The organism is Paenibacillus sp. CH40 (assembly GCF_024213605.1).
GTDB classification, from domain to species: Bacteria; Bacillota; Bacilli; order Paenibacillales; family Paenibacillaceae; genus Paenibacillus; species Paenibacillus polymyxa_B.
This window is the reverse complement of the sequence record NZ_JANAVQ010000002.1, coordinates 115,343-576,715: the sequence shown is the minus strand read 5'-3', so window position 1 is coordinate 576,715 and position 461,373 is coordinate 115,343. Positions and strand designations below refer to the sequence as shown.

The window sequence follows — 461,373 nt, the reverse complement described above, 5'->3', positions numbered from 1 at the left end:
CTCTGCTTCATCATCCATGTTATCGTTTACTTACCCAAAAGGACGAACAAGGGCAAACAATTGCTTTTTTGGCGGGATGGGAGTTTACAGATTTTCGGTTTGTAGAGCATATTGCCGTAGATTCGGCTATACGAGGTGGCGGGTTAGGTAAAGAGCTTATGAGCAAGTTTATTTCACAGTCCGGTAAACCGGTAGTACTGGAGGTTGAGCCACCAGTGGATGAATGGACTCGGAGAAGAATTGGTTTTTATGAACGTTTGGGATTTCATCTGAACCATTTTGACTATGTACAGCCTCCTTTAAGAGAAGGACAGGCTGATCTGCGGCTTCAAATTATGAGCTATCCAGGTGCGCTGGCTGAACAAGACTTTGCTCCATTTAAAGAGATTTTATATACCGAGGTCTATGGGTTAAATAAGAAGATTGTATAGCTAATGGTGCTTCAATATCGTTCATTGTTTTGTCCATACCAGTATAAATTCTTTCTCGTCAGTTTCGGCATCAACAGATTCCGCTTGAATGGTAAATCCATTTTTAGTATAGAAGTTAAATGCTTTCGTGTTCGACTGGTATACCTTTAATTGAATCTCATTATGTTGCTTCTTCACCCAATCTAGTAGTAACTTGCCATAGCCTTTTCTTTGAGAATCAACACGTATAAACAGAGCCGCTAAGTATCCATCCAACATGGAAACGAAGCCGCCAATGCTATGATCATCTTGTATGATAACGTAGTTTTGAGCGAGAGGAAGGTACCTGTTTTCCATCTCGGTAACTTGTGATGCCCAATACTGCGGAGCAATAAAATGATGGGCTTCTATGGAAGCATCTAGCCAGATGGCTGCCAACTCGTTGAGCTCTTCCACATTTGCGGGTCTAATCGACATCGTATCTCCTCTTTCACAGTGCAGTATGTAATCTTTATAGATGATGCTGAAATAAAAAAGACCGTCCGAGGACGGTCTTTCTACCCGTGGCGCTTATTTAAAGCTTTGATCCGTATCCCGCGCCTCCGTCAACTCTGTAAATATTAGAGAATAACGGACTGGGTAAGGGATACGCTCAACATATGATTATTGATGTTGACGCACCTCCTTTCCTGATGGACCCATTTTACCATATCTGGTTTGTGATATCCAGTGATTTTCTTATATTTACGGAAATGATTCATAGAAAATATAATATAAAAATAGCTTGATTTTATGTTCTATGGAAGATATAATCTAGATTACCGTGATTGAAAAACATCGGTGTGAATACATAATATGCGGTCGTGGCGGAATTGGCAGACGCGCACGGTTCAGGTCCGTGTGGGCTAACCCCCCGTGGAGGTTCGAGTCCTCTCGACCGCATCATAGCCTAACATTTACAGGTTCTTGGATTGGCTGGATGCCACCAAGAGCCTGTTTTTATATGGTTAAGATGCGTGTACCATTATAACTATTTTATTTATACTGAAATATATATTTAATATAGTCCTTTGCACTCTGATCAATGTCTTCGTCACTTGCTTGAAACGAGGCTCCGAAGACAGCGAAATAGGGTAATGTTATGGCGCCAACATGCACTGCGCTTGCCTTAAAAGGTGCTATAACTTCATCTACAGTAAAAGAAACGGAACCAGTAGGTAAGTAATTTTCTTTTTTATCGCCAATGGACATGGCTATCCCTAGCTTCTTTCCTTTTAACTTATCACCCTTTGAACCATAAGCCCATCCATGGGTAAAAACATCATCGAACCACTTTTTTAATAAAGGAGGGTAACTATACCAATACAAAGGGAATTGAAATATGACATTATCGTATGCTTCAAGTAGCTGTTGTTCTTTCAAAACATCAATGCTCCAGTTTGGATACTCTTTATAGATCTCATGAATTGTAATTTCATTGGTATATTGAAGTAATTCTCGTTTCCATCTGTTATTTACTCTAGAATCTTCGATATTGGGATGAGCTAAAATCACAAGAGTTTTCATCATAAATCACCTTTCTTACGTAACATATTTGCCTTTGTAGATGCTCTATTATTATTCTGTATGCTTCAAAAAAAGTAAATACACACAATAAAGTAAGATAGTTACTTGAAAGTATGCATTGGACTTAAAGTGAAGATATGCGATTATAGAATTAATTAGATAAACTTTGTTATTTTTAGCGTTGAAGAGGTGGTACTATGAAACAATATAATTTAGGCATAGAAGCAACACTTGAGATCATCGGAGGTAAATGGAAATCATTAATCATATGTTTATTAATGTCTGGTAGAAAAAGGACAAGTGAATTACAGCGTAGTATTTCAGGCATTTCTCAAAAGGTTCTTATACAGCAACTTCGCGAACTTGAAAAGGATGGTATCATAGGTAGACATGTGTATAATCAAATGCCTCCAAAAGTGGAGTATTATATAACGGAATATGGAATTACAGCAAATGAAATTATTGACTTAATGTGTTCTTGGGGAAGGGCTAATATCCAAATAAGACAACAACAAGGAGAAGATGTAATGTTATTAGAAAATGATTCAAAATGAATAGTGGAGTAAAAAAGCGTTGCAGACTATGATGTTTACGGTAGTTTTCTTCGGCTGTCTTCAAGTGTTATGTTATGTGTTGAGCCGCAAGCTGATTTGCTATATAGTTATGACTGGACAACCATTCCATCCATATTAAATGAATGCCAAAGTAGGGGGACCCTTGCAATGATTATTAAACCGAAAATCCGTGGTTTCATATGTACGACTGCACATCCTGCAGGATGCGCGGCTCATGTTAACCGTCAGATCAACTACATCAAAGAAAGCACATCAATACAAGGAGCTAAAAAGGTACTTGTGATCGGAGCATCTACTGGATACGGGCTGGCTTCTCGTATTGCTGCGAGCTTCGGTCTGGGAGCGGACACCATAGGGGTATCCTATGAACGTCCCGCATCAGAGGGGCGCACGGCTTCAGCAGGCTGGTATAATACGGTAGCCTTTGAAAGAGCGGCCAGAGCAGCTGGCTACATAGCGGAAAGCATTAATGGAGATGCTTTTTCTCATGAAATTAAGCAGGAGACGTTGAAGTTGGTAAAGGAAAAGCTGGGCAAGGTAGACCTGATTGTATATAGTGTCGCTTCACCGCGACGGACACATCCCGAAACGGGTGAGACCTTTAATTCCGTTCTCAAGCCTATCGGACAGTCTTTTTCTAATAAAACAGTGAATACGAATACAGGTGTCGTATCAGAAATTACGCTAGAACCGGCTACGCAGGAGGAAATTGAGAACACCATTACGGTAATGGGTGGCGAAGATTGGTCCTTGTGGCTGAAAGCGTTGGAAGAAGCTGATCTGCTGGCTGAAGGGGTAACCACACTGGCTTACTCGTATATTGGTCCCGAAATTACGGAGGCTATCTATCGTAAAGGAACCATTGGCCAAGCTAAAAATGATTTGGAAGCTACAGCACATACTTTAACAAGGCAATTGGAGCGTTATCATGGAAAAGCTTACGTTTCTGTGAATAAAGCTTTGGTTACACAATCCAGTTCGGCTATTCCAGTCGTACCTTTGTATATTTCTTTGCTGTTTAAGGTCATGAAGGAAAAGGGACTGCACGAGGGATGTATTGAGCAGGCACAACGTCTGTTCGAGACGCTATACAGTGGGTCCACTGTGGAAACGGATGAAGAAGGACGCATTCGGCTGGATAACTGGGAAATGAGAGACGATGTGCAGCAGGCTGTCAAAGCGGCTTGGTCCGAAATCACTACAGAAAATGTATCTGAATTGGGTGATCTCGAACAATACCGTCTGGATTTCCTCCAATTATTTGGATTCGGGTTTGATGAAATTGATTATGAATTAGACGTTAATCCAGAGGTTGATACACTTTCATAAGTGATATTTGTAAAACAAAAACGGGTACTCTCAAGCGATGCAATTGCTTAAGAGTACCCGTTTTTTATGTATATTGGCAAAAAACAAGTTGCACTCGTTTCACTAACAGCATTTATCGAGAATTAGACGTGGGGAGCGATTTACGGTGCAGCAAGCGAAAAACGGCAATGGTAATGATAATCCCCACAACGCCAAAGACTGTAACAGAAGTCAGAGCTCGATAGGCTTGCCAGCCGAACAAAAATGCAATACCACTGCCAAACGTTGTACCTGCCAGTAACCCAAGTGCGCAGGCAATATCCGTTCCAAATTTCATAAACATGTTCCTTTCGAATGTATAAATTAAAAAGCAACTTGTACTTTTTCGCTGGACTTGGACATACACTTGTGCGTACAATTAAATAGTAATCGTTTTCAAACGGAATCTATTAATCATTATGGATCATTCTTGTGCAAATTATTCCTTTTTCAGGAGGCTGATGAAATGAATATGAATGAGCAGATCAAGCTGTGGAACGAAGAAGCGCAGGCTAGTAACGCTGATCATCCTCACCGAAAGGTTGAATTGTTTATTGAGGTACGGGATGGAGCACTGGAGTCTGTTGTTCCATATCTGAACCAACAGGATTATCGTCATGTAACTCTGGTAGAAGATGAGCATACTTCGGCGGCGGCTGGAACAAAAGTGGCTGAGCTGATTCGTGAGGCAGGTTTGACAGTTGATGTCGTCCGCTTACCTCCGAATGCTGTAGGGGATGTGATTGCTGATGAAACCTACATTATGAAAGTGCTGCTGGGTGTGGCGGATAAGAGTCAGGCTGTACTTGCTGTAGGCTCCGGCACGATTCATGATCTGGTTCGCTTCGTATGTTATAAAATGAATCGTCCGTTCTTGTCAGTACCGACGGCTGCTTCGGTGGATGGTTTTACCTCCGCAGGCGCACCACTAATTGTGGACGGCAGCAAGCAGACATTCCAAGCAGTTCCGCCAGAGGCGATCTTTGCTGATTTGTCTGTCCTGGCAAACGCGCCACAAACGATGACTGCGGCTGGTTTTGGCGATATGCTCGGTAAGTTCACCTCACTAGCGGACTGGCATGTATCCAGAGATTTGGGAAACGAGCCATATTCACCTGTGGCTAATCGCATTACCGAGGAGGCTTTGCGTGCCTGTGTAGAACATGTCGATGAGATTGCGGCAGGTAGCAAGGCTGGGGTCGAGGTATTGATGAATGCGCTGATTGCATCCGGTATTTCGATGCTGATGATAGATCATTCTCGTCCAGCGTCAGGGGGAGAGCACCATATTTCCCACCGAATTGAAATGGATTTTATCGCAGAGGGACGCAAGCAAGTTTTGCATGGTGCCAAAGTGGGCGTAGCATCCGCATTGCTGTCTGACCTGTACAGGGATTTAGCAGCCAGTCAGGATGTAGAGGCATTTAAGGTGTATCGGGAATTGCCTACGTCGGAGCAGATGCGTGCATGGCTGGCTCAAGTCGGAGGCCCATCTACCATTGCCGAGCTCGGGGTTACGGAGGAACAGCTCGCTCGTGCATTGCGCACGGCTCATACCTTGCGTGATCGCTATACAGGACTTAAGTATATGAATGAACATCAATTGCTTCGTTCGTAATGTGCAACCTCTACACAAATTGTCCTTAGATATTCGGCCAGTTATGTGTGGCAAGGAAGGGATAAGTGAATGGGTTTACACCTCCAGCAGCAATACGCCGATATCCTGTTCCTGTAACATTTGTATGTACAAATGAACGGTATGCTATAATCGTGGAATATGAACAGGTACACGATATTGCAAGTACGGAGGAAATTATGGCGCCCAAATATATACAAGTTAAACAGGAAATTTTGTCCTGGATTCATTCATCCAAACTGGAACCACAAAGCCAGCTTCCATCTGAGCATGAAATGTCTGAACAATTTGCCGTTAGTCGGCAAACGGTGCGTCAGGCGCTGGGTGAGCTGGTGCAGGAAGGCTGGCTGTTTCGGATGCAGGGCAAGGGAACTTTTGTCGCGACACGGGACAGCAAGCAGCCCGAAGATCCAAAGACGATTGGAGTCATTACAACCTATATATCGGATTATATTTTCCCATCCATTGTACAGGGAATTGAATCTAAATTGAGTCGTCAGGGCTATAAGATGCTGCTGTCAAGCACAGGTAATGACCCTGAGCAAGAAAGTCAGTGCCTGGAAATGCTGTTGAGTCAACCGCTGAGCGGAATTATTATCGAACCGACCAAAAGTGGAGAGCGTAATCCCAATCTGAACTATTATTTAACCGTGGAAAATCGCCAAATCCCTTATTTGATGATCAATGCGCGTTATGAGGAAATGGATGCGCCATGTCTGCGAGTAGATGATGAAAAGGGTGGTTTTTTGGCGGCAGAGCATCTGATTAAGCTGGGGCACCGACGTTTGGTCGGATTTTTCAAAACCGATGATATGCAGGGGATTCTTCGTATGAAGGGATTTGTGGCCGCTCACCGCAAATATGGAGTGACATTACACCCGAACGCAGTAACGACTTACCGGACTGAAGAAAAAAATGAGATTCCGCTACAACGTGCGTCGGAGCTATTGGCGATGGAGACGGGAGAGCGTCCTACTGGATGGGTGACCTACAATGATGAGCTGGCTGTTCGACTCCTGGATATTGTACGTTCGGTGGGCCTGAACATTCCCAATGATCTATCGTTGGTTGGGTTTGATGATTCATTTTTGGCGACAGCAACGGAAATCAAGCTAACGACAATTCGGCATCCAAAGGAAGAATTGGGGTTACGTGCTGCCGATACCATGCTGTCGATGATTGAAGAGAAGGGGTACCATGAAGAAGATCGTCAGTTAATTCTACCTCCTGAGCTCATCGTTCGTGAATCTACTGGGCCTGTCCAGGTCATGCCTGGAGAACACTAGGCTGGAAGATCGGTCGGTTTTATTTCTTAACATGTAAGGACAAGTTAGTAAGTATACAGCTTTAACGCTTAATATTTGTTGGCATGTTTCTCGTCATACCGAACAGTCTGTTTTCTGGATTGCAGAAATAGGCTGTTTTTGTTATATTTTTTCTGAAAATGAGTATATGAATCTATCGAAGAAACACATAAAAAGACTAGCTAAGTTGTACGTACAATAATATAATGAAAGCGTAACCATCAATAAAGGGCCGTTAAGACCTTCCTGCAATTTTCCATTTGAAGTTAGTTTCATTCACCTCCTCCATTGCAGATTTCAGAAATGATAGTAAAAGGTGTGTCTTATACATATTAGAACAATTGAAAAAGGAAGTATGGAAGGCCAATTTGGCTCTTCCAAGGCGTGGCCTATGAAGAACTGAAAGCGGAGCAACTGGTTGTACTGATTCTACAAGGCGATATTGTCGAGGTTGACCTTCGGCCTTCGTCAGATACGCCTACACATCATCTGGTCTTTCGTTCGGAATCTAGAATTCACCTTAGTGGATCTGACGCTGCTGGGTAAGCATTTTCTGCACAAGCATGGGCGAATGCTTATTATGGTCAAACGAAAAAGGAGGAGGCACACAAATGAGCAAGTATACAATTGGTGTCGATTATGGAACGGAGTCCGGCCGTGCGGTTATTGTTGACCTGTCTGACGGAGCTGAAATTGCTACACATGTAACACCTTACCGTCATGGAGTTATGGATGAAGTGCTGCCTGGTAGCGGACGCAAATTGGAAATGGATTGGGCGCTGGAACATCCGGCTGATTATATTGAAGTGCTGACTATTTCTATACCTGCCGTTATGAAGGAGACTGGCATTTCTCCAAACGATATCATCGGGATCGGAATTGATTTTACAGCATGCACGATGCTGCCGATCGACGCGCAAGGACAACCGTTGTGCTTTGACGAGAACCTAAAAGATAACCCGCATAGTTGGGTGAAACTGTGGAAGCATCATGCAGCACAGGATGAAGCCGACCGTTTAAATGCCATTGCCTCGCAGCGAGGAGAGGCCTTTCTGCCCTGCTATGGAGGGAAAATTTCTTCCGAATGGATGATCGCAAAAATTTGGCAAATTCTGAACGAGGCACCGGACATTTATAATCAAACAGACCTCTTTGTTGAAGCGACCGACTGGGTAATTTCCCAGCTCAGTGGGGAACTGAAACGGAATCAGTGTACAGCTGGCTACAAGTCTATTTACCATCATCGCGAGGGTTATCCGGATCGTGAATTTTTCAAAGCGCTCGATCCGCGTTTAGAAAATTTGACGGATACAAAGCTGCGCGGTGAGATTTATGATTTGGGTGCCCGTGCGGGTGGATTAACAGAGGATATGGCTGCAAAACTCGGACTGAATCCGGGAACGGCAGTAGCGGTAGGCAATGTGGATGCACATGCGGCTGTTCCGGCAGTAGGCGTCGTCACACCAGGCAAGCTGGTGATGGCGATGGGAACTTCCATTTGCCATATGCTCCTCGGTGAGGAAGAAAAAGAAGTAGAGGGGATGTGTGGCGTTGTAGAGAACGGAATTATTCCGGGCTATTACGGGTATGAGGCTGGACAATCGGCGGTAGGAGACATTTTCGCATGGTTTGTGGATCATGCTGTTCCTGGCGAAGTGAAGGAGCAGGCAGTTGCGGAAGGTGTGAACGTCCATGTATGGCTGGAGCGTAAAGCGGCTGAATATAAACCGGGTGAAACCGGGTTGCTGGCGCTGGACTGGTGGAACGGTAACCGTTCTGTGTTGGTTGACACCAACCTGACGGGGCTGATTGTCGGGTATACGTTGCTGACGAAGCCAGAGGAAGTGTATCGTACATTGCTGGAAGCAACTGCGTTCGGAACACGTAAAATTGTCGATGCGTTCCATCATAACGGCGTGCCAGTAGACGTATTGTATGCGTGCGGTGGATTGCCGCAGAAAAATCGTCTTTTAATGCAAATTTATGCAGATGTAACCGGACGTGAGATTAAGGTGGCAGCTTCCACCCAAACTCCTGCATTGGGTGCGGCCATGTTCGCAGCAGTGGCTGCGGGAGCTGAAGCTGGAGGGTACGACGATATCGTCGAAGCAGCGCTTCATATGGCTCGTGTACGGGACGAGAGCTTCAAGCCGATCCCTGAGAACGCGGCCGTGTATGATAAGCTGTACGAGGAATACAGCCGTCTTCACGACTACTTTGGACGTGGAGGCAACCCGGTGATGAAAAAGCTAAAGACCATCAAGGAAGAAGCCAGACGTTCAACTGAAACGGCAAGCATTCATTTTTAAGAAACTGACAAAATATAAGCAAGAAGTATTTAAAACTCTGTTATCTAAAAAGCACAGTACACCGAGGAATCGGCAGACTGTGCTTTTTTTTGCATTTTATATTCTGTGAATTACATGATGTGAAAGTCTCAGTGGATGAAAGATGGTAATGCGTTCCTTTCAAAGACTTTCATGAAAATTACAATCGTTTCGGTTTACGGACATTTTTACTTTTTCAGCATGGCATCAGCAAACAAAATGGATTTTGGAATACGGAAAAACTGTTCCGCCTGATCCTGGAAGGTTTGCGAAGGAACGGTACCCTGATGCAACCATTTCCGAAATGTACCGGGGTGAACGCCAATCCAATGACTCACATCGGTCACCGAAATATCATGTACCATGCACAGACCCGCCAAGATCCGATTTTTAACCGGAGAACGAGTCACAGTCCGTTTCATAAAACGGGACGGCGATGGTTGACAGATGAGTGGTGAACGCCGGACAACCTCTTCATTAAATAGAATATGGTGCGGATAACCAAGTGTATTACACGTCTTTTCCAGATTAGTGTTGCCGGGAATGCGACCTTCATATACCCACGCACTGACACTACGGGAGGAAATGGAAAGCTCCTCGGCAAGTTGGGACAGTTTAATGTCATTAGCCATCAAAACGGCAAGCAAAACGCGATTGCGCACTTGACAGCGTGTTGGTTTACGAAAACGTTTGACACGCACGCCTTTTCCCAAATATTTGCGATTGATCAGAGACCACGCCTGAATGGAATGTTTATCTTGTTGTTTAGGCATATATCCTCCGATTTTTTTTAACCACATACTACTATACCCGAAGGGGGCTTTGCAAGTGACTCCTCTCCTGATTTTCTTTTAATCCCATGGGCTTAACCGGTTTATGGAAAATAAGGTCCATTTGGCCTATGAAAATGGAAGTTTAAGGTGCCGATATATTAAATTGTGACATTTTTTATGGAAATGGAGATAATATGTTCTTCTCTTATAATTGTAAGGATGTACAGAGAGAAAAGTGGGTTGCAGCCCAACATGCAATTTTTTTGACGAGAGAAAGGGAGGTTATACAGTTAGATGATTTGTAAAAAGGTAATGGTATGGTTTCTGACGGCACTTTTGGCAACGAACACTTTGCTGTGCTTGCCTAGTGTGGCAGGAGCGGAAAAACAAGATTTAAAGGACGGAATGCAACTGGACCAAGCAGATTTGGTACAGAAGGAACAGGAGATCACTAATGAAACAGTTTCTTTTGATCCGCCAACTTCTGTAACAAACAGCGTTTATAATGCACTCATGATGAGCTTGGCGGCAACGGTGGAGTATACGTCAATCGTTATCGAACCTGGGGAAACCTATGAATTCGAGAATACAGATACGATCAGTAAGTCCATATATAGCAACGCTTCTCAATCAAAAGGCATTTTGTACGATAGTGTAAGTTACAAAGAGGACGGAGACATCAGCACTGTCCATATGGACTATGGCATTAGCCCCATTGGTGTTCCTGGGGGAGGCACAGCGTTTATTACGAATACAGGAACAGCAGCATTAACCGTAAAAGTAACGGACGTCTTCACCTACAGTACATCGGAGGACCCGGCACTAGAGCGAGTTACGGTCTCTAAAAATGAAAGCTATCGGATTGTGAATGAAGGATGGACTGCCCGTTCGATTCAGCATGATGGGTCAAATGCGGACAATCGCCGTTTTGATTACGCAAAATACAAGGCAGACGGAACTTTATCCGCATCTGATCTTAATAGCATTGCTCATCCCTCTTTGGGTGATGGTGAGGAACTGATTATTACAGGTTCCACTGCCAATGCGGTGACCTTCGGATTTCCATACGGCAAATATAGTATAGAAAGCACCGGCGAGCCGGCTTATGCGCGGGTTACCCTAAATCAGGGGGAAAGCTACCAATTTATCAATGTGGGAACCCGATTGGATACGGTGGAAAGTGACGGTACATCTAAAGATAAACTTGACTATGTTGTTTATCTGGCAAACGGAACAGAGGCTTCACGCGGCAGTGGCACTACGGCGAAGCCGCAGATTGCTGTGGACAGATACGCGGTAATTACCCAGGTCACTGCAAATCCGGTTACATATGGGGCTCCATATCGCAATTTTATTGCTCGTCCTGTGGGTGGTGATGCAATCAGCCGTGTGGAGCTTGAGGTGGGCAAGAGCTACATTTTCCACAATAATGGTACGCTAATGAATCCGATCTACAATAACTCCAAAAAGGTAGGAAGCTTGTTCGACTATGCTATTTACAAGCCGGATGGAACGGTAAATTCCTCTGGTTTTAACAGCCAGTCTGGTCCCATGATCCCGCCTTCGGGATATGCCATTGTGACTGTGATCGGTCCGAGTCCTATTATCTTTGATTATACAGATGATTTTTCCTGGGAAACTAGCAATGATCCTGCCTTTTTACGCGTAACACTGTCTAAAGGCGAAAGTTATGCTTTTACTAATATTAGTGATCATTTGAGGAATCTGCATAGCACAGCCAGTACCGTTAAAGGAAAATATGATGTGGTTCTGTACAAAGCAGATGGTACAGAGCAATCCAGGCGCAATACCGGGAACTTAACCTTTTTGGTTGGTGCAGGTAAAAAGGCCAGTGTGACGGTAACCAGTGACACGCCAATCACGTTTGGTGGTATCTATCGGAGCTTTAAGGCCAGCGAAGATGATAATGGTATCGGGCAAACGACGCTGGAGCCAGGGGATTCGTACATTTTCCGCAATCATGATAGCAAATCGAATTCATTGCGGCATGACAAAAGTAGTGGAAGTGCACGCTTTGATTCGGCAAGCTATCGAGGGCTTCGTTTACTGACATCAGATCATTTCAACAATACAGTGGACCCAGAGATTGTTGCAGGCGGTGAAGCCATTGTCACCAATGTATCCGATCGGCCAATCACCTTTAGTTACAGCAGTAAGGTAGAGGCTATGCTTAACGCACAGGCAGCCTTCCATCGAATTACATTGAAACGCGGTGAAAGCCGGAAATTTATCAATGTAAGCACTTTGGACAAGGCTCTGGATGTCATTTCAGTCAGCGGTATGAAGTGGAATTACATGAATTACAAGGCAGACGGTACGGTGTACAGTCAGGCCAGTGATACGACTCAATTGCCGTTGGTACAGGCTGGTGGATATGCCATTGTAACGACGGTTTCGGATGTGCCAGTGACTTATGGAGCTGTGTTAGGAATATTCGACGTTGAGGATGCTCAGGTGCCGACAGGCAATCAAGTCACTGTCAAGCAGGGAGAAAGCTATGTATTCCATAATACTGGTTCACAGGCTTCCTCATTAACGACAGATGCTTCAAACGAAAGCCGCCTCTACGACTATGCCATATATGAAGAAGGTAGCGGTGTAAATTCCAAGGTGGATAGAGCAGGTATGGATGCTTCTCTACCTGAAATCTCACTTGGAGCCGGAGATACGCTTGTTGTGACTGTCACTTCGCCGCAAGCCGTGACCTTTCATTTCAAGAATGAAATTAAAGCGGAGCCAAGCACAGAACCGGCGTTGTTAAAAACGTCTTTGTCTGGCGGCAAGCAGGAGATATGGATCAATCGCGGAAGTCAGGAGGCCCCTATCGTGACGAATGCGAAGGCGGCTGGTGGAACGTATCAATATACCGTTACGGATCAGGCTGGAAAAGTGATTCGTGAACATAAAGAGGCGACAGATAATCAACAGCAAGTGCCAGCTAATGCAAATATTCATCTTGCCGTAGCTGCAGCTGCTCCTGCTGTTAACTTTGGAGCGCCTTATCGTGTGTTTGCCGTAAAAAATAACGATGACAGCAAGCTGGACGAGCTAATTGAGCTCATAGATAAAGAAGCTGACTTTACGGCAGGCCAACAAGGGAAATATCGGTTTACACCCAAAGAAGACGGGATTTACCGTTTTGCTGTGAAGGAGAAATCCAACTTTGCTGCGCAGCAACCCATTGTAAGCTTGTTTACGGACCCTGATTTTAGTAACCAGCTTGTCTCTTCAACAGAGCAAGCACAAATATATGGTTGGGATTACACGGTCTTAGAGTATGAGATGAAGGCAGGCCAAACGATTTATGTGAAGTTGACAGAAACCAATAGCGGCGCATTACAAACCGTAATTAAGGCAGCACATATGGCGCTTGGTAAGGATACTTCATATGAATATGGAAAAGGGAACCGACTGAATAAAGTTATTTTGTTCACCGGTGATCAAATTCAACTGGATTATGACTTAAACGGAAACGTCATTAGACGGACGAAGAAGGTATTTCCTTTTACAGATTAAAAGGATGTCTTTGCTTCGAAAAAACATAACAGATAGTTGGATGTACAGGCATTATTAAATAGGGGTGAGCGAGTGTTTAAACGTTATATTTGTAGTCTACTATGTATGGCAATGTTGCTGGGTCCATGGAGCACATGGGCATATGGAGAAGAAGGGAACGGAGATGCAGTAGCTTCTCAGTCTTCTACTCCACAGATTATTACCAGAGCATGGCTTGCACAGCAAACAGGTAAGGATCAGGCTTGGGTCAATGCACAGTTATCCAAAGGCTATACTTTATATGATATTTATAAAGCTTGGCAAAAAGATGGTGGAGAAAATTCATTACCGGAACAAAGTCCAAGCTTGTGGGTACAGCAGAATGGGCTGACATTGAGCACAAATGCAAAGGCGGAACCGTCTGATGAGTTGGCTGAGCTGAAGGAAGGTGAAAAGCCCACTCAGGCCGCCCAGGATGAAGAAGTTACTCAACAACCGTTAGATAAGGAAGAGGGTAAAGCACCGGCTCCAGACACGACTGAGATGGATATACCATCCATCCCCCGTGTAATTGATTCCGTATATGCTCCGACTCCAGGAGAAAACGGACTGATCGGGAAGGATTTACTTAAACAAAGTTTGTTGCAGGTATCTGCTACAACAGATGTGTATGCTCCTTTTGATCAAGCGGCGCTTGCACAAAGCAGGCTAAGTGATGATACTTCGCGTTATGGGCTGGATTACGGTGACAACAGTGTGTCCACCGCTTCAGGACAGCTTGTCGTGCAAAATACGGACTTGGTGTTGCCGGGTTCATTACCCTTTGCACTGACTCGTGTGTATAACAGTTCATTGGCAAATAATCAGATTGGTGTGCAGCAAAATGGAGGGTTGTATACAAACGCCAGTGCCATCCGTGAGGAGGAAGCAGCTTCTGGTTTGGGAAGAGGCTGGAAGTGGGATCTTCCTCATATACAGAAACAGGATGGTAAGCGGTATTTGTATATGCCGGGAACAGGCTCATATGAGGTAAAAGATGATTTTCAGCTTGAAGGATATGCCTACAAAGATCTCAAGATCAGTACAGATCAAAGCGCAAGTGTGCAGGGAGTAAGCAGTGCATACAAAATAGCAGTGTTGAATGGAAATGACTATTATCTCGATCAGGACGGTTATTTGATTTTAATCCAGGATGCGTATAAGAATCGAGTGGAATTTGATTATACAAGTTCTGGCGGAGCAAAGCTTATTCGTTCGATTAGAAACAATGATGGCAAAGAACTTGATTTCACTTACAATGCTGGACAGCTTGTTGTTAAAGAGCAAGGCACGGACCATCAGTATACCTATCGTCAAAGTAGTGAGGGAAGCAGCAAGGTGCTGTCAGAAGTACTGGATTCTCTTTCCCGAAGCACAAGCTATACGTATACATTCATGGATGCTCCTTTTAATGTGGTCGTAGATGGTGAAAGAAAGACTGGAGCCCTGCAGCCCAATGAAACCGCGTTGCTTACACGAATTGTACGACCTACTTCATCGATCACAGACATTCGTTATGAAGCCTATAACAAGCAGATAGGCGTGTACGGTACACAAGGCGTGTTCAAGGTGGCTTCACGCGCTGATATGTACAGTACAACTGCCGGCGATCGTTTTTTAAATAAAATTGATTTCGCGTATTCCGGAGAAGATCTAGCCAGTTATGGCAAAAATGCTGAGTGGACGGTGGTTGCCAAAGGGACGCGTACAACAGAAACCTTCCATTTTGGTAAAGTCTTTAGAGGAGATAACACACCAGACAAGCTTGTTCTTAACCGCTATGATCAAGAGGGTGATTCTACCGGCTATCATATAAACTACACCTATAATGAGGCCATGGATTGGAATTTGCCTGTGCAAATGGAAGAGTCCTATACGGAAGGAGGTTCTTCGTCAGAACCTGTAACCACCTCCTATGACTACAATGAATATGGTCTTCCTTTGAAAATATCCCAGAGTACGGGATCGGAGACTGTTCATACGTATAGAACCTCTAATGAGCCTTTTTTCTGGGTTCAACCCGCTCAGACGGTCAACAAAATAAGTGAAGGAAAAATGTTGACGACGGTTCGCACCTACAAGTCAGAGGGCAATTTGTATGAGCTAAAAAACTATGAAGGCACAGAGCAAGGAAAGCTATTATCGCACAGCTCTACTTTTTACAATACAAAAGGGAATGTAAGCAGTCAGAAAATTCAAATTGATGACAGAAGCGATGCTAATGTGTCTATTGATTATGATTCTCCTTATGGTTCTTACCTCCCAACAAGGCAGCTTTTGCCTAAAGGTGTTGAGTATACGTATGATTACTATCCGACCGGAGAAATCAAGTCCCAAACAGATGCCAAGCGCAAAACGGAGTCTTATGTGTATGATGCAATGGGGCGTGTAACAAAGGTTACTTATCCGGACGGCACTCAAACTGTCGTGGTGTACAAGGATGATACGAATGATGTCACTGTTACCGGACCCGATGGCGTAAGCGTTGAAAGATTGTATAATCCGTTCGGGCAGATGCTCCAGCAGCAGGTGGATGATGCAATCTATGGTTATGGTTATGATGATAATGGAGATATGGTAGAAAGCACGGATGCTGAACAAGCAACCACTCGCTACGCCTACGATGCTTTTGGGCGACCTGTAAAGACGAACTATGCGGATGGAACAACAGATACCGTGGCGTATAATGCGGTGGATCGTACCGTTACTCAGACGGATGCCTCTGGCTACAGTATACGTGAAGTATCGGATGCTTTAGGTCGTGTGACCTCCACACAAGAGGCTAAAAATGGATCATTTCAGCCGCTGGAGTCGCTAGTTTACAATCATGCGGGTATGGTCACTAGCCGGACGGACGGTAACGGTCAACGTATGATCTATGATTACGATGCTCTGGGACAAATGACTTCGGTCACAGATCCATCCGGGCAGCAGGTTAGCTATATGTATGATCTGGCCGGAAATTTGAAGACCGTTCAGTATCCTGATGGGCAAAAGAATGTGTATTCGTATGATGAGCTGGGCAGACGTACGTTACTTGAGAAATCAAGCGGAGGAACCACGTTAAATATTTACGATACGGATGGAAACATCACCCGTATGCTGACGGGGAAATCGGACGCAATCACCTTTCAATATAACGCTGACGGATTGGTTACCGAAGCGGCGGGTCCCGATTTTAAAACCAATTATACTTACGATAACGCAGGACGAAGAAAAAGTATGACAGATGGGCAGGGAACGACCTCCTATGCCTATGATCCAGCAGATGGGTCGTTGACTGGACTGAAGTACCCGGATGGCACGCAAATCAGCTATGAGTATAACAAGCAGTCTCGTACAGGATATGTGCTGACAGATGCTTCCGGGACGTCTATGCATGTTCAATCCAAGCTGGACAGCTTGGGCCGAGTTACTCAAATGGACGTTAGCAGTGGAGCCGGTACAGCAAACATACAGAGCCTGGCAGGAGCAACGGCTGCTGCGGGTGGATCATTGGATAGCATGACGTTTGAGTATGCACCGAATGGTTTGCTGAAAAGTCAGGCTTCAAGCAGAGGGCTGAGTACACGATTCAGCTATAACGGACTGGATTTGTCCGGGGTTACGGTGGAGCAAGGTGGTACGGCATTACACCAATTTGGTTATGAACGAGATGGGAATAAAAACATCATCGGACGTACACAAAACGGAACAACAGACCAATTTGGATATGATCCGTCAAATCGAATTGCCAGCGAAGCCGCAGGTGAGAAGAATAAGACCTATGGCTACGATCCGGATGGAAACCGAAGCGCCGAAGGCAGTGGCAAAGTGTTCGGTATGAAGAACGCTGAATATACGTATGATTCTGTCAGCCGTCTGACAAAGGTGAGCGGTGAAGGCAAAGAAGTTGGGTACAGCTATAACGGAGACGGGCTACTGTACGAGCGTACAGAGGGCGACAAAACGACCCGGTATTACTATGACGAAGAAGCGAAGCTGATTGCAGAAGCCGAGGTCCAAGGTGGAACAGCGAAAATCACCTACGCTTATGTGTATGACTTGTCCGGTCAACTGTGGGCCAGACAAGACAAAGCAAGTGGACAACTGCAATACTATCAGTTGAATGGTCACGGTGATGTGGTAGGACTAAGTGATAGTTCGGGCAAGGAACTGAATAGCTACAGCTACGATATCTGGGGCGGCCCGGAGAAGGTCAAAGAGACCTTTCCGAACGTGCTGCGTTATGCTGGCGAGTATTGGGATGACACGACTGGGCTTCAGTACCTGCGGGCTCGCTGGTACGATCCGGGCACAGCCCGTTTTATGGGCGAGGATACGTATCAGGGCGAGATCAGCAATCCGCAAAGCTTGAACGGGTATGCGTATGCAGCCAATAATCCATTATTCTATGTGGATCCGAGTGGGCATCTGTATTCAGTACCGGACATAGAAAATTTGTTGGGATATTCTAAGCAGTTTACTCCAAATGATGCGGCCTATTGGTTAGCGCGTGAAAAATTGGGAACAATCTTTGGACCAATATATGGAGAAGTTAATAACAATCGCTATAAGTATCTATTTGGGATGATGACCCGGACTGGGTCATATGGGAATACATCAGGTAATGCAAGTTGGGCTCAAAGTCAGCTTCTTGCAGATTATACCAAATGGCGAAGGGACGTAGGAATATCCAATGGACTAGCCGCTCTGAGTCCGGGATCTAAAGGCGTGGCAGGGAAACTTAGCAAAACTATTGGGGCTGCTAAAGGTGCTAAAGGAAGTCTTGTCAAACCGGAAGCAGCCGTAAATGGGAGTAAAAAACACGGTGTGAATTGGAAAGAAGGTCCGGCCCGAGCCAAAAACGAAGGGAAACCTCAAGGTCAGTGGAATAAGGCTGATTTAGATTATGCTACAGAGAAGGCGAACACATTAAAACCTGGTGAAAATGGATATTTTGATTTGCCATCAGGTTCAAAATCCATTATACACTTGCCCGATGGAACAACAGTTCCAGCTACAAAAATGTGGGTTCGAAATAATGGCACGGGAACTTGGCATGGGTATCCTATGCCCTAAAAAATAAGAGGAGGTCAAGAATTGTGGATTTTTGGATTCAAGCAAGTTGTCCTAGATGTACAGGTTTCTTTGATGGAGAAGATCAAAATTTATCAAATGCAATTGAAACAATATTTCCAATGATGACTGAAAAGGCTGTCATGGTTTGGAAATCCATATATATACCGCTATGTTATAAATATGACATTAGTTATATGATAGATGATATTCTTTATATTCTTGAAAAATTAAGAAGTAATTCATCTGGTGAGATATCTTTGCATTGGGCATCTGATACATTTGCTAATGTATGGAATATAAGTTGGTCGGATGAGCAAATGGAAATAAACTCTCAATGGGGTTCTGTTTTGGGACATACTGAACAATTATTGACCACTAAAGGAGCTATTACTCTATCTAAAAAGTCTTTTAGATCAGAATGGAAAAGAGTTCTTTTCAATATTATATCGGGGCTAAGGGAATCAGGATATGAAGAGGGTAGCCTTTCGGGCATGTCGCGTTTAATTGCAGAGTATAACGCAATTGATGGTGAAGGAGTTCTCTACAATTGAAGAAGCGATGAGGAATGCATTTGATAACTATAGTAAAGATTATCCGAATGGGTTTAGAAGCTATTTTGGCGATTTCCAGAAACAAGATTAATTGTTGAATTGCAACGAGGTGCTTTGATGTTAGGGAACTTTTCGGAATGTAGTCAAAACCAAGTAATATCTTTTATTCCAATATTGTAAGACGTTAAGATTAAATGAGGTTGTTATTTGATTTTAAATGGAAAAATCGATGATGGTTATTTTACATTGGATTAATACTTCAGAAGATCTTGGAGAATTCTCTTCAAGGTCTTCTTTTGTGATCCACTTAAAGTACATAAATAATTTTTTCGAACATAGCTAGATTTATATAATTTAAATGTATTCCCAAAGATAAATAATGAAATTACAAAAAAATAATTTTAGGATGTACTTATTTAAAGAATGCACGAGCAGGTTCGAGAAATGAAGTATTTCTTATGAGCAGAAGAGTGTCTTGATGATAATTTTAAATAATTATGTATAACTATTGCTGAAACAATAAGTATATTATAAATGATAATCAGATAGTTTCCTAACGGGCAGAGGGGAATTTGTCGGTATAGCCACTTAATACTGAATATAAAATTCATAAAAGACTTGTTTTATGGGTTCTAGTCCACCAGAAGGATCTACTAATCGCTTGTACTCATCGTAACTCCGGCCAATTTATTCACAACTTTGTAACCTTCTCTGGCAGGGGGGTTGCGAGATTGTTTTCAAATTGTTTTACTATATTTACCTACTATAGTCTGGTAATCTATTAATATATATAGGGGGAACGAAAAGACGTCAGGTTCAGTCGGTTCATATGCGTTTATGTTCTATATGTTGAGTGAATGTCTATATTGCCATGTCTATATCGTCATGTCTGTATAACTTCATAGACAAGCTAGAGATAGCTCCCGCACATTATAAAATACAGCACAGGATGGTGTAATGAATGAAGCTTTTAAATGCAAAATGGATGGCTGTATGCTTGATGGCAATCTGTTGTTTGGGTTTGCTAGGTATACATACGAATACGGCGAGTGCACAAGCGAAGGCTCCTTTGTTGGGGGTCAATGATGTGTTGCTAGATTCGAATACCATTCAGCCCGTAATGAAAAATGATAAGTTGTATGTTCCTATCGTTACATTAGGTCAAAAGATGGGGATTTCTACTTCGGCCAACGGAAATACATTGGTACTGACTGGGCATAATCGCAGCTTTACGCTGGATTTGAACAAGGGGGATGTGTTCGAGCGTGGAGATCGTACAATGGTGCCCATTCGCACTTTGACCGATGCGTTTGGCTTCACTATTACGCTTCCAACAAGTAATCTGTATCGAATTCAGAACGCAAATGCTAGTTTGTCTGATGCTCAGTTTTTGAATACATTCGCGGCAGAAATTAAACAGTATGCAGCTGTCAAGCCAGGCAAAACTAGCAATACAGGCAGCACAGAAAATGCCAAGCCTTCCAGTCGTACAATTTATTTGAGCTTCGATGATGGTCCTACGGCGCATACGTCGCAGCTGCTAGATATTTTGGATAAATATAATGCGAAGGCTACTTTCTTCATGCTGGGACCTGAAATTCGTCAACATAGCGCAGTGATGAAAAGAATGGTAGAGGCGGGTCACGGTTTGGGCTTGCATGGGATGACGCATCAGGTGAAGAAGATCTATGCATCCCCTGCAGCAGCATTGGCAGAGATGAATCAGGATAACGAAATTTTATTTAAGGCTACAGGAAAACGCACTTCTTTGATTCGTACACCTTATGGCAGCAAACCATATTTGAAGAAAGCATACCGCGATCAACTGACGGGCGCAGGCTATCATATTTGGGACTGGAACATTGATTCCAATGATTGGCGTTATACTAAAAATCCAGAGCATTTTGTACAGACTGTCCTAAGTGATATTAAGAGATTGAAAAAGCAAGGCAGAACACCAGTCGTTCTTATGCATGATAAGCCATCTACGATCAAGGTGCTTCCACAAATCATGGCTGCTTTGCAGAAAGAAGGCTATTCGTTCGAGCCGTTGAATGATAACCTGACCCCGCTTAATTTTTGGAATGATCATCGTTAATTGAATAGCATGAAAGAAAAGACACCTTTTCAACCATTTATATAGTGGTTTTGAAGGTGTCTTTTTGTTGTATTTGCTCGGAGTTGTGAAGTTTGCAGCATGCTTTATATGAATCTATGAATTCATGTCTATGCACAGGTCATATGACTTTACGGGTTACCACGTCGCTGCATATATTACAGTAACCGCCCCGAGAGGAGGAGAGGTATGAATATTAATCCGAGTATGTTTAGTATGATTTGCGCTACCGCAGGAGCCTTTATTACATTTGCCTTTGGCGGCTGGAATCAGCTAATGGTGCTATTCACGGTTGCAATGGCTGTTGATTATGTGACTGGAGTCGCCGCAGCAATTAAGACTGGGCAAGGTTTGAGCAGTAAAGCCGGCTTTTGGGGGCTGGCGAGAAAGGCTTTAATGCTAATGGTGATTTCTTTGGCGCATCACGTGGATCTCCTGATGGGTACCGAAATCATGAAAGGGGCGGCGACGTATTTTTATTTATCCAATGAATTAATCTCTATTACGGAAAACTGTTCACGAATGGGTCTGCCGCTCCCACCGAAGCTCAAGAATTTTTTTGCCCTATTAAAGGACAAGGAGTCTGATGGTAAAAATGGCGGAAAAGATCGCTAGAATTACAAAGTTTCTTTCCGTATGTGGGGCGTTATGATAAAATTTTCAAGAGAACATTTTTAAGATAAGGAGCCTATACGCATGATTAAACATATTGTTTTGTTCAAATTGAAAGACCGCTCCCCTGAAAGCATTGAGCATACAGCATCCATTTTGCGCAGTATGAACGGCAAAATCAAAGAGCTGCTGTCACTCGAAGTAGGTACGGATGTGATTCGTTCGGAACGTTCTTATGATATTTCCCTTACCGCTGTTGTCGAAACACTGGAGGATTTGCAAACGTACCAGGTACACCCTGTGCACCAGGAAATTATTGTACACATGAATGAAGTGAAGGATGTATCTATCGCAGTTGATTATGAAATCTAAAGCGATTACTGGAGGTGCAGGACCTTGTATTATGTCAACCGGGAACAAATTGAGCTTCGACTAGGGGCTGTTCCCGACATTGTCGCCGGACTTCGCCAGACTTCTGCTGCCTGGAACGGCGATCTGTTGCAGGGACTAGTGCAGGAGCGCTGCCTTCATCTGGCGATTGAGACGGTAACGGACGTAGGAAGCTATATCATCGACGGATTTATTATGCGTGACGCCAGTAGCTATGAGGATATAATCGGTATTATTCATGAGGAAGGTGTACTGGATGATACCGTATTTCATTCGCTAGTAGAGCTGGTAGGCTTACGTAAACCCCTAGTACAGGAGTACTTTCATTGGGACCGGACAAGCCTTCACCCGCTTACACCAAAGCTGCCTGGGTTGCTGGAGCTTTTTGCATCTAACGTGCATGATTATTTAAATAAGGAATTGGGTCCCCAGCCCGAGGGAGTGTAAAGGCAAAAGTGACGGATAAGTATATCGTACCCGAAATGCCCACTAGGCGCATGATCATGACATTATTGAAAACCCAGGGACCTGTGGGCGTCGGAAGCTTGGCAGCTCAATTGGGCATTACCGAAATGGGAGTGCGCAGGCATCTCAAATTGATGGAGCAGGATGGTCTGATCGTGGCTACAATCGTGAGACAGGCGATGGGACGCCCGACGTTTTTATACAGTCTGAGCGAGCAGGGAAGCGAGCAGTTTCCTCGTAATTATGATCATCTGTTACTGGAACTGTTAGAGGAGCTGGATGAAGAACAGGGAATGGAAGCTGTTTACTCGCTGTTTGATGGTAGAAAACGTAAAATGATGAAGCGCTACGCCCCTCACATGGAGGGGGAGACTACACTGGCTTCACGTGTGGAAAAGCTTTCGGGCATCCAAAATGCTTCCGGATATATGGCAGAGTGGCGCGAGGAAGAGGATGGTAGCTACTCAATTGTGGAATACAATTGTCCTATCTCTCAAATTGCAGGCCGTTACCGCAAGGCTTGTGAATGCGAGCAGCAAATGTTTGAGGAGCTGCTTGATGCCGAGGTTGTTCGTGAGGATTGTTTAGCGGATGGGGGCCGCTGTTGCCTGTATCGTATCCGCTCTAAAAAAAAGTAAAACTTTTCAGGCTTGTTTTCTGTATCATGACAAGCTCTCCATGCTTATAATGCACTAACAGATGGGCATTCGCCCGGGCACAAGGGAGAGATGATGATGAAGGAGAACTGCAAAAGTTTTATCCGAGGCGCGTTGGCAGGCAGCATTGTTGGTTCGGTTGCTGCTTTGTTATTTGCCCCTAAGTCAGGTCGTGAGCTACGTCAGAATATTACAGATCAGGCACGCAACGTAAGTGATAAGGGACAGGAGCTAGCGGGGAAAATTTCAGACACCTCAATTGAGTATACTGACAAAATTAAGGAGACAGCCTCAGCCGTCATTCATGAAATCGGGCAATGGCGTAAAAAGGGTGAAATTATTCCTGAGGTTAGTATTTCATCAGCGACTGTTCAAGAAGATACGGAAAAAGATGCTCTGTAACGGTCTGTAAAACGTAGGTGAAACACAGAATACAGTTTGAATTCGTGGCTTCTCCCGTTGGGATGGAGCCTTTTTATTGATCACTTCCTCGTTTTAGGGTAATCTTTTGGGGTACCTTTTACACGAATACAACATAAGGTATGTAGCAACGGATAGCTTTCCGAGATGAAACAACTCATATTTGAACAAAAAAGGAAGCGGTGTGTACGTGCAGCAAGCAATTGCAATATTGGATTCCGGTGTAGGAGGTTTGACGGTTGTAAAAGAAGTCATGCGTCAGCTTCCGCGGGAAAAAATCATTTATTTTGGAGACACTGCGCGCACTCCGTATGGCCCCCGACCATCGGAAGAGGTTAAAAAATTTACAGAGCAAATGGTTGATTTTCTGATCCAATTTGATCCGAAAGTCATTATTATTGCTTGTAACACGGCTACTGCCGCGGCATTGGACTATATAAGCCAAAAGGTATCCATTCCGGTGATCGGAGTCATTCACCCTGGGGCTCGTGCTGCGATCAGCGCGACTGCTACCGGGCATGTCGGGGTGATTGGGACTGTCGGTACGATTCGAAGCGGAGCGTATACAGCTGCGCTCAAGCAATTGTCTCCTTATGTAGACGTGGTGAGCCATGCTTGTCCTGCGCTTGTTCCATTAGTGGAACAAGGGTTATTCCGCTCCAAGACGACATCGCAGGTTGTGGAGGAGACATTGAGACCTATTCAAACGTATCCGATTGATTGTCTGATTCTTGGTTGTACGCATTATCCTTTTTTGAAGGAAACGATTCAAGAAGTCATGGGACCTGCAGTAAAGCTCATTAGCTCGGCAGATGAAACGGCGCGTGAGACGAGCACCATTTTGTATAACAAAGGCAAGTTGGAAGCTGGGGACGAAACGCCGGTACATCAGCTTTTTTGTTCCGGCGATCCTGAATTGTTCCAGCGCATTGCCGCACAGTGGCTCGGGGAGCAAATTCGCCAAACGCCTGTCGTCTGGCAAGTCACCAATTTGGATTAACGAGACAACCGACTTTTTTTGTCATTGGACAAATGAAGTCGGTTGTTTTGCTTTTCGCTACATCAAGACACGCCGCGTCTGCATAACATGCAGTAAGGCAGATGGAAGGGGCGTAGTAAGATGAGGGAATATATCGTTCAAAAAGGAGATACATTGCACCGGGTCGCCTCGGCTTTTAAACTATCGGCGGATACTTTAATCGTAGATAATCCGTGGGCCGCCACGCAACCCTATCTGATTAGTGGTCAAGTGTTATATATTCGTCCGTCTACGGATCGCAAATACGTTATTCAGCCTGGTGAGTATGCAAGACAGATTGCCAAGCAGTTTGGTGTGAAGCTTGATGAGTTACGGCTAGCCAATCCAGGACTTGCGGAGCATGATTTTACGGAAGGAAAAACAATTGTTATTTCTGAAGACCATCAGGATCAGATTGTACGATTACGTGGAGAGTATGGATATGAAGATTTAAAGGAAGACCTAGCGGCCTTGGCCCACAGATATCCATTTATTGAAGTAGGCAGCATTGGCACCAGTGTCATGGGGAAAGATATTCCTTATGTACGTATTGGGCAGGGAACGCGTAAAATTCATGCGAATGCTTCTGTTCATGCTAATGAATGGCTGACGACGCCTTGTTTGCTGCGTTTTATAGAGCAATATGCACAAGGGATCGATGGGACTGAAGAACATCTAGGGACCTCTCAATGGGTGTATGGAGGTTCTCCGCGGGATTTGCTGGAGCATACATCCTTATGGGTGGTCCCGATGGTCAACCCGGATGGGGTAGAGCTGGTGCAACAAGGTGTACTCCCAACTCATCCGTTGTATCATGACCTCGAAAAGTGGAATGAAGGACGTGCTGATTATCGCGGTTGGAAGGCCAATATTCGTGGTGTTGACCTTAACGATCAATTTCCGGCATATTGGGAAGAAGAGGTACGCAGACGCGGTAAAACAGGTCCGTCTCGACGAGACTATGCAGGACCTGCACCTTTGTCTGAACCAGAGTCCAAGGCGCTTGCCGATCTGACGGAGCGCGAACAGTTTGACATGGTGTTATCCATACACAGTCAGGGACAGGAGATCTATTGGAATTACCGGGATCTAGAGCCTAAGGAGAGCCGAGATTGGGCCTTACGGCTAGCTGCCGCAACAGGGTATCGGGCGGTAAAGCTGGGTGGTAGCGATGCAGGGTACAAGGATTGGTTTATACAGCGATTTGGTAAACCAGGGTTTACCGTTGAAGTCGGTCTAGGTGTAAATCCGCTGCCCATGCGTGATTACGATGATATTGCAGCAGAAGTGGGCATGTTAATGGCAACAGTGCTGTCATGGTAAAAAATTCGGCCTACTGAAACGTATCGAATCATTTGCGCGTATTAGGAGGAACACGTTTTTTATAAGTGTTCCTCTTTACATGTCCCTTCAATGGGGTATATATACTTAGGAGCATTGGAAATGGAGTGAATAACCTATGAAGTGGAAAAGACTACTATCTCTCCGTCAATGGTCACATGTATTTCGTCGTATGCCCCGATTTATTACTTCATCAAGGATTCCGCTGGGAGAAAAATTACTCTTTGCGGTGCCTGTGTTGCTCTATTGGGTATTACCTGATGTCATGCCGTTTATGCCCATCGACGATATTGGTGTGACGCTATTGCTTATGAATTGGTTTGTCACCCGTGCCGAACGAAAATATCCAGATGTGCTTGAAAAACAGCATGTACGTGTTCGGTAGATAAGCTTATGAATTTCGTGATTGCGATTTTTCACGATTTTCTTTACAATAGGAATATTGCCTTTTGCTATGCTGAACATAATTGCGATCTATTGGCTCATGACGATGTTTCAGGCGCAGCTGTGCCGCCGTAGTACCTCTTTCCCTCTGGGATAGAGGCTAATTATTTGAGTTGTTGATTTTACCCGCTAGGTTGTGTGGTGTGGATATGTATCCAATGAACCACATTTCATTTAATGAATATGAAGGAGATGAAGTTTGATGAACTGCAAAATTACTCGTAACGCAGCTAAAGTATTGAAACTTGAACTGGATAAGGAAGAGAACCAAGGGAAGAGTCTGCGCGTTGTTATTACTCATGCTCATGGAGATCATGCTCATTACGGGCTGGATTTGGACACGCCTAAAGAAACAGATACTGTCGTATCTACAGATAAAGGCATTGACGTCATTTTGGAAAACGGCCAGCCGCTGCTGGATGGTGTAAAAATTGATTACTTGTACTTCCCCGAAGAAGGATTTGTCATTACTAACCCTTCCCAAGGTAATCACGGCGACCACTAAGCCGGAGCTCGGAGGGATGACAGATGGCCAATGATATTCGCGTATGTGATGAATGCAATCATATCCGCTTGAAAACGATCTTGCCCAAGTTGCAAAAGATGGCACCAGATGCCGAGATCAAAATCGGCTGCAAATCGTATTGCGGTCCTTGTGGGAAACGGGCGTTTGTGTATGTGAACGGACGTTATGTGAGTGCGGCCACAGAGGATGAAGTATTGGAGAAAGCTGCGCGCTTTATCAAATAGTTCCAGTACGCAGCATTTGCAATTTTTGAATAGTTCCCCTTCTTCTGATCCATGCTAATGGATGTAGAACACTGCCCAGAAGGAGGTGTGACTCATGGCCCAATATGATTCCAATCTCGACAATCACAGCGTTGAGGCTCAAACACAAAACTCGGTGGACAGGCTGCACAATGCCGTCTCTCAAGCATTGTCACATCCGGCTGAGCAACTGATTGAACAGGCGGAGCAATCTCGCACTCATGCTGAACATGCCATACAGCAGGCGAAGGATAGCCTTGGTGACGATGCAGTAGAAGTTGCGGAGGACATGCTTGGTGAAGAGGTACAACGGCTTGAACAGGCTAAAAAAACGTTGCGTTCCTAAGCATTTGTGAATGGTAACGAGCGCAGTCGAGTGACAATCCATATAAAAAAGCACGATCCACAGCACCTACAAGCTGATGGATCGTGCTTTTTTGTTATATGCAGGGCGGTTATGCGATCGGCATCCTTAAAAGAGTTCGGGGAGGATGCTATGTCAGCAACCTCCCACAGAAAGTCTATTAGATACAGAAGGAGTTACTTCTTTGTTTGTGGTTCCCATTCGCGAATAAGATCGTATGTGATAACCTGATCAGATATGTTCAACCGATTGAGAGCTTCGGTATATCCCGGTCCGCAGGCGTTGACATCTGTAGGCTGGCCTGTACTCAGGTTGTAACAGGTTCCTTTGGAGAATGTACCGTCCTCCGATGGAATGTAGTACACTCGTCCATCGGTGAAAGCACCAGTACGCAGTACAACCATACGAGGCTTCCCGCTAAACAGATCGTTTCCCATAAAATGATATGGTTTTGTAGAAATCCCAAGTAGGTGCATTACGGAAGGCGTCAGATCCAACTGACCTGCCGGTTCCGAATACGTGCCCGCCTGACTTCCATCAGGAAGATGCACAAGCAATGGTACCTGATTCATGATTTTCTGCATGTCGAGATCCGTAAGTGGCTTGTCTAAAAACTTCTCATACAGTGCTTTGTCTTTAATAGAATTGTCATGATCCCCATAAAACATCAGGATCGTATCATCCCACAATCCGTCTTTCTTCATCTGATCTACCAATTCACCCAGTGCTTCATCTACATAATGGACAGATTTCAGATAGTCTCCGAACATGGTACCTTCAAACTCGCCAACGTCTAAATCTACCGCGTCAGGTGACAGGTTGTACGGATGATGGCTCGAGATACCGACCATATAGGCGTAGAACGGCTGCTTAACTTCGGTGGTGAGATCATTGAGCGTTTGACGGAAAAAGGATTTATCTCCCAGGGACCAACCCAGTGGCTCATCTATTTTAAAATCTTTTTTACTGTAGAACTTGTCATAGTTCATTGCCTTATACATGGTGTAACGGTTCCAGAAGCTGCTGTCGTACACGTGAAACGCATTGGGACTATACCCAGTATCCTTCAAAATGGAAGGTAACGTATCGAATTTATGGTCCGCATAACGGATAAATACGGAGCCTGTAGGGAGCGGATGCAGCGAAGCATGTGTAGAGAAGTCCGCGTCCGAAGTACGGCCCTGCGCAGTCTGGTGAAAATAATTGTTGAAATACATGCTTTCCTTCGTCAGTTTGTCAAAATTAGGCGTAATCGCTTGACCGTTGATCTGTTTGCCGATAAAAAAGTTCATGAACGCTTCAGCTTGAATGACCATCACGTTTTTGCCCTTATACTTGCCAGATAGATCATTTTTAACCTGAAGCAACTTCTGGTGCTGATTAAACCATTCCTTATCCTTATCGGATTCTGCTTGAGCCAATGTAGGCTGGGGACCAAGGTGATCCTGACCATAGCGGTAGATGTCATATCCATGAAATCCGATCAATCCGGTTACGTTGTACAAGGCCATCGACCACCAGTTGCCGACAAATATGCCAGTTGCCCACGTGGAGGTATAATATTTGATCGGCCCAAATGTCAATACATAGCCAATCAGGAAGGCCAATGCTCCTTTGGAGAAGCGAAGCAGAAATCTCTTTGTGAACGAGCTTCGGGATGTTTCTAAATAAGTATCATTCGTTGTAAGTCGACGTCGTAAGGAAGCCACAAATATGACATACGGAATGAATAGAATCCAGTCTGCAAAAAAGAAAATGTCCCACCAGTACATAAGGGATGCGATACTTCCGCCCAGAGAATCAACTTGTCCGGCTTGAAGTAAGACGGGAATCGTAATGAAATCCTGGAAATAGCGATAGTAAACCATGTCGGAGTATATGAGCGCGGTGAGCAACATATCGAGCACCACAAGAGCAATCAAACGTCCGCGACGTGGCAGCCATAAGGTCCAGAAGCTCACAAGTAAAAGCGAACCCATAGCGATGACATAATCCAGCGGATTCATGTCAATATTTTGGGCATGCAAGTTATAGTGAATCAGTAAGAGCTTGCCGATCATAAGTACAAAAAACAGACATAATCCAAAATATCGAGACAGCAGCATTCTGCTGAACGTGTTACCAGTGCGACTTGCACTGGACGTGCGAATAACCAACACTTTACCCCCTCTGGCAGAAATGTTCGGCTAGTATAAACTACATATTAACGTAATGTTAAAACCGAAATGCCTTTAATTATTATAGCGCTCATCTCGCGCATTTCAATGATTAAGTAAAGAAAATACAGCACAAATCAGGCCAGAACAACGAACAGAGGGTTCGTTTCCTGGCCTAGGCTTCATCATATTTAAGGCTGCAACGGCGAAGTATCTTTGCGGCGCGGAGGCAGAGGGCCTAGATACTGATAGTATTGGCATTCGATCCGGCCGTTAAACAACTTCCGGCGTTTGTCTGCTTTTCGGCCCCAATAATGCTCAAATTGCTTGGTGGAACTGATGACAAAGAAGGACCAAGTCTTCATTTCGGCTGCCGTGCGTGCGAGTGAACGGATCAGCTTTTCCACCTCGGATTGCTCGCTCAGTCTCTCGCCATAAGGTGGGTTTGTAATCATCACACCATATTGTCCTTCAAGTCTGACTTTAGTAACAGGCATCACCTTAAGAGGGATGTCTTTAGCAAAGCCTGCTGCTTTTACAGCTGCCTCAGCAACTTGTATGGCATTTGGGTCGATATCGCTACCTGCAATTTCAAAAGGAATGTCATCGCGGGTCAAATCCATCGCCTCGTCGCGAGCCTGATCCCATAATTCTCTGCCAATGATAGGCCAGTCTTCCGAGTTAAAGGTGCGTCTCAGGCCTGGTGCAATGTTCCAGGCTTGCATGGCAGCTTCGACCAACAAAGTACCGGAACCGCAGCATGGGTCATAGAATGGTCGGTCAGGGCTCCAGCGACTAAGCTGAATAAGAGCAGAAGCCATCGTTTCTTTGAGAGGCGCCTCTGTAACGAGCTTACGGTAGCCGCGTTTGTGCAGTCCTGGACCGGTCGTATCAAGTGTCAGCAACGCACGATCATTCAATAGAATGACCTCAATGACGTAACGAGGGCCATCTTCAGCAAACCAATCTGTGTGGTAGGTTTCCTTGAGCTTCTCTACAATCGCTTTCTTGACGATTCCCTGACTGGCTGGTACGCTACTAAGCTGTGATTTGTGCGAACGTCCCTCTACGGGAAATTCACCATCTACAGGAATCCAATCCTGCCAAGGCAATGCTTTGGTACCCTCGAACAGCTCGTCGAAGGTAGTTGCAGCAAATTCACCCATTTTTATAAGCACGCGGTCTGATGTGCGAAGCCACAGGTTACACCGGCATATATCCATATAATCTCCGGTAAAAACGACGCGGCCATTTTCAACGGTCAGATCTTCGTACCCGAGTTCTCTGAGTTCCCGGGCCACGACGGCTTCAAGTCCCATTGGCGCAGTTGCAATTAGTTGCAGTTGAGTCATTAAACGTATTCACTCCGTCCCCATAATCATGTAAGCTTGGTTCAATCCCTATAGTATAGGTCATTGTACTCGAAGAGACAAATCATTAAGGTGAAAAATTTACGAAGGACACCACGTCCAACCTGCGTTATGATTAAGCAAGAAGGAGAGATGAACCGTGGAAATTACACCAAATATGACGCCTGAACAATATGTAGACCAGCTGGTACAAGAGGATGAAGCACTGCGCAGTATCAGGGAGGCTATCGTTAAAGAAGGTATGCCGGAAGTATCCGTTGCCCATCCTTACGGAAAACTGTTGACCTTTCTAATTGAAGTATCTGGCGCACAGCATGTACTGGAAATCGGCGCATTAGGCGGCTACAGCGGATTATGTCTGGCCCGTGGGCTGGGAGAAAAGGGTCGCATTGTGTCACTGGAGCTGAAAGAAGCGTACGCAGCGCTGGCACATCGACATATGGAAAACAACGGCTACGGTGATCGTGTCGAATACCGTATCGGACCCGCAGCGGACAGCTTGAAGGAACTTCAGGAAGAGGGAAGAACTTTCGATTTTTTCTTCATAGATGCAGATAAGGAAAATTACCCGGTGTATCTGGAATATGCGATTGCTCTGGCGAATCCGGGTGCCATTATTGCGGGAGACAACTGTTTCCTTCGCGGACGGACGCTGAATACGGATAAGAACGGCCCTGCCGTCCAAGCCGTGAGACGGTTTAACGAAACGATAGCAACAGATCCGCGGCTGGTCAGCACGCTTTTGCCAGCTTACGATGGATTGGCGCTAGCTCGAGTTAAATAGCATGCATTCCATATATATAGCTATGTAAAAAAGAACCTCCTTGTCCACAGCAGCGTGAATAAGGAGGTTCTTGTCTGTTAAAGGCAGGCTTGTCTTACCCTAAGATTATCTTACCTGAAATCAGGCGTAGCCTTACGATCAAAGAGCTTCATGCGTACCCAGAATATGTTGACGATTAACAGGACACCTGACATGATAAACAATCCTTCGATGCCGATAAACCCGGATAGTACCCCGCCAATGACAGCACCCAGCATATTGCCGAGCGCCAGCGAACTGGTATTGAAGCCGAAAGAACGGCTTTCCATTCCTTCCGGTGTATACGTGCGAATCAGCGCATTTACGCTTGGTAGCAGACCGCCCATAAATACACCCATGAAAAAACGGATAATGACAAGTTGCCATACTTCATTGACAAAAGCCTGCGGAATAAGCATAACCGCCGTTCCGAGCAGTGCAATGGTCAAGATCTTGTGTGCTCCTATCTTGTCACTCAGTCTTCCAAGGAGCGGTGCAGCAACCATATTGGATACACCTGTAATAGCCGTAACAAACCCGGCAATCAGCGCAATTCCTTCTGCCGATCCATACAGCTTTTGCACATACAACGGCAGCAGAGACACCGTACTGATCATGGCAAACTGGAGCAAAAACGTTACGGTGAACAAAGCCGGAAGCTGGGGCGTATGGCTTAACTCCTTTAATCCGGCAAGAACCGAAATTTGTGGTATGCGTGCAGCTTCCGTTTTGCTGAAATTTTCTTTAACCAGAAACATTGCGATAAGCGAGGCTATAAAAATTAGAGTGCCTGTAATATAAAAGATCGGTCTGAAACCGACCCAGTCAGCCAAAAATCCGCCTAGCAGAGGGCCGAGAATCGTGCCAGCCATCTGACCGGATTGCATAATTCCCATAGCGAATCCGGTTCGCTCTTTGGGAGTGGTACCCGACACTAAGGAAATCGATGCCGGATTGAAACCCGAAATCGTACCGTTCAGCAGGCGAAGCGCCAGCAGTTGCCACGGGTGGGTGACCAAACCCATACATCCGATGACCAAAGCCATACCGAAGCCCGAGCGAAGCAGCATGACTTTACGTCCATATCGGTCAGCCAGCTTGCCCCACAAAGGCTGGAACATAAATGAGGTCAAAAAGTTAGCGGCAAAAATAACTCCGGCCCATAAACCAATATCGTGCTCTCCCTTCACATGAAGGTCTTGAGCCAGATACAGGGCGAGGAACGGAGTAATCATTGTAATACCCGCATTGACCAGAAACTGACCGAACCAAAGCACAATGAGATTGATTTTCCACGTCTCCCACGTTTTCAATGTGCTTTCACTTCCTTTCTGCCATTCTCATCCTGTTGTAATCATACTTATCAATGTATAACTTCCCCGGAGCTTTAAAAAAGCCATTTCTCTAGTATAGCACACTTCATTGAAACTTTATCCAAATGTCATGGGTTTGTCATGGTTTGTTCGAGAGCGGCGGTTGTTACGACTCTTGAAAAAGGGCATAATTAAAATATAGTATTTATGATTCGAACTGGAGGCTGAAGTCATGACCTACAATGATACTTTTATCCGCGCTTGCCGCAAGCAAGCTGTGGATCATATTCCCGTATGGTACATGCGGCAGGCCGGAAGGTATGACCCTGAGTATCGCAAAATTAAAGAAAAATACACGTTGCTTGAAATATGCCGCCAGCCCGAGCTGGCCGCAGAAGTGACTTTAATGCCCGTGCGCAAGCTTGGGGTAGACGCTGCAATTTTATATTCTGATATTATGAATCCGGTAGCCTCGCTAGGGGTTGATTTTGATATTGTCAAAAATATTGGTCCAGTTATTGATAATCCGATCCGGTCAGCTGCAGACGTAGACAAGTTGCGTCCGATTGATGTGGAACGCGATTTGGGTCATATTTTGGAAACGATTCGTATTTTGGACCGTGAACTGAACGTGCCATTGATTACGTTCGCTGGAGCGCCTTTTACCATTGCAAGCTATTTAATAGAAGGAAGACCCTCCAAAGGATATATTCGCACCAAAGCGATGATGTATGGAGAGCCTGAGTTGTGGCATCGCCTGATGGATAAGCTAGGGGACATGGTTATTACATACGTGCGAGCTCATATCGCTAATGGCGGTAAGGCTTTTCAATTGTTTGATAGCTGGGTAGGTGCGCTCTCACCTTATGATTTTCAAACTTTTGTGCTGCCGACTATCACACGTATTTTCCATGAATTATCTGATCTGGATGTACCTAAAATTTATTTCCCGGGCGTAAGCTCTGGTGAATTGCTTCCACACTTGAATGGGTTAAAAGCCGATGTGATTGGACTGGACTGGCGGGTAAGTATACCTGAAGGACGTCGTCGCTTGGGTAACGGTTTTGGTGTACAGGGAAATCTGGATCCTTATGTGCTTACTGCGCCAATCGATGTTATCAAGCAGTATGCGAAAACCATTGTAGATGAAGGCATAATGGAGCCGGGTTACATTTTCAATCTCGGTCACGGTTTATTTCCTGAAGCCTCGCTAGATAAGCTAAGAGAGCTTACTAATTATGTGCATGAGTATTCCCGTTCGGTTTTGTCAAAAAATTAATACATTAGAAATGTTAAGAGGTGGTCTACTAATGAAAACCAAAGTGGGTGTACTGGTCATGTCCTACGGGACGCCGGAGAGTCTGGATCAGGTGGAAGCCTATTATACACATATTCGTCGCGGTAATGCTCCTTCGCCGGATCAATTAAAGGAATTAAAGGATCGTTATGAAGCTATTGTGGGCGGTGTGTTTCCGCTGCGTCAGAATACGGATCGGCAGGTTCAAAACCTGCAGGAAACCTTAAATCGGGAAAATCGCAACCCGGACATTGAATTTGTCTGTTATCAGGGACTCAAACATGCCAAACCGTTTATTGAGGACGGTGTGGAAGCCATGGTGCAAGATGGCATCCGTGCAGCGGTAGGTGTCGTGCTGGCTCCGCATTATTCCGTTATGAGTGTAGGCACTTATATTAAGCGCGCACAGGCTAAGGCACAGGAACTGGATCTGGCCATATCATTTGTGGAGAGCTATTATCTTCATCCTAAGCTGATTAAGACGCTGACTGAGCGTGTGAACGCCAAACTGGCGCTTTTTGAAGAAGCTGGAGCCAAGCGGGATGAGGTTCGTGTTCTGTTTAGTGCGCACAGCTTGCCCGAACGGATTTTGGCTATGGGTGATCCTTATGTGGAGCAATTAATGGCGACTTCGCAGGCTGTTGCGGACAAAGCGGGAATTACCAACTGGCAGTTTACGTGGCAAAGCGCTGGTCGTACAGCAGAGCCATGGTTGGGGCCAGACATTTTGGATACCATGCACAGCCTTAAAGAGGAGCAAGTGGAGTATGTGCTGGCTGCGCCAGTTGGCTTTGTTTCTGATCACTTAGAGGTGTTATACGATCTGGATATTGAAGCACAGGCGTTGGCGAAGGAATTGGATATGCGTTTTCAGCGTATTGATTCACTCAACAGTGATCCACTGTATATGGAGACGCTTAGTGATGTCATCATAGACCAATGGAAAAAGGGATGAGGACATAATGGAGCAAAAGTTACGTAATATTGTAATTGTAGGCGGAGGCTTGACCGGGCTTAGCACTGCTTTTTATACACGAAAAATGTACAAAGAAGCTGGCTACACACCTCGAATCACGCTGGTGGAGAAAGCTTCCGTGCTGGGCGGGAAAATTGAAACGCTGCATAAAGATGGTTTTGTAATTGAAAAGGGGCCAGATTCTTTTCTGGCCCGTAAAACGGCCATGATAGACCTAGCAAAAGAGCTGGAGCTGGATCATGAGCTAGTAAGCACAAATCCTGAGGCTAAAAAGACATACATTTTGCATGAAGGACAGCTTCATCCGATGCCTCCTGGCCTGGTGCTGGGGATTCCAACGGAGCTGAAACCCTTTTTGCGCAGTGGATTGATCTCTTTAGGCGGGAAAATGCGGGCTATGATGGATTTTGTCCTTCCGCCTCGCCGTGTACCGGGAGATGAGGCGTTGGGTGATTTTATTGAACGCCGACTGGGCAAAGAAGTGCTAGAGAATGTAACCGAGCCACTGTTGGCGGGGATTTATGCTGCCAACATGAAGACGCTAAGTTTGCAGGCGACCTTCCCACAATTTGCTGAGGTAGAGCAGCAATACGGAAGCCTCATTCACGGGATGATGACAGGTCGAAAACCAGCTGAAACACATACGGGGACGAAAAAAAGCGCCTTTTTGACCTTCCGTCAAGGCTTGCAAAGTTTGGTGCATGCGTTGCTGAATGATTTGTATGACTGTGATTTACGCACCGGAATTGCTGTTACTGAATTCACAAAGACAACGGAAAGTGAAGGCAGCCCATATCGCGTTATGCTGGACAATGGAGAGACGGTGGAGGCGGATGATATTTTTGTAACGACTCCCAACTTTGCTGCTGCGCCGCTATTGCGAGATCATGTCAATGTGGCTGCACTGGAAGCCGTTAATTACGTCTCCGTAGCAAACGTGGTCATGGCCTTTGATAAAACAGATATTGAGAACGTCTTTGACGGTTCTGGTTTTCTGGTTCCTCGCAAAGAAGGACGCAGCGTGACAGCTTGTACATGGACGTCTGCCAAGTGGCTACATACTAGTCCGGACGATAAGGTGCTGTTGCGCTGTTATGTAGGGCGAGCAGGAGCTGAAGACACTGTAGAGTTACCGGATGATGAGCTGACTGCACTGGTACGTAAGGATTTGAAAGAGATGATGGGAGTTACAGCAACTCCGCTGTTCACGGAAATTACACGTCTTCGCAATTCCATGCCGCAATATCCGATAGGGCACCCGCAGGCTATAGCTGATTTGCGGGAAGAGTTACGCACTGCCATACCGGGAGTATATGTTTTGGGCGCTGGCTATGATGCGATTGGTTTACCGGACTGCATCCGTCAGGCTAAGGAATGGGCCTCCCATGCCGTTCAAACGACACAGCAGGAAGCGGTTAAGGTACAGGTGTAAATGTTCGATGATGAACCCTTCGCGATCCAGGCGAGGGGTTCTATTTATATTGAAATTTGATATATAATGGAGAAGGTGTAAAGTTCGCCAGCTAATAAAGAAGTTATGCAAATGCAATAGCATAGAAGGAGTGAAGAATGTACCCTCCCAGATCACAGCGAAATGAAGGTCGCAAGAAAGCAAGAAAACCAAAAATAGGCAAGGCCTGGATCTTTACGAATCTGGTACTACTGCTTATGATCGTAGGTCTTTTCGGTTATTATTACATATTTGAACACGACAACAGTGGCTCTCTTGCGGAAAATGGCGGGTATTCGCAAACGGAGAAGAAAATCCAAACGGAATCTGCTAGTGAAGAGCCACCTACTCCCTCGGTCAGTGAAAATGTTACAGACTTGTCAAATAAACAGCTGGACGAAGGCCCCCATGCAGATAAGCAATTTGCTGACGATGAAACGAAGCAATCTGCTGCTTCAGACACAAGCCATCGTCCCGCGACAACGTCTGACACAAATGCTCCCGAAGGCAGCTCTTCAGGAGCAAAATTATCCTCAGGGAAACACGGGCAGGCAGGGAACGATATGTCCAAGGATGTATACGACGGTAATCCATCCGCCGATAAGGGAGGAACGGAGGATGTAAAAAAATCAAAAACAGACGACGCAGATTCTCCGACAGTCACGCTTCACTTTGTAGGGGATGTGCAATTTTCCGGTAAAGTTGAACAGCGATTGGAGCAGAATGGGTTTGATTTTCCATATCAATATCTCGGAAACTTGTTTCATAAAGACGATCTGACGATGGCCAATCTGGAAACGCCCGTGACAACGAAAGGTGTGGGTGCGTTAAATAAAACGTATGTGTATAAATCTTCGCCCAAGGCGTTAACTGCGTTGGCTGCGGCAGGGATAGACGCTGTCAATTTGGCCAACAATCACATTTTGGATCAGGGCACAGGCGGATTACTGGATACACTGAAATATCTGGATGAAAAAGGTATTGCCCATGCTGGAGCTGGACGTAATGCCAAAGAAGCGTATACGCCGCATTATTTTGAACGTAAAGGGATTAAAATTGCTTTGTTGGGGACTACACGTGTCATGCCTGAAGCCAACTGGAATGCGGGCGCCAAACTGCCCGGTGTAGCAGGAGCCTATGATTCGACCGCTATCGTAAAGTCCATCCGTGAGGCACGAATGCAGGCCGATCTGGTGATTGTCATTGCCCATTGGGGGAAGGAGCGCGCTACTGTACTTGAGCCCCATCAAACCGAGTTATCGCATGCTTTTATTGATGCTGGAGCTGATCTTGTCATTGGCGGTCATCCACATGTGCTTCAAGGGATGGAGCAATATAAAGGTAAATGGATCGCATACAGCACAGGCAATTTTATTTTTTCTAAATCAACGGTGCCAGCCACTTGGGATACAGCGATATTTCAGGCAACCTGTACCCGAAAAGGGGCTTGCGAAATGAAGCTGACCCCTTACCGGGCGGAGCTAGGTCAACCAATCCCATTGAAGGATACGGAGGCCAGCAAAATTTTGCAGAGAGTGGCGGCACTGTCACCGGGAAATGTCTCGATAGGGACGGATGGTACAGTAAGCGCTCAATAGAAGTTCGAAAAGAAATTTTTTATATGGGAATTGACGGAACGATCGTATGAGGGACTCCTTTGTGAATGGAGGTCATAACAAGATGAATCATTTGTGCGTGGCTCACCGCGGTTTTTCGGGGATTGCTCCCGAGAACACGATGGCAGCCTTTCGGCTTGCGTTGGAGCAACCATTTGTACACTGGATTGAGCTGGATGTACAGCTGTCAAAGGACGGTGTTCCGGTGGTAATTCATGATTTTACGCTGGAGCGAACGACAAATGGTACAGGGCGAGTAAAGGATTCGGACTGGAAAGCATTGCAACAACTTGATGCTGGTAGCTGGAAAAGTGCAGAATACCGTGGAGAAATAATCCCCTCCCTCGCACAGGTACTGGATTTATGTCGTGGCCGCGTATCACTCAATATTGAGCTTAAAACAGCGGGAGATATGTATCCAGGACTGGAGAAAGCCGTACTCCGTGAAATTGTGGTGAGAGGGATGCAGGGAGAGGTGGTATTAACTTCTTTTGAGCGTGCCGCATTACGCCGGGCTAAGGAGCTGTCTCCTGAGATCCGTACCGGATTGATTATCGATGCGCGTCCAGATGATTTGGCAATGCAACTGGAGCAGCTACAATGCACTTTTTTATCCATGGGCTATCCGCGTTTGGATCGAAACCTGATGAAAGATCTCACCGGACGCGGTATTACTGTCATGGCGTGGACGGTGGATGACCGCCGTATAATGCGAAGATTGTCCTCATTGCATCCTGAATTGATGATTTGCACTAATTGGCCGGATCGCTGGGAGCAGGTTTTTTTGCTTTCCAAGCACCGGATGTGGCACTATATACGTAAACTTATTCGTTAATCAATTGAACTACATACGCGGGAAGGGTGACGGATCGTGATGAACGTGGATATTCGTAATGTTTACTGTGTCGGACGCAATTATAAGCTGCATGCGGAGGAGCTGGGTAATGAGGTTCCCGCAGAACCGATGATTTTTTTGAAGCCGTCTCATGCAGTCGTGCCGCTGGATGGCGCCACGCTGGAGCTTCCTCAGGGGCAAGGAGATATTCATTTTGAGACTGAGCTGGTTGTGGCTGTAGGACGTAAATACGAACCAGGCATGTCCGCAGATACATGTCTGAACGCATTTGCATTCGGGATTGATTTTACCCTGCGTGATGTACAAAGTGTTCTAAAGAAAAAAGGCCACCCATGGACCGCCGCCAAAGGCTTTAAATCGTCTGCACCCGTGACACCATTCCTGCCTTTAGAAAAATTGGACATGCTGGAGCAGCAGGATTTTTCCTTGCTCAAAAATGGACAGGAAGTGCAGCGTGGACATGTTAAGGATATGATTTTTTCTATTCAGCATATCGTTGAATATATAGCGACTCATTATGGACTGGACGAGGGAGATATTATTTTCACAGGTACTCCAGCAGGAGTAGGGCCTACAGCAAGTGGGGATCGCTTTGAGCTTTTCTGGGGAAGTGATCGTCAGGGAAGCTTCACCATCGCATAAATTTGTGAATGTCATCCATGAAGAGGATTAAAAAAGGGAAGTTCTTGGTGGATGAGAGTAAAGAGAGATTCCCGTAGATAAGCATTGTGAAGGCCGTGTCCTGTGCCAAAGCATGGGACACGGCTTTTATATAAGCGTAGAGCGTTGTACAATAATATACAGAACGAAAAAAGAAAAATGGAGATTCATTTCAAAAGCGGGGGTATATCATGGACTGGATCATCGGATTGCTTTGTGCTGCTGTGGTGGCCGGAGCTGCATTTTATAAAAAATCCTTAACCTTATCTGGCTTTGCCGCGGCTGTACTGATGGGAACTGTATATTATGGGGCGGGTAACCTGTTCTGGTTCGGCACATTGCTCTTGTTCTTTATCACGTCGACCCTTCTGTCGAGGTTCAAAAAGGAGCGCAAGGCTGAACTGGAAAAATCGTATGCCAAAACCGGAAACCGGGATGCAGGCCAAGTATGGGCCAATGGGGGATTAGGTATGCTGCTATGCCTGGGCTATGCGATATGGCCCCATGTTACGTGGCAACTGGCTTTTGTCGGTGTCATGGCTACGGTAACATCCGATACGTGGGCAACGGAATTTGGCAGCCTGAGTCGTAGGCCACCTCGCTCGGTGCTTAACGGGAAGGTGCTGGCACCCGGAACCTCAGGTGGAGTCTCTGTATTAGGAACGGCTGCGGCCTTGGCTGGGGGTGTACTGATCGGCATAGGTGCATGGGGCTTTGGACACGCCATAGGAACGCCGAGCTTGCCGTTATGGCTGTGGGCACTGGTTGGAGGTATATCCGGTAGCGCGGGGGCCTTTGCTGATTCCTATCTAGGTGCTACAGTGCAAATGATGCGTTCCTGCACGGTTTGCGGACGAGAAGTAGAAGTAGACTCACATTGTGGACAAACGACGGTCTATGTACGAGGCTGGCGTTGGATGAGCAATGATCGGGTGAATAGCATTAGTTCTATTTTCGGAGGATTGGTCGCTCTTGCAGGTATTTTTTTTATACTCTGAACACAGGGCTGGAGATCGTTACAAGGAATTAACTGTTATAAGAATTGACCATGTTTCAATCCTTGTATAAGGAGGTGCTAAGATGGGCGATATCCACGGAGATAAATATGAAGCTATTTTGGACGCAGCTTACGCCGTCTTTGGCACCAAAGGCTTCTATGAAACCAAAATTTCCGAGATTGCAGAACAAGCGGGAGTTGCCAAAGGCACAGTATACTTGTACTTTAAAAGCAAAGAGCAGCTATTTACAGCAGTCACACGTAGAGATTGTGAGCAATACCTAGCCGAAATGCAAGGTGCATTAATTAATCGTACTTTGGGAGAAGGACTGCTGCGGATGGCGAATTTGCATCTGCACTACTATTTCAAGCGTAAGCAGCATACTAAATTATTTTTTATGACCCCCAACAGTGACCCCGATCTAATGGAGTTTATGCGGGGATTTATTCAGGACTATACTGATTTGGTCAACAATAAACTGGCGTCAGAGGGTGTACAGCAGTCCGAGTTTCATGCGAAGGCATTCATTGGTATGTTGGAACGCCTAAAAATGGATATTTTATTGAATCAAGATTTCCGCGAATGTGACGTGGATCAGACGGCTGAATTAGTGGCGAACTTATTTATGCATGGCTGTAAAGCCGGAATACAAAAATCCTGACACATCTTGTTGCTAAAAAACCGTACTGACTTCGTTCAGGTAACGGTTTTTTTAATCATTGGCTGTGTCTGTGTTAAAATAAACAGGATGCATCACAAAATTGGGGAAGAGTAGGGAATCCGTATGAATATTATGACCGTTGAACATATAACGAAAAGCTATGGTGAGAAAATGTTGTTTGAGGATGCTTCCTTTGGTATGGATGAACGTGACAAAATAGGAGTCGTCGGTGTAAATGGCACCGGTAAATCAACGTTTTTACGGGTAATTTCCGGATTAGAGCCGCCAGATGATGGCAATATTGCAGTGAACAACGATGTGCGAATTCAGTATCTAGCACAAAATCCGGAGTTTGATCCCGAAATGAAGGTACTCCAGCATATTTTTCATGGCAACCAGCCTGAGATGAAAGCGGTCCGAGAATATACGGAAACCATGGAGTTGTTGGAGTTAAATCCGGGTAGCGAGGAGCTTCAAAACCGTCTATTGCGAGCAAGTCAGCAAATGGATACGTTCCAGGCATGGCAGCTAGAGAGTGAGGCCAAAAATATACTTACTCGGCTGGGGATCACTCAGTTTGAGTCTCGTATGGGCGTTCTATCCGGCGGGCAGCGCAAGCGGGTGGCTTTGGCGGCGGCTTTGATCCAACCCTGCGAGCTGCTCATTCTGGACGAGCCTACAAACCATATTGATAATGAGTCCGTTGAATGGTTGGAGCAATATTTGCAAAAAAGACGTGGTGCGTTGTTAATGATCACGCATGATCGCTATTTTCTGGATAGAGTTGCAAATGTCATGTTGGAGCTGGATCATGGCCGCCTTTTCCGTTATGAGGCTAACTATACCCGTTTTCTGGAGTTGAAGGCAGAACGCGAGGTGCGGGAAGCGTCTACGGAACAAAAAAGGAAGAACTTGCTGCGTAATGAGCTGGCCTGGATTCGCCGTGGAGCAAAGGCTCGTTCCACCAAGCAGAAAGCGCGTATTGACCGATATGAGCAGCTTAGGGATCAGCAACCGGAAGCTCGTTCTGGATCTGTAGATATGTCCGTCGCCTCCACACGTCTGGGTAAAAAGATATTGGAGATCGAGCATCTGTCCAAATCGGTAGATTCTCGTAAGCTGATACAGGATTTGAGCTACATTGCGGTTCCTGGTGATCGTGTTGGTATCCTAGGTCCTAACGGTAGTGGGAAATCCACTCTGCTCCAAATGATTGCCCAGCATATAGAACCGGATTCCGGCAACGTTGTGCTGGGACCGACGGTGAAGCTTGGCTATTTTACTCAGGAACATCAGGAAATGAACGAATCATTACGTGTCATTGAATATATTAAGGAAGAAGCCGAAGTGATTCGTACAGCAGACGGTTCGACGATTACAGCTGCACAAATGCTGGAACGTTTCCTGTTCGCACCAAGCGCGCAATGGACGGTTATTTCCAGGCTGTCTGGAGGCGAAAAACGGCGCTTGTATCTGCTTCGTGTTCTGATGTCGGCACCGAATGTGCTATTACTGGATGAACCAACAAATGATCTGGATATTCAGACCCTTTCCGTTTTGGAAGATTATCTGGATGAATTCCCAGGCGTGGTTTTTATTGTTTCTCATGATCGCTATTTCCTGGATCGGACAGTCGACAAAATACTGGCGTTTGAAGGGGATGGACAGGTACGAGTACATGTAGGGGACTATAGCGAGTATGCAGAATGGATTAGTAAAAATGCTCAATCTTCTGTGAATACGTCTGTCTCGACGAGTACGGCTTCCTCGAATCGCTCTTCCGCGCCTAAGTCTGCGGGTCCTTCCGATTCAGTCAAGGAGACAAGTAAAACCAAGCTTAAATTCACCTTCAAGGAACAGCGGGAATATGAGCAAATTGATGAGCTGATTGAACAAGCCGAACAGAAGTTGGCCGACATTCAGCGACAGATGGAAGAGTCTTTCAGTGATTCAGCACGACTACAGGAGCTCATGGCTGAGCAAGTGAAGGCCGAACAGCATTTGGAGCATCAAATGGAACGCTGGACCTACCTGAATGAGCTGGCCGAGCAGATTGAACAAAGTAAATCTTAAAATACAGAAGCAAGTCACCATTCAGAGTGGAGGCTTGCTTTTTTTATCGAATTATTAATATGTTTTTCATATTAAAAGTGTGTGAATTATATATTTCTAATATTAAATTACGGTGGGTATAATGGATTGCATATGGGAGGGAGGAATTGAAAATGGAATATCGTAAACTTGGAAAAAGTGGATTAATGGTAAGTGAGATCGCATTGGGAAACTGGATCACCCACGGTGCTCAAGTGGATGATACTATAGCGCAAGCCTGTGTAAACGCTGCACTAGACTCAGGGATTACCACGTTTGATACTGCTGATGTGTATTCGGATACCATGGCGGAAACGGTTTTAGGTCATTCTTTAAAGGGAATACGCCGTGAAAGTATTGAATTATGTACTAAGGTTTTTCACCCCACAGGTACCGGACAGAATGATAAAGGGCTGTCTCGCAAACATATCATGGAGGCCTGCCATGCTTCTCTTCGACGCCTGCAAACGGATTATATTGATGTATATTATGCACACCGTTTTGATCCAACCGTATCGCTTGAAGAAACTTTTTTGGCCTTATCCGACTTGGTGCGGCAAGGGAAGGTTTTGTATGTAGGAGTAAGCGAGTGGACAGCAGAGCAGATAAAGCAAGGAGCCGCTCTGGCTAAGGAATTAAAGGTCCCTTTCGTGGCAAGTCAGCCCCAATATTCCATGCTGTGGCGTGTCATTGAAGCTGAAGTGACTCCCGCTTGTGAGCAGGAAGGGATTGGGCAGGTGGTTTGGTCACCTCTGGCACAAGGTATTCTTTCTGGTAAATATGCAGCAGACAAGCCGTTACCCGAGGGATCAAGAGCTTCTACGACAGCAGGGTCATCATTTTTCGAACGTTTGGCTGGACAATGGTTACGTAAAGAAGTCCTTTTGGCAGTAAACAAAATTCAGCCGATTGCAGAAGAATGCGGACTGACGCTACCCCAGCTTGCAGTCGCATGGGTTTTACAAAACCCGCAAGTGTCCTCAGCTATTATCGGTGCTTCCAAGCCCGAGCAGGTTAAAGAGAACGTAAAAGCGGCGGGTGTCCGTCTAGATGAGCAGGTCATGAGACAATTGGATAGCATTTTAAATGGTATTGTTGAACGTGATCCGAGAAAAACAGGTTAAGATATACGATCAAGGAGATTTACATGTCTAACTCTTCGTTACAAGCTGTTTCTTCAACCACTTCCAGAAAATGAGTCAGAACAGTTTCGTGTGTACCTGTTTTCCATGCAGCATAAAGTGGGATGGACGGAGACTCTTCTTGAAAGGAACGAAATACGACATCACTGCGTTGAAAGACAGAAACGGAAGAGGGGACAATGGAGATACCTATACCTGCCGCTACCAAGTTAACGATCGTATACATTTGAACGGCTTCCTGTACGATTTGAGGCTGAAATCCGTGTTGTCCGCAAAAGTCCAGTATGAGGTTATGAAAAGAAGCTCCCATATGAGGCGGAGACAGGATAAAATATTCGTCCGCTAATGAACGTAAAGACAAGGTTGAATGGTGGGCTAACGGATGTGTTTGAGGAAGAACGGCCATGAGTGATTCATTGGTGTAAAGACGAGAAGTGATTTGTATAGATGGATCTGCACAGCGCAGGAAGCCTACATGAACTTTGCCATCGTGTATAGCTTTCAGTTGTTGGACAGATGTCATTTCAAATAACGTAAGCTTCACATCTGGAAAACGCTCTCGGAATTTCTTCAACGCATTAATCATCAGACTACCAGAGGCTGAATCTACAAAAGCGATGGATAATTGTCCGAATTTCCCCTGACTTGCAAGCTGTGTGATCTTGATGGATCTTTCCAATTGTGCAACCACGTTTCTGGATTCTTCTAAAAATATCGCTCCTGCTGACGTAAGTCGAACTTGTCTCTTGGTTCGTTCTAAAAGCTTCACGCCAAGCTCTTCTTCAAGGCTTTGAATTTGTTGGCTCAAGGGAGGTTGGGTGATATTCAGTTTTTTCGCAGCACGGTTAAAATGCAGTTCTTCCGCTACTGCGATAAAGTAACGTAGTTTTTTTAGATCCATAGCTGTGATTTCCTTTCACTAAGCCTTCACCGACCTATTCTCCAGGGGAACAGGTCGGTTTTTATCGTTCGAATTAAACCATCACATAAGCTGCAAGCAGACGTGCAGTGTTCACCACGGCCTGCTTGTGCGTGCGCTCCATGGCATGGGAGGCGTGTACGCCAGGGCCGATCAACGCAGCACGGATGTTATTACCGGCTCTTAGTGCAGCCGAAGCGTCTGAACCGTAGTGCGGATAAATATCTACCGCATACGGAATATTCAGCTCTTTGGCAAGCTCAATCAGACGGGTCGTCATAGTATAGTCATAAGGTCCGGAGGAATCCTTGGCACAGATAGAAACATCCGTTTCCTTGCAGCTCAGATCTTCACCCATACAGCCCATGTCGACAGCTATAATCTCACTGATTCCTTCGGGTATGTATGCCGCTCCGTGCCCCACTTCCTCATAGTTAGAAATGAGCAATTTAACGGTATGTCGAGGCTTCCAGTTTCCATGTACAGCTGATTCCAGTAAACCAAACAGTGCAGCTACACTAGCTTTATCATCCAGATGGCGTGACTTGATAAATCCACTGGGTGTTACGACTGGACGCGCATCGAACGAAATAAAATCGCCCACCGCAATACCGAGCTGAAGCACGTCTTCTTTTGACCCGACAAGCTCGTCAATCCGTACCTCCATATGGCTCTCTTTGCGCTCAAAGCTCCGTGCATCATCATAGACGTGCACGGATGGATGGCTGGACAGAATAGTGCCTGTATACGTTTGTCCGCTTCGGGTATGAATAAGGCAGTATTCGTTCTCAATGCTGTTCATCATGAAGCCGCCGACGGATGTCAGACGTAGGGTGCCTTGTGCTGTAATGGAACGCACCATTGCGCCCAATGTATCCACATGTGCGCTCAGCGCCACCGTATGGTCCGTTTCCTGACCTTTCAGAGTCAAGATGGCACCGCCTTTTGCATTCCATTCGATTTGTACTCCGAGGTTTTCCGCTTCTTTACGAATCAGCTCCATCACATGGTGTGTATACCCACTGGGACTGGGTGTGTTCAGTAGCTGATTTAAAAAGTTCATCATATAATCTTCATTTAATTGAATCGTCATTTGTTGCTCCTCCTCATTTGGACAACCGATCAGGGTTAGAGGACGGTTGCTCTATATCTTGGTCGAATGTAGACCCTGTGCTGGAAGAACCCGTCGAGTTATAGGTCACATCCGCGTTTGCTTCCACCGTGGATGTGTGCTCTTCTTGTAGTGTATGAAGCTGAGTAGTCAGACGTTTAATCTCTCTCTGAAGCCTATATTGGCGGAAAATACCGAAAGAACCGACAATAAGTCCACCTAGAAGAGTGCAACCGAGAATAAGCAAAATCAAAGGAATGCTAACCCTACTGAATAGAAGGTTCACTTGAACCGAATTCACATTAATAACAGCAAATACAGCTGTTAACAAAGCAATAACAAGAGCTGCGATCAAAGACCATTGTGTTTTCAAAATGCCACCTCCTCCCGTTACATTATAAAATCCCTTGCCCGCCATGGACAAGGGATTTATCCGTGCATCATTTCAATGCTGGATTTTAAGTGCGCACGGTTTTACTTTCCTTCAGTTAGCTTTTCCATTTCTGTAATGACTTCTTCGAATACGCTCATCGCTTCGCGGATCGGCTGCGGAGAGGACATGTCAACGCCAGCTTTTTTCAAAATATTGATTGAATAATCGCTGCCACCGCTCTTCAAGAAGCCCAAGTAACGGTCAACGGCTGGCTGGCCTTCTTCCAGAATCTGTTTCGAGAAACTGGTTGCTGCCGAGAAGCCAGTAGCATACTTGTAGACGTAAAAACTGTTATAAAAATGAGGGATCCGTGCCCATTCCATTTCAATGTCTTTGTCTACCTTCATGCCAGGCCCGTGATATTTCACATTCAGATCATAGTAAATCTCTGATAAAAGCTGTGGTGTAAGGGATTCTCCCTGTTCAGCGCGTTCATGTACAATTTTCTCAAATTCCGCAAACATGGTTTGACGGAATACCGTTGTGCGGAATTGATCTGCATAGTAGGTGAGAAGGTACATTTTCTCTTTCGGATCGGTTGATTTGTTCAGCAGGTAGTCCATTAGCAACGCTTCATTGGTTGTGGATGCCACTTCAGCCAGGAAAATGGTGTACTGTGCATCTCTATACTTCAATGCGTTGTCTGAATAGTACGAATGCAACGCATGCCCCATTTCATGAGCAAGTGTGAACATGCTGTTCAGGTTATCTTTATGGTTCAGCAGCACATATGGGTGGGTACCATAAGCTCCCCAACTGTATGCACCAGTACGTTTGTTTTCGTTTTCGTATACATCAATCCAGCGCTCATCATAGCCTTTTTGCAACGAAGCCAGATAGTCCGCGCCCAGTGGCTTAAGGCCTTCCTTTGTTTGCTTTTTGGCGTCTTCATACGTAATGTCCATCTTGTATTCGTCCACAAGTGGAGCGAACAAATCATACATATGGAGCTCATCCACACCTAACAACTTTTTACGCAGCTTGATGTAGCGATGGAGCAGGGGCAAGCTTTCATGAATGGTATCAATGAGATTCGTATACACTTCCTTCGGAATATTGTCACCGTACAGTGACATTTCCAGTACAGAAGGGTATTTGCGAACACGAGAATAAAAAATATTTTTGTTTACATTGGCACTTAGTGTAGAAGCAATTGTATTTTTATTTTTGGCATATGTGTCATATACCGCTTTAAAAGCACGTTCGCGAACTTCGCGGTGCGGACTTTCGAGGAATTGAATGTAGCTGCCATGAGTCAGCTCAACCTCTTTGCCGTTTTCATCCTTAATTTTTGGAAACTTCAGATCGGCATTGTTGAGCATGCCAAAAATCGTTTGCGGGGCTTGAGCCAGATTGCCAACCTGAGCGAGCAACGCTTCTTCTGTCTTGCCCAGAATATGTGCTTTTTCCCGCTTCATTTCTTGAAGTGTAAACCGATAATCTGCAAGCTTCGGATCTTCAATGAAGGCATCGAGCTGATGATCCGGCAATGCCAAAATTTCAGGCGTCACGAAAGAAAGAGACTCGCTAACCTCAACGCCTAATTTTTTGGCTTTTTGCGAAAGACCCTGGTATGTAGGTTCAGCTGTATCCTCATCATGATGCAGATGTGCGTACACATATACACGCTCGGTTTTAAGCGACAATTCATCTTCCAATTTAAAGCAGCTGCCAATCGACTCTGCTGAATTGAGCTTGCCTTGGAATTGTTCAGCCTTTTTGGCTAGTTGTTTGACTTCTTCGTATTCTTGATCCCATGCTTTGCGGTTGGGAAACAAATCTTCCAGTTTCCATGTATTTTCCACTGGCGCATCAGCGCGTTTTACAATTTCACTCATGGAGAGCCTCCTCTGATCGAACGTAATGTGGGGTAGAGCTGCGGCAGTAAGGGACGGATGCCAAAACGAAGAAACCGCCACGCTTACCGTAAGCAGCAGGGCAAGAGGTTTTACAGGATGCATGTAACGGCAGATCCTCCTTATACCATGGCTTGTTTTGCCATAGTATGACCTCTTACGCCCGAAAGTATAATTTTCCTTACTGTGGGTTGGAACCTATATTTAATAAGCTGTATACAATGAGATAAAAGGCAAGGCAAACCATGATTACAGCAGTGAGGGCCATCCACTTTTTGAGAGGAGTCGGTATCGTATCACGCTTCATGATCAGCACTCCGCCCAGCGTGAAGGCCAGAATAATGAAGATGAGATAGCTGTTGGACACCATGAATAGGCTAGACCTGTTTGAAAGCGTTCATGATCCGCTGCCACTCTTCCTCATTATCTTGAAAGGACTGCTTGGGAAACCGATTTTGAGCCCAATGCATTAGCGCCGGACGGCTTAAAAACGTGTGGGCTTCCTCGCCCCAATCATCAGATATTTCCCGTAGAACGATGTAACGGCCCTGCACCTCGACAGTCATCATGTTCCAATTGTCTTTTTTGTATATTTCGTGTTTTTTCATCATATGCATGTCTCCGATTTTATAGATGTTTTGGTTCATGATACCGCAGTTTCCGCCGCAAAAGCAAATCATTCCAGCCCGAAAAACCCGGAAAAACATCAATTGCATTGTGAAAAAGCATGAAGTATAATATGGATATTCGCCATAGATGGCGGTATTTTTAGGAGGTTGTTCACTTGAAAGGTACAGTTAAATGGTTTAACGCAGAAAAAGGTTATGGCTTCATTCAAATGGATGGTGGCGAGGACGTATTCGTACATTTCTCCGCAATCCAAGGCGACGGCTTTAAAACTTTGGAAGAAGGTCAAGCGGTTGAATTCGAAATTACTGAAGGTAACCGTGGACCCCAAGCAGCTAACGTAATCAAACTGTAAGTGTAACTGAATTGTAAGAATGGTTCCGTTTCTACGGATGTCTTATATATTACGGTTAAACTATGAATTGAGAGCGCAGTTCCTTTAATTTAAGGGACTGCGCTTTTTTGCGTAAATACGTTTATGATATGAGAAGATTGAGCAGGAATAGGGTATTATACGTAATAAAACTAGGCAGAAGACATTTCAAATTGAAGGAGTTGAGAAAATGAGTGCAGCAGAGGCTAGTCGTAAGCCTTCCCTGATTGAAGGTCCTATTGCCAAAACGCTGTTTATGTTCTCTTTGCCGATGCTGTTCGGAAACATTCTGCAATCCCTGAATGGAACGATCAATTCCATCTGGGTGGGGAAGTTTCTGGGAGAAGCCGCATTGACTGCCGCTTCAACGGAAATATTATAAACGGCTACGGGACAGTGGCAGCAGCAGCTTATACAGCAGCCAATAATTTGTCGAGCTATGTGCAGATGCCAGCAATGGCGTTAGGTGCAGCTGTATCTTCCTTTGCCGCTCAAAATATCGGAGCCGGACGTTGGGATCGAGTGCGCATGACAACCTGGATTGGGATTGTGTATAATTTTGTGTTGACTGGTGGAGCTGTGGTATTAATTTACGTGTTTAATCGTCAGGCCTTGCTCATGTTCCTTCCTTCTACAGGGGGTGCATTGGAATTGGGTATGCGGATTAATCTGATCACCTTGTGGTCTTTTGTTATATTCGGTGTTACCAATGTCATTACAGGTGTTGTTCGATCGACGGGTTCCGTCATGATACCGCTTTTAATTACCATTATTTCATTATGGGGCATTCGTATACCTTTGGCCTATGTATTTGTCGATGAGTATGGTCTAGATGCTGTATGGTGGAGCTTTCCTGTTGGTTTTGCTATTTCTGCCGTAGCAGTCATTTACTATTATGCTTTCGGGAAATGGAAGCAGGCAAGCATGGGAGAGGGAATCCAAGCCATGAAGCCCGCAGAGGACAAGGGATAGGTAGGCCATTTATACTATTTGCGATTAAAGTCTTATAAGGATAGATTTTGTGTAACTCCTATTTTTGACTAATAAAACATTACAGGTATAAAATTCTTTTTGTAAGAATAGCTCATTTTCTTGAATTTTAAAGAAAAAAGTGAGGTTGTTCATTTGTGCTAAAAGGACGATCATATTATAATGGATATGGTTTGGATAGGTATAATTACGTAGACAACAATGTGGAGGCACCGTCATTTGAGTTATGTTGAGCAAGGACGTTATCAAGTACCGAGAGGCCCCATAGGTCTAATGAGCCGAATGTACAAGCACATTCTCCCTGAAACGAAACTAGAATTGAGTAACTGGAAGAGCAAGGCCGAACAAATTCCGGACCCTGAGCTGCGAAGCCAGGCGCTTGCGAGCATAGCGGATAAGACATTTCACTGCGTGGGTGGAGCGGTTTATGCCGCTGCCAATATGTCTGCCCGGCAGACGCTAATTCCGCTGATCGTAGCGTATCAGACCATTAGTGATTATCTGGACAACCTGTGTGATCGCAGTACGTCCATGGACCCGGATGATTTCAGGCTACTGCATCAGGCTATGCTGGATGCGGTTAATCCGACGGCTAGGCCAGTGAATTATTATGAGTTGCGTCGTGAGCAGGAGGATGGCGGTTATTTGACCAGGCTGGTGACAACCTGTCAGTCTTGTGTAAGCAGGCTTCCGGGCTATGAGGCGGCCATGCCTTACGTTCAGGATTTGGCGCGATTATACACGGATTTGCAAGTATACAAGCATATTAAACCCGAGCTGCGGGAACAAGCGCTTTTGGATTGGTGGTCGCTTCATAAAGACCGTACACCAGAGTTGCGCTGGAATGAGTTTGCTGCGGCTACCGGTTCAACTCTGGGGGTCTTTATGCTGTTTCTTGCTGCCAGCGACCAGCATCTGACAGATGCAGGGGCTGCCTCAATACATGCATCGTATTTTCCACATGTGTGCAGTCTTCATATTTTGCTGGATTATCTAATCGATCAAGACGAAGACCGGAAGGGCGGAGATCTTAACTTTTGCAATTATTATGAAGATACCGACATGGTGCTAGACCGGATCGCCTACGTTGTGAATCGGGCGCGGGCTGATATTGCAGATGTCCCTGCCAGCTCCTTTCACCGGATGATTATCGAGGGATTGCTGGCTTTATATTTATCCGACCCTAAAGTTAGCGAGCAGCAGGACGTTCGCGCTGTTTCGAGACGTTTAATGAAAAATAGTCCACTCATGCGTTTGTTTTTCTTATTAAACAGTCGATGGATAAGAAGGCTTATATGATTATTTTGAGGAGGTCATAAATCATGACAGCAGTTAAGAAAATTGCAGTATTAACAAGTGGTGGAGATTCACAAGGGATGAACGCGGCAGTTCGCGCCGTCGTACGTAGCGGATTGTATTTTGGACTGGAAGTATTCGGGATTCAACGTGGTTATCAAGGCCTTTTGAACGACGATATTTTTCCAATGGATCTGAGAAGCGTCGGAGATATCATCCAACGTGGGGGAACTGTACTTCAATCTGCAAGATGCCTGGAATTTACGACTGAAGAAGGGCAGAAAAAAGGCGCTCAAATTTTGCGTAACCGTGGAATTGACGGCGTAGTCGTGATTGGTGGCGACGGTTCCTACCAAGGAGCTAACAAACTGACCAAGCAAGGCATTAAAACGATGTGTCTTCCGGGTACGATTGACAACGACATTTCCTTCACGGACTACACTATTGGTTTTGATACGGCGGTTAGTATTGTAGTGGACGCAATCAACAAGCTGCGTGATACGATGTCATCCCATGAACGTTCTTCTATCGTGGAAGTTATGGGACGTCATTGTGGTGATATTGCTCTGCATGCGGGTCTGGCTTCTGGCGCAGAAACGATTTTGGTGCCTGAGGTAGAATTTGACCTGAACGAAGTATCCGACCGGATGAAACAAAACTTTAAGCATGGTAAACGCCACAGTATCATTATCGTTGCTGAGGGTGTAGGCAAAGGCGAAACAGTAGCACAAGTTATCCAAGAAAACTGTCCGGATTATGAGCCTCGTGTTACAGTGCTTGGACACATCCAACGTGGAGGCACACCAACAGCGTTTGACCGCAACCTGGCGAGCCGTTTGGGTGACTTTGCTGTTCGCCAATTGATCGAGGGCATATCTGACAAGGCTTGCGGAATGATCGACGGTAAGTTGGTAGCTACAGATATTGACAAGGTTGTAAATACCAAAAAAGATTTCAATATGGAGCTTTATGAGCTGGCCTTGCGTTTGTCCCAATAATAAGAGCCTTTATGTAAAATAGATCGGCTCTGATATTGGAAATGATCAAAATTATGCGGATGACCCGAGTCATCCGCTATTTTTTTAGCTTTGAGTCCTATCAGGAGGTAGTCATATATGTACCTATTCAAAATCGAAGTGGACAGTTCGGAAGGAGCGCTGACCGTCATTCTCGCTGCTGAAAATGAAGAACAGGCATTTGAAGAGATTGAACAACATGTGGAGAGACACTTTCTATATCCTCCCAAGCTGAATGAAGTGGCTATTGTGGAGAAAAAACGAATAACTTTAGGCGCAGCATATGTAATCGAGACACGCAAAGGCTAAATAGCCTCTGCGTGTTGTTTTTTTTCGGCGAAACGACGTTGTACTCTCACCAGACGCCAGAGAAGTAAAATAGCGCCTACTGCCAACCCTGTTATCAAACCGATCCAGTAGCCGTAGGGTCCCAATGAAGTCCAGCGTGCCAGTATATATCCTACAGGAAGCCCAACGACCCAATAGGAGAGGAATGTGAGCAAAAAGGCTGGATTGACGTCTTTATACCCGCGTAGCGCTCCTTGTGTAGGTGTAGCGACAGCATCAGATATCTGAAAGAAAATCGCATAGATTAGAAAATGCTGTGCCAATTGAATGACCTGCGGATCGGTGGAGTAAAGTCGAGCGACCTGTTCACCCCAGATAAGCAGTACAATAGCTGTAATCAATGATAGACCTACTGCGCTGCTAATCCCCATTACACTATAAGCTTTGGCATCCCGCGGACGAGTAGCCCCTGTTTCATAGCCAACTAGAATCGTAAGTGCCATGCAAATGCTGAGTGGAATCATATACAGCGTAGATGCAAAGTTCATGGCGGCCTGATGTGCAGCTATGGTAGCTGTATTATAGCTACTCATGAAGAGAGTGACGGCTGAAAAGACGGCAGTCTCAAAAAATATAGCAAATCCAATCGGTACGCCAATCTTGATGAGCTCTTTCAAAGCACCAGCGGCAATCCCGTATATTTTGCTGAAGATTCGGTATTCGGCAAATATTCTTCCACGATGCGCAGTGATACCGGCGACCAGCATGATGATCCAGTAGGTGGTTGCCGTTGCCACCCCGGAGCCTACACCCCCCAGACGCGGAAAACCCCAGTTTCCATAAATAAGGAGATAGTTCAACAATACATTAATGGGTAACGACATGAGCGTGATGAACATCGTAAAGCGGGTTTGTCCCAATGCATCCATAAAGCTTCGGAGTACAGTATAGGCAAATAGAGGAACAATCCCGAAAGCCATCGCACAAAGGTAGTATAGGGCCACATTATGAACTCTCAATTCCAAATTCATACCGTTCAAAATAGGCTTGACCAAAATGATGCCAGCAATCAAAACGACCATAGACAGGGCGAGAGAGAGCCAAAGTGCTTGAATGACATAGTAGGAGACTTTATCTTTGCGCTGTGCTCCTACCAATTGAGATACAATGGGCGTGATAGCCATAAGTATTCCGTTAAGGCCTGTTTGTACAGGAACCCATAGGCTTACTCCAATGGCTACTCCAGCCAGATCGGCAGGGGAAAAGTGTCCCGACATATTCGTATCAAAAAAAGTCATGGCAGATAGTGCAAGCTGGGTAATCAAGATAGGGAGCAAAATGTAGAAAAGTTGCTTCCATTTCTGTCCCGTTGTTAGAGTCAATTGCATTTTTGTTTTCCTCATTTACTAGGGATTGATTATTCGTATGTATCATAACATGTAAGTATTTATTGTAAGGGATACCGATACATTTGAACAGTAATAAAAAAGACTGCACCCGTTCGCCAAACAACGGGACAGCCTTCGAAATGATTATATAATTTCTAAATTTTATATAAAATAATAAAAAGTCCGGAGAGATAAATTATTTGTATGTTACTCCGCTAGTATAGCGGTTTGTGGCATTCCAAAGTAGATATTCATCCACTTTCATATCCTTAAGCGCTCGAATTTGGTCCTCTACTTGAGTTTTTCCATACTTAGCATAATGTCCGCTCCCCAACCAACTTGCGGTAAAATCCTGGATCCAAGGACGAATAATTGGCTTTAGCTTGCCCGTCGGATCGAGCTTTTTGTGTGTATCGGCCATGGAGCCTTTAATCGTCTGGTATGGATTCTTATCGGGGTCTTTTACACCGAACCAGCCTGTGGTGTAGTGACTTGGATAAACCATGGGCGAAATGACATCCACATTTTCGGAGATTTTAGTGAAATCCTGTCCGATCCCCTCCGCAGCAGGAACGGATGCGGCATATCCGAAAATATCTACCGATACTCGTACACCTAATGGAGCAAGCTCTTTACGGGCATATTGTACGAATTCAGCGACTGCATCCGAGCGAGATTGATCTGATTTGGTATATTTCAGCTTGTCTGCTCTTTTCTCAAAGCCTTCGGGGAAACGTACATAGTCAAATTGAATTTCCTTAAAACCAAGTTTGGCTGCTTCCTTAGCGATGGCGATATTATAATCCCATACTTCTTTATTATAGGGATTGACGAACCCGTCTCCTTTGCCGTTTTTCCAGACAGAGCCGTCAGGGTTACGGAAAGACATCTCGGGATTTTTGTTAGCTAGTACCGTATCTTTAAATACGACAATACGAGCAATCGGGTAAACATTATGCTTTTTCAATCGGTCCATCAAACCGGAAATATCCCGAATGAATTTTTGCGGCTTGCCCAATTTGAGCAGCTCGGGATTGGTCGTTGGATAAGTGATGTAACCTGCATCGTCTTTAATATCAATAACCATGGAATTGAGCTCTGTCTTGTCAAGCAGTTCAAGCAGCTGAGTCATACGCGAACCGCCTGCGCTATAAGCCGTGACGTAGATGCCCTTTATAGCAGGAGTCGTCGGTTGTGGGTCAATTTTAACTGGAGGATTGGAGGCATCCACCTTCATATTATTGTGCTGAGCCTGGATCATGGCGCTACTAATTGTTGTTGCCACCGTATCTTTTACATTTGGAACGTTGGCTGACTGATCGCCGTTTCCGCCTATCCCCATCGCCAATAGCATAATTGCCCAAATCATATTCATTTCCTAACTCTCTCCCTTATGTATGTCGCTTACCTGATTATACGTAAAGTTATGTATCGAAAAACAACATGCTTGTAACCAATACTGGAATCATCAGGCACAGTCTTACATGATTAACCCAACCTGTGTTCATTGAATCCATAAAAATGCATAAATAATGCCGCTCTCTTCGCGGTTGTAGATGTAACCGGAAGAAGCGGCACTTGGTAAAGAAATTTATTGAAGATAATTATTGTCTTGATGCTCGCAAATACTGTACTGAATAATTTCTAGCGCATCCGTTGGCTTGAGTATGGCCATCCCGTCCCGAAGCACAATCATCGAGTTCAGCTCATCCTTTTTGAGAGAAGGGAGCATTTCTGGGTACCATCTTAAGACAATGTCGGACAGTTTTACCGTTTCCATTTCCACAAAAATCACCCTTTCCTGCTCGGAATCATTCCAAAAGAATCATTCAATACGATTCGGAAAAGCAAAGTGCCTGTGAAATAGCAGGTAAAGCTGGTCTTTATATACTATGGGAACAGCGCACATATAGTGTACCACAGAAACTGTATTTTGACACTTGGGTTTGTGCTTATCTTCGGCGAAATGAACCCATCACCCCAACCGTTTCCACAATATTGACAAAAGCTGAAGGGTCCACTTCTTTAATGATCCGTTTTAATTCAACTAGCTCGTAGCGTGTCGTGACAGTCATCAGCATGTCCTTTTCGGTATGTGAAAATGCGCCTTCAATTTTTATTTTGCTAACACCGCGTGGTGTGGTTAACATCCGCTCCAGTAGCTTGTCGGTGTGTTCTGTAATAATGTAGACGGTAATCTTCGTGTGACTGACATAGATTTGATCCAATACCTTGCCAGTCACAAAAATAGATAGCATGGACGCAAGTGCAATATTCCAATCATCGTTCAAATATCCTGCTGCAAGAATGACCAGTCCATTCATGCCAACAAGTACAGTTCCTACGGGGAAGTCACGATAACGAGTGACGATGGAACCGATAATGTCAAAACCGCCCGTAGAACCCCCTACCCGAAAGGAAATTCCTGCTCCAACGCCGATCATCACCCCACCAAAAACGGAGGCTAGCAGGGGGTCCGACACGACAGATTGCACCGGCACCCAGGCCAAAATCCACGTTGTAACGACAACGGATAAAATGCTCAGGCTAATAAAACGCTTGCCTAAAATAAACCAGCCTGCAATAAGCATCGGAATATTGATAATAAAATACATCGCGCTGATATCAAATTTTGTGAAGTAGCCGATTAACATGGAAAGACCGGCTACTCCCCCGCTCAGCAAGTGGTGTGGCACGAGAAACAGATTAAAACCGCATGCAATGGCAGCGGCTCCAAGAATGACAATTAAGCAGTTTAACACTATTTTTAACAACTTATTTTCACCTCATTTAAATTATACGGGAAGCAACTTGCTGGTATTCATGAATTGTTCTGTGCTATAATGCGATGTGGATATTCTTGAGTAGGGACCTATGTCCAGAGAAACACTTAAAATTTAAACTGTTTTAAAAAGGATAAATTCGTTTAAGATGTATCGGATAGGTTCCCCAAATTCATTACAGAAAGATACAGTTATAGGTCTAAATAAACTGTCACTGTATTGGGGAAAACTTATACAATAATATCGCTACTTAAGAATACAGACAACATTGTGGATTGTCCACCACATCCACCATTATGAAGGAGTTTGAATAAATTTGACGACATTTGCAGAATTTGATCTTGAACCGAAAGTAATTCAGGCGATTACAGAACTGGGCTTTGAAGAAGCAACACCAATTCAATCCCAATCCATCCCGATTGCACTGCAAGGCAGAGACATGATTGGCCAAGCCCAAACAGGTACTGGTAAAACCGCTGCGTTTGGTATTCCGCTGATTAACAAAATTTCTAGAAGCGACGAAAAAATCAGAGCCCTGATCATGGCACCAACACGTGAGCTTGCTATTCAGGTAGCTGAAGAAATCGAAAAACTTTCCCGTTTCAAAGGTCTTCGTACTTTGCCAATCTATGGTGGACAAGATATCGTACGCCAGATTCGTGCTTTGAAAAAGAAACCTCAAATTATTATTGGTACGCCAGGACGCTTGCTTGACCATATTAATCGCAAAACCATCAAGCTGGAAGATGTAAACACAGTTGTTTTGGATGAAGCAGATGAAATGTTGGATATGGGCTTCATGGAAGATATTCAATCCATTCTGAAGCAAGTTCCAGACGAGCGTCAAACGATGCTTTTCTCGGCTACAATGCCTCCTAATATTAAAAGATTGGCTGAGCAATTCCTCAAAAATCCTGAGCATGTTTCAGTTATTCCTAAACAAGTTAGTGCTCCACTGATTGATCAGGCCTATATCGAAGTTCCTGAGCGTCAAAAATTCGAAGCATTGAGCCGTTTGATCGACATGGAATCCCCAGAACTTGCTATCGTATTTGGTCGTACCAAGCGTCGGGTAGACGAGCTGGCTGAAGCTCTGCAAAAACGCGGATATTCTGCAGACGGTTTACACGGTGACTTGTCTCAAAACCAACGTGATGCTGTAATGCGTAAATTCCGTGACGGAAGCATCGACGTGCTCGTAGCGACTGACGTAGCTGCCCGTGGTTTGGACGTTTCCGGCGTAACTCACGTTGTGAACTTTGACCTTCCGCAAGATCCAGAAAGCTATGTTCACCGTATTGGACGTACTGGACGTGCAGGTAAAGAAGGGGAAGCTTGGTCTTTCGTAACGCCTCGTGAAATTGACCATTTGCACTTTATCGAACGTGTAACTCGTCACCGCATTCCACGCAAGCCGCTTCCAACATTGGCTGAAGCTCTGGAAGGCAAACAACGTATCATTGCTGAACGTCTCCTAGAGGCTGTAGAAAGCGGTGAGCTGAACGAGTACAAAGGTTTGGCTATTCAAATGCTGGAGCAATATGATTCTGTACAACTTCTCTCCGCAGCTCTGAAACTGATGACTGGTGAGAAAAGAGAAGCATCGATTGAGTTGACTCCAGAAGATCCGATCCGTGCAAAACGTCGTAAACCAGACGTGCGTTCTGGCGGTCGCAAGCCTTCCAACTATAGCGGTCGCAGCAACGGTGGTTACAATTCCAACCGTTCTGGCGGTACCGGCGGTAGTGGAAGTAAAGGTGGATATGGCGGTTACAACCGTGGCAAAGAAGGCGGCGGTGGCTACAACCGTGATTCCGGAAGCCGCTACAGTGGAGATCGTAAACCACGCCCGAGCAGCAATGGAGAAACTCGTCGTCCTGCAAGACGTGAAGATTCCTCTTCCGAATAAGAAATGAAATAATGAAAAGTCGAAGCAGATGAAGCTTCGGCTTTTTTGTTATAATTGATCAGTATGAATGAACCTTTTAGCGATCTGCTTTAATAGGTCACGTATTGATTTCTCTGGCGTATTAGGGCTGAAATACGGTATGATATAGTCAAGAGCCGGAATTTATAGGCATAGCAACATGAGTCTTGGAACTGCCAAGGCTTGCGGAGGGAGAGACTGACATTGGAGTTTAAAGGAGCTATGGGTGGTATTTACCGCCTCACCGAGTGGATTACCCGACTGGCGGCTACAAATTTGTTATGGGTGTTATGTTCGTCGCCTTTTGTATTCTGCCTCATACTGAAACTACTTGTAATGAATCAGAATTTGGCTAATGAGTCTTTACAAATGAATTGGGCGATGGCTGTTTTGGCACCGCTTACTTTATTTCCAGCCACATCGGCTATGTTCACAGTGGTTCGCAAATGGGTAATGGGGGATACCGATACAGGCGTGTTTCGTACCTTTTTTAAAGGGTATAAGGAGAATTATAAGCAGAGTCTGATCGGGGGTATCTTTTACACATTGCTATTTGTCATCATGTATGTAGATTATACCGTATATATGACACAACTCAGCAACTTGCAAATCGTGGGCGTAATTATGCTTATTCTTATCATTATTTTGCTTGTGTCTATGTTTAACTTCTTTTCGATGGTGGCTCATTATCATATGTCTACCGGACAAATTATTAAAAATGCGGTTTTACTGACGCTGATTCGACCATTCCGTGTATTTTCCACTATGCTCGGCAGCGCCGTTGTTATATTTATTGGAGTCAAATATCCTGTGCTTTTCCTATTCTTCATCGGCAGCGTGGTTGCTTGGTTCGCTTTCTTTAATTTTTATGGAACATTTCTCAAAATGCAAGATCAAATGGAAAAGATGAAGCAGAAAGATGAAGATACGGCAACCATTGAAGACAAGAAAAGTGATAACCTCTAAAAATAAAACATATTTCTCCTAGCATTTACTTTCTGAGTGAGAAGCGCTATAATAAGGTCACATCCTGCGATGCACGTTACGGTCATTTGTTGTTTTGAACCAATGACAATGTCTAGGGAGATCTATACGGATGAACAGCTGAAAAGCCCTGTCAATTCCTGACAAGGGGACTTCAAAAGTTTATTCTGCGGTCACCCACCTGCTAAAGCAGGTTCAGAAGACGCTATGGTCGGACGGCATCGGCGGGTACTCCAAAGATAATGAATACACTCTGTTCATGCTTCGTGCAGAAACAGGGTGTTTTTTGTATGTAACAATGTTAAACTAAGACATGAGGTACTAAGGTCGCATACCACAGGTATGGTCGGTTAAATTTTTGTTGTTTAACGTTTTTATAAAGCGCTTGCAGCAAAAAAACCGATGTGCTGCATTATGGCAACGATTATCGTGAAGGAGGAAATGTCTTGTCGTTGAAGAGGACTCTGGTAGGGATTGTGCGCAGCCAAGAAGGTACAAGCGACCGGGTCAAGGACCCCCAAATGAAGACACGCTATTATAACTTATCGAGAGACAAGGCTTGGGAAGAAGTATCATCTATTTTGAAAAAAATTCCTGGCTACAAGGTACTCCATGAGGTAGCATCTGTAGGTGAGATTACGTTAGAGAAGCGAACGGCGTTCGGTAGAACCGTCGACATTACCGTTTCCATATTGTCCGTCTCGCCAGTTCGGAGTGCGGTGGATATTTATTCTGCTTCACGCGGATCGCTAGGGGACTTGGGCGCGAATTACCGCATCATTTTGCAACTGTTCGCTGTGATTGACAAGAAGCTGTCCGCTCATAAGGTCGTGCAGTAATTGTAGATGTGTGAGCAGTGATGTGGCAGATAAACGTCAAAAAAAGCGAGGAAGGCAACCCTTCACTCGCTTTTTTAATATTCAGTCTGATTTATACGAGTTTTTTCACTGCTGCAATCGCTTGGTCATAGTCAGGATGTTCGGACATTTCGCTCAAGTATTCTACGTAAGCGATTTTGTCATTTTGATCAATTACAAAAATAGCTCTATGATCCAAATGGAATTCCTTGATGAACACACCATAAGCTTCGCCGAAGGAATGATCCTTATAGTCGGACAGTGTCAATACGCGGTCGATACCGGCAGCACCGCACCAACGAGCTTGAGCGAAAGGCAGATCGACGCTGACAGTTAGCACCACGACTTGATCCCCAAGGGAATCAGCTTCTTGGTTAAAACGTCGAGTCTGTGCGTCACACACGCCTGTATCCAAAGAAGGAACAACACTGATCAATTTGACTTTGCCCGCAAAGTCTTGAAGCGTAGCTGCTTCTAGCAGGTTTTTCTGTAATTTGAAATCAGGTGCCTGGTCTCCAACCTTCAGTTCAGGACCTAAGAGTGTCAAAGGATTGCCTTTAAAAGTAGCAGCTCCTGTACGTTCTTGTGCCATATGTAATAGCCTCCTTGGTTTTTAGCATTGGTTATCGTTGCCGAAATCTATTATAATCTTTTATAAAAGACATTGTCCAATTTGAATAAGGTGGAGACACCCATGAAGGAAGGATTGCCTTGATTTTTTTACGTTATGAGAACTGGAAAAGTTATTTGCGGTTTTACCCAGTGACCTGTCTGATTTTGCTCATTAATATTGTGATGTTTATTGTACTCACCGTACAGGGTGGATCGGAAAATAGTTTGACGCTGATCCGATATGGAGCTTTGATTAATGAAGCGCCATTCACTGATCAGCTGTGGCGATATGTATCAGCCATGTTTTTACATGCAGGGTTTGATCATCTTCTGTTCAATTCCTTCGCCATACTCGTATTCGCTCCTCCGCTGGAGCGTTTGCTGGGGTCCTTCCGCTATGTGTTATTGTATCTGGTCACGGGCATTGTAGGGAACATACTGTCCATCGCACATTACAACATGATGGCGGAAACGACAGTCTCTGTAGGAGCCTCAGGAGCGATTTATGGCATCTATGGAGCATTCCTATACGTTGCCCTGTTCCAGCGGTCACTGATGGATGACGCCTCGCGCAAAACGTTGTACACGCTGCTTGGGTTTGGTATCCTGTTTTCTTTCGCTGTAGCGAACATTAACTGGACGGCTCACTTCGGGGGATTGCTCAGTGGGTTTTTCCTTTATGGATTAATGATCAGATTGACTGGCCAACGCAAACGTCACTAAAGATAGTTTTACCGTAAGTTAGCAGGGTAAGAAAGAGGATGATGTTCGATTGACGTCTTCTTCCGGATGTTGAAAAACAGATTGGAGCGAATATCGGAGTGGAATTACGACAGTTGCAATACTTCATGAAGGTAGCGCAAAAAGAACATGTCACTCAGGCAGCCGAGGAGCTACATGTGGCGCAATCTGCGGTAAGTCGGCAAATTCATCAGCTTGAAGAGGAGCTGGGAGTTAATCTTTTTATGCAAAAGGGTCGCAATTTGCAGCTAACGCCAGTGGGACAGCTATTTTGCAAACGGGTTGAGACGATTATAAAAGATCTAGAGCGAGCTGTTTTGGAGGTTCATGAGTTTTTGGACCCTGAAGGGGGCGAAATCCGCATCGGTTTTCCGCACAGTTTGGGGATTCATCTTATTCCTACGGTGGTGGCTGAATTCCGAAAGCGGTATCCCAATGTTAAATTCAGATTTAAACAGGGGATGTACCCGAGTTTAATTCGTGATGTGTTAGCGGGTGAGGTGGATTTGGCTTTTGTATCTCCTTTTCCGGATCGTCATGATCATGTAGAGGGGGATGTGGTGCTGACCGAGGAGTTGTTTGCTGTTCTCCCGCCCAATCATCCTTTAGCCACGGCCAAACACATCACGCTGAGTCAGCTTAAAGGAGAAAAATTCATCCTGTTCAGAGATGGATATTCGTTACGCCCGATTGTCTGGCAGGCTTGTCTGGAGGCAGGATTTACGCCAGATATTGCTTTTGAAGGTGAAGAGACAGATACGATTCGCGGATTAGTTGCGGCTGGTATGGGAGTCAGTCTTTTGCCTGAAATGGCGTTGTTTCAGACCAACCCGCTTCAACCTGCAAGAGTGTCAATTGTTGATCCAGAGGTCACGCGAACTATAGGCTTGATTCATCGCAAAGATGACAAGCTACCATTAGTTGCAAAGTCATTCCGGACTTTTTTGTTGCAATATTTTGGTCTTAAAGGTAGTGTTGCTACTCCGAATGGAAGTGCAAAAGCGGATTTAGGGCAGTGAGTATAGCTGGTTGGTTTTAGATAAAGAAAAAAAGGTTGTTCCTCTACCGTTAACTTGGTGGAGGAACAACCTTTTTTGCAACACAAGCAATTAATCCCGGCTGTTAAAGATACCGATTAAGCGAATTAGTTCCAGCAAGGAAACGAGAGCTGCAGCCACATAAGTTAATGCAGCAGCATTTAATACTTTGGCGATACCCCGTTCTTCATCACTACGGATAAACCCTTCGGAAACCATAATTTCCCGGGCGCGGTTGGAAGCATTAAATTCAACCGGTAATGTAATTAATTGAAAAGCAACAGTAGCCGAGAAAAAGATAATACCCAAGCCAATCAGGTTCGTGTAGCTGAATAAGAAACCGGCAATCAGCAGAAATGGTGCAATCCCGGAAGCGAAGTTTACGATCGGAAAGATCCGGTGACGGAGTGCGAGCATGGGATAATGCTCTTTATGCTGAATGGCATGACCGACCTCGTGACAAGCTACGGCAACTGCAGAAATCGATTTTTCATAATAAACGGGCTCGGATAGCCGCACGACTCTTTGCATTGGATCATAATGGTCAGATAACGCACCAGGTACTGGTTCAATAGGCACATCATGCAAACCATTGCGATCCAGCATATGCCGAGCTGCATCATAACCGGTTAACCCATTTTCATTTGGGACATCAGACCATTTATTAAAAGTACCTTTTACACGGAATTGCGCCCATAAGGATAATCCGAACGCAAGAATAATCAATATATACATACCCATCATAAAGCAACCCTCCATTATTGTTCATCATAGCCCGGGCATCTACATCATAGAACTATGCTCCAGCAGATACTTCAGAGCTTCGATACAAGCGGCGCTTTGTGGTAGTAGACCAGTAAGCAACTTACGCGCTTGAACGGGCTTGAGCTGCCCCAAAAGAGGCTGTAGTTCATTGACTTCACGTTCTAGACGCTGCATGTGCATCTCTAGACTCGTTAGTTTGTCAGTGACGTGCTCTTCCCCCGCGACCGAGTTCCATTTAATCAGTGTCTGTCTGATTTCCTCAAGGCTATACTTCTCTTGTTTCATTTGGTTAATACGTTCAAGCCTGTTTAAGGTTTCATCATTATAAAGACGATAATTTTTCAATGATCGTTCTTCAGGTGTGATCAAACCAAGCTTTGTGTAATAATCAATAGTTCGTTCGCTGACACCAGCCGCCTTGGCTAGCTCACCAATTCGATACAGCTTCATATCCCCATCTGTCTTCACCTCGCGCTCTTCGTTCAACCTTCAATATTAGCATTTGCAAACGGAGTGTATATAAAGAATATTTTACATGATTCCCAACCATACAGTCAAACGTCATGCTTTTTTTTGGACAGAAACAAGCTACTTTTATAGTTAGTAAATGTGACATGGAGTGTTTGGGACCATATTTTTTTAACATAATAAAAAAAATCTTGTCAACTTTCATGTATTCTGATTATAATGACAATAAGAATTTCACGAAATGTAAAGAAACTTAACATTCGAGGGAGTGGGCTTCATGAGAAAAAAGTGGTTAGTTGTATTATTGGCCATGCTGACAGTATTAGCTTTTCCGGTAGGTGCGTTTGCTGCTGACGGTCCGACAAATATTCAACTTCAAGCCGGGCTAAACACGGCCTTTACGTTCTTGGCATTTATACTTGTATTTTTTATGCAAGCGGGATTTGCATTGCTGGAGGCAGGATCGACACGAATGAAGAATGCGGGCCATGTCGCTGGTAAAACGATTCTTACCACAGGTGTTGCGGCTTTGTCCTTCTGGGCACTTGGATTTGGATTCGGCTTTGGTAATGATGGCGGAAACGGATTTATGGGACTGACGGGTTTTTTCATGAGTGGTACGAATGCTGCTGCATCGTTTGATGCTCTTTCAGGTCTGGATGTTCCGATTACAATTATGTTTTTGTTCCACTTTGCTTTCGCTGCGGTATCACTTTCTATCGCATGTGGGGGAATGGCAGAGCGTGCAAAATTAAGTGTATACATTATCTTCGGTATTTTGTTCTCTATCGTGATCTATCCGGTTGTAGCTCACTGGGTGTGGGGCGGCGGATGGCTTGGTAAGTTAGGCATGCAGGATTATGCCGGTTCGACGGTAGTCCATTTGACAGGCGCTACGGCGGCACTCGTCGCTACACTGCTGCTCAAACCGCGTCTAGGCAAGTTCAATAAAGATGGCAAGCCGAACATTATCCCTGGTCATAATCAGGTGTACTCTATCTTGGGTGTTATTATTCTCTGGTTTGGTTGGTTTGGGTTTAACCCAGGTAGTGCTGTATCGGCTATGAACGACGGATTCTTTGGATATGTGGCCTTGACTACCAATATTGCTGCTGCGGCAGGTGGGGTTTTCGCTTTGCTCGTATCCTGGATGGTATATGGAAAAGCAGATATTCCTGCTATGCTAAACGGTGTGCTGGCGGCTTTGGTTGCTATTACTGGTTCTTGTGCCTTTGTAGCCCCTTGGGCGGCACTGGTCATTGGTGCAGTTGCAGGGATCGTCACTTTCTTCACAGCGCAATGGTTCGAGCGTGCAAGAGTAGATGACCCGGTATATGCTTTCTCCGTGCATGGTGTTGCAGGGATGTGGGGCGCAGTGTCCACAGGGTTCTTCGCTACTCCTGAGCTTGTAAAAATAACAGGTGTAGGTCAAGCGGGTCTGTTCTATGGTGGTGGATTTACCCAATTAGGAGTACAGCTTCTTGGACTGATTGGCACCTTGGCTTTCGTGTTCGTCATTTCCTTCATTATTCTGGGTGCGATGAAAGCGATTATGGGTATCCGCGTTACGGAAGAGGAAGAAACGATGGGACTGGATATCAGTGAACACGGTACGTACGGCTATCCTGAGCAAATGAAGTTGGTTGCCGAGGCTGAAAAGCGTTCTGGAATTGTGAACTAATATGTAAAATATAAAGAACCAGTATGGATGAGCGGAGGAGATGGAAGTATGGAACTGCAAAATATGGCCTCTTGGGTGAGTTCCGCTGAAGCGATGGATCAAGCAGATACGCCTGAATCGCTAAGGCAGGCCAGGGTCGACTCTCAAAAATGGCTGCTGGCTTCCCAAGCCTCCGCTCCGTTATCAGACTGGTTACGAACGGCGAATGAAATGCATGACCGCATCGCGGCCAGAGCTGTACAAATGTGTGAAAAAGGGATGGTTAAGGATGGCTTCGGCCCTCCTCCCGTCCCTTATGCATTTATAGCCTTCGGAAGCATGGGGCGCTCAGAATCGACGCTGTGGAGTGACCAGGATAACGGTATGATTATCAGTGACACAATATCTGCTGATAAAGAATTGTATTTTAGAGAGTTTGGTCGCAGAGTGTCTGCGATGTTAGAGTATTTGGGATATCCCAAATGTGAGGGGAAAGTAATGTGCTCGGAGCCGTTGTGGCGCCAAACATTGTCTGGATGGCAAGAACAGCTAACGAAATGGTCGGACGATTTTGCTTGGGAGCCGATCCGTTATCTGATTATCTCGTCTGATATGAGGCATATCGCTGGAGATGAGCAATTATCTGCAAACTGGAAACGAAGTTTTTATGAGTTGTTCCGAAAACATTCTGATTTACCCTCGGCGGTACTTCGGAACACGGTGAGGCATAAAGCGACACTTAATATTTTAGGTCAGATTGTTACCGAGCGCTTCGGTGAGCATGCGGGCGATTTTGATGTGAAATACGGGTTGTACATTCCGCTGGTGAACGCAGTCCGTTTTTTGGCGTTGCAACATGGTGTAGAGGAAACCTCCACCCTCCAAAGGCTCAGTCGTCTTGCATCATTGGAAGCGGCGCCGTTGCCTTTACTCGATGCTTGCGAGCGAGCCTTTCGGATCGCGCTTCAGCTTCGAATGGCTACTCCGGTGAAGAAGAATGATGGATTGCTGGTCAGCAATGGCTACCTGGCTGTAAAGCCGCTCAAACAAAGTAAAGGCTGGCATGAGTTGCGCGAGGCGCTTTCGACAGTACGACGGCTGCATCGTGCGTTGCAAAGGCAGTTGCGATTTATGGAAGGGAGAAGGTCATGAAGGAACCAGCGCAGGGAAGTGGCTTCTGGAGCGCTCTCCGCAGAGGAGGAGTGCCGTCTGCGATTGCATCTGTAATGGGGGCTCCTACGGCTCAGCAGATGGCTTTTATTCGCTCCTTAACTCGGGAGCAACGGCGCTCTGAAGTATTGCGGACCCCGCTGGATCGTCTGGAGACGGTAGTTTTTGATCTGGAGACAACGGGATTTTCAGCACAGCATGGAGATGAGATTTTATCGTTCGGGGCGATTCGGGTTGTCGGGGACATGATTATGGAAAAAGAGCAGTTTTATACGCTTGTTAATCCACGGACTGTGATTCCTGAGCATATTACCGAGCTAACTGGGATTACCCGGGAAATGACGGATGAAGCTCCACCGCTTATGAACGGACTGCACGACTTTATGTCCTTTGTAGGTGGGCGAGTACTTGTGGCACATGCTAGCGCTCATGACAAGGCCTTTTTGAATGCTGCATTATGGAAAACATCTAAAGTTCAATTGACTCACCGTGTTCTGGATACGATGATGCTTGCCAAATGGCTTGAGCCACAGCAACATCAAACCTACAGTTTGGATGAATTGTTGACCTATCAATCCATTCCGATTGAAGGGCGGCACCATGCGTTAGAGGATGCGAAAATGACGGCTAAGCTGTGGGTTGCGTATGTTCAGGAAATGTTGAAGCGTAATGTGACCAATTTGGCAGATGTCTACGCGCATTTAAGTCATGCATGATTCAGTACAAGGCATAGCATTCATATACACATAAAACAGCAAGTTCGCGATTTCGTGGGTTTGCTGTTTTTTCTGCGTCCTGTTTAGATTTAGAAGGTTAGAGGTGGGAACAGTATGGGCATCCTATGGAGAAGGTAAGGGTCATTTAGACGAAAGACAGGTGATAAGACTGTGAATAGATTTCTTTTCATCAGAGCGATGGTTATGCTGGTTGTGGTTGGGGCTTCGTGGGGAGTTATTGAAAACACAACTTATGCAGCAAACCTGTCCATGGAAAATGCACCATTAAAAGAGGAATACGGTAGAGAAAGACTTAAAGCTGAGAAAGAGGTAGAGGATGAAACAGATGCGGTAGAGGTAATGAAAAAGATAAAGCCTGGTCAACGGCTTCCTTCTATGATTTTAAAGGGGTTAAACGGCAAGACTTACGATGTAGGGGCCACGCGCAATAAAGCTTTGGTTATTAGCTTTTGGGCTTCGTGGTGCGATCCGTGCCGATTAGAAGCGCCTATGCTGAATGAGTTGTATAGTAAGTACAAAGATGATGTGGATGTGTATGGTATCAATGTAACTCGCTATGATCGATTGGAGGATGTACAGAAGTTTTCCCGCTCTTTGGATCTCAAATTTCCCATTTTACTTGATGAGCAAGGAGCATTGTTTGAACGATTTGGAGGGGTGGCTTTTCCAACTCATGTAATGGTTGATCATCATGGACAGGTCCGCGAAATCATAATCGGCATGCTCAGTGAGCAGGAGTTGGAACGCAAAATAGAAACTCTTGAAAAAAAGAAGGTGTCTTTGGGAGCCGAGTAGACCCCAAAGACACCTTAAAAGCTCATGCGAACACCTGATTAGTGATTAACTAATCCATGATGAGTAAGCTCTGCCTGATCGTTTTTTGGAGTCGGTGCTTCCAATAATGCGTAACGGAAACTGTCCAAGAGAGCTTCCCAGCTGGCTTCAATTACATTTTCGGATACGCCTACGTTACTCCAGACGTCCTCATAATTTTTAGACTCAATGAGCACACGTACCTTGGCGGCGGTGGCATCCTTTTCGTCAAGCACACGTACCTTGTAGTCAGCCAAATGCATGTCCCGCAAGGCAGGGAAATATTGAGAAAGAGCCTTGCGGAGTGCGTTATCGAGCGCGTTGACAGGACCGTTGCCTTCAGCTGCGGTATAGACACTCGTCCCTGCGACATTTAGTTTCAAAAATGCCTCGGATACGACCGGGCGGCCGGCTGTTTTCTCTACCAGCACTTTGAAGGACTCAAAAGAGAACATTTCCTTCACTTCACCACCTGCTTCACGAATGAGCAGTTCCAACGAAGCATCCGCGCCTTCAAACTGGTATCCCTGATGCTCCAGTTCCTTGATGCGGCTAATTACGCCACGTGCCTCATCACTAGATGGGTCAAGGGTGATGCCCAGCTCTTGCGCTTTGGATACCACGTTGCTTTGCCCGGCCAGTTCGGAGACCAAGACCCGTTGCTTGTTCCCCACGAGTTCAGGAGCGATGTGCTCATAAGTTCGCGAGTCGCGCAGAATGGCTGACACGTGGATGCCCCCCTTATGGGCAAAAGCTGCATTGCCTACATAAGGCTGGTTCACAGGCATATTGACGTTGGCGACTTCGCTCACAAAGCGGGCTGTATTGTGGAGTTGATTTAACTTCTCAGTATCTAGACAGTCGTAGCCCAGCTTGAGCTGCAAATTAGGAATGACGGAGCACAGGTTAGCGTTACCACACCGTTCACCGTAGCCGTTGATGGTACCCTGAACCTGCCTTGCGCCTGCTTGTACAGCACTTAGAGAGTTCGCTACTGCCAATTCGCAGTCATTGTGTGTATGAATACCCAATTGCGACCTCGTTATTTGGCTTTGCAGCATAGTGACAATTTCCTGAATCTCATGCGGTAGGGTACCGCCGTTTGTATCGCACATCACGAGCCAATCCGCGCCTGCTTCTTCTGCTTTTTTCATAACGGCCATTGCATACTCGGGATTGTTTTTATATCCGTCAAAAAAATGTTCGGCATCAAAAATAACCTCCATGCCCCCTTGCTTTAAAAAGGTGATGGAGTCGTAAATCATAGACAGATTTTCCTCCAGTGTCGTCTGTAGGGCGGTGTGTACATGAAAATCCCATGATTTACCCACAAGTGTAGCAGCATGAGCGCCGGATTCCAGAATTCGTTGTAGATTGACATCCTGTGCTGCGATGCTATCTTTGCGGCGCGTGCTGCCGAAGGCGACAATCTTTGCCTGAAGGCCTAGCTCTTGTACCCGTTTGAAAAATTCGATATCCTTGCTGTTGCTTCCGGGAATCCCGCCTTCAATATAATGAACACCGAGATCATCGAGTTTTTTGGCGATTTTCAATTTGTCATCAGCAGACAAGCTAATTCCTTCTCCTTGAGTGCCGTCTCGCAGCGTTGTGTCAAAGATAGAAATAGCGGTGGACATGAGGGACTCCTCCTTTGCGGATTGCTCAGATTGATGATGCTCTGCTTTTTTAAGCAATTAATTTAGTTGTTTAACGCTTAAAAACAGGAAAGCGTTAGTTTGTCGTGTTCGTATGTTAGTCGATTATATCAACTTATGACTTCAATTGTAATATATAATTATCATTTTTAGCCGCAAAACCTTTATTTTTTATGTAAAATAGAAATAGCATTTAAGGGTATTTCAAGTATAAAATCAAAACACATATTCCCGCGATGACGGGTGAATTTACAGTTAAAAAGAAGGGTTGAGCATGAAAGATGTCAGTGCTTATTATCCGGCTGGTGGACGAGTTATTCTGCATGTGGATATGAATGCATTTTATTGTTCCGTTCATGCAGCGGAGGAGCCGGAGAAATATAAGGGACTGCCTACCGCGGTGGCAGGCAGTAGTGAGCTGCGCAAAGGTGTAATTGTAACCTGCTCTTATGAAGCTCGACGATTGGGCATTTCAACAGGGATGGTCGTTCAGCAGGCTCGTCGGATCTGTCCGCAGCTCATCGTAATACAGCCTGATTTTCACTTGTATCGTCGTTATTCCAAGGCATTTATGAGTATTGCCTATTCATATACGCCTATGCTGGAAGCAACTTCAATTGATGAGTGCTATCTGGATATTTCTGGCTCCAAACAGTTTGGAACACCTATGGAAATTGCTGAGGAAATCCAGCGCAGAGTAGAGGACGAACTGGGTCTGCCCTGTTCAATTGGAGTTGCTCCCAACAAGTTGCTGGCCAAAATGGCCTCTGATCTGAAAAAACCACGCGGGATATCTATTCTACGTTTGCGTGATGTACCCAACATTTTGTGGAACCTTCCTTGTGGTCAATTGTTTGGTGTAGGCCGCAAAACGGCAGATAAGCTTCTACAAATGAACATTCGCACCATTGGACAACTAGCTAAGGCTGATGAGCATATGCTGGTTGGCGTATTTGGTGTGACGGGTTCGTGGTTAAAATTGGCCGCTAATGGGATTAACCATTCTCCAGTCAGCACTGAACGGGAGCCAAACAAGTCCATTGGTCACACGACTACCCTGCCTATGGATGTGGTAAAGCTGGAAGAAGCCCAACGGGTACTTCTTAACATTAGTGATCAGGTAGCCCGGCGGCTTCGACGACACGGTATGCTGGCAGGTGGTATACAATTGACGATTCGGACGCCGGATATGAAGACCTTTACGCGTTCTCAAGTCAGGAGCACTCCTACGGAAAGTGCAGAGGACATATATAAGGAAGCTTGTGCGTTGTATCGTCGCCATTGGGGAGAAGATAAGCCTGTGCGCTTGCTGGGGATTACGCTACAGCAGCTCATTCCAAAGGAGGAAGCGGCCGTTCAAATGGATCTATTTGAATACCAGGATCAGCCTAAGAAGGAAAGCTTATTGAAGACGATGGATGCACTGCGCGATAAGTTTGGTGAAAATGCAATTTTGACCGCTGGGATGCTGGGAGATGATCCTTCGGTACTTCTTCGCAACTCCAAGTTGCGCGGAACTTCGCTGCAAAAAGACAATCTACCAACTCCGGAGTGAACTTCTGGGTGATTTATTGCAAACATCAGAAGCTTACGTTATAAGTGTTTTTTGCATGAAGGATAAAGGAAAATAATTTGTAATAATATTGGGTTTGTATTAATATGTGAATAGAATGCAAAAGCTGGTTTGTTTGACTGTATAGGAGGAAGAGAAAAGTTATGGCTAAATACACTTGGGTAGAAAAAGATACATGCATTGCTTGCGGAGCGTGTGGCGCTACAGCACCAGACATTTATGATTATGATGATGAAGGTTTGGCAGAAGTGATCTTTGAAGGGGATGCAAACCAAGGCATTAAGGCGATCTCAGAAGATTTGTTTGATGATATGCAGGATGCTTGTGACGGTTGCCCTACAGATTCCATCAAAGTAGCAGACGAGCCGTTCAATAAAGAAGGTTAAGCGTAGGCTTCTTCGATAGGCACAGCACTGACAGCTCCCTTCGCCGTATAACGGTGAAAGTAAGCTGTTGGTGCTGTTTTTTTTAGATTATAGAATGGTTCAGCGGAGCTGAACTATCCTATAATCGCAAGAAAAACTTCTGCCAAGCGCGGTCTGGCTTCCGTGAGAGTACGTCGATAGACGTTTTTTTATGTGCTGTCCATCGAGTCTATTTTTGCCGATATACATAATAGGAAGTATGCAAGATTACACGATCAGGAGGATCCGATGAACCATTCGCCTCATCTTAAATCGTATGTAAAAAAACACCCTGATAATAAAATGGCTTGGTATTTACTCGGCAAAGAGTATGAGAGCAGCGGTCAGGAGGGCAAAGCAAATTATTGCTTTAATCGCGCAGGAGAAGTGTTCGAAGCCTTCGAGCATAAACAGATTCCGGCAGACGTATGGATGGAATATCAGGATAAACTGGTTCAGATGTCCAAGGAGAAGGAGCGAAGGACGGCTCGAACACGCCACCTGTTAACTGCGTTAATGGTACTACTGCTCATATGGGTTCCTTCAGCCAATTCACCGAGACCTTCAAATGAAAATGCATCTGTTCCATCTGGAACTGAGCAGGCAGCAATTGATAATATTGAAGTTACGAAAGTGGCCACTGCTGATCCGAAGGAGATGGCCCAGATCGGTGTGGTTGGTGGTGTGTTTACGGCTCAAGCTCGAAAAGGGAGTGGAGCTGGAACGGGGCTTACTGATTTGTTGGCTAAGACTAGCCGACTGCCGTCCAAGACTACAGTGTTGGGTATGGAGCAAGGGGGCTCATGGCTGCTCTGGAGAGAGGGTATGAAGCCCTTACTTAGTGTACAGAACAAAGGAAACGGTGGATTAGCTGTTCAGTCTTACGACGCCGCTGCGTGTGCTTGCAAGCCGTCAGACAGTGAAAATCTTCGTAAAGCAGGTCTTAAATGGGCTGCTGGACAGGAGGAATTAGCTGTGTTGAATAGCTCCATGCGTGCTTTTCGCTCACAGCATCAACGTCTTCCCCAGAGTCTTGATGAACTGACTCGAGACTTTCCCGCTAACACGATGTACGGTACGACAGACGGGATGAAGAAGGCTTTTACACCTATGCGTAATTTACTTGTTTCACCAGGACAGGGAACAGGGAAGGCAGTAGATTTAGACGCTGACTCGTCGGCCGAAAGCAGTCCATTACTGGCATCGTCATTGCACGGACGACCTTTTCTGGGGCAACCGTTGCGAATTGTGGTGGACAAATCCAAGCACAGGCTCGCACTGGTGAGTGGGAATGTACTTATTCGAAATTATCCTATCGGTTTGGGCGGAGAGAGAACACCAGAAGGGAAGTTTGTGATTACCGATAAAGTAGTAAATCCGAACGGCAAATCCAACGGTGAGTTTGGCAGCCGTGGAATGCAACTGTCTACAACGAATTATGCCATTCATGGCACGAACGAGCCGGACAGCATTGGCAAAAATGAGTCGTTGGGTTGCGTCCGAATGGGTAAAGAGGATGTGGAGGAATTGTTTGCACTCGTACCTTCGGGTACGGAGGTAGTTATTGGTAACGGTGGATTGCCTGATCAAGTGCTTGTGCCTGGTTCTCGATTTACAAGTGAGCCGCAGCATGACCAGACGAATCCCCGCAAAACCTATCACTGGCTAAATTAACGTTTTGATGCTATTGCTACTTGGTGTTTAACGATTTCCTGCTTGTGCTAAAACAATGACCAGAATAATCACAATGATGAGGAGAACAAAGCTGACGGCGGTCCATACAATCGCTTTCTTGTTCACCTCATCTTTTTTCTTTTGCAGACTGGGCGGCTTGCGCTTGGTCTTCATATCAGCAATCCCTCTTTTCTAACGGGCTAAGGTCTTGTCTTACTATGTCCATTGTAAATGGTTTGATTATACATTTTCAATGACATCTCCATGACAACTGAATTGTTCTGGAGCTACACCTCGCAAATTACTTTCTTTTTGGTATGGAAAAAGCTAAACTATTTTGTAGAGATGTTTTTTAGGATTGTGCAAGGGCATAGAACGGAGTGGATGAATCGTGTTGTATCGAAGGATTGCGAAACCTGTTTTTTTTAAAATGAGTCCAGAGACGGCCCATCATGTAGTCATTGACGGCTTAAAACATGCGGGCTCATTCCCTGGTGGAGCAGCGACACTGCGAGGGATGTACGGAGTCAAGGAAACGGAGGATCTTGCTGTTGATCTGTTTGGCATTCATTTTCCCAACCCGATTGGACTGGCTGCAGGACTGGATAAAAATGCAGAAGCGGTTACTGGTTTTTCTTCCATCGGGTTTGGATTTATGGAAGTGGGGACGGTGACACCTGTGGGACAGCCCGGCAATGATCGGCCCCGGTTGTTCCGACTGCCTCCCGATGAGGCGTTAGTCAATCGGATGGGCTTTAACAATCTGGGTGCTGAGAGCATGGCCAAACGTCTGGCTGCACTCAAACATCGACCTGTTCCGGTCGCAGTTAATATCGGCAAAAATAAAATCACGCCCAATGAGGATGCTCATAAGGACTATGAAAAGTGTATTTCCGCACTGTATCCGTATGCGGACTTCTTTGTAGTGAATATTAGCTCGCCGAATACGCCGGATTTACGAAAGCTCCAGCATGGTAATGAACTGAAGTCGCTATTGGAAGCGGTTCGGGCAGAGATGGGAGTTCAGGCGAAAAAGTATGGCAATGCCAAGTCTGTACTGGTTAAAATTGCGCCAGATGTATCGGATGAGGAATTGGAATATATGACAGATGCGATTGCTGCCAGTGGAGTAGACGGCATTATTGCGACCAATACAACAATATCCAGAGCTGGTCTGACGCACCGAAATGCGAGTGAAACAGGAGGGCTGAGTGGTAAGCCGCTGCGTGACCGTTCCACAGAGGTCATCGGACGGGTGTACCGCCAGACGGAAGGTAAGCTGCCTATTATCGGATCAGGCGGCATCTTCACGAGTCGTGATGCTTATGACAAAATTAAAGCAGGCGCAAGCCTGATTGAAATTTATACAGCATTGATCTACGAAGGGCCGGAAGTAAATAGGGCTATACATGCTGGCCTGCGTGAGCTGCTTCGAAAGGACGGCTTTAGACACATTACCGAGGCTGTTGGTGCAGATCACAGATAAAAAAGTGTTGTCGGAAGAGACAGGAGGTACGGGGATGGACGGAAGAGACTGGGGAACATTTTTACTGCCATACGATCAGGCGGTGGAAGAGCTTAAGGTCAAGTTCAAAACAATGCGTGCGGAGCTGAAAAAGCGCGAGGAATACGCTCCTATCGAATTCGTAACCGGACGGGTTAAAAAAATATCAAGCATCCTCGATAAGGCAAAGAGATTACAGGTTCCTTCTGATCAGCTGGAGACGGGAATTGAGGATATTGCAGGCATTCGCATTATGTGTCAATTTGTAGAGGATATTCGGCGGGTGGCCGAATATATCAGAAGACGTAAGGATTTGACCGTACTGTATGAAAAGGACTATATCACCAATTATAAAGACAGCGGCTATCGCAGCTTTCATATGATTGTGGAGTATCCGGTTCAAACAGCAGTGGGGCTGAAAATTGTGCTGGCAGAAATTCAAATCCGTACTTTGGCTATGAATTTTTGGGCAACCATAGAGCATTCTCTTAGCTATAAGTATCGTGAAAGCTTGCCTGATAATATGCGCACACGATTGAAAAAGGCAGCTGAGGCAGCCTTTGTATTGGATAATGAGATGTCTTCTATGCGTCTTGAAATATTGGAAGCGCAGAAAAAGTTCGAGGATGAAGCCAATATCGTTTCTAAAGTGCTAACAGGTATGCACCGGCTGTATTTCTACCATAAGATCAGTGAAACGATTGATGCACAGCGCAGATTTAATGAACTGTGGGAACGGCACGACATGGAAGGAATCAAGCTGCTTCACGATGAGGTCAAAGAGATGCTAGAAGCCTCTACCAAGGAAGAAGACAGGGATGAGTATTAAATGGAAAATATTTCCTACGAACCGCTGTACGTGACTTATTTGGTATACTTCAATCGGGATCGGGATTACTTTGAATGTCATGAGGTACTGGAAGAGCTGTGGCTTAAGCTGGACCGTGACCCTGTATATAAAGGTTTGCTGCAAGTTGCTGTAGGACTGTATCATTTCCGGAATGGTAACTATCGTGGTGGACATATGATGCTGAATAGTGCGGTCCACAGGTTGGAGCATGCTCCTTCGCAGGCGCTGGGCATTAATATGGCGAAGCTGGTGGACGAGGCGCGCGTTTGCGCCCGTCAGCTTGCTGAAGCAGTTATGACCGGTACGGAAGAGCTTCAGCACCAACCGCCGGTTTATCGGGATTTGACGATAGAAATCGTCGAGCCCGGGCTGCGCCGGGCCGTGGAGAAGGCATCGTCGTCCATTCCAGTCAACATCCCGCAGCAGAGAGGTCCTCGGCGTGGGGAAAAGCATGAGCAGCGTCAGCAGGCGCTGGCAGCTTCAATTAGGCGAAGACAGGCAGCTGGCGGCTCAGGCTCTGTCTCGGCGGAAACGAAGGATGTGCCTTGAGTTTGAAGCGCATGATAAGCAAGCAGCCCGATCCGTTTCATGAGGATCGGGCTGCTTTATCGTTGCAGGTGTGTGAACGTTTGACTAGGAGGTTACGTTCTTTTTATATTTCTCAAAGAAGGCTTTGAAATCGTCGAGTGTGTACCCATTGTCCGAAGGACTTTCCTTCAACCCGCCTACCATACGTTCCTTTTCCACGCCTTTTTCGTAATAAATGAGCGTAGGGGTATACTCAATCTTGTACTTGTCCCAGCCATCCTCATACTCACGCAGGTTAAATTCGTGCATCGTAATGTTCTCCTGCTTGCTTAAAGGCAAGAGCTTAGGAGTAGTGGCGCGGCAATGCACACAGTCGGACGCGAAATGATAGACGAAGAAGTTTTCCTTTTTGTCAATTTTACTCTGTAGATCTTCCGGCTTAATAATTTGCTGATAGTTCGGGTCATTTAACAGCTCTTGAGTAGCAGGATTTAACGAGGCTGTGGAAACGCCATACAGCTTGTTTTTAGTGCCTGAATTTAAAGCGAGCAGCACTCCAAGCAAAATGACCAGCACAACAAAAAAGCCGATGACAGGTATAAGCTTTTTTTTGTTGGATTTTTGTGCGTTCAATGCAATCTCTCCTATCAAAATTCAAAATATGTAGCTATGAATCTCATTATTATACAACATTACAGATTGTAGTGAAAGTTCGTAAATCACACCGATATTGCAGGATAACAGGTTGAATATGGTACAATAAAATTTATTTTAAAAGGACAGGATGATTACGATTATGGGTGTACAGCTCCCCACAGCATTTGTAAAGCGCATGGAGCAACTGCTCGGCGACGAATTTGAAGCATTTATGACCGCCTATGACCACACGCCCCATGCCGGGATTCGCGTCAATACGTTAAAAATTCCGGTGGAGGACTTTAAGGAACGTTCTCCGTTCGAACTGCGGCCAATTCCATGGTGTGCCACGGGTTTTTACATTCCGCACGGTACGAAGCCGGGGTTACATCCTTACTACCATGCGGGACTGTACTATATACAGGAACCGAGTGCAATGTCACCGGTTGAACTGCTCAATGTAGCTCAAGATGAAGCTGTATTGGACTTGTGCGCCGCACCGGGCGGGAAATCGACTCAAATAGCTGCCAAACTACAAGGAAGCGGCGTATTGGTGACCAATGATATTAGCGCGGACCGAACCAAAGCGTTGGCTAAAAATGTGGAATTGTACGGTGTGCGTAATGCCGTGGTACTGAATGAAAGCCCGGATCGAATCGCCGATGCCTTTCCTCATTTTTTTGACAAGATACTAATTGACGCACCTTGCTCGGGAGAAGGTATGTTCCGCAAAGATGAGGATATGGCAAAACAATGGGAAACGCATTCGGTGGATAAATGTGTAGTCATGCAACGGGACATTTTGCGTGTAGCGGCCTCGATGCTGAGCACAGGAGGGAGAATTGTCTATTCGACCTGCACCTTTGCGCCAGAAGAAAATGAAGGAATGATCGCAGAATTTCTGGAGGCTCATCCCGATTTTGACGTAGTCTCTGTTCCATCGGAAGCAGGTTTTGCACCAGGCCACCCGGAATGGATGAGTGAAGAGGTCGCGGCATCACATCCCGAACTGCGGGGAACAGCACGCCTTTGGCCGCATCTCGTAGAGGGAGAAGGCCATTTTATCGCTGTGTTGCAACACCAAGGTGGTCGTGTCACTGGAACTGAAGATCACACTGAATCCGGGGATTTGACTCCATTTGAGGGCAAGAATGACAGGGCATTGAACATAGATGCAGCGTATCCACGGAAAAAGCAGTTTTTGTCCGTCAAGGAAGCACTGACGCCAAGCGGTCAAGGAAGACATGCGACTGGTGAGCCTAAACGAAGTGGAAAAGGAATGGGCGGGAAGTCCGGTAAAGGAAAGTCCGCGCGCGGCTTGGGTGGCAATAAGTCTCGTTCTGGCAAAGAGAATGTAAAATCCGCTGCACGCTCCCCACAAGATGTGCTGGAGTCCTATCACCGATTTGTGAAGGATCAGCTTGAGGTGTCCTTTACAGGCTATACGGTGGTCTATGGAGATCGTATTTATCAGTCGCCATTGGCATCCCATCGTTTGGACGGCCTCAAGGTGGTGCGACCAGGCTGGTTTATGGGTACCGACAAGAATGGTCGCTTTGTGCCTTCACACCCGCTGGCGGTGGCATTACGCCCTTCAGAGGCGGCTAGAAGCATCAATCTCTCCAGTTCAGATGCTGAGGCCATCCGGTATTTAAAAGGGGAGACCTTGTCCATCCCCGTTGAGAGAATGGCACTGCGGAACGAAGTCCAGCCCAAAGGCTATACTCTCGTGTGCATTGATGGTTATTCGGCTGGGTGGGGCAAATGGCAGGACGGCATGCTCAAAAATGAATACCCTACAGGTTGGAGGTGGACATCGGTATGAGTGGAAAAGGGAGACAAACGCAACGTTTGGATAAAGTTTTGAGCCATATGGGATATGGCTCCCGTAGTGATATCAAGCGACAGGTGAAGCAAGGGATGATCACGGTAAACGGGAGGATCACCAAGGATAGCGGCTTACAGGTTCATCCATACCAGGATCAGATTGAAGTGAACGGGGAACGTGTTGTTTTTCGGGAGTATATTTACATCATGCTGCACAAGCCACCGGGCGTTATATCTGCAACTGAAGATACGAGGGAGCGGACGGTACTGGATTTACTGAGCGCGGAGGAACGACACTTTGAGCCTTTTCCAGTAGGACGCTTAGACAAAGATACAGAAGGGCTATTGTTGTTGACCAACGATGGTAAGCTAGCGCACGAACTACTTTCTCCACGGCGGCATGTCCCTAAAACATATGAGGCTACCGTATCGGGTCATGTCACGGAGGAGGACATTCATCAATTTACAGCAGGAGTGGAACTGGATGATGGGTATGTTACCCTTCCTGCACAGTTGACCATTCTTCGCCATGAACATCCGCACCAGGCAGATGGGGAAGTCATTTCTTATATTTCACTTGTAATCCATGAGGGAAAATTTCATCAAGTGAAGCGTATGTTCGAAGCGGTTGGTAAAAAGGTGACCTATTTAAAAAGAATAGCTATGGGCCCATTGAAGCTGGATGAACAGCTTCCACTGGGCAGCTATCGAGAGCTGACTAGTGAAGAACTGGCATGGATCGGCCGGGATATAGCATCTGCAACGTCAGAAGTTTGATGAGCAGATTAAATATAAATGACGCACAGGCTCTTATGAGATTCCTGTGCGTCATTTTATGATATAGACAACCAGCAGAGAATTATTCAAACTCAACGTTAAACACTGAATCGCAGTTTACGAATTATTGTGCGCGTGCTGCCCGACTCTTTTTCACTTCGGCTGCTGTATAAGCTGTAACCTTGTTTTTACCTGTCGTTTTGGATATGTACATCGCTTGATCGGCCTGCTTGACCAGTTCATCCGGGTTCATTTCCTTCTTCACTGTACTGTGTCCGACACTGATGGTGACAATGCTTTCTTCCGCGACCCGCTCGCGGATACGTTCTGCGACATGTCCAACCTTGGCACGTCGATCCACAACCATTGCGACCAGTTCCTCGCCACCGTATCGTCCGGTCAGTCCGATTTCATCCAGTTCATCCTCCATAATCTGTGCCACCTGTTTAAGTACTTCATCCGCACGAGCATGGCCCTGCGTATCATTCAACTTTTTGAAATTGTCAATATCGCAAAAAATGACCGACACGCGGATTCCTTGATCCATATATCGCCGTAGTCTTCCCGAAAAATATTTACGGTTATATAGCCCTGTCAGGCCATCGGTGATGGAAGAACGGTAAATCCTTTGGAGCAGCTCCACAATCCGTTCAAACAGGATGAGGAATAACGTAGTGTAGTACAGCAATGGTAAAAATGACATATATAGGACTGTGTTTGATCTTCCAGCTTCTGCAGGGATGTCATTTCGCAGCCACAAATAGCCAAGCCAGAGCAAATACATGAATAAGCCCGCTACATACTTCTTTGGCTGTCCGATTCGTGGGGTGATGAACACAAGGCTCAGTATAAGTACCAGTACTCGATAAAACAGAGTGAACCCAACTAGTTTCGCTGCGCTGATCCAAGCGGGCAACAAACCTGCAGTCCAGGCAATAATCGGCAATATCAATAACGCACCCAGCAGCAGCAAGGTCCATGTCTGCGCACGTTTCAGCTTCCGGTAGAGTTGAAATACGGCGGCATTGATGAGCACGAAGGCAGACGCCTCCAGCACATTTTTCCACACGATTCCTTGGAGTTGCATCTTGCCTCCACCTGCTGAATAGAGATTCATGGCTTCATATGTCATAATAATAATAGCGGCAACCGAAAAAAGGATATAGGCTTTTTTTCGTTGTCTGCTATATATGATCACGCACATCAGTGCCATCATGAGTATAATATACAAACCGCAGGCTGCACTTACGGCCCCGGCCAGAGAGGGGAAACCCAAGGTTCCCGATAAGGACAACAACGTCAACATCACCGACTCCATTTGCAAAAATAGTCAATCTATTGAACGGTTGATATCGTTCCGATACAATAGACAGGATTTATCCTATTTAAAATGTTATAATTTTCTTTTGTGACTAACATTTATTCTCAATATATCATCTTTCAGAAAATCCGGAAACCTATACATACAATCTGTGATCCGGGCAGTTTAATGCTTGAAAGGGGAAGCACGTCATGAAATTGCTACAGGCTCTCTTTTTCCCACCCGAGCAACCGGGAGGCGTTTCATCCATGATTCCATATCTGCAAGAGCGATTTACATCCCCCCGTTGGGAAATGGAGCTATTTTCAATCCCTAAACGGATTCGTAACAAGGGTAGGGACGAAGTAACTTTTGATACCTTTGACTGGACGAGATATGAACAATATCCAATCGTTCAAAAATATATTCAGACGTACCGTGACTATTTGTGGTGGACCCGGCTTCGTATTCAGAAGCCCTATGACCTCATTCATGCCCATCATCCGATTGCCGGAATCGCTATGAAAACTGTTTTTCCTGACATTCCACTCGTACAGACGATTCACTCTTCCTATGAGAAGGAGTTAATTCTAAACGGGAAAATAGAGGAGAACGGGCCTGAACACCAATTCTTGGTGTCACTGTATGGGGAAATGGAGCAGAAGGCGGATCGCCTGATAGCGGTATCTCATTCTTTTCAGCATTACTTAACTCCTTACGTTCAGAATCCGCAAGACATTGCAGTCATTCCGAATGGATATGATGAGAAGCGCTTCAAACCCATTCCACACGAAAATGAAGTGACACAGCTCATAACCGTTTGTCGCCTTGTTCCGGCGAAAGGACTGGATATTTTATTGCGGGCCTGTGCTGAACTTAAAAAAAGAAATCTGGATTTTGTCCTTCATATTATTGGAGACGGCCCGGTTCGCCCTGAGCTGGAAGAGATGGCGCGACAGCTCGATATATACCATGAGACGATTTTTTATGGATATACCCTTCATCCAGAAGAGTTTATGCCTTTCTTTGATGTATTTGTCTTGCCTTCTCGGGCGGAGGCCTTTGGTTCGGTATTTGCGGAAGCAGCGTTAAGTTGTCTGGCATTGGTAGGTACAGAAGTGGGAGGAATACCGGAGCAGATTGAAGATGGGGTAAATGGTCTGCTCGTGCCACCCGACAATCCGAGGGCACTGGCAGACGCATTAGAAAAGGTCATTGCTGACCCTGCCTATCGTTATGAGCTGGCTAGATCTGCCTGCGATAAAGCTAAATCAAGCTATTCTTTAAGTCGGGCGGTTAACGAGTTGAAGAAAATGTATTTGAAATTTCCACATTAACCATGACGAGTACCACCTGGTTTGGAATCGGAATGCCGAAAGCTGGAGCGAGGACGTGAGGAACGGAAAGGTCTCCTGCGTCCTGCTAAGATCAGTTTACTAACCCACATCAGACTGAGCATTCCGAAAATAGGATAAAGGACAGATAACAGTGAACTGAAGCCGAACTGACTGATTAAAAAACAGGTGAGCATAATGAATAGTGTGATGAGCTTGGGCGAAATTTGGACATGCTGACGAATTTGCAGACTGACTCCATAAATGTCGGCTACAAAGGTACTGAAGATTTCCATGAAAATGAGTAGAATGTATATGATTTCGACAAAGGCACCCAGACGGTAAGCAATGCTTCCCATAGGGATTTCAAATTGCTGAATACCCGGCATATGTGCTGACATGGCAAAGTGTGCAGCCATTAGCATAAACCCGACACCAACTCCGCCCAAAACTCCGCCCCAGCGGATAGTTCTTCGGGAAAAGGTTTGGCTGCCAAGTGGTACAAGCACGGCTTGGGCCATAGTTAGGTTGAAGGACGTGTACAGCAGTGGAGAGAGCAAGGTTCGAAATGTACTGTGATCTGTCGTATTCGTAATAAAACTCTGAGGATTGGGCATGGAGAGCGTGCTGTGAACGAGCAGAAGAGACATGATGATCATCAGAGGGACAACCACGGTGTTCATGTGCAAGATGGCCTTAATGCCTTTACTTAGCAGCAAATAAGTACCAATCAGTGTAATAAGCAGTCCGGTTTGGTAATGCAGGTGAAGGTGCTCTACAAAAACAGAGCCGGCTCCTGCCAGCATGACGCTGTTTACGCCAATCAACACGATGAGTGTGAACCAGCTAATCCATTTCCCGGCATTGGCACCAAAAAGATGTTTGTTCAGGTCCTCGTAGGATTTGGCTGAAATATCATGAGCGATCAGCATCATTTTCGTACCCAACCATACAAATATGATTGTAGATAGCATAATAGTGAGTGTAGCCCAACGACCATACTGCGTAAAAAATTGCAGAATTTCTTGTCCGGTAGCAAATCCGGCACCGACGATTGTACCGATGTATGTAAAAGCAATTTGAAAAACATGAATATTACGTTTCATCCCCAGTCCCTCCTTGCCTGCTTGAATAACGCTGCAGCGAGCATATAATACAAACTATGTTCAACTGAAATAGGACATGACTGGATGAGACTGAAAATAATTAAAGTGAATTAATGAATAGCTTGACGGGAGCGTAATTTATGGGTCAAATCCTTGCATGGATACTGGAATACGGATATTTGGCAATGTTCGGCTTGCTTGCACTTGGAGTAGCGGGTATGCCGATACCCGACGAAGTGCTAATGATCGCCTTCGGCGGGCTCGTGTCTCAAGGGCACTACAACTTCATTGCTGCACTGGCAGTCACATTTTTCGGTAGTATGACGGGTATGATGCTTAGCTACACATTGGGGCGTCTGTTGGGCAAACCACTTTTGCATCGATACGGAAAATGGGTGAGGCTTACGCCTTCTAGGATTGCCTCTTCTGAAAATTGGTTTGGGCGCTATGGTACCTGGGGAATCCTGTTCGGATATTTTGTCCCCGGCTTGAGACATGTATCCTCATATCTGGCAGGTACAACCCGTTTAGGCGTTTTCCGCTATATCAGTTATGCATCAGCAGGAGCTTTGCTGTGGTGCGGTACATTTTTGGGGATTGGACATGCGGTGGGCATGCATTGGGAGCAGGTGGCGAAGCTAATGGAGAAGGTGACGCATCGGGTAGGGCTGATCGTTATTCTTTTAATCGTTGCGGGAGGAATCACCGCATGGTTCTGGAACAAGCGTAAAAAAAATGTCACATGACCGCATGGAAAGCAGCTATAGCTTGAAAGCGGCGGGTGAAGTATGGTACTTTTACCGCATAGGATTGCCGTGGGAGGTCATGTAATGGAAGTATTAAAGAAACGAATTTTAAATGAAGGCGTGATTGCATCAGATCAGGTGCTGAAGCTGGATGGTTTGCTTAATCACCAGGTTGATCCAGAACTGACAATGGCAATGGGACGAGAGTTCGCAGCACGTTTCCGAGAAGAGAAGATTACCAGAGTAGTGACCGTGGAGTCCTCAGGCATTGCCATCGGGTTTGCGACAGCATTGGAATTGGGTGTACCGTTGGTATTTGCTCGTCGTAAAAAGACCCTATTAGCTGATCCAGACGCACTGTGTGAACGCGTACCTTCGTTTACAAAAGGTATTGTTACGGATATTATGCTGTCTCGTCAATTTATTCACGAAGATGACCGTGTTCTGTTCATTGATGATATTATTGCTAATGGTGATGCGGCGCGAGGTATGGTTAAAATCATTCAACGCTCCGGAGCAGAGTTGGTTGGATTTGGTGTCGCGGTGGAAAAAAGCTTTCAGGCCGGAGCGAGAACCATCCGTGAGCAGGGTATTCGTGTAGAGTCATTGGTCAAAATTTCGTCGTTAGCTGACGGCAAGATTGAGTTTGCTGAATAGTAACAATTCAAAACTCCTGATCCTTATTTCTAATAATAACCTTTGCATGAGCTTCAATTTCGCTTATAATATAGATAAGGTTTTGGAGAGGAGGCAGCAACATGGGGAAAGAACAATTGACCGAACAGTTTTTTCTGGAAAAACTGGCAGCGGCTAAAGTACACTTTGAGCGTGCCTTGGATTGTAAGCATACGGAATTCGACGATTTGTATCCCTATATGATTGAACATCCTCAGTTTTTTTGGTATAAACGCTATGTGGCCTGGTCTGAGTTGTTGACGTTGGTTAACCTATGCGAAGAATTGTCCTTCTCTTGGAAAGAAGAATTTACTGCTCACCAAGTGGAGTATGTAGATCAGCGAGTGTTGTCTGCACAAGTGCTGGACTTCTGGTATGAGAAGAACGATACAAAAGAACATGATCACAGTGTGAATCAGTCGGGATAATTTGTCGCTCTGTTGGCAATCCATATAAGTAGTAAGAGAGAAGAGACCTAAATGATTCGTTTAGGTCTCTTTTTAAACTTTTTTCATGTTTATAGAACCATGATCGTTATGTTAAAAAAGTGAATAAGGAGGGGACAAGGATGATTATGGACGAAGAATTGGATGCTTATCGACTCTCCGGTGAAAAGGTGCGTGTCGTACGCGATGGATTGGAGTCCAACGATGTTGTGGGCATTGTACTGGCATGGGATGAGGAACAGGTGCTTATTCGTCGCCAGAATCGACGTGTGGTCAAATTGGATCGCAGCTATACATACCAGTCGTTCAGCGAGCCGCGTCACAATCCGATAGATCTGGATTAGGAATGGGTTTTCAAATGGGTGTTGGATAAAAATAACTGGGTGATTCATTAGGCATACAGAAACTCTAAATCGGACACAGTAATGAAGGAAAATCCAACAGAGAGGACGTGCTGTGTCAATGACGGTTATGGACGAAAAAGTACATGCATACAAGGATCAAATCAGCCATTTGGAAGATCAGTTGCCCGAGGTAGTTCATGCATATCATCGTTTTACCGGAGAGTGCTTTCAAGCCGGCAGCCTAGATGAGAAAACCAAGCAATTGATTGCGCTAGGCATTGGCTTATTTGCCAACAATGAAGTATGCACGTTTTATCACGTGGACGAGGCGCGGTCCAAAGGAGCCAGTGATCAGGAAATTATGGAGACCATTGCTGTAGCCTCAGCAGTAGGTGGAGGACATGCTCTAAGCCAAGGGGTAACGCGTGTACAGAAGGCGTTGCAATAAGGCGAATCATTAATTGATGAGCTTATACTTCGTCATAGCGGTTATAGATCGATTTGGATATATGATGAATATGGAAAGGAGCTTCCGCGCACAGTTGGTGTCTGCGGAAGCTTTTTTCTTTTGCGTGTTGGTTGTGCGGGGATTATGCTCTTCTGCTTGCGGCAAAAGCAGCAGGGCGAGACGTTTTACGCTTATAAGCCAAAGAGGATGTAACCAAACTTCGTTCAACGATGCGTAGAGGTTTGGATGTTGAATTGTTTGGTAATTCGGGGCGATGTTTCTTTAGTAAAGGAAGGGCAGCTGTATCGGGCATAGAGGTTGAGAGCCCGAGATATGCTCGCATCCGCTCATACATTTCTTTGCGGAATGCTGGCATTGCCATACTGAACTGCTCTTTATTGCCTTTACTTATATAGGTGGCGTGAACGCCGGAGTGGTTTTGTTGTATGTCCAGAACTTGAATGTGATATTTATTAAATTCATGTTTTATTTCAGACAGCAGGATCCCGGTACGATCTACACCTGCGTTAACCATTTCGACATAAAGATCAGGGGTTTTCAGCATACCGCTTTCTTCAAGAATTAGGCTGTCCCGCTCAAATACTTTTTGAATAAAGGTAAGGAGCAGATAACTTTTCACAAGAGACCATTCATGCTGAGTAGTATCTAAAGAGATCATTACCATTCACCGCCTTAGGAAAATGTGATGATAATTCATAACCGAATGAAGAAAAGGAACCTTCGTTCCCGAGAACTTATGTTCTTATTTTAGTTTATTATTCCTTTTTTATCAAGAGGAAATTAACAAATATAAAGGTTTGACATCTTGATATAAGCATGGTATGATCTATCTTGTCGCTAAGAAAGATTGATCTTTCGAGGATAAACGACAACTTATATGCGGTCGTGGCGGAATTGGCAGACGCGCACGGTTCAGGTCCGTGTGGGCTAACCCCCCGTGGAGGTTCGAGTCCTCTCGACCGCATCTATTAGAAAAGGTCTATAGAATTGCTCTCGTAGCAGTTTTAGAGACCTTTTTCTTATATTTCCGGGGATTTGCTCATAGTTTAAGCTGAACACGTTTCTTGTCTTCCAGCAAACTATGGATTTCCATAAAGGATTCTGACAACTTACTTGATTTCTTTTAGGTGGAATTTTTGCGAATTCCTTAAGTTCTTAAACAATTCTTTTATAAGGTTATCTTTTAAGATATGATAGAAAATAACGCACTTTATGATGAAGTTATTGAAAGGTTGGATGTAAGATGGAGAAAGCGACTTTTGCAGGTGGATGCTTCTGGTGTATGGTGACTCCGTTTGAAGAACAGCCGGGCATTCATGGCATTGTGTCAGGATACACTGGAGGAACGATTGCCGATCCGACCTACGAGCAGGTTAAAACAGGAACTACAGGTCACTACGAGGTGGTGCAGATTACTTTTGAACCTGAGCTGTTTCCTTATGAAAAGCTGCTCGAATTATATTGGCCGCAAACAGATCCTACCGACGGGGAAGGTCAATTTCAGGACCGGGGTACACAGTATAAACCCGCAATTTTTTATCATACAGAGCAGCAACGTGAGCTTGCACAACTGTCCAAGGAGCAGTTGGCACAAAGTGGACGCTTTGATAAGCCAATTGTAACGGAGATTCTTCCTGCTTCGATTTTTTATCCTGCAGAGGATTATCATCAGGATTACCACAAGAAAAACGTGAAGCACTATAAGGAAGATCGGGCCCAATCTGGTCGTGATGAATTTATTGATAAGAACTGGTAAGCGGCTTTAACATACGTTTCTACGCACGATAAGGCAGATCAGGATTATTCCATGGATCTGCCTTATACATATTTAGACGACGTTACTCACACAATGAAGGGACAGAGAAGGAGGCTGACCCGCAATGAGTACACGACGGAAGCTGCACATGAGAAATATAATAAAAAAGGCTTTAAAGGAATCTCGCGCTCGGAAAGAGCCAGCTTATGTACCTGTATTTCATTCAAGCTCCAAAATGCGAAGAAGCGTAGTACTCTGTATTTCGGTATGCATGTTATTCATGGTCTGTAGTACTGGTGTTGCAGAAGCAATAGACAAACAGGACGAGCCGCAAAAGATGGTTGCCGTCATTATTGACGATCTGGGAAACCATATGAAAGGAACTGAGCAAATTTTAAATTTACCGGTTAAGATTACCGTTGCTGTGATGCCCTTCCTGCCTACAACCAAGCAGGACGCTATGGAAGCGCATAAGCGCGGCCATGATGTCATCGTCCATCTTCCAATGGAGCCAAAGCAAGGGAAGCCCGAATGGCTTGGGCCTGGAGCAATTAAGGCTAATATGACGGATGAAGAAGTACGTGCGAAGGTGACAGCAGCCATTAAGGATGTTCCTTTTGCGATAGGGATGAACAACCACATGGGTTCCAAGGTCACTTCTAATAAGCGCATTATGTCCATTGTTCTTGATGTTTGTAAGGAGCATGGACTATTTTTTGTCGATAGCCGTACTAATTATCGGTCAGTGGTTCCTGAGCTTGCCGCTAAAAAGGGAATGCCACCAGTACGAAATGATGTTTTTCTGGATGATGTCCATAACCTCGCCCATGTGAATCGGCAACTTACAAAAGTAGTTGAATGGCTGGATAAGCACAACACCTGCGTAACGATTGGGCACGTCGGCGTGTCTGGTATGTACACATCCTCCGCTCTTCATTCGTCGGTTCCCAAACTAAAGGAGCACGCCAAATTTGTGGGTATTAGCGATTTGGTACGAGCTGTATGGGGATGGACGGGAGACCCAGCCACCAACACTACCATGCCGTCAGATGCGCAATAATGCCTGCGGCAATAGCTTCGGCAATGCTTTTTTGACCACGATCCTCGGAAAGCATAGCTCTGTCCTGTTCGTTACTGATAAACCCGGTTTCCACAATTACAGCGGGTTGCCGGATTTTATTCAAAAGATAAAAGGGTTTTCCGTACACTGTTTTTCTATTCATGCAAAATAAGCGGTTTAATGAATGCTGAATCCGTTCAGCTAACAGATAGCTGCTGCCTTCATCCTGATACAGTACAATGGGTCCCCGTTTTTCGGCACGTTTGCTCCAATTGACATGCAGGCTTACAACCAAAGCGGTGGGCAGTTGTTCTGTTAGGCTTTTCCGTTGGGCGAGGTCTTTAAGGTGCCGGGATTTGGACTGCAGCCAACGGTTGTCGTCACTCAGTGCGTAGTCCTTGTCCCGATTCAGGACAGCAGGATATCCCTGGGAGCGTAAAATCAAGTACAGCTTTTGAGCAATGGCAAGATTGATATCTTTTTCCAAAATTCCTTTGTGACTTGTTCCACCATCCACACCGCCATGGCCTACATCAATCAGGACAACGGGCTTGGCAAAAGCGTGATAGGACGAATGTACGTTGGATGGACTATCTATATACTTGTTCGGTTCGTTACTTTTCTCGTCGGGCTGAGCAACTATATAGGTAAATGGGGCGAATACAGCACTGCAAAGGATGCATAGACTGAACCCCAAGCATGTCAGCCATATTTTGTTTAACTTTTTTTTCCTCACATTCTATTCCTCCAGTGGACGAATTGATTATTTACTGAAAAACCATGCATAACAGGCATCAAACCTAAAGCAGGTAGCTGCCTTCAATATGACAATTAGCCTTGGGGTAACTGTTATGTTGAAGATAGTATGTTCCATTTAAGGGAAACCATGCATAGTTATTTCCACAGGGGTTAGACCTTTTGGAAAATGAGCAAGCTAGTTTTATCTGCACCTAACGTGTAAATCCGATATTTCCAAGCAACGTAAGTGGAAATAATAGGCGCAGATTGGAGGAGGTCATGGAGGATGGCGAAGAGTGACGAACTGGTGACGTATATTACGCAGCGGATTGTTCGCTATATGGAAACGCCGCGTGATGTTCGGCGCAGTCAAAAACAAGCCAGAGAGCCGTGGGGGAGCAAATGGTTTGGCATGTTGCCTCTCGCTCTGAAAATGTGGATGAAATCCACACGCAGAGGGCGAAGGGAGCGACATTAAACTCGCCAAAGAGACCACAAGAGGCATAGGTTATGCCATTTGAGGTCTCTTTTTATGTTGTAGGGATCATTCCGATCTTTTCGTGTTTCTTAATAACTAGGAGTCCATACGATAAAATTCGCCAGCTGACAATAACTGTTTTAGTGGTACAAATCGGGAAAGTCCATGATGGTAGGTTAACGCATATAAATTGGGTTGGGACGGATGATCTGGGGATATCCAGGACTGATACCCACTAATGGATAAGGGACCTCCAAAGGCAAAATTGATACCTGTGGCAGAAAATATAATACGCGGTGAAATACTCAGTGTATCCATAAATTGGGCTGTGTTACGGACAAAAAGTTTTTGCTTGGGTTGAAGCCAACCCAGATCGTCATAGGGATCGAAAGGAGCAGACGAGACCGTAACTGCTTGCGCCTGTGTTTTCAAAAAGGGTACAGATGAAGAGAACACGTTGTTTTGGAGCTTATGTTTCCAACTCCCATCTGCCACTTCTTCAGGTAACGGATCGCCAGTTACAGCATCAATACATATTTTGCTGCCTGTAGAGGAACCCACCAGCCAGTAGGCTAGTAGCGGTTCCTCATACATAGGTGTGATTTGCAGCTTGTCGATAGATGAAAGATCGGTTTCTGTGAGCGACACCAGAGATTGGCGAAGTATATCCATACTATAAGGTCCACCCGGACCATTCCCATATTCGTTGAGTTGATATGCGCCATTTGAGTCTGATCCGATAATCAGGTAGCCGATGTATTCTCCCGCACGGTTTACTTGAACAAGCCAACTCTGGGTTCCAGGTCCGAGCGGATGATAGCTAAGCTCAGCATCTTTCCACGAGGCAAAAGGGGGCTGCGACGATAGGGATTGTACCATGTTGTCTACAGTCTGTTTTACGTCTGCGGGCACGCCTTGCTCCTCAGTAGGAAAACTTGCTGAAACGTCACCCGGGGAAGGAGTAGCAGGACTCGTGGAGTTCAATGGAGGAACCCGGGAGCTTTCGTTGTAGAGAGACACCAAGTTTAAATTGTTGCCTTGAGCGATTGAGGGAGCCGCATGAATGGAAGCGAACGGACAGACTGCGGACAGGCCGATCAGAACAGCTGCGATCATACCTATGCTATAGTGCCCGGAATGATTCTTCTTCAATGAAATCCACCTTTCTGTCGGCTTGATTGCCCGACGGAGGCATTCTTTTTATACAGCATACAGCCTGTCCGATAAAAAGACTGCTGCACCTTGTCGGCGCAAATGTCGTATCCAGGTTCGCTTTTTGCTGTCGATACATAGGAGACATGTTTAACCAAACTTGTGGTTACAGCAGCGGAAACTGGTGTAGGCTGAAGCAAGATGTTACAAGCTGACGATACCTCTGCAACTCTCCTGCGAAGGAGCAAGAGATATCGGTTACCGCAGATGAAATATCCCGCAGTTAATGGCGGATACGAGTACCTTGGGCTCATATTGCCATACCATCTCTTTACGGCGGGCTTGATGCTGCTCTGATATGGCTTCTTTTTTATCCTCTTCCTCTTTCTGCTCCTTGATTAGATCATCGTAGTAGTGGTCAATAACCTCCAATTCCTCGCGCAATCGTTCCTTCGCCTGCTCAGCCCAATCATAATCTTGCTGACGGAGCTGTTCGGTGAGGTAGCTTTCAAGCGAGCTAGAAGCTTCAGGGACAGATAACTCGGCAGGCTGCACATGCATATTACCCGCCAGCAGCGGGCTGAGCTGTCGAGTTTCGAGCATGGCGCCAAAATCGGTTACAATGGTGCCGCTTTTAAGCGAAATACCTAGCCACTGAAGTTCCTCACGCTTCAAATCGCAGGCGAATTCAATCTTATAGCAGATGCTGAGCCAAGCTTCATAGACTACGGGAGAGCGGGCAGACAGCTGACGGGCATCAGGCTGTTCAAACAAATAAACATATTTCCCTCCATCTCGTGCGGCTTCAAAAATTTGATGCAGCCGACGGCTTCCATATCGAAGCTCCTCCTGCAAAATACGTCCAGGTCCCAATTGTGGTAATGTCGGTACATGACCGAAGTAACGCCCCATGACTTGATCTTGTGCTGCGTTGCCTGATGCTGGAGTTGGTGGCGTATGATCCGCTAAACGTTCCTGTTCTGTGCGATAGGCTTCCCCATCAAAGATGAAAGTGAAGGACATCGTCTGCGCTGGAACGCCAGTACGCTCTACGTATCCCCAATAGTAGGGGCGGTTTGTTAAGGCTTTATCCGCTTCTGGAGAAAGCTTGACGGTTACATGATGAGGCGACCTCTCAATGACACTGCATCCGGTAGCTTCCAGATAGGTGTGTACAAAACGCTGGACTTGCTGTGCATTCATGGTCAAACTAGCGACCTCCCTTCACACTGCGTCGAGCTTTGCCCGGAGGAACCGTATTGCCTGCTAGGCCTAATAAATCCTCGGTGTTTGGCTGGTCTGTGCGCAGTTGTTCCATTTCCTGCTTGATGGAATCCAGCGAGTGGCCCAGCTTTTGCATTTTTTTGCGAATTTCATCATCGCTACTGGATTCAAGCATGATCTTATACAGACTTTTTTCAATAGATTCTTTTTTCTCAAATTTCTCAAGAATAACGTCCAATCCGCCAATGACCATCTCAAACATATTTATCTTTTCATGCAGCAGATGCAGGATATGCTCCTCAATCGTTCCGGTTGTGGACAAGTTGAAAATATTAACATCATGCGTCTGTCCAAGCCGATGTACCCGTCCGATCCGCTGCTCCACACGCATGGGATTCCACGGTAAATCGAAGTTAATCATATGGTGACAAAATTGCAGGTTAATGCCTTCACCCCCCGCTTCGGTGGCAATCATGACCTGAATTCGCCCACGGAACAGATCCATCATCCAATCCTTGCGTCCACGGTTCATACCGCCTCGGTAAGGAACAGCAGATAGGCCACGGTCACGGAAATAGTTCAGCAAATACTCCTGTGTGGCTCGGTATTCTGTAAAAATGATCACTTTTTCGTTCATCTGACGGATAAGCTCGAGCGCTTTTTCTGCTTTGGAATTGGCCTTGATCGCTTTAATATGTGCAACCAAATCCCAGACACGATCGCGTAGGGGAGAGTCTGGGGCCATTTTTTTAGACAAATTGACCAGCGTTACGAACACAGCGTCCCGGCTGCTGCACACTTCCCGTTGAAGGGTGACGAGAGACAGCATGCTACTTAAATTTCCGCCATTCGCCTGGTATTGCTCTTTCACAAAAGAGGTCACCCCATCGTACAGCGCTTGCTCTTCCGGCGAAAGTTCCAAGTGAATGTTGGAAACATTTCGTTTGGTGAATTGAACCGGGCCTTCTCCGCGACGATTGCGGATCATGACTTTAGATAGCTCATCCTTGAGCTGATCTTCATTTTTGGGCAGACGTTTATCTACAACAAAGTTGGCTGAAAAATCGCCATGTCTTCCCAATTGACCAGGCTTGAGCAGTGTAATCAGATTGAACAGCTCAGACAGATCGTTTTGTACAGGTGTTGCTGTCAGGAGCAAACAATATTTTTTACGCAGCTTCATAATGAACTGGTAGTTGGATGTCTTTTTATTTTTCAGCTTATGAGCCTCGTCTATAATGAGTAGGTCATAATCGGTATCTAGTAGGATGTTACTATGGGGCTCCCGCTTGGCGGTATCCATAGAGGCCACGACGACCTCGGAAGACCAAGAATACGCTTTTTTCTGGGCGACAGCGGGAATACCGAATTTGCTGTTCAGCTCACGTACCCATTGTAGGACCAGAGATGCGGGTACAAGAATAAGCACTTTGGAAGCCAGCCCACGAACCAGATATTCCTTTAGGATCATTCCAGCTTCGATTGTTTTGCCTAGGCCGACTTCATCGGCAAGAATGGCACGTCCGGACATTTGAAATAGTACCTTTCGAGCGGTATCCAGCTGATGGGGTAGTGGAGTGAGGTCTTGCAAATGCTGTAGACATTGAAGCTCATCAAAGCTCGGCACCAGTTTGACTTTTTCAGCCTCAATGGCCAGCTGATACAGATTCCAATCTCCCCAAGGGCCACCTTTGCGCAGCCGCTGGTCCAGCTCATCCTGCCAGCTTCGATCAAATTGCACCGGAACAGGCAGTGGCGCTTGATTAGGTATGTGCGGGGAACTTGTCGATTTGGCTTTCATGATGATTCCCTCCCTCCTGGTAGTAGCACAGTTAAAGCTCTTGGTTCTGTCACATATGTGGCATCTATTTAGCACAGATCGTAGATGTAGTATGGACGGAAAAAGATATCTTCATAACAGGAGGGATGAAATCCTTTAGCTGCCTTCCATTAACTTTTGGAGTTTACTTTCCGTAGAGGTCTGCGCAATAGGCGTGTAGATGCTGCAACGGAGATCAACACTGCCCTGTACCTGAAGAGAAGTCAGGTCAAATAGCATTTTGCCAGCCTTGGCATGACGAAATTCAATGAGCACCTCCGGCGCGGAGCTTACTTCACTCTGATTCCAAAGCTCGTTAAACTCTGGGTAGGTCTGACTCATATTTTGTATAAATTGTGCATACCAGGGGTCTGTTACGTATTGTCCGTAATAAGCGCGGAAAATTGCAAGAAACCCCTTTACAAAGTGTTCCCAATTCACGGCTAGACTTTTAAACTCCTTTTTGGTGAATAGCAGTTCAATCATATTGCGTTGCCCATGTGGTAGCTCGGCAAAATCCATAAAAACATGAGCAGCAGCGGCGTTCCAGCCGACAATATGACAACGCCGATCTGAAATAATAGCTGGGCAGTAGTGTAGCTCTTGTACGATCTTTTGCAGAGAGGGGGAAATGACGGCCTGCTCTGCAGGAACAGGAAGGCTGTGAGACCCGGCCTCGATCGCCAAATCATACAAATATTTGCGCTCGTCTGTGTTCAACTGCAATGCGGCAGCAATAGCATCCAACACAGAGGCGGACACCTTAATATCTCGTCCTTGCTCCAGCCAGGTATACCAGGTCGTACTGACACCTGCCAGCTGAGCGACTTCTTCTCTGCGCAAGCCTGGTGTTCTGCGACGTGATCCTTGGGGGAGACCGACCATATGTGGGTGTAGGCGGGCCCTTTTTGTTTTTAGAAAAACAGATAGTGCTTCCAGACGTGCTTCCGTTTTCATAGGTATTTTCTCTCCATTCAATGGGTATATCCGAAGTGAGCAAATAAGGCGTTTACTATAGTAGTGTTCATTATACCAGGATAAACAAACACTTGTAATAGGATAAGACAAGGGTAAAATGAGGATTATAAGTAAGTCACCGAGCAGGAGGAATGAATAGCTTATGCAAAGAGTAGTGATAACAGGTATGGGTGTCGTTTCCCCACTAGGTAATGAAGTGGATACGTTGTGGAAGAATTTGCTGGAAGGCAATTCAGGTATACGTAAAATTGATACATTCGATGTGTCCGATTTGAAAGCACAAATTGCTGGACTGGTACAGGATTTTGATGCAGAAAAGCAATGGGGACGTAAAGATGCTAGACGAATGGATCGGTTTACTCAGTTTGCATTATATGCGGCAGAACAAGCGCTTAAGGATTCCGGTCTGGAACTCGATCACACCGATTTGGAGCGTGTAGGTGTCTATGTGGGATCGGGAGTCGGCGGTTTGGATACGTTGGTGGACAATGTAGATGTTCTGCTACAACGTGGACCGGGTAGAGTTAGCCCGACGCTGGTACCCATGATGATCTCGAATATGGCTGCTGCTCAAATTAGTATCGCGTTTGGAGCGATGGGACCTACGCTTTCACCCGTGACGGCTTGCTCTATTGGGAATACAGCAATTGGAGAGGCATTTCGGACGATTCGAACAGGAGATGCGGATGTCATTTTTGCTGGTGGAGCTGAAGCGGCGGTGACTAGATTGGCCTTGGCAAGCTTCGCTAATGCGACTGCCTTGTCCACACGTAACGAGGAGCCTTCTATAGCAAGTCGACCTTTTGATCAGGATCGAGACGGTTTTGTCATGAGCGAAGGTGCAGGTATTCTGGTACTGGAGTCACTGGAACACGCTATCCGCCGTGGTGCGGAAATCTATGGTGAGGTCATCGGTTATGGAGCCAGTTCGGATGCTTATCACATGGTTGCACCGCATCCCGAAGGAACCGGAGCTTACTTGGCGATGAAAGCAGCCCTTCATTCGGCCCGCATCTCCCCGGAAGAAGTGGACGTGATTAGCGCCCACGCAACGAGTACGTCTGTCGGGGATGCCGCTGAGACCCTTGCAATCCATAAGCTGTTTGGTGATTATGCCTATCAGATTCCGGTTACTGCGAATAAGTCCATGCTGGGTCATATGCTGGGAGCTGCGGGCGGGGTCGAAGCGATTGCGCTTGTGCAAAGCCTACGGGAAGGCATCATTCCACCAACGATGCATCTCGACAATCCGGACCCGGTTTGCGATCTGGATTATGTGCCTCACGAAGCGCGCAAGGCTCCACTAAATATTGGGCTATCTAATTCTTTCGGCTTTGGTGGTCATAATGCGGTCATTGTGCTGAAGCGCTACGAGTCATAATATGTAAGGAGTTATTGAAACCAAACCTCAGGCATTCTATCCGGCTGGATAGAGCACCTGAGGTTATTTTAATCGAAGAATAACAGATTCATTTTAGATAAGAGATAGAGTAAGATGAAGGAAAACATTTGGAGGGACGGGAAGCCATGGTTTTAATCAGGAACATACAACCAGCAGACGCTGAGGCTTATTGGAATTTGAGACTGGAAGCCCTACAAATGAACCCCGAAGCTTTTGGAACCTCCTATGAGGAAGCCGCACTAGTTCCGCTATCTGATGTGGTGAAGCAGATACAAAATAAACGAGATCATTACATACTTGGTGCATTTACAAAGGATCATCAGCTGGTTGGCATGACCGGGTTTAGAAGAGAGCAGAAAATAAAGACGCAGCATAAGGGAGCAATTTGGGGAGTTTATGTACCATCGACCTATCGAGGCCAGGGGATCGCAAAAAAACTTTTATTTGAAGTTATCAGCCAAGGTAGAAAAGTGGAAGGTTTGAAGCAAATCAACCTGAGTGTGGTGACTACCAATCAAGCTGCTGTTGAGCTGTATAGAAAATTGGGATTTGAAACCTATGGTATAGAAAAGAATGCTTTGGAATATCACGGTCAGGGATATGATGAGGAGTTCATGGCTTATTTTTATTAATGACGAAAGGTTTTGAAAAAATGAAAATTGACCGATTGCTTTCTATCGTCATTTTGCTGCTAAAGAAAAATAGAATACAAGCGAAGGAACTGGCTGATTTATATGAGGTTTCGATCCGGACGATCTATAGAGATATTGAAGCGATTAGTATGGCAGGTATTCCGGTGGTCACTTATCAGGGAGCCAACGGGGGAATCGGTCTTATGGAAGGATACCGCCTGGATCGCAGTATGCTGACGGATCATGATATAAAGGATATCGTGATGGGTTTGCAGAGTTTGTCCTCGTCGTTGGGCGGCCCGAATGTGTCGCGGTTACTTCATAAATTTGAAAGTATTATACCGGAATCTGGGAAAGAGCAATTTAGTGTCCATACCACACAGTTTATCGTCGATCATTCGGGATGGGGAAATCGGGCTGCGCAGGAAGGCAAATTGATAAAGGTAAAAGAAGCAATGAGCCAAGCGCGCACTGTCGCCTTTACCTATCGAAATGCGGGGGGAGCCATAACGGAACGGAATGTTGAACCGCATACGCTCGTTCTGAAAGGACAACAATGGTTTGTATATGCATATTGTCCCGATAGGGAGCAGTTTCGTCTATTCAAACTCTCGCGCATGAGTGACCCTGTGGTTACAGAGACAGTTTTTGCTCGCAGGGATCTTTCTTATGAAGTGTTGCCGTGGAATGAGGGGCGGATGGAGGTATCCAGAGCCGTACAACCATTTACGCTACAATTTAACCGTGACTCAAGGCATCTGGCGGAGGACTGGTTTGGCGTAGAAGCATTGACCGAGCAGGAGGAAGGGATCTATACGGTTTCGGTCCCGTTTCCTGAGGATGCATGGGCGTACGGATTTATTTTAAGCCTGGGACCGGATGTGGTTGTCAAAGAACCAGCCCATTTGCGTGACAAGATTCATAAGATGGCGCTGCGTATTGCGTCTAATTATGAGAAGTTCAGGAATCATAAAGGAAATCTTAGTTAAAGTAAAACAAACCTGACCCATAGTTGTCAGGTTTGTTTCGTTATACTTGTGGCATACCTGATATCAGTTAGCGAAAGGGGATTTACGAGGATGGATAAAGCTTGTCAAAGTTGCGGGATGCCGCTAGAGCATGAGGACCAATATGGAACGGATGCACAACATCATAAAACGGATGAGTATTGCAAGTATTGTTACAAGGAAGGCGAATTTGTACAGCCTGAATTGACGATGGAGGGAATGATTCAGCAGTCTGTGCCTTTCCTGGTAGAGGAGGGGATGCAGGAAGAAGAAGCGACTTCGATGCTGCGCAATTACCTGCCGTTTTTGAAACGATGGCGGTCCTCAGAGGATACGGGGCTTACACTGGATGGACCCATTCGGGAAGAATATCGAGGTGAGATCCGTTTGATTGGGTTGAAAGCACGTACAAGTAATCAGAATGAACAAACATCTCACGGGATCATTCCAAACATGTGGGAACGTTTTTGGAGTGAGGACGTGCCTGGTCGGATAAAGGAAAAAGCAGGACATGCTTCTGTCTATGGTTGCTATACTGACTATGAAAATGGAGCTTTGGGCGAGTATACGTTTTTTATCGGGAAGGAAGCGGCTGTAGATTTCCAAACTCCTGATGACCTTGAAGAACTTGTCATTCCGGCTGCACGCTACGCCATTTTTCAGGCAACTCAGGAACTCTCTTCTGTCTTCCGTGTATGGCAGACGATCTGGGAGTGGGCTGCCACGGGACAAGGGGAGCGGACATACACAGGTGATTTTGAAGTGTATGGCAGTCCTGATGAACCTGTTTTGATTTATATTGCAATCAAGTGATGATTTTGTTGTGACAGAAGAGAACCGCCGGTCATTGTCGTGAACCCGGCGGTTTTTCTGATTCAATCAATAGCAGTCTCCCCTTCAAGTTGAACGTCGAGTTAAAGCCCAAAAGATGAGAGCCAGAGCACTGACACCAGCTCCTAATAGACACACCCCGTTCCATCCGGCATAGATGTACATATGAGTGGAAGCGATGGCCCCGGTGGCGCTACCAATGGAATAAAATATCATGTAGCCTGCAGTAAGTCGGCTCCGTGCCTCAGGGCGCACATTGAAAATCAAGCTTTGGTTGGTGACATGTACAGCCTGTACCGCCAAGTCCAAAAGAATGACGCCAAGAACTAAAGCGAACAGAGAATGCTCGGTGTAGCGGATAGGTAACCAGGACAGCAGCAACACAACTAGTGCGATACCCGTCGTCCGTTGTCCCAAGCCCTGATCGGCAAGACGCCCTGCTCGTGCTGCTGCTAATGCCCCGGCGACTCCAGCCAGACCAAAGGCCCCGATAGCAGTATGTGAAAGAGACAATGGGGGTGCACTGAGAGGTAACACAAGCGAAGTCCACAATATGCTGAACGCCGTAAAAATAAGCAATGCAAGGACAGCACGAATGCGCAGAATTCGTTCTTGCAAAAATAGTACGATAACCGATCGGAGCAGCTGCGCATAGGAAAGTGTCGCACTTGTGGGTTCGTTCTTTGGCAACACCCGCAACAGAGCTCCAGCCATAAACAGCGTAAGTATGGCAGAAATAAGGTAAACTGAACGCCAGCCTGCCAGATCAGTTAATACACCGGCCACGGTTCGTGCCAGCAGAATGCCGATAACGACTCCACTGGTCACCAGACCTACGATACGCCCACGTTCAGTCGGATTAGCCAAGGTAGAGGCGAAAGCCACGAGTGTTTGAGTGACTACAGCCAGCAGACCAACCATTGCCATTCCCATAAGCAGTATTGTACGGGTAGGAGCAAAGCTAACCACGATTAGTGCCAGCACGGATAGCAGCATTTGCCCTGTAATCAGTCGCCGTCGATTCAAAAGATCGCCAAGCGGGACGAGCAGCAATAATCCCAACGCATAACAAATTTGCGTGATAGTAATGACCATGCCTACCGATGAGTGCGTAATGCCAAATTCGTTTGCCAGCGCATCCAGCAATGGCTGTGCATAGTAAATGTTAGCGACAGCCAGCCCGCAGGCTATGGCAAACAAGAGTGCCACAGATCGGGACAGGGAGGGAATGGGGGCTGTTTCGGCAGCATTTGCTACCGTTTGATGAGGGAGGAGTACCGCTTTTTCTTCTGACGTCTTCATTTTCACATACCACGTCGCTTTCTGTATTTACATACCGTTGAGTATAATATACTGATTGGTATGTAATGAATTTAGGTCAATATAACTTGTGTACATATGAAATGTCAAGAGTTCATCATGTACATATTTGACAGTTCCTTATCGTGATTATACAATCTTAATATACTGAACGATATGAAAAGAAGGAGCTGCTTATGGTTCGACCACGGGAATTTGATGAAGATCAAGCGTTGGATGCAGCGATGCGAATTTTTTGGGAAAAGGGATTCGAGGCTACATCTTTAAGTGATTTAACCTCCAAAATGGGAATTCAGCGCCCTAGCATTTACGCTGCCTTTGGAGACAAGAAGCAATTATTCGAAGCCGCGCTGCGCAAATATACGCAATCCCACGCTGCTTATGTACGCTCTAGACTACAAAGCAATTCTTCTGTAAAAGAAGCGTTTTACAATTTTTTTGGAGGAGTCGTGGCAGAAGAGTACGAGGATGGGCCTAATAGAGGATGCTTTTGTATTAATACGATGGTAGAATTAGCCCCTCATGATGAGAAATTTGAGATTTTAACCAGAGAACATCAGATGTATCTTTCTGCCGTCTTTCAGGAAACCCTCGAGCGTGGTATAAGATCAGGAGAGCTGGAGGCTAGCATGGACGCACGAGCTCTGGCCCATACGATGGTCTCTTTGTTAATTGGGATTACCGTGATGATGAAGTCGCGCCCAGAGCGTTCTTTTGTGGATCATTCGGTTGCGACTGCACTTATGTTACTGAAGTAAGTTTCTTTCATATAGCTGATAGTACTTGAGAGAGGTATTTTGAGTAAAACTATATACCGAACGAGAGAGGGGTTTCTTCATTGCTTAATAAAATGAAAGTTATTATAACAGGAGCTGCTTCCGGCATTGGAAAGGAAATTACTCAGCAATGTCTAAGGGAAGGCGCAAGTGTTATTGCGTGTGATATGAATAAACGTTCTTTAAACGAACTTGAGGCTGAACTGAATTCACCAAGTTTGTACACCTATCTGATAGATATAAGTAACTATACGGAAGTAACTGATTTTTTTACATACATTAAGGGAGAACACCCGGACATAACAGCTTTAGTCAATAATGCAGGTGTTTATAGAGGAAAGAATATACTCGACTATGGTATGGAAGAAATAGAGAAGGTGCTGGACATAAATATTAAGGGATGTGTATATTTCTCGCAATTTTTTGGAAAGTTCATGATTGAGAAGAAGCATCAGGGAATTATCGTAAATATGTCTTCTGTTTCTGGAATGGAAGGAAGCTCAGATGCGATCTATGGATTATCAAAAGCTGCAATATTGGGCTTTACTAAAAGCTGTGCCATGAATTTTTCACCTTATATAAGAGTTAATGCTGTGGCACCAACGATGGTAAGTACTCCAATGATGGATCATATTCCTGATTGGAGAAAGGAGGAATATACAAATCATCAGCTAATTCCTGAGCCTTTAAAAGCAGAAGATGTTGCTTATACTGTCCTGTTTCTGCTATCGAAAAGATCCAGGCATTATACGGGAGCGACCTTTGATATTAATAATGGGTGTTATCTAAGATGATTTTTTACGAGAGGAGGAGGATTAATGAATACCCAAATTGAACTTAGATAAACGTGCATGTTGTTCATACCGTTGGTCCTGTGTGGAATGGTGGCGACCATCAAGAAGAGGAGCTATTGGCGAAATACTACCAGAATACACTCCAATTGGCTTTGCAACTGAATGCACGAAGCATTGTCTTTCCGAATATCAGCACTGGTATCTACCGTTTCCCGAAAGAAAAGGCGGCGGATATTGCTATACAGGAAGTGACACGTTTTGTACAGGAACATGCCGGTTTGAATGAAATTATTTTTGTTTGTTTTGATGCGGAAAACGCTCAGTTATACAGTCGTAAGCTGCAATACATGAGTAGAAATTAGGGGGGATCATGAATGCATGAGGAGCAAAACCAGGAACATTGGCCGGTGTGGGCTACGGAGCCTGTAAAAATAGTGAATCCTGATCCTGCCTGGTCAGAACAGGGCTTAAAGATCATTTACCAGTTGCGGGAATTATTACTGCCGTTTAAGGTGACGGAAATCGAACATATAGGAAGCACGGCAATTCCCAATCTTTCTGCTAAGCCCATTATTGACATAATGGCAAAATTAGAATCTTGGGATCAACTGGAACAGATCGTGTCTGCTTTACAACCAGCAGGCTGGAACTATGTTCCGCCTGAATTGGACGGTCGGGAATGGAGAAGATTTTTGGTTAAAGTGGAACAGGATCAAAGAAAGGGACATCTGCATCTCATACTGAAATCTGATGAGCATTGGGATCGGCAGCTATTGTTTCGGAACCGACTTCGTGAACAGCCTGAGCTGATTCAGCAATATGATGTATTAAAAAGGCGGCTGGCGATGGAAAATCAGCATGATCGTGAAGCGTACACGGAGGCCAAGACTGATTTTGTGCAAAACGTTCTGAATACCGGACATCCTAAAGATTAGAATGTCCGGACTCCCGGGTGCTTTCCGACCAAGCGCCGAAATCTCCAACATTTGTTATTGCCGTGTAGGGGAATGGCCAGAAGGCTTGCCAGCACACCAGAAAAAGCTTATTCAGAAGCTACTACGGTAGTGTTCATCCAGTGTTCATATTCATTTCATGATAGGAAAAATCGCATTTATAGACGTTTCAAGAATGCGCTAATGCGTTCCAAAGCCATTTCCAACTGTTCTCGCGCTGACGCATATGAGCAGCGGATAAAGCCCTCGCCGCCTGGGCCAAATGCGGAACCGGGTACTGTAATGACTCCTTCTTCTTCCAGCAACCGCTTGGCAAACTGCTCTGAGCTTAACCCTGTGTGCATAATGGAGGGAAACGCATAGAAGGCACCGTTTGGTTCGTGACATGGCAGTCCTGTCTGACATAGGCCTTCAACGAACCATTTTCTACGCAGATTGTAGGATTCCATCATACGATCTTTTTCCACCAGCCCGTTACGCAGGGATTCAATAGCGGCAATTTGCCCGATAATAGGAGCGCACATGGCGGTATATTGATGAATCTTCAGCATAGCTGAAATCAACTCTCTTGGGCCACACACATAGCCGACCCTCCAGCCTGTCATCGCAAATGCTTTGGAAAAGCCGCTGATGAGCAGGGTACGCTCTTTCATTCCCGGCAGAGAAGCGAAGCTTACATGCTTCTGTCCATAGGTCAGTTCAGCATATATTTCGTCTGATATAACGACAAGATTATGCTCCTCAACCAGGCGGGCAATCGGCAACCAATCCTCATAGGTCATCACCCCACCCGTCGGATTATTCGGATAACAGAGAATAAGCACTTTGGATCGTGGAGTCAGCTTGGCTTGGAGTGCCTCAGCTGTTAGCTTGAACTGCTGATCCGCAGAGGTTTCAACGGTTACGGTATGTCCTCCGTTCAGAAACGTAATGGGCGAATACGAAATATAACATGGAGCCGGAATGAGTATTTCATCGTATGCGGTGATCAGAGCGCGTAGTGCCAAATCCAGTGCTTCACTGCTCCCAATGGTAACCATGATTTCATCTGTCGGGTTGTAGGATGTGCTAAAGCTGCTCTCCAGATACCCGGCAATCTCCTCACGAAGCTCAGGAAGTCCAGCATTCGGTGTGTATGATGTTTTACCATTTTCCAGTGCTGTGATACAGGCCTTTCTGACATGTTGAGGGGTTACAAAGTCAGGTTCACCGACACCAAGCGATACAATATCTTTTCTGCCTGTACTATATTCAAAAAACTTACGGATGCCTGAAGGTGGCATTTCCCGTACAGCTGGAGTCAAAAAATCGGTTATAGATACTGCTGTCGATACATTTGTCATGATGATCTCCTCCTTTTTGAAAAACAAAAAAACCCGCCCCTGTAAAGGGACGAGTTTATACCCGTGTTACCACCCTAGTTTCATTCCATACGAAATGACACTCTGTTCACGTATCCATCAATACGTGTTCCGGTTAACGCTGGAAAGGCGGCAGAGCTTACTTCAGGTTCAGCCCGCTTCTCAGAGATGGCGTTCGGCTACCCTCGGAATGTTGGCTTTCACCTGCCCCAACTCTCTGCAAATCCGCTGTATAGCTTACTCGTTCTCGTCATTGAAATTTGTTACCGTATCAAGTTAGGTGTAATTATAAGCACAACATTTCAGGATGGCAAGTCTTTTTTTAATAAACTTTAAAGACAGATCATCATTATTGACGACTGGAAAATAACGTATATAGTGGTATCAAGGGGATTGTGCCCCAGATTTCAATGTGTTATATGACTATATTGCCAGAGAGGAATGGTATCCGTATGAACGTATTTGAACGCTTTAGCGGTAAAGTATTGCCGGCGGATTGGAGTTGGCTCAATGAGCCGGTTGAATGGAGATTCGATGATTCCAAGTCTTTGCAAATTTCTGCACCTTCACAGGCAGATTTCTTTAGAGATCCGTCTGGCGCAGCGGTAAAATCGTCCGCACCCTTTTTGCATACAACGCTTCAAGGTGATTTTACAATATGGACGAGGGTTCGTGTTGATATGAAGCAGCCTTATGATTCAGGATGCTTGATGATGATGGCGGATGATACCCACTGGGCTAAGCTGTGTTTTGAATATTTTGAAAGCACTCCATCTATTCTTAGTGTGGTCACTCGGGATACATCCGATGATTGTGTCTCTGGGGCGATGGACGTGTCCAATCCGTATTTACGAGTGGCACGAGCTGGAAATTGCTTTGCATTTCATTATTCATCAGACGGTCAGCATTGGAAGTTGGCGAGATATTTTGGTATGAATGTTCCTAACCAGCTCAAAGTCGGAGTTGTTGCTCAATCTCCGGTGGGGGAGGGCTGTGCTGTTACCTTTGATGCCTTGACGATAACAACCCATGTATCCGAGGACATACGAAACGTGGAGTAAATAGACAAAGGCCCTCTCTAAATATGAAAGCGCTATGAAATAGGGTTTAAAAAGACGTATATACGCATGATCAGGCAGGAGGTAGATGGAAACTTGCTGTTAAGAAGGAAGGGTTACAAGCTGCCCAGTTTGTTGGGAGTGCTGCTTGTAGCTACGTTGGGCTGTTTCGGACTCATTATGTATTTACAGTCCACAAGTGGAACGAGGATGTATCAATTTCTGTATTGGGATATATTCCTGGCCTGGGTTCCGGTCTTTATCACTCTGGGAATGATGGCTTTATCCCGACTGCGAAGTACAAAAGTGAGAAGTATTCTTTTATTTTTCTCCTCAATTGTATGGTTGTTTTTTCTGCCGAATGCTCTTTATTTGGTGACTGAGTTACTTCATGCGTTTCGTTTTTACGATGTGAATCCTGATACACGTTTTTGGTTGAACACACAATTTTGGTTAATCTTATTTACGTCTTTTTCAGCAGCAGGGCTTGGCCTTTTTCTTACATCCCTTTGTGTATTGGTGATCCACCATATGCTGAGGAGGATTTGTTCAGGTGGGCTCGCATGGGCTGTAGTTTTTGTGTTGTTGTGGCTGGCCAGCATAGGGGTATATATTGGTAGATTTGCCCGCTGGAATAGCTGGGACATATTATTGCAGCCACTGGTGCTCCTTACGGATATTTGGAGATGGGGAGTACATGCAGTACCAAGGCTTCATTTACTGTCCTTTTGCTGGTTGGTGTTTGGGATAGCAGTCATTTTTTATTTATTGATCTATATCTCTTTAAGTGAGGATCAGGATATTTAGGCCGAGGACATGTATTCAATGAATACAGGCTTCGGCCTATTTTTACATGTGGCGTGTCAGGAGTTGGCGTTGTCCTCCCCGTGCACATCATAAAGCACCCGCACAAGTAGATCCTGACTGAAATTCCCAAATCTTTTGCCGAAAATAGTAAGCCCACCTTTGTTTTCCGATTGATCGGTTACGGATAAGCGGAGTGTAATGTCGCTTTTATAGTTAAGGTTAATATCGTCTATTGTGACCTCGGAAATGCGGCACCCGTCAATGAAGCTGCCTTGCTGATTGATGCGAATTAATTTGAGCATACCATATTGATTTAAATGCGGTGGCCACCAATCTGGATTGAGAACCCCCGGCACTTCTCCAAAATCTCCGGCGCTGGTCCAGTGCCCAATAGGGATACCGTTAATGTGAAAACAAATGTCGGAGGGATATTCCTCACAATAGCAGGGTGCTTCTGAGCCTAGTTCTGCGGAGAATTGAATTTCTTTAAAGGATTGATTCGCTTTCAGATAGTTGGGGATGCGGTATTCCAAAAAGCCTTCGGCCATCCAGATCATTTCCGACTCCAGCCGCCCGGGATCTGCAAAATAGCGTGGATCATCAAAATCGCCGATAATGCTGTCTCGGGTCACCAATCCACAAGTGGGGGACGCTTGATAGTTACTGTAATGACCTACGCGAATCTCAACCTCATACACATTTTTTTGTTCTCTGCTGCGCAAATCTACCATCAGCTTATCCTTGTTCAAATAACACATTTTTCGGGTACCGTGCTTGCCGCTCACGGTATTGATCTCCACAAGACCGCATTCTTCCAATTTTCGAATATGCATTGTAATTGTACCGTTACTCAAATTAAGTTTGTTGGCAATGTCATTCATACTTTGTCCCTGGTAAGCAAGTAACTCGAGAATTTGAATGCGGATTTCTGAACCCAGTGCTTTAAAAATATCTAACCCTGACATTAAGTCCTTAATATAAATCATAGCTATAGACCATCCTTATCTATAAAAATTGTAATGTAAGCGCTTATATATTTATTTTGATTTATGTTAAAATAAAATCAAAAAGAAGTAAACTGCTTTTTTGTAAATTTTCTTTACTAAACCAAGAGGGGAGCGAATTGAACTCCAAATTAGGGATTACTTCATAAATAAATCGTATTTAAGATTTATTTCTAGTTTTTTTGATGTAAATAAACTTAAATACGATTTAATTTTGCTTTCCATGTTACTCTAACCTATGTTTTATAACTATTTAAAAAGATTGAAAAATACATTGACGAACCGAGGAAAGGCATGCTATATTTTGTTTGTAAACGAATTCATTATTGATAAAGAAAAATGTTAATTATACGGTACATGAGAGGGATGATAATCACAGCGGCAATCAACAACGGGTTGTGTACCGCACAGTTAAAGATTAGGCCGAGTGGTATGAAATTATTTTAGCACCGATTGTATGCGGTTTCATTTAAATTTAGGAGGGGTCGCGTTGATAAAGAAAAAAGGTTTTGCAATAACAATGGTTGTTCTGTTGTTAATGGTGGCTGCACTGGCTGGTTGTAGTGGGGGAAGTTCCAGTAGTGATGGAAGTAAGGAACTGACATTCATGTTCCGTGGTGGAACAGATGAACAAAAGGCTTATAAGGAAGTAATCAAGAAATTTGAAGAGGAACATCCTGGCGTAAAGGTTAAAATGGTCGTGACGGCAGCAGATCAATATGCTACAAAACTTAGAGCTGCGATTACAGGAAACAACCTCCCAGATATCTTTTATTTTGCCCCTGGAGATGTGAAAGCTTATGTAAACAGTGGGGTGTTGAAGAATCTCACTCCTTACATTGAGAAGAACAAGGATATTAAACTGGATAACATCTGGAAATACGGTATAGATTTGTATCGCTATGACGGTAAAATGGCCGGTCAAGGAGATATTTACGGTATGCCGAAGGACTTAGGTCCATTCGCACTCGGCTACAACAAAACGATGTTCGAAAAAGCGGGCGTTCCATTGCCTGACAAAGACAAACCGTATACATGGGATGAATTTATCAAGGTTAGCCAAGAGTTGACCAAGGATACCAATGGTGACGGCAAGCCAGATCAATACGGTACAGGCTTTAACGTTCAGTGGGCATTGCAAGCCTTTGTATGGAGTAATGGGGCTGATTGGCTGGATGAGAGCAAAACTAAAGTAACGATTGATGATCCGAAATTTGCGGAAGCGCTTCAGTACTTTGCTGATATGCAAAACAAATATAAAATTACACCTGGTATTGAACAATCACAAACATTGGACACATACCAACGTTGGATGAAGGGCGAAATGGCATTCTTCCCGGTAGGTCCTTGGGATATGAGTACTTTTGAAAAACTGCCATTTGAATATGATTTGCTGCCGTTCCCAGCCGGATCGACTGGCAAATCGGCAACATGGATTGGTTCTCTGGGTATCGGCGTTTCCTCTAAAACAAAATACCCGGATGAAGCTGTTGAACTGGTTAACTATCTGACAACTTCTAAAGAAGGAATGAAGCAGCTCGTAGATGCCAAGGTACAAATTCCGAATCTGTTGGACATGGCTGATGAATGGTCCAAAGATACGAAAACCAAGCCTAACAATAAACAAGAGTTTATTGATATCGTGAATGACTATGGACGCTCATTACCAGGCAACTATACGTATAATGCAGAATGGTACGATATTTTCTTCACAGATATTCAACCTGTGTTGGATGGTAAAATTACGGCGGCAGATTATGTGAAACAAGAACAACCGAAGATGCAGAAACTGCTAGATAAAGCGGTGGAGCAAGAGAAAAAATCACAGAAATAATGCGTAAATAGAGGAAAAAGGGATGATGTTAGTGGCTAAATATCATGCTGCTAACATCATCTTCATTCCAAATTAGAAACAGAGGTGAGCCCTGTGATAACCAAATCTAATCTCTACCGCAAAGAGAAGGTATATGGATACTTATTTATTCTTCCACCTATTCTCGGTCTGCTAATCTTTACGTTATTCCCGTTTGTCTATTCGTTATACGGCTCTTTTACAGACTGGGACGGATTGGGACAAATGAACTTTATTGGCCTCGACAATTTTAAAGATTTATTTAGCGATGAGCTCTTTTATAAATCGATGTACAATACTCTTTTCTTAATGCTGGGTATTCCGATCGGTCTTGTACTAGCTTTACTGCTGGCACTAGGTTTGAATCGCAAGATTCCAGGTACGACAACATTTCGTGTGATTTACTATATCCCGGTTATTTCTTCGTTGGCTGCCGTTTCTATTATGTGGAACTGGGCATACAACGGAGACTATGGTTTGGTGAACCAATTCCTCGAAATATTCGGTATTAAGGGTCCTAACTGGCTGATGGATAAAGATACGGTCAAACCGGCCTTGATTCTCATGACCGTCTGGAAGGGTCTCGGATATACGATGCTGCTATATTTGGCAGCCCTGCAAAGCGTATCTCGCTCTTATTATGAAGCAGCAGAGCTAGATGGAGCTAGCGGATTCCAGATGTTCCGTAATATTACATGGCCAATGGTGAAACCAGTAACCTTCTTCCTGGTCGTAACTAATATCATTGGTGGTTCGCAAATCTTTACTGAAATGAACATTATGACACCTACAGGGGGTCCGGAATACTCATCCGCCTCAATCGTCTTTTATATTTGGGATAAGGCATTTAAAAACCTGCAAATGGGATATGCCTCCGCGATGGCTATGATTCTCGGCATCTTCATTTTTATCGTAACTTTGATTCAATTTAAAATGAATGAAAAATCGTCCTTTGATGGGGATTGATTTTCGCGGAAAGGAGTGAGTCTGATTATGTCCCATAGTCAAAAAACGAAAGTTACCAATATCATTATCTTTATTGTACTAGCGATTGGAGCGATTGTGATGATCGCGCCGCTGCTTTGGATGCTGTCCACTTCGGTGAAAGAAAAGCAGGATGTCTTTGCTCTTCCACCAGTATGGATACCAGAGGTGTTCCAGTTTGGCAAGTATAAGGAAATTTGGGAAGCAGGACCTTTGTTAAGCGGGATCAAGAACAGCGTGATTGTGGCTGTAAGTGTTACCGTTGTTGGTACCTTCACATCCAGTGTGGCCGCTTTTGCATTTGCAAAGCTGAGATTCCCTCATAAAAACAAACTGTTTTTGGCACTCATCGCATCTATGATGATTCCATACCCAACGGTTATGATTCCACAGTTTATGATGTTTTCCAAACTTGGCTGGGTCGATACACTTTTGCCTCTGATCGTTCCAGGTTTGTTCGGAAATGTAGTTATGATCTTTTTCCTACGGCAATACTTGCTTAGCGTACCGGATGCCATTATCGAAGCTGCGAAAATTGACGGAAGTTCTTATTTCCGACTCTATTCGTCGATTACGTTCCCGCTCATTAAGCCGGCAGTTGCGGCACAGCTTATTTTATGGTTCATGGGGATTTGGAACGATTATTTGGCACCGATTATTTACTTGAACTCACCAGAAACGCAGACATTGCAGCTGGTTATCGCGAATTTTAATGCGACTTACGCTATTCAGACGGACTATCCGCTTATTATGGCAGCATCGATTATAGCCTTGTTACCTGTACTGATTATATTCTTGATCTTCCAGAAACAAATTATTGAATCGGTTGCCATTTCGGGTGTCAAAGGTTAATTGACACTTGGAGGGGACGGATGAATGATGTAAGGCAGTCACAATATGTAATGGGTAAAGGAAGGAGGAGAATAACAGTTATGGTTATGCTGCTCATGCTGGGTCTATCCGGCTGTGGGGATAACACTCCGGACCCTGTGTATCCGCAGGCTCCGCCTCCCGATCACTTGTATGATCAGAGTACGATTAATGATGAACAGCGCTGGACCATTAACAATGCACATGACCCGGCGATTATCAAAACAGATCAAGGCTATTATGTCTACTCAACGGATGTAAAGACAGGTGGAGAATTGAGACCTGGTGTCATGGTACGCAAATCGACTGATCTGATTCACTGGAACTGGGTTCAGTATGCACTCCCCGGCATTCCAAAGGAAGCAGAGGCGTGGTCATCGGCAACCAATCTGTGGGCACCGGACATCATCAAGGTGGGTGATACCTATCGGATGTATTACTCCGCTTCTACCTTTGGCAGCACACGGTCTGCGATTGGATTGCAGACGTCCAGCTCCCCGGAAGGCCCTTGGAAGGATGAGGGGCTGGTCGTTAAAACAGGAGAGCATGACAAGCTGAATGCGATTGATGCCAATCCGGTGCTGGATGCAGAGGGAAATCCATGGATGGTATACGGCTCTTTTTTCGGCGGTATTTATATTACACCGCTTGATCCCCAGACTGGAAAGCTCAAAGAATCTGGCTATGGTAAAAATATCGCTGCCAGAGATCGGGCAACTGAGGACGGTGCTGTAGAAGGGCCTTACATTGTGTACAATCCAATGTTCCGTAAATACTACTTGTTCGTCTCGTATGATTCTTTGTTTGAGGACTACAATGTTCGTGTTGCCCGTTCAGATTCTATCACAGGCCCTTATGTGGACATGAATGGACATGATATGGCAGATACCAGCTATTTGCCTCAATACGAGATTGGAAACAAGGTATTGGGCGGTTATCGGTTCAGCGAAGGAGAAGGCTGGATTGCGCCGGGTCACAATTCTGTCCTGAAGGACGGTGCGGACTATTATATTGTACATCATGCGCGGGGAGAAACGGACAAGAGCTGGCCGTACCTGCATGTACGCAAAATATTGTGGACGGCAGAGGGCTGGCCGGTCGTCTCTCCGGAGCGCTATGCGGGCGAAAAGGAGCAGGATATACCCAAAAGGCTATTATCTGGCAACTGGGAGCGCATCGTGATCAGGCAGGAAGTAGACGGCCAGGTGGAAGCTGAACCGCTCCGTCTGGAAGATGGAGGGCGGGCAACCAGCGGTTCTCTTGAAGGTCACTGGAGTTTTGATGGCAAGCGTACTCTAACAATGGATTGGAGCAATACATCCGCAGGAACAAAGGAAGAATTGTTATTGCTTCCTTCATGGGACTGGGAGCTTGGTCGCCATACTTTAATTTTCACGGGTATGAATGAAAAAGGAATTTCCATTTGGGGAAAACGTATCAGCGATTAATTTGTTTGAACTACATACTACACATAGAGGAGAGAATAACCATGAATCAATCTGTACCCATTAATAATCCGGTCATTGAGCAACGGGCAGACCCTTGGATTTACAAGCATAGTGACGGATACTATTATTTCACCGGATCTGTGCCAGAGTATGACCGCATTGAGGTTCGACGAGCAAGTACTATTCAAGGCTTGAGTACAGCAGAGCCTGTCGCAGTGTGGCACAAATATGAAACGGGCCCGTTAAGTGCGAACATTTGGGCACCGGAAATTCATTATATTAACGACAAATGGTACATTTATTTTGCAGCAGCTCGTACCACAGAAACGAAGGAAGGCCTGTTCGACCACCGAATGTTCGTGCTGGAAAATGAATCAGCTAATCCTTTGGAAGGGAAATGGGTGGAAAAAGGACAGATCAAAACCCGTTGGGAGACGTTCGCTCTCGATGCGACAACCTTCCAGCATAATGGGGTTTTGTATTATGTGTGGGCTCAGAAGGACCCTGACATCGTCGGTAATTCCAATCTGTATATTTCTGAAATGAGCAATCCGTGGACGCTGCGCGGTGAGCAGGTTATGATCTCTACACCAGAATATGACTGGGAAGTCATCGGTTTTAAGGTGAATGAAGGAGCAGCGGTTCTGAAACGGAACGGGCGGATCTTTATCAGTTATTCAGCTAGCGCCACAGACCACAATTATTGCATGGGCCTGTTGACAGCAGATGAGAATGCGGATTTACTTGATCCGAAATCATGGACGAAATCACCTGAGCCGGTATTCTGCACCAATGAGGAAACAGGACAATTCGGGCCAGGTCATAACAGTTTTACGGTTGCTGCTGACGGTAGCGATGTAATCGTATATCACGCCCGGAATTACAAGGAAATTACAGGCGACCCGTTGTATGACCCGAATCGTCATACACGTGTTCAGCCGTTCAACTGGAAGGAAGATGGAACACCTGATTTTGGTATTCCAGTACCCGATGGCGTTCCTGTTGATAAATAAGCGAAATCTATTATAGATGGTTGACGTGTTGCACAGCGGCACTGTAACTTTCTAGAAATCATAGGTAATTATGATTCGGATGCGTATAACAAGAGTAATAAGATATCTTCTGAGCCTCTAGGCTGGAGGATATCTTTTTGCTTTTGCTACTGTAAGGGAAGACCATCACGGCAGGCTTGAGTTCCTGCAAATTCCCGGTACAAATATTTGCGTGGTAGCCATTCATGATTATGTGCCATCGCTGCCTTGGTTTATTTATAAATATACACAGGCCAAAGTGCATTTGGGGGTTATGTATGCGTTTGGAAAGTATGTCAAGCGGTTGATTAATACAAATGTTTAATATTTTCCACGAGATGGAAGCTACAAATGTATGGTAAAGTGTACTATATACAAGGTTTAATCCAAATGTCTTATCCAAAGTCTCCTGTGCATACCGAATCCGAATCACACGAGGTGAGAAAAATGCTGCAATCGTTAAAAGCCATTGCTAATTACAGGAAAGAAAATGATCTGGCCTGGGATACACCGACTTGGCTAAAGCTGCTTGTTTCGGCTGAGGAGCGTATTGTAAATTTGGAACGCATTCGATCCATAGGTGAGTTAAAGGATGCCAATCCTGTACTGGATTACGTGGAGCGTACGTTGCTTATTTTGGACGGACTTCCATTGTCATTCTGGGTTAAAGAGCTACTGGAGGATGTTTTGGTATGGTCTGAGACAGCCAAAGGAGGCACAGTCCGCGAACGGCTACGTTGGCAGCATGAGGGCATTAATTTATTTGTACATAATATCGGCTCCTCTCAACTGTATGTTAGACAGGCCCAAGCGGAGTCCCCTGCTTACCCGCGCAATAGCATGACCCGAATTCTGATTGAGACGCATGGATTGATTGGGCAATATATACGGGGAGAAATTCCTTTTGCGGAAAATCGACTGCTGCTTGAAATTACTCGTAAGGGCTGGCTGAGCCCTGAGGAACTGGAGCTTGTTTTACGGGCTCTGAACGAATGTATTATCGCCGGGGTAGAACCTGCATTATGGGACCAAGTACGCGGGGAAGTGGAGGAGCTAATCGGTTGGATTGCATGGGACAACGCACCTGTAGTCTGGAGTGTAAAGGAACGATTGAAGAGATTGCGGTCGGTTTCGATACATGCAGGGGAGCCGTTTGAGCAGGCTTACGCCGAGCTGGAGCGGGAGCTGAATGTAGAGAAGGCGCTGGCTCCGCTAGAGAATCGGACACTTTGGTATGTAGAATCCGCTTTGCAGGATTTTTCACTTCAAGAACTGGTCAAGGTATTCTTACTCACACTGAGGGATGGTACAGGACAGGAACAGCCGGCAACGGTACGGCATATCAGTTTTGAATCGCTTATGAATACGATGTATTATGACTATCGTGGTGTTAAGAAAATTAACGTATACAAAAAACGAATGATAGAAAAATACTTAAGCTCACTGTCCTGGCAGGACATTTCAAAGGGAAAACGGAAGCATAATCCTCATTTGAGTGTAACTGTAGAGCATAAAGAGGAGCTGCCAAGTACCGTATTTTTCAATTTTGTATTTTCATCAGCTGCTGAAAAACTGATCGACTTTTGTATTGAGGCAGAAAAGACGCCTCTGTATGACAAAGCAGTTTTGCTGCTGTTTGATCTGTTCGGCTTACGGCGCGATGCTTATGATCGCTTTCACAATGAGGAAACGTATCTTACAGATATGAACCAGACCGTAGATTACAAAAGGGTCATTTTGGATTATGTGACTGGAACCCGCATACTGGATATTGGACCCGGCGGGGGCGTGCTGCTGGATCTGATCGAACAGGAAAGACCAGATGCGAAGCCATTAGGTCTTGATATTTCTGTGAATGTCATTGAGGCACTTAAACGTAAAAAGCAATTGGAGCGCCATCGTTGGGATGTCATCAAAGGAGATGCGCTTCGGTTGGAGGAATATGTGGAAACGGGGAGTATGGACACGGTTATCTTCTCTTCGATTCTTCACGAGCTGTATTCCTACATCGAACGAGATGGAAAAAGGTTCAACTCACAAACAGTGGAAGCTGCTTTGCAAAGCGCTTATCGTGTACTTGCACCCGGCGGACGCATTATCATTCGAGACGGTATTATGACCGAACCAGTAGAACAGCGCAGACGAATTCGATTCTTGGAGCCGGACGGAATGGAATGGCTGATGCGGTATGCGCAGGATTTTGCGGGTCGTCCCATAGAAATAGAGCGTATAGGTGAGCATGAGGCTGTTTTGCCGGTAAATGATGCAATGGAGTTCCTATATACCTATACATGGGGAGCGGAAGCCTATGTGCATGAAGTGCAGGAGCAGTTTGGTTATTTTACTCCGTCACAGTATGAAGAATGTATTCGTAACACACTTGGTTCACAAGCGATTATCCGGGTGAGTCGCCACTATTTGCAGGAGGGCTATGCCGAAGCGCTGTCCAGTCGTGTTGAGTTCATGGATGAGCAGGGACAGCCGGTTCCTTTGCCAGACAGTACCTGTCTGATCGTGATTGAGAAGCCAAATCATAGGGATGAAGCAACTAAATGATTTTTAATTTGAACAAGAGAATGCCTTCTGAGGTGTGCCAAGCACGATTAGAAGGCATTTTTTAGAAAGCTAGTGGAGGTGTGTTCATGTATGTCCTCGCAGGTGGAAATATCCGGGTATGACCCGCAGTGGGCTGAAGAGTATATGCGAGAGAAAAGGAAAATTGTAGAGGCTCTCGGAGACGTATGTGTCGGCGTAGAGCATATTGGCAGTACATCCGTTCCTGGTCTGGGAGCCAAGGCTATTATCGACATTATGGTTGGAGTAGAAGATTTGGCTATTATTCAATCCGAACAGCGACAGCGTTTACTAGGTATTAAATATGAATATGTACATAAGCCTGATTTTTCAGAGCGAGCTTTCTTTCGCCGTGGAGAATGGGGAGCTGGGACCCATCATTTGCATATTTACAAGTATAAAGGAGAACATTGGGAAAACCATTTATTGTTCAGAGATTACTTGAAAGCGCATCCTGAGAGCCTGCGAGCGTATGAGACTTTAAAAAAAGATTTGGCGCATCAATTCAAACATGACCGTGCAGCGTATACCGAAGCCAAGGGACCTTTCATTCGGCAGATAGTTGAGCAAGCAAAGCTTGAAAGACAAAAGCAGAGACAAATGGAATTTTAGTACGCATGGACAAGGTGGAGGTATGATGAAGAATATGATGCTTGATGCACAGGTAACGCCGAATGGCTTAAAAGACAGAATGCTGCTGCTGTCAGCGCTGGACATTATATTGTCTCCTGAAGATTGGTTACGCACGTATCGTATGCAGTCTGAATGGTCTGGTGATGTGTGCCTAGGTGAGGTGAACAACGGCGCTGGAGATACGATTCATATGCTATGGACGCGTGGAGGTGTGCTATTGAAGGGTTTTGACCACGAATCCCCTGTAAGTCCTCATGCGAGAGACGAATATGAGGTCTGGCCGGGCATGTACGACGGTGTGCCTGATGATATGATGGAGCTTTTGGAAGATGAAGCACTGGAGAAGGAGGACGTTACCTTTTGTATGTGGAGGGAAGCGGGAGATAAGGAGTGGAGTATGGGCAACACGAACTTTCCTGAGGGATATGACGATGGCTCATCCTTTTTGCTGGGGAAAATTATAGTTACACCGGAGGAATATCAGGATTGGGCTGAAAGTTACTATGAGTTGCCGATTTCTCTAGGAGTGGTAAGCCAGATTTTCAACGGCGTTCCGATCACTGCACAGATGATCTCTGCGCTTCATCCACAGCGTAACGTTACGGAAGCGATAAAGGAGCTAAAGCAGCTTGGCGTTCAGGTGCATGAAAGCTAAGCATACAGATTTGTTTTTCTTGACAAGTTTTGTATATAATACAGGAGAAATGCTGGGTTAATCACCTCGAATTAAAGGAGCTGTGTTGAAGATGTCGAAACGTTTGATTCCTTACATCACGATGGATGGAAATGCAAAAGAAGCAATCGAATTTTATAAAGAGGCATTGGATGCTCAACTGCTTTTTATTCAAACCTTTGGGGAAATGCCGGAAAACCCCGATTTTCCCATTCCCGCAGAGGTCAAGGAACGTGTGGGACATGCTACCCTTAAAGTGGGTGAGACAGAGCTCATGTTTTCTGATACCTTTCCCGGATCACCGTTTAGCAGTGGGAATCAGGTGAGCATCTGTATTACAACCGATAGTGTGGAGCAAGCTCAAAAAATGTTTGATGCTCTACAGCAAGGAGGACAGGTGGGAATGCCTTTGCAGGAAACCCATTTTAGTCCAGCTTATGGGAATGTAACAGACAAGTTTGGTGTCACCTTTCAAATGTTCACAGAGGCTCGGTCTTAAGAAATGGAAAACGGCTCGATTCCGCTACTTTAGCGATCTGGCCGTTTTTTGCATGAATGCCCTCGTTCTAGAGGTTTGGCATAACGTTAGTATTATTCAAAGAATAGCTGCATCCCTGGTGCGTCAGCAGGTCTTTCTTGAAAACCAAATTTTTTATAGAAGCTCCGCTTATCTTTTGCACTCGATAACTGGACCCACCTGATTCCGCTTGATTTACACTTTTTGAGAAGCTGAGTTAAAATCACTCGTCCCATCCCCTTGTTTTGATAATCAGGATGAACAATTAAATCACAAATGAAAGTTTGGTAGACTCCATCTGAAAGAATACGACCAAACCCAACTAAATGATCGTTCTCATAGACAGTAATCACATACCAGCTATTACAAATCGCACGGTAGAGTATTTCCGGAGTATAGATTCCATTGCTGTTCCAACCTGTGGTTTCATAGAGTGAAAAGAAATCTTTTTTACGTGGAAGTGTGCTCGTATATTCAAATGGCTTCAATAGCTATCGCTCCTTTAAGCTGCCCTTTTTAAAATTAAATATGGGCATATAGTATTCTATATCTTGGCTGTTTTTCAAGCAAAGCTAGCTTTATAGAGCAACCATCTATCAGTGCAGGTTTACAATGAACGACAAAAAAGCCCTCCAACATGCGGAATGGGCTTTTGTATTCATTAAATAAAATAGGATAAAATACGGATATCTTATACGCCAAAATTAAAATCATCATCTGTCAGCGGCTCTACATTCATCGCCCGCACATAGCCGTTTCCTTTTTTAGAAAAGAAATCATGCTGCTTAGTGTGAGTGCTGATGCCGTTGAATACAATGGGATTAACTTCCTCTTCTTCAAACAGTGGATCAAAGCCCAAGTTCATCATGGCCTTGTTGGCGTTGTAGCGCAAAAAGACTTTGACATCGTCTACGAGTCCAATAGGAGTGTAAATTTGCTCGGTGTATTGTTCCTCGTTATTGTGCAAGTAGCGCAACAAGCCTACCAGCGTCTGGTAAAGATCACGTTGTTCTTCCTCATCCAATTCTGTATAAATCTCCTGTGCCAGTACACCTACGTACACACCGTGAATACTTTCGTCCCGTAGGATCAAATCGATAATTTCTCCACTGCATGTTAACTTGCCCTGGCCCGCCAGATAAAGAGGGTAGAAGAAGCCGCTATAAAATAAATAGCTTTCTAACAGCACCGACGCTGCCATCGCGAGATACAGGTCTTTCGGTGTGTGGATATTCATATAATACTGACGAATGGTTTCTGCCTTGGTTTGGAGATGTGGATTTTCTTCCACCCAGCGGAATACACCGTCAATCTCTTCCGTGGAAGCTAGCGTTGTAAAAATGCTACTGTACGACTTGGCATGAATTTGTTCCATCATCGCCATAAAGCTTAGTACGGCTTTGCGTTGCAGTCCGTCCACATGCTCCATAATTTGCGGCATACCCACGCCGCCTTGAATGGTATCCAGTAGCGTCAATCCGCCCAGCACCTTCATGTAGGCTTCTTTTTCGATATCACTGAGGGTTACCCAGGACATTTTATCGTCAGACAACGGGATTTCATCATCCGTCCAAAATTGCATAATGTTCTGGTTCCAGAACATCAGTGTGAAATCATCGTCCGAGCGATTCCAGTTTACAGCTTGTATACCTGTCATTGTTAGCATTCTCCCTTCAGCTTGCGAGATTCCCTGGAAACACACATTGAAATAGTGCAGGCGAATCATCGTATGCTTGACATACGGAAGCTGTATCCGCGAGGGTCTGTCCAGTCCCGTAAAGGTCTGAACCACACGCTGGATACAGCTTCTAATGCAAAGCATCTATATCTATTCAAAATCTAATTTTTATACTACAGCTTGTTATCTTATACTTTAGATGGAGCAGGTGAGGCACTCTTCCACAGACAGCTTTTTGGTGCGTGTGTAGTATAACGATTTAAGTCCTTTGTGTGCAGCGTACAGATAGCAACGTGCTAACTGACGCGTAGTCACGTCACTGTTCACATGAAGCACGGTCGAAATTCCTTGGTCCACGTGCGGCTGGATTTCTGCAATCAGATCAAGCACTTTGAACTGGTCCATTTGATAAGCAGATTTATAGAAGAACACGTTATCCTTTTGCAAATAAGGCATTGGATAGTAGGTCGTCGAATTGGCATAGGTACGGGTTTCAATCTGCTCAACAATCGGCATGACGCTGGATGTTGCATTTTGAATGTACGAAATGCTAGCAGTCGGCGCAATCGCCATACGATAGGCGTGGTACAGACCATTTTTCATCACATCTGCTTTTAATTTGTCCCAGTCCGCTGAAGTCGGAACATAAATGTCTTTGAACAACTCTTGTACACGTGCAGTTATTGGACGATAATCTGTGTTCAGGTATCGGTCAAAATATACGCCTGTCGCATAATCCGATTCCTCAAATCCATAAAAGCTTTGTCCAGCTGCTTTCGCGATTTCCATACTTTTTTCGATGGAATGATAGTTCATCGTCATGAAGAAGGTACGGACAAAGTCCTTCGCTTCATTGCTTTCATACGCAATTTTGTTCTTGGCAAGATAGCCGTGCAGATTCATAACACCCAGTCCGACGGAGTGCATTTCACGGTTTGCTTTCGCAACACCCGGTGCATTAGCTACTTGGGTCATATCGCTGACCGAGGTGAGAGCAATCATACCCTCGTGAACGGATTCGCGGATTTTGCCATGTTCCATCACATTTACAATGTTCAGAGAAGCTAGATTACAGCTCACGTCCCGGCGGATGGTATCCTGTTGGCCATAATCTGTAATTTCGGAAGTTTCCTGCAACTGGAAGATTTCCGTGCATAGGTTCGACATCTTGACTTGACCCACGTTTTTAAGAGCATGTGCCTGGTTCGCGTTACTTTTGTTCATGATATATGGATAACCAGACTCCAACTGAATCATGGCAATTTTCGTCAGCATGTCACGTGCGCTCATCGCTATTTTTTTCTTCACCCGATCGTCAGCGAGCAACGTATCGTACATTTCATCCAAATCCATGTCGTCCAGATGCGTTCCATAGGCTTTGAACACACTGTAAGGAGCAAATACATGCAGCGGTTCATTATCTTGAGCCAGCTTGTAAAAGCGGTTTGGCACCAGCAATCCAATAGAAAGTGTCTTGAGACGTACTCTTTCGTCAGCATTGATCTTTTTGCTATCCAGGAACTCAAGCACGTCCCATCCGAAAATGTTGTAATAGGCTGCCCCAGAGCCCTTACGTTGCCCCATTTGATCCGCATAGGAGAAACCGTCTTCCATCAGCTTCAGCACAGGCATAATGCCTTTTGCTGCGCCTTCTACGCCTTTAATCGCTTCGCCGCGTGCCCGCAGTTTCGACAGGTTGACCGCAACACCGCCCCCGATTTTGGACAACTGCATGCAGGTGTTCAGCACATAGTTGATTGAGTTCAGGGAGTCGTCCATTTCGAGCAGGAAGCAGGATACCAATTCCCCACGGCGGCTTTTGCCTGCATTCAGGAAGGTTGGTGTTGCTGGTTGGAGGCGTTGCTCCATCATCGAGCGGGACAACAGGCGTGCCGTATCAGCGTTACCGCGTCCTAAATGCAGCGCGACAGCAGCAACCCGGTCAGGGTAATGTTCCAGATAGACTTTCCGGTCGTTACTCTTCATTGCATAGTCGGTGTAAAACTTGGATGCTGCCATATAGGAAGGAAATTTAAAATTATAGCTATGAGTGATATGGAAAATATCATTAATTTCGTCAGCCGTGTAGCTGTTATAGAAATTTTCGTAATAATCATTCTCAATCATATACAGCACTTGAGCGGCTGTGTCAGCAAACTTCAAACTCCGTTCCTGAACTTCCTTCATAAACTCTGCTACAGCCTCTTGGTCTTTTTCCAATTGGAAAAAGCCGTCTGTATCGCGTTTCATCAACATGTTGTTCAATTCAATATGCCGCAACTCGGCTCACCTCCTGTTTAAAACGCTCTACATCTCCGAACGTTCCAGATAATTCAAATTTACTAATCACGGGGACATTATAATGATCGGCAATCAAATCCGCACTTTTGGCAAATTTCTCACCCCAGTTACGGTTGCCGCTTGCAGCTACACCAACAAGGTTTTGAGCATTCTTTTTTAAAAAGGAAGACACCCTCTCAGGTATCTGCCCAAACCCAGTTGTATATGTAATAAGTACGTAAGGTTCTTCTATAGTCATTTGCTCCTCGATCTGAACCGCTGGAAGCTTGAGCTTGTTTATAAATCTTTTTACATTGCCGGTCTTCGAATCATATGCAATCAGCATGGTATGCAACCTCCTTAAACAATTAACGAAAAAAGAAAACGCATTGCCTGGGATCTATTATAGATGGAATCCCTTGCTGGCTGCGCCATTTAAGATTTTGACTCTATATTTACATGTATTTTCATACCTGTATCTTCAAGATATCGGGCATAAATACGTTTTTTACACTATATTTAGAGTACATTCTCTATTTTATATCTATATATAGTTTTGTCAATCGGTCTAGAAGGGATCAGAGGACCCAGATCGGGTATAAGTCCAAGCGGGGTGCGGAAAAGAGCGAAAGAACTTTTTTTTCATAAGTATGTTAAAAAAGTATTGGAGTTTTTGAGGGTGAAGATGTACGATTTGTCAATGGGCAATAGAATGGAAAATTTACATTTTACTGTAGAAAGGATGAAGCGAATGGGAAGTGATTTTATGGAATTTCAATCGTTTAATATGATCTTTTTTATCGTATTTGGACTTATTGCTTTTGTAATCATTATGGGAATTGTCAAAACGATAGGAGCGGGCCTGTCCAATCAAGCAGCCGAACGGGTACAACGTTCATGTAAGGTTGTGGATAAACGGACGAGAGTGCGTGGGGGATCAGGCGATTTTTCAGCTTCGACATATTATTATATCACCTTTGAGTTTGATGGGGGTGAACGTGTGGAGCTGGAGGTGAAGGATACGGACTTTGGTATGATTGTGATCGGAGATCGTGGGGAGCTTCATTATAAAGGTACACGTTTTCTGGAGTTTGTAAGAGTAATGGAAGCATAAAGGTGTTGGCGGGGAGTTAGTATTGCCAAAACAAACACATAATTTGGAGGGAAGATTACGATGCCGCATATCATTGGAAAACGAATTGTATTGAGAGAATACCGTCAAGAAGATATACCAGATATCCGAAAATGGGTCAATGACCCGGAAATCACACGTGGTTTAAGCGACGTGTTTATCTACCCGCATTCACAGGTGAATAGCGAATCCTTTGTACAGATGATGATTGACGGCAACCCCGAGATCAAAGGTTTTGTCATTGCGCATAAAGACACACTGGACTATATCGGACAACTGGACTTATTCAAAATCAACTGGGTGAATCGGCACGCCACCCTTGGTGTTGTGATCGGGCGTGACGGTGATCTGGGCAAAGGTTACGGACGGGAAGCGATCCGACTATTACAAAAATTCGCATTTCATACACTGAACCTGCATCGGCTGGAGTTGGAGGTCTATGCGTTTAATGAACGTGCACACCGTTGCTATCTGGCCTGCGGCTTCAAGGAAGAAGGGCGGCTACGGGAAAAGCTATTCAGGGAAGGGCAATACTATGACATTATTCAGATGGGGATTTTGCGAAGTGAATATGAGGCTGCAGAGCAAGCGACGGAATCCTGAGAGTGCAACCTCATAAGCTATTTTACTCCGTCAGCTTCCTTCAATTTTTTATGAGTGAAATCACGGGGACTACGCTCATCCTATTTCTATTAGCTAAAGGACTTTCTTTGCAGAGTGCGAACTTCTTACTGGTTGTATTCTTTGTAAGTATTTTTTTGTTTGAGATACCCACAGGGGCTATTGCAGACAAGTATGGAAGAATAATTTCTGTTATTTTGGGACTTTGCTGTTTTTTAGTCTACAGTGTATTGTTCGTTTGGACAGATCATATCTGGGTACTTGTGTTTGCGCAAGTCTTTGGGGGGCTGGCTATATGTTTACAATCAGGTTCGTTAGAATCCTGGGTTGTGGAAAACAGTGATAAGCCCGTGGAAGTTCTTTTTACAACCTCTAACAGTATACAGTACATCTCGGGATTTATTTGTGGTCTGTTGGGGGCCTTCCTCGCAACTTTTAACTATTCACTTCCATGGGCGGCTAGCATTTTATCTATTATTGTATGCATTTTTCTATGCTCCTTTTATATGGATGAGGAGAATGTTGCTCATCGAAAGACGTCTACTACTCGCATTAAAACGATTATCGGAGAAAGTGTGCGTATTGGTTTTGAAAATAAGTCTATCTGGATTGTGTTTATGATTGGTTTATTTATCAGCTTTTCGAACTCAGCGGGGAATACATTTCAACAGCCACGTCTGGTTGGCCTTTCCGAACAAGGAATTTGGATTATGGGGTTTATCAAGGCAGGGTATTCACTATGTATGACTTTGGGAAGTTACCTGGTTCGAAAGCTAGGCGCACGATACAGTGATGTACATATACTCGTGTATGCTTGCGGCATGATAGGGGTCTGGCTCATTTTAGCTGGTGCGTTCAACACATTTTATCCTGTATTGCTTACCTTTTTGATCTATGAAATTGGACGCGGCATGTACCCGGTTGCCAAACAAATTTTTCTGAACAAAAGAATCTCTAATGAGTATCGTTCTACACTACTATCTCTGGATTCTGCGATTTCACAATTAGGCATGTGCGTAGGTTTAATCGTGACAGGGATCATCAGTCGTAATTTTACGGATTTGTCTTCCGATCAAACACCTATTCAAATATCTTGGGTGATGTGTGGCGGGATTGCGTTGATTCCAATCATTTTATTGTTTTACGTCTATCGTGTTTCAGGGAAAAGTAATTCTTGGAAAGAAAAAGAAACCAAACAGAATATTTAATGTAAAAGTTAATGTAGAAGGGCTGAACAGCATGGTCTGTCAGCCCTATAAATATTTCATTAAAAAGCAAGCAAACCTTATTTTTCACCGTACCACAGTTTCAGCCGATTTTGGATTAGGCCAGTATAGATTTCTTCAGCCTTTGGAACACCTGCCTGGTCCAGCTCTTGGAGCATGCGGTCATACACAGCGTCGAATTGATCTGGCTTGGCGAGTACAGCCTCAGGAATCCGTTTGCGTACAATGTCCTGCGACTTTTGATAAATAACATTGTAATTCGTATCGGTCGGAACAGGCATGTTGTAGGCAGCACCCCACTCTTTTACCGGAAAATCCTTTTCGTTCGGAAACAGGTCTTTCCACGTCTGGGCTTTGTATGCCTGAAGGGACTCTTTTTCGGCTTGACTATAATTTTCGGTAATCATCTCCGGATAATTGGTTGTGTAATAGTTGCCAGAAGGGTCCTTCACGCTATCGCCATAATGTGGCCCCCATATCCAGTACAAACCGATTCCTGACTCTCTGCTAAAAGAAGCGTTATCAGTGTTTTTACGTTGTTGCACATCCGCCGGAATGACTCGTTTGCCGTTCTCTACGTTGTAATGCTGGCCTTCAATTCCCCAATTACGTAAAATTTGTCCTTCGTCGGAGGCCAGAAAATCCAGAAACTTGATAGCCCGCACCGGATTTTCGCATGAGGTTGTAATTCCGATCCCGGATGCAGTATCGAAGCCAATGGGCTGGAGGGAATGGTCCTCGTATTTCTCATTTAAAGTGACAGGAAAATGGGCGTAAGTGAATTCATCCTTACCTGCTGCCTTGAGCGCATTTTCGGCATCTTGATAGTTCCATTCCTGATCAATGAGTCCGATGACACGGCCTGCGGCGATTTTGGACTTGTACTGATCACTTTTTTGCACAAATGTATCCTTATCCAACAGTCCTTCATTGTACATATGGTTCAACCAACGGAAATATTCACGTTCCTCTGGGCGCTTGTAGTGAAGAATGGCTTTGTGTGTTTTAGGATCAATATAATATTCGCCATCGTCGGGTCCACCTGTAGCAGTAACAGCCGGGTTTGTCACCGTAATTTGAATTTTCCAGTCTTCGGCATCGAGTGATAGGGGGATGGTAGGCTGGCCATTAGTGGTAGGATATTTGGCGACATAATCTTTAAGTGCTTTTTCAAAATCTTGAACGGTGCGGATTTTAGGGTATCCAAGCTTCTTAAGTGCCTGATGCTGGATTTCGAAGCCAGCTTGTGCATCAAACGCGATGTGATCCACACCCAAATTGGTCGGGATCGTGTAAATGGCTGGATCTTCACTACTATATTTAATACGATTAAAATAGTCTCCATACACTTTCTTAATGTTAGGGCCGTATTTATCAATGAGATCTGTTAAGTCAATGAGTGCTCCGGCATCGACCAACTTGCCAATGTCTGATTTGGGGTACACGAGATCTGGATACTCTCCGCTCGCTGCCATTAAAGCAAACTTTTCCTCGCCTCGGCCATTGACAGCATGTTCGGCATTTAGCGTAACACCCGTTTTCTTGATAATTTCCTGCCCGACAGCATCCTTCATGTTGTTCCAGTTAGAGCTGGAATCACCGCCAAAGAAAGTAAATGTAATGGGACTGGTGTCATTAGGATCTTCCTTTTCTGCCTTACCTCCTGTTCCATTCGCGCAGCCCGTTGTAACGAGCAGCAGCAAAGACAGGAGTAGAATGGAGCTCTGTCGTACCGACCTGTTCATGAACATTTGCAAATCCCCCTTAATAAGTATGATTCACACAATGTAAGTGCTTTCAATAGTAAATTGTAGGAAATAAAGAACCTCACGTCAAGTAATTTATAATTGCTTGTTATGCGGTTTGTTTTTTTATTAAGCAAACATATTTTGGTGCAGGGTGTGGATTTGTACAAATCAATCATTTGATGATCTAAAACAAAGTATGCTACGATGGTACCAGTTTATAGGTACACCCGTGTATTAGAAAGATTAAGGTAGAAAAAGATTCCGAATAGGGTTGGGTGAGAAGATGCGTGGAAAAGTAACGTTGCAAGAAATTGCGGATGCGGCGGGTGTTTCAAAGTTCGCTGTTTCGCGTGCACTGTCAGGCAAACCCGGTGTAAGTGAAGAGACAAGGGCGGTTCTGGTCAAGCTTGCCGCCCAGATGGGCTATTTTCGCAGTCATCCCAAAATCACAGGGGTAGAGCCTCGGGACACAGATACCAGAGAATGGTCGGGTACCGTGCTAGTGTTATTTCCGAATATTAGGTACCAGAACAGGGAATCCAGATACTGGGGGCCTGTATTTGAAGGGATTTCCGAGCGTCTGAACCGTAAGGGTATGGATATGATCACGTTAACGGAGCCCTCGACTGAAGACATGTTTTCTTTACTGAATCCAGAGTCGATTAAAGGAATTATCACGGTAGGGACGATTTCAACTTCATTGTTGCTGAACATTTATCGGATGGGTATTCCGGTCGTCATGGTAGATCATTGGGATTCTGCATTTTTAAGTGATACGGTGTTTACAGATAATCGCACATGCATGAGTGAATTAATGAAGGACTTGCTGTGTAGGGGCTATACCCGCTTTCAGTTTGTGGGTCATATTGATGACGCTCACAGTTTCTACGAACGCTGGGAAGCATGTCGTTCCACACTGGAAATGAGCGGAGTAGAATTGCGGCAGATTAAAGCTCTTCTTCACAGGGGAGCGCAAGCGCTTGCTGAGGAAATGGAAAAGTTGTCCGAGGACGAACTGCCTGAGGTTTTTGTATGTGCTAATGATGTGACTGCTGCGCAAGTCGTGGATGTGTTGAAAGAAAAGGGGATTGACGTTCCGAGGCGTTGCGGAGTGACCGGGTTTGACGATACGAATGAACAAATGCCGATTTATGCCACGGTGAGAGTGGATAAGGAATTGCTGGGAATGCGTGCAGTGGACCAGTTGTTATGGCGCATAACGAACCCGAACTCGCCTGTCGAGAAAAAGTTGCTACATGCTGAGCTATTCGTACGGGAAGTTCATGCACCCCGGATCCGTCGGGAAAATGATGACCGTGAGCGTCCCATCAGCACAATCACATATAGTTAATGTCCAGATACGTGTTATGACACCATACACCGTGAAGACGAAGGAGGTCGCTTTTAGCCTGTTTAGGGGCAGAGGGCGACTTTTATTTTGTATTTTGTCATTTGTTTTAAAAAACAATTGACTATTTTGTTAGCTTAATGTTATTTTTGTTATGTTACTAACGAATCCAGATGTTCCCAATCATGCTTATAGGAGGCTTGTGACGATGGTTAATGTGATAGGGTTGGATGGCTGGAGGTTTAGGGAAGCACAAAGTGATGAGTGGCTCAGCGCGAAAGTGCCGGGTTGTGTGCATACTGATCTTTTACGACATGGCAAAATTCCTGATCCGTTTATCGGTATGAACGAGGTGGAGGTACAGTGGATTGATAAGCAGGATTGGATATATGAAGCCCATTTTGAGATAAATGCAGATCAGCTTCAATGTCAATGTGTAGAGTTGGTGTTGGAAGGTCTGGACACATACGCGGATGTAAAAGTGAATGGCCAATATGTCTTGTCAGCCAATAATATGTTTCGGGTATGGAGACAGGATGTGAAGGCAATTGTTCAGCAAGGGGAAAATCGGCTGGAAATCAGTTTTCGTTCTCCGATTGCTGAAGATGTACCCAAGCTGGAAAGCTTAGGTTATGGACTCCCTGCACCCAATGATCAGTCCGAGATAGGTGGTTTGTCCGACAAAAAAGTAAGCGTTTTCGCACGTAAGGCTCCCTACCACTATGGTTGGGACTGGGGACCGAGGCTGGTGACGAGCGGTATCTGGAGAGAGGTCCGGATCGAGGCGTGGTCCGGTCTGATCGTGAGAGACTTGTTTATTCGACAGGACGAGGTGAATTCGGTAGGGGCTAAACTCATGGCAGTGGTAGAGATCGAAAATGCAGATGAGATTAGAAATGCCGAGTTGCGTATTTCCGCTGACGGGAAGGTGTGGTCCAAGCCGGTACGGCTGCTGAAGGGGAAGCAGACGGTCGAGCTGGAGCTGGAGATGAAGAAGCCGAAGCTGTGGTGGTGCCGTGGACTGGGGGAGCCGCATTTATATACGTTTGTGGCCGAATTGGTGGAGCAAGAACAAGGAGCTGTAATCGCGGAAAAATCAGTGAAAACGGGACTGCGTTCCATCCGTCTTGTACGTGAACGGGATGCAGCAGGAGAGAGCTTTTATTTTGAGCTGAACGGAATTCCTGTGTTTGCAAAAGGGGCTAACCATATTCCGAATGACAGCTTCATCACTGAAGTTACGATGGAACGATATCGGTATGAAATTGCCAGTGCAGCCGCCTCGAATATGAATATGCTGCGGGTGTGGGGTGGCGGTATTTATGAACAAGACATATTTTATGAGCTTTGTGATGAATACGGTTTGCTCGTGTGGCAAGATTTTATGTTCGCCTGCAGTATGTACCCGGGGGATGAGGATTTTATGGACAATGTGGCACAGGAAGCCGAGGACAATATTAAGCGGCTGCGTCATCATCCCTGTATTGCCTTATGGTGCGGCAACAATGAGATCGATTCTGCATGGGCGCATTATGAAGAGAATGGAGGCTGGGGCTGGAAAAAGGACTACACACCTGAGCAACGGGAACGCCTATGGAATGATTATGAAACACTCTTTCATCGGATTCTACCGGAGGCGGTACACACCTGGTCTGCGCAGACAGCCTATTGGCCCTCCTCCCCGCTGATTGACCTGACCAGAGATCGGAACCAGCATGCCCATCGGTCTTCAACTGCAGGTGATATTCACTATTGGGGTGTATGGCACGCGTCTGAGCCGTTTGAGAATTATTATGTACATGTGGGCCGTTTTATGAGTGAATATGGTTTTCAGTCCTTTCCTGAATACAAGTCTGTTCGTACTTATGCGGAAGAGAAGGATTTGGAGCTGGAATCTGAGGTGATGCTGGCACATCAGAAGAACGATGCGGGCAATCGTCTGATTAAAGAATATATGGAGCGGTACATGCGAGAGCCAAAGGATTTTACATGTTTTCTTCACATGAGCCAAATTTTACAGGCAGAAGCAATGAAAGCAGCTATAGAGGCGCATCGTCGTCACAAGCCCTATTGCATGGGAACATTATACTGGCAAATGAATGACTGCTGGCCCGTTGCCTCCTGGTCGAGTATGGACTATTTTGGTCGTTGGAAGGCGCTCCAATATACGGCTAAGCGCAGCTTTGCTGATGTGTTGTTGAGTGCAACCGATACAGAACAGGGGAATAAGGCCCTGCATCTAGTCAACGATACACTAGAGCCGATATCAGGTACGCTGCGGCTGACGCTTTTGCATATCCGTAGCAGCCAGGCAATTCATGAAGAGGACGTTAAGGTAAAGCAACCAGCAGGCGGTGCAGGAATTGTACATATACTGCCTATCGACAAATGGCTGAGTGGCCTGAACCGTGCGGAGCATATGCTGGTCGCGCGTCTAACGCAGAATGGTGAACAGGTGGCCTCTGGTGAAATTTATTTTGCAGACACGAAAGAGATGGATTTACCGCAGGCAAAAATTGAAGTGACAGAGATTCAGGGAAGCGGGGGCAGCAGATTCATGCTGTGTTCGGATGTACTTGCTAGGCACGTGTGGCTATCGGCAGAGCAGGAAGGTATTTTCAGCGACAACCATCTGGATCTAGCTCCTGGTATTCCGAAGACAGTGGAATTCTTGGTCATGCGCAACGGTTCATCAGCATTTGTGACAGCTGCGCCGGGTACATTGACAGTACATTCGTTGGTCAATTGGATACAAGGTTAGACAAACAGTAAAAGCTTATCCGTCTTTAAGTAGATGATGGATAAGCTTTTTTTTTTATAATATAAATTTATTTTATGATATGTAGAGCGTCTTCATAATGTTAATATACATAACAAAAGAGAACTTGGGAGTTAAGTGATAACAGATCATTTGTAAGAAATCTATTTATTTAGCCTCTAACTGTTGGAATATAAAAAAAGCATACGGTCGGCCGAGAACTTGTAGAGGAAATCCGTCAGTTGGGCTTTAGCAGGGTGGAGCTGAACTATAACATTACCCGGGAAATGCTAACGACGATTGAACCTATGATTGAGCGGGGAACAATGGCATATCGAGTGTGCACAATACATTTCCTCATACACCAGATCCGGATTACGGCACGAATTCCGTTCTGCTCGGGTTTGACGATGAAAGCAAGCGACAACGTGTAATAGAGCTACTGGTGCAATCTGTGGAATATGGCATCATTATGGGCAAAAGCGGTAATTGTGCATCCCGGACGCCGGATGGCGAATGGACGGGGTTAGTGACGAAATTTATAATGCCGTTAGCGATATTACGCTAATTCATACTGCCCGAATATTAAAACTACCGGAGCTACGCCTTTACCTGTGAGTGAAGTCTAAAACACAGTAAGCATCTATTTTTCGGGGATGAAGTCCATTCCCGGAGAACGGATGTTTTTTTGTGTTCATTGATGCAGAGGTAGAGCGCTTCCATTGAGCTTGAAGCCATTGTGGTGTACACTGTCCAGAACAGGTGTAAATTGGAACGTCAGGAAGGCAGGACGGTTACAAGGAGGGAAAGACACATATGTATGCCCGTTTAAGATCGTTAAATTATCCACTAAAACTCTATGTTTTTTTAGCACTGGCCTTATGCTCCGTAATCAGTACATTGTGGATCATTAACGTGCGACTGCCCTCAGGGGGCCGCCCTTATCTTTTTATTTGGTGGAATATGATGTTGGCCTGGATTCCTATGCTGTTGACGTTACTGCTTGATGTAATGTACGGCTCGTGGAGGCGGGGAACGAGGACATTTTTACTCTGGGTTACGGGGGCGGCATGGCTTTTCTTTTATCCCAATACACCCTATTTGATCACAGATTTGCTGCATGTATTCGCCAGATATCCATTTCTCGGGGAGCAACGTTTCTGGGGCAATCCGTACTTTTGGAATCATGTACTGGGAATGCTGCTGGTAGCCGTACTTGGCCTGGCAATGGGTTTTGTATCGCTCGAATCCGTACGACAGTTGGTACAACGTGCACGTGGTGGGCTTGTTAGTTGGCTGTTTATGCTGGCGGTACTCTTGTTGAGCAGCCTGGGTATTTACATTGGCCGTTTCTTTCGAGGGAACACATGGGATATTGTTTCTGCGCCCTCTCAACTGTATGCACAGGTATCTTCCATATGGGCAGACTCCTTGCAACGTACTCATTTTGTGGAGTTTAGTGGGATGCTATTCGTCATTTTGCTCGTCAGCTATGTATCCACGATGTGCGTAGTCTGGATGGGGAACAACCGCCAGGACGAATGGCGTCGCTGGTGATTTGATTGCAGCTGAGTGGCTGAATATCATCAAAAATGTAAATCAAAGGAGGAATAGCTACAATGAACGGACAGAATCGATCCGATATCCGCGCTGGTCTTCAGGTGGATATTGTGCTTAAAAAGGATCAGTCTACTGGTAAGTTGACGCGAGGAACGGTGAAAGATATTTTGACCAATTCCCCGCGTCATCCGCATGGAATCAAAGTGCGTTTGGCAGACGGACAGGTTGGGCGTGTCAAACATATCGTAACGAACGAAGGATAGAGCTTTGGGTGAGGAGGAATGAAGATGATTCAGGCAACGGCATGGTCTAAAAATGATCGCTACCCGCTTGTTTTACTTGTATTGCTGGCGCTTGCCCTCATTTGGTCTTTAATTCGCCCGGCGGATTACTTTACATGGGTACTGGAAGTTCTCCCGGCAGTTTTGGGAGCTGTGCTGCTGGCGGCTTTGTACCGTAGATTTCGGTTTACCAATCTGGTATACACCCTAATCTGGCTGCACGCATTGATCTTGATTGTCGGTGGACATTATACCTATGCCGAAATGCCACTGTTCAACTGGATTCGGGATACGTTCGGACTGGAGCGCAATTATTATGATCGACTTGGGCATTTTGTACAAGGTTTTGTACCTGCACTCATTGTCAGGGAAGTGCTGTTGCGTAAAACGGCCTTGGGAAGCGGGAGCTGGCTCACTTTCCTCACGGTTAGTGTGTGTCTTGCGATCAGCGCTGTGTACGAGCTGATTGAGTTTGCTGTAGCCAAGGCAACCGGAACGGCAGCAGAAGCCTTTTTGGGCACACAGGGAGATGTATGGGATACCCAATGGGATATGCTTCTTGCGTTCATCGGCGCCTTGACCGCAGTGATTTTGTTGAGTGGGGTACATAACAAGCGGCTGAAACAATTAAGGTATTAGCAGAATTTATTTAACCCGCCACTATCATGCTATCTGAAATCGCCTGTTTTTGAAGGCTACATTCGCGTCATGGGACGGCTGTCGAGGTGTAGGGTTGCTGCGTCCATGTAGCTGTCCAGTAGCCGTTCAAAAATACGGTCCCATGTCTGCTCCAGACTGTAGGCTCTGCCAGCTCTGGACATCGAATCGCGAAGGGAGGCATCCTCGTACAACAGGTGTACAGCTTTGGCAAAGGCAGCGGCGTCCCCGGCAGGACACAATAGCCCTGTATTTCCATGGATTACATTATCTTTTACCCCGCCTTCATTGGCACCGACCACAGGTGTACCGCTCGCCATAGCCTCCAGTACAACATTGCCGAATGTTTCCGTGGTGGAAGGGAAGAGAAATACGTCGGCTGCGGCGTAGAGTTCAGCTAATTCCGGCCCTTTCACAAAACCAAGCCAGTGGACTGCATGCTCCGGCACCCCTAGATCCGCTGCAGTTTTGACCTTATACAATGGACCATCTCCTGCAATGACCAGCACAGAGGCTGCGCGGACGTCGTCGGGTAACTGGAGATAGGAATCCAGTAACGTGTCTATCCCCTTTTCCGGTGCAAGCCTGCCTACATACAAAATAACAAATGCATCTGCATGAACGCCCCATTTCTTCCATACTGCATTCCGGTCCACCTTTGGTTGAAATCGGTCAGTATCAATGCCTCTACTCCAGATTTCGAGCTGCCCCATTCCTTTATTGCGCAACAATTCCATGGTTGATTGAGAAGGCACATACACCCTTTCGCAATGTCTGTGAAACCAGAGCATGTATTTCCATAACGCAGGTTCAAGCCAGCGAAGCTTGTAATATTCGAGGTATTTATCAAAGTGGGTGTGATATGAGGCGACGAGTGGAATATGGTGTTTGGCTGCGTAGCTTGTTCCATACAGGCCAAGGTTAAATGGAGTAGCGACATGAATCAGATGCGGGGAAAAGGCTGACAGACGCTCGTTGATCTGTTTGGCGTTGGGGATCGCAAGTCTGCATTCCCGGTACAATAAAAAGGGAATACTCCGAAATCGCTCTACACCCGGCCCAGAGGGCAGATGATGGTCTGCCTCCGGTGCGAAGACGAGCGTAGATATTCCATGTGTCTCCAGATAGCCAATCCATCGTTCCAGGGTCAGAGCAGCGCCATTCACGTCAGGCGTATACGTGTCCGTAAATAATGCAACTCGAAGCATGCCTTCATTCCTCCTCCGCCATTCTCATTTATCCTATGACGTTCCAGGGGAGTCCGCTTGGAGGCTCCGGCTTTTATTGTGTCATGATTTTGTTTACGGGCTTGCCGGGTTTTGTAAAAGCTGGCCCGCGGACGGGCGCTTTTCTCGGAACATTCTGTAATAGACGAGGGAGGACAAAATATAGAAAACACCTGTCATGCTAAATGTGATGGCATAGCCCCAGTAGTTGCCATATGTTGTAACCAAATAGGCTTGTACAGGTCCCATACCTGCGGTGCCTAGCATCCAGGTCGTCTGGAGAATGGAGTTGGCAATGCCGCGATTTTTATCTGACACACGTTCGACGAGAATGGCGGTTTGCAGCGGATTGGCTGCATTCATTAGCGCTTGCCTGAATAGAAAGCTGATGGAAGCGATCCATAGCACGTTCGTAAAGCCAGTAATGAGAAGGAAGGGTAGCGAAAGCAGTTGGAAGCCAACTACAGCTCTGACCAGTCCAATCCGGCTGCCGAGGGTAGGCCCGATCAACATGGAGAGGATGGTCATGAGCTGGCCGAGTGCAATCAGTAAACTCATTGCGCTGAGCGATACGGAGAAGCGGTTTGTAAAATACAAATTAAGATACGGGATGACCAAACCTGAACCTAACCCAAGAAAAAACTGGGCCAGAACAAATTGTCCAATAACCCGGCGATCAGAAGCAGCAGCAGGCGTCTCCAAGGCAGGGATATCGGATGTACTGTGCGGTGTATGTACTTGTTCTGTTTCTGTTTGAGGTGAAGATTCGGCAGGAGCTGGTGCTTCTAAGGTTGCCGTAGTTTTTGTGATGAACAATAGAGGAATAAAAGCAGTCAATGTTGCCATTCCTCCAAGGAACAGAGCAACCCGCAGACTGGATAGCGGTGTGATTCCCCACGTCTGCAGCCCATCTGCGAGTACGCCACCCCCGAAGCTACCCAGAACCTGGGCTGCCAGTACAAGAGCTGAGTAATAGCTGAATATTTTTAAGCGCTGGGATTTACTAATGCTTTCCGCTAAAAAAGGCACAGCCAGCACCTGAATAAAGGCGGCGAATACACCTGAGATTACGGCAAATACCAACATGCTTCCGCTGGTATCTGTAAAGGTACGGGCGAGAAAGGCCAGGCCGCTGAATAATGCGCCGATGACCAGCATATTTTTGCGGCTCGTCCGATCCCCCAAAAATCCGACCGGAATGAACAGCAACGCCGTCGCCAGCGCTTGCATGCTGACCACCCGGCCGTTCATATCATCATCAAAGCCAAGCCCTTGGATATACAGGTTATACAGTACAGAAAACATTCCCGTGCCCATCTGGTACAACAGATTGGCCATAAAAAACAATCGTATATTACGCGGCCACTTTCGGGGTTCTTCTAATATTTTGCTAATCCATGGCACGATGAGTTCCTCCTGTGACGTGTTGCAAATAAGTTAATACTGTTGATATGTATTCTAGCAGGAACTGTACATTTCATAAATATTCCTGATCTCCGATTGTTTTGGGTAATAATAAAGCATGGACTTTACATTGAATTTTCATTATAGTAATTCGGTATGAATAAATTTGAAAGGTAAGCAGGAGGGATGGCTTTGGCTTTTGGAGCACGGGTGTTAAAAACGGGAATCGCAGTGACGCTCGCCCTTTTTCTGAGCACGCTTTTGAACACCCATTCGCCTGTGGGGGCAGCGATAGCCGCTATTTTTGCCATGCAACCGTCGATATATAGGTCGTGGCGTTATTTTCTGGATCAACTCCAAACAAGCACACTCGGTGCAATCATGGCGTTGCTGGGCGGAATGGTATTTTCGAATGAGCCGATTGCAGTGGGATTGGTATGTGTATTGGTACTTATGATATGTCTGAAAATAAATATGGCTGATACGGTTGGATTGACACTCGTGACCGTTGTTTCTGTAATGGAAGCCTCAGGGGACTGGAAATTTGCGGTGACCCGCTTTGCGCTCACTTTGATTGGGATTGTGTCTGCTTTTGTCATCAATGTTAGTGTTTTTCCCCCGAAACCGAAAAGGCAGTTTATTAATCAGATTCAAAATGTATTTAACAGCATGTCCTTGCTGCTGCGTACTGCCATTTCCGATGAGATTAAGGAGTCTGTCTTCAAAGAGGAAAAAGGAAATCTGGAGGGAGCCATTAAATCGCTGTCGGACAAATATCATTTGTTCGAGGAAGAGCAGAAGAAGCTCAAGCGCTCCAAGTTTAGTCAAACGAGACAAATGGTAGTATACAAACAAATGCTCGGAAGTTTACACAAAGGATATGAGGTACTGGATGCAGTGGAAAGACACTACTTCCAGTCTTTACGGCCAAAAGGAACGGATGCTTTTTTTGACAGTCATCTGGAGCTGCTGATTCGTTTTCACGAGCATGCTCTACTGAAATTCGAAGATAAGCTAAAGCCGAATGAGGACGAAAGTGAATTGTTTCAGCAAGCCAACGGCGAATTTATGAAGCATGCGATTACACGTTTTGACCATTGTCAGGAAGGAATGCTGCGGCTGTCCATTGTGGCTGCGGCGATGTATGACTATGGTCATCAGCTGGAGAGGTTGAGCAGACTGGCCGATCATATTCATCCTGTAGAAGAGAGCAGATAGGCGAATTTCCTAAAAGAAAAGCGACCGCATTCATCAATCAGATGGACGGTCGCTTTTTTATGTAATGAATTCAAGTATGTAAGAACAGGTTAATAGATGGTTGCCAGAACGCACAAAAAAAGCCCGCTGGTTGCGAACAGGGACTGAACTTGCTACAATAGAGGATGCTCTGTTTTATGGTGAAACCATAAGCGTAAGTTGTGAACTACACTTCTTGTTACATTATAGCATGCTTCAAAGGATTAGTCAATTTTCCCGGATCAGGGGGATGCCGCGAGTATGCCCGGGTCCATAATAGAGCATAGTTTGTACGCAAGGGAGCCCTGCATGGAGCAGGAGGAAACGGAACAGGAGCGATGCCAGTGACTACTGAACAGCAATGGAATGAAGAACAACGAAGAGTAGAAGATGTGACCGCAGTGATTAGCGGGCGTATTCGGAAGCTAGAGACAGAGGTTGGTTCTGTGCGCGGAGATGTCGTCGATATGCGTAAAGACTTCTGGGATGAGGTAACGATCAATTTCAGTGAGGCGGATGATGTGGGCGAGACATCCACCAGTTTGCGTCAGCAGTCTGAGATTTTGTCTGAGCGGGAACGAAGACACAAGCATTCCACAGAGGCGTTAGGTCGTTTGAAAAAGTTGCTTGATTCACCGTATTTTGCACGAATTGATTTTGCTGAGGAAGGGCAGACTGCGGAACGTGTTTATCTGGGGATTGCCTCCCTGCTGGATAATCAAGATGAGGAATTTCTGATCTACGACTGGCGCGCGCCTATTTCCAATCTTTATTACGATAACATGCCGGGGCCCGCCTCATATAAGACCCCGGCCGGGGAGATGGAAGGGGAACTCACGCTTAAGCGCCAATTCTCGATCCGTGATGGACAGATCCGGTTTATGTTCGATACAGGAGTGACGATTGGAGACGAACTTCTTCAAGCAGTATTGAGCCGCAGCTCGGATGCTCAAATGAAAAGTATTGTCGCTACCATCCAAAGGGAGCAAAATCGCATCATCCGTGATGATCGAAGCCGGATGCTCATTGTTCAGGGGGCGGCAGGAAGTGGCAAAACCTCTGCTGCGCTTCAGAGAGTAGCGTATTTGCTGTATAAGTACCGGGATCGCTTACGAGCGGATCAGGTCGTGTTATTTTCGCCTAATCCGATGTTTAACAGTTATGTATCGACAGTATTGCCTGAATTAGGTGAGGAAAATATGCTTCAGGCCACGTTTCAGGAATATTTGGAGCGGCGTTTGGGCCGGGAGTTTCAGTTAGAAGATCCATTTGAACAGCTGGAATATGTGCTTTCAGCGTCGTTACAGCCTGGGTATGAAGCTAGGATGGAGGGTATCCGCTTTAAGTCGTCCAAGACGTTCTTACATGTGATTACAAGCTACAAAACGTATCTGGAACAGGAGGGAATGCGTTTTAAACCCATCCGCTTTCAGGGACGTGAGGTGGTTTCAGTAGAGCAAATGGCACGCAAGTTTTATGAATTCGACTCTACGGTGCGGCTGGCGAACCGATTGGAACTGCTGCGGGATTGGATGCTCAAAGAGCTGGCCCGCTTTGGTAAGGAAGAATGCTCCGCCCCATGGGTGGATCAACAGATGGATCTCATGGAGCCGGAGGATTATCAGCGTGCCTATAACCGTATGCGCCGTAAATCCAAGAATAAGGGCGATACCTTCGACGATTTTACGCGTGAAAGAGAAATATTGGCGCGTATGGTGGTCAGTGACCGCTTAAAGCCCCTGCGCAAATGGATTAAGGCGCTTCGCTACGTAGATACAACCCGGCTCTACAGCGAGCTGTTTATGAATGAGGCATTGTTGAGCCAACTGGCGAATCATGCAGAGCTGCCCGTCAGCTGGGGTGAAATTAGTCGACAAACCCTGGAACGAATTCAGTCTGGGGAGTTAGCGTATGAGGATGTGACACCCTTTTTATATTTGCGTGAGCTGATGCTGGGCTTTCGTTCCAATAGCAACATCCGTCACGTGTTTATCGATGAGGCACAGGACTATTCCCCTTTCCAGCTGGCGTTCTTCAAGCGTTTATTTCCACAGGCTAAAATGACGGCACTGGGTGATTTTAACCAGGCCATCTATGCGCATGCCTCGGTGCTTCAGGATGCAGAGCCATTGTATGACTTGTATGGTGCAGATCAGACCGAGATGATTTCCCTGACACGCAGCTATCGCTCAACACAGGAGATTGTGGAATTTACCCGGGGCATGGTCCCTGGGGGAGAGCACATTGTACCGTTTAACCGTAAGGGTGAGAAACCTCTTGTAACCGAGGTGCGTTCGCTTGAAAAGTTGCATCAATTGATAGTTGGGAATGTCACAGAATTGTTGGCAGAAGGCTATGAATCCATCGCGGTGATCTGTAAAAATGCTGACGAAAGCGCGGCAGCCTACGAAGCGCTGGAAGGACAGCTGTCAGTGAAGCCAAAACTAATTAAGAAAACAACTCCTGCTTTTGAAAAGGGGATTCATATCATTCCGGCCTACCTAGCAAAAGGCGTGGAATTCGATGCGGTTCTGATTTATGACGGATCAGCGAAACAATACCAGCGTGAGAGTGAGCGTAAGCTGTTCTACACCGCCTGTACGCGAGCGATGCATCTGCTGCATATTTATAGCATAGGGGAGATTACGCCATTCGTGAGTTTACAGAATTCGGATACGTATACTCTCAAAATGGAAGAGAGTGATCGTGTTCTATAGAGAGGACATTGGCAATCAGCCGGGGACAAATGCCTTAGAAACCCATGCGATGCCTGAATAGATGTAGAGCTGGCTGGCATTATGGAGCGTATTCCAGTAACATAAGCAAATAAGCAAAACAGGTAAGAAGCATAAACGGAGGTTACAAACGTAATGGACATGAAGAGTGTATTTCAACGCCCGCCGCTAGCGGACTGTGTACCCGAGTTGGTAGCTACAGCTAGAGGAGAGCGCAAGGCATCGCTGGTGATCCGCGGAGGAACACTGGTCAATGTGGTATCGGGCGAGTTGCTGCCGGGCATGTCTATTGCTGTGCAAGGTGCTCGTATCGCTTACGTCGGTAGGGACGTCAGTCATACGATTGGAGAGGACACCATAATCATTGAAGCGGAAGGCCGCTATATGGCACCGGGGTTACTGGACGGACATTGTCACATCGAAAGCACGCAGCTGACCGTAACGGAGTTCGCTAAGGCTGTACTGCCGCTGGGAGTGACGGGTGGTTTTTTTGACCCGCATGAAATTTCCAATGTACTGGGTCTAAAAGGGCTTCGTCTGATGCTGGACGAAGCACGTACGACACCGCTGGCTGCTTACATGCAGGTGGCTTCTTGCGTCCCGTCCACAGGTCCGGAGCTGGAAACGACGGGTGCCTCCTTCGGCCCGGCGGAAGTCGCAGAGGCGTTAAGCTGGGGCCCGGATATGATCGGGCTGGGCGAAGTCATGAATTTCCCTGGTGTCGTCTATGGAGACGATGTGATGATCGGTGAAATTCAGGCCACGCTGCGCGCGGGCAAGGTGGCGGATGGCCATTTTACATGGGCCTCCGATGATTGGCGGCTGCCGGTCTATGCAGCCGCGGGAATTACGGGCGACCACGAGTGTGTCACGCCCGAGGATGTAGCCGAGCGTATCCGGCTCGGCATGTATGCCAAGATGCGGCAAGGCTCCGCATGGCATGATGTGGCCGAGACGATCCGAGCCAGCACGGAAATGGGTCTCGACACGCGCCGCATGATGCTGGTAACGGATGACCGCAGCGCAGAATCCTTGCTCCATGAAGGGCAGATGGACTTCGTCGTGCGTCATGCGATTGCACAGGGCGTCAAGCCCGTAACCGCGTTTCAGATGGCCACGCTGAATACGGCAGAGCGCTTCGGCGTGGCACGGGACATCGGATCGATCATTCCGGGTGCGATTGCCGACATTATTTTGCTTGATGGCCGATTGGCCGAAGTGAATGTGACGGCTACCATCGCAGCGGGCCAGCTGGTGGCCGAGCACGGTCAAATGGTCGCCGATTGGGACGGCTTCGTTTATCCTGCGGAAGTGATGGACACGGTCCATCTGGGACGAGAGCTGAGTGCTGCAGATTTTCGCATTGCGGCTCCAGTACAGGAGGGGAATGTACCTGTACGGGTGATTCGTGTTACGGAAAACCACGTGGACACGAAGGAAGTGCGAATGACCGTTCCGGTCCGTAATGGAGAAGTCACGGCAGATCCTGCACAGGATTTGTGCAAAATAGCCGTTTTCGAACGCCATCATGCCAGTGGCAGTCACGCGGTGGCACTTGTGACAGGTGTCGGCTTCACCGAGCCGGCTGCGATTGCCATGACCGTCGCGCATGATAGCCACAACCTGCTCGTCATTGGTAATGATGACGAGCTCATGACCCAGGCGGCGAAGCAGGCTGTTGCCCTGCGTGGCGGCGTGGTGGTCGTATCCGCCTCGGGTGAGACGCGCTTCCCGCTGCCTATCGCCGGGCTGATGTCCCCAGCTCCGTTTGCAGAGGTAGCTGCGCAGTCCGAAAGTATCAGCCGGGCGCTTCAGCAGTCCGGCTGCATGCTGAACAACGCGCTGATGACACTGTCACTGCTCGCACTGGTCGTTATCCCTGAAATCCGTCTGTCGGATCAGGGGCTTGTCGTGATCGGAGCGGATGGCATTCGCAAGGTATCTCTTTTTGTGGAAGAGGATGCTGCGGAAGTCTGATAGAACACGTCGCTGGGGGTTGTCCTACAGGTCTGCCCAGACCTGAGGGATAACCCCTGTTTTTCATACACGAAGTCAAAAAAATATCTTCGATTCCTTTATAAAAATCAAGGAGCGGTGAGCAGATGCATCCCTATTATCGTTCATTAGAAAAAATGGCTCATCATGCCTCGATTATAGAGCAGGATTGGAACAGGTTTGTAGAGCAAACCTGTGTGAAGCATATTCAGCAGGGAACGGTTCTCATTGAAACGGGTGAGCCTGTGAAACATGCCTATTTTTGTTCAGAGGGATTATTCCGTTTATTTTATACATTAGCAGATGGCAGAGAATACAATGTTGGTTTTTCGCCAGAAGATGATTACGTAACCTCTTATGGGGCTATGATCCAAGGAGAACTATCCACTTTTTCGATTGAGGCCATGGAAGATTCGGTTGTCATTGAAATTCCATATCACGTATTGAAGGAGCTTATGGATACAAGCCATATGTGGGAAAGATTCGTCCGTAAAAGTGTAGAAAGACTTTATATTCGAAAAGAGGAACGGGAGCGCGAATTATTGTATCTTTCCGCTAAGGAACGTTATCATGCTTTTCTTCTCAAATACCCCGGATTGGACAAACGAGTTGCCCAATATCATATAGCTTCGTACATAGGCGTCTCCCCTGTATCACTTAGTCGTTTGCTGCGTAGTGATCCGCATTAACCTATGTTAATGCGACGTTGTAGACAAGCAGCGTACAATAACGATAAATCATTCAAGCTTCACCAAAAAAGGAGATAAGGCATATGCGTTATATGATGATTGTATTATTGGAGTTCCACCCTTCCTGGTTGGCTCTACCTCGGGAGGAACGTCGAAAACATGCGGGGGCCTTGCAGGCTACCATTCAAAAATATAGCGAACATGTTCAGGTTCGTTTTTTTGATGCAGAAGCACTGCCTGGAAAGGACTACACTGATTTCGTCGTATGCGAAACGGAGGACATGAAGCAATATCACTATATGTGGGAAGAAATTCGCGATTCGGAGCCGTATACCAAAGGATACATGAAGATTAAAGATGTAGTGATGGGTATGGAAAATGCTTTTCAGTCCTATGAGTCAGAAATGCTACAGATGGAAAAATAACCGTCATTCCGCTTTCTATGTAAAATGAAGAGTTCATCTATATACGATTAAAAAGGCGAATTCCTGTGCTGTTTATGTTCAGCTGGGAATTCGCCTTTTATCTTTTGGAGACGAAAAAGTGTAATAAGAGAAAATCACATTATACAACTGTGTTACTTATAATCTTCAGAAAACCGTTCTTCCCAGCGGTATCCATTAACTGATTAATGGATTTTCTTGCGGTATCGTTAAACAAATACCACTCATCTTTCGATACGTCATGAATCAAAATCTCTGGATATTCTGTTGAAAGTTCAGATGGAACAGGACTAATCAAAGAATAAATATCAAAACGAGCTAAGCTTTTCCCTTTTTGGCCTAAAAAATCATATTGTGCATTTTTATAATAAGATACAGGTGTGTCAATAGTGAAGCTCCAAGAGTAGTTTGCAGGTGCTTCGACCTTTTTACCTATGTTTTTTGCGAAAATATTATAAATGGTTTCATTATATGCATTGCCATGAACTTGCTGAACTACGCCACCCATAAACATATGGTATTCCTGTTGAAGTGCCTTTACTTGTACACCGTTTATGAACAATGGTTTAGTATCAACAGTCACTGCAAAGTTGCTGTAATTAACATTGCAGCCAAACGCCTCTGCAATAAAACGAAGTGGAACATATATGCGATTATTTTTCGTATATGGTTTTACATCAAGCAGCATCTTTTTACCATTTTTCTCCGCTATGCTTCTGTTTACTGCTAATTTTACTTTCATCTCGCTTTTAGCGAGAATAACCTCGGAATCGGACCATTCGACACTAGCCCCCAAACTTTCGCTCATAACACGTAGAGGTACCATGGCGCGTTTATTCTTCATTTCGGGATTCACATCGGATGTAATAGTCACACCGTCAACTTTGATCTGATTTTGTGCTGCATAAGTTGTGGACGATGAAATAAATAAAAAAATTGCAAGAAAAGCCGCAAAGAATGCTTTTTTCATAAATGATTGCTCCTTTTTTGGTTAAATTTGTTGCGCAGTAACTTTCCCCCATATGAAGACGCAACTGGATAAAAAAACGTTGCGCTGTCCTGTCCGTTAACTTAATGTAACAACCGGTTTGTACTATTTGATTACCTTCCGGTATTTACCAACTAAAAATTGCTAATCTTCCTGGAGAATTATGTCGATAACATTGAATATTATTCATAAAATTTATCAAAGTAAATCCTTAGGGGGAAAGTTAATGAGAAAACAGCTAAAAGTTGCGATTTCTCTAGTATGTTTAATGATGTTTATAGGTTGTTCAGCTTCACCAGTATCACAGCAGACTAAGATTACACTTTTGAATTCCAAATCTGAAATAAAAACCCAATTAGAAGAAGTAGCAAAACAATACAATCAAGAGCACCCTGAAGTATCTTTGGAGATTATAACCGCTCCTGAGGGGACGTCTGCATATCAAAAGCTGATGTCGATGTACGGCTCAGGAAGTCCAGCAACTATGTCGATGCTTGACCCGGGCGACACGCAGACATTCCTGGATAAAGCCGTTGATTTAAGTAAAGAGAAGTGGGTAGCTGATACGATAGAAAATGGACTTGACGCCGTTAAGAAAAGTGATGCTGTGCTGGGGTTTCCATTTGCAGTGGAAGGCTACGGATTAATTTACAATAAGAAAGTGCTGGACAAAGCAACAGGTGGGGCTTTTGATGCTTCCTCGGTAAAAAGTAGAAGCAACCTGAACTCATTAATGGCTAAGATTCAGAAGACGGGAGTAGCACCGGTCATGCTTTCACCAATGGACTGGTCTCTCGGCTCACATCTTTTAGCTCTGTCTTATTCTGTTCAGCCTGGGGGTTTTCCAGAGTTTGTTAAGGGTATGCAGGATAACTCCATAGACATGTCCCAGAATAATGTAATGTCTGGATGGGTACAAACTTTAGACTTGCTCAAGGATAACAGCATCAATAAGAATTCGCCTTTGGACAGCACGTATGACGATGGAGCCAAAGCATTAGGAGAGGGAAAAGTGGGGCTTTGGTTTATGGGCAACTGGGCTTGGGCTGGGATTAAGAGCAATGATACAGCAAATGAGGAATACGGTTTTTTGCCCCTTCCGTTAAGCGATAATACGGATGACCCTAACAATGCTAAGATTACAGTCGGTGTAACAAAGTATATTTTCATTGACTCCACAGCTACCACACCTCAGGAGCAAGAGGAAGCAAAGAAGTTTCTGAACTGGCTGGTATACGACAAGTCCGGACAAGATTTTCTGGTAAACAAGGCTAATACGGTACCTGCGTTCAAAAATATTGATTTAGAGCCTGCCGATCCTTTGGGACGATCAATCAAGTCGTATATCTCGACCGGAAAGACGCTGCCGTTTATGGCAACCCTTCCACCTGATCATGGGGGCATCACAGGAGCATCTATCCAAAGCTATATCAGTGGAAAGATAGATAAGGCTGAGCTGTTGCGCCAAATACGCATATACTGGAAAGCTCAGCAGTGATGATACGAGACCAGTTACGGGAGGAAGATAAAGATGTTTAAATTAACGTTAAAGAAAAAAATAATTAGTGCAGCGCTCATACTGGTTATCGTACTGTCCCTTTCAAGTGTTATAGGCGTCATTAAGATGTCGGAAATGGGTGAGGCTTCTGATAAGGTAAATAACAGGTCTTTACCCGCGGTTATTCTTCTTCAAGGTATGGATAAGCAGATTACAGAAATTGATAGACTTACCGTTCGATTGATACTTGAAGAGGATGCGGCTGTTCGCAGTACTTATCAAGAAGAACTAACCAAAGCTACAGCTTCAATGGATAAGAGTGTAAATGAATATCAAAGTTTAGCCTCTACGGCAGAGGAAAAAGAACTGTTCACCAATTTTTATGGTCAGTGGGCAATGTATCTTCGCCATCTAAAGGTGGTTTCCGCTGCCATGGAAGAAAACGACAAAGTGATGGCCTACATGATCATTCATGGAAATTCTTCTATTTATAAGGCAGCATTAGAAGATGTAAATAAACTGAAGCTACTTAATGAGCAATACGCAACGGATGCCGCTAATCAATCGAGTCAATCTTACCATTCAGGTAGAATTTTGATGATATCTCTGACTATCATATGTACGATCCTTGGAATCATCGGTTCTTTTTTACTGGCTCAATCGTTCACTAAGCCCATATTAAAGATAGCGGAACAGATAAAGCTGGTAACGAGGGGGGACCTGCAAGTGGAGCCCCTTAGAGTCCAGTCGAAAGATGAGGTCGGGGAACTGGCATCCGATTTTAATGAAATGTGCGATTCACTGCGCAACCTTTTAAAGGAAGTTGTGGATAATTCCTTACTGGTTGCCTCTACGGCTGAACAGTTAACGGCCAGTGCGGAACAGACAAGCATCGCTACCGAGCAGATAGCTATAAGTGCCACACAAGTCGCAGAGGGATCTCAGACACAGCTTGCAGATATAGCTGAAACGCTGAATTACACGGTAGACGTTTCTAAAAGTGTAGACAACATAACCAATCGCTTTGTTCATGTGGCTAATCTCACAACCCAAGCACAAGAAAAAGCAAACAAAGGGAAAACTCAAATGTCTTCGACTGTCTTCCAAATAAGAGATGTGCATACCAAGGTAACTCAATCCGCTGAAGTGGTAAATATTCTAGGCGAAAAGTCGGCGGAGATTAAACAGATCACAGCTATGATCAGTGATATAGCAGCCCGAACCAACTTGCTTTCACTAAATGCGAGTATAGAAGCTGCAAGAGCGGGAGAGCAGGGAAAAGGATTTGCGGTTGTCGCTTATGAAGTACGCAATTTATCGGCACAAGCAAGTGAAGCAACGGGCAAGATTTCTTCGCTGGTCAACGAAATCACATTAAGAACAGATGAAGTTGTGGTTTCAATGAATGAAGGTGTTCAATCTCTAAATGAAGGCATGATGCTTGTCGAAGGTGTAGGTAACGTTTTTTCTGAGATTGTGGGTGCCGTTGAAGAAGTGGGCAGTGAGGTGGACACGGCGGCTTTAGAAGCAAGATCCGTAAATGAAGGAACCGTTTCTATGGTGGAATCGATGAAGAAAATTGCTGAAATCTCCGAACGTGCTGCAGATTCTACTCAAACAGTCGCAAGCGTAGTCGAGGAAACTACCGCATCCATGCAGGAAGTGTCAGCAGGTGCTAACATGCTTGCCAAGAGAGCGGAAGAGATGAATCAAACGGTGTCGGTATTCAAGATTTAAAATAAGCTTCAAATCAAGTGAAGTTAAGAGCGGCAGCCTTGGACGAGAAAAAAAGTCCTAGACTGTCGCTGTTTTGTTAAGCTCAAACCATTAGATTACGAATGAACGGCTTCAGCTTTTTTGGCTGCTCTTTTCAGATCCTGTTTACGACGTTCCTCCAGATACCGCTTACCATTCTTCTTGTCTGCTGTCAGTGTAAAGCAGGATATGATGGTGAACAGGCCTGCAATGGAACCCAGAATTACATAAGTTATCGGGAAATTCAATACTTCATACATATGCCCCACAATGGGCGAGAAAATGGAAACCACCAGGGAGCCCATAAACAAATACAGCAGGTACATGGTGGAGGACAAGCGCTGGTCAAAGTTAACGGTAATGTATTTGAAGATGGCTACCAGAATAAGCGGTTTCTCCAGGGAGTGAATCATCTTCATTGCAGCTACCCATATGGAACCGAATGGCAATGAAGAGCCGATAATACGCAGAGACATAATCGACCCGGCAATAATTAATGCCCATTTGGCGGTCGTTTTGTTCACAAACCAAGGGGTAACGAAAAGGAACACAAATTCCAGGAAAACCTGCACAGCGCTCAAATCGCCGAGGAATTGATTTCCTTCCGCTTTGGAACTGAACTGCGATACGAAGTATGTGGCAAACTGCTGGTCATATACCTCATAGATTTGGGTTACGCCAACCATGAATAGCATAAGAAACCAGAACTTTTTGGTACGCACGAGATGCAGCACATCAATTAGCTTCAATGATTCTGTTTTCTGCTGCTCCTGTCCGGACATTTCGACTTTGGTCAGGAAGATGCAGACCATGGCAACAACGGCAGATACCGAGGCAATCCAGAAGGTCAGATTTACATTGATATTGATGACCCGTCCTGCAACAAAAGTAGCCGCCGCCCACCCAAGTGAACCCCACATGCGAACCCGTCCGTATTCAAAGCCGTATTTACGCGAAACTTTGTCCATATACGAATCGACGACACCGTTACCTGCATTAAATACCAGGCCGATAAATAGCGCACCAACAATGGCACCAATGACAAACTGCGTTTGTAGTAATGGACCGTACACATAAATAAAAAAGGGTCCGACGAGCAAAAGAATCGTAAAGAGTATGTACAGCAGATGTTTTCTCAGACCCAGCTTGTCGGATAAGTAACCGAACAGGGGTTGCATAATCAAGGCCACGATTGAGTTAGCCGCATATAGAAATCCCGTGTAGGTTTCTGAAATTCCCAGGCTTTGTCCCAGCCAAATGACAAAAAAAGACATGGCGGCAGACCATGTAAACAGATAAGCGAAGTTAAAAATACTCAGAGACCAATAGTTGCGTTTTGCCAAATTCATCATGTTTAAGCACCCCTTCAAATTGTAGCCGCTCAATGTGTTGTCAACGTCAATATGTATTGTCTGTACTATTAATTGTAAGGATTTTTCATTTGCTTCCATAGGGCATTTTCCCAAGATTTCCTGTGCTTATTTCAATCAGTTGAGAATTCGGATAAAACAGCAGATCCTGATATGGATTAAAATTGGGGCTCAAACTATTTTAAATATGTTGAAGAGGAATAGTACTATATCTACATCTTGTAAGAAATAAGTCCTAAGTGTAAAATTCTCTTATAGTTCATTAAGCTCACTAAGTTCATTCTGCAAGTACAAAGTTACTTGAAATACTGATCGTATATAGAGTATTGTGTAACGATGAGTTAAGACGAAACCCACTCATCCTAAAGGCACGGGTTATCACTAGGCTCTATTAACATATATTATACAAATTAAAAAGAAAACGAATAAAAACAAATTGTTGTGAGTTCGTAGTTGGAGGATTTATTATGTCGAAAAGTGTTTCTTCGTCCTTTATTATCATTATAGGCTCAATGCTATTTGCCTTATTTTTTGGTGCAGGGAATCTAATCTTTCCACCTATGCTTGGGCAAATGGCTGGAAAGAATGTATGGGTAGCCAATGCGGGTTTCTTGGTTACCGGAGTTGGCTTACCATTACTAGCCGTCACAGCCTTTGTTTTTTCGGGCAAAAGCAATTTGCAAACTTTAGCGAGTCGTGTACATCCTGTATTCGGCCTTGTCTTTACAACAATCCTTTATCTAGCCATCGGGCCTTTATATGCAATTCCTAGAACCGGTAGTGTGTCATTTGAAATTGGAGTAAAGCCTTTTTTTTCTAACAATGCAGATCATCCTGTCGCACTTGTTGTATTTACTATTCTTTTTTTTGGAGTTGCATGCTTGTTATCACTTAATCCTACAAAAATTATTGATGTTATAGGAAAGTTCTTAACACCCATTAAATTGACATTCATTGGATTACTTGTGATTGTAGCTATTATTCACCCAATAGGAAAATTCCAAGAACCTGCGGAAGGTTATACATCGAATGTCTTTTTCAAAGGCTTTCAAGAGGGTTATTTAACATTGGACGCTCTTGTAGCCTTTATTTTTGGAATTATCATTGTGAATGCAATTAAGGATAGAGGAGTCACTACAAAAAAAGAGTTGATGATCATTTGTGCCAAAGCGATAGCAATTGCGGTTATACTCTTAGCTTTTATCTATACGTCTCTTTCATACATGGGAGCTTCTAGCGTTGAAAAATTGGGTGTTTTGGGAAATGGCGCTGAGGTGCTAGCTAAGGTTTCCTCCTATTATTTTGGATCTTATGGTTCTATTCTATTAGGCTTAATGATTACAGTAGCGTGTTTAACGACAAGTGTGGGGCTTATTACTTCCTGCTCTTCTTTTTTTCATGGATTATTTCCGAAAGTCTCATACAAAAGAGTTGCTCTCATGTTATCTATATTTAGTGCTCTTGTAGCCAACATAGGTTTAACACAGCTTATTAAGGTTTCAACGCCAGTATTAATGGCAATATATCCTATTGCTATTTCTCTTATATTTTTAACTTTTTTACATCCCGTATTTAAAGGAAAGTCAGAAGTATATCAAGGCAGTTTGATATTAACCTTTATCGTTAGTTTATTTGATGGCTTGAATGCTGCTGGAATAAAAATTAATGTAATTAATGACTTTTTCAATCATCTTCTTCCATTATATAATGTAGGGTTAGGGTGGTTAATTCCCTCTGTTTTAGGAGGTGTAGCTGGATACATATTTACTAAGTTAAGAGGAAGAAAAATAATTTTAGTACTTATGAAGCCCAAAAAAAATAAATGATTTATCCTATGGCATATTAGTCTGTTATATAAGGGACAGCAAGCGCCTGATCTGCTTCGTGCTGCTTACGGTACTGCGAAGGGGTCAGGCTGTTCCATTTTTTAAAGGTCGCAATAAAATAGCTTAGATTGTCAAAACCAACATCCAGCGCAATATCAACCACTTTGCGATCACTTTGCTCCAGCAACCTGCAAGCCTTCTGAATCCGATGATAGTTGATATATTCTACCGGGCTTTTCTGAACCATCTGCTTAAAAAAACGGCAAAAATGTCCCTCACTCATTCCAATCTCATCTGCGATCTCCCGTAAACGTATAGGTTCATGAGCATGACTGTTGATATACGCCAGCGCTTTTTTGATCCGTTCAACTTTGTTGCGTTGACCCGCCATAATCACATCCTCTCCGTTAGCAGGGGTCATGTGTGGATACAGGCAGGCAATCATGCTATAGAGCTGCGCCTTGGTCGCCAATTCACGGGCAGGTGTATTCTGCTCATGGCTGGTGATAATGTGTCGCAATGCAGCCAGCACCTCTTGCTCCCAAGGCTGCACGCCTCGAATGTGAGGGGGAGGGACAAGCTTTTTACTGATAAATGGGTCAATAAACTGCGTCTGCACCGTATCCTGCGTGCGGCTGTACAGCATGTCTGGATGAAACACCACCGCAGAAAATATGCAGCGAGGGCTTTTTTGTAAATAACCGGCGTGAAGCTCGCCGCTGTTGACAAAAAGGGCTTCACCTTCGTTAACCTCCGTATAGACCATATCCGTCTGAAAAATGGCGCTTCCCTGCTCCACTACGATAAACTCCATCTCTTCATGCCAATGAGACTCCAGTATACTATTTCCGTTCAACTGCTCTACGCTCGGATATACGCTGACTGGGTACATGGGATTGCCGTGAATGCGGTTTTCCCGCAACATTTCCCTTTGCATTTCAACGACTCCTCTTCTGCAAACTGATTTATATAGAAAACATCAAAATATTGATACAATACGTCAAAATAACCGAAGTAAACCCTTACATAAATCAATATTATTATAGTAAGGATTTCGAAAAAATCCAACAAGCGATTTGGGATCAAGAAATAAAGATTGAAGCGGAGGAAGTAACAGATGAAATTTACTGATGGCTATTGGATGGTTCGCAAGGGCTATGAAATACAAAATCCTGCTGATATCCGTGATATTGTGACGGACGATGCTTCCATGACGGTATATGCAGCGACCCACCGGATCGAGCACAAAGGAGATACACTGAACGGAGCGTTGCTGAAAGCGACCTACAGCTCGCCTATGCCGAATGTCATTCAGGTGCGTCTGAACCACCATAAGGGACGGGTACATCAGGGGCCGAATTTTGAAATTCACACCTTGCCAACAGAGGTAGATATTACAGTGGATGAGGACGCAGCGGTACTGAAAAGCGGCGATCTGAGTGTGCGAGTCGGTCGTGGGAAGAGCTGGGATGTAGGCTTTTATGTCGAGGATCGTAAAGTCACAGGCAGCGGACATCGGGGACCAGGCTATATTACAGACCCGCAGGATCAGCCTTTTTTCCGAGAACAGCTGGAGCTGGGCATCGGTGAGTACGTATACGGACTCGGAGAGCGTTTCACCCCGTTCGTAAAAAATGGTCAAGTGGTCGATATCTGGAATGAAGATGGCGGGACTAGCAGTGAGCAGGCCTATAAAAACATTCCATTTTATCTATCGAATAAAGGGTATGGTGTGTTCGTCAACCATCCGGAAAAGGTATCCTATGAGATTGCATCGGAAAATGTATCAAAGGTTCAGTTTAGCGTCTCCGGCGAATCGTTAGAGTATTTTATTATTGGTGGAGCTAACCCTAAAGAGGTACTGGACAATTACACCAAGCTGACGGGTAAGCCTGCATTACCACCAGCCTGGACCTTTGGTTTGTGGCTGACCACTTCGTTCACAACAGATTATGATGAAGCGACCGTTAACCATTTTGTGGACGGGATGGCTGAGCGGGATCTACCACTCTCGGTATTCCATTTTGACTGCTTCTGGATGAAGGAATACCAATGGTGTGATTTCCAGTGGGATCAAGATATGTTCCCAGATCCAGAAGGCATGCTGCGGAGATTGAAGGCTAAGGGCCTCAAAATCTGCGCATGGATCAACCCGTATATTGCAGAAAAGTCCATTTTGTTCGATGAAGGCATGGAGAATGGTTATCTGGTCAAAACCGCCGATGGCGGCGTGTGGCAATGGGATATGTGGCAGGCGGGGATGGGGCTGGTTGACTTCACAAATCCGGCTGCAGTCGCCTGGTACCAGGATAAGCTGAAGGTGTTGGTAGATCAAGGGGTGGATTGCTTCAAAACTGATTTTGGCGAGCGCATCCCTACCCATGTGGTATATCATGACGGCTCTGATCCAATGAAGATGCATAACTATTATACGCATTTGTACAACAAGGCTGTATTTGATGTGCTGGAGGAAAAACTGGGTAAAAATGAAGCCGCGTTATTTGCACGTTCCGCTACAGCAGGGGGGCAACAGTTCCCGGTTCACTGGGGCGGAGACTGCTCGTCGACGTATGAGTCGATGGCTGAATCCTTACGAGGCGGTTTGTCGCTTGGTTTGAGCGGTTTCGGCTTCTGGAGCCATGATATTAGCGGCTTTGAGTTAACGGCTGCACCGGACGTGTATAAACGGTGGGTACAATTTGGACTTTTGTCCTCCCATAGCCGTCTGCACGGAAACGAATCCTATCGCGTGCCTTGGCTATTTGACGAAGAATCGGTGGACGTGGTGCGTAGCTTTACGAAACTCAAATGCTCGCTGATGCCATATCTGTATCCTTCTGCTGTGGAATCCTCAGTAAAGGGACTGCCGATGATGCGGGCTATGGTATTGGAATTCCCACAGGACCCAACCTGTGCAACGCTGGATCTGCAATACATGCTGGGGGATTCCATTTTGGTAGCCCCGATCTTTAATAAAGAAGGCAATGTGCAGTATTATGTACCAGAGGGTCAGTGGACAAATTTACTTACGAATGAGAGAGTGTCAGGTGGTCGTTGGGTTAACGAGTATCATGATTTTGCAACTTTGCCTGTGCTCGTGAAGCCGAACACACTGTTGGCAATTGGTCATGAGGACAGTCGTCCGGACTATGATTATGCAGATCAAGTGGCGCTTCATTTGTTTGAGCTTGGAGAGGGGCAACAAGCTCGAACGGTTATCGTGAATACGTCAGGTGAAGAAGAGCTAACGGTTACTGCCAGCCGCAAGGATTCTGTCATTACGGTGAAGGCTGAAGGTGCTGTTAAACCATGGTCGATAGTCCTGCGCGGTATCCACGAGGCTGTTCAAGTGGAGGAAGGCAGCAGCCAGTCGGGAGAACAGGGTGTAATCATTACACCAGCTTCCAGCGGACAGCAAGAGCTTACGATTCACTTGGACTAAGTAAGGCTCTAGATAGTGGATGAAGTATGTCATAATGTAGCGATTATATGCAAAAAAAGGGCTTGCCTGATCCAACAGGCAAGCCCTTTTTGATGCAGATTTTTGCTAGAGACCAGTTGCAACTTTTAGCTTCGGTATCTATTCCTATCCATTCTGCTGGAGTAGCAGTGGTACAATATACTGCCGGAAAATATCCACAGGAGCCCGTTTCTTTTTGAATTTATCAGCGGTAACGACAACAACCATGTCATATGACGGGACGACAACAATGTATTGCCCACCGAAGCCGAGAGCGTAAAAATATTCTCTTTCAGTTCCTGTCTCTGTTTCATCTGAAAAGGAAGAAGTCCACCAGTGCCAGCCGTAAAATGCTTTTTGTGGTTTGGCAGCAGGAAGAAACGGACGGGTTGAATATCGGACTGTCTCTGTTTGGATGATCTGCCGTCCTTCCCAGCCTCCTTCGTTCAGATAAAGCCGCCCGAATTTGAGCATGTCCATCGGTCTGAGATGCAGTCCGAATCCACCCGTATGCGTGCCCTGAGGATCGGTCTCCCAATGGTAGCTTTCGATACCGAGCGGTTGGAATAATTGCTGCTCGGCAAATTCAACAACTGTTTGTCCAGAAACATTACGTAATATGGTGGCCAAAAGTTGAGAACAGCCAGAACTGTATTCCATTCGCGTGCCTGGCACATCCGATAATGGCTGTGAAAGCACAAATTGCACCCAGTCTGACGTTTTGCTCATGGTAGGAAAAGAATTTTGCCCGCCAAATTCCGTCCAGTTAAAGCCTGCGGACATCGTCAGCAGATGTTCAATCGTAATATCACGCTTTTGAGAATCACTATCTGTGGCCAACTGGGGAAAGAATTCGAGGATTGGTGTCTCCGGTTTCGGTCCCCGTTGCTGGTCCATAGCGATACTAACTAATGCGGAAATCACGCTTTTGGTACAGGAATTTATTTTATAGAGTTCGTTAGCAATTTGAGGTTCACGATAATAATTCATGATCATGTTACCCTGCTGCTCAATAAGGCAGCTGCGGGTTTCCAACTCGTTAAGCACGTGAATAAGTGGCTTGAGTTCCAGGCTTTTCATGCAGATCCTCCTTGAGGCTTATGGCATACCAATACATAGTATATCACTTTTATAGTCTAGAATTCGAAGGTTACAAACTGAAAACAGTTCATTTACCTAATTTTGAATTTATTTGTTTTTTGATATTAAAAAAGATATATATGTTCACTGAATAGACACAAATATATTTAAAAATCTATACACTTTTTCTGTTTCATTCAAAAAAACAGTCGAATAAAACGATATATAGTAAGTTGGACATTTTATTCAGAAATAACTGGGGGACCGATTCATGAATTTAACCATTAAGGCCAAAATGATTCTTAGCGCGATACTGATCCCGAGTGTGATTGCAGCCATGCTGCTAACCAATTACATTTTAAGCGTACATAGTGAGAATGAGTACAAGGATATTATGAATCGTGAAGAGGCTATTGCGTATAACTCGAAGTCTCTTCAATTTTTGTTAAACGGCATATCTAATGATGAGCGGGCATATTTGCTAACTCGTGACGAACAGTACGGGCGAGAGATCGGAAACAAGCAGAGTGAAGTTGCAAAGTTGCTACAGGAGACAGAAGCTCTGCTTAGTGCAGGTAATGAGGATTCTAAGAAAAAGATGACTGATCTCAAGACGGGAATTAATACCTATATGAATCAAGTTCATCGTTTACTGACTACAGCGGGGTATCAGAGTACAAGAGATGATGCTTTCCCGCCATTTTCTGATTTGCTCGATGATTTTGAAAACGAACGGGTGTTGCGCAAGCAACTGGATACCAAGGTAGTAGCCTTTGTCAAAGCTCAAGAAGATATGGTGACGGTGAAAGTACAGCAAGCGCACCAAACGATGACGAATACATCCTTGATTACGAGTGTTGTAGGACTTCTAGTTATCATTTACAGTATTTTTCAATCCATCGTGCTGATTCGTTCCATTCGTCCATTACACCATATGAATGAGCAGCTGTTGGAAATGTCTGAAGGTGGGGGAGATTTGCGTAGCCGACTTGATATTACGTCCAAAGACGAAATCGGTATGATTGCAAGCTCCTACAACAAGCTTATTGAGGGATTCCGCAGTATTATAGTGGATGCGCAGGATACGGCGCGTACATTAACCGTAACCGCAGAGCGGGTTAGCGTAAGTACAGAGGAAATGAATCAGGCCAATCGTCATACTTCCGGTGTAATGGAAGAGCTAGCGGCTGGTATGGAGCATCAGGTCGATGATATTACACAAACTACAGATACCGTGAAAGAGCTAGCCCACGAACTGGAGCATATTGCAGCTACGAGCCAGCAGGTGTACGAGTTATCTGATACAGCCGCTAAAGATGCAGAAGCAGGAGAACAATCTATAGGTCAGGCTATGCGTCAGATGGAAAAGGTAAGCGAAAGTGTAGACAGCTCTGCACGTGCTGTGCGTTCACTTAGTGAACAGGCCGAACAGATTGGCATGATTGGAGCTGTCATTACCGGAATAGCCAAACAGACAGGAATGCTAGCGCTCAACGCGTCGATTGAAGCGGCAAGAGCCGGAGAGCAGGGGAAAGGATTTGCTGTTGTAGCCTCTGAGGTAAGAAGATTGGCCGAGCAGGTATCAGTTTCAGCAGCAGAAATTACACAATTTGTGCAAAATATTCAGGAGCATGTTGGAAATGTCGCTTCCAGTATGCAGACAGGTACGGTTGAAGTGCAGTCTGGCGTAAAGGTTATGCAATCCGCAGAAACCGCATTTCGTCAGATTGGGAGTTCCATTCAACAGGTCAGCGAACAGATTCACAGTGTAAATCGGTCCGTAGAACAAATGTCCGGCGGATCCGAGCGAATGGTGGAAGCAGTAGAACGTATTCGTGAAGTAGCAGAGCAGTCGGCAGGGGGAACCCAGAGTGTCAGTGCGGCGGCTGAAGAGCAACTGGCTTCCATGGAGGAAATTGCGTCTTCCATTCATACACTGGCGGATATGTCGCAACTTCTGAATGCAAGGGTCGGTGGATTTAAAGTGTAGCCGCATAAATTCCCACCAATGTAAACACAATAACATCTGTTGAACGAATCAGAACAGCTGTGTTATTACTTTTGCAAAGGTGGTAACGGGATGCAACAAAATAAAGGGAATCTGCTTGCGTTAGGTTCCATCCCGCTGATGATGACGCTGGGTAATTCCATGCTGATTCCAGTTTTACCGGAAATCGGACGTAAGCTACATGTAAGCTCTTTTCGGATTAGTATGTTGATTACAGTATATGCGGTGGTGGCCATTTTACTGATACCGATTGCGGGCTATCTTTCCGACCGATTTGGCCGTAAGGCGGTGATTGTTCCCTGTCTGATTCTGACTGTGATTGGAGGGGGGATTTCTGCGGTGGGAGCATGGCTGCTTCACGATTTGGCAGCTTACTGGACCATTATTGCAGGCCGTCTACTTCAGGGTGCGGGAGCGGCAGGGGCTTTTCCTATAGTCATTCCGCTTGTGGGCGATCTGTACGAAAATGAGGATGAGGCCAGCAAAAACCTAGGGGTAGTTGAGACCTACAACACATTTGGTAAAGTGCTAAGTCCGATACTCGGTGCTGCGTTGGGAGCTGTTCTATGGTTTTTGCCATTGGCGGTGATTCCGGGCCTCTGTCTGATTTCGCTCATTTTAGTGCTTTGGCTGATTCATGTGCCCAAGCGTAAGAACCAACCGATTATGTTTCGAGAATTTGTGGGAAATGTGAAGCAAGTGCTTGCCGAAAAAGGACGCTGGCTCTATGCTATTTTCGCCATGGGCGGTATTTGTATGTTTGTCATTTTTGGCGTCCTGTTTTACTTATCTGACATACTGGAAAGTCGTTACAACCTCCATGGAGTGTGGAAAGGTTTTGTGTTAGCCATTCCGCTGATTTCCCTCTGTCTGTGCTCTTATGTAGGAGGCAAGATCATCGGCAAGCACAAAAAGCGCATGAAGTGGATCGGTTTCAGTGGTTTGGCCGTATTGACGATCAGCTTTGCCATTCTCGGATTTTTCCAAAATATTTATGCGGTGATCGGATTGTTTACGTTAGGCGGCGGCGGGATTGGGCTCGCACTGCCTTGTTTGGATTCCCTCATTACGAAGGGAATTGAAAAAGAGGAGCGCGGAACCATTACTTCGTTGTATAGCAGCATGCGCTTTGTCGGGGTATCGTTAGGCCCTCCGGTTGTTTCATTGCTGCTGGGTCGCAGTGGACATGGTCTGCTTTTTGGCGTGATGGCCGCAGTGGGAGGCATTGCAGCTATGCTGATGCTGTTTGCGGTCAGACCCAAGCAGGATGAACCCACAGATGACAAATCCACTGACCCTATGAATGTGGATAAGGGGCTAACAGATGTGTCCCGAGAAAAGCCTCTTTCTCCCAAGCTAAGACGCAAAGCTCCTGTGAAATAAGAAAAAACACCCGTTGTCCCATGAAATCATGGCAACGGGTGTTTTTGAAAACTGAGCAAGTATAAACTAATATTCAATTGTAAATCATAGACTTACCCTTCTAGAGGGACATGTGTCTTAGGCTTACGGCTTGCGACGATTTGTATGACATAGATCAGTAAGAACAGTACAATAAACAGCGAGGAGAGACGGTACATCCACGCATAATCACTTGCTTTGGCGATAATGCCAAGTATAAGCGCTCCGGCTGCAACCCCAAAATCGAGGGAATTGAGAAACATTCCGTTTGCCATACCCCTCTGTTTAGGAGACACGACCTGAATCATCCAGGTTTGCAGGGTCGGCTGCATCACACCAAACCCGATACCGTAGCAAAGAGCAGACATATACATGAAGACATCACTGTGCGCATAGGAAAGCAGGATCAGACCGCCAATTAAAAACAGGGAGCCGGGGATGAGCAGTGCTTTTGCCCCCTTATTGTCATAAATACGGCCCGAGAAGGGACGCACGATCAGCACGGATACCGCATTAAACAGGAAAAAGTAGGCAGGATGCGCCAGATTTGCTTCATCCCCGTAAAGCGCCATAAAGCCGAGTAACCCACCATATGTGATAGACATTAGCATGTTCAACAAGGCGGGAATCCACAATTTACGGTTAAATGCCGGTTTTCGCCCTTCTTCCAAAGGAACCATAGGTGGTTCGATGTGCCCCTTAGGTAGTGTACGAATCAGCCAGTAAGCCAACGGGAATATCACAACAATTACAGCTGCTGTCGTATAGGCAAGCAGGTTGAAACTCCCGTATTGCAGCATCGAAATGCCGATGGTTGGCCCAATCGACATCGCTAGACTGGTGGACAGACTAAAGAAACCCATTCCTTCACCGAGACGTCTGGGCGGGATGACGTCAGAGGCCATCGTTGGAAAGGCCGTACTACTCATACCGAAGCCGATCCCAAATAACATCCGCATGAGTAGAAGCACTGTAATCGTCGGTGAAACACTGTACCCCAGCGTTCCTGCCAAAGCAAACAGTAGGCCCACGAAGATCAGGGTACTGCGGTGTCCTTTTTCCAGCATACGGGCTGAAAAGAGTCGTGCTGCAATCGCACTTAAAGCGAATAAGGTGGTAACGAGACTCACCTGAACGGAACTAGCGTGGAATGTATTTTTCACATAAGAAGGAATGGAAGATAGGATCATCTGTAATTCCAGAAACAAAAATAAATTGGAAACCGTAAGAACGATAAATTCTTTGGTCCAAAGAGGTTGCTTGCCTTGTTGCATATTAATCGTTCTCTCCTTGTTTTTCTGATTCAGTCATGTTGGCGTGAATTTGTAAAAGAGTCCGGCGGAATTGCTTCAGATCGGCCGAGGAAATTCCTTTTACAAAATCGTGATTGGCATCACGTTCGACAGGAAGAGTCTCCTCCACAAGCTGTCGGCCTGCTTCAGTCAAATGAAGCAAATAGGCCCGACGATCCTGTGGACTATTCACACGCCGTACCCAGCCCTTCTTGTCCAACAAATCAATAATTCGAGTCGTGGTAGGCTGGTCCTTCACGGCCTTAGCTGCAATTTCTTTCTGATTTAAACCCTCAGCCTGATAGATTTGGTACTGAACCGACCATTGCTCTGGGGAAATATCATAAGGTTTGAGGCGCTGCAAGAGCTGCTGACTCATTTTGCGGTGAGTAATCCCGAGCAACATCCCAATGGAACAATCGGGAGGCAAGTTATTCATAGGTACTCCTTTCCGTTTCCCGTACATAAATTACTTCGAAATTAATTAGTTGTTATAACAATTATATGAACAACAAGTTATTTTGTCAAAAAAAGTTGTTGAGCGTTTTGGGTTCTGCCATCACTAAAGCCAAAATAAAAAACAGCCCGTAAAATACGGGCTGTTTGGGTTGATATAGTATCGTTTGCCATGACTGGCGAATTAAGCTTTTGGTACAGTTTCCCAGTCCTTCAGGAAGCGTTCGATACCGCTGTCTGTCAGCGGGTGTTTCCACAGAGAAGGGAGCAAGGAACCTGGAATGGTGGCAATATGTGCACCAGACAGAGCAGCATCTTCTACATGCTTAATATTACGGATGGATGCGGCGATGATTTCGGATTTCAGACCATGAATGTCCAAAATTTGTCTCAGCTCACGAATCAGCTTCATACCATCAACAGCAATATCATCCAGACGTCCTACGAACGGGCTGATAAAAGTAGCGCCAGCTTTGGCTGCCATCAAACCTTGAGCCGCGGAGAAAATCAGTGTTACATTCGTTTTGATTCCGTTCTTGGTCAGCTCGTTACAAGCGTACAAGCCGTCTTCGGTCATAGGAAGCTTGATAACCACGTTCGGTGCCCACTTGGCGATATCATAAGCTTCTTTGAGCATATCTTCAGCCTTCAGACCAATAACCTCAGCACTTACGGGACCTTCAACGATACTGCAAATCTCCTGAATGACTTCCTTGAACACTCGACCTTCTTTAGCGATCAGTGAAGGGTTCGTTGTTACACCATCAACCAGACCCAAACGTTCAATACGTTTGATTTCTTCAATGTTACCAGTATCCAAGAAAAATTTCATTTGATTTCCTCCTCAGGTTTATATAATACATAATACATATCACATGCGATGTACAATAGTTCATTTAAATGTAGCATATTGCACACGTTAAACTTATAATTAGTATGTATTACATTCTTAATTGTGACACATTTTAAATTTGAAAACAAGCTGTGTATGATTAAAATTTGATGAATTGTCGGAAGAAGCTGAAATTTAACGATCTATGCTCGTCTATAATGTATACTACCCCACTCCATAAGGAGGTAATCATTATTCAACTGTCTGAAAGACAGCGGGAAATTGTTGATATTGTCCGGCGTCTGGCACCTGTTACGGGGGATAAAATTGCTGAAACACTGGGATTGACGCGTCCGACTCTCCGTTCTGACCTTGCTCTGCTCGTTATGCTCGGGCTGGTGGATGCTAAACCGAAGGTAGGCTACCTGCCAGGACGTTACCCCAAATATGACAGTCATATCGGCAACATGCTCAAAAAGCTGACTGTGGCAGATATACTTAGCGATCCGATTTTGATTTCCGGTGACGCTACCGCCTATGATGCGGTGCTGATGCTGTTTCAGCAAAATACAGGCACGCTGATGGTCACAGGGGAGGAGCAGGAGCTCATTGGAATTGTTACCCGCAAGGATTTGCTGAAGGTCATGCTGGGGCATACCGATCTTCACACCGTCCCGGTGACCATGGCCATGACGCGCCGGGCCCAAATGACGACGCTTGCTCCAGAAGACACTTTACTGGAAGCGATATCGAGACTGATTCGGCATCAGGTCAATTGTCTTCCAGTTTTGGACGAGCAATGTAGCTCCTCAACTCCAATTCAGGGGTTGGTAGGACGGGTTACGAAAACGGATATCATGAACGCCATTCTGAGCTTGACAGAAGAAAAAACGTAAAACATTGAATAAGGGGGCCTTGTATGTACTGGTTGGCCATGCTGACGATGCTGATTGACCATGTCGGACTTGTGTTTTTTCCGACGGATCCGGCTTGGAGAATTGCCGGCAGGCTTGCTTTTCCAATCTACGCCTACGCGCTGTATTTGGGATATACTCATACCCGAGACATTCGGAGCTATATGCTCCGTCTACTCGGACTGGCTATGATTTCTCAGGTGCCCTATATGCTGGCATTTGATGTGCTTAGACCGAACGTAATCTGGACGCTATTGGCCTCGTTGCTCGCGCTGGCTGCTGCATCCCGCTTGAAGCATTGGACAGCTGTAACGGTTCTGTACGTCCTTTCAGCTCTGGTTATGGAGCTCAGCCAGATGGATTACGGAGCCTATGGACTGCTGTTGGTTCTCATTTATCGATACACCCGTTCATATATGATGATTGCAGCCCATTTTATTTTGAACGTAGTGTATGATATGGTGCATCACGCGAATCTCCAACACTTTAGTCTGCTGTCCAGCATTCTGATCGCATGTTTTGCAACTGGAGAAAGCGGATTTTATAGTCGGGTACCGCGCTGGTTGTGGCGCAGCTTTTACCCGGTACATCTGGCTGTTATCGCGGCAATTCGCATCTGGCCCTAATCTACATCTCATACAACAAAAGAACCTTTAAAACCACGACATAAATGGTTTTAAAGGTTCTTTTTTATCCTTCAATAAGCTAGCCAACGTTTAGGATACCTTGTTGGGACCTTGGGCAAAAGGAAGTGGGCGAAGGGGAGCACCTTCCTTCATGTATTGCACCAATACTTCTGGAATATTGTGTATTCCACCTGCATTGACGCGATAGCCGTTCGTTTGCCCTGGCGAGTTAATCCCCCGTTTCACCGTGAACGTAACGTCAATTCCCAAGGAACGGCAAATTTCCAGCGTCTCCTTGGTATACCCACCATAAGGGAAGGCAAGTACATTCTGATCATTGTGTAGATGCTTGAACAGTTTCTTGTCAGCCATGCCCAAGTCGGTATAAACCCGCTGTTTGAACTCATTCTCGGTTTCCATTCGCCCCAGCTTTTTCGAATACACTGGGCCCATCAGAAGCGGCTTTTGTTGGGTGCGGGCTGTGTTGGAGTATCCGTAAGCATGCTGGTCATTGGTATGATTGTAGAAATCAATGCCTTCGGCATGCATCTGATGAATTTGATCCCATGTCAGCTTTGGAATACCAATATGTTTGGGATTGCTGATCGTGGACGTGATGAGAAAATTGGTTGCCGATACCTGGTACTTTTTCAACACAGGAAAAGTGTCCGTATAAAAGGACTCATAGCCGTCGTCGAATGTCATAAGTACTGCATTATCAGGAACCTTGGCTTTATGTAAAATAAAGTCCGTATACTCTTTCATCGTGATCCAGTGGAAGCCGTTAGCTTTCATTTCGTCCAACTGCCTCGTTAAATTACTAAGCCTGAGAGCGCCGGGATCAGGTGGAGTCTTGGTCACCTCATGATACATCAGGACAATTACTTTGTTTTGGTAATATACTTTATCTGGTGTAGGCGTCAGTGAGAATAAATGGCGTACCAGTCGATCTGCATGAGCTGTACGTGTACGATGAGTCCCTTTAACTGTGGGTGTGTGGTATATGCTACGTGCTTCATACACCAAAATCCCTAAAATAGCCAACAAACTTATGATTAGCAACGTTCTTTTAAAAAAAGTGTATTTCATTGAATGACATCCCCCGCATGCAAAAAAATTCTGAAAGTATAGAGGTTTATACTAAATATGAAACTAGCAAAATCTAGTCTATCATACCGAAAACATGCGGGGGAAATATCACAACTTTGTTACCTCTGTGTTGCTTTTACAGATACCGTTGAAGAGGTCGGGAAGTAACCGATCTCGACGGCATGCTGGATCATGTTCCGAATAAAGTTCAGGTCGGTTGCCGGGCATTGAACGCCAGCTTGTTCCAGCAGAGCTGCGGTTACAGAGCATCCGTAACGGTAAGCTGAATCCTTGGCTCCGTCACCTTCCAGTTGTCCCATAGCAAGGTGAAGGGCATCCTCCTGAATGCCGGAAGATGGATTCAGCAGCCAAGCGCTGTAATCGTCAAAAGGCAGGGTTTCTACTGCGTAACCAAGTTGGTTTACCATAGCGATCAGTTCATCATATGGCAGTGGGTTCGGATTGCAGATATGGAAAATGCGGTTTGCGCTTTTTTGATGAACGGACAGCTCTACGATAGCACGGCTGGCGTAATCAATCGGTGTGAAGTCCGTATGCCAATCGGCTTGTGGCGCTTTGCCCAGCAGCAGCATCGCCTTCATCATACGATAATAAGCATTGCTGTCGATATTTCGCTGGAAGCGTCCGTTGGCCGAATGGGCTGTCAAATTGCCTGCGCGATAGATCGAGACAGGCGTACCCGTTTGAGCTGCTTGGAACAACAGCTTCTCCGCCGCGAGTTTACTGTTCGTGTACAGGTTGTCCACGTTCAGTTCGTCTGGGAAGGCAGAAAGCTCCAATGCCGACTCCCATTTTCCTTCGTTAGCAAGATCCTCCGGTATTCCCATAGTAGAGACATGATGGAAGGATACTCCTGGCTTGGCTTGAGCGATTTTCAGCAGTTCCAGTGTTCCGGTCACATTCGTGCGATCGAAGGCTGCCGAATCACCAAAATGGCGAACGTCAGCGGCGCTGTGAATGATGCCGTCGATTTGGTGCTCCAGCATATGGCGGTCGACGGAAGAGAGACCAAGATCGGCTTGCTCCAGATCCCCATAGACAGCTTTTACCCGTCCTTCGATCAAGCTGGAGATATCTTGTCCAAAATATCCCGTCAATACGGACTGAATACGCTCGATACCAGATGGACCGTCCTGAGAAGGGCGTACCATCGCGTATACTTTGGCTTCTGTCCGTTGAAGTAGGTCATACAGAATGTGCGAGCCCAGATAGCCTGTAGCACCGGTTAACAAAATCACGCGCAAGTCGCGGACTTCAGCTAAGTCAGAAGCACCAGACAACTCAATAGGATGCTCATTCAAGTCCATTTTTTCTTGAGAAAGCGCGAGAGGCTTGCGTTGCGGCGTTTGTTCCGTACCTAATTGTTCCACGTATTCAGCAAGCTCGCGAACGGTTTTGTAGCGGAAAAAATCTCCGATGCGCAGCGCGCCATAACGCGGCTTTAGAATAGCCAACACATGAATGACACGAAGCGAATCGCCCCCGATTAGGAAGAAATCATCGGTAGCGCCAATGTTATTTTTACCAAGCACTTGAGTCCATGCTTCGGCAATGAGTGTTTCAGTTCCTTCTCGGAGAGGTTCCCCGCCAAATGAAAGACCAGACGCTTCCGGCAGTGGTCGCAGGGCCAGCTTTTTGCGATCGATCTTGCCAGTTGGTGAAATTGGCATGGCTTCCAGATGAACGACATGGCTTGGTACAAAATAAGAAGGCAGCTTGCCCCCAATATAAGACTGAATAACGTCTTGTGGAATGGATTGTCCATCCGAAGTGGTGAAATAGCCAACTAACATGTTCTGATCTGTGTGATCTTTGACGGCTACTACAGCGACGTCCTGAACACCTGGATGTTTGGAAAAATGGTCTTCAATTTCTCCAATTTCAATCCGATTCCCCCGAATTTTGAGCTGTGAATCCTTGCGGCTTACGTATTCAATCGTACCGTCTGGCAGCAGCTTGGCGATATCACCCGAGCGGTACATTTTTTCACCCGGAACAAAAGGATTGTCCACGAACGATTGGGCTGTACGTTCTGGCTGATGGAGATAGCCATGGGCCAACGCAGGCGTAGCAATACATACTTCGCCCGGAATATTGACAGGGCAAAGCTTGTTATCATCGTTAACGATATACACTTTGTAATTGTAAATCGGCTTGCCGATCGGAATATTGACGACATGTTCAGGCACGGCACCACGGACCCGATGGGTCGTTGTCGCTACGGTGCATTCGGTCGGTCCATATACGTTTACGATGTCGGTATCTGTACCGAATTTACTTTGGAACGCTCGAACTTGTGAGCCGTACAGCGCTTCGCCTGCCACGGTAACGATCCGTACCTTAGCAAGTTTGCGATAGCCTTCGTCTGACAAGTACGTAGATAGCTGATTAAAGAATACGGTCGGCAAAATGGTAATAATCGTCGTGCCTGTACGTGCAATGGCTTCAGCGAATTCTTCAACAGATACACGTTCCTCGGAAGACAGCAAGTACAATTTTGCACCGTAAAACAAGGCTCCAATTGTATCCCAAACGGATGCATCGAAGCTGTAGGTTGCAAATTGGGTCAATACATCCTGAGGTGTAATGTCACAATCGCGTTGCACGACAGCTCCTAGGTTAACGACACCGCGGTGAGCGATCAGGGCACCTTTCGGTTTGCCTGTAGAGCCGGATGTATAGATGACATAAGCTAGATCATCCGGACTTACATTAACGTTTGGATTGCTTGCAGCATAGCCTGCCAGTGGTCCGTTAATTGCTAAAATTTCTTTTACCGTCTCAATGGAACCGCACAGTTCAGTCGCTTGTTCCATGAGTGCGGAAGTTGTTAAGACAAAAGGAGAACGCGTGTCTTCGACAATGTAGCTGCTCCGGTCGGCGGGGTGGGCGGGATCAACAGGCACATACACGCCCCCGGCTTTTAGGATACCAAGCAATGAAATGACGGTCTCCAAGCTTCGTTCCATGAAGATAGTCACGAATTCACCTTTGGTAAGACCTTTAGATAACAAGACACGTGCGACTTGGTTAGCACGTTCGTTCAACTCACGGTACGTGTACTCTCCAGTGTGGGAAGCAATAGCCGGACGATCAGGGTATTGTGAAGCAGCCTCCTCAAACATTCCATGAATAGTTTGATGTTCAGGATATTTCACGACTGTATTATTTAAAGCTTCGTGAGCAGCTCGATCTGCATCTGATAATATATCAATGGAATTCACAAGTGCATGGCTGTTGGTTAGCGCGCCGCGCAAAAGAGTTTCAAAGTATTCTGCGTATCGGACAACCGTTGTTTCCAGCAAGAGTGATTGATCATATCGGATCTGTATTTGATAAGTGCCATTGTGTTCACTAACAGCCCAGTCCATAATACGGGATTCTACTCCGCTGTCCGTAGGCAGATTTGCCGAAAATGAAGTATCGGCTTGTGGTTCCGCTAGGTATGCATTAGGCTCACGGAGCATCTCCTGAAATAAGTCTGCTAGTTCATGAAAAGTCGTTTCCTTTTCGACTGTCAGCGAAGCTGTAAGCAGACCGGTTTGTGGCACAAATGTAGAAAAAGAAACTTCTTCTTCTGCGGATAGGCGATATACCCATGCAGTATATGCTGATAAAAGCAACGTTTGTTTGTCTTCCGCAGTTTTTTGCTGATTTAATTGTTCCGAGATGGACGCTTCTAACTCTACTTGATAAGTAGAGGATGTATGCTTGCGTTGTATACGTGCACAATCCAAGGGAACTAGGAATGGGGATGGGGTTGTCTGTGTGCTGTTTTGTAGTAATGAAGCCATTACGCTAACCTCCTGAATGTATGATGTCTTAATATAAATGGTAAACTCAGTAAATGCCTCCGATCCCTTCAAATGCATGAACAGGAGGGAGGCATTACCGAATGATTTACTTATAAATTTTGGATCTGATAAATGGTTATTATGATTTGGTACGGTTGGTGTCTGCAATTTTGAAATAAGATGTAATTTCTTGAAGCTCTTCAGACATGGACGTCAATTTGTGGGATGAATCAATGATCGAATCCAAAGAAGCTTTTTGCTCCTCCACCGTTTGCACAATGTGAACACTGTTATTGGCTGTTTTGGTTACAGTGGAAGAAAGATCGTCTGCTGTCGCGGTCATTTCCTGTGTACCCGCAGATATTTGCTCAGTAGCGCTGGAAACTTCTTGGATTTGCCATGCTACATTTTTAGTTGCTTGAAGAATATCATTGAACAGCACGCCTGCTTGTCCGGCAACGACGATTCCGTTTTGAACTTCAACGTTTCCTTGCTCCATCGACTTCACAGCTTGTCCGATTTCACTTTGAATTTCTTCAATCAGGGACGTGATTTGTTTGGTTGCATCCGCAGATTGTTCTGCCAGCTTACGTACTTCACTGGCAACAACGGCAAAGCCTTTACCTTCTTCACCAACGCGCGCAGCTTCAATAGAAGCGTTCAAAGCGAGCAGGTTGGTTTGACTGGAGATGCCTGAAATGGTACTGATGATATTGCCAATTTCCTGCGAACGACTGTCCAGCAACTTGATGATACGGGAAGTATTGGTGACTGTATCGGTAATCAAGTGCATTTGAGATGATACCTTGCTTACAATCTCATTGCCTTCGTTAGAACGTTTTTCTACCGAATTGGCTTCTTCCGCAACATTGGAAGAACTTGTGGCAATATTTTGAATTACCGAAGCCATTTCAGCCATGGCACGTGCACTATCGCCTGTTGCTTTTTCCTGCGAACGGATATTCTCCGTAATTTCACTGATGTTTTGATTGATGATGTTGGAGTTGATTCCGTTTTGTTCGCAGATTGCGAGTAGTTCCTTGGCAGATTCATTGACTTCATCAGTTGTCTGCTTCACTTTGGTCATAATGCTGTTAATATGACTTACCATATCGTTGAAGTTCTGATTTACGAGCCCCAAATCATCATGACCTGCATGAATTTGAACATCCAGATTTCCTCTGCTTACTTCACTGATACCGTACATCAGTTGCTTAATCGGGGACAGCGTGCGTTTCACAACCCAATATTGAAGCGCCAGGCAGATCAGTAGGAAAATCACTAAAATAGTAGCGCCGCTAATGAGCAGCTTGGTTAAGCCGGCAGGTACGGCGCCAGCATCTGCATCGACTGCAAAATATGCAAAGATTTTGCCGCTTGAATCTTTAATCGGAGTCATCAAAGTCGTCCATGTACCAAAAGAATCATCGTAGAAGCTAGTGAATGTTGGTTTGCCACTGTCCAACATACCGGTTACGCCGACTGCCACGACATTGGGTTGCTCGTACATAGAGCCAACGAGCAGCTTATCTTTTTCAAATGCTTCTCTGAGATCCGTTGGCATCGCCACAATAGATGTTAGATTGCCGTTTTCGAGCTCCGTCCCGAATATATAGGCATGAGAGATATTCGGATTGGTCGCCATGATGTTATCTAGGTACGTGCGGAGTTTGGTTTGAACGGGTCCATCATAGTTTTTCTCTTGAACCGCTTGGGTTACTTCATCGGAATTAATGCCCTGAGCCCACTTCAATGTGATTTTTTCCACTTGTCCATGCAATTGGTCTATCAAAATCGTACGTTGGATCAAATAACTGGACACAATAAGGACTAGTCCAATCAATACGATGTTGAAGAAGGATAATAATAAGTTTTTGGTGAAGAATGATAAGCTACTCCACTTTTTCAAAATGTTCCACTCCCTGGTTGTATTTTTGTATATGGTGTTGAACCGCTTATCGAATGAGATAATCAAGTCCCCCTTACAAACATAATAATAGAGATAATAGACCCTTGAATTTTATGTAATAGGTCTTAAGTCCTTTTATAGACAAGTATGATATCCCTATATATATGTCGTACGAAAAGCCCTTGAAATGAATACCTTACACAATAAAAAATTAATTTTTAATAGGTAAACGCTGTCTGTGTTTCAGTATATTCCAATTTATACTTCAACTTGAAATTCGAATTCATTACAGTCCATAAGCAACTATTCAACAGAAACCATCATACTTTATAATAGAGTCAAATGCACTTATCAATTTGGGACATTTTTCATATTTAACGTTGGAAATGCTTGATTTATCGCGGTTTTTGTGAATTGTTTGCGAAATGAGTCCTTATATCCATGCAAAGAGAAGAGGGATAAGAAGAATGTCCAAGCTTACGATTTTAAAGGTTGAGAGTCATCACGAGGATCTGCATGAGTTGATTCAAAGGCTGGATGAGGACTTGCTGGAAAGGTATCCTGCCGATGAAATTTACTTGGTTGATTTTTCCAATCCGAAAGTTAAAGAAATGGTTTTCGCTGTTGTGTATGTGGACGAAAAACCGGTGGCTTGTGGAGGGCTTAGGCCTATAGATGCGGAAGAAATGGAGCTCAAAAGATTTTATGTCGATTCCTCTTATCGCAGACAAGGAATTGCGGTGAGCCTATTATCTTTTTTGGAAGAGGAGGCCAGCAAACGGGGAGTTGTAAGGATTAAACTGGAGACCGGAGCGGCTCAACCTGAAGCGATTGCTCTCTATACCAAGCGGGGATATGAACCTATTGAACGGTTTGGGGAGTATGAACACGATGAAAACAGCCTTTGTTATGGTAAAAAGCTGTCTCTGTTATTATAAAGCGTTCTCTTATAAAATGGATGATGATCAATACTAGCCTATATAGCGGGAGAGATGATAATGAATTTGAAGCAAAAAGCGGCCGAAAAAGCAGTTGAGGCGATTCAGGACGGCATGAAAGTAGGACTTGGTACAGGCTCGACAGCCTTTTGGGCTATTCAAAAAATTGGTGAGCGTGTAGCGCAAGGATTACATATACAGGCTGTAGCTACATCCCAAGCTTCGGAGGATCAGGCCAGGGAGCTGGGAATTCCCATCATTCCGTTTGATCAGATTGGAAGGCTTGACGTTACCATCGACGGTGCAGACGAGGTGAACGAGCAGCTGGTGCTGGTAAAAGGTGGAGGCGGAGCCCTACTGAGAGAGAAAATTGTGGAAAGCAATAGCGACCGATTAATTATTATTGTCGATGAGTCCAAGGATGTGAAGGTACTGGGTGCATTTCCTTTACCCGTTGAGGTCGTACCCTTTGCCAGTGAATGGACGTTGGAGGCTTTGCGGCAGACAGGCTGTAAGGCGGAGTGGCGTATGAAAGACGGCGAGCGCTTCCTTACGGATAACGGTAATTATATTGCTGATTGTCGCTATGGTACGATTGAGAATCCGCAGGAGTTGGAAATCCGCTTGAATCAAATTCCGGGTGTAGTCGATAACGGACTGTTCATTAATATGGCGGACCAGGTTATTATCGCACGGGCCAATGGACAGATCGACGTCCGTAACAAGTAATGTTTAGGACCCGCCTGCTTCATCATGTGGCGTTGATGTTATTGATTTTATATACAGGACTTCTATTATATTGGATGTTTCTCGGTTTTGGTCGTACATTACGGCCAGGACCCCCGTATTCGTATAATATTGTTCCGTTTGATACGATCAGGCAATACTGGCGGGCAATGGAGTCGTTTCCTTTTCGGGTATGGGGTGTTAATTTGCTCGGCAATATTGGCGTATTCATTCCCTTCGGTATTCTTGTGCCTATCATTTGGGTGTCCATGCGAAGTATAGGCAGTCTGTTGTTAACGATAGTGATCGCACTGGTCATTCTTGAGGTGTCCCAAATGCTGCTGGGCGCAGGTACAATGGATGTAGATGACATCATATTGAACGTTCTGGGAGTATTATGCGGCCGTGTTGCCTACGTATTTTTACGTAAGAAGTTAGGGGTTACAACATAATCGTCCTGCTCTCTGGATCAGTGCATTAAGACTGACTGAGAGCGGGCTTTTTTTACATAATGAACTGTAACCTTCACATAATAGACGGTAATTCCTCCATTTATAGGCCGTAGGAGCAGGGGAAGGAACGCTTAAACTTGACAAAAGCGCACAATTAAGATATCTTGGAATAAAGATATGAGTAACGGAGGCTGTTAATATGTCTGTAAAACCAGATGATCAGGACTTAGCGCTTAATTTGTTCGTTGTTCTGGCTCGTGCTTATAATTCGGTCACGTCCCGTACGAATCGGGACATTCATAGTCATGGTTTAAATACAACAGAATTTGGTGTGCTTGATCTGCTGTATTATCGGGGACCACAGCCTTTGCAGAAGATTGGAGAAAAGGTACTAATCTCTAGTGGGAATATTACGTACGTGGTAGATAAACTTCAGAAAAAAAACTTGCTTACCCGTCGTGCATCACAAGATGATCGGCGTGTGATTTATGCAGAATTGACTGATGATGGACGCCATTTCTTTGAGCAAATATTCCCGCAGCATCATCGTGTCATTATGGAGACCGTGGATGGCTTATCCGTGGAAGAGAAGGAGCAGGCTATTCATCTGTTAAAAAAGCTTGGACTCACGGCTGAGGGGCAGAAGAGTAACGGATCATAAATTGTGCATGTGCAGGTTAAATTTGCTTTAGATAAAATACCGACTTCTCGGTATTTTATTTTTTTGTCGTATTTTGGGGAGTAGGGTTAATGTAGAGACGCAAATCAGGTATAATTGTCTAATAGTCACGTCTGGAACAAATCCCCAGTATCTGTTTCGAATACAATACCTTGTCGGGGAAGGAGCTGTACATGAGTATACAGCAATATACCGCAGGTGAATCGCTATTGATGCAAGCAGGAGCTTTGGCTGAATTAGTTACCCATAAGCAATACGAATTACAGCCCGATCTTTTGCAGCGTTTTGGGGATAACGGTAAAATAAAGACAAAACAGGATTCTATATATAGTTTGAACTATTTAGCTGAAAGTGTAATCATGAACAGCCCTATTTTATTTACACAGTATGTTTCTTGGTTAAAAAAGCTTCTGGAGGGTTTCGGCATAACCCAAGAAGATTTGAGCATCAATTTCAGATTAATCCAGGAGACGTTGGTAGAGCATTTCGATCATACAGATAAAGCTATGGTGCTGGAGCATCTGGATTTGGGGATACAGCAAATAGGGAAGAAAGAGGAGTATGCCTCTTTTATTATAGATGATAATCCCTATGCTGCTGACGTGGCTCAATATTTGGAATATTTACTCTCAGGTAATCGCAGACAGGCTTTGGATTGGATCGTCCGTTTGCTGGATGAGGGTATCTCTATTCAACATACGTATAAATATATTTTTCAAATTTCGCAATATGAAATAGGTCGTCTATGGCATGAAGGCAAAATCACCGTCGGTCAAGAGCATTTTTGCACTGCTGTGACTCAATTTATTATTTCCAGCCTGTACCCCCAATGGATGGGGAATGGAAATAAGGAACGCTGCCTCGTGGCGGCGTGTGTAGGCAGCGAGCAGCATGAAATTGGTCTGCGTATGCTGGCTGATATATTTGAAATGGATGGTTGGGATACGTATTATTTAGGCGCCAATGTACCTAACCGGAGTCTGCTTCAGGCCATTGTGAGTTACAAGGCGGATGTGGTGGCTATCTCAGCTACCATGGCTTACCATGTCCATCTAGTGAAAGAGTTGATTGCTCTCATTCAGCAAGACCCAACGACTAGCCATGTGAAAATTATGGTCGGAGGCTTGCCTTTTAATCTCGATTCCCACTTGTGGCAGGAAGTAGGGGCGGACGGATACGCACCAGGTGCGGAGGAAGCGCTGGAGGTTGCAGGGGACTTACTTTCGCTCAGGAAATAAGGTTAGTTATGTGAACCTGTAGTCATTTTGTAAAGGGGGCCTTTTAATATGAAGGAACCGACAGCAGAAATGGCTGTCCTGCGGAAAACGGTCGAACAATTAACGGATGAGATTGTGAAAAGCAAGGCTGAGGAAGAAAAGTTGCTGAATGAATTTTCATCAATGAACAACGAGCTGGTCAATCTGCAGCGTCAGCTTGCCAAAAGCAATGCGGAATTAACACGGACGAAGGAAGAAGCGGTACGGGCTAATGACCTAAAGAGCACTTTTCTGGCTGTGGTTAGTCATGAATTCAGAACGCCAATGAACGGAATACTTGGAATGATTGAAATGTTAGGTTCATCCAAACTTTCCCCAGATCAACGGCAGGCCATCGGTGTCATACGTGAGTCAGCCTCTCTGTTGTTGAACATGATTAATAATCTGCTCGATATATCTAAAGTGGAAGCAGGACAGATGGAACTGGAGATCGGAAACGTCAGAGTGCAGGCGATTATGAGCCACGTTGCTCAGTTGTTGGAGCCACAAATCTATCAGATGGGTAACCGTTTGAGTATAGAGACCGATTCCGGTGTGGCAGAGCATCTGGAAGGAGATTCGGCAAGGATCATGCAGATCTTGCTCAATCTGTTGAACAATGCGAATAAATTTACCAGTGAAGGATTGCTCATCATTCGAACAAAATTGGTGGAGGAAACAAAAGATTCCCAACGTGTTCGGTTTGAGGTGCAGGATTCGGGTATTGGTATTTCACCGGAGGATCAGAATAAGCTGTTTCAGCCTTATGTACAAGCCGGTGAAGGCAGCGCCTCCCAATATGGAGGAACGGGTCTAGGGCTATGGATATGCAGTTCATTTGTGGAACTCATGCAGGGAGAAATTGGGGTCGTCAGTAAAGAAGGCCAAGGCTCTACGTTCTGGTTTGAAATTCCCCTCATGAAAGGATCGGAGCAGGCAGACGAAATGGAGAAGTATGAAAATGGTGATTTGAAGGCATTTAGCGAGTTGCTGCGTGAGCATAGTCATTCTCAAACTATTTTGGTGGCTGAGGATAATCGGGTGAATCGGCAGGTGGTGCAATTACAGCTTAACCACTTGGGATTCCAGCATATTGATTTTGCTGAGGATGGACAAGCTGCTGTAAGAGCGGCCTCCGAACGATCCTACGCTTGTATTCTAATGGATCATCATATGCCTCTGCTGAATGGTCATGATGCGGCGAAAGCGATCCGACAGTGGGAAGCAGAAAACCAGCAACCACCTGTACCGATCATTTCTTTGACCGGAAATGTGTCCGAGGAGGATCAGGCACGGGGTCAGGAGGTTGGAGTGAACGATTACTTGATGAAGCCAGTAACGATTGAAAAGCTCTCTGAAAAGCTTGTAAAATGGCTTCCAAAGCCGGAAACCGAGCCGATTTTGGATGAGGAGGTTATACGTGAAATTATGCTGCTGGACGAGGATGGCAGCACGGGACTACTGGAGTCATTGGTCGAAATGTATACAAGTGATACACCTGCCAAAATCAATAAGTTAATTGAACTGGCTGCTGCGGGCGAAGCCACAAAAGTAGTAGAGGCTGCTCATGAGTTGAAATCAGGCAGCGTGAGTCTGGGTGTCGGACGTTTGTCCTCGTTGCTGTCCGATATTGAACAGCTTGCACGGGAGAACCGACTCGAGAATGCGAAAGCGAAGTTGTCTGCGCTCCAATCTGTCTATCAAGCAACGTGTTCAGAACTGGAACGCTATATTCACCAGTGCTAGACAGGTTTCCCCCTTGTTAGACTTGCATACGGAAGGAGGACGTAAGAGACATATATGAAAGAACAGTTGCGTTCTATTCACCCGTTGGCCTGGACGATTATTGTCGGTACTATTTTTGGGCGGATGGCGACATCCATGAGTATCCCGTTTTTGTCTATTTATCTTACCACCCGTTTAGGGGTGTCCCCCTTTCATACGGGGGTGATCGTATCGGTCAGCTCGTTGGTCGGCATTTTTGCCAGCTTTTACGGTGGATATATTTCAGATCGAATCGGACGGCGTAAGGTGATGCTGGTGTCCATTGCGAGCTGGGCGCTTGTATTCGTTGCTTTTGCGTTGGCGGAAGCGGCCTGGGCCTTTTTTGTCATTAATGCACTGAATGGACTGTGCAGATCCTTGTTCGAGCCAACCTCGCGGGCGCTGTTATCAGATGTAACCCCGAAGGAGAAAAGACTGCTTATCTACAATATGAGATATGCGGCCATTAATGTTGGGGTGGTGGCAGGACCGTTGCTTGGTTTAATGTTAGGATCTGCATCCACGGGTACGCCGTTTATGGTTGCTGCTGGTGTGTACGCATTGTACGGGGTACTGTTGTTGATCCAATTTGCCCGGTATGCATCGGATCTGCATATAGGTACAACAGCGGGAGAGGCTCCACTGCGAATGGGTGAGGCATTCCGTACAGCCAGCCGTGACCCGGTGTTTATGCCAATTTTGCTGGGAACGGTATTTTGTGTGATGGGCTATGCGCATTCCAATTCCACAATGCCTCAATTCTTGTCCTTATCCTTCGCAGAAGGAACCCGATGGTTTACATACATGCTGACGGTCAACGCGGTTTGTGTATTGGCATTTCAATATCCGCTGGTGCGACTGGCAAGCCGATTTTCCCCGGTAAATTCCTTGATTGCAGGGAATATATGTATTGCGGTCAGCCTGTTGCTGTGCGGTATGCTAAACTCAGGCTGGATGTTTATACTGGATATGGTGCTGTTTACGGTTGGTGAAGTGTTATTGTTCACGATGCTGGACGTATTGATTGACCAAATTGCAGATGCTCAATATAAAGGGACCTACTTCGGTACAATCGGCTTTAATAATTTGGGAAGCGTGCTGGCTCCTTTATTTGGTGGCTGGTTGCTGGATATCTATGGTCAAACGGCGCCGCTTGCCGTTTTTGTTCCGGTTGCCCTGTCGGTTGTGATTGGTATTCCATTCCTTCTGGTCGCACGCCGCCGTCTGGTACAGCGTACAGCACGGATCGCGGCTCAGGGAGGAGAATCGGTGCAGCAACTGTCATCATAAAAAGGGAGTTGAGTGCAGGATGAAGTCGGAAGAAAATGCGCTACGAATCATACAATATATGAATGATCCGCAGGTACTGCAAGACTTGCGCTATGTGCGAGAGCTGAAGTTGCCACAAGGATGTATTGCCGCAGGCTATGTACGTAACCGGGTTTGGGACAAGCTCCATGGCTATACAACTGCTACACCTTTAAACGATATTGATGTTATTTATTTTGACCCGAAAAATACGCTAGAGGAACGAGATGAGTATCTAGAATTGTCCTTGAACCGTAAGCAGGCCGGACGTAACTGGTCTGTCAAAAATCAAGCTCGGATGCATATTCGCAACGGTGAGGCTCCGTATTCCTCGGTAGAGGATGCGATGAGTCGCTGGCCAGAGACGGCAACGGCTGTGGCGGTTAGATTGAATGACAAGGATCAAATAGAGGTCATTTGTCCGCATGGATTGGAAGATTTACTGGATATGCGGGTACGGCAAAGCCCTTTGTTTCGTCACACAACGGCTTTTCGTCAGCGTGTATTTGAGAAGCAATGGCTTGATAACTGGCCGTTGCTTATTATGGAGAATTAGAGTGTAATCCTAATTTCAGGATATTAAGGAGAGACGACAAACAATGTTTAAAAATATAAAAACAGATTCAGATCGTGAGGAGGTTCTGGAGCTGTTAACCTACGCTGTGCTGGATCACCCTGAACGCGGAGAAGCAGCTTTACGTACCTATCAAGCCTCGAATGACTGGAAGCTGTTCGGTGTAGAAGATGAAGGACTTATTGTAGGTATTGTCGGCTTTGAGGAGCAGGAGGATGGGACAACCGTAATTCGTCATCTGGCCGTGTTGCCTGAAAACCGTCATAGAGGATATGCCAGAGGTATGCTGCTTACGCTCATTCAGGAGCGTAATCCGAAACGGCTTACTGTGGACACGGATGCGGAGGGGGCAGATTTCTTCCGCAACGTGGGCTTTGCCGTCTATGGATCAGAGGATTTGCCAGAGGGTGGGCAATTCCATTGTGTATATGAAATAGACGAAGAATAAGCGAATCTCCGGGTCCCGCGTCCCTCTTTCTACATAAGATATGTTATGTAGAAAGAGGGAGGTGAGTTTCATTGGCGTACCATTACACAGCGATTGGAGATTCTTTAACAACAGGTGCAGGGACGTTGCTGAGCGGCGGATTTGTACCTATCTATCGGCGAATGGCAGAAAGACATCTCCGTACGCCAGTCAGTTACGAGAATCTCGGAATCAATGGGCTGACATCGCAGGAGTTGCTGTCAATGGTCCGCAACAATCCGCTTTTTCGGTCGGCGCTCAGCCGGGCTGAACTTATAACCGTAACGATCGGCGGAAATGATCTGCGCCCATACATCAGCGCCCTTGCTGGAGGTTCCGGCTTGTCGGGTTCTTCCATTCCGCAAGCGTTGAATCACACAAAAGAACATGTGCGCCAAATTGTACATGCCCTGTATCAGATAAAGTTCGGTCAGCGTGAGCCATTTATCATCCGAATGGTGGGATTATATAATCCTTTTCCAGGGGTGAGGGAGGCGGGAGTATATGTGCGCCAGTATAACTCGTTTCTCTATACATTGGGCGGACCAAATTATCGGGTGGCGAACATTTATACCGCATTTGAGGGCTATGAACGGGCACTGCTTTCGTTAGATCGGGTGCATCCGAACAGTCGTGGTTATCGCGTGATTGCAGAAGAGCTGAATCGGCTTGGTTATGCGCCGTTACGGTGAGCGTGAGAGGATGCTTTGGATCGGACAAAGTATATTAAAGAAAGAGGTTCATGATGGCAGTAGCAACTGACCATCATGAACCTCTTTTTCTGCATTTCGGCGTGCTAAACTTCCAATATAGCCTTCAGCTTGGTGCAGTCTTCCAGTAACTCGGGCAGCTGACCCAAAAATAGAAGGAGGGCTTTCACGTGAGCTATTTCCACGTTTTCTTCCGAGAGTTCACCCTTTAATCTGCTTAGGATTTGCACATATTCATTCCGGGGAGCTTCATTTAATTTAGTTTGTTTCAGAACCGTATCCATACGTTGCAGTGCATAGGAGATTTGTTTTCCCTTGGTCCAGATTTGATCAGAATCTTCATGGAATACGGAATCGCGGCCCCACATGATTTGATGTTGAACATCAGGGCTCAGCATTCCTTGTGCCAGCATATCCGTAATGCTGAGCATAAATTCAGCCAGTGTTTGCTGCTCCGTCCAGGACAGCTCTGAATCGCTCAATCGGAGGGAATTGACAATCATGCTTTTGACGACAAACTCAATATCATACGCATAGTTTTTTATGGATTGTCCATAAGCATCAATTAAGAAATCAACCATCACGTTAGACAAATAAAGTTCAACACGATCAATGGCTTGTGCGATTTTTTCTTCCTTAGAACCGATTAAAGGGACGGAGTATACCAGCAAATGAACTTTATTCTTATAAATCCGGCCCAGCGCAATCAAATACAGTTGTCTCAACTTTTCAGGGGAAGGTAGCTGGTGCTTCAAATAAAGTTCTTTAATATCTGCATCAAGAAGCTTTTCAATCAGGACGATTGTCCCCAGCAGCAACTCTTCTTTACTTTGAAAGTATTTATAAAAGGAAGCCTTCACCATCCCGCTTTCGCGGGCAATTTCATCCACCGAGGTGGCATCGTACCCTTTTTCAGAAAACAGGGAAAGGGCGGCATAGATAATATCTTCACTCGTTATTTTTTTCATTGTACCCCCAATTTTTTGCTCTGTCTCTTTAATTTCCAGCGGGCAATAACCATATACAGGGACGGAACCACAAACATCGTAAGAATGGTCGAGTACATCAATCCAAACATAATGGTATACGCCAGAGGTCTAAACATAAGTTCCCCAATAAGAGCAATCGGAATCAGACCGACAATGGCTGTCAGTGAAGTAAGCAATATGGGGCGGAAACGCGCTTTGGTCGCTGCAACAACAGCCTCCTTCAGTTCGATCCCTTCACGTCTTGCATCCTCAATAAACTCAATCAGCACAATGCCGTTACGTACGACAATACCTGCCAAGGTCATTAAGCCCAACACGCCCATAAAACTAACCGGCGTATTTAGAATGAACAAGCCAAGAAATCCGCCTGCTGCTGCCATATACACGGTAGTCAATATGATGAGTGGAGTCGAGAAAGAATAAAATTGCAAAAAGATCAGCATGAAGATTAATAGTATGACGACAACATATAACCATCCTATTTCTGATAAAATGTCATCTTGTCCTGAAATCTCGCCCCCAATTTCCCAAGTGTAGCCTGGAGGAAATTTAATATCCTGCAATTTAAGCTTGACATCCTTCATGACTTCGGAAGCTGTACGCCCGTGAACTTCAGCTTCAACAGTAATCGAACGTTTTAAATTATAATGGTTAATTTTTTGTGTTGCAAAGGATGGTTTCAACTCAGCCAATTGAGATAAAGGGATTTGAATACCATTGGCATTGGTCACATTCAATTGCTGAAACAAAATTTCAGGATTTTGATCGGTTTGGCTTAGCTTCAGCTTAATATTGATCAAATCTTTCCCCGTATCAAATCGGCTAAAGCTCACGCCATTACCCATTAACAAGAGTGTACGTGTCAGATCATTATTGCTTACCTGATATTGATCCATCGCTTGTTTGTTGATTTGGAAATCTAACGTATATCCTTCATTTTCCATATTATCTTGTATGTCCTGTGTTCCTCTGGTAGCCATAATGCCTTCTTTTAACTGCTGTGACAACGAACGCAACTGATCTACATCATTGCCTAAAATCCGAATGGAGATCGGCTTACCGAGAGGCACCCCCACTTTGGCTATTTTCAAAGAAATGGATTGACCCGGATAACGATCCTTTAAGATGGAGGGCCATTTGTCTGCCATTTCATCGGGATCAAATGCACCTTCTTCCCCAATAATAGCAATTTGACCCACGGTTGTGCCTGTTTTGGCGTCAGCGGTCATATCTTGAAACAACCGGGGAGCGTCGCCGCCAGCCGCATAACTGATCGTCTCCACATGAGGTTGCTGCTTCACCCATTTGGCAATATCCTCGGTGACCCGCTTGGTTTCTTCTATAGAAGTACCTGTAGGCATACGCACATTAATGCTTAATTCCGGATCGTTGGTTCTGGGGAACAGGTCGATCGGAATCAGAGCAAGTATGCCGTACAGCGTGGTACTGATCAATAATCCTAATGCAGCATATAATCCAGGTTGCTTAATGACTCTCGGAATCAGCTTGCTGGTATATACGTTACGAAGAGCATCAATTTGTTTTCCCAGCAGTCCCGACGGCTTCATGGTGGAGTTGGGCGTTTTTTGATTTCGTTGTCCATACCATTCTCTAAAGATTGGGATGACGGTAAAGGACATAAGCATGGAAGCCAATAACGTAAAGATAACAGCAAACGGTAGTGGTTTGATAAGGGAGCCTGCATCGCCTGATAAAAAGAACAGCGGGGCAAAGGAGGCTACAGTTGCCAGGGTTGCGGTCAAAATGGAAATGGAAACTTCTTTCGTTCCATTTAATGCTGCTATCTTGGGACTCTCGCCCAAGGTCATCATTCTGCGTTCAATATTATCATTAACCACCACAGCATCATCGACTAGAATCCCCATTACAATAATTAAGCCAATGACCGTAACCTGATTCAATGTTATTCCGAGCATAGGGAGAATAATGAGACCTATGGCGATTGAAATAGGAATAGCCAGTGCCACAAAAGAGGATGTAATCAGATTCAAGCCCAATGTACATACGATCACAACCGCCGCAATGGCAAACAGCAATTCACGGGTCAAGCCATGAAAAATATGATCAATCCGCTCGGTCTGTGAAAATAACGTATTCAGTTGAAACGTATTAGGCAGGTCTGGTTTTAACAACTGCATTTCTTTATTTACTTTGCTATAAATCGTGTCTACGTCAGAGCCGGTATTACCGTTAATCGTCAGCGTAATAGCTGGTTTACCGTTAAAAAAGGCCATATAGCTGCTGGTGTTATGTGTAAGCAATACGGTGCCCACATCACTGAGATACACAGGAGCACCGCTGTCTGTTCTGGAAATAATGACTTTACTCAAATCCTGAGCATCCTTGGATTGCTTTACATTCAAGCGATAGGTACGTTCATTGTAATCCAGATTGCCTATCGGATATTGCTCATTTTCCTTCTGCACTGCACTCATGAGCTGTTCCCAACTGATATGGTACTGTTGGAGCTTTTGAGCATCAATCTGAATCTGAACCTCTTGATCCGGTAATCCCTTGATTGTTACTTCCGATACACCGGGAATGGTTTTTAATTGATCCTTCCATGATATCACCATATCATTTAGTTGATACAATTGCTCCACAGAGTCCCCCGTGATGGCGTAGGAATGGATAAATACTTTATTCAAATCATCGTTAACGACAGGCTTTTGAGCATCTGTGGGCAGAAAAGATTGGGCATCGTTCATTTTTTTGCGTAATGTATCCCAGACTTCTGCGGCATTGGCGTTGCCTTCTGTCTCAATGATAATCGTCGAAAGTCCATTTTCGGATGTAGAAGAAATCTTTTTAATATGATTGATTTCTTTCATTTTTTGTTCCAGAGGCTTCGTGACCGTTTGTTCTACCTTTTGGGGGGTAGCTCCAGGGTAGAGGGTCGTGACCACAGCGGTTTTCTTGATAATATCCGGCGTTTCCTGCCGGGGAAGTTGAGAGACACTATATAGCCCGGCAACAATCGCCATGATAAAAATAAAGAGGGTCAGTTTTTTCTTTTTGATAAAATATGCAATCATTTGCTCGTTCCCCCCATGATCTGAACGAGCAGCCCATCGTAGATCAGGTTTACTCCGGTGGTAACGATACGATCCCCGACATTCAGCCCCTTGGTAATTTCGAGCTTATTGTTGGACATCTGACCGACATTCACGACCGTCTTGACCGCTTTGTTGTTCACCACTTTATAGACAAAAGTATCTGTACCGTTATTAATGACAGCTTTGGCTGGGAGCAAAATTTGCTCACTCTGAGTCAGTTGGCGGCCTGCCTTTATGACTTGTCCCGGGGCCCAATCATGCTGGGGGTTAGGAACAATCACTTCTACGTTGATACTGCCCGTATTGGTGTTGGTGACCGGATAAATTTTGCTGACCGTTCCTTCTCTGTTCTCATCGTACAGTTGAAGTTGGACTGTCTGACCTTGCTTCCAGTTCGTGATTTCATGATCGGGAACAGGGAGCAGCACCTTGAGCTTGTCGATTTGTCCGATACGATATATCGGCTGTCCAGTGCTCGCCAATTGTCCCACCGTTGCCTTTTTCTCCAGAATAACGCCGGAAATGGGGGCTTTTAAAGCTGTCTTGGAGAGGGAAAGTTCGGCTTGCTTTTTGGCAATGACCGCCTGTTGATATGCCGCAGTTGAGTTATCTCGGGAGGCTTCTGCCTGTTCCTTCGCAGCGATAGCAGCTTCTTTCCCAGCTTGGGCTTGCTGTAGGCTGGATTCTGCCGATTGCCGATCTTCCAATGTTGCTCCCTCCTGGATTAAGGAGAGGGCTTCTTGTGTATCCTCCAGGTCCTTGGTGGCATTGGTCAAAGCGAGCTGCGCATTTTCATAATCGTTTTTGGTTGCAGCTCCCTGATCATATAAAAGCTTGGTGCGTTCAGCGGTAGCCTGTGCTTTAGTCAAAGCGGACTGTGCTCTTTGCACTTTGGTACGGACCTGTGCCCTTTCCTGCTCACGGGCACCCTTGTTCACTTTGTTAACTCCAGCTTGAGCTGCTGCCTTTTGCGCGTCGGCGGATTGAATGGAGGCATCTGCACTTGAAATGGCAGCTGTAGCATTTTTGATACCTGCCTGTGCTTCAAGGATAGCTGTACTAGCCTGCTCCAGTTGTAGCTGGTAGCTGGATGAATCAAGCATCGTCAAGATCTGCCCCTGGGATACGGAGTCTCCCACATTGACTACTGTGTCGCGAATCAGTCCAGATAACTCAAAAGATACGGAGGTATCCTCATAGGGCTGTAGTGTGCCTGAAAGGTCAAAAGAAGCAGACAGCGGTTCTTTTTTAACAACCATCACTTCCACCTTTTGCTTTTGTTGTTCTGCTGCTTCATTATTACTCGATCCTGTAGATGAGCAAGCTGAGGTGAACAGAAGAATGAATATAGCAGATATGTAGAGACTGGGTTTTAACAAGATGATCATCCTTTCTGTCTTTTTGTACTTTGAAGTTTATGTATAAACTCATCAGTACATAAGCGGATTATATGACCTGATTTGTGGCATGTCAACAACTGATTACAAAAAAATACCCCAAATTCAGGATGCGAAAGGGAGCCGATTCAGGTCCGTGGAAGTACATGGTAGACAAACGTAAAAACGACCTTTCTCAAAAGAAGAGAAAGGTCGTTAAGAAAATAAATATATCTGTTTAGCCGATTAATTTACGGAATAAGCTACGTACAGCCCACTTGCGCTCACTTCGTTTACGGTATTTGGGCAGAGAGCGATAGACGGCAATGGACTGGTTAAAGGCTACAGTGGCCTCATCCTTGCGTCCCAGCATACGGTACATCAAGCCTGTCAGATAATAGCCCTCACTGGAAGAAGACTGAATCTCCTGAAACTGCTGCAGATAATGAAGCGACTTATTGACGTCGCGTTCTTTGAAAGCAGCGGCTAAATGCAAATAAGGCTCACCGTATTGCACTCGTGGGTTAATGTCCAGTGCTTTCAGTAAATCCTGTTCTCCATCCTCCATATGGCCCGTATGTATTTCAGCCGTTCCCCGTGCGTTCCAATAGTCTGCTGATTCTTCATAACGGGATTGAATTTCCAATAACAGCTCCAAAGCCTGAGGATATTTCTTGCTTTCGATCCAGATACGAGCCAAATCGAACTTGGCAGCCACATCGTTGGCGTTTAGCGTAATCTGTTGGCGCAATCGAGCGGCATTGCGTCTTCTTTTCCATGGTTTGCTGATGCTGGGCAATACACCGACAAAGCTGCGATCCAATATGTAGATCACGATTAGGAGTACGAGCATTGCCAAAAACGGGTTGCCGAGCAAACTCCATAGTAGAGAGAAAATTAAAAATTTCCCAATCATTTTGCTCCAATCCTCCTGTGCATGTAACAATCCATACTTTCCACATTATAGCATAGTGTTACTTTAAGGGTCATTAGCATGATAGATTTGGAAGGATGGTAGAGGAGCGAGAAGAAACATACTTATTTGTGATGCTCGATGTATAGTTTTACGAGAAAAGGAACCTTTTTTATTCCCGCCAAAAGGTTGAACAGTCTGCCTTATCCAAAATATTAAACTCGATCATTTTCTCAAGTAATGAGAAATCAACTGGACTATCCCACTGGATACGTACCAACTGCTTGGTGTGATCATAGCCAGCCTGCACAATTAACTCAGAAAAATGATTAATCCCTGCCTTTTCAGGGGCAACGGCCAAATGATGTTTGGCTACGCTAAAGCCAATAATAAATGTGCCGTGATCCGTAAACATAGGCTGACTCCACGCAATTTTTGCCATTAAATTTGGAAACTTCTTGGTTACCCAAGCCAAAACTTCTTGCGTTCGAGCCCGATGTTGGGGGTTATCAATATGCGCTAAATATTCTGCAAAAGCTTCCATGTTGTTCCCTCCTTAATTAAAAATTATATCGTTCAGAAAAGTCCCTCAAACCTATTTGTCGTTAAAACTCCTCACAGAATGACTCAGACAGATTCTTAACAACACCTATTTCCAACTATATATATTTTCAAACTAGATAGTCAAAATGGTTTAACTATCATTTTATCGCAGCAACAAGTTTCTTAAGGAGTAATTGTCTGTTGAAAAATATAAAAATATATTTAGATATAAAAAAATACCTTCTATGTCCTGTTATATTCCTCAGCAAGAATAGAGTACAAATATGAATCATGAAACTCGCCTTTGTAGTACCAGTGTTCACGCATCAAACCTTCACGTTGCATTCCGATCTGTTACATAACCTTCTCAGAAGCCTTATTTTCTGGACGACATGTTGCATAAATACGGTGGACAGCAAGTGTGCTAAATCCAAACTCTAGTAATGCTCGTGCTGCCTCTGCTGTGAAGCTAGAACTTGTTCTATATATGCCTTTGTATCTTCTTCTGTATTCGGTCCCCAGGCCGTATATCTAGTAACTTCAGGCAATGACGTGTACGTATGTATACTTTCCCAATCGGATCTGCCAATATCACGAATGATGAGCCGGTTTGTCTCAAATTGCATAACGATTCCTCCTGTCTATAATCAACAGACTCTACTTAGTATTTTAAAACGATTAACATCTCAATCCAATCTTTTATGCGTTCGTAGCCTTTAAACGTTAGACCTCCATTTAACAATGAACCCAGACCTTTTGCCGCCTGAACGCAAACCGCAAGGGAGGCGTCCGGCAAAAGGCAATCAGAAGATAATGAATGTGGTACTGGAATCCTCCTGTTATTGGCTATCTGGTTCGTCCTAAAACAGCCTGCGCGCTGTGACGAAACGTTTCTGCCATTTATCATCAAACGTGTCAAAATGAACGCCGCGTTCTTTGGAGACGGTATGCAGCAATGTGTTGTTCCCTGCATAGATCGCCACATGGCCGATCTCCAGGCCGCGTGCGCTGAAGAACAGCAGATCGCCTTTGCGCAGCTCGTTCAGCCCGACTTTCCGGCCTTCTTTAGCCTGATCGTAAGAGACACGAGGGAGGTCGATAGAGAGCGTATGCCGGAACACTTCCTCCACAAAAGAAGAACAATCAAAGGTCGATGTCTGGCCGCTTGCTGCTCCGAATTCATAAGGAGTACCAAGGAATTTCTCTCCGTAGGCGATCAGTTCATCTCCTTGTCGTTCCACCAGGGATGGGCTGGTATAATCGCTGTATTTTGGTTTAGCCGATATGTATCCGGTCAGGTTGTCTTTAGTGCGCACTTCCAGCCAGAGAGCATTGACCTCGCGAATGACATGAACCTTTTCGTCGGCTGGAATAAGCCGTAGGGAAGAGGAAGCTATCGATGAATCCGGTTTGCTGCGCAGGTTGACCCCGAAAAGAACCGTTGTGAAAAAATCGTCCCTAGAGGCAATTCGGATGGTCCGGGTCAAGGCCTCCCACTTTACTGTGCTCCCAAGTGCTTCGCTTACAAAACGCAGTGGAATCATCGTGTTGCCCTCAACAATCTGTCCTGGAACATTCAGGGACAGCGTACCGCCGTTTAAGGTGGCAGCGAGTTCCCCGATGCGATAGGTCAGCACCGTGTCGTTTTTGGTTGCCGTTACGGTTTTGCCGGATCCATCCCAGGACAGCCTGGCTCCTTGCGCCTCAAACAACTGGCGCATGGGGATGAGCGTTGTCCCGTCTAGCAGCAGCGGCTGGACGGCAAGCTGAAGCGGGCGGTCATCTACATAAACGGTTGTCACCGGAGTCGTCCGTACCGACTTTGCATACGACGGGTTTGCCTGGAGCAGTGATACCGCTAGCAGAGCTAGCAATGCTTTCTTGTTGATTGTCATGCTGTTATCACCTCATTGTGAATATGTTCATCTAAGTTGTACGAGACTGCATCCGATTAGTTGTGTACTAAATATTGGGTTCATTTAATAAAACAAAACAAACAAACATAAAACAAAATAATATCTGTGTTTTATTATTGACATCAAAACAAAGTAAAGATAAAATTATATTTGTGAAATATTTCACTTTAGAGATTGATTCCGTATTTAGCGAGGCATTAAGAAGTGAATTCTTAGGAGGCCGATTTTTTATGAGTGCACATGTATTTTTTGTACCATCTATCAATCTTATGGGAACAGGATGTTTGCATGAAGTTGGGCCGTATATAAAAGAACTGAATTTAAACAAAGCTCTAGTCGTTACGGATAAATTTTTGATGAAGAGTGGCATTGCAGGCAAGGTTACATCTTTGCTGGATGATATTGGATTGAACTATGCGGTATACGATGAAGTAAAACCAAATCCGAGCTGTAAAAATGTACATGATGGTGTTCAGTTTCTGCAAGAAAACGGATGTGACTTTTTAATTTCGATTGGCGGAGGATCACCACAGGATACGGCTAAGGGAATCGGCATTATTGCTACCAATGGGGGACATATAACCGAGTATGAGGGCGTTCATAAATCCACGCATAAATCGCTTCCTATTGTGGCTATTAATACCACAGCAGGAACATCGGCTGAAATCACGATTAATTATGTCATTACGGACGAAGAGCGCAAGGTCAAGATGGTTATGGTTGATAAGAATAGTGTAGCTACGATTTCGGTCAACGACCCTGAACTGATGGTAGATAAACCCGCCGCGTTAACGGCAGCTACAGGGCTAGATGCTTTGACCCACGCTATTGAAGCTTTGGTTACGCCAGGTTCCTATCCTGTAACGGATGCGACTGCGTTGGCAGCAGTAGAGATTATTTTTAATTATTTGACCCGTACGGTGAGCAACGGTCATGATATAGAAGCACGTGAGCAAATGGTATACGCTATTTTCTTGGGAGGACTTGCATTTAATAATGCTGGATTGGGTTACGTACATGCGATGGCGCATCAGCTTGGCGGCGTATACGATTTGCCTCATGGTGTTTGCAATGCCATGCTGCTGCCGATTGTGGAGGAGGAGAACGCCAAGCATGTACCAGAGAAATTTCGTGCCATCGCTAAGGTCATCGGTTTTGAAGATAAGGGGAAAACGGATAAGGAATGCGCAGACTATGTAATCCAAAGAATCAAAGACATGTCGAAGGAAGTTGGGATTCCTTCCAAACTTTCTGAACTAGGTGTAAATGAAGTGGATTTGGATCTGCTTGCCGAGAACTCAATGAAGGATGCTTGCGCTCCGGGCAATCCGTTCATACCTAGCAAAGAACAAGTTATCGAGATGTTTAAGAAAATTCTTTAAATAAAAGATGCAATTATTTTACTAAATACTATAAGGGCTGTCCCAGGAAATGATCGAAGAATACTGGGAACGGCCCTTTTTATTTGCATTTTCTACTAAGAAATTTGTGAAACTAGAGATAAGACAACCCCATTGAATATTAATGGCACAGCTCTCTCGGCTAAATCTGTAGGGGACTCTTTTTTTCCTTCCACATTCCAGCGAAAGGTTACACCATAAATGGACCAGCTTAAAATAGTCGCGGCAAGTTCTAACGTTCTTGGGTCTGTATTACTGGTTCCTCTTGTTATGAGTTGAAGTATGAATTGCTCTAATTGATTCTTAATATGTTCTTCCAGGATGGGTGCGACTGAATTATATTTATGGACGCATTGGTTACTAGTGTCATGATAGTCGCATAACGAAAGAATAAGTTTCTGAATGGTCCCCTCCGACAAACGCGCCTCAGCATCAATCCTCTTAATAACATGCTCCAAAAATGCTTCTGACAAAAGGGTTTCAAGCAGTGCATATTTATCTTGAAAATGTGCATAGAACGTAGCACGGTTAACGGTGGCTTTTTGGGTAATGTCATTGATCGTAATCGTGTAGAAGTCTTTCTTATTTAATTGGTCAGTGAATGCGTCGAGAATTAATCTACGTGTTCGAATGACGCGCGGATCGTTTGGGTTGGGTGAAGTTACACCAGGCATCCTCAAGACACTCCTTTCAGGTAAATCAAATGATTCCCCCATTATAAACATGTGTTGTTTTGTCAACAAGTGAATTTGGATATACAACAATTTCTTAACCCTTTTGGTTAAGCAACAGAATGAACATTTTGTCGGTTGAATGATAAATTAAACATTGCTAACATTTTACTTGCACCCCGTTTGATGATGCACGAGCCTTATATATAATCCTTTAAAACGATAAAAGAAAATGAGGAGGTACAATCCTTGAGTAATCAACCGCAAAATGTCCATTCAACAGAATCTTTATTTCAACCTTATACCATTCATAATCTGACCTTACAGACTCGTATTGTAATGCCGGCAATGGGCCGCGCTTTTTCACCAAATGGTGTGCCAGGACCGGATGTAGCCGCTTATTATCGCCGTCGCGCAGAGAATGATGTAGGCCTTATTATTTCTGAAGGCGCAGTGATTGACCATCCGGCTGGAACAAGTGAGCCGAGGATACCTAATTTTTATGGGGAAGCGGCTTTAAACGGTTGGGCTGAAGTGGTCAGACAGGTTCATGAAGCTGGTAGTAAAATTTTCCCACAACTTTGGCATATGGGGATGGCTCGTCCTTTGGGATCTCAGCCGAATCCCGAAGCGCTATCGATTGGTCCATCGGGGCTGGATCTGGAAGGCAATAAAGTGACCGAGCCGATGACAGAAGAAGAAATCGCCAAGGTCATTGGCGCCTATGTCGATGCAGCGGCGAATGCAAAACGACTGGGCTTTGACGGCGTTGAAATTCACGGAGCACACGGCTATCTGGTTGATCAATTCTTTTGGGAGAGAACGAACCAACGTACGGATCGCTATGGTGGTGATATCATAAAACGTGCTCAATTCGCCATTGAGCTTGTGGAAGCTATTCGTGCTGAGGTTGGCCCTGACTACCCTATTGCCATGCGTCTATCCCAATGGAAAATGAATGATTACAACGCAAAGCCGTTCGATACACCGGATAAACTGGGGCAGCTCCTGAATGTGTTAGTACAAGCGGGCGTGGACATCTTCCATTGCTCGACACGTCGCTTTTGGGTACCTGAATTTGAAGGATCCGATTTGAGCTTTGCCGGATGGGTGAAGAAGCTGACTGGAAAAACTACGATTACGGTTGGCTCTGTAGGTCTGGATGAGGATTTTGTAAGTTATACGGAAGGGAAAGGGGCAGGACACCAAGATATTAATGAACTTCTGGAACGGCTGAACAACAATGAATTTGATCTGGTAGCTGTTGGGCGTGCGCTTCTGGGCGATCCTGCATGGGCTACGAAAATACGTGAAGGCCGAATTCATGATCTTCAAACCTTTACACCTGAGGTACTTCAAACGCTCAACTAAAACATATCATACTTTGAACACCTCTTCATTTCATAAATAAACACTGTAAGCCAAAATACTCAAAGTGAGGTAAGAAACTTTGGTATTTTGGTTTTTTTATGCGTCTGGATAGTAGTTCATCATGAACCATTTTAGATTAAGTCATATTTTCTTTAAAACTGCTCCATTTAACAAGCTCCTATCTAATTTAGATCTCATTATAACAGACTTAATCCTAGTTCTTTGAAATCATTCATATACTAAAACCAGATCAGACTGACATCAATACTTGATATATATAGATGTCTATGTAATAATAATTGTATGTTAAAAAATAATGCAGCTGCACTGATAGGAACCATTAGAGACTCGATTAATAAATTGATTGTGTCTGAGCTTGAAGCGAATGGAATTGAAGGGATTGTTCCTACTCATGGTGGAATTCTAATGTTCCTTTATCAAAAGGACGGGCTTTCCATTAAGGAATTGACGCAAAAAATTTCTCGTCAGCAACCCACTGTCACTGTTTTGATCGACAAGCTAGTGAAGTTGGGGTATGTCGAAAGAAAAAAAGAAAGGGAGGATAGTCGAGTTACCCTGATATTTCTGACCGATAAGGGAAGAGAGATAGAGCCTATATTTGAGATGATCTCCAACAGATTACAAGAAACCATCTATGGTGGTCTCAAAGATGAAGAAAAAGAACAGCTGGAATATCTGCTGGAGCATGTCAAAAACAGATTATAAATTTTTTTGAGTAAATGTATAGATATCTATATTAATATCAAAATAACAATAAAACATCGGGAGGTTATTAAAATGAAACATCTTATCATCTATGCTCACTCTAACGCAGAAAGCTTTAATCATGCGATACTCGAAACGGTTGTAAATACCTTGAAAGAAAAAGGTGACGAAGTCGTTGTACGCGATCTATATGCCCTTGATTTTCAACCTGTATTAAAACCTGAGGATACTGCCGCTATGAGAGCAGGGCAAACCCCGGCTGATATCAAAGTCGAGCAGGAATACATCTCACAATCGGATACGATTACTTTTATTTCTCCCATCTGGTGGACAGGTCTTCCGGCTATCCTGAAAGGTTACGTTGACCGTGTATTTGCATACGGCTTTGCATATACGGCTGGTGCAGAAGGGATTAATAAGCTGCTTAGAGGTAAAAAAGGTTTTATCGTAAATACACATGGTACTCCTAACGCGATCTACGATGAAATCGGTATGACCGCAGGATTGAAGATCACGTCAGATACGGGGATTTTTGATTTCGTTGGAATTGAATCCGTCGGTCACTTACTGCTTGGAAGTATTGGTTACCTTGATGAAGATGGCTATAAAGGACTGCTGAAGCAAGTCCAAGACACGGTTAAAACGGTGCTGTAAAGTCAGTTTATGTTCTCTTAGAAACGTAAGACATTCTTTTAAATGATGAGGTCAACCCGTATTTAGTGGTTGGCCTTTTCTTGTAAATGCTTATATTTCTCCAATATCCCGGTCCATAGATCTTTTGAATTTGTAATAGCATCTAAACCGTTTCATCTTATGTAACAACTCCTTTACTGTAAACTGGCAAGAGGTGATCAAGCGTATTTTTTCTTATTCGACGCTGAGCTCATTAACCCTTGTATTAAAATTCACAAATATTTCATTGTTATTATCGTGGGCAATTCATTATAGTACATAGTATTAATAGTTAACTGTATGTATTATGTGTGTTGCGGAGGTTCACTATGAAAGATTATGAACTAAGGGACGAATTGAGAGAATCCGTTAACCGGATTTATGGCATGGAATTATTCAGTAGCCTGACGGAGCTTGTTCAGGGGGAAAACCATGTGCTTCAATATTTAGTTCAGCATCGGGATGATGAAATTAATCCTTCCTTGCTCAGCGATCATCTGCATGTATCCAGATCAAGAATTACGGCAGCGCTTACGGGATTAAGGAAAAAAGGCTATGTGACTATGGAAATGTCTGAGCATGACAGACGACGAATGTGTGTAAGGCTCACAGTAGATGGTGAATCCTTGATCAAACAGAAGCAAGAGAGAATTGAAGGTTATTTTGAAGCGCTTGTAGTAGGTTTGGGTGAGAAGAATGTGAAGGAATTTATACGGTTAATTGAGCTTTCTTTGAGTATTATGAATGCGCGTTCTATTGAAAAATAACATAATGTGAGGGTGTACCGGGTGAGATATAAAATAATAGCGGATAGCTGCTGTGATTTAACGAGAGAGCTTAGAGAAGAGATGCAAGTTACTACGATTCCGTTGAATATGACGCTGGGAGATAAATGCTTCGTAGATGATGACACATTGGACTTGCCTCAGTTTATGGAAGAAATGAAAGCCTGTACAACCAAAATTGGATCCGCATCACCGTCACCTATGCTGTATAAGGAAGCCTTTCAAGGTGCGCATACTTCTTTTGCCATTACATTATCCAGCAACCTGTCCAGTTCGTACTCCAGTGCATTGGTAGGAAAAGATATGGCGGAAGAAGAAGGGGCGGATGTTCATGTATTTGATTCGAAAAGCGCTTCGGCTGGACAGCTCTTGTTAGCTCTAAAACTACGCAAGTTGATTGACGAGGGATACCATAAAAGCGAAATTATTTCTTCCTTGGAGAGCTTTATTAGCAAGATGAAAACCTACTTTGTTTTAGAAAATCTGGATAATTTGGTTAAGAACGGACGAATGAATAAAATCACTGGAAAGATACTTTCACTCTTGCATATCAGGCCTATTTTAGGCTCGGATGGTGACGGGAATATCGCATTTTTTACTCAAGCACGCGGTCAGAATCAAATTATCGAAAAGCTGGCAGATACTATTGAAAAAAGTGGCCGGGCTACCGAAGGAGAAAGCATCGTCATTACTCATTGCAATAATCCTGGGCTGGCGGAAAAATTAATGAATGCGCTGAAGAAACGCTATCAATTTAAAGATATTCATATTGTGTCCACCAGAGGGATTAGTTCAATGTACGCCAATGACAAAGGGATCATTATGGCCTTTTAAAAATATTCAGGGTTTATCCTCGCTGTATGGATAAACCCTTTTTAGTACACTGAGACTTTGCGGGAGTTCAAGCCTATCTCAATTTTCTAATGAGGACAGAAGCGTTTATGCTGGCTTGAGTTCCTCCGGCTTGTGTTTGCAGGGTAACAGCAGTAGTAGAGCTATGGTTTCGCAAAGTAAGGATGTCACCGCATGCCAGAGCGAGGATGGCTTGCCCTGTGTTCTGTTGTGTCCCGGCTCCTGAGCCGTATACAGTTCCCTCAGCCAGTGCGCCATTAATAAAGAGGGCAAATTGGTTAGGTTCCACACCGGACACCGAAAAGTGAACTTCATATTTTCCAGCATCGGATACAGCAATCTGTGTAGTTCCTGGAACATGAGCAATTCCAGGTGTAAGTATACCGTTTGTATCCAAAATGACATCCCCTTCAATCGGAACAACTTGGGGCTTCACATTATAAATATAACCGAACTGCGCTAAATCACCTATGGTTCCAGAATCCCCTTCAGGCCCTAAAGCGCCATGATTAATATTCACACTTACAAGTTGCTTTTTGACGATGATGTCTTTCCCGAATCCTTTCCGTTTCGAGCGGCCTTTTCTCTTTGGGGGCTTTTCCTCAAACTTTTTTTCTAACTTATCAAACCAGGCACGGACAAAAACATTTTTTTTACGGCCTTTTTTTCGTTTTAATTCAGGATGACCCAATACAAACACCTCCATATGGTTTGTTGTATACTACTCCATTCATCTAGAGGAGGCATGGATATCTGTCTTGTGATCCATAGGAAACGATCTATTTTGACTAAAAACAGGCTGCTGTACAAGGTGCATTCGTCTAGTATGTAAAAAAGCACCTTTGAATGTGCACTTGGATGATAACCAAGGAACAGACAAAGGTGCCAGTAGAGACGTGTATCATGATGAAGCGGTTTGAAGCCGCTTTTTGCGCACATATAGGGCGTACAAGATGCCCCCAAGCAGACACAGGATGCAGGCGAAGCCTGCCAGCAACCACGCCGATGAGACTGCTCCACCACGATCCATGCTATTTCCGAGCCATAAAGGCAGCAGAGCTCCTCCAACTCCACCTGCGCCTATAAGCAGGCTGGTGGTGGATTCTTCGGTGCCTGGCATCATTTTGCTGGCAAAAACAAGTGCGATGGAGAAGATCCCGGACATGCCCAGCCCCAGCAGTACAATAAGGATAAAGGCGCCGGCAGTGCCTTTGATCAGCGGGAACACGCACAGCAGCAAGGTCGCTGCCAGCGAGCTCAGGGCGACAAAGACACCGTAGCCGTATCGATCGGCAATGTAGCCTGTGAATAACCGGCCGGTAGCCATTGCTAACCAGAAGCAGGTGACACTAAGTGCTGCTTCGGCTTGTGTGAGACCCAAACGTTCGATGAACATGGAGGGCAGGAAATTAGCCAGGCTCATCTCTGTTCCTACATAGATAAAGAAAAAGACGATAAATAGTGCAAGTAGCTTCCAATTGCCTATAGGGCTACCTTTAGAAGCCTCCACCGTGGGGGATTTGGGTGAGTTGGTGGAACGCGCATCACCTCGGTGTTCCTGTTGGTCTAATACAGCGTCCAGCGTGCCGAAGGACCCACGCAGCCAAGCTATGACGGTCACGGCTGCAAACATGGAAATGATGGGAAAGGCCAATCGCCACCAACCGAGAGCAATGAGCTGACTGGCAATAGCGGGCATAGCCAACGCGCCGATCCCAAAAAAGACTTCCAGACGGCTCATCGCCGCGCCCGTTCCTTGAGTAATACCGCTGATAATAATAGTGCCAATGAGTGTTTCTACCATGCCGAAGCCAAACCCGGCTGCTGCCCCGACGGCATATAGCCAACCCCAAGGCAGCAGCAATGAGTACAGCACTTCAGCCGCGCACAGCAGGAGCAGGGCGAATACTAGACTTCGGCGTTTGCCGAAACGCCGGGCAAGCCACGGCGACAGCAGGACTCCACCCAGAAAACCGGAAAATTGAGCGAAGATTAGGCTTCCGCCGTCCGTATAGTTTCTACCGTAATGCTCTAACAACACAGGCAGTAGGGAGCCTACAGCCACGTGTGCCAGGCCGATTAAAAAATAAGACAAGCTGCCGATCCATAGCAGTCGTTTCATGATGAACTCCTTTGATACCTAGATTTGACTCATGCAGCAAGCTGACTGCATGAGTCAAATCTGAGTGATTATGATAGCTCCAATACTTGAAAGCCGTAGCCTTCAATAGAAATATCTCCTTCTAGGTATTTACCGCTGATCAGCGCATTCCCTTTCTGATCATCCAGATGATATTGCTGCGTCTGGGCGTTATGATTCAGAACGAATAGATACGATTTTCCATCTTTGGTCCGTACAGTGGCTTCTACACCCGCAGGAGCGCGCAGCAGGGATGGAATCCCTTTTTGCTCACAAATGTAGCCCAGCAGGCCATCAAGGAAAGTCTCTTCAGGATCTGAAGCAACGTACCATGCCTCACCTTGACCGAAACGATTACGTGTCAGCACTGGCATGCCCTGATAGAAATCATCGCCGTATTCGGCCAGCACCTCGGCGCCTTCGCTATGCAACAAGTCGCAGAGCAGACCGCATTTATATTCACCTTGTAATACGCCCACCTTTTCTTTCAATATAATGCGATTGTGTGATTCCGGCAGAAGCGCGTCTATTTCTTCCACCCAGATCCCAAGCAAGTTACGCAGTTTACCAGGATATCCTCCGGTTGTGACCAGATCATTTTCATTAACAATGCCACTGAAAAAGGTCGTTACGAAGGTGCCACCATGCTCTGTGAATTGTTCTAGCTTCTCGGCGGTACCCGGCTTGACCATGTAGAGTACAGGCGCGATAATGAGATCATATTTCTGGAAATCTGCATCAACAGAAACCAGATCTACCTGTACATTCCGCCGGAAGAGGGGAGCATAATACTTGTGCACCTGATCCACATATTTCAAGGCGACAGAAGGGCCGCTTGATTTTTCTAAAGCCCACCAATTGTCCCAATCGAATAAAATGGCTACTTTAGCATTAACGGTCGCGTCAAGTAGCGTGTTGCCTAATGCGCCAAGCTCACTGCCAAGCTGTGCCACCTCGCGAAATACACGTGTGTTCTCATGCCCGGCATGTTCAATGACGGCCCCGTGGAACTTCTCACAAGCGCCGATCGAGCGGCGAAGCTGGAAGAACATAACCGCGTCCGCGCCATGCGCGACTGCTTGATAGCTCCATAACCGCATAACGCCAGGCCGTTTAAGCGAATTATACGCCTGCCAGTTCTGCTGGCTCGGTGTTTGCTCCATCAGCATAAAGGGTTGCCCATCCTTCAAGCCGCGCATCAGATCGTGCGCCATCGCCGTATAGCTTATCGGAGTATTGGCCCCGGGATAGCTGTCCCAAGATACAATATCCATGTGCTTAGCCCATTTAAAATAGTCCAGTTGTTTAAAAAAGCCCATCAGATTGGTCGTTATCACGGCATCGGGAACTTGTTTTTTAATCGCGTTATACTCCAGCAGGTAACAATCAAGCATACTGTCTGAATTAAAGCGTGCATAATCGAGGGATATGCCCTGAAAGGTCGAGTGATTTTCTCCCCAATGCTCGCTCAGATTATTTGGCGGTACAATTTCATCCCAATCATAGAAGGTGTGACCCCAGAAGGAAGTATTCCACACCCGGTTTAGTTCTTCCAGTGATCCGTATTTTTGCTTGAGCCACACCCGAAATGCGGCTGCACAGTTATCACAATAGCAATCCCCGCCGTACTCATTGGACACGTGCCACACGAGGATCGCAGGATGGTTTTTGTATCGTTCTGCAAGTCGAGCAGCCATCTGCTCCGCATATTTTCGATACGTTGGACTGTTCGGACAGGAGTTGTGGCGTCCGCCGAATTTCCGCTTACGCCCGTCAGCATCGACTCGCAGAATGTTAGGATAACGCGTAGCCATCCAGGCTGGATGCGCTGCCGTGCTAGTAGCTAAACAAACGAAGATATCGCTTTCATAAAGACTGTCAATCAATTGATCCAGCCATTCAAAATGATATGTGATTTCGTCGGATTGAATTTTGGCCCATGAGAATACGTTGACCGTGGCGATATCAATCCCTGCCTGCCTGAACATCCGCAAATCTTCCTGATGCGTGGCCTCATCCCATTGCTCAGGATTATAATCTCCACCGTAAAATACTTTAGGAAGTTTACTGCTTATCATGCCAATCACCTCTGTATATAAGAATAATCCTATCTTATAATACAAATAACTGCTTTTAAATATAATAAAATGAACGTGTATATAACATATTGGATCTACATGTGAAATACATACCCGCATACGCCGGAGGTGCTTTTTATGATTTTAACTCCCCATCATTTAAGATTTTTCCTGACTACGCGTGAGCATTCTTTACCCCTTTTTATTGAAAGTATCGGATTTAACAGCAGGCAGGAAGATGTGTCCCGTCCAGAGGGTTATCCGTGCTTTCACTGGATTCAGACGGTGTCTGGTGAAGGGATATTTACATTTAAAGGGGGGAGCTTCCGTCTGGGAGAGCAGTCTGGGGTTCTGCTGCTGCCCGGGGAATCGCATGCATACAGACGGGCGACCAAGGTATGGCGAACGTTATACATTACATTTGACGGCCCCATCGCCGCTGCTGTATTGACTGCACTGGGATTGAAGCATACGCGTGGGTATCATTGGGACCCGGATAGCGAGCTACACAGCTTTGGGGAAACTATGCTCCATTCCATGGTTAGTGAACGTGATTTGTCTGGATTAGATGCTTCGGCCAATATGTATCGTTTTCTGACTTTACTGCGTAAACATGGACAACATAGCTCGATGCCTTCCCTATCCCATAATGTTGAACGTTTAACCCCTGTACTGGCCTTTATGGAGCAAAATTATGCCAGTCCAGATGTGGGCCTAGGTGATATGGCAGTTATGATGAATGTCAGCTCCCGTCATTTAAATACATTATTTAAGCAAGCGTTTGGTGTGACTTCTTATGCTTATCTGATTGTAATTCGGCTGCGGAAGGCCAAGGAAATGATGACGGAATATCCGCAATTAACAGTAAAGGAGATTTCGGAGCGAGTAGGATTCCGAGATGCCAGTCATTTTGTGGCAACTTTTCGCCGAGCTGAAGGAATTACGCCTGAAAGGTTCAAATTACTGTATACATAAGGGTATTTTATCGAAATACTCTTTTTTACTCGGGAATGCTCATTTTAGGGAGCATTCCTTATTGTTTTTTTCAGGATGAGGGAGTATAAAATAATAGTTCATTTGTTTCATCAATCTGATGTTCAGGTGACATAATAAACATAAGATCCATAGTTCTTTTGCAAAACCCTCATCCAAAGAAGGAGTCAACGAAATGCTGAGTAAAGTCAAAAGATTATTAATCGGTCGTCCGCGAAAGTCGACGGCCCTTGAAGATGAGAAACTGAATAAGCTCAAGGCACTGGCCATTCTGTCCTCAGATGCCTTGTCCTCTGTAGCTTACGGAACGGAGCAAATTCTGCTGGTTTTAATTACAGCCGGCTTCGCTGCTCTATGGTATTCCATTCCTATATCCATTGCGGTATTAGGATTGCTGATCATTCTGATCCTGTCCTATAGACAGACCATATTTTCCTATCCTGGTGGCGGAGGAGCGTACATTGTTGCACAGGACAATTTGGGAAAGAGTCCGAGTCTGATTGCAGGTGGTTCTTTGCTGGTCGATTATATTCTGACGGTAGCAGTTAGCTCATCAGCAGGTACAGATGCCATTACATCGGCTTTCCCGTCGTTACATGATCATCGGATCGCCATTGCTCTGATTATGATTATCTTTTTGACTATTATGAACTTGCGCGGGGTGACAGAATCTGCCTCGGTGCTGGCTGTACCGATTTACTTATTTGTTGTTGCGATTTTTGTTTTGATTATTAGCGGTATCATTCATTACGTGGCAGGGGGAGCTCATGCTGCAGCACCGCAATTTGGAGCTACGGTATCCAACGTCAGTCTGTTCCTATTACTGAAGGCGTTCAGCTCGGGTTGCTCGGCGTTAACTGGGGTAGAAGCTGTCTCGAATGCCATTCCGAACTTCCGCAAACCTGCTGCCAAAAATGCAGCAACTACACTAATGATGATGGGTTTGATTCTCGGGTGTATGTTTATCGGAATTAGTTTGCTGGCTTATTGGTACGGTGTTCGTCCTAATCCGCATGAAACGGTCATCTCGCAAATTGCGAACGCCACTTTCGGGCGCGGTGTGATGTATTACATCATTCAGGGCGTAACGGCGCTCATCTTGTTTTTGGCGGCAAATACAGCCTATTCGGCCTTTCCGTTGCTTGCTTTTATGCTGGCGAAGGACAAATACATGCCGCATATGTTCATGGTTCGTGGAGATCGGCTCGGATACTCTAATGGTATCCTGTTCCTAAGTATCTTCTCGGCATTGCTGGTCATCGTATTTGGCGGCAACACAGAAAATCTGATCCCGCTTTATGCGGTAGGGGTATTTATCCCGTTTACCCTTTCACAGCTCGGTATGATGATTCGCTGGATCAAGCTCAAACCGCCAGGCTGGATCGTCAAACTTGCTATTAATACGGTTGGGATGCTGACCACGCTGTCGATTACGCTTATCTTTATCTTCACCAAGTTTAGCCAGGTGTGGGTAGTCTTTATCTTCCTGCCTTTGGTTCTGTATTTCTTTATGAAGATCAATAGGCATTACAAAAATACGGCTGAACAACTGCGCATTGATATTACCAAGGATAAACCTATGGTGAAAGGCAATACGATTATTATTCCGGTGGCAGGTATTACGCGAGTCGTTATGAATACGATCAGCTATGCCAAAACCTTGTCGGACAATGTGGTTGCCGTATATGTGGGTGTGGATGATGAAGCGATTCGCAAAATGGAACAGAAATGGGAAGAGTGGGATGTCGGTATACGTTTGGTGGTACTGAAATCCCGTTATCGCAGCATTATTAATCCGCTTCGCAAGTTTATCGATACAGTAGAGTGGAAAAAAGCAGACGAGGACCATATCACTGTTCTCATTCCACAATTCATCACCAAGCACTGGTGGGAAAATATTCTACACAATCAGACCAGCTTACTGATGAGAGCTTATTTGATTAATTATAAAGACGTGATCGTAACGACCGTTCCTTTTCATTTAAACAAATAAAGTCACTGCCAATTGTAGGGTACAGCTGAATATAGCATGACCAAAATGAACATCTTTTGGCCGCATTTCTTGCGGTCGGAGGGTGTTTTTTTGTATAACGGAGATATTTACTTTGGTGATACATTTTGTGTATTATAGATACGAAATGTATCATTTAAGACTGTTATGGAGGGATACGATGCCCGAAGCCACGGGGAAAATGGAAGATGACAAGCTGCAATTTGTAGATACGCTGAGGGCGCTGGCTATTATTGGAGTTTTACTTGTGCATGTCAGCCAGCATGTAGACGGATTAAACGGATGGTTGCAAAAAGGCTTGAGTATAGGAGCTAAAGGAGTCGCTTTATTTTATATGGCCAGCGCTTTTACACTATTTCTGTCCTTGAGCAAACGTTCGGGTGACAAGAAGGAAAGAATTTCAGCTTACCTGTTGCGTCGTTTTTTTCGGATTGCTCCTTTGTATTACGTGATGTTAGGAATCTATTTGGTTGTGAACGGGACAGGTCCAAGATTTTGGCTTGGAGATCAGGAGGGAGTCACTGCCGCCAATATCACTGCTCATGTCCTGTTTTTGAATGGTCTGAATCCGTACTGGATCAACAGCATTATTGGTGTAGAATGGTCCATTGCGGTGGAATGTATGTTTTATCTGTTTATCCCCCTATTATTTAAGCTGATCCGATCAGTCCGCCATGCGGCCTGGTTTGTTGTGATGGTGCTTGTGGTAAGCTTCGGTCTAAATACGGTATTTGCTCAATATCCATGGATTAGTGATCACTCTTTATGGGGGCACTATCTGTATTTATGGTTTCCGAATCAATTGCCTGTCTTTGGGCTAGGTATATTGTTGTTTTTCATTTGGAAAGACGAGCGGGATTGGAAAAGTATAGACCGAGTCAGTGGAGGTTTGCTGCTTGTTTCTGTGCTATTTGCATTTTTTGGAGGCATGACCGATTATCTCATAGGTGTCGGGTTGCTACTGGGAGCGTATGCTTTGTATCACTGGCAGCCGATATGGCTGCTTAATCGGGTATGGTCATGGATCGGCCGCCTTAGCTACAGCATGTATTTGACGCATATGTTGGCTCTGGGACTAATCGTACAGGTTAAAATACCTTTTGCTCCCCTAGTCAGCCTCACACTTATGTTTATCATGACGTTGCTAGTCACCATCGGACTATCTTGGTTTACCTACTCGTGGATTGAACAGCCCGGCATCCGTTGGGGGAAAAAGCTTATATCACGTATGAAGCCTGTGCGCAAGCAGGGAGATTCGGTCAAAGAAAGTGTTGCCTAAGCTACAACTTGAAGCAGCATCCGATAACATTTGGTTGAAGTGCTTGAATAAATCTATGAAATAATTGAAAAGACCTCTTGAAAAGTAGCTCCCAGCCCTTTATATTCGATGTACATCCAAGTTTTTGAATACACCGATGAGGTTGGTTGGAATTGTAAAGGAGATGCACGCATGCTTTTGAAGCCAATCGGCTTTTTGCTTTTCTCCACCCTTGAGGGAGTAGCTGTTTTTGCGCTGATTTTGAGTATTTTTAAAGTTAAAATGACCCCTTATCTTTGGCAGGCCATTTTTGTTAACCTGATTATGAATATGCAAAGTTATATGCTCCGAGAGGAGTTTTCCCTTTCGTATTTGGTGCCTGTCGTAAATATGCTGCTTTTTATTTTTTTACTCGCTACGGTCGTGAAGATTCCGATTGTGTGGTCGGGTATTATGACGGTTACAGGTTATTTTGCATATGCCGTTGTTCAGTCGGTATTCTTAAAAGTCATGTTCGGCAATCTTCCGGTTTCTGAGCTGCAGGATGGGTCCTTGAAGGGCTATCTGCTACAAGTGGTAAGCGCGGCAGTAGGTCTGCTTATTTCATTGATGTTGTATCGAAAAGGGATCGGCTTTTCCCCTAATTTCAAGAAGCTTAAGTTCAAAGAGGAATATGGCATTGTCATCACGCTGATTATCCTGTCTCTCATTTCAACTTCTATTGTGCTCTACTATAACGAGGTATGGTTAAGTATGATATTTTTTGCACTGGTTTCGGGATTTTTCATCTATTATGCAATCGGAAAGGAATACCGGGATGATTGAAGCAATGGCTTTCAAACTTGCTAACCAGATCAAACGTACTGTGCCTGATCATCCAGCCTCTGTCGCGGTACTTAAATACGCACTTGCTCTCATTCTGAATGCGTCCATGATCATCGTGTTAACACTATTCGCTTCAATCTTCACGGGGCGGATGGTAGAAGCTGTTACGATTCTCGTCGCTTTCGCCCTACTGCGCCAAATATCAGGAGGCATTCATTTGAAAACGGGCATGGCATGTGTGTTGGTGACCTCAGCAGCTTTTACTTACATATCCTGCATTGCCTTAAATAGTTGGTGGACAAACCTGTTTACCGGAATAGCTCTCATTCTCGTTTTATGTTTTGCCCCGTCCAGAATTGAAAAGCAGTCGCGCATTCCAGTACGTTTTTATCCTCTCTTGCGACTGTTATCCTCCTTGCTTGTATGTACTAATTTTGTAATCGGTTCCTCTGTAGTGGCTGTTGCTTTTTTGGTCCAAAGTCTAACATTGATCCGGGGAAGGAGGTGAGTGGAATGATGAGGAAAATGGTATATGGATTAGCCACATCGTTGTCTATGTTTGCAACATTTGCTGTATCAGTGGCGAGTTATGTGTATGTTTATCAAGGGGATACACCCGAGGAACTGCTGAAATAAACAAAATGCCGAAATAGAAAAATGATACATAGAGCTGCTATTAAGCAGCTTCTTTTTATGTAAAAAAAATCAGGCGCTCCATTAAAGAGCGCCCGAATGGGAGAGGAGAAACCGGACGAAGAGCTTATGGGGAAACGTAAGTCTTCTCCGCGGTTGTCTACGACATTGGTTGAATGCCGATATCCTAAGGATGCCCAGGGAATGGTTTTTTATACCTGCCTCATCCTAAGTTTTTCAAACGGCGGTGCATGTGGTACGATAGCGTCATAATCTTATATGGTTATGAACACATATAGAAAATAGGTGAGTTTCAGCGTGAGAGTGGTATCGGGTAGTGCCAAAGGAAGGCCGTTAAAGGCAGTTCCCGGCACAGGGACGCGGCCGACCACGGATAAGGTCAAGGAAGCGCTATTTAGCATGATAGGTCCTTATTTTGATGGGGGAGTCGCACTTGATCTGTTTGCTGGTAGTGGTGGCCTGGGTATAGAGGCGCTTAGCCGGGGAATGGACAAGGCTGTTTTTATTGATATGGAATCCAAAAGCATTGATGTCATTAAAGAAAATTTACGAAAAACTGGACTGGAAGGACAGGCTGAAGTGTTCCGCAATGATGCCGGACGAGCGCTCAAGGTGCTGGCAAAACGTGGAGCTCTTTTTGATGCTGTTTTTCTCGATCCACCCTATCGTCTCAAACACGGAGATGAATTAATGAGCCGTATGGCTGAGTTGAACTTGCTTCGTTCAGATGCAATCATCGTGCTGGAGTATGAATCGGGACATAAATATCCGGAAAGCTTCGGACCGTTCGAACAGGTCAGAAAAGCAGTCTATGGTGAAACGGCGTTATCTATTTATCATTTTGCAGCCGATGCTTTGTCGGATGTCGTAGAACATACAGAAGCCGGAGTGGTCAAATTCGGCATCAGTGAATCAGACGGGGAGGATCATCATGATTGAGCACAAACCACGTATTGCCGTATATCCGGGGACCTTTGATCCCGTGACGATGGGGCACCAGGATATTATTCAAAGAGCAGCCAGACAGTTTGATCTATTGATTGTAGCGGTTCTTAACAATATTAGTAAAAATCCGCTGTTTTCACTTGAGGAACGAATGGAGCTGCTGCGAACGGTAACTCGCGATATCCCGAACGTTGAAGTGGACAGCTTCCGTGATCTGACAGCTAATTATGTACGTCAAAAAGGGGCCCAGGTTATTGTCAGAGGAATCCGGTCGGTGACTGATTTTGAATATGAGCTGCAATTAGCCTCTACAAATCATAAGCTGAACCCGGATGCGGAAACGATCTTTATGATGACCAATCCGACTTATTCATATCTGAGTTCCAGTATGGTGAAGGAAATTGCGCATTTTGATGGCAAGGTTGTAGATCTGGTGGCACCGGAGGTGGAAGACGCGCTGCGTGCGAAGGTCAACGCGAATCGCGGCGGCTCCACCATGAAGTCATAAAGGAAAAGGCCAGCAGGGTAACTATAATTGTACCCAGCAGCGCAATGGACAGTACGGTTAGTTGCCAGGGGTACATAGATGTTCCTTCTATTTGTGTTAGTAAGCCGCTGGCTCCGGTCATGACAGGATGCGTGGCGGATTCATTTACGCTTTCCACAAAAGAAGACACAGAACTGCGACTGACGTAAGCGGGAGTTGTATTGCTGACGATGCGGTTAAGCGGGACCCATGTCGCTAAGGTAAGTCCAAAAGCAATGATCCCATGGAGCACTCGTGACAAGGTGAAGGTGATGCCCTTGTCGGAAGGTCTGGTGACGGCGGTAATTTGAAGCCAGCCGCACAGGCCGCCCCAGCCCAACACAGCACTGATCAGGGCTGCTTGTGTACGGAGATCGTAGGGCAGACGGCTGATTTCATAGGAACCCAAATGGATTTCCATCCAGGCAGGCCATATGAAAGAAAGCGATCCTTGGCCTGTGTATATGGACAGCAGTCGAATCAGTACGGAAAAGAAAATAATGAATCCACCTGTCACCATCAGCGTCTGTACAGCATGGGATACGGTTTCGCCCAACAGTTTTCCGAAACTGCGGCCGTCCCGTTCTCTGGCAGAGCGGGTAGCTTCCCATGCGGATCGGATCAGGGAGGGAGAAGTACGGGAAACTGAGGTGCGCCGTAGGGCAGCTGGCGTTTCCCGTTTTTGCAATTCTTTGGACGATACAGGTAGTCTGGCGGTGATCCAGCCTGCCAGCAGCCCGGAAATCCAGTGAACTGCAAGTAACATCACGCCTGCGGTAGCATTGTGCAGTAGCCCTGTCCCGATGACGAGCAGGATGGTAATCGGATTGCAGAAATGAGCGATAGAGGTTAGACGTCGAAGCTGAAACGCAGTCATATCCTCCTGTTGTGCCCATTGGCGCACCGCTTCCGCTGCAGCGGGGAATCCCGCGGTCAGGCCGAGGGCCAACACCCAGCCGCTTCGCCCGGGTAGACGGAACCAGGATCGCATAAACGGCTCCAGCAGGATACCTAGTCCATGTACTAGACCAAAGGCGATGAGCATTTCGGACAGCATCAAAAAAGGCAGCATGGCTGGGAAAATAATACTCCACCATAGCTTAAGGCCTTGAGTAGAGGCTTGAAATACTTCTTCTGGTGAGGCGACAACAGCCAGTACAAGCAAAATGGCTCCGAGGCCAAGCAGTATGGTTGTCCAATAAGGAGCGGAATGGGCTTCCTTTTGCATCAAAGAATTCACCTCTCATAAATATACTAAGGAGAGTGGGATGCTGTCTCCAGTGTTTATTCACGTTCGTTGTCTTGGGATAGGTTGTTCGTATACGTTGTCGTAAACAATGTATGCTTTTTCGGAAGGCTTGAGAACAGGTGGCGCAGAGGCACTTGGATAAGATAGGAGAAGTTAGGCTGCAAGGGGGGGAGAAGCAATGAAACGAATAAACCGGAAAAGAGTTTTTTTTACAACCGGTTATGTCTTAATGCTGGCTGCAATGGTCTATGTGCTGGTCTATATGCCAACCCCTTATCTGATCTATGGACCAGGTGGGGCTAACGAGATCAAACCGATGGTTAAAGTCCGGGAGGGTGACAGCATCGAACGGGGGACCTTTATGATGACGACGGTATCGGCGCGTTATGCCAATGTTATTATGTTGGGCCTGTCCAAGCTGGACCGCAATTCGGAGATTCAGCGCAAAGAGGATCGTCTGCATGGAAGAAGTGAAGACGAATATGCGGCAGAGCAGGTATGGTATATGGGGGATTCCCAATCTTCCGCGATGGAGGCTGCCTACACCCGTGCCCATGTTCCCTATCGCATTGTGCCGGATTATGTGTATGTATTTAAGGTCCCGGGATCGAACAGCGTGTTTGAGCCTGGAGATGAAATATTGGAGCTGAACGGCGTGCGGGTGACCGATAATCGTTCCATTCGGAAGGCTTTAGAGGACGAAAAATCGGGAAAAATGGCTAAAGTGAAGCTAAAGCGCGATGGAAAGTTGCTGACCGTGCAAGCTCCCTTAACGACCATCACGGACAGTGAGACGGGTAAGCAACGTTCTGGATTTGGCGTCAGTATTGCCACGGTACAGAAGGTAGAGCCGAAGGACGAACGTAAAACGATTCATTTTACATCTACGGATGTTGGCGGTCCTTCGGCAGGTTTGATGTTTACCATGGAAATCTATAACCAACTGACACCAGGTGATCTGAGTAAGGGATATCGTGTAGCCGGTACGGGTACTATTGATAAGGACGGTCAGGTTGGAGCGATTGGTGGTGCAAAGTATAAAATAGTTGCTGCTGACCGTCAGGGTGCAGAATTGTTTTTCGTCCCTGCGGATAATTATAAAGAGGCCAAGGCCAAAGCTGAGCAAATGGGAAGCCGGATGAAGCTTGTTTCGGTTCGCAAGCTTGGCGATGCGCTGAATTATATGGAAAAGCTGCCCATCAAACCATAATGGGCGGTCGCAAGTAATCAGCATACATGCCGCGGATGACAGGACGTGGCATCCCGGCTGCGTGTATGGCGGCTGCGGCTGTATCCCAGTCCAGGTGGGGATGTGATCCGGCAGACAGCTTGACCCATACTGGAAGGGTGGCTGTTTGCTTCATACGTGCCAGCAGCTCGCGTCCAGCCCTGTTAAAGCCGAGCACGCGGATATAGCCCGGACCTTTCGCCAGCTTATCCGGAGTCATATCGGCTTTGGCATGATTCAGCAAAATATGTGCACACATCCGCTGAAGCTTCGTACGAGTATACCGCCTTGTCTTGATCGCGGTGAGCAGGGCCTCCACAGAAGGCTGGGGCAGCGTGTACAGCGATTGCCGCAGACGATGCTCCAGCCCTTCGGTGACCTCGTGCAGCTCCGCCAGCTGCTGTGGGCTACGTGTGATTAGGGCGTTCAGCAACGGCTGGCTGAACGCTTCCCAGTGCAGCGGCGCGCGTTTAGCTTGCCACTCGCGCCGCAAAATCTCCAGTGTCGCCGCAGGTATGTACGGCGACGCGGCTTCCGGCCCGCCGTCCAGCAGCAGACGGCGGATGGCCGTGGCGCTGGCGATGACTCCGTCCGCAGGGGCCACGGCTTCGTGGTAGCCCGATCCTGTGCGGGCTACCGTGAAGGGCTTGATTGTGCTGCCCAGCCGTTCCAGCGCAATCAAATAATGCAGCCCCAACGTATTGTTGGGCTGCTGCATGAGGGCGGCGAGCGCAGCGCCGTCCGCTCCTTCGGCCGCGAGCGCGGCTGCGGCTCCCGCGTAGGCAGCAGGATAGCTCGTGCCGCTGCTTAGGCGCTTCGCGATGCCAGCCTTGAGCTCGGCCGGCTCTGCCGCCAGCACGCGAGCCAGCGCGCGCAGCGGGGCGATGTCTCCGCTTTCGCTGCCGAAGCAGAGCGCGTCGACGATGCCCGTCGCATGGAGCAGGGCGACCGCCCCGCGGGCAAACCATTCTGCAGGCTGGACGGCATAGGCCACAGGCAGCTCCAGAACTAGGTCCACACCCATGGCGAGTGCCATTTCGGTGCGGGACCATTTGTCTGTAATCGCGGGTTCACCCCGCTGAAGGAAAGGACCACTCATCACAGCCACTGTGCGCTGTGCACCAGTGATGCGAAGAGATTCCCCCCAGTGATGGACATGTCCGTTATGCAGGGGATTGTACTCTACAATCATACCGAGTGTTTTCAAGACCGTAGTCGGCTCCTTTCTTAAAGTAGCTTATTGGGTAACCCTTTTGATAATAATGGTTAAGTACCCGTGAATGATTTGTTTTCAGGGCAGCTATACTGATTTTTCATCGTCGGCATGAACAAGACCATTGAGACCTGGACGAAAAAGCTTTATACTCGCATTATTGTACACGAAGAGTGGCGGGGGTACGAATACTCATCAGTACATGTTTAGCACAATGCATTTTTGCTTCTGCATAAAACTTGTCGAACCATTGGAAAACCGGTGGATTTGTGAGTGGTGTAAAGTGAAAGGTGTTGACAAACGACTCGATCAGTCGGTATAATAATTTTTGTTTGTTTGGAGTGATAGTGATGCAACTATTTTTTCGCAAAGTAGCAACAAGTGACGGTCCTTTTCCTATCCGTGAATCTCTTAATGTGAGTGAATTGGTGGATGATCGTGCTGATGTTACGGCCGTTTCCCCGCTGGAGACCGACTTGGTCGCCGTTAGTCTGGGTCAAGGCTTGATAAGCGTGGAAGGCACGTTGACCGCAGGTCTGGACATGCTGTGCTCACGCTGTTTAAGCCCGATGCACGAGGATTTAAAGATTGAATTCCGTGAACGGTTCAAGCAAACCTCTTCGAGTGTTGAAGAGGAGGATGAAGATGGCGATTTTATCGCAGTGACGGAGGACTCCTTCGACATTGCACCGTATTGTGAAGAACTGTTTGTACTGCATGTGCCGTTTGCGCCTTTGTGCAGTGAGGATTGTCAGGGAATCGCACCAAAGACCGGACAAAACTGGAGTATTGGCTCCGATGACAGTAGCGATGGCAATACGGAAAAGATTGATCCGCGTCTGGCAGGGCTTAAGGATTTTTTTAAATGAGAATTGAGTTCAATTCTGAAAAATCATCATCCGCTTGTGCCGGAGAGTTACTGAACCGATGCGTGGATGTTGCAGGCTTGATTCACCGGCTGTAAGATAATAGCTTCTAGCATTTTCTTTCAGTCTTGAATGAGATAAGAAGTCATACCCGTTATGCGGGGTTGATCTGGTTAAGGAGGTGGGAAGAATGGCAGTACCTCAACGGAGAACATCCAAAACTCGTCGCGACAAACGTCGTACTCACTTTAAACTGGCAGTACCAGGTATGGTGAAATGCTCCGAATGCGGCGAATTGAAACTTGCTCACCATGTGTGCAAAGTTTGCGGAACGTACAAAGCTAGAGAGATCATCTCTCAATAATGTCCGATAAGCGGATTCTTTGGAATCTTCGCAGAAAGAGTAGCGCTTCACTTCAGTGAGGCGCTACTTTTTTTGTCTGCATGCTTCCTTTTTACGTCAGCATGCTATATACTGTTTTAGTACCAGGTTCTAAGAAAGAAGGGCCGAAGGGGTTCCTTTATACATACAAGAAGACAAATCGGCTTGAAGTCTCGCCGTTAGAAAGTGAAGTAAAGTAACCCAAACTGTCGTCTGAACGACAGTTTATTGTAGGGAAAGGAGGCGTCACTGACATCGAACGTTTGCCGAAGAGACAGAGACAGCAGCGGCTGACTCAATTAATTGATGATAATCCGTTCGTAACGGATCAGGAATTGACAAGACAGCTGAAGGTAAGTATTCAGACTATTCGGCTGGACCGGATGGAGCTGGGAATCCCGGAATTGCGGGAACGGCTAAAGCTGATGGCTGAGCGCTCCTACGACCAGGTTCGTTCCTTGCCTTTGCATGAAGTGATCGGGGATATCGTTGATCTACAGTTGGATCGAAGCGGTATTTCGATTTTTGAGATTAAAGAGGAACATATTTTTTCGCGTACTGGCATTGCGCGGGGGCATTATGTATTTGCCCAGGCCAATTCATTGGCCGTTGCCGTGATTAATGATGAGATAGCATTGACCGCGTCAGCGGATATACGCTTTGTCCGCCCGGTTCATTTAGGTGAGAAGTGCATTGCCAAGGCATATGTACGCTCCAATCCAGAACAAAAAGGGAAGGCTAAAGTGGAAGTCTTTGCCTACGTAGGAGAAGAAATGGTGTTCCAAGGCAACTTTGTCATTTATCGCTCCACGGAGGAAGAGTATAGCGAAGGAGGAAGTCAGCATGCGGATCGCCATTGATGCCATGGGGGGAGATAATGCTCCTGAGGCGACAGTAGAGGGCGCGCTATCTGCGGCGGCGGAATGGAAGGATACGGACATTACGCTGGTTGGTGACCGGGAACGAATTGAATCGGTTCTGAACGGTAGGGCGTTGCCGACGAACCTCAGCATTCGCCATGCATCCGAAACGATAGATGCGCAGGACGAGCCTGTAAAGGCAGTGCGCCGTAAAAAGGATGCTTCGATGGTCGTGGCTGGTCGAATGGTCAGAGAAGGCGAAGCGGATGCCATGATATCCGCAGGTAATACAGGCGCGCTAATGACCACAGGGTTGCTGGTGGTTGGAAGAATGGAAGGCATTGAACGTCCGGCTCTTGCGCCGATGATACCAACGATTGATGATCAGGGTATTCTGGCGCTTGACTTGGGAGCCAATATGGATGCCAAGCCTGAGCATCTTGCCCAGTATGCACTGATGGGGAGTCTGTATCGTCAGAAAGTTCACGGTGTGACTTCTCCAAGGGTGGGTCTGCTGAATGTGGGGACTGAAGCTGGGAAGGGCAATGAACTGACGAAGTTGGCATTTCCACTTATTGAGCAATTACCTGTCAATTTTGTGGGTAATGTTGAATCGAGAGATGTGTTAACCGGGAATTGCGATGTACTGGTGTGTGATGGATTTGCTGGAAATATCATGCTAAAATCACTGGAGGGTACAGCAGGAGCCATATTTTCTCTCTTAAAAGAGCAATTCACCAAATCCTTGAAGACCAAGCTTGCGGCAGCCTTGATTATGCCTGAGCTTCGCAGTCTGAAAGGTAAATTGGATTATAAAGAGCATGGCGGGGCTCCTTTGCTGGGTTTGAGTGGACTCGTCCTGAAAAGTCACGGTTCGTCTGACGGCGTTGCCGTCAAAAATGCGGTAAGGCAGGCTCGTACGGCCTTGCAAAACCGGTTGGTGGAAAGTATATCCAAGGAAATCAGCAGGAAGTGAGTGACGATATGAATAAATTACGGCCGGTTGGTGTTATCGGAACAGGGAAATACGTACCTGAGAAAATTCTAACCAATAAAGATTTGGAAGCAATCGTAGAAACGAGTGATGAATGGATTGTCAGCCGTACAGGGATTCAGGAGCGCCATATTGCGGCTCCAGAACAGGCTACATCTGATTTAGCTTATGAAGCAGCAATTAAGGCGTTGGAGTCCGCGGGTATGACGGCACAGGATCTGGATTTAATTATTGTAGCTACGGTTACACCGGATATGGCATTTCCGTCAACTGCCTGCATTCTTCAGGACAAATTGGGAGCCAAAGGCGCAGCAGCTTTCGATTTGTCTGCGGCATGCTCGGGTTTTGTATACGGACTGGCTACGGCAACGAGCTTCATTAAGACAGGTATTTATAATAATGCATTAATCATTGGGGCAGACTGTCTTTCTCGGATTACAGATTATACCGACCGCAATACCTGTGTTCTATTCGGAGATGGTGCAGGAGCTGTAGTGATTGGCGAAGTGCCTGAAGGTAGAGGATTCCAATCCTTTGATCTCGGGGCTGAAGGTGCCGGAGGCAGCTTACTCAAGTTGGAAGCAGGAGGCTCGCGTTTGCCTGCGAGTGCAGACACACTGGAAAATAAACAGCACTACATATACATGAACGGACGCGAAGTGTTCAAGTTCGCGGTTCGTGTTATGGGAACGGCAACGGTTGATGTGTTGGAAAAAGCAGGGCTGTCCAAAGATGATATTGATCTGTTCGTTCCGCATCAAGCCAATATTCGCATCATCCAATCGGCGATGCAACGTCTGGATTTACCAGAGGAAAAGGTAGTTGTTAATGTTCATAAATATGCGAATACATCTGCAGCATCAATCCCTCTCGCTCTTGTGGAAGCAGCTGAGGAAGGCCGCATGAAGGAAGGCGACCGTGTATTAATGGTGGGCTTTGGCGGTGGCTTGACCTGGGGAGCGTCGGTTCTTGTCTGGTAATTAGTTGGAAGTTTTGATATAATATTGAATTTGTGTAGTGTTTTACAGGACAAGCATTGGATACAGAGAGGTGCATACACGATGGGCAAAACGGCATTTATATTTCCCGGTCAGGGTTCACAAGCTGTAGGTATGGCTAAAGATGCTTATGAAGCAGTTCCAGCTGCAACAGAAGTATTTCGCCAAGCGGACGAACGGTTAGGGTTCGCACTAAGCGCACTGATTTTTGAAGGGCCGGACACAGCTTTGAAGCAAACATCCAATACGCAGCCTGCACTGTTAACGGCGAGCATTGCGTTGTATGAAGCGTTCAAGGAAAAAATGGGCATTCATCCCGATTACGTGGCTGGACACAGTCTAGGAGAATACAGCGCGCTAGTCGCTTCCGGTGTCCTCGCATTTGAGGATGCGGTTGAGATCGTTCGTACACGTGGCGAGTTCATGGAGCAGGCCATTCCTGATGGGCAAGGCGGGATGGCTGCTGTGTTGGGAGCTGATCGTGAAGCATTGGCAGCATTGTGCCGTGATATTACGGAGTCTGGTCAACTGGTCGAACTAGCCAACATCAATTGTCCCGGACAAATTGTTGTATCTGGTACGAAGGAGGGCGTAGCTGCTGTCGCTGAACGTGTGAAGGAAGCAGGAGGCAAGCGCGCTATTACTCTGGAGGTTAGCGGTCCTTTCCACTCGTCATTGATGAAGGAAGCAGCGACCAAGCTCTCCGGCAAGTTGGGGGCTGTAAATTTCTCCAAAGCTCAGATTCCGGTTGTTGCCAATGTAACAGCTAAACCTGTACGTGAGGGGAGCGAAATCCGCCAACTGTTGGTGGATCAGGTCTATTCTCCGGTACTGTGGGAAGACAGTGTAACATGGCTACTAGAACAAGGTGTTGACACCTTTGTTGAGTTTGGACCGGGAAGTGTTTTGACTGGACTGGTTAAAAAAATCGACAAAACGGTTAAGCTGTATAATATAAGCAGCCTGGAGTCGTTTGCTTCTGTAACGGAAGCCTTGGAGGCCCGTTAAAAGTATAATCATTGCCTTAACGGGTTATATACTTGCAAGGGGGGACTATGATGTCTAAGCCATTGAGTGGAAAAACGGCGCTCGTTACGGGAGCGTCGCGCGGAATTGGCCGTAGTATCGCGCTGGCGCTGGCTGAAGCAGGCGCTAATGTGGCAGTAAACTATGCTGGTAGTGAAGCGGCTGCGACTGAGGTAGCAGAGCAGATTCGTGCCAAAGGTGTAGAGGCTATTACAGTTCAGGCTAATGTCGGTCGCGCTGACGAAGCAGATCAGTTGATCAAGGATGTGATTGGCGCTTGGGGCAAGATTGACGTCCTGGTGAATAATGCCGGCATAACAAGAGATAATTTAATCATGCGCATGAAGGAAGAGGAATTCGATCAGGTGATCGAAACGAATCTGAAGGGTGTGTTTAATTGTCTTAAGGCGGCAACACGTCCAATGATGAAGCAGCGTTCTGGCCGAATTATCAATATCTCCTCCGTGGTCGGTGTACTTGGCAACGCAGGACAAGCCAACTACGTTGCTGCTAAAGCAGGGGTAATTGGTCTTACCAAATCCTCTGCTCGAGAGCTTGCGTCGAGAGGTATTACAGTGAACTGTGTGGCTCCTGGATTCATCGATACTGAGATGACGCAGGTACTGGCTGATGATTTGCGTGACAATATGCTTAGCGGTATACCGCTGGCCCGTCTTGGACGGCCTGAGGAAATTGCTGACGTGGTGCTGTTCTTGGCCTCGGATGCTTCCTCATATATGACGGGCCAGACTTTGCATGTGGATGGCGGCATGTATATGTAGTAGCATGTTGCCAATCCGCATGCCCCGATGAAGAGTTGTCAATGAAAACTCTCTTCTATGGCATTTTAATTGTAATTTTCGTATAATACCTAAGAGGAGGTGAGCCGGATGTCCGATGTATTGGAGCGCGTAAAACGCATTGTCGTTGACCGTTTGGGAGCCGACGAAGCCGAAGTTACACTTGAAGCATCTTTTAAAGATGATTTAGGCGCTGATTCTCTCGATGTAGTTGAATTGGTAATGGAATTGGAAGATGAGTTTGATATGGAAATCTCTGATGAAGATGCAGAGAAAATTACAACTGTAGGTGAAGTTGTGAAGTACATACAATCTCATACCTAATTCATGTCATCAAAAGTCCCGTTCTGTTACAGGCGGGACTTTCTCCTAATTATACAGATTGAACTAAAGACGGAATTGCCGCGTGTTTTTGAGTTTGGCTCAGCTTCACTTAGTCAAAGGCTGAGAAGTATGCGGCATTACTAACTTTAGTTGATTCTATATTATTTTTACGCACAAGAGTGTGCGGTCTTAAAATACAATATGCAGTAGACATAGAGGTGATTATCTTTGAAACAACGTGTTGTCATAACAGGAATGGGTGTAATCACTTCGCTGGGACAGGATTTGAACACACTATGGGATAATCTGATGGCTGGGAAATCCGGCGTCAGTGAAATCGAAGCTTTCGATACAAGTGAGTACACTACGAAAATAGCCGCTTCCATTAAAGATTTTAATCCAGAGGATTATATTGAACGTAAGGATGCGCGTAAAATGGACCGCTTTGTGCAGTTTGCGGTTGCTGCTAGTAAGTTGGCGCTTGAGGACAGCGGACTTGTAATCGGAGAAAATGCGGACGCTGAGCGTGTTGGTGTATCTGTCGGTTCCGGTATTGGCGGATTGGGAACTTGGGAAGATCAGCACAACGCACTGATTGAAAAAGGACCTAAACGCGTAAGCCCTTTCTTCATCCCGATGATGATTGCTAATATGGGTTCCGGTCAAGTATCGATTTCACTCGGTGCTAAAGGCCCTAATACATCACCAGTTACGGCATGTGCCACAGGCAGTCATGCTATTGGCGATTCCTTCCGCATGATTCAGCGCGGTGACGCAGACGCCATGATTTGCGGAGGAGCTGAGGCCACTATTCGTCCGATTGGTATGGCTGGATTTTGTTCCATGCGAGCGATGTCCACGCGTAATGACGAGCCTCAAAAGGCAAGTCGTCCTTTTGATACCGAAAGAGACGGGTTTGTTATGGGCGAAGGCTCTGGTGTTCTTATTCTGGAATCGTTGGATCATGCTTTGAAGCGTGGTGCGCGTATTTACGGTGAAGTGATTGGCTACGGTCTTTCTGGCGATGCCCATCATATGACGGAGCCTGATCCAGAGGGAGCGGCACGCTGCATTAGAATGGCGATCCGTGATGCTGGATTGAATCCTGAAGAGATTGATTATATCAATGCACATGGTACATCTACACCAGTCGGTGATAAATCCGAAACGGAAGCAGTTAAGAAAACGCTTGGAGAGCATGCCTATAAGGTAGCGATCAGCTCAACCAAGTCGATGACAGGGCATTTATTGGGTGCAGCGGGCGGCGTTGAAGCCGTGATCTGTGGTCTCGCCCTTCAGCATCAGACGATTCCGCCAACGATTAATTTGGATAATCAAGACCCGGCATGCGATCTTGATTATGTACCTAATAAGCCGAGAAAAGCGGAACTGAATGTGGTTATGTCCAATTCCTTTGGTTTTGGCGGTCACAATGCTACGGTTATTCTAAAAAAATATGAAGCATAAGGGGTCAGTTCGTTGAGTGGAGACTTGAAGCAATTACAGCAGAAACTTCATATTCAATTCAACAATCGGCAGCTTCTGAAGCAGGCCTTTACGCACGCTTCCTACGTAAACGAACATCGGTTCAGTCAGCATGCAGACAATGAGCGTCTTGAATTTTTAGGTGACGCTGTTCTGGAACTGACGGTGTCCGAGCAATTGTACAATCAGTACCCTAACCGACCCGAAGGCGAACTCACCAAGTTGCGTGCAGCTATTGTCTGTGAGCCTTCTCTGGTGAAATTTGCTGTCGGGCTTGAGTTCGGGCAATATGTACTGCTTGGAAAAGGTGAAGAGTTGACAGGTGGACGTACTCGTCCGGCTCTGTTGGCTGATGTATTCGAAGCGTTCGTAGGTGCGCTTTATTTGGATCAGGGTCTGGAGGCCGTCCGTTCGTTTTTGGAACGTTATATTTTTCCTCAAATTGTATTAAACGGTAAGCTTCAGATGAGTGATTTCAAAACAGAGCTTCAGGAACTGACGCAGCATCATAACATGGGGATGCTTGAATACAAGATTGTAGAGGAGCGCGGACCAGCCCATGAGCGCGAGTTTGTAGCTGAGGTATATATGGACAGCGAACGGCTAGGGGCAGGTACGGGACGCTCCAAAAAAGAAGCTGAGCAGCAAGCGGCGGCAGTAGCTTTAAACCGTTTGAAGCTGGCAGAATCGTAATCGGTACCTGAGCAGCCCGGACGGGTTACGCAAGCAGGGGGCACAAAGTAAGAGCAAAGGGCAGTCCGCGGGGAGTCCCGGCCCGTAATGGCGAATGGACTGCGTTTTGCTCTTTTTTCGTGGCTTTGCTGGTGTAATGTGAGTGTCGGTACTGTGCTTTATACAAGCTAGTTTATGCTACAATAGGGATAATTCATATCAATCAGGTATACGGTGTTGTACAAGCATATTTGAAATGTTAGAGGTGAGATTGAGCATGTTTTTAAAGCGCATTGAGCTGGCGGGCTTCAAATCGTTTGCAGATAAAACGGAAATGGAATTTGTCCGCGGCATTACGGCAGTCGTCGGACCCAACGGAAGCGGAAAAAGTAATATTTCCGACGGAATTCGTTGGGTGCTGGGCGAACAGAGTGCCAAATCACTGCGTGGCGGCAAAATGGAGGACATTATTTTTGCGGGTAGTGATGCTCGTAAGGCTGTTAATTACGGTGAAGTATCGCTTACGTTGGATAATGAAGATCAGGCGTTGCCTCTGGATTTTGGTGAGGTCACGGTAACGCGACGTGTACATCGAAGTGGGGATAGTGAATATTTCATTAATCGGCAATCATGCAGACTCCGAGATATTACAGAGCTGTTTATGGATACAGGCATTGGTAAAGAAGCTTATTCAATTATTGGGCAGGGACGCATTGAAGAAATTCTGAGTACCCGATCTGAGGATCGTCGAGGTATTTTTGAGGAAGCTTCGGGTATCGTAAAATATAAATCGCGTAAAAAAGATGCGGTTCGCAAGCTGGATGAAACGGAGCAAAATTTGCTGCGTATTCACGATTTGGTTAGTGAACTGGAGGATCAGATTGGACCGCTTAAGGAGCAGTCTGAAAAGGCGATTCATTTTAAAGAGCTGCGCGGTGAATTGAAATCAAAAGAAATTTCAATGTACGTCCATCAAATTGAACAAATTCATACTTCGTGGAGCGATGCGACTTCCAAACTAGCTCTGTTGCAGCAGGAGCAGCTTCAGTTGTCTACGGTGGTGTCCCGACACGATGCGATGCTGGAAAGCGACCGCAACGAATTGCGCCAGCTGGAAGAGCAGGTAGAGCAGTTGCAAAGGGATCTGCTGCAATACAGTGAAGCGACGGAGAAAAGTGAAGGCTACGGCGAATTGCTCAAAGAGCGCACACGCAATCTGGAGGCTAATCGGGAACAATTGATCTTATCACTTAGCACAAGCGAATCACGGCATTCCGAGCGCAGGAGTGAACTGGATCAGCTGAACGAAAAACTGTCTGCACTGAATGTAGAGCTTGACGAGTTGCGTGCGCGGCTGTCTGACGAAGAGGCCAAACTGATTGGTGTTACAGGTGGAATCAGCCAGGAGCAGGAAGAAAGCCTAAAGGGTGGTCTGCTGGAGCTGATGAATCAGATGGCGCAGGCGCGTAACGAAATTCGTTATACAGACCAACAGAAGGAAGCATTGGAACGGCGTGTGACTCGCGTAAGTGACGAATCCGGCAAATGGGAAGCCCAGAAAGTACAACTTGAACAGCGCAAAAAGGGATTGGAAGCTGCGGTTCAGAAGCTGGGGCAGGAAATCAGTAGTTTGCGTAGTGGCTATATTCAGGGAAGTGAAAAGTACCAGGCCCTGCAAAAACTACTGGAAGAAAACCAGGGTACGGTTCGTAAATGGGAACAAAAACGTGAGGCTCAAATTTCACGGCGAGATACAATGAAGGAAATGCAGGATGACTTTGACGGCTTCATGCTTGGAGTTAAAGAGGTATTGAAGGCTGCACGAAAAGAAACCTTGCACGGCGTGCATGGAGCGGTAGCGGAACTGATTCGGGTGCCTGAGCATTTAGAGCAGGCGATGGAAACCGCTTTGGGTGCTTCAGTTCAGCATATCGTGATGGAAAATGAATCCGTATCCAGACAGGCGATCAGTTTTCTAAAGCAACGTCAACTGGGCAGAGCGACATTTTTGCCTATGGATGTTATTCGTCCGCGTCAAATCGGTGCAGGAGAACGCCAAATTGCAGAAGGAGCCGAAGGCTTTGTCGGAATCGGTGCAGATCTTGTTCAGTATGATGATCGATATGCCGGAATTGTAGGCAGTCTCTTGGGGAATGTGGTCATTGCCCGTACGTTGGAAGATGCAAACCATATTGCGGCCCGTTGCCAATATAGATACCGCGTTGTCACTTTGGAAGGCGATGTTGTCAATGCAGGGGGTTCCATGACTGGGGGAAGCCAGTTCAAGAAAAATGCTAATCTGCTTGGACGCAAACGTCAGCTGGATCAGTTGGATCAAGACATTGTAGATACGGAGCAGCAAATTGCAAGGTTGCGCCAGAGTGCAATAGATACCAAACGCCAGTTGGAGGAGACACAGACCCGTCTGGACGAGCTTCGTCACGGCGGCGATGTGAAGCGCGGCGAAGAGCAGCAGATGGCAATGGAGCTCAAGCAATTGGAGCATGAACTTCGTCATGTTCTAGAGCAGGTCGCTGCGTCTGGTCAGGAGAAAAAGGGCTTTGATCAGGAAATCAAGGAACTGGAAACTTCCCGTGAAGAAGCGTTGATAAAGTTGGCTGCGCTGGAGGAAGAAGAAAAGAAAACGCATCAGGCCATTCACGCTGCTGAATTTGCCCGTAAAGCCAACGAATCTGCCAAAGAGCAGCTGCAAGGAGAGCTCACGAATCTTAAGGTAAGAGAAGGAAAGCTGGACCAAGAGCGCTTTTCTTTGGAAGAGCAGCTGCGCAGATTGCGTGGGGATTATGATACTCTTGGTAAGGATTCGAGACAAAACAAAACCTTGCTTGCTTCCATCGAAGCAGATTTGCTGACCAATGAGCAGGAGACCGTGAAACAGATTGAAAGTCTAAATCAATACCGTTTGAAAAAGGAAGAAGCCGCACAGCAATTGGAATTCAAACGGGCTGCACGCAGCAGCTTGTCCAAAAAGCTTGAAGTGGCTGAGAACGATACGAAAGAACAGCGAATTCAGCTCAAGTCAGTGGAGGAGTTGCTTCGTCAAACGGAAATTGGAGTAAATCGGCTTGATGTGGAACTGGAAAACGTTCTGAAAAAATTAAGTGATGATTATGAACTCAGCTATGAGTTAGCCAAGCAGCGTTACCCTATACCGGAAGATATTGAAGGTACGCAGAGCGAGGTAGAGAGGCTCAAACGGGGTATTTCTGCGTTGGGTGAGGTGAATCTGGGCGCCATTGAAGAATACCAGCGTGTGCATGAGCGTTATACGTTTCTTGATGAGCAAAAGTCTGATTTGGTGGAGGCCAAGACAACACTTTATCAAGTTATTCGTGAAATGGATGAAGAAATGTCCAAGCGCTTTAAGACTACGTTCGATGCTATTCGGCGCGAATTTGGAACGGTATTCTCCAAGCTGTTCGGAGGCGGACGTGCTGATCTCGTGCTGCTTGACCCGGAACGCTTATTGGAGACGGGAATTGACATCGTAGCTCAGCCACCGGGCAAAAAACTGCAAAACTTGCAGCTGCTGTCGGGCGGTGAGCGCGCGTTAACAGCGATGGCGTTACTATTTGCCATTTTACACGTTAAACCTGTTCCATTCTGTGTACTCGATGAAGTAGAGGCTGCATTGGACGAAGCAAACGTGGTGCGTTTTGCCCAGTATTTACGGGAATTCTCGGAGCAGACACAGTTCATTGTAGTCACACACCGTAAGGGCACAATGGAAGAATCAGATGTGCTGTACGGGGTTACGATGGAGGAAGGCGGGGTTTCCAAACTCGTATCTGTCAAGCTAGACAACGATGAAGCTGAGATTGCCTGACATTAAATAACATACTTTCAGACCAACGGAGGGAATCCATGAGTTTCTTTAGGAAATTGAAGGAAAGCATTGCAAACAAAACTGAATCTGTCACAAAACAGTTCAAAGATGGTTTGGAAAAAACACGTAAAGGTTTTGTTGAAAAAGTAACGGACTTGATGATTCGCCGTAAAAAGATTGATGAGGAATTTTATGAGGAACTGGAAGAAATTCTGATCGGAGCGGACGTAGGCGTCAACACGGTTATGAACCTCATTGAAGACCTGCGAGAAGAAGTGAAAAAGCGCAAAATTGAGGACGCATCGGAATTACAGCCTGTATTGTCGGAAAAGCTGTCCGAGTTGCTGCGGGGGAATGACAATAGTCAGCTCAAAATGAGCGCTGACGGGATTACAGTCATTCTATTCGTGGGAGTCAATGGCGTCGGCAAAACGACAACCATTGGCAAGTTAGCTCACCGTTTTAAACAAGAGGGCAAAAAAGTATTATTGGCTGCTGGAGATACGTTCCGGGCGGGTGCGATTGAACAGTTGGAGGTCTGGGGCGAACGGGCAGGTGTAGAGGTTATTAAGCAGCAATCCGGTTCCGATCCGGCTGCGGTTATGTTTGATGCCGTACAGGCTGCCAAGCAGCGTCAAGTGGATGTTTTGTTGTGTGATACCGCTGGACGTCTTCAGAATAAAAGCAATCTGATGGAGGAACTGAACAAAATTTTCCGCGTGATCCAACGCGAAATTCCAGATGCTCCTCATGAAGTGTTGTTGGTACTTGATGCGACGACTGGACAAAATGCACTTAACCAAGCCAAGCTGTTTGGTGAGAAAAGCGGTGTAACCGGGCTGGTACTAACGAAGTTGGATGGTACAGCGAAGGGCGGGATTGTTGTGGCCATCCGTCAGGAGCTGAATTTGCCTGTTAAGCTGGTGGGCTTAGGTGAAAAAGTGAATGATCTTCAACCGTTTGATTCCGAGCAATTCGTTCATGCGTTGTTTGCGGGGTTGATTCAGGAAGAGACCGTCGAAGCAACTGCTGCAGACGAGGAAGAACAGAACTGATACGTTTAAAGTAGGCTTTTATGTTACGTTTGGGACTAAGTAGCCATCCTGTTGCTGTTCAAGTTCGCCCAGATGTATAATGAAAGCAAGAGGTCTGTCGATGCCGTATATGTAACGTATGTTGTATGTAAAATATAAATAAGGAAGCCGGGTGAAAAACCGATGGCAAACACCTATACTTACTCCCGACGGGAAGAAGTAGCCAACGCCATTACACATGGAATTGGAGCCGTTTTAAGCGTGGCAGCGCTTGTTTTACTCATTGTTTTTGCTAGCTTGAAAGGAACCACTTGGCATGTCGTCAGCTTTACGATTTACGGGATTACGATGTTGCTGTTGTACACCAATTCAACGTTGCTTCATAGCCTGCGTGAAGGGAAAATGAAGGATTTGTTCGAAATATTCGATCATTCTTGCATTTACCTGTTCATTGCAGGTAGCTACACCCCGTTTATGCTCGTTGCACTGCGAGGTACTCTGGGATGGACATTGTTTGGAGTGATTTGGGGGATTGCACTGTTTGGTGTGTTGTTCAAGGCGTTCTTCACCAAGCGCTTCCTGTTTATGTCTACCGTGTTTTACATTGTGATGGGCTGGCTCATCACCATTGCCTGGAATCCTCTGGTTGCGACTGTTCCCGCCGGAGGGATGACGTTATTGTTCGTAGGTGGTCTTATGTATACGTTGGGCACAATTTTCTATGTGTGGCGGGCATTTCCATATCACCATGCGATCTGGCATCTGTTTGTTTTGGCAGGCAGCATACTTCATTTTCTGGCTGTTCTGCTGTATCTTACTCCAGTAAGGGTTTAAGTAACAGTGGGCAAAAAGCCGATCCGTACTTCCGTTTGAGGGCAGTGGATCGGCTTTTTTTTGTATGACAAGGGATAACGCTTGACATCTTCTTTTCTTTTATGTATCATAAGGAACGTTGAAAAGAACTGTAAAGTGTTTTTCCTTGACGATGGAGGTATACAAGATGAGTCAGGAGAATCGGCTGGAAAAGACAAACCGGATTAACCGACTGTTTGACTTCTATGAACCTCTGCTTACAGAGAAGCAACAGATGTTTTTAAAATATTACTTCCATGATGATTTTTCTTTAGGGGAAATTGCATCGGAATTTCAAATTAGCCGTCAGGCAGTATATGAACATATTAAACGTGCTGAACAGGTATTGGAAATGTACGAGGAAAAGCTTGGTTTGCTAAGCAAGTATGAGCGTAGAATACAAGATCTCGAAGAATTAAATAAGACGTTGTATGAGGCATTCGGTAAAATCGGTGAGTCCGATGAAGGCATTCTGCAACATGTTCATCAAATTGTAAATCGCCTGCAGGAACTGTAGGACATATAGATTAAGAATAAACAACCCTGGTAGACAAGGAGGTGCGAAAGTATGGCATTTGAAGGATTATCGACTCGCTTGCAAAATGTATTCAGTAAACTGCGCGGTAAAGGAAAAGTGTCTGAGGATGATGTAGCTCAGGCGATGCGTGAAGTACGATTAGCTTTGCTTGAGGCGGACGTTAACTTCAAGGTTGTAAAGGACTTTATTGCCAAGGTAAAGGAGAAATCCGTTGGTAAGGAAGTGATGGACAGCTTTACGCCAGGCATGGTCATCATCGACATCGTGAACAAAGAACTGACCGAGTTGATGGGTGGCAGTCAGGCCAAGCTTGCCAAAGCAAACAAACCGCCTACGGTCATTATGATGGTGGGTCTCCAGGGCGCAGGTAAGACGACGACGTCTGGTAAACTGGCGAAATTGCTGCAAAAGCAAAATCATCGTCCATTGCTTGTAGCTGGTGATATTTATAGGCCAGCCGCGATCAAGCAACTTCAGGTTCTTGGGGAGCAGATTAATACTCCTGTATTTACACTGGGGGATCAGACAAGCCCGGTAGAAATTGCAAAACAGGGTTTGCAGCATGCTAAGGATAATGGTAATGACTACGTTATTATAGATACCGCTGGTCGTCTTCATGTTGATGAAGAGCTCATGGAAGAGTTGCGCCAGATTCATACCAACGTCAACCCGGATGAAGTTCTACTGGTTGTAGATAGCATGACGGGGCAGGACGCGGTTAACGTTGCGGAGCACTTTAATAATAGTTTGGAGTTAACGGGAGTTGTACTAACGAAGCTGGATGGTGACACTCGTGGTGGTGCAGCTTTATCAGTTAAGGCTGTGACGGGATGCCCAATCAAGTTTGCTACATTGGGTGAAAAGCTGGATGCGATGGAGCCGTTTCATCCTGAACGGATGGCTTCACGGATTTTAGGCATGGGTGATATGTTGTCCCTGATTGAAAAAGCGCAATCCAATATCGACGCCGATAAGGCGAAGGAAATGGAACGGAAAATGCGTAATGCCGAGTTTACTTTTGAAGATTTTCTGGAGCAAATGGATCAAGTTAAGAAGCTTGGCCCAATCGACCAGATTCTTGATATGATTCCCGGTATGGGCAACATGAAGCAAATGAAAGATATCAAAGTGGATGACAAACAGATGGGCCGGATTGAGGCTATCGTTCATTCTATGACCACACAGGAAAAGCAAAACCCAGACATGATTAATCATAGCCGACGCAAACGTATTTCTGTAGGCAGTGGAACATCACTGGCTGAGGTAAATCGTTTGATAAAGCAATTTGACGAAATGCGTCGTATGATGAAGCAGTTCTCAGATATGATGGGACCTAAGGGTGGAAAAAACAAGGCTATGAAGCAGTTGAAGAGTATGGGTAAAGGTATGAAGTTTCCTTTCCGCTAAGGCCAATAGGCCCTTGGAATTATGGGATAACAATATACAGTCTACTTTTTGAAGGAGGTGAATTTTCGTGGCAGTTCGTATTCGTCTGAAACGTATGGGTGCACATAAAGCTCCTTTCTATCGCGTCGTGGTATCTGATTCTCGTTCCCCGCGTGACGGTCGTTTTATCGAAGAAATCGGTTACTACAACCCAATCACAGTACCAGCGGTTGTAAAAATTGATGAAGATAAAGCGCTGAAATGGTTGCAAGATGGTGCACAAGCATCCGATACAGTCCGTAACTTGCTTAGCAAAGCGGGCGTAATGAAAAAGTTTCATGAGTCTAAACTACAGAAATAAGGTGCTGATACGGAGGGTCAACCATGGAAGAATTAGTGATAATCATTGCTAAGGCTTTAGTCGATCATCCGGAAGATGTAACCGTGAAGACCTTGGAGAAGGATCGGCTTGTTGTATATGAGCTTAGTGTGCATCTTGAGGATGTAGGCAAAATCATTGGTAAGCAGGGTCGTATCGCCAAGGCGCTTCGCACTGTGGTTGCATCAGCAGCCGTTAAGATGGATAAACGGGTTACCGTAGACATCATATCTTAAAGATATACGAAAGTGGGTTAGGATGTATGTCCTAACCCTTTTTCGTACATGATGAAGATGATATGGAGCGGGACCGATTACAAGCAGGAGGAACACGATGCAACAATTGTTTAATGTCGGAAAAATTGTGAACACCCATGGAATACGTGGGGAGCTTAAAATATTAACGACGACAGATTTCCCAGAGGATCGCTTTGCTAAAGGTAGTGAACTTTTGATTGTTCCGGCTGAAGGTAAAGCCCCGATTCCCGTAACTATTGAAACAGCGCGTTTTCAAAAAAATATGGTTGTCGCTAAATTTAAGGAATATCACAATATCAATGAAGTTGAAAAATATAAAGGTACTTTGTTGAAGGTATCTGCTGAGCGGTTAGGCGAATTGGAAGAAAATGAATTCTATTTTCATGAAGTAGTCGGCATGGAAGTGGTGACCGAAGACGGAAATGAGCTCGGCGTGGTCAAAGAAATTTTGACTCCGGGAGCCAATGATGTATGGGTAGTCAAAATGCCTAAAGGCAAGGAACTGCTATTGCCGTATATAGAGGATGTTATTTTGGATGTAAACGTGCGCGAAAAACGGGTTACGGTACGGTTGATGGAAGGTCTGCTGTAATGCGGGTAGATGTGCTGACCCTGTTTCCAGAGATGTTTGATGGAGTATTTAATGCAAGCATTCTGGGAAAAGCAAGGGATAAGGGAATTGTATCACTGCAAGCGGTTAATTTTCGTCAGTATGCCGGCAACAAGCATGGACAAGTGGATGATACGCCCTATGGCGGTGGGGGCGGCATGGTTTTGAAGCCTGACCCTATTTTTGCTGCCGTGGAAGCGCTGTTGGATAAATCTGAGGAATCAACATTAGAAACTGCCGATGAAGTTATTCAACATGAAGGGATAGAACGTAACACAGACATAAAATCTCCGCGTATCATTTTGATGTGTCCACAAGGCGAGACTTTTACGCAAAAGAAAGCGGAAGAGCTGGCCAAAGAGGACCATCTTATTTTTATATGTGGGCATTATGAGGGTTATGATGAGCGTATTCGAGAGCATTTGGTGACGGATGAGCTTTCTATCGGAGACTATGTGTTGACTGGTGGTGAGCTTCCAGCCATGGCCGTCATTGACAGTGTGACACGGTTGCTACCAGGAGTGCTGGGGAACGAAACGAGTGCGGTAACGGACTCGTTTAGTACCGGGCTGCTGGAGTACCCCCATTATACCCGGCCTGCGGAGTTTCGGGGCTGGAAAGTTCCTGATGTACTCCTGTCAGGGCATCACGTCAATATTGATTCTTGGAGACGCCAAGAGGCGTTACGTCGCACGATGGAACGCCGACCAGACCTGTTGGAACAGGTTGAACTGACAGGCAAGGAGCGCGTGTGGGTTGAGGAGCAGCGCAAATCTGACTGTTTGGGGGATAAGCAATAAAGCGTCTTAGGCATGAGTGGATTTGAAAGCAGGCAGTGACCTGTTTTATAATGGAGTCAATTAAATAATGTTTGGTCAAATCCCTTTTTGTTGTTGCAATGCGGTATCCTCCATGATACAATACATCTGTTGTGTGTAATACGGTGGTCCTCTGTGGATGATGAAGGAAACGGTTGTGTTTCCGGAAGAAGCATGAACACCTGTACGGAAGGAGGGAGTCATAGATGAATATCGTCCAAGCGATCACTGAAGAACAACTGCGTAAAGATTTGCCTAACTTTCGTCCTGGTGACACTTTGAAAGTGCACGTGAAAGTTATTGAGGGAACTCGTGAGCGTATCCAGTTGTTTGAAGGTGTTGTCATTAAACGCCGTGGTGGTGGAATCAGTGAGACTTTTACAGTTCGTAAAATTTCTTACGGTGTAGGTGTGGAAAGAACTTTCCCGCTTCATTCCCCAAAAATCGATAAAATCGACGTGGCTCGCCGTGGTAAAGTGCGTCGTGCGAAGCTTTATTATCTTCGTGAACTGCGCGGTAAAGCAGCGAGAATTAAAGAAATTCGTCGTTAATACAACGAATAACGAAAGGGGCTTGGTTACAAGCTCCTTTCGTTTTTTCTACGTACATAGGGAACTGTGGATTATTGACCGTAAAGAGAGGACAGTGAGCTATGGAGCAAGAAGTAGGACAAGGAGCTGTACAGCAGCCAACTGAACAGGATGGTACGCCCAAGCGTAAACCAAAAAATGAGATTTTTGAGTGGCTCAAGGCCATCATTATTGCGTTAGTGCTTGTCTTTTTAATCCGCTGGCTTCTCTTTAAGCCGTTTATTGTGGATGGCCCGTCGATGCAGCCTAACTTTCATACCGGAGAACGCGTCATTGTAAATGAGATTTTGTATGATTTCCGTGCCCCTAAACCAGGGGAAGTGATCGTGTTTCATGTGCCGGAGGAAGGAAGAGACTTTATCAAACGCGTCATTGCCGTTGAAGGAGATACGGTCAAGGTAGAAGGTGACACGATTACAGTAAATGGTAAGCCGATTCAGGAATCTTACTTGAAAGCTCCTTTAGAAGAAGCGCATCAAAATGGTGAGCTTTACAACAAGTTTACAAATTTTCCAAATGAGAAATTTAAGGATGGAAAAGTTCCGGCGGGGCATATTTTTGTAATGGGAGATAACCGTTCCAATAGTACAGACAGTCGGATGATTGGATATATTGATTTGAAGGAAGTTGTAGGTCGGGCTGACGTTATTTTCTGGCCGGCAAAAGATATGCAGTGGATTAACCACTAGAATAACTAATAAGCAGCATAGCTGCCGTAATCCTAACTAAGAGCCTAAGGGTAAAAGTAGGAGTTACGATCAATGGGGTGATGACGGTGACGATTCAATGGTTTCCTGGTCATATGACCAGAGCGCGCCGCCAAATTGAAGCAAAATTAAAGTTAATTGATTTGGTCATTGAGCTGATTGATGCTCGATTGCCGCTCTCTAGCCGAAATCCAATGATTGATGATATTTTGCAAGGCAAGCCGCGAATGATTATTTTGAATAAAGCAGATTTGGCGGACCCGGTAGTATCACAGCAATGGATTGCCTATTTTAAGGAGCAGGGGCATGTGGCCTTTCCGGTGGATGCCACAACTGGGACGGGACTAAAAGAAATTCCGATTCAGGCCAAGCTGCTGCTTAAGGAAAAGATAGATCGGCAGATTAGGAAGGGAATGAACCCGCGTCCTATGCGTGGGTTGATTGTTGGTATTCCGAATGTCGGCAAATCGACACTGATCAACCGAATGGCGGGACGTAATATTGCAGCTACGGGTGACCGTCCAGGGGTAACGAAGGCACAGCAGTGGATCAAGATTGGAGAAATTGAATTGCTGGATACACCAGGGATTCTATGGCCTAAATTTGAGGATCAGAATGTAGGCTATCGTCTGGCAGTTACAGGTGCGATCAAGGAAGAAATTCTGAATGTCGAGGATATTGCCTTTTTTGCGACTAAATATTTGGTTCAGTACTATTGGGACGCACTGGCAGAGCGCTTTGAGCTCACCGAACGTCCTGAAGATACAGAAAATCCTGATGAAATTGTCAACGTCATGGAAGCGATCGGACGTAAACGTGGCTGTATTGTTAGCGGCGGACGTGTGGATCTCGAAAAGGCGTCAAAAATCATTTTGCGTGAGTTGCGTGCAGGGAAGCTGGGACGGTTCAGTTTGGAAGCTCCTTACTGATTCTACTGGTACACCGATAGAGAACATAGCATTTTGTGGCAAGGAAGAACCTTCCCCATCTCTCCGGAGAGGAGGAAGGTTCTTTTGGTATTTGAAGGCAGTTAAAAAAGGTTTTGGACGATGAAGGTCTGTGGTAAGCTGAGTTCAATCGCTAGAGCTACGGCATGAATGACGCGTTAAACTACATATAGATGGGCAGGTATTGAATATGGAAGGTAAAGAGATTGTAGTGAAGGACATGCTACATTATGAAAAAAAATGCTGGGAGCAGTCTTGTGAGCGGATTGCAGGTATTGACGAGGTAGGTCGTGGATGCCTGTTTGGTGATGTTGTGGCCGCAGCAGTCATTTTACCAGTGGGTGAGTTACTGGAAGGTGTGGATGATTCCAAAAAATTGACGGACAAGAAGAGAGAAGCATACTACGAGCTAATTATGGAAAAGGCCATTGCAGTAGGAGTTGGCTATGTAGACGCGCAGACGATTGATGATATCAATATTAAGCAAGCAGCTCGTTTGGCTATGAAGCAGGCTATTGAGGCTTTACATGTGTCTCCTGATTATTTACTGGTGGATGCAGAAAAGGTAGATGTGCCTATTCCTCAACTCTCAATTATTAAAGGAGATGCCAACAGTCAGTCTATTGCAGCGGCCTCTATCATCGCCAAGGTAACCCGTGATCGGCTGTGCAAAGGTGAATGGGATGCGAAGTATCCGGAATATGGGATCGGTATACATAAAGGTTACGCTACCAAGTTACACAGGGAACAAATTTTGGCGCTAGGACCTACAAAGATGCATAGACGCAGCTTTCTGGGCAATTTGTTGACGGAGCAACCGACGCTGTTTGATCTGTAGTTACTTATTATGAATCGGGATAATGCCGATATAAAGCATAACTAATACCATAAGCCCCTTTGAATGGGGGAGAGTGAGAGGAGGGGCGATATGAACATCGGATCTGTATTTCGTGGATTACTTGGAGATGTGAAGGCTGGAGAGGCTAAAAAACTTGATATGCAGCCAGGTCAGGTTGTACGAGGAGTCGTGCTAAAGGTGTCTGAGGACGGCAGCGAGGCTGTGTTGCAAATACAAGGTTCTCAGGTCAGAGCAAAGCTGGAGACCCCTCTTCAACCTGGACAGACTACAACGTTTCAGGTTCAACCGGCTTCCCCCAGCGGAATGACGGTGCTTAAGCCTCTGAACGATGTGGCCAATACACCACAGCAAACCGTAGCGCTGACAGATGTATTGGAATCGGTGGGACTGCCGGATACAGCTCAGAACAGGGATCTTATACAGGCAATGCAAAAGAACGGTGTGCCGTTGACATCGGAAAATGCTGCGTCTTTGCGAGAAGCTATGGCGAAGCAAAGCGGCAATGTACAATTGGGAACGTTTGTACAGGCGGCGGCAGTTGCCTTTCAGCGGGGACTTCCATTGACGGCAGAAAGCATAAACGGATTGCGTCAAGCGATGTTTGGGCCTCCTTTAAATGATCTGTTGTCTTCGCTGGAGCAAGAGCTTGAAGCGGTATTAAAGCAGCAAGGACAGGGAATATCCACTGACCGTTCAGTGGGGGGATCAACAGCTATAAAGAGCGCTGATCGAATGCCTGCTAGTCCAACAGGTGCTTCTTCCGGGGTGGTTGTAGATGGACAGGAAGGCCAAGCTCCCATACTGTCCAAGGATGCTTCTACCGCTGCAAAGCAGGCAGAAGCTGGACAAACCACAGGCGGCAAGGAATTGTTAAAAGGGACTCAAGCAGCCAACCTTGCTGCTGCAGTGAGTGGAGCGAGTGCTTTGGCAACAGATTCAGATACTGCGACGGGGGCCACATCTGCAGCCAAAGGGACTGCTCCAGGAGAAGCGGGGACAGTCAATGGACGCGGAGCGACAGTGGCATCGGAAGCTAGCGTAAATGCTCCAGAATCGGGTGCTGATGCATTAAACGGTCCTCGCACCAGAGTGGAGCAGTCACAGTCACAGCAAGCTACTGCGGCAAGCACACAGCTTAAGGATGCGGATGGCGCTCCAGCGGCTGCCACGGCAGAATCTGCGGGGGCAAAGACAGCCTTAACCGCGGCCACGGCTGACCGTCCCACCGCACAGCAGGCTGGTAGCTCTATGCCGCAGCAATCCACGGCAGGCAACACTGCCGCGTCAGAGGTGCCGCTTCAGCGGCTACGTACGCTGCTGCAAGAGCTACGCGCGGCGGTGCCGCCCGTACTGAGCACGGCTACGCAAGAGCCGCCCGCAACGAAAGTGGCGCAGCCAATGGCTGGCGCCTCGCGGGCCGCAGACGCGGCTGCATCGCAGCCTGCGGCGTCCAGCCCGCAGCTCACCCCCACGGAGGACCCGTGGGTGGGCCGCGTACTGAAGCTGCTTGGTGCAGAGCACGAGCAGCAAGTACACCGCGCGACTACACAGGTCGCGCAAGGGGCGGCGGCACGTATGGAGCCGCCAGAGGGAATGCCCCAGACGCTGCCGGGATTAGCGGCTGCGTCTGGGGACACGGTGTCAGCAGACGCAGACACCGTAAAAGGGGCGCTACTCCAGCTGATGAGCAGTGACGATCTGCCGCCCGCTTTGAAAGAGGCGGCTCAGCAGGTTGTACAGCACCTGACAGGTCAGCAGTTGCTGCTCAACACAGACCGAACGGCGCCTTTTGCACAAGTACACATGTTTATACCGTTCGTTGGACCGGACGGTCGTGAAACAGCTACGATCCAGATTCAGTCCCGCCGCGGCAAACGAGGAGAGCTGGACGCCTCCAACTGTCGTCTATGGTTTGATTTGGACATGAAGGGGCTTGGACCGACCTTGGTAGATGTCCAGGTTGTAGATCGGATTGTAAGTGTCAAGCTCCATAATGATCATGAATGGGCTGCTTCGTTGTTAACCAGTGGGCGTGAGTCCATTCACACAGCGTTGGAGTCACTAGGATACCAACTTCTATCGCTTCGTGCCGAGCCCATGCCCATAAGAACTGAACAGAACAGTCTCGCCTCTTCTGAAGTACAAAGCTATGTGCCTCAGCCGTATAAAGGAGTCGATCTTAAAATATGAAAGAGCCGTTGGAACCTCCTTCTCCTTCCATAAAGAAGGCGGTCGCCCTTAAATATACGCCTGGTGAGAGCGAAGCACCGATTGTCGTTGCCAAAGGGAGCGGCCGTATTGCGGATAGCATTTTAGAAAAAGCTAAAGAACATGGTGTTCCAGTACAGGAGGACGCTGCGTTGGTTGAAGTACTATCCAAACTCGATTTGGACGAACAAATCCCTGCTGAGCTCTATCAGTTGGTGGCAGAGGTGCTTACCTATATATATCAAATGGATCGGCTTGCATCAAGGGATGACTGGTGATGTCGAATGAAATGAAGGCTGGAGGCAAGGATCAACGGAAAGCCAAAGGAGCGATGGGCGAAGAGGCAGCGGCTTTGTTTTTAGAAAACTTGAGTTACCGTATTATAGAGCGTAATTGGCGATGCCGCAGTGGTGAAATAGATTTGATTGCCAAGCAGGAGCATACACTCGTGTTTATTGAGGTACGTAGTCGAAGTAGCTCCAAATATGGAACGCCAGCAGAATCAGTTACTGCGCGTAAAATAGCCCAAGTTCGCCAAACAGCCGCTGTATATTTGCATATGAACGGGATTGGAGATGCTCCAATCCGCTTTGACATGATTTCTGTACAATTAATTGACGAAAAGGCAGTTGTTACGGACCATTTAATAGGCGCATTTTAAAAGAGTAAGAGCTTTTTCGAAGGTAAGAGTGCGGGACTGAATTCATATGTACAGGTTGACAGGAAGGAAAGCTACAGGTATATTTTATTGAGAATAGTTATCATTTTCATCTGAAAATGAATATCGAGAAGTTGTACCTGTGAAGGAGGATTTACGTGACAAAGCATACCTTTAGTGAACATGTCATAGATGTAATTCAGGAACGCCGGACGATTAAACGATTTAAATCCGACTCCATTCCGGTAGATACGATCAAAGAACTGCTCGACGTCGCTGTGTGGGCTCCTAATCATAAAATGCGTGAACCGTGGCGTTTTCTGTTGTTTGCTGGTGAAGGACGGAAAAAGCTTGCAAAAGCCATTGCAGCCGATATCGGTAAGGACAACAAGTTTGAGAGCGGCATTTTGCACAACCCGATCCAGCTTTTAGTAGTGATGGAAGAAGATCCGCGTCAAGCGGTTTGGGATGAGGATTTTGCAGCGGTCAGTGCGCTTGTACAAAACTTTATGCTTGCCGCATGGAGCAAAGGGATTGGAACGTTTTGGGTGACAAAGCCATTTTTGTATTCGCCTAAGTTCCGTGAGCACTTGGGAATTCAACCGGGTGAGAAGGTAATAGGAATGATATATGCAGGCTATCCTGACGTTATCCCAGAATCAAGACCACGTACTCCGGCAGCCGATAAGCTGACCTTGTTTGACAAATAATCTGTCGTCAGATAAACTTAGTCAAGAATTTTGAAAGGCATGGTTCGGAGTTAGAATTTCGAACATCACATTTGCAATAAATGAAAATTTGGAAGCACCTTTTTTCATATAGGCAATGATTCCCGAGAGGGACATTTCAATATGAGGAGAGGTGCTTTTTTGATATGTATGGAAAATTACATGGAGCTTGTCTATATGGGATAGATGGCGTTCTGATCGAAGTTGAGACTGATTTGTCCAATGGCTTGCCTCAGACAGCGATTATAGGATTACCGGATTCGGCGATTCGAGAGGCAGTGGAGCGTGTCAGAGCAGCAATTAAAAACTGTGGCTTTAAATATCCGTCCCAGCGTGTCACGATTAATTTAGCTCCTGCTGATTTGCGTAAGGAAGGTTCATCTTTTGACCTTGCTATCGCTTTAGGGTTGCTGACAACCAGTGAACAGGTCGTTTTACCCTTGGGAGAACGGACGCTGTTTATTGGCGAGCTGGCGCTGGATGGCAGTATTCGCCCTGTAAATGGGGTGCTGTCCATGGTTGACCTGGCCAAGCGAGAAGGATTCAACTCCGTGCTGCTTCCCCAGGAAAACGCAAGCGAGGCTCGTCTGATTACGGGTATACGTATTTACGCTATACGTCATCTAGCAGATCTTATTCCGATTGAAGATCGTGCACAAGGCACTGTTGATAGCCCAGCGACAAATCAGAGTTGTACTGCCAGTAAACAAGTCATGATCTGTTCCTATGACCATTTACCTCAAGCAGAGCATATACCGTTGTGTGAAAAAGAAGGGATAACTAGCAACATGGAGGATTACAGCGATGTGTTGGGTCAGTTGCACGCCAAGCGTGCGTTAGTCATCGCTGCAGCCGGAATGCATAATATCCTGCTTATGGGACCGCCGGGGGCTGGGAAAACAATGCTCATCCGCAGGTTGCCATCTATCCTTCCGCCTTTGACTGAAAAGGAGGCGCTTGAAGTCACCAAAGTATACAGCGCTGCCGGGAAGTGGAAGGAGTCATCGCCTCATCTGATGAATATTCGTCCCTTCCGTTCGCCTCATCATACGATCTCTGCTGCTGGTTTGGTGGGTGGGGGAGGTATACCCAAACCAGGAGAAATCAGTCTTGCACACCGGGGAATTTTATTTCTGGATGAGTTGCCTGAGTTTAGCCGTCATGTACTAGAAGTGCTGCGTCAACCTTTGGAAGACCACAATGTTACGATCAGTCGTTCACGTGCTGTTTTTAAGTATCCGGCGCATTTCTTACTTGCTGCCTCTTTAAATCCGTGTCATTGTGGCTTTTTCGGAAATGACACGGAACATCAGCGCTGTACCTGTTCACCTGCAGCAGTAGCCCGCTACCGTTCACGTATTTCTGGTCCACTGCTGGATCGGATTGATCTTCAGCTTGAAGTATCGCAACCGAAGGATTGGCGGGAGGAAAAAGAATCATTGTCGTCCGCTGAAATGCGAAGACAGGTGCTGGCTGCTCAAGCGATACAAATCCACAGATATAGCAAGCTTCCCTTTTCATGGAATAGTGAGCTGTCCGGTCAGATGCTTCGTAAATATGCTGTATTAGAAAAAAATGCAGCGGAGTTGCTTGATCAAACAATGGACGCACTCGGTTTAAGCATGCGTGCGTATGATCGAATTCTCAAGCTTTCGCGTACCATTGCAGACTTACATGACTCAGAGAAAATTTTGACTTCACATGTGGCTGAAGCTATTCAATACCGCCACATGGATAGAGCAAATGCCAGTTTTCCTGAAAGTTAAAAAGGCGATAAAACTTAGTAGTTATACACATTATCTTTATGAAAGAGTTTTTCCAAGGGGTATGTACAATAGAAAGTGGAAAAAAGAGCAAAAAAAAGCTCCAGGCAAAAAGACCTGGAGAAGAAAAATAAGATTATGACAATAGTGATTATACTATGAGTATATCATTTTCGTATATACGATTATGCATCATCTTCCATGTTACTTGATGGAAAAAAAACAAACAGTCTTTAAGGAATGGATAGCTCAAAGGATAATAAACCCCTCGACCAAAACGGTTGAGGGGCTTGTTGTGAACTTTATTCTAACGAAACGATTGAATCCATGAAGAGAGATGAGACGTCACCCTACATAAGCTTAAGGAAATCTAAGTTACAAAACGTTCAGTTTCACTTCAATATTACCGCGAGTAGCGCGGGAGTATGGACATTGTTCGTGCGCGCCTTCCACCAGTTTTACTGCGGTTTCATGATCGACGCCTTTTACCAGTACGTCGAGGTTTACTCCGATTCCGAAGCCACCGTCTTCCACTTTGCCGAAATGGACCGTAGCTGTTACTTCAGTACCTTCATGCTTAACACGTTGCATGCGAGCAACCATATTTAAGGCACTGTCAAAGCAAGCGGAATAGCCTGCTGCGAACAATTGCTCTGGATTCGTACCTGCACCGCCTGCGCCGCCCATTTCTTTTGGGGTATCAATATCTAAACGAAGTTCAGGGGAAGAAGACTCGATATAACCGTTACGTCCACCAACCGCTTTTACTGTTGTTTCATACATTTTTTGTTGAATGGTCATCATAATCCAATCACTGCCTCTCGCTCAATTTATATTTTACACAATTTAATTTATCAAAATAATTATTGTTTGTAAAGTATTTTGTGCAATTAGCATGTATTTTATTATATAATGTGCTAAAATAATGACGAAAGTAGGTGATCAGACAGCATGGAAAACAATCCTAATGAAGGTACAGCGTTGAAACTTGATAATCAGTTATGCTTTGCCATATATGCATGCTCCAGAGAGATTACGAAGCTATACCAGCCTTATCTGGAAAAGCTCGGTGTGACGTACTCGCAATATTTGGTACTTATCGTGCTCTGGGAGCGTGAAGAGTGTACAGTGAAGGAATTGGGGGAGGCACTATATTTGGACTCCGGCACACTAACTCCGCTATTGAAGAGATTGCAGAACGCCGGGCTTATCGATCGAAAGCGTTCCACTCAGGATGAGCGTAAGGTGCTGATTTCTTTGACGACAGAGGGAAGCGCATTACGGGAAAAAGCTCTGTCTGTACCAGGATGCATTCAGGAAAAAACAAGTATGGATCATGATCAATTTGGGTCGCTTCTGTTCCAGTTCAATGATCTGCTCGATCGTGTTCATCAAGCGAATGTACAAATTGAAAAATCATAAGGTATTTTCAGTTGCTCTTGCGAATCTTATGGCATGAGTTGTTCTCAGCTGAAAGAAAAAATACCTAATAATGCTTGAAGAATTAAAGTGCCTCTTAATGTGGATTAGGTAATCCCATATTGTAGAGGTGCTTTTTTTTATGTGAATTTGTATTAAAGGAATATCCAATAATATCCAAACATTCGATTTTGGGAATGATAATGATATCAAAATACTGTAATTCATGAGGTTGAATTATAAGGAAAGCGTTTTAAAAACATGTTACAATGATGTAGGTTTAGTATAGATTTCCTTGTGAACCGCCCTTGTTGCAGTCATGTTGATAGGAGGATTCCAGAATGAATATCCATGAATATCAGGGTAAAGAAGTATTGAAGCAGTACGGAGTGGCTGTACCGAACGGTAAGGTTGCCTATACGGTGGAGGAAGCCGTTGCTGCGGCAGAATCGCTTGGAAGCGCTGTTACGGTGGTAAAAGCACAAATTCATGCTGGTGGACGCGGTAAAGCGGGTGGCGTGAAAGTTGCCAAAGGTTTGGATGAGGTGCGGACTTTTGCTTCTGAAATTTTGGGTAAGGTGCTGGTGACGCATCAGACCGGACCTGAAGGTAAAGAGGTCAAACGCCTTTTGGTTGAGGAAGGCTGCGATATTCGTAAAGAATATTACGTCGGCGTTGTCGTAGATCGTGCGACTGGACGTATCGTAATGATGGCCTCAGAAGAAGGCGGTACGGAAATCGAAGAGGTGGCTGCAGCCACTCCGGAGAAGATTTTTAAAGCGGTTGTTGATCCAGCGATTGGGCTTCAGGTGTATCAGGCCCGTAAGTTGGCGTATGACATTAATATCCCAAATGAACTGGTAAACAAAGCGGTCAAGTTTATGCTGGCACTATACGAAGCTTTTGTGGACAAGGACTGTTCAATTGCAGAAATCAATCCCTTAGTCGTTACGGGTGATGGGAATGTACTGGCGTTGGATGCCAAACTGAATTTTGATTCTAATGCTTTGTTCCGTCACAAGGATATTTTGGAATTGCGTGATTTGGATGAAGAGGACGAGAAGGAAATTGAGGCATCTAAATACGATCTAAGCTATATCGCTCTGGACGGAAATATTGGCTGTATGGTCAATGGTGCGGGCTTGGCGATGGCAACCATGGATATTATCAAATATTACGGTGGCGATCCGGCCAACTTCCTGGACGTAGGGGGCGGTGCGACGACGGAAAAGGTAACCGAAGCGTTCAAAATCATTTTGTCCGATCCGAAGGTAGAAGGTATTTTCGTGAACATTTTCGGCGGAATTATGCAGTGTGACATCATTGCGAACGGCGTCGTGGAGGCTGCCAAACAGTTGGGGCTGACTCGTCCGCTTGTTGTCCGTCTTGAAGGGACAAATGTTGAGCTCGGCAAACAGATTTTAGCGGAATCCGGTTTGAATATCGTAGCAGCGGATTCCATGGCGGATGGCGCCCAAAAAATCGTCGAACTTGTTCAATAGCCTGTTTGCATTCCGATATGCCGAATAAACGATAGGGGATGTGAAGATCGTGAGTATTTTGGTCGATAAGCATACAAAGGTGATTACACAGGGGATTACGGGAAAAACGGCGTTGTTTCATGCCAAGGGTGCACTTGAATACGGTACACAAATGGTAGGTGGCACCTCTCCAGGTAAGGGGGGCACCGAGGTAGAAATTACACTGGAGAACGGACAACAGGTCAAATTGCCAGTGTTTAACACCGTAAGCGAAGCCAAGGAAGCTACTGGCGCAACAGCGAGCGTGATTTACGTGCCACCGGCTTTTGCAGCAGATTCCATTTTGGAGGCTGTAGATGCGGAACTAGATCTCGTGATTTGTATCACGGAGGGCATTCCGGTGCTTGATATGATCAGAGTCAAACGTTTTATGGAAGGTAAAAAGACCGTTCTGATTGGCCCTAACTGCCCAGGCGTTATTACGCCAGGAGAATGTAAAATCGGTATTATGCCAGGTTACATTCATCTACCAGGTCATGTAGGTGTTGTGTCACGTAGTGGTACTTTGACCTACGAAGCAGTGCATCAGTTAACGACCCGAGGAATAGGACAATCTTCCGCGGTTGGTATTGGCGGTGACCCCGTTAAAGGTTCAGAATTCATTGACATTTTGCAACGTTTCAATGAGGACCCCAACACTCACGCTGTCATTATGATCGGAGAAATTGGTGGTACAGCCGAGGAAGAGGCTGCCGAGTGGATCAGGGACAATATGACGAAGCCAGTGGTTGGTTTTATCGGCGGTGTGACTGCGCCTCCGGGCAAACGGATGGGGCATGCAGGCGCTATTATTTCTGGTGGAAAAGGAACGGCCAAAGAGAAAATTGCCACGCTTGAAGCCTGTGGGATCAAGGTGGCACCGACTCCTTCCGAAATGGGCTCGACACTGGTAAGTGTGCTGGAAGCACGTGGTATTTTGAATTTGTGTACGACACATTAAATCGTGTTTCTTCATTAAATATACAGGCCATAAAACTGCATCGAAATTTGCCGCAGGCTAGTGTATAATGAAAGAAAGGTAAGCAACCTTTTTATCTTCTGAAACAGGGGATGAAAAGGTTGCTTTTTTTTGCGTTAAGACAGGCTTGTCAGGGAAACGCTTGCAAAATGATTCATTGTGCCACAAAATAAGGGAGGGTTCACTCTTCCGTGAATGGGGGAACCATAGTTTGGAAGAAAGATGGCTTTTGTTAGGCTTGCATGAGTTAGAGGGAATCGGAAGAAAAACAATTCAGCGTATTTGGTCGAGTGACTATCGATTGCATGAGCTACTGTATTTTAGCGAACAAAAGTGGATTGAGATAGGATTAAGCCCTACTCAGGCACGAATTGCGGCTCAGTGTTACGATGAAGAATGGGTGCATGAACGATATCAGCGAGTTCAGTCCGGTGATATTGGAACGGTAACTTATGTGGATGAGGATTATCCCCTATTAATGAAGGAAACAGTTGACCCACCTTGGGTAATGTATACAAAAGGGGATAAATCACTTTTGCATACATGTTCTATAGCCATGGTAGGAACCCGCGTTCCCACCGCTTATGGACGTAGAGCAGCGGAGATACTAACAGAGGGATTATGTAATGCAGGGATTACAGTAGTTAGCGGATTGGCGAGAGGAATTGACAGTATTTGTCACGAAACAGCCCTGCGCCGGGGAGGAAACACGATTGGTGTACTGGGAACAGCGATTGATCAAATTTATCCTCCCCAAAATGCGTCTTTATTTGCAGAGATGGCTAGCAAAGGCTTGATCGTATCGGAATATCCTCCAGGCACGAGGTCACATCCGGGAATGTTTCCACAACGTAATCGGATTATAGCTGGCCTAACGAAGGGAACGCTCGTTGTCGAAGCAGATGCAAGAAGCGGCTCCTTGATTACAGCTGATGCTGCGCTAGAGGCAAATCGAGATGTGTTTGCTGTTCCCGGACCCATTACGTCACCGAAGAGTAGAGGCACGCTGAGCTTGATTAAGCAAGGAGCCAAAACAGTCACTGAAGCTTCGGATATTATTGAGGAGTATGAAGCAGATTTGCGTACAAGGGAGGTTTCTTCATACAATAGAGAGCAGAGTCTTAATCTGAAGGAGGCCTCCAAAGTGCCAGAAAGTGAGACTTCTGAGGAAAACCGTGTCATACTGTTGCTCGAACAGGGAACCATGACACTGGATGAACTGCTTGATGCTACGGCATGGGATTTTGGACTTTTACACGCAGTTCTGTTATCGTTAATCATAAAAAAAAGGATCGCCCAGCTAGCGGGCACAAAATACAAGCTTATTTAGTAGTTGTTTTTGCAAAATCCTTAGTTAGTAAATGCACAAATTCATTTTTAAACATCAGGTGGAGGGCAGTATGGCATTCATCCGCGCCGCGGATTCCTACTCCTTCCCCACTTCCTGAAATGTGTTGACATTATGACTCGCAGCAGCGGAGCAGATGGAATCTTTCTGAACAAGTACAGCGATCTGGAAAAATGACCAATCTGTGAAGCGCTCTCCGCGTCATAAATCACCACATTTCAGGAAGTCTATCATATTCATGTGTGTAATTGAGAGGAGGAAGAGCCTATGGCGGATTCACTCGTCATCGTGGAATCGCCTTCCAAGGCGAAGACGATCGGCAAATACTTAGGCAGCAAATATATCGTCAAGGCTTCCATGGGTCATATCAGGGATTTACCGAAGAGTCAGATCGGCGTAGAGGTCGAAAATGATTTTAATCCCAAATACATTACCATTCGAGGTAAAGGCTCAATTCTAAAAGAATTAAAGGATGCCCGAAAAAAAGTAAAAAAAGTATATCTGGCGGCTGACCCGGATCGCGAAGGTGAGGCTATTGCCTGGCATCTGGCGCATGCGCTGGAACTGGACGATACAGCAGATTGCCGTGTTGTATTTAATGAAATTACGAAGCAGGCTGTCAAAGATGCTTTTAAAACACCCCGTAAAATCAATATGGATTTGGTCAATGCTCAGCAGGCACGACGGATACTGGATCGACTTGTTGGCTACAAAATCAGCCCGTTGCTCTGGAAAAAGGTAAAAAAGGGCCTATCCGCTGGGCGTGTGCAGTCGGTTGCGGTGAAAATTATTTTGGACCGGGAAAACGAGATCAGTGAGTTTGTACCGGAAGAATACTGGACGATTACAGCTAAACTAGCTATTAAAGACAGCACCTTTGAAGCGAAATTTCATAAGCTACGCGGTGAAAAGAAAGAGCTCTCCAGCGAAGCGGATGTACAAGAAGTGTTGGAAGCTATCGGCAAATCGTCTTACAAGGTGCGCGATGTGAAAGAGAAAGAGCGTTTACGCAATCCTTCTCCTCCATTCACAACAAGTTCCTTGCAGCAGGAGGCGGCTCGGAAGCTCAACTTCCGTGCATCTAAAACGATGTCTGTAGCTCAGCAGCTATATGAGGGTGTGGATTTAGGTAAAGAAGGGACCGTGGGTCTGATTACGTATATGCGTACGGATTCCACACGGATCGCCGCTTCAGCTCAAGAGGAAGCGAAAGAATTAATTATTCAAAAATATGGCGAAGCTTTTGTACCTGAAACTCCTCGTCAATATTCAAAAAAAGCGGCCAACGCCCAGGATGCGCATGAAGCGATTCGCCCAACCTCTGCGTTACGCGATCCGGAAACAGTTAAGCCGTTTATGAGTCGGGATCAGTTCCGTTTGTACAAATTGGTATGGGAACGTTTCATGGCCAGCCAGATGGCTTCTGCTATTATGGATACTTTGTCCGTAGATATTGAAGCGGGTGAGACGATATTCCGGGCAGCAGGTTCTAAGGTTCGTTTTCCAGGGTTCATGAAAGTGTATGTAGAGGGAAATGACGACGGTAAAACCGAAGAAGATAAACTGCTGCCACCACTTCAACCAGGCGATAAATTAAAAAAAGAAGCGGTTGAACCGAAGCAGCATTTTACACAACCGCCTCCCCGTTATACGGAAGCGCGACTGGTGAAGACGCTGGAAGAACTGGGTATAGGACGTCCAAGTACGTATGCACCAACGCTGGAAACCATTCAGAAACGTGGGTACGTTGCTATTGAAGAAAAGAAATTTTTTCCTACAGAGCTGGGCGAATTGGTCATTGAACAGATGGAGGAGTTCTTTCCAGAGATTCTGAATGTGGAGTTTACAGCTAATATGGAAGGTGATCTTGACCACGTCGAAGAAGGCGAAGGTAATTGGGTCAAGGTGTTGAGTGACTTTTACGAGTCATTCGAGAAGCGACTTGAAGTGGCTGAAGAAGAAATGAAAGAAATTGAAATAAAAGATGAAGTATCCGATGTCATTTGTGATAAGTGTGGCAGCCAAATGGTGTATAAGCTTGGCCGATTTGGTAAATTTCTGGCCTGTTCTGCTTTTCCAGATTGCCGTAACACAAAGCCAATTGTTAAGGATATCGGGATTAATTGTCCTACATGCGGTGAGGGCCATGTCGTCGAACGACGGAGTAAAAAAGGACGTATCTTCTATGGATGTGACCGCTACCCGGAATGTGATTTTGTTTCCTGGGATAAACCGTCCATTAAGCCTTGCCCAAGTTGCAGTAGCCTAATGGTCGAAAAACGTACAAAACAAGGAACGAAGCTCAACTGTACTGTCTGCGATCACAGCGAAATGCTGGAAGAGAGCGATGAGAGCGTAGAGACTTCTTAAGAACAACAATAGCAGGGGGATTTAAACGTGAGTGAACTACAAAAGGTAACGGTCATCGGAGCAGGTTTGGCGGGCAGCGAAGCTGCCTGGCAAATTGCAAGCCGTGGAGTGCCAGTCAAGTTATATGAAATGCGGCCGGTTGTAAAAACACCAGCACATCATACAGATAAATTTGCCGAACTGGTATGCAGTAATTCCTTGCGGGCAAACGGCCTAACGAATGCAGTAGGCGTACTGAAGGAAGAGATGAGAATACTAAACTCCTTGATTCTGAGTGCAGCAGATCGTCATGCTGTTCCGGCTGGCGGTGCATTGGCAGTGGATCGTGACGGATTTTCCGGTCATATTACTGATACGCTTCATCAACATCCCTTGATCGAGGTTGTTAATGAAGAGCTTCAGGAAATCCCACAGGACGGTATTGTGGTCATTGCGACGGGGCCTTTAACTTCTCCGGCTTTGTCGGAACAAATTAAATCGCTGATGGGAGAAGAGTATTTTTATTTTTACGATGCGGCAGCCCCGATTGTAGAAAAGGACTCTATCGACATGAGCAAGGTTTATCTGGCTTCCCGTTATGATAAGGGAGAAGCAGCGTACTTGAATTGTCCGATGAACGAAGCGGAATTTGATGCTTTTTATGAGGCTCTGATTACGGCTGAGGTAGCGCAAGTCAAGGAATTCGAAAAAGAAATTTATTTCGAAGGCTGTATGCCCATCGAAGTGATGATGCAACGCGGGAAACAAACGGCATTGTTCGGACCGATGAAACCTGTGGGCCTCGTAAATCCACATACAGGTGAACTGCCCCACGCAGTTGTTCAGCTTCGGCAGGACAACGCCGCAGGAACGCTGTATAATCTGGTTGGTTTCCAGACTCATCTCAAATGGGGGGAGCAAAAGCGTGTATTTTCAATGATTCCGGGTCTTGAAGAGGCAGAGTTTGTACGTTACGGTGTGATGCATCGCAATACCTTTATTAATTCTCCGCAGCAACTTCATCCAACTTATCAGTTCAAAGGAAGAAGCAATCTGTTCTTCGCCGGACAAATGACCGGTGTAGAGGGATATGTGGAGTCAGCGGCTTCTGGTCTGCTGGCCGGGATGAATGCGGCACGAGCAGCGCGTGGACAGGAAATGTTTGTATTTCCTGCGGAAACGACATTAGGCAGCATGGCACGGTATATTACGACCGCTGATTTTAAGCATTTTCAACCGATGAATGCAAACTTTGGTTTGCTTCCAAAGTTGGAGAAACGGATTCGTAACAAAAAGGAAAAGAATGAAGCTCTCGCTAATCGCGCGCTGGAAAGTTTGCGCGGTTATATCAACGAAACGGGAGTTATGTCAGCTGAAGTACAGGCATAAGGATGAAGGAAAAGGAGGAGCGCGTTATGGATATGTCCTTTCATGCTACCACCATCTGCGCTGTACGCCACAATGGCAAAGGAGCTATTGCGGGTGATGGACAGGTAACGTTCGGCAACAGTGTTGTAATGAAGCAGACGGCTAAAAAAGTGCGCAGATTGTATCGTGGTCAGGTCGTTGCGGGATTTGCGGGTTCGGTGGCCGATGCTATCACGTTATTTGAAAAGTTTGAAAATAAGCTGGAGGAACACCACGGAAATCTTCAAAGAGCAGCCGTGGAACTGGCCAAGGACTGGCGTCAGGATCGTATCCTGCGCAAGCTGGAAGCGCTCATGATTGTGATGGACTCATCCGGAATGCTGCTCATTTCTGGAGGCGGCGAAATTATAGAGCCGGATGATGATGTGCTTGCGATTGGCTCAGGTGGTAATTTTGCATTGGCGGCTGCCCGTGCTTTCAAACGCCATGGCTCTGGCATGGAAGCAAAGGACATGGCACGGGAAGCGCTAGAGGTTGCTTCGGAAATATGTGTGTATACGAACAATCAGATTATCGTGGAAGAACTGTAAATCGGCTCTGAGTATTCAAGGGTGGAGGAGTGCAAAATGAATAATCAATCGTTGACGCCCAGACAAGTGGTATCCGAGCTGGATAAGTATATTGTCGGACAAAAGCAAGCTAAAAAATCTGTTGCTGTTGCCTTGCGCAACCGCTATCGGCGTAGTAAGCTGCCGGATGATATCCGGGATGAAATTGTGCCTAAAAATATTTTGATGATCGGACCGACAGGTGTGGGTAAAACTGAAATTGCACGTAGACTTGCACGGCTCGTGGGAGCTCCTTTTGTCAAGGTAGAGGCGACCAAATTTACAGAAGTGGGTTACGTCGGTCGTGATGTGGAATCCATGGTGCGTGATCTGATGGAAACCTCTATTCGCATCGTTAAGACGGAACGAACAGAGAATGTGAAGGACAAAGCGGAGGACATGGCAAATGAACGGATTGTCAGCATTCTTGTACCTGCAGAAAAGTCAAACAAATCGCAACGTAATCCCTTTGAAATGCTATTTGGCAATAACACGGGAACTTCGGTAGAAGAAGAACCACCACAACAGGATGGATCTTTGGCAGAAAAGCGCCGTAAGGTTAAATTCGATCTGTTATCCGGTAAGCTTGAGGATGATGTCATAGAGATTGATGTGGAGGATACTGCACCCAATATGCTCGATATGTTTGCTGGGCAAGGGAATGAACAAATGGGTATGAATATGCAGGAGATGTTCGGAAGTTTTCTGCCCAAGCGGACGAAGAAGCGCAAGCTACCAGTCAAGGAAGCTCGCAAGGTGTTGATTCAAGATGAGGCCGCCAAATTGATCGATATGGATGATGTGATTCAGGAGTCTGTGAAGCGTGCTGAGCAATCCGGTATTATTTTTATTGATGAAATAGATAAGATTGCCAGCCAGGGTAAGGGTAGCGGCCCCGATGTGTCGAGAGAAGGCGTCCAGCGCGATATTTTACCTATTGTCGAGGGATCTACCATCATGACCAAATACGGTCCGGTAAGAACAGATTACATTCTGTTTATTGCTGCAGGAGCTTTTCATGTTGCAAAACCATCTGACCTGATCCCTGAGCTTCAGGGTCGTTTTCCAATCCGTGTGGAATTAAGTAGCCTGACTTTGGATGAGTTTGTGTCGATACTGACGGAGCCTAAAAATGCGCTGACCAAGCAATACACTGATCTACTCCGTACTGAGGAAATTGAACTCGAATTTTCTGCGGAAGCGATCCGTGAGATTGCCAGCATTGCTGAGTCTGTAAATCGCAACACCGAAAATATTGGTGCACGTCGTTTGCATACCATTCTAGAAAAGCTGCTGGAGGATCTGTCGTTTGAAGCACCAGAGCTTACATTGGATCGTATGATCATTACCCCGGAATATGTACGTGAGAAGCTGGGAGATATTGCCCAAAACAGGGACCTTAGTCAGTATATTTTATGAATAAGGTTTCTAAAAATAGGGTGTGAGGTCCAGAATAACACTATCTTGCACCGTCGTTTAGACCTAGATAATGGTCAAGTTGATGATTTTTCTGTCTATTCCAAAAGTAGGACGTATAATCTTTTACAGGTGTAAAGTGCTAAGAAAACATTCATTTTCTTGAAATAAACCTGAAAAATTTAACATTTTATGCATCTAAAGCCCTCTTTTTTAAAAAAGATAGGGCTTTTTTCTTATTGTAATTAGGTCCCAACTCTACGAAACTTAGAATATATGACAGAAAGTTATTATTTTCTACTTAAGACCTAAAAGAAATGTATAATTATGAAATTTTATTGTCGAAAAAAAGTGAAAAATCTTGTTTTATTGAATCTTACTTTGGAGTAGACGCTGGGAGGGAGGAGCTAAATGAATCTGCTGGGTGATATGAGCTTTCAAAAGCTTCAGGCAGGTGTACAGGCGGCAAATACGAGACAACGTGTGATGGCCGACAATATATCCAATGCGGATACCCCGTATTTTAAGCGTTCGGAGGTTTCATTTGAAGAACTGCTTCAGCAGCAAATGGACGGTGATGTCACACCACTACGTGGAAAAGTAACCAATTCAAGACATTTTCAAATAGGACCTGTGAACTCCATTCCAGATGCCACGGTCACCAAAGATGGGTACTCAGTCATGAATAACAATATGAACAACGTAGATATCGACAGAGAAATGAGTCTTATGGCTGAAAATCAACTAAGATATAATACCTACATCCAAGAAATTAATGAGCGCATCAAGATGATGAGAACAGCGGTAGAAGGGAGATAGGACTAGGTGAAGATTAACAACGGCTTTGATATTAGTGCATCTGCTCTTACGGCCCAACGGTTGCGGATGGACGTTATATCTAGCAACATTGCCAACGCAGAGACAACTCGGGCGAAAGTAGAGAATGGACAAGCAGTTCCATATCGGAGAAAAACGGTTGTTTTGGAGCCGAACCAATCTGGCTTTGCCGATGTTTTGAAGGCTCAAATGGAAGGAAGTAGCACAAGCGCTGCTGGCGTTAAGGTTTCGCAAATTCAGGAAGATCAGTCACCTTTAAAGCCTGTGTACAATCCGGGTCACCCGGACGCTGATAAAGATGGCTATGTATATATGCCTAATGTAGACATTATGAAAGAAATGGTCGACATGATTTCCGCAACACGCTCATACGAAGCCAATGTAACAGCTCTGAATGCATCAAAAGCTATGGTTTCCAAAGCGCTTGAAATCGGTCGCTAAGTTCTAGGACTACTAACTACTTAATAGGGAGAGTAAAACATGATTCAGAACGCCATGTTTAATGTACAGACACCGGCAATACAGCAGATTCAATCGCCTAACAATGAGTTGACGAAAGCGACGCCTTCCGAATCCTTGAAGGATTTTGGTTCCTTCCTAAAGGATGCTCTCAATGAAGTAGGGCAGCAGGAAGTCGCTACGCACCAGATGTCCGACCAATTCATGGCAGGCAAAGTTGATGTAGATCAGGTCATGATCACTTCCCAACAAGCGCTGCTTTCCCTGCAGCTTACTACACAGGTCCGAAACAAAGCGATCGAAGCCTATCAGGAGATCATGCGTACACAGATGTAAAGAGGGTTTAGCAAAGTTTCGGATGGGGTGACGGAGTGAACGAGAGAATCGCCCAATATCGGGATAAGATTTCCGGGTATTGGAATAATTTCAGCAAAAAACAGAAAATATTACTTGTTTCGACATTAGCATTCATCATTATCGCCGTTGTAGTGCTAACGATGCAGTTTACCAAAACCGAGTATGAAGTGGCTTTCCGAGATTTAAATGCTAACGATGCTGCCGGAGTCATTAAATATCTCGATTCTGCGGGTATACCGTACCAACTTAATGCTGGTGGGACACAAATCTCAGTCCCAACTGCTAATGCGGATAAGGCGAAGGTAGATGTTGGGTCTCAAGGCCTGATTCAGAAGGGTTCAATCGGCATGAGCGCTTTTGACCAGTCCTCCTCTGCGATTGGTATGACGGAGAACGAGTTCAATGTGAAGTACAATAATGCATTGAACGGCGAAATACAGCAATTGTTGGAACGGATGGATGGTGTCCAAAGCTCCAAAGCTGTCATTAATATGCCAAAGGAAAACATTTTTGCCGGACTTGAAGAAAAGGACAAAGCCTCCGCTTCGATTCAAATGGAATTCGAGCCTGGCTTTACTCCAAATCAGCAAGCGATCGACGGATACTTTAATCTGGTAAAAACGGCCGTGCCGAATCTGCCAGTGGAAAACATTACGATCACCAATAAGGAATATGAGTTGATTCCAACGGCCAAGGGCGGCCAAGGTGGGCTCACTAGTGGTGTTCAGGAAAACATGGCTCTACAGAAGAAGTTTGAGAGCGATGTAAGGAATAATGTCCAACAATTTTTGTCGAAAATTGTTGGAGACGACAAGGTAAACGTGCTGGTTATGTCTCAGCTAAATTTCGACAAAGTCACATCAAAAGAACAAATGGTCACACCTGTTGATCAAACGAAAATGAAGGGTATTGAAATTAGCGCCCAACAGATTCAGGAAAGCTATACGGGCAGTAGTGGACAAACCGGAGGAGTTGCAGGAACAGGAACACAGGATGTTCCGGGCTACCCGGGAGGAGCTAATTCCGGCAATACCAGCTCAGATAAGAGCTCAAGTACGATTAACTACGAAGTTAACCGAATTGCAAGGGATATCATCCAAAGTCCGTACACTGTAAAAGATTTAACCATTAATGTTGCAGTTGAACCACCAACAGGTCAGCAAACGTTGGATACTGCAACTCAGACAGCAATTCAAAATATTTTGGTTAATATTGTAAGAGCATCTTTGGCGAATTCTGGTACTACTATTACAGACGCTGATTTGGCTAAGAAGGTTTCAGTGTTCTCACAAGCTGTTCCAGCGCCTGCGAGCACGAATACATTCTTCTCAGCTTCCAACCCTTGGCTATGGGGCATCGGAGCTGCTGTTCTGGCACTGCTGGCGGGGGTAATCTTCCTCATCGTACGCGGTCGTCGTAAGCAGGAAGAAGAGTTGGATGAAGAATTGCAACTCATGCCAACGCCGACGGAGTTCCCGTCTATTACCATGGAAAGTGTGACAAATGAAAGTCAAGTGCGTAAACAGCTTGAAAGTCTGGCGAAAAAGAAACCCGACGAATTCGTCAATCTGCTTCGTACATGGCTGGCTGACGAATAGAGGTGAGTTCATTGGCAAAGGCAAGCAGTCAAGGTTTAACGGGAAGACAGAAAGCAGCTATACTTCTGATCACAATGGGACCAGAGGTATCTGCTCAAATATTCAAGCATTTGCGTGATGAGGAGATCGAGCAACTTACATTGGAAATTGCCAATGTGCGGAAGGTCGATGCCATTGAGAAGGACTCCATCATGGCCGAGTTTCATCAAATTTGTCTGGCTCAGGAGTACATTTCCCAAGGCGGTATTAATTACGCTAAAGAAATATTGGAGAAAGCACTCGGATCGCAAAAAGCAGTTGAGGTCATTAACCGTCTAACAGCGACGTTACAGGTAAGACCCTTCGATTTTGCCCGCAAGGCTGATCCAAACCAGATATTGAATTTTATACAGAATGAGAATCCGCAAACGATTGCTCTCGTGCTTTCGTACTTGCAATTTGAGCAGGCGGCTGCAATTCTGTCGTCTCTGCCACAGGAAAAACAGGCAGATGTAGCCCGGCGTGTCGCTGTCATGGACAGTACATCTCCGGAAGTTATTTCTCAGGTGGAACGAGTGTTAGAGCAAAAGCTGTCTGCAACCGCGACGCAGGATTATACGAATGCGGGTGGTATCGAGTCCATTGTTCAGATTTTGAATGGCGTAGACCGCGGAACCGAACGTACGATTCTCGACTCGCTTGAAATTCAAGATCCAGAACTGGCTGAGGAAATCAAGAAAAGAATGTTCGTGTTCGAGGATATCGTCAATGTGGACAATCGTTCCATTCAGCGCATTATCCGCGATATCGACAATGCAGATTTGCAATTGGCGCTTAAAGTGTCCAGTGAAGAAGTACGCGATGTGATTTTCCGAAATATGTCGAAACGTATGGCAGAAACCTTCAAAGAGGAAATGGAGTACATGGGACCGGTGCGGTTGCGTGATGTGGAAGAAGCACAGACACGTATCGTATCGACGATCCGCAGATTGGAAGAGGCCGGTGAGATTATAATCGCACGCGGCGGAGGAGATGACATCATTGTCTAACTTGATTAAATCTTTCCAATATGTTCCTGTAGAGGCTTTGAAAACAATTGATGTGGCACATACGTATGCGCCAGAAACGACGGACGAAGAAATCACAACTGAATATACGGAGCCGGAGCCTCAGCGAGATCACGAGGCTGAACGGCTACGGGATGAAATGCTGAATGATGCTAAGGATTTTGCCGAACGTCAGGTTCGCGAGGCAGCTGAAGAAGCGGAACGGATGCTTCAGGAGGCACAGCAGCAGATTGAAGCCTGGTGGCAGGAACGACGCGAGCATGACGAGCAGTTAACCCAGTCGTTAAAAGCTGATGGGTTTCAGCAAGGATATGAAGAAGGTCAGAAGCTGGCTGAGGCCGAGCTCCAGACGAAATCAGAGCAGATGATGGAAGAAGCACAGGATATTCTGCGTCAGGCCTATGAGATCAAGGAACAACTGATTCAGGAAGCTGAGCCTTTCCTGGTTGAACTGAGTAGTGCTATTGCTGAGAAGGTCATTGAGAAACAGCTTAGCCTTGAGCCTGAATACACGATTGAATTAATTCGTAAAAACTTGGCTCGTAAGCGGGAAAAAGGAACCATTACATTGTGTGTGTCGCCTCAGCATTTCGCATTTGTGCAAGGTGCACGAGAAGAATTGTCATTAACTGTCGATTCGCAGGCAGAACTGCAAATTATACCTGATGGTACCGTTAAAGATCGCGGTTGTGTTATCCGTTCTTCCTTTGGAAGTGTGGATGCGCGGATTGATACGCAATTAGCTGAGATCAAAAAGGAATTACTGCGTCTGGCACATGAGAATGAGGAGCGAAGACATGAAGGGGCTTAATGCGCAGCGCTACATGGATCATTTGCGCCAGCTGGACCCGGTTCGGGTAAATGGCAAGGTTACGCAGGTTATCGGCCTGATGGTTGAATCGGAAGGTCCAGACGCCAGTATCGGGGATGTTTGTTACATTTATCCGGGTAAAACGGCCAAGCCGTTGCAAGCGGAGGTTGTAGGCTTCAGGGACAATAAGGTGCTTCTGATGCCACTTGGAGAACTGCAATCCATTGGTCCCGGTTGTGATGTTGTAGGAACAGGGAAACCGTTGAATGTGCAGGTCGGGTCGGAGCTGTTAGGTAAAGTGCTGGACGGCTTGGGTCAGCCTCTGGATGGCTCATTGATTCCCTCGCGAATGGCGAGATATTCAACCTTCAATATTCCGTCCAATCCGCTGAATCGTCCGCGTGTACAGGAACCAATCAGTATCGGGGTGCGCGCTATCGACGGGTTGCTTACTATCGGTAAAGGACAGCGGGTTGGTATTTTTGCAGGTTCGGGTGTAGGTAAAAGTACCTTGATGGGAATGATTGCTCGTAATACGGAAGCTGATGTGAATGTAATTGCCTTGATCGGGGAACGTGGACGCGAGGTGCTGGACTTTATTGAACGGGATTTAGGCCCGGAGGGACTAGAACGTTCCGTGGTCATTGTGGCAACTTCCGACCAGCCTGCGTTAATCCGTATTAAGGGTGCACTTATTGCAACAACGATCGCGGAATATTTTCGGGATCGCGGGTTGAATGTCATGCTGATGATGGATTCAGTTACCCGGTATGCGATGGCCCAACGTGAAGTGGGACTAGCCGTAGGGGAGCCACCAGCAATGAGAGGGTACACCCCTTCCGTGTTTGCTAGTCTACCTAAGCTTTTAGAACGTGCAGGGACAGGTCCTACTGGCTCCATAACCGCTTTTTATACGGTACTGGTCGATGGTGATGACATGAACGAGCCCATCGCGGATGCGGTGCGCGGGATTTTGGATGGACATATTGTCTTGAATCGTGGAATTGCGAACAAAGGACATTTTCCAGCAATTGATGTGTTAGCGAGTATTAGCCGGGTTATGAAGGATATCGCACCACGAGATCAGATAGATGCTGCCGAGAACATTAAGCGCTTGATGGCCATTTACAAAGATTCGGAGGACCTGATTAATATCGGGGCCTATCAGCAGGGTTCAAATGCAGAAATTGACGAATCCATGGAGCGCATACGGGATATATGGGATTTTACAAGACAAAGAACAGATGAAAAGGCTGAGCTGGATGAGGTAAGGGAGCGTTTGATTTCTGAATTTACGAGGAGATGAAGGTTGAACGATGAGATTTCAGTATTCCTTTCAGAAAGTTGTAGACTTGAAAACCAACGAAAAGTCACAGGCCGAATGGTTGCTTTCCAGTGCTGTCGGGCAATTGCAGGCTGAGGAGCAGACATTAACACAGCTTGTAGGCGAAAGGAATCGGGTCATATCAGCCATTCAAAAGGCTGCCGAGGATTGCGCGCCACTCTCTACCATTCAGGAATTACAGGCTTATGTTAATCATCTGGACCAATGTATTACACGCAAGCATAGGGATGTTCAATATGCGCAGCAAAATGTGCAAAGCAAACAAACCGTTTTGACCGATAAAATGCTGGATGAACAGGTTTGGCTGAAAGCGAGAGAGAAGGCCAACGTGAAATTCCAACAGGAAATGCTCCTGCGCGAGCAGAACGAGCTGGATGAAATGGCTTCCGTGCGATTTGCCATGAAAGCCCGGTAAGCGGAAAGTCATAGGATACGCATATCAGCTGCCTGAGGAGGAAGACGATGGCACAGAAGTTAGCAGAAAATGAACTGGATATGGATTTAGGAAAAGAATCAGGCGGGGGATTTGAACGGTTTATGTTTTTCCTGATTCCGATTGTGTTCACAATCGTTCTGGTCGGGGTCCTGCTTACATTGTTCAATATGGACTTCAGAAGCGAAATGATTTCGTTAGGGAACAAAATACCAGTTGTTAAAAATTGGATACCTGAACCGAAAGATAAGGCTACTCAGACGAAAGAGGCAGATCAGAAGGCTCAGTCTGAAAGTTCTGAAGCAACTATTGAGCAGTTAAAGGCAGATTTAGCCAAGCAGACGGAGGAGCTTAAAAAGGCTACCGCTGCTAAGACGACACAAGATAAAAAGGTTACTGAACTGCAGAATCAGGTCAATACGCTGCAAACGCAACAGGAGCAGCAGTCACAGGCTAGTCAGCAGGGACAGGCCGGTACGCAAACTACAGGTGGAACAACAAATGAAGATCCTTATGTAAAACAGGCCAGAGATCTTGCTAGCATGTATGAAGGGATGACAGCAAGTAAAGCGGCACCGATTATGGAGAATCTGACCACGGAAGAGACTGTGCAGCTGTTAAGCTACATGGACCCTGCCAACAGTGCAAAGATTTTGCAAAAGATGGACGCTAAAAAAGCAGCCGATATTACTATGGCTCTGAAAAACGTAACGCCATCTACGGATTTGTCAGTTGCTGCCTTGCAGTCTCGTCTGAAAAAGGATCAAGGTACCACAGCTGGAACAACGAGTAAGAGTTTGCAAAGCACTCAAATCAGTAGCACATTTGCTTCCATGGACAAGAAGAGCGGTGCCGAACTTATTTTACAAACTTACAAAATCAGTCCAGACAAGGCATTAAACATATTAAATACAGTAGATGATTCGACACGTGGTTCTTTACTTCAAAATATGTCTGCCAAGGATGCAGCTCAGACCGCAAAAATTTTGAACAAACTGATGGGCAGTAAGTAATTTAAATGAAGGGAGGTGAAAAATAAATGACCCTTATTTCTCAAAGTGTATCGCTCGGCTCCAGTCAGACAGCTAGCAGTACAACGGCCTCAACAACGACTACAGCGACAGCTGCTGGAGCAACCACGGGTGCTTTTAATCAAACACTTACGCAAATGATGACAGGCGGGCAAACGGGCTCAGCAGGCACAGATGCGAACGGTTCTCCATTAGTTATGGTACTTCCGCTTATTGCAACTGGAGAATCCACGGAAGCTCCAACCGAGCCGCTGGCCGAAACACTGGCTCCTTTGCTGCAAAATCTTGAAAAGCTGGATGATCAAGTAGCTGTTGATCCTGCTCTGCTTGCAACTCTGCAAGCGTGGATTCAGCAAGTACAACAGTTTTTACAAGGCGACGGAACAAATCAACAGTTAAACGGTGGAGAAACGACAGAGGCGACAGGCTTAACAGCTTTGGCAGCCAACCCGGCTACTCTTCGATTTGCATTACAGGACGCTTTGTCACAACTTGCCAATGTAGCAGAGCAGGCTTCTGGAGACCAAAAGTCCCAGGTGGCACAGTTACTACAATCGCTCCAAAGCGCAACGGCAGGTACGGGAGCTATTTCCGATGAGCAGTGGAATGGTCTAATGAAAGCTGTGGAACTTGCTGATGGTGGGGATTCACAAGCAGTTCAGCCTTATGCAAATCGAGCAAATGGTACTCAGCCCGTAGCTACAGCGACTACAGACAAACAGGTTGTTGCTTCTCAGCAGCAAGCAAGTCAGGGTGAAACTAATCAACAAGGTTCAGAAGGGCAACGTTCATCAACTAATATTCTCGTTCAGTCTGCAGTTAAGACGACTGTAACAGATGAAGCGAGTGCATTCGTAGATGCAACTGAGCAAGCGGATTCGACAGCAACTGACAATCAGACTCCAGTGATCACGACTGCGGGACAGCTTTCGGTACAAACACAAGGAACAACACCTTCGGCTCCGGCTCAACCAGTCGTACATGTACGGCAATTTGCCAAGGAGATGACCGAATTTGTAGTGCAGAAACTTGACATTGTAAAACACACTGGTTTGACGGAAGCGACTATCATGCTTCGTCCAGATCATCTGGGCCAGCTGGAAGTTAAGTTGACAATGCAAAATGGTCATCTGGTTGCCCAGTTCATGACTGAGCATAGCGGAGCGAAGGATTTGCTGGAACAGCAAATGTCGCAGCTGCGTTCGAGTCTCCAGAGCCAAGGTATCCAGGTGGATAAGGTAGAAGTAACGCACAATGAGTCGCTTTCCTCCCATATGTATCAGGATGGACGCGGATCTGGAGCTAATCAGCAGCAGCAGCAATCCAATCAACGTTCCAAAGCTCGTGGTAGAGAAGAGAGCGAAGATGCTATGAAGGTAGCTGAAATGGCAGAGGAACTCCGTAACTGGACAGCAGAACAACGTGCAGATGAAATAAATCGGACAGGCTCCTTTACAGCACAAGCGTAATGATGGAGGTGAGAACACAATGACGACGACAGACAACAATGTATCCACCAGTAACGTCTGGCCGAATTACAATGTGAACAATGTCAAAACGGCGAGTGCCAAGGATACTAAAACGATGGGTAAAGATCAGTTTTTGAAAATTTTGATCACCCAGCTACAAAATCAGGATCCGATGCAGCCTTTGGAGGATAAAGAATTTATCGCTCAAATGGCCCAGTTTTCCTCGGTGGAACAACTGATGAACATTTCTACGCAGTTGAATGCATTGGGACAGTCTTTAGGTACAGCCTCCGGTTTGATAGGAAAAGAAGTCAGCTGGATTGAGGCAGGTAAAAAAGACTCCATTACAGGTGAAACAGGTGCGGGTACAGTGAAAACTGGAATCGTGGATTCCATCGTTATTCGTGACGGTGTGCAGTATGCCAAAATGGGAGCGGCTGAGGTGGCATTAAAAGATGTAACATCAGTGAGCCAGGCTAACACAACGACTCCCGCTACAGATACATCGGATACTTCATCTTCTTCCTCTACTGGAAGCGGTGAGAATTCATGAATGACAGAATAACGGTCGGACGCCTTTTTCCCGCCAACGTGCCCCCGGCAGCAATCTCAAAAAACCGAGTAAATTCGGTATCGAAGGATGCCAGACCGTTCGGTCAGGTGTTACAGGATCAGGTGCTCAAGCTGAGCAACCATGCAGCCAAGCGTCTGGAGCAGCGGGGAATAGAGTTGAGAAGTGACCAAATGGCGAAAATTAACTCTGCTGTGGATAAAGCAGCTGCCAAAGGCGCCAAAGAATCACTGATTTTAATGCAGGATATGGCTTTGATTGTAAGTGTACCTAATCGAACAGTTGTTACCGCGATGGATAAGAAATCCATGGAGGATAACGTATTTACGCAGATAGATAGTGCTGTAATTATTTCATAAAAATGTATACGAAGTGGCTGGCCCGAATAGGAAAGCCATGAAAAAGCCGCGGATCGACTGATGCGGTCAACTAAGCAACCAATCAGAGGAGGATTTATACTCAATGTTGAGATCAATGTATTCAGGTGTATCGGGCATGAAGGGCTTTCAAACGAAGCTGGACGTTATCGGTAACAACATTGCAAACGTAAATACAACAGGCTTCAAGTCCAGCCGAGTGATGTTCAAGGATATCTTGAGCCAAACGAGTTCAGGCGCAAGTGCACCAGACGGAACAACAACCGCCGGGCAAAATGCCAAGCAGGTAGGTTTGGGAGTGTCGGTCAGCTCAATTGATACACTGCACCTTCCAGGTAGTGCAATGACTACGAACAACCCAACGGATTTACGTATTAACGGTGACGGATTTTTCCTGGTCAAAATGAATGATGCACAGGAAGTTCCTTATCTAACTCGTGCGGGTGATTTTCACGTAGATGCGAACCGAAACCTGGTTACTTCTGATGGATTTTTCGTAGGAGATGCGGGTGGAGATCCCATCACACTTGCTGACAATGTTACAGCGTTCTCCATCTCGCAGGACGGTACAATTGTACAACAATTGGATGACGGAACAGTTGATAATGGCACGCAAATCGGATTAGCCAGAGTCACGAATCCAGAAGGTCTGGAAAAAATCGGAGGGAGCTTGTACCGTACTACGGTCAACTCCAACATTGATGCACTTGAGCCTGGAGCAGCCAACTCAGAGGGGCGTGGAGCTATCATCTCAGGTCAGCTGGAAATGTCCAACGTTGATCTGACAGGCGAATTTACCGAAATGATCGTAGCTCAGCGCGGATTCCAAGCGAACTCGCGTATCATTACGACCTCGGATGAAGTGCTTCAGGAAGTTGTAAACTTGAAACGATAATCTCATTTAAACGCGGAGGAGTAGAGGCTCCTCCGCACCTATCAGGAGGTTGGTGTTACGATGATCCCGTTAACGCGGCTGAACGGCTCGCCTATGTGGCTTAATGCGCTGCTCATTGAGACTGTGGAGGAAACACCGGATACATACGTCACTTTGGTGACGGGGAAACGGTTGATTGTATTGGAAAAAGCGGCAGATGTCGTCTCCTTGATCAAGGGTTACAGCCGTGAAATCGGCATACATGCCGCCACGATAAAAGTGCAACAAATGGAGGAAGACGAATGAAGAAGATGCTGCCATGGCTCATTACAATTTTACTCGCGATTACTTTGATTGCAGGCGCGGCCTTTGTACTTATACCAGCGCTTAGCGGGAAGAAGTCGGAAGTCATACCGAATGCGCAAGCTGCTCAAGCAGAACAACTTCCAAGATTGTCAGCAGATGAATTGGTGGAAGTGAGCTCTGAAATTACCGGTATCAAAACGAATTTGGCAGACGCAGATTACATTGTCCAGATGAACCTATCTTTTCAATTGAACGATGCCAAAGCAAAAGAATCTTTTGAAAAAATTAAAGACATCAGTATTAAGCCCATCGTTATTCAATTGCTTGCAGACACCAAACCTGATGAGCTCAGAACGGCTAAAGGCCGGGACCAGTTCAGTGACAAGCTGACGGATCTCATCAACAAGTCGCTCCCTGAAGGTCACCTGGGGAACGCCAAAATTACAGACTTTTTGCTGGCAGCCATTTGATTCCAGGTGAACTTGTCAGGAACACGTAAGGGGGTGAATAACATTGGTGGATGTACTGTCACAAGGGGAAATTGATGCCCTTTTAGCAGCTCTTTCGTCCGGTGAAATGGATGCGGAAGAACTTAAAAAGGAAGATACCCAAAAGAAAGTTCGCGCTTATGATTTTAAAAGAGCGCTTAGGTTTTCCAAGGATCATATACGGAGTCTGACGCGGATACACGAGAACTTTGCGCGGTATCTGACCACATATTTTTCAGCGCAGCTTCGTACTTTTGTCCAAATTAATGTCGTTCAGGTGGAGCAGCTTCCTTATGATGAATTCATTCGCTCCATTCCGAAAATGACCATTTTAAACATTTTTGAAGCTGAACCGCTGGAAGGCCGTATGGTGCTTGAGGTTCACCCGAACGTTGCTTATGCCATGTTGGACAGGCTTCTCGGAGGAACAGGTTCGGCACCGTCAAAGGTTACTGCGTTGACCGAAATCGAGACGACGATCATGGAGCGAATTTTCAGCCGTACCTTTGATAGCCTGCAAGAGGCTTGGAAAACGGTACTGGACATTGAACCGCGCCTAGAGGCGATGGAAACGAATCCGCAGTTTATGCAGATTGTTTCGCCCAATGAAACGATTGCTCTGATTTCGCTTAGCACCAAAATTGGTGATACCACAGGGATGATTAACCTCTGTATCCCGCACGTGGTATTGGAACCCATTATGGCCAGACTGTCCACGCACCAGTGGTTTACATCCGAAAAGAAATCAAGGGCGCCCGAAGAGATCGACGCCTTGAGATTACGGGTCACCAAAGCAGAGCTCCCTATTATTGCGGAGTTGGGTGAATCCCGGATAAATGTAGCCGAGTTTCTGGGTCTTTCGGTAGGGGATGTCATTTCATTGAACAAGCCTGTCAAAGAAGGACTATCCATCCGGGTGGGCGAGAAATTGAAGTTTATGGGAAGTCCCGGGATGGTAAGAGATCGTGTTGCCGTACAAATTGATGAAATTGTCAACGAAGGAGTTGAAGAAATTGACGAGTAAAGACTATTTGTCCCAGGAGGAAATCGATGCCTTGCTGAAACAGTCTGAAGCGGGGACGGATTCTACTCCCGCCAACAAGACCGTTGACGATTTTCTGACTCCTCTGGAGCAGGATGCTCTCGGGGAAATCGGTAATATAACGTTCGGCAGCGCAGCTACGGCTCTTTCCACACTGCTCGGTCAAAAGGTGGATATTACGACACCTAAAGTTTCAATTATTACCCGTTCTGAATTTGAAACTGCATTTCCAAAGCCACACGTAGCTGTACATGTAAATTATGTAGATGGATTCGAGGGTATTAACTCACTCGTAATCAAAAAGCGTGATGCACAAGTGATAGCGGACTTAATGCTTGGTGGTGAAGGTAACCCAGCGGATGAAGAATTGAATGAAATTCACATCAGTGCCGTGCAGGAAGCGATGAACCAGATGATGGGATCATCGGCGACCTCTATGTCTACCATGTTTAATCGTTTTGTTAATATCTCTCCACCGGGGATTGATATTTTGGATCCTATGCACGGTGATGGAGTATCTAGTCTGCCGGATGAAGAAACGCTCATTACAGTATCCTTCCGGTTATTGATCGGGGATCTTATTGACTCTACGCTGATGCAACTGTTGCCTGTTAATTTCGCCAAAAAAATGGTGAGCATCCTAATGAATGGCGGAGAGGATGAAGAACAACCGCAAGCGTCCGCACAACAGGTAGCTGCAACAGCTGCTCCCGAAGCGCCGCAACAAGCTAGCGTTCCGCAGCAACCGCCTGCACCAGCCTATCAACAGCCACCTGCAGCCGCGCAGGCGCCGCAAGACGCAGGCTATGGGCAACAACCGCCAATGTATCCTCAAGACCCGGGATATGGGCAGCAGGGCGCTCCAGGCTATGGAATACCAGCTGGTGTACCGCCGCAAGCTCCTTACGGAACGCCTCATCACTACGGCGCAGTACCGGGACGTAATGTAAATGTACAACCTGTACAATTTTCTAACTTGCAGTCCGGTGCATTTGCGCAAGTGGATGAAAACAATTTAAATTTATTGATGGACATTCCCCTTAGAGTCACCGTAGAATTAGGAAGGACCCAAAAGCAAATTAAAGATATTCTGGAGCTCTCACAAGGTTCAATTATTGAACTGGACAAGCTTGCCGGGGAGCCGGTGGACATTTTGGTTAACAACAAACTGATTGCCAAGGGCGAGGTTGTCGTAATCGACGAGAACTTTGGCGTGCGTGTAACAGATATTGTAAGCCAATGGGACCGTATTCAAAAATTACAATAAAAGCATAATTTAGGGAGGATTTATTTCAGATGGCAAACCGTATTTTGATCGTGGACGATGCTGCATTTATGAGAATGATGATTCGGGACATCCTGTCCAAAAATGGATTTGAAGTAGTAGGAGAGGCCCAGGACGGATCACAGGCCATTGAAAAATTCAAGGAGCTTCGTCCGGACCTGATTACGATGGATATCACGATGCCTGAAATGGACGGCATTGCCGCTCTGAAGGAAATCAAACAAATTGACGCGAACGCAAAGGTTATCATGTGTTCCGCGATGGGTCAGCAAGCAATGGTTATTGATGCCATTCAAGCTGGCGCAAAAGATTTTATCGTTAAGCCTTTCCAATCGGATCGGGTTATCGAAGCCATCAACAAAACACTGGGTGTGTAAGGCGCACCCAGTATGGATACACAACAGGGTGCCTCTGACGCATTGAGTACATCCAGCAATATAGGCAACATTGCCTGGGTCCTTTTCGTGCTAATCTTTATCATCGTACTGATCGTGTACTTGATACGGTTTTTGAGTAAAAGAAATCAGAGCTGGTTCAGCAACCGCTCCGTTCGCATACTGGGAGGCGTGGGACTTGGTCCCAATAAATCCCTTCAGCTTGTTGAAGTTGGTAGCAGTGTGTACCTCATTGGTGTGGGAGAAGATATCCGGCTTGTTGACAAAGTATCCGATCCTGAAGAAGTGGAGCAAATTTTGGCCGCACTGGAGCAGGAAGCTTCTCTGCAGCGCGGCCCGATTGCCCCGCTATTCGCTAAAATTGCGGATAAGCTTCGCCGGAACAACGCGGCACAGCAGCAGCCTGAAGAGGAGACATCTTTTCACGAGATGTTTGAATCCAAGCTTCGGCAAATGCCGAATCGCAAGGATAAACTTGAAAAGCTGCGCAATGAGGAGAATACTACAGATCGGTCGGGAGATTCATGAGAAAAAAGATTATACTTGCATGTTTGCTGCTTGTCTTGTTCAGCTTCATTTCGGTGACGGCGGCCTCTGCGGAACCGATTCCGAACATTGATATTCAAGTCGGCAATTCGGACAAAGGACAGCCCGGTGCCACCTCGCTGTCTATTATTTTACTTATTACTGTCATTAGTGTAGCGCCCGCGTTGCTTGTACTTATGACAAGTTTTACGCGAATTGTGATTGTGCTTGGCTTTGTGCGAACTTCGCTGGGAACCCAGCAGATGCCGCCTAATCAGGTGCTTGTCGGACTGGCTTTGTTTCTCACTTTATTCATTATGGCACCGACGTTCTCAGCTATGAATGAAACTGCACTTCAGCCGTATCTCAAGGGGGATATAACACAGTCTCAGGCGCTGGATAAGGCATCGGTACCGATCAAGACTTTTATGTTCTCTCATACACGTGAGAAGGATCTACTACTATTTATGAAATACACCAAGATGGAAAAACCAAAGAACTATCAGGATATTCCACTAACGGTGATGGTTCCGGCTTATGCAATCAGTGAGTTGAAAACGGCATTTCAGATGGGCTTTATGATTTTTATACCATTTTTAGTTATAGACATTGTAGTGTCGAGTACACTCATGGCTATGGGGATGATGATGCTACCACCGGTAATGATTTCACTTCCTTTTAAAATACTGCTCTTCGTACTTGTAGATGGTTGGTATTTGGTAGTCAAATCATTGCTTCTGAGTTTTAACACATGAATACTTCATGCAAGGACAGCAATCAAGGAGGACGGCAATGACTTCGGAGTTTATTATTTCCCTGGCTGGGCAAGCGGTGTACATTGTACTCAAGGTGAGCGCTCCGATGCTGATTTTGGGGCTAGTCGTGGGTTTGATTATCAGTATTTTTCAGGCGACAACCCAAATTCAGGAGCAAACACTGGCCTTTGTTCCGAAGATTGTCGCCGTATTGCTGGCATTGCTTTTGTTCGGGCCCTGGATATTGACCACATTAGTGGACTTTACGTATAACATTCTAGACAATTTGTACAAATATATAGGTTAGGCTGAATGTTATGAACATATTGTTACAGAGTTTTCCTGTTTTTTTGCTGATTTTTTGTCGGATTACCTCATTTTTTGTAGTAGCGCCTATTTTTTCAACCCGAGGGGTACCTAATATCTTTAAGGTTGGAATTTCAGGATTTCTAGCTTTGGTCGTGTATCTTACATATGGTACGCATCAACAGGTACCGACCGATGTATCGTACGTGCTGTTAGTGGGTCGTGAAGTGCTGATTGGGTTGTTATTGGGGTTTACTGCATATCTGTTCATGACAGCGATCCAAACTGCAGGTTCATTTATAGATCTACAGGTGGGCTTCGGAATGGCGAGTGTGTTTGATCCCATGACAGGGGCTTCAACGCCTTTAACGGGGAATTTTAAGTTTGCCATTGCAGTATTGTTCTTTTTAAGTATAAATGGGCACCATCATCTGCTAAATGCTATCTTATACAGCTATGATTGGGTACCGTTGACAAATGATTTTTTTGTAAAGCTGTATGGTGGCAGTGTAACTGAATTCCTGGTACGTTCTTTTGCGGAATCATTTATGCTTGCTTTTCAAATTGCTGCTCCTATTGTAGTGGCTACCTTTTTAACAGATGTGGGACTTGGTTTTTTAGCTAAAACAGCGCCACAATTCAACATTTTTGTTATTGGTGTACCTCTTAAAATTATTGTGGGACTGTTCATGTTACTGCTTCTCATGCCAAGTTTTGCTTTTATATTCGAAAGATTGTTTTCGGTGATGTTCGAATCCATGCGCAACTTGTTGGATATTATGGGTAATCGTCCTTAATGTCTGGTCTGGAGGAACGTAGTTTGTCATTTAAATATGCTATGAACCTGCAGTTGTTCTCAGGGGAAAAAACGGAAAAAGCTACACCCAAAAAGAAACAGGATGCAAGACAAAAAGGGCAGGTTGCCAAAAGCATGGAGTTGCCCGCCGCTGGTGTCTTGCTGGTTACGTTTTTTTGCCTCATGATTTTCGGCGGGTATTTTAAGGACCATGCAGTTCGACTATTTCGAGATATTTTTGTGAATCGGCTCTCTATGGAGGTAACGCCGAACACAACTCTGTTGATGATGGGCGAGTATGGCGTGCAAATCTTGATTATGCTGGCACCTATTTTTATTGGGGCTATTGTCATCGGGATAGCAGCCAATTACATGCAGATCGGTTTTTTATTAACCGGAGAGGGCATTACGCCCAAGTTTAGCAAGATTGATCCGATTAAAGGATTCAAAAATATTTTTTCCATGAGGTCATTGGTTGAATTCCTAAAATCTGTTTTAAAGATGACCATAATTGGTTATCTGGTGTACAGCGTACTCTGGAAAACAAAGGCTGACCTACCCAAACTGGCTGAAATGTCCGGCGATCAGATGTTGAGCTTTACAGCTTCATTGACGATGGAACTGGGGCTCAAAATTGGTGTGGTGCTGTTCGTTTTAGCGGTATTGGATTATATGTATCAACGTTATGAGCATGAGAAAAACCTGAAAATGTCCAAACAAGACATCAAGGATGAATACAAGAAAATGGAGGGTGACCCGCTGATTAAAGGGAAAATTCGCGAGCGTCAACGCCGTATGGCTATGCAGCGTATGATGCAGGAGGTTCCTAATGCAGATGTCATCATCACCAACCCTACGCACTTTGCTGTGGCTTTGAAATATGACGGTTCGGAGATGGAAGCGCCGCAGATTATTGCGAAAGGGCAAGATTACGTTGCGCTCCGAATTAAAGAAATTGCCAAGCAAAACGGCGTAATAACGATGGAAAACAAGCCGCTGGCGCGGGCGCTGTTTCAAAGAGCCGAAATCGGGGATGCGATACCAGCTGATCTGTTCCAGGCCGTTGCCGAAGTGCTGGCGTATGTATATAAATTAAAAGGTAAAGTGAAATAAAGGGATCGGAGGGCTAGAGACCCGTGAAAATAAAAGAAATAACTGTCCTTGCAGGCGTCATCGGTATCGTTCTTATGATGATTCTCCCGATCCCATCATGGCTGCTGGATATCCTACTCGTCATTAATATTTCTATTGCTTTGATGATTCTACTCGTTTCTATGAATACGAAGGAAGCTTTACAGTTTTCTATTTTCCCTTCATTGCTGCTCATTACAACGTTGTTTCGTTTGGCACTTAATATCTCTACAACCAAACTTATTTTAGGTGAGGGACATGCAGGGGAAGTAGTTGCTACGTTTGGTAGTTGGATTGCAGGAGGGCAAATTGCCGTCGGTTTTGTTGTCTTTCTCATTCTCGTGGTCGTACAGTTCATTGTTATCACCAAGGGATCTGAGCGGGTTGCTGAGGTAGGCGCACGGTTTACATTGGATGCGATGCCGGGTAAACAAATGAGTATTGATGCTGATCTGAATGCAGGTTTGATCAATGAGCAGCAAGCCCGTGAACGACGCAGTAAAATCGAACGGGAAGCTGATTTTTACGGAGCGATGGATGGTGCGAGTAAATTCGTTAAAGGTGATGCCATTGCTAGTATTATCATTTTGATCATTAACTTGGTCGGCGGCTTTATTATCGGTATGGCCGTTCAGGGAAAAGGATTTCAAGAGGCGCTGTCGACTTATTCTGTACTCACCATCGGTGACGGACTGGTCAGCCAGATTCCCGCACTGCTCATATCCACGGCGTCAGGCTTGATTGTTACACGAGCTACGTCGGATGGCAACTTGGCAGAGGATTTAACTGGACAGCTCTTTTCTTATCCAAAATTGATCTATATTGTGGCTGCCACAATTGCATTATTGGGTCTCTTCACGCCTATTCATATCATTACAACTCTTCCACTGGCGATTCTGCTGTTTTTCGCGGCTCGAAGAATGCAGGGCAATATGGAACGCAAGCAGATAGCCGATGAACAGCTGGAAGAGGAGCAACAAATTGAAGAAGTCCGTAGTCCAGAAAGTGTCATTAATCTGCTTCAGGTAGATCCAATTGAATTTGAATTTGGATACGGGTTAATTCCGCTGGCGGATACACAGCAGGGCGGGGATTTATTGGATCGGATTATTATGATCCGTCGTCAATGTGCTTTGGAGCTGGGTTTGGTTGTGCCGGTCATTCGTATTCGGGATAACATTCAGCTCAAGCCTAACGAATATGTCATTAAAATTAAAGGTAATACCGTGGGCGGCGGGGAGCTTCTGTTAAATCATTACCTGGCTATGAGTCCGGGATACGACGACGATTCTATTACAGGGATTGAAACGACAGAACCGGCCTTCGGATTACCCGCGCTCTGGATTGATGAAAACACTAAGGATGTTGCGGAACTATCGGGTTATACCGTAGTTGATCCACCTTCAGTTGTAGCTACTCATCTTACGGAGACGATCAAGAAACATGCTCATGAGTTGCTTGGCAGACAGGAAACACGGTCGCTGGTCGACAATCTCAAAGAGAATTATCCAGTGCTGGTGGACGACCTTATTCCTTCTGTGCTTGCGATTGGGGATGTACAAAAAGTGTTAGCCAAGCTGTTGAAAGAAAAAATCTCCATTCGCGATATGGTGACTATTTTCGAAACGCTAGCTGACTACGGTACTTATACAAAAGATCCCGACGTGCTGACTGAATATGTCCGTCAGGCGTTGTCCCGACAGATTACGCAGCAATTTGCCCAACAAGGGGAGACGTTACGCGTTATTACAGTGGGGCCAGGATTGGAGAAGAAAATTGCTGAAAGCGTGCAACAGTCGGAGCAAGGTAGCTATTTGGCTCTTGATCCGGTGTCTACGCAAACGGTGTATCAAAGGATGATGGAGCAAATCAACCGTCTCATTCAATCTGGACAGCAGCCTATTGTGTTAACGTCACCGACAATTCGTATGTATTTGCGGCAAGTGATGGAGCGGACTATGCAGGATGTCCCGGTGCTGTCGTACAGTGAGCTGGAGCCGAACGTTGAAATTCAAAGTGTCGGGGTGGTGAACTTATGAGAGTGAAACGATATGTAGTGGATACCATGCCAGAAGCTATGCTGCAAATCAGGGGTGACTTAGGAACTGACGCCGTCATTTTAAGTACAAAGGAAATGAAGGTCGGCGGTTTCATGGGAATGTTCAGTAAAAAGAAAATCGAAGTGGTAGCTGCGGTAGAGGAAAAGCAACCTCAAAAGCCACGACGGTTTGGACCATCTTCACAAGAGCCTACCCAGGCGGCTTCATCTTCAATGAATGCTCCTGAACAGCCAGAAAAATCATTTATGCCTGTGGTTCCCAGACAAGCTGCTCCAGAAGCTTATCGGCGGGTAACGCAGATGACGGGTGGTTCCAAAGAAGAACAAGCTGAATTAACGAATGATGCAGAACAGGCAGCTTCAGCAACTGAGCATTTGTTATCTAGGCCTGCTAATAATCTGGAGACTATGTCTCAAGTACTTGATCATGAACCATTGCTTTCGAACATGAAATCATCCAGTGAACTGTTTAAACAGCCCATTGAAGTAAGTGTTCCAGAGAAGAGCGGAGCAGAGGAAAATCAGGCTCTGCTTAATGAATTGCGGGAAATGAAGGCTATGATGACTCGGTTTTCCCGAAATTCTTCATTGGAAAGTACTTGGCCGGAGCCGCTGCAAGAGATTTGTGAGCGTGTGCTGGAGCAGGAAGTGGAACGCGATTTACTGGAGTATTGGCTCGAACAGGTATATGTGCGCCGGAGTGAGCATCCTTTTGGGCCTGAAACTTTTGATTGGGAACAAGCCTTTCGTGAGGAAGTGGCCAGTTTTATTCAGACAAGACTGGACAAAGGGATCTCCAAAGATACCAAAATTGTGTATGTGGCAGGTCCTACCGGAGTAGGGAAAACGACAACCATTGCCAAGTTAGCAGCAGAGCAGTTGTTTAAGCATCATCGCAAAGTTGGATTTATTACTTCTGACACGTACCGGATTTCAGCGGTCGAGCAACTGCGTACATATGCTACTATTTTGAATGTACCGCTTGAAGTTGTGCAATCTCCCGGTGACGTCCACAGAGCCATTCAACGGCTGGAACATTGTGACCTGATCCTCATGGATACCGCAGGACGAAATTATCGTAATGAATTACTTGTTTCGGAACTGCAAAGTCTGCTTTCGCCTATTAATGAAAGTGAGACGTATCTGGTACTCAGCCTGACATCCAAAAGCAAAGATATGCTCAATATAACTGGACATTTCAGTAAGTTTGGTCTTGGTAAGGTTGTATTTACTAAGATGGACGAGACAGGTAGCTGCGGTGGAATGTTTAATCTTTTGCATCAATTTCCGATGCAACTGGCTTATATTACCAATGGACAAAATGTTCCTGACGACCTGCTTCATCCCGATACAGAAATGGTGACAAGCATGCTGCTTGGACCCAAAGCATCATCAGGAGCTAACGGAGATTCCATATGAGTGACCAAGCCCAATCACTTAGACAAATGGCTTCTTCCTTGGATAAATATCGATTGCCCCCACGTAATCGTCAAGCCAAAATTATAACGATCACCAGTGGTAAAGGCGGGGTGGGCAAATCCAATTTTACGCTGAATTTTGCTCTGGCTCTGCAATCCCTTGGTCGAAAGGTACTTGTGTTTGATGCTGATATCGGTATGGCCAATATTGATGTATTAATGGGGGCCAATTCACAATACAATCTTCTTCACCTGTTGAAACGTGAGAAATCAATTGATGAAATTATTCAAACGGGTATAGGTGGTTTGCCTTATATTGCTGGAGGATCGGGCTTGAGCGAATTGTTTACGTTATCGGATGACGATCTGAATTATTTTGCCGAAGAAGTAGAAAAAATGGCGGCAGATATGGATTACATTCTATTTGATACAGGTGCAGGTTTATCTAAAGAAAACCTTAAATTCATCACTTCAGCTGACGAATGCCTGGTCGTAACCACACCGGAACCGACGTCCTTAACAGATGCGTATGCGCTAATTAAAGTCGTCAGCGGGTTGCAAAAGAATACGGTATTCAAAATTATAGTCAATCGTGCCGATAACGATAATGAGGCCCGTCAAGTTGCCGATAAGATCGCACTGGTTGCGAAACGCTTTTTGGAGATCGAAATCCCGTTGCTTGGGCATATCAGTGATGATACTCATGTCATGCAAGCAGTCAAAAGGCAAGTACCTTTTATGGTTGCTTTTCCGGGATGTGCGGCTTCAAGAGATGTATTGAATCTGGCACACCGTTTTGCAGCAATGCCACAGATTCCGCAATCAGGTGCATTGAGTGGAATTAAAGGGTTTATGCAAAAATGGTTGCGACGTTCTGTACATTGATTTTGATGAGAGGAAACAGAGGTGTTTAACATGTGTGCTTACCGGGTGCTGGTTGTAGATGATTCGGCCTTTATGCGCAAAATTATTACAGATTTAATTGTAAGGGATGAGTCGTTCAACATCGTAGGTACAGCCGCCAATGGCAAAGAGGCTGTAGAGAAAGTGAAGGAATTGCAGCCCGATTTGGTCACCATGGATGTCGAGATGCCTGAAATGAATGGTCTTGAAGCATTGCCATTGATTATGGCAGCCCATCCGCTACCTGTTATTATGCTGTCAGGCATTAATGAACAAGGCATGAAGGAGACCATCATGGCTCTGGAGGCAGGAGCTTTCGATTTTATAAGAAAGCCTTCCATTGCTCATGCGCAAGATATCGAGCAAGTGAGCAAGGCGCTGCTGGAACAGATGCACACTGCTATGCAAGCAGTGCGGAGCCGCCTGGAGCGCAAGGAAGCTAATGAGCGCAAAGCTGCATTGGAACAAACGAAAAAAACGCCACAGGAAAAGCCTACAGGACAGGCGGTGACTGAGAAACGAGCAGGCAGTCAAGCTTCGACAGACAAGCCTGCTGTTGTTCCGCTTGCTCCTTCACCTGCTGTATCAACTCAGCCGAAGCGTGATGCTGGCAAGTCCGTCCCGGCAGCAGCCAAGCAGGAAACGAAACGACAACAGTCTGGAACATCTGTTACGGCGGGGCGCATAGAACAGCCAGCTGCTCAGCCAAGCAAGTCAGTCCAAGCATCTACTGTTCAGAAGAAGGAAGACTTGTCCAAGGGGATGGGACGAACACCAGGGAAACTAAACAGTTCTAATACGGCCGCTGACAAATCGCTGCATGGTAAGGATAAAGCAGGGCTGGTTAAGCCGGAGCCCCGTAAGACGGTGAGTTCATCAGCTACTCCTATTCCAGCGGCTGCTACGCCTCCAGTAACGGCACCTACAGTTCCTGCCGCACCTAAAGGATTTTCTCTTAAAAAAGGTGTGCATACGTCCAGCTTTCGCAAACTGGTGGCGGTGGGATGTTCTACGGGCGGTCCGCGGGCGCTTAAGACGCTGTTGGAACGCATTCCTGGTGATTTTCCTGCTCCAATCGTTATCGTTCAGCATATGCCGCCAAACTTCACTCGTTCGCTGGCACAACGCTTGAACACGTTAAGTCCACTCCGAGTTGTGGAGGCTGAGCAGGGAATGACGCTGGAGACTGGAACGGCCTACATTGCCCCAGGGGGATATCAACTAAGAATTGTGCCAGGAGCCGGTGGTAAATACACTGTGTCACTGAAGATGGAGGAAGCTCGCAATGGTCACCGTCCTTCCGTAGATACGATGTTTGAATCGTTGCTCTCGTTAACTTCGTTGGAGCGGCATCTAGTATTGCTCACTGGAATGGGGAGCGATGGGGCCAAAATGATGAAAAAGCTTTATGATGCTGGGGTACAATCCACATTTGCTGAAAATGAGGAAACTTGTGTAGTGTACGGAATGCCCCGCTCAGCAGTAGAGTTAAAATGTGTGCGTCACCTTCTGCCAATGCAGGAGATCGCCCCCAAGCTTGTACAAGTTGTGAAATAATCGGAGTGTAACTCATGGAGGAGGTGTCTCACAATGGACATGAACCAATATTTAAACATGTTTATTGATGAGTCGAATGATCATCTGCAATCTCTTAACGAAAAAATGCTTCAACTGGAAAGCAATCCAACCGATCTAGGCATCGTTCAGGTGATTTTCCGTTCTGCCCATACCCTCAAAGGAATGGCTGCTACGATGGGATTTGAAGACCTAGCATCGCTAACTCACCAAATGGAAAACGTTCTTGATCTGGTACGTAACAACAAGCTGGCGATGCATGAATTTATATTCGATACCTTATTTAAAGGATTGGATGCTTTGGAGTCCATGGTGCAGCACATTACAGAGGGAGGCGACGGAAAAGCGGATGTCTCCTCTATTGTATCTTCACTACAATCCATCGTGAGTGGGGATTTCCAAAAGTCCGGCACAAATGCTGCCACTGAGGAGTCTCCATCTAAAAAAGTGGACAAAAACGATAGTGCTGGGCTTGTCTTGGATCAGTTCCAGTATTCTGTACTGGAGCAATCTATTTCTGAAGGACATCGTGTTCACTATATACAGGTAACAATCAGCTCAGAGAGCCAGTTGAAAGCGGCACGTGCCTTTATGGTGTTCAATACGCTGGAAAACTCTGGTGAAATCGTCAAGGCCTATCCGTCGGTACAGGATATTGAGCAGGAGAAATTCGAGCAAAGCTTCTCGTTATATTACATAACGCAGAAAGAAGTTGGGGAGCTGGAAAAGGAAATCGCGGGTATCTCTGAAATTGACACTGTCTCAGTGGTACAACTAGATCAGGAATCGCTTAAACAAATGAGCGAAGTTACTGCTGGACTGGCTGAGGCTGCTGCGGTGCAGGAAGCACCTGTTGCCGTGCAACCACCTGCTCCATCCCAGCCGCAGTCTCCAGCTGCGGCCTCTGTGGCTAAGCCATCAGCAGGTAAAGCGCCAGCAGCTAAGGCAGCTGCGCCTACGCATAACCGTACGATTCGCGTAGATATTGAACGCCTGGATGTACTTATGAACTTATTTAGCGAGTTGCTCATTGACCGTGTGCGGTTAGAGCAGTTGGCAAGTGAAGCTTCCAATCCAGCACTGACAGAAACAGTAGAGCACATGAGTCGTGTGAGCAGCGATTTGCAAAACGTCGTTCTTAAATTGCGGATGGTACCAGTAGATACTGTTTTCAATCGTTTCCCGCGTATGGTGCGCGATCTGGCCAAATCGCTGGATAAAAAACTTGATTTGGTTATTACTGGAGCAGAGACTGAAATGGACCGCACTGTTATCGACGAAATTGGCGATCCTCTGGTGCATTTGCTTCGGAACTCCGTGGATCATGGCATTGAGTCGGTAGCCGACCGGATTGCAGCTGGTAAACCTGAGACAGGAACGGTTCACTTGCGTGCTTTCCATAGCGGAAATAACGTATTCATCGAGATTGAAGATGACGGAAATGGTATTAATCGCGATAAGGTACTAAACAGTGCTATTTCTAAAGGGATTTTGACGGCAGAGCAAGCAGCGGTCATGACCGACGAAGAAGCCTATCAGGTATTGTTTGCTCCGGGCTTCAGTACAGCTGCAGTCATTTCAGACGTATCAGGACGTGGTGTCGGTTTGGACGTTGTTAAATCCAAAATCACCGCTTTGGGTGGTAATGTTACGGTTCACTCTACACTGGGCCAAGGCACTAATTTCTCTGTGCAATTGCCGCTGACCCTATCCATTATTGCAGCCATGATGATACAGATCGGTTCTGAAAAATATGCGATTCCATTGTCCTCCATTGTGGAGACTGCGATCGTCAAGCGAACACAAATTCGTTCAGTACATGGCAATAAAATGATTGCTTTCCGCGATTCTCATATCCCGCTCATCTCCTTGAGTCAGCTGTTCGAGGTACCGGACTTCAATGAAGATGAAGAAGAAGAGACAGAGGTCGTGGTCATCCGCAAGGGAGACCGTCTGGCAGCTCTTTCCGTACAGGACTTTTTGGGACAAAGTGAAATTGTCCTTAAAAATCTGGGCAAATACCTTCCAAACATCCAAGGAATTTCAGGCGCCACGATTCTGGGTGACGGTCAGGTTGCTTTGATCATCGACCCGAATGTTTTCATTAAATAATGTCTTCATCAAAAATGAAAGAAATGTGAAGTTGCTGACATCAATAAGGAGGGTTTTTAGACATGGGAGAAGAAATTAAAGTTATCGTATTTAAGCTTGGTGAAGAGGAATACGGTGTTGAAGTAGAAAAAGTCCAATCTATTGAACGCATGGTGCCGATTACACGGGTTCCAAGAACCTACGATTTTGTTAAAGGAGTATTCAACATGAGAGGCGTAGTCATTCCGGTTATTGATCTTCGTGGCCGGTTTGGATTACCTGAAGCTGAATATACCGATCAAACTCGCATCATTATCGTTGCAGTGGGTGAAATGCAAGTCGGCTTTATTGTTGACTCAGCGAATGATGTTATTGACCTGAATTCTGACAATATCGAGACACCACCGGAAGTGATTGGTGGAGTTAAGGCTAAATACCTTCGCGGAGTTGCTAAGATTGGTGAAGAGCGCTTGTTGATTATGCTGAACTTGTCCGAAGTCCTGAATCGTAGCGAGATGAACCAACTGGAAGGCTTAGAGGATTAACATATGGAAAATCTTGGAAATCTTGAAGACTTCAAGTTGGATGTGTTGAAAGAAGTCGGCAACATTGGCTCGGGGAACGCTGCTACAGCGCTCTCCCGGCTTCTCAATAAGCCGGTCGATATGGGTGTGCCCAAAGTACAAATGCTGCCCTTTGAGGAAATTGCCGAGAAAGTCGGCGGCTATGAGCAACTTGTTGTTGCCATATTTTTTAGGGTAGAAGGGGAAGCCCCCGGGAATCTATTCTTCATATTGCAGCCTCAGGCGGCAAAAAGCTTACTTTCCCGTTTGGCGAATATTCCTTCAGATGATGAGGACAGTTTTAACGAAATGGAGCACTCAGCCCTGTCGGAGATCGGAAACATTTTAGCAGGCTCATATTTGTCTTCGCTGGCAGACTTTACGCGTTTATCTATGTATCCAACAGTCCCTGCGCTGGCGTTGGACATGGCAGGAGCAATTCTCAGCTATGGACTGCTGCAGTTTGGGCAGATGGGGGATGCTGCATTATTGATTGACACATCGTTTCTGGAAGGGCAGAATCAGATAGAGGGTCAATTTTTCCTGATTCCTGATCCAGAATCGTTCGGGAAAATCTTTAGGTCGTTAGGAGTCCCGATGAACGATGATTGAGGATAAAAGCATCATTAAAGTCGGTATGGCTGACTTAAATGTTACCAGTAACCCGAACTCGATTCGCACGACAGGACTCGGTTCTTGCGTCGGATTGACTCTCTACGATCCTCACTTGAAACTGGCAGGTATGGCACATGTGATGCTACCATCCTCGGATATTGCACGTGAAGGGCAACTGAATATTGCTAAATACGCCGATACGGCGCTGCCCGAGTTATTTGAGCGGATGCTGAAATTGGGTGCTGAACGACGCAGGCTGATTGCCAAAATGGCAGGGGGAGCGCAGATGTTCGCCTTTGCCGGTAGTGGAGATACCATGCGCATTGGTCCACGCAATGTAGAATCATGCAAAGAGATGCTCGTAGATCTCGGTATTCCCTTGATTGCGGAGGACACAGGCGGCAATTATGGACGAACGATTGAGTTGGACTCTGAAACTGGCGTTTTGAATATTCGAAGCGTACAAAAAGGTGTAAAGGAATTATAAACATGTTATTTGGCAGCTTACGCATTAATCTTTGGTCTGGAGTAGTCGGATTTATTCTGACTTTTGTGTTGTCCGTTGGCAGCAATCTGCTGACCACGAGCTTAATTCGTGGCTTGATCGCCTTCGTTTTTTGGTTCCTACTTGCATTTGTGCTGCGCTGGACACTAGGTGTTGTAGCGCGGCCAGATCTGGGGAATGCCCAAAGCCGGGCAAGCTCTCAGGTAGATGGCGTAGGGGGGAATCTGGACCTGACGACACCAGACGAGAATGAAAACCTGAATGAATTGCTGAAACCGAAACCAGAGCAGACGGACGAAGGGAACAATGGTTTCGCGCCTTTAAACCCACCTAAGCTGGTTTCCAACAAGGACCCTGAAGAATTGGCCAAGGCCGTTCGTCACCTGACAGACAAATAAGGAGGGTGAAGCCGATGAACGAGCGTAAAGCCGCTCATTTAAACCATTCCGAACTATGGGAGCAATGGAAAGAACACGGTGACAAGGAAGCAAAAAAACAGTTGATTGAAAAGTATCTCCATATTGTGGAATATGTTTCGGGCCGCCTTGCAGTAGGCTTGCCCAAAAATGTATCCAAGGATGATCTGGCGAGTAACGGCGTTATGGGTTTGATTGACGCTTTAGAGAAATTTGACTATGAGCGTGGTTTGCAGTTTGAGACTTATGCTTCTTGGCGTGTTCGCGGAGCGATTTTGGATGGTCTTCGTCAAGGGGATTGGGTTCCTCGTTCAGTTAGGGAAAAAGCAAAAAAAATCGAGGATGCCTACCAGCATTTGGAACAAAGATATTTACGTACGGTAAGCGACGAAGAGATGAGCCATTATTTGGACGTTTCTGAAAAAGAGTTTCAAAGTATGATCCAGGAAGTCGCTGTTATGTCGATTGTCTCACTGGAGGACCCGATCCGTGAAGAGGAATCGGAAACACGGCTTTCCCTTTTGGTGGACGAGAAGGCGAAAAATCCGGATCATAAGGTCAATGAATTTACACTTCGTGATGCCCTTGCACAAGGCATTGATAAATTGACTGAAAAAGAACGTATCGTTGTTTCTTTATTGTATTACGAGGATTTGTCACTCAGCGAAATCGCTGAGGTCATGTCGCTATCTCCATCACGAATTTCACAGTTGCATTCCAAAGCAATACTACGTCTAAGAGCGACATTGGACAAACAACGGGATTTGCTAATGCGTAAAGATTAACGTACGGGAGGTTACAGTAACAGTTAGACGGAAGGAGCACCCTTGTGGAGAAGCAATATGCTTTGGACCAGTATTTAAAAGTGGTTGTCTCACCTGACAAACAAACAGCCTACTTGGAGTTTGCCAAACGTGAAGAAGGTTTTGCCTGTTCTGTGGAAGAATTAGAGCGTTTTCTAAGCAACCAAAAAATATCCTACGGTTTAATGACCGATGCGATTCGTGTATTTGCGGCAAATCCGGAAGATCATTTCTTCGGAAAATTACTGATTGCTCAGGGAAAGCAGCCGGTCCATGGCAAAGATGGAAAAATTAATCTGGCTGATATTGTGACTGGCGAAGATGCACATAAGCCACTTGAAACCGTAGATGGACGGGTGGATTATAAAGAACTAACTCGTTTAAGAAATGTAAAACGTGGACAATTGATTGCCGAACGAGTTGATCCTCTGCCGGGTGTACCGGGGATTGCTGTAACCGGAGAGGAAATTCCTTTTCTTCCAGGTAGAGAGGCGCGTTTTAAAGTTGGAAAAAATGTAGTGATCCATCCGGAAGGTGTTGCCATGTATGCGGCTATTGACGGACTGGTGACTACGACTGAAAAGGGCAAGCTTAATGTGTTCCCCGTATATGAAGTGAACGGGGACGTCGATTATAGTGTCGGTAATATTGATTTTGTTGGAACCGTCGTCATTCGTGGGAATGTCTTGACAGGGTTTCGCGTTCGGGCGGCTGGCGACATTCGTGTCATCGGTGGTGTGGAAGGCGCTGAAATTGAGGCGGAAGGTTCAGTGGAAATCAGTGGCGGCATTATCGGATACCATAAGGGGTTCGTGAAAGCTGCACAAAATGTCAAATGCTCATTCATACAAGATGGTAACGTGATTGCGGGAGGCGATATACTTGTATCCCAGAGCATCATGCATTCCCAGATTAAAGCGAGTGTAAATGTACTCTGCGAGGGGACCAAAGGGCTTATCGTAGGTGGCAGTGTACAAGCTGGTAAAAAGGTAGTAGCTCGTACCATCGGTAATACAATGTCCACAGCTACTGTTATCGAAGTGGGTGTGCTTCCTGAACTGCGCGATGAACTGACAGAACTCCGCGCACGTTTGAAGCAGCAGACAGACAGCCAGGATAAAACGAATAAGGCCCTTACCATATTGGATCAACTTGCTGCCGCCGGACAGCTTGCACCTGAAAGAATGGCTATGCGAATCAAGCTGACATCTACTAAAAAATCTAATGAACAGGAGCTTTTGGAAACCAAGTCCAGAATGCTTGAAATTGAACGAACATTAGAGGATACGAGCCGGGCACGGGTAGAAGTGAAAAATGTGATTTACGGTGGCTCTAAAATAGTTATCGGCAGATATACAAAATTTATTAAAGATTCAGTGGAAAGAATGGCGTTTTATTATCATGAGGGAGACATCAGCATGTCCTCCTACGTGTAATTCGGCACACTGTTAATCATTCAACATTGTATTCCTTGAAAGACAGATACGGATGCTCAATCGGAAAGGGTGTGGTCCAATGAGCTTGAAGGCTGTTGAATTGCAAATTGCCGTACCTCGCACCAGTGAAGCAGGAAAATACCAAAGTGAGTCCCAGCAGCGGCCGATGAATGATCAAGCATTGCTTGGACAAAAGGCCGCGCTGGAGACAGAGAACATGCGTCAACGAAGCGGCGCCATAGATCAGTCTGCGGAAACATTCGTCGGTGAGCGGCAAACGGGAGGGCAGAGCAGAGATTCTTCCCAGCACAGCCGCTCCCAATCAGGTGAGACTGAGGTGCCTAAGGAGCATCCGGCAGAGCATCCGTACAAGGGACACCATATTGATTTTTCGCTCTGATCCGACAGGTGGAGAAGCGTTATTAAAGGAGACGATGGGCAGTGGATCAACCATGGATTTATATTGTTCTGCTGGGCGCTGCAGCTGTTGTCTACGCCTGGCTTCTGCCTAAGAGTCAGCCAGGCCGGGGAACAGAAGAGGCCGTCGTTCAAAAGGTCGAGGCCACATTGGAGCAGTATATGGCCGATATTGAAAACGACAATGACGAGCTGATTGAGCTCGTATCTGGTATGAAGCAGGAGCATACAGTTAAACAGGCGGCATTACAGGAACAAGTAGCTGAGCTTCGGAGCCGTATCGTGGAGCTTGAGCGCCAGGCTATATTTCCTACTGCCTCTATGCAAACCGAGCCTGTATCTAAGGAAATGCAATATACAGTAACTTCTCATCAGGCAGCGGTTGCTTACGGTCAATTTCAAAGTCCGCAACCTGGAGTGTCTGTACAGGAAGGCTATTCTGATTCAGAAGCTCCTCTCGTAACTATGGAGGAGCAGACAGTATTGCAAGACGCTGAAACTGAGCAGGAAGTAGAGTCCATCCGTGATCGTTATCAAGAGTTGTTTGCGCTGCATGAGCAAGGCAAGTCGTTGGATTATATAGCCAAGCAATCAGGCATCCAGCGGGGGGAAGTACAGCTTATATTGCAACTCGCGGAGCGGGAGGATGTAACGTGATCAAAAACCGTTCATTTATGCTAGGCATGGGTACGGGCCTTATAACGGGGGCATTGCTGTTGCAACTGGCAATAATCGGTCAGGGACAATCGCAGCAATCTTCAACAGACCCAAAAAACATGACGCGAGAGCAATTAGAAAAGGCAGCTGCCGAATTAAATCTTCAGATCAGTGACAGTTCTGATCCGAAAATGACAGAAGAGGAATGGCGTAATAAGGTGATCAAGGAAGGCAACAAAACTCCGGTTGCACCCCAAAAGGCTAAACCAGCTCAAACGCCGTCAACACCAAAGGTACCTGTAAATAGCACATCCTCGGCGGCTTCTAAACCTTCGACCAGCGCATCGGTTCCACAAAGTCCGAATAAGCCGCAAACTCAAAGGTCTGGCACTACAACGACTCCCAACATCCCCAAGCAGCCTGCCACCCCACAAGTGCAGTATAGCATTGCATCGGGAAGCAATTTGAGAAGTGTGGCATCAGGATTGCAACGGGCAGGGGTTGTGTCGGATGCTAGTGCATTTGAGGCAGCAGCTAAGGCCCAAAAAATCAATACCAAAATTCGTACGGGTACCTATCAGTTTGCTAAAGGTGAGGATTTCAGTTCTATTATTACTAAAATTACGAAAAAGCCGTCCAACTGACCAGACCGGGAAGTGGACGGCTTTTATTCATGCTGACAAGTTCGATAAGAGGCGTAAAACATCACATTTTGCGTTGTTCCAACTATTGTCGAAAAGTTGGTTGCAACGATGCAAGTGTTATGGTATATTAATTGACGGTGTTAAAAACGCACGTCGGTTAATTTTGTAGAGGGTGCTTTCCAATGGAAAGTCTTTATGAAAAATGATGTCGGCGGAGGACACACAAAAAACCAAACTTAGGAGGTGCGTGAAGATGGCAGTAATCTCCATGAAACAGCTTTTGGAAGCTGGGGTTCACTTTGGTCACCAAACACGTCGCTGGAACCCGAAAATGGATCGTTATATCTTCACTGAAAGAAACGGTATTTACATCATTGACTTGCAAAAGACAGTGAAAAAGGTTGAGGAAGCTTACAACTTCGTAAAAAGCATTGCAGCTGAGAATGGTACAATTCTGTTCGTAGGCACGAAGAAACAAGCACAAGATTCCGTTAAAGAAGAAGCAGCACGCGCTGGTCAATTCTACATTAACCAACGTTGGTTGGGTGGTACGCTGACTAACTTCCAAACGATTCAAAAACGTATTGACCGTTTGAAACAACTGGAAGCTTGGGAAGAAGACGGTACATTCGCAGTTCTTCCTAAAAAAGAAGTTATCATTCTTCGCAAAGAAAAAGATCGTCTTGAAAAATTCTTGGGCGGTATCAAAAACATGAAGGGCCTTCCAAGTGCTCTGTTCATCATTGATCCACGCAAAGAACGTATCGCGGTTGCTGAAGCTCGCAAATTGGGTATCCCAATCGTAGGTATCGTTGATACAAACTGCGATCCAGACGAAATCGACTATGTTATCCCAGGTAATGACGACGCAATCCGCGCTGTTAAATTGCTGACAGGTAAAATGGCTGATGCAGTTATGGAAGCAAACCAAGGCGAAGAAACTACAGCATAATATTTCCATTAGGAAATACCTATATGAATTAAATGAAAAGGGTGGTTGGCAGGTGTATAACCTCTCACTACCCTTTTTTTAAGGAATAAAGCACGGTATACCACTGAAAATCAAATTTGGAGGGAAATAATATGGCAGTTAATGCTAGCGCAGTAAAAGAGCTTCGTGAAAAAACAGGCGCAGGAATGCTGGATTGTAAAAAAGCGCTTGAAGAAGCAAACGGTGATTTGACAAAAGCGGTTGAAGTTCTGCGCGAAAAAGGACTTGCAGCTGCAGCCAACAAAGCAGGTCGTATTGCTACTGAAGGTGTTGTTGAATCCTACATTCATGCTGGCGGCCGTATCGGCGTACTGGTAGAAGTAAACTGCGAAACAGACTTCGTAGCTAAAACAGACCAGTTCAGAGATTTTGTACGCGACATTGCAATGCATATCGCTGCATCGAACCCTCGTTATGTTCGTCGTGAAGAAGTGCCACAGGAAGAAATCGAAAAAGAAAAAGAAATCCTGAAAGCACAAGCTCTGAACGAAGGTAAACCAGAGAAAATCGTTGAAAAAATGGTTGAAGGCCGCATTGGTAAGTTCTATGAGGAGTTCTGCTTGTTGGAGCAATCTTTCATCAAAGATCCAGACAAAACAATCTCCACGCTTATCAACGAAAAAATCAGTACAATTGGCGAAAACATCTCTCTGCGTCGCTTTGTTCGTTTTGAACTGGGTGAAGGTCTGGAGAAAAAAGAAGATAACTTCTACGAAGAAGTTATGTCTCAAGTGAAACAATAATTACCAACGAACGGTAATTGCATATGGAAAAAACGGAAATGGAACACATCAGTGTTCCTTTTCTTGCAACAGGACACCTATCCTGTTACATAAAGTATAAATGATATTGGAGGGTGATCATTTGGAAAAACCTGTGTTTAAGCGTGTTGTCCTGAAAGTTAGTGGTGAATCGCTGTCAGGTCCTAACGGTTACGGTATTGATGCGGATACAATTGCGTCCATTGCCGAACAAGTCAAAGACGTGGTGGAACTGGGAGTAGAAGTTGCTATCGTGTGTGGTGGCGGTAACATCTGGCGTGGTATTGCTGGAAGTGCCAACGGAATTGACCGGGCCACGGCAGATTACATGGGTATGCTGGCAACAGTGATGAACTCACTGGCCTTACAGGATGCTTTGGAACAGATTGAAGTACCTACTCGTGTACAAACATCCATTGCGATGCAACAGATTGCTGAACCTTATATCCGCCGTAGAGCTATCCGTCATTTGGAAAAAGGTCGGGTTGTTATTTTTGCAGCAGGTACAGGTAATCCGTTCTTCTCGACTGATACTACTGCTGCACTACGTGCTGCTGAAATTGAAGCGGAAGTAATTCTGATGGCTAAAAATAAAGTGGATGGCGTATATTCTGCTGATCCGTTTAAAGATAGCACAGCCGAGAAATATGAGCAGCTTACGTATTTGGATGTGCTCAACAAAAATCTCGGTGTCATGGATTCTACCGCTTCCTCGTTGTGCATGGATAACAATATTCCGTTGATTGTCTTTGCTATTACAGAGCAAGGTAACATTAAACGTGTCGTGCTGGGTGAGAAAATTGGTACGATCGTCAAAGGGAGTGTAAATTAATGCCACAATCTGTGAAAAAGAGTGCTGAGGAACGCATGCAAAAAGCAATCCAAGCATTGCAACGTGATCTTGCATCTTTGCGTGCAGGACGGGCGACACCAGCTTTACTGGACCGTGTACAGGTAGAGTATTATGGTGCAATGACTCCAGTCAACCAGCTGGCGAATATCAATACACCTGACAGCCGGACCTTGATGATTCAGCCTTGGGACAAATCTTCCTTGGCCGATATCGAGCGCGCTATACAAAAATCCGATTTAGGTTTGACACCTTCGAATGATGGTAACACCATTCGTCTGAGCATTCCTGCTTTGACGGAGGAACGCAGAACTGACTTGGTGAAGTTGACGAAGAAGAACGGTGAAGAAGCGAAGATCGCTATTCGTAACATTCGTCGTGATGCCAATGATGACATCAAAAAATTGGAGAAAAGTGATATTTCCGAGGACGAATCTCGTAAACATCAAGAAGATATCCAGAAAACAACTGATAAGTTTATCGCTGAAGTGGATAAAGTTTTAGCTGCAAAAGAAAAAGAAATTATGGAAGTTTAAAAGATTGGCAGCCCCTCCCTTACGGTGGGGTTTGTCTCTTTTCAAGCCTGAGGCACATTTTCAGAGAATGCTGGAGGAACTGGAATGATCAAACGGGTTCGGTCTTGGTGGAACGGGGAACAAAAACAGCAAACACCGGCCATTTCAAAAGACAATATTCCGCAGCATGTTGCTGTCATCATGGATGGGAACGGCAGATGGGCCAAACGGATTGGAATGCCGCGGATTGTAGGGCACCAAAATGGAATGAAGGCAGTGAAACGCACAGCAATTGCAGCGGATGAACTGGGTATTAAGTATTTGACTTTGTTTGCATTTTCAACCGAAAATTGGACGCGTCCAAAGGACGAAGTTGATTTTCTAATGCGCTTACCGCAGGAATTTCTGGCTATTGAGCTAGATGAGTTGATTGAAAAAAATGTGCAAGTGCGTATGATGGGCAATAAGGAACATTTACCTTCCCATACCATTGAGGCGCTGACTGAAGCGACTCGACGAACTGAAAATAATACCGGACTTGTTCTTAATTTTGCATTAAATTATGGAAGTCGATTGGAAATCACAGAATGCATGCAAACATTGGGCCGTCAAATTGCGGATGGGAAGCTTAAAACTGAAGATATAACATCTGAGCTGATCGGTAATACGTTGCTTTCTAGTGGTATGCCAGACCCTGATTTACTGATTCGAACAAGCGGTGAGCTTAGACTTAGTAATTTTATGCTCTGGCAGCTTGCCTACAGTGAGTTGTGGTTTACTGATATTTATTGGCCTGAGTTTAAGAAAGAACACTTATACGAAGCAGTGATCGAATATCAGCAAAGAACACGGCGGTATGGCGGACTGAAGTAAATGGAGGATGAAAGCCGTTGAGACAGAGATTAATTACCGGTATTCTGGCAGGCATATTCTTTTTGGCGATGGTCCTGTGGGGCGGCTTGGCCTACCATTTGCTTATATTGGCGATGGCCCTAATCGGATTTTATGAGTTCGCACGAATGACGCAGGTATCTCCTTTTGGAGGTACAGCAATACTTGGATACGTAAGCATATTAGCTTTTGTATTCCCGTATGAACCTTTTGGTTTGCACTCACCCTTACCCTTTGCCAGTATGCTTTGGCTGGTAATGATAGCTTTTATGATCATCACGGTAGGAACAAAAAATAAAATCCCGATTCAAACGGTAGCTATATTATTTCTTGGTACCGTTTATATAGGGTTTGGATTTTCGTATATTGCGGAATCACGTCATATGGAACATGGGCTGTTATGGACATTTTTATTATTGGCTTGTATTTGGGCAAGTGATGCAGGGGCATATTTTGTAGGCAAAATGGCAGGAAAGACGAAATTATGGCCTGCGATCAGTCCGAACAAAACGGTTGAAGGATCCATTGGCGGCATCGTTTTAGCGTTGGTTATAGCTCTTGTATTCGCTGGATTATCGGGTGGACTGCTGCCATGGGGCAAAGCCATCGGCATCGGTTTGTCTTGTGCAGTTGTGGGACAACTGGGCGATTTGGTACAATCTGCATACAAACGAGTGTACGGCATTAAAGATTCCGGTAATCTGCTGCCAGGGCACGGTGGTATACTAGACCGCTGCGACAGCTGGATTGTCGTTTTTCCATTTGTACATATGCTGATGCTGCTTCCATGAGTCTATTGATTACAGTTTATGCCCAGGCTAATCTCTATGCTGCTCACTCTGCGCTACTAGAAGGTTGGAACCAGTAGCATAGCTGCCTGAATAACAATCAATGAGCTCCTGGATAAAAGTGATTTTCAGGATAGGAAGGTGCATCATGAAAAGAATTACGGTACTTGGTTCAACCGGATCTATTGGAACTCAAACGCTGGATGTAGTGTCCATGCACCCGGATCAGTTTACTGTTGAGGCTTTAGCAGGTGGTTCTAATATAAAGTTACTTGCTGAGCAGGCTCATCTTTATAAACCCAAAAAAGTGTCTGTGGGTACTCGGCAGTTGGCGGATGAAATTCGTCCTTTACTGCCTTCTGGAACGGAACTGTATTGGGGAAATGAAGGACTCGTTGAGCTTGCTGCGAACACAGAGGCGGATATGGTTGTGACGGCTGTAATGGGCAGTGTCGGATTGCACTCCACGCTGGCCGCGATTGAGGCTGGAAAACAGATCGGTTTGGCCAATAAGGAAACACTGGTTACTGCTGGTCATCTGGTCACAGCGCGGGCTCGGGCGAAAGGAGTGCCGTTGCTGCCGATTGACAGTGAGCATTCAGCTATTTTCCAATGCTTGAATGGTGAGCGTATGAAAGATGTGGCACATATTACTCTCACAGCATCAGGGGGTTCTTTTCGAGATTTGACAAGAGAACAGTTGCGTGAAGTTACAGTGGAAGATGCACTCAAGCATCCCAATTGGTCAATGGGGGCCAAAATTACAATTGATTCAGCAACGATGGTAAACAAGGGGCTGGAAGTCATTGAGGCGCATTGGCTATTCGGACTTGATTATGAGCAGATTCATGTGTTGCTTCATCCGGAAAGCATTATTCATTCCTATGTTGAGTTTCAGGATACAAGCATTGTTGCTCAACTTGGGAATCCGGACATGAGAGTACCCATTCAATATGCATTGACTTATCCTGAGCGTATGAAGTCCCCGGCGAAGCCGTTGTCACTGGCTGAAGTGGGCAGACTCCATTTTAAGGAAATGGATTATAATCGTTTTCCTTGTTTAAGGCTTGCCTTCGAATGTGGTAAAATGGGTGGTACAGCACCGACCGCATTTAATGCAGCTAATGAGATTGCTGTTGCCCGTTTCCTGCGTGGAGAAATTTCTTTTCTGCATATTGAAGCTATTATTGAACGTGTGCTGGAGCGGCATGTCAATGTGGCTAATCCTGATCTGTCTGCGATTGAAGCATGTGACGGAGAGACTCGTAGCATAGCTGCGGAATTGTAGGCTAATGTTGGGTTAGAAACGAAATGTGATTCTCTTGTGCGGGATCGGAGAATAATGATAATCTAGGAAGACAAACTCGATCTCATTGAAAGGGGAACGAAAACGATTGGAAACGATTCAAATAGTGTTGATGACGGTGCTCATGTTTTTCGTCATAGTGACAGTGCATGAATGGGGGCATTATTATTTTGCCAAGCGCGCCGGGATTCTGGTACGGGAGTTTGCGATCGGTTTCGGTCCGAAACTGTTTTCTTATAAAAGAAACGAGACGCGATTTACGTTGCGTTTGTTGCCGTTCGGTGGCTTTGCCCGCATGGCGGGAGAGGATCCGGAGGTCAATGAAATTGAGACCGGACAAACGATTGCTGTACGCCTAACGGATGACGTCGTGAAAACCATCTATCTGGATCAACTGGATAATCGCAAGAATGTGGTGCGTGGCGAAGTGTTGGATATTGATCTGGAACAGTCGTTAACTTTAAAATTGGATGTAGATGGCGAAGATCAGCAATACACTGTACACCCGCAAGCGATGATGGTAACCAAAGGTCAATCCATTCAGATTGCACCCAAGGATCGGCAGTATGGGAGTAAAACAGTAGGACAGCGTGCGATGGCTATTTTTGCTGGACCACTGATGAATTTTATTCTTGCCTTTATTTTGTTTGGTCTGCATATTCAGATGGTCGGCATACAAGTGGACAACCCGACGTATGTCCAAATTAGTGAAATTACAGCAGGTATGCCTGCTGCTGAAGCTGATTTGCATAAGGGAGATATCATCGAATCGGTGAATGGAATAGCCATTGGTGCGAATGTTGAAAACATGATCAAACTGATTGCGGATTCTCAAGACAAGCCGATGAAGTGGACGGTTCGCCGTGATAATAAGACCTTTGATCTTACTATTACACCTCGTGCAATGGAAGGACAAAAGGGTGGCAAGGTGGGCATTGTGCCTGAACTTCCAAAACGCCAAGCAGGTGTGGGTGAAACGTTCAAATTTGCCGGGCAATCCATGGTCAGAACGACCGATATTATTTTTCAAGGATTTAGCCAGCTTATTCAACGTTTTTCTATCAATGACCTGGGAGGACCGGTACGTACTTTTGAAGTGACGGGGCAAATTGCCAAGCAGGGGATTGAGCAGTTGACGTATTGGACTGCTATAATGAGTCTTTATCTGGGGATATTTAATTTATTGCCTATTCCGGCGCTGGATGGAAGCAGACTTGTTTTCCTCGGTGTAGAGGCGGTAAGAGGACGTCCTGTTGATCCGAGCAGGGAAGGAATGGTCCATTTCGTTGGTTTTGCTATGCTATTCCTGCTTATGATTGCGGTCACGTATAACGATATTTTACGCTTAATTAATGGTTAATTAGAGACGGGCTTATACAAAAACGGTCTGTATGGGAGGACATGCATTTCTATGTCGAACGATAAACAATTTGTCGAGGAAATTACGCCGCAGAGCGAAGATTTTTCCCGATGGTATATTGATGTTATTAAAAAAGCAGAACTGATGGATTATTCCCCTGTTCGCGGATGTATTGTATTCCGCCCCGATGGTTTTGAAATCTGGGAGCATATCAAGGAAGCCATGGACGTGCGCTTCAGAGAAACAGGCCACCGTAATGCCTATTTTCCAATGTTCATTCCAGAAAGCTTTTTTCAAAAGGAAAAAGAGCATGTCGAAGGGTTTAATCCTGAACTGCCTTGGGTAACCGAGGCTGGTGGGGAAAAGCTGGAAGAGCGTCTTGCAATTCGTCCGACTTCGGAAACCATGATTGGTCATATGTACTCCAAATGGATTCAATCCTATCGTGATCTGCCTGTGCTTATTAACCAATGGGCTAACGTAGTGCGTTGGGAAAAACGCACGCTGCCTTTCTTGCGCACAAGTGAATTTTTGTGGCAAGAAGGTCACACGGCCCATGAAACAGAAGAAGAAGCACGCGAAGAAACGATGAAAATGCTGGAAGTATACCGTGAGGTTATTGAGGAAGTTCTGGCTATTCCGGTTATTACTGGACAGAAAACGCCTTCTGAAAAGTTTGCAGGTGCGAAGGATACATTTTCACTGGAAGCGATGATGAAGGATGGACGGGCGGTACAAGCTGGGACCTCCCACTATATGGGAACTAATTTTGCCGTTGCATTTGACATTAAATATTTGAGTCGTGAAAACAACTTGGAATTCGCGCATACGACTTCATGGGGAACAAGTACACGTTTGATCGGTGCACTGATTATGGTACATGGAGATGACCGTGGTCTGGCATTGCCTCCTAAAGTTGCGCCTACGCAGGTTATTATGGTTCCAATTGGACCACCTAAGAAGCGTGATGCCGTTATCGCTCGTGCAGATGAACTATTTGCTGAGTTGAAACAAGCGGGAGTGCGTGTTAAAATGGACGACCGCAGCGATGTAAGTCCAGGCTGGAAATTTAATGAATATGAAATGCGCGGTGTGCCGGTTCGTCTGGAAATCGGACCTCGTGATATGGAAAACGGTGTCTGTGTGCTCGTGTCCCGCATCAGCGGTGAGAAAAAAATCGTGCAGCAGGATAATCTGGTTGAGGAAGTACACGCGATGCTCGCACAGGTGCAGCAAGAGATGTTTGATCGTGCGAAAAATTTCATGGAAGAAAACTTCTATTCCGTCGATACGCTGGATGAAATGAAGACTCTCATGGAAGAAAAACGCGGCTTTACTTTGGCAGGCTGGTGCGGAGCTGAAGAATGTGAAGACAAAGTTAAAGAAGTAACAGGTGCTACAAGCCGTAACATACCGTTTAAAACAACCGAGCAAAAGTCCACATGTTTGTGTTGTGGCAAACCTGCCAAGCATACAGTAGTGTTTGCACGGGCGTACTAATATAGATGTAGGGCAATATCACTATACTCACTTCATTCTTTTTGCTGACATGGTAGCTATTACGGGACAATGTTCCGAAGGATCTATGTCGTTGTGAGAAGGATTGAAGAGGGCTACGAAAAGCTTTTGCGGTCGGAGATGTTTTTGACGCAGAAGCTTTTCATGTTTTCAGAATGGTAGATTTAAAATTGGGGGGAGAGCCATGGGCGGAGCTGAAGAAAAGAGAAAGCGGCTGGAACTGCTGATGAAGCAAGTTGGGATGCCAGCTGGAGTGGTTGAACCTTATTTTTTGGACGGTTGGATTGATCAAGTGGAGATTAGCCGTACCAATAAGGATTGGAATATCACCATTGCCAAGGAGACACTGGTCCCCGCTCAGGTGTATCGTACGTTCTGTATTCAAGTACAGGAAAAAATGAGTCATATCGCAAAAATTACGTTCCGTTTTCAGTATAGTGAGCAGATTCAGCCTGGTGATATCATCGGTGAATACTGGAAACTTTTTCTAGAATGGGTGCATCGTGAGATCCCATCTGTTAACGGTTGGATGAATCGGGCTGTGCATGAGTGGGAAGACGGTCTATTATTGCTGACGATGAGCGATAGTATGTCATTGGAACTGGCGCGTAAAAAACAGATAGATCAAGCTATCATCAAATTTTACGATAAATATTTCGGCCTCTCTATGCGCATTAAAGTCCAGGTGGGTGAAAGTAACCAGGAGGCATTACAGCAATTCCAAGAAAAGAAGATGCAGGAAGAACGCGAAGTTATTCAGCAGATGATGGAAAGTATGGAATCCGAAATGCCGCCTTTGGATGAAGAAGAAGGAGACGTACGGCTTCAATTTGGTTATGACATCAAAGAACCGGCTGTTCCGATGCAAGATATTCAGGACGAAGAGAAAAAAGTCACCTTACAAGGAACAATCTTCGGTTTGGATAGTAAAGAATTGCGCAATGGCAGTACGTTGTTTACGTATTATTTGACCGACTTTAGTGATTCCCTGCAAATGAAAATGTTTGCTAAAACTAAAGAAGATCTAAAGATCCTCAGTTTGTTGGCTAACGGGAAATGGGTCAAAGTGCGGGGGCGAGTTGAATATGATCGTTTTATGCAAATTCCCGAGCTGGTTATGATTCCTTCCGATCTAGTTGAAGTACAGGCTCCACCCACACGTAAGGATAATGCAGAGGAAAAACGGGTTGAGTTCCATCTCCACACAAAGATGAGCGCAATGGATGCTGTCGCCTCTATTGACCAATACGTCAAAACAGCCGCCAAATGGGGGCACAAGGCGATTGCGGTCACCGATCACGGTGGTGTGCAATGCTATCCCGATGCAGCAAAAGCAGCAAAGAAAAACGGAATTAAAATGATCTATGGTATTGAGGCCAACGTGGTTAATGATGCCGTTGAGGTTGTAATGCAGGCACAACCATTAAATTTGAAAACAGCGACTTATGTCGTTTTTGATATTGAAACCACCGGTTTATCGGTTACACAGAATAAAATCATTGAGATTGCGGCTGTAAAAATGCATGATGGCAAAGAAGTTGATCGTTATGCTACCTTTGTTAATCCGCATGAGCGCATACCATACAATATCCAGCAACTGACCAACATTAACGATGAAATGGTCAAGGACGCGCCGGATGTAGAACCTGTTATGAAGGAGTTTGTAGCTTTTGCTGGCGATGCTGTATTGGTTGCCCATAATGCGCGATTTGATGTCGGCTTTATCCAGGCGACCCTTCGAAATATGGGTTTGCCTGAAATGACCAATCCGGTACTGGATACGCTAGAACTGGCTCGTTTACTGTTTCCAACAATGAAAAACCACCGTCTGAATACGCTGACGACCAAATATAAAGTGGCGCTAGAAAGTCATCACCGAGCCATTGACGATACAGTCGCACTGACGGAAGTGCTGAATGGCTTGCTGAATGATGCGGAACAAATTAAGGGTTTAAAAATGCTCGATCGTCTGAATGATTATGTGGGTAAGGATTTATCGACCGTTCGTCCTTTTCACTGCTGTATTTATGCCCTCAATCCGATTGGTAAAAAAAATCTGTACAAGCTGGTTTCGATGTCTCATACCGAATATTTCAAGCGTGTACCCTGTATTCCTAAATCCAAATTGTCAGAAATGAGAGACGGATTGCTTATTATTTCTGGTTGCGAAAAAGGAGAGTTCTTTGAGGCTGTGTTAAACAAGTCCGAGGAAGAGGCCGAGGAAATTGCACAGTTTTATGATGTGTTGGAGATTCAACCTTTGACGATGTATATGCATTTAGTAGAAAAACAACTGGTAAGCGGGCCTGATGCTCTGAAAACGGCAATACGCAAAGTATGCGAAATTGGACGGCGACTTGATAAGCCCGTAATTGCCACAGGCAATGTTCACTATTTGGAAACTCGCGATAAGTTGTACCGTGATATTACGATACACGGCATTACGGGATTTAGCCCGCTAAAAGATATTCGTAAGCCAGATGCGCATTTACGCACCACAGACGAAATGTTGGCAGAATTCGAGTTTTTGGGCGAGGAGAAAGCCTATGAAGTCGTTGTGAAGAATACTAGTGAGTTGGCGGATCGATTTGAGGAGCTGGAGCTGTTCCCTGACAAGCTGTTCACACCTTTGCTGGATGGGGCGGACGAGGAAATCCGCAACACTTGCTACGAGACAGCTAAATCCATCTATGGTGAGGAATTGCCCGAAGTGGTTGTAGCCCGTCTTGAAAAAGAACTAGAGCCGATTATTAAATACGGTTTCTCTGCCAACTATCTCATTTCCGAGCGTTTGGTTAAAAAGTCTAATAAGGATGGATATCTGGTAGGTTCACGGGGTTCTGTTGGATCTTCTGTGGTCGCTACCTTTCTCGGTATTTCCGAGGTTAATCCACTGCCTGCACATTATATTTGCGGTAATCCTGAATGCAGACATAGCGAATGGATTTTGGACGGTAGTGTGCCGAGCGGATTTGACTTGCCGGACAAAAACTGTCCCAAATGCGGTGGCAAACTGAAGGGTGAGGGACAGGATATTCCGTTTGAAACGTTTCTTGGGTTTAAGGGAGATAAAGTTCCCGATATTGACTTGAACTTCTCTGGCGAATATCAGCCTGTCGCACATAACTATACGAAAGTACTGTTTGGTGAGAAAAGTGTATTCCGTGCTGGAACCATCGGTACAGTTGCCGAGAAAACAGCCTTTGGCTTTGCAAAGAAATATGAAGAGGCGCATCATAAAAAATGGCGTGGGGCTGAGCTGAACAGGCTGGCTTCGGGCTGCACAGGGGTCAAACGCAGTACCGGGCAACATCCAGGCGGAATTGTCGTTGTTCCCGATTATATTGAGGTCGAGGATATTACGCCGGTACAGTACCCCGCCGATGATACAAGCTCGGAATGGAAAACAACGCATTTTGATTATCACGCTTTTGATGCGAATCTACTCAAACTCGATATTCTGGGTCATGATGATCCGACCATGATGAGGATGCTTCAGGATTTGACTGGTGTCGATCCTACGACCATTCCAATGAATGATCCAAAGGTGATGAGCATGTTCAACTCTACGGAGGCGCTCGGTGTAACACCCCAGCAAATCCGCACACCTGTAGCTACCTATGGTGTACCAGAAATGGGGACAAAGTTTGTACGCCAAATGCTAGTAGAGTCGCAGCCCAGTTCTTTTGCTGACTTACTGCAAATATCCGGACTGTCTCACGGCACGGGCGTATGGTTGGGGAACGCACAGGAACTGATTAAGAATAATACCTGTAACATCAAGACTGTAATTGGTTGCCGTGATGACATCATGCTATTTTTGATTTACAAGGCAGGGATGGACGCAGGTCTGGCCTTTAAAATTACGGAGAGCGTACGTAAAGGTAAGGGGCTTAGTGCTGAATGGATTGAGGAAATGAAAAAATGCAAGGTGCCACAGTGGTATATTGATTCCTGTCTGAAAATCCAGTACATGTTTCCGAAGGCGCATGCTGCGGCCTACGTTATTTCAGCAGTGCGCACAGCGTACTTTAAGCTGTATCATCCGATTGAGTATTATGCGACTTACTTTTCAGTACGTGCAGCCGATTTTGATATTGAGCTGTGCTGTCAGGGATATGATGCAATCGCACGGAAGATTGTCGAAATCGAGCAACTCGGCTTTCAGGCACCGCCCAAAGAAAAAGGGATGCTTCCGATCCTGGAAATGGCTCTGGAAATGACGGCTCGCGGGTTTAGTTTTAAATCCATTGATTTGTACCGTTCTGAAGCTACACGCTTCAAGGTGGATGGAGATTCACTCATTCCGCCATTCGGAGCTCTTCAGGGAATTGGAGACAATGCAGCACGTAACATCGCAGCCTCCCGTGAACATGGTGAATTTTTGTCTGTCGAGGATTTTCAACAAAAATCGAAAGCTAGTAAAACCATTGTCGAAATGCTGTCCCAGATGGGTTGCTTTCGAGGTCTGCCAGAGAGTAATCAGCTGTCTCTGTTTTAATCCGAACCACAGTAGTCAAGCTCTGGCACTTGTCACATAACTATGGTTATGTTATAATTTTTTTGGTAATCATGGAGATAAAACCGTTGCTAAAAGAGTGGGGAAACCCACTCTTTACTGTTTGATATACAGTTACAACGTGAAAAGGTTATTTTTGGGCACGAAACCGGTACGCCGGTTTATTTGCAGTGAGCCCGAAATGAACATTACATCAAATGAAAATGAAAAAGCCGGTGATGGAGAAGCATTGTCCATGGTAATAGGGCGTCTTTTTTTCACCACAGGAAAGTTCACTTTTGGAGGTTATAATCTTTGAGCACACCAAAGATCAAATCAGTAGTAGAAGAAATGGCCCAACCTTTCCTCGATGAGCATGGTTTTGAACTGGTCGATGTCGAGTATGTCAAAGAGGGCAGCAATTGGTTTCTTCGCGTTTTTGTGGACAAAGACGGAGGAATTGATCTGGACGACTGCAGTATGATCAGTGAATATCTGGGTCAAAAGTTGGATGAAAATGACCCTGTTTCTACAGCATATTTTCTGGAAGTGTCTTCACCAGGCGCCGAAAGACCGCTGAAAAAAGCGGAGGACGTTACTAAAGCGGTAGGCAAAAACGTATTCGTTACTACATACGAGCCGATCAACGGCCTGAAGGAATTCGAAGGTCGTTTGCTTTCTTTTGAAGACGGGGAACTTACCGTTCAAAGCGGACAAAAGAAGCATGCCATACCTTATGACAAGGTAGCTGGTGCAAGGCTCGCGATCATATTTTAATTCAGATTTGACTGTTGCTGTTTGACATGTACTACATGTTTTTTGCCTCGTGTGCCGACCAGTACGCAGGTGCATCATTTGAAAGGGGGAGCAGTAATCCATGAGTATGGATTTTATTGAAGCAATGAACGAGTTGGAAAGAGAAAAGGGGATCAGCAAGGATGTGCTGTTTGAGGCCATTGAAGCAGCCTTGATTTCCAGTTACAAACGGAATTTCAATACCGCACAAAACGTGCGTGTTGATATGAACCGCAACTCGGGAGTCATTAAGGTATATGCCCGCAAGTTGATCGTTGAGGAGGTATTGGATCCTCGCACCGAGATTTCGTTGCCTGCGGCCCGTGAGATTAACCCGCATTTTCAGTTGGAAGATATCGCTGAAATCGAAGTCACACCACGTGATTTTGGACGGATTGCTGCACAAACTGCGAAGCAAGTCGTGACCCAGCGTATCCGCGAAGCGGAACGGGGACTGATCTACAACAAGTTTGTGGACAAGGAAGAAGATATTGTAACAGGAACTGTACAGCGCCAAGACCCGCGTAACATTTATATTGATCTTGGTAAGGTGGAAGCGGTTCTCCCGTTAGGTGAATTGATGCCTAATGAGAAATTTAGCCATCTGGATCGAATCAAGGCTTATATTACCAAAGTAGAAAACACAACCAAAGGACCGCAAATTATGCTGTCCCGATCACATCCGGGTCTGCTTAAGCGTTTGTTCGAACTCGAAGTGCCTGAAATTTTTGATGGTGTTGTAGAGATTCGTTCCGTAGCGCGTGAAGCAGGCTTCCGTTCTAAAATCGCGGTTCATTCCCGTAACGCCGAGGTTGACCCGGTTGGCTCTTGTGTGGGTCCTAGAGGAACACGTGTACAGACTATTGTAAATGAGCTGCGTGGCGAAAAAATCGACATTGTACGTTATTCCGATAATGTTGATGAATACGTGGCTAATGCGCTGAGCCCATCCAAGGTGCTCGAAGTGCAAGTATTTGAAGAAGAGAAAATGGCGCGTGTTATTGTGCCTGATTATCAGCTTTCTCTTGCTATTGGTATCAAAGGGCAAAATGCTCGTCTTGCTGCTAAGCTTACGGGCTGGAAAATTGATATTAAGAGTGAAACACAGGCGGAGGAAGAACTCGGCAGACCGAGAACATCCACCGATGAAATGCATCAGGATTCCGTTTCTGTAGATTAAGCGGAGTGTAGGGGGGTTAATGCATGAAACAGAGAAAGATACCTTTGCGCAAATGTGTGGCCTGTCATGAAATGATGCCAAAAAAGCAGTTGATCCGTGTCGTCAAAACCCCTGAAGACGAAGTGTTGATTGACTTGACTGGCAAAAAGTCGGGACGCGGCGCTTACTTGTGCGGCAAAGCCGCCTGCTTCAAGCTGGCTCAAAAGAGCAAGGCACTGGATCGAGCATTGAAGCACTCGGTTCATCCTGATATTTATGAGCAGCTAAGTCGTGATTTTGCTGCCGTCGAGGAAGAATTCCTGGCGGCACAAGGCAGCGTGCAGGATGAATAAGGCGCTGTCTGGATTGGGTCTTGCCATGAGAGCTGGCAAGCTGCTAACAGGTGATGAGATCGTTTTTAAAGCGATCAGGTCTTCAGAAGCCAAGCTGGTCATTCTTGCGAAAGATGCTTCAATGAATACTCAAAAGAAATTCCGCGACAAATGCGGGACGTACAAAATCCCCTTATTGATAGGATTTGACCGGGAAAGCTTGGGAAGCAGTATCGGCAAACCTGAACGGGTTGTGCTGGCTGTGACGGATCAAGGATTCGCGAAATTGATCAAGAAACATGCGGGGATAATGTCGGAGGTGGAGTATATTGAGTAAACAAGAAAGCAAAGACAAAGTGCGGGTATACGAATACGCCAAATCGTTGAACATGAGCAGCAAAGAAATTATCACCATTCTTAAACGGCTGGATATTCCCGTGAACAACCATATGAGCGTCATGGAACATGATGCCGTAGGTAAAGTGGAAAGTTTTTTTAAGAATATTAAATCCAATGCTGCGGCCAAGCAAGGCGGAGCAGGTACGGCGCAAGTAAGCTCGAATCAGGCCGGTTCAAGCCAGAATAGTAATCATTCAACTGAGCAAACCAAAAATCAACAGGAAAAGCAGGTAAGTATGAATAGGACAAACAACAACCAAAACAGTAACCGAAGCAGCGCTCCTAAAGCGCAAAGCAGTCAGCAGGGCGGTCAAAACCGCAGTCAACAAAGTACTAGCAGACCCACTGGTCAGCAAAGTACACAAAACCGCAGTAATGGTCAACAACAGGGAGGACAACAGCGTCCTAGTGGCAACACAGGTTCACGTCCTCAAGGTAACCAAAGCACTAACTCACGCCCTCAGGGAAGTAGTCAGGGTGGTACGGCTGTAAGAACATCATCCTCCACAGGTAGCAACAATGCGAACCGTAGTGGTGGCAACCGTACAGGCAGTAACTCCAACAACGGTGGTAACCGTTCCGGTCAAGGACGTTTTGACGATAACCGTCAAGGCGGCGGACGCGGTGGTAACGGTGGTCGTGGAGGCAATAATCGCGGTGGCAGTAATCGTGGCGGGAAATTTAACAATCGTGGTAAAGGTCAACAACAGGAACGTCGCGAGAAAATCGACAACACGCCTAAGAAAATTATTGTGCGTGGTGAGATGACCGTAGGCGAAACAGCCAAGCTTCTTCATAAGGATGCATCAGAAGTCATCAAAAAGCTGATTATGCTCGGAACGATGGCGACCATTAACCAGGAACTGGATATGGATACCATCCTCTTGCTTGCCGGAGACTTTGGCGTCGAGGTAGAAGTGAAAATTCCGGTCGAAGAAGATCGTTTTGAAACCGTGGAAGAAAATGATGATCCTGCAGATCTGAGAACACGTCCACCAGTTGTAACGATTATGGGTCACGTCGATCATGGTAAAACAACTTTGCTGGATGCCATTCGCTCGACTAATGTAACCGGTGGCGAAGCTGGCGGTATTACACAGCATATTGGTGCATACCAAGTTGAAATTAATAGCAAAAAAATCACTTTCCTGGATACACCGGGTCACGAAGCCTTTACCGCTATGCGTGCACGTGGTGCTCAAGTGACAGATATGACGATTATCGTGGTTGCAGCTGACGACGGTGTTATGCCACAGACGGTCGAAGCTATTAACCATGCGAAGGCAGCAGGTCTGCCAATTATCGTAGCTGTGAACAAGATCGACAAACCGGATGCCAACCCGGATAAAGTGAAGCAAGAACTCACTGAATATGAATTGGTACCTGAAGAGTGGGGCGGCGATACGATTTTCGTCAACGTTTCCGCGAAACAAAGAATGGGTCTGGAAGACCTGCTCGAAATGATTCTGCTCGTAGCTGAAGTGAACGAGTACAAAGCGAACCCGAACAAACGGGCACGTGGTACCATCATCGAGGCAGAACTGGATAAAGGCCGCGGTTCTGTAGCCCGTATCCTCGTTCAGAACGGTACACTGAAAGTCGGCGATGCTTTCGTAGCGGGTAACTGCTTCGGACGTGTGCGTGCCATGGTCAACGATAAAGGTCGTCGTCTTAAGGAAGCGGGTCCTTCCACTCCAGTTGAAATTACTGGTTTGACAGAAGTTCCACTTGCTGGCGATCCATTCATGGTGTTTGAGGATGAGCGCAAAGCTCGTGCTATTGCTGACAGACGTGCGATCACGCAACGCCAATCTGATCTGGGCAGTAATACCCGCGTAACACTGGATGACCTGTTCCAACACATCAAGGATGGCGAAATGAAGGATCTGAACGTCATTATTAAAGGTGACGTACAAGGTTCCGTCGAGGCGTTGAAAGGTTCCTTGAACAAGATTGAAGTCGAAGGTGTGCGCGTTAAAATTCTTCACAGTGGTGCAGGAGCAATCACCGAATCCGATATTATTTTGGCCGCAGCTTCCAATGCTATTGTCATTGGTTTTAATGTTCGTCCGGATAACCAGGCGAAATCTACAGCGGAAGCTGAAAAAGTGGACATTCGTCTACACCGTGTCATTTACAATGTCATTGAAGAAATAGAGCAAGCCATGAAGGGCATGCTGGATCCTGAATATAAAGAAAATGTGATTGGGCATGCTGAAGTACGTAACGTATTCAAAGTTACTAAAGTCGGTACGATCGCTGGTTGTATGGTGACATCCGGTAAAATTACCCGTTCAGCAGAAGCACGTCTGATTCGTGACGGCATCGTCATTTTTGAAGGTAAAATCGACTCACTGAAACGCTTTAAGGACGACGCAAAAGAAGTTGCCCAAGGTTACGAATGCGGTATTACCCTTGATGGCTATAATGATGTTAAGGAACTCGACATTATTGAAGCGTTCGTCATGGAAACAGTGGAGCGCTAACGGCAGAGAGGTGAGCATCCATGGCTAAAATACGTACAGGTCGGGTTGGCGAGCAGATCAAGAAGGAGCTCAGCCAACTCATACAAACTGAATTAAAAGACCCCCGCATCGGTTTTATCACCGTAACGGGTGTCGATCTTACAAATGATTTGTCCCAAGCGAAAATATACTTGAGCGTGCTCGGGGATGAAGAACAGAAAAATTCTTCCCTGAAGGCATTGGACAAAGCGAACGGTTATCTTCGTTCTGAACTCGGCAAACGGATACGGCTGCGCCATATCCCTGAGTTGATTTTCAAAATTGACGAATCTATTGCTTACGGCAGTCGAATTGAAAAACTGCTGAGTGATATCGACAAGGATGAAAAATAAAACTTTTAGTTTGTCTGAAGGAACCATGAACTGAATGTAAAGGAGAAGGCAATGCATACCTATGAACAGGCGCTTCAACAAGCGAAGGAATTTATTCTGGAGCATGATGATTACCTGATCGTATCGCATGTACAGCCGGACGGAGACGCAGTCAGCTCCACCGTAACGGTGGGCTGGCTTCTCTCATGTCTGGGGAAGAAATTTACCATGCTGAATGAGGGGCCTATTCCCAAACGTATGGATTTTTTATGGCATGCCGATGAGATTATGGATATGAGCCAGCAACCGCCAGAACGGAAATACAACCGGATCATTTGTGTAGATTGTGCGGATTACCGTCGTGTTGGTTTGACAGAGCAATTTTTTTCGGAAGATGCCATTATCCTGAATATTGATCATCATCCAACCAATGATGCTTACGGTACAGTTAATGTGATTAAGCCGGATGCTGCGGCAACAGCAGAAATTCTTTTTGACCTACTGAAAGAGTTTGCAGTAACCTGGGATGTCGAAATAGCTACGGCTTTATATACAGGGTTGCTAACGGATACAGGAGGTTTCCGTTACTCGAACACTTCACCGAAAGTGATGTCTACTGTGTCACAGCTACTTGCTTACGGTGTAGATGGTCCATCTTTATCCGAGAAATTGCTCGAGGAAATGACCTTTCCACAAATGAAGGTGTTAACAAAAGCATTGCAAACGCTCACGATGTCGGAGGATGGAAAAGTTGCTTGGGTCGTAGTAACCCCTGACGACATGACGGATTGTGGTGCTGTAAATGAGGACTTGGAAGGCATCGTGAATTATCCAAGAAATATTCGTGGAGTTGAAGTAGGCATTTTCTTTAAGGTTATTAATGATCAAGCGGTCAAGGCCAGCTTGAGATCGGCAGGGAATGTTGATGTAGCTGCGCTGGCTCAATCATTTGGGGGCGGTGGACATGTACGTGCAGCTGGCTGCCGGCTAGAGGGTAAGCTGGGAGATATCATTGAGACAGTTGTAGGGCGGGTGAAATCTGAGCTATGAACACAATAAAAAAGGAACAGGCAACTTGGGAAGGCATTCTACCTGTCTATAAACCTGCTGGATTTACCTCTCATGATGTGGTGGCCAAGGCTCGCCGTTTATTAGGTATGAAGAGAATCGGACACACTGGAACGCTTGATCCGCAGGTAACCGGTGTTTTGCCCTTGTGTCTGGGACGTGCTACCCGTGTGGTGGAATACATGCAGGAGCGGCCCAAGGAATATCGGGCTACACTGCGATTAGGAATTGCCACGGATACCGAAGACCTGACTGGGAAAATCACGGAAGAGAGTGAACGTCCCGTAGAGGTGACGGAAGTGGAAGTCAAAGCGGTCCTGAAGCATTTTGTTGGTATGATTTCCCAAGTACCTCCAATGTACTCCGCGCTAAAAGTGGACGGCAAACGTCTATATGAACTGGCTCGAGAAGGCAAAACCGTGGAGCGCAAAAGTCGTGAAGTGAGCATTTACGAGTTGGAAATGACGGGATTCGCGGAGACGGGGGTGTATGTGGATATTTCTTTTCGTGCCTTATGCTCCAAAGGTACTTATATCCGTACACTATGTGTTGATATTGGTCGTGAATTAGGATATCCTTCCACGATGGTCAAGCTGGAGCGAACCATGTCTGCGGGAATTCCTGCGGAACGTTGTCTGACTTTCGAAGAAATAGAGCGTTTCGTTGCGGATGGCAGTCTTGGAGAGCGACTTATTACAACGGATCAGGCGATTGACTATATGCCTGAGCATATAGTGGCTGAAGCCAAGGTAACTGCGGCTCTGCAAGGCCAACGCCTGTCGTTGAATATGATTTCACCACCTGTGACGGACAACCAGCCCTTCCGTTTGTATAAAGAGGATAAAACGTTTTTAGGCATATATGGTCGGGATGAATCAGACGCGATCGCTCCCATTAAAGTTTTTTTACCTTGAATTGTGCTATAATTTTGACGAAGTTAGTCAAATGATGTGAAATGCAGGTGAATTAATAATGATTACCGTATCGTTATCTTATCCATTGAGTGATGAGCTTTTGCAGCAATGGGGACGTCCACAGGTCACGGCGATCGGTCAGTTTGATGGTCTTCATCTGGGACACGCAAGCGTGATACGTAAGGCCGTTGCGCTGGCTCGTGAACAGCAGGTGCCGGTATCTGTCATGACATTTCATCCTCACCCGAAGGAAGTCATGAAAAAAGGCGATTATGAAGGTTATTTAACACCGCTTGCGGACAAGCAGACTATTCTGGCTGATATGGGTGTGGACGTACTTTATATTTTGAGTTTTAACGAAGAATTTTCCAAGGTCAGCCCTGAGGCGTTTATGAGCGACGTGCTGCTTCCATTGCACATTCGAACAGCGGTAGTAGGCTTTGATTTTCGGTTTGGCCACCGGGGAGCCGGGCATGAGGATACACTTCGGAAGCTGGGAGGAGAGCTGATGTCGGTGCACACCGTACCACCGTTCGAACTGGATGGGGACAAGGTGAGCAGCTCTGGCATTCGCCGTGCTTTACAGACCGGAGATCTAGCACATGCCTCTCGCTGGTTGGGACGTCCTTATCGTATCCAGGGTACTGTAATGGATGGAGAGAAGCGCGGACGTACGATCGGTTTTCCGACCGCTAATCTCAAACTGGATGACACTTACGTGATTCCGATTAAGGGTGTGTACGCTGTACGGGCGCTTGTAGGGGATCGTTGGATAAACGGTGTAATGAATGTAGGGGTTAAGCCTACTTTTCATGAAGGTGTGCTGAATCCGTCGTTTGAGGTACATTTATTTGATTTTAATCAGCAAATTTATGGAGAGTCTGTTCTTGTGGAGCTTCACCACTATATCCGCCCTGAACGCAAATTCTCTTCGGTGGATGAGCTGATCAACCAAATTGGCAATGATGCACAAACGGCTAAAAAGCTGTTAGGCTAATTTATTTACATAAGACAGGCGCTGTGTTATACTGACTTATGTTGTGTAAACAACGATGAACCTTAGCTTGGTTGTCCGCTTTCACCGGCGGCTACGAGGCTAATGGCGATTATAATGAAGGAGGTGAACAGGATGGCATTGACTCAAGAGCGTAAACAGCAATTGATCGAGGAGTACAAAACTCATGAATCCGATACAGGATCACCAGAGGTACAAATCGCTATCCTTACTGAAAACATCGTCAACTTGCAAAGTCACTTTCGTTCGCACAAGAAAGACCATCACTCCCGCCGCGGGTTGTTGAAAATGGTCGGTCAGCGTCGTAAACTTTTGGCTTACCTGAAGAAGACTGATGTTAAACGTTACAGTGCGTTGATCGAGCGTCTCGGACTGCGTCGTTAATTTTCAGACATGTAATGAGAAAAGAAGCCTGGTTGTTCACCGCTTGTCCCTGCTAAGGCGACGGCGGACAGCAGCCGGGTTCTTTTTTGAAATGAGGAATCTTTTTTTGAATTACATATCCTGATTTGTCTGCTAGCTTCTTATGAATAAGACCTGCGCAGGAAATACTGGATATGTATAGAACTTTTACAATGAAATGAAATGGAGGGATACCATGGAGCAACGCGTAGAAATGCAGCTCGGCGGAAGAAAGCTGGTGTTGGAAACAGGACGTCTTGCGAAACAAGCCAATGCGGCAGTTAAAGTGAGCTACGGAGAAACAGTTGTGCTTTGTACCGTGACCGCTTCCCGTGAACCGAAAGATTTGGACTTTTTTCCACTGACCGTAAACTATGAGGAAAGATTGTATGCTGTGGGGAAAATTCCTGGCGGATTTATTAAACGTGAAGGACGTCCGAGTCAAAAAGCGATTTTGTCCAGCCGTTTGACAGACCGTCCAATTCGCCCATTGTTCCCGGAAGGTTTCCGGAATGATGTACAGGTGTTGAATCTGGTTATGAGTGTCGATCAGGATTGCGAACCTGAAATTGCAGCAATGATCGGAACCTCGGCAGCACTTAGCATTTCGGATGTGCCTTTTAATGGGCCAATCGGTGGAGTCGCTGTAGGACGTATAGACGGGCAATTTGTGATTAACCCGGATATTGCACAGCAGAATGCAAGCGATCTGTACCTGGTTGTAGCCGGAACGAAAGATGCCATCATGATGGTAGAAGCCGAAGGCAATGAGATTCCAGAGGAAGTTATGCTGGAAGCTATTATGTTCGGTCATGATGAGATTAAGAACATTGTGGCAGTTATTGAACAATTGGTGCAAGTAGCAGGTAAAGAGAAAATGCAGGTTAAACTGCATGCTGTTGATGAAAAAGTGAACAGTGAAGTACGTGCTTATGCAGCTGAACGTTTAATGCAAGCTGTTAAAATTGCAGAAAAACATGCTCGTCAAGAGGCAATTGATGCAGTCAACGAAGAGACAGTTGCCCATTTTGAAGCACAATACATAGAGACACCTGAGCTTTTGAGCGACGTGAGCGAAGTTCTCTATGATATCGTTAAGGAAGAAGTACGTCGTCTGATCACGCATGATAAAGTGCGTCCTGATGGTCGTAAGCTTGACGAAATTCGTCCGATTGAAAGCGACACTAGCATTTTGCCGCGTACTCATGGTTCGGGCTTATTTACACGCGGTCAAACGCAAGCACTTAGCATTTGTACACTTGGTGCATTGGGTGATGTACAAATTTTGGACGGTATTGATCTGGAAGAAACAAAACGCTTCATGCATCATTACAATTTCCCGCCATTCAGCGTAGGTGAGGCTCGTCCTTTGCGTGCGCCAGGTCGTCGTGAAATCGGACATGGTGCTCTTGGTGAACGTGCGCTTTCCAAAGTAATTCCTTCCGAAACTGAATTTCCATACACCATCCGTCTGGTTTCCGAGGTACTGGAATCGAATGGTTCGACTTCACAAGCTAGTATTTGTGCAAGTACACTGGCTATGATGGATGCAGGTGTACCGATTAAAGCTCCGGTTGCAGGTGTAGCCATGGGATTGATTAAGGATGGAGACCATGTTTCCGTATTGACTGATATCCAAGGTATGGAAGACCACCTGGGCGATATGGACTTTAAAGTTGCTGGTACCGCGGAAGGCGTAACTGCCATTCAAATGGATATTAAAATTAACGGTATTGACCGCCAGATTTTACAGGATGCGCTCAAGCAAGCTAAAGAAGGACGTTTGTTCATTCTTAGCAAAATGATGGAAGCGATCCAGAAGCCGCGTGAGCAGTTGTCTCCGTATGCTCCAAAAATTATGACGATGCACATTAACCCGGACAAAATCCGTGATGTTATTGGGGCTGGTGGTAAAATCATCAACAAAATCATCGAAGAAACCGGCGTGAAAATCGATATTGAACAAGATGGTCGTGTGTTCATCGCTTCCACAAATCAAGAGATGAATGAAAAAGCACGTTCCATTATTGAGGGTATCGTAAAGGAAGTCGTGATCGGTGAGATTTACATCGGTACAGTAAAACGGATTGAGAAATTCGGTGCATTTGTTGAAATTTTACCGGGCAAAGATGGTCTGGTTCATATTTCTCAACTGTCTACTGAGCGTGTAGCCAAAGTTGAAGATGTAATTGCTATTGGGGATACAATTACGGTGAAAGTAACCGAAATTGATCAACAAGGTCGTGTCAATCTGTCCCGTAAGGCTGTTCTGACTGCAGAAGCACCTGCAAAATCCTAGGTATCTGCATGTTGCAGACTAGAAAGGCAGGAGTAGCTTTTCGTATTAACAGTACAAGGGATTTGAATAGCATTGTTTAAGCTTTAGGAAAGAGGCAGAGCTACGTTTCTGGCTCTTTTTTCATACATATGCACAAGCTGCACCCAAGTGAGCTTCTAGAGCTTGCTACGTCATAGTTCTTGTCCTCGCCGCATACAATGTGGACAAACGGGCGGGGGGATGAAGGAATTATGAGTAGGGCAAAACGAGCAGTGTGGGTGGTAGCCAGTTTAGCCATCACACTCGTAATCGGGCAGTTTAGTGGGGTTCGTGACTATGCTAGTCAATTACGCAATGGAGACGTTACAGGGGTTAAAGAGCCAGAGGCTGTAACCACGATGGCGATAGCAGCTTTGCCCGACAATGCGCTTATGCAGCGACTAAGAACAGAAGCAGCACGTCAGCGGCGGGAACCAGTTGATGCCAAGATCGACAGGGTATGGAAGGCTATTCCAGGCTATAACGGACTGGAGGTGGATTTGGATGCTACCTATCGCAAAGCGATTGCATCTCCGGATCGACCCATTCAATATGTATATCGGCAATTGGCACCTAAAATACATTTAAATCAGCTTGGTAATGTTCCAATTTACAGGGGGAATCCCGAAAAGCCGATGGTATCTTTCATGATCAATGTAGCATGGGGGAATGAATTTATCCTGCCGATACTGAACACGTTGGATCAGGAAAAGGTCAAGGCTACATTTTTTCTTGATGGAAGTTGGTTGAAAAAAAATCCTGTTCTCGCCAAGGAGATTCAAAAAAGAGGGCATGAGCTTTCGAACCATGCATACTCTCATCCAAATATGAGTCGTCTGAGTCGGGCCAGAGCCACACAAGAAATTGAAAAGACTCAAGTGCTTCTTCAAGAAACTTTGGGTATCAAAAATAACTGGTTTGCCCCTCCATCGGGTGATTTTAATCAGCAAACGGTGGATATAGCAGCAGAACGTGGGCTCAAAACAGTGTTGTGGACATTGGACACTGTAGATTGGAGACATCCGTCACCGGAATCGGTGATTAACAAAATCAGCAGTAAGGTTGAATCAGGCTCCCTGATATTGATGCACCCAACAGATTCCTCATCGGCTGCTCTCAAAGGCATGATTCATGCTATTCGTAGTAAGGGACTTGTGCTCGGAACTGTCAGTCAGACACTTTCCCCTGATCGGCAACTACCTGCTCCGGTTGAGTGAACGTCTTTTTTCTGTTAGGATTGAACATTATGGCTAAGTATGCAATTCAGTTTAGGAGGGCCAATCGTGGAAAGAATTCAACTTAAAAACGGCCTAAGAGTGGTCATTGAAAAAATTCCAACCGTACGTTCAGTTTCTTTCGGTATCTGGGTTAAAACTGGCTCCCGGAATGAAACGCCGGACAATAGCGGTATTTCTCATTTTATCGAACACATGCTTTTCAAAGGAACAGAGCGTTTTAACGCTAAGGAAATCGCTGAGCAATTCGATGCCATCGGAGGAAATGTTAATGCTTTCACTTCGAAGGAATATACATGCTATTATGCCAAAGTATTGGATGAGCATCTACCGATCGCAGTTGATGTGCTGTCTGATATGTTTTTTAATTCCAAACTAGATCAGGAAGAATTGGCAAAAGAGAAGAATGTGATTTTGGAGGAAATCTCCATGTACGAGGATACACCGGATGATATGGTGCACGATCTTGTATCTCGCGCGGCCTATGGTGAACATCCACTGGCTTATCCGATTCTCGGAACCGAAGATCACCTGCTTGCTATGGATAGCTCACACCTCAGTCATTATATGAAGGAGCATTATACAATCGACAATACAGTTATCAGTGTGGCTGGTAATGTTGACGATCGCTTGGTAGAATTGTTGGAGCGACATTTTGGACATTTTGATAATCATGGAACCGTTTCGCCGCTGACAGTACCTGTGTTTAACGGTGAGCTGTTGTATCATGAGAAAGCAACGGAGCAAAATCATATTTGTTTATCCCTGCCTGGATTTGCAGCGGGTGACGAGCTCCAGTATGCTATGGTTTTGCTGAATAACGCGATCGGCGGCGGCATGAGTTCACGTTTGTTTCAAGAAATTCGGGAAAAGCGTGGACTGGCTTATTCGGTCTATTCCTATCATAGCTCTCATGCGGACAGTGGGTTGTTCACGATCTATGCAGGTACGGCTCCTAAGCAAACAAAGGACGTGCTGGATTTGGCGCTGGAGCTTTTACGAGATGTGGCTGTCAACGGTTTGGACGCTAATGAGCTTCGTAAAGGTAAGGAACAATTAAAAGGAAGTTTGATTTTAAGCCTTGAAAGTACAGGTAGCCGGATGAATCGGCTTGGAAAAAATGAATTAATGCTCGGTCAGCATTATACGCTGGATCAAATGATCGAACATATCGAGCATGTGACGGCAAATGATGTGAACAAAGTGCTGGATCGGATGTTCTCGGAGCCGTTTGCCCTGTCGATGGTGGGAGCGAGTGATTCAGCGGTAAAGGATATGAGGAGGGACTATTTTGTTAACTTACGTGGAAATTAACAGACTTGCGGGCAATGAAGATATTGAGCTGCCCCGCAAAATGTCAGAGCTTGCATCAGGGTTTGACTTGTATGCAGCAGTACAGGAAAATCTGGTACTGGAACCCGGCAAACGTTGCCTCGTTCCAACTGGATTTGCAATAGCTATGCCAGCGGGATTGGAGGCACAAATCCGTCCGCGAAGTGGACTGGCTCTTAAGCATGGTATTACCTGTCTCAATACACCGGGAACGATTGATGCGGATTATCGTGGGGAGATCAAGGTACTTCTTATTAATTTGGGCGAAGAATCGTTCACGATTACGCGCAATGAGCGAATTGCACAAATGGTATTTCAGGTTGTACCTGAGGTAGAGCTGAAACAAGTAGACCAATTATCTGAAACAGTGCGTGGTGCTGGAGGCTTTGGCCATACAGGACGCTGAGCTATGGTTGGTTTGCAATGTAAGAATGTCTATTTTGTAAAAGCTTCAAATTTACTTGCTTAAGAGTAAGTATGCATATAAAGGTCGCCTCATCAAGGGGCGGCTTTTTTTTGTGTTTTTTCACCCCTCTCCGGGCACTCGCATAGACTAAAAGCATATCGTGTCTCGGAAAGGAGTGATCCGGATGCTAACAGGAATACGCGTCGTTGTTTTGGGTGGCGATGCGAGGCAGCTTGAGGTAATCCGCAAATGTGTGGACATGGATGCTACCGTCAGTGTGGTCGGTTTTGACAAGCTTGAAGTACCACTCAAAGGAGTGACACTAGAACCAATGTCTGTCAAGCTGCTGGAATCGTCAGACGCACTGATTTTGCCGGTGGTGGGATGCGATGAGGAAGGCAACGTAAATGCACTTTTCGGAGCACAGAAGCTCCAGTTTCTGAATGAACATGCTGCTGCTCTTCCACCGCATTGCGTTGTATATACAGGGATGGCGCGGACGTACTTAAAAGAAATTTGTACCAGACATGAGTTAAAGCTGGTAGAGCTGCTGGAGAGAGATGATGTGGCCATATACAACTCTATACCTACGGCCGAAGGCGCACTGATGATGGCCATTCAGCATACTGATTTTACGATTCACGGTGCAGATTGTATGGTTCTAGGCATGGGACGGACTGGATTTACCATGGCAAGAGCACTACAGGGGTTGGGAGCCAGAGTGAAGGTTGGAGTACGGCGGGCAGAGGATGCAGCAAGAGCCGTGGAAATGGGTTGGGAGCCTTTTATGACAAGGGATTTGGCGCATGAGACAAAGGGAGTTGACTTGATTTTTAATACGATACCCTCTATGATTATCACAGCGCAAATCCTGTCTAAATTGCCATTGAGCACCGTGATTATAGATCTTGCTTCCGCCCCGGGCGGATGTGATTTCCGTTATGCGGAAAAGCGTGGAATCAAGGCTATGCTTGCCCCTGGTCTTCCCGGTATAGTTGCTCCCAAAACTGCTGGTGCCATTATAGCGAATACGCTGGTGCAGTTGTTAATGGAAGATAATCCTGATCGGGGGAATGCACAATGAGTTGGCAAGGGAAAACAGTAGGTTATGCAATTACAGGCTCACATTGCACATTTGAAGAGGTAATGCCTGTTATACAGCGCTTTGTTGATGAGGGTGCGAAGGTCGTTCCTATTATATCCAATACAGTACTAACAACGGATACGCGCTTTGGTACTTCGCAAAGTTGGCAAAAACAGTTGAAAGATATAACAGGGAATGATATCATTTCTACAATTGTGGAGGCTGAGCCACTGGGTCCCTCCCAAATACTCGATGTGTTGGTGATTGCACCTTTGACGGGGAATTCGATGAGTAAGTTAGCGAATGCAATGACAGACAGTCCAGTTTTGATGGCTGCCAAGGCGCAATTGCGCAACGGTCGTCCACTTCTTTTAGCTATATCTACTAATGATGGACTGGGTCTAAATGCTGCCAATATCGCCAAATTACTCGTAGCCAAAAATATCTTTTTTGTGCCGTTCGGACAGGACAATCCAGTTAAAAAGCCGAACTCGCTTGTAGCTAACATGGAGTTGATTCCGGAGGCTGCTTATGAAGCATTGCAGGGCAAACAGCTTCAGCCGATGATTGTGGAACGCAAGACCCCATGAAGTATTATAGTTAACTGCTGAGCATCCCTCGCCTAGAAGATGATTCGATATTGTATCGGGTCTAATTTCTTGTTGGCGGTGGATGCTTTCAGAATAAAAAATGGTTTTTTAGTCGAGAAGGGGAGATACACCAGATGAGCAATAGAAAGTTTAATGTAGCTGTCGTTGGAGCGACAGGCGCTGTAGGAGAACAGATCGTAAATCTGCTGGAAAAACGGGATTTTCCTGTGGACAAAATCAAATTTCTTTCTTCGCCTCGTTCTGCCGGCACGTTAATTAGCTTTAAAGGTCAGCAAATTCCAGTAGAGATTGCTACCCCCGACAGCTTTGAAGGAATCGACATTGCTTTGTTTAGTGCAGGTGGAGACGTAAGTAAGGAATTGGCGCCGCATGCTGTTCGTCATGGGGCAGTTTGCATTGACAACACCAACGCATTCCGAATGGATCCGACAGCTCCTCTTGTAGTGCCTGAGGTGAACAGCGACAAAATTGCCGAGCATCAAGGAATTATTGCGAACCCGAACTGCTCCACCATTCAGATGGTAGCTGCTTTGAAACCATTATATGATCAGTATGGCATTTCTCGTATCATTGTATCCACATACCAGGCCGTTTCCGGCGCTGGAAGCCGAGCTATTGATGAATTGAATCGTCAAAGCGCAGCGATTCTGAACGGAGATGAAGTTCAGCCTGATCTGTTGCCAGTAGGCTCGTTGCCAGTAAAGCATCAGATTGCTTTCAATGCTATCCCGCAAATCGATAAATTCCAGGACAATGGTTATACACTGGAAGAAATGAAAATGGTACGTGAAACGAAAAAAATACTGGGTGACGAATCTGTGGACGTAACAGCAACGTGTGTGCGTATTCCTGTTGTATACGGTCACTCGGAATCTGTATATGTAGAACTTAAAAAAGATTATGATTTAGAAGAAATCCGCAATCTGCTGGCTTCGGCACCAGGAGTAACGCTGGTGGACGATCCTGCTGCTCAGCTTTATCCACTGGCATCTGATGCTGCAGGAAAACCTGACGTATTTGTGGGGCGTGTACGCCGTGATTTGGGCAATAGCCGTGGATTGAATTTGTGGGTCGTATCCGACAACCTGCTCAAAGGAGCAGCATGGAACGCGGTGCAAATCGCGGAAATTATTGCTGCAAACGCGGAGTAACGTTCCGATATGGGGGAAGAATAATGGGTATTTTGGTGCAGAAATTTGGGGGAACCTCGCTGTCCACACCTGAAGCACGTCAACTTGTGCTGGCACATGTGAAGCGGGAGCTGGAACAAAATCTTCAATTGGTTGTTGTTGTGTCGGCCATGGGGAGAAAAGGAGAGCCTTATGCCACCGACACGCTACTGGATTGGGCGGCGTCTAACGGCGACAGTCTTCCGAAGCGCGAACGGGATTTACTGCTGTGCTGTGGTGAAATCATTTCTGCTGCTACATTATGCAGCCTGATGGAGAAGGAAGGTATTCCTGCTACGGTGCTAACTGGGGCACAGGCGGGCTTTATTACGGATGATCAATACGGCAATGCTCGTATTTTGGATATAAAGCCAGACCGTGTTGTTGAAGAGTTGAACCAAGGCAGAGTTGTCATTGTGACAGGTTTTCAGGGACAAACAGCAGACGGTGATATGACTACCTTGGGTCGGGGAGGCAGCGATACGTCAGCTACTGCTCTGGGTGCTGCTCTACATGCGGATATGGTTGATATTTATACGGATGTAAATGGTATATTGACTGCCGATCCGCGCATTGTGGAAAACGCAAAGCCACTTACACATGTTAGCTATACGGAGATTTGTAATATGGCTCATCAGGGAGCAAAGGTTATCCATCCTCGTGCTGTTGAAATCGCCATGCAGGCTAATATCCCGGTCCGTGTTCGCTCTACCTTCTCCGAAGGAGAAGGTACGTTAGTTACCCACCCGGAAGGCTTTAAAGACGTGCAGGCAGACATCGTAGACCGTTTCGTGACCGGTATTGCGTATGTCGGCAATGTCACTCAGATTAATGTTGAATTAAAGCCGGGTTTGGAGCACTTGCAATTACAAGTATTCAAATCTATGGCTGAACATGGAATTAGCGTTGACTTTATTAACGTAACGCCATCGGGGGCAGTTTATACTGTGTTCGATCATGATGGAAGCAAAGCGGTTGAAGTATTGAACGGTTTGGGTCTAGAACCTAAGATACTGGCCGGGTGTGCTAAAGTTTCTGTCATAGGCGGTGGTATCAACGGGGTACCAGGCATTATGGCGACAATTGTGGAGGCATTGGCAGAATCAGACGTACAGATCCTTCAATCCGCAGATTCCAACACGACGATCTGGGTACTTGTTAAAAAAGAAGATATGGTGCAGGCTGTACGCGCATTGCATAATAAATTTGAACTCCATCAATAGGCGCATTGTCCGTGCTCGGACTTGCAAAAAGGAGGCAGCATGGTGAACTTCGGCAGATTGATTACCGCAATGGTGACACCTTTTGATAAGCAAGGAGAGATTGACTGGACTGCATTGTCCTCGTTGATTGATTACTTAATAGAAGAACAGCACTCAGAGTCGCTTGTTGTATCTGGAACAACAGGGGAGTCTCCTACCCTGAGCGATGATGAAAAAATCAAGTTGTTTGCATTTGTTGTAGAAAAAGCAGCTGGACGATGTAAAATTATTGCCGGGACTGGAAGCAACAATACACGTCACTCCATTCATCTAACCCGTGCCGCGGAGCAGGCAGGAGCAGATGGTGTTCTACTGGTAGTGCCATATTATAATAAACCGAATCAGGAAGGGATGTATCAGCATTTCGAAAGTATTGCGAACTCCACATCCCTCCCAGCTATACTGTATAATGTTCCAAGTCGTACTGGAGCGAGTCTAACAGCTGAAACAACACTGCGCCTTGCACAAATTCCGAATATTGTGGGAACTAAAGAATGTGCATCACTTGCGCAGGTCACACAGATTGCAGCGGCAGCGCCAGAAGGTTTTCTGGTTTATTCCGGGGATGATGCTTCTGGGTTGCCTGCTATGGCTGTAGGTGCTTATGGTATTATCAGCGTAGCGAGTCATGTGGTAGGTGCTGAAATGAAACAGATGATCGATTCACTTGTAGGAGGACACTCGCAGGAGGCAGCAAAGTTGCATCAGCAGTTGTTCCCTATTTTCAAGGGCTTGTTTGGCTGTCCTCATCCTCTGCCTAATCCGGTGGCAGTAAAATATGCATTGGAATTACGGGGGGTTAAGGTAGGTTCGGTTCGGTTGCCGCTCATTCCTCCAACTGAGGATGAAGCGGAATTTATTAAGAAATTATTTACCCGCTAAAGAGAAATAGGAATGTAAGATGTTAATTAATACTAAGGAGTATCCTTGTTAAGGGCAGTCGGTAGGTACAAAACCGATAGGGTTTATTGTCTGACAAGGTTCCCAGCGTGAAGGGCGTTCTTATAGGACGCCCTTTTTGCTGTGCTTTTAACCATGTATGTAGACAAAATGACAGATACTAATGGTTTCAGACGGCAATGGGAAACCTAGCGTAACGAACAGGATGACTTGTTTTTTCGTATTTTAATCATGTATAATGGGGTCAAGTGACTGGGTGCGGTATTTTTTTGAAAATTAAATAAACAAATCAAGGTACGACGTCCAACTACCATAGGAGGTTTAGATTCATTTGTCTAAAAAAACAAACAACGATAAATTGATGATTTTCGCTTTGGGCGGCGTCGGTGAAATCGGGAAAAATATGTATGTCGTTCAATACGGCAATGACATTGTCGTGGTGGATTCCGGTTTGAAATTCCCGGAAGAGGACATGCTGGGCATTGATATCGTTATTCCTGATATTTCCTACCTTACAGAGAACCGCGACAAAGTAAGAGGCATTGTGCTGACTCATGGTCACGAGGACCATATCGGCGGTTTGCCTTACGTGTTGAAACATTTGAATGTACCAGTATATGGTACCAAATTGACGCTGGGATTGGTGGAAAACAAGCTGAAGGAAGCGAATCTGCTTGGTGAAACCAAACGTATTTTGATCAATGCTGATTCTGAAATCAAGCTGGGTTCCACACTGAAAGCAACATTCTTCAGAACCAACCATAGTATTCCAGATTCTGTAGGTGTATGTATTGATACTCCTGAAGGCGCTGTTGTTCATACAGGTGACTTCAAATTTGACCATACTCCGGTCAACGGACAATATGCAGATTTGCAGCGTATGGCTGAAATTGGAACACGTGGCGTACTGGCTCTTTTGTCAGACAGTACGAATGCCGAAAAACCGGGCTTTACACCTTCGGAAAAGAGCGTTGGTATTGTCCTGGAAGACATTTTCCGCAAGTCGAGACAGCGTGTGGTCGTAGCTACTTTTGCTTCTAACGTACATCGTATTCAACAGGTAATTAATGCTGCTGAAGCAACGGGACGTAAAGTAACAGTTATTGGTCGAAGCATGGTTAATGTCGTAGGTATTGCTTCGGACTTGGGCTATTTGGAAATTCCAGATGGAATGCTGATTGAGCCTGAAGAAGTTGGCAAAATGTCAGCGGATCGTGTAGTTATTCTCTGCACAGGTAGTCAGGGTGAACCGATGTCAGCTTTGACAAGAATGGCTCGTTCCACACATCGAAAGGTTGACATTCTTCCAGGGGATTCAGTCATCATCGCAGCTACTCCAGTACCAGGTAATGAAAAATACGTTGGACGCACAATTGATGAGCTGTTCCGTCTGGGTGCCAATGTATATTACAGCGCAGCTAATCCAGGTATCCACGTTTCTGGACACGGAAGCCAGGAAGAACTCAAGCTGATGCTAAATCTGATGAAACCAAAGTTCTTCTTGCCAATTCATGGTGAGTTTAGAATGCAACGTCGTCACGCTCTTCTTGCTGAAGGCGTAGGTATTGAGCCTGAAAATATCTTTATCACGGATATCGGTGAGGTCATTGAAATTCAGAATGGTGGAGCACGCAGAGCTGGGAAAGTTACAGCAGGTAACGTACTGATCGATGGACTAGGCGTAGGGGATGTAGGAAATATCGTATTGCGCGACCGAAAATTGCTGTCACAGGATGGTATTTTGGTAGTTGTTGTTACGCTGAGCAAGCAAGACGGAACGATTAAATCGGGACCAGATATCATTTCCCGAGGTTTCGTATATGTCCGTGAATCGGAAGGTTTGCTGGATGAAGCGAATCGTATTGTCTCAAGTACACTGCATAAGCTCATGAGTGAAAATGTAAATGAATGGGCTTCCCTCAAGACAAATGTCAAGGATGCACTAGGTCGCTTCTTGTATGAGCAAACTCGTCGGAGACCGATGATCCTGCCAATTATAATGGAAGTGTGATTCAATTGAAATTTGTTCAAAAACCTGAATTAAAAACTTAAGTCACAGGCACACAGTCGCCTCTCTTCCCGCAGGAAATATTGGACGGTTTCCGCGGGAGGAGAGGCTTTTTTGATTTTCCGGGATAAGGAAAATCATGGAGTCGGGTATAAGATATTCCATTTCCATCCCATACTATAGGGTGAATACGGGTCATATAGATGCGTAAAGCGAAAGGAAGATCACCCATATGGAACAATACAGCAATCTAACATCTGGCAACGAGGAAACGGAAGTACCAGATCAACCAGAAATTGGGCAAAGACCCGCTTTGCCTGCTATGGAGGCTTTACAGCAGCTGGGTCAAACCTCTATGCCTGGAAGCGAGTCTAATATTTTTTGCATGACGATTATCGGTCAGATTGAAGGGCATCTCATTTTACCGCCTCAAAACAAAACGACAAAATATGAGCACATTATTCCCCAGTTGGTAGCGGCAGAACAAAATCCTCGTATCGAAGGATTAATGATTTTGCTGAATACAGTTGGTGGTGATGTAGAGGCTGGACTGGCTATTGCTGAAATGATCGCATCGATGAGTAAACCAACGGTGACCATTGTCATAGGTGGGGGGCATAGCATCGGTGTGCCTATTGCTGTGTCTTCCACTTATTCCTACATTGCGGAGAGTGCGACGATGACCATTCATCCCATTCGTATGAACGGTCTAGTCATTGGAGTACCACAAACTTTTGAATACATGGAAAAAATGCAGGAACGTGTTGTACGCTTCGTCGTTTCTCATTCTCGTATTACAGAAGAGCAGTTTAAGGAATTAATGTTTAAAACCGGTGAGTTAAACCGCGATATTGGTACAGCGGTTGGGGGAGCCGATGCAGTGAAGTATGGATTGATGGACGCGGTTGGAGGCATCGGAGAGGCTTTAAAACAGCTGAACACCATTATTGAAACTCGGCGTCAGCAAAACGGGATCGCTGGGATTCAACAGCAGGCTCCGTATGCTTCTTTTTCTCCTAGTGCCACAGGAACTCCTACAGAGACACTCTCAGGGGAGCCTAGCGGGGAGCTACCACAATGACACTATATACTGTAATGCCAATGGAAATGGTATGGCAAGGGATGTGGAAAGAGGCTGAGGAGTTTGCAGAGGTTCGGGTAGACGGTCTACTTATGCAAGTACAGCCGCTCGAAAGTCGTCGGGGGATCATTGTACGGTTGTTGGACTGTCCGCTGGAAGCCTATCTGAATCCGCGTTATGGACCAGGTCAAGTCATCGAGTGGTCGTAGAAGGTGTCGAATAGTATAGAAATAGGTCGTTTACTGTTGAAAAAGAACATATGTGCGGATACCGGGTGACGTGGTATAATATTCTTCTGGGGGGTGACCTTGTATGTCCAGAAGAAGAAAAAGAAAAAAGAAAGCCGCATTTGGCGGAGTTCTAAAATTTGAAATTTACGGCATTGTGCTGATTACATTAGCGGTCATTGCGTTGTCGGGTGAAGCGGCGGTTGGTCGGTCGTTATCCAAGATGTTTGGGCTCGTACTGGGGAAATTCTATTTTGTTATCCCTCTCATTGGCATTTATTATGGTCTGATGGTGATGATTCACCGCAAGTGGCCGAACCAGTGGAACTCCCGTAAAACGGGTTTGCTCCTGTTAGTATTTGCCTTTACACTTATGAGTTCTATTTCATCTATGGAGCAGCGTTTGGGGCCGATCAACGCGCTTCAGCCGGGCGGAGTGATGACCCAGATACATATAGATATGCGTGAGCAGTTGCTGTCGCCTGACCAGCAGGGTCATACCTCAATGCTGAACAAGGATATCAGCGGGGGTTACGTAGGCGCATTGCAGCTTACTGTTCTGTTATGGCTGTTTGGTCTCACGGGAGCTAAACTGATCATGATTGTTATGTTCGTCATTTGTTTCATGCTGATGACCCAACTGTCCTATGTGGATTTGGTACGGATTGTAAAGACCAAGCTGCTGACAGCCGGGGGAAGCGTGCGCAAAAAATGGACTGGTAAAGCTACTCCGCTTTCAGCATCAAGCAAAGGCAGTGGAAATAGAAAAATCAAGTCTGAGTCCATTCCTGCCTATGAGGAAGACATGGATGATGACTTTGACGAAATGCAGCCTCCTGCACGCAAACAGCCGATTTTCTTTCAGTTGTTTGGTCTCAAAAATTCAGATAAAGCGGACAAGGATGAGCATTCCGTCGATACGGATGAGGATGATCATGATCTTCCATATGAAGCTGAGGACGCGCAGGCCCAGTGGAGAAACGGCAACCAGAGTGAAGAGATGTCTGACGTAGTAGAACACGCTGAGCAGGAAGCTGCAACTCCGGTAAAAAGGTCGCCGATTATTAGGGATTTCTTCGAACAAGTAAAGCATGAGGAAAGAAGACCGGAAACTGAATTTGGAGAGTCCCTGACAGGGGCAGAGCAGACAACTTCCGTTATTGACGAATCCCTGGATGATGACTTTGTGGATGCCAGTGCAAATACGGATATGGATGATTCGACAGCGATCCAGGGGACATTAAAAGGTGCTCAGGGACAAGCTCAGACGATTGCAACTGGGGTAGCAGGCGAAGAGGCTGAAGGTAACCATACAGCTATTCCGGCTCCGCCGCCTAAACCGTACAAGCTCCCATCATTTCGTTTACTTGCTAAACCACAAAACGCAGGCAAAGGTATGGGACAAAAGGATTACATGCAAACGGCACGCAAGCTGGAGGCAACGCTGGAAAGCTTCGGTGTGCGGGCGAAGGTGCTGGAGGTTGTCCGTGGCCCTGCCGTAACGCGTTATGAAATTCAGCCGGACATTGGAGTAAAGGTCAGCCGCATTGTGAGTCTGACGGATGACATTGCGCTTGCGCTTGCTGCCAAAGATATCCGTATGGAGGCTCCGATTCCTGGGAAATCTGCTATCGGAATTGAGGTTCCGAATAATGAAGTTTCCATTGTAACGATGCGTGAGGTAATGGAGACAACCGTTTTCCAGGAGTCAGCTTCCAATTTATCTATTGCATTCGGACGTGATATCGCAGGACAGACGATTGTCGGTAATTTGGCCAAGATGCCCCATCTGCTTGTAGCTGGGGCAACAGGTTCGGGTAAATCAGTGTGTATCAATGGGATCATTACGAGTATTTTATACAAAGCAAAGCCGGATGAGGTCAAATTTTTGATGGTCGATCCTAAAATGGTGGAGTTGAACGTGTACAATGGAATCCCGCATTTGTTGGCTCCGGTCGTGACTGATCCAAAGCGAGCCTCACTTGCATTGAAGAAAATTGTAGTTGAAATGGAAAAAAGATATGAGTTATTTTCCAAATCAGGAACCCGTAATATTGAGGGCTATAATAATCTGATGAAAGATAACCCGGATGCATTTCTGCCTTACATCGTCGTTATTGTGGACGAGTTGGCAGATTTAATGATGGTAGCTGCGGGAGATGTGGAGGATGCGATTGCACGACTTGCCCAAATGGCGCGTGCAGCAGGCATCCACCTTATTATTGCAACGCAAAGACCTTCGGTTGACGTAATTACCGGGGTGATTAAAGCCAATATTCCTTCACGTATTGCCTTCGGCGTTTCCTCGCAGGTAGACTCCCGTACCATATTGGACATGGGTGGAGCCGAGAAGCTACTCGGACGTGGTGATATGCTGTTCATGCCAATGGGTGCTTCCAAACCAGTCCGCGTTCAGGGAGCATTCATGAGCGATCAAGAAGTCGAAAATATTGTTAGCTACGTACGTGAACAGGGTGAAGCTCAGTATGATGAAACGCTAGTGCCGGAGGTGGAAGAGGTATCGGCTGATGCAGATGAAATGCTGGATGAGCTGTACGATCAGGCGGTCAACATCATTTTAGAGGCTAAACAAGCTTCCGTTTCGCTCCTTCAGCGCCGTATGCGGATCGGTTATACACGTGCTGCTCGACTGATTGACTCCATGGAAGCTCGCGGAGTCATCGGCCCTTACGAGGGCAGCAAGCCCCGTGAGGTCCTTATCTCAATGGAGCAATATCAGCAAAATAAAGTAAGTTCCTAAGCATGATCTCTATCCAGTACTACATTAAAACGCTGTTTGTTCGCATGGTGGTTGTTCTAATATGACAACTCCAAGTGCACAAACAGCGTTTTTTTGTGATGTTTTTTGAGGTGTGGCGACTACCTGCTGAAAGAAGATTAAAAGGGTGAATAGCTTTAAGCGGAGCTTGTCATAATAAACGTAGCCATCCTGTTAATCCCACAAAAGAAAGGTAGAGCGCAGCATATGAAAAAGACAATGGTCTGGATTTGCACGGGTATCCTCGCAGCCTCGGCTATTACGTACACAGGACTTTTTAAAAGTGACTCTGCACAGCAGCAAGCAGAGCCGCTGAGCACACAGCAGAAAGTACAAGCGGTGCAACCTTCCCAGCCGACATTCAGCTCGGGAGCGGTTGATTTTGGATCTTACGGTCAGGATGTATATGAGTTGCAATCACGTTTGAAGTTGCTGGGCTTTTTTGGCGGGAAAGTGGACAGTCATTTTGGCAGCAGTACACTAAAAGCTGTCAAGGGTTTTCAAAAGGAATTTGGCATCCGTCCCGATGGAGTGGTCGGAGCAAAGACGAAATTAAAGCTGGTGAATGCTACTCCTAACTGGAAGCCAACGGAAACTCCTATGCATCGTAACAATCAAGGTTCCGCTCAGGGACAGACAGCGGACAATAACGATAAATCAGATCAAAATGATGAAACGATGGGATCGGCCAACACCATGGGACTTTCTGAAAACGATCTTAAAATTATGGCCAACGCGGTCTACGGTGAATCCCGCGGCGAGCCGTTTGAAGGCCAAGTTGCCGTCGCGGCTGTTATTTTGAACAGGGTCAAGTCACCTAGCTTTCCCAACTCACCATCTGGAGTGATCTTTCAACCAGGAGCTTTCACAGCTGTAGCAGACGGTCAAATCTGGCTCACACCGAATGAGACTGCACAAAAGGCGGTACGCCAAGCCCTGAACGGCTGGGACCCAAGCGGAGGATGTCTTTATTATTTTAACCCAAAAACAGCCACCTCCAAATGGATTTGGTCCCGTCCGCAGGTGAAAACCATCGGGGAGCATATTTTCTGCATGTAAAACGCCGAAGCAGCCGGGAGCTTGTCTCCGGTTGCTTCTTGGCTTTTGCATGGTTAGAATAAAGATTGGTACACTTTACCTCTTTACAGGAGGATAATTTACAGCAGCTAATGCTAATCAAAGGCTAGACGCAAATTGACGTCACAAAGGAGTTTTGGACTTGAACAAAACAGGTTTCGAGCGTGGCACACGCAGACAACTGAGGATTCATGTACTGCCGACCAAGCGCTTTAAGACGTTTGCTATATCATTGTATGTAGGCACTCCGCTACGGGAGGACACCGTAACTCGAGTGGGGCTGGTACCTTTCGTTCTGCGACGGGGTACAGAATCGTATCCGCAGACTACACAATTCAGAGAACAGTTAGAGCAATTGTATGGCGCGGGTTTCGGTTTCGATGTGTATAAACGTGGAGATTATCAGATCGTGCAATTTCGCATGGATACGATTAATGACAGCTTTGTAAATAGTCCAGATAGTTTACTGGATCGTTCGTTTTCTTTTCTCGGAGAAGTGCTAACGAAGCCTGCATTGGAAAATGGTGCATTTCAAACGGGATACGTCCAGCAGGAACGAGAAAATGTGCGTAAGAAGCTGGAATCTATAGTTAACGATAAAATACGTTATGCTGGTGAGCGTTGTATGGAGGAAATGTGCAAGGATGAGCCTTATCGTCTGCACCCTCTTGGTCAACGATCTGATCTGGACAGTATAGATGCACAGAGCTTGTATAAGGCTTATGGAGAATGGCTGAATCATGCCAGCATGGATTTATACGTTGTGGGAGATACGACGCTAGAAGAAGTTGAGAAGTTTGTTGATCGCTATTTTCAATTGAACCGTTCAGCGGAAACAGGGTATGTTCCTGAACAGCCCAAGTCGGTAGAGCGTGATGTTCAAACCGTTGTAGAGCGTCTTGATGTGAACCAGGGCAAGCTCAACATGGGGTTGCGCACCCCTATTACGTATGGAGACGATCGCTATGCTTCCGCTCTGATGTACAATGGCATTCTGGGCGGGTATCCGCATTCAAAGCTGTTCGTTAATGTGAGGGAGAAGGAAAGTTTGGCATATTACGCTTCATCACGGTATGACGGGCATAAAGGTATTGGTACGATTCAATCTGGTATTGAAATTCCTAATTATGAAAAAGCGGTTACTATTATCCGCAAGCAACTGGAAGATACGCAAAACGGAGCGATTACTGAGCTGGAAATTACCCAAACGCAGGCGATGATTCGCAACTTGCTAAAGGAGATGCAGGATTCCGCTTTTGAAATGATCGCCTATGATTTTAACAGACAGCTTTCCGGTAAAGAACGGACAGTAGATGAGCTGCTGAGTCAGGTGGAGGCAGTCAAGGTGCAGGATGTTCAGGATGCCGCCCGGACGTTCCGACTGGACACTATTTATTTCTTGAGAGACCAGAAGGGGGAATAGCGGTGGAGCATATACCTTATGAGCATTTGCAGGAAACGCTGTACTATGAAGTAATGGATAACGGTTTACACGTTTATGTGTTGCCCAAACCGGGTTTTCAGAAGACATACGCCACATTTGCAACTAAATACGGCTCAGTTGATAATCATTTCCGCGTCGAAGGTCAACAGCCCGTAAAGGTGCCGGATGGCATAGCCCATTTTTTGGAGCATAAAATGTTTGAAGAGCCTGAAGGCGATATTTTTGCTACCTTTTCCTCTAATGGGGCATCGGCGAACGCATTTACGAGCTTTGATCAAACAGTATATCTGTTTTCGGCAACCGAGCGTATTCAAGAAAATTTGACCACGCTGGTCAATTTTGTGCAGCATCCTTACTTTACAGATGAAAATGTAGAGAAGGAAAAAGGCATTATCGGCCAGGAAATCAATATGTATGAAGATAACCCCGATTGGCGGAGTTACTTTGGTCTGATCGAGGCGTTGTACAAGGTCCATCCGGTGCATATTGATATCGCAGGTACTATTCAATCCATCAGTACGATTACAAAAGAAACGCTGTACAGTTGCTATGAAGCTTTCTACCACCCAAGCAATATGATTCTTTTTGTAGTGGGCGGAGTGGATCCAGCTGAAGTAATAGAGCTGGTACGTAACAATCAGGCCAAAAAGGACTATAAGCCGCAGGGAGAGATTGAGCGGATTTTCGACGATGAACCCACTACAGTTGCAGAACCACGTCGTGAGGTGAAGCTGGCCGTTTCTCTGCCAAAGCTACTGTTTGGATTCAAGGAGGCTGAAGTAGGCCTAACGGGTGTAGAATTACTTCGTCATGATCTGGAAACCAAGCTGATGCTTGATCTCCTGTTTGGTTCCAGTACACAACTATATCAAAAGCTCTACGATGAGGATCTGATTTCGGACAGTTTTGGTCATGAGTACAATAGTACGCAGCAATATGCATTCTCTGCAATCGGCGGGGATACCAAAGACCCCGATCGGCTGTTGGCGAGAATACGTGAAGAGGTGGAGTCCATACAGAAGCAGGGCTTTGCAGCAGAACATTTTGAGCGGGCACGCAAAAAGAAAATCGGTGGTTATCTGCGTACACTCAATTCACCAGAAAATATTGCACATGAATTTACAAGACATCGCTTCCGGGGCAGCGATTTTTTCCAACTGCTTCCGATTTATGAAAGTATCACGCTTGAGGATGTAAATCGCCGTCTAAAAGACCATATCCAGTGGGATCAACTCGCAATATCACTAGTGGTGAGTCCGTAATGTCCAGGGAGAGGGAAACGATGACCACCGAGGGCGGAGAATTAAAAGCGATTGGCGATACAACCGTGCTGATTACAGGAGCGAGTGGCGGAATTGGTGCGGCTATTGCTGAGCGTTTTGCAGCTGTAGGGATGAATGTTGTAATTCACTACATGAAGTCCCATGAAAAAGCAAATGAAGTTGCCCGTCGTTGCATGGCTTATTCAGGCAAGGTAATGACCGTGTCAGCGGATCTGCGGAGCAAGGAGCAGATCGAACGCATGCGGGAAAAGCTGGATAATCACGGGATGAAGCCGGACATTCTTGTGAACAACGCCGGATTATCTCATTATGGGCTGTTGACAGATGTTTCGGAAGAGGAATGGGACGAAGTGATGGCCGTCAATGTTAAGGGAACCTTTCTGTGCACGCAGGTTTTTATGCCACATATGATTTCCCAACGCTATGGCCGCATTGTGAATGTTTCCTCCGTGTGGGGGATATGTGGTGCATCGTGCGAGGTGTTGTATTCCACTACCAAGGGAGGCATTAACGCTTTCACTAAAGCGCTGGCTCAAGAGGTAGCACCTTCCGGGGTGACAGTGAATGCTGTAGCTCCAGGTGCAGTGGATACGTCGATGCTGGATCATTTGGATGAAGGAGAAATTACCAGTTTGGAAGAAGAAATTCCTGCCGGACGATTGGCTCGACCTGATGAAATATCGTCCCTGGTTTATTTTCTTGCGCTTCCTGAGTCAGGTTATATTAATGGCCAGATCATAAGTCCTAACGGAGGATGGGTGACTTAAGGGAAATAGCGTTTGGAGGAATCCACCAGTATAGTAAGCGTCTGAGAAGAGCATATTACAACTGTTGATTTTAAATCTGAATCATCTAAGGAGGATTTAAGTATGTCAACAGTTGTTCAGAATTTTGATGTTTGGAAAAAGTTCCTTGGTCAGCGTGTAGAGCAAGCGGAGAAGTTGGGAATCAGCCAAGATACCATTTCAGAGCTTGCTTATGAAATCGGTGATTTTCTGGATGAGAAGGTCGATCCAGCCAACCACTCCAACCGCGCACTGAAAGAACTGTGGGGAGTTGCCGATGAGGACGAGCGTCACACCATCGCCCGGCTAATGGTTAAATTGGCCAAGAGCAACGCATAAGTAGGAACCAACATGAAAAGCTCCCTTTTGGGGGCTTTTCTGTAATGGTTACAGAGCTGTTCTTGTAATTCCATTGTAATTTATATATCATAAACGTGATTGAGGCTTACAACACAATGCAGCCTATCGAATTTCAATAATTGGTTTTGTCGAAAGATCTTATTTTATGATACAATAATGCTTTGATTTGGAGTTGTTGACGGTTTGAATGTGAATGAGGTGCTAACGTGACGGAAGAAACGAAACAGTGGTACATGGAGTACAAGATACATAAAAATCGACCCGGACTGCTGGGAGACATTGCTTCCATGCTTGGTATTCTGGGGGTTAATATACTGACGATCAACGGTGTTGAAGGTGAAAGACGGGGGATGTTGCTTGAAACGGACGATGACGAGAAGATACGCATTCTCGGAGACACGTTAAAAAAAGCAAGCAACATTACAGTCACGGCCTTACGTGCTCCGAGACTGGTTGATATATTGGCAGTAAGACACGGCCGTTACATCGATCGGGATTCGGATGATCGTAAAACATTTCGCTTTACACGCGATGAGCTTGGGTTGCTGGTCGATTTTTTGGGTGAAGTATTAAAGAGGGACGGCAATCAGGTGATCGGTCTTCGCGGGATGCCGCGTGTGGGCAAAACGGAATCCATTATTGCCAGTAGTGTGTGCGCAATGAAGCGTTGGACTTTTGTGTCTTCAACGTTACTACGACAGACGGTGCGCAGTCAGCTCTCTGAAGAAGAAATGAACCCAAACAATGTGTTTATTATTGATGGTATTGTGAGTACAATTCGGTCAAATGAAAGACATTATCACCTGCTTCAGGAAATCATGAGCATGCCAAGTACTAAAGTGATTGAGCATCCTGATGTATTTGTACGTGAATCAGGATACAGCTTTGACGATTTCAATATCATTATTGAACTTCGCAATAATCCGGCTGAGGAAATTATTTATGATACCTTTACAGCCAGTTATACAGAAGATCTTTAAATAAGCGTAATTACACAAGGAGATGATGACATGTCAGAACTGGGTCAGCAATTAAAGGAGGCCCGGCTGCAAAAAGGATTGAGCCTTGACGATGTTCAGGAAATGACGAAGATACGCAAACGTTATCTGGAAGCCATTGAGACGGGCGATTACAAAGTGCTGCCGGGAAGCTTTTATGTCAGAGCTTTTATTAAAACATACGCTGAAACGGTCGGGTTGAACCCCGATGAGATTCTGGAAGGGCATCAAAGTAATGTGCCTGAACCTGAGCCGGAAGCAGTCATGGAGCCTGTTACACAGAAACGCTCCAGCCGTCCCGCCACAATTGGTAATCTTAAATGGTTGCCTACAGCGTTAATGTGGCTTTTTCTAGTTCTCATTGTTGGGGTTATTTATGCTTATTGGGTGAGCAACAACCATTCAACTCCAAAAACAGCAGAAAACACAACGCCGATTACAACACCAAGTACAACACCAAGTACAACACCAAGTACAACGCCAAGCACGTCTACTCCTGATACCACTACGACACAGCCGAACAATGGTCAAGCGACGGCTCCAAATGGTGCTGGTGGGCAGACTCCTGATGCGGGGCAAACCGGACAAACTCAGCCAGATGGTACGGGGAATACGGATGCTACTACTCCAGATACTGGACAGCAGCCGGATACGACTACACCACAACAAGGTGTAACTGTGGCACAGGACGGCAAGCAAGGCAAGACGACGATTTTCAAAGTTTCCAGTGCAACGGGAGCCACACCCAAGGTTGATATTAAAGCTACGGGTGAAAGCTGGCTTGAAGTGTACAAGGGACAAAATTCCCGTGGAGAAAAGCTGAGCTACGGTATGACTAAAAGTGGAGATGCCATGTCTTTCGATATTGGTCCGGAAGGTTTATATATTAAATCAGGACGGTCTTCTGCCACAGATATTTCCGTAGCAGGTCAACCGATAACAGATAATAAATCGACTACACGTGTACTGATCCAGCAAGGAGAAGCTTCTTCGACCGGAACGAGTGCAGGAGTGACGGGTTCACCTGCAGATTCTACGACAGGTAGCAGTACGGATTCAGCACAAAGTGGTACAGATTCTACAACTACTGATGGTGAATAAACGCCTTGGTGCGAGGAAATACTAATGACTGTAATTCCTGGAAAGGCAGTCATTTCATTTTCCGCAAAGTGAGGTGTATACGTTATGACCGTCAGCTGGATTGTGACTGGGCTCGGTATCATTGTCAGTTTACTGGGCTATTATCTGACACCGAATGCATGGGGCTATGGCATACTGGGCTTTGGTCTTGCTCACATTGTGCTTGGACTCTTGGATATGTTCCGAACTCCAACACGAAGCCATAATTAGATATTTTGACCGTAATTGAAATAAAGGCGTTTTTGTCAGGAAAACTGGCAAGAACGCCTTTTTAGTCAACGGATTATTGGATTTTTGTAAATGACTAGCCTATAATTAGATATTGAACTTTGTTGTGGAAAGGAAAGTGAAACGATGGCTTCAGAAAATTCATTTGATATCGTCTCCAAAATGGATATGCAGGAGTTAACAAATGCGGTTCATCAGACGGAGCGTGAAATTGAAACTCGATTTGATTTCAAGGATAGCAAAAGTAGCCTCAAGCTTGAGAAAGAAGCTCTTACGATTGCATCGGAAGACGAGTACAAGCTGAATGCGGTGATTGATATTTTGCAATCTAAAATGGCCAAACGAGGTCTGTCCCTTAAAAATGTGGAGTATGGCAAATTGGAACCCGCTTCTCTAGGTTCAGTGCGTCAGCGTCTTTCGCTTAAGCAGGGAATTGATCAGGATAATGCCAAGAAAATTAATATTCTTATTCGGGACTCCAAGCTAAAAGTCAAAAGTCAGATTCAAGGTGATCAAATCCGAGTGACCGGAAAAAACAGGGATGATTTACAGGCGATCATTCAATTGCTACGTAAAGCTGATTTGCCATTGGAGCTTCAATTTACAAACATGAAATAAAGCCGTTTTCCCTCAAATATTTTGTAGGAAAAAACGTTGCTTGATGTGCGGCAGGTTATTTTGACATGCGTTTTGCGCCATATTATACTTGTAACGAAAATGCAGACAATTCAGGTGTATAGCGCTCGTCGAAAGCGATTTACATAGGATTGAATTTAATCCGAAAACTGCCATTTGTAATCAAGTACGATAATCAGGGGAGAGTGTGTTGTGAATTTACCCAACAGAATTACAATAACGCGGATTTGCCTTATCCCGGTGATGATGCTGGCTTTGCTGGTGGACTTTGATTTTTATCCGCCGCCGATTGAGATCGGAGCTTTCAAGCTGCCGTATAATCAGCTGATTGCGGCTATCATTTTCCTTGTAGCAGCCAGCACGGATGGTCTTGACGGATATTTGGCACGTAAAAATAATATGGTCACCAATTTGGGCAAGCTGTTGGACCCCCTTGCTGATAAGCTTTTGGTAACCGCTATTTTGGTTTCCTTGGTAGAAATGGGGAAAATTGATTCATGGATTGTCGTTGTGATTGTTAGCCGTGAGTTTGCGGTTACGGGGCTGCGTCAGATTGCCTTACTGGATGGGTCTGTGGTTGCTGCAAGCAATTGGGGCAAATTAAAGACGATCATCCAGATCGTTGCTATTGTAGCGCTGCTCATTAATAATTTCCCGTTTGTTTTTCTTGGTATACCGTTTGATTTAATAGCGATATGGGCAGCAGTGTTGATCACCATTTATTCGGGTATTGATTATTTCGTGAAAAATATCCATTTGCTGAGCTCCTCCAAAGTTTAACAGGATAAATTTTATGGAAACAGCAATAGGGACTAAACTTATTGCTGTTTCTTTATATAATTCCCATAATATTCGCAGTACAGGAGGAAGAATTGATGAAAGCTGAAATAATTGCAGTAGGAACAGAGTTATTACTCGGACAAATAGTGAATACAAATGCTCAATATTTGTCACAAGAGCTGGCTACAATTGGAATCGATGTATATTTTCAGACTGTGGTTGGCGATAACATAGATCGGCTTCAGGAAGCGATAAGAATTGCTCAGAAGCGTGCGGATATTATTTTGTTTTCCGGCGGTCTGGGGCCGACTCAGGATGATTTGACGAAAGAGGCGATAGCGGCTGTATTGGGGCGGAAATTGCACATAGATCGTCTTGCAATGGACAAGCTAGATCAATTTTTCCGTAACCGTGGGGTAGAAATGACCGAGAATAACCGCCGTCAGGCGCTTTCTATTGAAGGTGCTACTCCGCTTGAAAATGAGACAGGGCTAGCTGTGGGCGACGCGATTGCACAGGACGGTAAATTTTATGTAGTTTTGCCTGGACCGCCTAAGGAACTCAAACCTATGTTTGCAAACCAGGCAAAGCCTTGGTTGCTTCAGCAGGCATTGAGCGGTGAGGAAATGCCAATTTATTCGAAAATGCTAAAATTTGCAGGGATCGGTGAGTCAGCTCTTGAAACCCATTTGTTAGATCTAATCCAATCCCAGACAGATCCCACGATTGCCCCTTATGCCAAGGAAGGGGAAGTCACGATCCGTATATCCACCAAGGCGGCCAGCGAAAGTGAAGCATTAATTAAGCTGACAGCTACGGAAGTAGAAATTCAGCAGCGTCTTTCGGAGTATATGTATGCAAGCGAGGATGTTGCGCTGGAGAAGGTTATCGTAGATCTAATGGCCAAACGCGAACTCACTGTGAGTGCGGCAGAAAGCTGTACAGGTGGAATGCTGATGGAACACATCACTTCTATACCTGGCAGTGCTGTTATGTTTCAAGGTGGCATCGTGTGCTATTCCAATGAAATGAAGATGAAATTACTCAACGTGCCTTATGATTATTTGGAAGGGGATCATGCGCCGGGTGCAGTGAGTAAGGAAGTAGCCCTTGTGCTTGCGGAGCAGGCGAGAATGATCATGGACAGCGATTTTGGACTTTCAGTTACTGGTGTAGCTGGGCCTGGGTATTCCGAACGGAAGCCAGTCGGTCTGGTGTATATTGGCATTGCTGAACGCGACAAGGAAACGGAAGTACATGAGCTGAGACTGAGTGGCAACCGCGAAACAATCCGACTGCGATCAGTCAAAGCAATCCTGTACAGATTGTGGCGCAGGCTGGTAGAGAACGAGAAGCTCTCTTAAACATCTATGTACAGTGTGGGTCGTAGAGTTGTTTTAGATAGATATTCATGATATAATCATCTTATCGGAAGAACCGTTGCAAAGCCTTTTGCCAGCGGTTCTTTTTTTGTTTTAAGAGACAGGTGTAATTATAGAAGAGAGTTGTGCGAATAAAAAAAACGAATGTATGTTCGAAAAAATGCTTGGCAAGCGTGTCAAAACAAGGTATTATTAAAGTACAAACAATGAAGGATGTGAGTTTATTGTCAGATCGTCGTGCTGCGCTGGATATGGCGCTCCGTCAAATAGAAAAGCAATTTGGTAAAGGTTCCATTATGAAGTTGGGTGAGTCTACCCACATGCAAGTGGAAACGATCCCCAGTGGTTCGATTGCTTTGGATATTGCGTTAGGAACGGGCGGCTTTCCAAGAGGCCGGGTTATTGAAATATACGGACCGGAATCATCCGGTAAAACGACAGTAGCTCTTCACGCTATCGCAGAGGTGCAAAAAACAGGCGGACAAGCCGCCTTTATCGACGCCGAGCATGCGCTTGATCCGTCGTATGCAAGCAAGCTGGGTGTCAATATTGATGAGTTGTTACTATCGCAACCAGATACAGGAGAGCAGGCGCTTGAGATTGCCGAAGCCCTTGTACGTAGTGGAGCAGTAGACATTGTAGTTGTTGACTCCGTAGCGGCACTTGTGCCCAAGGCAGAGATTGAAGGCGAAATGGGAGATTCCCACGTTGGTCTTCAAGCACGTTTGATGTCTCAGGCATTGCGTAAGCTTTCTGGAGCCATTAATAAGTCGAAAACCATTGCTATTTTTATTAACCAGCTACGTGAAAAAGTAGGTGTTATGTTCGGTAACCCTGAAACAACACCAGGTGGACGTGCCTTGAAGTTTTACTCTACGGTACGTTTGGATGTTCGTCGTATTGAAAGTTTGAAAATGGGTAACGACATTGTGGGTAACCGCACACGTATTAAAGTCGTGAAGAACAAAGTTGCCCCTCCTTTCCGTCAGGCTGAGGTGGATATTATGTACGGTGAGGGTATTTCCAAAGAAGGTAGCTTGATCGATATCGGTACGGAGCATGACATTGTCGACAAGAGCGGAGCCTGGTATTCCTACGAAGGTGAGCGCCTTGGTCAGGGACGTGAGAATGCTAAACAATTTTTGAAGGAAAATCCGAATATTGCTAGTACGATCGAACAAAAAATTCGGGTGGCCAGCAATTTGATTACGACAGTTGCTCCGCCTACAGAAGAAGAGTTGGCACAGCAAGCGAAGGAAGAACAGGAATTGTTGGAGCTTGAATAAAGCTTGGTGAATCCTGGTTTGTGAACTGGGGCCAGGGTTATGGCACCGTCCGTTTGAATAGCATGATTCTGATGCCCTGCACAGTTGTGCAGGGCATTTTTGCATCAACTAAAGTCTGCTTTGTCAGCGGAATCTAACTTTGCGTAGCAGGTGTTCCAAGGCTGCTTTCGTGAATTTCAAAGTGAGGGAAATATATTGCAGTTGGACGATGAAGATGAATACACTTCGGAAGCAAATAAGCAACAAGGGATTGCTCTTTTTCCGGATCGTGAGGAATTGATGATTACTAGGGTAGAGCAGGGACAGGGACGCAAACGTGGAAGGTATATCATTCATTTTGGTCCGTATTCGCTGTCTGTATTAGAAGATGTAATGATCAAGTACAATATGTTCAAAGGAACGTCATTTGATAAAAAAGAACTGGAAGATATCGTTCTGGCAGATGAAAAACAACAGGCTTATGTACTTGCGCTTCGCTATTTGGGGCGAAAGCCTCGCACACGTCAGGAAATTGCCCAACGTTTGTTACAAAAAGAACTGGATCAGTCTGTAATTGACGAAGTAATGGATCGACTGCAAAGAGAACAACTCGTAGATGATGATTTATACGCCCGCCAATGGGCAAGGCAGCGCATAACTAGCCAACGTAAGGGGAAGATGTGGGTTAGGCAAGAACTTCGTCAGAAGGGCATCTCTAAAGCCTCTATTGGCGAAGCGTTAGGTGAGATCACCGATAATGAGGAGTGGGAGAGCGCTTTGACGGTCGGACGTAAGAAATGGAATCAGGTACGTGGTGATATAATGGAGAAAAAAAGGAAAACCTACCCTTTTCTCATGAGACGTGGATATTCGGGGGATATGACACGCCGAGTGGTCAATCATCTCACTGCGGCCGAGCATGACGTTGCTTCAGATGACGAGGAATTGTTGCAGTGGGAGGAATAGTTGCCAAACGGCTGCTGAACCTTTGGCTAGTATGAACGGATAGGATGAGCTAGTTATTACAGGGAAAGCTGCATGGTAGTCTACTAATGTTTGCATTCCCTTGACAATGCCATTTGTCAAATAATAAAATATATATGAAACGATACTTGTGGAACGCCCTTTTTCCTTCCAAAAAAGCGGAATCCACGGGTGAGTTCTCATCGCCAAATAACAAGTGATGCCGCTATGCCAGGCGGAATTGTACATGTGAAAGCATGTGCATATGAAATGAAACGACCTTGTGTCGTTGTCTTAGTTTGACGATCAAAGTAAATGTGACAATTGCAAAAAGTCCCAAGGAATGCCTTGGAGGAACCAACGGGGAGGTGAACAGTATGATGACTGCGATCTGGTTCGTTCTCGTTGCTGTAGCCGCGTTATTCTTTGGGTTCGGGATTGGTTATTTTATTCGCAAATCTATTGCAGAAGCTAAGATCTCCAGTGCGGAAGAAGCTGCCGCGCAAATCGTGGAGAACGCGAAAAAAGAGGCAGAAGCGCTGAAGAAGGAAACGGTATTGGAAGCGAAAGATGAAATCCACCGCATTCGTGCCGAAGCTGAAAAAGAAACTCGTGAACGTCGCAATGAAATTCAACGACAGGAACGAAGATTGCTGCAAAAAGAAGAATCGCTGGATAAAAAATTGGAATCGCTGGAACGCAAAGAAGAACAAGTGGCCAACAAAGAGAAACGAATCGATGAAACCCAGCAGCAAATTGATTTGATTTACAAGAGTCAAGTAACTGAGTTGGAACGTATTTCCAATCTGACGATGGAGGATGCAAGAAGTATTATTCTGACCAACGTAGAGCAGGAAGTTCGTCATGAAACAGCTCAGATGATTAAAGAAATTGAACAGCAGGCCAAAGAAGAAGCGGACAAAAAGTCTCGTGAAATCATCACACTGGCCATCCAACGCTGTGCGGCAGATCATGTAGCAGAAACGACGGTTTCTGTTGTCACATTGCCGAACGAAGAAATGAAAGGCCGGATTATCGGGCGCGAAGGCCGTAATATCCGTGCACTTGAAACCCTTACAGGAATCGACCTCATTATTGATGATACGCCGGAAGCTGTTATTTTGTCCGGATTTGATCCGATTCGTAGAGAGATTGCGCGTACTGCGCTTGAAAAGCTCGTAGCGGACGGACGGATACATCCGGCTCGTATTGAAGAGATGGTGGAAAAATCCCGTAAAGAGGTGGACGAACGAATCCGTGAGTATGGTGAGCAGGCCACCTTTGAGGTGGGCGTGCATAGCTTGCATCCGGATTTGATCAAGATCTTGGGACGTCTCAAGTTCCGTACGAGTTACGGACAGAACGTATTGAAGCACTCGATGGAAGTTGCATACTTGACAGGTCTGATGGCCGGGGAACTGGGCGAAGACGTTGTACTGGCAAGACGGGCAGGATTGTTGCATGACATCGGGAAGGCGCTGGATCACGAAGTGGAAGGATCGCACGTTGAAATTGGCGTGGAACTGGCGAAGAAGTACAAGGAACACCCGGTCGTCATCAACAGCATTGCTTCACATCACGGCGACTGCGAAGCGACTTCTGTGATCGCCATGCTGGTTGGGGCGGCAGATGCCCTGTCAGCAGCAAGACCGGGAGCGCGGCGTGAAACGCTAGAGACGTACATCCGTCGTCTTGAGAAGCTGGAACGCATCTCCGAATCTTTTGAAGGCGTTGAAAAATCATACGCGATTCAAGCCGGACGCGAAGTTCGTGTCATGGTACAGCCAGAGAAAATTGATGATGCGGAAGCATTCCGACTGGCCCGCGATATTACGAAAACGATTGAGAATGAACTGGACTATCCGGGACATATCAAGGTTACCGTCATACGCGAGACTCGTGCGGTAGAATACGCAAAATAAAAGCATTTCAATGAAAAGTGGCCGCTGCTTGTAGGGCCACTTTTCATTATGTAAGGCAGATTAGGGAGGGCTTTCTATCAACGTATTATTTATTGGAGACATCGTCGGCAGTGTAGGCAGAAAGGCATTGAGGGAGAATCTCCCTTCGCTAAAATCAAAATACAACCCGCATGTTATTATCGTGAACGGAGAAAATGCGGCTTCGGGAAGAGGAATTACCCCAGCCATCGCCAGAGAATTTTTTGATTGGGGCGTTCACGGGATTACGATGGGAAATCATACTTGGGACAATAAGGAAATATTTGATTTTATAGATGATGAGCCACGGATCATCCGCCCGGCTAACTTTCCACCAGGAACACCAGGCCGGGGGTATACCGTTGTAAAAGGTGGAGGTAAAGAGCTGGCTATTGTTAATCTGCAAGGTAGAACCTTTTTGCCAGCTATTGACTGTCCATTCCGTGCAGCAGATGAAATTGTCGATGAACTACGGAAAAAACATAAGCATATCCTAGTTGATTTTCACGCCGAAGCAACCTCGGAAAAAATCGCTATGGGTTGGCATTTGGATGGACGTGCTTCAATCGTGGTAGGTACGCACACACATGTACAGAGTAATGACGATACGATTTTGCCACAAGGAACTGCGTATCAGACAGATGCGGGAATGGTAGGTCCTTATGAGGGAGTACTTGGGATGCAGAAAGAGGCTGTGTTACAGAAATTCCAGACCCAGCTTCCGGTACGTTTTCAAGTGGACATGGGCAAATGGCACTTTCATGCCATCAGCGTAGAACTGAATGATAATGATGGAAAAGCCCGCAAAATTCAGAAAATCAGACTTAAAGAAGATGAATGGCGGATGGATTAACTTTTTTGTGAGCTACTTAAGGAAAGAATAAGGAAAACTGTCACCAAAAAGCAGGAATTATTTGCTGACCCTCGAATAACATCTAATAGTGGAATCAAACCATCATCATTCCCAGGGGAGGTACTTACTATGGATGTATTAAAAGTATCAGCAAAATCCAATCCCAATTCAGTTGCAGGCGCACTCGCTGGAGTACTGCGTGAACGCGGAAATGCAGAATTACAGGCGATTGGAGCGGGTGCACTAAACCAAGCCATTAAAGCGGTAGCCATTGCCCGGGGATTTGTCGCACCAAGCGGAGTGGATTTGATTTGTATTCCTGCTTTTACAGACATTGTTATTGATGGAGAAGATCGGACTGCGATCAAATTGATTGTAGAACCAAGATAATAAATGTAAGTTGCCTGAGCCTGTTTACGATTTGTAAACGGGCTTTTTTGCATTGTGAGTCTGTTACTATGATTTTTTAAAATAAATTTGTAGTGCTTCAATCTATAAATGGAGGTAAGATGCATGAATGATAAGCTAAAAGTGAATTGGCCTGTTGTTGACTTTCATTGTGATGTGTTATGTAAAATGCAGCTCGATGCGCAGATCGATTTCAGTCATCCATCGCTTGATGTCACAAAAGAACGTTTGCTAGAAGGTAACGTGCGGTTGCAAACGTTTGCTATATATATTTCACAGGTATTGGGCATGCCAAGATTTGAGCATGTGGTTCGTCAAATTGAGCTGTTCAGGCAGCATGTTACCTCTATCTCAGGTGGGTTGAGACCATTGCTGTGGAAGGAAGACTTGGCAATGTGTAAAAATACGTCCGCATTGCATCAGATGGAGCAAGTAAAACAGGTAGGAGAAGAGAAGCGCACGGAAAAGTTAACGTATGTGGCTGGTAAGGGGACGGATCATACATGGGCACCTTGGGCTTTGCTCTCACTGGAGGGGGTAGATGCGCTGGAAGGGAACCCGTTTTATGCAGAATTGTGCTATGCCATGGGAATACGATTGATTGGGCTGACATGGAATTATGCGAACTGGGCGGCTGACGGCATTATGGAACATAGAGGAGGCGGGCTGACTAGCAAGGGGCGTGATTTGGTCAATCGCTGTAATGACCTGGGACTGCTGCTAGATGTGTCGCATTTGTCCGTACAGGGCTTCTGGGAGGTGTTGGAGGAGGCTGCTCTACCACCCATCGCCTCGCATTCGAATGCCTTTGCGAGATGTGCTCATCCTCGTAATCTACGGGATGAACAGATTCGTGCACTGATCGCTCGTAACGGACGGATTGGTTTGACCTTCGTCACGATGTTTCTCAAAGAGCAGGGTACGGTAACCGCTGACGATCTGCTACCGCACATTGAGCATATTTGTTCATTAGGCGGGGAAAGGCATTTGATGTTTGGCTCTGATTTTGACGGTATCGAGCACCATGTGCAAGGGCTGGAGCACTCGGGTAAGTATCCGGTTTTTGCAGAACTGCTGCTGAAGCATTACCCTGAGGAGCTAGTCAAGGGATGGCTGGGAGGACATGCGCTGGAATACCTGCAAACGAATTTGCCTTCCAAAATGTCTTCTTAAATAGCTATTTACTAGGAGTTATTATTGGCTGCGAATACCTTGACAAAGTGAGAACGATTACGAAATAATTGGAGCATCTTAGAATTTCATGGTGCTAAAATAAGCATAAATACGGCAGACGTTGGAGCAAGACTGACGGGACACCATGCTACACCGCCATATCAGAGGGGGCTCCATCACACAATGTTAATAAAGAAGGTTACTTGGCTTGAGCTCTTTTATGACTTATTGTTCGTAGCTGCTGTCTCTAAGGCCACTCATGTTTTACTACATGTTGAGCATGGTAGTATTTCGTGGGAACATATGGAAAAGTTTATTATGATTTTTATCCCAATATGGTGGGCTTGGGTGGGGCAAACGGTCTACAACAATCGTTTTGGGCAAGACAGTATAACGCATCGAATCTTTATGATCCTGCAATTGTTTTTCGTGTTAATCATGACCGCCAGCCTTAATATAGATTTTGATGCGTATTATGTATCTTTTTTTGTTGGCTATATTGGGTTAAGAGGTTTGACTGTCGTTCAATATTTACTTTCGGCACCCAAAGAAACGGCTCATAAACAGGAAACAGCTCGTTTTTTTGGTACCTATTTTTGGATTGGAATAGTCATCTCTAGTTTCTCCCTCTTCTTTGATTCTTGGGTTCGATATATGATTTTATATACCGGTATAGCTATTGATATCCTCGTTCCTTTGATTGGCCGTAAAAAGTTGGTGATCACACCAATCCATACGGAGCATCTTTTAGAACGCTTTGCACAGTTCACCTTAATTCTGCTTGGCGAATCTGTGATAAGTATGCTTTCTGTTTTACAATCCGATCATTTTACGGTTTCTTCTGTTGTATTTGCTGCTTTGGCTTTTGTATTAGTCATCGCAATCTGGTGGCAATATTTTGAGAATATGGAGAAGCGCGTAGATAAATCAAAACAATCAGCAGGCCAGACTATTATTTATGGTCATTTGTTTATTTATCTTTCCCTTAGCATGCTAGCTGCTTCGATTCAGCTCTTGTTTTTGGGACAAGTAGACTATATCTTTGTGCTTTGCTTTACCTTTGCTTCTGTTTTTATTTACTTTTTGTCGGCTTTGCTGGTATTTCATCAGTACAGATTAAGTCATCTTAAACCTCGTCTTACAGTCATTTTTTTCTTGACTGGAATACTCTGTGTCCTGTTTATCCTTAATATATTTATTGTCGTTCCCCCTCATCTCATCGTAGCTGAAATCATGCTTTTCTTTCTCCTGTTCGCTAAAACGACGGTTTGATCCGACTTTATAGGGAGGATATTTAACGCTGATTGGGGCGAAAAAGGGAACTTTATGCGCTCTCCTTTTCTTTCTTGGCAAAATAGGAGTATAATAGCATGGATGTGTAAAGTATTGTATAGAGAAAAAGGAGTGACCACACGATGAGTAAAATCGTACCTGTCGGCGTTTCCGCCCGTCATATTCACCTGACTCAAGAGCATATTGAAATTTTGTTCGGAGCAGGCTATCAATTAACTGAATTTAAACCTTTGTCCCAACCAGGACAATTTGCCGCAAATGAAACGGTAGCTGTAATTGGTTCTAAGGGCCAATTTGATAAGGTTCGCATTTTGGGACCTGCTCGTCCCGCTTCCCAATTGGAAATCTCTCGCACTGATTCCTTTGCTATTGGTGTAAAAGCACCTGTACGCGAATCTGGTAGCATTGATGGTACACCAGGAATCACGGTAAAAGGACCAGCTGGTGAAGTGGAACTGCAAGAAGGCGTGATTGTAGCAGCCCGCCATATTCATTTCCATACATCTGATGCAGCTAAATGGGACATTAAGGACAAGCAGTTGCTGAAAGTACGTGTCGGCGGCGAACGTGGCCTTGTATTTGAAAATGTTCTTGCACGTGTGTCCGATTCTTTTGCTTTGGATATGCACATTGATACAGATGAAGCAAACGGAGCCGGTGTGAAAAACGGTGACAACGCTGAAATCGTAGACTAATATACACGTATTTAAATGCCGGAAGGCTTAAAGAGTCCGATTCTTGCAAAAGAATCGGGCTTTTTACATACTATATAATTCATAAATACTTCACTTATGTAAAAAAAGAACATGAGTTCACATTGACTTCATGGTATCTGCGGCTGATCTATGGCGATGGCCTATAAATCATGCTATAATTTAGTGTAATGCCTTTTTTAAAGGTTTTTTAGAACTTAAAATAAATTTACCCATGCCTAAAGATACAGTAAATCACAAATTAGCTCGTGAAATAGATGGTGTTAGGAGTGACTAAGGAATGGAAAAGAAAACAAAAGATTACTCCAAATATTTTGATTTCTCGGATGCGAAGATTATTTCTGAAGATGAGCATAGCAAAAAGATCCGCATTCGCGGACGTGAAATCAACATTATGGCGGAGCCGAACCATAGAAAAGAAAAGCAACGCGGTAAAGAGGACGTACAAGTATTGTATGATAACGCAGTCCCTGATGAGCTCAAGCATATCGGTGAGGGAAAGCATTATATCGTATACACATTTGGTTGCCAAATGAACGAGCATGATTCCGAAACCATAAAGGGCTTGCTAGAGCAAATGGGCTACCAGGCAACCGAGGATCGGAAGGAAGCAGACATCATTTTACTGAACACTTGTGCTATCCGTGAAAATGCGGAGGATAAAGTGTTTGGCGAGCTGGGTCACCTCAAGCATCTCAAAACAGAAAAGCCAGGACTGCTGCTTGGCGTGTGTGGCTGCATGTCACAAGAAGAGAATGTCGTTAACCGGATTATGCAAAAACACGGTTTTGTCGATATGATTTTTGGTACCCATAATATTCATCGTCTGCCTCAGCTCGTCAAGGGAGCACTCTTTAGCAAAGAAATGGTGGTCGAAGTGTGGTCTAAGGAAGGCGACATTATCGAAAACTTGCCGAAGAAGCGTGAGGGTATGCGGGCCTGGGTGAACATTATGTACGGTTGTGATAAATTTTGCACCTATTGCATAGTTCCCTTTACACGTGGTAAGGAAAGAAGCCGTCGCCCAGAGGATGTTATCGCTGAGGTACGGGATTTGGCACGTCAAGGCTTTAAAGAAATTACCTTACTGGGGCAGAATGTTAACGCTTATGGCAAGGATTTGAAAGATTTGAATTATAGATTCGGGGATCTGATGGATGATATGCGCAAAATCAATATCCCGCGTGTACGTTTTACGACATCACATCCACGTGATTTTGATGACCATTTGGTTGAAGTGCTTGGTAAGGGTGGCAATTTGGTAGAGCATATCCATCTGCCTGTTCAATCCGGTAATACGGATATATTGAAGAAAATGAACCGAAAATATACCCGTGAGCGTGTTCTGGAACTGGCCGCGAAGATTAAAGCAGCTGTTCCGCATGTTTCTCTGACAACAGATATCATTGTAGGTTTCCCTGGTGAAACAGACGAGCAGTTTGAAGATACTCTATCTCTGGTACGCGAGGTCGGCTATGACTTTGCCTACACATTTATTTATTCACCACGTGAAGGTACGCCAGCTGCTTCGATGGAAGATAATGTGCCTATGTCGGTCAAAAAAGAGCGTCTCCGGCGTCTGAACATTGCTGTGAACCAAAACAGCCTTCGCTTTAATAGTCGATTGCGTGGCGAAGTGGTTGAAGTGCTGGTGGAAGGCGAGAGCAAAAATGACAGCAAAGTGCTTGCCGGTCGGACCCGTTCCAATAAGCTTGTACATTTTGAGGGTTCTAAGGACCTGATTGGTTCCTTTGTTCAAGTGAAAATTACGGAACCTATGACCTTTTACATCAAAGGTGATCTGGTTGAAACGGCCGTAGCAGTTAACGGATAAAAGAATTTCTAACGGGTTGCATGCGGTCTGAGTAAAGGGCTGTGTGCAAGGCCGTCTAAGTGAGAAAAGGAGCGATGGGCAATGACAGAGGAGCGGTTGCAACAAACAGAACTTCAATCGGCGGCGCGCCAGCATGATCATTTGGTCAATCGCGAAATGATATTGGCAAAAGCCAAAGAATTGGCAGGTATTTTGGGTAGCAGTGAGGAAGTGCAGGTATTCCGGAAAGCAGAAGAAAAGATTCAGGATCATGGGCGCATCCAGCAACTGATTGCAACGATGAAAAAGAAGCAAAAGGAAATTGTAGCATTTGAATCCTTGAAGAATCAAAAAATGATTGCCAAAATAGAGGCCGAGCTACAGGAGCTACAGGAAGAGCTTGACGGTATTCCAATTGTCACGGAGTTTCAGCAGAGTCAGGTGGAAATTAATGAGCTACTGCAAATGGTGATCATGGCGATCCGTGATACCGTTGCTGAGAAGGTGAACGTAGAAGAGGGGAAAAGCACTTCTTCGTCGAATTGCAGTGATTAGAATGAAATCTATGGTGTGGAGGCGTAGCTTCCACGCCTTTTTTTCGAAAGCAATTTACTATCGCATGTGTCTATAAGACATCAAGAGAAATGGGACAACATCGAAGGGATGGAAGCAAGGGAATGGATAAGTTGGGTAAGATGCTAGAGGGAGAAAATAATACTTTTTGGGAGTATTTAGGGTGTGAGCTGATTGCAGCTGATGCAAACGAGGTACAGATCGCTTTGGAGGCCAAACAAGAGCATACCAATGTGATGGGTATTGTCCATGGGGGTGTACTTACTTCATTAATGGATCAGGCGATGGGGATGGTCAGTATGGCTTCACGAAATATGGATCCATGTGTAACGACGAACCTGAATGTTCATTTCTTGTCACCCATGAGGCAAGGACGACTGGAGGTTAGGGCGCGAATTCTTCATCAAGGAGGTCGCACTATAACCACTGAGGCGGAAGTAAGAGATAGTGAAGGCACACTCGGTTCTACATCTACAGCAACCTTCCGAGTATTACGTACACAAGCAAGTGATTCAGGCAAGGCCTGACACTTGACAAAAATTTTTATTATGTCATAATGAATTTATCAAAACGATATAATATGGTGATGCCAATGGATAGCAATCGTATAAACGAAGAGGCGCAAAAGGCGTCGTACAACATTAAGAAATACCGTACCCCGGATGGAGCTCCAGCGGATATCGTTATGTTTACCTTAACGAAGCGGGAGCGCAAGACGGTAACAAAGACATTGCCTATTCGAGAGCTGAAAGTGATGCTCATCAAGCGCCGCAGTTGGCCGTTTGCAGGACGCTGGGCTTTGCCTGGAGGGTTTTGTCAGGAAGATGAATCTATGTATGGAGCTGCCAAGCGGGAGCTGTTAGAGGAAACGGGTGTGGACGGCGGGCACCTGGAGTATTTGGGTGTATATAGTGGACCGGGACGTGATCCGCGTGGGTGGATCATATCACATGCATTTTTTGCGCTGGTAGAAGAATGGATGTTGGAACAGCGTCAGGCGGCCGATGATGCTTCCGAGGTCGGGTTATTCACGATCCGCGAAGCGTTGGAGGAATTGGAGTTGGCATTCGATCACCGGGATATCATAGTAGATGCTTATCGCAAAATTCAGTTGCAGATGCTTCAGACGACGATCGCCAAGCAGTTTTTACCGCTACATTTTACACTGGGTGAATTATATCAGGTGATTCAGAGTGTCGTACCGGATTTCGAAGAGCCAAACTTTATTCGCAAAATAACATCGACTCGTAGCAGGCAGGGAATACTGGAAGAGGTGCGTGATGAGAACGGCAAACCGCTCAGTTCCAACCAGTATTCACAAAGACCGGCACAGTTGTACCGTTTTAGTGACAGAGTACCGCGTTTATCTATCTACACGTAACATCTAATGTAATAGGTTACGCATAGAATGTACAATTTCACTTTGAGGATAAGGAGCTGACCGTACGATGCAGGCATTAATTGTTATTGATTACACGAAAGATTTTGTGGACGGTAGTTTGCCTGTAGGACAACCTGCGATTGAGTTGGATGAACGGATCGCAGCAATTACGCAGGCATACGTGGATCAAGGGGACTTTGTTGTCATGGCTGTGGATTTGCATGAGGAGAACGACCTTTATCACCCGGAGAGCAAGCTGTTTCCTCCACATAATATACGTGGAACCAACGGACGACATTTGTATGGCAAGCTTCGTAGCCTCTATGAGCAACAAAGTGATCTTATCTACTGGTTGGATAAAACACGGTACAGTGCTTTTGCGGGCACAGATCTGGAGCTCAGGCTGCGTGAACGTGGCATTCTGGAAGTTCATCTGATTGGTGTGTGTACAGATATATGTGTGCTGCATACGGCTGTAGATGCTTATAACAAAGGTTTTGCTATTACTGTATACAAGGACGCTGTGGCGAGCTTTAATCAAGCTGGACATGATTGGGCTTTGGGTCATTTTGAAGGAAGTCTTGGAGCCGCGGTACGGTGGGCTGAGGATACGGTTTTACGCCAGAAGAAGTAAAATAACTTAACGATTGTGCACCAATGTCCGATAACAAAATGGAGCCGGATATTGCTGAATCTGGGCAGATGAGGCGGTACGCTGCCACCACAAACCTGGGCCAGTCAGAGAGGATGATTACGATGCAGTCAACGAGCCTCGCATTACATACAGATAAATATCAGATTAATATGATGTACGCCCATTGGGTGAACGGAAGTCATCAGCGTAAAGCTGTGTTCGAGGCGTATTTCCGTAAACTCCCTTTTGGTAATGGATACGCCGTGTTCGCTGGTCTGGAACGCATTGTGAATTATATTGCAAATTTGCGGTTTACAGAAGAGGACATTCGCTACCTGTCTGAACAGGAGGAGAAATACGATCCCATGTTCATGGAGGCGCTTCGCCAGTTTAAGTTTGGTGGAACGGTCCATTCGATGAAAGAAGGGGCACTTGTTTTCCCAAACGAGCCTCTGGTACGTGTTGAAGGAACGATTATGGAAACGCAGCTTGTCGAGACGGCATTGTTGAATTTTATGAACTATCAGACACTCATTGCGACAAAGGCATCACGCATCAAGCAGGTGGCAAGTGACGATACACTGCTTGAATTTGGAACACGGCGTGCGCAGGAAGCTGACGCAGCGATTTGGGGAGCACGGGCAGCTTATGTGGCAGGTTTTGACGCGACTTCTAATATGCTGGCAGGCGAGCACTTTGGAATCCCGACGAAGGGGACACATGCCCATTCATGGGTGCAGACCTTTATGACAGAGCAGGAGGCGTTTGACGTGTATGCGAAGGTTTTACCAGACCAGGTTACACTGTTGGTAGACACCTTTGACACGCTGGAAAGCGGTGTTCCTCATGCAATTCGGACAGCAAAAATGCTGGAGAGTCAGGGCAAGCGTATGAATGCAATCCGTCTGGATAGCGGTGACTTGGCTTATCTATCCATTCAGGCGCGTGAAATGCTCGATGCTGAAGGCTTAGATTACGTACAAATTGTAGCTTCCAATGATTTGGACGAAAATACGATTTTTAACCTGAAAGCCCAAGGGGCACGTATTGATGTATGGGGTGTAGGAACACAGCTTATTACGGCTTCAGATCAACCATCGCTCGGCGGGGTGTACAAGCTAGTTGAACGAGAAGTGGATGGCGAAATGTTGCCGACGATTAAGATCTCGGGTAACCCAGAAAAAGTATCCACACCAGGCAAGAAGGATGTATATCGCATTGTGGATAAGAAGAAAGGGAGAGCTGTAGCCGATTATATTTCTTTCCCGGATGAAGAGCGTCCGCGTAATGGTAAGCGCCTGAAGCTGTTTAACCCTTTGCATCCGTATATGAAGAAGTATGTAGAAAATTATGAAGCCGTGCCAATGCTTGAGCCTATTTTTATAAATGGACAGAAGGTATATGAGCTTCCTGAGCTGGATGAAATTCGTGCCTACCATACTTCACAGTTGAAATTGTTTTGGCCAGAATATTTGCGGAAGCTGAACCCTGAAATTTATCGTGTAAATCTGAGCGAGAAGGTATGGGAGCTGAAGCAAAAGCTGATCGACAGCTATATGCAGCCCGAAGTTGAAGAAAAAGAATAGTTGGAAGAGGCACCTCATGAATGTATGGGGTGCCTTTTTGTGTCGCGGCATGTAGGAAATAGGAGCTTATTTATAAATTTCTCTCATCACATGTCGTAGCTCAGGGACAATAATGCGTTCCATTGCCAAACGAACGGCTCCGCGTGAGCCAGGCATAGAAAATACAGCTGTCCGACCCACAGTACCAGCTACAGCCCGGCTTAATATAGCTGCTGAACCAATGTCCTCAGCAAAGCTTAAATAACGGAAGATTTCCCCAAAGCCAGGTAGTTCCTTATCCAGTAGAGAGGAGACGGCTTCATATGTAGTATCACGTGGAGAAATACCGGTACCGCCTGTCAAAAGTACAGCCTCGATGTCATTCTGTGCCGCTGCTTCGGATACTAACTGCTGAATACCTTCGTAGTCATCCTTGACGATGACATATCGAACAACCTTATATCCATTGGTTTCTAGTAGATCCATGAGCAGTTGTCCCCCGGTATCTGTTTCCACGGTACGTGTGTCCGAGACAGTCACGACCATGCAATTAACCTGTTGCGGGGATTCCTGTCGATGCTCCTCTACGGAAGACATATTCATTAAAATGTTCACTCCTTGATCGATGGTTAGACATACACTTTTTACAATAGAGCAATGACTGAGTGTATGCAAGTCAGAAACAGGGGCTAAAAATCCATGTGATTAATATCCTTGCACTTACATACTGGAATATAGTACACTTCCTTACATAAGTCGGGATTGTTTTGTTTTTATTTTATTGTAAGCGCGCACATCAAATGATTAAACTCAAGGATCAGCGGGTAATAGTACAGCAGGGTCAACAACTGGGAGGTAATGTAATATGAATCATTCATACCAACAATGCGTGGATGCTTGCCTGGAATGTATGAACGCTTGCAATGTATGTTACGTAGCGAGTTTGAAGGAATATGATTTAGCTATGCTGCGTGAATGTATTCGAGTGAGTAGGGAATGTGCAGAAATATGCGGATTTGCTGCTCAAATGCTGCAGCGCGGAACGGATTTTGCCGAGCAAATCTGTGAGCTGTGCGCCAAGGCCTGTGAGGTATGTGCTGCTGAATGCAGCAAGCATTCCCATGATCATTGCAAACATTGTGCAGAAGCCTGCCGTCGTTGCGTTCAGGCATGCCGCCAATTGGTGGCAGTGTAATTACATATATGGAACTAGTGCCTGAAGAGGAAATAAAAGGTTGCTTTCTACTGAATAGGTTTGTATAATAATTGGAATTAACGTCATGGAACGGGAGAGTAGCAGCGGAGCCGTATCATTACAGCGAGCCGGAAGAGGTGGAAGCCGGTATGAGGTCCGATGTGAAGCGCACCCGGGAGACGGTTGATCCAACGAGCAGAAATTCTAGTAGATCAGCCCGGCAGACACCGTTATTAGTCATTGGAGTGAAATCGCGATTTGTGTAAGTTAGCTTTAGCTGCACAACCGATTTACGAAGAGTGGTACCGCGGGGATATTGAAGTTCTCGTCTCTTGAATTATTTCAAGAGGCGGGGGCTTTTTTTGTTAGATTCTATAAAAAGAAGGAGAGAGATCATGTTAGTGAGGATTGCTGCTCAAGCGATATTGGCCCATACGGGCTTGGAGGAAAAAGAAATTTTATCTTTATTCGAGGTGCCTCCGCAGCCTGAATGGGGAGATGTAGCGTTTCCCTGTTTTGTGCTGGCTAAGAAGTTTCGAAAGTCTCCGCAGCACATTGCAATGGAATTAGCGGAGCTAGTGAGCCATGAAGAAGGTTTAACTGCTTCAGCATCGGGTGCCTACGTAAATATAACATTGGATCGATCGGTTCATATTCCGCTTATGCTTGCTGAATTGAGCAAAGCTGATTTCCTCAGGCCCAATATCGGACACGGACAGCGGGTGGTCATTGATATGTCTTCGCCCAATATTGCCAAACCGTTTGGTATTGGTCATCTTCGCTCTACTGTTATTGGTGCTGCCTTGTATCGTATTCTTGGTGAAACCGGATATGTCCCAATTAGTGTGAATCATCTTGGAGATTGGGGAACACAGTTTGGCAAGCAAATTGCGGCCTATAAAAGATGGGGAAATGAGGAGCAGCTACAACATGATCCGATTGGTGAATCGCTGAAACTGTATGTGCGTTTTCATCAGGAGGCCGAGCATGATCCGTCTTTAGAGGATGAAGGCCGCGAGTGGTTCCGACGTTTGGAACATGGGGATGCTGAGGCTCAACAACTATGGGAGTTTTTTGTTGAAGTCAGTCTGGGTGAATTTGATCGTATGTACCAGCGTCTAAACATTACATTTGACCATGTGCTGGGAGAAAGTTTTTACAATGATAAGATGCAGGCAGTTGTTGCTCAATTAAGAGCAAAAGGATTGCTGGAGGAAAGTGATGGCGCGCTCGTGGTTCGTCTGGAAGACGAGGAACTGCCGCCATGTCTTATTCTAAAAAAGGATGGGACTACCATTTATCCGACACGTGATCTGGCAACAGCGATTTATCGTCATGAAGTGATGAAGGCTGATCGGCTTCTGTACGTCGTTGGTGGGGAACAGAAGCTGCATTTCCAGCAGGTGTTTGCGGTGCTGAAACATGCAGGAGAGGCATGGGCGGAGCAGTGTGAGCATGTGCCGTTTGGATTAATGCGGTTTGCGGGTAAGAAAATGTCTACAAGACGTGGAAAAGTTGTCAAACTGGAAGAGGTGCTGGATGAAGCTATAGCCCGTGCTCAAGCCATCATTACTCAGAAGAATCCCGATTTGCAGGAACAACAGGCAGTAGCAGAGGACGTTGGTATTGGGGCGATTATTTTTGGTGACTTAAAAAACAACCGGCTGAATGAAGTGGATTTTTCGTTGGAGGAGGCGCTGACCTTTGAAGGTGAGACCGGGCCTTATGTGCAGTATACTCATGCGCGCATACGCAGCCTTCTGGAGAAAGCTCATGCTCGCGCCGATGTTGATGTTACTACTAATTCTAGCGACAACGCCCTTGTCCAAGATAGCCATTCTCGTGATTTGAATGACATATCGGATGAAATGTTTGGTGACGCAGGTTGGGCGCTGCTTAAGCAGTTGGATCGTTATCATGGACAACTGATACGTGCGGCTCGCCAACTGGAGCCTTCGGTTATTGCGAGATTTGCACTGGATACGGCCCAGGCGTTCAATCGTTTTTACGCCAAGGAAAGGATTGTCAATGGTGGACGCTGGCGTATTCAATTGGCGGAACAAACTGCGGATATTCTGGCATGCGCGCTGCAACTTCTTGGTCTGAAAGCACCGAATCGGATGTAAGCAAAGAGAACAAAGGGGAGCGAGGTTTGCCGGCGGGATACTGCTACCCAGATCCGGTTCTTCCAAGGGGATACTGTAAAAGGTAATCTGTTACAGGCACTTTTGGGTATGTATAAAGATTGTGAGCAGAAAAGAGTTAGACGGGTTACACTAATCGCAGGTATTCCACTGTTTTGCAACCAATTTGTGCATATTTGAAACATTTGATGCTTTTATTGCGTCGGTAAGTATAGAAGCAAAGTAAACATGGAGGTGTATCTCATGAAAAAAAATAAAAGCGTGGCAGTTGCCCTGCTTGTCGTCTGCTCATTGGCTGTGGCTACGTCGGCTTCTGCTTTTCGTGATATAAAGGGAGCTGAACAGGAGAAGATCGTAAACTCACTTCAGGATAAAGGAATTATCCAAGGAATAACCAAGGATAAATTTGCACCGGATCAAACGCTCACCTATGCACAAGGAGTACATTTGGTTGTTCGTGCGATGGATCTTCAGGTAATGCCTGATTTCACAACGGGTTCCTTTGCAAACATTCCGGCTTCCGCATGGTATGCCCAGTCCTATCGGATTGCGGCCCAACACCAAATTCCTTTGTCACCAGATATTGATCCAAGCACCCGTATGACAAGAGAACAATTTGCGAATATTCTGTATAAAGCAGTGAGTGCAACGGGTGAATATCCAACTGTCCGTATGTTAATTAATGTAGCGGATGGCAAAAAATTAGATCAGGAATCAAACGCAGCAGTTCAATTCCTGCTGTTGACCAAAATTGCAAAATTGGACGAACAGAGCAACTTTAACCCGGATCGTAAAGTAACGCGGATGGAGGCAGCAGAAATGGTCTATAACGCATCCGAATTTGTACAAAGTCATAAAACGGTTGAAGCTACTCCTGAAAATCCGGCTGAGCCTGTAGATCCGGTTCAACAAAATAATATTAGTATGAGCATAGAGAAGACAAATGACCAGCAGAACAAAGTGACAATCACCCGTCTGCAGGCACCTAATCCAGGTTACGGCATTGAAGTGGATCACATCGACTACGTAGATGATACGAATGCAGTAATTTACTACAAGCTGACTAGTCCAAAGCCAGGGGAAATGAATATTCAGGTCATTACGGATACCCACACAAGTACGTTGGTAGACAGCAAGTATAAGGTTACGCTCAAAGCAGTAGATGGAACAGTGTTTCCACCCACAGGAACAGGCACGTCTGTAGCTAAATAAAATTACAAGCCATATGTCCTATATAAAAATAAACCAGCGAGCCTCCAATGTGTAGGAGAGGCTCGCTGGTTTTTTCATGCCAAATGTTCATCGTTAGCCCTAAGCAATTGGGCTATTCAAGCTTTAAATGCTGACTTTGCCAGTAAGCAAGTCATCTTGCGCAGGAGGCGTAGCAGAGATTGGATCTGATTCTGTTGCAACTGTTCCCGACTGGAGCTGATACATTTGGAAGTAACGCCCGCCTTGGGCCATAAGTTCATCATGGCTACCCCGTTCAACAATTTCACCCCGATGCAGCACCAAAATTTGGTCCGCACTGCGAATGGTGGACAAACGGTGAGCAATGATAAAGGTCGTACGTCCCTTCTTGAGCACCTCAAGAGCGGATTGGATGAGCGCTTCCGTTTCGGTGTCAATATTGGCAGTAGCTTCATCCAGAATTAAAATTGCGGGATCAAAGGCTAGTGCACGAGCGAAGGAAATAAGCTGGCGTTGCCCGGCTGATAAGGTGCTGCCTTTTTCAATAACAGGCTCATCGAATCCTTGCGGCAAATGGGCCAGCAATTTGTCGGCTCCAACATCATGCAGCGCTTTATTCACCTGTTCTCTCGTGATTCGGCTGTCTCCGAGACTGACATTGGAGGCTACCGTACCTGTGAATAAATATGGATCTTGAAGAACAATACCCATATGATGGCGAAGCCATTGCTTAGGGATGTCTTTGACGGACGTTCCGTCAATGGTGATCGTTCCTTTTTGCGGATCATAGAACCGGAATAGCAGGTTGATAATCGAACTTTTGCCTGATCCGGTATGTCCGACAAGGGCAACTGTTTGCCCGGGTTGTGCTGTAAAAGAAATATGTTTAAGTACATCATCCTTTTTGTAGGCAAAGGAAACGTCGTTAAACTCTACCTGGCCTTTGTAGCGCGGCATCGTGCCGTCCGTCACCGGCTCTCCAGTTTCGTCCATCAACTCAAATACGCGTCCTGAGGATACGATGGAAGTATCCAGTACAGCGAGTTGGTTGACCATACCCGTCATAGGTTGGAATAGTCGTCCCAATACATCGACGAAGGCATACAATACGCCTAGTGAAACAGCACTACCTGTAGTTCCGAGCGCCTCAGATCCAAAATACCACAGCACGACGGCAAAGGCGAGATTTCTCAACACGTTGACTAAATTGTGCGAAGTGAAAGCGTTCAAATTCAGCATTTTATTCTGATGCTTCATATAGTCATCATTCAGTTCCTCAAACTCTTGCTGCGTTTGTTTCTGGTGGCGGAACACGCGAATAATGGACATCCCTTGAATCGATTCATTGATAATCGCATTAATTTCACTGAGTCTGGACCGAATGATCGTATTATAGCGGGTGGCGACCTTGCGATACAATACAATCCACAAGATCAGTAACGGTACAATAAACAGAGAGATAAGACCCAGTCTGAAGTCCAGCAAAAAGAGTGCAACATATACTCCTGCCATTGTCACAATCCCTGAAGTGAAATTGGAGAGCACAGCCACAAACAAATCTTTGACTGCCTCAGTGTCATTCGTAACACGGGATACGACTTTGCCTGCAGGCAAGTTATCAAAAAAGTAAACTGGCAGCCGCTGGATGTGAGCGTAGAGATCAAGCCGAAGCTTTTGTATGACCTTGTTCGCCGAGGATTGCAGCCAGTATGTTTTGCCGAATTCAGCAAAAATGGAAATAACCAGGAAGAAGCAATACCAGCCAATCAGCTGAAAGATACCGGGCATTTCCGGTTTGTAAAAGCTATACAGTTCATCAGCTGTCAGAGCCTTAGCTTCATAGCGAAAGGTGTCGGAGCCGCGTGTCACAGTCAGCGTTCCGTTCGTAAAGGAGCGGTTACCGTCAGCCACTTGAACCGAGCCATCGACAAATACGAAAGATTTCCCAACTTGTAAAATCCTCGCTTCGCGACCTTTAGTCTCCCCGGACTCAAAGCGATCTTCACGCTTAAAGTGGGTTCCAGCATAGCTTACAGTTCCGTCCACACTAGTTGTTTCATAAAATGGTTTTTCAATAGCGAGCATATGGTCGTCAATCATCGTTTTGGCGATGAAGGGACCAGCCAGCTCGGCGGCTACTCCGATAGCCAAAGCGATGAGAGCGGCGATAAAACCTGCTTTGCTCGTTAGCGCGTACTGGAATAGCCTTTTGCCGATATTGGGTTTCATTAGGATACCTCCCCTGAGGTCAGATCAGATTCCACTTGTTGCCGTACATACTGTTGTCGGTACCATCCGTCAGCCTGAAGTAGCTCGCTGTGGGTCCCTTCCTCAATAATGCGTCCTTGCTCCAGCACGACGATCCGGTCTGCATGTTCTACAGCGGAAAGGCGGTGGGTGGAGATCAAGGTTGTTTTACCCGAGCGCTTACGTCGGATATTGTCAATAATCCTTGCTTCCGTCCGGGCATCTACTGCAGATAGTGCATCGTCGAGCAATAGAATATCCGGATCACCGATAAAGGCGCGCGCCAGCGAAACACGCTGCTTCTGCCCGCCGGACAGGGCGATACCTTTTTCTCCGACCAGTGTATCCAGCCCATCAGACAGGGTACCTAAATCCTGATCGAAGGCAGCAGTACGGATAGCTTCCATAATGTCGTCATCATCTGCATGAGGTTTTCCGAATTGAATGTTCTCGCGCACCGATTTGGAAAACAAAATTTGCTCTTGCGGCACGTAGCCGATCCAGCTGTGTAGTTGTTCTACTGCAATGTCCTCTAGACGTATGCCGGAGATTAAAATATCACCACTACCCGTCGGATATTCATGCAGTAGCTGTTTGAGCAGCGTGGATTTCCCACTGCCTGTTCTACCGACGACGCCCAGCGTTTCTCCGCGTTTGAGTTCCAGACTCACATGTGACAGATTGTCAATAGTAGAGGTAGGGTAACGGAAGGTAACGTCTTTCATCCTGATGGATTCGAGACGATCCACTGGAACAGGTTGAGCTGCATCTTGAACATCTGGCTGGACATCGAGAGTTTCATTAACCCGGTCCAAGGAAGCGCTACCGCGCTGCATAATGTTAATCAGCTCTCCAATGGCAAACATCGGCCAAATCATCATTCCTAGATACATATTAAAGGAGACCAGTTCGCCTAGCGTGATATCGTTATGAAATACCAGATAAATACCATACCCGAGTCCAATGACGTAGCTAAGTCCTACACATAAACGAATTGTTGGTTCAAAGAGGGCATCCATCCGAGCGACAGCCAGATTTTTACGAAATACATCGTCGGTAATATCAGCGAAACGCTTTTCGTCCATTCGTTCTTGCACATAGGCGCGAATGACTCGGATACCTGCCACGGATTCCAACACCTGATCGTTCATATCACCAAATGCATCTTGTGCCAGTGTATAACGCTCGTGAACGGCTTTACCGTAAATGCTCATAGCCAGTGCGATAAAAGGTAGGGGCAGGATAGCTGCCAGTGTCAACTTCCAACTGATTAGAGTGCCCATGGCAACTAATACCACGCTCAGATAGACTGTAGAGTCTGTCAGTGTCAGCATGCCGAAGCCCGCTGTACTTGCTACGGAGCGAAGGTCGTTCGTGGCACGAGCCATCAGATCCCCAGTGCGATTGCGTTCAAAAAATGGAGGGGTCATTCGCAGCAGATGATTCATAAAACGTGTGCGCAGTAAGCGTTCCACCAGATTGGCACCACCAAACAGCTTGTGCATCCATATGTACGTAATGTAGTAGATGACGGCTAGAATGCCTATGATGTACAAAATATAACGCCAAAGTGAGGACCAGGAAATTGAACCGCGCACAATTTCATCAATGGCACTACCAAGCAGCCGAGGTGGAGCAAGCTCCAGCACACCAACGGCTATCAGCAAAAACAATCCAATGGAGTATCGGCTTCGTTCTCTTTTAAAAAACCAGCTTAAATTTTTAAGTACCGAAAACAAGAGGAATCCCATCCTTTCATGACAAGTTCATTCGAGAGTTGTGTACCATTTTGAAGAAACAACAGCGGCTTGCTACCACAAATATGATCCGGCAACAGGCGCAAAAAAGGCATACCGTCCGCAGACGATATGCCTTAAATCTCAATATCATATGGCGCGCAGGTATTTTCAGCACACTCACCACTGAAAAACTGCTCAAACGCAGGCAGCCACTCGTATTAAACCATACAACGCGAATGGCCCAATTTTGAAGGATGCGACAGGGGAGATGCTCCGGTATGAAGTTGTTGTGTTTGTAGATGTGGGTAAAATGCAATAGGAAATTTTAGCACCGGTAACACTCCTTTCTTCCTCAAAATGGGTTCATTCTAACATGAGTAATCATTCAAATTGGTAATAAATTTCAAAATGGATCTCGTATGGTTGAATCTTAACACCCTTATTTGCGAATTGTCAAACCTTTTTCAAAAAAATGTATATGACTTGTCCAAGAAGCTCGCTGGGTTGGGACGGTTGGTGGCCATTCTAAAAGATGCTATGATATAGTTGGCAGACGTCATTGTACAAGGAGATGAGCATAACGTATGAGCATACAGGTAACTGAACCTGCGGCACAGTGGTACATTAAGGAGCTTAGTTTGAATCGTGGAGATTCGATCCGTTTTTTTGTTCGCTATAGCTCTGGCGGTGGGTTGCATCCAGGCTTTTCTCTGGGAATTGCCGTAGAGCCGCCGCAGCACCCCGTATTACAGCATGAAGCGGCTGGCATTACGTTTTATATGGAGGACCAGGATTACTGGTATCTGAAGGGCCATCATCTGGAAGTTAAGTATTTGGAGGAACATGATGACATTATTTACACCTATGTTGAGGATGAACAAGCTTAGTGTTCCACTGTCAATCATAGCGTGCAAATAGTTGTTCTTGGACATGAAAAGCGGCGGAGTATCGTGTTACAGGAGATAAGTCTGTACATGATGCTCCGCCGCTTTTTTGTGGTCAAGGCGGGTATGTCGTATGTCAAGGGTTGTTAAGTATCGGGCCATCGAGTGCAAAATCAAAATCATCAATGTCGTACACATGTACAGGTACGGAAGCTTCGATAATGCGGTGGATCCAGTCCAATTGATCCGTCAGAATGGGTAAAGATTCACGCTGAGCTGTCAACACCAGTTCAGTCTCAATTGGATCAAAATATTCTCCGTAATGCGCTGTATCAACAGCATTAATGATGATGAGTGATGTATTGGCATCGAATAGAATAGGCAAGCTCTTGGCCCAAGGCATCTGAAGGGCACGCCGAATTTTTTTCTGATTCAACGGTTCCTCAAAATAACTGATCAGCTCGCTTACCTTCCGCTTCACATGTTGATCGTCCATAGGATTATCCATGAGCGGCTCTGTGCTATCCTGGAATTCGTATAGCTCTAGCAGTGATGTGTAAGGCACTATATATTCCACAGGGGCGGGAGATGTAAGTAGTTGGCCGTATATAGCCACCATTACAGCTTCCGTTACAAATTGTCGAGACATCGGTCAAGCCTCCTGCATTTACCAAATTATGCGATATGAGTATACCACAAAGCGGGACTGAATTCAGCCCGACATGCAGATTGCTATCATGTATTCCTATATTTGTTGTACGAATTTAGCTGCGGCCAATTAACAAGGAAAGCAATCCGGCAGCAATTAGAGGTCCAACAGGAACTCCTTTAAAGAAGGCAACGCCAATGACGGTCCCGATCAGTAGACCTGTCACAATAATGGGCTGTCCAGACATTAAAGTTACTCCGCGGCCGCCAAGATAGGCTACCAGAATTCCGATACCAATCGCGAGCAGTGATTTCCAGTGCAGGAAAGACTCCATCACCTGATTGATACTGATTTTACCGCTGGCTAGCGGGGTCATGACCCCGATCGTCAAAATAATAATTCCGATCGTCAGGCCATACTTTTCAAGCCAGGGGAAAGCAGTGTGAAAGCTGGTTACCCGCAGTAGCAGTAATACAACCATGGCAATAGTCACGGTAGAGTTGCCACTAACAATCCCTAGACCAGCCAATACCAGTAAGATAAGTGAGCTGTAATCCATACAGATGTTCTCCTTCGTTTATTTAGCTTTGGATATGTTCGGCGATTTGTCGCCCGTGCCAGCGGCCTGTTTCAATAAACACTTCATTGGCATTGCTGCCTGAAGCGATGACCCCGGCGACATATACACCTGGGATGTTCGTTTCCATCGTGGCAGGATTAAATTCTGGTTTGTCCAGATCCTCAGCCATGTGAACGCCGACAGACTCCAGCAGTTTTCGTTCCGGGTGAAATCCGGTCAGTGCCAGTACAAAATCATTCTCGAGTCGGAATGCTTCAGTGTCCAGCGGATTGACTATGACATGGTCTGGATGGATTTCGGTAATGCGTGCGCCTAAGTGCAGCGTGATTTTCCCTTTTTGTACCATACTGTCAAACAGTGGACGAACCCACGGCTTGATGTATTGGGACAACTCGCTTCGACGATATACCATATCAATCGTAGCTCCGACCCGCACCAATTCCATCGCAGCATCTACCGCAGAGTTACTCCCACCGATAACTGCGACCCGGGTTCCTGTATAGGGATGGGCTTCGCTGAAATAGTGCGTGACTTTATCCAATTGTTCTCCGGGAATGCCCAAATAGTTCGGATGATCAAAATATCCTGTAGCCACTACGACATAGCGGGACGAATACGTTTTGGTTATTTCTCCTTTGCTCAGGGTATGTACGGTAAATGTACCGTCATCCTGGCGATGAATGGACTGGGCTTCCTCATAATGCTGAATGTTCAAGTTATAATGAGTGGCTACCTTACGATAGTACGCCAGTGCTTCATGACGATAAGGTTTGTCATTAGGGGTGCTGAATGGAACATCACCGATTTCCAGTAGTTCGGCGGTGCTAAAAAACTGCATGTTCGTCGGATACAAAAAAATGGAGTGAACGATGTTGCTTTTTTCAATAATGACAGTTTGCAAACCTCTGCGGCTGCATTCGATTGCAGCGGATAGTCCGCAGGGTCCGCCACCGATAATGATTACGTCGTGCATTTGGATGAACCTCCAGTTGTATTGGTTTATTACGCCAGTTTTGTAGGGTTAACATTATTTTGACGATTAAAAACGGATCTCAGGATTGAAGCAAATAGCTCAGTATGTGAGAAGTTTTCAAATAATAATCCTACCGCAATGCGAACACAATATCCAGCCGTTTTCAGAAAGAGATAACGGACAGTGAAGATTGACAGCCACTTTTAGCAAACATATAATTAGATATATATCTATTTTGTATGATTGAATTCGCTTGCATAGCAAGTATGTACTAGTGAAAAGAGGTGCAATAACGATGCAACTGGATAAAATGGTCAATTATCATAAAGCACTGGCTGATCCAATGCGAATGCGGATATTACTTCTTTTGTCTCGTGGGGAGATGCATGGCCAAGCTTTGGCGAAAAAGCTGAATTTATCCCAGCCGACTGTTACACATCATGCTTCCAAACTCCGTGAGGCTGGGTTGATTAAGGAACGACGTGATAAAAACACGGTGTATTTTACACTGAATCCAGAGCTGATCCGGCAGCATGCCGAGGCGACGGTGCAATTTATTTTCGAAAAAGGAGAGGGGGAGGAAGAGATGTCAGAGTTGAATGAAACGCTGGAGGCGTCGGTCTTACGCAATTTTTTTTCCAAGGACGGCAAGTTGCGCCAAATCCCTGCACAGTATAAGAAAAAATTGATTGTACTTCAGATGCTGGCAGAAAAGCTGGAGCCAGGCCGTATGTATCCTGAACGTGAATTAAACGAGTGGATCAAGCAATACCATGAGGATTTTGCAACGATTCGGCGTGAGCTGATTATGCATCAGTTTATGTACAGGGAACGGGAAATGTACGAATTGAACCCGCGTGAGATGTGGACACGCTGGGATCAGGTACGCTAAACGAAACTTGACAAAGATTTCAAAAAAGTTTCGTAGCAGCCTTGACAGACAATTGATGGACTTGTATGATAAAGGAAATTTTAGGAGGAGGCGATGTTATATGCGTACGAACATGAATGGATGGGTTCAGCAGCAGAATGACTTGTCTCCCGCACGGACGATGCACGGTTAAAGACTGTATAGATATATAGTCTTGGCTTAGCAGTTGGTTGGACAGTAGAACCAACGAAATCCGCAGGGAGTGATTCCCTGCGGATTTTTTATGGTTAGGCGTCTTGTTATCCAGTTGTTGATTCTGGGGAGTGGTCCGTGAGAGACCGCTTGCTTAAGTGAACGAACGGATCACATCGGCCTGAATCGTATACCCTCCGCAGGGAAACCCCTGCGGATTTTTTGCGTTGTTTGCATGCGGGGAGAAAAAATGTATACCTATCGAATAACACTACGATCAAAAATAAACGATGATTTCAGGAGGAAAAAAATGAGTATACATGAATACGGTTGGTCTGATTACTGGAACGGTTTTTGGGACCAATGGAAGCAAAACTATGAGGAAAGAGCAGGAAATACACAGGTACGTCCTGCCCGCTTGATTGCCGATTATGGACAAAAGGTGAAGCTTATCACAATGGATGGAGAACGCTGGGGAGCGGCTTCAGGTAAGCTACGACATGCTATGGTAGATCCGGCGGAAATGCCGGCTGTAGGGGACTGGCTGGCAATCACCACGTCGGATGAAGTATCGGATGCAGTAATTCATGCCGTCTTGCCACGTAAAAGTCGAATATCTAGGCAGGCCGCGGGCTTTGAGACGAAGGAGCAACTGATCGCGACAAATGTGGATACGCTGTTCCTTGTTAATGCGCTGAATCATGATTTTAATATGCGCAGACTGGAACGGTATTTAATTATGGCTTGGAACAGCGGGGTAAACCCGGTTGTCGTTTTGAGTAAGAGTGATCTTTGTGAAGATGTCGAACAGCGGGTTGCTGAAGCGGAGGGAGTTGCTCCTGGTGTACCTGTTATCGTTATCTCTGCTTTGCAGAACGAAGGCAGAGAGCAACTGGAGGCGTTTCTTCAACCTGGCTGTACAGTTGCTTTGACAGGCTCTTCCGGTAGTGGCAAATCCACGATAGTAAACTGGCTCTCCGGGTCTGAAGTTCAACTGACACAGGATGTGAGGGAGGAAGACAGCCGGGGCAGGCACACAACCACTCACCGACAGCTTTTTCCCATCGCAAAGCAAGCTGTTCTGCTGGATACACCCGGCATGCGTGAGCTTAATCTGTGGGATGATTCCATGGGTGTCGCTCATACCTTTACGGATATTATGGAAACGGCGCAGCAATGCCGTTTTGCAGATTGCAAGCATAAGGGCGAAGCTGGATGTGCAGTGGAGGAAGCTATAGAGAGAGGGGAATTGTCGGAATCCAGAGTGAACAATTATCGCAAAATGCAGCGTGAACTGGAATATCAGGCGCGTAAGGAAGCAGATCGACGCAGGAAAGATAGCCGTTCAAGCACAGCCCCGGGTCGTAGGGATCAGCGAAGCGGCTGGCGACGTGATGTGGAGTGGTAAGCCGAGCTGCAGTGAAGCATCAAATGTAAAAATATAAGAAAATCTAAGTTGTAGTCGGCATATGGTATAAAGGGGTGAATATATGTCGAACTACAGCATTGTGGTGGATTTATCGGATCGTCGTTTATATTTGAAAGATGGAGATCAGATTGTTCTTAGTTATCCAGTCGGTATTGGCAAGCTGGCTACACAGACACCGCATGGGCAATTTACGATTATTAACAAACAGCCCAATCCCGGCGGCCCTTTCGGAGCGTTCTGGATGGGGCTGTCCAAGCCGCATTATGGCATTCATGGCACCAATGAGCCATGGTCCATTGGCAAGATGGTGTCACATGGCTGCATTCGAATGCAGAATAAGGATGTGCTTGAGCTTCAGGAAAAGGTAAGTATAGGCACGCCAGTCACGATACAGCCGTAGCGGCTAGAAGACACTAGATTCTGTATCTACTCAGACGTGGAAACCGCGTCCTAGGCTGTATCTGTGAAGCGTATTTCATGGCGATCGGCCGTAACTTTAAGTTAGATGCTGCGTTTAGTTACGATTTGGGTTGGATAGGGATACGGGCTTCAATCTGTTTGGAGCCCTCTTTGTCGTCTGCGGACTTGACTAATGGTCCCGAAAGGCGTTCCCCTTGTGTACCGTACGCCTGTTTGGCGTTGGTCCACATATCTTCGTTTGGTTCGAAACTTATGACTATGGTGTAGCGGTTGGCAAGGCTCGGCTTTTTGACCCTCATGCTGAAGGAGCCGTCAGGCATAACTTTGGTTTGATCATCGTAGCCAAACTGCCATCGTCCCGGAAAATCAATCGTGAGTTTGACGTCCGACCCTTCCAGCAAATTGCTGCGCGCATATACATGATAATAGTTACCTTCTTGCTTCACATCAGGCTTAATCCACACTTGAGGGCTACCGTAGTCCTTAGGTTTGTTCCAGACGGGCTTAACTAAAGGGGTATTGCGTTCTTGTTCAGGATCAAATTCAGCCCCAATCCGAACTTCATGTAGAAGCTGTTTGTTTTCTTCGTATTGATATACATAAGGACCTTCTAATTTGTTGCCACCGCTGCCATACAGATTTCGTATTTCATTGTCTTGGTCATCTGGACGGAACAGAACAGTCAGATCCATACTGCCCTGTATTCCGGGGCGTTGTACCTGGAGTACAAAACTTCCGTCCTTTTGAACGGTTGTCTCATCCGTGTACCCAGTTAACAGGGAGTTTTTGACCGCAAGATTCCCTTTGATCCATGCTCCGGCCGGGAGGTTGGAATGTCCTGTAACCTTCACGGTATTTTTATCAATGCTGACGCCACCTGATATTTCGACATAGCTGCTGCCTTGCTGATGGACAGGTGTATGATTGGCAGCTCGTTCGTCAAGGGATGATGCGCCTTGGTTCGGATTACCCGTTACGGTGTAGGCACGTGCTTCAGCTTCATGTTGGGCCATACTCCGGGTTGAAGCTTTTTCTCTGCTGCATGCAGCCAGCATCGTTAGGATTAAGAATGCACATAAAAGGTTCCAGCCTATTTTGGTAATCATGTGTTTACTCATGGTTTTTGCTCGCTCCTTGTCATAGCTTCCAGGCTTAACGTGATAAAATTTTCGAAACTTTATGTATTTACCCTAATTAAAGGGTATGTAATCCCGTCTGCTTTATCCTATAAGTAACGTACCTGTTTAAACAACAGACAGAATGGTTAAAAATGGATAGCCTGATCATCCCCTTGAAAGCAGGGGCAGCTTGCTGTAAAGGAGCCTGAGTCATATGTCCATTGACCGTTTTATCTTAAAAAAGCTGGACAACTGCCGGGAAGAGCATACACGCGCTAATTTACTAGAACTGTTTAGAATACGGATAGAGAAGGCGCAGAATAAGGAACGAGGGGTAAAAAAGGTTATCGCAAAATACTTTAAATAGAGCCTGATCAAATGCATAAGCTGCGGTAAGTCACATGTATCATGTTTCAAAGCTGCTGATATGGAGAGGGTGCTGAAATGCCCCTCTCTTTTTTGTGTCTAATATGGACAAAAAAAGTCCCTCTTAATAGAGGGACAATGCCAATGAATCATTTTCACTAACGCTATGCAGGATGGCTTCACAACCGACAATCTCTATACTGATCAAAGAGTTAAGACATTTTTGAAGGGCACGCTTGCCGCTGGAGATTTTATTCTCCAAAGTGTTACTTAGAAGTTTTAAAGTTTTTTGTACCGGTTGCTTATTTTCTTGATTGAAGTATACGGGAATACGTTTGTTTTGAAATGTAATTAATGTTCTCACAAAAATCACCTCGCCTGAGTTATTTCATGGCTTTATTGTAGTGCCCGTTTCTTAAAATTACCTTAAAAACACCTTATAAAAACATAAAGGTCTGAAAAATTTACAAAGTGTTCACAACAATCTAGGGAACAATCGAATTTACTTCTAACTAATCGACAAAATGACGTATATAGCCGTATTAGAAACGATTAAATACATATTATTGATACCAATGACTCTACTAATGTGAGAAAATATGACTAAAGTCGCTGTTTTATTTTTAGAGTGGGTATTTTGTAACAAATTGACAGTCTAATAGTCGGATGCTACAGTTACGATAGCCATATTTCCGTAGAAATAGGCTTTTTGCGTGAACTTTGCTATATATTAAGGATCGGGAGGGATGACAGATGATCCTGACCGTGCTTTCAGGACGACAGGAAACAGAGTGGTTTGACATCGAGGTAGCTGATGAATACTCGGTGGAACATTTAAAGTTGATGCTGGGTGTGCGCATTTTCGGCGAGCCTCCAGCGGAAGGCATGCAATATATTATGGAAGCAAAGTTCCCGGAAGGGCTTTGGTTCAGGGTGGGGGATAACCAGCTACTCACAGGATCAGGCTTGCGGGAAGGCTGTACTGTGCGTATTCAGCGCGCTTTTTCGACAACTCAGGACGAAGCGCCTGTGTATGGAAGGCGTTCTCTGTTTCAAAGTGAAAAAAATGGGTAAATACACACATGAAATTATATGAAACCTTGGTAAAATGAAATAGTAAGCGAAAAGGGGGACTTTTGTCTTGAATGCATTATACCAGCGATCCCCGAGATTAAGGCCGGCGCTCCGAGAGGAGAAGCTGGAGATTTTACGGCCTCCGGCTGAGCCGAGCAAGCCGTCTTTTTCTATTATATCTATACTTATTCCGTTAATGATGACGTTGGTGACTATAGGCTTTTACGTATATATGAGCAAAACAGGTAAGATGGGCAACAGTAACTATTTGATGTTCCAGATGGTCACTGTGGTCATGATGCTTACATCTTATACGATTCCTTTTTTCGTCTATCTAAATAATAAGAAGGAATACAAGCGCAAGCTGGAGGAACGGGACCGCATGTACCGGGAACAGCTCCAAAAGCATCGTGAAGAACTTGAAATGAAACGCGAGGAGCAAATTCGCACACTATATGAAATTCACGGTGACCCGCAAATATGCACTCAAATTGTCAAAAACCGCAACAGTTCACTCTGGGAACGATCACCTGAGGATGAGGACTTTTTGCAGGTGCGTATTGGGACTGGACAAGTTCCCTTTCATATTAAATTGCAAATTCCACGCCCAGACGGTTATGATCGAGATCCTTTGTTGGGAGCTGCGGATGAACTGGAAGAAGAATTTCGTCTGGTAGACGCCGCTTCCATTGCATTACCGCTATTTCAATCCAAAGTGGTTGGATTGGTCGGCGAACGGGAGCATACCCTTGCTGCGTTAAGAGTCATCTTGGCACAAGTGGCGGTTCGTCACTCGCCAGATGAAGTGAAAATTGCTTCCTTCTATGACGAGCGAGAGGAAAGTGAATGGACTTGGATGCGTTGGCTCCCACATGTGTGGGATGATGACCGAATCCAGAGAATGATGTCAGACCGCAGTAGCAGTGCACATCAACTAGCTGATTTTCTGTTTGCCAGACTGAACCGCCGTAAAAATAATCGCAATGATCGTCAGGGCAGAGGGATGGAAGTCCCGTGTTATGTCGTTGTTTTATCTGACACCCAACTGATTGAGGAAGAACCGTTGCTGCCATTGTTACTGGAGGACGGCCGAGCCATTGATGCGTGCACGATTGTGCTGGCTTCTCGTAAAGAGGCTTTGCCGATGCAGTGTCAGCTGATTGTGGAGGCTTCCAAAGAGCAGGGCGTATATGCCCGCAAATCAGAATCGGCGGAGGTTGAACAGCAAAGTTTTAAACCGGATCGTTTATCAAAAGAGGAAGCCGATGCATTGGCGCGGTACATGGCTCCTATTCGCTTGAAGCGTTCCTCTGCTTCTGATATTCCCGCTGTGCTGCCTCTGTTTGATATGATGAGCGTAGCGAGTGTAGAAGAACTGGACGTGGCAGATCGGTGGCGACGTAACCGCCATCCTGATACCTTACCCGTACCGATGGGCGTGCGAGCAGGCGGCAAGAAGATTATGATAAACCTGCATGATAAGATAGAGCGTCAAGGACATGGTCCCCATGGCTTGATCGCCGGTACAACGGGTTCAGGGAAGAGTGAGGTTATCCAATCCATCGTAGCCTCGCTTGCTGCCGAGTTTCATCCGCATGATCTGGCTTTTATGCTGATCGATTACAAGGGTGGAGGCATGTCCAACACGTTCGTTAACTTGCCGCATGTGGTGGGTACGATTACGAACTTGGACAATAATTTGATTGAACGTGCCAAAATATCTCTTAAAGCAGAACTGGTTCGTCGACAGAAGATATTGAACGATGCAGGCAATTTACAGCATATTGATGAATATTACAGACTACTCCGGCAGCGGCAGGAACAACCGCTGCCTCATCTGGTTATTATTATTGATGAATTTGCACAATTAAAGCGGGATCAGCCAGAGTTCATGGACGAGCTAATCAGTATTGCCGCGATTGGGCGGACATTAGGTGTCCATCTGATTTTGGCGACGCAAAAGCCCGCAGGTGTCGTGGATGATAAGATCTGGAGTAACTCCAGGTTCCGCATCTGCTTACGGGTGCAAAGCGAAGGTGATAGCCGTGACATGTTGAAAATACCGAATGCTGCGTGGATTACGAAGCCGGGACGAGGATATTTTCAAGTGGGTAGCGACGAGGTGTTTGAAGAGATGCAGTTTGCTTGGAGCGGTGCGCCGTATATAGGCAACAGCGATATTTCTTCTGCACTACCTGTCCATGAAGTGAGACTGAACGGGAAACGTGAAGCGCTACTGACGGGTGGAGAACGGGCAAGCTCAGGCTTAAAAGGTGAAGAAGCTCCTAAACAGCTTCAAGTATTTATTGATTATATTGCGAATGAGGCTGCTAAAGCAGGGATCGAACGACTTCAGGGACCGTGGCTTCCACCGCTGCCTGAATTGCTGGATTTAACAAATCTGCCTGCATGCACCGAAATAGATAGTACATCATCATCTTTGGAGCTGAAGGCTCTTATGGGTCTGGTCGATGATTTGCCGAATCAGCGGCAGGAGCCGATTTATGCATCGCTGGATCATGGTCATTGGGCTGTGTATGGCATGCCGGGCATGGGGAAAACGACCTTTTTGCATACGTTGCTGATGTCCACGGCTCAGCGTTTTACTGCGAATCATTGGAATGGTTATATCATTGACATGGGTCGAACGATGCGCGACTTTGGGGAACTTCCCCAAATCGGGGCTGTTATGATGGCTGAGGAGGATGACCGGATCAAGCGATTGTTCCGTTATCTGTTCAAGATGGTGGCCGTACGCAAGGAAATGCTTTCCGAGGCTGGTGTCAAAACAATAAGTTCTTATCGACGTTCTGCTGTCGAGGATATTCCGCAAATTGTCGTAGTCATTGATGGATATCTTAATTTCCGTAATGCTTATCCAGATGAAAATGAACTGTTGGAATCTCTTTTGCGAGAAGGAGGTAGTCTAGGTATCACGTTTATCATTACGGCGAACCGGATTACCGATGTGTTTGAGAAATTCCGCAGTAACATACCGAATGCTGTTTCTTTTGAAATGTCCGACCCGAGTGACTATTATTATGCGGTAGGACGACCAGCCAAAACGCCAGGACCGTTAATTCCAGGCCGCGCCCTGGTTAAAGGACATGTTCCTCCGCTGGAGTTCCAAACGGCTTTGCCTTCACCAGGTGAAGATGAGGCGGAACGATCAGCACGGTTACGTCGCAATATCGCTGGCATTGCGCAGGAATGGAAAGGCAAGCACGCACCAGCCATTCTTCCATTACCTGAGCGGATTCCACTGTCGGAACTGCTTCAGCAGTGGGATCGGACAAGTGGACCCTCGGGCGCACTTCCTTATGAGGTACCTGTAGGTCTACAGAGTGACGATCTTGAGCCTTTTCTCCTGAATCTAAAAGAAGGGCCCAATTTTATCGTGGGTAGTCCAATGGAGGGTGGAAAAACCTCTTTTCTAATGAGTTGGATTATATCGCTCGCTTATTACACATCACCTAATCAATTGGAAGTCTATACGATTGATACACGCTATGGAGGCGGAGGACTATCTAGATTACGGCATCTTCCTCATGTTAAGGCTGCTGCCGAAAGCGAAGAAGAAATGGGGCCTCTGGTACAGAAAGTGTATGATATCGTTCAACAGCGGAACAAGGAAGGGAATGATCCCGAATTGCTCCTGGTCATTGATGATGCGGATATGTTAAGTAAGCAACTGAACGATTTTATGATAAAGGATCAGCTCTCCGCCATTGTACGGTTGGGACGTGATCGCAATGTGCATGTCGTGCTATCGGGTGTGCCATCTGATTTTCCTACCTTTGGTGTGGACTGGTTTAATGATGTCAAGGCAAGCCAAAGTGGTATGCTATTTGGAACACTAGATTCGAATGATCTATCGTTCTTTCGTATCCCTTATTCGGAGGCGAACGCCGCTGCTGGTGGCCTAAAAGTCCTGCCACCTGGGCAGGGATACTACGTACGGCGCAAATTTACCAGGATAAAAGCGGCAATTCCCTTCTCAGAGCAAGTGAGCTGTGAGGATTGGATAACGAAAATTCGTGACCGATGGCATGTTGTAGTTTGAAGGGAGGTGGCTCATAATGTTAACGTTTCAAGCTTCCAAGCAGAAGTTAATAACCCTCAAGGCGAAGGAACTGTTTTTTCTAGCAGGCGTATTGGGTTCTGACAGACTGCTTGGGGTGGAAGATCCGTTTAAGGGCTATCTAGCAGAGGAGTTGGCGGAAGAGTGGGAGCAGGTAAAAGCTACTCTTTTGGAAAAGGGTTATCTAAAGCGGGCAGATAAGGGCAAAGAGCTAGCAATGCCTCCTACCGTTTTTTCAAGAGTCGCTATCGCGGGATTATCCAACAGGGCTTGCCGTATACGCTATGTGCGGGGAGGCAAGCAGTTTGAAGGCTATCTCCATTGCACAAACGAACGTGTAGTGGAACTCGTGAAATCCGCTGATGAACCCGATGAGTATCGACTGTACGATCTGGGTAATGTGGAAAAGGCTTGCGAAACATTGATTGATAAAATGGGTTGGGTAGATCGACTTGTGCCTGAATCCCCCGCACTTATGTTCTCCAAGCAGGCATTTAATAAAATTTACGAGCAGTCGGCAGGAGAAAGTGTATCTCTGATCAGCAGTAAACTGACCGAGGCTAGCGGAGATGCAGAGGGGTCTGCAAGCCTGGCTCAGTCTTTGAGTTCCCGTGTAGCCGAGGGAGAATTGCAATTGCTGGTCTGGAACGGTAGGGAGTGGGAGTCACAACGGGCAGCCTTTGTCCTGTGTCCCGCAATGAACTGGATATTTCGGATGAGCTCCAGTGGTAACGGAGACTGGCTGATTGCAGCTATGGCTTCAAGAGATCAGTTTGTGGATTTATTATTAAATTGGTTGAAACAGTCGGCAGTGAATGAAGAAGTGACAGAAGAAGGGTGATGGATATGCGCATTCGAGTTGAACCGGATGTGCTTCGGGGGCTTAGCGGGCAGCTACAGCATGCGGCGGAGCAAATTCAACAGTTAACAGCAGGTTTGGAGCAGGCATTACAATCGCTGGATTGGGATGTATCTGCACGCGAGGCGATCTTGAATCATTGGATGCAGGCCAAGCGGATGTCAGAACAGATCCATGCTTACCTCCATACATCAGGTACACAACTGAACCGAAAGGCAGAGCAGTTTCAGTCTGTTGACCACAACTATCAAACGATTCTGTCATTTGCCAGCCAACCATTGGGACGACCCGTCACGATGCTCGATTGGTCGAATCAGCAATCACCGTCTATTCTGCCTGGGCAAGCTTCGGAAGGAGGCAGTCTGATTTCAAACCCGCAGTCTGTCGTACATGCCATTGCTGGTGTACAGTCTTCGGATATAGAAACGTTGCATCAGGATATTCTGATGCAGGCGTCTTCTAGCAGTCCGCAGGATTGGTATTTTACTGATCCGTCTACAGCAAGAGATCAGCCTGTCGCTTAGTTGGGAACGCGTTCCGGGACAATCTGGATCGACTGCAAAATTTACTTGAATTCGTTTCGCAATTCCCGGCTTTATGGGACTTATTAGGTGGTTATTTTGTTAATATTATACTGTTAGGTGCTGTTTTATAGTTAAAAAGTGGGATTATAACAATTAGGTCCTTTGCCTTTTGTAGGGAATTAAATAGCCATAGTACAATTTGAACCAGATAAACAAAAACATTATTTATCATCAAGGAGGACGCAAAAAATGGCAGGACGCATTTTAATTACCCCAGAACAGGTTGATCAGGTGGCTAACCAATTTAAACAAAGTGGTGAGCAAAGCCAGCAAATCGTTTCCAGTTTGACACAGTCCATCTCAGGTATGGAAGGTCAATGGGAAGGTATGACTAAGCAACGCTTCTTCCAAGAGTTTCAGGAAGCTAGCAAACAAATGCAAGCTTTCGTAACGACTTTGAATAGCATCAGCCAAGAATTGACAGCAATCGCTAACAAATTCCGTACGGTTGACCAAACGAAATAAGTTGCCTTGCCTGATAGGGATCAACTTATCATACACCACTCTATAAAGAAGCAATATGTGAGCCATTCCTCATGGTTTGGCACAGGATGTTCAGGAAAAACCGGGCGATCTTCGGATACCCGGTTTTCTTGCCATCCATAGATGTATATAATAAGGTGAGGAATACTAGCATACTGAATGATGTAAGGAGAGGGATGTTTCATGTCTTTTCAACCGAATCCGGGAGACGAATTGATCATAAACGGCACAGCTTATGTGGTTGGGCGACATCCCGCTGCACCCGGTTTAGCCTATGCTCAAGCAGGGCGACAGGGAATTGTATACCAGCTAAATGCCAAAAACGGAGCGCCGCATGAGGCCAAAGCCCTTAAGGTGTTTTTTCCGAAGTTCCGCATCCCGGCTATGGTTTATCAATCGGAGCATATGGAAGCATACGGGGATATTCCCGGTTTGCAGGTATGCAAGCGTGATGTGCTCACTCCAGAAAGAAACGGAAGTCTGATCGCCGAGCAGCCTGATTTGCTGTATGCGGTGCTGATGCCATGGGTTCACGGTATGACATGGTTCGATTGTCTCACAGATCAGCGTCAGCTTGAGGCTTCCGATAGTCTGGCTTTGGCCAGAGCATTGGCAGGGATCGGTTCAGCTATGGAGCAAAAAGGATTGGCGCATTGTGATTTATCGGCGCCGAATGTAATGCTTCCGTTTTTTTCTGAAGTGGAACTGCCTCAAGGCACGTCAGCTGTGGAATTGGTGGACGTGGAACAAATGTATAGTACTAAAATGGATCGTCCAGATGCTCTATTGGCAGGTTCGCCAGGGTATGCCGCCCATCGTACCGTCCACAGCGGGTTATGGAGTGCGTATGCAGACCGTTTTGCAGGGGCAATTATTATAGGAGAAATGCTAGGCTGGTCTGACCGTGTAGTAGTGGACAAAGCGTGGGGCGAAAGTTATTTTGATCAGCATGAAATGCAGACGCCTTGTGAACGTTATTTTATTTTACGAAAATCACTTGAATCCCGGTGGGGCAGCAAGGTGGTAGAATTGTTCAGCCGTGCCTGGGATAGTCAGGATTTAAGCAGTTGCCCTACTTTTGGCGAATGGCTGGTTGTACTTAATGCGGTTACTGAGCAGGAAATTCCAGTTGAGGCTATAGAACCGGAGCCTACTGCGACAGAAACAATAGAATCGGCAGCGGTGGGCGGCCTTGCCAGTGAAGCTGCACCCTCTTTGTCAGCGCCTGCACCGCTCAAAGCTGAACAGGCTGCATTGCTAAATCAGGCTGCTCTGGAGCAGGGAGAGCGTGGGGTAACGGACAAGCTGTTCCGACAGGCACGTGATTTGGAGCAGCAAAACAAACCTGCTGCAGCGCTAGAAGTATACCGGTCGTTGTATCATTTTGTAGAAGACGGTAGTCCTCTGCATGTGGAGGTGTCGGCTGCGATCACAGGGCTAGAGGAGCAGTTGAATCCCGAGACGCCAGAGCAACCTGAAAAATCAAAAGCCTGGTATCGCTCCAAAGCATTTATCGTGACAACTGCGGCCGCAGTCGTTCTATTGGCAGCTGGAATCCCAGCCGTGAATATTCTTGCAGATCAGTCCAATCAGCGGCAAATCGAGGCAGCCAAGCAGGAAGAGGCAGCGAAGGCTGCAAAGGCGGCCGAGGAAAAGCTGGCAGCCGAGCAGGAAGCGGCTCAAAAATTGCTGACGGAGAAACAACGACAGGAAGCGGAACAGCAGACCAAACAACAGGCACTTGCTGCTCAAAAGCAACAGGAGGAGCAGAAGAAACAGCAAGCCCTTATCGCTCAACAGGTTAAATATGAAGCTTATCTCGCCCAAAAGGAACAAAACAAGCAGGCGGCTGCCAAGTTGGCGAAGCAAAAAGCGTATGATCAACAGGCAAAGTATGAAAAATACTTGGCTTTGAAAAAAGAGCAGGAAGCTCGTGCCGCCCAGGAAGAGGCAGCTCGTAAGGCAGCAGCCGAGGCGGAACAAAAGCAAAAAGAGTCCATCCATGCACGAAACAAGGAGAACGTTCTTCAGCTTATTTCCCTGTACAACAAGGCGTATGCCTCTCAGGAAGGTGGAAGCGCTGCGAAGGCTAAGAGCTTTGCCAAGCGTTTTAGAACACTATATGATAGTAATCCTTCTTATTATCGTTCGGTAGGTGAAGTGGGATATCGGGCTTCCTCGATTTATAACTTTTTAGGAGATACGAATTTTAGACTGCCTAAAATTTAATATTTCATATGTTTATATATGGGTGGAATGATAGATACAAAACAGATGGAGATAGAAGGTAACTGAGGGGAGCATGTACAAACTATGAATTATACAATACAGGCTTCACAACGTACTCCCGCCCTAATCATTTACCTGATTGACATCAGCGCGTCGATGAACATGCTGATGGAGGGGCGGCGGCGTATTGACGTTGTATATGAAGCTATATCGTTGGCGATCCGGCAGATGGTTTTTCGGTCAACCAAAGGAAATCGGCTGACAGCGCGTTATCGGATTGCGATTTTGGCTTATAGTGACGACGTGTATGACCTGCTGAATGGTGTCAAGGGAATTGATGAAATCGCAGCTATTGGTTCGTTGCCCGATTTGACACCCAAACGATTCTCGGATTCAGCAAAAGCCTTCTTGCAAGCTGAACGTATTTTGCAGGCAGAATTACCAGGGATGCAGGACTGTCCTGCACCTTTGGTCTGTCATATGACAGATGGGGTTTCAACAGGCGATGATCCAGAACCGATTGCGAAGCGTATTATGAGCATGAGTGTACCGGACGGTAATGTACTGGTGGAAAATATATTTTTATCCGACAGGTTGCTGGAAACGCCTATTCAGGACCCCCGTCGCTGGAAAGGTCTGACGCATAATACGCCGTTGCAGGATGAACATGCTGTGAAATTGCGTGATATGTCTTCTGTACTGCCTGAAAGCTATCGAGAAATGCTGTTTGAGGCAGATTATCAGTTAGGTGAAGGAGCCATTATGATGCTGCCCGGAACCTGTGCGGAACTGGTGTCCATTGGGTTCCAAATGTCGGCCGCAACGCCTGTACGGTAAGGAGGTAAAAGCATGAATCCACTGCTGTCCCTGCTCCCGGCGAGCAAAAAAAAGGGAATGAATGCAAGGCTGACTCAGCAATTTGCTTACATAAGCTCTCAGACAGGCGATCAGCCTTTATCATCTCATCACAGTCGTTTTATGTGTCGTTATGGCTATGGAAGGTCTGCCGAATCTGCCAGTATGGGGGAAAGCGGACAGGATTTCGCCGCAGTACGTATTCATAAATCCGTCTGTTGTTTTGTCTTGTGTGATGGTGTCGGGCTCAGTTACCGAGGAGATTTTGCAGCCCGCTATCTGGGTTCTTCTTTACTGGATTGGATGGAACGGGGACAAGATCTGTCTGCTGATCAATTGAGAGTGTACCTTGAACGTTTGGCAGGTACAGCGGCAGAGGAACTGGATCGGCAGCCTTTGGATCACGAATCAGGCTTAATGCGTTCGGTATTGGAAGATAAACGTCGTCAGGGAAGCCAGTCCATGTATATTTGCGGTAAAATCGAACTGCCGAAGCGTGGTGGCCGTGGCCGTCTCCGACTTGCCTGGCAAGGGGATTCACGTTTGCGACTATGGAACGGTGCCGAGGAAATCAGCGAGCTGTTCGATCATACTTTCTCTACAGCGGAGCGCTGGTCTACAAGTCGTGGGCCGATTGGAGGGAAGCCTCATTGGTATGAAAGAAGCATACCCGTTGATATGCCGATGAGATTACAGGTATATACGGATGGTTTATCCGATTTAGACCCCATTCGCGAGCCTGTCCCTGATGAGCAGATACAGGTATTGCTGGATGCATCCCATACCGGGGGACTTGATGATGATGCTGCATTTATTGAGTTGCAGTGGTAAATAAATAAGAAAGGACGTTATACAACCATGGATATGGATGTATACGTCCTTTTTTTGATGAATACTTAGAACATAACGATTCTTTAAGATATTTGTAGAATGTAACGATGAAGATAAGGAAAGAGGCGCTAATACGCGTAATATTCGCTCTTTTCTTAAATATCGCAAAGGAATAGCAAAAAATGCGCAAAAATAGTGATTATAAAGTATATCCTTTTGGGTAATCTTGTGATTATACAGATTACAGAAAGGGAGCGATACATATGAGCTACACATATGCAGGAGGCGCGCGCTTTGAAGGCAAAACTGCTCTAATCACGGGAGCTGGTTCTGGGATTGGCAAGGCAACGGCCATTCAGATGGCTAGAGAAGGAGCGAATGTCGCTCTTTTTGACGTAAGTAATGAGCGCATTTCGGAGACAGAAAGAGAAATTAATGCTATACGTGAAGGATCAGCGCGGGCTTTTGACGTGGACATTGCCGATCCGGTGCGTGTGGAAAAAGCAGTTCTGGAAGCGGTTGAATTATTTGGCGGGCTGCATATCATTTTTGCCAATGCTGGGATTAACGGGGTCGTCGGACCGATTGAGGATCTGAGCATTGAGGATTGGCGGCAAACATTGTCCACGAATCTGGATGGTACCTTCCTGACGGTGAAGTATACAATACCACATTTGAAAAAGAACGGTGGCGGCAGCATTATTATTACCAGCTCCATTAATGGAAATCAGCGCTTTACCAGCTTTGGGATGTCAGCCTATAGCACATCGAAGGCGGGTCAAACCGGTTTTGCTAAAATGGCTGCGCTGGAGCTGGCTAAGTTCCGTATTCGTGTGAATGTCATCTATCCGGGTGCCATCTCGACGAATATTGATGAAACCACGGAGAAATCGGAAGGGTTAAAGCAAATTACCATCCCCGTCAAGTTTCCCGAAGGAGGACAACCGTTGGCTGATGGGCCGGGTCAACCCGAGCAGGTAGCTGATTTGGTGACATTTTTGGCCTCTGATCATTCGCGACACATTACTGGCGCACAAATTGTCATTGATGGGGCAGAGTCGTTATTGTTTTAGAAATAGAGCATTCTCTGGGACAGAGAAATGTTTTGTGGTATCCTGAGTGTATTATCTTGGTTACGGTGCGAATGTGAAGCTCACATAAAAAACCTGGATCCTTCGCACCTCGAAATTTGTCGAAATGGTTTTGAATTAGCTTTCTTCGTTAGAAGTCAATAATCGATTCAAGCTTTTTTGGCATCGTTTTTTTCGAAAATGCATGGAATTAATATCATTAGGGTATTAATTCCTTCATTTTCGCGGTCGCACTCTATGTGAGTGCGTGGATTGAAATTGTCCGCACACGCACCCGTGCGCATACCAGGTAAGTCGCACTCTATGTGAGTGCGTGGATTGAAATTCCCAGGTATGGGACACCGTACAAGGAACCAAAGAGTCGCACTCTATGTGAGTGCGTGGATTGAAATGTATTTCGGAACGGATACTACGTTTTGATCCAGAGTCGCACTCTATGTGAGTGCGTGGATTGAAATCACTCACCAAAACGACATATTAAACTATGATCCACGTCGCACTCTATGTGAGTGCGTGGATTGAAATTACGTGACTTTTATAGAACCCAGACAACGCATTGTCGCACTCTATGTGAGTGCGTGGATTGAAATTTTCTAGTCTTATGCCTATGACTTATCTATATATGGTCGCACTCTATGTGAGTGCGTGGATTGAAATCATCCAGTAAGCTGTTGCCTTACCGTCCTTTTTACAGGTCGCACTCTATGTGAGTGCGTGGATTGAAATCATTGTAGCGTGACCGAGAGCCCGCTGCGTAGCGGTCGCACTCTATGTGAGTGCGTGGATTGAAATCTAATCGACAAACCATCTTAGGCATTGGTGCTGGAGGTCGCACTCTATGTGAGTGCGTGGATTGAAATTGTTACGCGGCTCCGTTCTGCCGCTGCCGCTGCGTCGCACTCTATGTGAGTGCGTGGATTGAAATCTCTGTCAATTCTGCAGTTTTTACTGCAGCTTCGTCGCACTCTATGTGAGTGCGTGGATTGAAATGCAATCCCCGTACTGGACTATCCGGTTCATGGGTACCGTCGCACTCTATATGAGTGCGTGAATTGAAATACATAGGGAGTAGGGGGAAGAGGATGTTAAGCCTCTCGTCGCACTCTATATAAGCGTAGGATTGAGGGGTGAGCGAGGGACAGGAATGTAGGGTCATATTCTGCTTAGAATCAGTAAATGAAATTAGGCCGAATATATTTCAGTTTTACATCAGATCATATATCCTACATATATCGAGAATCTTCAGAGATAAACTTCTGGGGATTTTTTTGTTTCTGTGTAATTTAGTTCATATAATAAAAATTTATGATATTTTATTTATTTGAAATTAATTTGTTAATAAATACAAAATAAACATGATATAAATGGGTCTTAGCTAAGAAAGCGCATTTATAGTATTCATCGACAGAGAGGTAGAGATATTCGGTTGGTGAAGGGAAGTTGCGCGTATTATGGTGGTGAGAATGGCACCCAGCATTTTATTGGATTATTTACTTAAGAAGTTCAAGGTATAATTCTAAAAAGCGGTAACTGACTTGTATGTGTCTTCTATACAGCAGTATAGCAATATCTTAGGTAAACAGGAGGAAGAGAGTAGGACGAAGAAACGGAAGTTATATTTTTTGAAAAATGAAAAAACCCGCTAAGGGCGGGCTTCTCTAATACAATTATATAATTTTCAATCCACGCTATACAGCGACAAGCCGAGTGTATCATAAATTGTTATTTTAAAGCAATTTTTTATTAAAGAGATAACCTATGCAAAATGTGATTATTGTTATTTTTTAGGGATATATGTTATTGTGTGATTTATGTCGTTCTTATAGAATTTAATTAGAATTATCATTGGACTTGGGATGATATTTTATTGATAAACATTAATCAAGTATAACTATAAAGGAGTGACCAAAAATTGTGAGAAAAAGCAGTTCAAAAAAAGTGGATTGTCGGAACGAAATTACTATAGTGTTACCAGTAGATTTATTAGATCGAGATGAGCTATTGGATTATTTTCGTGCCAAAGGGATACTTGCCGACGAAATTGGAATTTGGAATAATATATGTGAACCAGATGCTAAAGAGAAATTTAAACGGATGGAAGAAGAACTTAGAGATACGAAGCGAAAATTAAGGGCGCTTGCTAATGAAGTCAAACGAAAGAATTGTGCAATAGCAGACATTATTACTCCGATAATACTTGGAGAAAAGATCAAATTTTAAAGATAAAACAAACTTAAAGTGGACTTCATTTGCGGTATTTAATTCAACAATGCTCATACCCCAATTGGACAAGGAGATTAAAAAATGCAATATATCGCCCACATACGGGAAAGCGACCAAGAGATTCAAACGGTTGCCGAACATCTATTGGAAACCCGACAATTAGCAGAAACCTATGGAGAAAAAATAGGTATTCGACATATCACCGGACTCGCTGGCATGCTGCATGACTTGGGGAAGTACACGGAAAAGTTTCAAAATTACATACGTTTGGCGGTACAAAATCCTGACAATCCACCGAAACGAGGAAGTGTAGATCATTCTAGTGCGGGTGGAAAGTTATTATTTAATCTTTTTCACATTCAACCTCAAGGCACATTCGATAAGCAGGGTTTATTTATCAAATATATATTGACCGAAGTTGTAGCAAATGCTATTATTTCACACCATTCTTATTTGCAGGATTTTTTAAACCCACAGCTGGAATCAAGATTTTTGTATCGGGTGCGTGACCTAGAGATAGAGGGGTTTAAAGATGCAGTAGCGCTTTTCTACAAGCAGGTAATGGAGAAATCTACATTTTTTAATTATGTGAATCAAGCAAAGGCTGAGTTGGATCAATATATGAACCGAGATGATGAGGCAGATTTTGAACTCAAATTGATGTATTTATCCAAGTTTGTGTTTAGCGCTTTGATCGATGCAGATCGAACCAATACTCGCTGCTTTGAAGAAAATAAGAACACAGGCGATAAGATCGCAGTTGAAGCAATGAATCACCAAAAGTTATTTCATGAGTATTACGAAAAATTAATGATGCACATCAAATCCCTACTAGCAGCCAAGGATGCCAATACACCTATTAATCTATTAAGGAAAGAAATGTCCGAACAATGCGAACAGTTTGCAGAAAGGCCCTCTGGAATACATACGCTCTCGATCCCCACAGGCGGTGGAAAGACGCTCGCCAGCTTTCGTTATGCCTTAAAACACGCTGTAACATTTAAGAAGAAACATATTATTTATGTCGTTCCATTTACGACCATTATTGAACAAAATGCCCGAGAAGTTCGCGAAATAATAGTGGACGATGCGAATATTCTGGAACATCACTCTAATGTGGTCATAGACGAGGTAGAAGAGGGAGAGAGTAATGAGCTTGAAGATGTAGTTGTGAGTACGCGTCAAAAATTAAAGCTGGCTAAGGACAATTGGGATTCGCCGATCATTTTCACCACAATGGTGCAATTTTTAAATGTTTTTTATGCTGGTGGCAGTAGAAATATTCGAAGACTTCACAATTTAAGCGAGTCTGTCATTATTTTTGATGAAGTACAAAAAGTCCCTACTCACTGTATTTCATTATTTAATCAAGCAGTGAATTTTTTGAAAACATATGCTCATTCAGGTATTGTTCTCTGCACGGCTACACAACCCGAATTGGATTTTGTACATAACAAGCTAGAAATCGAGTCAGATACAGAAATGGTGCATGACCTGAACCATGTTGTAGAAGCATTTAAGCGGGTTGAAATTGTGGATAAAGCAACGGATATGAAATTTAATACGGAGAAACTTGCCGACTTTGTTGAGGAAAGAATTGCTGATGAACAAAGCGTGCTCGTTATTTTAAATACAAAAACGGTGGTGAAAAACCTATATCACAGATTAAAAGAAGGAAGCGGTACAGTCCCGATCTACCATTTAAGCACATCCATGTGTCCAGCCCATCGCAATTCCATATTGGAGAAAGTTAAAAATCACCTGCAACATAACGAGCCTGTCGTTTGCATCAGTACACAATTAATTGAAGCGGGAGTGGATATCAGTTTTAAGTGTGTCATTCGGTCCTTGGCTGGTTTGGATTCCATTGCTCAGGCGGCGGGCAGATGTAATCGCCACGGAGAAGATAGAATGAAGCAAGTATATGTCATTGATCATGAAGAAGAAGATCTCAAGCGATTAAAAGAAATCAGAATAGGTAAAGAGATTTCCAGAAAAATGTTCATTGACTTAAAACGCAACAAAACTTGCTTAGGCGGAAACGTATTATCAGCTCAGTCCATGGAAATATATTTTCAAAAATATTATTCCGAGTTAAAGACCGACTTAAATTATTTTATTCCTAAATTGAGAAAAAACATGACTGAACTATTATATGCCAATCGTATAGAAAATACTTATTTTCAATCTTATTGCAAAGAAAATGAGACGATTCTTCCTTTATTCTTAGCGAATAGCTATAGGACGGCAGCGGACCATTTTCAAGTCATTGAGGATCATACTACCGCGGTAATTGTTCCTTATGGGGATGGAGAAAAAGAAGGAAAGGAGATCATCGCGGACCTAAATGGACAGCAAAGCATAGCAGACCTTACCGATTTGTTACGCAGGGCACAACAATTCACTATTAATATATTTAACTATGAGAAAGACCGATTAGATCAAAATAAGGGGTTAGTTTCTTTTTTGGATGGAAAAATATATGCACTAACCGATGGAGCTTACGATGACTGTTATGGCCTTAACCTTGAAAATGACAGTCTGCTTAGTGGATTTATCCTTTAAAAACTCTTTGATTGGGACTAGGGACTTATATTCTACATTGACTGACCCTGCCAAAAGTAATATTCTGGTACTGTGTTTAGAAAAAATAGTCATAGAAAGGAGGTAAATGCTAGTTGAGAAATGCGATCGAATTTAAAGTTTATGGAGATTATGCACTGTTCACAGATCCACTAACCAAACTTGGTGGTGAGAAATTAACTTATAGTGTTCCAACATATCAGGCGTTAAAAGGTATTGTCGAAAGTATTTATTGGAAGCCTACGATCATGATGGTAGTAGACAAAGTTCGTGTTCTTCATGCTATTCGGATGGAATCCAAAGGCGTTCGCCCCATCGAATATGGCGGTGGTAATACCCTTGCTAATTATACTTACTTGAAAGATCCCTGTTATGAGGTTCAGGCTCATTTTGAATTTAATCCGCATCGCCCCGAGATGGAATATGACCGTAATGAGAATAAGCATCATAACATTCTCAAGCGATCATTACTTGCTGGTGGGCGTAGAGATATTTTCCTAGGTACACGAGAATGCCAAGCTTATGTAGAGCCTTGTGAATTTGGTATAGAAGCAGGTTTTTACGATAACTATGGTGACATTCATTTAGGCAATATGGTACATGGAATTAACTATCCAGATGAGACAGGCAGGGATCAAATGGAAGTCCGTTTGTGGAATCCAGTAATGAAGGACGGAGTCATTGATTTTATTCGACCGGAGGAATGCACACAAGTTCGCACAATAGCGAATATGCAACCTAAACGGTTTGATGAAAATAATGTTCAATCCGCTGATGAGTTGCTTGCGCAATGGGAAGGGTGGGGGAATTAAATGAGCTGGTTGCTAAATTTATATGAAACGTATGAATCTAATCTTGACCGTGTTGGTGTGATTGAGAAGAAACATAATGATCGTGAATATACATTGTTGCCTATTTCCCACACGACCCAAAATGCGCAGATCGAAGTCGAAGTTACAGAACAAGGTGATTTTCATTCAGCCAGGATATTGGATAAAAATGAGTTTAGTACATTGATTCCTTCTACTGAAAAATCCGCCAGTAGAGCCGGCTCTGTCATATCACCTTATCCGCTGCATGATAAATTAAGCTATGTTGCCGGAGATTTTGTAGCATATGGTGGAAAAATAAAAAAAGAAGAACCATTTTCTGCTTATATTCAGCAGTTAGAAGGCTGGGCTACTTCAGATTATGCCACTTCAAAGGTGAAAAGCATATATCGTTACTTAAGCAAGCGCCGCCTGATTAAAGACTTAGTAGACGAGTCAATTTTATATCTTGATGCGGATCAGAAATTAATAAGTACATGGGACAAGAAGTACGAACCTATACATGGGGAAAAACCACCTATATTTACAGCGGTTCCTGGTGAACAAGAGAGCGTATTCATTCGTTTTAATGTGTACTCTCCAGATAAAGTTTTAGCTAAAGTTTGGGAAGATAAAGAAATGTATGATTCATTTGTTAGTTACTATAGCCAGTTGCTGGGAGAAGAAGACATTTGCTATGTTACTGGAAAGCAGCTCCCTAGCACAGACAAGCATGCCAATAAAATCAGAAATTCCGGGGATAAGGCGAAGTTGATTTCCGCCAATGATACGAGTGGATTCACGTTCAGAGGACGATTTGCCCACAGTCATGAAGCTGCAAGTATCAGTTATGAAGTATCTCAAAAGGCTCATAATGCCTTAAAATGGCTCATTAACCGTCAAGGTAAAGTCATGGAGCAACGTGTTTTTCTAGTGTGGGGAAATGATGAACCGAGTATTCTGAATTTTACCGAAAATGATAATATCTTTGCAATGGGCTTGCCATCCAAGGCTAAAGAAATAAAAAGTCATACAAACGAAGAGTTTGCTTTTGAATTAGCCAAAGCGTTAACGGGTTATGCCAATACACTAGCTGTCAAATCTAATTCCAAAGCAAAAGTCAATATTCTTGTACTTGACTCAGCAACAACAGGGCGGATGGCTGTGATCTATTATCGTAATTTGGATAAAAAATTGTATTTTGAAAAGCTTATTCACTGGCATTCCACCTGTGTATGGCTTCATCACTATCAGAAGGATGAGCAGGGTGAATATTTACAATTTTGGGGTGCTCCAGCAACGAAAGATATTGCTTTTGCAGCATACGGTTCAAAGGCTAATGATAAACTCGTTAAGGGTTTGATTGAACGAATGCTCCCCTGTATAGTAGATGGTCAAAACATTCCTCAGGATATTGTGAGGAGTGCTATTAACCGCGCCTCTAACCCAGTATCCATGGACAAGTGGGAATGGGAGAAAACACTGAGCGTGACATGTGCTTTGGTTAACCAACGGGAGGGATACAATGTGGTATTAGATAAAGAAAATATGGATCGCAGTTATTTATTTGGCAGATTGTTGGCGATAGCAGATGTAATGGAACGAAGCGCATTAGACAAGGATGAGAAGCGATCTACGAATGCAATCCGATATATGAATGCATTCTCACAACATCCGGAAAGAACCTGGAGAACCATTCAGAATGCCTTGCAGCCACATCAGGCCAGACTTGGTAAACGCTTAAGCTATTATTCCAATATGATTGATGAAGTGCTTCACAAAATCCCCTTCAACGAATTCAACAATAAACCATTGACCGGGAAATACTTGTTAGGACTCAGTAGCCAACGCTATGAAATCTACCATAATAATCATAAAAAAGATCTTGAGGGTAATAACGACAACAAAGAGAACAACACCTTAGACATGAATGAACAGCAGGAATCCTAAGTAACTTTAAAAATATGTAGGTACATTAAAGGAGAGTAATCATATGTCCGTGTTGGATCACAAAATTGATTTCGCAGTTGTATTGTCGGTTACTAGAGCAAATCCCAATGGCGATCCCCTGAATGGTAATCGTCCGCGGCAAAATTACGATGGTTATGGTGAGATTTCAGATGTGTCTCTGAAACGGAAATTGAGAAATCGTCTGCAAGACATGGGAGAGTCTATTTTTGTTCAATCGAATGATCGTAAATCGGATGCTTTTAATAGTTTAAGAGAACGTGCAGATGCCAATCCTGAATTGGAAAAATTCTTCAAGGGCAAGGAAGGCTCAAGTGATGAATTTGCTAAAATTGCCTGTCAGGAATGGATAGATGTTCGTAGCTTCGGTCAAGTATTTGCGTTCAAGGCGGCGAGTAAGGGAGCAGGAGTGTCCGTTGGGGTAAGAGGGCCTGTATCTATACATACGGCAACCAGTATAGATCCTATTGATATTACAAGTATGCAAATTACAAAAAGTGTAAACTCCGAACCAGGGAAAGAAAGAGGTTCCGATACGATGGGGATGAAGCATCGGGTGGATTTCGGCGTGTACCTTTTCAAAGGAAGTATTAATACGCAGTTAGCTGAAAAAACAGGGTTTACCAACGAAGATGCTGGAAAGATCAAGGATGCGCTGATTTCGTTATTTGAAAATGATGTCTCATCCGCTCGTCCTGACGGTAGTATGGAGGTTCATAAAGTCTATTGGTGGGAGCACAATTCCAAACTCGGAAAATACTCATCTGCTAAAGTACACCGATCTTTGGAAGTGAAACCGAAAGAAAATGTAAGTGCAATCGACAAATCTTTTGATACACATTATGAATGTATTTTAACACCGCTCGAAGGATTAGAGGTCCAAGAGTATGCAGGTCTATAACGAAGAAGATTATTTGCTGCTATCCGGTTTACAGCATTTTAATTTTTGTAGAAGACAGTGGGCGCTTATTCACATTGAGCAGCAATGGGAAGAAAACGTGCGGACGATTGAGGGCAATCATTTGCACAGGAAAGCCGATCAGCCCATGATTCGTGAAAAAAGAGGGGACAAGCTCATCGTACGCGCGTTACCTGTACATTCCAGAGAGCTTGGAATTACAGGAATCTGTGACGTGGTAGAGTTCATATGTGATCCCCTTGGTGTTCCGCTTGCAGGGGAGGAAGGTACCTACCTTCCTTTTCCTGTTGAATACAAGCGTGGCAAACCAAAACGAAATGACTCGGATCATGCACAATTGGTCGCACAAGTGATGTGTCTTGAAGAAATGCTCGTGTGCGAGATTTCAAAAGGCTACTTTTATTACGATGAGATCAAACACCGTGTAGAGGTCATCATCACGGCGGCTGACCGAGAGCGTGTGCGTACAAGCTTGCAGGAAATGCGGCATTATTTTGAGCGAAATCATACACCTAAAGCCAAAGCGGGACCACACTGTCTGAGCTGCTCACTACATAACATATGTGTTCCCGAAATACTGAATAAAAAATCAGTTTCAAGCTTTATTGAAAGCAGGATAGCTGAATGAAAAAATTACTAAACACATTATTTGTGACCATGCCAGATACGTACTTGTCACTAGATGGGGAAAATATGGTGATCAAACAAGAAGAGTCCATTCTTGCACGGTATCCTTTGCACAATTTGGAGGCGGTTTGCACTTTTGGCTATTCAGGGGTCAGTCCAGGCCTCATGGGAGCTTGTGCAACACGCAATATAGACCTAACCTTTATGACACGAAGCGGACGCTTCTTGGCGAGAGTTACCGGGGAAAGCCGGGGAAATGTGGTGCTGAGAAAAGAACAGTACCGGATTTCCGATGATGATAGAAGAAGTGCTCTTGTAGCCAGAAATATGATTATAGGCAAAATATATAACCATAAATGGATTTTGGAACGGGCAACAAGGGATTACCCACTTCGTATTGATACGGAACGCATGAAGAAGGTGACCGCTTCTTTGACAAAGATCATGAAGCAAGTCCGAGAAGTGGAGGAACTGGACATATTACGCGGTTTGGAGGGGACGGCGGCAGTTCAGTACAATTCCGTGTGGGATGAGCTGATCTTGCAGCAAAAAGATGATTTTTACTTCCATGGGCGCCATAAGCGCCCGCCGCTAGATAATGTGAATGCCCTATTATCTTTTGCCTATACACTGCTGTCCAACGATATGAAATCTGCACTGGAAGCTGTCGGTCTGGATGCTTATGTAGGTTTTCTGCATCGAGATCGTCCAGGGCGAGCCTCCTTGGCACTGGATGTGATGGAAGAGCTTCGAGGAGTATATGCCGACCGTTTTGTCCTTACATTGATTAACAAAAAATTGATTCATGGGAAAGGATTTTACAAAAAAGAAAACGGGGCTGTGATGATGGACGATGATACGAGGAAAATCGTATTGAAGGCATGGCAAGAACGAAAACAGGAAAAAATGATTCATCCTTATTTGAATGAGAAAATGTCTTGGGGACTGGTGCCCTATTCACAGGCTTTGCTCTTGGCTAGATATATTCGGGGAGATTTGGACGAGTATCCTCCATTTTTGTGGAAGTAGGTGTGAACACTTGCTCATTTTGATCACGTATGATGTAAGCACAGTAGACAGAGAAGGTAGAAAAAGACTGGCAAAGGTTGCGAAAAAGTGCGTAGATCACGGACAAAGGGTGCAAAATTCTGTGTTTGAATGTATTTTGGACTCGACCCAGTTCCGGCGCTTAAAGTATGAACTCGAAGAATTAATAGACCCAAAAGAAGACAGCTTGCGCTTCTACAACTTAGGAGATAACTACAAAAAGAAAGTAGAGCATATAGGGGCAAAGGAAGCTTATGATATGGAAAGCCCACTGATTTTGTAAGGTGCGAATGTGAAGCTCACATAAAAACCCCGGATCCTTCGCACCTCGAAATTTGTCGAAAATCAATTAAATCAGTTACCATCAGTAAAAGTCAATGGTTGATTAAAGCCTTTTTGGCATCGTTTTTTGCGACAATGTGTGGAATTGATATCATTAGGGTATGAATTACTGCATTTTCGCTGTCGCACTCTGTATGGAGTGCGTGGATTGAAATAATTTCCCTGTATGGCATCGCGTGATACTCGACAGTCGCACTCTGTATGGAGTGCGTGGATTGAAATTCCGCTTTCCCATTCCCGGTCACTAACCGTTTAACCGTCGCACTCTGTATGGAGTGCGTGGATTGAAATATCCATGTTAGCAACTCCTTTGTGTCTATTTCAGTCGCACTCTGTATGGAGTGCGTGGATTGAAATTCATTCATCCTCCCTTAGTGGGTGTAGGTCCTACGTCGCACTCTGTATGGAGTGCGTGGATTGAAATGATAATTGTTTGCATGATTATTTATCCCCTTTCGGTCGCACTCTGTATGGAGTGCGTGGATTGAAATACCCCAGTCTTTATAAGGAGCTGTGAACAGATCATCTAGTCGCACTCTGTATGGAGTGCGTGGATTTAAATCAGTACACAAAAAAATAAACCTCAGATTAATCCGAGTCGCACTCTGTATGGAGTGCGTGGATTGAAATTCAGTTAGAAACTGGTCAATATTTTTAGGATTCATGTCGCACTCTGTATGGAGTGCGTGGATTGAAATATAATGTCCTGGATATGGTCCAGAGAATATACGGCGTCGCACTCTGTATGGAGTGCGTGGATTGAAATCTTCTGGTGGTCTTTGTCCAACATGCGGAAGATTTGTCGCACTCTGTATGGAGTGCGTGGATTGAAATTGTAATGGCAACCTTGAGCGCACCGGCCTGGGTGAGCGGTCGCACTCTGTATGGAGTGCGTGGATTGAAATGTCCATAGACCTAGCACCTACAGCAAAAATTCCTGTCGTCGCACTCTATATGAGTGCGTGGATTGAAATGATCTGGTTGTCCTCGACATCCGCGGTGGATATAGAGTCGCACTCTATATGAGTGCGTGGATTGAAATCATTCTTAATTGTGTTAACTCTAAAAACGTCTCCGTCGCACTCTATATGAGTGCGTGGATTGAAATTAAGTATGGATGGCGAAATCTAAACGGGACGAGTAGGGGTCGCACTCTGTATGGAGTGCGTGGATTGAAATAGACGTAAGCCACCAAGCAAAGAAACAATTCTCCCAGGGTCGCACTCTGTATGGAGTGTGTGGATTGAAATTATTACGTTCGTGAGTTTGGTGATTCTGTCGCTCTGGTCGCACTCTGTATGGGGTGCGTGGATTGAAATGACACAAGAATTCGACAGACAGGAAGGAATTTCCGTCGCACTCTGTATGGAGTGCGTGGATTGAAATGAGGTACGTACGTGCTCCCGCAGTAACCAACCCCTGTCGCACTCTGTATGGAGTGCGTGGATTGAAATTCGAACATGAACACGCGTGGTATCTCCCCGTCGACGTCGCACTCTGTATAGAGTGAGTGGATTGAAATATGATGAATGGAGGACGTCCTCAAGAAAGAAATAGGCGCACTCCATGTGACAATTGACGATGCGGCAGGATTCACGGTCAGTCGTTACGGCATATGGTTTTGTTTGACTGGTATGCTTTGCATAGTTCTCAGGGCTTCAGCCGCAGAAGGAAGAAAATAAAATCGAAGTGAAACGATCTTTGTGATATGTACAATGCTCGCAATGGGCGCGATGAGAAGCAATGATGCGGGGGAATGAGGCAAGAATATGAGGACGTACAGGGGATAAAATGCGGAAGAACCACCGAAGGATGAAAAATCCAGTGCGGTGGTTCTTTTTTTTCACTCGTCTTGTATGCCATCATTATAGGGGGAGGGGATGAAGGATGTTCCAGGATTTCAAGCTCGTAAGTGACCGGCCGGTCTCGATACAAGTAAAAGAATACGTCAATCGTTTAATTATAAAAGGGGCGCTTCAGGCGGATCAGAAGCTACCTTCCACACGAGAAATGAGCGTTCTGCTTAAGGTGAGCCGCAATACAGTCATTGCAGCCTATGAAGGCTTGGAGGATGACGGGTTTACGTATGCGATTCCCGGAAAGGGTAGTTATGTGGCCGCCATGGTGGGCCAGTCGGCCGTAGATAACGGAGGATCTGACGGCTCTGCCACTTGGGAGATCGACTGGAAGGCAAGAATGAACGAGTATGCTGTATTGGCTGTTGATCTGGATATGATGAAGCAGGGCATTCGTGCCCAAAAGGGAACTATCTCGTTCACAAGCATCGCTCCGGATGAGCAGCTGTTTGATCTGGGGGATGTAAGGCGAGCTTTTATGGATCGGATGGCAATCGAAGGGCAGGTGCTGCTCAACTACGGCTATGCCAAGGGCTACAAGCCGCTGATTGATTACCTGATGCATTATATGGAGAACAAGGGCGTCGATATAATTGGCAAGGATATGCTGATTACAGGCGGGTTTACAGAAGGCTTTGACATTGTGCTGTCGGCTTTACGCCCTTCTGCACGCCGCGGAGCGGCAATTTGTGAAAATCCGACCCATCACACAGCGATCAAAAATTTGAAGTTGCAAGGATTTGAGATTACCGGCATTCCGATGGAGTGTGACGGTATTGATGTAGAGCGGCTAGAGGAGGTATTGCAGACCAATAGCTTCGATTTGGCTTATTTGACTCCTTCCTATCACAATCCGACAGGCATCGTCATGTCGCCAGCAAAGCGCAGCGCTGTTATGAAATTAATGATGAGCTATCAGATTCCGGTGATCGAGGATGGATTCAATGAGGAGCTGCGTTACTCGGGAGCGCATATTGCGCCCTTAATAGCGACAGCAGGCCAAGGGAACGGAGTAATCTATATTGGCAGCTTCTCCAAGGTGCTGTTCCCTGGCTTGCGTGTAGGCTGGGTGCTTGGAGACCGAGCACTGATTGACACTCTGGAAAGCATTAAGCGTGCGCGCACCATTCATACCTCAACAATCGATCAATCGATTTTATACCAATATATGCTTAACGGAAATTTCGATAAACATGTAAAAAAAGCACGTACAGAGTATAAGCGCAAATATGAGCTGACAAAGACATGCTGTGAAGCACATCTTCCTGAGGCGCAGGTGTCTGGTGACGGGGGCTTGCATTTGTTCCTTACCTTCCCGACAGGCGTAAATACACGCCAGCTGCTAGAAGCTTGCACAGAACAGGGTGTCATTTTTACACCGGGAGACAAGTTTTTTATTCAAGAAGGCGAAGGGACGAATACATTGCGGCTTGGGTTTTCACGAGTAACAGATGAAAATATCGAACGGGGTATTCAAATAATCGGTAAACAGACGCGTAAATTTCTTAAGGCATAAGGATTAAGAAAAGAGCTATAGAGAAGGAATATTGTTTCGAAGAAGCAATAGCGATCGGATGAACATCCGTAGCCACATAAAGATTTTGAAGAAAAATGAGGTGTCATGATGAAAATTGGCGTTATTATGGGCGGTATTTCCTCTGAGCGTGAGATTTCTCTGCAGACAGGTCAAGAGATGATCAATCATTTGGATCGCAGCCGTTATGAAGTGGTTCCAATGGTGATCGAGCAGCGAGCGGATTTAATCGCGCAGGTCCAGCAGGCAGGCATTGATATCGCGCTGTTGGCACTGCATGGTCAGTATGGCGAGGACGGCACGGTGCAGGGAGCGCTGGAGACACTGGGCATTCCCTACACAGGCAGCGGTGTCCTGGCAAGCAGCTTATGCATGAATAAGCAGTTGTCCAAGATGCTGTTGAAGGCAGCGGGTGTGCATACGCCTTCAGGCCTTTACTGGCAGGGGATGGACGATTATGATCCGCAGGTGGTGGAGCATTTGGGCTACCCGGTTATTGTGAAGCCGAATATGGGGGGATCCAGCATCGGCATCCAGCTTGTACAAAATGAGAAGGAACTGCTGCCGGCTGTTCAGGAGGCTTGCAGCTTGGATCAAGCGATCTTGATTGAGCCCTATTATGAAGGGACGGAGATTACCTGCTCCATCGTAGATGGCGAGGTATTACCGATTATTGGTATTAGCTCCGCTCGTTCGAAGTGGTTCGACTACAAAGCAAAATACGAGGTCGGCGGCGCTGAGGAGAAGGTGGTCGAGCTTCCAACCGTTATTGAGCAGCGTGTGCGCGAGGCGGCACTGGCCAGCTACCGGCTGCTGCAATGCAAGGTCTATGCAAGGATCGATATGATTTTGTGTCAGGATAGACCTTACGTGCTGGAAGTGAACACATTACCGGGAATGACCGCCAACAGCCTGCTTCCGAAGAGTGCGGCAGCTGCGGGTATAACCTTTACACAGCTTCTGGACCATATTATTTCCAGCTCGCTCCATGAGCGGAAACAGGAATGGGGGATGGCGTAATATGTTTAGTGAAAAGGGGACAGGGCGGTTTGTATCCTCGCGCGTACGGGATATTCGCCCATCGGGAATTCGCGCTTTTTTTGATCTGAATGCAGCAGGCGGAGGTACAATCGCCCTTGGGGTCGGAGAGCCTGATTTCGTTACACCGGAAAAGGTACGTGAAGCTTGCATTCAGGCATTGCGTGAAGGACAGACGAAATATACTTCGAATGCCGGCTTGATGGAGCTGCGGGAGGAGATCTCTGCTTATTTTTCCGGCAGTTTCGCGCTTTCCTATGACCCTGAGCAGGAAATGATTGTGACGGTGGGGAGCAGTGAAGCCGTCGACCTGGCGCTGCGAACAGTGATCGATCCGGGTGACGAGGTGCTGATTCCAGCACCAAGCTATATTGCCTATGAACCCATTACCCATCTGCATGGCGGTAAAATTGTAGAGGTGGCGGCTACGGCAGAGGAGCAATTCAAGCTGACCCCGCAAGCGCTGCAAGCGGCAATTACACCTCATTCAAAGGTTTTAATGATCAATTATCCCTGTAATCCGACTGGAACAGTTATGACGGAGCAGGATTGGCTGCCGATTACAGAGCTCATTATCAAACATAATCTGGTCGTCATTTCGGATGAAGTGTATGCCGAACTGACTTACGGGAGAAAGCATGTCAGTATCGCCTCTTTGCCGGGCATGAAGGAGCGTACGATTGTCATCAGTGGTTTTTCCAAAGCATTTGCGATGACAGGCTGGCGGGTAGGCTATGCGTGTGGTCCGCATGAGCTGATTGCCGGCATGCTGAAAATCCACCAGTACACAGCCATGTGTGCGCCCACCATTGCACAGATTGCCGCGCTGGAATCATTGCGCCATGGCTTGGCTGCCAAGGATGAGATGATAGCGAGCTACAATGAACGTCGCAAGCTGTTTGTGGCCGGTTTGAATGCAATCGGGCTTGCTTGTCATGAGCCTGAGGGGGCTTTCTATGCCTTCCCTTCAATTACTTCTACTGGCATGTCATCTGAGCAGTTTGCACTTCGTATGCTGAAGGAAGCGAAGGTGGCGGTCGTACCGGGACATGTATTCGGATCAGGCGGAGAGGGCTTTATTCGCTGCTCATATGCAGCCTCGCTCGTCGATTTGGAGAAGGCGCTGGAACGGATGGGAAGGTTTATGCAGGTAATGCAGCCGGTATGATGAACAGGGTTAATAACTCAACTTTTGCCGAATGTTTTCATAAAATATTTTACAAATACCTTTATGATTTTCGAAGACATAAAGGTATTTTTCTGATCAATATAGTGGATATTTCCGGATGTATTTACCCAAAGCCAGAACGTTCAGCTTTGGAGTTAACTGGTGGAACCTTGCTTTTAAATGCGCTATCGATGAATTAAATATATTCGATTGTGCGCTTCCTCCTTCACAGGTGGCAGAACTGGCAGAGGTGAAATAAGTCCAGGCAGGAATTTGTTGCTAAGCCAAAAAGCGAGTCTGTCCAGGTGCGAATGTGAAGCTCACATGAATTCTCCGAGAGTTTCGCACCTCAGATTTTGTCGAATTATATCGAATGTGAACAAATTTTAAACGATCGCAAGAGGATGAGGTAATATTAGATGCGTTTTTGCCAAAATAACGCTAGAATGTTACTTAAATAGGGGGCATTTGACCCATTTTCGCTGTCGCACTCTATATGAGTGCGTGGATTGAAATTCTCCCTCCAGGTTCGTAACTCGATGTCCGTACTGTCGCACTCTATATGAGTGCGTGGATTGAAATCCTCCTGAGTTGATAGAATAATGGTAAAATATACCCAGTCGCACTCTATATGAGTGCGTGGATTGAAATATCCAACATCAAGGGGTGACATCATGATGAAATTAAGTCGCACTCTATATGAGTGCGTGGATTGAAATATCAAATGACACGCCAGCACTGGCAGGGCATCCCGCAGTCGCACTCTATATGAGTGCGTGGATCATGACGGAGCAGCCGCCACTTGGTCGTACGAGTGGAGAGCGCCTCTTTATCCGAAATCATGAAGAGGTCCGTGAAGTGAGGAGCTGGAGATTTTACGCGGTTTGGAGGGGACGGCGGCAGTTCAGTACAATTCCGTGTGGGATGATCTGATCTTGCAGCAAAAAGATGATTTTTATTTCCATGGACGCCATAAGCGCCCGCCGTTAGATAACGTGAATGCCCTATTATCTTTTGCCTATACACTGTTGTCCAACGATATGAAATCCGCACTAGAAGCTGTCGGTCTATGCTTATGTAGGTTTTCTGCATAGAAGATCGTCCAGGGCGAGCCTCCTTGGCACTGGATGTGATGGAAGAGCTTAGAGGAGTATATCCCGACCGTTTTGTTCTTACATTATTAACAAAAAATGATTCATGGCAAAGGATTTTACAAAAAAGAAAACGAGGCTGCTATGATGGACGATGATACGAGGAAAATCGTATTGAAGGCATGGCAAGAACGGAAACAGGAAAAAATGATTCATCCTTATTTGAATGAGAAAATGTCTTGGGGGCTTGTGTCCTATTGACAGGCTTTGCTCTTAGCTAGATATATTCGTGGAGATCTGGACGAGTACCCTCCATTTTTGTGGAAGTAGGTTGATCTTGTTAATACTAATTACGTATGATGTAAGTACATTAGATAGAGAAGGCAGAAAAAGACTGGAAAAGGTTGTGAAAAGGTGCGTAGACCACGGACAAAGGGTGTAAAATTCCGTGTTTGAGTGCATTTTGGATTCGACCCAGTTCCGCCGTTTAAAATATGAATTAGAAGAATTGATAGACAAAAAAGAAGACAGCCTGCGTTTCTACAACTTTGGAGATAGCTATAAAAAGAAAGTAGAGCAATAGGGGCTAAGGAAGCTTACGATATGGAAAGCCCACTGATTTTATAAGGTGCGAATGTGAAGCTCACATAAAAACCCCGGGTCCTTCGCACCTCGAAATTTGTCGAAAAGTATTAAAATTGCTATTTAACCGTAAAAGTCAATAGTTGATCCAAGCTTATTTGACATCAGTTTTTGCGACAATGTGTAGAATTGATATCATAAGGGTATCAATTACTGCATTTTCGCTGTCGCACTCCATGTGAGTGCGTGGATTGAAATGGTAAGGACTTCCGATGGATCGCCTCCGAATTCCGTCGCACTCCATGTGAGTGCGTGGATTGAAATTTTTTCTCAGTATCTCGGTTGTAATAGTCGTCCCGGTAGTCGCACTCCATGTGAGTGCGTGGATTGAAATTTTTAGAACCCAGTTCGTCACGCACCCATCGTCAAGTCGCACTCCATGTGAGTGCGTGGATTGAAATAAAATAAGTTGAATATTCTAATGTCTGAAAAGAAAATGTCGCACTCCATGTGAGTGCGTGGATTGAAATTTTGACGCTATCGCCATCAGCATTTGTTCCGTATAGTCGCACTCCATGTGAGTGCGTGGATTGAAATTTTAATTCACCATGGGTAGAATTACCTTTCATTCCGCGTCGCACTCCATGTGAGTGCGTGGATTGAAATTTGCGTACGACTCGTATCAATCGGAAAAAAGTGATGGTCGCACTCCATGTGAGTGCGTGGATTGAAATCTCACCAAAAACATCAGAAGGCACAATTTTAAAAGTCGCACTCCATGTGAGTGCGTGGATTGAAATGTAGATACCTCCGTTGTCGTATCCGTTTAGCGGATACGTCGCACTCCATGTGAGTGCGTGGATTGAAATTGAAGGACAACCAGCACGTCCTGAGGTAAATATTCGTCGCACTCCATGTGAGTGCGTGGATTGAAATAACACGGGTCCTTTTGCACCTTTGATTACATATTTACGTCGCACTCCATGTGAGTGCGTGGATTGAAATTTGCGCCAAATGACTGAGGGGTACACCTCAAAATTGGTCGCACTCCATATGAGTGCGTGGAATTGAAATCCTATTGCGATCTGTCCTTTAGTGGTGTTTGCACAAAGTCGCACTCCATGTGAGTGCGTGGATGGTATGAAAAAGAAGGCTTGTTTCGTGGCCTGCCCAGCAGTGAATAGGTGCAAATTTCTTCTTAACGGATTTCTCATTCGACAAATTTCCCCTTACTTTTATGCAACAATTACTTAACATTTACAATGGTTGAAGTATAAATTAAGGTGGGAGTTGCTAATGAGAATTTCCATGAGTAAGTTTCTAAAAGCTATGCAGTGATTTTGTTGGGCTACGCAATAGGTATAGGGTTATTTTACGCTTTGGGATATCAGATGAGCGCTATGGGAATCTATGCAATTTTGACAGGAATTGTGATTGGAGAAATAATCAACTTCGCATTATCAAAGCGAGAGAAATGACCTATGTATCCCTTGATTGCATCAACATCAGGGGATTTTTCATGTAATTAAAAGGTCCAACAGAGTTTTTGCATGGGACCTCTATATCATTTACTGGTGAGAATGCACATTAGGGAAATGAATCCGTCATGTCAACATTGTGAAACCTTTTATTTGGAACCATCCAATGATTTCAGGATGTCGCTTGTCCAATATGTCTCAATATGTGTAAGTTATGCTGAATTTTCGTTATAAACATTAGTTGCATAATATATTGACAGATGGTTAATTATGGAGAAGAATAGAGGGTGATTTTTAAAATAATGGAATTTTTATGTGAAGGGTGGTTATGACTTGAAGCATACACCTACGATTTCAGCGGAGTTTGAAAATTATCTAAAACAAAATGATATGACATTGAGTCAATTTGCCGAATATTCAGGGGTTCATCAAAGAACGCTTAGTAATTGGATTACTCAGCATCGTCCTGTTTCCGTACAGCAGCTAGACCGAATCACTGTGGCTATGGATTTGCCAGAAGGCTATTTTTACGATCTATACATAGAAAATTACATCATTGACCTTTCCCCGAATTTTAGGCGAATCGAGCCATTATTGTATCGTTGTGCGGAGCTGGACAAGCTGGATGCAATCCGTCGAATGGTTGGACATATCATGGATAATCCGCTGTATGCGACTAGGCTATTTGATGTTGCAGAAGCATTATTTGAACAGGGACGACATGCTGCTGCGCTGCCTCTCTATGAGAATGTCGCAGAAGTGGAGAAATATCAGCATTCTGAACGTTTGGCCACCTGCCAATATCGTATATTCACGATTCAAGTTGGAGATGATCAAAGCCGAAATCTCAAGGCAGCAACGCTATTTGAACCCTTCATGGAACGACTGGATGAAATAGATCAACTTGATGCCCTAAAAGATTTAGCGAATGTGTATCGTTCTTTACGCTTATGGGATCGGCTTGATGCGACAGCTCGAAAAATGAGAGATAAAGCGGAAATCCAATATTCGTTGAAGCATCAGCAGAAGAAGCGAGAGGGTTCTGGCAAGAAAACAAAGTGTCCGTTATTCGCATACATTACTTATGCTGATTTACTGTGCGCCAGTGTCTGTGAAGCTCAAGGTGATTATCAACAAGCCCTACAATATACATACGCCTACGCAAACTTGGATTGGGTCATAGAGACGGATGAGAACACTCAACACTGGGTCAACTTGTACAAACATTGGTCAGAAGGTAATACGTATGTAAATAAACTATTGTCCGGAGATATAAGTGTGCTTCCTGATTATGTTGAGTATATTAGTGTATCATCAATTACCACTAAAGAAATGGTTACTCAATTATTGAATATTATGATGGCGGCTAACCGATTTCAAGTTGATGTGGATGAAATACTTAAGCAGTTCGAAACGGAGATAGATTCGATCACCCAACAGCAACCATCTGCTGATATGTACACTCATCAAGTGGTTCCAGAACAATCAACGCGTTTTAAATATGAACTGGCTAAATACTACTTAAATAAAGGTAATTACTCATATGGATTTAAATACTTACTAGACGTTTTATCTAAATCATTAGTCATTAACAAAGAAGCCTTTTTCATTAGCTGTATAAGATTATTTGAGCAGTTCAAACAATTTGCAGACTTTAGGATGTGTACGAAGTATGAAAGTTTAGTTAGAGAAGGGCGAAAAGAAAGATTATTTTATTATTAATAGTTATTAATCATTTCTCAGTGTTGATTCCAAGTTGAATAAAATAAAATATATATGGAAAACGAAGAAGGTAGAATGTTGCTGTGCAAGTAAAGCGGTCGCTTTTGCCACGAATTTTGACCCTCCTCTGACTTTTTTTAGGAAATACGGGGGCGGTGATGATGGGAAGCAACATCCGACTGCGTAGTGAAACAATAGTTGAATTTTAAGTTCAGCTTGTAGGAGTCTGTTGCATTTTTTTAAATAAACATAAAACTCCAAAAAGTGCCTCTGGAATGCTGCAGAAGCACTTTTTTTGTCGAGCAAATTTTCAAAAAATCCAAAAGTTTACGTTTTGTATTAGGATACGACACAGAAGGGGGAATCATGCTGATGAATCCAGGTGTGACTTTACTTCGTGTCGAACGGGCCAGAAAAAGACTGTACCAAGTCCAGAAGAAATATGGATTTTTAACGCATCCCAAAGTGATTGAACAATCCATGAAACTGGATGAACTATTGAATCAATACCAAATATACAAAATGAAATCTTAACAAATGAGTTCATGACATGTTGCTAAAGGAAGAGCGTGAAATCCAATCTCCAAACCCCAATCATAATCCTAAATCCTAAATCCTAAATTATACTATGAAGAGGTGGTAACGTTGTTGAACAAACGAAATCCTGTAACCCCTTTTGGTTGGAAAATCAAAGAAAAGCTAGTCGAGAGGCAAATGGATCAGAGAACATTTTGTGATACCTATCATATTCCTGCTAGCCGCTTGTCTAATCTCATTCATGGAACACGTAAGGCCAAAAAATATCGAGTACAAGTATCTCAATTGCTTGGGATCGAAGAATAACCCTCTTTCTCCTTTATGGATACAGGACATCCTAATGATATGTAAGCTACAGTGGCAAAGGACTCCAGGGTTCTTTAATATAGATTGTACATAGGATGTTTAATACAAGGAGTGGAAAGGGGCGATGGGGATGTTCTCCAGAATGGCAGAGCAGAAGATTGCCGAGGCGATGGCCAAAGGTGAATTTGATCATTTGCCGGGAGAGGGCAAGCCACTGGTCATCGAGGATTTGTCACATGTTCCAGAGGAGCTGCGGATGTCGTACAAGCTGTTGAAGAATGCAGGCATTTTACCGGAAGAGCTTCAATTACAAAAGGAATGTGTCCAGCTACGTGATTTGCTTCACGCTTGTCATGAGGCAGGAGAGCGAGAGCGGATCAGTCGCAGGCTGACTGAAAAATCACTACGTCTCCGTATGCTGCTGGAGGAAAGAGGGCTGAATACGTCGTCTGTATTTTATGAATATGAGTCCGCTATGCGTAAGCGACTGGAGGAATAGAAGCGAGAGGAGCAAAGGGCGGAATGCCCTTGCCCGTACACTTTGATTTCTGTGCTTTACCTCATTACCGTTGCAGTGCAGATAATCTCGTGAGGCATTGTTTCGTCAGGATGACAGGTTCTTTGGGCAGTTTGTCCAAATGAAAGTCATCGATTAAATCCTCAGCCTTCACAGGCTCAGGTGAATCCAGTAGCCCGGAAAAATAGGCGAGCCAGCCAATGACTGCTTCCGGTGTAACCCCTTGTCGGCGCATAGCTCGGAGTGCTACGCCACCATGTCGTTTGGCCAGCCTTCGCCCATCAGGGCCTAGGACAAGGGGAACGTGTGCAAAACGTGGCGGCTGCAACCCCAAAGCTTGGTACAGCAATAGCTGACGGGGAGTCGAATCGAGAAGATCATACCCGCGTAGTACGTCGGTCATATGCATATCCGCATCATCGATAACGACAGCCAGCTGATAGGAAAACATGCCGTCGGCTCGTTTGACGATAAAATCGCCCCCCTCAGCCGCACCAAAGGCCACATGACCTGCTACCTGATCATGAAACGAAATAACGGCATCTGGATATTGCGGTACTTTAAAGCGAAGTGAAGGGAGTTTATATTGTGCTTTGGCTACGACATCTTGAAAGCTAAGGTTACGACATGCCCCCGAATACGCAGGCCCTTCACCAGACAGTCCATGTGGAGCATGGGCGGCGGCCAGAATGTCGGCCCGACTGCAAAAACAAGGATACAGTAAATCTTGCCTCTGTAGTTTCTCCAATGCAGACTGGTAGCGTTCCAGCCGTTGGCTTTGAGTGTAGGAACCGTAGGGACCGCCTACGTCGGGTCCTTCGTCCCAATTCAGCCCGATCCAGCGCAAGTCTTCCATAATCCCTTGCGCCAACTGGCTGCGAGCTCGCGTCATATCAATATCTTCCATGCGCAAAATATAGGTTCCGCCCAGGGAACGAACGTGCAGCCAGGATAATAAGGCAGTACGAGCGTTTCCTAAGTGTATCCATCCCGATGGTGTTGGAGCAAATCGCCCTCTGATGGGTTGGGCCTGTAATTCCATACGAAAGTGACCTCGATTCTATGTTCCGTCCTTCAGCAATCCATATCAACTATATTATAAAACGATCTTGCCGCGAGTGCATCCCGACAGGTATAGGAGCTAACACCGAAAACTTACATAGCTGCGATGGCCAGACGGGAAATTTAAATATCTGTATAATAGATTTAGAAGAATTATGCACGACAGACCGAAGAGAAGTACCAGAGGGGTAGCTTAATCTTTTCTATTTAGTGATCGATAATTACAGGTAATGAAAAATTCACAATAATAAAGGAATTAAAACTTAGATTCTACGCATCAAGCGTATCATTGGAGAGATTTCATTGACAGATAAACAACTGCCTATTATGCAAGTGATCCCCGAGCTTAAACATACACTGCAATCCCATTCGGCGGCGGTACTGATTGCACAGCCGGGAGCGGGGAAAACGACGGTAACACCTCTGGAGCTACTGCATGAGCCGTGGCTGGCAGGGCAAAAGATGATTATGCTGGAGCCGAGGCGTTTGGCAGCGCGTGCAGCAGCAGCGCAAATGGCAAAAGCGCTCGGAGAGCCCACCGGGAAGACCGTGGGTTACCGGGTTCGTATGGATACAAAAGTAGGGCCAAACACACGGATTGAAGTGGTTACGGAGGGCGTACTGACCCGGATGCTACAACATGATCAGGCGTTGGAGGGAGTAGGCCTGATTATTTTTGATGAGTTTCATGAACGCAGCCTGCATGCAGATTTGGGATTGGCACTTGCCCTGCAAAGTCAGGCACTGTTGCGACCGGATTTGAAGATATTGATCATGTCTGCCACCCTGGAGGCAGAGCCTGTATGTAGATTATTAGGGGATGCGCCATTGCTGGAATGTCCAGGCACTGTATTTCCGGTAGAAACCTTTCATATGTCCAAACCTTCGTCAACTTCATTAGAGTCCTTTACGGCTGAGACGGTAGAAAAGGTACTCCATGCTCATGAAGGTGATCTGCTGGTGTTTTTACCAGGGGCTAGAGAAATTCACAGAACGGAACGAGAATTGGCTTCAAAGCATTTACCAGCACATGTCAAGGTCATTCCGCTGTATGGGAGCATGAAGCTGGAGCAGCAGGATGAAGCAATACGCCCGTCGGCTTCGGGCAGTCGAAAAGTGGTATTGGCCACCTCAATTGCCGAGTCTAGCTTGACCATCGCCGGAATCACGGTGGTGATCGACAGCGGACTATCGCGGGAGTCTGTATTTTCCGCGCGAACCGGCATGAGCCGTTTGACCACGGTCAAGGTGTCCAAGGCCTCCGCCGATCAGCGGCGCGGACGGGCGGGCCGCCTCCAGCCGGGCGTATGCTACCGGCTGTGGAGCGCGCAGGAGCAAGCCGCGCTCCCCGATGCCAGCCGGCCGGAAATCGCCGCGGCGGATCTGGCCCCGCTCGCGCTGGAGTTGGCGGTCTGGGGCGTGCGCGAGCCCGCCGAGCTGGCCTGGCTGGATGCCCCGCCTGAGGCGGCGTACCGCCAGGCCACAGGTCTGCTGCACCAGCTCGGCTGCCTGGGTGAAGCAGCCGATGGCACTACAGGCGGCATTACCGCGCATGGGCGCGAGGTGTCCGCCCTGGGCACGCACCCGCGCCTTGGGCACATGCTGTTGCGTGCTGCGGCCCTCGGCCTGGCACCAACTGCCAGCCGTCTGGCTGCGCTGCTGCAAGAGCGTGACCCGTTCCGCGCTCATGGCGGAACGGATTTACGCCCGCGACTGGATGCCCTGCGCGAGGCGGCCCATGCCCGCAGTACGCACAGCCTGCTGCGGGCAGCAGACGATACGGTGATTCGCCGTATCGTGCAGGAGAGCCGGCAGCTGCTAGCCAAGCTGCCGACAGCAGCCGCAGCGCAGGACGAGCCTGACGGCTCCGCGGCTTGCGGGTTGCTGTTGGCCTTTGCGTATCCGGATCGGATCGCGCAGGGCCGGGGGGATGGTCGCTTTTTGCTTAGCGGCGGTCGGGGGGCGCGACTCCGACAAGTGGAGTGGATGTCGCGTTCGTCCTATCTCGTCGCCGCTGAAGTGGACGACGAGGGAGCAGACGGTGCTATTCAGTTGGCGGCACCAATTGAACTGCAAGAGCTGGTCGAACATTGCAGTGAAATGCTGTTGGAACAAGCTAACGTATACTGGGATAGCTACGCCTCAGCAGTGAGAGCCCGCAAAGTACTGCGGCTGGGCTCACTTGTCTTAAAGGAAACGTCCTATGAGCGACCTCCGGCAGAGGAAGTAGCTGCTGCCTTGATGCAGGGTGTCCGTGAACGAGGTCTAAAGCTGCTGTCATGGAATCGGCAAACCCTCCAGTTGCAGGCGCGTTTGATTTTTATGCACTTCTCGGCCCCTGAGGACTGGCCGGATTGCACGGAATCGGCATTGTTGGATTCTCTGGAAGCGTGGCTGCTACCTTTTGCTATAGGAGCCAAAAATGTATCCGATCTGCAACGGCTTGACAGTGCTGCATTGCTGCTTGGCAGGCTGGATTGGGAACAGCGGCAGCAGCTTGATCAGGAAGCGCCGACGCATATCCGCGTACCCAGCGGTTCCCGCATTCCTGTCGATTATTCAAATCCTGAGGCACCAGCGCTGGCCGTACGACTACAAGAGTTGTTCGGTATGGGGGATACGCCTCGTATTGGACGCGGACGTGTGCCAATTGTATTGCATTTACTGTCACCTGCCCAGCGACCTGTCCAAGTGACTTCCGACTTGTCCAGCTTCTGGAGCGAGGCTTATTTTGAGGTCAAAAAGGATCTAAAGGGCAGATATCCCAAGCATTATTGGCCGGATGATCCACTGGAAGCTATGGCGACCAACAGAGCAAAGCCAAAGCGTTAAATAGAAGCTATTTTATGCTAATCGACTTTTTGAATTTTTGTAAAACGTTTAAACGTCATTATAGTGGGGTAATGAAAAACGAACCACTCAACACTAAAATATTTGGGAGGTAACTATCATGGCTAATAACTTAAACGATTATAACGAAAAGAAAATTGTCGGTGTTTTTGATACAGAACAGGAAGCGTCTCGTGCGATTGGACAATTGCAGAGCAAAGGAATTCCAAGCAGTGAGATTTCTGTGATCACACGTGACCGTGACGATCTAAGGGCGATTAGCGAAGAGACAGGCACGAAGGCACCGGAGGGTGTAGCGACAGGTGCGGCTACAGGTGGAGTTGTAGGCGGTGTCGCTGGCTTGCTGGCAGGCATCGGGGCCTTGGCTATTCCGGGTATCGGACCTATCCTTGCCGCTGGACCTATCGCGGCTACTCTTACCGGAGCAGCTGTCGGAGCGGGAGCAGGTGGCTTGGTCGGTGGACTGGTCGGGCTGGGCATTCCAGAGGATGATGCACGTCAATACGAGACATACGTCGATCAGGGCAAGATTTTAGTGCTGGTGGATTCCGCTGACCATCACAGGGATGTTTATGATATTTTCCGCACCAACCGTTCGCTGAATGCGGATCGTTACAGAACGTATGATGATACGGTGGCGGACACGCCGCGTACAGATGTGTACACAGATACTAGAAGGAACCTGTAAACACTTTACGGCTAGTTAAGAAAGTGATGTACAGTAGGCTTTCCTATTTCCTTTGCATATAGGTTGTTTTTACAGCAGCAGTCTCCCTGAGAGGGAGGACTGCTGCTTTTACATATTTTTACTCATTGATAAACCTGAGATAAATGATGCTTTGCATGCCGTTGGCACGTTTAACCTTCTATATATTTTTACAGAATTGTCGTTATAATAGATTGAGGATTTTGCAAAAATCCTGGATTTATAAATTGCTAGATGTAACAGGAGAGTGACATGAGTCAAAAAGAGAGAATTTCCGAAGTCGCTTTGCTGAGAGGGCTGGCTTTTGCGGCCGTTGTTCTTCAGCATTCCGTCGCACACTATGCGGTTGCGCAGGGGGCGCGCATCCAGGACGGGGTATTGATGACACTTTTACTGCTGTGTTCCAAATTTGCAGTTCCTGTGTTTGTATTTATCACTGGAATGGTGCTATTTTACAATTATGATGGAGCCTTAAAGTACGGAACGTTTTTACGTAAAAGATTCATGGACATCATCGTTCCTTATATCATATGGTCTCTTTTATACGAATTGGGAAATCAGCTTGCCCAAAGTGGTGGATATATTCACCCGCTGGATTTTTTCCAGAAGTTGTTGAACGGGAAAAGCAGCTATCATCTATGGTACATCGTTATGATTATTCAATGTTATGTGTTATTTCCGGTGTTTCGTTATGCCGTTCGCCGTTTGTCTGCGCTACTGCCGTCAAAATGGCGACCCGCTGCATTGGCTGGATTCGGCGTGCTATATATTTTGCTCATGTTCGCCGTTGGACCCGTATACCAAGTGATGGATAAGCTCCAGCTTCCGCTCATTACCTCTTGGTTTACCCAGTACGCTGACCGGAATGTGATCTACTTTTTCTTTTATTTTGTGCTAGGAGCGGCAGCCGGGATGAACGTCAAGCGTTGGAATGCTTGGGTAACCAAAGCACAGATGATATACTGGCCGTTGTTTATCGTGATTACAGGCTACTTACTGTATGAGATGATCGGTCAGTTCCAGACGCCGCGAGGTACAGTTCTTTCCTTTAACTATTTGTCTCTGCTGCGTCCAGTCATGGCTGTATATTGCGTTGCGTCTATTTTTGTAGCTTATCGGGTAGCCACGTGGATTGCTCATAAGGGGGGACGTGTGGCGAGTATGCTGACGGCCATCGGAACGTTGTCCTATGGAGCGTATCTCATGCATGCCTTTATGCTACGTATGACCTATTATTTTGACGAGACGTTGTTTGCAGACTGGAGTCACGTTCTTCGTACGCTGGCTTCATTCGTTCTCTGTATGATCTTTTCCGTTGTCGGAACATGGCTGCTGGCACGTTTGCCTCTGGGCAAATGGATCGTGGGGCTTCGGGTTCGTCCTCGCCCGACTGGAGGTCCGCCAGCCTTACAAAAGCAAGCCTGATTTGATAACCCAATCACATATGTTCACAAGAGTATCCCAAAGCCAAGAAATAGGGCCAAGGGATACTTTTCTATCTACATTTGTTTAATAGTATACATACTGATAGACTGGATGTTCACATCCATATGGGGAGGGTCGCTAAATGAGTGGTCCAGATATAAGAAGCGTTTTTCCGATGAAAAATATTAGAAGTCTGTGTTTTTTGAACAATGTAGTGGTTAATCCATATATCGAAATCGGGGATTATACCTATTATGACGATGATGATAACCCTTTGGATTTTGAGAAAAATGTCCTTTATCATTTTGATTTTATAGGGGACAAATTAAAGATTGGTAAGTTTTGCGCGATTGCAGCCAAAGCCAAATTTATTATGAATGGCGCTAATCATAATACAAATGCGTTTACCACTTTTCCTTTTGGAGCGTTTGGTGGAGATTGGGAAGTTGGTGTACCCAATTTAAGTGGGGGCTACAAAGGGGACACTGTGGTTGGAAATGATGTTTGGATTGGCTACAATGCTAGCATTATGCCCGGAGTTCAAATTGGTGATGGCGCGATCATTGCGTCAAATGCCGTGGTGACTAAAGATGTTCTGCCATATTCCATTGTAGGAGGAAATCCCGCGAAGTTAATTCGTTATCGGTTTGATGAGGAAACTATAGCTATGCTCCAAACACTGAAATGGTGGGACTGGGACATCCAAAAAATAACAGAATATATTCCTGTTTTGACAAGTAACGATACGGAGGCCTTAAAACAATTAATCCAGTCTTCGCAATCGTAACTCTATTTTTTTAGCTTTAGTTACATTATTTCAACATATGAAAAATTCATAATAGAAAGAACAATAAAATCATTTCTCAGCGCTTCGCACACTACTCTATATCGCCTCATTCTATATCTCTCACCATCTTAAAACAGGTCACAAGGGATGGAGAGTTCTCATAAACTCTTATCTCATCAGAGGAAATAGTGTATGGACGCAGAGTGGTTTATAATGGAAGATAAGGTGCACGAATAAGGTGTGGAGGAGGCTGTGAAATGGCGTTTATGATATCCCAGCGGGCTTTTATCAAAATTTATCTGATCACAATGGTGGAGAGGCATCGCGGTTATGGATATCAGATGCTCGAATCGATGAAGGATGAGTTTAGTGGCTTTGGATATGTTCCGCCTCAGAGCGAGGTTTACCGGGCGCTGCATGAGCTGGTACAGGAAGGCGTTTTTTACCGTACCAAGCGATTGAAAGGAACAGACCCGCGCGTGGATTTTCAGGAGATTGTACTCTATCACTTTACAGATGATGGGGAGGAGAAAGCACGATTGTACAAGAAGCAGGTCAAAGCTGATTTGGACCGTTGCTTAGGTATGCTGCATAAAGCGGAACAAGACAACTATTCCTAACCACGAAAGGATGAGAATGATGGGTAGAAAGCTGAAATGGGGAATTTTAGGCACTGCGGAGATCGCCCAAATCGCTGTAATTCCTGCGATTCAGCAATCTGAACGCGGAGAAGTGCTTGGGATTGCTAGTCGTAATGCAGATAAAGCCGCTGAGGCCGCCCGGGAGTTCGATATTCCAAAAAGTTATGGAAGCTATGATGAACTGTTGGCTGATCCCGAAATCGGAGCGGTGTACATTCCGTTGCCAAACCATCTGCATGAAGAGTGGACCATTCGGGCAGCGGAGGCTGGGAAGCACGTTTTGTGTGAAAAACCATCTTCTCTTAGCTCGGCTGGGACAAGCCGCATGATTGAAGCATGTCAACGTGCAGGAGTGATCTTTGCAGAGGCTTTTATGTATCGCTATCATCCCAAACATCGAAGAATTAAGGAAATTATCAATAGTGGGGAAATTGGTGACATTCGCGGCATCCATTGTACGTTTACGTTTAACAATACCGATCAGGCAGATAATGTGCGCTTTAATAAAAACATGGGCGGCGGCTCGCTATATGATGTGGGCGTCTATCCGATATCAGCCGCTCGTATGTATTTGGACCGGGAGCCGGAGGCAGTGACGGTACATGCCTTATTTTCCCCGGAGCATGACAACGTCGATATGATGGCTTCCGGCTTGCTGGAATTTCCGGGTGGAGTCAACCTTACTTTCGATTGTGGCATGTGGGCAGCCAACCGTTCCAACATGGAAATTCTCGGTAGCAAGGGTACGATTGCGATGCCCAAAATGTTCGGTTGGGAAAGAACGTCTGTGGTACCGCAAATTTTCGTCCACGTCGGTTCGGTTACGCGTGAGGAACGTCTGAAAGGTTTTAATTCCTTTGAACTGCAAGCGGATGCTTTTGCTAAAGCGGTGCTTGACGGTGTCCCGTTGCCGTATGAGCCAGAAGATGCGGTGAGCAATATGAAGGTGATCGACGCTTGTATTGAGTCAGCTCGCAGTCGGAAACGGATAGAAATTGGATAAACGGGATCACCGTATTCCCGTAAGGCATAAAAAAGCAGCCTGTCCAAAGGACAAGCTGCTTTTTTAGATGAACGAATACATAAGCGTATAGCATTACATATTTTCATCATAGTCGGTGACATCACGCTTGGCGGCAGTTGCAGGCGAGTTCGATGTACCGTATTTTTCTACGGCATCCCATGCGCCCGCATCGTCAAATCGTCCTGCATTTCGTTGGCGAACCTCACCTGCACCCTTGGGTGGCGGAGTCATGACCTGTTCCTCTACCGGGCGGTCATTCGATAATTCTCGAGTTGGCGTGTGCTCGACGGTATAGGCTGTATATGGAATGGCTTGCAACCGTTCAAAAGGAATTTCTTCCCCGCTCTCCACACATATCCCGTACGTTCCATCCTTCATCCGTTGAAGGGCTGCATTGACCTGCTCCAGCTCGTCTTGCAGCGAATCATTAATCGCCAGATCACGGGACCGTTCAAAGGTTTCTGTCCCTATATCAGCGGGGTGGTTGTCATAGGACGAGAGCTCACCTGTAGAATCTGTCAGTGTTTCTCCCAATGGAGCGTTTTCCTGACCGTTTTGTTCAAAATGCTTTTCTAAATCCTTTTTCTGCTCCAACAACATATGTTTCAGCTCTGCAAGCTGCGAATCGTTCAAGTGGTTCATGATCATCTCCCCTTCGTGGTCTGGATAAGTGACACGTATGCTCTTTTATACCCGTTCATAGGGCTGGGCAATCAGCAGAGACTTTTATTCCCAGCCTAGAATGTGATATAAAAAGAATAGTGTGTTAAGGAGGGAATAACCGATGGATGAACATATGAAGCGTCGTCTGGATAAGCAAAAGCAGTTGTTTAAGCAACTGGGCATTCAGCTGGACGCGCTCTCCATTCATGAGAAACAGTTTAAGAATAAAATGCGCGGCTATGATCCGGACGAGGTGGATGCCTTTCTGGATGAAGTGATCAAGGATTACGAACGCTTTTATGCGAATATAGCCGACCTGATGGACAAGTGGCAGGAGCAGCAGGCAACCATACGTGATTTGAAAAATGCACCTAAGCCTGCCGCCGACCTTAATGGACTTGACCGTCGTCAACTGGAGGATATCGTTAAGCAGTTGGAATATAGTGTACGCCAATTAAAAGTGCGAGTACGTCCTGAAAATGACTATTTTCCGGAGTAAGGTGCAGTAAGCACTGTGTTAGTGCCTCTATTGTGGTATGATGGAAACATGCATTTTACCAAACATTTAATGAGGCACACACATAAAGGTGGTTAACATGAGTACCCATTTTTCCGTTAGTATCCATTGTCTGCTTCTTCTGGCTGAAGGGGCACCGGAGCGAATGACATCGTCACTTATTGCTTCCAGCATCAATACAAACCCGGTAGTTGTGAGAAGGATTATGAGCCGACTCAAGCAAGCGGGTTTGGTGGATTCGTCGCCTGGAGCACGCGGCTTTCGTCTAAGCATGTCCAGTTCAAACATCAATCTGAAAATGATCTATGAGGCGACCAAGGATGAAGGTCCGTTGTTCGCCATCCATACCGATAGCAATCATAATTGTGAGGTAGGCAGGAACATAGACGCATTGTTGGATGGTTTATATACCGTGGCAGAGCAGAAAATACAGGCGTTTTTCGAGACCGTTACGCTGCGAGATCTGGAGCAGGCACTTCAGCAGCGCGTGGGGCAACAAAGTTCATCTGTGTAAAGACGCTGGTAAGGAGAAATTGATATGAAAATCATCGTACTTTCAGACACTCATATGCCGCATAGAAGCAAAACGTTACCTAGTCGGCTTGTACAGGAGTTAAAAGGCAGTGACCTCATTCTCCATGCCGGAGATTGGACAGATTGGTTCGTATATGAACGTCTAGCTGAATTTGCGCCTGTGCAAGGCATTGCCGGAAACAATGATGGAATGGACATTGTGGAGCGTTTAGGCTATCAACGAATCGTTGAAGTTGAAGGCAAGCGGATCGGTATGGTACACGGTCACGGCTGGCGAGGCTCGACAGAAAATATCGCATTGAATACGTTTAAGGGAGAAACGCTGGATTGCCTGATTTATGGACATTCGCATATTCCGGTGGTCAAAACGATTGACGGTCAGCTTGTCCTTAATCCGGGGTCTCCGACGGACAAACGCGGCGAAGACGAATATTCATTTATCGTGCTGACGATTGAAGCTGATCAGATGGAAGCACAGCTTGTTCTTTATCCAGATAAACATTGATTTAAAACCAACAACTGTTGATAAAAGGGGAAGCTATGGCTATTTTTGAATTAGAACCAATGAAGCATCATGTGTTGATCTGCAATGGAGGCACATGTATGCGAAATGAGGGTGAAGAAGTTACACAGGCAATTCGGGATGAAATTCGTAAACAAAATGCAGAAGCATATATTCACACGACCAGAACTCGCTGTAATGGGCGTTGTCATGATGCTGCGGTTGTGATCGTATATCCTCAAGGGGACTGGTATGGTCAAATGACCCCCGACTCGGGGACTCAACTGGTGCAGAAGCTCGTAACGGGAGAGAAGCTGGAACCTCATCTTTTTCATGAGTGTACAGGTCAATCCAGCTCGGAATAATCCATTCAACCATCTATAAGTACATGAGTAGAGAAAATCTTTGCAGAGATTTTCTCTTTTTTGCGTTTAATCCCCGATGTGAAAGGTAAAAGTATACTGTGGACACCAATCCGATAGGGAGGGAAGTAAAATGGCCCCATTTGAAGATAACCTGCACGATCAGAATCAGCAGAAAGGACAGACGGGGAAAGGAACAACGGAGTCTAAACATCAGAAACAGTCGATCAATCGAGATCATGCAGAGCAGTATCCGACAGAGCAGGAAAGCTTGTTCGACCGTTTTGAGATCGAGCAGACGGTAGACGCCATTCCTGTAGAGGATTTGAAGATGGAAAGACAGGAGGAGAGAGACAAGGATGCAACCAAGCACACCTCTTCCAGTGAGAAAAAATACAATGGTGGCGTATAATCATCAACTAACTGGTAATATTTAAAAAGAAATCTCTTGACTTTAAGATATATGTAATGTATATTAAGTTACGAAAAGTAATTAATTTTTCTCAGGAGGTAACAAAAAAATGGCTAAAGACTTCTTCACAGCTCTGAAAGACAGACGCTCCTATTATGGTATTAGCAAAGAACAGGTTATTTCTGACCAACGGATTCAAGAGATTGTAGAGGAAGCTGTTAAGTACACACCTACCTCTTTCAACTCCCAAACTTCACGTGCTGTAGTGTTGCTCGGAGAGCATCATGATAAACTGTGGAATATTACAGAAGATATTTTGCGTGAGGTTGTAGGCAATGAGGAGCAATTCAAGTCTACTGCCGAGAAAATGAACGGTTTCCGCAGCGGATACGGAACAGTCTTGTTCTTTGAAGACAATAACGTGGTAGCTGGTCTGCAACAACAATTTGAAGCCTACGCGGACAATTTCCCAATCTGGTCCAACCAATCTAATGGTATGCTGCAATTGGTGGTATGGACGGCTCTGGAGCAAGAAGGACTGGGGGCATCCCTTCAGCATTACAACCCATTGATTGATGAAAAAGTGAAAAACGAATGGAACATTCCTGAGCATTGGAAACTGATTGCTGAAATGCCATTTGGTAAACCGACATTCCAACCAGGTGAAAAAGAATTCCAGCCTGTTGAAGAACGCGTAAAAACATTTAAATAATTATAATTTTCACGATAAAATGACGATTCAGGCTCGACCTGGTAAAGCACTGTGGGTATCCACAGTGCTTTTTGTCATTCCATCTTTAAGGCATATAAGCTTTGATATGTACGGACACAGGGGTTAATTCATCCGTTAGTGGGTGATATTATGTTTAAAATTGGATGAGAAGTTTACATTGGTGTTATTGCGGTTTTATGCAGATGTCTAGGATAACGCGCATTCAAAGGAGGAAAAATGATGAACTATGATTGCATTATTGTTGGTGGGGGAATTGCTGGATTGCAAGCAGCGATTCAATTGGGGAGATACAGCAGTCATCGGGTGCTGGTCATAGATTCGGGCTATGGCCGATCTACGCTGTGCCATCAGTATCATAATATTTTGGGCTTTCCTGACGGAATTTCTGGTGAAGAGCTGCGACGGCTTGGACGTAGTGAAGCCACAAAACTAGGTACTGAGTTTATTGAAGGGAAGGCGGTAAAAGCCGCCCAAAGAGGAGAGCTTTTTGACATTCAAGTGGAGGCAGGAACCGTGTATTCATCTAAGACGCTGTTGTTAGCTACAGGGCTAACGGACCGTTTTCCAAAGCTGGAAGGGTTACAAGCCTGCTTGGGCAACAGTGTATATGTGTGCCCGGACTGTGACGGTTACGAGGTTCAGGATCGCAGCACGGTCGTCATGGGGGCCGGTAAAGCAGGAGCTTCCATGGCTCTGATCTTGTCAGCGCGTACCGATCAACTTGTTTATGTCAATCATGAGCGTTCAGAGGTGCCGGACGAGCTGATTGTGAAGCTGCGGGAAAAAGGGATTGGCTATAAGGAAGCAGCCATTTCTGAGATTATAACCGGAGAACCGGGCTGTTTTGAAGGAGTGCGGCTGGCTGATGGACAAGTGGTTCGAGCAGAGCGGGGCTTTTTAGCTTTTGGCAGCAATCATGTTCATTCAGAGCTGGCAGAGCAACTGGGTGTACATCTGCTGCACAATAAGCATATTGAAACTCATCCTCGCAGCAAAATGACAAATGTGGAAAATGTATGGGTAGCCGGGGACTTAGGAGCTCATGCCGAGCAAGCGACTGTGGCAATGGGAGAAGGAGCTATGTCAGCGATTTGGATACACAAGGTATTAACTGGTATGAAAACAAAAGTACCGCAGCTCTGAGAGCTGCGGTTTAGAACGATGGGCGAGTACTCGTTGGGAGTTGAAGTTCAAAGCGTTTAAATTGATCGCTAATGCCATACTTACGTAAAATTTCCGCTTGTTTGTTACCGATGAGATCAAAATGCGGATAGGGCTGACGCTGATGAATATATTGGGGGTCTAATCCGTTTTGGTTGCACCATAAGCGCAGCTTGTCCAAATCAGAACATCCTACCTTGGTGACAGTTGTAATGCCTGGAAAGCGATCATCCAGCCAGTAATGGGTCAGAAAAGCAATTTCACCACGACTGACCTCTCTTTTCCAGGCCATAAGTTCCTGGCGGGTAATGCCAAATGCCATCGTTCTCATCCTTCCTTGGCCCATTCTGAAATTATGAGCTGCTGAGCGGTTGTCCCATTATTTTCGTACTATAGTTTGTATTATGATCCACATGGGGTAACACAATAACAGGAGACCATGTGTGGCGACCTCCTGTTAGCAGTTAAAGCCATCTCTCGGCCCAGCTCTCCACACCATTCAATGCATCACCTAGCTCTTTACCCTTGCGTGTCAGCGAATACTCAGTACGCACAGGCCGCTCTGTGATGACATTGCGAAGGATCAGGCCGGAAAGCTCTAGTTCCTTGATGCGTTCGTTCAGCATGCGTTTGCTAAGATCAGGTATAGAGACGTGAATTTCACTAAATCGTTTGGGATGTTCCATCAAAGTATGAATGATGAGAGCGGTCCATTTTTTGCTGATGATCTGAAAGGACTGTTCCACCTTACCGCACAAAAGCTTAGGCTGCCTGTCGTCGCTCATCTGAATCCCCTCAATTTCATTGTTGTTTTAAACAGTATACTAAAAGTAACTCTGTATACCAATAGTAACTATAACGCTTTGTATCAACTGTGACATATTTAACAGTTTTTTCTCTTTCCTTTCGTCAATCATACCACAGAAAACGTTATCATTACAGGATATATCGAATGTTCACGATTTCGCTAAAATTTGATTGACTTGCCCCTTATTTTGGGTGTATTATGGGTTACGTTAATTCCTCAGGTAACTTTTAATAACCTCATCTTTATAATGGGAAGAAGGAATAATTCATGGATTCAATGACATTTGTCTTATTTGGAGCGACAGGGGATTTGGCAAAACGCAAAATTTACCCTGCCTTGTATAATTTGTTTGTAGAAGGTAAAATTCCGGCTTCCTTTTCTGTAATTGGGATGGGGCGTCGTGAAGTGGCGGACGAGCAATTTCAAAGTAATGTAGAGCAATCCATTAAGGACTTTTCCAGACACGTGAATGAAGACCGTGCACAGATGGATCAGTTCTTAAGTGCTTTCCGTTACAGCGCATTGAACGTCAACCACCCGGAAGATTATAAAAAGCTGCTGCAGCTTGCTGAGCAACGTGAAAATGACTTGGGAATTCCGGGGAACCGCATGTTTTACTTATCGGTGGCACCGGAATTTTTTGATGTGATTGCCCTCAATATTCGAGAAAGTGGTTTAGCTGAAACAAAGGGTTGGAAACGGCTCATTATCGAAAAACCATTTGGACATGATTTGGAATCCGCACGTGAGCTGAATGATCGCCTAAGCAGAACCTTTGCTGAGGATGAGATTTATCGTATTGACCATTACTTAGGTAAGCCCATGGTGCAAAACCTGGAAGCCTTAAAATTTGCTAATCCATTGCTCCAAGGAATATGGAACAATCAATACATCGCCAATGTGCAAATTACCGCTTCCGAGACTGTAGGGGTGGAGGAGCGAGCAGGATACTATGATCATTCCGGCGCTATTCGTGATATGGTACAAAATCACATGCTGCAGGTGTTGATGATGACGGCGATGAACAAGCCGGGACATGTCACGGCTGACCAGGTGCGTGACGAAAAAAGCAAGGTCATGGACGCGCTTCGCGCGCTTGATCCTTCCGACATTGCTTCCAACGTGGTTAGAGGCCAATATACCAACGGTGAGATCAACGGAAAAGCAGTTCCTTCCTATAAAGAAGAGCCGGATATCGGACCTGATTCGCAAAATGATACTTTCATTTCAGCTCGCCTATGGATTGACAACGAACAATGGTCGGGTGTGCCGTTCTATATTCGTACCGGCAAACGTATGAAAGAAAAATCTACTCGTATCGTCGTGGAATTCAAAAAGGACAGCACAGATCCTTATGCCGCTCAAGGGCAACCGACTGACCCGAACTTGCTGATCATCCATGTTAACCCGGATGAAAAGGTAACGCTGCGTCTGAATAGCAGAGACCCGCTAAACGCTGGTCAACTGGAAACGGTTCTGATGAATTATCATTCCGAGGCCAAGGATGTACCAGAAGCCTATGAGCGCCTCATCTTTGATGCGCTGCGCGGCGATTCCACCTTTTTTGCTCATTGGAACGAAGTTGAGCTTTCATGGGTGTGGGTTCAACCTGTACTGGAAGCTTTTGCTCGTGGTGAGGTTCCACTTCACACGTATGCAGCAGGCTCTTACGGTCCAGAAGCTTCAGATCAATTGTTAGAGGAGCAAGGCTTTACATGGTGGTTGGACGAAAAGTCCGAAAGCTCTGAGAAAGCAGTCGTTCGTTCTTAACACTTATAAGAAAGTATATACAAAATATGTTTGCTACGGCAGGAGGCCTTTACTATGCAAGTAGGATTAATTGGTTTGGGAAAAATGGGCTTGAATCTCGGAAAAAATTTGATCGATCATAAGCATGAACTTGTCGCTTACGACGTCAATGCAGCCGCAATCCAAGAAATGAAGGATTATGGAGCTACAGGTGCTTCTACATTGGAAGAGCTTGTACAGGCAACTCAATCCCCTAGAGTATTATGGATTATGGTTCCTCACCAAATTGTTGATTCTGTGCTGGATCAGCTTCAACCGATGTTGTCCAAAGGGGACATCATTATTGAAGGTGGTAATTCTCATTACAAAGAGTCTATTGCTCGTCATGCCCGTCTTCAAGAATATGGTATCAGCTTCATGGATGCTGGAACTTCAGGCGGGATGGAAGGCGCACGTAATGGCGCTTGTTACATGATCGGTGGCGATCCGGAAGCTTGGGCGGTTGTTGAGCCTATTTTCCGTGACACAGCAGTGGAAAATGGATATCTGTATGCAGGTAAATCAGGAAGCGGACATTTTCTGAAAATGGTTCATAACGGTGTGGAATACGGCATGATGGCTTCCATCGGTGAAGGATTTGAAGTGCTAGAAAAAAGCAGCTTTGACTTTGATTATGAACAAGTAGCGCGCGTGTGGAACAACGGTTCTGTTATTCGCTCTTGGTTGATGGGTTTGACTGAACGTGCATTTTCCAAAGATGCAAACCTGGACGAAATTCGTGGGGTTATGCACTCTTCTGGTGAAGGAAAATGGACGGTTGAAGAAGCATTGGACATTCAGGCTGCAACTCCAGTCATTGCTTTGTCCCTGCTGATGCGCTATCGTTCTCTTGATGCGGACACGTTCAACGGAAAAGTGGTTGCTGCGTTGCGCAATGAATTTGGCGGTCACGCGGTAGAAAAGAAGTAATAACAATATAAGTTAGTATCTATCCCCGTAGCTTCACAACTGCGGGGATATTGCTATATGTTTTGTCGTTTATTGGATTCTTACAAAACCTGCATATGCATATTTTTCCTTGTATATCCGCACAATAGGTGAAAAAGGCGGAAGGATGAATAGCAAATGTGCAAAAGGTTTTCGTTATCGGCTGATTTGGATGAGGTAAGGGATCACTTTGGTATACAACGGGTGATGTATTATTACAAAACACGCTATAACATGAGTCCCACTCAGCATGTTCCAATTGTGCTGTATCAGGATGGAGAACGGGTACTTGATGAATTTCGCTGGGGATTTATTCCCTACTGGGGCAAGGATTGTGTCAACGCAGACTTGAATACGGTTCGGGTAAATCCGAGTTATCGCAAGATGGCGGAAACCCGGCGCTGTATCATTCCATGCAATGGATTTTATTATTGGCGAAAATTGGGTAAACGCATGTGTGCTGTACGGGTGGTGCTGCCGGAACAGAAGATGTTTGCGGTCGCGGGGCTATATGAAGTATGGCAGGATAGTCGTAAGGAGCCTTTACGCACCTGTACGATGATGACAGTTCATGCCAATACGGATATACGTGAATTCGATACCCGTATGCCGGCTATTTTGGAAGCTGATCATATAGATTCATGGCTAGATCCGTCTGTCCAGAACATAGATGAGCTGTTGCCTCTACTGCGCACATATGAGAAAGGGGACATGAGTATCTATCCAGTGACCCCGCTGGTGGCCAATGATGAACATGATAACCGTGAATGTATTCAGGAAATGGATTTGCAGTGGTCCTGGATTAAACCTTAAACGTATGGAGATTTTCATCCATTATTGATCATAAGCTTCCCGCCGCCTGCATAGGTATGTATTGGGGAACAAGCGTCATGATCCGGGGAGAGGGGAAACGGCCGAAGGAGTATCTCATATGGGATGGAGGCGATTGGAATGAGTAACGATACACTCATCCAGCTGCTGGTGCTCATGGTGACGATCATCGGTCTGGTCCAAAACCGGTAAGTGGCAGGTTCCAGAAGGCGGGAGAATTGCCGTAGGCAATCTTCCGTTTTTTTGTGTTAAAAAGCTCGCAGATTAAGGAAGCTTACGGTACAATAGATGCTAGGCTACAGGTGACAAGACACCTGAATATACGTCTACATACGATATATTTTTAAGGGAGAGCAAATCATGAGTGAATTAACTTCATTACCACCAGCCAAAAAAAGAAAATTGCTGTTTAGCGCAGGGCTCAGCTGGTTGTTTGATGCTATGGATGTGGGGCTGCTTTCATTTATAGTCGCAGCGTTGGCAAAGGAGTGGCATCTGGGATCTGAGCAAATTGGACTGCTAACTGCAATGAATTCGATAGGAATGGTGTTCGGGGCCGCTTTGGCGGGGATTTTGGCTGATCGTTACGGCAGACGTGCCATATTAGTGTGGACATTGTTGATCTTTTCTATTGCCAGTGGCTTATCCGCTTTGGCGACAGGTCTCGGAATGCTGCTGGTGCTGCGTTTTATTGCTGGTGCAGGCTTGGGGGGGGAATTGCCTGTTGCTTCGACGCTGGTGTCAGAATCAGTGCCTGTGAAAGAACGAGGGAGAGCAGTTGTGCTGCTGGAAAGCTTCTGGGCGGCAGGTTGGATCCTTTCGGCTCTTATTGCTTATTTTGTTATTCCAAAGTATGGTTGGCAAATGGCATTTATTCTCGGCGCAGTACCTGCGCTGTACGCTCTTTATCTGCGCAGAGCTATTGATGATTCACCGCGTTATAAGCAGCAAAGCGTCAAACTTCCGCTGCGTGCACGATTGGCTTCGATTTGGTCGGGACCCCATCGCAAGTCTACGCTGATGCTGTGGATTTTATGGTTCACAGTTGTATTTTCATACTACGGCATGTTCTTGTGGCTACCGAGCATGATGTTTATGAAAGGTTTCGAACTGGTTAAAAGCTTTGAGTATGTGCTGATCATGACGCTTGCGCAACTACCAGGTTACTTTACCGCCGCCTATCTGATTGAAAAGCTGGGGCGCAAATTCGTACTGATCATCTACTTGCTGCTCACAGCAGTGTCCGCCATTTGGTTTGGCACCTCGGAAACGGCGGGAATGCTGCTAGCTGCTGGTATCTGCTTGTCCTTTTTTAATCTTGGTGCATGGGGAGCCATGTACGCCTATACTCCGGAATTGTACCCGACAGCTGTACGTTCAACTGGTGTGGGTATGGCGGCTGCGTTTGGCCGTATTGGAGGCGTTATCGGGCCTTTTACGGTCGGTATACTCGTAGGACAGGACGTAGCGCTACCATCTATCTTTGTGATTTTCTTCGTAGCTATCTTGATCGGAGCTGCGGCTGTATGGTTGCTGGGTACGGAAACCAAAAATCAGGAGATTGACTAACCTTTACATTCACCTGTGTAAAGATTCATAATATAAGAGAGAGGAGTGACCTGAAATGGAGCATACCTTTCTGCTCAAGGCAGACTGGAACGGGGGGCGCAACAGCGACGGCCGTATTGAGGCTGGACAGTTGCGGACTGCAATTTCGATCCCGGCTGAGATGGGAGGCCCTGGTGTGGGCACCAATCCAGATGAAATGCTGCTCGGTGCCGCCGCTACCTGCTATTTGATTACGTTGGCGGCGATGATGGAGCGCGCGAGTCTCCCGGTGGCATCACTGGCGCTGGAATCCGAAGGGATTGTCGATGTAACGAACAATATTTTTACATATCGCCGAATTGTGCATCGTCCGCAGGTTCAATTGGCCGCCGATGCGACAGAATCGCAGATCGAACAAGCATTGCGACTGGCAGAGCAGGCAGAAACCTCATGCATGATCTCGCGTGCCGTAGCGGGAAATGTGGCGTTGTCCACAGAGCCCGTGGTGGAGCGCGCCTCTTAAAGCGATATTTGTAACAGGAGCAATCATTCCAATTGCCCATCATTTTTTTAATCCAAGGAGGACACAACCATGACAGCACAACAAAAATTGCTCGTATTTGCAGGCTCTTACGCCGAATTGGAAGGTAACGGAGTTTATTCGTACACTTTTAATGAACAGACAGGAGCACTTACACTACAGGATGAGTTCTCCGGCTTGAAAAATCCTACATTCCTGAATGTGGACGTCAAAAATCGGAAGCTGTATTCCATTGGAGAGACGACTTCTGCTGCAGGAGCGAAAGTAGGCGAAGCCTCTGCTTTCGAAATTGACCCAGTTAAAGGAACATTTACATTGCTGAATCGTGCGGAAAACGTGGGTGCAACAACTTGCCACATTCAGCGTGATCCATCTGATCGTTACCTTATTGTAGTCAGCTACCACGGTGGTATGGTGGGACTGGTGTCTCTAACTGAGGACGGACGTATCGGTGAGTTGCTGGATGTTAAACAGCATGAGGGCAAAGGAACGCATCCTGAACGTCAGGATCGTCCACATCCACATTCCAGTTTCTTTAGTCCGGATGGTCGCTTCCTGTTCGTACAAGATCTCGGTCTGGATCTGATCCGCGTTTACACCATTGATGACAGCAAAGGACAACTGGTGTTTCATGGTGAAACGAAAACCCATGCAGGTGCAGGTCCACGTCATTTGACGTTCCACCCGAATGGTAAATTTGCTTTTGTCATTAACGAAGTGGATTCTTCCATTACTTCTTTTGCATATGATACAGAGGCTGGCAAGCTCACTGAGCTTGAGAGCGTACCGACATTGCCGTCTGACTTTACAGGTGAAAACACAACTGCTGAAATTGCGATTTCGGGGGATGGAGCTTATCTGTACGGTTCCAACCGTGGGCATGACAGCATTGTCGTATACGCTGTAGACGGAGCAACTGGCAAGCTGAGCCTAGTCGAGCATGTATCTGCTGAAGGAGAGCATCCACGCCATTTTGCTCTGACTCCAAATGGTGACCATATGCTTGTGGCGAACCGCGACACCAACAACATCGTTACGTTCAAAGTGGACAAGGCAAGTGGACGCTTGACCTACACCGGGCAACAAGTAACCGTATCCAAGCCAGTATGCGTACAGCCTTTTTACTTTTCTGTGTAAAAGGAGCGTTACATTTATATCATGCAGAGTGACAAAGTAACGGTATGCGGCTTGTGACCGCTACGAGGACGGATCATTCTTCCGATCGCTGTTGCCCCCAGATTTCTTGTTTGTATGTTCAAGGGTAGAAATCCGGGGGCAAAGGCGAACGCTCCGCTTCTTCAGAACAATTCCGTCCTCTCCGCTGCTTTAGTATTTTTGGCAACCATACTCTTATACAAAAATAAAAGAATCAGTATATGTTGATGGTTTCGATAGAATTAACCAAGCATAGAAAATGCTTAAAGAAAACGGCTGTAGGCTAACCTACAGCCGTCAGGCTGTCGAGAAACCCCCTGTTTTTTTGCAGGGGGTTTAAAACTGTCTTAGTGGTCTAAAAACTAGGGTCCTCAGATCGTTTTAAATCGATTTTTGTTTTAAAAGATGCGTCTCCCCATATAAAAATAGAAGTGTCGAAAAGTCCTCTGGACTTTCTCGACACTCTGACGGCTGTAGGCTAACCTACAGCCGTTTTACTTTTACACTTAACTATTTCTAAAGAAGTCATTACCTACGAAAATAAACTAAAATTTTAAGGTTACAAAGAAGATACGAATAATATCGGTAGAATAAGGGTACATATGTTATAAGCGGGACAAGAACCTCTTAAGCATCTCCAATGCGTAATGCAAATTCAATATAAGTGTTAGAGGTTTTAAATGAAAGGATGCATTTTATTCTAAGTATCAATTTAGCCCGTTATTTTTATAGTGACGATATCATGGAAAATGAGAATGGTAGATATAAACTGAGTAACGAAGCGGGCAGATGGATTTCGGAGAAGCGATAGCATTCGCCTTTGGAACCTGATTTTAACCATTGAAATATATTCAAAAAATCAGGTTCCAACAGCGATCGGAGAAACCATCTGTTGCGTAGTGGGCCTCACAGACCGATAAGAGTATATAAAGGAGAGATTCACATGAAAATTATCATTACACAACAGGAAGCCGTCGACAAAGGAATATGGACAGAGATCATGGGGATGTTTGCTGTAACCAAAGAGGACGAAGTATGGCAAAATGAAGAGTTTATTCTCACCGAAGAACAGGCACGTCAGGTCGGGTTATTAAGATAGCAAAGATAAATAGGACTTATTATCAAGTTTTAAGACCAAGTCTTAAAAAATCGTAACTTCTTTTTTATGTATCTGATACACTTTTTAACCGTGCAACGTTTATGATAAGTACACAAGGGTAATGAAGCTTACAGACACCGTGTACATACCCAAACGGCAAGGAGAGATCAGACATGATGAAACTAGCTTCGAAATGGACCGTATTGGCTTTAATGATGATGCTGATTACGACGGCAGGGGCAACAGCGCAAGGCTACACGCCTGTAGCAGCTGCTGAAAATCAGGAGACCGTATATATAAACCAAATGGAGATTCGTGACGGACAGATTTATTTGTCGGCAGACCCGATTGAATGGTATGAAGGCGCGGCAGCTGACAAAGCATTATTGGAGCATGAAGGAAATACAGGATTGGATGGAGCTCCAGATGGCTACTACATCGTAAACAATTCCGTGCAAAATGACGTGTATCAGGTTGCACCAGATGCTTCGGTAGAGGTGCAGATTTATGATCACACGGGTAACATAGAAGATACAGACGTGCAATGGAACGAATCGATTCCTCTGGCACAGTTTGAGAAAGATTTTGCTAAAAAGGACGTTATGGACCTCAGTCAATTTCCATACCATGTTACGCTTCGTGACGGTAAAGTTGTAAAAATCGTGCAGCAATTCATTCCTTAAAATAGAAGTAATCTCATTTCACAAACACGTGCTTTCACTTGATTATAGATCAGGGGAGCACGTGTTTTTTATACTTTATAACAAAAAAGAGGATATCCAGCCCATATAGGGCGCGGATATCCTCTTCTCTTCATAATATATGATTAGAACGATTTTGCTGTGTCCACTGCACGTTGTACGGCAGAAGCAACGATTTCTTGTGCTTGATCTGGAGCTTGGTTATGTCCTTCCAGAACAACTTTCACGATGTCTTTCACTCCGAAGAAGGATAAGATGTTGTTCATGTAGTTCAAAGACATTTCAGCTGCAGCAGCTGGTCCTTCGGAATAAACGCCGCCTCTTGCATTCAACAGGGCTACTTTAGTTTCAGTTACGAGACCAACTGGACCTTCAGCAGTGTATTTGAATGTTTTACCAGCTTGGTTCAGGTAATCAATGTACGTATGCAGTACAGCTGGAATCGTCATGTTCCAGAGCGGGAAAGCAAATACGACTTTGTCTGCTGCCAGGAATTGATCCAGGTAGCCATTAGCGATGTTTGCCAGGCGAGCTTCTTCTGCGTTCAGCTCCATGCCTCTAGCGGATTTGAACGTGCCGTTGATCATGTTAGCGTTCAAATAAGGAAGCTCAACGGAGAACAGGTCCAGCTCAGTGATTTCATCAGTTGGGTGGGAAGACTTGTAGCTTTCTACGAAGGCGTTATACAATTTAACTGTTGCAGATTCTTCAGCTGTACGATCATTAGCTTTGACAAATAATACTTTAGACATGATTTATTTCCCCCTAAGTAAGTTGAATAAGTAAGTTAAGTTAGTAAGTTACCACGTAATATTACAATATAAAGATAATATCTGTCAACACTTTTATATTAAATTTACTTTGAAAAGCTACTTTATTTTTTACACTGTAAATTTTACGTGTTTCTTTTGCAAAATATCAGTTTTGCGGTAAAATTTAAATGTAAAGTCTAATGAAGAGAATGGTTTGAGTAGGCGAAGAAGAAAATGAACATGGTGCCTGTAAGATATGGCACAATAGTTGAACGAAAAAAGGTGAGTAGCTTGAAGATAGGTTTTTTTGATTCAGGATTGGGTGGAATTACAGTATTGTCCGAGGCACTAAGACGTTTGCCAAACGAAAATTTTGTATACATGGCGGATACGCTTCATGTGCCTTACGGGACGAAAACTCCTCAAGAGGTGCTTGGTTATGTCAAGGCTTCAGTAGAAACGATCCTTAAAGAAGATGTTAAGGCATTGGTCATTGCCTGCAATACGGCTACAAGTATCGCAGTTGCGGAGCTAAGAAAGGAATATCCTATTCCGATTATTGGTATGGAGCCAGCTGTGAAGCCAGCGGTCGAGATGAACCGAGCCAATGGTAAAAGAGTTCTGGTGTTAGCCACACCATTGACGTTGAAACAATCCTGTTATGCAGCGCTGGTATCCAGGGTTGACGATCATGGGAGCGTGGACTCACTACCTCTGCCGGAGCTAGTACATTATTGCGAACAGTTGAATTTTGACCGGGCAGAAATGTTCGAATATTTTAACCGTGAGCTGTCTTCGTTCAATCTCGACATATATGGTACGGTGGTATTGGGATGTACTCATTATCCTTTTTATAAGGAAATTCTAAGGGAACTACTACCTTCTCATATTCAGTTAATTGACGGGAGCCAGGGAACAGTTAGGCGGTTGAAACAGGTGTTGTCTGAGCGTAATTTGCTGGAACCTTCGCCAAAATCCGGTCCATCGCAGGAGGGACACATTACATTTCTATGTTCTAGTCAGGATGAGGCCTATGTGCATAAGATGGAGCGGGCGCTTGAAATCTATGCGGAGCATGAAAAGATTTATTTTTAAAAGAAGAGTGGCTGGCGAACGTATGGGAGCTAAATGAAATATCCAAATCGCCAGCCGCATTGTGGATCAGACGCATGGAGGGAGGCGTGAGATGGATGTTCAACTGATCCTGAATGAGCTTCACGAAACGGGCGTGCTTGAAAGCCATATGCGAAATCTCAAACCGCTGACTGGCGGAACTTCGAGCAAAGTGGTAGTTGTCATGGACGGAACTAAGCCACGATACGTGATTAAGCAAAATGATCCCGCTGTCGTAGAAGCCGAGGCAGAATTCTTACATACCTATGTACAGATTGAGAAACTATCGCGTTTGGTTTATGTAGATCCGTTGCACCGTTATTTGGTATACACGTTCAGGTCAGGGTTCACACAGTATCATGGAAGAAACAAAAGCGATTTGTTGCTTCGTCTGGCAACGGAGGTGATCTCGCACTACAAGCCTTGTGGTGAGGAACGTCATTATGGTTATCCGGATCACCCGTTTGTGGAATGGAGAGATTTTCTGCTGCACAGAACGAAGGAATCTGGAAAGATCATACAAGGCGTTTTACCCCGAGAGAATCATTGGTTCGTTCATACCCTTGTGGCTGGATTGCCGCAACGTAATATTAAATATTTGCTTCATGGTGACTGTGGGGTACATAATTTTGTGTTTACCGAAAACGGCACATTGACGGGTATTATTGACCCTGATCCAGTGGTAGGAGAACCTCTGTATGATCTGATATACGCCTTTTGTTCTTCACCGGATAGGTTGACCGTCGATACTATTTTGCCTGCCTTAGAGAAGCTTGAGCCGGAGATGACAGGGGAATACGAGCTGAACAGGGAAGTGTTACTGGGGTTATACTTTCGTATAGCTACCTGCATTCGCCATCATCCTAAAGACCTCGATAAATATACAGAAGCGTGGACCTACTGGCTAGACAGGGTACGCTGAAAGGAATAGGGAACATGAGCATACAAGGGTGGAATCATATTTGCTTTTCCGTGTCTGATTTGGAGAAGTCTATACATTTCTATCAGAATGTACTAGATGGAAAACTGCTCGTTAAAGGACGTAAGCTGGCTTATCTGGACTGTCTGGGAATGTGGTTGGCTCTCAATGTGGAAGAGGATATCCCGAGAAATGAAATTCATCATTCTTATACGCATATTGCATTTTCGATAGCGGAAGCTGATTTTGAGAGTATGCTCAACAAGCTGAGAACTTTTAATGTTACCATTTTGCCTGGACGAGAGCGGAATGAACAGGATAAAAGATCGGTCTATTTTACAGATCCAGACGGACATAAGTTTGAATTCCACACAGGACAATTGCAGGACCGCTTGGAATATTATAAAAAAGATAAAAAGCATATGACTTTTTATGATTGATTAATTGACGTGTAGGTATTAAGTAATAATTGGGGCGCATTTAGGAGGAATACGGAAGGATGTCACTTTCTCAGGAAAACGGTTCCAAGCAAGCGCAAGTCGTTAAAACGATGACGGTTTTTGCAATCACTTGGCCGATTTTTATAGAGATGTTGTTTCACATTTTGATGGGTAGCGTGGATACGTTCATGCTAAGCCATGTTTCTGATGAGGTTGTATCGGCTGTGGGTGTGTCAAGACAGTTGATTGAATTTACGATTATACTTTTCAATCTGCTTGGTCTTGGTGTAGGTGTGATCATTGCTCAGCTATTGGGGGCGCAAAAGCATGTGGATGCAAGCCGTGTTACGGCTTCGGCACTAACCTTTAATCTGGTGTTTGGTCTGGCGCTGAGCTTGATGTTTATTGTGAGCCGGGATTTTTTGCTATCCTTTTACCATATTACCCCGACGATCAAGGAAAATGCAGAGATTTATATGATGCTAGCAGGGGGTTCGCTGTTTCTGGAAGCGCTTATGCTAACCGCAGGTCCGGTTATTCGATCGCATGGTTTTACTAAAGATACGATGATCGTGGGCATTGGTATGAATATATTGCATATTGTGGGGAATGCGCTGCTCATTTATGGCTGGTTTGGTCTGCCGCAGATGGGAGTGGCGGGTGCAGCGATTTCAACGGTTATTAGCCGTGCTGTAGCATGTGTCTGGATTTTTCTACTGCTGTACAAGCGTGTGAGTGCGCCGATTCGCATCCGGTATTATGTACAGCTTCAATGGAGTAAGCTGGTAGCAATCCTGAAGATTGGTATTCCTGCCGGGCTGGAATGGTTGTCTTATCAACTTAGCCAAATGATGGTGACCCGGTTTGTCAGCTTTATGGGTACAACAGCGATCGCAACCCATTTTTATACGAATACAATTGTGTACTTTTTTATGGTATTTGGAATGGCTGTAGGTGAGGGGACGGAAATTATTGTTGCCCGTCTGATTGGAGCAGGAGACAAGGAAAAAGCCTATCATCAACTTTTACGGAGCCTAAAATGGTCTTTGGTCATTACGATTGCTGTGATCGTGGTAGTATCCTTTTTCCGATATGAAGTGATGGCGATCTTTACAGATGAGCCGGCGATCATTCAATTAGGGGCAGCGATTTTGCTGTTCTGTATACTGCTGGAGCAGGGCCGTGTGTTTAATCATGTTGTCATTAACTCCTTGCGAGCAGCGGGAGATGTTCAGTTCCCGTTAATGATGGCCATTATTTCAATGTGGGGGATTAAAATCCCGCTAGCATATGTGCTGGGTATTCATATGGGATATGGTGTGCTGGGTGTGTGGATTGCACATGCCTGCGATGAGTGGGTACGAGGCATTTTCCACTATTTACGCTGGAAGGGTCGGAAATGGAAGCACAAATCGCTGTTATCTAAGGCTGAACTTCAGGCGGAATCAGTCTAAGGCTGAAAAAGATTCTACAACAGACATTCTCCAAGCAAATTGGGGGATGTCTGTTTTTTTACAAAAATAAGCAAAATGGGGATGTTCAAACTTTTCAAAAATTGCTAGAATATAGTAACCTCGAACGTAGTAGAGGTTTTCAAATTTTTCAAAGTTTCAAAGTTTCAAAGACGGATGGTTTCCGATTGAATCCATGAAGGAGGGAATAGGATGGAACGTAAAGTGCATATCATTCCTTACCAAGTGATCAAGCAGGAGCAACAAGTGAATGAAATACCGCGAGGGGTAGAGCTGATTCAGGCTCCTGCGGTATGGAACCAGACTCGAGGCCGAGGCGTGAAGGTGGCGGTGCTGGACACGGGCTGTGATTCGGACCATCCTGATTTGAAGGCGCGCATTATTGGCGGCCGGAATTTCACGGATGATGATCAAGGTAATCCGGAAATTTTCAAGGATTACAACGGTCATGGTACGCATGTGGCGGGAACTATTGCGGCAGCAGAAAATGCGGATGGTGTCGTGGGTGTTGCTCCAGAGGCAGACCTGCTCATCATCAAAGTGCTAAACAAGCAGGGCTCCGGTCAATATGACTGGATTATTCAAGGCATCTATTATGCGATTGAGCAAAAGGCAGATATCATATCGATGTCACTTGGCGGTCCTGAGGATGTGCCAGAGCTTCATGAAGCAGTAAAAAAGGCTGTAGCTAGCCAAATCTTAGTCATCTGTGCAGCTGGAAATGAGGGAGACGGTGACGACAGAACGGACGAGCTCGGCTACCCCGGCTGCTATAATGAAGTGATTAGCGTAGGTGCTATCAACTTTGATAGGCACGCCTCAGAATTCAGTAATTCAAATAATGAGGTGGATTTGGTTGCACCGGGAGAAGATATTTTGTCCACCGTTCCGGGCGGCAAATATGCGACCTTTAGCGGAACTTCGATGGCTACTCCGCACGTAGCAGGTGCATTGGCGTTGATTAAGCAGCTGGCGAATGCGAGCTTTGAGCGTGATCTTACCGAACCGGAATTATACGCACAACTCATCAAACGCACGATTCCACTCGGTAATTCTCCTAAGCTGGAGGGCAACGGTCTACTGTACTTGACGGCAGTGGAGGAGCTCTCCCGTATTTTCGACGCACAACGTGTAGCTGGAATACTCACTACAGGATCATTGAAGGTTAAATAAACCGTAACTTCAGCTTCGGATATATAGCGGCTCTCCTAAAGGGAGGGTCGTTTTTTTGGATTTCAAATCTTAGGAAAAACTCCATTTACATTGCATTCAAATGTCGGGTAACATATACCTCAAAGATAGGCATGAGTCAGAAGTGGAGGATGAATATGAACGATATCATGGCGCAAGCTGACGAGCTTAGACGAACAGGGCAAGCAGAGAAAGCACGTAAGCTTCTTTTAAAGGCATTAGAACAGCAGCAAAATGATGCAGAATTGTGGTATCAGACAGCTTGGACACATGATTCATTGGGCTTAGAGAGGGAAGCGGTTGCCTATTATGAAAAAAGCCTAGGTATGGCGTTATCCGCAGAATCAAGGAAAGGAGCCATCCTGGGATTAAGCAGTACATATCGTGTATTGGGAGATTACGCCAAGGCGAAAGCGTGGTTGGACACAGGAATGAACGAATTTCCGGATTACAGACCGTTTCGGGTATTTTACGCGATGGTGTTATACAATCTGGGGGAATACGGGAAAGCCATGCAGGAGCTGCTAATGGAGGTGGCTGAGACGACCTCGGATTTATCTACACAGGAGTACTCACGTGCTATTCAATATTATGCAGATAAACTGGATCAGATCGAGGCATAGGTGAACCGGAGTGAGAGCATAAGCAGTAACGTATATATATGCTCGTACATAAAAAGATCACAGTCAGAGAGCAGTAATTCTCTTCCCTGACTGTGATCTTTTGCTGTTTATTGTTTAGCTATAGGGTCCGTAACTTGATGAGTTATATAACTGTGATTATTGCGCACCTTCAGTAACGGCAATTTCTTTCTCCAGGTTTTCTCTGGACAGGTTGGCCTTCAAGTAATCCGGCGTATCGGGCAGGACCAGGTGCAGATTGGATTTTTGACAAATGCGGATGGTACACTTTTCGACGATAAAATCAAAGACATGCCCGCCACCAGTGCGTTCATCGTTAATAAAATGCAGATGAAATCCGGCTACCCCAATACCTTGAGCATAGGCAGGTGTCCAAAAACCTGTAATCACGCCGGAAGCCTCATTAAAAGTGAAGGTAGGCTGTGACTTGGTCGCTTCGATAAAAGGTTTGTATGGTTTAACTTGGTGAGGCACGGTCCGTGTCTTTACTTCATGAAAAGTGCCATCCATACGGAAGGCATAGAACAGATTACGGCTTGGAAACAACGTTAACAGCAGAGCTTCCAGCTCTTCACGATGCATAGGGCGGTCAATAGTATATGTGAAATCTTCCTGGAAAAAGGTGACGGTGGAAAAAGGTGTAGTTTCTTCCGGTTTTACGCGATGGGCCGTACCGTCTGGAAGCAAGTGATAAAATTCACCATCGAACGCGATCATCTCGCCATTCAGTTGATCAAAGGTACCAATTCCGAAATCCCCGTGCTTTTGCAACTCCTCAAAGGCAACAACTCCGTCATAAAGACCATCTAATAGAGCAAGCATAGTGGAGGTTTGGTAAATATCATGATCAGCTTCTTGCTTGGTTTCCAATTGCGCAACGGTCATGGCAATACACTTCCTTTTATAATTGTATGCATTTATTTTCTTTCTTTTTCAATAATAAACGTAAAATTTCAGTAAATAACATGAATAACTCAAAAAAATCATAAAAAAAACGTTATACTCCATAATTGTCATAAAGCCGTCACGAGTGAGGCATGGTTAAGGTTAGTTTAATTGGTTAGGCAGCAGTTTACGTCCCAACTGGATGTTATCCTGATAATCAATCGGAATATCGACGACCACAGGACCATCGGTATGAAGTGCCTGCTGCAATACACTTTCTAGTTCTTCAGGAGAGTGCACGCGTAATCCAGTGGCGCCGAAGCTTTCAGCATATTTGACTACATCAACATCTCCAAATTTTACACCAGACGTTCTTCCGTATTTAATCTGTTGTTGAAAAGCGACCATGTCATAGGAACCATCTCTCCATACGATATGCACCAACGGTGAGTTAAGACGTACGGCGGTTTCGAGCTCCATGGATGAAAAAAGAAATCCTCCGTCTCCAGAAATAGAAACGACTTTGTGACCGGGATTGACGAGTGTGGCAGCAATCCCCCAAGGCAGCGCTACGCCTAGCGTCTGCATTCCGTTGCTGAATAGAAGGCGCCGCGGTTCATACGAACGGAAATATCGTGCCATCCAAATATAGTGTGAACCGACATCACAGGTGACTGTGACGTTATCATCAATTAGGCTGCGCAGTGTACGAATAAATTGCAATGGATGAATCAGAAAATCATGCTTGTGTGCGGGAACAGCCGCTTGCTCGTTTAGATCATGGCGCAGACGATTCAATTGGTCGCAGGAGGATTTAGGTAGCTTTAAGGTAGGTAATTCTTCTGCAAGGCTACCCACAATCAGGGCTATATTTCCGATTAGCTCGTAATCAGGTTGATAATCATGATCAATATCGGCTTGATGGTCATCCAGATGAATGAGTGTTCGGTTTGCCGGAATGTTCCAGTTTTTTGGATCGTATTCGATAGGATCATAGCCAATCGTCAGTACCAAATCTGCGGCTCCAAGAAGCATATCACCCGGTTGATTGTGGAACAGACCCACTCTTCCAAAATAGTGGTCTTCTAGTTCACGGGAGATGGCTCCAGCGGCCTGGAAGGTTTCGACAACAGGCAGATCTGTATCTCGGATGAGAGCACGGATAGCTGCGGTGGCTTCAGGCGTGCTGGCTTTCATGCCGAGAAGAAGTACGGGCAGCTTGGCTTTTTTGATTTGCTCTGCGACTTGTTTGATGAGTCCCGCGGGTGCGGTTCCGAGTTGGGGAAGAGAAACCTTCTCAATGACTGTTACTTCAGATGACGAAGTCAACACGTCCTGCGGCAGGCTGACGAATGTGGCTCCAGGCTGGGCTGAGGTCGCAATTCGAAATGCATTAGCAATTGCTTCCGGTACATTATCAGGATGTTCTACTTCTACACTGTATTTGGTGATGGGTTCGAATAGTCCGGCGTTATCCATGGATTGATGCGTGCGTTTCAAGCGTTCGGATCTTGGGACTGCACCCGCAATGGCGACGACAGGATCACTTTCTGCATTAGCGGTGACAAGTCCTGTCGCCAAGTTAGATGCGCCTGGACCTGAGGTAACAATGCATACGCCCGGTTTACCGGTTAATCGACCGACTGCCGCTGCCATAAAGGCGGCATTTTGTTCATGACGACATACGATCAATTCGGGCCCCCGATCTTGAAGAACATCAAAAACAGAATCGATCTTGGCACCAGGAATGCCAAAAATATGGGTAACCCCTTGCTTGATCAAGCAATCGACAACAAGGTCGGCTCCTTTTGTATCGGATATAGTTTTAGTTTGAACAGCTTGCACTTTTGTACTCAATGCTACCACCTCTTCTTCTTCTCTGTGAAATAACTAATGAAATACTTTTAATGTAAATCAATGGATGTATATTGCAATTATAATACAATAACTGGTATTTTCAAGAAAGAAATTTTCAGAAAAAAAGAGAAAAATATATAAAACGTTTTCAAAGTTTGATCTATCAAGGAAAATTAAAATTGTGGAATTTTCTTGTGGTGTCGGTCTCGAGAAGGTATAGAACAGATCTATCCCAAATGGAGGCAGATCATTTTTATCCGCTCACATGATAAAAATCACTTTCCTCTACAAAGGATAGCGGTTACAATGTAATTGTTGTTAACGTAAACATTAAATTTAAGGTGAAGCAAACCAGTATGACATGATGTACAGGTATCATATTATAGTTGTATTGTCCTGTACAAATCATATGGATTTCCTACTGCTATGGGGAATGAAATTGTTAAAAGGCAAGTAGTGTCTCGGACATTTTTGTTAACGTTAACAAATTGCTAGGAAACACGATTATAGAAGGGATGAGAAAGTAATGACCAAAACGTTTTTAGACGAAAACTTTTTGTTGAGCAATCCAACGGCTGAAACCTTATATCATCAGTATGCCAAGGATATGCCGATTATTGACTATCATTGCCATTTAAGTCCACAAGAAATTTATGAAAATAAAAAGTTCAAGAATATTACGGAAGCCTGGTTGTACGGAGATCATTACAAGTGGAGACTTATGCGGGCCAATGGGGTCGAGGAGCGTTTGATCACGGGTGATGGTGAAGATTATGACAAGTTTTTGGCTTGGGCCAAAACCGTACCTACACTAATCGGCAATCCGCTGTACCATTGGACGCATTTGGAGCTTCAACGCTTTTTTGGTGTCTATGAGCTGCTGAATGAACAGAGCGCACCTGTAATCTGGGAAAAGGTAAACCAAAAGCTGCAAGGAAAGGGCTTTGGCGCACGAGATCTGATTGTGAACTCGAAGGTAACTGTGGTGTGCACCACGGATGATCCGACGGACCATCTCGAATACCACAAACAAATCAGCAAGCTGAACGATTTCCCAGTGGCAGTGCTGCCAAGCTTCCGCCCCGACAAAGCTTTGGAAATTAATCGCGAAACTTTCCAGCCTTGGGTGGCTCGGTTGGGTGAAGTCAGTGGACTGGATGTTTCTGGTCTGGAAGGATTTTTGAATGCGCTGGCGAGCCGGGTGCGCCATTTCCATGCTGCTGGAGGTCGGGTATCTGATCATGCGCTCGATACTGTTGTCTATGAAGAAACGACACTGGAGGAAGCAGCAGCCATATTCAGCAAGGGGCTGGAGGAAGGCCATGTGACTCCTTTAGAGGAGGCGAAATATAAATCGTACGTTTTGGTTTTTCTTGGCAAACAGTATGCAGAACATGGCTGGGCTATGCAATACCACATTCACGCGCTGCGTAACAATAACACGGCAATGTTCCGTCATTTGGGACCGGATACAGGCTACGATGCCGTAAATGATGGCTCGATCGCTCGTCCATTGGCGGCATTGCTGGACGCACAGGAGCTGGCAGGAGGATTACCGAGAACGATTTTGTATTCGCTTAATTCGGTTGATTATCCAGTACTGGCAAGTCTCGCGGGCTGCTTCCAATCCGGTGGAACTGTAGGGAAAATCCAGTTTGGCACGGCATGGTGGTATAACGACCACATCGAAGGTATGCAGGAGCAGATGAAGTTGCTGGCTAACTACGGGGTGCTGTCCCGCTTTATTGGTATGCTGACGGATTCCCGCAGCTTCCTATCCTACACACGGCATGAATATTTCCGCCGTATACTGTGTGACTTAATTGGAACGTGGGTTCAGGAGGGTAAGGTGCCTGCGGATCTGGAACTGCTCGGAGCAATGGTACAAAATATTTGCTACAATAACGCCGAGCAATATTTTAATTTCCCAACGGTTGTTCATAGTAAGTGAAGTTATTGCCTAGGTGAGAACTCACTAACTTCATAGAAAAAGCTCTTGCCAGGAGCTTGTTTCAAAACTCCGGTAAGAGCAATGGAAAACAAAATAGTTATCAACTGAGGATTTTGCAAAAATCCCATAAGCGACTTCCAATGAACAAGATATAGATCGAAATGGTTTAGTTCGTCTGTATCTTGCACTTCGGAGCGACTGGAATCGAATTTTGCAAAATCCTGAACTAATTATGTGAAAATAATTACAAACATAGAGGAGTGTGTAGGTATGGGAGTGCCTATCGTGCAGGAGAGCGTCCAAACTGACAACAAGACAGGCGAGCATATTAGCCTGAAAGAAAAGATTTCGTATGGTATGGGTGACTTTGGAAACGGATTCATGTTTGATTTGGGGCAGTTGTATTTGCTGAAATTTTTTACAGATGTAGCTGGGGTTTCTGCAGGAGCCGCCGCAGGCATTTTCCTGGTCAGCAAGCTATTTGCCGCCGTCTGTGATCCCATTGTCGGGTCCTTTGTTGATTATCGCAAACATATCGGTACACGTGGAAAATTTAGACCTTTTCTTATCGTTGGAAGCGTTATCCTTGCAATTCTTACGATTCTTACCTTTATTTCGCCGAATATTTCGCCCACTGGAAAACTCATTTACGCTTACGCGTCCTATATGATCTGGGGAATTGGCTACTCTATTGTAAACATTCCATACGGCTCGTTGGGTGCCGCTATTACGCAGGATACTCATCAGCGTGCCTCATTGTCATCTTTCCGTCAGGCGGGCTCGCTGGGCGCATTATTCGTCACCAGTGTCGTTGTCATGCCGCTAATTTTACTGTTTCCTAACCACCATGTTGGCTATCCGGTTGTGATGGGAATTATGTCACTCATTGGTGTGATCGCTTTCATCATATGTTACCGAGGAACGAAAGAACGTATTATTAGCCAGTCCGGGCCAAAAGAGAAGCTATCTATAGGCGTTATCGTGCATACCTTTACGAATAACAAGCCTTTGCTGGTACTCGTTTTGATGACGATTTTCACCATATCCGCGTACAATATCAAGTCCGCACTGCTGATCTATTTTGCCGAATATAACTTGGGGCATGTAGAATTAATGGCTTATATGAATTTTATTATTATCGGTTCGTCGCTACTGGGTGTGTTGTTCCTGCCCAAGCTGGTACGGCGCTTCGGTAAACGAAAAACAGCCATACTGGGGATGCTGGTTAGTGTCATTGCCGACTCCATTAACTTTTTTATGCCTTCCAATGTATACATTTTCACAATCCTGGCCAGTATTTCGTTCATTGGTATTAGTATTCCTAACGGGGTTACCTGGGCATTCGTGTCCGATATCATTGATTATGGCGAATGGTCATCCGGAGAGCGTAAAGAAGGGATTACTTACTCGTTATTTAACTTTTCACGTAAGTTGGCTCAATCCTTGTCTGGCTTTCTATCGGGTATTGGACTAGCGCTCATCGGGTATGTTCCGAATGTGGTTCAGTCCTCTGGAACGCTGCTTGGGATCAAGGCATTGCTTTGTCTCTATCCGGCTGTTGCCCTGGCTTTGGCCATGCTGGTCATCGGTAAAATGTACAAGCTGACTGACAGCAGACATGCAGAAATGGTTCAAGAGTTACAACGTCGACATGCGGATAACCGCGTATAATTTGTGAAAGTCTTCTTTTCCGGGCGGCTCCTGTGGTATGGTGGGTATATAATTTTTTTAGAGCCTCACTAAGGAAAGGATACGTATATGGCAGCTACCATTAAAGACATTGCCAAGTTGGCTAATGTTTCCCATACAACCGTCTCCCGGGCGCTCAATAACAGCCCGCTGATTAAAGAAGATACGAAACGCAAAATTATGGAGTTGGCAGAGCAACTCAATTACATTCCAAATTTTAATGCCAAAAGCCTGGTTCTCCAGCGCTCGCATACGATTGGCCTGTTTTTCACCAGTATTTCAGAAGGCACCAGCTCCAGTTTTTTTGCGGATACCATCCGTGGAGTTAATCATGTCATCGGGGTGGATTACAATCTGTTTGTGCGAGGGATTGACGATTACGCCGATTTTTCGGCCATTCACCGCAAGCGTTTTGATGGAATCATTCTGATGAGCCAGAGCGAGGCGGACAACCCTTTTATTTATCATGTGCTCGGTCAAGGCATTCCGCTTGTTGTACTGAATCGGCAGGTATCCGGGGCGGGGATTGTAAATGTGATTTCAAATGATAAGGAAGGGTCCTATGAAGCGGTTTCCTTTCTCGTTGAGAGTGGGCATGAACGCATTGCGATCATTGAAGGGGTAGAAGGCTTCAAGTCTACCCAGCAACGCCGCGAGGGTTTTATGAATGCGTTGATTGATAGTGGTAAGCCGATTCGACATGAATATATCGTGCAAGGCCATTATGATACTGAAAGCGGAAGCCAGGCAATGAAGCAACTGCTTTCCTTGCAGGAGCCGCCGACAGCGGTATTTTGCTCTAACGATGATATGGCTATTGGGGCAATGAATGCGGTATTCGAAAATGGCTTGAAGGTACCAGAGGATATCTCTGTCATTGGTTTTGACGATATCGGGTTCTCAATGTATACGACTCCACCGTTAACAACGGTCAAAAGACCGATTGAGCAGATAAGTGAGCGCGGAGCCGCCTGCATTCTGGAACGAATTCAGTCACCGTCCAATGAGGGTGAGCTTATATTTATGGAGACCGCGCTCATGAAGCGGAAATCAACGGCAGGCAGACCACGCTGAGTCTCGTTTAATTAACAGGCAGGCCAAAGGGGCAGAAACCATGCTAGATGTATGGTTTCTGCCTCTTTTAGGTTAAAATGTGCTCCGCTTCGTCTGTATTTAACGAAAGAGATTGGTTTTAGCTAGTTCTACAATCTCGTCACCGCGTCCGTTCAGCATCGCTTTCATCATCCACAGTGTAAATCCTTCTGCTTGTTTAAGATTAATTTTGGGTGGCATGGATAGCTCTTGACGGTTCACCACCACGTCTACCACAACAGGGCCATCATGAGCCAATGCTTGCTGAATGGCATCCTCCAGCATTGTCGGATCTTCAACCCGGATGCCCTTGAGTCCCATGGCTTGCGCTACAGCACCAAAATCAGGATTCACCAGTTCCGTGCCGTTTTCCAGGAATCCGGCCGCTTTCATTTCCAACTCGACAAAACCGAGAGCGCCATTATTGAAAACAATGACTTTGATAGGCAGCTGATGCTGCTTCAGGGTGAGCAGGTCGCCCATCAGCATCGTGAGTCCGCCATCGCCTGAGAGGGCAATCACTTGTCGGTCAGGCTCAGTGGCCTGCGCTCCGATCGCCTGCGGCAGGGCATTTGCCATCGTGCCATGGTTGAACGAGCCGAGAAGCCGACGCTGACCGTTCATCTGCAAATAACGCGCCGCCCATACAGTGGGAGTACCGACATCACAAGTGAAAATAGCATTTTCCTGCGCGGCGTCACTGATGACCTTGGCGAGATATTGCGGATGGATCGGCGTATGACCTGGTTTACCGACGGCAAGGTCATCCAACTCCTGGCGTACCTTGGTATAGTGGGAGACGGTTTTCTCTAGATGCTTGGAATCATGCTCTGATGTTAAATGCGGTAGCAGCATTTCCAATGTGGCTTTTACATCCCCGCATAAACCGTACGTCAACGGAGTACGTCTGCCGAGATGGGCTGGCTCTATATCTACCTGTAGGACAATCGCATCTTCAGGGTAAAATTGTCTGTAAGGGAAGTCTGTTCCGAGCATAAGCAGGACGTCACAATCCATCATCGCATGGTACCCGGAAGAATACCCGATCAGTCCAGTCAATCCAGCATAATAAGGGTTGTCATACTCTAGATATTCCTTGCCTCGCAGAGCGGATACCATGGGGGACTTTAGCTTGTCACATAACTGCATGAGCAAGTCGTGAGATTGTGCACAGCCAGCGCCGCATAGTAACGTAATTCGTTTGCCTTTATTCAAATATTCGGCCAGTCGGGAAATTTCGGAAGCTGACGGATGCACTACAGGTGCAGTGGGATGGTAGACATGTTCAGGGACGGGTACCTTTTCCGCCTCCAAAGCTGCTACATCACCGGGAAGAACAATGACGGAAACACCTGAACGTGAAATTGCCTGTTGAATGGCCATGGTCACCGTTCTGGGAATTTGACGCGGTGTCGTAATCACCTCACAGAAGTGACTGCATTCTCCGAAAAGATGCTCAGGATGCGTAGCTTGAAAATATTCACTTCCAATTTCGTCGCTTGGAATATGAGCGGCAATAGCCAGTACAGGCACCCGATTGCGGTGGCAATCATATAAACCATTAATCAGATGCAAATTTCCGGGACCACTGCTTCCAGCACATACAGCAATGCTGCCACTAAGGTCAGCATCTGCTCCAGCTGCAAAGGCAGCCACTTCTTCATGCCTTACATGAATCCATTCGATTTGACCGTTGCTGCGAATGGAATCAACCATATTATTTAGAGAATCTCCAACAATGCCATAAATCCGCTTGACCCCTGCATTGACCAAAACTTGTACAATAGTATCTGCGATTGTCTTCATAGATGTTCCTCCTGCCTAGTAAGTAGTGTTATCCTGCCCGTGCTTTCTTGCGTCTATTCTTCTGAAATGTATATAAGAACAAGGTCTCGGGATAGGGTGATAGTTAGCCTTAACCGTCTTAGATCAGGTGCGAAACAACAGAAAAAGGACGATATACTTGCAGATTTTTATATAAACGTATATGTTAACGTGTTCATATTATTGTCATTATTATTTTTTTAAACTAAAAATGTTGATAAAACTATTTTGTTAACGTGTGCATTGTGATAAAATAACGATGAAATCATTATGGTAATTGTGGGAGGTTACTCCGGATGAAACAAGTAGATGAATTAGACCAATTAAACAGAAAAAGCTTTATCGTTACTGAACCACATCCCGAGAGGGTGCTGCAATTCGGGGAAGGGAACTTCCTGCGTGCTTTTGTAGACTGGCAATTTGACAAAATGAATAAGCTGGCAGAATGGAATACGGGAGTTGTGATTGTACAACCGCAGCCAGGAGGCCTCGTGGAGAAGCTTAACGAGCAGGATGGCCTGTATACGGTTATTCTTGAAGGGATTAAGGATGGAAAAGCCATGAAGGAGCATACCGTTGTGGAGTGCGTCACTCGTGGGATTAATCCGTACGGTTCGGACTTTTTGGAGTATGAAGCATTATCCCAAAAGCCGGAACTGCGTTTTGTCGTGTCAAACACGACGGAAGCGGGGATCGCTTATGCACCAGAGGATCAGCTAGAAGATCGTCCGCAAAAGAGCTTTCCAGGCAAGCTAGCTGCCTTTCTGTACAAGCGCTTTCAATTCTTCGGGGGCGATCAGAGCAAGGGATTGGTGATCATTCCGTGCGAGCTCATCGACCGTAATGGAGACGCTCTCAAGGAAATCGTACTGAAATATGCAGACCAATGGAAGCTTGGGGCCGAGTTTATTGCATGGTTGGAGGAATCGAATACGTTCTGCAACAGTTTGGTCGATCGGATTGTACCTGGCTATCCCAAAGACCGAATCCATGAAATTCAAGCAGAATTGGGTTACAAGGACGATTTGGTTGTTGTGGGCGAACAGTATCATTTATGGGTTATTGAAGGTCCACAATGGCTTAAAGAAGAATTACCTGCTCATTTGGCCGGATTGAATGTACTGATTGTTGACGATATGGCACCCTACCGTACACGGAAAGTACGCATTTTGAATGGAGCACATACGGCGCTTACACCTGTAGCTTATTTATATGGCCTGGACACGGTGGGGCAGGCGGTCGAGCATGATATCATGGGAAACTTTATCCAGTCGCTGATCCGAGAAGAAATTATTCCGACGCTGGACTCGTCAGAAGCGGAATTGAATGTATATGCCGACGATGTTATTGAACGATTCCGTAATCCATATGTAAGTCATTATGTTATGAGTATCGCACTAAATTCGGTGTCCAAGTTCAAGACACGGAACTTGCCATCCTTGCTCCAGTATGTGACACAGCGTAAGGCGTTGCCTGCCAAAATTGTATTTTCGCTGGCGTCCCTGATCGTATTTTATCGGGGAGACAGAAATGGTGAGTCGATTGCGTTGGCAGATGAAGCGGAAGTGTTGAGCACGTTTGGTGAACTGTGGAGTCAATATGACGGTACTCTCGCCGGGGCGAAGCAATTGACTGCGCTCGTACTCGGCCAGCAGACATGGTGGGGTCAAGACCTGAACCAGATCGAAGGGCTGGCTGAACAAACGGCACAGCACGTGTATGAAATTACAAGCAGAGGAATGAAGGAGACGCTCGATTCTCTAACCGGGAACAGCGTGCCCAGAGCATAAGCAAGGAGGAGACCGGAATGCTGGAATTCATTCAAATTCATGATCAAGATAACGTGGCTGTCGCCTTGCGTGATTACAAGCAGGGAGAGACACTGGCGTGGGGAGCACAAGAAGAACAACGAGTGGAGCTAGCCGAGGATGTAGCACGTGGGCATAAAATCGCCTTGCAGGATATAGCTGAAGGTGGGCATGTTCTGAAATACGGATATCCCATCGGTCATGCCATTCAGCCCATTCAGGCAGGACAGCATGTGCATACGCATAATACGAAGACGAACCTGACAGGCGTGGAGGAGTACACTTATAAGCCTAAGCCAGCTCCTCATTTATATGAACAGGAAAGTCGTACGTTTCAAGGTTTTCGGCGAAAGGACGGTCGTGTGGGGATTCGCAATGAGTTGTGGATTGTGCCGACGGTCGGCTGTGTGAACGGGATCGCTGAACTTATTTTAAACCGTTTCAAGCAGGAAGCGGGAGATATTTCACCTTTTGAAAATGCACTTGTGCTTAAGCATAACTATGGTTGTTCTCAGTTGGGTGACGATCACGCACATACGCGCACGATTTTGATCGATGCTGTGAAACATGCGAACGCAGGTGGCGTACTTGTACTGGGTTTGGGCTGTGAGAACAATGAAATGAAAGAATTTAAGGGAGCCATCGGGGAATATGATTCGGAGCGGGTAAAGTTTTTGCTTTCCCAGGATGTGTCGGATGAAGTAGAGGAAGGGGTAAGGTTGCTTCATGAAATTTTTGCGGCCGTGCAAGAAGATCGACGGGAACCTGTACCTTTGTCTGAGCTGAACATCGGCTTGAAATGCGGTGGATCTGATGGCTTATCGGGTATTACTGCCAACCCATTACTCGGACGATTGTCGGATTATATGGCCGCGCAAGGTGGAACAACGGTATTGACAGAAGTACCTGAAATGTTTGGGGCGGAGACGATTTTAATGGAGCGCGCTGCCGATGAGCAAGTATTTAATAAGATCGTACATCTGATTAACGATTTCAAACAATATTTTCTGGATTACAAGCAGCCAGTATACGAAAATCCGTCACCGGGCAATAAAGCAGGGGGCATCACGACACTGGAGGATAAATCACTGGGCTGTACGCAAAAATCCGGGTCTTCCACGGTCACTGATGTCATTCAGTACGGGGAACGTCTCAAAACCAAGGGACTCAACCTACTCAGCGCACCGGGCAACGATCTAGTGGCATCTTCAGCTCTCGCCGCAGCGGGCTGCCAGCTCGTCATTTTCACAACCGGACGCGGTACGCCGTTTGGCTCCTTTGTTCCGACGATGAAGGTCTCAACCAACTCGCCGTTGTATAAAGCTAAACCTCATTGGATCGACTATAACGCCGGTTCACTGGTGGAGGATGTCAGTATGGAAGAAGCGCTCCGCAACTTTGTTGATTACATTGTCGATGTAGCCAGCGGAACCTGGGTGAACAATGAGAAAAACAATTTCAGAGAGCTCGCTATTTTTAAAAACGGTGTTACGTTGTAAAAGGCTGTAGTGTAAGGGAGGCGGAATTATTCCGCTTCCTTTTTTGTGTTTGTATGCTTCAAAATAGGCATGTTAGACTTACTGCAAAACATGCAATATCGATTTTTAAATGAGGGGGGAAGTACAAGTGCAAAATGAAATTGTTGCTTATCGTGAAGAAAATCATGATCAACTCGTTGATATTTGGCAGCGGGCTGTACGCCGGACGCACACATTTTTGTCGGAAGAGGACATTCAAGTTTATCATCATATCGTACGCAATGGTGTTTTAAGAGAACTTGAAGTTTGGATGGAATGGAATACAAGTCAAGAACCAACAGGTTTTATCGGGCTGGACGGATTGAAAATAGAGATGCTGTTTGTGGACCCTGAACGGCATGGGCAGGGCATAGGTAGCCGACTCATCCAGTATGCTGAAAAGATAAAAGGGAAGCATCTCAAAGTGGACGTGAATGAGCAGAACGAGAAAGCGTATGCTTTCTACAGACATTACGGCTTTGTACAAACGGGGCGATCTGCACTGGATGGATCAGGTAGGGCATTTCCTTTGCTTCACATGGAAATGAACAAGTGAACGATCCACTTACATCGGTATTTTAAAAACTGGAATATATTATCATAATGCACTTGTCATATGCTTGAATTTATGATATAACTTAATTACGTAATTAATACGTAATTAAGTTATTTTCAGTTAGGATTTAGATCTTACTTTTGTTTGGTGAATATAAAAGTCGGATAAGGAGGCGGGAACGGTGGATGATCTTGTTCACTCCGACATCACAGATCTAGACACACTTGTTAACATGATTAAGCTGTCTTTTTCATTTGCGGATGGTGCCAATATGATTGCTTTATGCGACCGGTTGTATAGCCATGTCAACCAAAAGTATCAGGAATTACAGCTCTACAAAGCGCGCAAGAAACCTATACAACCCATACATACCAAACGGCCGCTAGTCTACTACTACGGCTACAGTCATCTCATGAAAGGCATGGCCTTCCAAAAACAGGGCAAGTATGAGGCCGCTCGCGATTGCATCGAAAAATATGCAGAATTGGGCTGGTTTAATGGTCTCGATCAATATGGGGAAGCAGAGGTCGAATATTACCGCTATGCTGCCAGAGCTAATTTGTATGCCCTTGATATTTTGTCAGGCCATGCCGAAGTGTTGCAGGAATACATGCAATTTCTTCGTAATAATCCGGAAGAGCTGTTACCGGGGCTTCTTTCCATCGTTGAGGGAGCGTCGAGATATGACTATCCTTTAGAGGCTGTGCTTGAATCATTTGCCGAACAAATTGAAGGTTTTAAATATTTTGAAGAGCCCGTGAATGTATCTTATTATTTTCGCTTCTGCTATCAGTTGGCTCTTTATTATATCAAGCAACAACAGTTTACGGTTGCGTTGGGCTATATCCTGCAATCTCTCATGCTGTCCGATACCCTGGGTATGGAACATGAGCATGAGTTTAGGAAATGTACCGCTATATTTGAAATTTTCAGATCCCAAGCTACAGCAACACAGCAAGACCAATATATAACTATTTTAAAAGGAGTGTTAAAGGATGAAAAAATTGATTTCACGCCCTCTGTCGCTCAGTCTGTTTAGCTTGCTAGTGTTTGTTACAAGTCATGACCTTGTCACGGTGTTTTATCATGGAGCCAATCATTAAGAGGGCAGAAGTAAAGTAGAAAATTAGTTGTTTTAGCAGGTAGGCAGTTCATTTGAAAATATGATGTGGAAGTACACCCAATAGCAAGTAAGCTCATTATGATCAGGGCTTACTTGCTATTTGGCGTATTATGAAGATCGATCATAACGCATATATATAACGTGGTACATGTCCCAAAATTATTTAAGCTGTCGTAGGTTTATGCAGCAAACCTTGTTCTGATGGATGCAATGAAATTCTTGTCTGTTGGTAGCACGGGAATGGTTCTTCCGTGCTGTATGATCTGCTTTTTAACGCTGCATCTAGTGCCCGTAGCAAGGAGCCTATGAATTGCTCTGGAGAAAAGAAAATGCTTTTCCCGACCATATGAATGTGAAGCTCGTTATGGTCACGGTTACTTACAGACAGCAATATACCTTGACCCTGAAAACCCGTACCGATTGCGCGTATTTTGTTTATACCCGAGAGCAGCATTTCCGTTTTCACCGCACGCCCCTGTTCCTCCACAAATACAGAAATCAGGCGTTTGTCTGTAACGATAACAATTTGGTTACCCCGAAACGTATGGCTCAGGTGTAGAAAATCTTTATATACCCCAATAGTCTGCTCATGCGGAGAAACAATCCCCATTCGTACAAACTCATTCAGCTCAGTGATATCGGGCTCCTGGTGATTTTTAATTCGTTTTTTGATACTGAACTGAATGGTTAGGATACCCAGAATAGCTATGAGAAAAGCGCTAAGTCGGACGTTAAATATAAAGAACATCAGGACAATAAGGCCGCCTACTAACCACTGTCCCCAAGTTAGATAGCGCAGCTTTTGTTGTACCGTACGACGATAATAACTGTAGCCCTTTCCCGGTTGATACTCTTTAGTAAACTTTGTCATACCACGCATCATCGTTAATCCATAGACGGATAAAATTGTCATCGCGAGCGCCAAGAGCGTCATAAGCCATTCCTGAGCTGCAACGCCAACTAAAGTACACAGGCCAAACATGATGAGCCCCGCCCAGCAGGCAACCTTTTTAATTCGAACCTGTTTCTGAATCGAACGAACTAATTCTTCCATTCTTAATCCTCCTGATCTAGGTATATAGGTAATGATTGGAATCACATATAGTCTTATCGTACCATCTGATAGTCTTCTTCGTAAATTAATAGATGTAAATATCCAAAGTCTGGAAGAAAACTTGTGCGTATAGTAGATCCCCACCTGAAATTTAGATACCAAAATCAAAAAATCCAGTACTACTCATTCGAAGCAGAAGCCTCTAAAATAATAAATGTAAGTGCTTACATCACAAAGAAGGGAGGTCTTCTGTATGAGTACAGGATGGAAAAATCCGCAGCCACAGCCACAGCCGCCGGTTCGATCGGGTAGAGGGGCATCATCACTAGCGCGCAAATGGGTTCAACAAAGACATTTGCAGACCATGGCGCTGCTTGGGGTGGTTTGGATGATTATTTTTCATTACATTCCGATGTACGGTATTTTAATTGCGTTCAAACATTTTGACATCATTGGAACCCTATCAAGCGCGCCTTGGGCGGGATTAGAGCATTTTCAGGCCTTTTTGGAGGATGATAACTTTTGGTACATTGTCAAAAACACACTGGGCATTAGCCTGCTCAAGCTGGCGATCGGATTCCCGTTGCCCATTGTATTTGCTCTCTTCCTGAATGAAATACGATCTATTCGGTTCAAAAAATCTATTCAGACCATTTCGTACCTTCCTCACTTTTTATCTTGGGTCATTCTTGGTGGGATCTTAACGACGTGGCTGGCAGATACCGGGATGATTAATCAACTGTTGCTAGCCTGGGGGTGGATTGACCAGCCGATCAGTTATTTGGCAGAGCCGAGCTATTTTTGGGCTATCGTCGTTAGCTCGGATATCTGGAAGGAGCTTGGATGGTCAGCTATTATCTATTTGGCAGCAATAGCGGGAGTATCTACGGACATGTACGAAGCGGCCACCATTGACGGAGCCGGACGCTTTCAGAAAATGTGGTATGTCACACTTCCCGCTATCAAGGGGACCATATCCATTTTGTTTATTTTGGCGGTTAGCGGCATATTGAACTCCAACTTCGATCAAATTCTCGTCCTGCGTAACTCGCTGAATGAAAGTGCAAGTAATGTAGTTGATATTTATGTATATCAGGTGGGCATTCAGCAGGGCCGTTTCTCGTATTCTACCGCAGTGGGTTTGCTAAAATCGGTTCTTGCTCTCATTTTGCTGCTAATTGCCAATTCGGTGACCAAGCGGGTGAATAATACATCCCTATTTTGAAGGAGGACGGCTGCATGCAGCTATTGCAACGCAGAACAGCAGGCGAAGCGATATTCGATTTCGTGAACAACGTCTTCATGCTGATCATTTGTTTTGTGACGTTGTATCCCGTGTGGTATGTGCTGGTGAACTCCTTTAACGAAGGAGCAGACGCGATGAGGGGCGGCATTTACTGGTGGCCGAGGGTCTTCAGTCTGGGCAGCTATCAGGCTGTGTTTGCCAACAACGGTATTATGACTGCGATGGGAGTGACTATTGCCAAGACGTTAATCGGCACGATTGTTCATGTGTTTTTTACCGCTATGATTGCATATGCATATTCCCGTAAGGAGCTGATCGGGCGCAAGCTGTATATGCTGATTGGCACCATTACCCTGTTTTTTGGTGGAGGATTGATTCCAACGTATTTGCTGATTCGTGATCTCGGACTGCTGGACAGCTTTTGGGTGTACATCATTCCTGCGATGTTCAGCTTTTTTGACCTTATTATTTTTATGGCTTTTTTCCGAGAACTGCCGGATGCATTGGAAGAGGCGGCGAAAATAGACGGTGCGAACGATTTCGGTATCTTTTGCCGGATCGTGCTTCCTGTATCTATGCCGGTAGTAGCGACGATTGCGTTGTTTCATGGGGTATACCAGTGGAACGATTATTTTACTGGAATGATCTATATTAATAATACGGATCTTCAGCCGATTCAAACGTATTTGTACCGGGTTGTTGCCCAATCCAGCTCTAATCAGATGATGGCTGCTGCGCCGGGGGTCGTTGCCCAGTCCGTCACTTCGCAATCGATCAAGCTGGCGACGATGGTTGTGACGACACTGCCCATTGTACTGGTATATCCTTTTCTGCAAAAATATTTCGTCAAGGGTCTGATGATCGGCTCGATTAAGGGATAGCACATCATCCAAGGGGGAGATTTATGATGAACATTCGCAAATGGCAGAAGGGGCTGTTGGCTTCTGTTCTGCTGGTGGGTTTGCTCGCGGCATGTACGTCCGGTGGAGGCGGTACTGTCACGGAATTACAGGACGAGAAGACCAAGGCTACGGCAGATGTACCAGGATGGAAGGCGGATAAGGAGCCGATTACGTTTGACTGGTATTTGAACTTTTCCTGGTTCCCGAACAAGTGGGGGACGGATATGACCTCAAAGTATGTTACGCAAAAGACGGGGGTCAGCGTCAATTTTATCATACCGGCAGGAAATGAAAATGAAAAGCTCAACACCATGCTGGCCTCCGGCAAGCTGCCTGATTTTGTCACGCTGGGTTGGGGAGAGGACGCGGTCAAAAAAATGATTGAGGGCAAGATGGTGCTTCCGCTCAACAAGCTGGCCGAGAAATACGATCCGTATCTGATTAAAATAGCTGATCCGGCGAAAATGTCCTGGTATCGCCAAACGGACGGGAATGTATACGGGTATCCTAACGCTTCTTCTTCGCCACAGGATTATCAAAAATACGGCCAAAATTTTGTGTCCAACCAGACGTTTATGGTTCGGAAGGATATGTACGAGGCGATCGGCAAACCAGATATGAGGACACCAGAAGGATTTTTGAAAGCGCTTCAAAAAGTGAAAGAGAAATTTCCGGAGGTGAACGGTCAGCCTCTTATCCCGATAGGATTTCACGAATTTACAGATAACGGAAATTATTCTTTTGAAGACTATTTACTCAATTTCCTAGCCATTCCTCATGAAAAGGACGGCAAGCTATACGATCGTCGTTCGGACGAAGAGTATATTCGCTGGCTCAAAACATTCCGTCAAGCAAATGAGCAGGGCCTGATCGCCAAGGACGTATTTATCGACAAACGTCCGCAAATGGAGGAAAAGGTGGCACAGGGCCGATATTTTGCCATGCTATATCAGCGTTCTGACTTTGCCACTCAACAGGTACTGTTATATGCGAAGGACCCGAACTCCGTCTATATCGCGGTGGATGGACCTTCGAACAGTAAGCTGGACCCGCCGACGCTCGCCGGGCCTGGTATTTCCGGCTGGACGGTAACGCTTATTTCGAAGGATGTCAAAGACAAGGAGCGAGCTATTGAATTTCTGACTTATCTGATTAGCGAGGAAGGAAATCGTGACCTGTATCTGGGGGAGCAGGGCAAGCTATGGGACATGGTTAACGGTAAGCCAGCCTTCAAGCCGGAGGTACAGGAGCTGCTGAACAAGGATCGTTCTGCTTTTGATAAAAAATATGGCGCCTCCTTCACCTTCTGGATGCTGATGGATACGAATATGAATTTGCAGTGGGCGCCGCCCAGCGTCGAGCCGTATAAGCAGCCAGAGGATTGGACGAAAGGCAAGACGAAAGGATTCTCCCAATATGACAATATTAAACCGACCGGAACTTCGGCAGAGGGCATTGCGTCAGGCCAGATAGATAAAATTTGGGGCAAGACATTGCCGAAGCTGCTGCTGGCTTCCTCAGATGAGGAATTCGACCAGCTGTTTGCTCGCTTTTTGGAAGACCGCAGAAAAGCAGGATATGACAAAGTTATGGTCTATCAGCAAAAAGCCTATGAGGAAAACCTTAAGAAAATTGAACAGTTCACCAAATGATTTAATTCAATGCTTTAATCTATTGAACCCCTAAGGATGTGATTTCATGCCAGGCCGTGCACGTTCACAGATGAAGAGCCTGCTGCGCCGTACTATATGGCAGTGGATGAAGGGTACGGCCGATCGGCTTGGCGGTTGCTCCCTTCAAGTTAAGCTTATTGTTGCGTATATCGGAGTCATTTTAATTCCGGTGGTATTATTCTCGCTATATACCTTTCACCAACTGTACGAGAATACCATGCACGACATCACCGTACAAAATCAGTATGTGTTGGATACAGAGCTGGCCCATATTCATAGCAATATGGAAATTATGGAGCGGACCGCACAGCTTGCGATCTCAGATCGCAACGTACTTCGTTATCTGACCGAGGAACGTGAAATAAGCAGCGATGAGCTAGTCCAATTCAACTTGAATGTGTTTCCAAATTTACAGCACTTGCTGTACAGTAATCCCAATGTAGAGAACATTCGACTGTATACCAATAATCCCCAGACGCATGAAATATGGCCGATGATTTTCAAAGAATCACGATTGCCTAAGGCTTCCTGGCTGAAAACGGCCCAACTCCGACAAGGGAAAATATGGTGGGAAATGTACAAGGGGCCGAAAAGCTTACTTCTGGGGCAATCCCGGCAGGAAAGTGAGACAGTGCAGTATATGGCACTGCTGCGTGAAATTCAGTCTACCGGAGGAAGACACGCAGGGTTGGTAGAAACAAACATGAGGCTGGAGCTATTTTCACCTAGAGTATTTGGAATCCCACAACGTGATCGTGCATGGCAAATGTTCATTCTGGACGGCGATTCCAGCGCAAGGAACGCTGACAAACCAATGTCTTCTAGCGATATAGCTACAGCTTCCTCTCTATCAGATTCAATTTCCATCCCTCTGTCCCATGTGCACCATCTGTTTCAGTCCCAGGTTCAGGGACCGGGTGGTGCTTTTGATTTTTCCTATGAGAATAAGCCTTATCTCGGTATGTATCGTTATATAGAAGGGTTGGACGCCTATTTGCTAAATGTGGTGGCGCTGGACGGTCCGCTGGGTGATCTCCGTCAGAAACGCAATGCCATGCTGCTCATTATTAGTATGCTGATTGTGTTTATGTCCGTCATTTCTTATACCCTGCATGCCTTCATTCTCAAGCAGCTACATACACTGCGTGAATCCATGAAAAAAGTAGAGCAGGAGGGTGACTTTCAGCTTAGAATTCCAGTATATGGGCGGGGAGAAGTGGCTGAGCTGGCTCTATATTTTCGCAGTCTGCTAAGTCGGATTAACGGACTCATTGCCGAGGCAGTACACAAGCAGGCCGCTGCTCAGGAGGCTGAACTGCTAGCGCTCAAGCATCAGATTGATTCCCATTTTCTCTATAATACATTGGAAAATTTAAAAATGATGGCGGAGATAGAACGACAGTATCCGCTGTCGGATGCCCTTACCTCCCTTGGCTCGATGATGCGTTATAATCTCCAATGGTCCGGGTCATGTGTTGCGTTGCGAGATGAAATCCGCCATATTCAGCATTATGTGGCCATCATGAATATTCGCCACGATAACCAAATTGGATTGGAAATTCATCTATCGTCGGCGTTTATGGAACTGGAGATGCTGAAAATGTCGCTGCAGCCTGTAGTCGAAAATGCTATCAAGCACGGTTGGAGTACATTGCAAAGCCCATTCAGCATCACGATTGAAGCCTGCTCTAAGCAGGATATCATAGAATTGCGTATACAGGATAACGGAGTGGGGATATCTGAAGAAAGAAGAAACGCCATCATGGCTGGTCTAGCGCGAACGGATATGGATTCCCACGAGCCCGGGATGAATGGGGGAATCGGTTTGTATAATGTGCATCGCCGTTTAAGTATGCAGTATGGCGAAGAGTATGGCATAAGACTGGACAGCATCCACGGACAATCGACGACAGTGACCCTAATTTTGCCTAGACGTTACATGATGAGGGGGGGCGGACCATGACGACCAAGCTGTTGATTGCGGATGACGAGAAAAATATTCGAATGGGACTTCAAGCTATGATCGAACGGGAATTTTCCGGTCTCTATGAATGTGTACTGGTCAAGGACGGAAGGGAAGCCTGGCAGCATGTGAAGCAGTTTTTGCCCGAGTTGGTGATAGCGGATATCCGTATGCCTGTTATGGATGGCATTATGCTGATGCAGCATATTCGCGAGCTGGAGCCGGAACGCAGACCTTTGGTGATCATTCTCAGTGGATATGACGAGTTCCAGTATGCGCGCGAAGCGATTCGCTGCGGGGCACGGGAGTATTTGCTCAAGCCGATTGTAAGGGAGGAACTGTTTGGTGCACTGGCAGTTTTGAATGAGGAATTGAAGGAGAGGAACCACCTCATAGACGATAGTGTTGTCAGCGTAGAGAAAGATAGACTGGCTGGCGCGAGTGTGATCCCCGATAGAAACGGTAGCATGACACGTGCTATCCAATACATCCATGCTCATTACAGCGAGGATTTAAATATGGCAGTAGTATCCAATTCAGTATCCTTGAATTATACGTATTTTAGTCAGGCTTTCAAAGCCTATACAGGCCTTAGCTTTGTTCAATATGTAAAAAGGCTACGCATTGCAGAAGCCAAAAAGCTGCTGGAGTGTCAAGGGGGCAAGATTTATGAAATTGCGGCTAATGTGGGTTTTGACAATGCAAAGCATTTTAACAAAGTGTTTCGTGAGCTGGAGGGGATGACCCCACAGCAGTTTCGAGTGCAGAATCAAAAGGGTAATTAGATATAAAGAGGCGGAAAAGTTGCCTGCCTTTTTACCCTTATCCTGATATAATAAACGTAAGCATAACCATGGCCTTCGATCAGAGAGTTTGTACACAATCACACGAATCGCCGAACGGAAGGGGAGAGCATATGGTTATTTATGAAACGGACCAAGCTTATATCATGACGACGCAGCATGACCATGCCCATATTTCGGGTGAGTTGGCTTCGCAATGGGAGGAGAGTGCTTTCAAGAATAGACGTCATAAGCAGGATTTTGTATATGCAGCAAGGGAGCATGATCGGGGTTGGATACAGTTAGACGCTGCTCCTTTCTGGAATGATCATGTGTCTGCACCTTATACATTTATTGATTTTCCGCTCAGTCCACGTTTTGTTTTCTATCGTCTTGGGATTGATGAAGTCGAACAAGGAAGTATGTATGCGGCGTTACTGTGTAGCTTGATGTACAAGGAGCTAGTCGGACGGACCGAGCATCAAAACGCTCAGGACAAGCAGATTACGCATGCTTATCAGGAGGCGGAGGAACAGCGTCGGCAGAGACTCAAACAGGAGCTGGCATGTGGCGTAACCTTCGACTATCAAGTGCGGACCGATGTACGGAGAATGTTGTTTTGCGACGAATTGAGTCTGTTTTTATGCAGCCGAGAGCCGGGTACGCCTACAGCAGATTATGAATGGTTTGCTGAAGGTTTAAGCTTCCCGGCTGTTCGACATGAAAGCGGGCGAGTTTGGGCCGAGTGGCTATCGGATCAGACTGTAGGTCTTTCCTTTTTTCCTTTCAGGGGAAAGGTAGGGATTACTCATACCTTTAAGCAGGTGGACAAGGAGAAAATTCGTACCTTTGGTCTCCTAGAGGCTTACCGTTCTTCCGAATGGACGCATCGAACCTTTACCGTTGAACATATCATGGAAGTAGAAGAACATAAGGAGAATGCCTGACCGTTTACGGATACAGCCTCGAACCATATTTTGTTCGTAGACGCAGAAAAAAGTCAGAGCAAAGCCTCCCTGAACCATGATTCAGAGAGGCTCGCTTTTTCTACCTTTAACATTCTACGATTTTGCAGATGTTTTCGCACGATTGACAACGGTCTGTACCTTATTCAATACCTTATCGCGTGCCCCTTTATTTTTCATCAGATACGTAACACCCATTCCCAATGCTGCTACCACCCATTTTTTATTCTTCATGAATAACGCCTCCTTATGATCATGTTGTCATACACGAATACTTTAAAAGTATCCAAAATGTGAAAAGATGAACGGGATTTTACGATTTAGTGATTCCTTGCACTCGTTCCGCATAACTATGATTTTACCCTTCTCCAACACATCTTACCCGTTCCTTCGCCAATGAAACGATTACGACTGTCTTTTCATGTTTAATGGATATTATCAAATATCCCGCCACAATTGCTTCAGACGCACATGACAGGGAGGTCTTTGTTATGAGAAAGAAGGAAGTTGTTGCCATGCTGCTCGCCGGCGGACAAGGCAAAAGACTCAAAGGACTTACCCGTACACTAGCCAAACCGGCAGTGTTTTTTGGAGGAACTTACCGCATTATTGATTTCCCTCTCAGCAACTGCACTCATTCTGGTATAGACACCGTAGGCGTGTTGACCCAATACGAGCCGTTGGTGCTTCATTCCTATATCGGCGTAGGCAGCGACTGGGATTTGGATCGCCTGGATGGAGGAGTGTTCGTTTTACCTCCGCACGAGAAAGAAAATGGAAACAACTGGTACAGGGGCACGGCGGATGCAATTTATCGAAACCTGCATTTCTTGGATCAGTATGACCCGGAGCATGTACTCATTCTGTCAGGGGATCACATTTATAAAATGGACTACAGTCGAATGCTCCACTATCACAAGGAGAAGGAAGCAGACTGCACCATTTCTGTCATCAATGTCACGATTCAGGAAGCCCAACGATTTGGGATACTGAACGCCGATGATGATCTGAAAATATACGACTTTGAGGAGAAGCCTGAACAGCCGAAAAGTACATTGGCCTCCATGGGCATTTATTTGTTCAAATGGGAGGTGTTACGTCGCTATTTACTGGAAAGCGCAAGCGATTCTGAATCCTCACATGATTTTGGCAAGGATATCATTCCATTACTGCTTCAGCATGGCCGGTCGCTGTATGCGTACCCGTTTGCCGGGTACTGGAAGGATGTAGGTACCATTCAGAGCTTGTGGGAGTCCAACATGGATCTTCTGGTTCAGGATCCGCCTTTGGATCTGAACGATCCTTTCTGGCGCATCTATACCCGCAGTCCCAATCAACCGGCCCAGTATATAACCCAACGGGCGATTCTCAAAAACAGTATTGTAAATGAAGGCTGCATGGTGGATGGAGAAGTAAGGCATTCTGTACTATTTTATGGGGTCGAAGTAGGTGAAGGGAGCGTTATTACCGATTCTGTCATCATGCCGAACGTAAAAATTGGGCGCAATGTACGTATCCACCGGGCTATCGTGAATGAGAACATCGTTATTGAAGACAACGCGTTTATCGGACCTGAAGATAGTTCTGATGAGATTATTTTGTTCGATCAGGAAAGCCAGCTTCATGCACGAATTTAACCCGGATAAGGACGGTGTCTGCTATGAGCCGACTCATTGGAGTTATCAACCTAGATCACGAACTGGATCAGTTGAAGGAGTTGACCTATTTCCGGTGCGGGGCCGCAGTTCCCTTTGCCAGTCGATATCGGCTCATTGATTTTACCTTATCCAACATGATGCATGCAGGGGTGCATGATATTGCACTGTTTATCCGCCGCAAATACCGTTCGCTGCTGGATCATCTGGGTGAAGGTCGGCCTTGGGATTTAGACCGCAGACGGGGCGGGTTGTTTATTTTGCCACCGGACTGGAATGATCCGACGGATGCATCACGTGGAGATTTGCAGCATGTGCACAACAATCTGGATTTTTTTCATCGCTCATCGGGGCAAACCCTTGTTCACGCAGGAACTCAGCATGTCAATAAGGTTGATATCGAGGATGTATACCGTTATCATCGGGAGAAAAATGCAGATGTTACCCTCGTATATAAACCCATAGACCAGCTCCAATCTGAGCATGCTCCTTGTGCACGACTGGAGATTGATGAGAACGGACGGGTGACTGGTATTCATCAGGAGCAGGATCATCATAATATTTATCTGGAAATGTTCGTGATGGACAAAGGCTTGTATCTGGATCAGGTGAAGCATTGCATTGCCCATCAGGATAATCATTTCTTTCGCGATGCCATCCAGAAAAACCCAAGTGGGCTGCGCATTTATGCGTATCGTTATGAAGGTTATCATGCAGTCATTAATTCTATCGAGAGCTACTATAAAAATAGCATGAAGCTGCTGGATCAGCAGCAGTATCAAGCACTGTTCCAGAATCAGCCGGTGCACACCAAAATCAAGTATGAAGCCCCGACTCGTTATACGCACAGCGCCGAGGTGGATCATTCGCTTGTTGCTAATGGCTGCACCATTGGGGGCAAGGTCGAGAACAGTATTCTTTTCCGTGGAGTGCAGGTGGAGGAGGGCGCGCGGGTAAGCAACTCGATTATTATGCAAAAATGTGTCATCCGTAAAGGGGCAGTTGTGGAGAATGTGGTTTTAGATAAAGATGTACAGCTTTCACCAGATCGAACTCTGATTGGAGACATTAGAGTTCCCTATGTCATTGCCAAGAATAGCGTAATTTAAAGGATATACTTAGCCATTAAAACGGAAATAACAGGAGGTACAACTTTGTTCAGCAATAAAGAAGCTTTTAAGCAGGCTTTTCGAGAGCAACTGGTCGGAAGGCTGGGCAAACCGATGCAGGAGGCTCAGTCGGAAGACGTATATAAGGTTTTGGGTGGCATGATTCGTGAACAAGTCGGCAAGAATTGGGCAGAAACGAACCAAGCCTACAAAGAAGGACAAGAGAAGCAGATTTATTATTTTTCACTGGAATTTTTGATAGGTCGTCTACTGGGCAGTAATCTGCTGAATTTGGGCGTACTGGATATGGTTCGGCAGGCATTGGGTGAACTGGGCTGGGATCTGGAGGAAATTGAAGAACAGGAGGCGGACGCGGGGCTAGGCAATGGTGGTCTCGGCCGTCTGGCGGCTTGCTTCATGGACTCGCTGGCATCCCTTGGCTATGCAGGACATGGCTGCGGCATCCGATATAAATATGGTCTGTTTGAACAGCGTATTGTGGATGGTAATCAGGTTGAACTGCCGGATTACTGGCTACAGAAAGGGAATGTCTGGGAGGAACGCCGTCCTGACAAAAAGGTCGAGGTTCATTTTTGGGGAAGAGTGGAAACCCGTGAACAGGAGGGACGTCTTGTATTCGAGACACAGGATGCCGAAACAGTCTGGGCTGTCCCTTACGATATTCCGCTGGTGGGCTATGGTCATGCGCAGGTGAATACGTTGCGGATTTGGAGTGCGGAATCAGCGCTTGATCCCGTTCGAGGACCGATTCGAGGCGAGGGCGGTTATTACCGCTTTCTCGACTACAATCGATCGGTGGAATCCATCTCGGCATTTCTATATCCGGATGACTCCAATTATGAGGGAAAGCTGCTTCGCTTGAAGCAGCAGTATTTCCTGTGCTCGGCCGGATTGCAAAGTATTTTGCGTACGTTCGAGAAGCTTCGTTTACCTTATAGCCAGTTGCCCGATAAAATAGCACTGCACATTAACGATACACATCCGACGCTGGTTATACCGGAACTGATGCGTATTCTGATAGATGTGAAGGGCTTGGGCTGGGATGATGCATGGGATATTACGACGAGAACCGTTTCTTATACGAATCATACGATATTAAGTGAGGCGCTGGAACAATGGCCTGTCAATATGGTACGGGAGCTACTTCCTCGTATTTCCTTGATCATTGAAGAAATTAACAAACGTTATTGCGCTATGCTACTGGAGCGTTACCCGGGTCAGGACATCAAAATTGGTGAAATGGCGATTATTCACGGTGAACAAATCCGTATGGCTCACTTGGCAATCGTCGGCAGCTACAGCGTTAATGGGGTAGCTGCGCTGCATACGCAAATATTGAAGGAACGAGAGATGAAGTCGTTTCACGAGCTGTACCCTGACCGTTTTAATAATAAAACAAACGGGATTGCCCATCGCCGCTGGCTAATACATGCCAACCCGGAGCTGGCAAGCTTGTACGATGAGACCATCGGCACACGTTGGAGAACCCGTCCAAGGGAGCTCATCGACCTGCTTCGTTACAGTGGGGACGAGTCGTTCAAAGAACGGATACAGGCGATTAAGCGAAATAATAAAGTCAGGCTCGCTGAGCATGTTTTTGCAAAACAGGGCGTGCGGCTGGATACGTCCTCCATTTTTGATGTACAGGTCAAACGGTTGCATGGTTATAAGCGACAGCTGCTCAACATTTTGCATGTGATGCATTTATACAGTCAGCTTAAAAGTAATCCTGGCCTGGATGTGACGCCACGCACGTTTGTTTTTGGAGCCAAAGCCGCCCCCGGTTATTTTCTCGCCAAACAGACGATCAAGCTCATTAACAACGTGGCGGACACGATCAATCGGGATGTAGATGTCAAGGACAAGCTGAAAGTCGTTTTCCTTGAAAATTATTCGGTCTCGCTAGCGGAGCTGATTATTCCTGCGGCGGATGTCAGTGAGCAGATTTCCACGGCAGGCAAGGAAGCCTCAGGCACAGGGAACATGAAATTTATGATGAACGGTGCGCTCACAATAGGTACATTGGACGGAGCCAATGTTGAAATGCATGAAATGGTAGGCGATGCCAACATGTTCATTTTTGGATTGAAGGTGGATCAGATCGAGGCATATTACCGAGACGGCCAGTATTCGGCGCGCAAAACAGCCAACAGTGACGAAAGACTGCGTGAAGTGTTGGATCAACTCGTGAACGATGCTCCTTTTACGCGGCATGAACGGGAATTTGAGGCCATTTATCAATCCCTGATTGATCATAATGATGAATACTTTGTGCTCAAGGACTTCGCATCCTATGTGGATACACAGGTTCACATTGAACAAGTGTATCGGAATCCCTCGGAGTGGACTCGGCGTGTTATTGTGAACATGGCCCATTCCGGGAAATTTTCTAGTGATTGTACGATTCAGCAGTATGCGGCTGAGATTTGGGACATTGTACCTCTCCAAAACGATGTCAACAAGCGAATTCTGTCCTAAAACGGCGAAACAGGCGGAATAACATTGCTTTTCGAACGCTGAGGGTTATAATGACAGTATAGACATAAGTAAGGATGGGGGCTGTATTGACTCATTCCTGAACTTGAATAGTACTGTTGAAGGAGTCCTCCTATTGATAAAGCTCAATCCGAAAAGGCTCAAACCTCATAAATCGAAGAAGAAATATAATATGTTTCAAAATATATGGCGTGCGATTCGGCTGAATTTCATCAAGCTGTTGCGCGCCCCTGGTGGAGTTAAAAAGATTTCTTTGGGCTTTGCCATTGGCTTTGCGTTGGAGATGATCGTGATTTCCACGGCTTCTCTGGTATACCTTGTTTTTTATCCGATTGTTCGTCTCTCTGGCGGCTCGCTGCCTGCTGCCATTGTGGGTAACGTTGTAGGTAAGCTGACCTTTTTGCCAATTGTACTGATGCCATTCGCCAAGCAAGTGGGAGCTTGGATTTATCCATCTCATTATCCGGTACATGTCAGGGGCGGACGACTTCACGAGCATTCTTTTATGGAGCTGTTTCACGGCAACTGGTCTGTATTCAGAGACTTGCTGCACGGAGGCTTGCACATCCTGATCGGCATGTCGATTTTCGGTGTGGTGCTGGGCATTATCTCGTATTTTGTCATTCAGGTTCTGTATAATCGTTCACTGCACAAACGGTTGGAAAAGCGGAAGTTGCGTCATGGTGCAGCATTTTCGGCGGCCAGACTGCTGAAGAATGGATAACGATGCATAAGAAAGAAGCTCTTCGAGCCTATTTATTAGGTCCGAAGGGCTTCTTTGAGTTGCGGCAATATCCATGCTTTTGGGAACGGCTCCAGTTCCAGTTGCAAGGGCACAGCAGCCCGCCGCTGCCATAGCTCAAAACGCACAAACTTCTGTTAACTTGGACCCAACCGCCACTAAGCATTTAACATATGTGCTGAACACATTAGCGGGGAAACAAACGATAGAGTTTACAAGTGCAGACACCTCTTTTGACGCTTAGACGGTAAACGGAACTTTGGCTATGCCCGCGAATGGAGTTCGAAATTAAGCAGATTGATTTTATTGAAAAGCGTATGATCTCTATAAGTGTCATACGCTTTTTACATATTTTGTAACAGGATTGGCTTCATTCGCTCGAATCGTTTACAATACGTGTGCATACAACAATGGACGACAGGTTAATGTACATACGAGGAGTGATGAAGTTGCGGAAGATATGGCAAATCTACTTAACAGACTGGAGAAATGTATTCAAAGTATCGACCGGGACTTTATTAGTCATTGGCATCATTCTTTTGCCTTCCGTCTATGCATGGGTGAATTTGAAAGCGATGTGGGATCCGTATGCGAATACATCTGGGATTAAAATTGCAGTAACCAGCCAAGATCAGGGTGCAGAAGTGAATGGTAAAAAGATTAATATCGGCGATGAGGTTTTGCATAACCTTCAAAATAACAAGAAGCTGGGTTGGACTTTTGTCAATGAAGAGGAAGCACGAAAAGGTGTGTTGAATGGTGATTATTATGCCAGCCTGCTGATCCCGAAAGATTTTTCAGAGAAAATTACGAGTGTGCTGACGGAAAATCCGCAAAAGCCGGAAATTGATTACGCCGTAAATGAAAAAATTAATGCAGTAGCTCCGAAAATTACATCTTCGGGGGCAACTTCTCTGACGAACCAGATTAGCCAAAACTTTATTGAAACTGCCAGCCAGGCCGTATTGACAAAGTTGAAGGAAGCCGGAGTCAAGTTGGAGGAGGAGCTCCCGACGATTCGTAACATTGAGAACCGGGTGTTGGAGCTGAATAATCGATTGCCGGATATCGAAAGGTTGGGCAAACAGGCATTGGAACTGGAGCAAAATTTGCCGAAAATAAAGGCACAGGGACAAAAGATCATTGCATTGAAGGAGAAAATTCCTGAAATTAACCGTGCCGGTGACCTGGTACTCAAAATTGACAAAAACATGCCTGAGCTGGACAAGGTAGCCACTGTTATTTTGGATATCCAAAAAAGACTACCTGATATTCAAAAGGCCGGTGATCGAATTGTTGAACTGGATCAAAATTTCAGCAAGGTAGAAAGCGCACTGGCCACCGCCCTAGAGGACACGCAAACGGCTCTTAAAGTTATTAATGCTGCCCAGAAGGCACTGCCAGAAGTACAGAAAATAGCGGACACAGGCAAAGACTTTACAACCGGTTTACTTGAATTTCTGGACAAAAACGAAGGTGCGCTTGATTCGATTGGTACAGTAGTTAAAGAAGACTTACAGCTGGTACAACAAATCGCGAATGAAGTTTCTCAGATTACAGACATCATTCGTGGTGTGGATTTTGATCCTAAAGCAGCACAAGCTGCGGTGAATCGTGTCAGCGGTAGGCTGACAACTGCCGTGGGGGTGCTGGATCATATTTCTCAATTGCTGAACCGTGTGAACGGATACTTGCCAAGTCAACCTCTGGATTCACTTATTTCCCGTGTGAGCGGGGTGGAGGATCGTTTCCGTCGTCTGAATAGCACAGTAACTAGTATCGGGGATGCCATCCAGCGCGATGAAAAGCCTGCGCAAAATCTGCTGGATGACACTGATCGCCTTGCAGGAGAAATCAGTAGCGGAATTGACAGCATTTTGGGCAATTATGATACGGAGTATGCACCCGCCATTCAAAAGGCGCTGGATCAGATCAAATCCGTTGCCCGCAATTCTGCCAATGTGCTGACTACAGCTCAAGAGCAGCTACCGAATATTGAAAAGCTATTAAATGACGCACAGGCTGCAGCTGAATTCGGTCAGCAAGAGCTAACACGTCTCCAACAGGATCTGCCACAATACCGTCAAAAACTGCATGAAGCGGCGACGACGATTCAGGGACGTATGGGCGAGTTTACGAATGCTGTGAACAAAGCGGCAGACTTCGTAAATAACGATTTGCCGGCGGTTAAAAATAAAATTCATCAGGCAGCAGATTTTGTGCGTAATGATTTGCCCAAAGCGGAACAACAGTTTGTCAAAATGGCTGATTTAATTGAAAATAAATTTCCTGAAGCTGAAAAAGCAGTACACCAAGTAGCCAATTTTGTAAGGACCGATCTCCCAGCTGCCGAGGATTCCATACGTCAGGCTGCAGACACAATTCGCAAGCTTAAGGGCGAAAATGCACTCGGACGCGCTATTGCATTGCTCAAGGGGGATGTGAAAAAGGAAAGTGATTTTCTGGGCAGTCCGGTATCGTTGAAGCAGGAGCGGATATACCCAATCCCCAACTATGGTTCTGCGATGTCACCTTTTTACACTACATTGTCGATTTGGGTGGGTGCGATGCTACTGGTCTCGATGTTCAGGGTAGATGTGGATGACCCGGAAGGACAATTTAAAAGCTACCAAGTGTATTTCGGACGGCTTATGACATTCTCCACGATTGGTATTTTTCAGGCGCTGAGCGTATCTCTCGGTGACTTGTTCCTGCTCGGGGCGTATGTGGATGCCAAAGTAGCTTTTGTACTGTCCTCTATGCTGATCAGTCTGGTGTTTACGGCGATGACCTATACACTAGTTTCTGTGTTCGGCAATATCGGCAAGGGACTGGCAGTCATCCTACTGGTGCTTCAATTCTCCAGTTCAGGAGGGACATTCCCGATTGCGACGAGTACACCGTTCTTTCAGGCGCTGAATCCGTTTGTACCATTCACCTATGCGGTTAGTCTGTTACGAGAGACAGTAGGAGGGATGTTGCCTTCAACGGTGACACGGGATGTGGTGATGCTGTTTGTATTTATCGGTGTTTGCTTCCTATTTGGATTGGTGTTTAAGAAGCCGCTCAGCAAGCATACGAAAAAAATGGCCGAGCGAGCAAAAGAAACGAAATTGATTCCTTGATTGTAAAAAAAGTGAGTTACGGTGGTTGAAGTGAGCCGCTCCGCGAAGGATTTGATCTTACGATCGCTGTTGTCACGAGATTCTTGGGATTAGATAGACATGAAAAGGTAAGAATCCCGTGGCAAAGGCGAACGCTTCGCTTCTCCAGATTCAAATTCTCCGCTCCGCTGGTAACCACCGTAAAGTCACTTCTTTTAATATTTGGGGGTAGTATAAGGGGAGATGGCCTCGCGCTTGCTGCTTTTGCGGTGCGTGGGGCTTTTTTGCATGCGTTATCCAACCTTTAAATTGCATTCGGGGTTGTTTCAATGTGGTTTGTTCTGGTGAATAAACTGAGTATGGTCTTTTTTGGCATGTCATTTTGCGGAATTTTAAAATCCTTAGGCAAAGGCGGGAGATAGTATGGAGTATTCATACTTAGGAAAGTCAGGCTTGAAGGTTAGTCGGTTATGTCTGGGCACGATGAATTTCGGACCGGAAACCGAAGAAAAGGATGCGTTTAAAATTATGGATGCCGCACTGGATGCAGGCATTAACTTTTTTGATACAGCTAATGTATATGGCCATGATCGTAAAGGTTGGACAGAGGAAATTATCGGACGTTGGTTCCAGCAGGGCGGCGGAAGACGCGAGAAAGTCGTGTTGGCAACGAAGGTATACGGAGATATGAAAAATGAACATGACGGACCCAATGCAGGATCAGGCTTGTCTGCTTATAAAATTCGCCGTCATTTGGACGCGTCGCTGAAACGTCTTCAAACCGACCATGTAGAGCTATATCAAATGCATCACATTGACCGTAATGTGTCATGGGATGAACTATGGGGCGTATTCGAGTCCGTGGTGGATCGCGGACAGGTTGATTATATCGGTTCTAGTAATTTTGCAGGCTGGCATATTGCGGTGGCGCAAGCCGAAGCGAAGGCACGACGTTTTCTGGGGCTTGTATCCGAGCAGCATTTGTACAATCTGAACGAACGTTCCGCTGAGCTTGAAGTATTACCGGCAGCTCAGGAGCTGGGTCTGGGTGTGATTCCATGGAGCCCGCTGGCGGGCGGACTGCTGGGACGGAATGCGTTAGCAGGTACTGGTTCTCGCAGCGCACGCGCCAAAGAAAAGGTGGAGCAGAATCGTGCGAAGCTGGAGCAATTTGCAGCATTGTCCCGCGATCTGGGTGAAAAGGAAGACGTGATTGCACTGGCTTGGGTACTGTCCCATCCGGCCGTAACGGCTCCAATTATCGGACCACGGACCTTAGAACAGTTAGAGGATGCTCTACGGGTACCTGAGGTCAAATTGAGCGAAGATGTGCTTGCCAAGCTGAATGAGATTTTCCCCGGTCCGGGAAAACCTGCCCCAGAAGCCTACGCTTGGTAATCATACTTCGTACTCGTCATAAAGCATCATTCTTTGTGAGAAATAATCGGCAAAAAGCAGCAGATCAGGAGCTTCCTCTTTGATCTGCTGCTTTTTTTCTGGTGCCTGATCCACACTTGAACGACCATGGCAAGAATAAATATACGCTAAACGGGATCTATTTTTTTAGATATTATTTGCTGAGTGGATCACCCCTGAAAACACAGCCACCAAGGCGGACTGTACCGTCTGTTCCTTATTTGGCATTCCCACGCTGAAAACTCCATATACAGAAAACAATAACCAGAAGGGGAAGCTGGCTAATGTCATCCCGAGCACACGTTGATAGGCATCCAATCGTCCCGCACAGGCTTCCATCATTTTACGATTATTTAATGGATAGATTATTCATTTCAAGAGTTTCTTCACAGTTGACAAGGCAAAAGGGATGCTGTATATTACTGAAAGTTGATGTTAATAGTAATTATTACGATTTAAAAGAATGAAAAGCTAATATTCAAGGGAGCGTACCAGCGATGAATAAGAAACCAATACCGGTAACCGTGTTGAGCGGATACTTGGGTGCAGGAAAAACAACGATTTTGAATCATGTATTAAACAATCGGGACGGAATGAAAGTGGCAGTCATCGTCAACGACATGAGTGAAGTGAATATAGATGCTGAGCTGGTTAAAAAAGAGGGCGGCTTGTCCAGAACAGAAGAAAAACTGGTCGAGTTGTCTAATGGTTGTATTTGCTGCACATTGCGTGAAGATTTATTACTGGAGGTTAAGAAGCTGACGGAACAAGGCGATTTTGATTATATTTTAATCGAATCTACAGGCATCAGTGAACCCGTGCCAATCGCTCAAACTTTTACATACGTTGATGAAGGAACTGGCATTGATTTGGCTTCGCTGGCAAAACTGGATTGCATGGTGACCGTAGTTGATGCGAACCGTTTCTGGCATGATTTTGAATCAGGAGAAACGCTATTGGATCGCAGGCAGGCTACTGGTGAAGACGACACGCGTGATATCTCGGACTTGCTGATTGACCAGATTGAAACCTGTGATGTATTGATTCTGAATAAGTGCGATCTGGTTCAGCCTGAGGAGCTGGACAAGCTGGAGGGTGTGCTACGGAGATTACAGCCTGAAGCCCGAATCATTCGTACTTCCAAGGGAAAGGTCGCTCCTTCGGACATTTTGAATACAGGGCTGTTCAATTTTGACAAGGCTAGTCAATCCGCTGGATGGATTCGGGAGCTGGAGCTTGAAAGCCATACACCAGAAACGGACGAATATGGGATCAATTCCTTTGTATATCGCCGTCGAAGACCATTTCATCCTGCGAGATTGGCTGAATTTATGAACTACTGGCCGGAGGAGGTCGTTCGCGCCAAAGGTTTGGCCTGGATTGCAACCCCGCAGGATTGGGCAGCGAGTATTAGCCAGGCAGGACCATCTATTCAATTTGGCCCTGCGGGAAGCTGGCTTGCTGCGTTATCTGAAGAAGAACGGCAGGAGATCGTTGCAGCTGACCCAGAGGCTCTGGACCATTGGGATGAACAATGGGGCGACCGCATGAACGAAATCGTCATGATAGGTATCGGAATGAATCGACCGGACTTGGAAGAAGAGCTAGATGAATGTCTGCTGAACGATAACGAAATGGATATGGACTGGTCCAGTTTTGAGAATCCGCTTCCTTGGCCGACATGATGAAGCTAGTTGATCCATTCAGTAATAAAGTCCATACATTTTTTAGCGGCTGGAGAAACATTTTTTAAGGAAGCGGTAGCGATACCGATAGTACGGGAATGCCTTTCGTCCAAAGGTCGAATAGAGATGTCGTAAGGAATGTGAGACAGGATCATTTCAGGAAGAATACTCACGCCTAGGCCATTCTGCACCATAGCCATAATCGCATGGTCATCTTCTAATTCATATTTGATTTTAGGTGACATATTATGCTGTGAAAAAATATTTCTTACATCCGTATCACAGCCTGCAACAGGCATAATGAAAGGCTCATCTCTGAGCTGTTCTATTCGAATTGAGGCTTGCTTTCCAAGAATATGATCGGAAGGAAGTAGACAAAGCATGCTTTCTTCTTTTAATGGCAACGCCTCTAATGCGTCTAACGTGGGTAGGTTCACAAAGCCGAAATCAGCTTCCCCACTGACTATCCAGCTCTCAATTTCATGGTAGTTCCCATCGAGCAGTTTTATTTCAATAAGAGGAAACTGCTCATTGAATTTTTTTAGAATACGGGGCAGCCAATGAATAGAGACGCTTGAAAATGTGCCGATCTTTACGGTTCCGATTTCTAATCCTTTAATTAAAGCTACCTCTTGGTAGAGCTTTTCGTCCATTTGTACAATCTCTCTAAATCGCTTCATTAATCTTTCCCCGTTATTGGTCAATCTGATGCCTGAACGACCTCGGATCAGAAGAGTCAACCCTAATTCATGTTCCAGTCCAGAGATCGCATGGCTGATTGCTGATTGTGTAAGATTTAAAACTTCCCCGGCCTTTGTGAAACTTCCCATTTCAACTACGCAAAGAAAAATCTTATATTTAAACAAATTCGTGTTCACTCCTATTTTTTATGAAATATATTCATGTATCATATCAGATATATTCATTTTTTTTATTTAATATTTATGATTATAATCAAATTAAAGAAAGGTTATTTAATTTTGTTTTAGGAGGGGCATATGAACTCAATTGCTAAAACTCCTCGTCCGCCCTATTATGCGGCTATCTTTACTTCTGAACGTACGGAAGGAGATGGCGGGTATGGAGTGATGGGAGACAAAATGGTGGAACTGGCTGCCCAACAGCCAGGTTTTCTAGGTGTGGAAAGTGTTCGTGACCACAATGGAGTAGGCATTACAGTTTCCTATTGGGAGTCTCTGGACGCTATAAAAAATTGGAAACATAACGAGCTGCACAAGGTAGCGCAGGAAAAAGGGAAATCCGAATGGTATAAAACATTTGGTTTAAGAGTGAGCAAGGTAGAACGAGATTATTTTTTTACAGTGTAAATAGGTTCAATATCCAAGTTAGTGCTTAGCATGAAGCCGAATCTGGAAATAAAGGTTTTCCATTATTCATTAAAAGGACAAGCCAAAGAAGTCCCATATAGGGACTTCTTTGGCTTCTCTGTCAGAAAGAAATTATCATCAATTTTGGAAAACGTAAACGGTTCTATTCATATTCAGTTCATAAACGTGGGTTATCCTCTCTATAGAAACCGTATAGGGAGGATATGAATGTGGATTATACAGACAGAAAAGAGACCTTGGCCATTGAAGCAAGGGGACTCGTTAAAGCTTTTGGTGATAAGCATGCAGTTGACGGTGTCGATTTGAATGTACGTGCTGGCACGATCTACGGGGTGCTCGGTCCTAATGGAGCAGGTAAGACGACTACCATCCGAATGCTGTCAACATTATTACGGCCTGATAGGGGATCGGCCCGTATCTTCGGGCACGATGCAGTAAAGGAACCGCAGGTTGTGCGTCAATTGATCGGGGTGACAGGCCAGTACGCATCGGTCGATGAGTCGCTTAGCGCTACCGAGAACCTGATCATCTTCTCCAGGCTACTTGGACTGGGACGTGCCGAGGCGCGTCATAAGGCAGCGGAGCTGCTGGAGGAATTTGGCTTGGCCGAAGCGGCCAAAAGACCGCTAAAGCATTTCTCCGGAGGTATGCGCCGCCGGCTGGATTTGGCCGCAAGTCTCATTGCCAAGCCGCCGCTGATTTTCCTGGATGAGCCGACCACCGGATTAGACCCGCGCACGCGTGTCCAGATGTGGGACACGATCCGGCGTCTGGTCAAGACCGGTTCCACCGTACTGCTCACAACCCAGTACCTCGACGAGGCGGATCAACTTGCTGACCGAATCGCGGTGATCGATCATGGTCGGGTAGTCGCTGAGGGTACGGTGGATGAACTGAAAGCGGCAGTAGGAGCGTCGACTCTGCAACTCAAAGTGCAAAATCAACAGGACATTGAGAGAGCTGTTCAGATCGTTGAACAGGTGCTTTCAGTCAAGTCCAGCGTGTCAGTGGAAGCTGGAAAGATTATTTCTCCGATGGCCAATGCAGATCGGGTAACGGACCTGCTGATTGCCCTCCGTACTGGAGAGATTCACCTAGCAGAGATGAGTGTGCAGAAGCCGACGCTCGACGAGGTGTTTTTGTCCATCACTGGTCATGGAGCACAAGTAAACAAGCAGCAGACGTCCCAAGGAGCGTATGCTGTGGAGGGGGTGAGAGCATGAAGAGTACTACTGTTATAACAGGTTCTGATCGCACATTGAAGAAGTCTGTGAGTTTCAGGCAGGCGTTCTCCAATTCCATGACGATGGCCTACCGAGGCATTCTAAAGATCCGGCATACTCCCGAACAATTGTTTGATGTCACGCTCCAGCCGATCATTTTTACCCTTATGTTTACCTATATCTTTGGCGGCGCCATCTCAGGAGACGTGCAGCATTATTTGCCGGTTATTATTCCAGGCATCCTCGTGCAGACTGTGATCTCGACCTCCGTCGTTACCGGCGTCCAACTACGTGAGGATATGGACAAAGGAGTGTTCGACAGGTTCAAGTCACTCCCAATCGCACGGATTGCGCCTTTGG

429 protein-coding genes, 2 tRNA genes, 1 other RNA gene, 6 pseudogenes, 4 CRISPR repeat arrays and 2 other annotated features (2 of these 444 only partly in view) are annotated in these 461,373 nt (G+C 45.6%); of the genes and pseudogenes, 353 read left to right on the top strand and 85 right to left on the bottom strand.

What is annotated here, in order from left to right:
• A protein-coding gene (locus NLX73_RS09125) for a GNAT family N-acetyltransferase (protein WP_254325943.1) crosses the window boundary here: on the top strand, positions 1-431 show its 3' portion. It extends 88 nt beyond the left edge of the window; 431 of the gene's 519 nt are visible here — the last part of the coding sequence; its start codon lies off the left edge, out of view; it ends in the stop codon at positions 429-431.
• A 21-nt stretch (positions 432-452) separates the two neighbouring features.
• Here the strand turns inward: NLX73_RS09125 and NLX73_RS09120 are convergent, their stop codons facing one another.
• Entirely contained in the window at positions 453-887 is a 435-nt protein-coding gene (locus NLX73_RS09120; RefSeq protein WP_254325942.1) for an N-acetyltransferase, read from the bottom strand.
• A 380-nt stretch (positions 888-1,267) separates the two neighbouring features.
• Between NLX73_RS09120 and NLX73_RS09115 the strand changes: the two genes are divergently transcribed.
• A tRNA-Leu gene (locus NLX73_RS09115) sits at positions 1,268-1,352 on the top strand.
• A 93-nt stretch (positions 1,353-1,445) separates the two neighbouring features.
• Here NLX73_RS09115 and NLX73_RS09110 read toward each other — a convergent pair.
• Positions 1,446-1,976 (bottom strand): NAD(P)H-dependent oxidoreductase, encoded by a 531-nt coding sequence (locus NLX73_RS09110; protein ID WP_165176719.1) that lies wholly within the window; start codon positions 1,974-1,976, stop codon positions 1,446-1,448.
• A gap of 197 nt (positions 1,977-2,173) precedes the next feature.
• Between NLX73_RS09110 and NLX73_RS09105 the strand changes: the two genes are divergently transcribed.
• Positions 2,174-2,530: a winged helix-turn-helix transcriptional regulator gene (locus tag NLX73_RS09105; protein ID WP_069079881.1), complete on the top strand. Its 357-nt coding sequence runs from the start codon at positions 2,174-2,176 to the stop codon at positions 2,528-2,530.
• A 168-nt stretch (positions 2,531-2,698) separates the two neighbouring features.
• The gene (gene fabV, locus NLX73_RS09100) at positions 2,699-3,880 is read left to right on the top strand and encodes an enoyl-ACP reductase FabV (RefSeq protein WP_254325941.1); all 1,182 of its coding nucleotides are present in this window, start codon (positions 2,699-2,701) and stop codon (positions 3,878-3,880) included.
• A gap of 112 nt (positions 3,881-3,992) precedes the next feature.
• Here fabV and NLX73_RS09095 read toward each other — a convergent pair whose 3' ends face one another.
• On the bottom strand, positions 3,993-4,196 hold the full coding sequence (locus tag NLX73_RS09095; protein ID WP_254325940.1) for a hypothetical protein: 204 nt from the start codon (positions 4,194-4,196) through the stop codon (positions 3,993-3,995).
• 168 nt (positions 4,197-4,364) lie between these two features.
• Between NLX73_RS09095 and NLX73_RS09090 the strand changes: the two genes are divergently transcribed.
• The 4 genes and pseudogenes from NLX73_RS09090 to NLX73_RS09075 all read left to right on the top strand — a co-directional run bounded on the left by NLX73_RS09090 (position 4,365) and on the right by NLX73_RS09075 (position 9,147).
• Complete coding sequence (locus tag NLX73_RS09090) at positions 4,365-5,516, top strand: sn-glycerol-1-phosphate dehydrogenase (RefSeq protein WP_254325939.1); 1,152 nt, start codon at positions 4,365-4,367, stop codon at positions 5,514-5,516.
• A 197-nt stretch (positions 5,517-5,713) separates the two neighbouring features.
• Complete coding sequence (locus tag NLX73_RS09085) at positions 5,714-6,820, top strand: GntR family transcriptional regulator (RefSeq protein ID WP_254326052.1); 1,107 nt, start codon at positions 5,714-5,716, stop codon at positions 6,818-6,820.
• A 347-nt stretch (positions 6,821-7,167) separates the two neighbouring features.
• Positions 7,168-7,339, top strand: a pseudogene (locus NLX73_RS09080) (class II aldolase/adducin family protein); the annotation flags it as partial.
• A 110-nt stretch (positions 7,340-7,449) separates the two neighbouring features.
• Positions 7,450-9,147: a ribulokinase gene (locus tag NLX73_RS09075; protein WP_254325937.1), complete on the top strand. Its 1,698-nt coding sequence runs from the start codon at positions 7,450-7,452 to the stop codon at positions 9,145-9,147.
• A 206-nt stretch (positions 9,148-9,353) separates the two neighbouring features.
• Here the strand turns inward: NLX73_RS09075 and NLX73_RS09070 are convergent, their stop codons facing one another.
• Positions 9,354-9,938: a helix-turn-helix domain-containing protein gene (locus NLX73_RS09070; protein WP_013370447.1), complete on the bottom strand. Its 585-nt coding sequence runs from the start codon at positions 9,936-9,938 to the stop codon at positions 9,354-9,356.
• 294 nt (positions 9,939-10,232) lie between these two features.
• Between NLX73_RS09070 and NLX73_RS09065 the strand changes: the two genes are divergently transcribed.
• The 15 genes from NLX73_RS09065 (at position 10,233) to NLX73_RS08995 (ending at position 27,681) form a co-directional block, all read left to right on the top strand.
• Positions 10,233-13,475, top strand: coding sequence for a hypothetical protein (locus tag NLX73_RS09065; protein WP_254325936.1), 3,243 nt, complete (start codon positions 10,233-10,235; stop codon positions 13,473-13,475).
• A 72-nt stretch (positions 13,476-13,547) separates the two neighbouring features.
• On the top strand, positions 13,548-18,554 hold the full coding sequence (locus tag NLX73_RS09060) for an RHS repeat-associated core domain-containing protein (protein ID WP_254325935.1): 5,007 nt from the start codon (positions 13,548-13,550) through the stop codon (positions 18,552-18,554).
• Positions 18,555-18,577: 23 nt separating this feature from the next.
• A complete protein-coding gene (locus NLX73_RS09055; protein ID WP_254325934.1) occupies positions 18,578-19,105 on the top strand; it encodes a hypothetical protein in 528 nt (175 codons plus the stop codon).
• A 961-nt stretch (positions 19,106-20,066) separates the two neighbouring features.
• Positions 20,067-21,203 carry a polysaccharide deacetylase family protein gene (locus tag NLX73_RS09050; protein WP_254325933.1) on the top strand — a complete coding sequence of 379 codons (1,137 nt, stop codon included), beginning with the start codon at positions 20,067-20,069 and terminating at the stop codon, positions 21,201-21,203.
• 207 nt (positions 21,204-21,410) lie between these two features.
• Complete coding sequence (locus NLX73_RS09045; RefSeq protein ID WP_029516680.1) at positions 21,411-21,836, top strand: phage holin family protein; 426 nt, start codon at positions 21,411-21,413, stop codon at positions 21,834-21,836.
• An 81-nt stretch (positions 21,837-21,917) separates the two neighbouring features.
• Entirely contained in the window at positions 21,918-22,205 is a 288-nt protein-coding gene (locus NLX73_RS09040) for a Dabb family protein (RefSeq protein ID WP_013309679.1), read from the top strand.
• Positions 22,206-22,229: 24 nt separating this feature from the next.
• The gene (locus NLX73_RS09035; protein ID WP_023987986.1) at positions 22,230-22,670 is read left to right on the top strand and encodes a DUF86 domain-containing protein; all 441 of its coding nucleotides are present in this window, start codon (positions 22,230-22,232) and stop codon (positions 22,668-22,670) included.
• An 8-nt stretch (positions 22,671-22,678) separates the two neighbouring features.
• The gene (locus NLX73_RS09030) at positions 22,679-23,326 is read left to right on the top strand and encodes a helix-turn-helix transcriptional regulator (protein WP_023987987.1); all 648 of its coding nucleotides are present in this window, start codon (positions 22,679-22,681) and stop codon (positions 23,324-23,326) included.
• 96 nt (positions 23,327-23,422) lie between these two features.
• On the top strand, positions 23,423-23,746 hold the full coding sequence (locus tag NLX73_RS09025) for a YtxH domain-containing protein (RefSeq protein WP_023987988.1): 324 nt from the start codon (positions 23,423-23,425) through the stop codon (positions 23,744-23,746).
• A 208-nt stretch (positions 23,747-23,954) separates the two neighbouring features.
• Positions 23,955-24,764, top strand: coding sequence for a glutamate racemase (gene racE / locus NLX73_RS09020; RefSeq protein WP_023987989.1), 810 nt, complete (start codon positions 23,955-23,957; stop codon positions 24,762-24,764).
• Between the two features lie 120 nt (positions 24,765-24,884).
• Entirely contained in the window at positions 24,885-26,105 is a 1,221-nt protein-coding gene (locus tag NLX73_RS09015) for a M14 family metallopeptidase (RefSeq protein WP_254325932.1), read from the top strand.
• Between the two features lie 136 nt (positions 26,106-26,241).
• Positions 26,242-26,508 carry a hypothetical protein gene (locus tag NLX73_RS09010; protein WP_023987991.1) on the top strand — a complete coding sequence of 89 codons (267 nt, stop codon included), beginning with the start codon at positions 26,242-26,244 and terminating at the stop codon, positions 26,506-26,508.
• Between the two features lie 261 nt (positions 26,509-26,769).
• Positions 26,770-27,072, top strand: a complete 303-nt coding sequence (locus NLX73_RS09005; protein WP_013309686.1) for an iron-sulfur cluster assembly accessory protein — start codon at positions 26,770-26,772, stop codon at positions 27,070-27,072.
• A gap of 23 nt (positions 27,073-27,095) precedes the next feature.
• Positions 27,096-27,317, top strand: a complete 222-nt coding sequence (locus NLX73_RS09000) for a YuzB family protein (protein ID WP_007429791.1) — start codon at positions 27,096-27,098, stop codon at positions 27,315-27,317.
• A gap of 94 nt (positions 27,318-27,411) precedes the next feature.
• Complete coding sequence (locus tag NLX73_RS08995) at positions 27,412-27,681, top strand: hypothetical protein (RefSeq protein WP_061828621.1); 270 nt, start codon at positions 27,412-27,414, stop codon at positions 27,679-27,681.
• Between the two features lie 194 nt (positions 27,682-27,875).
• Here the strand turns inward: NLX73_RS08995 and NLX73_RS08990 are convergent, their stop codons facing one another.
• Both NLX73_RS08990 and NLX73_RS08985 read right to left on the bottom strand, forming a co-directional pair.
• Positions 27,876-29,858 (bottom strand): LTA synthase family protein, encoded by a 1,983-nt coding sequence (locus NLX73_RS08990; protein ID WP_254325931.1) that lies wholly within the window; start codon positions 29,856-29,858, stop codon positions 27,876-27,878.
• 188 nt (positions 29,859-30,046) lie between these two features.
• Positions 30,047-31,207, bottom strand: a complete 1,161-nt coding sequence (locus tag NLX73_RS08985; protein ID WP_254325930.1) for a THUMP domain-containing class I SAM-dependent RNA methyltransferase — start codon at positions 31,205-31,207, stop codon at positions 30,047-30,049.
• A 157-nt stretch (positions 31,208-31,364) separates the two neighbouring features.
• On the opposite strand from NLX73_RS08985, the gene NLX73_RS08980 reads away from it, so the two are divergent.
• Positions 31,365-32,009 carry an O-methyltransferase gene (locus tag NLX73_RS08980; RefSeq protein ID WP_023987995.1) on the top strand — a complete coding sequence of 215 codons (645 nt, stop codon included), beginning with the start codon at positions 31,365-31,367 and terminating at the stop codon, positions 32,007-32,009.
• A 110-nt stretch (positions 32,010-32,119) separates the two neighbouring features.
• Here the strand turns inward: NLX73_RS08980 and NLX73_RS08975 are convergent, their stop codons facing one another.
• Positions 32,120-33,340 (bottom strand): MFS transporter, encoded by a 1,221-nt coding sequence (locus tag NLX73_RS08975; RefSeq protein ID WP_025722314.1) that lies wholly within the window; start codon positions 33,338-33,340, stop codon positions 32,120-32,122.
• Between the two features lie 232 nt (positions 33,341-33,572).
• Here NLX73_RS08975 and hemE point away from each other — a divergent pair, with 232 nt between their 5' ends.
• The 10 genes from hemE to NLX73_RS08925 all read left to right on the top strand — a co-directional run bounded on the left by hemE (position 33,573) and on the right by NLX73_RS08925 (position 45,069).
• The gene (gene hemE / locus NLX73_RS08970; protein ID WP_254325929.1) at positions 33,573-34,619 is read left to right on the top strand and encodes a uroporphyrinogen decarboxylase; all 1,047 of its coding nucleotides are present in this window, start codon (positions 33,573-33,575) and stop codon (positions 34,617-34,619) included.
• 31 nt (positions 34,620-34,650) lie between these two features.
• Positions 34,651-35,592, top strand: coding sequence for a ferrochelatase (gene hemH / locus NLX73_RS08965; RefSeq protein WP_254325928.1), 942 nt, complete (start codon positions 34,651-34,653; stop codon positions 35,590-35,592).
• Between the two features lie 7 nt (positions 35,593-35,599).
• Positions 35,600-37,045 carry a protoporphyrinogen oxidase gene (hemG, locus tag NLX73_RS08960; RefSeq protein ID WP_254325927.1) on the top strand — a complete coding sequence of 482 codons (1,446 nt, stop codon included), beginning with the start codon at positions 35,600-35,602 and terminating at the stop codon, positions 37,043-37,045.
• Positions 37,046-37,182: 137 nt separating this feature from the next.
• Positions 37,183-38,661 carry a CapA family protein gene (locus NLX73_RS08955; protein WP_254325926.1) on the top strand — a complete coding sequence of 493 codons (1,479 nt, stop codon included), beginning with the start codon at positions 37,183-37,185 and terminating at the stop codon, positions 38,659-38,661.
• A gap of 82 nt (positions 38,662-38,743) precedes the next feature.
• Positions 38,744-39,514 (top strand): glycerophosphodiester phosphodiesterase, encoded by a 771-nt coding sequence (locus NLX73_RS08950; protein ID WP_254325925.1) that lies wholly within the window; start codon positions 38,744-38,746, stop codon positions 39,512-39,514.
• Between the two features lie 39 nt (positions 39,515-39,553).
• A complete protein-coding gene (locus NLX73_RS08945) occupies positions 39,554-40,177 on the top strand; it encodes a fumarylacetoacetate hydrolase family protein (RefSeq protein WP_254326051.1) in 624 nt (207 codons plus the stop codon).
• Positions 40,178-40,386: 209 nt separating this feature from the next.
• A complete protein-coding gene (locus tag NLX73_RS08940) occupies positions 40,387-41,193 on the top strand; it encodes a DUF92 domain-containing protein (protein WP_023988003.1) in 807 nt (268 codons plus the stop codon).
• Between the two features lie 82 nt (positions 41,194-41,275).
• Positions 41,276-41,854, top strand: a complete 579-nt coding sequence (locus NLX73_RS08935; RefSeq protein WP_254325924.1) for a TetR/AcrR family transcriptional regulator — start codon at positions 41,276-41,278, stop codon at positions 41,852-41,854.
• Positions 41,855-41,977: 123 nt separating this feature from the next.
• On the top strand, positions 41,978-43,927 hold the full coding sequence (locus NLX73_RS08930; RefSeq protein ID WP_254325923.1) for an ABC-F family ATP-binding cassette domain-containing protein: 1,950 nt from the start codon (positions 41,978-41,980) through the stop codon (positions 43,925-43,927).
• Positions 43,928-44,079: 152 nt separating this feature from the next.
• Complete coding sequence (locus NLX73_RS08925; RefSeq protein WP_254325922.1) at positions 44,080-45,069, top strand: aldo/keto reductase family protein; 990 nt, start codon at positions 44,080-44,082, stop codon at positions 45,067-45,069.
• 19 nt (positions 45,070-45,088) lie between these two features.
• Here NLX73_RS08925 and NLX73_RS08920 read toward each other — a convergent pair whose 3' ends face one another.
• The 6 genes from NLX73_RS08920 to NLX73_RS08895 form a co-directional block, all read right to left on the bottom strand.
• Positions 45,089-45,988, bottom strand: coding sequence for a LysR substrate-binding domain-containing protein (locus NLX73_RS08920; protein ID WP_254325921.1), 900 nt, complete (start codon positions 45,986-45,988; stop codon positions 45,089-45,091).
• A 73-nt stretch (positions 45,989-46,061) separates the two neighbouring features.
• Positions 46,062-47,099, bottom strand: a complete 1,038-nt coding sequence (locus NLX73_RS08915; RefSeq protein ID WP_254325920.1) for a M42 family metallopeptidase — start codon at positions 47,097-47,099, stop codon at positions 46,062-46,064.
• Positions 47,100-47,112: 13 nt separating this feature from the next.
• Positions 47,113-47,535, bottom strand: a complete 423-nt coding sequence (locus tag NLX73_RS08910) for a LapA family protein (RefSeq protein WP_254325919.1) — start codon at positions 47,533-47,535, stop codon at positions 47,113-47,115.
• Positions 47,536-47,591: 56 nt separating this feature from the next.
• On the bottom strand, positions 47,592-49,388 hold the full coding sequence (gene pepF / locus NLX73_RS08905) for an oligoendopeptidase F (RefSeq protein WP_068940260.1): 1,797 nt from the start codon (positions 49,386-49,388) through the stop codon (positions 47,592-47,594).
• A 199-nt stretch (positions 49,389-49,587) separates the two neighbouring features.
• Positions 49,588-49,776, bottom strand: coding sequence for a hypothetical protein (locus NLX73_RS08900; protein ID WP_025715827.1), 189 nt, complete (start codon positions 49,774-49,776; stop codon positions 49,588-49,590).
• Positions 49,777-49,783: 7 nt separating this feature from the next.
• On the bottom strand, positions 49,784-50,017 hold the full coding sequence (locus tag NLX73_RS08895) for a hypothetical protein (RefSeq protein WP_013309704.1): 234 nt from the start codon (positions 50,015-50,017) through the stop codon (positions 49,784-49,786).
• Between the two features lie 173 nt (positions 50,018-50,190).
• Here NLX73_RS08895 and NLX73_RS08890 point away from each other — a divergent pair, with 173 nt between their 5' ends.
• From NLX73_RS08890 to NLX73_RS08865, 6 genes are all read left to right on the top strand, one after another.
• Positions 50,191-50,388 (top strand): cold shock domain-containing protein, encoded by a 198-nt coding sequence (locus NLX73_RS08890; protein ID WP_013309706.1) that lies wholly within the window; start codon positions 50,191-50,193, stop codon positions 50,386-50,388.
• 208 nt (positions 50,389-50,596) lie between these two features.
• Positions 50,597-50,788 carry an oligosaccharide flippase family protein gene (locus NLX73_RS25215; RefSeq protein ID WP_231109379.1) on the top strand — a complete coding sequence of 64 codons (192 nt, stop codon included), beginning with the start codon at positions 50,597-50,599 and terminating at the stop codon, positions 50,786-50,788.
• Between the two features lie 14 nt (positions 50,789-50,802).
• Complete coding sequence (locus NLX73_RS08880; RefSeq protein WP_254325918.1) at positions 50,803-51,378, top strand: MATE family efflux transporter; 576 nt, start codon at positions 50,803-50,805, stop codon at positions 51,376-51,378.
• A gap of 237 nt (positions 51,379-51,615) precedes the next feature.
• A complete protein-coding gene (locus tag NLX73_RS08875) occupies positions 51,616-52,695 on the top strand; it encodes a tetraprenyl-beta-curcumene synthase family protein (protein WP_061828604.1) in 1,080 nt (359 codons plus the stop codon).
• 23 nt (positions 52,696-52,718) lie between these two features.
• Positions 52,719-53,690: a 6-phosphofructokinase gene (gene pfkA, locus NLX73_RS08870; RefSeq protein ID WP_061828603.1), complete on the top strand. Its 972-nt coding sequence runs from the start codon at positions 52,719-52,721 to the stop codon at positions 53,688-53,690.
• A gap of 117 nt (positions 53,691-53,807) precedes the next feature.
• Positions 53,808-54,017: a DUF3906 family protein gene (locus tag NLX73_RS08865; protein WP_013309710.1), complete on the top strand. Its 210-nt coding sequence runs from the start codon at positions 53,808-53,810 to the stop codon at positions 54,015-54,017.
• Here the strand turns inward: NLX73_RS08865 and NLX73_RS08860 are convergent.
• The 4 genes from NLX73_RS08860 to NLX73_RS08845 form a co-directional block, all read right to left on the bottom strand.
• Complete coding sequence (locus NLX73_RS08860) at positions 54,014-55,384, bottom strand: MATE family efflux transporter (RefSeq protein ID WP_254325917.1); 1,371 nt, start codon at positions 55,382-55,384, stop codon at positions 54,014-54,016. The genes NLX73_RS08865 and NLX73_RS08860 overlap by 4 nt on opposite strands.
• Positions 55,385-55,580: 196 nt before the next feature.
• Positions 55,581-56,759, bottom strand: a complete 1,179-nt coding sequence (locus NLX73_RS08855) for a putative glycoside hydrolase (RefSeq protein WP_254325916.1) — start codon at positions 56,757-56,759, stop codon at positions 55,581-55,583.
• A gap of 216 nt (positions 56,760-56,975) precedes the next feature.
• Positions 56,976-57,164, bottom strand: coding sequence for a hypothetical protein (locus tag NLX73_RS08850; protein ID WP_080683009.1), 189 nt, complete (start codon positions 57,162-57,164; stop codon positions 56,976-56,978).
• Between the two features lie 172 nt (positions 57,165-57,336).
• Positions 57,337-58,158, bottom strand: coding sequence for a YitT family protein (locus NLX73_RS08845; protein WP_165175841.1), 822 nt, complete (start codon positions 58,156-58,158; stop codon positions 57,337-57,339).
• 325 nt (positions 58,159-58,483) lie between these two features.
• On the opposite strand from NLX73_RS08845, the gene cshA reads away from it, so the two are divergent.
• The 4 genes from cshA to NLX73_RS08825 all read left to right on the top strand — a co-directional run bounded on the left by cshA (position 58,484) and on the right by NLX73_RS08825 (position 61,917).
• On the top strand, positions 58,484-60,076 hold the full coding sequence (cshA, locus tag NLX73_RS08840) for a degradosome RNA helicase CshA (protein WP_254325915.1): 1,593 nt from the start codon (positions 58,484-58,486) through the stop codon (positions 60,074-60,076).
• Between the two features lie 222 nt (positions 60,077-60,298).
• Positions 60,299-61,060 carry a YesL family protein gene (locus NLX73_RS08835; protein WP_025720102.1) on the top strand — a complete coding sequence of 254 codons (762 nt, stop codon included), beginning with the start codon at positions 60,299-60,301 and terminating at the stop codon, positions 61,058-61,060.
• A gap of 58 nt (positions 61,061-61,118) precedes the next feature.
• A non-coding RNA gene (gene ssrS / locus NLX73_RS08830) (6S RNA) lies at positions 61,119-61,313 on the top strand.
• A gap of 211 nt (positions 61,314-61,524) precedes the next feature.
• Positions 61,525-61,917, top strand: coding sequence for a DUF1499 domain-containing protein (locus NLX73_RS08825; RefSeq protein WP_013309718.1), 393 nt, complete (start codon positions 61,525-61,527; stop codon positions 61,915-61,917).
• A gap of 91 nt (positions 61,918-62,008) precedes the next feature.
• Here the strand turns inward: NLX73_RS08825 and tpx are convergent, their stop codons facing one another.
• Positions 62,009-62,527: a thiol peroxidase gene (tpx, locus tag NLX73_RS08820; protein ID WP_023988020.1), complete on the bottom strand. Its 519-nt coding sequence runs from the start codon at positions 62,525-62,527 to the stop codon at positions 62,009-62,011.
• A gap of 119 nt (positions 62,528-62,646) precedes the next feature.
• On the opposite strand from tpx, the gene NLX73_RS08815 reads away from it, so the two are divergent.
• Positions 62,647-63,270 (top strand): rhomboid family intramembrane serine protease, encoded by a 624-nt coding sequence (locus tag NLX73_RS08815; RefSeq protein ID WP_061828599.1) that lies wholly within the window; start codon positions 62,647-62,649, stop codon positions 63,268-63,270.
• Positions 63,271-63,368: 98 nt separating this feature from the next.
• Positions 63,369-64,307: a glutamate biosynthesis transcriptional regulator GltC gene (gltC, locus tag NLX73_RS08810; RefSeq protein ID WP_039270004.1), complete on the top strand. Its 939-nt coding sequence runs from the start codon at positions 63,369-63,371 to the stop codon at positions 64,305-64,307.
• Between the two features lie 90 nt (positions 64,308-64,397).
• On the opposite strand, the gene NLX73_RS08805 is transcribed toward gltC, so the two are convergent.
• A complete protein-coding gene (locus tag NLX73_RS08805) occupies positions 64,398-65,069 on the bottom strand; it encodes a zinc metallopeptidase (protein WP_023988023.1) in 672 nt (223 codons plus the stop codon).
• Positions 65,070-65,108: 39 nt separating this feature from the next.
• Positions 65,109-65,540, bottom strand: a complete 432-nt coding sequence (locus NLX73_RS08800; RefSeq protein ID WP_023988024.1) for a MerR family transcriptional regulator — start codon at positions 65,538-65,540, stop codon at positions 65,109-65,111.
• Positions 65,541-65,835: 295 nt separating this feature from the next.
• Between NLX73_RS08800 and NLX73_RS08795 the strand changes: the two genes are divergently transcribed.
• From NLX73_RS08795 to NLX73_RS08780, 4 genes are all read left to right on the top strand, one after another.
• The gene (locus tag NLX73_RS08795; RefSeq protein ID WP_039270006.1) at positions 65,836-67,239 is read left to right on the top strand and encodes an ammonium transporter; all 1,404 of its coding nucleotides are present in this window, start codon (positions 65,836-65,838) and stop codon (positions 67,237-67,239) included.
• Between the two features lie 48 nt (positions 67,240-67,287).
• A complete protein-coding gene (locus NLX73_RS08790; protein ID WP_254325914.1) occupies positions 67,288-68,370 on the top strand; it encodes a DUF294 nucleotidyltransferase-like domain-containing protein in 1,083 nt (360 codons plus the stop codon).
• Positions 68,367-69,104, top strand: a complete 738-nt coding sequence (locus NLX73_RS08785; RefSeq protein ID WP_061828597.1) for an exonuclease domain-containing protein — start codon at positions 68,367-68,369, stop codon at positions 69,102-69,104. Before NLX73_RS08790 ends, NLX73_RS08785 begins: the two co-directional genes overlap by 4 nt.
• Positions 69,105-69,275: 171 nt before the next feature.
• The gene (locus tag NLX73_RS08780; protein WP_254325913.1) at positions 69,276-69,920 is read left to right on the top strand and encodes a TlpA family protein disulfide reductase; all 645 of its coding nucleotides are present in this window, start codon (positions 69,276-69,278) and stop codon (positions 69,918-69,920) included.
• A gap of 38 nt (positions 69,921-69,958) precedes the next feature.
• Here the strand turns inward: NLX73_RS08780 and cimA are convergent, their stop codons facing one another.
• Positions 69,959-71,575 carry a citramalate synthase gene (gene cimA / locus NLX73_RS08775; RefSeq protein ID WP_254325912.1) on the bottom strand — a complete coding sequence of 539 codons (1,617 nt, stop codon included), beginning with the start codon at positions 71,573-71,575 and terminating at the stop codon, positions 69,959-69,961.
• A gap of 292 nt (positions 71,576-71,867) precedes the next feature.
• Between cimA and NLX73_RS08770 the strand changes: the two genes are divergently transcribed.
• The 3 genes from NLX73_RS08770 (at position 71,868) to NLX73_RS08760 (ending at position 75,244) form a co-directional block, all read left to right on the top strand.
• Positions 71,868-73,148 (top strand): DNA polymerase IV, encoded by a 1,281-nt coding sequence (locus NLX73_RS08770; protein WP_023988030.1) that lies wholly within the window; start codon positions 71,868-71,870, stop codon positions 73,146-73,148.
• 161 nt (positions 73,149-73,309) lie between these two features.
• Entirely contained in the window at positions 73,310-73,552 is a 243-nt protein-coding gene (locus NLX73_RS08765) for a ferredoxin (RefSeq protein WP_013309730.1), read from the top strand.
• A 267-nt stretch (positions 73,553-73,819) separates the two neighbouring features.
• On the top strand, positions 73,820-75,244 hold the full coding sequence (locus NLX73_RS08760) for a L,D-transpeptidase (protein WP_254325911.1): 1,425 nt from the start codon (positions 73,820-73,822) through the stop codon (positions 75,242-75,244).
• 27 nt (positions 75,245-75,271) lie between these two features.
• Here NLX73_RS08760 and NLX73_RS08755 read toward each other — a convergent pair whose 3' ends face one another.
• A complete protein-coding gene (locus NLX73_RS08755; RefSeq protein ID WP_023988033.1) occupies positions 75,272-75,418 on the bottom strand; it encodes a hypothetical protein in 147 nt (48 codons plus the stop codon).
• A gap of 217 nt (positions 75,419-75,635) precedes the next feature.
• Between NLX73_RS08755 and NLX73_RS08750 the strand changes: the two genes are divergently transcribed.
• From NLX73_RS08750 to NLX73_RS08740, 3 genes are read left to right on the top strand one after another with little or no spacing between them, the layout of a single operon-like run.
• Positions 75,636-76,730: a quinone-dependent dihydroorotate dehydrogenase gene (locus NLX73_RS08750; RefSeq protein ID WP_061828594.1), complete on the top strand. Its 1,095-nt coding sequence runs from the start codon at positions 75,636-75,638 to the stop codon at positions 76,728-76,730.
• A gap of 34 nt (positions 76,731-76,764) precedes the next feature.
• Positions 76,765-77,577, top strand: coding sequence for a GTP diphosphokinase (gene yjbM, locus NLX73_RS08745; RefSeq protein WP_023988035.1), 813 nt, complete (start codon positions 76,765-76,767; stop codon positions 77,575-77,577).
• Positions 77,578-78,147, top strand: a complete 570-nt coding sequence (locus NLX73_RS08740; RefSeq protein WP_254325910.1) for a DUF309 domain-containing protein — start codon at positions 77,578-77,580, stop codon at positions 78,145-78,147.
• Positions 78,148-78,231: 84 nt separating this feature from the next.
• On the opposite strand, the gene NLX73_RS08735 is transcribed toward NLX73_RS08740, so the two are convergent.
• On the bottom strand, positions 78,232-78,759 hold the full coding sequence (locus NLX73_RS08735) for a thioredoxin family protein (RefSeq protein WP_013309735.1): 528 nt from the start codon (positions 78,757-78,759) through the stop codon (positions 78,232-78,234).
• A 163-nt stretch (positions 78,760-78,922) separates the two neighbouring features.
• On the opposite strand from NLX73_RS08735, the gene NLX73_RS08730 reads away from it, so the two are divergent.
• Together NLX73_RS08730 and NLX73_RS08725 are read left to right on the top strand one after the other, a co-directional pair.
• On the top strand, positions 78,923-80,587 hold the full coding sequence (locus NLX73_RS08730; RefSeq protein ID WP_254325909.1) for an RsmB/NOP family class I SAM-dependent RNA methyltransferase: 1,665 nt from the start codon (positions 78,923-78,925) through the stop codon (positions 80,585-80,587).
• Positions 80,584-81,366, top strand: coding sequence for a pseudouridine synthase (locus NLX73_RS08725; protein ID WP_250261790.1), 783 nt, complete (start codon positions 80,584-80,586; stop codon positions 81,364-81,366). Before NLX73_RS08730 ends, NLX73_RS08725 begins: the two co-directional genes overlap by 4 nt.
• A 124-nt stretch (positions 81,367-81,490) precedes the next feature.
• Here NLX73_RS08725 and NLX73_RS08720 read toward each other — a convergent pair whose 3' ends face one another.
• Positions 81,491-82,672, bottom strand: coding sequence for a GGDEF domain-containing protein (locus NLX73_RS08720; protein WP_254325908.1), 1,182 nt, complete (start codon positions 82,670-82,672; stop codon positions 81,491-81,493).
• 206 nt (positions 82,673-82,878) lie between these two features.
• Here NLX73_RS08720 and NLX73_RS08715 point away from each other — a divergent pair, with 206 nt between their 5' ends.
• The gene (locus NLX73_RS08715; protein WP_235308040.1) at positions 82,879-84,003 is read left to right on the top strand and encodes a glycosyltransferase family 4 protein; all 1,125 of its coding nucleotides are present in this window, start codon (positions 82,879-82,881) and stop codon (positions 84,001-84,003) included.
• On the opposite strand, the gene NLX73_RS08710 is transcribed toward NLX73_RS08715, so the two are convergent.
• Complete coding sequence (locus NLX73_RS08710) at positions 84,000-85,106, bottom strand: YkvI family membrane protein (protein WP_254325907.1); 1,107 nt, start codon at positions 85,104-85,106, stop codon at positions 84,000-84,002. The two genes, NLX73_RS08715 and NLX73_RS08710, sit on opposite strands and share 4 nt — an antisense overlap.
• A 140-nt stretch (positions 85,107-85,246) precedes the next feature.
• Between NLX73_RS08710 and NLX73_RS08705 the strand changes: the two genes are divergently transcribed.
• The 5 genes from NLX73_RS08705 (at position 85,247) to NLX73_RS08685 (ending at position 87,765) form a co-directional block, all read left to right on the top strand.
• On the top strand, positions 85,247-85,852 hold the full coding sequence (locus NLX73_RS08705; RefSeq protein WP_254325906.1) for a DedA family protein: 606 nt from the start codon (positions 85,247-85,249) through the stop codon (positions 85,850-85,852).
• An 84-nt stretch (positions 85,853-85,936) separates the two neighbouring features.
• Positions 85,937-86,509, top strand: a complete 573-nt coding sequence (locus NLX73_RS08700; RefSeq protein WP_013309742.1) for a xanthine phosphoribosyltransferase — start codon at positions 85,937-85,939, stop codon at positions 86,507-86,509.
• A gap of 101 nt (positions 86,510-86,610) precedes the next feature.
• Entirely contained in the window at positions 86,611-86,955 is a 345-nt protein-coding gene (locus NLX73_RS08695; RefSeq protein ID WP_007429850.1) for a hypothetical protein, read from the top strand.
• 140 nt (positions 86,956-87,095) lie between these two features.
• On the top strand, positions 87,096-87,317 hold the full coding sequence (locus NLX73_RS08690; protein WP_061828588.1) for a hypothetical protein: 222 nt from the start codon (positions 87,096-87,098) through the stop codon (positions 87,315-87,317).
• A gap of 118 nt (positions 87,318-87,435) precedes the next feature.
• Positions 87,436-87,765 carry a carboxymuconolactone decarboxylase family protein gene (locus tag NLX73_RS08685; protein WP_254326050.1) on the top strand — a complete coding sequence of 110 codons (330 nt, stop codon included), beginning with the start codon at positions 87,436-87,438 and terminating at the stop codon, positions 87,763-87,765.
• A 142-nt stretch (positions 87,766-87,907) separates the two neighbouring features.
• Here NLX73_RS08685 and NLX73_RS08680 read toward each other — a convergent pair whose 3' ends face one another.
• Entirely contained in the window at positions 87,908-88,444 is a 537-nt protein-coding gene (locus tag NLX73_RS08680; protein WP_254325905.1) for a YhjD family protein, read from the bottom strand.
• A gap of 221 nt (positions 88,445-88,665) precedes the next feature.
• Here NLX73_RS08680 and NLX73_RS08675 point away from each other — a divergent pair.
• From NLX73_RS08675 to NLX73_RS08665, 3 genes are all read left to right on the top strand, one after another.
• Positions 88,666-88,750, top strand: a tRNA-Leu gene (locus NLX73_RS08675).
• Positions 88,751-89,029: 279 nt separating this feature from the next.
• Complete coding sequence (gene msrA, locus NLX73_RS08670) at positions 89,030-89,542, top strand: peptide-methionine (S)-S-oxide reductase MsrA (RefSeq protein ID WP_254325904.1); 513 nt, start codon at positions 89,030-89,032, stop codon at positions 89,540-89,542.
• 124 nt (positions 89,543-89,666) lie between these two features.
• A complete protein-coding gene (locus NLX73_RS08665; RefSeq protein WP_254325903.1) occupies positions 89,667-90,602 on the top strand; it encodes a divergent polysaccharide deacetylase family protein in 936 nt (311 codons plus the stop codon).
• Here NLX73_RS08665 and NLX73_RS08660 read toward each other — a convergent pair.
• Positions 90,577-91,338 carry an N-acetylmuramoyl-L-alanine amidase gene (locus tag NLX73_RS08660; protein ID WP_254325902.1) on the bottom strand — a complete coding sequence of 254 codons (762 nt, stop codon included), beginning with the start codon at positions 91,336-91,338 and terminating at the stop codon, positions 90,577-90,579. The two genes, NLX73_RS08665 and NLX73_RS08660, sit on opposite strands and share 26 nt — an antisense overlap.
• 288 nt (positions 91,339-91,626) lie before the next feature.
• Here NLX73_RS08660 and NLX73_RS08655 point away from each other — a divergent pair, with 288 nt between their 5' ends.
• Positions 91,627-91,818, top strand: coding sequence for a YqzE family protein (locus NLX73_RS08655; RefSeq protein ID WP_029516735.1), 192 nt, complete (start codon positions 91,627-91,629; stop codon positions 91,816-91,818).
• A 96-nt stretch (positions 91,819-91,914) separates the two neighbouring features.
• Here the strand turns inward: NLX73_RS08655 and NLX73_RS08650 are convergent, their stop codons facing one another.
• The 4 genes from NLX73_RS08650 to NLX73_RS08635 all read right to left on the bottom strand — a co-directional run bounded on the left by NLX73_RS08650 (position 91,915) and on the right by NLX73_RS08635 (position 96,970).
• Positions 91,915-92,970, bottom strand: a complete 1,056-nt coding sequence (locus NLX73_RS08650) for a hypothetical protein (protein WP_254325901.1) — start codon at positions 92,968-92,970, stop codon at positions 91,915-91,917.
• A 258-nt stretch (positions 92,971-93,228) separates the two neighbouring features.
• Entirely contained in the window at positions 93,229-94,179 is a 951-nt protein-coding gene (locus NLX73_RS08645; RefSeq protein ID WP_061828581.1) for a YqhG family protein, read from the bottom strand.
• Between the two features lies 1 nt (position 94,180).
• Positions 94,181-95,995, bottom strand: coding sequence for a DEAD/DEAH box helicase (locus tag NLX73_RS08640; RefSeq protein WP_069291644.1), 1,815 nt, complete (start codon positions 95,993-95,995; stop codon positions 94,181-94,183).
• 135 nt (positions 95,996-96,130) lie between these two features.
• Complete coding sequence (locus NLX73_RS08635) at positions 96,131-96,970, bottom strand: helix-turn-helix transcriptional regulator (protein ID WP_254325900.1); 840 nt, start codon at positions 96,968-96,970, stop codon at positions 96,131-96,133.
• Between the two features lie 163 nt (positions 96,971-97,133).
• On the opposite strand from NLX73_RS08635, the gene fabF (NLX73_RS08630) reads away from it, so the two are divergent.
• The 4 genes from fabF (NLX73_RS08630) (at position 97,134) to NLX73_RS08615 (ending at position 100,845) form a co-directional block, all read left to right on the top strand.
• Complete coding sequence (gene fabF, locus NLX73_RS08630; protein WP_254325899.1) at positions 97,134-98,372, top strand: beta-ketoacyl-ACP synthase II; 1,239 nt, start codon at positions 97,134-97,136, stop codon at positions 98,370-98,372.
• 128 nt (positions 98,373-98,500) lie between these two features.
• Entirely contained in the window at positions 98,501-99,025 is a 525-nt protein-coding gene (locus tag NLX73_RS08625) for a GNAT family N-acetyltransferase (RefSeq protein WP_254325898.1), read from the top strand.
• Between the two features lie 20 nt (positions 99,026-99,045).
• A complete protein-coding gene (locus tag NLX73_RS08620; protein WP_254325897.1) occupies positions 99,046-100,014 on the top strand; it encodes a helix-turn-helix transcriptional regulator in 969 nt (322 codons plus the stop codon).
• A gap of 90 nt (positions 100,015-100,104) precedes the next feature.
• Positions 100,105-100,845 carry a zinc ribbon domain-containing protein gene (locus tag NLX73_RS08615; RefSeq protein ID WP_254325896.1) on the top strand — a complete coding sequence of 247 codons (741 nt, stop codon included), beginning with the start codon at positions 100,105-100,107 and terminating at the stop codon, positions 100,843-100,845.
• 84 nt (positions 100,846-100,929) lie between these two features.
• On the opposite strand, the gene NLX73_RS08610 is transcribed toward NLX73_RS08615, so the two are convergent.
• Positions 100,930-102,165, bottom strand: a complete 1,236-nt coding sequence (locus NLX73_RS08610) for an MFS transporter (protein WP_254325895.1) — start codon at positions 102,163-102,165, stop codon at positions 100,930-100,932.
• Positions 102,166-102,359: 194 nt separating this feature from the next.
• On the opposite strand from NLX73_RS08610, the gene NLX73_RS08605 reads away from it, so the two are divergent.
• The 4 genes from NLX73_RS08605 to NLX73_RS08590 all read left to right on the top strand — a co-directional run bounded on the left by NLX73_RS08605 (position 102,360) and on the right by NLX73_RS08590 (position 104,688).
• On the top strand, positions 102,360-102,941 hold the full coding sequence (locus NLX73_RS08605) for a TetR/AcrR family transcriptional regulator (protein WP_069291646.1): 582 nt from the start codon (positions 102,360-102,362) through the stop codon (positions 102,939-102,941).
• An 80-nt stretch (positions 102,942-103,021) separates the two neighbouring features.
• On the top strand, positions 103,022-103,753 hold the full coding sequence (locus NLX73_RS08600; RefSeq protein WP_069291647.1) for an SDR family NAD(P)-dependent oxidoreductase: 732 nt from the start codon (positions 103,022-103,024) through the stop codon (positions 103,751-103,753).
• A gap of 53 nt (positions 103,754-103,806) precedes the next feature.
• Positions 103,807-104,115, top strand: coding sequence for a macro domain-containing protein (locus NLX73_RS08595; protein WP_367997095.1), 309 nt, complete (start codon positions 103,807-103,809; stop codon positions 104,113-104,115).
• Between the two features lie 12 nt (positions 104,116-104,127).
• Positions 104,128-104,688 (top strand): GrpB family protein, encoded by a 561-nt coding sequence (locus tag NLX73_RS08590; RefSeq protein WP_254325893.1) that lies wholly within the window; start codon positions 104,128-104,130, stop codon positions 104,686-104,688.
• Positions 104,689-104,864: 176 nt separating this feature from the next.
• Here NLX73_RS08590 and NLX73_RS08585 read toward each other — a convergent pair whose 3' ends face one another.
• Entirely contained in the window at positions 104,865-106,049 is a 1,185-nt protein-coding gene (locus NLX73_RS08585; protein ID WP_254325892.1) for an aminotransferase class I/II-fold pyridoxal phosphate-dependent enzyme, read from the bottom strand.
• Between the two features lie 42 nt (positions 106,050-106,091).
• Positions 106,092-106,330: a binding site (T-box leader), on the bottom strand.
• Positions 106,331-106,519: 189 nt separating this feature from the next.
• Here NLX73_RS08585 and NLX73_RS08580 point away from each other — a divergent pair.
• Both NLX73_RS08580 and NLX73_RS08575 read left to right on the top strand, forming a co-directional pair.
• The gene (locus NLX73_RS08580; protein WP_061828571.1) at positions 106,520-107,128 is read left to right on the top strand and encodes a DUF1349 domain-containing protein; all 609 of its coding nucleotides are present in this window, start codon (positions 106,520-106,522) and stop codon (positions 107,126-107,128) included.
• Between the two features lie 93 nt (positions 107,129-107,221).
• Complete coding sequence (locus NLX73_RS08575) at positions 107,222-107,932, top strand: DUF1361 domain-containing protein (protein WP_069291650.1); 711 nt, start codon at positions 107,222-107,224, stop codon at positions 107,930-107,932.
• A gap of 56 nt (positions 107,933-107,988) precedes the next feature.
• On the opposite strand, the gene NLX73_RS08570 is transcribed toward NLX73_RS08575, so the two are convergent.
• Complete coding sequence (locus NLX73_RS08570; protein ID WP_061828569.1) at positions 107,989-108,918, bottom strand: ArsR/SmtB family transcription factor; 930 nt, start codon at positions 108,916-108,918, stop codon at positions 107,989-107,991.
• Positions 108,919-109,426: 508 nt separating this feature from the next.
• On the opposite strand from NLX73_RS08570, the gene NLX73_RS08565 reads away from it, so the two are divergent.
• The 9 genes from NLX73_RS08565 (at position 109,427) to NLX73_RS08525 (ending at position 119,500) form a co-directional block, all read left to right on the top strand.
• Positions 109,427-110,770 carry an ABC transporter substrate-binding protein gene (locus NLX73_RS08565; protein WP_029516750.1) on the top strand — a complete coding sequence of 448 codons (1,344 nt, stop codon included), beginning with the start codon at positions 109,427-109,429 and terminating at the stop codon, positions 110,768-110,770.
• Positions 110,771-110,863: 93 nt separating this feature from the next.
• Entirely contained in the window at positions 110,864-111,754 is an 891-nt protein-coding gene (locus NLX73_RS08560) for a carbohydrate ABC transporter permease (RefSeq protein WP_013309768.1), read from the top strand.
• Positions 111,755-111,781: 27 nt separating this feature from the next.
• Positions 111,782-112,624 carry a carbohydrate ABC transporter permease gene (locus tag NLX73_RS08555; protein WP_025723511.1) on the top strand — a complete coding sequence of 281 codons (843 nt, stop codon included), beginning with the start codon at positions 111,782-111,784 and terminating at the stop codon, positions 112,622-112,624.
• A gap of 80 nt (positions 112,625-112,704) precedes the next feature.
• A complete protein-coding gene (locus NLX73_RS08550; RefSeq protein ID WP_254326049.1) occupies positions 112,705-114,090 on the top strand; it encodes an arabinan endo-1,5-alpha-L-arabinosidase in 1,386 nt (461 codons plus the stop codon).
• 41 nt (positions 114,091-114,131) lie between these two features.
• Positions 114,132-115,103 (top strand): glycoside hydrolase family 43 protein, encoded by a 972-nt coding sequence (locus tag NLX73_RS08545; protein WP_254325891.1) that lies wholly within the window; start codon positions 114,132-114,134, stop codon positions 115,101-115,103.
• Between the two features lie 465 nt (positions 115,104-115,568).
• Positions 115,569-117,677, top strand: coding sequence for a class I SAM-dependent methyltransferase (locus tag NLX73_RS08540; protein WP_254325890.1), 2,109 nt, complete (start codon positions 115,569-115,571; stop codon positions 117,675-117,677).
• Between the two features lie 90 nt (positions 117,678-117,767).
• Positions 117,768-118,307 carry a GrpB family protein gene (locus tag NLX73_RS08535; protein WP_254325889.1) on the top strand — a complete coding sequence of 180 codons (540 nt, stop codon included), beginning with the start codon at positions 117,768-117,770 and terminating at the stop codon, positions 118,305-118,307.
• Between the two features lie 22 nt (positions 118,308-118,329).
• Entirely contained in the window at positions 118,330-118,983 is a 654-nt protein-coding gene (locus tag NLX73_RS08530; protein ID WP_254325888.1) for a hypothetical protein, read from the top strand.
• Between the two features lie 91 nt (positions 118,984-119,074).
• Complete coding sequence (locus tag NLX73_RS08525) at positions 119,075-119,500, top strand: VOC family protein (RefSeq protein ID WP_235308060.1); 426 nt, start codon at positions 119,075-119,077, stop codon at positions 119,498-119,500.
• Between the two features lie 92 nt (positions 119,501-119,592).
• On the opposite strand, the gene NLX73_RS08520 is transcribed toward NLX73_RS08525, so the two are convergent.
• From NLX73_RS08520 to nrdI, 4 genes are all read right to left on the bottom strand, one after another.
• Complete coding sequence (locus tag NLX73_RS08520) at positions 119,593-120,006, bottom strand: GNAT family N-acetyltransferase (protein WP_254325887.1); 414 nt, start codon at positions 120,004-120,006, stop codon at positions 119,593-119,595.
• A gap of 203 nt (positions 120,007-120,209) precedes the next feature.
• Complete coding sequence (gene nrdF / locus NLX73_RS08515) at positions 120,210-121,175, bottom strand: class 1b ribonucleoside-diphosphate reductase subunit beta (protein WP_254325886.1); 966 nt, start codon at positions 121,173-121,175, stop codon at positions 120,210-120,212.
• A gap of 216 nt (positions 121,176-121,391) precedes the next feature.
• Positions 121,392-123,476, bottom strand: a complete 2,085-nt coding sequence (gene nrdE / locus NLX73_RS08510; protein WP_254325885.1) for a class 1b ribonucleoside-diphosphate reductase subunit alpha — start codon at positions 123,474-123,476, stop codon at positions 121,392-121,394.
• Positions 123,463-123,822 (bottom strand): class Ib ribonucleoside-diphosphate reductase assembly flavoprotein NrdI, encoded by a 360-nt coding sequence (gene nrdI, locus NLX73_RS08505; protein ID WP_016819181.1) that lies wholly within the window; start codon positions 123,820-123,822, stop codon positions 123,463-123,465. The genes nrdE and nrdI overlap by 14 nt, the downstream gene beginning before the upstream one ends.
• 405 nt (positions 123,823-124,227) lie before the next feature.
• Between nrdI and NLX73_RS08500 the strand changes: the two genes are divergently transcribed.
• Genes NLX73_RS08500 through NLX73_RS08490 form a run of 3 tightly spaced genes read left to right on the top strand, consistent with a single transcriptional unit; the run spans position 124,228 to position 126,437 of the window.
• A complete protein-coding gene (locus NLX73_RS08500; protein WP_254325884.1) occupies positions 124,228-124,590 on the top strand; it encodes a DUF2500 domain-containing protein in 363 nt (120 codons plus the stop codon).
• A 60-nt stretch (positions 124,591-124,650) separates the two neighbouring features.
• The gene (locus NLX73_RS08495; RefSeq protein ID WP_254325883.1) at positions 124,651-125,211 is read left to right on the top strand and encodes a GNAT family N-acetyltransferase; all 561 of its coding nucleotides are present in this window, start codon (positions 124,651-124,653) and stop codon (positions 125,209-125,211) included.
• Positions 125,212-125,213: 2 nt separating this feature from the next.
• The gene (locus NLX73_RS08490; RefSeq protein WP_367997094.1) at positions 125,214-126,437 is read left to right on the top strand and encodes an MFS transporter; all 1,224 of its coding nucleotides are present in this window, start codon (positions 125,214-125,216) and stop codon (positions 126,435-126,437) included.
• Positions 126,438-126,514: 77 nt separating this feature from the next.
• Here NLX73_RS08490 and NLX73_RS08485 read toward each other — a convergent pair whose 3' ends face one another.
• The gene (locus tag NLX73_RS08485; protein ID WP_254325882.1) at positions 126,515-128,206 is read right to left on the bottom strand and encodes an ABC transporter substrate-binding protein; all 1,692 of its coding nucleotides are present in this window, start codon (positions 128,204-128,206) and stop codon (positions 126,515-126,517) included.
• Between the two features lie 280 nt (positions 128,207-128,486).
• On the opposite strand from NLX73_RS08485, the gene NLX73_RS08480 reads away from it, so the two are divergent.
• The 6 genes and pseudogenes from NLX73_RS08480 to NLX73_RS08455 all read left to right on the top strand — a co-directional run bounded on the left by NLX73_RS08480 (position 128,487) and on the right by NLX73_RS08455 (position 134,789).
• Positions 128,487-129,554, top strand: a complete 1,068-nt coding sequence (locus tag NLX73_RS08480; protein WP_254325881.1) for a LacI family DNA-binding transcriptional regulator — start codon at positions 128,487-128,489, stop codon at positions 129,552-129,554.
• A 205-nt stretch (positions 129,555-129,759) separates the two neighbouring features.
• Positions 129,760-132,312 (top strand): beta-mannosidase, encoded by a 2,553-nt coding sequence (locus tag NLX73_RS08475; RefSeq protein ID WP_254325880.1) that lies wholly within the window; start codon positions 129,760-129,762, stop codon positions 132,310-132,312.
• 145 nt (positions 132,313-132,457) lie between these two features.
• Positions 132,458-132,812, top strand: a pseudogene (locus NLX73_RS25210) (sugar phosphate isomerase/epimerase); the annotation flags it as partial.
• A gap of 313 nt (positions 132,813-133,125) precedes the next feature.
• Positions 133,126-133,866 carry a DUF1361 domain-containing protein gene (locus NLX73_RS08465; protein ID WP_254325879.1) on the top strand — a complete coding sequence of 247 codons (741 nt, stop codon included), beginning with the start codon at positions 133,126-133,128 and terminating at the stop codon, positions 133,864-133,866.
• Between the two features lie 62 nt (positions 133,867-133,928).
• Positions 133,929-134,132: a YwbE family protein gene (locus NLX73_RS08460; protein ID WP_039270088.1), complete on the top strand. Its 204-nt coding sequence runs from the start codon at positions 133,929-133,931 to the stop codon at positions 134,130-134,132.
• Positions 134,133-134,156: 24 nt separating this feature from the next.
• Positions 134,157-134,789: a DUF2238 domain-containing protein gene (locus NLX73_RS08455; protein ID WP_250261765.1), complete on the top strand. Its 633-nt coding sequence runs from the start codon at positions 134,157-134,159 to the stop codon at positions 134,787-134,789.
• A 56-nt stretch (positions 134,790-134,845) separates the two neighbouring features.
• Here NLX73_RS08455 and NLX73_RS08450 read toward each other — a convergent pair whose 3' ends face one another.
• Positions 134,846-136,015 carry a glycosyltransferase family 4 protein gene (locus NLX73_RS08450; RefSeq protein ID WP_250261764.1) on the bottom strand — a complete coding sequence of 390 codons (1,170 nt, stop codon included), beginning with the start codon at positions 136,013-136,015 and terminating at the stop codon, positions 134,846-134,848.
• A 93-nt stretch (positions 136,016-136,108) separates the two neighbouring features.
• Complete coding sequence (locus NLX73_RS08445) at positions 136,109-137,437, bottom strand: MFS transporter (protein WP_254325878.1); 1,329 nt, start codon at positions 137,435-137,437, stop codon at positions 136,109-136,111.
• 186 nt (positions 137,438-137,623) lie between these two features.
• On the opposite strand from NLX73_RS08445, the gene NLX73_RS08440 reads away from it, so the two are divergent.
• The 5 genes from NLX73_RS08440 (at position 137,624) to NLX73_RS08420 (ending at position 144,517) form a co-directional block, all read left to right on the top strand.
• Complete coding sequence (locus NLX73_RS08440; protein ID WP_172828310.1) at positions 137,624-138,655, top strand: FUSC family protein; 1,032 nt, start codon at positions 137,624-137,626, stop codon at positions 138,653-138,655.
• Between the two features lie 356 nt (positions 138,656-139,011).
• Positions 139,012-141,390, top strand: a complete 2,379-nt coding sequence (gene helD, locus NLX73_RS08435; RefSeq protein ID WP_254325877.1) for an RNA polymerase recycling motor HelD — start codon at positions 139,012-139,014, stop codon at positions 141,388-141,390.
• A 153-nt stretch (positions 141,391-141,543) separates the two neighbouring features.
• The gene (locus NLX73_RS08430; protein WP_254325876.1) at positions 141,544-143,385 is read left to right on the top strand and encodes an adenine deaminase; all 1,842 of its coding nucleotides are present in this window, start codon (positions 141,544-141,546) and stop codon (positions 143,383-143,385) included.
• A 125-nt stretch (positions 143,386-143,510) separates the two neighbouring features.
• The gene (locus tag NLX73_RS08425) at positions 143,511-144,092 is read left to right on the top strand and encodes a Crp/Fnr family transcriptional regulator (protein ID WP_254325875.1); all 582 of its coding nucleotides are present in this window, start codon (positions 143,511-143,513) and stop codon (positions 144,090-144,092) included.
• An 83-nt stretch (positions 144,093-144,175) separates the two neighbouring features.
• Positions 144,176-144,517, top strand: coding sequence for a darcynin family protein (locus NLX73_RS08420; protein ID WP_254325874.1), 342 nt, complete (start codon positions 144,176-144,178; stop codon positions 144,515-144,517).
• Between the two features lie 139 nt (positions 144,518-144,656).
• Here NLX73_RS08420 and NLX73_RS08415 read toward each other — a convergent pair whose 3' ends face one another.
• Positions 144,657-145,505: a copper amine oxidase N-terminal domain-containing protein gene (locus NLX73_RS08415; protein ID WP_254325873.1), complete on the bottom strand. Its 849-nt coding sequence runs from the start codon at positions 145,503-145,505 to the stop codon at positions 144,657-144,659.
• 244 nt (positions 145,506-145,749) lie between these two features.
• Here NLX73_RS08415 and NLX73_RS08410 point away from each other — a divergent pair, with 244 nt between their 5' ends.
• Together NLX73_RS08410 and NLX73_RS08405 are read left to right on the top strand one after the other, a co-directional pair.
• The gene (locus tag NLX73_RS08410; RefSeq protein ID WP_254325872.1) at positions 145,750-147,021 is read left to right on the top strand and encodes an ABC transporter substrate-binding protein; all 1,272 of its coding nucleotides are present in this window, start codon (positions 145,750-145,752) and stop codon (positions 147,019-147,021) included.
• Positions 147,022-147,054: 33 nt separating this feature from the next.
• Positions 147,055-148,758, top strand: a complete 1,704-nt coding sequence (locus NLX73_RS08405) for a methyl-accepting chemotaxis protein (protein ID WP_254325871.1) — start codon at positions 147,055-147,057, stop codon at positions 148,756-148,758.
• A gap of 95 nt (positions 148,759-148,853) precedes the next feature.
• Here the strand turns inward: NLX73_RS08405 and NLX73_RS08400 are convergent, their stop codons facing one another.
• Positions 148,854-150,128 (bottom strand): oligosaccharide MFS transporter, encoded by a 1,275-nt coding sequence (locus tag NLX73_RS08400; RefSeq protein ID WP_254325870.1) that lies wholly within the window; start codon positions 150,126-150,128, stop codon positions 148,854-148,856.
• A 485-nt stretch (positions 150,129-150,613) separates the two neighbouring features.
• Between NLX73_RS08400 and brnQ the strand changes: the two genes are divergently transcribed.
• Positions 150,614-151,972, top strand: a complete 1,359-nt coding sequence (gene brnQ, locus NLX73_RS08395; protein ID WP_061831307.1) for a branched-chain amino acid transport system II carrier protein — start codon at positions 150,614-150,616, stop codon at positions 151,970-151,972.
• Positions 151,973-151,988: 16 nt separating this feature from the next.
• On the opposite strand, the gene NLX73_RS08390 is transcribed toward brnQ, so the two are convergent.
• On the bottom strand, positions 151,989-152,909 hold the full coding sequence (locus NLX73_RS08390) for an AraC family transcriptional regulator (protein WP_254325869.1): 921 nt from the start codon (positions 152,907-152,909) through the stop codon (positions 151,989-151,991).
• Between the two features lie 180 nt (positions 152,910-153,089).
• On the opposite strand from NLX73_RS08390, the gene yicI reads away from it, so the two are divergent.
• Complete coding sequence (gene yicI, locus NLX73_RS08385; protein ID WP_254325868.1) at positions 153,090-155,414, top strand: alpha-xylosidase; 2,325 nt, start codon at positions 153,090-153,092, stop codon at positions 155,412-155,414.
• Between the two features lie 144 nt (positions 155,415-155,558).
• Here the strand turns inward: yicI and NLX73_RS08380 are convergent, their stop codons facing one another.
• Positions 155,559-156,512 carry a serine hydrolase domain-containing protein gene (locus tag NLX73_RS08380; RefSeq protein ID WP_254325867.1) on the bottom strand — a complete coding sequence of 318 codons (954 nt, stop codon included), beginning with the start codon at positions 156,510-156,512 and terminating at the stop codon, positions 155,559-155,561.
• Positions 156,513-156,783: 271 nt separating this feature from the next.
• On the opposite strand from NLX73_RS08380, the gene NLX73_RS08375 reads away from it, so the two are divergent.
• Positions 156,784-158,502: a methyl-accepting chemotaxis protein gene (locus NLX73_RS08375; RefSeq protein WP_069291672.1), complete on the top strand. Its 1,719-nt coding sequence runs from the start codon at positions 156,784-156,786 to the stop codon at positions 158,500-158,502.
• 90 nt (positions 158,503-158,592) lie between these two features.
• Positions 158,593-159,903, top strand: coding sequence for an MFS transporter (locus tag NLX73_RS08370; RefSeq protein WP_165175743.1), 1,311 nt, complete (start codon positions 158,593-158,595; stop codon positions 159,901-159,903).
• Between the two features lie 92 nt (positions 159,904-159,995).
• Here NLX73_RS08370 and NLX73_RS08365 read toward each other — a convergent pair whose 3' ends face one another.
• From NLX73_RS08365 to fsa, 3 genes are all read right to left on the bottom strand, one after another.
• Positions 159,996-161,195: an MFS transporter gene (locus NLX73_RS08365; RefSeq protein WP_254325866.1), complete on the bottom strand. Its 1,200-nt coding sequence runs from the start codon at positions 161,193-161,195 to the stop codon at positions 159,996-159,998.
• Position 161,196: 1 nt separating this feature from the next.
• Positions 161,197-161,652 (bottom strand): MarR family winged helix-turn-helix transcriptional regulator, encoded by a 456-nt coding sequence (locus tag NLX73_RS08360; RefSeq protein WP_254325865.1) that lies wholly within the window; start codon positions 161,650-161,652, stop codon positions 161,197-161,199.
• A 201-nt stretch (positions 161,653-161,853) separates the two neighbouring features.
• Positions 161,854-162,501, bottom strand: a complete 648-nt coding sequence (fsa, locus tag NLX73_RS08355) for a fructose-6-phosphate aldolase (protein WP_013309811.1) — start codon at positions 162,499-162,501, stop codon at positions 161,854-161,856.
• A 218-nt stretch (positions 162,502-162,719) separates the two neighbouring features.
• Between fsa and NLX73_RS08350 the strand changes: the two genes are divergently transcribed.
• Both NLX73_RS08350 and NLX73_RS08345 read left to right on the top strand, forming a co-directional pair.
• Positions 162,720-163,397, top strand: a complete 678-nt coding sequence (locus NLX73_RS08350; RefSeq protein ID WP_254326047.1) for a CBS domain-containing protein — start codon at positions 162,720-162,722, stop codon at positions 163,395-163,397.
• 23 nt (positions 163,398-163,420) lie between these two features.
• Positions 163,421-164,041, top strand: coding sequence for a TraX family protein (locus NLX73_RS08345; RefSeq protein WP_254325864.1), 621 nt, complete (start codon positions 163,421-163,423; stop codon positions 164,039-164,041).
• A 90-nt stretch (positions 164,042-164,131) separates the two neighbouring features.
• Here the strand turns inward: NLX73_RS08345 and NLX73_RS08340 are convergent, their stop codons facing one another.
• The 3 genes from NLX73_RS08340 to NLX73_RS08330 form a co-directional block, all read right to left on the bottom strand.
• Positions 164,132-165,130, bottom strand: coding sequence for a polysaccharide deacetylase family protein (locus NLX73_RS08340; protein WP_254325863.1), 999 nt, complete (start codon positions 165,128-165,130; stop codon positions 164,132-164,134).
• A 119-nt stretch (positions 165,131-165,249) separates the two neighbouring features.
• Positions 165,250-168,945: a non-ribosomal peptide synthetase family protein gene (locus NLX73_RS08335; RefSeq protein ID WP_254325862.1), complete on the bottom strand. Its 3,696-nt coding sequence runs from the start codon at positions 168,943-168,945 to the stop codon at positions 165,250-165,252.
• A gap of 139 nt (positions 168,946-169,084) precedes the next feature.
• A complete protein-coding gene (locus NLX73_RS08330; protein ID WP_061831317.1) occupies positions 169,085-170,854 on the bottom strand; it encodes a methyl-accepting chemotaxis protein in 1,770 nt (589 codons plus the stop codon).
• A 467-nt stretch (positions 170,855-171,321) separates the two neighbouring features.
• Between NLX73_RS08330 and NLX73_RS08325 the strand changes: the two genes are divergently transcribed.
• The 10 genes from NLX73_RS08325 to NLX73_RS08280 all read left to right on the top strand — a co-directional run bounded on the left by NLX73_RS08325 (position 171,322) and on the right by NLX73_RS08280 (position 179,709).
• Positions 171,322-171,792, top strand: a complete 471-nt coding sequence (locus NLX73_RS08325; RefSeq protein ID WP_061831318.1) for a GNAT family N-acetyltransferase — start codon at positions 171,322-171,324, stop codon at positions 171,790-171,792.
• 60 nt (positions 171,793-171,852) lie between these two features.
• Complete coding sequence (gene rpiA, locus NLX73_RS08320; RefSeq protein ID WP_068940619.1) at positions 171,853-172,521, top strand: ribose-5-phosphate isomerase RpiA; 669 nt, start codon at positions 171,853-171,855, stop codon at positions 172,519-172,521.
• A complete protein-coding gene (locus NLX73_RS08315) occupies positions 172,521-172,970 on the top strand; it encodes a VanZ family protein (RefSeq protein ID WP_254325861.1) in 450 nt (149 codons plus the stop codon). Before rpiA ends, NLX73_RS08315 begins: the two co-directional genes overlap by 1 nt.
• 199 nt (positions 172,971-173,169) lie before the next feature.
• The gene (locus NLX73_RS08310; protein ID WP_013309820.1) at positions 173,170-173,631 is read left to right on the top strand and encodes a MarR family winged helix-turn-helix transcriptional regulator; all 462 of its coding nucleotides are present in this window, start codon (positions 173,170-173,172) and stop codon (positions 173,629-173,631) included.
• Positions 173,632-173,822: 191 nt separating this feature from the next.
• Positions 173,823-174,887: a cobalamin B12-binding domain-containing protein gene (locus NLX73_RS08305; RefSeq protein WP_254325860.1), complete on the top strand. Its 1,065-nt coding sequence runs from the start codon at positions 173,823-173,825 to the stop codon at positions 174,885-174,887.
• Between the two features lie 48 nt (positions 174,888-174,935).
• Positions 174,936-176,651: an ATP-binding protein gene (locus NLX73_RS08300; protein ID WP_254325859.1), complete on the top strand. Its 1,716-nt coding sequence runs from the start codon at positions 174,936-174,938 to the stop codon at positions 176,649-176,651.
• A gap of 54 nt (positions 176,652-176,705) precedes the next feature.
• Positions 176,706-177,959, top strand: a complete 1,254-nt coding sequence (locus NLX73_RS08295; protein ID WP_013309823.1) for an MDR family MFS transporter — start codon at positions 176,706-176,708, stop codon at positions 177,957-177,959.
• Positions 177,960-177,978: 19 nt separating this feature from the next.
• On the top strand, positions 177,979-178,533 hold the full coding sequence (locus tag NLX73_RS08290) for a nucleotidyltransferase family protein (protein ID WP_165175713.1): 555 nt from the start codon (positions 177,979-177,981) through the stop codon (positions 178,531-178,533).
• 43 nt (positions 178,534-178,576) lie between these two features.
• A complete protein-coding gene (locus NLX73_RS08285; protein WP_254325858.1) occupies positions 178,577-178,999 on the top strand; it encodes a GNAT family N-acetyltransferase in 423 nt (140 codons plus the stop codon).
• A gap of 71 nt (positions 179,000-179,070) precedes the next feature.
• Positions 179,071-179,709 (top strand): GDSL-type esterase/lipase family protein, encoded by a 639-nt coding sequence (locus tag NLX73_RS08280; RefSeq protein ID WP_254325857.1) that lies wholly within the window; start codon positions 179,071-179,073, stop codon positions 179,707-179,709.
• A gap of 104 nt (positions 179,710-179,813) precedes the next feature.
• Here the strand turns inward: NLX73_RS08280 and NLX73_RS08275 are convergent, their stop codons facing one another.
• The 7 genes and pseudogenes from NLX73_RS08275 to NLX73_RS08245 form a co-directional block, all read right to left on the bottom strand.
• Positions 179,814-180,695: a TetR/AcrR family transcriptional regulator gene (locus tag NLX73_RS08275; protein ID WP_254325856.1), complete on the bottom strand. Its 882-nt coding sequence runs from the start codon at positions 180,693-180,695 to the stop codon at positions 179,814-179,816.
• Positions 180,692-183,772: an efflux RND transporter permease subunit gene (locus NLX73_RS08270; RefSeq protein ID WP_254325855.1), complete on the bottom strand. Its 3,081-nt coding sequence runs from the start codon at positions 183,770-183,772 to the stop codon at positions 180,692-180,694. Before NLX73_RS08270 ends, NLX73_RS08275 begins: the two co-directional genes overlap by 4 nt.
• The gene (locus NLX73_RS08265) at positions 183,769-185,181 is read right to left on the bottom strand and encodes an efflux RND transporter periplasmic adaptor subunit (protein WP_483311700.1); all 1,413 of its coding nucleotides are present in this window, start codon (positions 185,179-185,181) and stop codon (positions 183,769-183,771) included. The genes NLX73_RS08270 and NLX73_RS08265 overlap by 4 nt, the downstream gene beginning before the upstream one ends.
• A 226-nt stretch (positions 185,182-185,407) precedes the next feature.
• Positions 185,408-186,085: a tetratricopeptide repeat protein gene (locus tag NLX73_RS08260; protein ID WP_254325853.1), complete on the bottom strand. Its 678-nt coding sequence runs from the start codon at positions 186,083-186,085 to the stop codon at positions 185,408-185,410.
• A 169-nt stretch (positions 186,086-186,254) separates the two neighbouring features.
• Complete coding sequence (locus NLX73_RS08255; RefSeq protein ID WP_025718556.1) at positions 186,255-186,626, bottom strand: iron chaperone; 372 nt, start codon at positions 186,624-186,626, stop codon at positions 186,255-186,257.
• A gap of 242 nt (positions 186,627-186,868) precedes the next feature.
• A pseudogene (locus NLX73_RS08250) lies at positions 186,869-187,251 on the bottom strand (GNAT family N-acetyltransferase).
• 234 nt (positions 187,252-187,485) lie between these two features.
• Entirely contained in the window at positions 187,486-188,520 is a 1,035-nt protein-coding gene (locus NLX73_RS08245) for a C40 family peptidase (RefSeq protein ID WP_254325852.1), read from the bottom strand.
• A gap of 251 nt (positions 188,521-188,771) precedes the next feature.
• Between NLX73_RS08245 and NLX73_RS08240 the strand changes: the two genes are divergently transcribed.
• Positions 188,772-189,923, top strand: coding sequence for an iron-containing alcohol dehydrogenase (locus NLX73_RS08240; protein WP_254325851.1), 1,152 nt, complete (start codon positions 188,772-188,774; stop codon positions 189,921-189,923).
• A 95-nt stretch (positions 189,924-190,018) separates the two neighbouring features.
• Here NLX73_RS08240 and NLX73_RS08235 read toward each other — a convergent pair whose 3' ends face one another.
• Positions 190,019-190,615, bottom strand: coding sequence for a TetR family transcriptional regulator (locus NLX73_RS08235; RefSeq protein WP_250268070.1), 597 nt, complete (start codon positions 190,613-190,615; stop codon positions 190,019-190,021).
• Between the two features lie 246 nt (positions 190,616-190,861).
• On the opposite strand from NLX73_RS08235, the gene NLX73_RS08230 reads away from it, so the two are divergent.
• The 5 genes from NLX73_RS08230 to NLX73_RS08210 all read left to right on the top strand — a co-directional run bounded on the left by NLX73_RS08230 (position 190,862) and on the right by NLX73_RS08210 (position 195,000).
• A complete protein-coding gene (locus NLX73_RS08230) occupies positions 190,862-191,983 on the top strand; it encodes an NADH:flavin oxidoreductase (RefSeq protein WP_254325850.1) in 1,122 nt (373 codons plus the stop codon).
• A gap of 303 nt (positions 191,984-192,286) precedes the next feature.
• Complete coding sequence (locus NLX73_RS08225; RefSeq protein WP_061831337.1) at positions 192,287-192,709, top strand: MarR family winged helix-turn-helix transcriptional regulator; 423 nt, start codon at positions 192,287-192,289, stop codon at positions 192,707-192,709.
• Positions 192,710-192,781: 72 nt separating this feature from the next.
• On the top strand, positions 192,782-193,363 hold the full coding sequence (locus NLX73_RS08220; protein WP_235308102.1) for an NAD(P)H-dependent oxidoreductase: 582 nt from the start codon (positions 192,782-192,784) through the stop codon (positions 193,361-193,363).
• A gap of 347 nt (positions 193,364-193,710) precedes the next feature.
• Complete coding sequence (locus NLX73_RS08215; RefSeq protein WP_235308103.1) at positions 193,711-194,148, top strand: MarR family winged helix-turn-helix transcriptional regulator; 438 nt, start codon at positions 193,711-193,713, stop codon at positions 194,146-194,148.
• 21 nt (positions 194,149-194,169) lie between these two features.
• Positions 194,170-195,000 (top strand): DegV family protein, encoded by an 831-nt coding sequence (locus tag NLX73_RS08210; protein ID WP_025718529.1) that lies wholly within the window; start codon positions 194,170-194,172, stop codon positions 194,998-195,000.
• Between the two features lie 73 nt (positions 195,001-195,073).
• Here the strand turns inward: NLX73_RS08210 and NLX73_RS08205 are convergent, their stop codons facing one another.
• The 3 genes from NLX73_RS08205 to NLX73_RS08195 all read right to left on the bottom strand — a co-directional run bounded on the left by NLX73_RS08205 (position 195,074) and on the right by NLX73_RS08195 (position 199,236).
• The gene (locus NLX73_RS08205; RefSeq protein ID WP_254325849.1) at positions 195,074-195,709 is read right to left on the bottom strand and encodes a hypothetical protein; all 636 of its coding nucleotides are present in this window, start codon (positions 195,707-195,709) and stop codon (positions 195,074-195,076) included.
• Between the two features lie 210 nt (positions 195,710-195,919).
• Positions 195,920-197,140, bottom strand: coding sequence for an MFS transporter (locus NLX73_RS08200; protein ID WP_254325848.1), 1,221 nt, complete (start codon positions 197,138-197,140; stop codon positions 195,920-195,922).
• 68 nt (positions 197,141-197,208) lie between these two features.
• Positions 197,209-199,236: a beta-galactosidase gene (locus tag NLX73_RS08195; RefSeq protein ID WP_254325847.1), complete on the bottom strand. Its 2,028-nt coding sequence runs from the start codon at positions 199,234-199,236 to the stop codon at positions 197,209-197,211.
• 138 nt (positions 199,237-199,374) lie between these two features.
• Between NLX73_RS08195 and NLX73_RS08190 the strand changes: the two genes are divergently transcribed.
• The 9 genes from NLX73_RS08190 to coaD all read left to right on the top strand — a co-directional run bounded on the left by NLX73_RS08190 (position 199,375) and on the right by coaD (position 206,430).
• Positions 199,375-200,211, top strand: a complete 837-nt coding sequence (locus NLX73_RS08190; protein WP_061831343.1) for an AraC family transcriptional regulator — start codon at positions 199,375-199,377, stop codon at positions 200,209-200,211.
• A gap of 193 nt (positions 200,212-200,404) precedes the next feature.
• Entirely contained in the window at positions 200,405-202,222 is a 1,818-nt protein-coding gene (locus NLX73_RS08185) for an APC family permease (RefSeq protein WP_039274782.1), read from the top strand.
• A gap of 138 nt (positions 202,223-202,360) precedes the next feature.
• On the top strand, positions 202,361-202,432 hold the full coding sequence (locus tag NLX73_RS25095; protein WP_367987578.1) for a hypothetical protein: 72 nt from the start codon (positions 202,361-202,363) through the stop codon (positions 202,430-202,432).
• The gene (locus tag NLX73_RS08180; RefSeq protein ID WP_254325846.1) at positions 202,401-203,519 is read left to right on the top strand and encodes an acyltransferase family protein; all 1,119 of its coding nucleotides are present in this window, start codon (positions 202,401-202,403) and stop codon (positions 203,517-203,519) included. Before NLX73_RS25095 ends, NLX73_RS08180 begins: the two co-directional genes overlap by 32 nt.
• A gap of 171 nt (positions 203,520-203,690) precedes the next feature.
• Complete coding sequence (locus NLX73_RS08175) at positions 203,691-204,323, top strand: hypothetical protein (RefSeq protein WP_061831346.1); 633 nt, start codon at positions 203,691-203,693, stop codon at positions 204,321-204,323.
• Positions 204,316-204,831 (top strand): accessory gene regulator ArgB-like protein, encoded by a 516-nt coding sequence (locus NLX73_RS08170; RefSeq protein WP_071640443.1) that lies wholly within the window; start codon positions 204,316-204,318, stop codon positions 204,829-204,831. The genes NLX73_RS08175 and NLX73_RS08170 overlap by 8 nt, the downstream gene beginning before the upstream one ends.
• A 5-nt stretch (positions 204,832-204,836) precedes the next feature.
• A complete protein-coding gene (locus NLX73_RS08165; protein WP_023988155.1) occupies positions 204,837-204,959 on the top strand; it encodes a cyclic lactone autoinducer peptide in 123 nt (40 codons plus the stop codon).
• Positions 204,960-205,274: 315 nt separating this feature from the next.
• Complete coding sequence (rsmD, locus tag NLX73_RS08160) at positions 205,275-205,916, top strand: 16S rRNA (guanine(966)-N(2))-methyltransferase RsmD (protein ID WP_250261728.1); 642 nt, start codon at positions 205,275-205,277, stop codon at positions 205,914-205,916.
• On the top strand, positions 205,909-206,430 hold the full coding sequence (gene coaD / locus NLX73_RS08155; protein ID WP_250261723.1) for a pantetheine-phosphate adenylyltransferase: 522 nt from the start codon (positions 205,909-205,911) through the stop codon (positions 206,428-206,430). Before rsmD ends, coaD begins: the two co-directional genes overlap by 8 nt.
• On the opposite strand, the gene NLX73_RS08150 is transcribed toward coaD, so the two are convergent.
• Entirely contained in the window at positions 206,393-207,676 is a 1,284-nt protein-coding gene (locus tag NLX73_RS08150) for a nucleoside recognition protein (RefSeq protein ID WP_209941723.1), read from the bottom strand. The genes coaD and NLX73_RS08150 overlap by 38 nt on opposite strands.
• Before the next feature lie 199 nt (positions 207,677-207,875).
• On the opposite strand from NLX73_RS08150, the gene NLX73_RS08145 reads away from it, so the two are divergent.
• The gene (locus tag NLX73_RS08145; protein ID WP_061832137.1) at positions 207,876-208,907 is read left to right on the top strand and encodes a YlbL family protein; all 1,032 of its coding nucleotides are present in this window, start codon (positions 207,876-207,878) and stop codon (positions 208,905-208,907) included.
• Here NLX73_RS08145 and NLX73_RS08140 read toward each other — a convergent pair.
• Entirely contained in the window at positions 208,897-210,132 is a 1,236-nt protein-coding gene (locus tag NLX73_RS08140) for a nucleotidyltransferase (protein ID WP_254325844.1), read from the bottom strand. The genes NLX73_RS08145 and NLX73_RS08140 overlap by 11 nt on opposite strands.
• Before the next feature lie 356 nt (positions 210,133-210,488).
• On the opposite strand from NLX73_RS08140, the gene NLX73_RS08135 reads away from it, so the two are divergent.
• The 28 genes from NLX73_RS08135 to NLX73_RS08000 all read left to right on the top strand — a co-directional run bounded on the left by NLX73_RS08135 (position 210,489) and on the right by NLX73_RS08000 (position 236,729).
• On the top strand, positions 210,489-211,007 hold the full coding sequence (locus NLX73_RS08135; RefSeq protein ID WP_254325843.1) for a YceD family protein: 519 nt from the start codon (positions 210,489-210,491) through the stop codon (positions 211,005-211,007).
• A gap of 187 nt (positions 211,008-211,194) precedes the next feature.
• Entirely contained in the window at positions 211,195-211,368 is a 174-nt protein-coding gene (rpmF, locus tag NLX73_RS08130) for a 50S ribosomal protein L32 (RefSeq protein ID WP_007429979.1), read from the top strand.
• A 281-nt stretch (positions 211,369-211,649) separates the two neighbouring features.
• On the top strand, positions 211,650-212,246 hold the full coding sequence (fapR, locus tag NLX73_RS08125; RefSeq protein ID WP_007429980.1) for a transcription factor FapR: 597 nt from the start codon (positions 211,650-211,652) through the stop codon (positions 212,244-212,246).
• Positions 212,230-213,222, top strand: coding sequence for a phosphate acyltransferase PlsX (plsX, locus tag NLX73_RS08120; protein ID WP_061832012.1), 993 nt, complete (start codon positions 212,230-212,232; stop codon positions 213,220-213,222). Before fapR ends, plsX begins: the two co-directional genes overlap by 17 nt.
• An 8-nt stretch (positions 213,223-213,230) precedes the next feature.
• Positions 213,231-214,220 (top strand): beta-ketoacyl-ACP synthase III, encoded by a 990-nt coding sequence (locus NLX73_RS08115; RefSeq protein ID WP_069291709.1) that lies wholly within the window; start codon positions 213,231-213,233, stop codon positions 214,218-214,220.
• 81 nt (positions 214,221-214,301) lie between these two features.
• Positions 214,302-215,246 carry an ACP S-malonyltransferase gene (fabD, locus tag NLX73_RS08110; RefSeq protein WP_254325842.1) on the top strand — a complete coding sequence of 315 codons (945 nt, stop codon included), beginning with the start codon at positions 214,302-214,304 and terminating at the stop codon, positions 215,244-215,246.
• A 50-nt stretch (positions 215,247-215,296) separates the two neighbouring features.
• On the top strand, positions 215,297-216,046 hold the full coding sequence (gene fabG / locus NLX73_RS08105) for a 3-oxoacyl-[acyl-carrier-protein] reductase (RefSeq protein ID WP_254325841.1): 750 nt from the start codon (positions 215,297-215,299) through the stop codon (positions 216,044-216,046).
• 108 nt (positions 216,047-216,154) lie between these two features.
• The gene (locus NLX73_RS08100; RefSeq protein WP_007429985.1) at positions 216,155-216,388 is read left to right on the top strand and encodes an acyl carrier protein; all 234 of its coding nucleotides are present in this window, start codon (positions 216,155-216,157) and stop codon (positions 216,386-216,388) included.
• Positions 216,389-216,616: 228 nt separating this feature from the next.
• Positions 216,617-217,855: a beta-ketoacyl-ACP synthase II gene (gene fabF, locus NLX73_RS08095; RefSeq protein ID WP_061832008.1), complete on the top strand. Its 1,239-nt coding sequence runs from the start codon at positions 216,617-216,619 to the stop codon at positions 217,853-217,855.
• A gap of 12 nt (positions 217,856-217,867) precedes the next feature.
• On the top strand, positions 217,868-218,566 hold the full coding sequence (rnc, locus tag NLX73_RS08090; protein ID WP_013309856.1) for a ribonuclease III: 699 nt from the start codon (positions 217,868-217,870) through the stop codon (positions 218,564-218,566).
• Positions 218,567-218,822: 256 nt separating this feature from the next.
• Positions 218,823-222,392 carry a chromosome segregation protein SMC gene (smc, locus tag NLX73_RS08085; protein WP_254325840.1) on the top strand — a complete coding sequence of 1,190 codons (3,570 nt, stop codon included), beginning with the start codon at positions 218,823-218,825 and terminating at the stop codon, positions 222,390-222,392.
• A gap of 38 nt (positions 222,393-222,430) precedes the next feature.
• Positions 222,431-223,447, top strand: a complete 1,017-nt coding sequence (ftsY, locus tag NLX73_RS08080; RefSeq protein WP_061832006.1) for a signal recognition particle-docking protein FtsY — start codon at positions 222,431-222,433, stop codon at positions 223,445-223,447.
• Positions 223,448-223,609: 162 nt separating this feature from the next.
• The gene (gene trhA / locus NLX73_RS08075; RefSeq protein WP_013309859.1) at positions 223,610-224,260 is read left to right on the top strand and encodes a PAQR family membrane homeostasis protein TrhA; all 651 of its coding nucleotides are present in this window, start codon (positions 223,610-223,612) and stop codon (positions 224,258-224,260) included.
• 166 nt (positions 224,261-224,426) lie between these two features.
• Positions 224,427-224,795 carry a putative DNA-binding protein gene (locus NLX73_RS08070; RefSeq protein WP_069291713.1) on the top strand — a complete coding sequence of 123 codons (369 nt, stop codon included), beginning with the start codon at positions 224,427-224,429 and terminating at the stop codon, positions 224,793-224,795.
• Between the two features lie 51 nt (positions 224,796-224,846).
• Positions 224,847-226,223, top strand: a complete 1,377-nt coding sequence (gene ffh, locus NLX73_RS08065) for a signal recognition particle protein (RefSeq protein ID WP_061832003.1) — start codon at positions 224,847-224,849, stop codon at positions 226,221-226,223.
• Positions 226,224-226,290: 67 nt separating this feature from the next.
• Complete coding sequence (rpsP, locus tag NLX73_RS08060; RefSeq protein WP_013309862.1) at positions 226,291-226,563, top strand: 30S ribosomal protein S16; 273 nt, start codon at positions 226,291-226,293, stop codon at positions 226,561-226,563.
• A 23-nt stretch (positions 226,564-226,586) separates the two neighbouring features.
• Positions 226,587-226,817, top strand: coding sequence for a KH domain-containing protein (locus tag NLX73_RS08055; protein WP_254325839.1), 231 nt, complete (start codon positions 226,587-226,589; stop codon positions 226,815-226,817).
• A gap of 97 nt (positions 226,818-226,914) precedes the next feature.
• The gene (gene rimM / locus NLX73_RS08050) at positions 226,915-227,430 is read left to right on the top strand and encodes a ribosome maturation factor RimM (RefSeq protein WP_069291714.1); all 516 of its coding nucleotides are present in this window, start codon (positions 226,915-226,917) and stop codon (positions 227,428-227,430) included.
• Positions 227,430-228,248, top strand: coding sequence for a tRNA (guanosine(37)-N1)-methyltransferase TrmD (trmD, locus tag NLX73_RS08045; protein ID WP_061832001.1), 819 nt, complete (start codon positions 227,430-227,432; stop codon positions 228,246-228,248). The genes rimM and trmD overlap by 1 nt, the downstream gene beginning before the upstream one ends.
• Positions 228,249-228,472: 224 nt before the next feature.
• Positions 228,473-228,817, top strand: coding sequence for a 50S ribosomal protein L19 (gene rplS / locus NLX73_RS08040; protein WP_010346403.1), 345 nt, complete (start codon positions 228,473-228,475; stop codon positions 228,815-228,817).
• Between the two features lie 101 nt (positions 228,818-228,918).
• Positions 228,919-229,545 (top strand): signal peptidase I, encoded by a 627-nt coding sequence (gene lepB, locus NLX73_RS08035; RefSeq protein WP_061832000.1) that lies wholly within the window; start codon positions 228,919-228,921, stop codon positions 229,543-229,545.
• An 86-nt stretch (positions 229,546-229,631) separates the two neighbouring features.
• Entirely contained in the window at positions 229,632-230,492 is an 861-nt protein-coding gene (gene ylqF / locus NLX73_RS08030) for a ribosome biogenesis GTPase YlqF (protein ID WP_069292106.1), read from the top strand.
• Positions 230,493-230,700: 208 nt separating this feature from the next.
• Entirely contained in the window at positions 230,701-231,348 is a 648-nt protein-coding gene (locus tag NLX73_RS08025; RefSeq protein WP_254325838.1) for a ribonuclease HII, read from the top strand.
• 90 nt (positions 231,349-231,438) lie between these two features.
• Positions 231,439-233,559: a DNA ligase gene (locus NLX73_RS08020; protein ID WP_254325837.1), complete on the top strand. Its 2,121-nt coding sequence runs from the start codon at positions 231,439-231,441 to the stop codon at positions 233,557-233,559.
• Entirely contained in the window at positions 233,556-233,855 is a 300-nt protein-coding gene (locus tag NLX73_RS08015) for an EscU/YscU/HrcU family type III secretion system export apparatus switch protein (protein ID WP_023988176.1), read from the top strand. The genes NLX73_RS08020 and NLX73_RS08015 overlap by 4 nt, the downstream gene beginning before the upstream one ends.
• Complete coding sequence (locus tag NLX73_RS08010; RefSeq protein ID WP_254325836.1) at positions 233,855-234,238, top strand: YraN family protein; 384 nt, start codon at positions 233,855-233,857, stop codon at positions 234,236-234,238. The genes NLX73_RS08015 and NLX73_RS08010 overlap by 1 nt, the downstream gene beginning before the upstream one ends.
• A gap of 155 nt (positions 234,239-234,393) precedes the next feature.
• Positions 234,394-234,945 (top strand): nitroreductase family protein, encoded by a 552-nt coding sequence (locus NLX73_RS08005; RefSeq protein WP_134904001.1) that lies wholly within the window; start codon positions 234,394-234,396, stop codon positions 234,943-234,945.
• A 164-nt stretch (positions 234,946-235,109) separates the two neighbouring features.
• Positions 235,110-236,729, top strand: coding sequence for a YifB family Mg chelatase-like AAA ATPase (locus NLX73_RS08000; protein WP_254325835.1), 1,620 nt, complete (start codon positions 235,110-235,112; stop codon positions 236,727-236,729).
• A gap of 372 nt (positions 236,730-237,101) precedes the next feature.
• Here the strand turns inward: NLX73_RS08000 and NLX73_RS07995 are convergent, their stop codons facing one another.
• Entirely contained in the window at positions 237,102-237,530 is a 429-nt protein-coding gene (locus NLX73_RS07995; protein ID WP_013309874.1) for an organic hydroperoxide resistance protein, read from the bottom strand.
• A 147-nt stretch (positions 237,531-237,677) separates the two neighbouring features.
• Here NLX73_RS07995 and NLX73_RS07990 point away from each other — a divergent pair, with 147 nt between their 5' ends.
• From NLX73_RS07990 to NLX73_RS07480, 103 genes are all read left to right on the top strand, one after another.
• The gene (locus tag NLX73_RS07990) at positions 237,678-238,148 is read left to right on the top strand and encodes a MarR family winged helix-turn-helix transcriptional regulator (protein ID WP_254325834.1); all 471 of its coding nucleotides are present in this window, start codon (positions 237,678-237,680) and stop codon (positions 238,146-238,148) included.
• 338 nt (positions 238,149-238,486) lie between these two features.
• A complete protein-coding gene (sucC, locus tag NLX73_RS07985; protein WP_053325253.1) occupies positions 238,487-239,647 on the top strand; it encodes an ADP-forming succinate--CoA ligase subunit beta in 1,161 nt (386 codons plus the stop codon).
• A 49-nt stretch (positions 239,648-239,696) separates the two neighbouring features.
• A complete protein-coding gene (sucD, locus tag NLX73_RS07980; RefSeq protein WP_254325833.1) occupies positions 239,697-240,626 on the top strand; it encodes a succinate--CoA ligase subunit alpha in 930 nt (309 codons plus the stop codon).
• A gap of 229 nt (positions 240,627-240,855) precedes the next feature.
• On the top strand, positions 240,856-241,974 hold the full coding sequence (gene dprA / locus NLX73_RS07975) for a DNA-processing protein DprA (protein ID WP_254325832.1): 1,119 nt from the start codon (positions 240,856-240,858) through the stop codon (positions 241,972-241,974).
• 285 nt (positions 241,975-242,259) lie between these two features.
• Positions 242,260-244,362, top strand: coding sequence for a type I DNA topoisomerase (gene topA / locus NLX73_RS07970; protein WP_061831859.1), 2,103 nt, complete (start codon positions 242,260-242,262; stop codon positions 244,360-244,362).
• A gap of 27 nt (positions 244,363-244,389) precedes the next feature.
• Positions 244,390-245,730: an FADH(2)-oxidizing methylenetetrahydrofolate--tRNA-(uracil(54)-C(5))-methyltransferase TrmFO gene (trmFO, locus tag NLX73_RS07965; RefSeq protein WP_250272116.1), complete on the top strand. Its 1,341-nt coding sequence runs from the start codon at positions 244,390-244,392 to the stop codon at positions 245,728-245,730.
• Positions 245,731-245,756: 26 nt separating this feature from the next.
• Positions 245,757-246,299, top strand: coding sequence for an ATP-dependent protease subunit HslV (gene hslV, locus NLX73_RS07960; protein ID WP_013309881.1), 543 nt, complete (start codon positions 245,757-245,759; stop codon positions 246,297-246,299).
• A gap of 36 nt (positions 246,300-246,335) precedes the next feature.
• Positions 246,336-247,736: an ATP-dependent protease ATPase subunit HslU gene (gene hslU, locus NLX73_RS07955; protein WP_254325831.1), complete on the top strand. Its 1,401-nt coding sequence runs from the start codon at positions 246,336-246,338 to the stop codon at positions 247,734-247,736.
• A 408-nt stretch (positions 247,737-248,144) separates the two neighbouring features.
• Positions 248,145-248,552, top strand: coding sequence for a flagellar basal body rod protein FlgB (gene flgB / locus NLX73_RS07950; protein WP_013309883.1), 408 nt, complete (start codon positions 248,145-248,147; stop codon positions 248,550-248,552).
• 6 nt (positions 248,553-248,558) lie between these two features.
• The gene (gene flgC / locus NLX73_RS07945; RefSeq protein WP_013309884.1) at positions 248,559-249,011 is read left to right on the top strand and encodes a flagellar basal body rod protein FlgC; all 453 of its coding nucleotides are present in this window, start codon (positions 248,559-248,561) and stop codon (positions 249,009-249,011) included.
• Positions 249,012-249,050: 39 nt separating this feature from the next.
• A complete protein-coding gene (gene fliE, locus NLX73_RS07940; protein ID WP_254325830.1) occupies positions 249,051-249,365 on the top strand; it encodes a flagellar hook-basal body complex protein FliE in 315 nt (104 codons plus the stop codon).
• A gap of 35 nt (positions 249,366-249,400) precedes the next feature.
• Complete coding sequence (gene fliF / locus NLX73_RS07935) at positions 249,401-250,984, top strand: flagellar basal-body MS-ring/collar protein FliF (RefSeq protein WP_013309886.1); 1,584 nt, start codon at positions 249,401-249,403, stop codon at positions 250,982-250,984.
• 11 nt (positions 250,985-250,995) lie between these two features.
• Positions 250,996-252,012 carry a flagellar motor switch protein FliG gene (fliG, locus tag NLX73_RS07930; RefSeq protein ID WP_013370674.1) on the top strand — a complete coding sequence of 339 codons (1,017 nt, stop codon included), beginning with the start codon at positions 250,996-250,998 and terminating at the stop codon, positions 252,010-252,012.
• Entirely contained in the window at positions 252,005-252,841 is an 837-nt protein-coding gene (locus tag NLX73_RS07925) for a FliH/SctL family protein (protein WP_025723732.1), read from the top strand. Before fliG ends, NLX73_RS07925 begins: the two co-directional genes overlap by 8 nt.
• Positions 252,828-254,147 (top strand): flagellar protein export ATPase FliI, encoded by a 1,320-nt coding sequence (fliI, locus tag NLX73_RS07920; RefSeq protein ID WP_069291725.1) that lies wholly within the window; start codon positions 252,828-252,830, stop codon positions 254,145-254,147. The genes NLX73_RS07925 and fliI overlap by 14 nt, the downstream gene beginning before the upstream one ends.
• A gap of 10 nt (positions 254,148-254,157) precedes the next feature.
• The gene (gene fliJ, locus NLX73_RS07915) at positions 254,158-254,601 is read left to right on the top strand and encodes a flagellar export protein FliJ (protein WP_013309890.1); all 444 of its coding nucleotides are present in this window, start codon (positions 254,158-254,160) and stop codon (positions 254,599-254,601) included.
• A 47-nt stretch (positions 254,602-254,648) separates the two neighbouring features.
• Positions 254,649-255,632, top strand: a complete 984-nt coding sequence (locus NLX73_RS07910) for a magnesium transporter MgtE N-terminal domain-containing protein (RefSeq protein ID WP_250261659.1) — start codon at positions 254,649-254,651, stop codon at positions 255,630-255,632.
• A 26-nt stretch (positions 255,633-255,658) separates the two neighbouring features.
• Positions 255,659-257,119, top strand: a complete 1,461-nt coding sequence (locus tag NLX73_RS07905; RefSeq protein ID WP_254325829.1) for a flagellar hook-length control protein FliK — start codon at positions 255,659-255,661, stop codon at positions 257,117-257,119.
• A gap of 19 nt (positions 257,120-257,138) precedes the next feature.
• A complete protein-coding gene (locus NLX73_RS07900; protein WP_254325828.1) occupies positions 257,139-257,672 on the top strand; it encodes a flagellar hook capping FlgD N-terminal domain-containing protein in 534 nt (177 codons plus the stop codon).
• Complete coding sequence (locus NLX73_RS07895) at positions 257,669-258,049, top strand: TIGR02530 family flagellar biosynthesis protein (RefSeq protein ID WP_061831868.1); 381 nt, start codon at positions 257,669-257,671, stop codon at positions 258,047-258,049. The genes NLX73_RS07900 and NLX73_RS07895 overlap by 4 nt, the downstream gene beginning before the upstream one ends.
• 103 nt (positions 258,050-258,152) lie before the next feature.
• Positions 258,153-258,962 carry a flagellar basal-body rod protein FlgF gene (flgF, locus tag NLX73_RS07890; protein ID WP_250268101.1) on the top strand — a complete coding sequence of 270 codons (810 nt, stop codon included), beginning with the start codon at positions 258,153-258,155 and terminating at the stop codon, positions 258,960-258,962.
• A gap of 60 nt (positions 258,963-259,022) precedes the next feature.
• A complete protein-coding gene (locus NLX73_RS07885) occupies positions 259,023-259,247 on the top strand; it encodes a flagellar FlbD family protein (protein WP_014281086.1) in 225 nt (74 codons plus the stop codon).
• Positions 259,244-259,717, top strand: coding sequence for a flagellar basal body-associated FliL family protein (locus tag NLX73_RS07880; protein WP_023988194.1), 474 nt, complete (start codon positions 259,244-259,246; stop codon positions 259,715-259,717). Before NLX73_RS07885 ends, NLX73_RS07880 begins: the two co-directional genes overlap by 4 nt.
• Before the next feature lie 43 nt (positions 259,718-259,760).
• Positions 259,761-260,759, top strand: coding sequence for a flagellar motor switch protein FliM (fliM, locus tag NLX73_RS07875; protein WP_029516998.1), 999 nt, complete (start codon positions 259,761-259,763; stop codon positions 260,757-260,759).
• Positions 260,749-262,044, top strand: coding sequence for a flagellar motor switch phosphatase FliY (gene fliY, locus NLX73_RS07870; protein WP_254325827.1), 1,296 nt, complete (start codon positions 260,749-260,751; stop codon positions 262,042-262,044). Before fliM ends, fliY begins: the two co-directional genes overlap by 11 nt.
• Positions 262,045-262,073: 29 nt before the next feature.
• Positions 262,074-262,439: a response regulator gene (locus NLX73_RS07865; RefSeq protein ID WP_010346372.1), complete on the top strand. Its 366-nt coding sequence runs from the start codon at positions 262,074-262,076 to the stop codon at positions 262,437-262,439.
• A 12-nt stretch (positions 262,440-262,451) separates the two neighbouring features.
• A complete protein-coding gene (locus NLX73_RS07860; RefSeq protein WP_023988197.1) occupies positions 262,452-262,985 on the top strand; it encodes a flagellar biosynthetic protein FliO in 534 nt (177 codons plus the stop codon).
• Positions 262,982-263,737 (top strand): flagellar type III secretion system pore protein FliP, encoded by a 756-nt coding sequence (fliP, locus tag NLX73_RS07855; RefSeq protein WP_013309901.1) that lies wholly within the window; start codon positions 262,982-262,984, stop codon positions 263,735-263,737. Before NLX73_RS07860 ends, fliP begins: the two co-directional genes overlap by 4 nt.
• Positions 263,738-263,774: 37 nt before the next feature.
• Positions 263,775-264,044 (top strand): flagellar biosynthesis protein FliQ, encoded by a 270-nt coding sequence (fliQ, locus tag NLX73_RS07850; RefSeq protein ID WP_007430038.1) that lies wholly within the window; start codon positions 263,775-263,777, stop codon positions 264,042-264,044.
• A gap of 10 nt (positions 264,045-264,054) precedes the next feature.
• Positions 264,055-264,840 carry a flagellar biosynthetic protein FliR gene (gene fliR / locus NLX73_RS07845; protein WP_254325826.1) on the top strand — a complete coding sequence of 262 codons (786 nt, stop codon included), beginning with the start codon at positions 264,055-264,057 and terminating at the stop codon, positions 264,838-264,840.
• Positions 264,840-265,952 (top strand): flagellar biosynthesis protein FlhB, encoded by a 1,113-nt coding sequence (gene flhB, locus NLX73_RS07840; protein ID WP_254325825.1) that lies wholly within the window; start codon positions 264,840-264,842, stop codon positions 265,950-265,952. The genes fliR and flhB overlap by 1 nt, the downstream gene beginning before the upstream one ends.
• A 23-nt stretch (positions 265,953-265,975) precedes the next feature.
• Entirely contained in the window at positions 265,976-268,009 is a 2,034-nt protein-coding gene (flhA, locus tag NLX73_RS07835) for a flagellar biosynthesis protein FlhA (RefSeq protein WP_016820963.1), read from the top strand.
• Positions 268,006-269,448 carry a flagellar biosynthesis GTPase FlhF gene (gene flhF, locus NLX73_RS07830; protein ID WP_254325824.1) on the top strand — a complete coding sequence of 481 codons (1,443 nt, stop codon included), beginning with the start codon at positions 268,006-268,008 and terminating at the stop codon, positions 269,446-269,448. Before flhA ends, flhF begins: the two co-directional genes overlap by 4 nt.
• A complete protein-coding gene (locus NLX73_RS07825; RefSeq protein WP_250261647.1) occupies positions 269,445-270,332 on the top strand; it encodes a MinD/ParA family protein in 888 nt (295 codons plus the stop codon). The genes flhF and NLX73_RS07825 overlap by 4 nt, the downstream gene beginning before the upstream one ends.
• Positions 270,333-270,362: 30 nt before the next feature.
• Positions 270,363-271,907 carry a chemotaxis protein CheB gene (locus tag NLX73_RS07820; RefSeq protein ID WP_254326046.1) on the top strand — a complete coding sequence of 515 codons (1,545 nt, stop codon included), beginning with the start codon at positions 270,363-270,365 and terminating at the stop codon, positions 271,905-271,907.
• A 33-nt stretch (positions 271,908-271,940) separates the two neighbouring features.
• On the top strand, positions 271,941-274,037 hold the full coding sequence (locus NLX73_RS07815) for a chemotaxis protein CheA (protein WP_254325823.1): 2,097 nt from the start codon (positions 271,941-271,943) through the stop codon (positions 274,035-274,037).
• Positions 274,038-274,099: 62 nt separating this feature from the next.
• Positions 274,100-274,561: a chemotaxis protein CheW gene (locus NLX73_RS07810; protein ID WP_235308130.1), complete on the top strand. Its 462-nt coding sequence runs from the start codon at positions 274,100-274,102 to the stop codon at positions 274,559-274,561.
• 3 nt (positions 274,562-274,564) lie between these two features.
• Complete coding sequence (locus NLX73_RS07805; RefSeq protein ID WP_023988204.1) at positions 274,565-275,191, top strand: chemotaxis protein CheC; 627 nt, start codon at positions 274,565-274,567, stop codon at positions 275,189-275,191.
• Positions 275,184-275,681 carry a chemotaxis protein CheD gene (locus NLX73_RS07800; RefSeq protein ID WP_010346358.1) on the top strand — a complete coding sequence of 166 codons (498 nt, stop codon included), beginning with the start codon at positions 275,184-275,186 and terminating at the stop codon, positions 275,679-275,681. Before NLX73_RS07805 ends, NLX73_RS07800 begins: the two co-directional genes overlap by 8 nt.
• Positions 275,682-275,683: 2 nt before the next feature.
• Positions 275,684-276,097, top strand: coding sequence for a hypothetical protein (locus NLX73_RS07795; RefSeq protein ID WP_025722357.1), 414 nt, complete (start codon positions 275,684-275,686; stop codon positions 276,095-276,097).
• Between the two features lie 14 nt (positions 276,098-276,111).
• Positions 276,112-276,900, top strand: coding sequence for a FliA/WhiG family RNA polymerase sigma factor (locus NLX73_RS07790; RefSeq protein WP_016820968.1), 789 nt, complete (start codon positions 276,112-276,114; stop codon positions 276,898-276,900).
• A 44-nt stretch (positions 276,901-276,944) separates the two neighbouring features.
• The gene (locus NLX73_RS07785) at positions 276,945-278,354 is read left to right on the top strand and encodes a flagellar assembly protein A (protein WP_254325822.1); all 1,410 of its coding nucleotides are present in this window, start codon (positions 276,945-276,947) and stop codon (positions 278,352-278,354) included.
• Positions 278,355-278,433: 79 nt separating this feature from the next.
• Positions 278,434-278,754, top strand: coding sequence for a hypothetical protein (locus NLX73_RS07780; RefSeq protein WP_254325821.1), 321 nt, complete (start codon positions 278,434-278,436; stop codon positions 278,752-278,754).
• A gap of 41 nt (positions 278,755-278,795) precedes the next feature.
• On the top strand, positions 278,796-279,428 hold the full coding sequence (locus tag NLX73_RS07775) for a hypothetical protein (protein ID WP_254325820.1): 633 nt from the start codon (positions 278,796-278,798) through the stop codon (positions 279,426-279,428).
• Positions 279,425-280,072: an endolytic transglycosylase MltG gene (locus tag NLX73_RS07770; RefSeq protein ID WP_254325819.1), complete on the top strand. Its 648-nt coding sequence runs from the start codon at positions 279,425-279,427 to the stop codon at positions 280,070-280,072. The genes NLX73_RS07775 and NLX73_RS07770 overlap by 4 nt, the downstream gene beginning before the upstream one ends.
• A 253-nt stretch (positions 280,073-280,325) precedes the next feature.
• A complete protein-coding gene (rpsB, locus tag NLX73_RS07765) occupies positions 280,326-281,024 on the top strand; it encodes a 30S ribosomal protein S2 (protein WP_013309916.1) in 699 nt (232 codons plus the stop codon).
• A 131-nt stretch (positions 281,025-281,155) separates the two neighbouring features.
• Complete coding sequence (gene tsf / locus NLX73_RS07760) at positions 281,156-281,806, top strand: translation elongation factor Ts (RefSeq protein WP_013309917.1); 651 nt, start codon at positions 281,156-281,158, stop codon at positions 281,804-281,806.
• Positions 281,807-281,927: 121 nt separating this feature from the next.
• Positions 281,928-282,656: a UMP kinase gene (pyrH, locus tag NLX73_RS07755; RefSeq protein ID WP_013309918.1), complete on the top strand. Its 729-nt coding sequence runs from the start codon at positions 281,928-281,930 to the stop codon at positions 282,654-282,656.
• Positions 282,656-283,210: a ribosome recycling factor gene (gene frr, locus NLX73_RS07750; protein WP_029517013.1), complete on the top strand. Its 555-nt coding sequence runs from the start codon at positions 282,656-282,658 to the stop codon at positions 283,208-283,210. Before pyrH ends, frr begins: the two co-directional genes overlap by 1 nt.
• 84 nt (positions 283,211-283,294) lie before the next feature.
• Entirely contained in the window at positions 283,295-284,062 is a 768-nt protein-coding gene (locus NLX73_RS07745) for an undecaprenyl pyrophosphate synthase (RefSeq protein ID WP_254325818.1), read from the top strand.
• A 17-nt stretch (positions 284,063-284,079) separates the two neighbouring features.
• On the top strand, positions 284,080-284,871 hold the full coding sequence (locus NLX73_RS07740; RefSeq protein ID WP_029517015.1) for a phosphatidate cytidylyltransferase: 792 nt from the start codon (positions 284,080-284,082) through the stop codon (positions 284,869-284,871).
• Positions 284,872-285,016: 145 nt separating this feature from the next.
• Positions 285,017-286,156: a 1-deoxy-D-xylulose-5-phosphate reductoisomerase gene (locus tag NLX73_RS07735; RefSeq protein WP_250261622.1), complete on the top strand. Its 1,140-nt coding sequence runs from the start codon at positions 285,017-285,019 to the stop codon at positions 286,154-286,156.
• A gap of 106 nt (positions 286,157-286,262) precedes the next feature.
• Positions 286,263-287,534 carry an RIP metalloprotease RseP gene (gene rseP, locus NLX73_RS07730; RefSeq protein WP_254325817.1) on the top strand — a complete coding sequence of 424 codons (1,272 nt, stop codon included), beginning with the start codon at positions 286,263-286,265 and terminating at the stop codon, positions 287,532-287,534.
• A 51-nt stretch (positions 287,535-287,585) separates the two neighbouring features.
• Positions 287,586-289,034, top strand: coding sequence for a proline--tRNA ligase (gene proS / locus NLX73_RS07725; RefSeq protein ID WP_069291738.1), 1,449 nt, complete (start codon positions 287,586-287,588; stop codon positions 289,032-289,034).
• Positions 289,035-289,236: 202 nt separating this feature from the next.
• Positions 289,237-293,553, top strand: a complete 4,317-nt coding sequence (locus tag NLX73_RS07720) for a PolC-type DNA polymerase III (RefSeq protein ID WP_254325816.1) — start codon at positions 289,237-289,239, stop codon at positions 293,551-293,553.
• 312 nt (positions 293,554-293,865) lie between these two features.
• A complete protein-coding gene (rimP, locus tag NLX73_RS07715) occupies positions 293,866-294,327 on the top strand; it encodes a ribosome maturation factor RimP (RefSeq protein WP_061829440.1) in 462 nt (153 codons plus the stop codon).
• A 100-nt stretch (positions 294,328-294,427) separates the two neighbouring features.
• Positions 294,428-295,525, top strand: a complete 1,098-nt coding sequence (gene nusA, locus NLX73_RS07710) for a transcription termination factor NusA (protein ID WP_013309927.1) — start codon at positions 294,428-294,430, stop codon at positions 295,523-295,525.
• A gap of 23 nt (positions 295,526-295,548) precedes the next feature.
• On the top strand, positions 295,549-295,857 hold the full coding sequence (gene rnpM, locus NLX73_RS07705) for an RNase P modulator RnpM (protein ID WP_007430067.1): 309 nt from the start codon (positions 295,549-295,551) through the stop codon (positions 295,855-295,857).
• Complete coding sequence (locus tag NLX73_RS07700; RefSeq protein ID WP_025720915.1) at positions 295,850-296,173, top strand: L7Ae/L30e/S12e/Gadd45 family ribosomal protein; 324 nt, start codon at positions 295,850-295,852, stop codon at positions 296,171-296,173. The genes rnpM and NLX73_RS07700 overlap by 8 nt, the downstream gene beginning before the upstream one ends.
• Positions 296,166-298,721, top strand: a complete 2,556-nt coding sequence (gene infB, locus NLX73_RS07695) for a translation initiation factor IF-2 (RefSeq protein WP_061829439.1) — start codon at positions 296,166-296,168, stop codon at positions 298,719-298,721. The genes NLX73_RS07700 and infB overlap by 8 nt, the downstream gene beginning before the upstream one ends.
• A 20-nt stretch (positions 298,722-298,741) precedes the next feature.
• Positions 298,742-299,092, top strand: coding sequence for a 30S ribosome-binding factor RbfA (rbfA, locus tag NLX73_RS07690; protein WP_010346342.1), 351 nt, complete (start codon positions 298,742-298,744; stop codon positions 299,090-299,092).
• A 51-nt stretch (positions 299,093-299,143) separates the two neighbouring features.
• Positions 299,144-300,121 carry a DHH family phosphoesterase gene (locus NLX73_RS07685; RefSeq protein WP_061829438.1) on the top strand — a complete coding sequence of 326 codons (978 nt, stop codon included), beginning with the start codon at positions 299,144-299,146 and terminating at the stop codon, positions 300,119-300,121.
• On the top strand, positions 300,118-301,053 hold the full coding sequence (gene truB / locus NLX73_RS07680; RefSeq protein ID WP_254325815.1) for a tRNA pseudouridine(55) synthase TruB: 936 nt from the start codon (positions 300,118-300,120) through the stop codon (positions 301,051-301,053). The genes NLX73_RS07685 and truB overlap by 4 nt, the downstream gene beginning before the upstream one ends.
• A 58-nt stretch (positions 301,054-301,111) precedes the next feature.
• Positions 301,112-302,050, top strand: coding sequence for a bifunctional riboflavin kinase/FAD synthetase (locus NLX73_RS07675; RefSeq protein ID WP_250261598.1), 939 nt, complete (start codon positions 301,112-301,114; stop codon positions 302,048-302,050).
• A 132-nt stretch (positions 302,051-302,182) separates the two neighbouring features.
• The gene (gene rpsO / locus NLX73_RS07670) at positions 302,183-302,452 is read left to right on the top strand and encodes a 30S ribosomal protein S15 (protein WP_007430074.1); all 270 of its coding nucleotides are present in this window, start codon (positions 302,183-302,185) and stop codon (positions 302,450-302,452) included.
• A gap of 214 nt (positions 302,453-302,666) precedes the next feature.
• Positions 302,667-304,769 (top strand): polyribonucleotide nucleotidyltransferase, encoded by a 2,103-nt coding sequence (pnp, locus tag NLX73_RS07665; RefSeq protein WP_250268111.1) that lies wholly within the window; start codon positions 302,667-302,669, stop codon positions 304,767-304,769.
• A 230-nt stretch (positions 304,770-304,999) separates the two neighbouring features.
• Positions 305,000-306,004 carry a polysaccharide deacetylase family protein gene (locus NLX73_RS07660; protein WP_250268112.1) on the top strand — a complete coding sequence of 335 codons (1,005 nt, stop codon included), beginning with the start codon at positions 305,000-305,002 and terminating at the stop codon, positions 306,002-306,004.
• 66 nt (positions 306,005-306,070) lie between these two features.
• On the top strand, positions 306,071-307,336 hold the full coding sequence (locus tag NLX73_RS07655; RefSeq protein ID WP_254325814.1) for a M16 family metallopeptidase: 1,266 nt from the start codon (positions 306,071-306,073) through the stop codon (positions 307,334-307,336).
• A complete protein-coding gene (gene dut, locus NLX73_RS07650) occupies positions 307,314-307,760 on the top strand; it encodes a dUTP diphosphatase (protein ID WP_013309936.1) in 447 nt (148 codons plus the stop codon). The genes NLX73_RS07655 and dut overlap by 23 nt, the downstream gene beginning before the upstream one ends.
• Before the next feature lie 184 nt (positions 307,761-307,944).
• On the top strand, positions 307,945-308,844 hold the full coding sequence (gene dpsA / locus NLX73_RS07645; protein WP_254325813.1) for a dipicolinate synthase subunit DpsA: 900 nt from the start codon (positions 307,945-307,947) through the stop codon (positions 308,842-308,844).
• On the top strand, positions 308,841-309,434 hold the full coding sequence (locus tag NLX73_RS07640) for a dipicolinate synthase subunit B (protein WP_029517031.1): 594 nt from the start codon (positions 308,841-308,843) through the stop codon (positions 309,432-309,434). The genes dpsA and NLX73_RS07640 overlap by 4 nt, the downstream gene beginning before the upstream one ends.
• Before the next feature lie 134 nt (positions 309,435-309,568).
• The gene (locus NLX73_RS07635; protein WP_165175626.1) at positions 309,569-310,606 is read left to right on the top strand and encodes an aspartate-semialdehyde dehydrogenase; all 1,038 of its coding nucleotides are present in this window, start codon (positions 309,569-309,571) and stop codon (positions 310,604-310,606) included.
• A 23-nt stretch (positions 310,607-310,629) separates the two neighbouring features.
• Positions 310,630-311,847 carry an aspartate kinase gene (gene dapG / locus NLX73_RS07630; protein ID WP_013309940.1) on the top strand — a complete coding sequence of 406 codons (1,218 nt, stop codon included), beginning with the start codon at positions 310,630-310,632 and terminating at the stop codon, positions 311,845-311,847.
• Positions 311,848-311,886: 39 nt separating this feature from the next.
• The gene (gene dapA, locus NLX73_RS07625; RefSeq protein WP_061829430.1) at positions 311,887-312,768 is read left to right on the top strand and encodes a 4-hydroxy-tetrahydrodipicolinate synthase; all 882 of its coding nucleotides are present in this window, start codon (positions 311,887-311,889) and stop codon (positions 312,766-312,768) included.
• Positions 312,769-313,117: 349 nt separating this feature from the next.
• Positions 313,118-314,797: a ribonuclease J gene (locus NLX73_RS07620; RefSeq protein ID WP_013309942.1), complete on the top strand. Its 1,680-nt coding sequence runs from the start codon at positions 313,118-313,120 to the stop codon at positions 314,795-314,797.
• Between the two features lie 229 nt (positions 314,798-315,026).
• The gene (locus NLX73_RS07615) at positions 315,027-315,875 is read left to right on the top strand and encodes a ClpP family protease (RefSeq protein ID WP_254325812.1); all 849 of its coding nucleotides are present in this window, start codon (positions 315,027-315,029) and stop codon (positions 315,873-315,875) included.
• Positions 315,872-316,084, top strand: coding sequence for a YlzJ-like family protein (locus NLX73_RS07610; RefSeq protein ID WP_061829428.1), 213 nt, complete (start codon positions 315,872-315,874; stop codon positions 316,082-316,084). The genes NLX73_RS07615 and NLX73_RS07610 overlap by 4 nt, the downstream gene beginning before the upstream one ends.
• Positions 316,085-316,187: 103 nt before the next feature.
• A complete protein-coding gene (locus NLX73_RS07605) occupies positions 316,188-318,863 on the top strand; it encodes an FtsK/SpoIIIE family DNA translocase (RefSeq protein ID WP_254325811.1) in 2,676 nt (891 codons plus the stop codon).
• 225 nt (positions 318,864-319,088) lie between these two features.
• Positions 319,089-319,940, top strand: a complete 852-nt coding sequence (gene sleB / locus NLX73_RS07600; protein WP_254325810.1) for a spore cortex-lytic enzyme — start codon at positions 319,089-319,091, stop codon at positions 319,938-319,940.
• Between the two features lie 160 nt (positions 319,941-320,100).
• Entirely contained in the window at positions 320,101-321,381 is a 1,281-nt protein-coding gene (gene yfmF / locus NLX73_RS07595; RefSeq protein WP_254325809.1) for an EF-P 5-aminopentanol modification-associated protein YfmF, read from the top strand.
• 2 nt (positions 321,382-321,383) lie between these two features.
• Positions 321,384-322,664, top strand: coding sequence for an EF-P 5-aminopentanol modification-associated protein YfmH (yfmH, locus tag NLX73_RS07590; protein ID WP_254325808.1), 1,281 nt, complete (start codon positions 321,384-321,386; stop codon positions 322,662-322,664).
• Between the two features lie 20 nt (positions 322,665-322,684).
• Positions 322,685-323,452: an elongation factor P 5-aminopentanone reductase gene (ymfI, locus tag NLX73_RS07585; RefSeq protein WP_254325807.1), complete on the top strand. Its 768-nt coding sequence runs from the start codon at positions 322,685-322,687 to the stop codon at positions 323,450-323,452.
• A gap of 102 nt (positions 323,453-323,554) precedes the next feature.
• Positions 323,555-323,809, top strand: coding sequence for a DUF3243 domain-containing protein (locus NLX73_RS07580; protein ID WP_013309950.1), 255 nt, complete (start codon positions 323,555-323,557; stop codon positions 323,807-323,809).
• A 227-nt stretch (positions 323,810-324,036) separates the two neighbouring features.
• Positions 324,037-324,810, top strand: coding sequence for a DUF3388 domain-containing protein (locus NLX73_RS07575; protein WP_013370747.1), 774 nt, complete (start codon positions 324,037-324,039; stop codon positions 324,808-324,810).
• Between the two features lie 30 nt (positions 324,811-324,840).
• Positions 324,841-325,929, top strand: coding sequence for a RodZ domain-containing protein (locus NLX73_RS07570; RefSeq protein WP_254325806.1), 1,089 nt, complete (start codon positions 324,841-324,843; stop codon positions 325,927-325,929).
• A gap of 84 nt (positions 325,930-326,013) precedes the next feature.
• Positions 326,014-326,178, top strand: a complete 165-nt coding sequence (locus NLX73_RS07565; protein ID WP_023988236.1) for a hypothetical protein — start codon at positions 326,014-326,016, stop codon at positions 326,176-326,178.
• A gap of 144 nt (positions 326,179-326,322) precedes the next feature.
• On the top strand, positions 326,323-326,814 hold the full coding sequence (locus NLX73_RS07560) for a YajQ family cyclic di-GMP-binding protein (protein ID WP_013309953.1): 492 nt from the start codon (positions 326,323-326,325) through the stop codon (positions 326,812-326,814).
• A 210-nt stretch (positions 326,815-327,024) separates the two neighbouring features.
• Entirely contained in the window at positions 327,025-327,612 is a 588-nt protein-coding gene (gene pgsA / locus NLX73_RS07555) for a CDP-diacylglycerol--glycerol-3-phosphate 3-phosphatidyltransferase (protein ID WP_013309954.1), read from the top strand.
• Positions 327,613-327,707: 95 nt separating this feature from the next.
• A complete protein-coding gene (locus NLX73_RS07550) occupies positions 327,708-328,976 on the top strand; it encodes a competence/damage-inducible protein A (protein WP_134902869.1) in 1,269 nt (422 codons plus the stop codon).
• Positions 328,977-329,218: 242 nt separating this feature from the next.
• Entirely contained in the window at positions 329,219-330,280 is a 1,062-nt protein-coding gene (gene recA / locus NLX73_RS07545) for a recombinase RecA (RefSeq protein ID WP_023988239.1), read from the top strand.
• A 195-nt stretch (positions 330,281-330,475) separates the two neighbouring features.
• On the top strand, positions 330,476-331,225 hold the full coding sequence (locus NLX73_RS07540; protein ID WP_254325805.1) for a regulatory protein RecX: 750 nt from the start codon (positions 330,476-330,478) through the stop codon (positions 331,223-331,225).
• Between the two features lie 374 nt (positions 331,226-331,599).
• Complete coding sequence (gene rny, locus NLX73_RS07535) at positions 331,600-333,144, top strand: ribonuclease Y (RefSeq protein WP_013309958.1); 1,545 nt, start codon at positions 331,600-331,602, stop codon at positions 333,142-333,144.
• A gap of 76 nt (positions 333,145-333,220) precedes the next feature.
• Positions 333,221-334,015, top strand: a complete 795-nt coding sequence (locus NLX73_RS07530; protein ID WP_165176691.1) for a TIGR00282 family metallophosphoesterase — start codon at positions 333,221-333,223, stop codon at positions 334,013-334,015.
• 129 nt (positions 334,016-334,144) lie between these two features.
• A complete protein-coding gene (locus NLX73_RS07525) occupies positions 334,145-334,405 on the top strand; it encodes a stage V sporulation protein S (protein WP_007430104.1) in 261 nt (86 codons plus the stop codon).
• Positions 334,406-334,528: 123 nt separating this feature from the next.
• Positions 334,529-335,596 (top strand): dipeptidase, encoded by a 1,068-nt coding sequence (locus NLX73_RS07520; protein WP_254325804.1) that lies wholly within the window; start codon positions 334,529-334,531, stop codon positions 335,594-335,596.
• Positions 335,597-335,779: 183 nt separating this feature from the next.
• Positions 335,780-336,868, top strand: coding sequence for a low temperature requirement protein A (locus NLX73_RS07515; protein WP_254325803.1), 1,089 nt, complete (start codon positions 335,780-335,782; stop codon positions 336,866-336,868).
• Between the two features lie 143 nt (positions 336,869-337,011).
• Positions 337,012-337,584: a phosphate propanoyltransferase gene (gene pduL, locus NLX73_RS07510; RefSeq protein WP_013309962.1), complete on the top strand. Its 573-nt coding sequence runs from the start codon at positions 337,012-337,014 to the stop codon at positions 337,582-337,584.
• A 298-nt stretch (positions 337,585-337,882) separates the two neighbouring features.
• Positions 337,883-339,436 (top strand): tRNA (N6-isopentenyl adenosine(37)-C2)-methylthiotransferase MiaB, encoded by a 1,554-nt coding sequence (miaB, locus tag NLX73_RS07505; RefSeq protein ID WP_254325802.1) that lies wholly within the window; start codon positions 337,883-337,885, stop codon positions 339,434-339,436.
• Positions 339,437-339,517: 81 nt separating this feature from the next.
• Positions 339,518-339,970 carry a YlbF/YmcA family competence regulator gene (locus tag NLX73_RS07500; RefSeq protein ID WP_023988245.1) on the top strand — a complete coding sequence of 151 codons (453 nt, stop codon included), beginning with the start codon at positions 339,518-339,520 and terminating at the stop codon, positions 339,968-339,970.
• Positions 339,971-340,092: 122 nt separating this feature from the next.
• Positions 340,093-340,515: a PaaI family thioesterase gene (locus tag NLX73_RS07495; RefSeq protein WP_023988246.1), complete on the top strand. Its 423-nt coding sequence runs from the start codon at positions 340,093-340,095 to the stop codon at positions 340,513-340,515.
• Positions 340,516-340,580: 65 nt separating this feature from the next.
• Positions 340,581-341,369, top strand: coding sequence for an NUDIX domain-containing protein (locus tag NLX73_RS07490; protein ID WP_023988247.1), 789 nt, complete (start codon positions 340,581-340,583; stop codon positions 341,367-341,369).
• Between the two features lie 67 nt (positions 341,370-341,436).
• The gene (locus NLX73_RS07485; RefSeq protein WP_254325801.1) at positions 341,437-342,003 is read left to right on the top strand and encodes a cysteine hydrolase family protein; all 567 of its coding nucleotides are present in this window, start codon (positions 341,437-341,439) and stop codon (positions 342,001-342,003) included.
• Positions 342,004-342,125: 122 nt separating this feature from the next.
• The gene (locus NLX73_RS07480; protein WP_023988249.1) at positions 342,126-343,589 is read left to right on the top strand and encodes a nicotinate phosphoribosyltransferase; all 1,464 of its coding nucleotides are present in this window, start codon (positions 342,126-342,128) and stop codon (positions 343,587-343,589) included.
• Between the two features lie 66 nt (positions 343,590-343,655).
• Here NLX73_RS07480 and NLX73_RS07475 read toward each other — a convergent pair whose 3' ends face one another.
• Positions 343,656-344,171: a MogA/MoaB family molybdenum cofactor biosynthesis protein gene (locus NLX73_RS07475; protein ID WP_039273566.1), complete on the bottom strand. Its 516-nt coding sequence runs from the start codon at positions 344,169-344,171 to the stop codon at positions 343,656-343,658.
• 262 nt (positions 344,172-344,433) lie between these two features.
• Between NLX73_RS07475 and NLX73_RS07470 the strand changes: the two genes are divergently transcribed.
• The 3 genes from NLX73_RS07470 to NLX73_RS07460 all read left to right on the top strand — a co-directional run bounded on the left by NLX73_RS07470 (position 344,434) and on the right by NLX73_RS07460 (position 348,119).
• Entirely contained in the window at positions 344,434-344,763 is a 330-nt protein-coding gene (locus NLX73_RS07470) for a four-helix bundle copper-binding protein (protein WP_023988251.1), read from the top strand.
• Between the two features lie 77 nt (positions 344,764-344,840).
• Positions 344,841-345,099, top strand: a binding site (T-box leader).
• 59 nt (positions 345,100-345,158) lie between these two features.
• On the top strand, positions 345,159-346,889 hold the full coding sequence (gene argS / locus NLX73_RS07465; RefSeq protein WP_254325800.1) for an arginine--tRNA ligase: 1,731 nt from the start codon (positions 345,159-345,161) through the stop codon (positions 346,887-346,889).
• A 261-nt stretch (positions 346,890-347,150) separates the two neighbouring features.
• Entirely contained in the window at positions 347,151-348,119 is a 969-nt protein-coding gene (locus tag NLX73_RS07460) for an S-layer homology domain-containing protein (protein WP_039273562.1), read from the top strand.
• Between the two features lie 123 nt (positions 348,120-348,242).
• On the opposite strand, the gene NLX73_RS07455 is transcribed toward NLX73_RS07460, so the two are convergent.
• Together NLX73_RS07455 and NLX73_RS07450 are read right to left on the bottom strand one after the other, a co-directional pair.
• Complete coding sequence (locus NLX73_RS07455; protein WP_254325799.1) at positions 348,243-350,327, bottom strand: ABC transporter ATP-binding protein; 2,085 nt, start codon at positions 350,325-350,327, stop codon at positions 348,243-348,245.
• The gene (locus NLX73_RS07450; protein WP_165175590.1) at positions 350,327-352,084 is read right to left on the bottom strand and encodes an ABC transporter ATP-binding protein; all 1,758 of its coding nucleotides are present in this window, start codon (positions 352,082-352,084) and stop codon (positions 350,327-350,329) included. The genes NLX73_RS07455 and NLX73_RS07450 overlap by 1 nt, the downstream gene beginning before the upstream one ends.
• Before the next feature lie 50 nt (positions 352,085-352,134).
• Between NLX73_RS07450 and NLX73_RS07445 the strand changes: the two genes are divergently transcribed.
• Both NLX73_RS07445 and NLX73_RS07440 read left to right on the top strand, forming a co-directional pair.
• On the top strand, positions 352,135-352,335 hold the full coding sequence (locus NLX73_RS07445; protein WP_231109418.1) for a hypothetical protein: 201 nt from the start codon (positions 352,135-352,137) through the stop codon (positions 352,333-352,335).
• Between the two features lie 333 nt (positions 352,336-352,668).
• Positions 352,669-352,971, top strand: a complete 303-nt coding sequence (locus tag NLX73_RS07440; RefSeq protein WP_061829410.1) for a HesB/YadR/YfhF family protein — start codon at positions 352,669-352,671, stop codon at positions 352,969-352,971.
• Positions 352,972-353,104: 133 nt separating this feature from the next.
• On the opposite strand, the gene NLX73_RS07435 is transcribed toward NLX73_RS07440, so the two are convergent.
• The 3 genes from NLX73_RS07435 to NLX73_RS07425 form a co-directional block, all read right to left on the bottom strand.
• Positions 353,105-353,617, bottom strand: a complete 513-nt coding sequence (locus NLX73_RS07435) for a hypothetical protein (protein WP_023988256.1) — start codon at positions 353,615-353,617, stop codon at positions 353,105-353,107.
• Between the two features lie 115 nt (positions 353,618-353,732).
• On the bottom strand, positions 353,733-354,176 hold the full coding sequence (locus NLX73_RS07430) for a DUF441 domain-containing protein (RefSeq protein ID WP_029517055.1): 444 nt from the start codon (positions 354,174-354,176) through the stop codon (positions 353,733-353,735).
• Between the two features lie 22 nt (positions 354,177-354,198).
• Positions 354,199-355,170 (bottom strand): YpdA family putative bacillithiol disulfide reductase, encoded by a 972-nt coding sequence (locus tag NLX73_RS07425; protein ID WP_061829409.1) that lies wholly within the window; start codon positions 355,168-355,170, stop codon positions 354,199-354,201.
• A 295-nt stretch (positions 355,171-355,465) separates the two neighbouring features.
• Here NLX73_RS07425 and NLX73_RS07420 point away from each other — a divergent pair, with 295 nt between their 5' ends.
• The 3 genes from NLX73_RS07420 to NLX73_RS07410 all read left to right on the top strand — a co-directional run bounded on the left by NLX73_RS07420 (position 355,466) and on the right by NLX73_RS07410 (position 358,062).
• Positions 355,466-356,062 (top strand): DUF2087 domain-containing protein, encoded by a 597-nt coding sequence (locus NLX73_RS07420; protein WP_254325798.1) that lies wholly within the window; start codon positions 355,466-355,468, stop codon positions 356,060-356,062.
• A 481-nt stretch (positions 356,063-356,543) separates the two neighbouring features.
• Complete coding sequence (gene rsgA, locus NLX73_RS07415; RefSeq protein WP_254325797.1) at positions 356,544-357,641, top strand: ribosome small subunit-dependent GTPase A; 1,098 nt, start codon at positions 356,544-356,546, stop codon at positions 357,639-357,641.
• Positions 357,642-357,723: 82 nt separating this feature from the next.
• The gene (locus tag NLX73_RS07410; RefSeq protein WP_254325796.1) at positions 357,724-358,062 is read left to right on the top strand and encodes a L,D-transpeptidase; all 339 of its coding nucleotides are present in this window, start codon (positions 357,724-357,726) and stop codon (positions 358,060-358,062) included.
• 118 nt (positions 358,063-358,180) lie between these two features.
• Here NLX73_RS07410 and NLX73_RS07405 read toward each other — a convergent pair whose 3' ends face one another.
• Positions 358,181-359,200 (bottom strand): flagellar motor protein MotB, encoded by a 1,020-nt coding sequence (locus tag NLX73_RS07405; RefSeq protein ID WP_254325795.1) that lies wholly within the window; start codon positions 359,198-359,200, stop codon positions 358,181-358,183.
• 214 nt (positions 359,201-359,414) lie between these two features.
• On the opposite strand from NLX73_RS07405, the gene NLX73_RS07400 reads away from it, so the two are divergent.
• Entirely contained in the window at positions 359,415-359,567 is a 153-nt protein-coding gene (locus tag NLX73_RS07400) for a hypothetical protein (protein WP_254325794.1), read from the top strand.
• A 123-nt stretch (positions 359,568-359,690) separates the two neighbouring features.
• Here NLX73_RS07400 and NLX73_RS07395 read toward each other — a convergent pair whose 3' ends face one another.
• Positions 359,691-359,930, bottom strand: a complete 240-nt coding sequence (locus NLX73_RS07395) for a hypothetical protein (RefSeq protein WP_013370782.1) — start codon at positions 359,928-359,930, stop codon at positions 359,691-359,693.
• A gap of 389 nt (positions 359,931-360,319) precedes the next feature.
• Between NLX73_RS07395 and NLX73_RS07390 the strand changes: the two genes are divergently transcribed.
• From NLX73_RS07390 to NLX73_RS07260, 28 genes and pseudogenes are all read left to right on the top strand, one after another.
• Positions 360,320-360,640: a hypothetical protein gene (locus tag NLX73_RS07390; protein WP_023988263.1), complete on the top strand. Its 321-nt coding sequence runs from the start codon at positions 360,320-360,322 to the stop codon at positions 360,638-360,640.
• Positions 360,641-360,707: 67 nt separating this feature from the next.
• A complete protein-coding gene (gene essC, locus NLX73_RS07385) occupies positions 360,708-364,703 on the top strand; it encodes a type VII secretion protein EssC (RefSeq protein ID WP_254325793.1) in 3,996 nt (1,331 codons plus the stop codon).
• Between the two features lie 16 nt (positions 364,704-364,719).
• Entirely contained in the window at positions 364,720-365,562 is an 843-nt protein-coding gene (locus NLX73_RS07380; protein WP_250261573.1) for a hypothetical protein, read from the top strand.
• A 5-nt stretch (positions 365,563-365,567) separates the two neighbouring features.
• A complete protein-coding gene (locus tag NLX73_RS07375; RefSeq protein WP_061829458.1) occupies positions 365,568-366,104 on the top strand; it encodes a WXG100 family type VII secretion target in 537 nt (178 codons plus the stop codon).
• Positions 366,105-366,353: 249 nt separating this feature from the next.
• A complete protein-coding gene (locus NLX73_RS07370) occupies positions 366,354-366,629 on the top strand; it encodes a WXG100 family type VII secretion target (protein ID WP_013309990.1) in 276 nt (91 codons plus the stop codon).
• A gap of 201 nt (positions 366,630-366,830) precedes the next feature.
• Entirely contained in the window at positions 366,831-368,876 is a 2,046-nt protein-coding gene (locus tag NLX73_RS07365; RefSeq protein ID WP_254325792.1) for a serine/threonine-protein kinase, read from the top strand.
• 84 nt (positions 368,877-368,960) lie between these two features.
• The gene (locus NLX73_RS07360; RefSeq protein WP_013309992.1) at positions 368,961-369,713 is read left to right on the top strand and encodes a vWA domain-containing protein; all 753 of its coding nucleotides are present in this window, start codon (positions 368,961-368,963) and stop codon (positions 369,711-369,713) included.
• Positions 369,714-369,725: 12 nt separating this feature from the next.
• On the top strand, positions 369,726-370,562 hold the full coding sequence (locus NLX73_RS07355) for a hypothetical protein (protein WP_250261570.1): 837 nt from the start codon (positions 369,726-369,728) through the stop codon (positions 370,560-370,562).
• A 263-nt stretch (positions 370,563-370,825) separates the two neighbouring features.
• Positions 370,826-371,635 (top strand): SDR family oxidoreductase, encoded by an 810-nt coding sequence (locus NLX73_RS07350; protein WP_061829403.1) that lies wholly within the window; start codon positions 370,826-370,828, stop codon positions 371,633-371,635.
• Positions 371,636-371,880: 245 nt separating this feature from the next.
• A CRISPR array of direct repeats spans positions 371,881-372,712; the repeat unit is 32 nt; unit sequence GTCGCACTCTATGTGAGTGCGTGGATTGAAAT.
• 855 nt (positions 372,713-373,567) lie between these two features.
• Positions 373,568-373,873 carry a hypothetical protein gene (locus NLX73_RS07345; protein WP_254325791.1) on the top strand — a complete coding sequence of 102 codons (306 nt, stop codon included), beginning with the start codon at positions 373,568-373,570 and terminating at the stop codon, positions 373,871-373,873.
• An 84-nt stretch (positions 373,874-373,957) separates the two neighbouring features.
• Entirely contained in the window at positions 373,958-376,441 is a 2,484-nt protein-coding gene (cas3, locus tag NLX73_RS07340) for a CRISPR-associated helicase Cas3' (RefSeq protein WP_254325790.1), read from the top strand.
• A 113-nt stretch (positions 376,442-376,554) separates the two neighbouring features.
• Positions 376,555-377,271 carry a type I-C CRISPR-associated protein Cas5c gene (cas5c, locus tag NLX73_RS07335; protein ID WP_061829400.1) on the top strand — a complete coding sequence of 239 codons (717 nt, stop codon included), beginning with the start codon at positions 376,555-376,557 and terminating at the stop codon, positions 377,269-377,271.
• Complete coding sequence (gene cas8c, locus NLX73_RS07330) at positions 377,272-379,218, top strand: type I-C CRISPR-associated protein Cas8c/Csd1 (RefSeq protein ID WP_254325789.1); 1,947 nt, start codon at positions 377,272-377,274, stop codon at positions 379,216-379,218.
• Between the two features lie 43 nt (positions 379,219-379,261).
• Positions 379,262-380,137, top strand: coding sequence for a type I-C CRISPR-associated protein Cas7/Csd2 (cas7c, locus tag NLX73_RS07325; protein WP_061829398.1), 876 nt, complete (start codon positions 379,262-379,264; stop codon positions 380,135-380,137).
• Positions 380,124-380,783 carry a CRISPR-associated protein Cas4 gene (gene cas4 / locus NLX73_RS07320; protein WP_061829397.1) on the top strand — a complete coding sequence of 220 codons (660 nt, stop codon included), beginning with the start codon at positions 380,124-380,126 and terminating at the stop codon, positions 380,781-380,783. Before cas7c ends, cas4 begins: the two co-directional genes overlap by 14 nt.
• Positions 380,780-381,811, top strand: coding sequence for a type I-C CRISPR-associated endonuclease Cas1c (gene cas1c, locus NLX73_RS07315; protein ID WP_254325788.1), 1,032 nt, complete (start codon positions 380,780-380,782; stop codon positions 381,809-381,811). The genes cas4 and cas1c overlap by 4 nt, the downstream gene beginning before the upstream one ends.
• Before the next feature lie 10 nt (positions 381,812-381,821).
• Positions 381,822-382,112, top strand: a complete 291-nt coding sequence (gene cas2 / locus NLX73_RS07310; RefSeq protein ID WP_254325787.1) for a CRISPR-associated endonuclease Cas2 — start codon at positions 381,822-381,824, stop codon at positions 382,110-382,112.
• 181 nt (positions 382,113-382,293) lie between these two features.
• A CRISPR array of direct repeats spans positions 382,294-383,076; the repeat unit is 33 nt; unit sequence GTCGCACTCTGTATGGAGTGCGTGGATTGAAAT.
• A 240-nt stretch (positions 383,077-383,316) separates the two neighbouring features.
• Positions 383,317-383,693: direct repeats of the CRISPR family, unit length 33 nt; unit sequence GTCGCACTCTGTATGGAGTGCGTGGATTGAAAT.
• A 365-nt stretch (positions 383,694-384,058) separates the two neighbouring features.
• Entirely contained in the window at positions 384,059-385,543 is a 1,485-nt protein-coding gene (locus NLX73_RS07305) for an aminotransferase-like domain-containing protein (protein ID WP_061829395.1), read from the top strand.
• Positions 385,544-385,651: 108 nt separating this feature from the next.
• Positions 385,652-386,581, top strand: a complete 930-nt coding sequence (locus tag NLX73_RS07300; protein ID WP_254326045.1) for a D-alanine--D-alanine ligase — start codon at positions 385,652-385,654, stop codon at positions 386,579-386,581.
• Between the two features lies 1 nt (position 386,582).
• Positions 386,583-387,767 carry an aminotransferase class I/II-fold pyridoxal phosphate-dependent enzyme gene (locus NLX73_RS07295; RefSeq protein ID WP_254325786.1) on the top strand — a complete coding sequence of 395 codons (1,185 nt, stop codon included), beginning with the start codon at positions 386,583-386,585 and terminating at the stop codon, positions 387,765-387,767.
• Between the two features lie 118 nt (positions 387,768-387,885).
• On the top strand, positions 387,886-388,026 hold the full coding sequence (locus NLX73_RS07290; RefSeq protein ID WP_254325785.1) for a LamG domain-containing protein: 141 nt from the start codon (positions 387,886-387,888) through the stop codon (positions 388,024-388,026).
• A 440-nt stretch (positions 388,027-388,466) separates the two neighbouring features.
• The gene (locus NLX73_RS25205) at positions 388,467-388,700 is read left to right on the top strand and encodes a hypothetical protein (RefSeq protein ID WP_483311699.1); all 234 of its coding nucleotides are present in this window, start codon (positions 388,467-388,469) and stop codon (positions 388,698-388,700) included.
• Positions 388,628-389,188: pseudogene (gene cas1 / locus NLX73_RS07285) on the top strand (CRISPR-associated endonuclease Cas1); the annotation flags it as partial. The gene NLX73_RS25205 and the pseudogene cas1, both read left to right, overlap by 73 nt.
• Positions 389,189-389,195: 7 nt before the next feature.
• A pseudogene (cas2, locus tag NLX73_RS07280) lies at positions 389,196-389,485 on the top strand (CRISPR-associated endonuclease Cas2).
• 180 nt (positions 389,486-389,665) lie between these two features.
• Positions 389,666-390,583: a CRISPR direct-repeat array (repeat unit 32 nt; unit sequence GTCGCACTCCATGTGAGTGCGTGGATTGAAAT).
• Positions 390,584-391,251: 668 nt separating this feature from the next.
• Positions 391,252-392,640 (top strand): helix-turn-helix domain-containing protein, encoded by a 1,389-nt coding sequence (locus NLX73_RS07275; RefSeq protein WP_254325784.1) that lies wholly within the window; start codon positions 391,252-391,254, stop codon positions 392,638-392,640.
• A gap of 366 nt (positions 392,641-393,006) precedes the next feature.
• The gene (locus tag NLX73_RS07270) at positions 393,007-393,174 is read left to right on the top strand and encodes an aspartyl-phosphate phosphatase Spo0E family protein (protein ID WP_071558834.1); all 168 of its coding nucleotides are present in this window, start codon (positions 393,007-393,009) and stop codon (positions 393,172-393,174) included.
• A 114-nt stretch (positions 393,175-393,288) separates the two neighbouring features.
• Entirely contained in the window at positions 393,289-393,483 is a 195-nt protein-coding gene (locus NLX73_RS07265; RefSeq protein WP_029517081.1) for a Rha family transcriptional regulator, read from the top strand.
• A gap of 124 nt (positions 393,484-393,607) precedes the next feature.
• Positions 393,608-393,982: a DnaJ family domain-containing protein gene (locus tag NLX73_RS07260; RefSeq protein WP_061829390.1), complete on the top strand. Its 375-nt coding sequence runs from the start codon at positions 393,608-393,610 to the stop codon at positions 393,980-393,982.
• 64 nt (positions 393,983-394,046) lie between these two features.
• Here NLX73_RS07260 and gluQRS read toward each other — a convergent pair whose 3' ends face one another.
• On the bottom strand, positions 394,047-395,042 hold the full coding sequence (gluQRS, locus tag NLX73_RS07255) for a tRNA glutamyl-Q(34) synthetase GluQRS (RefSeq protein WP_165175568.1): 996 nt from the start codon (positions 395,040-395,042) through the stop codon (positions 394,047-394,049).
• 323 nt (positions 395,043-395,365) lie between these two features.
• Here gluQRS and hrpB point away from each other — a divergent pair, with 323 nt between their 5' ends.
• The 6 genes from hrpB (at position 395,366) to NLX73_RS07225 (ending at position 402,474) form a co-directional block, all read left to right on the top strand.
• A complete protein-coding gene (gene hrpB / locus NLX73_RS07250) occupies positions 395,366-397,894 on the top strand; it encodes an ATP-dependent helicase HrpB (protein ID WP_254325783.1) in 2,529 nt (842 codons plus the stop codon).
• A gap of 118 nt (positions 397,895-398,012) precedes the next feature.
• Entirely contained in the window at positions 398,013-398,600 is a 588-nt protein-coding gene (locus NLX73_RS07245; RefSeq protein ID WP_061830310.1) for a general stress protein, read from the top strand.
• 270 nt (positions 398,601-398,870) lie between these two features.
• A complete protein-coding gene (locus tag NLX73_RS07240; RefSeq protein ID WP_254325782.1) occupies positions 398,871-400,043 on the top strand; it encodes an acyltransferase in 1,173 nt (390 codons plus the stop codon).
• Positions 400,044-400,185: 142 nt separating this feature from the next.
• Positions 400,186-400,830 (top strand): CatB-related O-acetyltransferase, encoded by a 645-nt coding sequence (locus NLX73_RS07235; RefSeq protein ID WP_069291752.1) that lies wholly within the window; start codon positions 400,186-400,188, stop codon positions 400,828-400,830.
• Positions 400,831-401,087: 257 nt separating this feature from the next.
• Complete coding sequence (locus NLX73_RS07230; protein ID WP_013310011.1) at positions 401,088-401,450, top strand: replication termination protein; 363 nt, start codon at positions 401,088-401,090, stop codon at positions 401,448-401,450.
• A gap of 19 nt (positions 401,451-401,469) precedes the next feature.
• Positions 401,470-402,474, top strand: a complete 1,005-nt coding sequence (locus NLX73_RS07225) for a Gfo/Idh/MocA family protein (protein WP_061830313.1) — start codon at positions 401,470-401,472, stop codon at positions 402,472-402,474.
• A gap of 93 nt (positions 402,475-402,567) precedes the next feature.
• Here NLX73_RS07225 and NLX73_RS07220 read toward each other — a convergent pair whose 3' ends face one another.
• A complete protein-coding gene (locus NLX73_RS07220) occupies positions 402,568-403,137 on the bottom strand; it encodes a TraR/DksA C4-type zinc finger protein (RefSeq protein ID WP_061830314.1) in 570 nt (189 codons plus the stop codon).
• Positions 403,138-403,279: 142 nt separating this feature from the next.
• On the opposite strand from NLX73_RS07220, the gene NLX73_RS07215 reads away from it, so the two are divergent.
• The 7 genes from NLX73_RS07215 (at position 403,280) to NLX73_RS07185 (ending at position 407,361) form a co-directional block, all read left to right on the top strand.
• Positions 403,280-403,657, top strand: coding sequence for a DivIVA domain-containing protein (locus NLX73_RS07215; protein ID WP_023988297.1), 378 nt, complete (start codon positions 403,280-403,282; stop codon positions 403,655-403,657).
• 97 nt (positions 403,658-403,754) lie between these two features.
• Complete coding sequence (locus tag NLX73_RS07210; protein ID WP_013310015.1) at positions 403,755-404,189, top strand: Rrf2 family transcriptional regulator; 435 nt, start codon at positions 403,755-403,757, stop codon at positions 404,187-404,189.
• A 24-nt stretch (positions 404,190-404,213) separates the two neighbouring features.
• Complete coding sequence (locus tag NLX73_RS07205; protein WP_254325781.1) at positions 404,214-404,714, top strand: metallophosphoesterase family protein; 501 nt, start codon at positions 404,214-404,216, stop codon at positions 404,712-404,714.
• A gap of 35 nt (positions 404,715-404,749) precedes the next feature.
• Positions 404,750-405,076 (top strand): (2Fe-2S) ferredoxin domain-containing protein, encoded by a 327-nt coding sequence (locus tag NLX73_RS07200; RefSeq protein WP_254325780.1) that lies wholly within the window; start codon positions 404,750-404,752, stop codon positions 405,074-405,076.
• Positions 405,077-405,206: 130 nt separating this feature from the next.
• Positions 405,207-405,485, top strand: a complete 279-nt coding sequence (locus NLX73_RS07195; RefSeq protein ID WP_061830317.1) for a hypothetical protein — start codon at positions 405,207-405,209, stop codon at positions 405,483-405,485.
• Between the two features lie 109 nt (positions 405,486-405,594).
• Positions 405,595-406,197: a nitroreductase family protein gene (locus tag NLX73_RS07190; RefSeq protein ID WP_025722870.1), complete on the top strand. Its 603-nt coding sequence runs from the start codon at positions 405,595-405,597 to the stop codon at positions 406,195-406,197.
• 240 nt (positions 406,198-406,437) lie between these two features.
• The gene (locus tag NLX73_RS07185) at positions 406,438-407,361 is read left to right on the top strand and encodes an NAD(P)/FAD-dependent oxidoreductase (RefSeq protein WP_235308172.1); all 924 of its coding nucleotides are present in this window, start codon (positions 406,438-406,440) and stop codon (positions 407,359-407,361) included.
• A 10-nt stretch (positions 407,362-407,371) separates the two neighbouring features.
• On the opposite strand, the gene NLX73_RS07180 is transcribed toward NLX73_RS07185, so the two are convergent.
• Positions 407,372-407,701: a hypothetical protein gene (locus tag NLX73_RS07180; RefSeq protein WP_061830319.1), complete on the bottom strand. Its 330-nt coding sequence runs from the start codon at positions 407,699-407,701 to the stop codon at positions 407,372-407,374.
• A 142-nt stretch (positions 407,702-407,843) separates the two neighbouring features.
• Complete coding sequence (locus NLX73_RS07175) at positions 407,844-408,164, bottom strand: winged helix-turn-helix transcriptional regulator (RefSeq protein WP_007430161.1); 321 nt, start codon at positions 408,162-408,164, stop codon at positions 407,844-407,846.
• A gap of 290 nt (positions 408,165-408,454) precedes the next feature.
• On the opposite strand from NLX73_RS07175, the gene zwf reads away from it, so the two are divergent.
• The 8 genes from zwf (at position 408,455) to NLX73_RS07135 (ending at position 416,780) form a co-directional block, all read left to right on the top strand.
• On the top strand, positions 408,455-409,957 hold the full coding sequence (gene zwf / locus NLX73_RS07170) for a glucose-6-phosphate dehydrogenase (RefSeq protein ID WP_069291758.1): 1,503 nt from the start codon (positions 408,455-408,457) through the stop codon (positions 409,955-409,957).
• A 54-nt stretch (positions 409,958-410,011) separates the two neighbouring features.
• Positions 410,012-410,905: a phosphogluconate dehydrogenase (NAD(+)-dependent, decarboxylating) gene (gnd, locus tag NLX73_RS07165; protein WP_053325295.1), complete on the top strand. Its 894-nt coding sequence runs from the start codon at positions 410,012-410,014 to the stop codon at positions 410,903-410,905.
• 156 nt (positions 410,906-411,061) lie between these two features.
• Positions 411,062-411,736: an SOS response-associated peptidase gene (locus NLX73_RS07160; RefSeq protein ID WP_069291759.1), complete on the top strand. Its 675-nt coding sequence runs from the start codon at positions 411,062-411,064 to the stop codon at positions 411,734-411,736.
• Positions 411,737-412,114: 378 nt separating this feature from the next.
• Entirely contained in the window at positions 412,115-413,323 is a 1,209-nt protein-coding gene (locus NLX73_RS07155) for an MFS transporter (protein WP_254325779.1), read from the top strand.
• 55 nt (positions 413,324-413,378) lie between these two features.
• Positions 413,379-413,825, top strand: a complete 447-nt coding sequence (locus NLX73_RS07150; protein WP_013310026.1) for an OsmC family protein — start codon at positions 413,379-413,381, stop codon at positions 413,823-413,825.
• 69 nt (positions 413,826-413,894) lie between these two features.
• Entirely contained in the window at positions 413,895-414,980 is a 1,086-nt protein-coding gene (locus NLX73_RS07145) for a lactonase family protein (RefSeq protein ID WP_254325778.1), read from the top strand.
• Between the two features lie 961 nt (positions 414,981-415,941).
• The gene (locus tag NLX73_RS07140; RefSeq protein ID WP_172828312.1) at positions 415,942-416,097 is read left to right on the top strand and encodes a hypothetical protein; all 156 of its coding nucleotides are present in this window, start codon (positions 415,942-415,944) and stop codon (positions 416,095-416,097) included.
• Positions 416,098-416,270: 173 nt separating this feature from the next.
• Positions 416,271-416,780 carry a hypothetical protein gene (locus NLX73_RS07135; RefSeq protein WP_254325777.1) on the top strand — a complete coding sequence of 170 codons (510 nt, stop codon included), beginning with the start codon at positions 416,271-416,273 and terminating at the stop codon, positions 416,778-416,780.
• A gap of 143 nt (positions 416,781-416,923) precedes the next feature.
• Here the strand turns inward: NLX73_RS07135 and NLX73_RS07130 are convergent, their stop codons facing one another.
• Positions 416,924-417,550 carry an FMN-dependent NADH-azoreductase gene (locus NLX73_RS07130; protein ID WP_043882169.1) on the bottom strand — a complete coding sequence of 209 codons (627 nt, stop codon included), beginning with the start codon at positions 417,548-417,550 and terminating at the stop codon, positions 416,924-416,926.
• A 240-nt stretch (positions 417,551-417,790) separates the two neighbouring features.
• On the opposite strand from NLX73_RS07130, the gene murI reads away from it, so the two are divergent.
• From murI to NLX73_RS07100, 6 genes are all read left to right on the top strand, one after another.
• On the top strand, positions 417,791-418,645 hold the full coding sequence (murI, locus tag NLX73_RS07125) for a glutamate racemase (protein ID WP_254326044.1): 855 nt from the start codon (positions 417,791-417,793) through the stop codon (positions 418,643-418,645).
• A gap of 91 nt (positions 418,646-418,736) precedes the next feature.
• Positions 418,737-419,585 (top strand): aminoglycoside phosphotransferase family protein, encoded by an 849-nt coding sequence (locus NLX73_RS07120; RefSeq protein ID WP_069291763.1) that lies wholly within the window; start codon positions 418,737-418,739, stop codon positions 419,583-419,585.
• A 14-nt stretch (positions 419,586-419,599) separates the two neighbouring features.
• The gene (fosB, locus tag NLX73_RS07115) at positions 419,600-420,022 is read left to right on the top strand and encodes a metallothiol transferase FosB (RefSeq protein ID WP_061830328.1); all 423 of its coding nucleotides are present in this window, start codon (positions 419,600-419,602) and stop codon (positions 420,020-420,022) included.
• A 59-nt stretch (positions 420,023-420,081) separates the two neighbouring features.
• Positions 420,082-421,476 carry an MATE family efflux transporter gene (locus tag NLX73_RS07110; protein WP_254325776.1) on the top strand — a complete coding sequence of 465 codons (1,395 nt, stop codon included), beginning with the start codon at positions 420,082-420,084 and terminating at the stop codon, positions 421,474-421,476.
• 210 nt (positions 421,477-421,686) lie between these two features.
• A complete protein-coding gene (locus tag NLX73_RS07105) occupies positions 421,687-422,667 on the top strand; it encodes a S8 family peptidase (RefSeq protein WP_061830330.1) in 981 nt (326 codons plus the stop codon).
• A 155-nt stretch (positions 422,668-422,822) separates the two neighbouring features.
• Positions 422,823-423,308, top strand: coding sequence for a tetratricopeptide repeat protein (locus tag NLX73_RS07100; RefSeq protein ID WP_061830331.1), 486 nt, complete (start codon positions 422,823-422,825; stop codon positions 423,306-423,308).
• A 156-nt stretch (positions 423,309-423,464) separates the two neighbouring features.
• Here NLX73_RS07100 and budA read toward each other — a convergent pair whose 3' ends face one another.
• Positions 423,465-424,211 (bottom strand): acetolactate decarboxylase, encoded by a 747-nt coding sequence (gene budA, locus NLX73_RS07095; RefSeq protein ID WP_025722973.1) that lies wholly within the window; start codon positions 424,209-424,211, stop codon positions 423,465-423,467.
• 162 nt (positions 424,212-424,373) lie between these two features.
• Complete coding sequence (gene alsS, locus NLX73_RS07090) at positions 424,374-426,077, bottom strand: acetolactate synthase AlsS (RefSeq protein WP_172828313.1); 1,704 nt, start codon at positions 426,075-426,077, stop codon at positions 424,374-424,376.
• Between the two features lie 517 nt (positions 426,078-426,594).
• Here alsS and uxaC point away from each other — a divergent pair.
• The 3 genes from uxaC (at position 426,595) to NLX73_RS07075 (ending at position 430,782) form a co-directional block, all read left to right on the top strand.
• Positions 426,595-428,019 (top strand): glucuronate isomerase, encoded by a 1,425-nt coding sequence (gene uxaC, locus NLX73_RS07085; RefSeq protein ID WP_254325775.1) that lies wholly within the window; start codon positions 426,595-426,597, stop codon positions 428,017-428,019.
• Between the two features lie 270 nt (positions 428,020-428,289).
• On the top strand, positions 428,290-429,690 hold the full coding sequence (locus NLX73_RS07080; RefSeq protein WP_061830333.1) for an MFS transporter: 1,401 nt from the start codon (positions 428,290-428,292) through the stop codon (positions 429,688-429,690).
• An 87-nt stretch (positions 429,691-429,777) separates the two neighbouring features.
• Positions 429,778-430,782, top strand: a complete 1,005-nt coding sequence (locus NLX73_RS07075) for a LacI family DNA-binding transcriptional regulator (RefSeq protein WP_069079639.1) — start codon at positions 429,778-429,780, stop codon at positions 430,780-430,782.
• Positions 430,783-430,881: 99 nt separating this feature from the next.
• On the opposite strand, the gene poxB is transcribed toward NLX73_RS07075, so the two are convergent.
• The gene (poxB, locus tag NLX73_RS07070) at positions 430,882-432,606 is read right to left on the bottom strand and encodes a ubiquinone-dependent pyruvate dehydrogenase (RefSeq protein WP_069291767.1); all 1,725 of its coding nucleotides are present in this window, start codon (positions 432,604-432,606) and stop codon (positions 430,882-430,884) included.
• A gap of 314 nt (positions 432,607-432,920) precedes the next feature.
• Here poxB and NLX73_RS07065 point away from each other — a divergent pair, with 314 nt between their 5' ends.
• The 4 genes from NLX73_RS07065 (at position 432,921) to NLX73_RS07050 (ending at position 437,544) form a co-directional block, all read left to right on the top strand.
• The gene (locus tag NLX73_RS07065) at positions 432,921-434,414 is read left to right on the top strand and encodes a tagaturonate reductase (protein WP_254325774.1); all 1,494 of its coding nucleotides are present in this window, start codon (positions 432,921-432,923) and stop codon (positions 434,412-434,414) included.
• Positions 434,415-434,431: 17 nt separating this feature from the next.
• Positions 434,432-435,931 (top strand): UxaA family hydrolase, encoded by a 1,500-nt coding sequence (locus NLX73_RS07060; RefSeq protein ID WP_254325773.1) that lies wholly within the window; start codon positions 434,432-434,434, stop codon positions 435,929-435,931.
• A 127-nt stretch (positions 435,932-436,058) separates the two neighbouring features.
• Positions 436,059-436,505, top strand: coding sequence for an acetyltransferase (locus NLX73_RS07055; RefSeq protein WP_254325772.1), 447 nt, complete (start codon positions 436,059-436,061; stop codon positions 436,503-436,505).
• A gap of 181 nt (positions 436,506-436,686) precedes the next feature.
• Positions 436,687-437,544: a DNA-binding protein gene (locus NLX73_RS07050; protein ID WP_254325771.1), complete on the top strand. Its 858-nt coding sequence runs from the start codon at positions 436,687-436,689 to the stop codon at positions 437,542-437,544.
• A gap of 247 nt (positions 437,545-437,791) precedes the next feature.
• Here NLX73_RS07050 and NLX73_RS07045 read toward each other — a convergent pair whose 3' ends face one another.
• Positions 437,792-438,682 carry a hypothetical protein gene (locus NLX73_RS07045; RefSeq protein ID WP_254325770.1) on the bottom strand — a complete coding sequence of 297 codons (891 nt, stop codon included), beginning with the start codon at positions 438,680-438,682 and terminating at the stop codon, positions 437,792-437,794.
• A gap of 253 nt (positions 438,683-438,935) precedes the next feature.
• Between NLX73_RS07045 and NLX73_RS07040 the strand changes: the two genes are divergently transcribed.
• From NLX73_RS07040 to NLX73_RS07015, 6 genes are all read left to right on the top strand, one after another.
• Positions 438,936-439,907 carry an ABC transporter permease gene (locus tag NLX73_RS07040; RefSeq protein WP_254325769.1) on the top strand — a complete coding sequence of 324 codons (972 nt, stop codon included), beginning with the start codon at positions 438,936-438,938 and terminating at the stop codon, positions 439,905-439,907.
• A gap of 14 nt (positions 439,908-439,921) precedes the next feature.
• On the top strand, positions 439,922-440,809 hold the full coding sequence (locus NLX73_RS07035; RefSeq protein WP_061830342.1) for a carbohydrate ABC transporter permease: 888 nt from the start codon (positions 439,922-439,924) through the stop codon (positions 440,807-440,809).
• Between the two features lie 26 nt (positions 440,810-440,835).
• Positions 440,836-442,482, top strand: coding sequence for a type 2 periplasmic-binding domain-containing protein (locus NLX73_RS07030; RefSeq protein WP_254326043.1), 1,647 nt, complete (start codon positions 440,836-440,838; stop codon positions 442,480-442,482).
• A 46-nt stretch (positions 442,483-442,528) separates the two neighbouring features.
• A complete protein-coding gene (locus NLX73_RS07025) occupies positions 442,529-444,466 on the top strand; it encodes a sensor histidine kinase (RefSeq protein ID WP_254325768.1) in 1,938 nt (645 codons plus the stop codon).
• Positions 444,463-445,251, top strand: a complete 789-nt coding sequence (locus NLX73_RS07020) for a response regulator transcription factor (RefSeq protein WP_254325767.1) — start codon at positions 444,463-444,465, stop codon at positions 445,249-445,251. The genes NLX73_RS07025 and NLX73_RS07020 overlap by 4 nt, the downstream gene beginning before the upstream one ends.
• A 131-nt stretch (positions 445,252-445,382) precedes the next feature.
• Positions 445,383-446,195: a DUF3891 family protein gene (locus tag NLX73_RS07015; protein WP_254325766.1), complete on the top strand. Its 813-nt coding sequence runs from the start codon at positions 445,383-445,385 to the stop codon at positions 446,193-446,195.
• 114 nt (positions 446,196-446,309) lie between these two features.
• On the opposite strand, the gene NLX73_RS07010 is transcribed toward NLX73_RS07015, so the two are convergent.
• Positions 446,310-446,447, bottom strand: a complete 138-nt coding sequence (locus NLX73_RS07010) for a hypothetical protein (protein ID WP_254325765.1) — start codon at positions 446,445-446,447, stop codon at positions 446,310-446,312.
• Positions 446,448-446,704: 257 nt separating this feature from the next.
• On the opposite strand from NLX73_RS07010, the gene NLX73_RS07005 reads away from it, so the two are divergent.
• From NLX73_RS07005 to NLX73_RS06980, 6 genes are all read left to right on the top strand, one after another.
• On the top strand, positions 446,705-447,850 hold the full coding sequence (locus NLX73_RS07005) for a glucose-1-phosphate adenylyltransferase (RefSeq protein ID WP_069291775.1): 1,146 nt from the start codon (positions 446,705-446,707) through the stop codon (positions 447,848-447,850).
• 23 nt (positions 447,851-447,873) lie between these two features.
• Complete coding sequence (glgD, locus tag NLX73_RS07000; RefSeq protein ID WP_254325764.1) at positions 447,874-448,977, top strand: glucose-1-phosphate adenylyltransferase subunit GlgD; 1,104 nt, start codon at positions 447,874-447,876, stop codon at positions 448,975-448,977.
• 45 nt (positions 448,978-449,022) lie between these two features.
• Positions 449,023-451,476 carry a glycogen/starch/alpha-glucan phosphorylase gene (locus NLX73_RS06995; protein ID WP_254325763.1) on the top strand — a complete coding sequence of 818 codons (2,454 nt, stop codon included), beginning with the start codon at positions 449,023-449,025 and terminating at the stop codon, positions 451,474-451,476.
• 190 nt (positions 451,477-451,666) lie between these two features.
• Positions 451,667-452,218, top strand: coding sequence for a DUF2062 domain-containing protein (locus tag NLX73_RS06990; protein ID WP_028542387.1), 552 nt, complete (start codon positions 451,667-451,669; stop codon positions 452,216-452,218).
• A 467-nt stretch (positions 452,219-452,685) separates the two neighbouring features.
• Positions 452,686-455,361, top strand: coding sequence for a YhgE/Pip domain-containing protein (locus NLX73_RS06985; protein WP_254325762.1), 2,676 nt, complete (start codon positions 452,686-452,688; stop codon positions 455,359-455,361).
• 402 nt (positions 455,362-455,763) lie between these two features.
• A complete protein-coding gene (locus NLX73_RS06980) occupies positions 455,764-456,738 on the top strand; it encodes an aldo/keto reductase (RefSeq protein ID WP_165175499.1) in 975 nt (324 codons plus the stop codon).
• 186 nt (positions 456,739-456,924) lie between these two features.
• Here the strand turns inward: NLX73_RS06980 and NLX73_RS06975 are convergent.
• A pseudogene (locus NLX73_RS06975) lies at positions 456,925-457,119 on the bottom strand (multidrug resistance efflux transporter family protein); the annotation flags it as partial.
• Positions 457,120-457,253: 134 nt separating this feature from the next.
• On the opposite strand from NLX73_RS06975, the gene NLX73_RS06970 reads away from it, so the two are divergent.
• On the top strand, positions 457,254-458,441 hold the full coding sequence (locus tag NLX73_RS06970) for a GTP-binding protein (protein ID WP_254325761.1): 1,188 nt from the start codon (positions 457,254-457,256) through the stop codon (positions 458,439-458,441).
• Between the two features lie 5 nt (positions 458,442-458,446).
• Here NLX73_RS06970 and NLX73_RS06965 read toward each other — a convergent pair whose 3' ends face one another.
• Complete coding sequence (locus NLX73_RS06965; RefSeq protein ID WP_302055324.1) at positions 458,447-459,307, bottom strand: LysR family transcriptional regulator; 861 nt, start codon at positions 459,305-459,307, stop codon at positions 458,447-458,449.
• 132 nt (positions 459,308-459,439) lie between these two features.
• Here NLX73_RS06965 and NLX73_RS06960 point away from each other — a divergent pair, with 132 nt between their 5' ends.
• The 3 genes from NLX73_RS06960 to NLX73_RS06950 all read left to right on the top strand — a co-directional run.
• Entirely contained in the window at positions 459,440-459,769 is a 330-nt protein-coding gene (locus NLX73_RS06960; protein ID WP_025722950.1) for an antibiotic biosynthesis monooxygenase family protein, read from the top strand.
• Between the two features lie 224 nt (positions 459,770-459,993).
• The gene (locus NLX73_RS06955; protein WP_254325760.1) at positions 459,994-461,013 is read left to right on the top strand and encodes an ATP-binding cassette domain-containing protein; all 1,020 of its coding nucleotides are present in this window, start codon (positions 459,994-459,996) and stop codon (positions 461,011-461,013) included.
• Positions 461,010-461,373, top strand: the 5' portion of a protein-coding gene (locus NLX73_RS06950) for an ABC transporter permease (RefSeq protein WP_254325759.1). It continues 452 nt past the right edge of the window; only the first 364 of its 816 coding nucleotides appear in the window; its start codon is at positions 461,010-461,012; its stop codon lies beyond the right edge, outside the window. Before NLX73_RS06955 ends, NLX73_RS06950 begins: the two co-directional genes overlap by 4 nt.

Coding starts and splice junctions, on each gene's coding strand:
- NLX73_RS09120 (WP_254325942.1), bottom strand. CDS start 887: ATGTCGATTAGACCCGCAAATGTGGAAGAGCTCAACGAGTTGGCAGCC.
- NLX73_RS09110 (WP_165176719.1), bottom strand. CDS start 1,976: ATGAAAACTCTTGTGATTTTAGCTCATCCCAATATCGAAGATTCTAGA.
- NLX73_RS09105 (WP_069079881.1), top strand. CDS start 2,174: ATGAAACAATATAATTTAGGCATAGAAGCAACACTTGAGATCATCGGA.
- fabV (WP_254325941.1), top strand. CDS start 2,699: ATGATTATTAAACCGAAAATCCGTGGTTTCATATGTACGACTGCACAT.
- NLX73_RS09095 (WP_254325940.1), bottom strand. CDS start 4,196: ATGAAATTTGGAACGGATATTGCCTGCGCACTTGGGTTACTGGCAGGT.
- NLX73_RS09090 (WP_254325939.1), top strand. CDS start 4,365: ATGAATATGAATGAGCAGATCAAGCTGTGGAACGAAGAAGCGCAGGCT.
- NLX73_RS09085 (WP_254326052.1), top strand. CDS start 5,714: ATGGCGCCCAAATATATACAAGTTAAACAGGAAATTTTGTCCTGGATT.
- NLX73_RS09075 (WP_254325937.1), top strand. CDS start 7,450: ATGAGCAAGTATACAATTGGTGTCGATTATGGAACGGAGTCCGGCCGT.
- NLX73_RS09070 (WP_013370447.1), bottom strand. CDS start 9,938: ATGCCTAAACAACAAGATAAACATTCCATTCAGGCGTGGTCTCTGATC.
- NLX73_RS09065 (WP_254325936.1), top strand. CDS start 10,233: ATGATTTGTAAAAAGGTAATGGTATGGTTTCTGACGGCACTTTTGGCA.
- NLX73_RS09050 (WP_254325933.1), top strand. CDS start 20,067: ATGAAGCTTTTAAATGCAAAATGGATGGCTGTATGCTTGATGGCAATC.
- NLX73_RS09045 (WP_029516680.1), top strand. CDS start 21,411: ATGAATATTAATCCGAGTATGTTTAGTATGATTTGCGCTACCGCAGGA.
- NLX73_RS09040 (WP_013309679.1), top strand. CDS start 21,918: ATGATTAAACATATTGTTTTGTTCAAATTGAAAGACCGCTCCCCTGAA.
- NLX73_RS09025 (WP_023987988.1), top strand. CDS start 23,423: ATGAAGGAGAACTGCAAAAGTTTTATCCGAGGCGCGTTGGCAGGCAGC.
- NLX73_RS09015 (WP_254325932.1), top strand. CDS start 24,885: ATGAGGGAATATATCGTTCAAAAAGGAGATACATTGCACCGGGTCGCC.
- NLX73_RS09010 (WP_023987991.1), top strand. CDS start 26,242: ATGAAGTGGAAAAGACTACTATCTCTCCGTCAATGGTCACATGTATTT.
- NLX73_RS09005 (WP_013309686.1), top strand. CDS start 26,770: ATGAACTGCAAAATTACTCGTAACGCAGCTAAAGTATTGAAACTTGAA.
- NLX73_RS09000 (WP_007429791.1), top strand. CDS start 27,096: ATGGCCAATGATATTCGCGTATGTGATGAATGCAATCATATCCGCTTG.
- NLX73_RS08995 (WP_061828621.1), top strand. CDS start 27,412: ATGGCCCAATATGATTCCAATCTCGACAATCACAGCGTTGAGGCTCAA.
- NLX73_RS08985 (WP_254325930.1), bottom strand. CDS start 31,207: ATGACTCAACTGCAACTAATTGCAACTGCGCCAATGGGACTTGAAGCC.
- hemE (WP_254325929.1), top strand. CDS start 33,573: ATGACCTACAATGATACTTTTATCCGCGCTTGCCGCAAGCAAGCTGTG.
- hemH (WP_254325928.1), top strand. CDS start 34,651: ATGAAAACCAAAGTGGGTGTACTGGTCATGTCCTACGGGACGCCGGAG.
- hemG (WP_254325927.1), top strand. CDS start 35,600: ATGGAGCAAAAGTTACGTAATATTGTAATTGTAGGCGGAGGCTTGACC.
- NLX73_RS08955 (WP_254325926.1), top strand. CDS start 37,183: ATGTACCCTCCCAGATCACAGCGAAATGAAGGTCGCAAGAAAGCAAGA.
- NLX73_RS08950 (WP_254325925.1), top strand. CDS start 38,744: ATGAATCATTTGTGCGTGGCTCACCGCGGTTTTTCGGGGATTGCTCCC.
- NLX73_RS08945 (WP_254326051.1), top strand. CDS start 39,554: ATGAACGTGGATATTCGTAATGTTTACTGTGTCGGACGCAATTATAAG.
- NLX73_RS08940 (WP_023988003.1), top strand. CDS start 40,387: ATGGACTGGATCATCGGATTGCTTTGTGCTGCTGTGGTGGCCGGAGCT.
- NLX73_RS08935 (WP_254325924.1), top strand. CDS start 41,276: ATGGGCGATATCCACGGAGATAAATATGAAGCTATTTTGGACGCAGCT.
- NLX73_RS08930 (WP_254325923.1), top strand. CDS start 41,978: ATGAATATTATGACCGTTGAACATATAACGAAAAGCTATGGTGAGAAA.
- NLX73_RS08925 (WP_254325922.1), top strand. CDS start 44,080: ATGGAATATCGTAAACTTGGAAAAAGTGGATTAATGGTAAGTGAGATC.
- NLX73_RS08920 (WP_254325921.1), bottom strand. CDS start 45,988: ATGGATCTAAAAAAACTACGTTACTTTATCGCAGTAGCGGAAGAACTG.
- NLX73_RS08915 (WP_254325920.1), bottom strand. CDS start 47,099: ATGACGATTCAATTAAATGAAGATTATATGATGAACTTTTTAAATCAG.
- NLX73_RS08910 (WP_254325919.1), bottom strand. CDS start 47,535: ATGGCGGGCAAGGGATTTTATAATGTAACGGGAGGAGGTGGCATTTTG.
- pepF (WP_068940260.1), bottom strand. CDS start 49,388: ATGAGTGAAATTGTAAAACGCGCTGATGCGCCAGTGGAAAATACATGG.
- NLX73_RS08900 (WP_025715827.1), bottom strand. CDS start 49,776: ATGGTGTCCAACAGCTATCTCATCTTCATTATTCTGGCCTTCACGCTG.
- NLX73_RS08895 (WP_013309704.1), bottom strand. CDS start 50,017: ATGATGAAAAAACACGAAATATACAAAAAAGACAATTGGAACATGATG.
- NLX73_RS25215 (WP_231109379.1), top strand. CDS start 50,597: ATGAGTGCAGCAGAGGCTAGTCGTAAGCCTTCCCTGATTGAAGGTCCT.
- pfkA (WP_061828603.1), top strand. CDS start 52,719: ATGACAGCAGTTAAGAAAATTGCAGTATTAACAAGTGGTGGAGATTCA.
- NLX73_RS08865 (WP_013309710.1), top strand. CDS start 53,808: ATGTACCTATTCAAAATCGAAGTGGACAGTTCGGAAGGAGCGCTGACC.
- NLX73_RS08860 (WP_254325917.1), bottom strand. CDS start 55,384: ATGCAATTGACTCTAACAACGGGACAGAAATGGAAGCAACTTTTCTAC.
- NLX73_RS08855 (WP_254325916.1), bottom strand. CDS start 56,759: ATGAATATGATTTGGGCAATTATGCTATTGGCGATGGGGATAGGCGGA.
- NLX73_RS08850 (WP_080683009.1), bottom strand. CDS start 57,164: ATGGAAACGGTAAAACTGTCCGACATTGTCTTAAGATGGTACCCAGAA.
- tpx (WP_023988020.1), bottom strand. CDS start 62,527: ATGGCACAAGAACGTACAGGAGCTGCTACTTTTAAAGGCAATCCTTTG.
- NLX73_RS08805 (WP_023988023.1), bottom strand. CDS start 65,069: ATGATGGGTATGTATATATTGATTATTCTTGCGTTCGGATTATCCTTA.
- NLX73_RS08800 (WP_023988024.1), bottom strand. CDS start 65,540: ATGAAGCTGTATCGAATTGGTGAGCTAGCCAAGGCGGCTGGTGTCAGC.
- NLX73_RS08795 (WP_039270006.1), top strand. CDS start 65,836: ATGAGAAAAAAGTGGTTAGTTGTATTATTGGCCATGCTGACAGTATTA.
- NLX73_RS08790 (WP_254325914.1), top strand. CDS start 67,288: ATGGAACTGCAAAATATGGCCTCTTGGGTGAGTTCCGCTGAAGCGATG.
- NLX73_RS08785 (WP_061828597.1), top strand. CDS start 68,367: ATGAAGGAACCAGCGCAGGGAAGTGGCTTCTGGAGCGCTCTCCGCAGA.
- cimA (WP_254325912.1), bottom strand. CDS start 71,575: ATGTCCACCGCTATTTCTATCTTTGACACAACGCTGCGAGACGGCACT.
- NLX73_RS08770 (WP_023988030.1), top strand. CDS start 71,868: ATGAAAGATGTCAGTGCTTATTATCCGGCTGGTGGACGAGTTATTCTG.
- NLX73_RS08765 (WP_013309730.1), top strand. CDS start 73,310: ATGGCTAAATACACTTGGGTAGAAAAAGATACATGCATTGCTTGCGGA.
- NLX73_RS08760 (WP_254325911.1), top strand. CDS start 73,820: ATGAACCATTCGCCTCATCTTAAATCGTATGTAAAAAAACACCCTGAT.
- NLX73_RS08755 (WP_023988033.1), bottom strand. CDS start 75,418: ATGAAGACCAAGCGCAAGCCGCCCAGTCTGCAAAAGAAAAAAGATGAG.
- yjbM (WP_023988035.1), top strand. CDS start 76,765: ATGGACGGAAGAGACTGGGGAACATTTTTACTGCCATACGATCAGGCG.
- NLX73_RS08740 (WP_254325910.1), top strand. CDS start 77,578: ATGGAAAATATTTCCTACGAACCGCTGTACGTGACTTATTTGGTATAC.
- NLX73_RS08730 (WP_254325909.1), top strand. CDS start 78,923: ATGGGTGTACAGCTCCCCACAGCATTTGTAAAGCGCATGGAGCAACTG.
- NLX73_RS08725 (WP_250261790.1), top strand. CDS start 80,584: ATGAGTGGAAAAGGGAGACAAACGCAACGTTTGGATAAAGTTTTGAGC.
- NLX73_RS08720 (WP_254325908.1), bottom strand. CDS start 82,672: ATGTTGACGTTGTTGTCCTTATCGGGAACCTTGGGTTTCCCCTCTCTG.
- NLX73_RS08715 (WP_235308040.1), top strand. CDS start 82,879: ATGAAATTGCTACAGGCTCTCTTTTTCCCACCCGAGCAACCGGGAGGC.
- NLX73_RS08710 (WP_254325907.1), bottom strand. CDS start 85,106: ATGAAACGTAATATTCATGTTTTTCAAATTGCTTTTACATACATCGGT.
- NLX73_RS08705 (WP_254325906.1), top strand. CDS start 85,247: ATGGGTCAAATCCTTGCATGGATACTGGAATACGGATATTTGGCAATG.
- NLX73_RS08700 (WP_013309742.1), top strand. CDS start 85,937: ATGGAAGTATTAAAGAAACGAATTTTAAATGAAGGCGTGATTGCATCA.
- NLX73_RS08695 (WP_007429850.1), top strand. CDS start 86,611: ATGGGGAAAGAACAATTGACCGAACAGTTTTTTCTGGAAAAACTGGCA.
- NLX73_RS08690 (WP_061828588.1), top strand. CDS start 87,096: ATGATTATGGACGAAGAATTGGATGCTTATCGACTCTCCGGTGAAAAG.
- NLX73_RS08685 (WP_254326050.1), top strand. CDS start 87,436: ATGACGGTTATGGACGAAAAAGTACATGCATACAAGGATCAAATCAGC.
- NLX73_RS08680 (WP_254325905.1), bottom strand. CDS start 88,444: ATGATCTCTTTAGATACTACTCAGCATGAATGGTCTCTTGTGAAAAGT.
- msrA (WP_254325904.1), top strand. CDS start 89,030: ATGGAGAAAGCGACTTTTGCAGGTGGATGCTTCTGGTGTATGGTGACT.
- NLX73_RS08665 (WP_254325903.1), top strand. CDS start 89,667: ATGAGTACACGACGGAAGCTGCACATGAGAAATATAATAAAAAAGGCT.
- NLX73_RS08655 (WP_029516735.1), top strand. CDS start 91,627: ATGGCGAAGAGTGACGAACTGGTGACGTATATTACGCAGCGGATTGTT.
- NLX73_RS08640 (WP_069291644.1), bottom strand. CDS start 95,995: ATGAAAGCCAAATCGACAAGTTCCCCGCACATACCTAATCAAGCGCCA.
- NLX73_RS08635 (WP_254325900.1), bottom strand. CDS start 96,970: ATGAAAACGGAAGCACGTCTGGAAGCACTATCTGTTTTTCTAAAAACA.
- fabF (WP_254325899.1), top strand. CDS start 97,134: ATGCAAAGAGTAGTGATAACAGGTATGGGTGTCGTTTCCCCACTAGGT.
- NLX73_RS08620 (WP_254325897.1), top strand. CDS start 99,046: ATGAAAATTGACCGATTGCTTTCTATCGTCATTTTGCTGCTAAAGAAA.
- NLX73_RS08615 (WP_254325896.1), top strand. CDS start 100,105: ATGGATAAAGCTTGTCAAAGTTGCGGGATGCCGCTAGAGCATGAGGAC.
- NLX73_RS08610 (WP_254325895.1), bottom strand. CDS start 102,165: ATGAAGACGTCAGAAGAAAAAGCGGTACTCCTCCCTCATCAAACGGTA.
- NLX73_RS08605 (WP_069291646.1), top strand. CDS start 102,360: ATGGTTCGACCACGGGAATTTGATGAAGATCAAGCGTTGGATGCAGCG.
- NLX73_RS08590 (WP_254325893.1), top strand. CDS start 104,128: ATGCATGAGGAGCAAAACCAGGAACATTGGCCGGTGTGGGCTACGGAG.
- NLX73_RS08585 (WP_254325892.1), bottom strand. CDS start 106,049: ATGACAAATGTATCGACAGCAGTATCTATAACCGATTTTTTGACTCCA.
- NLX73_RS08580 (WP_061828571.1), top strand. CDS start 106,520: ATGAACGTATTTGAACGCTTTAGCGGTAAAGTATTGCCGGCGGATTGG.
- NLX73_RS08570 (WP_061828569.1), bottom strand. CDS start 108,918: ATGATTTATATTAAGGACTTAATGTCAGGGTTAGATATTTTTAAAGCA.
- NLX73_RS08555 (WP_025723511.1), top strand. CDS start 111,782: ATGTCCCATAGTCAAAAAACGAAAGTTACCAATATCATTATCTTTATT.
- NLX73_RS08550 (WP_254326049.1), top strand. CDS start 112,705: ATGGTTATGCTGCTCATGCTGGGTCTATCCGGCTGTGGGGATAACACT.
- NLX73_RS08545 (WP_254325891.1), top strand. CDS start 114,132: ATGAATCAATCTGTACCCATTAATAATCCGGTCATTGAGCAACGGGCA.
- NLX73_RS08540 (WP_254325890.1), top strand. CDS start 115,569: ATGCTGCAATCGTTAAAAGCCATTGCTAATTACAGGAAAGAAAATGAT.
- NLX73_RS08535 (WP_254325889.1), top strand. CDS start 117,768: ATGTCCTCGCAGGTGGAAATATCCGGGTATGACCCGCAGTGGGCTGAA.
- NLX73_RS08530 (WP_254325888.1), top strand. CDS start 118,330: ATGATGAAGAATATGATGCTTGATGCACAGGTAACGCCGAATGGCTTA.
- NLX73_RS08525 (WP_235308060.1), top strand. CDS start 119,075: ATGTCGAAACGTTTGATTCCTTACATCACGATGGATGGAAATGCAAAA.
- nrdF (WP_254325886.1), bottom strand. CDS start 121,175: ATGACAGGTATACAAGCTGTAAACTGGAATCGCTCGGACGATGATTTC.
- nrdI (WP_016819181.1), bottom strand. CDS start 123,822: ATGCTGATTGCATATGATTCGAAGACCGGCAATGTAAAAAGATTTATA.
- NLX73_RS08500 (WP_254325884.1), top strand. CDS start 124,228: ATGGGAAGTGATTTTATGGAATTTCAATCGTTTAATATGATCTTTTTT.
- NLX73_RS08495 (WP_254325883.1), top strand. CDS start 124,651: ATGCCGCATATCATTGGAAAACGAATTGTATTGAGAGAATACCGTCAA.
- NLX73_RS08485 (WP_254325882.1), bottom strand. CDS start 128,206: ATGTTCATGAACAGGTCGGTACGACAGAGCTCCATTCTACTCCTGTCT.
- NLX73_RS08480 (WP_254325881.1), top strand. CDS start 128,487: ATGCGTGGAAAAGTAACGTTGCAAGAAATTGCGGATGCGGCGGGTGTT.
- NLX73_RS08475 (WP_254325880.1), top strand. CDS start 129,760: ATGGTTAATGTGATAGGGTTGGATGGCTGGAGGTTTAGGGAAGCACAA.
- NLX73_RS08465 (WP_254325879.1), top strand. CDS start 133,126: ATGTATGCCCGTTTAAGATCGTTAAATTATCCACTAAAACTCTATGTT.
- NLX73_RS08460 (WP_039270088.1), top strand. CDS start 133,929: ATGAACGGACAGAATCGATCCGATATCCGCGCTGGTCTTCAGGTGGAT.
- NLX73_RS08455 (WP_250261765.1), top strand. CDS start 134,157: ATGATTCAGGCAACGGCATGGTCTAAAAATGATCGCTACCCGCTTGTT.
- NLX73_RS08450 (WP_250261764.1), bottom strand. CDS start 136,015: ATGCTTCGAGTTGCATTATTTACGGACACGTATACGCCTGACGTGAAT.
- NLX73_RS08440 (WP_172828310.1), top strand. CDS start 137,624: ATGGCTTTGGCTTTTGGAGCACGGGTGTTAAAAACGGGAATCGCAGTG.
- helD (WP_254325877.1), top strand. CDS start 139,012: ATGCCAGTGACTACTGAACAGCAATGGAATGAAGAACAACGAAGAGTA.
- NLX73_RS08430 (WP_254325876.1), top strand. CDS start 141,544: ATGGACATGAAGAGTGTATTTCAACGCCCGCCGCTAGCGGACTGTGTA.
- NLX73_RS08425 (WP_254325875.1), top strand. CDS start 143,511: ATGCATCCCTATTATCGTTCATTAGAAAAAATGGCTCATCATGCCTCG.
- NLX73_RS08420 (WP_254325874.1), top strand. CDS start 144,176: ATGCGTTATATGATGATTGTATTATTGGAGTTCCACCCTTCCTGGTTG.
- NLX73_RS08415 (WP_254325873.1), bottom strand. CDS start 145,505: ATGAAAAAAGCATTCTTTGCGGCTTTTCTTGCAATTTTTTTATTTATT.
- NLX73_RS08410 (WP_254325872.1), top strand. CDS start 145,750: ATGAGAAAACAGCTAAAAGTTGCGATTTCTCTAGTATGTTTAATGATG.
- NLX73_RS08405 (WP_254325871.1), top strand. CDS start 147,055: ATGTTTAAATTAACGTTAAAGAAAAAAATAATTAGTGCAGCGCTCATA.
- NLX73_RS08400 (WP_254325870.1), bottom strand. CDS start 150,128: ATGATGAATTTGGCAAAACGCAACTATTGGTCTCTGAGTATTTTTAAC.
- brnQ (WP_061831307.1), top strand. CDS start 150,614: ATGTCGAAAAGTGTTTCTTCGTCCTTTATTATCATTATAGGCTCAATG.
- NLX73_RS08390 (WP_254325869.1), bottom strand. CDS start 152,909: ATGCAAAGGGAAATGTTGCGGGAAAACCGCATTCACGGCAATCCCATG.
- yicI (WP_254325868.1), top strand. CDS start 153,090: ATGAAATTTACTGATGGCTATTGGATGGTTCGCAAGGGCTATGAAATA.
- NLX73_RS08380 (WP_254325867.1), bottom strand. CDS start 156,512: ATGAAAAGCCTGGAACTCAAGCCACTTATTCACGTGCTTAACGAGTTG.
- NLX73_RS08375 (WP_069291672.1), top strand. CDS start 156,784: ATGAATTTAACCATTAAGGCCAAAATGATTCTTAGCGCGATACTGATC.
- NLX73_RS08370 (WP_165175743.1), top strand. CDS start 158,593: ATGCAACAAAATAAAGGGAATCTGCTTGCGTTAGGTTCCATCCCGCTG.
- NLX73_RS08365 (WP_254325866.1), bottom strand. CDS start 161,195: ATGCAACAAGGCAAGCAACCTCTTTGGACCAAAGAATTTATCGTTCTT.
- NLX73_RS08360 (WP_254325865.1), bottom strand. CDS start 161,652: ATGAATAACTTGCCTCCCGATTGTTCCATTGGGATGTTGCTCGGGATT.
- fsa (WP_013309811.1), bottom strand. CDS start 162,501: ATGAAATTTTTCTTGGATACTGGTAACATTGAAGAAATCAAACGTATT.
- NLX73_RS08350 (WP_254326047.1), top strand. CDS start 162,720: ATGTATACTACCCCACTCCATAAGGAGGTAATCATTATTCAACTGTCT.
- NLX73_RS08345 (WP_254325864.1), top strand. CDS start 163,421: ATGTACTGGTTGGCCATGCTGACGATGCTGATTGACCATGTCGGACTT.
- NLX73_RS08340 (WP_254325863.1), bottom strand. CDS start 165,130: ATGAAATACACTTTTTTTAAAAGAACGTTGCTAATCATAAGTTTGTTG.
- NLX73_RS08335 (WP_254325862.1), bottom strand. CDS start 168,945: ATGGCTTCATTACTACAAAACAGCACACAGACAACCCCATCCCCATTC.
- NLX73_RS08325 (WP_061831318.1), top strand. CDS start 171,322: ATGTCCAAGCTTACGATTTTAAAGGTTGAGAGTCATCACGAGGATCTG.
- rpiA (WP_068940619.1), top strand. CDS start 171,853: ATGAATTTGAAGCAAAAAGCGGCCGAAAAAGCAGTTGAGGCGATTCAG.
- NLX73_RS08315 (WP_254325861.1), top strand. CDS start 172,521: ATGTTTAGGACCCGCCTGCTTCATCATGTGGCGTTGATGTTATTGATT.
- NLX73_RS08310 (WP_013309820.1), top strand. CDS start 173,170: ATGTCTGTAAAACCAGATGATCAGGACTTAGCGCTTAATTTGTTCGTT.
- NLX73_RS08305 (WP_254325860.1), top strand. CDS start 173,823: ATGAGTATACAGCAATATACCGCAGGTGAATCGCTATTGATGCAAGCA.
- NLX73_RS08300 (WP_254325859.1), top strand. CDS start 174,936: ATGAAGGAACCGACAGCAGAAATGGCTGTCCTGCGGAAAACGGTCGAA.
- NLX73_RS08295 (WP_013309823.1), top strand. CDS start 176,706: ATGAAAGAACAGTTGCGTTCTATTCACCCGTTGGCCTGGACGATTATT.
- NLX73_RS08290 (WP_165175713.1), top strand. CDS start 177,979: ATGAAGTCGGAAGAAAATGCGCTACGAATCATACAATATATGAATGAT.
- NLX73_RS08285 (WP_254325858.1), top strand. CDS start 178,577: ATGTTTAAAAATATAAAAACAGATTCAGATCGTGAGGAGGTTCTGGAG.
- NLX73_RS08275 (WP_254325856.1), bottom strand. CDS start 180,695: ATGAAAAAAATAACGAGTGAAGATATTATCTATGCCGCCCTTTCCCTG.
- NLX73_RS08270 (WP_254325855.1), bottom strand. CDS start 183,772: ATGATTGCATATTTTATCAAAAAGAAAAAACTGACCCTCTTTATTTTT.
- NLX73_RS08265 (WP_483311700.1), bottom strand. CDS start 185,181: ATGATCATCTTGTTAAAACCCAGTCTCTACATATCTGCTATATTCATT.
- NLX73_RS08260 (WP_254325853.1), bottom strand. CDS start 186,085: ATGATTGGGAAATTTTTAATTTTCTCTCTACTATGGAGTTTGCTCGGC.
- NLX73_RS08255 (WP_025718556.1), bottom strand. CDS start 186,626: ATGGAAGCTTTTGCAGAATATTTAGCGCATATTGATAACCCCCAACAT.
- NLX73_RS08245 (WP_254325852.1), bottom strand. CDS start 188,520: ATGACAATCAACAAGAAAGCATTGCTAGCTCTGCTAGCGGTATCACTG.
- NLX73_RS08240 (WP_254325851.1), top strand. CDS start 188,772: ATGAGTGCACATGTATTTTTTGTACCATCTATCAATCTTATGGGAACA.
- NLX73_RS08235 (WP_250268070.1), bottom strand. CDS start 190,615: ATGCCTGGTGTAACTTCACCCAACCCAAACGATCCGCGCGTCATTCGA.
- NLX73_RS08225 (WP_061831337.1), top strand. CDS start 192,287: ATGTTAAAAAATAATGCAGCTGCACTGATAGGAACCATTAGAGACTCG.
- NLX73_RS08220 (WP_235308102.1), top strand. CDS start 192,782: ATGAAACATCTTATCATCTATGCTCACTCTAACGCAGAAAGCTTTAAT.
- NLX73_RS08215 (WP_235308103.1), top strand. CDS start 193,711: ATGAAAGATTATGAACTAAGGGACGAATTGAGAGAATCCGTTAACCGG.
- NLX73_RS08200 (WP_254325848.1), bottom strand. CDS start 197,140: ATGAAACGACTGCTATGGATCGGCAGCTTGTCTTATTTTTTAATCGGC.
- NLX73_RS08195 (WP_254325847.1), bottom strand. CDS start 199,236: ATGATAAGCAGTAAACTTCCTAAAGTATTTTACGGTGGAGATTATAAT.
- NLX73_RS08190 (WP_061831343.1), top strand. CDS start 199,375: ATGATTTTAACTCCCCATCATTTAAGATTTTTCCTGACTACGCGTGAG.
- NLX73_RS08185 (WP_039274782.1), top strand. CDS start 200,405: ATGCTGAGTAAAGTCAAAAGATTATTAATCGGTCGTCCGCGAAAGTCG.
- NLX73_RS08180 (WP_254325846.1), top strand. CDS start 202,401: ATGCCCGAAGCCACGGGGAAAATGGAAGATGACAAGCTGCAATTTGTA.
- NLX73_RS08175 (WP_061831346.1), top strand. CDS start 203,691: ATGCTTTTGAAGCCAATCGGCTTTTTGCTTTTCTCCACCCTTGAGGGA.
- NLX73_RS08170 (WP_071640443.1), top strand. CDS start 204,316: ATGATTGAAGCAATGGCTTTCAAACTTGCTAACCAGATCAAACGTACT.
- NLX73_RS08165 (WP_023988155.1), top strand. CDS start 204,837: ATGATGAGGAAAATGGTATATGGATTAGCCACATCGTTGTCTATGTTT.
- coaD (WP_250261723.1), top strand. CDS start 205,909: ATGATTGAGCACAAACCACGTATTGCCGTATATCCGGGGACCTTTGAT.
- NLX73_RS08150 (WP_209941723.1), bottom strand. CDS start 207,676: ATGCAAAAGGAAGCCCATTCCGCTCCTTATTGGACAACCATACTGCTT.
- NLX73_RS08145 (WP_061832137.1), top strand. CDS start 207,876: ATGAAACGAATAAACCGGAAAAGAGTTTTTTTTACAACCGGTTATGTC.
- NLX73_RS08135 (WP_254325843.1), top strand. CDS start 210,489: ATGCAACTATTTTTTCGCAAAGTAGCAACAAGTGACGGTCCTTTTCCT.
- rpmF (WP_007429979.1), top strand. CDS start 211,195: ATGGCAGTACCTCAACGGAGAACATCCAAAACTCGTCGCGACAAACGT.
- plsX (WP_061832012.1), top strand. CDS start 212,230: ATGCGGATCGCCATTGATGCCATGGGGGGAGATAATGCTCCTGAGGCG.
- NLX73_RS08115 (WP_069291709.1), top strand. CDS start 213,231: ATGAATAAATTACGGCCGGTTGGTGTTATCGGAACAGGGAAATACGTA.
- fabD (WP_254325842.1), top strand. CDS start 214,302: ATGGGCAAAACGGCATTTATATTTCCCGGTCAGGGTTCACAAGCTGTA.
- fabG (WP_254325841.1), top strand. CDS start 215,297: ATGTCTAAGCCATTGAGTGGAAAAACGGCGCTCGTTACGGGAGCGTCG.
- NLX73_RS08100 (WP_007429985.1), top strand. CDS start 216,155: ATGTCCGATGTATTGGAGCGCGTAAAACGCATTGTCGTTGACCGTTTG.
- smc (WP_254325840.1), top strand. CDS start 218,823: ATGTTTTTAAAGCGCATTGAGCTGGCGGGCTTCAAATCGTTTGCAGAT.
- ftsY (WP_061832006.1), top strand. CDS start 222,431: ATGAGTTTCTTTAGGAAATTGAAGGAAAGCATTGCAAACAAAACTGAA.
- trhA (WP_013309859.1), top strand. CDS start 223,610: ATGGCAAACACCTATACTTACTCCCGACGGGAAGAAGTAGCCAACGCC.
- NLX73_RS08070 (WP_069291713.1), top strand. CDS start 224,427: ATGAGTCAGGAGAATCGGCTGGAAAAGACAAACCGGATTAACCGACTG.
- ffh (WP_061832003.1), top strand. CDS start 224,847: ATGGCATTTGAAGGATTATCGACTCGCTTGCAAAATGTATTCAGTAAA.
- NLX73_RS08055 (WP_254325839.1), top strand. CDS start 226,587: ATGGAAGAATTAGTGATAATCATTGCTAAGGCTTTAGTCGATCATCCG.
- rimM (WP_069291714.1), top strand. CDS start 226,915: ATGCAACAATTGTTTAATGTCGGAAAAATTGTGAACACCCATGGAATA.
- trmD (WP_061832001.1), top strand. CDS start 227,430: ATGCGGGTAGATGTGCTGACCCTGTTTCCAGAGATGTTTGATGGAGTA.
- rplS (WP_010346403.1), top strand. CDS start 228,473: ATGAATATCGTCCAAGCGATCACTGAAGAACAACTGCGTAAAGATTTG.
- lepB (WP_061832000.1), top strand. CDS start 228,919: ATGGAGCAAGAAGTAGGACAAGGAGCTGTACAGCAGCCAACTGAACAG.
- NLX73_RS08025 (WP_254325838.1), top strand. CDS start 230,701: ATGGAAGGTAAAGAGATTGTAGTGAAGGACATGCTACATTATGAAAAA.
- NLX73_RS08020 (WP_254325837.1), top strand. CDS start 231,439: ATGAACATCGGATCTGTATTTCGTGGATTACTTGGAGATGTGAAGGCT.
- NLX73_RS08015 (WP_023988176.1), top strand. CDS start 233,556: ATGAAAGAGCCGTTGGAACCTCCTTCTCCTTCCATAAAGAAGGCGGTC.
- NLX73_RS08010 (WP_254325836.1), top strand. CDS start 233,855: ATGTCGAATGAAATGAAGGCTGGAGGCAAGGATCAACGGAAAGCCAAA.
- NLX73_RS08000 (WP_254325835.1), top strand. CDS start 235,110: ATGTATGGAAAATTACATGGAGCTTGTCTATATGGGATAGATGGCGTT.
- NLX73_RS07995 (WP_013309874.1), bottom strand. CDS start 237,530: ATGATGACCATTCAACAAAAAATGTATGAAACAACAGTAAAAGCGGTT.
- NLX73_RS07990 (WP_254325834.1), top strand. CDS start 237,678: ATGGAAAACAATCCTAATGAAGGTACAGCGTTGAAACTTGATAATCAG.
- sucC (WP_053325253.1), top strand. CDS start 238,487: ATGAATATCCATGAATATCAGGGTAAAGAAGTATTGAAGCAGTACGGA.
- topA (WP_061831859.1), top strand. CDS start 242,260: ATGGCGGATTCACTCGTCATCGTGGAATCGCCTTCCAAGGCGAAGACG.
- hslV (WP_013309881.1), top strand. CDS start 245,757: ATGGATATGTCCTTTCATGCTACCACCATCTGCGCTGTACGCCACAAT.
- hslU (WP_254325831.1), top strand. CDS start 246,336: ATGAATAATCAATCGTTGACGCCCAGACAAGTGGTATCCGAGCTGGAT.
- flgB (WP_013309883.1), top strand. CDS start 248,145: ATGAATCTGCTGGGTGATATGAGCTTTCAAAAGCTTCAGGCAGGTGTA.
- fliE (WP_254325830.1), top strand. CDS start 249,051: ATGATTCAGAACGCCATGTTTAATGTACAGACACCGGCAATACAGCAG.
- fliI (WP_069291725.1), top strand. CDS start 252,828: ATGAAGGGGCTTAATGCGCAGCGCTACATGGATCATTTGCGCCAGCTG.
- fliJ (WP_013309890.1), top strand. CDS start 254,158: ATGAGATTTCAGTATTCCTTTCAGAAAGTTGTAGACTTGAAAACCAAC.
- NLX73_RS07910 (WP_250261659.1), top strand. CDS start 254,649: ATGGCACAGAAGTTAGCAGAAAATGAACTGGATATGGATTTAGGAAAA.
- NLX73_RS07905 (WP_254325829.1), top strand. CDS start 255,659: ATGACCCTTATTTCTCAAAGTGTATCGCTCGGCTCCAGTCAGACAGCT.
- NLX73_RS07900 (WP_254325828.1), top strand. CDS start 257,139: ATGACGACGACAGACAACAATGTATCCACCAGTAACGTCTGGCCGAAT.
- NLX73_RS07895 (WP_061831868.1), top strand. CDS start 257,669: ATGAATGACAGAATAACGGTCGGACGCCTTTTTCCCGCCAACGTGCCC.
- flgF (WP_250268101.1), top strand. CDS start 258,153: ATGTTGAGATCAATGTATTCAGGTGTATCGGGCATGAAGGGCTTTCAA.
- NLX73_RS07885 (WP_014281086.1), top strand. CDS start 259,023: ATGATCCCGTTAACGCGGCTGAACGGCTCGCCTATGTGGCTTAATGCG.
- NLX73_RS07880 (WP_023988194.1), top strand. CDS start 259,244: ATGAAGAAGATGCTGCCATGGCTCATTACAATTTTACTCGCGATTACT.
- NLX73_RS07865 (WP_010346372.1), top strand. CDS start 262,074: ATGGCAAACCGTATTTTGATCGTGGACGATGCTGCATTTATGAGAATG.
- NLX73_RS07860 (WP_023988197.1), top strand. CDS start 262,452: ATGGATACACAACAGGGTGCCTCTGACGCATTGAGTACATCCAGCAAT.
- fliP (WP_013309901.1), top strand. CDS start 262,982: ATGAGAAAAAAGATTATACTTGCATGTTTGCTGCTTGTCTTGTTCAGC.
- fliQ (WP_007430038.1), top strand. CDS start 263,775: ATGACTTCGGAGTTTATTATTTCCCTGGCTGGGCAAGCGGTGTACATT.
- fliR (WP_254325826.1), top strand. CDS start 264,055: ATGAACATATTGTTACAGAGTTTTCCTGTTTTTTTGCTGATTTTTTGT.
- flhB (WP_254325825.1), top strand. CDS start 264,840: ATGTCTGGTCTGGAGGAACGTAGTTTGTCATTTAAATATGCTATGAAC.
- flhF (WP_254325824.1), top strand. CDS start 268,006: ATGAGAGTGAAACGATATGTAGTGGATACCATGCCAGAAGCTATGCTG.
- NLX73_RS07825 (WP_250261647.1), top strand. CDS start 269,445: ATGAGTGACCAAGCCCAATCACTTAGACAAATGGCTTCTTCCTTGGAT.
- NLX73_RS07820 (WP_254326046.1), top strand. CDS start 270,363: ATGTGTGCTTACCGGGTGCTGGTTGTAGATGATTCGGCCTTTATGCGC.
- NLX73_RS07815 (WP_254325823.1), top strand. CDS start 271,941: ATGGACATGAACCAATATTTAAACATGTTTATTGATGAGTCGAATGAT.
- NLX73_RS07810 (WP_235308130.1), top strand. CDS start 274,100: ATGGGAGAAGAAATTAAAGTTATCGTATTTAAGCTTGGTGAAGAGGAA.
- NLX73_RS07805 (WP_023988204.1), top strand. CDS start 274,565: ATGGAAAATCTTGGAAATCTTGAAGACTTCAAGTTGGATGTGTTGAAA.
- NLX73_RS07800 (WP_010346358.1), top strand. CDS start 275,184: ATGATTGAGGATAAAAGCATCATTAAAGTCGGTATGGCTGACTTAAAT.
- NLX73_RS07795 (WP_025722357.1), top strand. CDS start 275,684: ATGTTATTTGGCAGCTTACGCATTAATCTTTGGTCTGGAGTAGTCGGA.
- NLX73_RS07790 (WP_016820968.1), top strand. CDS start 276,112: ATGAACGAGCGTAAAGCCGCTCATTTAAACCATTCCGAACTATGGGAG.
- NLX73_RS07780 (WP_254325821.1), top strand. CDS start 278,434: ATGAGCTTGAAGGCTGTTGAATTGCAAATTGCCGTACCTCGCACCAGT.
- rpsB (WP_013309916.1), top strand. CDS start 280,326: ATGGCAGTAATCTCCATGAAACAGCTTTTGGAAGCTGGGGTTCACTTT.
- tsf (WP_013309917.1), top strand. CDS start 281,156: ATGGCAGTTAATGCTAGCGCAGTAAAAGAGCTTCGTGAAAAAACAGGC.
- frr (WP_029517013.1), top strand. CDS start 282,656: ATGCCACAATCTGTGAAAAAGAGTGCTGAGGAACGCATGCAAAAAGCA.
- NLX73_RS07745 (WP_254325818.1), top strand. CDS start 283,295: ATGATCAAACGGGTTCGGTCTTGGTGGAACGGGGAACAAAAACAGCAA.
- NLX73_RS07735 (WP_250261622.1), top strand. CDS start 285,017: ATGAAAAGAATTACGGTACTTGGTTCAACCGGATCTATTGGAACTCAA.
- proS (WP_069291738.1), top strand. CDS start 287,586: ATGTCGAACGATAAACAATTTGTCGAGGAAATTACGCCGCAGAGCGAA.
- NLX73_RS07720 (WP_254325816.1), top strand. CDS start 289,237: ATGGGCGGAGCTGAAGAAAAGAGAAAGCGGCTGGAACTGCTGATGAAG.
- nusA (WP_013309927.1), top strand. CDS start 294,428: ATGAGTATGGATTTTATTGAAGCAATGAACGAGTTGGAAAGAGAAAAG.
- rnpM (WP_007430067.1), top strand. CDS start 295,549: ATGAAACAGAGAAAGATACCTTTGCGCAAATGTGTGGCCTGTCATGAA.
- NLX73_RS07700 (WP_025720915.1), top strand. CDS start 295,850: ATGAATAAGGCGCTGTCTGGATTGGGTCTTGCCATGAGAGCTGGCAAG.
- rbfA (WP_010346342.1), top strand. CDS start 298,742: ATGGCTAAAATACGTACAGGTCGGGTTGGCGAGCAGATCAAGAAGGAG.
- NLX73_RS07685 (WP_061829438.1), top strand. CDS start 299,144: ATGCATACCTATGAACAGGCGCTTCAACAAGCGAAGGAATTTATTCTG.
- truB (WP_254325815.1), top strand. CDS start 300,118: ATGAACACAATAAAAAAGGAACAGGCAACTTGGGAAGGCATTCTACCT.
- NLX73_RS07675 (WP_250261598.1), top strand. CDS start 301,112: ATGATTACCGTATCGTTATCTTATCCATTGAGTGATGAGCTTTTGCAG.
- rpsO (WP_007430074.1), top strand. CDS start 302,183: ATGGCATTGACTCAAGAGCGTAAACAGCAATTGATCGAGGAGTACAAA.
- pnp (WP_250268111.1), top strand. CDS start 302,667: ATGGAGCAACGCGTAGAAATGCAGCTCGGCGGAAGAAAGCTGGTGTTG.
- NLX73_RS07660 (WP_250268112.1), top strand. CDS start 305,000: ATGAGTAGGGCAAAACGAGCAGTGTGGGTGGTAGCCAGTTTAGCCATC.
- dpsA (WP_254325813.1), top strand. CDS start 307,945: ATGCTAACAGGAATACGCGTCGTTGTTTTGGGTGGCGATGCGAGGCAG.
- NLX73_RS07640 (WP_029517031.1), top strand. CDS start 308,841: ATGAGTTGGCAAGGGAAAACAGTAGGTTATGCAATTACAGGCTCACAT.
- NLX73_RS07635 (WP_165175626.1), top strand. CDS start 309,569: ATGAGCAATAGAAAGTTTAATGTAGCTGTCGTTGGAGCGACAGGCGCT.
- dapG (WP_013309940.1), top strand. CDS start 310,630: ATGGGTATTTTGGTGCAGAAATTTGGGGGAACCTCGCTGTCCACACCT.
- dapA (WP_061829430.1), top strand. CDS start 311,887: ATGGTGAACTTCGGCAGATTGATTACCGCAATGGTGACACCTTTTGAT.
- NLX73_RS07615 (WP_254325812.1), top strand. CDS start 315,027: ATGGAACAATACAGCAATCTAACATCTGGCAACGAGGAAACGGAAGTA.
- NLX73_RS07610 (WP_061829428.1), top strand. CDS start 315,872: ATGACACTATATACTGTAATGCCAATGGAAATGGTATGGCAAGGGATG.
- NLX73_RS07605 (WP_254325811.1), top strand. CDS start 316,188: ATGTCCAGAAGAAGAAAAAGAAAAAAGAAAGCCGCATTTGGCGGAGTT.
- sleB (WP_254325810.1), top strand. CDS start 319,089: ATGAAAAAGACAATGGTCTGGATTTGCACGGGTATCCTCGCAGCCTCG.
- ymfI (WP_254325807.1), top strand. CDS start 322,685: ATGACCACCGAGGGCGGAGAATTAAAAGCGATTGGCGATACAACCGTG.
- NLX73_RS07580 (WP_013309950.1), top strand. CDS start 323,555: ATGTCAACAGTTGTTCAGAATTTTGATGTTTGGAAAAAGTTCCTTGGT.
- NLX73_RS07570 (WP_254325806.1), top strand. CDS start 324,841: ATGTCAGAACTGGGTCAGCAATTAAAGGAGGCCCGGCTGCAAAAAGGA.
- NLX73_RS07565 (WP_023988236.1), top strand. CDS start 326,014: ATGACCGTCAGCTGGATTGTGACTGGGCTCGGTATCATTGTCAGTTTA.
- NLX73_RS07560 (WP_013309953.1), top strand. CDS start 326,323: ATGGCTTCAGAAAATTCATTTGATATCGTCTCCAAAATGGATATGCAG.
- NLX73_RS07550 (WP_134902869.1), top strand. CDS start 327,708: ATGAAAGCTGAAATAATTGCAGTAGGAACAGAGTTATTACTCGGACAA.
- rny (WP_013309958.1), top strand. CDS start 331,600: ATGATGACTGCGATCTGGTTCGTTCTCGTTGCTGTAGCCGCGTTATTC.
- NLX73_RS07525 (WP_007430104.1), top strand. CDS start 334,145: ATGGATGTATTAAAAGTATCAGCAAAATCCAATCCCAATTCAGTTGCA.
- NLX73_RS07520 (WP_254325804.1), top strand. CDS start 334,529: ATGAATGATAAGCTAAAAGTGAATTGGCCTGTTGTTGACTTTCATTGT.
- NLX73_RS07515 (WP_254325803.1), top strand. CDS start 335,780: ATGTTAATAAAGAAGGTTACTTGGCTTGAGCTCTTTTATGACTTATTG.
- pduL (WP_013309962.1), top strand. CDS start 337,012: ATGAGTAAAATCGTACCTGTCGGCGTTTCCGCCCGTCATATTCACCTG.
- miaB (WP_254325802.1), top strand. CDS start 337,883: ATGGAAAAGAAAACAAAAGATTACTCCAAATATTTTGATTTCTCGGAT.
- NLX73_RS07500 (WP_023988245.1), top strand. CDS start 339,518: ATGACAGAGGAGCGGTTGCAACAAACAGAACTTCAATCGGCGGCGCGC.
- NLX73_RS07495 (WP_023988246.1), top strand. CDS start 340,093: ATGGATAAGTTGGGTAAGATGCTAGAGGGAGAAAATAATACTTTTTGG.
- NLX73_RS07490 (WP_023988247.1), top strand. CDS start 340,581: ATGGATAGCAATCGTATAAACGAAGAGGCGCAAAAGGCGTCGTACAAC.
- NLX73_RS07485 (WP_254325801.1), top strand. CDS start 341,437: ATGCAGGCATTAATTGTTATTGATTACACGAAAGATTTTGTGGACGGT.
- NLX73_RS07480 (WP_023988249.1), top strand. CDS start 342,126: ATGCAGTCAACGAGCCTCGCATTACATACAGATAAATATCAGATTAAT.
- NLX73_RS07475 (WP_039273566.1), bottom strand. CDS start 344,171: ATGAATATGTCTTCCGTAGAGGAGCATCGACAGGAATCCCCGCAACAG.
- NLX73_RS07470 (WP_023988251.1), top strand. CDS start 344,434: ATGAATCATTCATACCAACAATGCGTGGATGCTTGCCTGGAATGTATG.
- argS (WP_254325800.1), top strand. CDS start 345,159: ATGTTAGTGAGGATTGCTGCTCAAGCGATATTGGCCCATACGGGCTTG.
- NLX73_RS07460 (WP_039273562.1), top strand. CDS start 347,151: ATGAAAAAAAATAAAAGCGTGGCAGTTGCCCTGCTTGTCGTCTGCTCA.
- NLX73_RS07455 (WP_254325799.1), bottom strand. CDS start 350,327: ATGAAACCCAATATCGGCAAAAGGCTATTCCAGTACGCGCTAACGAGC.
- NLX73_RS07440 (WP_061829410.1), top strand. CDS start 352,669: ATGAGCATACAGGTAACTGAACCTGCGGCACAGTGGTACATTAAGGAG.
- NLX73_RS07435 (WP_023988256.1), bottom strand. CDS start 353,617: ATGTCTCGACAATTTGTAACGGAAGCTGTAATGGTGGCTATATACGGC.
- NLX73_RS07430 (WP_029517055.1), bottom strand. CDS start 354,176: ATGGATTACAGCTCACTTATCTTACTGGTATTGGCTGGTCTAGGGATT.
- NLX73_RS07425 (WP_061829409.1), bottom strand. CDS start 355,170: ATGCACGACGTAATCATTATCGGTGGCGGACCCTGCGGACTATCCGCT.
- NLX73_RS07420 (WP_254325798.1), top strand. CDS start 355,466: ATGCAACTGGATAAAATGGTCAATTATCATAAAGCACTGGCTGATCCA.
- rsgA (WP_254325797.1), top strand. CDS start 356,544: ATGAGTATACATGAATACGGTTGGTCTGATTACTGGAACGGTTTTTGG.
- NLX73_RS07410 (WP_254325796.1), top strand. CDS start 357,724: ATGTCGAACTACAGCATTGTGGTGGATTTATCGGATCGTCGTTTATAT.
- NLX73_RS07405 (WP_254325795.1), bottom strand. CDS start 359,200: ATGAGTAAACACATGATTACCAAAATAGGCTGGAACCTTTTATGTGCA.
- NLX73_RS07400 (WP_254325794.1), top strand. CDS start 359,415: ATGTCCATTGACCGTTTTATCTTAAAAAAGCTGGACAACTGCCGGGAA.
- NLX73_RS07390 (WP_023988263.1), top strand. CDS start 360,320: ATGATCCTGACCGTGCTTTCAGGACGACAGGAAACAGAGTGGTTTGAC.
- NLX73_RS07380 (WP_250261573.1), top strand. CDS start 364,720: ATGTTAACGTTTCAAGCTTCCAAGCAGAAGTTAATAACCCTCAAGGCG.
- NLX73_RS07375 (WP_061829458.1), top strand. CDS start 365,568: ATGCGCATTCGAGTTGAACCGGATGTGCTTCGGGGGCTTAGCGGGCAG.
- NLX73_RS07370 (WP_013309990.1), top strand. CDS start 366,354: ATGGCAGGACGCATTTTAATTACCCCAGAACAGGTTGATCAGGTGGCT.
- NLX73_RS07365 (WP_254325792.1), top strand. CDS start 366,831: ATGTCTTTTCAACCGAATCCGGGAGACGAATTGATCATAAACGGCACA.
- NLX73_RS07360 (WP_013309992.1), top strand. CDS start 368,961: ATGAATTATACAATACAGGCTTCACAACGTACTCCCGCCCTAATCATT.
- NLX73_RS07355 (WP_250261570.1), top strand. CDS start 369,726: ATGAATCCACTGCTGTCCCTGCTCCCGGCGAGCAAAAAAAAGGGAATG.
- NLX73_RS07350 (WP_061829403.1), top strand. CDS start 370,826: ATGAGCTACACATATGCAGGAGGCGCGCGCTTTGAAGGCAAAACTGCT.
- cas3 (WP_254325790.1), top strand. CDS start 373,958: ATGCAATATATCGCCCACATACGGGAAAGCGACCAAGAGATTCAAACG.
- cas8c (WP_254325789.1), top strand. CDS start 377,272: ATGAGCTGGTTGCTAAATTTATATGAAACGTATGAATCTAATCTTGAC.
- cas7c (WP_061829398.1), top strand. CDS start 379,262: ATGTCCGTGTTGGATCACAAAATTGATTTCGCAGTTGTATTGTCGGTT.
- cas4 (WP_061829397.1), top strand. CDS start 380,124: ATGCAGGTCTATAACGAAGAAGATTATTTGCTGCTATCCGGTTTACAG.
- cas1c (WP_254325788.1), top strand. CDS start 380,780: ATGAAAAAATTACTAAACACATTATTTGTGACCATGCCAGATACGTAC.
- NLX73_RS07305 (WP_061829395.1), top strand. CDS start 384,059: ATGTTCCAGGATTTCAAGCTCGTAAGTGACCGGCCGGTCTCGATACAA.
- NLX73_RS07300 (WP_254326045.1), top strand. CDS start 385,652: ATGAAAATTGGCGTTATTATGGGCGGTATTTCCTCTGAGCGTGAGATT.
- NLX73_RS07295 (WP_254325786.1), top strand. CDS start 386,583: ATGTTTAGTGAAAAGGGGACAGGGCGGTTTGTATCCTCGCGCGTACGG.
- NLX73_RS07290 (WP_254325785.1), top strand. CDS start 387,886: ATGTATTTACCCAAAGCCAGAACGTTCAGCTTTGGAGTTAACTGGTGG.
- NLX73_RS25205 (WP_483311699.1), top strand. CDS start 388,467: ATGAGTGCGTGGATTGAAATATCAAATGACACGCCAGCACTGGCAGGG.
- NLX73_RS07270 (WP_071558834.1), top strand. CDS start 393,007: ATGCTGATGAATCCAGGTGTGACTTTACTTCGTGTCGAACGGGCCAGA.
- NLX73_RS07260 (WP_061829390.1), top strand. CDS start 393,608: ATGGGGATGTTCTCCAGAATGGCAGAGCAGAAGATTGCCGAGGCGATG.
- gluQRS (WP_165175568.1), bottom strand. CDS start 395,042: ATGGAATTACAGGCCCAACCCATCAGAGGGCGATTTGCTCCAACACCA.
- NLX73_RS07245 (WP_061830310.1), top strand. CDS start 398,013: ATGGCTAATAACTTAAACGATTATAACGAAAAGAAAATTGTCGGTGTT.
- NLX73_RS07240 (WP_254325782.1), top strand. CDS start 398,871: ATGAGTCAAAAAGAGAGAATTTCCGAAGTCGCTTTGCTGAGAGGGCTG.
- NLX73_RS07235 (WP_069291752.1), top strand. CDS start 400,186: ATGAGTGGTCCAGATATAAGAAGCGTTTTTCCGATGAAAAATATTAGA.
- NLX73_RS07230 (WP_013310011.1), top strand. CDS start 401,088: ATGGCGTTTATGATATCCCAGCGGGCTTTTATCAAAATTTATCTGATC.
- NLX73_RS07225 (WP_061830313.1), top strand. CDS start 401,470: ATGGGTAGAAAGCTGAAATGGGGAATTTTAGGCACTGCGGAGATCGCC.
- NLX73_RS07220 (WP_061830314.1), bottom strand. CDS start 403,137: ATGAACCACTTGAACGATTCGCAGCTTGCAGAGCTGAAACATATGTTG.
- NLX73_RS07215 (WP_023988297.1), top strand. CDS start 403,280: ATGGATGAACATATGAAGCGTCGTCTGGATAAGCAAAAGCAGTTGTTT.
- NLX73_RS07210 (WP_013310015.1), top strand. CDS start 403,755: ATGAGTACCCATTTTTCCGTTAGTATCCATTGTCTGCTTCTTCTGGCT.
- NLX73_RS07205 (WP_254325781.1), top strand. CDS start 404,214: ATGAAAATCATCGTACTTTCAGACACTCATATGCCGCATAGAAGCAAA.
- NLX73_RS07200 (WP_254325780.1), top strand. CDS start 404,750: ATGGCTATTTTTGAATTAGAACCAATGAAGCATCATGTGTTGATCTGC.
- NLX73_RS07195 (WP_061830317.1), top strand. CDS start 405,207: ATGGCCCCATTTGAAGATAACCTGCACGATCAGAATCAGCAGAAAGGA.
- NLX73_RS07190 (WP_025722870.1), top strand. CDS start 405,595: ATGGCTAAAGACTTCTTCACAGCTCTGAAAGACAGACGCTCCTATTAT.
- NLX73_RS07185 (WP_235308172.1), top strand. CDS start 406,438: ATGAACTATGATTGCATTATTGTTGGTGGGGGAATTGCTGGATTGCAA.
- NLX73_RS07180 (WP_061830319.1), bottom strand. CDS start 407,701: ATGGCATTTGGCATTACCCGCCAGGAACTTATGGCCTGGAAAAGAGAG.
- NLX73_RS07175 (WP_007430161.1), bottom strand. CDS start 408,164: ATGAGCGACGACAGGCAGCCTAAGCTTTTGTGCGGTAAGGTGGAACAG.
- zwf (WP_069291758.1), top strand. CDS start 408,455: ATGGATTCAATGACATTTGTCTTATTTGGAGCGACAGGGGATTTGGCA.
- gnd (WP_053325295.1), top strand. CDS start 410,012: ATGCAAGTAGGATTAATTGGTTTGGGAAAAATGGGCTTGAATCTCGGA.
- NLX73_RS07160 (WP_069291759.1), top strand. CDS start 411,062: ATGTGCAAAAGGTTTTCGTTATCGGCTGATTTGGATGAGGTAAGGGAT.
- NLX73_RS07155 (WP_254325779.1), top strand. CDS start 412,115: ATGAGTGAATTAACTTCATTACCACCAGCCAAAAAAAGAAAATTGCTG.
- NLX73_RS07150 (WP_013310026.1), top strand. CDS start 413,379: ATGGAGCATACCTTTCTGCTCAAGGCAGACTGGAACGGGGGGCGCAAC.
- NLX73_RS07145 (WP_254325778.1), top strand. CDS start 413,895: ATGACAGCACAACAAAAATTGCTCGTATTTGCAGGCTCTTACGCCGAA.
- NLX73_RS07140 (WP_172828312.1), top strand. CDS start 415,942: ATGAAAATTATCATTACACAACAGGAAGCCGTCGACAAAGGAATATGG.
- NLX73_RS07135 (WP_254325777.1), top strand. CDS start 416,271: ATGATGAAACTAGCTTCGAAATGGACCGTATTGGCTTTAATGATGATG.
- NLX73_RS07130 (WP_043882169.1), bottom strand. CDS start 417,550: ATGTCTAAAGTATTATTTGTCAAAGCTAATGATCGTACAGCTGAAGAA.
- murI (WP_254326044.1), top strand. CDS start 417,791: ATGGTGCCTGTAAGATATGGCACAATAGTTGAACGAAAAAAGGTGAGT.
- NLX73_RS07120 (WP_069291763.1), top strand. CDS start 418,737: ATGGATGTTCAACTGATCCTGAATGAGCTTCACGAAACGGGCGTGCTT.
- fosB (WP_061830328.1), top strand. CDS start 419,600: ATGAGCATACAAGGGTGGAATCATATTTGCTTTTCCGTGTCTGATTTG.
- NLX73_RS07110 (WP_254325776.1), top strand. CDS start 420,082: ATGTCACTTTCTCAGGAAAACGGTTCCAAGCAAGCGCAAGTCGTTAAA.
- NLX73_RS07105 (WP_061830330.1), top strand. CDS start 421,687: ATGGAACGTAAAGTGCATATCATTCCTTACCAAGTGATCAAGCAGGAG.
- NLX73_RS07100 (WP_061830331.1), top strand. CDS start 422,823: ATGAACGATATCATGGCGCAAGCTGACGAGCTTAGACGAACAGGGCAA.
- budA (WP_025722973.1), bottom strand. CDS start 424,211: ATGACCGTTGCGCAATTGGAAACCAAGCAAGAAGCTGATCATGATATT.
- uxaC (WP_254325775.1), top strand. CDS start 426,595: ATGACCAAAACGTTTTTAGACGAAAACTTTTTGTTGAGCAATCCAACG.
- NLX73_RS07080 (WP_061830333.1), top strand. CDS start 428,290: ATGGGAGTGCCTATCGTGCAGGAGAGCGTCCAAACTGACAACAAGACA.
- NLX73_RS07075 (WP_069079639.1), top strand. CDS start 429,778: ATGGCAGCTACCATTAAAGACATTGCCAAGTTGGCTAATGTTTCCCAT.
- poxB (WP_069291767.1), bottom strand. CDS start 432,606: ATGAAGACAATCGCAGATACTATTGTACAAGTTTTGGTCAATGCAGGG.
- NLX73_RS07065 (WP_254325774.1), top strand. CDS start 432,921: ATGAAACAAGTAGATGAATTAGACCAATTAAACAGAAAAAGCTTTATC.
- NLX73_RS07060 (WP_254325773.1), top strand. CDS start 434,432: ATGCTGGAATTCATTCAAATTCATGATCAAGATAACGTGGCTGTCGCC.
- NLX73_RS07045 (WP_254325770.1), bottom strand. CDS start 438,682: ATGGAAGAATTAGTTCGTTCGATTCAGAAACAGGTTCGAATTAAAAAG.
- NLX73_RS07040 (WP_254325769.1), top strand. CDS start 438,936: ATGAGTACAGGATGGAAAAATCCGCAGCCACAGCCACAGCCGCCGGTT.
- NLX73_RS07035 (WP_061830342.1), top strand. CDS start 439,922: ATGCAGCTATTGCAACGCAGAACAGCAGGCGAAGCGATATTCGATTTC.
- NLX73_RS07030 (WP_254326043.1), top strand. CDS start 440,836: ATGAACATTCGCAAATGGCAGAAGGGGCTGTTGGCTTCTGTTCTGCTG.
- NLX73_RS07025 (WP_254325768.1), top strand. CDS start 442,529: ATGCCAGGCCGTGCACGTTCACAGATGAAGAGCCTGCTGCGCCGTACT.
- NLX73_RS07020 (WP_254325767.1), top strand. CDS start 444,463: ATGACGACCAAGCTGTTGATTGCGGATGACGAGAAAAATATTCGAATG.
- NLX73_RS07015 (WP_254325766.1), top strand. CDS start 445,383: ATGGTTATTTATGAAACGGACCAAGCTTATATCATGACGACGCAGCAT.
- NLX73_RS07010 (WP_254325765.1), bottom strand. CDS start 446,447: ATGAAGAATAAAAAATGGGTGGTAGCAGCATTGGGAATGGGTGTTACG.
- NLX73_RS07005 (WP_069291775.1), top strand. CDS start 446,705: ATGAGAAAGAAGGAAGTTGTTGCCATGCTGCTCGCCGGCGGACAAGGC.
- glgD (WP_254325764.1), top strand. CDS start 447,874: ATGAGCCGACTCATTGGAGTTATCAACCTAGATCACGAACTGGATCAG.
- NLX73_RS06990 (WP_028542387.1), top strand. CDS start 451,667: ATGTTTCAAAATATATGGCGTGCGATTCGGCTGAATTTCATCAAGCTG.
- NLX73_RS06980 (WP_165175499.1), top strand. CDS start 455,764: ATGGAGTATTCATACTTAGGAAAGTCAGGCTTGAAGGTTAGTCGGTTA.
- NLX73_RS06970 (WP_254325761.1), top strand. CDS start 457,254: ATGAATAAGAAACCAATACCGGTAACCGTGTTGAGCGGATACTTGGGT.
- NLX73_RS06960 (WP_025722950.1), top strand. CDS start 459,440: ATGAACTCAATTGCTAAAACTCCTCGTCCGCCCTATTATGCGGCTATC.
- NLX73_RS06955 (WP_254325760.1), top strand. CDS start 459,994: ATGAATGTGGATTATACAGACAGAAAAGAGACCTTGGCCATTGAAGCA.